This is a genomic window from Acetatifactor muris, assembly GCF_024623325.1.
Classification (GTDB): domain Bacteria; phylum Bacillota; class Clostridia; order Lachnospirales; family Lachnospiraceae; genus Acetatifactor; species Acetatifactor muris.
The window spans coordinates 1-377,991 of record NZ_JANJZD010000001.1 but is presented as its reverse complement, the minus strand read 5'-3'; the positions used below and the strand labels follow the sequence as shown (position 1 = coordinate 377,991).

Annotated in this window: 335 protein-coding genes, 10 tRNA genes, 1 other RNA gene, 8 pseudogenes and 2 riboswitches; of the genes and pseudogenes, 101 read left to right on the top strand and 253 right to left on the bottom strand. The window is 48.8% G+C overall.

Going from position 1 to position 377,991, the window contains the following annotated elements:
* Positions 1–308: 308 nt before the first annotated feature.
* The 8 genes from NSB25_RS29865 to NSB25_RS01740 all read right to left on the bottom strand — a co-directional run bounded on the left by NSB25_RS29865 (position 309) and on the right by NSB25_RS01740 (position 11,043).
* The gene (locus tag NSB25_RS29865; protein WP_330406145.1) at positions 309–623 is read right to left on the bottom strand and encodes a hypothetical protein; all 315 of its coding nucleotides are present in this window, start codon (positions 621–623) and stop codon (positions 309–311) included.
* A 435-nt stretch (positions 624–1,058) separates the two neighbouring features.
* The gene (locus NSB25_RS01770) at positions 1,059–1,952 is read right to left on the bottom strand and encodes a DMT family transporter (protein WP_103240538.1); all 894 of its coding nucleotides are present in this window, start codon (positions 1,950–1,952) and stop codon (positions 1,059–1,061) included.
* A 221-nt stretch (positions 1,953–2,173) separates the two neighbouring features.
* Entirely contained in the window at positions 2,174–3,757 is a 1,584-nt protein-coding gene (locus NSB25_RS01765; RefSeq protein ID WP_103240523.1) for a mannitol dehydrogenase family protein, read from the bottom strand.
* Between the two features lie 30 nt (positions 3,758–3,787).
* On the bottom strand, positions 3,788–4,867 hold the full coding sequence (gene uxuA / locus NSB25_RS01760; RefSeq protein WP_334293794.1) for a mannonate dehydratase: 1,080 nt from the start codon (positions 4,865–4,867) through the stop codon (positions 3,788–3,790).
* A gap of 148 nt (positions 4,868–5,015) precedes the next feature.
* Positions 5,016–7,289 carry a glycoside hydrolase family 2 protein gene (locus NSB25_RS01755; protein ID WP_103240521.1) on the bottom strand — a complete coding sequence of 758 codons (2,274 nt, stop codon included), beginning with the start codon at positions 7,287–7,289 and terminating at the stop codon, positions 5,016–5,018.
* 144 nt (positions 7,290–7,433) lie between these two features.
* On the bottom strand, positions 7,434–8,558 hold the full coding sequence (locus NSB25_RS01750) for an anaerobic sulfatase maturase (RefSeq protein WP_103240520.1): 1,125 nt from the start codon (positions 8,556–8,558) through the stop codon (positions 7,434–7,436).
* Positions 8,558–10,063 carry a sulfatase-like hydrolase/transferase gene (locus NSB25_RS01745; protein ID WP_103240519.1) on the bottom strand — a complete coding sequence of 502 codons (1,506 nt, stop codon included), beginning with the start codon at positions 10,061–10,063 and terminating at the stop codon, positions 8,558–8,560. The genes NSB25_RS01750 and NSB25_RS01745 overlap by 1 nt, the downstream gene beginning before the upstream one ends.
* A gap of 113 nt (positions 10,064–10,176) precedes the next feature.
* Positions 10,177–11,043: a glycerophosphodiester phosphodiesterase family protein gene (locus tag NSB25_RS01740; RefSeq protein ID WP_103240518.1), complete on the bottom strand. Its 867-nt coding sequence runs from the start codon at positions 11,041–11,043 to the stop codon at positions 10,177–10,179.
* Between the two features lie 258 nt (positions 11,044–11,301).
* On the opposite strand from NSB25_RS01740, the gene NSB25_RS01735 reads away from it, so the two are divergent.
* Complete coding sequence (locus NSB25_RS01735; protein ID WP_172455158.1) at positions 11,302–12,144, top strand: AraC family transcriptional regulator; 843 nt, start codon at positions 11,302–11,304, stop codon at positions 12,142–12,144.
* A 53-nt stretch (positions 12,145–12,197) separates the two neighbouring features.
* Here the strand turns inward: NSB25_RS01735 and NSB25_RS01730 are convergent, their stop codons facing one another.
* The 33 genes from NSB25_RS01730 to NSB25_RS01570 form a co-directional block, all read right to left on the bottom strand.
* On the bottom strand, positions 12,198–16,013 hold the full coding sequence (locus NSB25_RS01730) for a phosphoribosylformylglycinamidine synthase (RefSeq protein ID WP_103240537.1): 3,816 nt from the start codon (positions 16,011–16,013) through the stop codon (positions 12,198–12,200).
* Between the two features lie 76 nt (positions 16,014–16,089).
* The gene (locus tag NSB25_RS01725) at positions 16,090–16,692 is read right to left on the bottom strand and encodes a TetR/AcrR family transcriptional regulator (protein ID WP_103240516.1); all 603 of its coding nucleotides are present in this window, start codon (positions 16,690–16,692) and stop codon (positions 16,090–16,092) included.
* Positions 16,693–16,713: 21 nt separating this feature from the next.
* Entirely contained in the window at positions 16,714–17,175 is a 462-nt protein-coding gene (locus NSB25_RS01720; RefSeq protein WP_146040082.1) for a hypothetical protein, read from the bottom strand.
* A 211-nt stretch (positions 17,176–17,386) separates the two neighbouring features.
* On the bottom strand, positions 17,387–18,157 hold the full coding sequence (locus NSB25_RS01715) for a sugar phosphate isomerase/epimerase family protein (protein ID WP_146040081.1): 771 nt from the start codon (positions 18,155–18,157) through the stop codon (positions 17,387–17,389).
* Between the two features lie 242 nt (positions 18,158–18,399).
* Positions 18,400–18,792, bottom strand: coding sequence for a hypothetical protein (locus tag NSB25_RS01710; RefSeq protein ID WP_103240513.1), 393 nt, complete (start codon positions 18,790–18,792; stop codon positions 18,400–18,402).
* A gap of 161 nt (positions 18,793–18,953) precedes the next feature.
* Positions 18,954–19,024, bottom strand: a tRNA-Trp gene (locus NSB25_RS01705).
* A 107-nt stretch (positions 19,025–19,131) separates the two neighbouring features.
* Positions 19,132–20,508 (bottom strand): DNA repair protein RadA, encoded by a 1,377-nt coding sequence (gene radA, locus NSB25_RS01700; RefSeq protein WP_103240512.1) that lies wholly within the window; start codon positions 20,506–20,508, stop codon positions 19,132–19,134.
* A gap of 11 nt (positions 20,509–20,519) precedes the next feature.
* Entirely contained in the window at positions 20,520–20,933 is a 414-nt protein-coding gene (locus NSB25_RS01695; protein ID WP_103240511.1) for an endosialidase, read from the bottom strand.
* A gap of 169 nt (positions 20,934–21,102) precedes the next feature.
* Entirely contained in the window at positions 21,103–23,544 is a 2,442-nt protein-coding gene (locus NSB25_RS01690) for an ATP-dependent Clp protease ATP-binding subunit (protein ID WP_103240510.1), read from the bottom strand.
* 74 nt (positions 23,545–23,618) lie between these two features.
* The gene (locus NSB25_RS01685; RefSeq protein ID WP_103240509.1) at positions 23,619–23,987 is read right to left on the bottom strand and encodes a GntR family transcriptional regulator; all 369 of its coding nucleotides are present in this window, start codon (positions 23,985–23,987) and stop codon (positions 23,619–23,621) included.
* Between the two features lie 82 nt (positions 23,988–24,069).
* Complete coding sequence (locus NSB25_RS01680; protein ID WP_103240508.1) at positions 24,070–25,629, bottom strand: SH3 domain-containing protein; 1,560 nt, start codon at positions 25,627–25,629, stop codon at positions 24,070–24,072.
* A 42-nt stretch (positions 25,630–25,671) separates the two neighbouring features.
* A complete protein-coding gene (locus NSB25_RS01675) occupies positions 25,672–26,124 on the bottom strand; it encodes a hypothetical protein (RefSeq protein ID WP_146040080.1) in 453 nt (150 codons plus the stop codon).
* Between the two features lie 41 nt (positions 26,125–26,165).
* Entirely contained in the window at positions 26,166–27,443 is a 1,278-nt protein-coding gene (gene purD / locus NSB25_RS01670; protein ID WP_103240506.1) for a phosphoribosylamine--glycine ligase, read from the bottom strand.
* A 4-nt stretch (positions 27,444–27,447) separates the two neighbouring features.
* Positions 27,448–28,092 (bottom strand): phosphoribosylglycinamide formyltransferase, encoded by a 645-nt coding sequence (purN, locus tag NSB25_RS01665; RefSeq protein WP_103240505.1) that lies wholly within the window; start codon positions 28,090–28,092, stop codon positions 27,448–27,450.
* Complete coding sequence (purM, locus tag NSB25_RS01660; RefSeq protein ID WP_103240536.1) at positions 28,086–29,111, bottom strand: phosphoribosylformylglycinamidine cyclo-ligase; 1,026 nt, start codon at positions 29,109–29,111, stop codon at positions 28,086–28,088. The genes purN and purM overlap by 7 nt, the downstream gene beginning before the upstream one ends.
* Before the next feature lie 60 nt (positions 29,112–29,171).
* Complete coding sequence (gene purE, locus NSB25_RS01655; RefSeq protein ID WP_103240535.1) at positions 29,172–29,687, bottom strand: 5-(carboxyamino)imidazole ribonucleotide mutase; 516 nt, start codon at positions 29,685–29,687, stop codon at positions 29,172–29,174.
* A 151-nt stretch (positions 29,688–29,838) separates the two neighbouring features.
* Positions 29,839–31,914: an aminopeptidase gene (locus tag NSB25_RS01650; protein WP_172455157.1), complete on the bottom strand. Its 2,076-nt coding sequence runs from the start codon at positions 31,912–31,914 to the stop codon at positions 29,839–29,841.
* Positions 31,911–32,234, bottom strand: coding sequence for a DUF6142 family protein (locus NSB25_RS01645; protein WP_146040079.1), 324 nt, complete (start codon positions 32,232–32,234; stop codon positions 31,911–31,913). Before NSB25_RS01645 ends, NSB25_RS01650 begins: the two co-directional genes overlap by 4 nt.
* 54 nt (positions 32,235–32,288) lie before the next feature.
* Positions 32,289–32,441, bottom strand: a complete 153-nt coding sequence (locus tag NSB25_RS01640) for a hypothetical protein (RefSeq protein WP_172455156.1) — start codon at positions 32,439–32,441, stop codon at positions 32,289–32,291.
* Between the two features lie 51 nt (positions 32,442–32,492).
* Positions 32,493–33,167: an orotate phosphoribosyltransferase gene (gene pyrE / locus NSB25_RS01635; protein WP_103240503.1), complete on the bottom strand. Its 675-nt coding sequence runs from the start codon at positions 33,165–33,167 to the stop codon at positions 32,493–32,495.
* A 75-nt stretch (positions 33,168–33,242) separates the two neighbouring features.
* Positions 33,243–33,615, bottom strand: an RNA gene (rnpB, locus tag NSB25_RS01630) — RNase P RNA component class A.
* 46 nt (positions 33,616–33,661) lie between these two features.
* Positions 33,662–35,317: a nucleoside kinase gene (locus NSB25_RS01625; protein ID WP_103240502.1), complete on the bottom strand. Its 1,656-nt coding sequence runs from the start codon at positions 35,315–35,317 to the stop codon at positions 33,662–33,664.
* Positions 35,318–35,365: 48 nt separating this feature from the next.
* Complete coding sequence (locus NSB25_RS01620; protein ID WP_103240501.1) at positions 35,366–36,136, bottom strand: tRNA (adenine(22)-N(1))-methyltransferase; 771 nt, start codon at positions 36,134–36,136, stop codon at positions 35,366–35,368.
* 4 nt (positions 36,137–36,140) lie between these two features.
* Positions 36,141–37,247: an RNA polymerase sigma factor RpoD gene (rpoD, locus tag NSB25_RS01615; RefSeq protein ID WP_103240500.1), complete on the bottom strand. Its 1,107-nt coding sequence runs from the start codon at positions 37,245–37,247 to the stop codon at positions 36,141–36,143.
* 164 nt (positions 37,248–37,411) lie between these two features.
* Positions 37,412–39,184 (bottom strand): DNA primase, encoded by a 1,773-nt coding sequence (dnaG, locus tag NSB25_RS01610; RefSeq protein ID WP_103240499.1) that lies wholly within the window; start codon positions 39,182–39,184, stop codon positions 37,412–37,414.
* 33 nt (positions 39,185–39,217) lie between these two features.
* A complete protein-coding gene (locus NSB25_RS01605) occupies positions 39,218–40,222 on the bottom strand; it encodes a deoxyguanosinetriphosphate triphosphohydrolase (RefSeq protein WP_103240498.1) in 1,005 nt (334 codons plus the stop codon).
* Positions 40,223–40,391: 169 nt separating this feature from the next.
* Positions 40,392–41,372, bottom strand: a complete 981-nt coding sequence (locus NSB25_RS01600; RefSeq protein ID WP_242982479.1) for an alpha/beta hydrolase — start codon at positions 41,370–41,372, stop codon at positions 40,392–40,394.
* Between the two features lie 93 nt (positions 41,373–41,465).
* Positions 41,466–42,203, bottom strand: coding sequence for a DUF6320 domain-containing protein (locus NSB25_RS01595; RefSeq protein ID WP_103240497.1), 738 nt, complete (start codon positions 42,201–42,203; stop codon positions 41,466–41,468).
* A gap of 85 nt (positions 42,204–42,288) precedes the next feature.
* On the bottom strand, positions 42,289–43,653 hold the full coding sequence (locus NSB25_RS01590) for an alcohol acetyltransferase (RefSeq protein ID WP_242982478.1): 1,365 nt from the start codon (positions 43,651–43,653) through the stop codon (positions 42,289–42,291).
* Between the two features lie 87 nt (positions 43,654–43,740).
* Positions 43,741–43,824 (bottom strand) — tRNA-Leu (locus tag NSB25_RS01585).
* A 97-nt stretch (positions 43,825–43,921) separates the two neighbouring features.
* Positions 43,922–43,995 (bottom strand) — tRNA-Val (locus NSB25_RS01580).
* An 88-nt stretch (positions 43,996–44,083) separates the two neighbouring features.
* On the bottom strand, positions 44,084–46,717 hold the full coding sequence (locus NSB25_RS01575) for a hybrid sensor histidine kinase/response regulator (RefSeq protein ID WP_242982477.1): 2,634 nt from the start codon (positions 46,715–46,717) through the stop codon (positions 44,084–44,086).
* A 146-nt stretch (positions 46,718–46,863) separates the two neighbouring features.
* Positions 46,864–47,643 carry an AraC family transcriptional regulator gene (locus NSB25_RS01570; RefSeq protein WP_103240495.1) on the bottom strand — a complete coding sequence of 260 codons (780 nt, stop codon included), beginning with the start codon at positions 47,641–47,643 and terminating at the stop codon, positions 46,864–46,866.
* Positions 47,644–47,831: 188 nt separating this feature from the next.
* Here NSB25_RS01570 and melA point away from each other — a divergent pair, with 188 nt between their 5' ends.
* Both melA and NSB25_RS01560 read left to right on the top strand, forming a co-directional pair.
* Positions 47,832–49,151, top strand: a complete 1,320-nt coding sequence (melA, locus tag NSB25_RS01565; RefSeq protein ID WP_103240494.1) for an alpha-glucosidase/alpha-galactosidase — start codon at positions 47,832–47,834, stop codon at positions 49,149–49,151.
* A gap of 149 nt (positions 49,152–49,300) precedes the next feature.
* Positions 49,301–49,384 (top strand) — tRNA-Leu (locus NSB25_RS01560).
* A 341-nt stretch (positions 49,385–49,725) separates the two neighbouring features.
* Here the strand turns inward: NSB25_RS01560 and NSB25_RS01555 are convergent.
* The 4 genes from NSB25_RS01555 to NSB25_RS01540 form a co-directional block, all read right to left on the bottom strand.
* Positions 49,726–50,058, bottom strand: a complete 333-nt coding sequence (locus tag NSB25_RS01555; protein WP_103240493.1) for a type II toxin-antitoxin system RelE/ParE family toxin — start codon at positions 50,056–50,058, stop codon at positions 49,726–49,728.
* A complete protein-coding gene (locus NSB25_RS01550) occupies positions 50,045–50,218 on the bottom strand; it encodes a hypothetical protein (protein ID WP_172455155.1) in 174 nt (57 codons plus the stop codon). The genes NSB25_RS01555 and NSB25_RS01550 overlap by 14 nt, the downstream gene beginning before the upstream one ends.
* Before the next feature lie 289 nt (positions 50,219–50,507).
* Positions 50,508–50,633: a hypothetical protein gene (locus tag NSB25_RS01545; RefSeq protein ID WP_257479213.1), complete on the bottom strand. Its 126-nt coding sequence runs from the start codon at positions 50,631–50,633 to the stop codon at positions 50,508–50,510.
* Positions 50,630–50,986, bottom strand: a complete 357-nt coding sequence (locus tag NSB25_RS01540) for a VOC family protein (protein ID WP_103240492.1) — start codon at positions 50,984–50,986, stop codon at positions 50,630–50,632. Before NSB25_RS01540 ends, NSB25_RS01545 begins: the two co-directional genes overlap by 4 nt.
* Positions 50,987–51,495: 509 nt before the next feature.
* Between NSB25_RS01540 and NSB25_RS01535 the strand changes: the two genes are divergently transcribed.
* The 5 genes from NSB25_RS01535 to NSB25_RS01515 all read left to right on the top strand — a co-directional run bounded on the left by NSB25_RS01535 (position 51,496) and on the right by NSB25_RS01515 (position 55,231).
* Positions 51,496–51,882 carry a VOC family protein gene (locus NSB25_RS01535; protein ID WP_103240491.1) on the top strand — a complete coding sequence of 129 codons (387 nt, stop codon included), beginning with the start codon at positions 51,496–51,498 and terminating at the stop codon, positions 51,880–51,882.
* Positions 51,883–51,912: 30 nt separating this feature from the next.
* Positions 51,913–52,596: an HAD family hydrolase gene (locus NSB25_RS01530; RefSeq protein WP_172455154.1), complete on the top strand. Its 684-nt coding sequence runs from the start codon at positions 51,913–51,915 to the stop codon at positions 52,594–52,596.
* A gap of 162 nt (positions 52,597–52,758) precedes the next feature.
* Positions 52,759–53,553: a MerR family transcriptional regulator gene (locus tag NSB25_RS01525; protein ID WP_103240489.1), complete on the top strand. Its 795-nt coding sequence runs from the start codon at positions 52,759–52,761 to the stop codon at positions 53,551–53,553.
* A 149-nt stretch (positions 53,554–53,702) separates the two neighbouring features.
* On the top strand, positions 53,703–54,518 hold the full coding sequence (locus NSB25_RS01520) for an ABC transporter ATP-binding protein (RefSeq protein WP_103240488.1): 816 nt from the start codon (positions 53,703–53,705) through the stop codon (positions 54,516–54,518).
* Complete coding sequence (locus NSB25_RS01515; protein ID WP_103240487.1) at positions 54,515–55,231, top strand: ABC transporter permease; 717 nt, start codon at positions 54,515–54,517, stop codon at positions 55,229–55,231. Before NSB25_RS01520 ends, NSB25_RS01515 begins: the two co-directional genes overlap by 4 nt.
* A 6-nt stretch (positions 55,232–55,237) precedes the next feature.
* Here the strand turns inward: NSB25_RS01515 and ptsP are convergent, their stop codons facing one another.
* From ptsP to NSB25_RS01465, 10 genes and pseudogenes are all read right to left on the bottom strand, one after another.
* Positions 55,238–56,857, bottom strand: coding sequence for a phosphoenolpyruvate--protein phosphotransferase (ptsP, locus tag NSB25_RS01510; RefSeq protein WP_103240486.1), 1,620 nt, complete (start codon positions 56,855–56,857; stop codon positions 55,238–55,240).
* 39 nt (positions 56,858–56,896) lie between these two features.
* The gene (locus tag NSB25_RS01505) at positions 56,897–59,293 is read right to left on the bottom strand and encodes a M56 family metallopeptidase (protein WP_103240485.1); all 2,397 of its coding nucleotides are present in this window, start codon (positions 59,291–59,293) and stop codon (positions 56,897–56,899) included.
* Complete coding sequence (locus NSB25_RS01500; RefSeq protein ID WP_103240484.1) at positions 59,286–59,663, bottom strand: BlaI/MecI/CopY family transcriptional regulator; 378 nt, start codon at positions 59,661–59,663, stop codon at positions 59,286–59,288. The genes NSB25_RS01505 and NSB25_RS01500 overlap by 8 nt, the downstream gene beginning before the upstream one ends.
* Positions 59,664–60,070: 407 nt before the next feature.
* Positions 60,071–60,172 (bottom strand): annotated as a pseudogene (locus NSB25_RS29575) (nuclease); the annotation flags it as partial.
* Between the two features lie 8 nt (positions 60,173–60,180).
* Entirely contained in the window at positions 60,181–60,426 is a 246-nt protein-coding gene (locus tag NSB25_RS01490) for a hypothetical protein (RefSeq protein ID WP_103240483.1), read from the bottom strand.
* 18 nt (positions 60,427–60,444) lie between these two features.
* Positions 60,445–60,648 (bottom strand): hypothetical protein, encoded by a 204-nt coding sequence (locus NSB25_RS01485; protein ID WP_103240482.1) that lies wholly within the window; start codon positions 60,646–60,648, stop codon positions 60,445–60,447.
* Positions 60,649–60,661: 13 nt separating this feature from the next.
* Positions 60,662–61,327: an HD domain-containing protein gene (locus NSB25_RS01480; RefSeq protein ID WP_172455153.1), complete on the bottom strand. Its 666-nt coding sequence runs from the start codon at positions 61,325–61,327 to the stop codon at positions 60,662–60,664.
* Positions 61,328–61,344: 17 nt separating this feature from the next.
* Positions 61,345–62,652 carry a sensor histidine kinase gene (locus NSB25_RS01475; RefSeq protein WP_103240480.1) on the bottom strand — a complete coding sequence of 436 codons (1,308 nt, stop codon included), beginning with the start codon at positions 62,650–62,652 and terminating at the stop codon, positions 61,345–61,347.
* Entirely contained in the window at positions 62,649–63,320 is a 672-nt protein-coding gene (locus NSB25_RS01470) for a response regulator (RefSeq protein WP_103240479.1), read from the bottom strand. Before NSB25_RS01470 ends, NSB25_RS01475 begins: the two co-directional genes overlap by 4 nt.
* A gap of 246 nt (positions 63,321–63,566) precedes the next feature.
* Complete coding sequence (locus NSB25_RS01465) at positions 63,567–65,336, bottom strand: Na/Pi cotransporter family protein (protein ID WP_103240478.1); 1,770 nt, start codon at positions 65,334–65,336, stop codon at positions 63,567–63,569.
* A 396-nt stretch (positions 65,337–65,732) separates the two neighbouring features.
* On the opposite strand from NSB25_RS01465, the gene NSB25_RS01460 reads away from it, so the two are divergent.
* Positions 65,733–66,920 carry a hypothetical protein gene (locus NSB25_RS01460; protein ID WP_103240476.1) on the top strand — a complete coding sequence of 396 codons (1,188 nt, stop codon included), beginning with the start codon at positions 65,733–65,735 and terminating at the stop codon, positions 66,918–66,920.
* Positions 66,921–66,942: 22 nt separating this feature from the next.
* On the opposite strand, the gene NSB25_RS01455 is transcribed toward NSB25_RS01460, so the two are convergent.
* The 5 genes from NSB25_RS01455 to NSB25_RS01435 all read right to left on the bottom strand — a co-directional run bounded on the left by NSB25_RS01455 (position 66,943) and on the right by NSB25_RS01435 (position 73,123).
* The gene (locus NSB25_RS01455) at positions 66,943–68,862 is read right to left on the bottom strand and encodes an ABC-ATPase domain-containing protein (RefSeq protein ID WP_103240475.1); all 1,920 of its coding nucleotides are present in this window, start codon (positions 68,860–68,862) and stop codon (positions 66,943–66,945) included.
* 103 nt (positions 68,863–68,965) lie between these two features.
* Complete coding sequence (locus NSB25_RS01450; protein WP_103240474.1) at positions 68,966–69,937, bottom strand: LacI family DNA-binding transcriptional regulator; 972 nt, start codon at positions 69,935–69,937, stop codon at positions 68,966–68,968.
* Positions 69,938–70,028: 91 nt separating this feature from the next.
* The gene (locus tag NSB25_RS01445) at positions 70,029–71,867 is read right to left on the bottom strand and encodes an alpha-amylase family protein (RefSeq protein WP_103240473.1); all 1,839 of its coding nucleotides are present in this window, start codon (positions 71,865–71,867) and stop codon (positions 70,029–70,031) included.
* 65 nt (positions 71,868–71,932) lie between these two features.
* Positions 71,933–72,748, bottom strand: a complete 816-nt coding sequence (locus tag NSB25_RS01440) for an HAD family hydrolase (protein WP_103240472.1) — start codon at positions 72,746–72,748, stop codon at positions 71,933–71,935.
* Between the two features lie 135 nt (positions 72,749–72,883).
* Positions 72,884–73,123 carry an HPr family phosphocarrier protein gene (locus tag NSB25_RS01435; RefSeq protein WP_103240471.1) on the bottom strand — a complete coding sequence of 80 codons (240 nt, stop codon included), beginning with the start codon at positions 73,121–73,123 and terminating at the stop codon, positions 72,884–72,886.
* A gap of 422 nt (positions 73,124–73,545) precedes the next feature.
* Here NSB25_RS01435 and NSB25_RS01430 point away from each other — a divergent pair, with 422 nt between their 5' ends.
* On the top strand, positions 73,546–74,658 hold the full coding sequence (locus tag NSB25_RS01430) for a hypothetical protein (RefSeq protein ID WP_146040077.1): 1,113 nt from the start codon (positions 73,546–73,548) through the stop codon (positions 74,656–74,658).
* On the opposite strand, the gene NSB25_RS01425 is transcribed toward NSB25_RS01430, so the two are convergent.
* Both NSB25_RS01425 and NSB25_RS01420 read right to left on the bottom strand, forming a co-directional pair.
* Positions 74,622–76,031, bottom strand: coding sequence for a sensor histidine kinase (locus NSB25_RS01425; RefSeq protein ID WP_103240469.1), 1,410 nt, complete (start codon positions 76,029–76,031; stop codon positions 74,622–74,624). The two genes, NSB25_RS01430 and NSB25_RS01425, sit on opposite strands and share 37 nt — an antisense overlap.
* Positions 76,028–76,723 carry a response regulator transcription factor gene (locus tag NSB25_RS01420; RefSeq protein ID WP_103240468.1) on the bottom strand — a complete coding sequence of 232 codons (696 nt, stop codon included), beginning with the start codon at positions 76,721–76,723 and terminating at the stop codon, positions 76,028–76,030. The genes NSB25_RS01425 and NSB25_RS01420 overlap by 4 nt, the downstream gene beginning before the upstream one ends.
* Before the next feature lie 192 nt (positions 76,724–76,915).
* Here NSB25_RS01420 and NSB25_RS01415 point away from each other — a divergent pair, with 192 nt between their 5' ends.
* The 6 genes from NSB25_RS01415 (at position 76,916) to sdaAA (ending at position 81,395) form a co-directional block, all read left to right on the top strand.
* Positions 76,916–77,677, top strand: coding sequence for an ABC transporter ATP-binding protein (locus tag NSB25_RS01415; protein ID WP_103240467.1), 762 nt, complete (start codon positions 76,916–76,918; stop codon positions 77,675–77,677).
* Positions 77,677–78,420 carry an ABC transporter permease gene (locus tag NSB25_RS01410; RefSeq protein ID WP_172455152.1) on the top strand — a complete coding sequence of 248 codons (744 nt, stop codon included), beginning with the start codon at positions 77,677–77,679 and terminating at the stop codon, positions 78,418–78,420. Before NSB25_RS01415 ends, NSB25_RS01410 begins: the two co-directional genes overlap by 1 nt.
* Positions 78,421–78,510: 90 nt before the next feature.
* Positions 78,511–79,305: an ABC transporter permease gene (locus tag NSB25_RS01405; protein WP_242982475.1), complete on the top strand. Its 795-nt coding sequence runs from the start codon at positions 78,511–78,513 to the stop codon at positions 79,303–79,305.
* A gap of 69 nt (positions 79,306–79,374) precedes the next feature.
* Entirely contained in the window at positions 79,375–79,680 is a 306-nt protein-coding gene (locus NSB25_RS01400; RefSeq protein WP_103240465.1) for a hypothetical protein, read from the top strand.
* 130 nt (positions 79,681–79,810) lie between these two features.
* Positions 79,811–80,491 carry an L-serine ammonia-lyase, iron-sulfur-dependent subunit beta gene (gene sdaAB, locus NSB25_RS01395; RefSeq protein ID WP_103240464.1) on the top strand — a complete coding sequence of 227 codons (681 nt, stop codon included), beginning with the start codon at positions 79,811–79,813 and terminating at the stop codon, positions 80,489–80,491.
* Positions 80,492–80,525: 34 nt separating this feature from the next.
* Entirely contained in the window at positions 80,526–81,395 is an 870-nt protein-coding gene (gene sdaAA / locus NSB25_RS01390) for an L-serine ammonia-lyase, iron-sulfur-dependent, subunit alpha (RefSeq protein ID WP_103240463.1), read from the top strand.
* 2 nt (positions 81,396–81,397) lie between these two features.
* Here sdaAA and NSB25_RS01385 read toward each other — a convergent pair whose 3' ends face one another.
* The 15 genes from NSB25_RS01385 to NSB25_RS01315 form a co-directional block, all read right to left on the bottom strand.
* Entirely contained in the window at positions 81,398–82,615 is a 1,218-nt protein-coding gene (locus NSB25_RS01385; RefSeq protein WP_103240462.1) for a D-alanyl-D-alanine carboxypeptidase family protein, read from the bottom strand.
* Between the two features lie 40 nt (positions 82,616–82,655).
* A complete protein-coding gene (locus tag NSB25_RS01380; protein ID WP_103240461.1) occupies positions 82,656–83,318 on the bottom strand; it encodes a YkgJ family cysteine cluster protein in 663 nt (220 codons plus the stop codon).
* 201 nt (positions 83,319–83,519) lie between these two features.
* The gene (locus NSB25_RS01375; protein ID WP_103240460.1) at positions 83,520–84,566 is read right to left on the bottom strand and encodes an electron transfer flavoprotein subunit alpha/FixB family protein; all 1,047 of its coding nucleotides are present in this window, start codon (positions 84,564–84,566) and stop codon (positions 83,520–83,522) included.
* 143 nt (positions 84,567–84,709) lie between these two features.
* On the bottom strand, positions 84,710–85,492 hold the full coding sequence (locus NSB25_RS01370; protein WP_103240459.1) for an electron transfer flavoprotein subunit beta/FixA family protein: 783 nt from the start codon (positions 85,490–85,492) through the stop codon (positions 84,710–84,712).
* 104 nt (positions 85,493–85,596) lie between these two features.
* Positions 85,597–86,748, bottom strand: coding sequence for an acyl-CoA dehydrogenase (locus tag NSB25_RS01365; RefSeq protein WP_103240458.1), 1,152 nt, complete (start codon positions 86,746–86,748; stop codon positions 85,597–85,599).
* Between the two features lie 230 nt (positions 86,749–86,978).
* Entirely contained in the window at positions 86,979–87,821 is an 843-nt protein-coding gene (locus NSB25_RS01360; RefSeq protein ID WP_103240457.1) for a 3-hydroxyacyl-CoA dehydrogenase family protein, read from the bottom strand.
* Positions 87,822–87,824: 3 nt separating this feature from the next.
* Positions 87,825–88,013 carry a hypothetical protein gene (locus NSB25_RS01355; protein WP_103240456.1) on the bottom strand — a complete coding sequence of 63 codons (189 nt, stop codon included), beginning with the start codon at positions 88,011–88,013 and terminating at the stop codon, positions 87,825–87,827.
* Between the two features lie 11 nt (positions 88,014–88,024).
* Positions 88,025–88,810, bottom strand: coding sequence for an enoyl-CoA hydratase-related protein (locus tag NSB25_RS01350; RefSeq protein ID WP_103240530.1), 786 nt, complete (start codon positions 88,808–88,810; stop codon positions 88,025–88,027).
* 308 nt (positions 88,811–89,118) lie between these two features.
* On the bottom strand, positions 89,119–90,303 hold the full coding sequence (locus NSB25_RS01345; protein ID WP_103240455.1) for an acetyl-CoA C-acetyltransferase: 1,185 nt from the start codon (positions 90,301–90,303) through the stop codon (positions 89,119–89,121).
* A gap of 127 nt (positions 90,304–90,430) precedes the next feature.
* Positions 90,431–93,574, bottom strand: a complete 3,144-nt coding sequence (locus NSB25_RS01340) for a hybrid sensor histidine kinase/response regulator (RefSeq protein WP_103240454.1) — start codon at positions 93,572–93,574, stop codon at positions 90,431–90,433.
* 69 nt (positions 93,575–93,643) lie between these two features.
* Complete coding sequence (locus NSB25_RS01335) at positions 93,644–96,136, bottom strand: glycoside hydrolase family 2 protein (protein WP_242982474.1); 2,493 nt, start codon at positions 96,134–96,136, stop codon at positions 93,644–93,646.
* Positions 96,137–96,261: 125 nt separating this feature from the next.
* A complete protein-coding gene (locus tag NSB25_RS01330; RefSeq protein WP_103240453.1) occupies positions 96,262–97,917 on the bottom strand; it encodes an ATP-binding cassette domain-containing protein in 1,656 nt (551 codons plus the stop codon).
* Positions 97,914–98,687 (bottom strand): ABC transporter permease, encoded by a 774-nt coding sequence (locus tag NSB25_RS01325; RefSeq protein ID WP_103240528.1) that lies wholly within the window; start codon positions 98,685–98,687, stop codon positions 97,914–97,916. The genes NSB25_RS01330 and NSB25_RS01325 overlap by 4 nt, the downstream gene beginning before the upstream one ends.
* 177 nt (positions 98,688–98,864) lie before the next feature.
* A complete protein-coding gene (locus NSB25_RS01320) occupies positions 98,865–99,818 on the bottom strand; it encodes an ABC transporter permease (protein ID WP_103240452.1) in 954 nt (317 codons plus the stop codon).
* A 60-nt stretch (positions 99,819–99,878) separates the two neighbouring features.
* Positions 99,879–101,501, bottom strand: coding sequence for an ABC transporter substrate-binding protein (locus NSB25_RS01315; protein WP_103240451.1), 1,623 nt, complete (start codon positions 101,499–101,501; stop codon positions 99,879–99,881).
* A gap of 336 nt (positions 101,502–101,837) precedes the next feature.
* On the opposite strand from NSB25_RS01315, the gene NSB25_RS01310 reads away from it, so the two are divergent.
* The gene (locus NSB25_RS01310) at positions 101,838–103,892 is read left to right on the top strand and encodes a VIT and vWA domain-containing protein (RefSeq protein ID WP_103240450.1); all 2,055 of its coding nucleotides are present in this window, start codon (positions 101,838–101,840) and stop codon (positions 103,890–103,892) included.
* Between the two features lie 54 nt (positions 103,893–103,946).
* On the top strand, positions 103,947–104,789 hold the full coding sequence (xrtK, locus tag NSB25_RS01305; protein WP_103240449.1) for an exosortase K: 843 nt from the start codon (positions 103,947–103,949) through the stop codon (positions 104,787–104,789).
* A gap of 17 nt (positions 104,790–104,806) precedes the next feature.
* On the opposite strand, the gene folD is transcribed toward xrtK, so the two are convergent.
* Positions 104,807–105,646, bottom strand: a complete 840-nt coding sequence (folD, locus tag NSB25_RS01300; protein WP_103240527.1) for a bifunctional methylenetetrahydrofolate dehydrogenase/methenyltetrahydrofolate cyclohydrolase FolD — start codon at positions 105,644–105,646, stop codon at positions 104,807–104,809.
* A gap of 203 nt (positions 105,647–105,849) precedes the next feature.
* Complete coding sequence (locus tag NSB25_RS29345) at positions 105,850–107,379, bottom strand: S1 family peptidase (protein ID WP_172455151.1); 1,530 nt, start codon at positions 107,377–107,379, stop codon at positions 105,850–105,852.
* Positions 107,380–107,611: 232 nt separating this feature from the next.
* Between NSB25_RS29345 and NSB25_RS01290 the strand changes: the two genes are divergently transcribed.
* The 3 genes from NSB25_RS01290 to NSB25_RS01280 are packed head-to-tail and all read left to right on the top strand — an operon-like array spanning position 107,612 to position 110,901.
* The gene (locus tag NSB25_RS01290) at positions 107,612–108,307 is read left to right on the top strand and encodes a polyphosphate polymerase domain-containing protein (protein WP_172455150.1); all 696 of its coding nucleotides are present in this window, start codon (positions 107,612–107,614) and stop codon (positions 108,305–108,307) included.
* Positions 108,308–108,331: 24 nt separating this feature from the next.
* Positions 108,332–109,006 carry a DUF4956 domain-containing protein gene (locus NSB25_RS01285; protein WP_103240446.1) on the top strand — a complete coding sequence of 225 codons (675 nt, stop codon included), beginning with the start codon at positions 108,332–108,334 and terminating at the stop codon, positions 109,004–109,006.
* Between the two features lie 32 nt (positions 109,007–109,038).
* Entirely contained in the window at positions 109,039–110,901 is a 1,863-nt protein-coding gene (locus NSB25_RS01280) for a CotH kinase family protein (protein ID WP_103240445.1), read from the top strand.
* Here the strand turns inward: NSB25_RS01280 and NSB25_RS01275 are convergent.
* From NSB25_RS01275 to NSB25_RS01245, 7 genes and pseudogenes are all read right to left on the bottom strand, one after another.
* Positions 110,828–112,330: a CapA family protein gene (locus tag NSB25_RS01275; protein ID WP_242982473.1), complete on the bottom strand. Its 1,503-nt coding sequence runs from the start codon at positions 112,328–112,330 to the stop codon at positions 110,828–110,830. The genes NSB25_RS01280 and NSB25_RS01275 overlap by 74 nt on opposite strands.
* A gap of 88 nt (positions 112,331–112,418) precedes the next feature.
* Entirely contained in the window at positions 112,419–113,816 is a 1,398-nt protein-coding gene (locus tag NSB25_RS01270) for a PD-(D/E)XK nuclease domain-containing protein (protein ID WP_103240444.1), read from the bottom strand.
* A 339-nt stretch (positions 113,817–114,155) separates the two neighbouring features.
* Positions 114,156–121,241: an FILTED domain-containing surface protein gene (locus NSB25_RS01265; protein WP_103240443.1), complete on the bottom strand. Its 7,086-nt coding sequence runs from the start codon at positions 121,239–121,241 to the stop codon at positions 114,156–114,158.
* 42 nt (positions 121,242–121,283) lie between these two features.
* Positions 121,284–121,385, bottom strand: a riboswitch (cyclic di-GMP riboswitch).
* Between the two features lie 5 nt (positions 121,386–121,390).
* Positions 121,391–121,527, bottom strand: a riboswitch (cyclic di-GMP riboswitch).
* Between the two features lie 265 nt (positions 121,528–121,792).
* Entirely contained in the window at positions 121,793–122,599 is an 807-nt protein-coding gene (locus NSB25_RS01260) for a tyrosine-type recombinase/integrase (protein ID WP_103240442.1), read from the bottom strand.
* A 439-nt stretch (positions 122,600–123,038) separates the two neighbouring features.
* Complete coding sequence (locus NSB25_RS01255) at positions 123,039–124,061, bottom strand: tyrosine-type recombinase/integrase (protein ID WP_242982472.1); 1,023 nt, start codon at positions 124,059–124,061, stop codon at positions 123,039–123,041.
* A 202-nt stretch (positions 124,062–124,263) separates the two neighbouring features.
* The gene (locus NSB25_RS01250; protein ID WP_103240441.1) at positions 124,264–124,869 is read right to left on the bottom strand and encodes a hypothetical protein; all 606 of its coding nucleotides are present in this window, start codon (positions 124,867–124,869) and stop codon (positions 124,264–124,266) included.
* 40 nt (positions 124,870–124,909) lie between these two features.
* Positions 124,910–126,346 (bottom strand): annotated as a pseudogene (locus tag NSB25_RS01245) (recombinase family protein); the annotation flags it as partial.
* A 300-nt stretch (positions 126,347–126,646) separates the two neighbouring features.
* On the opposite strand from NSB25_RS01245, the gene NSB25_RS01240 reads away from it, so the two are divergent.
* The 17 genes and pseudogenes from NSB25_RS01240 (at position 126,647) to NSB25_RS01160 (ending at position 140,628) form a co-directional block, all read left to right on the top strand.
* On the top strand, positions 126,647–127,630 hold the full coding sequence (locus NSB25_RS01240) for a DUF6017 domain-containing protein (protein WP_007037034.1): 984 nt from the start codon (positions 126,647–126,649) through the stop codon (positions 127,628–127,630).
* Between the two features lie 31 nt (positions 127,631–127,661).
* Complete coding sequence (locus tag NSB25_RS01235) at positions 127,662–127,883, top strand: DUF5348 domain-containing protein (protein WP_002569164.1); 222 nt, start codon at positions 127,662–127,664, stop codon at positions 127,881–127,883.
* A 41-nt stretch (positions 127,884–127,924) separates the two neighbouring features.
* Positions 127,925–128,401, top strand: a complete 477-nt coding sequence (locus NSB25_RS01230) for a PcfB family protein (RefSeq protein WP_007037035.1) — start codon at positions 127,925–127,927, stop codon at positions 128,399–128,401.
* A pseudogene (locus tag NSB25_RS01225) lies at positions 128,398–128,931 on the top strand (type IV secretory system conjugative DNA transfer family protein); the annotation flags it as partial. The gene NSB25_RS01230 and the pseudogene NSB25_RS01225, both read left to right, overlap by 4 nt.
* A 61-nt stretch (positions 128,932–128,992) precedes the next feature.
* A complete protein-coding gene (locus NSB25_RS01220; protein WP_103242807.1) occupies positions 128,993–130,756 on the top strand; it encodes a recombinase family protein in 1,764 nt (587 codons plus the stop codon).
* Between the two features lie 606 nt (positions 130,757–131,362).
* Positions 131,363–131,665, top strand: coding sequence for a DUF6809 family protein (locus NSB25_RS01215; protein WP_103242822.1), 303 nt, complete (start codon positions 131,363–131,365; stop codon positions 131,663–131,665).
* Positions 131,662–131,946 carry a DUF6809 family protein gene (locus NSB25_RS01210; protein WP_103242821.1) on the top strand — a complete coding sequence of 95 codons (285 nt, stop codon included), beginning with the start codon at positions 131,662–131,664 and terminating at the stop codon, positions 131,944–131,946. Before NSB25_RS01215 ends, NSB25_RS01210 begins: the two co-directional genes overlap by 4 nt.
* Before the next feature lie 392 nt (positions 131,947–132,338).
* Positions 132,339–133,412, top strand: coding sequence for an AAA family ATPase (locus NSB25_RS01205; protein ID WP_257479212.1), 1,074 nt, complete (start codon positions 132,339–132,341; stop codon positions 133,410–133,412).
* Between the two features lie 175 nt (positions 133,413–133,587).
* Positions 133,588–134,838, top strand: a complete 1,251-nt coding sequence (locus tag NSB25_RS01200; protein ID WP_257479211.1) for a plasmid recombination protein — start codon at positions 133,588–133,590, stop codon at positions 134,836–134,838.
* 307 nt (positions 134,839–135,145) lie between these two features.
* A complete protein-coding gene (locus tag NSB25_RS01195; protein ID WP_103242819.1) occupies positions 135,146–135,316 on the top strand; it encodes a transposon-encoded TnpW family protein in 171 nt (56 codons plus the stop codon).
* A 30-nt stretch (positions 135,317–135,346) separates the two neighbouring features.
* Positions 135,347–136,621: pseudogene (locus NSB25_RS01190) on the top strand (VirD4-like conjugal transfer protein, CD1115 family); the annotation flags it as partial.
* Entirely contained in the window at positions 136,608–136,778 is a 171-nt protein-coding gene (locus NSB25_RS01185; protein WP_002569167.1) for a hypothetical protein, read from the top strand. The pseudogene NSB25_RS01190 and the gene NSB25_RS01185, both read left to right, overlap by 14 nt.
* Positions 136,779–136,874: 96 nt before the next feature.
* Positions 136,875–137,135, top strand: coding sequence for a hypothetical protein (locus NSB25_RS01180; protein WP_007037037.1), 261 nt, complete (start codon positions 136,875–136,877; stop codon positions 137,133–137,135).
* A 54-nt stretch (positions 137,136–137,189) separates the two neighbouring features.
* Positions 137,190–137,330, top strand: coding sequence for a Maff2 family mobile element protein (locus NSB25_RS01175; RefSeq protein WP_103242224.1), 141 nt, complete (start codon positions 137,190–137,192; stop codon positions 137,328–137,330).
* Positions 137,331–137,957: 627 nt separating this feature from the next.
* Entirely contained in the window at positions 137,958–139,877 is a 1,920-nt protein-coding gene (gene tet / locus NSB25_RS01170) for a TetM/TetW/TetO/TetS family tetracycline resistance ribosomal protection protein (RefSeq protein WP_103242225.1), read from the top strand.
* A gap of 129 nt (positions 139,878–140,006) precedes the next feature.
* A complete protein-coding gene (locus tag NSB25_RS01165; RefSeq protein ID WP_103242240.1) occupies positions 140,007–140,432 on the top strand; it encodes an RNA polymerase sigma factor in 426 nt (141 codons plus the stop codon).
* The gene (locus NSB25_RS01160) at positions 140,404–140,628 is read left to right on the top strand and encodes a helix-turn-helix domain-containing protein (RefSeq protein ID WP_103242226.1); all 225 of its coding nucleotides are present in this window, start codon (positions 140,404–140,406) and stop codon (positions 140,626–140,628) included. Before NSB25_RS01165 ends, NSB25_RS01160 begins: the two co-directional genes overlap by 29 nt.
* Here NSB25_RS01160 and NSB25_RS01155 read toward each other — a convergent pair.
* Positions 140,621–140,818: a hypothetical protein gene (locus tag NSB25_RS01155; protein WP_103242227.1), complete on the bottom strand. Its 198-nt coding sequence runs from the start codon at positions 140,816–140,818 to the stop codon at positions 140,621–140,623. The genes NSB25_RS01160 and NSB25_RS01155 overlap by 8 nt on opposite strands.
* Positions 140,819–141,234: 416 nt before the next feature.
* On the opposite strand from NSB25_RS01155, the gene NSB25_RS01150 reads away from it, so the two are divergent.
* The 10 genes from NSB25_RS01150 to NSB25_RS01105 all read left to right on the top strand — a co-directional run bounded on the left by NSB25_RS01150 (position 141,235) and on the right by NSB25_RS01105 (position 148,763).
* Positions 141,235–141,630, top strand: coding sequence for a plasmid mobilization protein (locus NSB25_RS01150; RefSeq protein ID WP_004068264.1), 396 nt, complete (start codon positions 141,235–141,237; stop codon positions 141,628–141,630).
* On the top strand, positions 141,602–143,233 hold the full coding sequence (locus NSB25_RS01145; RefSeq protein WP_103242229.1) for a relaxase/mobilization nuclease domain-containing protein: 1,632 nt from the start codon (positions 141,602–141,604) through the stop codon (positions 143,231–143,233). Before NSB25_RS01150 ends, NSB25_RS01145 begins: the two co-directional genes overlap by 29 nt.
* Positions 143,223–143,609 carry a cysteine-rich VLP domain-containing protein gene (locus NSB25_RS01140; protein ID WP_103242230.1) on the top strand — a complete coding sequence of 129 codons (387 nt, stop codon included), beginning with the start codon at positions 143,223–143,225 and terminating at the stop codon, positions 143,607–143,609. The genes NSB25_RS01145 and NSB25_RS01140 overlap by 11 nt, the downstream gene beginning before the upstream one ends.
* 121 nt (positions 143,610–143,730) lie before the next feature.
* The gene (locus NSB25_RS01135) at positions 143,731–144,474 is read left to right on the top strand and encodes a replication initiator protein A (protein WP_330406210.1); all 744 of its coding nucleotides are present in this window, start codon (positions 143,731–143,733) and stop codon (positions 144,472–144,474) included.
* A 62-nt stretch (positions 144,475–144,536) separates the two neighbouring features.
* Complete coding sequence (locus NSB25_RS01130; RefSeq protein WP_103242242.1) at positions 144,537–145,391, top strand: ATP-binding protein; 855 nt, start codon at positions 144,537–144,539, stop codon at positions 145,389–145,391.
* Positions 145,388–145,594: a transposon-encoded TnpW family protein gene (locus tag NSB25_RS01125; RefSeq protein WP_103242231.1), complete on the top strand. Its 207-nt coding sequence runs from the start codon at positions 145,388–145,390 to the stop codon at positions 145,592–145,594. The genes NSB25_RS01130 and NSB25_RS01125 overlap by 4 nt, the downstream gene beginning before the upstream one ends.
* A 133-nt stretch (positions 145,595–145,727) precedes the next feature.
* On the top strand, positions 145,728–147,350 hold the full coding sequence (locus NSB25_RS01120; RefSeq protein WP_103242232.1) for a recombinase family protein: 1,623 nt from the start codon (positions 145,728–145,730) through the stop codon (positions 147,348–147,350).
* Positions 147,351–147,603: 253 nt separating this feature from the next.
* Positions 147,604–147,876, top strand: a complete 273-nt coding sequence (locus tag NSB25_RS01115) for a helix-turn-helix domain-containing protein (protein WP_065548824.1) — start codon at positions 147,604–147,606, stop codon at positions 147,874–147,876.
* Positions 147,836–148,213, top strand: a complete 378-nt coding sequence (locus tag NSB25_RS01110) for a TnpV protein (protein ID WP_065548825.1) — start codon at positions 147,836–147,838, stop codon at positions 148,211–148,213. Before NSB25_RS01115 ends, NSB25_RS01110 begins: the two co-directional genes overlap by 41 nt.
* Before the next feature lie 55 nt (positions 148,214–148,268).
* Entirely contained in the window at positions 148,269–148,763 is a 495-nt protein-coding gene (locus tag NSB25_RS01105) for a nucleotidyltransferase domain-containing protein (protein WP_065548826.1), read from the top strand.
* A gap of 95 nt (positions 148,764–148,858) precedes the next feature.
* Here the strand turns inward: NSB25_RS01105 and NSB25_RS01100 are convergent, their stop codons facing one another.
* Positions 148,859–149,668, bottom strand: a complete 810-nt coding sequence (locus tag NSB25_RS01100; protein ID WP_103242243.1) for a helix-turn-helix domain-containing protein — start codon at positions 149,666–149,668, stop codon at positions 148,859–148,861.
* Between the two features lie 650 nt (positions 149,669–150,318).
* On the opposite strand from NSB25_RS01100, the gene NSB25_RS01095 reads away from it, so the two are divergent.
* From NSB25_RS01095 to NSB25_RS01005, 19 genes and pseudogenes are all read left to right on the top strand, one after another.
* Positions 150,319–150,510, top strand: coding sequence for a hypothetical protein (locus NSB25_RS01095; RefSeq protein ID WP_065548828.1), 192 nt, complete (start codon positions 150,319–150,321; stop codon positions 150,508–150,510).
* Positions 150,500–150,838, top strand: a complete 339-nt coding sequence (locus tag NSB25_RS01090) for a MarR family transcriptional regulator (RefSeq protein WP_065548829.1) — start codon at positions 150,500–150,502, stop codon at positions 150,836–150,838. Before NSB25_RS01095 ends, NSB25_RS01090 begins: the two co-directional genes overlap by 11 nt.
* Positions 150,831–151,124 carry a DUF3847 domain-containing protein gene (locus tag NSB25_RS01085; protein WP_065548830.1) on the top strand — a complete coding sequence of 98 codons (294 nt, stop codon included), beginning with the start codon at positions 150,831–150,833 and terminating at the stop codon, positions 151,122–151,124. Before NSB25_RS01090 ends, NSB25_RS01085 begins: the two co-directional genes overlap by 8 nt.
* Entirely contained in the window at positions 151,121–151,636 is a 516-nt protein-coding gene (locus tag NSB25_RS01080; protein ID WP_065548831.1) for a DUF5720 family protein, read from the top strand. The genes NSB25_RS01085 and NSB25_RS01080 overlap by 4 nt, the downstream gene beginning before the upstream one ends.
* Before the next feature lie 489 nt (positions 151,637–152,125).
* Positions 152,126–153,016: a hypothetical protein gene (locus NSB25_RS01075; protein ID WP_103242234.1), complete on the top strand. Its 891-nt coding sequence runs from the start codon at positions 152,126–152,128 to the stop codon at positions 153,014–153,016.
* Positions 153,017–153,130: 114 nt separating this feature from the next.
* The gene (gene mobQ / locus NSB25_RS01070) at positions 153,131–154,720 is read left to right on the top strand and encodes a MobQ family relaxase (RefSeq protein ID WP_103242235.1); all 1,590 of its coding nucleotides are present in this window, start codon (positions 153,131–153,133) and stop codon (positions 154,718–154,720) included.
* Positions 154,721–154,840: 120 nt separating this feature from the next.
* A complete protein-coding gene (locus NSB25_RS01065; protein WP_103242236.1) occupies positions 154,841–155,488 on the top strand; it encodes a CHC2 zinc finger domain-containing protein in 648 nt (215 codons plus the stop codon).
* Positions 155,454–156,797 (top strand): virulence-associated E family protein, encoded by a 1,344-nt coding sequence (locus NSB25_RS01060; RefSeq protein ID WP_103242237.1) that lies wholly within the window; start codon positions 155,454–155,456, stop codon positions 156,795–156,797. Before NSB25_RS01065 ends, NSB25_RS01060 begins: the two co-directional genes overlap by 35 nt.
* A gap of 252 nt (positions 156,798–157,049) precedes the next feature.
* Entirely contained in the window at positions 157,050–157,247 is a 198-nt protein-coding gene (locus NSB25_RS01055) for a hypothetical protein (protein ID WP_103242238.1), read from the top strand.
* A 6-nt stretch (positions 157,248–157,253) separates the two neighbouring features.
* On the top strand, positions 157,254–158,918 hold the full coding sequence (locus NSB25_RS01050) for a recombinase family protein (protein WP_103242239.1): 1,665 nt from the start codon (positions 157,254–157,256) through the stop codon (positions 158,916–158,918).
* 94 nt (positions 158,919–159,012) lie between these two features.
* A pseudogene (locus tag NSB25_RS01045) lies at positions 159,013–159,096 on the top strand (Maff2 family mobile element protein); the annotation flags it as partial.
* Between the two features lie 19 nt (positions 159,097–159,115).
* Positions 159,116–159,985, top strand: coding sequence for a VirB6/TrbL-like conjugal transfer protein, CD1112 family (locus NSB25_RS01040; protein ID WP_002584320.1), 870 nt, complete (start codon positions 159,116–159,118; stop codon positions 159,983–159,985).
* 177 nt (positions 159,986–160,162) lie between these two features.
* Positions 160,163–160,564 (top strand): PrgI family protein, encoded by a 402-nt coding sequence (locus NSB25_RS01035; RefSeq protein ID WP_007037042.1) that lies wholly within the window; start codon positions 160,163–160,165, stop codon positions 160,562–160,564.
* Positions 160,515–162,953: a VirB4-like conjugal transfer ATPase, CD1110 family gene (locus tag NSB25_RS01030; RefSeq protein WP_006876011.1), complete on the top strand. Its 2,439-nt coding sequence runs from the start codon at positions 160,515–160,517 to the stop codon at positions 162,951–162,953. Before NSB25_RS01035 ends, NSB25_RS01030 begins: the two co-directional genes overlap by 50 nt.
* On the top strand, positions 162,950–163,909 hold the full coding sequence (locus tag NSB25_RS01025) for a DNA-methyltransferase (RefSeq protein WP_006876012.1): 960 nt from the start codon (positions 162,950–162,952) through the stop codon (positions 163,907–163,909). Before NSB25_RS01030 ends, NSB25_RS01025 begins: the two co-directional genes overlap by 4 nt.
* Positions 163,910–163,944: 35 nt before the next feature.
* Positions 163,945–166,014, top strand: a complete 2,070-nt coding sequence (locus NSB25_RS01020; RefSeq protein WP_007037045.1) for a C40 family peptidase — start codon at positions 163,945–163,947, stop codon at positions 166,012–166,014.
* A gap of 38 nt (positions 166,015–166,052) precedes the next feature.
* Positions 166,053–166,331: a DUF4315 family protein gene (locus NSB25_RS01015; protein WP_004607957.1), complete on the top strand. Its 279-nt coding sequence runs from the start codon at positions 166,053–166,055 to the stop codon at positions 166,329–166,331.
* Entirely contained in the window at positions 166,324–167,034 is a 711-nt protein-coding gene (locus NSB25_RS01010; RefSeq protein ID WP_004607958.1) for a DUF4366 domain-containing protein, read from the top strand. The genes NSB25_RS01015 and NSB25_RS01010 overlap by 8 nt, the downstream gene beginning before the upstream one ends.
* Entirely contained in the window at positions 167,031–167,219 is a 189-nt protein-coding gene (locus tag NSB25_RS01005) for a hypothetical protein (protein ID WP_004607959.1), read from the top strand. Before NSB25_RS01010 ends, NSB25_RS01005 begins: the two co-directional genes overlap by 4 nt.
* A 10-nt stretch (positions 167,220–167,229) precedes the next feature.
* On the opposite strand, the gene NSB25_RS01000 is transcribed toward NSB25_RS01005, so the two are convergent.
* Entirely contained in the window at positions 167,230–167,982 is a 753-nt protein-coding gene (locus NSB25_RS01000; protein ID WP_004607960.1) for a Shedu anti-phage system protein SduA domain-containing protein, read from the bottom strand.
* A gap of 78 nt (positions 167,983–168,060) precedes the next feature.
* Between NSB25_RS01000 and NSB25_RS00995 the strand changes: the two genes are divergently transcribed.
* The 5 genes from NSB25_RS00995 (at position 168,061) to NSB25_RS00975 (ending at position 175,239) form a co-directional block, all read left to right on the top strand.
* Positions 168,061–170,145: a DNA topoisomerase 3 gene (locus NSB25_RS00995; protein WP_007037046.1), complete on the top strand. Its 2,085-nt coding sequence runs from the start codon at positions 168,061–168,063 to the stop codon at positions 170,143–170,145.
* Positions 170,146–170,384: 239 nt separating this feature from the next.
* On the top strand, positions 170,385–173,711 hold the full coding sequence (locus NSB25_RS00990; RefSeq protein WP_006859298.1) for an antirestriction protein ArdA: 3,327 nt from the start codon (positions 170,385–170,387) through the stop codon (positions 173,709–173,711).
* A gap of 3 nt (positions 173,712–173,714) precedes the next feature.
* On the top strand, positions 173,715–174,668 hold the full coding sequence (locus tag NSB25_RS00985) for a hypothetical protein (protein WP_002585090.1): 954 nt from the start codon (positions 173,715–173,717) through the stop codon (positions 174,666–174,668).
* On the top strand, positions 174,665–174,877 hold the full coding sequence (locus NSB25_RS00980; RefSeq protein ID WP_004607965.1) for a transposon-transfer assisting family protein: 213 nt from the start codon (positions 174,665–174,667) through the stop codon (positions 174,875–174,877). The genes NSB25_RS00985 and NSB25_RS00980 overlap by 4 nt, the downstream gene beginning before the upstream one ends.
* On the top strand, positions 174,874–175,239 hold the full coding sequence (locus NSB25_RS00975) for a cysteine-rich VLP domain-containing protein (RefSeq protein WP_002585089.1): 366 nt from the start codon (positions 174,874–174,876) through the stop codon (positions 175,237–175,239). The genes NSB25_RS00980 and NSB25_RS00975 overlap by 4 nt, the downstream gene beginning before the upstream one ends.
* Before the next feature lie 177 nt (positions 175,240–175,416).
* On the opposite strand, the gene NSB25_RS00970 is transcribed toward NSB25_RS00975, so the two are convergent.
* From NSB25_RS00970 to NSB25_RS00955, 4 genes are all read right to left on the bottom strand, one after another.
* Entirely contained in the window at positions 175,417–175,668 is a 252-nt protein-coding gene (locus tag NSB25_RS00970) for a helix-turn-helix domain-containing protein (protein ID WP_002585088.1), read from the bottom strand.
* A gap of 63 nt (positions 175,669–175,731) precedes the next feature.
* Positions 175,732–177,078 carry a relaxase/mobilization nuclease domain-containing protein gene (locus tag NSB25_RS00965; protein ID WP_002585087.1) on the bottom strand — a complete coding sequence of 449 codons (1,347 nt, stop codon included), beginning with the start codon at positions 177,076–177,078 and terminating at the stop codon, positions 175,732–175,734.
* The gene (locus tag NSB25_RS00960; protein WP_002585086.1) at positions 177,039–177,368 is read right to left on the bottom strand and encodes a plasmid mobilization protein; all 330 of its coding nucleotides are present in this window, start codon (positions 177,366–177,368) and stop codon (positions 177,039–177,041) included. Before NSB25_RS00960 ends, NSB25_RS00965 begins: the two co-directional genes overlap by 40 nt.
* Before the next feature lie 261 nt (positions 177,369–177,629).
* Positions 177,630–177,983, bottom strand: coding sequence for a helix-turn-helix transcriptional regulator (locus NSB25_RS00955; RefSeq protein ID WP_004607969.1), 354 nt, complete (start codon positions 177,981–177,983; stop codon positions 177,630–177,632).
* A gap of 381 nt (positions 177,984–178,364) precedes the next feature.
* On the opposite strand from NSB25_RS00955, the gene NSB25_RS00950 reads away from it, so the two are divergent.
* From NSB25_RS00950 to NSB25_RS00925, 6 genes are all read left to right on the top strand, one after another.
* Positions 178,365–178,550: a cysteine-rich KTR domain-containing protein gene (locus tag NSB25_RS00950; RefSeq protein ID WP_004607970.1), complete on the top strand. Its 186-nt coding sequence runs from the start codon at positions 178,365–178,367 to the stop codon at positions 178,548–178,550.
* Positions 178,551–179,540 carry a 23S rRNA (adenine(2503)-C(2))-methyltransferase RlmN gene (gene rlmN, locus NSB25_RS00945; protein WP_004607971.1) on the top strand — a complete coding sequence of 330 codons (990 nt, stop codon included), beginning with the start codon at positions 178,551–178,553 and terminating at the stop codon, positions 179,538–179,540.
* 536 nt (positions 179,541–180,076) lie between these two features.
* Positions 180,077–180,508: an RNA polymerase sigma factor gene (locus NSB25_RS00940; protein ID WP_009255547.1), complete on the top strand. Its 432-nt coding sequence runs from the start codon at positions 180,077–180,079 to the stop codon at positions 180,506–180,508.
* Positions 180,489–180,749: a helix-turn-helix domain-containing protein gene (locus NSB25_RS00935; RefSeq protein WP_002590583.1), complete on the top strand. Its 261-nt coding sequence runs from the start codon at positions 180,489–180,491 to the stop codon at positions 180,747–180,749. Before NSB25_RS00940 ends, NSB25_RS00935 begins: the two co-directional genes overlap by 20 nt.
* Before the next feature lie 474 nt (positions 180,750–181,223).
* Positions 181,224–181,391: a transposon-encoded TnpW family protein gene (locus tag NSB25_RS00930; protein WP_022621154.1), complete on the top strand. Its 168-nt coding sequence runs from the start codon at positions 181,224–181,226 to the stop codon at positions 181,389–181,391.
* A 100-nt stretch (positions 181,392–181,491) separates the two neighbouring features.
* A complete protein-coding gene (locus NSB25_RS00925) occupies positions 181,492–183,168 on the top strand; it encodes a recombinase family protein (protein ID WP_002569190.1) in 1,677 nt (558 codons plus the stop codon).
* 63 nt (positions 183,169–183,231) lie between these two features.
* On the opposite strand, the pseudogene NSB25_RS00920 reads toward NSB25_RS00925, so the two are convergent.
* The 5 genes and pseudogenes from NSB25_RS00920 to NSB25_RS00900 form a co-directional block, all read right to left on the bottom strand.
* Positions 183,232–183,375 (bottom strand): annotated as a pseudogene (locus NSB25_RS00920) (recombinase family protein); the annotation flags it as partial.
* A gap of 145 nt (positions 183,376–183,520) precedes the next feature.
* Complete coding sequence (locus NSB25_RS00915) at positions 183,521–183,715, bottom strand: hypothetical protein (RefSeq protein WP_002334813.1); 195 nt, start codon at positions 183,713–183,715, stop codon at positions 183,521–183,523.
* Between the two features lie 72 nt (positions 183,716–183,787).
* Positions 183,788–184,732, bottom strand: coding sequence for a MobV family relaxase (gene mobV / locus NSB25_RS00910; protein ID WP_002584983.1), 945 nt, complete (start codon positions 184,730–184,732; stop codon positions 183,788–183,790).
* A gap of 184 nt (positions 184,733–184,916) precedes the next feature.
* Positions 184,917–185,312, bottom strand: a complete 396-nt coding sequence (locus NSB25_RS00905) for a replication initiator protein A (RefSeq protein ID WP_002584984.1) — start codon at positions 185,310–185,312, stop codon at positions 184,917–184,919.
* Between the two features lie 111 nt (positions 185,313–185,423).
* Complete coding sequence (locus NSB25_RS00900; RefSeq protein WP_002584985.1) at positions 185,424–185,837, bottom strand: cysteine-rich VLP domain-containing protein; 414 nt, start codon at positions 185,835–185,837, stop codon at positions 185,424–185,426.
* A 314-nt stretch (positions 185,838–186,151) separates the two neighbouring features.
* Between NSB25_RS00900 and NSB25_RS00895 the strand changes: the two genes are divergently transcribed.
* The 3 genes from NSB25_RS00895 (at position 186,152) to NSB25_RS00885 (ending at position 188,679) form a co-directional block, all read left to right on the top strand.
* Complete coding sequence (locus NSB25_RS00895; RefSeq protein ID WP_002584986.1) at positions 186,152–186,952, top strand: helix-turn-helix domain-containing protein; 801 nt, start codon at positions 186,152–186,154, stop codon at positions 186,950–186,952.
* A gap of 25 nt (positions 186,953–186,977) precedes the next feature.
* Entirely contained in the window at positions 186,978–187,607 is a 630-nt protein-coding gene (locus NSB25_RS00890) for an alpha/beta fold hydrolase (RefSeq protein WP_002584987.1), read from the top strand.
* A gap of 205 nt (positions 187,608–187,812) precedes the next feature.
* Positions 187,813–188,679 carry an aminoglycoside 6-adenylyltransferase AadE gene (locus NSB25_RS00885; RefSeq protein WP_001255868.1) on the top strand — a complete coding sequence of 289 codons (867 nt, stop codon included), beginning with the start codon at positions 187,813–187,815 and terminating at the stop codon, positions 188,677–188,679.
* A gap of 585 nt (positions 188,680–189,264) precedes the next feature.
* On the opposite strand, the gene NSB25_RS00880 is transcribed toward NSB25_RS00885, so the two are convergent.
* The 23 genes and pseudogenes from NSB25_RS00880 to NSB25_RS00770 all read right to left on the bottom strand — a co-directional run bounded on the left by NSB25_RS00880 (position 189,265) and on the right by NSB25_RS00770 (position 215,503).
* On the bottom strand, positions 189,265–189,402 hold the full coding sequence (locus NSB25_RS00880; RefSeq protein WP_103239667.1) for a helix-turn-helix domain-containing protein: 138 nt from the start codon (positions 189,400–189,402) through the stop codon (positions 189,265–189,267).
* 291 nt (positions 189,403–189,693) lie between these two features.
* Positions 189,694–189,825 (bottom strand): annotated as a pseudogene (locus tag NSB25_RS29570) (SpoVA/SpoVAEb family sporulation membrane protein); the annotation flags it as partial.
* Between the two features lie 21 nt (positions 189,826–189,846).
* Positions 189,847–191,346: an ATP-binding protein gene (locus NSB25_RS00870; RefSeq protein WP_103239666.1), complete on the bottom strand. Its 1,500-nt coding sequence runs from the start codon at positions 191,344–191,346 to the stop codon at positions 189,847–189,849.
* 191 nt (positions 191,347–191,537) lie between these two features.
* Positions 191,538–191,669: pseudogene (locus tag NSB25_RS29565) on the bottom strand (SpoVA/SpoVAEb family sporulation membrane protein); the annotation flags it as partial.
* A gap of 11 nt (positions 191,670–191,680) precedes the next feature.
* Positions 191,681–193,510, bottom strand: a complete 1,830-nt coding sequence (locus NSB25_RS00860; RefSeq protein WP_257479214.1) for a YgjP-like metallopeptidase domain-containing protein — start codon at positions 193,508–193,510, stop codon at positions 191,681–191,683.
* Between the two features lie 60 nt (positions 193,511–193,570).
* Complete coding sequence (locus NSB25_RS00855) at positions 193,571–196,705, bottom strand: type I restriction endonuclease subunit R (protein WP_103239664.1); 3,135 nt, start codon at positions 196,703–196,705, stop codon at positions 193,571–193,573.
* Positions 196,706–196,725: 20 nt separating this feature from the next.
* Positions 196,726–198,009 carry a restriction endonuclease subunit S gene (locus NSB25_RS00850; RefSeq protein WP_103239663.1) on the bottom strand — a complete coding sequence of 428 codons (1,284 nt, stop codon included), beginning with the start codon at positions 198,007–198,009 and terminating at the stop codon, positions 196,726–196,728.
* Positions 198,003–200,678 carry a type I restriction-modification system subunit M gene (locus NSB25_RS00845; protein ID WP_103239662.1) on the bottom strand — a complete coding sequence of 892 codons (2,676 nt, stop codon included), beginning with the start codon at positions 200,676–200,678 and terminating at the stop codon, positions 198,003–198,005. Before NSB25_RS00845 ends, NSB25_RS00850 begins: the two co-directional genes overlap by 7 nt.
* Before the next feature lie 194 nt (positions 200,679–200,872).
* The gene (locus tag NSB25_RS00840; protein ID WP_103239661.1) at positions 200,873–201,055 is read right to left on the bottom strand and encodes a hypothetical protein; all 183 of its coding nucleotides are present in this window, start codon (positions 201,053–201,055) and stop codon (positions 200,873–200,875) included.
* 13 nt (positions 201,056–201,068) lie between these two features.
* Positions 201,069–201,671, bottom strand: a complete 603-nt coding sequence (locus NSB25_RS00835; RefSeq protein ID WP_103239660.1) for a hypothetical protein — start codon at positions 201,669–201,671, stop codon at positions 201,069–201,071.
* 94 nt (positions 201,672–201,765) lie between these two features.
* Positions 201,766–201,939 carry a hypothetical protein gene (locus tag NSB25_RS00830; RefSeq protein ID WP_172455074.1) on the bottom strand — a complete coding sequence of 58 codons (174 nt, stop codon included), beginning with the start codon at positions 201,937–201,939 and terminating at the stop codon, positions 201,766–201,768.
* Between the two features lie 55 nt (positions 201,940–201,994).
* The gene (locus NSB25_RS00825; protein WP_103239694.1) at positions 201,995–202,471 is read right to left on the bottom strand and encodes a SpoVA/SpoVAEb family sporulation membrane protein; all 477 of its coding nucleotides are present in this window, start codon (positions 202,469–202,471) and stop codon (positions 201,995–201,997) included.
* A gap of 117 nt (positions 202,472–202,588) precedes the next feature.
* Positions 202,589–203,278 carry a stage V sporulation protein AA gene (locus NSB25_RS00820; protein ID WP_103239659.1) on the bottom strand — a complete coding sequence of 230 codons (690 nt, stop codon included), beginning with the start codon at positions 203,276–203,278 and terminating at the stop codon, positions 202,589–202,591.
* Between the two features lie 78 nt (positions 203,279–203,356).
* On the bottom strand, positions 203,357–203,833 hold the full coding sequence (locus NSB25_RS00815) for a stage V sporulation protein AB (RefSeq protein WP_103239658.1): 477 nt from the start codon (positions 203,831–203,833) through the stop codon (positions 203,357–203,359).
* A 70-nt stretch (positions 203,834–203,903) separates the two neighbouring features.
* Positions 203,904–205,001, bottom strand: coding sequence for a glycoside hydrolase family 88/105 protein (locus NSB25_RS00810; protein ID WP_242982400.1), 1,098 nt, complete (start codon positions 204,999–205,001; stop codon positions 203,904–203,906).
* 177 nt (positions 205,002–205,178) lie between these two features.
* Entirely contained in the window at positions 205,179–206,396 is a 1,218-nt protein-coding gene (locus NSB25_RS00805; protein ID WP_103239657.1) for a glycoside hydrolase family 25 protein, read from the bottom strand.
* A gap of 141 nt (positions 206,397–206,537) precedes the next feature.
* Positions 206,538–207,305: a SigB/SigF/SigG family RNA polymerase sigma factor gene (locus NSB25_RS00800; RefSeq protein WP_103239656.1), complete on the bottom strand. Its 768-nt coding sequence runs from the start codon at positions 207,303–207,305 to the stop codon at positions 206,538–206,540.
* A 19-nt stretch (positions 207,306–207,324) separates the two neighbouring features.
* On the bottom strand, positions 207,325–207,825 hold the full coding sequence (locus tag NSB25_RS00795; protein WP_103239655.1) for an ATP-binding protein: 501 nt from the start codon (positions 207,823–207,825) through the stop codon (positions 207,325–207,327).
* Positions 207,822–208,145: an STAS domain-containing protein gene (locus NSB25_RS00790; RefSeq protein ID WP_103239654.1), complete on the bottom strand. Its 324-nt coding sequence runs from the start codon at positions 208,143–208,145 to the stop codon at positions 207,822–207,824. Before NSB25_RS00790 ends, NSB25_RS00795 begins: the two co-directional genes overlap by 4 nt.
* A 151-nt stretch (positions 208,146–208,296) precedes the next feature.
* Positions 208,297–209,706 (bottom strand): tetratricopeptide repeat protein, encoded by a 1,410-nt coding sequence (locus NSB25_RS00785; RefSeq protein WP_103239653.1) that lies wholly within the window; start codon positions 209,704–209,706, stop codon positions 208,297–208,299.
* A 93-nt stretch (positions 209,707–209,799) separates the two neighbouring features.
* A complete protein-coding gene (locus NSB25_RS00780; RefSeq protein WP_103239652.1) occupies positions 209,800–211,179 on the bottom strand; it encodes a bifunctional folylpolyglutamate synthase/dihydrofolate synthase in 1,380 nt (459 codons plus the stop codon).
* Between the two features lies 1 nt (position 211,180).
* Positions 211,181–212,785: a glycosyltransferase family 39 protein gene (locus tag NSB25_RS00775; RefSeq protein WP_103239651.1), complete on the bottom strand. Its 1,605-nt coding sequence runs from the start codon at positions 212,783–212,785 to the stop codon at positions 211,181–211,183.
* Between the two features lie 15 nt (positions 212,786–212,800).
* Positions 212,801–215,503: a valine--tRNA ligase gene (locus NSB25_RS00770; protein WP_103239692.1), complete on the bottom strand. Its 2,703-nt coding sequence runs from the start codon at positions 215,501–215,503 to the stop codon at positions 212,801–212,803.
* A 618-nt stretch (positions 215,504–216,121) separates the two neighbouring features.
* Here NSB25_RS00770 and NSB25_RS29860 point away from each other — a divergent pair.
* Positions 216,122–217,066: an ECF transporter S component gene (locus NSB25_RS29860; protein WP_306817522.1), complete on the top strand. Its 945-nt coding sequence runs from the start codon at positions 216,122–216,124 to the stop codon at positions 217,064–217,066.
* Between the two features lie 115 nt (positions 217,067–217,181).
* On the opposite strand, the gene NSB25_RS00760 is transcribed toward NSB25_RS29860, so the two are convergent.
* The 13 genes from NSB25_RS00760 to NSB25_RS00700 all read right to left on the bottom strand — a co-directional run bounded on the left by NSB25_RS00760 (position 217,182) and on the right by NSB25_RS00700 (position 235,197).
* Entirely contained in the window at positions 217,182–218,168 is a 987-nt protein-coding gene (locus tag NSB25_RS00760) for a DUF4097 family beta strand repeat-containing protein (protein ID WP_103239649.1), read from the bottom strand.
* 1 nt (position 218,169) lies between these two features.
* Positions 218,170–219,003: a DUF1700 domain-containing protein gene (locus NSB25_RS00755; RefSeq protein ID WP_103239648.1), complete on the bottom strand. Its 834-nt coding sequence runs from the start codon at positions 219,001–219,003 to the stop codon at positions 218,170–218,172.
* Positions 219,000–219,323 (bottom strand): PadR family transcriptional regulator, encoded by a 324-nt coding sequence (locus NSB25_RS00750; protein ID WP_103239647.1) that lies wholly within the window; start codon positions 219,321–219,323, stop codon positions 219,000–219,002. The genes NSB25_RS00755 and NSB25_RS00750 overlap by 4 nt, the downstream gene beginning before the upstream one ends.
* Before the next feature lie 161 nt (positions 219,324–219,484).
* Positions 219,485–220,798 carry an alpha-amylase family glycosyl hydrolase gene (locus NSB25_RS00745; protein WP_103239646.1) on the bottom strand — a complete coding sequence of 438 codons (1,314 nt, stop codon included), beginning with the start codon at positions 220,796–220,798 and terminating at the stop codon, positions 219,485–219,487.
* Between the two features lie 218 nt (positions 220,799–221,016).
* The gene (locus NSB25_RS00740) at positions 221,017–223,719 is read right to left on the bottom strand and encodes an ATP-dependent DNA helicase (RefSeq protein ID WP_242982399.1); all 2,703 of its coding nucleotides are present in this window, start codon (positions 223,717–223,719) and stop codon (positions 221,017–221,019) included.
* 115 nt (positions 223,720–223,834) lie between these two features.
* Positions 223,835–224,059, bottom strand: coding sequence for an HPr family phosphocarrier protein (locus NSB25_RS00735; RefSeq protein ID WP_172455077.1), 225 nt, complete (start codon positions 224,057–224,059; stop codon positions 223,835–223,837).
* Positions 224,060–224,200: 141 nt separating this feature from the next.
* Positions 224,201–225,121, bottom strand: coding sequence for a TIGR03915 family putative DNA repair protein (locus tag NSB25_RS00730; RefSeq protein WP_242982398.1), 921 nt, complete (start codon positions 225,119–225,121; stop codon positions 224,201–224,203).
* A gap of 9 nt (positions 225,122–225,130) precedes the next feature.
* Positions 225,131–226,483, bottom strand: a complete 1,353-nt coding sequence (locus NSB25_RS00725) for a putative DNA modification/repair radical SAM protein (RefSeq protein ID WP_103239688.1) — start codon at positions 226,481–226,483, stop codon at positions 225,131–225,133.
* Positions 226,484–226,715: 232 nt separating this feature from the next.
* Positions 226,716–227,798: a cell wall hydrolase gene (locus NSB25_RS00720; RefSeq protein WP_103239644.1), complete on the bottom strand. Its 1,083-nt coding sequence runs from the start codon at positions 227,796–227,798 to the stop codon at positions 226,716–226,718.
* 123 nt (positions 227,799–227,921) lie between these two features.
* Positions 227,922–228,707: a TrmH family RNA methyltransferase gene (locus NSB25_RS00715; protein ID WP_103239643.1), complete on the bottom strand. Its 786-nt coding sequence runs from the start codon at positions 228,705–228,707 to the stop codon at positions 227,922–227,924.
* Between the two features lie 18 nt (positions 228,708–228,725).
* Entirely contained in the window at positions 228,726–230,342 is a 1,617-nt protein-coding gene (locus NSB25_RS00710) for an ArnT family glycosyltransferase (protein WP_242982402.1), read from the bottom strand.
* A 94-nt stretch (positions 230,343–230,436) separates the two neighbouring features.
* Positions 230,437–231,411, bottom strand: a complete 975-nt coding sequence (gene pfkA, locus NSB25_RS00705) for a 6-phosphofructokinase (protein ID WP_103239641.1) — start codon at positions 231,409–231,411, stop codon at positions 230,437–230,439.
* 81 nt (positions 231,412–231,492) lie between these two features.
* A complete protein-coding gene (locus NSB25_RS00700; RefSeq protein WP_103239640.1) occupies positions 231,493–235,197 on the bottom strand; it encodes a DNA polymerase III subunit alpha in 3,705 nt (1,234 codons plus the stop codon).
* Between the two features lie 1,049 nt (positions 235,198–236,246).
* Here NSB25_RS00700 and NSB25_RS00695 point away from each other — a divergent pair.
* Positions 236,247–236,714, top strand: a complete 468-nt coding sequence (locus NSB25_RS00695; protein WP_103239638.1) for a GAF domain-containing protein — start codon at positions 236,247–236,249, stop codon at positions 236,712–236,714.
* Positions 236,715–236,735: 21 nt separating this feature from the next.
* Here NSB25_RS00695 and dcd read toward each other — a convergent pair whose 3' ends face one another.
* From dcd to NSB25_RS00680, 3 genes are all read right to left on the bottom strand, one after another.
* Positions 236,736–237,269: a dCTP deaminase gene (gene dcd, locus NSB25_RS00690; protein ID WP_103239687.1), complete on the bottom strand. Its 534-nt coding sequence runs from the start codon at positions 237,267–237,269 to the stop codon at positions 236,736–236,738.
* 97 nt (positions 237,270–237,366) lie between these two features.
* On the bottom strand, positions 237,367–239,763 hold the full coding sequence (locus NSB25_RS00685) for an AAA family ATPase (RefSeq protein WP_103239637.1): 2,397 nt from the start codon (positions 239,761–239,763) through the stop codon (positions 237,367–237,369).
* A 2-nt stretch (positions 239,764–239,765) separates the two neighbouring features.
* Positions 239,766–240,065 carry an ATP-dependent Clp protease adaptor ClpS gene (locus tag NSB25_RS00680; protein WP_103239686.1) on the bottom strand — a complete coding sequence of 100 codons (300 nt, stop codon included), beginning with the start codon at positions 240,063–240,065 and terminating at the stop codon, positions 239,766–239,768.
* A gap of 399 nt (positions 240,066–240,464) precedes the next feature.
* Between NSB25_RS00680 and NSB25_RS00675 the strand changes: the two genes are divergently transcribed.
* Positions 240,465–242,522 carry a leucine-rich repeat domain-containing protein gene (locus NSB25_RS00675; protein ID WP_103239636.1) on the top strand — a complete coding sequence of 686 codons (2,058 nt, stop codon included), beginning with the start codon at positions 240,465–240,467 and terminating at the stop codon, positions 242,520–242,522.
* A 117-nt stretch (positions 242,523–242,639) separates the two neighbouring features.
* Here NSB25_RS00675 and NSB25_RS00670 read toward each other — a convergent pair whose 3' ends face one another.
* The 20 genes from NSB25_RS00670 to NSB25_RS00575 all read right to left on the bottom strand — a co-directional run bounded on the left by NSB25_RS00670 (position 242,640) and on the right by NSB25_RS00575 (position 271,211).
* Entirely contained in the window at positions 242,640–243,017 is a 378-nt protein-coding gene (locus NSB25_RS00670) for a hypothetical protein (protein ID WP_103239635.1), read from the bottom strand.
* 380 nt (positions 243,018–243,397) lie between these two features.
* On the bottom strand, positions 243,398–244,360 hold the full coding sequence (locus tag NSB25_RS00665) for a calcium/sodium antiporter (RefSeq protein WP_103239634.1): 963 nt from the start codon (positions 244,358–244,360) through the stop codon (positions 243,398–243,400).
* A 240-nt stretch (positions 244,361–244,600) separates the two neighbouring features.
* The gene (locus NSB25_RS00660) at positions 244,601–246,619 is read right to left on the bottom strand and encodes a beta-galactosidase (RefSeq protein WP_103239633.1); all 2,019 of its coding nucleotides are present in this window, start codon (positions 246,617–246,619) and stop codon (positions 244,601–244,603) included.
* A 29-nt stretch (positions 246,620–246,648) separates the two neighbouring features.
* Positions 246,649–249,357: a hypothetical protein gene (locus NSB25_RS00655; protein ID WP_103239632.1), complete on the bottom strand. Its 2,709-nt coding sequence runs from the start codon at positions 249,355–249,357 to the stop codon at positions 246,649–246,651.
* A 24-nt stretch (positions 249,358–249,381) separates the two neighbouring features.
* Entirely contained in the window at positions 249,382–250,272 is an 891-nt protein-coding gene (locus NSB25_RS00650) for a carbohydrate ABC transporter permease (RefSeq protein ID WP_103239631.1), read from the bottom strand.
* A gap of 9 nt (positions 250,273–250,281) precedes the next feature.
* Positions 250,282–251,208 carry an ABC transporter permease gene (locus NSB25_RS00645; protein WP_103239630.1) on the bottom strand — a complete coding sequence of 309 codons (927 nt, stop codon included), beginning with the start codon at positions 251,206–251,208 and terminating at the stop codon, positions 250,282–250,284.
* The gene (locus tag NSB25_RS00640; protein ID WP_103239629.1) at positions 251,205–251,444 is read right to left on the bottom strand and encodes a hypothetical protein; all 240 of its coding nucleotides are present in this window, start codon (positions 251,442–251,444) and stop codon (positions 251,205–251,207) included. Before NSB25_RS00640 ends, NSB25_RS00645 begins: the two co-directional genes overlap by 4 nt.
* The gene (locus NSB25_RS00635) at positions 251,422–253,071 is read right to left on the bottom strand and encodes an extracellular solute-binding protein (RefSeq protein WP_146040031.1); all 1,650 of its coding nucleotides are present in this window, start codon (positions 253,069–253,071) and stop codon (positions 251,422–251,424) included. Before NSB25_RS00635 ends, NSB25_RS00640 begins: the two co-directional genes overlap by 23 nt.
* 194 nt (positions 253,072–253,265) lie before the next feature.
* Positions 253,266–255,164, bottom strand: a complete 1,899-nt coding sequence (locus NSB25_RS00630) for a helix-turn-helix domain-containing protein (RefSeq protein WP_172455072.1) — start codon at positions 255,162–255,164, stop codon at positions 253,266–253,268.
* Between the two features lie 305 nt (positions 255,165–255,469).
* Positions 255,470–258,040 (bottom strand): hypothetical protein, encoded by a 2,571-nt coding sequence (locus NSB25_RS00625; RefSeq protein WP_103239625.1) that lies wholly within the window; start codon positions 258,038–258,040, stop codon positions 255,470–255,472.
* A 158-nt stretch (positions 258,041–258,198) separates the two neighbouring features.
* Positions 258,199–259,881, bottom strand: coding sequence for an extracellular solute-binding protein (locus NSB25_RS00620; protein ID WP_172455071.1), 1,683 nt, complete (start codon positions 259,879–259,881; stop codon positions 258,199–258,201).
* A 97-nt stretch (positions 259,882–259,978) separates the two neighbouring features.
* On the bottom strand, positions 259,979–260,854 hold the full coding sequence (locus NSB25_RS00615) for a carbohydrate ABC transporter permease (RefSeq protein WP_103239623.1): 876 nt from the start codon (positions 260,852–260,854) through the stop codon (positions 259,979–259,981).
* Entirely contained in the window at positions 260,851–261,765 is a 915-nt protein-coding gene (locus NSB25_RS00610) for an ABC transporter permease (RefSeq protein WP_103239685.1), read from the bottom strand. The genes NSB25_RS00615 and NSB25_RS00610 overlap by 4 nt, the downstream gene beginning before the upstream one ends.
* Before the next feature lie 260 nt (positions 261,766–262,025).
* A complete protein-coding gene (locus NSB25_RS00605) occupies positions 262,026–264,287 on the bottom strand; it encodes a helix-turn-helix domain-containing protein (protein WP_103239622.1) in 2,262 nt (753 codons plus the stop codon).
* Positions 264,288–264,456: 169 nt separating this feature from the next.
* Positions 264,457–264,855, bottom strand: a complete 399-nt coding sequence (locus NSB25_RS00600; RefSeq protein WP_103239684.1) for a hypothetical protein — start codon at positions 264,853–264,855, stop codon at positions 264,457–264,459.
* 47 nt (positions 264,856–264,902) lie between these two features.
* Complete coding sequence (locus tag NSB25_RS00595) at positions 264,903–266,468, bottom strand: Y-family DNA polymerase (protein ID WP_103239621.1); 1,566 nt, start codon at positions 266,466–266,468, stop codon at positions 264,903–264,905.
* 302 nt (positions 266,469–266,770) lie between these two features.
* Positions 266,771–267,955 carry a serine hydrolase domain-containing protein gene (locus NSB25_RS00590; RefSeq protein WP_242982397.1) on the bottom strand — a complete coding sequence of 395 codons (1,185 nt, stop codon included), beginning with the start codon at positions 267,953–267,955 and terminating at the stop codon, positions 266,771–266,773.
* 245 nt (positions 267,956–268,200) lie between these two features.
* On the bottom strand, positions 268,201–269,142 hold the full coding sequence (locus NSB25_RS00585; RefSeq protein ID WP_103239619.1) for a methyl-accepting chemotaxis protein: 942 nt from the start codon (positions 269,140–269,142) through the stop codon (positions 268,201–268,203).
* A gap of 31 nt (positions 269,143–269,173) precedes the next feature.
* On the bottom strand, positions 269,174–270,229 hold the full coding sequence (locus tag NSB25_RS00580; RefSeq protein ID WP_103239618.1) for an FIST signal transduction protein: 1,056 nt from the start codon (positions 270,227–270,229) through the stop codon (positions 269,174–269,176).
* Positions 270,230–270,461: 232 nt separating this feature from the next.
* Positions 270,462–271,211: an SDR family NAD(P)-dependent oxidoreductase gene (locus NSB25_RS00575; RefSeq protein WP_103239617.1), complete on the bottom strand. Its 750-nt coding sequence runs from the start codon at positions 271,209–271,211 to the stop codon at positions 270,462–270,464.
* A gap of 573 nt (positions 271,212–271,784) precedes the next feature.
* On the opposite strand from NSB25_RS00575, the gene NSB25_RS00570 reads away from it, so the two are divergent.
* Positions 271,785–272,807 carry an Rpn family recombination-promoting nuclease/putative transposase gene (locus NSB25_RS00570; protein ID WP_103239616.1) on the top strand — a complete coding sequence of 341 codons (1,023 nt, stop codon included), beginning with the start codon at positions 271,785–271,787 and terminating at the stop codon, positions 272,805–272,807.
* Positions 272,808–272,809: 2 nt separating this feature from the next.
* On the opposite strand, the gene NSB25_RS00565 is transcribed toward NSB25_RS00570, so the two are convergent.
* The 3 genes from NSB25_RS00565 to NSB25_RS00555 form a co-directional block, all read right to left on the bottom strand.
* The gene (locus NSB25_RS00565; protein ID WP_330406112.1) at positions 272,810–274,036 is read right to left on the bottom strand and encodes a DNA polymerase Y family protein; all 1,227 of its coding nucleotides are present in this window, start codon (positions 274,034–274,036) and stop codon (positions 272,810–272,812) included.
* A 145-nt stretch (positions 274,037–274,181) separates the two neighbouring features.
* A complete protein-coding gene (locus tag NSB25_RS00560; RefSeq protein ID WP_103239614.1) occupies positions 274,182–275,099 on the bottom strand; it encodes an SPFH domain-containing protein in 918 nt (305 codons plus the stop codon).
* 111 nt (positions 275,100–275,210) lie between these two features.
* The gene (locus NSB25_RS00555; protein WP_103239613.1) at positions 275,211–275,810 is read right to left on the bottom strand and encodes an NfeD family protein; all 600 of its coding nucleotides are present in this window, start codon (positions 275,808–275,810) and stop codon (positions 275,211–275,213) included.
* A 224-nt stretch (positions 275,811–276,034) separates the two neighbouring features.
* Between NSB25_RS00555 and NSB25_RS00550 the strand changes: the two genes are divergently transcribed.
* Together NSB25_RS00550 and NSB25_RS00545 are read left to right on the top strand one after the other, a co-directional pair.
* Positions 276,035–276,520 carry an RNA polymerase sigma factor gene (locus NSB25_RS00550; protein WP_103239682.1) on the top strand — a complete coding sequence of 162 codons (486 nt, stop codon included), beginning with the start codon at positions 276,035–276,037 and terminating at the stop codon, positions 276,518–276,520.
* Positions 276,501–277,313 carry a zf-HC2 domain-containing protein gene (locus NSB25_RS00545; protein ID WP_103239612.1) on the top strand — a complete coding sequence of 271 codons (813 nt, stop codon included), beginning with the start codon at positions 276,501–276,503 and terminating at the stop codon, positions 277,311–277,313. Before NSB25_RS00550 ends, NSB25_RS00545 begins: the two co-directional genes overlap by 20 nt.
* 168 nt (positions 277,314–277,481) lie before the next feature.
* On the opposite strand, the gene NSB25_RS00540 is transcribed toward NSB25_RS00545, so the two are convergent.
* The 8 genes from NSB25_RS00540 to argF all read right to left on the bottom strand — a co-directional run bounded on the left by NSB25_RS00540 (position 277,482) and on the right by argF (position 284,140).
* Positions 277,482–277,943 (bottom strand): Hsp20/alpha crystallin family protein, encoded by a 462-nt coding sequence (locus NSB25_RS00540; RefSeq protein WP_103239611.1) that lies wholly within the window; start codon positions 277,941–277,943, stop codon positions 277,482–277,484.
* A 292-nt stretch (positions 277,944–278,235) separates the two neighbouring features.
* Positions 278,236–278,718 (bottom strand): transcription elongation factor GreA, encoded by a 483-nt coding sequence (gene greA / locus NSB25_RS00535; RefSeq protein ID WP_103239610.1) that lies wholly within the window; start codon positions 278,716–278,718, stop codon positions 278,236–278,238.
* Between the two features lie 101 nt (positions 278,719–278,819).
* Positions 278,820–279,797: a hypothetical protein gene (locus NSB25_RS00530; RefSeq protein WP_146040030.1), complete on the bottom strand. Its 978-nt coding sequence runs from the start codon at positions 279,795–279,797 to the stop codon at positions 278,820–278,822.
* A gap of 40 nt (positions 279,798–279,837) precedes the next feature.
* On the bottom strand, positions 279,838–280,803 hold the full coding sequence (dusB, locus tag NSB25_RS00525; protein ID WP_103239608.1) for a tRNA dihydrouridine synthase DusB: 966 nt from the start codon (positions 280,801–280,803) through the stop codon (positions 279,838–279,840).
* Complete coding sequence (locus NSB25_RS00520) at positions 280,800–281,612, bottom strand: type III pantothenate kinase (protein ID WP_103239607.1); 813 nt, start codon at positions 281,610–281,612, stop codon at positions 280,800–280,802. The genes dusB and NSB25_RS00520 overlap by 4 nt, the downstream gene beginning before the upstream one ends.
* A gap of 37 nt (positions 281,613–281,649) precedes the next feature.
* Complete coding sequence (locus NSB25_RS00515; RefSeq protein ID WP_103239681.1) at positions 281,650–281,997, bottom strand: DUF6145 family protein; 348 nt, start codon at positions 281,995–281,997, stop codon at positions 281,650–281,652.
* A 121-nt stretch (positions 281,998–282,118) separates the two neighbouring features.
* Positions 282,119–283,099 carry a biotin--[acetyl-CoA-carboxylase] ligase gene (locus NSB25_RS00510; RefSeq protein ID WP_103239680.1) on the bottom strand — a complete coding sequence of 327 codons (981 nt, stop codon included), beginning with the start codon at positions 283,097–283,099 and terminating at the stop codon, positions 282,119–282,121.
* Positions 283,100–283,153: 54 nt separating this feature from the next.
* Complete coding sequence (argF, locus tag NSB25_RS00505; protein ID WP_103239606.1) at positions 283,154–284,140, bottom strand: ornithine carbamoyltransferase; 987 nt, start codon at positions 284,138–284,140, stop codon at positions 283,154–283,156.
* Between the two features lie 232 nt (positions 284,141–284,372).
* On the opposite strand from argF, the gene NSB25_RS00500 reads away from it, so the two are divergent.
* Both NSB25_RS00500 and NSB25_RS00495 read left to right on the top strand, forming a co-directional pair.
* Positions 284,373–284,648, top strand: a complete 276-nt coding sequence (locus NSB25_RS00500) for a type II toxin-antitoxin system RelB/DinJ family antitoxin (RefSeq protein ID WP_103239605.1) — start codon at positions 284,373–284,375, stop codon at positions 284,646–284,648.
* Complete coding sequence (locus NSB25_RS00495; protein ID WP_103239604.1) at positions 284,645–284,929, top strand: type II toxin-antitoxin system YafQ family toxin; 285 nt, start codon at positions 284,645–284,647, stop codon at positions 284,927–284,929. The genes NSB25_RS00500 and NSB25_RS00495 overlap by 4 nt, the downstream gene beginning before the upstream one ends.
* Before the next feature lie 65 nt (positions 284,930–284,994).
* On the opposite strand, the gene NSB25_RS00490 is transcribed toward NSB25_RS00495, so the two are convergent.
* Positions 284,995–285,174, bottom strand: coding sequence for a hypothetical protein (locus NSB25_RS00490; protein ID WP_103239603.1), 180 nt, complete (start codon positions 285,172–285,174; stop codon positions 284,995–284,997).
* Positions 285,175–285,518: 344 nt separating this feature from the next.
* On the opposite strand from NSB25_RS00490, the gene asnA reads away from it, so the two are divergent.
* Entirely contained in the window at positions 285,519–286,529 is a 1,011-nt protein-coding gene (gene asnA, locus NSB25_RS00485; RefSeq protein ID WP_103239602.1) for an aspartate--ammonia ligase, read from the top strand.
* A gap of 12 nt (positions 286,530–286,541) precedes the next feature.
* Here the strand turns inward: asnA and NSB25_RS00480 are convergent, their stop codons facing one another.
* The 48 genes from NSB25_RS00480 to NSB25_RS00240 all read right to left on the bottom strand — a co-directional run bounded on the left by NSB25_RS00480 (position 286,542) and on the right by NSB25_RS00240 (position 337,512).
* Positions 286,542–287,018 (bottom strand): GNAT family N-acetyltransferase, encoded by a 477-nt coding sequence (locus tag NSB25_RS00480; protein WP_103239601.1) that lies wholly within the window; start codon positions 287,016–287,018, stop codon positions 286,542–286,544.
* 39 nt (positions 287,019–287,057) lie between these two features.
* Positions 287,058–289,070, bottom strand: coding sequence for a hypothetical protein (locus tag NSB25_RS00475; protein WP_146040029.1), 2,013 nt, complete (start codon positions 289,068–289,070; stop codon positions 287,058–287,060).
* A gap of 10 nt (positions 289,071–289,080) precedes the next feature.
* The gene (locus NSB25_RS00470) at positions 289,081–290,253 is read right to left on the bottom strand and encodes an acyltransferase (RefSeq protein ID WP_172455070.1); all 1,173 of its coding nucleotides are present in this window, start codon (positions 290,251–290,253) and stop codon (positions 289,081–289,083) included.
* A 122-nt stretch (positions 290,254–290,375) separates the two neighbouring features.
* Positions 290,376–291,755, bottom strand: coding sequence for a citrate/2-methylcitrate synthase (locus NSB25_RS00465; RefSeq protein WP_103239598.1), 1,380 nt, complete (start codon positions 291,753–291,755; stop codon positions 290,376–290,378).
* A 341-nt stretch (positions 291,756–292,096) separates the two neighbouring features.
* On the bottom strand, positions 292,097–292,927 hold the full coding sequence (locus NSB25_RS00460) for a DeoR/GlpR family DNA-binding transcription regulator (protein ID WP_306817521.1): 831 nt from the start codon (positions 292,925–292,927) through the stop codon (positions 292,097–292,099).
* Between the two features lie 93 nt (positions 292,928–293,020).
* Positions 293,021–293,569, bottom strand: coding sequence for a BMC domain-containing protein (locus tag NSB25_RS00455; protein ID WP_103239596.1), 549 nt, complete (start codon positions 293,567–293,569; stop codon positions 293,021–293,023).
* 70 nt (positions 293,570–293,639) lie between these two features.
* Positions 293,640–294,998, bottom strand: coding sequence for a 4Fe-4S dicluster domain-containing protein (locus tag NSB25_RS00450; RefSeq protein WP_103239595.1), 1,359 nt, complete (start codon positions 294,996–294,998; stop codon positions 293,640–293,642).
* Positions 294,980–295,135 (bottom strand): hypothetical protein, encoded by a 156-nt coding sequence (locus NSB25_RS00445; RefSeq protein WP_172455069.1) that lies wholly within the window; start codon positions 295,133–295,135, stop codon positions 294,980–294,982. Before NSB25_RS00445 ends, NSB25_RS00450 begins: the two co-directional genes overlap by 19 nt.
* The gene (locus NSB25_RS00440) at positions 295,132–295,377 is read right to left on the bottom strand and encodes a EutN/CcmL family microcompartment protein (RefSeq protein ID WP_103239594.1); all 246 of its coding nucleotides are present in this window, start codon (positions 295,375–295,377) and stop codon (positions 295,132–295,134) included. Before NSB25_RS00440 ends, NSB25_RS00445 begins: the two co-directional genes overlap by 4 nt.
* Positions 295,378–295,467: 90 nt before the next feature.
* Positions 295,468–296,112: a phosphate propanoyltransferase gene (gene pduL, locus NSB25_RS00435; protein WP_103239593.1), complete on the bottom strand. Its 645-nt coding sequence runs from the start codon at positions 296,110–296,112 to the stop codon at positions 295,468–295,470.
* Positions 296,113–296,151: 39 nt separating this feature from the next.
* Positions 296,152–296,433: a BMC domain-containing protein gene (locus NSB25_RS00430; RefSeq protein WP_103239592.1), complete on the bottom strand. Its 282-nt coding sequence runs from the start codon at positions 296,431–296,433 to the stop codon at positions 296,152–296,154.
* Between the two features lie 155 nt (positions 296,434–296,588).
* Positions 296,589–296,927: a BMC domain-containing protein gene (locus NSB25_RS00425; RefSeq protein ID WP_103239591.1), complete on the bottom strand. Its 339-nt coding sequence runs from the start codon at positions 296,925–296,927 to the stop codon at positions 296,589–296,591.
* 78 nt (positions 296,928–297,005) lie between these two features.
* On the bottom strand, positions 297,006–297,281 hold the full coding sequence (locus NSB25_RS00420; RefSeq protein ID WP_103239590.1) for a BMC domain-containing protein: 276 nt from the start codon (positions 297,279–297,281) through the stop codon (positions 297,006–297,008).
* A gap of 103 nt (positions 297,282–297,384) precedes the next feature.
* Entirely contained in the window at positions 297,385–297,699 is a 315-nt protein-coding gene (locus NSB25_RS00415) for a BMC domain-containing protein (RefSeq protein WP_103239678.1), read from the bottom strand.
* A 137-nt stretch (positions 297,700–297,836) separates the two neighbouring features.
* On the bottom strand, positions 297,837–299,060 hold the full coding sequence (locus NSB25_RS00410; RefSeq protein WP_103239589.1) for a zinc-dependent alcohol dehydrogenase: 1,224 nt from the start codon (positions 299,058–299,060) through the stop codon (positions 297,837–297,839).
* Between the two features lie 56 nt (positions 299,061–299,116).
* Positions 299,117–299,566: an HIT family protein gene (locus NSB25_RS00405; protein ID WP_103239677.1), complete on the bottom strand. Its 450-nt coding sequence runs from the start codon at positions 299,564–299,566 to the stop codon at positions 299,117–299,119.
* 66 nt (positions 299,567–299,632) lie between these two features.
* The gene (locus NSB25_RS00400; protein ID WP_103239588.1) at positions 299,633–301,021 is read right to left on the bottom strand and encodes an aldehyde dehydrogenase family protein; all 1,389 of its coding nucleotides are present in this window, start codon (positions 301,019–301,021) and stop codon (positions 299,633–299,635) included.
* Positions 301,012–301,584: a GlcG/HbpS family heme-binding protein gene (locus NSB25_RS00395; RefSeq protein ID WP_103239587.1), complete on the bottom strand. Its 573-nt coding sequence runs from the start codon at positions 301,582–301,584 to the stop codon at positions 301,012–301,014. Before NSB25_RS00395 ends, NSB25_RS00400 begins: the two co-directional genes overlap by 10 nt.
* Positions 301,585–301,672: 88 nt before the next feature.
* The gene (locus NSB25_RS00390; RefSeq protein WP_103239586.1) at positions 301,673–302,476 is read right to left on the bottom strand and encodes a class II aldolase/adducin family protein; all 804 of its coding nucleotides are present in this window, start codon (positions 302,474–302,476) and stop codon (positions 301,673–301,675) included.
* Between the two features lie 192 nt (positions 302,477–302,668).
* Positions 302,669–303,121: a EutP/PduV family microcompartment system protein gene (locus tag NSB25_RS00385; RefSeq protein ID WP_103239585.1), complete on the bottom strand. Its 453-nt coding sequence runs from the start codon at positions 303,119–303,121 to the stop codon at positions 302,669–302,671.
* A gap of 42 nt (positions 303,122–303,163) precedes the next feature.
* Complete coding sequence (locus NSB25_RS00380) at positions 303,164–303,532, bottom strand: BMC domain-containing protein (protein WP_103239676.1); 369 nt, start codon at positions 303,530–303,532, stop codon at positions 303,164–303,166.
* Between the two features lie 43 nt (positions 303,533–303,575).
* Entirely contained in the window at positions 303,576–304,373 is a 798-nt protein-coding gene (locus tag NSB25_RS00375; protein WP_103239584.1) for a glycyl-radical enzyme activating protein, read from the bottom strand.
* A 140-nt stretch (positions 304,374–304,513) separates the two neighbouring features.
* Positions 304,514–305,320 (bottom strand): nucleoside phosphorylase, encoded by an 807-nt coding sequence (locus NSB25_RS00370; protein WP_103239583.1) that lies wholly within the window; start codon positions 305,318–305,320, stop codon positions 304,514–304,516.
* Between the two features lie 38 nt (positions 305,321–305,358).
* Complete coding sequence (locus NSB25_RS00365) at positions 305,359–305,562, bottom strand: GNAT family N-acetyltransferase (RefSeq protein ID WP_103239582.1); 204 nt, start codon at positions 305,560–305,562, stop codon at positions 305,359–305,361.
* Positions 305,563–305,580: 18 nt separating this feature from the next.
* A complete protein-coding gene (locus tag NSB25_RS00360) occupies positions 305,581–308,106 on the bottom strand; it encodes a glycyl radical protein (RefSeq protein WP_103239581.1) in 2,526 nt (841 codons plus the stop codon).
* A 529-nt stretch (positions 308,107–308,635) separates the two neighbouring features.
* Complete coding sequence (locus tag NSB25_RS00355) at positions 308,636–309,340, bottom strand: IspD/TarI family cytidylyltransferase (RefSeq protein WP_103239675.1); 705 nt, start codon at positions 309,338–309,340, stop codon at positions 308,636–308,638.
* 10 nt (positions 309,341–309,350) lie between these two features.
* Positions 309,351–310,511 (bottom strand): hypothetical protein, encoded by a 1,161-nt coding sequence (locus NSB25_RS00350; protein ID WP_103239580.1) that lies wholly within the window; start codon positions 310,509–310,511, stop codon positions 309,351–309,353.
* Positions 310,512–311,065: 554 nt separating this feature from the next.
* Complete coding sequence (locus tag NSB25_RS00345) at positions 311,066–311,347, bottom strand: PD-(D/E)XK nuclease domain-containing protein (RefSeq protein ID WP_103239579.1); 282 nt, start codon at positions 311,345–311,347, stop codon at positions 311,066–311,068.
* 341 nt (positions 311,348–311,688) lie between these two features.
* Positions 311,689–312,630, bottom strand: coding sequence for a DMT family transporter (locus NSB25_RS00335; protein ID WP_103239578.1), 942 nt, complete (start codon positions 312,628–312,630; stop codon positions 311,689–311,691).
* Positions 312,627–313,550: a choline/ethanolamine kinase family protein gene (locus tag NSB25_RS00330; RefSeq protein WP_103239577.1), complete on the bottom strand. Its 924-nt coding sequence runs from the start codon at positions 313,548–313,550 to the stop codon at positions 312,627–312,629. Before NSB25_RS00330 ends, NSB25_RS00335 begins: the two co-directional genes overlap by 4 nt.
* 1 nt (position 313,551) lies before the next feature.
* On the bottom strand, positions 313,552–314,424 hold the full coding sequence (locus NSB25_RS00325) for an NTP transferase domain-containing protein (RefSeq protein ID WP_103239576.1): 873 nt from the start codon (positions 314,422–314,424) through the stop codon (positions 313,552–313,554).
* The gene (locus tag NSB25_RS00320) at positions 314,414–316,183 is read right to left on the bottom strand and encodes an NTP transferase domain-containing protein (RefSeq protein WP_103239575.1); all 1,770 of its coding nucleotides are present in this window, start codon (positions 316,181–316,183) and stop codon (positions 314,414–314,416) included. The genes NSB25_RS00325 and NSB25_RS00320 overlap by 11 nt, the downstream gene beginning before the upstream one ends.
* A gap of 110 nt (positions 316,184–316,293) precedes the next feature.
* On the bottom strand, positions 316,294–316,956 hold the full coding sequence (locus NSB25_RS00315; RefSeq protein WP_103239574.1) for a ribulose-phosphate 3-epimerase: 663 nt from the start codon (positions 316,954–316,956) through the stop codon (positions 316,294–316,296).
* Positions 316,957–317,033: 77 nt separating this feature from the next.
* Positions 317,034–318,089, bottom strand: coding sequence for an NAD-dependent epimerase/dehydratase family protein (locus NSB25_RS00310; protein ID WP_103239573.1), 1,056 nt, complete (start codon positions 318,087–318,089; stop codon positions 317,034–317,036).
* A gap of 44 nt (positions 318,090–318,133) precedes the next feature.
* The gene (locus tag NSB25_RS00305; protein ID WP_103239572.1) at positions 318,134–319,339 is read right to left on the bottom strand and encodes a glycosyltransferase; all 1,206 of its coding nucleotides are present in this window, start codon (positions 319,337–319,339) and stop codon (positions 318,134–318,136) included.
* A complete protein-coding gene (locus NSB25_RS00300; RefSeq protein ID WP_103239571.1) occupies positions 319,329–320,471 on the bottom strand; it encodes a glycosyltransferase family 32 protein in 1,143 nt (380 codons plus the stop codon). Before NSB25_RS00300 ends, NSB25_RS00305 begins: the two co-directional genes overlap by 11 nt.
* 46 nt (positions 320,472–320,517) lie before the next feature.
* A complete protein-coding gene (locus tag NSB25_RS00295) occupies positions 320,518–321,666 on the bottom strand; it encodes a glycosyltransferase (RefSeq protein ID WP_103239570.1) in 1,149 nt (382 codons plus the stop codon).
* Positions 321,657–323,300, bottom strand: a complete 1,644-nt coding sequence (locus NSB25_RS00290) for a sulfatase-like hydrolase/transferase (RefSeq protein ID WP_146040028.1) — start codon at positions 323,298–323,300, stop codon at positions 321,657–321,659. The genes NSB25_RS00295 and NSB25_RS00290 overlap by 10 nt, the downstream gene beginning before the upstream one ends.
* Before the next feature lie 125 nt (positions 323,301–323,425).
* Positions 323,426–324,586, bottom strand: coding sequence for a glycosyltransferase (locus NSB25_RS00285; RefSeq protein ID WP_242982396.1), 1,161 nt, complete (start codon positions 324,584–324,586; stop codon positions 323,426–323,428).
* A gap of 11 nt (positions 324,587–324,597) precedes the next feature.
* Entirely contained in the window at positions 324,598–325,809 is a 1,212-nt protein-coding gene (locus tag NSB25_RS00280) for a glycosyltransferase family 2 protein (protein WP_146040027.1), read from the bottom strand.
* Positions 325,810–325,828: 19 nt separating this feature from the next.
* On the bottom strand, positions 325,829–327,118 hold the full coding sequence (locus NSB25_RS00275) for a glycosyltransferase family 2 protein (protein WP_172455068.1): 1,290 nt from the start codon (positions 327,116–327,118) through the stop codon (positions 325,829–325,831).
* Positions 327,119–327,150: 32 nt separating this feature from the next.
* Positions 327,151–327,627, bottom strand: coding sequence for a hypothetical protein (locus tag NSB25_RS00270; protein ID WP_103239565.1), 477 nt, complete (start codon positions 327,625–327,627; stop codon positions 327,151–327,153).
* Positions 327,628–327,662: 35 nt separating this feature from the next.
* Positions 327,663–329,381, bottom strand: a complete 1,719-nt coding sequence (asnB, locus tag NSB25_RS00265) for an asparagine synthase (glutamine-hydrolyzing) (RefSeq protein ID WP_103239564.1) — start codon at positions 329,379–329,381, stop codon at positions 327,663–327,665.
* A gap of 6 nt (positions 329,382–329,387) precedes the next feature.
* Positions 329,388–330,878, bottom strand: a complete 1,491-nt coding sequence (locus NSB25_RS00260) for a radical SAM protein (RefSeq protein WP_103239563.1) — start codon at positions 330,876–330,878, stop codon at positions 329,388–329,390.
* Positions 330,879–330,892: 14 nt separating this feature from the next.
* Positions 330,893–331,810, bottom strand: coding sequence for an alpha-1,2-fucosyltransferase (locus NSB25_RS00255; protein WP_172455067.1), 918 nt, complete (start codon positions 331,808–331,810; stop codon positions 330,893–330,895).
* A complete protein-coding gene (locus NSB25_RS00250; protein WP_207656155.1) occupies positions 331,770–332,780 on the bottom strand; it encodes a DUF268 domain-containing protein in 1,011 nt (336 codons plus the stop codon). The genes NSB25_RS00255 and NSB25_RS00250 overlap by 41 nt, the downstream gene beginning before the upstream one ends.
* The gene (locus NSB25_RS00245; protein WP_242982395.1) at positions 332,728–334,800 is read right to left on the bottom strand and encodes a hypothetical protein; all 2,073 of its coding nucleotides are present in this window, start codon (positions 334,798–334,800) and stop codon (positions 332,728–332,730) included. The genes NSB25_RS00250 and NSB25_RS00245 overlap by 53 nt, the downstream gene beginning before the upstream one ends.
* A 1,335-nt stretch (positions 334,801–336,135) precedes the next feature.
* Positions 336,136–337,512 carry a zinc ribbon domain-containing protein gene (locus NSB25_RS00240; protein ID WP_103239561.1) on the bottom strand — a complete coding sequence of 459 codons (1,377 nt, stop codon included), beginning with the start codon at positions 337,510–337,512 and terminating at the stop codon, positions 336,136–336,138.
* A gap of 332 nt (positions 337,513–337,844) precedes the next feature.
* Here NSB25_RS00240 and NSB25_RS00235 point away from each other — a divergent pair.
* From NSB25_RS00235 to NSB25_RS00225, 3 genes are all read left to right on the top strand, one after another.
* Positions 337,845–337,918: transfer RNA gene (locus NSB25_RS00235), tRNA-Val, on the top strand.
* Positions 337,919–338,216: 298 nt separating this feature from the next.
* Positions 338,217–338,762, top strand: a complete 546-nt coding sequence (locus NSB25_RS00230; RefSeq protein ID WP_103239560.1) for a Uma2 family endonuclease — start codon at positions 338,217–338,219, stop codon at positions 338,760–338,762.
* Positions 338,763–338,904: 142 nt separating this feature from the next.
* The gene (locus tag NSB25_RS00225) at positions 338,905–339,591 is read left to right on the top strand and encodes a PHP domain-containing protein (RefSeq protein ID WP_242982394.1); all 687 of its coding nucleotides are present in this window, start codon (positions 338,905–338,907) and stop codon (positions 339,589–339,591) included.
* A gap of 143 nt (positions 339,592–339,734) precedes the next feature.
* On the opposite strand, the gene NSB25_RS00220 is transcribed toward NSB25_RS00225, so the two are convergent.
* From NSB25_RS00220 to NSB25_RS00175, 10 genes are all read right to left on the bottom strand, one after another.
* Complete coding sequence (locus NSB25_RS00220) at positions 339,735–340,994, bottom strand: L-rhamnose isomerase (protein WP_103239558.1); 1,260 nt, start codon at positions 340,992–340,994, stop codon at positions 339,735–339,737.
* A 333-nt stretch (positions 340,995–341,327) separates the two neighbouring features.
* A complete protein-coding gene (gene rhaB / locus NSB25_RS00215) occupies positions 341,328–342,725 on the bottom strand; it encodes a rhamnulokinase (RefSeq protein ID WP_103239557.1) in 1,398 nt (465 codons plus the stop codon).
* 312 nt (positions 342,726–343,037) lie between these two features.
* Positions 343,038–343,931, bottom strand: a complete 894-nt coding sequence (locus NSB25_RS00210) for a zinc ribbon domain-containing protein (RefSeq protein WP_103239556.1) — start codon at positions 343,929–343,931, stop codon at positions 343,038–343,040.
* Positions 343,928–344,254, bottom strand: coding sequence for a hypothetical protein (locus tag NSB25_RS00205; protein ID WP_242982393.1), 327 nt, complete (start codon positions 344,252–344,254; stop codon positions 343,928–343,930). Before NSB25_RS00205 ends, NSB25_RS00210 begins: the two co-directional genes overlap by 4 nt.
* Positions 344,255–344,285: 31 nt before the next feature.
* The gene (locus tag NSB25_RS00200) at positions 344,286–344,819 is read right to left on the bottom strand and encodes an RNA polymerase sigma factor (RefSeq protein ID WP_103239554.1); all 534 of its coding nucleotides are present in this window, start codon (positions 344,817–344,819) and stop codon (positions 344,286–344,288) included.
* Positions 344,820–344,942: 123 nt separating this feature from the next.
* Positions 344,943–345,713: a copper homeostasis protein CutC gene (locus tag NSB25_RS00195; RefSeq protein WP_103239553.1), complete on the bottom strand. Its 771-nt coding sequence runs from the start codon at positions 345,711–345,713 to the stop codon at positions 344,943–344,945.
* 27 nt (positions 345,714–345,740) lie between these two features.
* The gene (locus NSB25_RS00190; RefSeq protein ID WP_103239552.1) at positions 345,741–347,030 is read right to left on the bottom strand and encodes a M18 family aminopeptidase; all 1,290 of its coding nucleotides are present in this window, start codon (positions 347,028–347,030) and stop codon (positions 345,741–345,743) included.
* Positions 347,031–347,194: 164 nt separating this feature from the next.
* Positions 347,195–348,136, bottom strand: coding sequence for a GDP-L-fucose synthase family protein (locus NSB25_RS00185; protein WP_334293789.1), 942 nt, complete (start codon positions 348,134–348,136; stop codon positions 347,195–347,197).
* Positions 348,136–348,699 carry a DJ-1 family glyoxalase III gene (locus tag NSB25_RS00180; protein ID WP_103239550.1) on the bottom strand — a complete coding sequence of 188 codons (564 nt, stop codon included), beginning with the start codon at positions 348,697–348,699 and terminating at the stop codon, positions 348,136–348,138. Before NSB25_RS00180 ends, NSB25_RS00185 begins: the two co-directional genes overlap by 1 nt.
* A 25-nt stretch (positions 348,700–348,724) precedes the next feature.
* On the bottom strand, positions 348,725–349,639 hold the full coding sequence (locus NSB25_RS00175) for an aminoglycoside phosphotransferase family protein (protein ID WP_172455066.1): 915 nt from the start codon (positions 349,637–349,639) through the stop codon (positions 348,725–348,727).
* Positions 349,640–350,007: 368 nt separating this feature from the next.
* Between NSB25_RS00175 and NSB25_RS00170 the strand changes: the two genes are divergently transcribed.
* Positions 350,008–350,514, top strand: a complete 507-nt coding sequence (locus NSB25_RS00170) for a CYTH domain-containing protein (protein ID WP_103239548.1) — start codon at positions 350,008–350,010, stop codon at positions 350,512–350,514.
* Positions 350,515–350,517: 3 nt separating this feature from the next.
* Here the strand turns inward: NSB25_RS00170 and NSB25_RS00165 are convergent, their stop codons facing one another.
* From NSB25_RS00165 to NSB25_RS00100, 14 genes are all read right to left on the bottom strand, one after another.
* A complete protein-coding gene (locus tag NSB25_RS00165; protein WP_103239547.1) occupies positions 350,518–351,813 on the bottom strand; it encodes an ankyrin repeat domain-containing protein in 1,296 nt (431 codons plus the stop codon).
* A gap of 52 nt (positions 351,814–351,865) precedes the next feature.
* On the bottom strand, positions 351,866–353,134 hold the full coding sequence (locus NSB25_RS00160) for an ankyrin repeat domain-containing protein (RefSeq protein WP_103239546.1): 1,269 nt from the start codon (positions 353,132–353,134) through the stop codon (positions 351,866–351,868).
* Between the two features lie 211 nt (positions 353,135–353,345).
* A tRNA-Leu gene (locus NSB25_RS00155) sits at positions 353,346–353,426 on the bottom strand.
* Positions 353,427–353,539: 113 nt separating this feature from the next.
* Positions 353,540–354,925, bottom strand: coding sequence for an MATE family efflux transporter (locus NSB25_RS00150; protein WP_103239545.1), 1,386 nt, complete (start codon positions 354,923–354,925; stop codon positions 353,540–353,542).
* 71 nt (positions 354,926–354,996) lie between these two features.
* Positions 354,997–355,069: transfer RNA gene (locus NSB25_RS00145), tRNA-Lys, on the bottom strand.
* A gap of 56 nt (positions 355,070–355,125) precedes the next feature.
* Positions 355,126–355,197, bottom strand: a tRNA-Gln gene (locus NSB25_RS00140).
* Positions 355,198–355,246: 49 nt separating this feature from the next.
* Positions 355,247–355,320 (bottom strand) — tRNA-His (locus tag NSB25_RS00135).
* A gap of 48 nt (positions 355,321–355,368) precedes the next feature.
* Positions 355,369–355,442 (bottom strand) — tRNA-Arg (locus NSB25_RS00130).
* A gap of 111 nt (positions 355,443–355,553) precedes the next feature.
* On the bottom strand, positions 355,554–356,486 hold the full coding sequence (cysK, locus tag NSB25_RS00125; protein WP_103239544.1) for a cysteine synthase A: 933 nt from the start codon (positions 356,484–356,486) through the stop codon (positions 355,554–355,556).
* Positions 356,487–356,608: 122 nt separating this feature from the next.
* Positions 356,609–358,141 (bottom strand): hypothetical protein, encoded by a 1,533-nt coding sequence (locus NSB25_RS00120; protein ID WP_103239543.1) that lies wholly within the window; start codon positions 358,139–358,141, stop codon positions 356,609–356,611.
* A 15-nt stretch (positions 358,142–358,156) separates the two neighbouring features.
* Entirely contained in the window at positions 358,157–358,900 is a 744-nt protein-coding gene (locus NSB25_RS00115; protein ID WP_103239673.1) for an ATP-binding cassette domain-containing protein, read from the bottom strand.
* A gap of 89 nt (positions 358,901–358,989) precedes the next feature.
* Complete coding sequence (locus NSB25_RS00110; protein ID WP_146040026.1) at positions 358,990–359,493, bottom strand: hypothetical protein; 504 nt, start codon at positions 359,491–359,493, stop codon at positions 358,990–358,992.
* A 90-nt stretch (positions 359,494–359,583) separates the two neighbouring features.
* Positions 359,584–360,315, bottom strand: coding sequence for a hypothetical protein (locus NSB25_RS00105; RefSeq protein WP_103239541.1), 732 nt, complete (start codon positions 360,313–360,315; stop codon positions 359,584–359,586).
* The gene (locus tag NSB25_RS00100; RefSeq protein WP_103239540.1) at positions 360,296–360,691 is read right to left on the bottom strand and encodes a GntR family transcriptional regulator; all 396 of its coding nucleotides are present in this window, start codon (positions 360,689–360,691) and stop codon (positions 360,296–360,298) included. The genes NSB25_RS00105 and NSB25_RS00100 overlap by 20 nt, the downstream gene beginning before the upstream one ends.
* 217 nt (positions 360,692–360,908) lie before the next feature.
* Here NSB25_RS00100 and NSB25_RS00095 point away from each other — a divergent pair, with 217 nt between their 5' ends.
* The 3 genes from NSB25_RS00095 to NSB25_RS00085 are packed head-to-tail and all read left to right on the top strand — an operon-like array spanning position 360,909 to position 363,009.
* On the top strand, positions 360,909–362,132 hold the full coding sequence (locus NSB25_RS00095) for an argininosuccinate synthase (protein ID WP_103239539.1): 1,224 nt from the start codon (positions 360,909–360,911) through the stop codon (positions 362,130–362,132).
* 20 nt (positions 362,133–362,152) lie between these two features.
* A complete protein-coding gene (locus NSB25_RS00090; protein WP_103239538.1) occupies positions 362,153–362,722 on the top strand; it encodes a hypothetical protein in 570 nt (189 codons plus the stop codon).
* A gap of 8 nt (positions 362,723–362,730) precedes the next feature.
* Positions 362,731–363,009, top strand: coding sequence for a DUF1294 domain-containing protein (locus NSB25_RS00085; RefSeq protein WP_103239537.1), 279 nt, complete (start codon positions 362,731–362,733; stop codon positions 363,007–363,009).
* A 44-nt stretch (positions 363,010–363,053) separates the two neighbouring features.
* Here NSB25_RS00085 and NSB25_RS00080 read toward each other — a convergent pair whose 3' ends face one another.
* Positions 363,054–363,890, bottom strand: coding sequence for a DegV family protein (locus NSB25_RS00080; protein WP_103239672.1), 837 nt, complete (start codon positions 363,888–363,890; stop codon positions 363,054–363,056).
* A gap of 261 nt (positions 363,891–364,151) precedes the next feature.
* On the opposite strand from NSB25_RS00080, the gene NSB25_RS00075 reads away from it, so the two are divergent.
* Positions 364,152–364,649, top strand: a complete 498-nt coding sequence (locus tag NSB25_RS00075) for a DUF5721 family protein (RefSeq protein ID WP_146040025.1) — start codon at positions 364,152–364,154, stop codon at positions 364,647–364,649.
* Between the two features lie 15 nt (positions 364,650–364,664).
* Here the strand turns inward: NSB25_RS00075 and NSB25_RS00070 are convergent, their stop codons facing one another.
* From NSB25_RS00070 to NSB25_RS00055, 4 genes are all read right to left on the bottom strand, one after another.
* A complete protein-coding gene (locus NSB25_RS00070; RefSeq protein WP_103239671.1) occupies positions 364,665–365,021 on the bottom strand; it encodes a SpoVA/SpoVAEb family sporulation membrane protein in 357 nt (118 codons plus the stop codon).
* 98 nt (positions 365,022–365,119) lie between these two features.
* Entirely contained in the window at positions 365,120–365,617 is a 498-nt protein-coding gene (locus NSB25_RS00065; protein ID WP_103239535.1) for a shikimate kinase, read from the bottom strand.
* A gap of 11 nt (positions 365,618–365,628) precedes the next feature.
* Positions 365,629–366,003, bottom strand: a complete 375-nt coding sequence (locus NSB25_RS00060) for a RidA family protein (RefSeq protein ID WP_103239534.1) — start codon at positions 366,001–366,003, stop codon at positions 365,629–365,631.
* A gap of 35 nt (positions 366,004–366,038) precedes the next feature.
* Entirely contained in the window at positions 366,039–366,290 is a 252-nt protein-coding gene (locus NSB25_RS00055) for a hypothetical protein (protein WP_103239533.1), read from the bottom strand.
* A 269-nt stretch (positions 366,291–366,559) separates the two neighbouring features.
* On the opposite strand from NSB25_RS00055, the gene NSB25_RS00050 reads away from it, so the two are divergent.
* Positions 366,560–367,741: a hypothetical protein gene (locus NSB25_RS00050; protein WP_103239532.1), complete on the top strand. Its 1,182-nt coding sequence runs from the start codon at positions 366,560–366,562 to the stop codon at positions 367,739–367,741.
* Between the two features lie 13 nt (positions 367,742–367,754).
* On the top strand, positions 367,755–368,633 hold the full coding sequence (locus tag NSB25_RS00045) for a hypothetical protein (protein WP_103239531.1): 879 nt from the start codon (positions 367,755–367,757) through the stop codon (positions 368,631–368,633).
* Positions 368,634–368,676: 43 nt separating this feature from the next.
* Here the strand turns inward: NSB25_RS00045 and NSB25_RS00040 are convergent, their stop codons facing one another.
* From NSB25_RS00040 to NSB25_RS00020, 5 genes are all read right to left on the bottom strand, one after another.
* Complete coding sequence (locus NSB25_RS00040) at positions 368,677–369,708, bottom strand: stage V sporulation protein AD (RefSeq protein WP_103239530.1); 1,032 nt, start codon at positions 369,706–369,708, stop codon at positions 368,677–368,679.
* A gap of 77 nt (positions 369,709–369,785) precedes the next feature.
* Entirely contained in the window at positions 369,786–370,913 is a 1,128-nt protein-coding gene (locus NSB25_RS00035) for a hypothetical protein (protein WP_103239529.1), read from the bottom strand.
* 98 nt (positions 370,914–371,011) lie between these two features.
* The gene (gene trpS / locus NSB25_RS00030; protein ID WP_103239528.1) at positions 371,012–372,103 is read right to left on the bottom strand and encodes a tryptophan--tRNA ligase; all 1,092 of its coding nucleotides are present in this window, start codon (positions 372,101–372,103) and stop codon (positions 371,012–371,014) included.
* Positions 372,104–372,263: 160 nt separating this feature from the next.
* Entirely contained in the window at positions 372,264–375,101 is a 2,838-nt protein-coding gene (locus tag NSB25_RS00025; RefSeq protein ID WP_172455065.1) for a cation-translocating P-type ATPase, read from the bottom strand.
* Between the two features lie 91 nt (positions 375,102–375,192).
* Positions 375,193–375,747: a ferritin-like domain-containing protein gene (locus NSB25_RS00020; RefSeq protein ID WP_103239669.1), complete on the bottom strand. Its 555-nt coding sequence runs from the start codon at positions 375,745–375,747 to the stop codon at positions 375,193–375,195.
* Positions 375,748–376,213: 466 nt separating this feature from the next.
* On the opposite strand from NSB25_RS00020, the gene NSB25_RS00015 reads away from it, so the two are divergent.
* A complete protein-coding gene (locus tag NSB25_RS00015; protein WP_103239527.1) occupies positions 376,214–376,612 on the top strand; it encodes a bacteriohemerythrin in 399 nt (132 codons plus the stop codon).
* An 81-nt stretch (positions 376,613–376,693) separates the two neighbouring features.
* Here the strand turns inward: NSB25_RS00015 and NSB25_RS00010 are convergent, their stop codons facing one another.
* Positions 376,694–377,155, bottom strand: coding sequence for a low molecular weight protein-tyrosine-phosphatase (locus NSB25_RS00010; RefSeq protein WP_103239526.1), 462 nt, complete (start codon positions 377,153–377,155; stop codon positions 376,694–376,696).
* Between the two features lie 149 nt (positions 377,156–377,304).
* A complete protein-coding gene (locus NSB25_RS00005) occupies positions 377,305–377,832 on the bottom strand; it encodes a hypothetical protein (RefSeq protein ID WP_207656154.1) in 528 nt (175 codons plus the stop codon).
* Positions 377,833–377,991 lie beyond the last annotated feature (159 nt).

The window sequence follows — 377,991 nt, the reverse complement described above, 5'->3', positions numbered from 1 at the left end:
CGTAAGCTTGATTACATATTTTCTGGGTCTTGCCATAGGAATCACCGCCGTTTTTTTCTTAGTATATACCAAAACGGCTGTATTTACCAGCATAATTTGTCTATATATCAACATGTCACTACACTAGCACCATCATCTTTGTGACCGTTTTACGGAAGTATCATTATCAGGAAACAGTGTCATGGCGCAAGGTCCCCACACCTTGTTTACTCTAAAACATTTCCCGCTCTTGCCTGTTCATCACAGGCAGTCATGGCGTGTTTCGGCACAGCTCGGCTGTTTCATACGCCTTGCAGGACTGTCCATATTCAGTTGTCAGTAAGTGATGCTTTTTCATTCCGCATCACAAATAAAATATGTTTTAAATTTTCAGCTTGTCCGCACCGTACTTGTGAATAATCCGAAAAAGAATTTCTTTCTCTTTTCACTCTGATTTTCTGCAATAAAAATCCCACCGCCCTCACCCGGTTTTGTATAAATCGGGTAATCAAAAGACAATGCAACAATATCATGAAGTATCGTGCGTCCTGTAACGCCAAATTCCCATGCAAGCTCCCTGTTGTTATGTGTCTTTTCGCTGATAAAATACTAATGATTTCCATTCTGCGGTGTACAAAATCCATGACGCACCTCCTCTCGTTTACAGTAAAAAACATTCAGGATTGCCGGCCCTAAAAACATATAAAACCATTCAACAAATCTTTTATATGCTTTATAAGAATGGCAATCATTTTCTATGTAAATTTTTCACAATATGGTCCAAATTCATGTATAATTGGCAGAATGGTTTCACACACTATTGACGTTATTGTCTGTAATAATCTGTCGAATCTGTTCCTTTGCTACCAGCATATAAATACTCCTCTTCGATAAGAATTTTCATATCTTGATTCTTACCAAAAAGGAGCCATTTTCTACCATAGACACAAACTTTTTTACACTACCTTGTTTTTCGGTGCCAATTGCCTGCGAGCGGTGCTGCACATAACCCTTACTGAGACAGCGGCACTTGCACAAGACTTTCACCTTAGTAACAGCCCAAAGCGGCGCAGACTCCATCACACATCTGAGCTTCCCTTTCTCCCTGGAAGCTGCACCAGGATCACAGCACAGAAAACCACCGCACAGCCCAGAAGTTCCCTTCCTGTCATCTTCTGTCCTAAGATTGCCCAGCCTGCCAGCACTGACACTGTTGATTCCAGGCTCAGAATCAGGGAGGCAATCGTGGGATCTGTGTTCTTCTGCCCCAGCACCTGCAGTGTATAAGCCACACCACTTGAAAGGATTCCCGCATATGCCAGAGGCACAATGCCCCTGACAAAATCCCGCATGTCCGGTTTCTCGAAGACAAGGGCAAGGCAGCTCCCGATGATGCCTGCTGTCAGGAACTGGATACAGGAAAGCTCCACCCCGTCCACTCTGGGTGAAAAATGATCAATTATCAGAATATGTACGGAAAACAGAATCGCGCAGAGCAGCACAAGTATATCTCCTCTGCTCAGCGAAAAGCTCTCACTCATGCACAGCAGGTACATCCCAAAGGCTGCAATGGCCGCGCCGGCCCAGACTCTGCCCGGTATCCTTTTTCTCAAAAAGATCCCGAAGAAGGGAACCAGAATAATATACAGAGTGGTAATAAAACCTGCCTTACCCACCGTTGTGTACAAAATCCCATACTGTTGTAACAGAGCCGCCGCACACAGTGCCATCCCGCAGCAGATACCTCCCAGGGCCGTAGTTCTCAGATTTCCCGTCTTCTTATCTTCTTTTTTCGCTTTTCCCCTGTTGAAGCAGATTACCGGTAAGAGTACCAGGCTGCCCATCAGAAACCTGGCCCCGTTAAAGCTTAACGGGCCCAGATAATCCATACCGACACGCTGTGCCACAAAGGCCGTTCCCCATATAAATGCCGCCGTAAACAGCATCAGACTGCTCTTCCACGATATTTTCATCTTCCTGTTTTCTCCTTCTGCGAACCTCTCCCGAATTTCCCGCCCGGCAGCTCCCGGATTTGTTTCACTATTGAAAGCAATGAAGCACGATATCCGCAGTGTCAAAGGTGACCTCATTTCTGCTCTCAAACTACCGCAAAAAACCGCCCGGACTTACATCCAGGCGGAATTTTTACTATCAAATTGCAGCAATTTGCCACGAGTCCATTTTCTCCGGGGAATCACCTTGCCGTCACATATTTGTGCAACGTTTTTCGCACCGCACCGGGGCCGTCAAAAAGCTCTCTTGCCATTCCCTCGATGCGCTCACCCAGACCGGCCGCATACAGATCCACGCCAAATACATCCTGACGGCTGTACAGTGTCTTCAGACAGGAGAAATCCTGTTCTCCTTTTTTCACTTCCAGCGGTGCCACAATGGCTCTCAGCTCCTCCAGCAGGGGATCCGGCGAGGGCTCGAAGGCTTTGCCGGTATCATCAATTCCTTTCAGATAACGGGCATATCCCGCCAGCACCAGCGACAGCAGGATCAGGGCATCCATATCCAGTCCCCTGGCCTGATAAGCCTTGATGGTCTCCCCGAAACGGATGGGAATCTTCTGGCTGGTGTCCGTGGCAATCCGCTGAGGTGCATCCGGCATAAACGGATTTGGCAGACGGCGGTTCAGCACGGCATCGATAAAGTCCGCAGGCTTTAACACACCCGGATCCACCACCACAGGCATGGCCTCAATATGTCCCAGCTTTGTAATCAGTCCTCTGATATCCTCGTCCTCCATCTCCGCGGAAATCAGGTCATAGCCCAGGATACAGCCGTAAATCGACATTGCCGTATGCAGCGGATTCAGGCAGGTGCAAACCTTCATTCGCTCCACCTTGTCCACAGTTTCCCGGTCCACATACAGCACACCACCCAGCTCCAGAGGAGGTCGGCCATTGGTGTATTTATCTTCAATCACCAGATATTCTGTCTCTTCGGCGTTGACAAAAGGAGCCGTATAAGTTCTCCTGTCCGTGAAAATGGTGTAGTTGTCCTCGAACCCATCCTCTGCCAGCATCTTCTGCACTTTTGCATCCGGCCGCGGCGTAATCTTGTCTATCATGCTCCAAGGGTAGGTCACCTTTGCCGGATTCTGCACATACTCCAGAAATTCCGCCGGCACGAGACCTTCTTCGGCCCATTTTTCCGCATAGGCAAGGACGGCATCCTTCACTTTGTCTCCATTGTGAGAGCAGTTGTCCATACTCTGCAATGTCAGCGGCAGTTCCCCGGCCAGATAGCGTTCATACAAAAGCAGTGTGACCTTACCCATAATCAGCACAGGCGCCAGGCCGCGCTCCAAATCGGCAGGAGCCACCGCATATCCCTTTTCCGTGATGGTAAAGGAAATCATCTGCAGGCTGGGATTGCAGAAAATCTCCGCAAGTCTCGCCCAGTCCTTCGGAAACTGTGAATCTGCCTTCAGGCTCTCCGTGACGGAGGCAATCACCTTTTTCTCAATGTTGCCGTCGGACTGCAGGCACACCAGCAGACTCAGATTGTCATAGGGGCGGTAAGCCTTGTCAATGATTTCAAAGTCAAATCCCTCCACCACAATCACACCTCTGTCATATTCTCCGGAATCAAGCGCCTGCTGCAGAATGGCCGCGGGAAATGCCCTGAAGAGATTACCCGCCCCAAAATGCACCCAGGTTGGCTGCTCATGGGTTTTTGCCCGCACTGCCTCAATGTCAAACTGCGGCATCTGATATCCTTTTTCGGCCCATTCCGGGCCCGTTTCTTTCTTTATGTCAATAAGCTTCATTCCAGTAACTCCCTTCTTCCGCAGCTGCTTTTATTTCGCGGCATCCAGTCTGTCCAGCATGTCCCAGATTCCCCACATATACATGATTCCCAGCGCCCGGTCATAGAGGCCATATCCGGGCCGGACATTGCCGGGGCCTTCTCCCCATAAATGACGTCCGTGGTCCGGACGGATATATCCGTCAAATCCGCCGTCGTGATATGCCTTGATAATCTCCACAATGCCGGTATCTCCATCGCAGTCCCGATGACTTGCCTCCGAGAAATCTCCGTTGGGGAAATGCTTTACATTGCGGATATGAGCAAACGCAATTCTGTCGCAATGTCTGCGGACAATATCTGCCACATTGTTCTCCGGATTTGCGTTCAGGCTGCCGGAGCAAAGAGTCAGACAGTTGTAGGGATCATCCACCATGGCCAGGAATCTGTCCACAGATTCCGCGTCCACCAGCAGGCGGGGCAGTCCGAAGATATCCCATGGCGGATCATCCATATGGATGGCCATTTTGATATCGCATTCATGGCAGACAGGCATCAGCTGCTCCAGGAAGTATTTCAGGTTCTCCCAGAGCTTCTCTTTGGTCACAGGTCTGTATGCCTCAAAAAGTTCGTCCAGTTTCGCCATGCGCTCCGGCTCCCACCCGGGGAAGGTCAGCCCATGCATGTTGTTCAGGATATAGGAGGCCATCTCTTTGGGGTCATCATGAATTTTGTCCGCCTCGTAATAAAGAGCGGTGGACCCGTCTCCCACAGGGTGGAACAGGTCAGTTCTTGTCCAGTCAAAAACGGGCATAAAATTATAGCAGATTACCTTCACACCGAATTTTGCCAGATTACGGATCGTCTGAATGTAATTGGCAATATAACCGTCCCGGCTGGGCAGGCCAATCTTGATATCATCGTGTACATTGACAGATTCCACTACATCCATGTTAAATCCATAGGGAGCCAGCGCCTTCTGTACCTCCGCAATCTCCTCCTCCTGCCAGACCTCGCCGGGCATCTTATTGTGCAGCGCCCAGACGATGCTTGTCACACCCGGAATCTGCTTAATATCCGACAGCTTGATACTGTCATTGCCTTCGCCGTACCAGCGAAAACCCATCTGCATTCCCATAAAAAACCTCCTTCACATTGTCGTACAGCAGTCCTGCTTCTGTCTCAGATATTATACCAATTTTTTCCATATCGGGCAATGCCTTATGGGGCACTCCTTTGATTTTTATCTGATTTTCTGCAATTATCCAATCTATGACTTATCATGACTGCCTTTTGTCTATCCGGATTAATTTCGCATTGAGACTTTCCACAAAGCCTTCCGGCATCATGGCTCCCGCCATCCGGCACATATCCTCCGGCGTCATGGCCTTCATCATATCCCACATGCCCTCTCCGGGAGCAAGCTTCATATTTGTGGCCAGCTTCACAGCATTTGTGACAATCTCCAGAGCTTCCGGGCATTCGGCAAGTTCCTCCATGGTATCCCTGACACTGTATTTTCCTTCCGGGAATTCCATAGGCGCCTTCAGGTCCAGATTGCCCGCCAGCTTAAACCAGTTTGCAACACCCTCCGCTCTTTCGTTTACTTCAGGCAGCACATAGATGGACGGTTCCTTCTCTACCTTTTCCAGTGTCATACTGTCCCTGATTCCTCCCGCCTCCGCGGTCACAATATTGAATCCTTCCTCCAGGGCCACCTGAAATGTGAACACTTTACTGTTCGTCTGTACCGCCGCCGGCTTCCCGTTGAGGTACAGCGTAACCTTCGGCTGATTGGAGTATACTTTAATCTGTGTGGTCTCCCCCGCCCGCCTGGCATAGCGCCTGCCGCAGAGATGAATCATCGGCATTTCACTCCAGTACGCCTGGTAAATATAATAGCTGTCTTTCTTCGTCTTCCTGTCCATGGTCACCAGGCCTTTATTGTTCCTGCCTGCCACACCGCCTTCGTTTCGCGCCGCACAGCCGAAATCGAACATGTTCCACACATGGCTGGACCAGATCCAGGGCCGTTCCTCCAGCACCTTCGCCATATGCTCATGGTAAAGCGCCTGATATTCCTCGCTGTAATCCTTGCAGGCCGGGTTCGGACCATGATAGGTGACAATCCCTTCACAACCGTATTCAGACAGACCCAGACAGATTTCCGGGTGCACTCTGTGAAAATTGTCAAGCCAGGGCCCGTTGTCCTCCATTTTTCCCCCATACCAGCCAAAATAGTGATTGTAGCTCTCCACATCCGTGATTCCGTGCATGGGACTCTGCTCCGGCGTCATGGACACATGGGCGATTGCAGTCAGGCGGGTGGGGTCAAGTTCTTTACACAATGCATTCAGTTCTCTGTGATTTTCCACCAGCTGGTCGGAGATCCCCCCGATGAGGATTTCATTGGACACCCCCCAGAAGCAAATGGATGGATGATTATAATTCTGGATAATCAGCTCTTTCATCTGGCTGATGCAGTTCTGATGGGCTGCGGGATCCTGATTCATGACACTGATAAAGGGAATCTCGGCCCAGACGATAAATCCCAGCTCATCACAGGCGTCATAGAAGTCCTGGGAATGCTGATAATGTGCCAGTCGGATTGTGTTGGCTCCCAGTTCCCTGATCATCCGCGCATCCTCAAAATGGTCTTCCCTGGTCAGGGCATTGCCCTGGTAAAGCCGGTCCTGATGACGACTCACCCCCCGCAGCGGCGTCCAGACACCGTTGATACAGAATCCCATGTCCGCGTCACAGGAAAAGCTTCTCACGCCGGCCCGCACTGACACTTCATCATAAGCCTCGTTTCTTCTCTGTAATGTGGCCGTCACTGTATACAGACAGGGAGCACTGATATTCCACGCTTTCGCGTCCGGCACATAGACTGTCACTTTCGTCTGATCCGCCGGCCGCACCGCGGAAGCCACTTCCATTCCCCTCTCATTCAGAATGGAATACAGCACTGTAAAATTCTCGTCCGGCTTTGTCACCCAGGAGACCAGCTCAAAAGTTGCTCCCCCGTCATCACAGGGCTTCGGCGTCACCTGCAGTCCCGGCCCTCCGTAATAGTCCAGGTCGAAATGGGTTTCCGGCACACTGATCAGATTAACCCCTCTGTACAGACCGCCGTAAAAGGTAAAGTCCGCCGCCTGCGGATATACACTGCTCTTATTCTCATTGCTGCAGGCAATCACCAGGAGATTCTCTCCCTCTTTTGTACACAGCCTGGTAATGTCCGCCCGGAAAGCGGAATAGCCGCCCTCATGATATACGGCCTGCCGGCCATTTACATAGACCCACGCCTGCTGCCCGGCCGCCGGGATCTCCACATATACCCTGCCGCCCGGAAGAGGCTGTTCGGGCGTCTGAAAGCTTCTGGCATACCAACATTTCCCCCGATAATAACTGCCGTTTCCGTCATGTCCGTCCACCGCGTTCCAGGTGTGCGGTAAATCCACTGCCTGCCACTCCAGGGGCAGCATCTCCGGCAGACCCGCATCTTCCCGGATAAACCTCCAGTTTTGATTTAAGTTGATTGTTTTGCGCATATTATATTTTCCTCCTGTCACAACCAGATTCCTATTGGGAGCATCTGACTTTTTCCTGCAATCGTTCCGCTCCTGTACGAACTGCTGTCATTCCTTCTCTCAGTATACCCGATTCTGCCAATAACATATCTGCGCTTTTTAAACTTATTCAATTGCGGCCAGAAGACTCCGGTAAAGCAGCTGCAGCCTGGGCCATGCATAAGGGAAAAATTCTCTGTATGCATCGCAATAACAGTTTTTCCCCATGCCCTGTTCAAAATAATCCCTGTCTCTGCGGCATCCGCCACGGCACAATGCTTTCCATTTACACGACTCACAGTCCGGATGTACTGCGAGACTCTCCTCCATAAACTTCAGTTCCCTTCTCCGCCTGTCCAGTTCGTCATAGCTGTCTGTATTCAGATTTCCCAGCCGGTATTCATCCAGCATATAGAAATCGCAGGGATATACGCTGCCGTCCGCCTCCACCGCATACTGTATGGAACAGTGGCCGCTCATGCCGCAGGCTTCCGGATGCTGCCCGTCCATTCTCAAGAGCAGATTGTCAAAATACCGATTATATTTCTTCTTCCCTGATATGGCATCCCAATACCAGCAGTCAAATGCCGTCCGCAGATATTGTGCGTATCGTTTCGGCGTCAGAGACCAGGAGTGCCCTCCTCTTTTTTCCCCAACAGGTTCCAGGCAGGGAATGTACTGCTGATAGTGCCATCCGTTATTCTCATACTGTTGGTATATCTTCCGGAAATTCCCGGCGCAGCTTCCTGTCAGAACCGTGAGAATATTGAATTCTGCCTTATGCTTTTCCAGAAGCCGAATGCCTTCCACAACCCTGTCATAAGTACCGTTTCCGTCCGCGTCTATCCTGTTGGCATCATGAATCTCTTTCGTCCCGTCCAGAGACACCCCGATCAGAAAATGCTTTTCCGCGAAAAATCTGCACCAGACATCATCCAGAAGCGTGGCATTGGTCTGCAGGGCGTATTCCACCGCACATCTGTTGACATTATACCGTTCTGCAAGTGCAATTGCTCTCTGGAAAAAGGAAATTCCCGCCAATGTAGGCTCCCCGCCCTGAAAGACGAAGAAACATTGCTCCTTCGCCCCGGCAAGGGTTTTTGAAATGATCTGTTCCAGCGTCTGCTCTGTCATCATCCCATAGCTTTCTGTCTTCCGCTTATGCATTTCATCCGCATAAAAGCAATATTTACACCGCAGATTGCAGAGGCCGCCGGCCGGTTTAATCATCACATGAATTGTATTCCGCATCACTTCTTCACTTTCTTCCTCCGGACAGCCTCTTTCATCTCAAGACCTGTATCATAATCCAACTGCCTGGGCTCATATTCTTCATTCTCTCTCTGACGGGTATACCCGTCATTTTCCCAGGACGGCTTCTTCTCCGGTCTCCAGGGTCTGCAGGCCCACTGGTATCCCCGGTACAGATCTCTGGTATCGTTCATATGTTCCAGAATTCTGTCATGAAGCCTGTTGCGTATACCGGCACATTCCGGATCCTCAATCCGATTCTCCACCTCATAAGGGTCTGTCCGGGTATCATAAAATTCATCCGTATCCAGCAGGTGAATCACCAGTTTATAGCGGCCGTCCGTGGCGGCCCGCATCATCTGAAGGCCGCCGAATCCGTCATGGTCTGCCTCATATCGGGTAAATTCCGTGTACACTGTGTCATTGACAGTCACAGACGTATCATAAATCTGGGCAAGCATGCTTTTCCCTTCCAGAAGCTTTGGTATGGGCTGTCCGAAATATTCCAGAATGGTCGGCGCCAGATCAATATGGGATGCGGGCGCCTCCACCACCCTGGCACGCTCCCCGCCCTTGATAATCAGCGGAACATTGGCCACTTCCCGATACATGGAAGCATTTTTCGCCGACAGCCGGTGAGCGCCGAGCATGGCACCGTGGTCCGAGGTATAGATAATCATGGCATCCGGCAGCTTCTCCTTCAGAACCTTCAGAATTCTTCCCATCTCATAATCTGCGAAAGAATTACATCCCAAAAGCAGCTCCAGCCTTCCGCCCGGCTTTCTCAGTTCTTCCGAGGTCGCCTTCCGGTTCTCCCCCGCCCAAAGTCTCTGCATCAGAGGCTTTCCCATAAGGTCGTCGTGAAATGCAGGACTGTCCTCATATTGAAACCCTCTGTACATGGCAGAAAAGGGCTTCGGACAGAGAGACGGCCCATGAGGTTCGTCATAGGATACCGTTAAAAAGAAATCCTCCTCCCCATATTCCTCCAGGAATCTCAAAGCCCTGTCTGTACATCTGTGAGCATACGTAAATTCTTCCGTCATATCATCCCCGTAGGAGGTCTCCCGTATCCTGGATTTTACTCTCTCCTCCTCTGTCATCTCCTCCAGATAACAGCGCATATCATACCAGTAGGCAGAATCCCACCCCTCCGGACATCTGCCCAGTCCGAAATAATCCCCTCCATCCAGATGCCATTTCCCGATGTAGCCACAGTGAATCCCCGCATCTGTCAGTCTCTGGCCGATGGTTTTCACATTAGCCCCCATGGCAACGGAATTCGTCACCATGCCGTTGGTGTGTGGAAATGTGCCGGTAAAGACAGCGCTTCTTGCAGGACCACACACTGGCTGACAGGAATAGGCATTCTCATAACGGATCCCTTCTTCCGCCAGTTCATCCAGATTTGGCGTCCGCATCCGCGCATCTCCATAACATCCCAGCATGTCCTTTCTGGTGGTGTCTGTCATCAAAAATATCAGCTGCTTCTTTCTCTTCTCCATCCTTTTCCCTTCCCCATAACACACTTTTTATGAACCTCTTTTCTCAGCCTGATTCTTCAGGGACTGCTTTCTTCTTTCTCACATGATATCCCGCTGCTCTGGTCCAGGCCGGTTCAGACCGCTGAAACATGGCCTCTTCTGTGAATTGTCTTCAAAAAAGTATCTGCCTCCGCCGGCCAGTCCGTCTGAATGATGTCCACTCCTTTTTGCGCCAGGACACCCCAGCCTGCCGCACCTCCGCAGGCCAGGGACTTCAAATCATCATAACCTGCGCCGTATACCAGACGCCTGGCCAGGCTCAGGGAATTGCACCACACCTTCATATGGCGGTCCTTTATCCAGGCGAAAGTATCCTCCGCAAAAAGGCTGTCCTCCGGGCTCTGAGGCACTGTCTCCACCGCCACAATCGGCATTTTTCTCCGGAGCATCTCCACGTCCTTCAGATATTCCGCATCCTTCACCATGGGAATGAACATACAGTCTCCATGATCAGACGCCCATTTCGCCGCCTGCTGATTCCATACAGGAAATTTGAAAATTGCCTGCCCCACCATATCTGCCTTCACCAGCTCTTCATATACCGCATCCCAGTGGTCCCAGCACTTGTCCAGCGCCATTACCGTCTTACCCTTCAGGTTACGCAGAATCTCCTCAAAGGTCTCCAGCCCTGTCACATTCACCTCTCCCAGATAATTATAAAGGGGCATCTGCCTGATTTCTTCCCATGTGTAATCCGCAATCTTTCCCTCATGGGAAAATAACCGCTTCATAGTTCTGTCATGATGTCCTGTCAGAATCCCGTCTCTGGTCAGGTCCAAGTCCATCTCCACAATATCCGCCCCTTCTCCGATTGCCGTGAGAAAGGCCAGTGAGGTATTCTCTATCACGCTGGAGGAGAATTTCCCCCGGTGGGAGGCAAGCTTAATCTCCCTGTCATCCATATCAGCCAGCCACTTCCTCGTTCTTTCCCAGTCCTTCATCCGCGTTCCTCCTGAAATTTTCTGTATCTCTCTGACCGTTCAGACAGCGCCTTCCATGAAGTCAGTCACTGCAATCTGTCGGCGGGAGACATCTGCAGGCAGCTCCCCCGCCAAATATTCATATTTCTGTGTTTACTTTCTTCCTGTCTTCATGGTAAAATGCTCATATTATGTTACTATAGTACACTATACCGCCGCGTATATTCCATACCATATTATGTTGCCTATATGGATAATTCTGCTTTAAGGAGGCAATCTATGATCCGTATCACCGCCCGTTCCCACAGTACAGGAGATTACCTTCTCCCGGAAGATGCCCTGCTTCCCCTCTTTGTAGTCAGCTGCGGCCATCAGTATCATTTCAGCAAAGACTTCTCTGTCCGCCGTCCCGAGGGCCGCTCCGATTACCAGCTGCTCTATCTCTGTGAGGGCTGCGGGCATTTTCTGAGAGGCGGCGTGTGGGAAAAAGTGCCTGCCGGCAGCCTCATTCTCTATCCCCCTCATGAGCCTCAGGTCTACACCTATCTGGCGGAAGAGAATCCGGAAATCTACTGGATTCATTTTTCGGGAAGTGACATTCCCTCCCTTCTTTCTTCCTTTCAGATTCGGGATTCTCATATTGGAATCCATCCTGCCCTGAAACAGGTATTTGAAGAAATCATCCTGGAACTGCAGCTTCACAAGTTCCGATTTCAGGATGTCGTCGGAGCGGATTTTCACAGGCTTCTGGCACTGTTCAACCGTTTTATGCATGTCCAGGACAGCGCGCAGACCGATAATCCCCCCATAGACCGTCTCATTACACAGTTGCACAGACATTATATGGACAACTGGGACATCCGCGCCATGGCAGATTTCTGCCATCTGGGCGTTGACCATTTTTCTCACCGTTTTAAGGACGCCGTCGGCGTCTCCCCCGTTCGTTTTCTCACCGGCCTGCGCGTGGAGCGTGCCAAAGAGCTGCTTCTCACCGAAAGCCTGTCCGTGTCCGAAGTGGCCAGGCTGGTGGGATATCAGGATCCTCTCTATTTCAGCCGTGTATTCAAAAAATTTACGGGAATCTCTCCCGGAATGTTTCATGGGAATCGGGGAAAAAAATGACCTCATAGAAAGGAGATTTCCTCTCTACAAGGTCATGTAAATTTATTGTAATCTCATCTGAAATATGCCACCCCGGATTCAAAAACCTTCAGATCCTGCTGGCCGTAAATGTTCAGGGCCACACCGTCGCCCCGTCTCTCCACATGGGCCATCTTGCCGAAGCATCTGCCGTCCGGCGAGGTAATCCCCTCTATGGCACAGTAGGAACCATTGATATTGTATTCCTCATCCATGGACACATTGCCGTCCTGATCAGAATACTGGGTAGCCACCTGGCCGCCTGCGAAGAGCCTGTCAAGCCACTCCTTCGGCGCCACAAACCGACCTTCTCCATGAGAGGCAGGGGTACAGTAGACACCGCCGGGAACGGCCCCCTGAAGCCAGGGAGATTTATTGGAAACAACTTTCGTATACACCATTTTGGAAATATGTCTGTTGATGGTATTGAAGGTCAGCGTCGGGGAATCTTCCTTCTGTCCCACAATCTCGCCGTGCGGCACCAGCCCCAGCTTGATTAACGCCTGGAAACCATTGCAGATGCCCAGAGCCAGTCCGTCCCGCTCATCCAGCAGCTTCCTCACCGCTTCCTTTATTTTCGCATTCTGGAAAGCAGTGGCAAAAAATTTCGCACTTCCGTCCGGCTCATCGCCCGCGGAAAAGCCGCCGGGGAACATGATAATCTGCGCCTGTGCAATGGCCTTCTCAAATTCATCCACAGACTCCCGGATATCCTGAGCAGTCCGATTGCGGAATATCCTGGTCACCACATGGGCTCCGGCCTGTGAGAATGCCTTTGCACTGTCATACTCACAGTTGGTCCCCGGGAACACAGGAATAAATACGGTGGGCCTGGCCGTCCTGTTCCGGCATACATAGATACTGTCCGTTTTATACACTTTACTTTCCACGGAAGTCATATCTGTCGAAGCTCTGGTGGCAAATACCTTCTCCAGCCTGGAGGTCCATGCATTCAAGGCTTCCTCCATCTCTATCCGCACTTCACCGAAAGTAAATACAGACTCTGCGCTGACTGTGCCTGTTACCATATAGTCATAATCAGATTCCCTGATTTCTGCCAGGACATCCGGTGAAACCTCCACCAGAATATCTCCCAGCCCATTCTCGAACAGGGTCTCCGCTTTCACATCGCTGTCTACACATACACCCAGCTTATTGCCGAAGGCCATCTTGGAGACAGCGGCAGCCACACCTTTTGCATCCAGTGCGTAAGCGGAAAGTACCTTCTTCTCCTTCATAAGCCTGTAAATATAATCATACAGTCCCATCACGGCATCGTACACGGGAATGTCGAATTCATCCTTTTCTATCACAAAGCGCACCAGTCTGCTTCCCGCTCTCTTCAGCTCCGGTGTCACAATTTCTCCGTATTTTGCAACGTCCACGGCAAAAGAGACAAGTGTGGGCGGCACATCGATGTCATTAAAGGTACCGGACATACTGTCCTTTCCGCCGATGGAAGGCAGTCCGAATCCTATCTGCGCGTCGTAAGCTCCCAGAAGAGCCGCAAAAGGCTGGCTCCAGCGGGCAGGATCCTCCGTCATCCTCCGGAAATATTCCTGGAAAGTGAAGCGAATTCCCGAGCAGTCTCCTCCGGAAGCCACAATCTTCGCCATGGATTCCACCACCGCATAGACAGCGCCGTGATAAGGGCTCCAGGATGACAGACAGGGGTCAAAGCCATAGCTCATCATAGTGACAACATCTGTGCTGCCCTCCAGCACCGGCAGCTTCGCCACCATGGTCTGTGTCTCTGTCAGCTGATATTTCCCGCCGTAAGGCATCAGTACACTGCCCGCACCGATGGAAGCGTCAAATATTTCCACCAGGCCTTTCTGGGAGCACACATTCAAATCGTTCAGCAGCGCCAGCCAGGCCTGCTTTACATCGCCCTTTTCCAGGCTCTCCTTCACCGCGGGGACCGCCGTCTTCCTGAGATAGTTCTCTTTCTCGTCCGGAATATCCACCTTTACCTTTGTCTCCTGATGCGCGCCGTTGGTATCCAGGAAAGCACGCTTCAAATCCACGATTTTCCTGCCTCTCCAGTTCAGCACCAGCCGGGGCTCCTCTGTGACCACAGCCACAGCCACAGCCTCCAGATTCTCCTCCCCGGCATAAGCCAGGAACTTGTCCACGTCCGCCGGGTCAACCACCACGGCCATCCGCTCCTGAGACTCTGAGATGGCAAGCTCAGTTCCGTCCAGACCCGCATACTTCTTCGGCACCTTATCCAAATCTACCGTCAGGCCGTCCGCCAGTTCACCGATGGCCACAGACACGCCTCCCGCGCCGAAATCATTACATTTCTTAATGATGCGGCTGACTTCCTCCCGGCGGAACAGTCTCTGAATCTTGCGTTCTGTGGGCGCATTTCCCTTCTGTACCTCCGCGCCGCAAGTCTCAATGGAGCTTTCTGTATGTACTTTGGAGGAACCGGTTGCACCGCCGCATCCGTCTCTTCCGGTACGTCCCCCCAGCAGAATAATAATGTCTCCCGGGTCGGAAGTCTCCCGGATCACATTTTTTCTGGGCGCAGCGCCCATTACCGCCCCGATTTCCATTCTTTTTGCCACATAGGCGGGATGATAAATCTCTTTCACAAAGCCCGTGGCCAGTCCAATCTGATTCCCGTAGGAGGAATAGCCGTCAGCAGCGCCCCGCACCAGCTTTTTCTGCGGCAGCTTGCCCTTCAGCGTCTCCGCAACGGGAACCGTGGGGTCCGCCGCTCCCGTCACACGCATGGCCTGATATACATAACCTCTTCCGGAAAGGGGATCTCTGATCGCACCGCCCAGACAGGTAGCCGCCCCGCCGAAAGGTTCTATCTCTGTGGGATGGTTGTGTGTCTCATTTTTGAAAAATACCAGCCATTCCTCCGTCTCCTTATGGTCACCGTAATCCATCTCCACAGGAACCACCACAGAACAGGCATTAATCTCATCCGACTCCTCCATGTCCGCCAGCTTTCCCTCTTTTTTCAGCTTCTTCATGGCCATCAGCGCCAGATCCATCAGGCAGATGAACTTGCCCCCGGAATGCCCCTCTTTCGCTCTGTCCCCGTAAATCTCCTCACGGGTATCCAGATAACTGTGATAAGTAGTCTCAATGGGAAAGCGGTAATACCCCTCTCCGAACTCCACATCCTTCAGCTCTGTGGAGAAAGTTGTATGACGGCAGTGATCGGACCAGTAGGTATCCAGCACACGGATTTCCGTCATACTGGGATCCCGCTTCTCGTCTTCTCTGAAATACTTCTGAATATGCTGGAAATCCTTAAACGTCATAGCCAGGGAAAGAGAGGTGTAAAGCTCCTTCAGGGCCTCCCCGCTCATCCGGGCAAAGCCTTCCAGCACCACCACATCCGCAGGCTCCTCATATTTCGTGATCAGAGTATCCGGCCTGATCTCGTCGGTCTCCCTGGAATCCACAGGATTGATACAGTATGCTTTAATTCGTGAGAACGCCTCCTCCGTGATCTCTCCCAGAATCATATAGGTAACCGCCGTGCGAATGACCGGTTCCTCTTCCTCCTTCAAAAACTGTACACACTGTACCGCCGAATCCGCCCTCTGGTCAAACTGTCCCGGCAGATATTCCACGGAAAACACTCTGGCACCGGCCGGAATCTCCAGCGTTTCCTCATACAGATCATCCACAGGCGGCTCCGAAAAAACGGTTCTGCAGGCCTGACCGAATACTTCCTCCGAAATGTTCTCCACATCATAGCGGATAAATACTCTGACGCCTTCCACCCTGATTCCCAGAAAGCTTTCGATATCCTCCCGCAGCTCCTTTGCCTTTACGGCAAAAGGCTTCTTTTTCTCCACATAGATCCGTCTGACCATTCCCATATTCCTCCATTCAGTTTTGATCTCAGTTCCTGTATTAATCGTTATCCCTGTCTCCTGTCTCCCCGCACAGGTCCCATCAGCCCAGAAGTTCCTCCGCATCATCCAGCCCCAGCGCCCTCAGAATAAAGAGAATCTCCCTGTCCACAGCCTCCGCAGTGACCCCGATTGTCTGGGCGGAAATCTTCAGGCCCTCCAGAACAAACATGATATTTCTCGCCATGCCCCTGCAATCCTCACAGTAAAATTCTCCGTTGTCCACACCTGTCTCTATCAGCTTCTCAATAATTTTTACCGCGGAATCGAACTGCTTTTTCAGGACATTATCCTTTCTGCCGGGCTGATTCTGAAAATAGTATTCATAGATAGCCTGCGTCAGCGTATCGCTTTTTCTGAGAAGCTCTTTCTTCTGTTCCTTCAGGAACAGAACCAGAATATCCGCGGCGGTGGCATCGTCGGCGATGCTGTCTGAAAAGACATCGTCGGCTTCCTGACTCTCCAGCTTCATCACTTCAAGAAAAATCTGGCCGGTATTGTCAAAATAGAGATAGAGACCGCCCCGGCTGATTTCACATGCCTCCACGATGTCCTTCATGGTCACTTTCTTAAATCCTTTTTCCACGAAGACCTTCCTGGCCGTCTCCAATATGAACTTCTTCTTCTGTGCGGATTTCTCTCCCATTTTATCCTCCACCCGGTACCCTTATCTCTTCGTCCTGTCCCAATATTCAACAATATTACGCATCTGCTTCAGTGTCAGAACAAATATATTCTCCCGCACTGCCTCACCCCACAATGTAGCCTTTGTCATGCCCTCCAGCACATATTTTGACAGAATTCCCCGCAGAATCTCCCAGTCCTTCAGCTCCGCAGCCGCAATCACTTTTCTCTCATCCTCATGATTTCTGATGCGATTCCGCGTATATACATAGCAGTAATTGCGGTCCATCAGCTCTGAGGCGGCCGCTTCTCTGACAAAGTTCATCAATGTGGCATCATAGACAGGAAAACTCATAGAACGGCTGCTCAGCCCCTGCCCCTGGTAATTGCGGCTCACAGCTTTACCGGAATTACTTTCCAGCCATGGCAGATAGCGCAGCAGCGGTTCCAGCAGCCGTCTATATTCCTGTATGATCTGTTGTCGGTATCCCACACGCTCTTCCATAAACATCCCGCCTTCTGCTCTGCTTTTTAATACAGCAAAAAATGACACATATGTTTTATTTTATCATATTTTTCTTAAATGTACAGCAAAAATTTATTAATCTGCGGAATCCTGCGGAATCCCTGACAATTCAGTGACCCGTCTGAACTTTTACAATCAAATACACCGCTGCTTTTTTCAGAGCCAATCCGGTAACTCCTGGTCCATATTTTCATTCCAGGCCCGAAAGGAAACTGATGCACCGCTTCACTTCTTCCATGCCGGTAGGCTCACACCCCTCCGACTCAATAACCATCAGAACATGATTCCGGATCGCCCAGTCCCGGACAGCTTCCACAGGAGCCTCTCCCTCACCGACGGAAGTTCCGCGGACGCCTTCATGACAGGAGGAGGCATTCCGGCATGACCGTCTGCAGGGAATTCCATCCTTTAAGTGAATGACCCGAATCCTCTGCTTCATTTTTTCACAGAATGCAACCGGGTCTATTCCGGCATTGAAGGCCCAGAAAGTATCCACCTCCAGTTCCACATTCGTCCGGCTGATAATTTCCTCTTCAATGATTTTCCCGTAAGCAGTGGGGAAAAACTCGGCAGAATGGTTATGATATCCTAATGCAATCCCATTCTCCCAAAGCTTCTTCTGTGCCGTATTCAGCAGCGCAATGTTCTGCTCCATCTTCTCTTCCGAAGACCAGTCCATTCCCGGGATAATCAGGCTGCCGCAGCCAATTCCTTTATGATAGGCAATTGTCTCGTCGATCACCTCTGCCGCCAGCGCGCTTCCCGGCGTATGTGTTCCCGAACATACAAGCCCATACTCATCCAGCCAGGATTTCACCTCCGTCGCCGTATGTCCGAAGAAACCGGCGAATTCCACATACCTGTACCCCATCTGCGCCACTTTCTCAAGTGACCCTTTCAGGTCTTTGTCTGTCACATCCCGCAGACTGTACATCTGTAAACCATATTCTGTTTTAACCATTCTTCTGTCTCCTTTCTGATTCCCCAATGCTTCAAATGCAGTCTCCAAAGCTTCTTTTTACTTTATTTTATCCCGTGACCCCAATTGTTATAAAACCGCAAAAAAGCATGAAAAAAGTCGAAAAAAATAAAATAAAAGATTTTTTAAAAAGATATTGACAATCCTGGGGGTATTGTGTATATTATATATGAATTCCCCTTTTATAGGCAAAGGCGCTCGTAATTCACTTACGGGTGCTTTTGTCATTTCAGGATATCCTGTCCTGTTTCGGCCCGCATTTTCTCTATGTAAGGCTCCGGGTCCTCCTCCATCCGCAGCATGGTATCCAGCGCGGCAAGCAACAGCCTCTGCTGTCTGTAACGATTCATATCATCCGGCCTGTCCATATACAGTTTAAAATGATCCACCTGCCATATCAGAATATCGGCCAGCGTATAACCTTCCACCTGATACTGACATAAAAAGCGGTTATTGTCATAGTAATAAGCCAGCTCCTGCAGTACACCTTCCGACCTGCGAATTCTCTCCCAGAGCTGTTCCCCGTATTCTCTGCTTTCTCCTGCCTGTTCTGACAGGGTACACACAAAATCATGCAAAAGTACAAGCGCCTTTTCCAACTGTTCCTTTTTATCCATATCTGTCTCCTTTTCTGTACCGGCTGCTCCCGGAGCTCAGTAACAGTCAGGTCCAGCGCCCTGACTGTTACGGAACTAAGATAAGGAAAAAGCGTAACGCCTTTTCAGACTTTACGCTTTCTCCCAACATATAAGCTTTTACAGCACTTTTATTGGCTGAACAGGGGAAGAGAGGATCGAACTCCCATCAACGGTTTTGGAGACCGCCGCACTACCATTGTACTATTCCCCTGAACGTCGATCTGTCACCGACGAAAAATATTATAACACAGAGTGCTATCAATAATCAAGTAATTTTTACATATTTTTTGACTATATTTTCTGTCCATTTTCTGTCTTCTAAAAAAGGACGTCAATCACATCCTGAACCGTCTTCACCCCGATCACCTTAATCCTGCTGCCCTTACGGCACTCCTCCGCGCATACCCAGGGCACAATACAGGTATCAAATCCCATTTTCTCCGCTTCTGTTACCCTGTTTTTTGCCATGCTCACACCTCTGACTTCTCCGCTTAAGCCGACTTCCCCGAAAGCCGCCAGTCTGGTACTCAGGATACAGTTCTTAAAGCTGGACAATACCGCTATCACAATCCCCAGGTCAATAGCCGGTTCCGCAATTTTAATGCCCCCTGTGATATTCACATAAGCATCACAGGATGCAAGCTGAACGCCGGAGCGTTTCTCCAGCACGGCCATCAGCAGGTTCACTCTGTTGAAATCTGTACCCGTGGTCTGCCTGCGGGGAATGCCGAAACTGCTGTGGCACACCAGAGCCTGAATTTCCACCAGCAGCGGTCTGGTCCCCTCCATGGTGCATACCACCACAGAGCCGCTGGCATTTTCGGGCCTGCCGTTCAGCATATACTCCGAGGCATTCTTCACCTCTGCCAGCCCCTTCTCCTGCATTTCAAAGACGCCTATCTCATTGGTAGAGCCGAAACGGTTCTTCACTCCTCTCAGAATCCGATAGGAAGCATGTCTGTCCCCTTCAAAATACAATACCGCATCCACCATGTGTTCCAACACTCTGGGGCCTGCCACCGTTCCGTCCTTTGTCACATGTCCCACAATGAAGACAGAAACTCCCAGCCCCTTTGCCAGCTGCAGCAGAACCCCTGTGGATTCCCGCACCTGAGACACACTGCCGGGCGCCGCGGATACAGTCTCATTGTACATGGTCTGAATGGAATCAATGATCACTGCCTCTGGCTTTCCGCTGCGGATCACTTCCGAAATTGTCTCCAGATTTGTCTCACACAGCAAAAGCATCCGGGAAGAAAATTCCCCGATTCTGTCAGCCCGCATCTTAATCTGAGCCAGTGACTCTTCCCCGGATATGTACAGCACATTATGTCCGCTGTCTGCCAGGTTATGACACACCTGCAAAAGCAGCGTGGATTTCCCGATTCCCGGATCACCGCCCACCAGAGTGAGCGACCCCCGCACAATACCGCCGCCCAGTACCTGATCCAGCTCTCCGATACCGGTTACAAGCTTGTCTTCCTCCCGGACATCCACTTCCGCCAGTATGGTAGGGAGCACTCTGCCCCGCCTCTCTCCCGGCGAAGAGGAGACGCCTCCGCGTGACTGTCTGCTGACCGTCTCCTCCACAAAAGTATTCCATTCTCTGCAGCCCGGACACTGTCCCATCCACTTGGAGGATTCATATCCGCAGTTCTGACAGAAAAAAATGGTGGAATTCTTTCCTTTGGCCATTTTCCTTCCCCTTAAATCTGCACTACTTTTACGGGTACCTCGTCGGCCGCCCCCAGTTCCACACTCAGAGAAAGCTTTCCTCCAAATCCGGTCTCTATAGCTCCGATACTCCTGCCGTCCACGAATACCTCATAGACTTTATCATCTCTGAGCCCTATGGTAATCTGAGCGTCTTCATCGCCTTCCACCACAAATTCCACGCCGTCTTCCTTCTCTGTAAAATCCAGAACGCTGGTGCCCGGCACAGATTCATAGAGGAACATGCCGTTCTTCTCCAGCTTGGTAATTTCACTGCAGGTCTTTACCTTCAGCAAATCTCCCGCATGTTTGTAATCCTCTACTTTTGCTTTCTTTGCCAGCTTATGATTGCCGAAACTGATTGCTCCGTTTTCTTCGCTCCGAAGCAGTTCTTCCACCACTGCCATCTCTTGATATCCTCCTATTCCCGTTCTGCGAGTCTCTTCCTGGTACTGTCCAGAGACTCCGCTGCTTCCCGTTCCGCAGAGCTCCGCAGCCGCCGTACGTCATTAACAGTATAATATAAATTATGATTTTTTTCTATCTTTTTTTCTCTGTTGTTTTCCGTTTGTCTATTCACTGTTTTACAGTAAAGCAGACCTTTCCATTCTTGATTCCGGCGGAAACCACATCTCCGGGCTGTACTTTCTTCAGGAGAATTTCCTCCGCAAGCGAGTCCTCCACCTGGGACTGAATTGCTCTCTTCAGCGGTCTGGCCCCCATTCTGGCATCTGCATATTTTTCTGCCAGATGATCTTTCAGTGCCGCTGTCAGAGTCAGCTTAATGTCCATCTGTTCCTCGCATCTTACGCGCAGATTGGAAGCCAAAAGGCTGACAATGGCTTTCATATTTTCCCGGTTCAGCTGATGGAATACTATAATATCGTCGATTCGGTTGATAAACTCTGGTTTAAAGCTGCGCTTTACCTCTTCCATAACCCCGGATTTCATCTTCTCATAGTCCCGCTTCGCATCGCTGACAGCCGCAAATCCCAGGTTCTTCGGATCTACAATCCGCTGCGCCCCCGCGTTGGAAGTCATAATCAGAACAGTGTTCTTAAAGCTCACTTTTCTGCCCTTTGAGTCAGTAATATGGCCGTCATCCAGTATCTGAAGCAGAATGTTGAACACATCCGGGTGGGCTTTCTCTATCTCGTCAAAAAGCACCACCGAATAGGGATTCCTCCTGACCTTCTCACTGAGCTGTCCGCCTTCATCAAAGCCCACATATCCGGGCGGAGAGCCGATCATTTTGGACACAGAATGTCCTTCCATATATTCTGACATATCCACACGGATAATCGCGTCTTCCGAGCCGAACATGGCCTCCGCCAGGGCTTTGGACAGCTCCGTTTTGCCTACGCCGGTAGGTCCCAGGAACAGAAAGGAGCCAATGGGCCTTTTCGGATCCTTCAGCCCTACACGTCCCCGTCTCATGGCCCTGGCCACCGCTTCCACCGCCTCCTCCTGACCGATTACCCTTTTATGCAGGATTCCCTCCAGCTTCAGCAGTTTCTCACTTTCCTTCTGCGCCAGTTTTGCCACGGGGATTTTGGTCCACATGGCCACCACTTCCGCAATCTCATCCTCTCCGATGGTAAACTTCCTGTCTGCCTCTCTGCTCTCCGTGCGCTTCTTCATACGCTGGTATTTTTTCACCAGTTCATCCTGATTGTGCTTGATTTCCACAGCCTGAGAAAATGCCTCCATGCGGATGGAACGTTCTATCTGCAAATCCATCTGTTTAATCTGTTCCAGCAGCTCTTTCTGTTTATCCGGCATATCCACAATGCGGAGTCTGGCGCTTGCAGCAGCTTCATCGATCAGGTCGATGGCCTTGTCAGGCAGATTCCTGTCATTAATATAACGGCTGGACAACCGCACTGCCGCATCTACAGCCTCCCGGGTAATCTTTACCTTGTGGTGCTCTTCGTATTTCCCCTTAATTCCCTCCAGGATACGAATGGCCTCCTCCTCGGCAGGCTCTTCCACATTCACCGGCTGAAAACGTCTCTCCAGGGCCGCATCCTTCTCGATATACTTACGGTATTCCGCTATGGTCGTAGCGCCGATCAGCTGGAGCTCTCCCCTGGCCAGAGAAGGCTTCAGAATGTTGGATGCATCGATGGCTCCCTCGGCGCCGCCCGCGCCGATCAGTGTATGCAGTTCATCCAGGAACAGGATGACATTTCCGTCCTCAATTACTTCCCGGATTACTCTTTTAATCCGCTCTTCAAATTCACCTCTGTACTTGCTCCCGGCCACCATTCCGGACAAATCCAGCGTCAGCACTCTCTTGTCCTTCACGGTAAAAGGCACTTCTCCCGCCACGATGCGCTGTGCCAGCCCTTCCACTACCGCAGTCTTGCCCACCCCCGGTTCTCCTATCAGGCAGGGATTGTTCTTCGTCCGTCGGCTCAGAATCTGAATTACCCGCCTGATCTCGTCCTCCCGGCCGATAACCGGATCCAGCATCCCCTCTCTGGCCATGGCAGTCAAATCTCTGCTGTACTGATTCAGCGCGGAGTTTTTTCCTTTTCCGGAACCTCTCTTTCCCAGATCTTCCTTGTACAGGTTGCCGTCCTGTCCGATGGCCACAAGCGTATCCACATACACCTTCTGCAGATTAATGCCTATGGTATTCAGCAGACGAACCGCCACATTTTCGCCTTCCTTAATCATGGCCAGCAGAATATGCTCCGTTCCCGTCTCCTTCTGGCCGAACCGGTAGGCCTGTCTGTGGGCCTCCTCCAGAATCTTCTTCGCCCTGGGCGAATATCCGTTTCTTTCTTTCATTCCCACGCCGCCGTCAAACGCAATCAGCTCCTGAATCATATCCAGCACCTGAGACAGTTCGACATGGTTTTCCGTCAGGACTCTGTGTGCCACACCTTCCTGCTCTTTCAGCAAACCCGCGAGAATATGCTCCGTTCCCACATATCCCTGCTTCAGACGACCGGCATATCTGGACGCATAGTTCAGTGCATCCTGTGCCTTATCTGTAAATCGTGACTGCATATCTTTTCCTCTCAATCTGCCGCTTCACATGAGCAGCATTCACTCACATGTGAAAATAACCTGTCATTCCTGCTTTATTCATACTCTTCGTAAATCTCTTCAATCAACTCATAAATTTCTTCTTTGGAAATGTTTTTACAGCTGCCCTTCGCCAGAATGACCTGCAGTTCCTTTTTCAATTCCTCCAGTGTCCGCATCCGGTCGATATCCAGGGCAATCACCGCACCTTTTCTTCTGTCAACCTTCACATATCCTTCCTGACGCAGCACGGTATAGGCTTTATTCACTGTATGCATATTAATGCCGATGGAATCCGCCAGCTGACGTACACTGGGAAGGGAATCCCCCTCGTGGAACCGCGAGGCCGCTATGCCCATGATAATCTGGTTACACAGCTGAAGATACAATGCTTCATCACTGTTAAAATCAATCTCGATAATCATGAAAATCTTCCTTTCTCAGACAGACCGACGAACTACAACAGGGAGTATTCCCCCGGAATATTCCCTGTCGTCCTGTTCCCTCTTATTCTTCATCCCCATCGTAGTTCAGAAATTCAAATTCGAATTCATCATCCTCTTCCAGGAAATTCTTCGGCTGAACCCTCTGAGCAGATTGCTGAGGTCTCCCGTTCCCCGCGGGTCTCTGAGGAGCGCCTCCCCCTCTGGGGCTCTGTCCCGCCGCTGTGCGACCCTGAGAAGTGCCCACAGGTCTCGGCGCAGCTGTCCCCACAGGTCTCTGACTCTGACCCGTGCCCGCGCTCCTCTGACCGCTTCCCGCAACAGGTCTCTGATTCTGACCGGTTCCTGCTGCTCTCTGGCCCTGGCCGCTTCCCGCAGGTCTCTGACCCTGAGCTGCCGCCGTCCCTCTGGGGCTCTGTCCGGCTCCCACTCCTCTCTGGCTCTGAGAAGCACCTGCCGGCCTCTGGCCCTGGGATGTGGTGCCGGTTCTCTGGCCCTGAGAAGCGCCCGCCCCTCTGGGGCTCTGTCCGGCTCCTGCCGGTCTCGCTCCCGCAGGTCTCGCCGGCTGTCTGTCCGTTCCCACCGAGTGCATGAGCTTCTGATCGCCTCTGCCATTGGCAGCATTTCTCTTCCTCAGCGTCTCGTTTTCCACCTCATTATAATATGCGGAATCCATCATGTCTCTGATCTTAAATACCAGAAATGCAATGCCGGCCGCAGCGGCCACCAGCAAAAACACCAGTACGATAATGATAATCTTCTGATTTTTTACGGTCTTTTCACTCTTTTCAACCAGTTCCGCATTGTTTTTGGAGCTGGAAAAAAGCTCATTAATAGGGTATCCTCCAACTTGAGGATATTCATCTTCACCTGCTTCTTTTACAACCAGCAGCCACTCACCGTCCTGCAGCCTGACCTCATAGGGCGCCGATTCGTCCGGCGCTTCCGGTTCAGGGTCCACAGGCTCTTCCGGTACCGGCGGTTCCTCTGTCAGAGGTGTCAGATCTCCGGACAGTGCTACAAAATCGGAACGGATAAACCCGTCCACCTGCGTCTCTCCGAAAATAACGCTCACCTGATACCACACTTTTCCGTCGGCTGCCGTTGCCTGCCCTGTGACTGTCAGGGCCGTCTCCTTTGGAATATCCTGGGCCAGAATCTGCCCTTCTGAAGAAGCCTGATCACGGATCATACTTCCATCACCGGAAACCGTGGCGCTCACGGGATTTACCGCCATCACCTCCGCAGGTGCAGCGGCTCCGCCTTCTCCTTCGCCGGCAGGAGGCGTGTCTCCTCCCCCTCCTTCTGAGACTTCCACCAGATCGGAGCGAATATACCCATTTGTGTCATTTACCTGTACCTGATACCAGGTAAATCCGTCTGAACCCTGTACCTGGTTCAGAACAGTCAGTACTTTTCCGTTCTCCACACCTCCCACCTGCGTGCTGGAAGTGCTGGCCTCCTGTCGTATCTTAGCCCCCTTGGGCGAGGTTACCTTTATCTGAGTCTCAGCCTGGCTGGTCATCCCCATCATCAGAAAGCCCGCACTGAATATACACATTGTCACCATCAGCGCAAACATTCCTCTCAGGAGCCGCCCTCTCCACTCTTTTGTCTCTCTCATAAAATACCGTACCTTTCCTTAATTACAGGATTTCTTCCCCTGTTACTCTTCACGCCTGAATCGCTTCTGCCCTTCTTCGCCCTTCTGTTCAAATCCAAATCCACGTGCATTCTTATTCATCAGTTCTCTCTGCTTTGCTTCCAGATTACGATGCACCTTAATCTCACACTCCGGGCAGTACTGTCCCGAACGAATTTCTTTCCCGCACAATTCACAGCGCAGATATACATTGGAGCCTTCCGCTATCTCCAGCCTGCCGTCCTTCAGCAGACGCCGGACTGTACGCTGAGACACCCCCACCGCATTTTCAATCTGTGCCGCAGTGGCGCCCTTATGTTCCTCAATATAGCCTCTCACCTTCCCATAATCATCATAGTCCACCGCGCCGCAGTCCTCGCACCGGTACTCACCCACTCCTTTAAACACCATTACACCGCCGCATTCCTTACATACACGGGGAATATTGTACATATCCAACGCGCCTAAATTACCCACACTCCGCACCTCCATCCATCGGGTCTGTTTTATATGCTTTTCTATACTTCGTCTATTGCTTTTCCAATGTCATGCCGCATATATTTATTGGCAAAAGTTACCCATCCCGTGGCCTCATATGCCTTCCCACGGGCTTCCTTCAGGGTACTTCCCCTGGCAGTCACCCCCAGCACACGACCTCCGCTGGTCACAATATGTCCCTGGTCGTCGAACCGGCTTCCCGCATGGAAGCAATAGTAATTGTCTTTTCCCTCAAATTCCTGCAGTCCTGTAATTTCAAAACCCTTCTCGTAAGAAACAGGATATCCCTCGGAGGCAAGCACCACACAGACCGCCGCCATATCCTCAAACTGCAGCTCAATTTTATCCAGAGTACCGTCGATACAGGCATCCACCACATCCATAATATCATTCTTCATTCTGCAGAGCACCACCTGCGTCTCCGGATCGCCGAATCTGGCATTATACTCCAGTACCTTCGGCCCTTCCGCCGTCAGCATCAGCCCAAAGAAAATCACCCCTTTGAACATTCTTCCTTCTGCCGCCATGGCATCCACTGTGGGCTGGTAAATGTGCTCTCTGCAATATGCGTCAATTTCCTCTGTATAAAAAGGACTGGGAGAAAAGCAGCCCATACCGCCTGTGTTGGGTCCCGTATCTCCGTCGCCGGCCCGTTTATGATCCTGCGCGGAAGTCATGGGCTTCACCGTCTTCCCATCTACAAACGCAAGCACTGATACCTCGCGTCCGGTCAGGAATTCTTCCGCCACCAGCACATTGCCCGCATCTCCGAAATGCTTCTCCTGCATGATTTCCCGGACACCGGCTCTGGCTTCTTCCAGTGTATTACAAATCAGCACTCCTTTTCCCAGCGCCAGACCGTCCGCCTTCAGCACGATTGGCATGGGAGCGTTCTCCAGCCAGGCAAGCGCCGCATCCGCATCATGGAACACTTCGTAGGCAGCCGTGGGAATGTGATACTTTTTCATCAGGTCTTTGGAAAATGCCTTACTGCCCTCCAGCACAGCCGCCCTCCTGCTGGGGCCGAACACCCGGAAGCCTTCCGCCTCCAGCACATCCGTCAATCCCCCTGCCAGAGGGTCATCCGGCGCTACAAACACCAGATCCACCTTTTTTTCCTTCGCATAGGCTACTATTCTGTCAAATTCCATCACGCCGATGGAAGGCTCACACTGAGCAATCTGCGCAATTCCCGCATTCCCCGGCACACAGTAAAGCTCGTCTACTCTCCCGCTCCTGCGCATACTGACCGCGATGGCGTGCTCCCGCCCGCCTCCGCCAATGATTAACACTTTCATGCCCTCACCTCATCTCCTCAAAATATGACGCGGAATATACCCTGCCGTCCTCCAGTCGAAGTCTTCCATTCGCTATATCGTCAATGGCTTTCGGGAGCAGAATCCACTCCGCCTGTTCCATCACCCTGCGCTGCAGAATCTCGGGCGTGTCATTCTCCTCCACGGGTACCGCCTTCTGGGATATAATCGGCCCCTCGTCCATCCCTTCATTCACAAAATGCACCGTGGCTCCTGTGATTTTTACCCCCCGTTCCAGCACCTTCTCATGTACTTTCAGTCCGTAATAGCCCACTCCGCAGAAAGAGGGAATCAGGGACGGGTGAATATTCACAATTCTGCCGCTGAATGCAGATACCATCTGGGGCGGAATCCTCACCAGGAAGCCTGCCAGCACCACCAGATCCGGCGCCAGTTCCTGCATTCTCCCGGTAAAGGCCTGATTGTAGGCCTCTCTGTCGGCATATTTTTTCGGCGACATGACAATTCCGGGAATCTTCCGTGCTCTGGCTCTGTCCAGTGCTCCCGCCCCGGCATTGTTGCTGATGACGGCAATTACCTGCGTATTGGTGACTTTTCCTTCGTCCACCGCATCCAGAATTGCCTGCAGATTGGTGCCGCCGCCGGACACACACACTACGATTTTCAGCATATGTCCACTCCTTTTTCCCCGGCTGTACAATGTCCCACCAGGTAGGGAACTTCCCCTGCGGCTCTGACAGCCTCCATGGTCCTCTCCGCATCTGCGGCATCCACAGCCAGCACCATGCCAAGTCCGCAGTTATATGTGTTATACATCACTTTTTCTTCAATGTTCCCCTTCTCCTGCAGCAGGCGGAAAATGGCAGGCACAGGAAAGCTTCCCTTCTCCACCACGGCACGGACACCTTCCGGAAGCATCCGGGGAATATTCTCATAAAAACCGCCTCCGGTGATATGGCTTGCACCCTTGACAGTAATCCCTGCTTCCTTCACTGCCTTCAATGCCTTCACATAGATCCTGGTGGGCGTCAGCAGCGTCTCGCCCAATGTCCCCTTCAGTTCGTCATAGTAAGTATCCAGGCTTTCCCTGGTCATCTCAAACACACTGCGCACCAGGGAAAATCCGTTGGAATGTACCCCGGAAGAAGCAATGCCCACCAGGACATCCCCTTCCCGGATATCCGCACCCGTAATCAGATCCTTCTCATCCGCAATGCCTACTGCAAATCCTGCCAGATCGTATTCCTCCTCCGGCATCAGACCCGGATGCTCCGCAGTCTCGCCGCCTACCAGAGCCGCACCGGCCTGCCTGCAGCCCTCTGCCACACCTTTTACAATCTCCGCAATTTTCTCCGGATAATTCTTGCCGCATGCAATATAATCCAGGAAAAACAGCGGTTCTCCGCCGGCGCAGGCCACATCGTTCACACACATGGCCACGCAGTCAATTCCGATGGTGTCATGCCTGTCCATCAAAAACGCCAGCTTCAGCTTCGTACCCACACCGTCCGTTCCCGACAGCAGAACCGGATTCTCCATCCCCTTTAGCGCCGCCGCGGAGAACGCTCCCGAAAAGCCGCCGATTCCGCCCAGCACTTCAGGCCTTGCAGTCCCCTTTACATATTCTTTCATCAATTCCACCGACTGATAACCGGCCTCAATATCCACTCCAGCTTTCCTGTAATCCATGCCTTTCTCCCATGCCTTTCTCATTTTCATTCCACAACACTGCCATCTGCGTTCAGGCTGTCACTTCATTCCTTCCAGATAAGCCCTGTATCCTTCCGTCTGCAGCCGGGCATCCTTCGCCTCCACCTGCTCTTTCATTTTCACACTGTATTCCTTCAGCCTCTTCAGCAATTCAGGATCCGAAGTCGCCAGAATTCTGGCTGCCAGAAGACCTGCGTTGGCTCCGCCGTTAATGGCCACTGTCGCCACCGGAATTCCCGAGGGCATCTGCACGATGGAATACAGGGAATCCCGGCCCCCCAGAGATGAAGTATGCATGGGAATCCCAATTACCGGCATGGGAAAAATTGCCGCACACATACCCGGCAGATGGGCTGCCATTCCCGCCCCTGCAATGATGACCTTAAATCCCTTTTCCTCCGCACTCTTCGCATAGGAAAAAAATACATCCGGTTCCCTGTGCGCACTGATGATTGCCATCTCACAGGGAATTCCCAGTTCTTCCAGAACATCCGCCGCCCTGGCCATAACGGGCATATCAGAATCACTTCCCATCACAATGCCCACCTGCGGCATATTCTTCTCACTCTTATTCATATCTGCCATGTGTTCCTCCTGATCTTCGTTCCGTCCTGAAACGCCGTTTCAAAACGGTTCCTGTTCCGTCTCCCCGCGCAGTATTCTCTTTCCAGTTTACTAGAATACGCGCTTCTATGCAACCACTTTTTCAACTCTTGAAAGCATTATTCAGTTCTTCACAGCCCGGCAGGACAAATCTTCCCTCTCTGATCAATGGGATACGGGTGCCGTCTTTTCTCACCGCAGTCAGTTCTCCCAGTTCATCGTAGGGAATGGTGATGTCCATGTGGCAGTTATAATATGCCTCCATGGGCCTGCTGTCCCGGAGCGCCGACACTTCATTGGCCTTTGCCACAATTTCCTTTCCGTCCGGATTGTATACCCTTACCTCCTCGGCATGTGAATAGCAGGTATCCCCCACCGCGAAATGAGGGCCCATTTTCTCTGCGATCAGTATGGGAAGCTTCCCCTCCACGCCCAGACGTCTGGCCGCCACATACGCCGCCGTGTTGGTACCGATGGCGAATTCCCCCATGGGAAGAGTGTCATGGCGGGCCAGAATATTCTCCTGAATAAACCGGCGGTTCTCTTCCTTCGATGAAAAATTGTCACAGGAATAGTCTCTGATCATGCCATCCTCAAAAGTAATCGCCAGATTCCTGTACTCCAGCCCTCTCAGGTAAACCCGGCTCACGTGCAGGACTCCGTTGGTGCCTTTCAGCACAGGAGAGGTAAATACTTCTCCCACCGGTATATTCACATCCGCCACACAGTTCTCGAAAATCGTCTCTCTGGCCGGATCGGACAGTTTGTACAGATTAATCTTCAAGTCCGTCCGATTGCCGTTCATCCCTCTGACTTCACAATAGTCCGCCGTATCCAGCGCATCGATCAAAGTCTGCTGCACATTTCGGTACAGCATATAATCCAGTGTGTTAATCCGGATAATTTCATGAAACAGCTCCTTGAATACAGGTCCGATTTCCGGTACCGGAAATGCAATTATGGTAAAGCTTGTCTCCTCCTCCGGAATATACTCCCGCTGCAGCTGACCTGCTTTGGCGCGATATTCCACCCACAGGCGGTTCTGTTCCCCGGAAAGCTGAAATGCCTCCTTTTTGGTTATCGGATGAAAATCCTTTTCTCCAAAGGTCTCCACCACTGCCGGCCCCGCATACTCCGCCGCCGCTTTTCTGTTCTCCTCATAAGCCGCTCTGCCGGCTTCCAGCCTGCGATTCACATAGTTTCTGTCAAAAAAGACTGCCCTGTCATCCTTGTGGTCATAGTCATACTGCATATTGGGTATCCCGCCGCAGAAGCCGCTTCTGCCCCTGCTGGCTCCCCTGAAGTCCAGTACACTGTAAGCAGAACGGAAAGCCACCGGCTCTAAACCCATCCCGGCAAAATTTTCCACAGCCCGGCGCATCATCCTTTCAAATCCCAGCCGATAATACAATGCCACTGCCTTCTTTTTACTCAGATCTCTGCCTGTGATCTCAAATCCAATTCGGTATCCTTCGGTGTAAGTATCGGCCATGGCCGCAATGGTTTCCTCGGGGAGCCCGGCCAGGAAAGCCGCCGTCTCTCTCTCATTTTCACCCACATATTCGCCATATCCATACAGATAGCGGATATCCCTCAGATCACTTTCCATAATCAGCGGCAGTGCAAAGCACGCTTCCGGGCACAATTGCTCCCGGGTTCTGCGCCTGGCAGCCATCTCCGCATAATCACAGGCGAACCAGTAAAAAATATCCCGGATATCATTCCCGGAAGGCAGCGCGTCCCCGCATTCCTCCGCACAGGCAAAGGCTGCATACACCTCCACAAACAGCTCCATACGGATGACAAGCTCCTCTGTCCTTCCCTCATAGACAAAACCTATGAGACTGCGCAGCTCCGCATACAGAGCAGACAGCAGGCTTCCTCTGTCCGCCCCCAGTTTCCGGACAGCAGCTGCCGGATTGCCGTAGCTCTCCTCATAATGCTCCGGCAAAATATCGGCATACAGCGCATGATTCCTGCGCTCCAGTTCCTCCAGGTCCGCCTTCCGCAGACCGTCCTCCGCCAGAAAAGCAGCCGTGTCGTCAATCATCAGCAGAAATTCTGCGCAAAAATCAAAATACGCTTTCAGAGTATTGTCACTGAACTTTTCCTGGAAAATCATCCTGACTCTGTTCATCACCAGCTCATATCGTTCCTTCAGCACTTCTCTGTCATTCATCCCAGATTTCCTCCCAAATATAAGATCAGTCCGATCCCGGCCAGCGCTGCTCCGTTCAGCACCAGTCCCAGCACCGGGAACAGCCTGAAATAATTTTTATCCTGTACGGTTATGAACCCCAGCACAAGTCCTGTCAGAGAATAGACGGCGGCCAGCAGAGCCGTCACCCCATATCCCGCCTTCGCCTCCCCTCCGCTTCGATAGGAGAAAAACACTACCACTCCCAGAGAGACCAGGCTGATAACGCCCAGGATCGTGGCCATCACGGCCCGGTTTGAATTCTTTTTGTCTGTAAAGACATATCCTTTTCTTTTTTTCATATATATTCTAAAAGGGGCACTTCCCACAGGAAATGCCCTCCAACTGCTCCTCGCTCAAAATAAGATTCTTGACTTTCCCGCAGTCAGCTTCGCCCCTGCGATAATCAGCAGAATTCCCGTTACCATGCCCGTGATAAGCGTAATCACCCCAAGCGCGATATTGGTTGCCCCCGCTCCCTTCATTACCTTATATATCTTCTGATCCATATCTTTACTCCCTTCCTGTTTTCGCTCCGGACATCAGGCCGTACGATGCTATCATACACCATAAATTCTGTAATATTCATCAAGCGCCGCTTTTATCGTATCGTCGATGTAAATCTGTCCTTTGTAAGGTCTGTTGTACAGATATTCTGTCACTTCTCCCATGGTCACAATAGCCCGGGCCTCAAATCCGTATTTCTCCCGAATCTCGTCCAGCGCGCTGGTTTTCCCGCCCTGGCCTTTCTCCATGCGGTTCAGAGATACCATCAGTCCCCTGATCTCCACATTTGCCTGGGCCATAATAACAGGAAAGGTTTCCTCGATGGATTTCCCGGAAGTGGTCACATCTTCTATCATGATTACTCTGTCACCGTCCTTCAGAGGACTGCCCAGCAGAATTCCCGTATCCCCGTGATCCTTCACTTCCTTGCGGTTAGAGCAATAGCGCACCTCCCGACCGTACAGCTCGCTGTAGGCAATGGCCGTGGTCACGCTCAGGGGAATCCCCTTGTATGCCGGGCCGAACAGCACATCAAACGCATCCCCGTAATTCTCATGGATGGCTCTGGCATAATATTCTCCCAGCTTTTTCAGCTGCGCACCGGTCACATAGGAACCTGCATTCATGAAAAAGGGAGACTTCCTCCCGCTCTTCAGGGTAAACTCGCCGAACTTAAGCGCCTGACTGTCCACCATAAATCCGATAAATTCCTGCTTGTAGCTATCCATCCGTTGTCTCTCCTTCGGTTTTTTGTAAAATATCCACGCTTCTCTCCACACAAATAAAAGCGCTTCCCTGTCAAAAAAGTGAGCAAGACGATAAGCCGGGTTATGTCTTGAATAATCATCTGTCTAGCACGGCTGTTGCCAGCCGCGTCCAGCGACCTACCTGAAAGCAGACCGGGCCGGCCTGTGGCTTTCGTTCTGGTCTTGCTTCGGATGGGGTTTACATGGCTCCGCCCGTTACCGGACGGACGGTAGTCTCTTACACTGCCTTTCCACCATTACAGGACTGCATGACACTGCCACCCAATCCTGCTGTATATCTCTGTTGCACTGGCCTTGGAGTCGCCTCCACCGGACGTTATCCGGCATCCTGCCCTGTGAAGCCCGGACTTTCCTCACCCGCCCCGCCGCGGAATGCAGCGAAGGCGGCCGCGATTATTTATCTTACTCACCGCTCTTATTATAAAGGGTGCGCGGAGAAATTGCAAGTCCATGCTCTACACATTAAAGCAGCTTCCCCCCACAAATTCCCGGCACAGGGAATTGTTCGGCACGCTCTCGCTGGGCACACCCAGGAAATAGCTCAGAAACTTTAACAGCCTCTTGGCCTCGTAATACTCGGGCGCCTCCTTCGGAATCTGGAACAAAAGCGGCTCCGCAAAGGTTTTCAGCACGGACAGCTCATAGATCAGCGCGGAATTGAACATGGCGTCCGCTCCCTCCTGAAAGGGAAAGATATTCTCCTCTTCCCCTCTGCGCACGGAAGCCCACATTTGAATGGTTCTCCGGGCGCTGGCGCCCCTTGTGCGGGCATCCCTGACCATCCTTCTCAGCAGCCGTCCGTCCGTGGTGGGGATTCTGTTATGGCCGTCCACATTTAAGGTGGTCAGGGCACTGATATAGATCTTATATTTGCTTTCCTCCGGCAGGGCATAGGACATTTTTTCATCGAGTCCGTGAATTCCCTCAATGACCAGAATATCATTCTCACTCAGCTGCATGTAATTGCCCTTATATTCCCGCTTACCGATCTTGAAATTGAACTCGGGCATTTCCACCCGTTCCCCGGCCAGCAGACTCACCATATCTTCATTAAAGCGCTTTACGTCTATGGCCTCCAGGCATTCGAAATTATAATCCCCGTTCTCATCCCTGGGTGTCAGCTCCCTGTCCACAAAGTAATTGTCCAGCGCGATGGGACGGGGAACCTTCCCCAGCGTCCTCAGCTGAATGGACAGCCTGTGGGAGAAGCTGGTCTTTCCGGAGGAAGAAGGCCCGGCAATCATGACAAACTTCACATGGCTGCGGCCGGCAATCTCCTTTGCAATCTCGCCGATCTTCCTCTCCTGCTCCGCTTCCTGTACCAGGATGAGATCGCTCATGGAGCCGTTGCAGATCTGATCATTCAGGTCTCCCACCGTGCGGATTCCCGCCGTTCTCCCCCATTTTTTGGCACTTTCCATGGTCTCAAACAGCTTTCTTCTCTCCGAAAACGGCTCCACCACCGTGGGATTGGCCTTATCCGGCAGCACAAGCATAAAGCCGTTTTCATAGGGAATCACATCATACCATTTCACATATCCCGCATTGGGAAGCATAAAGCCGTAATAATAATCGTAATAGCCATCTATTTCATACACATTTACGGTGGATCCCATACGGTAATGGAAGAGATTTGTTTTATCCTTCATTCCTTTTTCCTGAAAAAGCGCCATAGCCTCGTCCAGAGGACAGGACCTCTTCATGAAAGGAACTTTCTTCTCCGACAGTTCCCCCATTCTGTCTTTCAGCTTTTCAGCGCTGTCCGGCGTTGCGGGAACTTTCCCAAAGGTGTTCACATAAATCCCCCGTCCTATGGTAAATTCCACACAGCTTTCCCGGGCAATTTCGGCACCGCACACATCATAGATTGCCTTTAACAGCAGCATGGTAGCCGTCCGCTCGTAAGTTTTATGGCCCACGTCATCCTTCAGGGTAAAAAATTCCACCCTGCAGTCCCTGGACACCCGCTTGAACAGTTCCCGTATCCTGCCATCCACCGACACCAGAGCGATCATGCCGCCGTATTCCCTCTGGTAATCAGCCGCAATCTCTTCATATGTGGTTCCCTGCTGTACCTGTCTCTGCTCTCCGTGTATTGTAACTGTTACCATATCTGCTCTCCTTTCTGAATTCAGTCGCTGCGCGACAGCTCTAAAGTGTTAAGTCACTTCCGTAACTGCCCGGCCGAAGAAGTCCAGCGCCGCCTCAATCTGTCTCAGCTCGTCCTGCACTTCCTGCAGGCGGGTCTCTGCTTTCTGTGAACCGGCCGACCGCAGCGACTCTTCCAGCTTCCCGACACAGCGTCGTCTCTGACACAGATACTGCCTCAGCACAGGATGTCTCCCCATAAGGAGCTTTTCCCCGTACAGGTCATACAGCTGCTGTCTTCCCGCCGCTTCCCCATTCGGCTCCCCCTTCCGGACAGGAACCGCCTTCATGGCAAAATAATACTTTCCCGCATCCAGGACCGCATTTTCCTGAATTACGGCAAATCCGTTTTCTCTCAGGAATCTTCGGACATCCGGCAGCTCGGACTGGGGCTGCAGAATAATCTCCTTCATCGCCGCCACTTTCTCCATGTCGGCACTGAGAATCCGCTCCGTCAGTCTGCCGCCCATACCCGCACATACCAGGGTGTCGGCCTCGCCCGCGCAATACTTTTCCAGCCCGTCTGAGAGCCTGGTCTCTATGTAATCTTCCAGCCCGAACGATTCAATATGCCCCCTGGCCGATGCCAGCGGTCCCTGCCGGACATCCATGGCAAGCGCTTTCGGACACACCCCCTCGCTCACAAGCCAGATGGACAGGAATCCATGATCACATCCCACATCCACAAGTCTGTTCCCGCCGGTTACCATATCCGCAAGCATCTGAAGCCGCCCGGACAGGCATACTCTGTCCCCGGGCCCGTTTCCCTTTCTTCTCCCCATATGCTCAGTCCAGATAGTCCTTCAGCTTTCTGCTCCGGCTGGGATGGCGCAGCTTGCGCAACGCCTTCGCCTCAATCTGGCGGATGCGCTCACGAGTCACATTGAATTCCTTCCCCACCTCTTCCAGTGTGCGCGCCCGACCGTCGTCCAGTCCGAAACGCAGGCGCAGGACTTTCTGCTCTCTCTCCGTCAGCGTGCCCAGCACCTCCACCAGTTGTTCCTTCAGCAGGGTAAACGCCGCTGCATCTGCAGGAGCAGGCACATTGTCATCTTCGATAAAGTCTCCCAGATGACTGTCTTCTTCCTCGCCGATAGGCGTCTCCATGGATACAGGTTCCTGGCTGATCTTCAGAATTTCCCGCACGCGGTCAGCAGGCATTTTCATCTCCTCCGCAATCTCCTCAGGAGTCGGTTCCCGGCCAAGCTCCTGCAGCAGCTGTCTGCTCACCCGAATCAGCTTGTTAATGGTCTCCACCATATGAACGGGAATCCGGATGGTCCTGGCCTGGTCTGCAATGGCCCTGGTAATGGCCTGACGAATCCACCAGGTGGCATAAGTGGAAAATTTATATCCTTTGCGGTAATCAAATTTCTCCACAGCCTTAATCAGCCCCAGATTTCCTTCCTGAATCAAATCCAGGAAGAGCATGCCGCGGCCTACATATCTCTTGGCAATGCTGACCACCAGACGCAGATTCGCCTCTGCCAGACGCTTTTTCGCCTCCTGATCCCCCAGCTCCATCTTCTTCGCCAGCTCAATCTCCTCCTCAGCTGAGAGAAGAGGCACCTTGCCGATCTCTTTCAGATACATCCGAACCGGATCTTCCAGACTGATGCCGTCAGGGATTGTCAGATCGAGATTCTCCACATCCACCTCATCCTCTTCTGAGAGAATGATTTCTTCATCCACATCGTCCTCGGTGATCCGGAGCACATCCACATTGTTCTGCTCCAATACTTCCAGTATCTTCTCGAACTGTTCTTCTTCCAGAGGCATGTCCGAGAACATATCACTGATTTCCTGATACTCCAGTACATTTTTCTTCTTCTTGGCAGTACTTAGGAGCTCTTTTACCTTCTCGTCAAACCTTGTCTGCATATTTTCATCCATTGTAGTAGTTCCATCCTTCCTTGGGCAGCCATATCCCCTTTATGATCTATTTCCGGCAAAATTGCGTACAAATGCATCCCTGTGGAAGCATTGCAGATTTCACTCTCAGGTACCATATGGTTGACTCATTCCATTTATCCGTAACAGCTATCAATATCTTAACCCTAATCCAGGGAAATATGCGCTTTTGCCAGTTCTTCCAACGCTTTTCTGCCCTCCAGCGCCATGGTCAGGGCATTCATATCCGCTCCCATATGGGCCACATCATACTCATAACTGTTCTGCTTCACCCACAGCAGAATATCCCGAAAGGCCTTTTCCTTCTCCGCCCCGGTCTCCACAGAGGGCAGCCCTGCGGAAAAAAGCGCCGCAATCTCCCGCTGTTCCTCCTCGCTTTCAAACATGCTGATAATTCCTGCGGGATTCACGGTTCCCTGTTCCAGATCCTGAAACATTCTCTCCGCTGTTCTCCGGTAAAGATCCACCGTAAAATCCCGGGAAGAGACATATTTTTTCACATGCCGGTACAGCTCCGGTTCCTCGGACAGCCATCCCAGCAGCATCCCCTGGGCGCGCTTTGCTTTTTTCTCCGGATCGGCTTTTGATTTCACTCCGGATTTCGGCCGCTCCGCCGGCTTCGCAAGCCCTGTCCGCACCGCCTGAGAAGTCACCAGCTTCCGCAGATTATCGACGCCGATGAAATATTTGTCCGCCGCCGCCTGCAGGTAGTTCTCCCGCTCCACTTCCTCCGAGAATTCACAGAGTTTCCCGGCAATCTCCCGGTGAAATTTCGTCTTCTCCTCCGGATCCTCCATATTGAACTGTCCTTCCAGGATCCTGATCTCGAAAAAGAAGCTGTTCTCCGCCTGACGGATGCGCTCCTCAAAAGCCTCCCGTCCCAGAGCCTTCATAAATTCATCCGGGTCCTTGTAAGGCTGCATATTAATCACTCTGCCGGTAAGCCCGGCATTCCGCAGAATTCCAATTGCACGAAGGGCCGCTTTCACACCGGCTCCGTCACTGTCATAAGCCAGCAGCACAGTCTCCGTATAGCGGCGAAGCAGCGCTGCCTGTTCCTCGGTGAAAGCCGTTCCCAGCGAGGCCACCGCCTGCGTAAAGCCGGCCTGATGCATGGCAATCACATCCATATAGCCTTCGCAGAGAATAATGTTGGAGCTTCTGGCCCTTCTCGCGTAATTCAGACCATACAGATTCCTCCTCTTGTCAAAGACCGGCGTCTCCGGAGAATTCAGATATTTCGGTTCCCCGTCCCCCATCACTCTTCCGCCGAACCCGATGACACGGCTGTGAATATCCTGAATGGGATACATTACTCTGTTCCAGAACTGACTCATCAGCCCGTATTTCTCCGAATTGCCGGCCAGCCCGGCCCCCTGAATTTCTTCGTCCGCAAATCCCTTTCCCCGCAGATACTGAACCAGCCCGGCGCCGTTTTTCCCGGCAAATCCGAGACCAAATTTATGCATGGTCTCCTCCGACAGCTCCCTCTTCCTCAGATATCTGCGTCCGATTTCCCCGGCAGGGGTGCGAAGCTGATAATAGAAAAATTTCGCCGCCTCTTTATTCACTGCCAGAAGTCTGGCTCTCCGGTTCTCCTGCCTCCGGGCATCCTCCGACTCCTCCGGCTCCGGAAGCTGAATGCCCGCCCGGTCTGCCAGTGCCCGGATGGCCTCCGGAAAGGTATAATTCTCGTAATTCATCATAAAGGTATAGACATTTCCCCCGGCGCCGCAGCCGAAGCAATGATATACCTGTCTGTCTCCGTTGACAGAAAACGAAGGGGACTTCTCATTGTGAAAAGGGCACAGCCCCCAGTGACGGCCCCCCTTTTTCTGCAGCTTCACATACCCAGAAATCACCTCTACAATATCGTTTCTCAGTCTTATTTCTTCTACAAGCTCTTCCGGATAGTACATTCACTCCTCCACACAGATTCCGGTCTACCCCTCTTACAGTGACCAGGATTTCGGTATGTATATTTCATTATAAGTCGCTATCGCAAACCGGTCTGTCATAGCCCCCACATAATCGCAGACCACCTGTTCTCTGGCCTCTCCCTCGGACAGCAGGTTCAGGAATTCTTCCGGCAGACTGTCAATATGCTTCATAAAATGCTCATACAAAGTCTCCATCAGCTTCTCTGCCTTGCCCTCCTCGCTTTTTGCCAGGGGGTTATGGTATACATTCACAGACATGAAATTCCGCATCTGCATCATGGCCTTTTCCACCGGTTCCGACATGATAACATCGTTTTTACCCATACTGGTTGTCACAATATCATGGATAAAGTGATCGAGGCGGTCTCCGGGAGAACTGCCGATGACTTCGCGGATTTCCGCCGGCACATCGCTTTCTTTCAGAATCCCGGCCCGGACCGCATCATCCATATCATGATGAATATAGGCGATTTTGTCTGACAGTCGTACTACCTTTCCCTCCAGTGTATGCGGCTTTCCGATGGTCTGGTGATTCAGAATGCCATCCCGCACCTCACAGGTCAGATTCAGTCCCCTTCCGTCCTTCTCCAGTCTCTCCACAGTCCGCACACTCTGCAGATTGTGCTCAAATCCCAGAGGACATATCTTATTCAGCGCCCGCTCACCTGCATGCCCGAAAGGCGTATGTCCCAGATCATGGCCCAGGGCAATCGCCTCCACCAGTTCCTCGTTGAGTCTCAGCGCCTTTGCAATGGTACGTGCGTTCTGGGAAACCTCCAGGGTATGGGTCAGCCTGGTCCGATAGTGGTCCCCTTCCGGCGTCAGGAACACCTGTGTCTTGTCCTTCAGCCTCCTGAAAGCCTTGCAGTGAATGATTCTGTCCCTGTCACGCTGAAATACAGGCCGGATATCGCATTGCTTCTCAAATCTCTGCCTGCCTTTGGACTCGGCGCTGTGGGACGCATAGATACTCAGATAATTTCTTTCCCATTGTTCCAGGTTTTCTCTGATTGTCATATCTGCTCCCGTCTGCGCTGGCTGCGCATATAAACTTTGCTTACGAAAAAAATCCTCCTGTTTTTAATATTCTGCGTCTGTCGTCATATTCCTTTTTTTCTGAAAATTTTTGCTCCTCTTTTTTATTATTATTCAGGCTTCCGTAAAATTGATACTCTCTTTTCCGGTTCTACCGGCAAATGTCATAAATAAATTCTGCATTCTTATCCATGGCGGCTCTGGCGGCTTTCACCGGCGACATTTGAAATACATGCCACATTCCTGAGTATATGTCAGCTTTTACAGCCACGTTGGCATCTACAAAAGCCTGGTGCAGCCGCACAGAATCACTGAGCAGAATTTCATTTTCCCCCACCTGAATATAGACAGGAGGAAAACCTGCAAACTCCCCGAAAAGCGGAGAAATCATGGGATTGCGCAGGTCCTGTCCCTCTGCGTAGGCCTTCACCATTCTGTCAATATATTCCCGGTTCAGCACCGGGTCCACATCGGCTTTTGTCTGGAACGATTTGCCGGAAGAAGTCAGATCCGCCCAGGGGGACATCAGCACAATTCCCCTGGGAAGCAGTCTTTCCTCCTGCTTCAGCTTCAGAGTCAGAGCCAGAGCCAGATTGCCGCCGGCAGAATCCCCTGTCAGAATCACATCCCTTGCGCCATACCCCAGAAGCATCAGATAGTCCCAGGCTTTCATGGCGTCCTCCACCGCAGCCGGATAAGGATTCTCCGGCGCCAGTCGATAGTCAAAGCACAGCACATCCATGGAAGTGGACTCTGCAAGTTTGGAGGTCAGGGTCCTGGCGTACAGACTGCTGCCCGTGGAATATCCTCCCCCGTGACAATGCAGCAAAACATATTTTTTCATGTGAGCGCGGTTGACGCTGACCCATTCCCCGTACATGCCGTTAATGTCCACTTCCCGGTATTTAATATCCCTGGTATTGCTCAAAATAGCTCCGATATGGTCCTGGGACTGTCTGTGCTTCTCTATGTCCGTGCTTTCCACCAATCCGTGGACACGTTTCACCAGGTTCATCAGATTCTGGTTTTTCTTATCCGGCACACCTGTCTCGGCTTTTTCCATTTCCACTTTTTCTGTTTCATTTTTGCCGGTCTGCGCCTTTTCCGCATCCCGTTCCTTCAGTTCTCTCATCGGTAACCGTCTCATTCTCCTGCCCATCTGCGCGCTGCGGCGCGCACTCAAATCAATCGCTGAATACACCTTTTTATTCAGCCTCATATCAAATCAGAAATGCAGCCTTCTGCGCACCTCATTTCTCAGCCTTCTCCGTGAAAGCATCGTAATCAATGCCATGTCCAGAATCACACAGACTGTCAGCACCACGGCAGACCAGCGCAGCGCAATTTTCTCCGCCAGATAATAGCCTATCATAAGCTCCAGTCCCACACACAGCAGTCCCACGGCGGTGAACAGATACAGTGCCACAGTCAGAAAGGATCTGGGCAGCATACGTATACACAGCGTCAACGCTTCCGTCACCGCCGTCACCAGAACGGCAATGGGAAGCCCCAGCCCCCAAAACCATCTGCTGCTGCCGGTGAGAAATGTCAGCATATACAGATAGATGACAGCTGCAGCACCGTCGAGCAGCAATGCAAGATACGCGGAAAGCTTCGTATAGATTACAACGGGAATCATGAGCACCCACAGAAGCACACAGGCACCTATCACTGCCAGGGACCAGGCCGAATCCGCAAATACAAGAAAGTTGAGAATCCCACAGGTAATGGCTGAAGCCAATATGACTGTGGAAAGCAGGACTCCGAAATCCTTTCTCTTCACGGTCTCTACCTGTCCCTTTTCTTCCGGAAAAGGTGTCCGCGCTTCCCCGGTATTGTGTCCGGCCATTTTCTGCCACACCTGGCTGTTCAGCTCTTTTGGGTTCAACACCGGCGTGTTGCACAGAGGACACTCTCTCGAAGACGCGTCCAGCTCCACACCGCAATTAACACAATATGACATATTTTTCCTCCTAATTGAAATCGCTGCCCGATAGCACTAAAGGGTAAAGTCGCTTTTCAAAAACACTTGACATTTTTCAGCTGGACTAATACAGTTCCGCATCTGCCTGGCTGCGGTTGCTCTCAATCTTGACATGAATCCCGTCACGCACCAGTTTTCGGAAGAAATGCCGCTCCACATCCGCCTCTATGATGCTGCTGGTAAAATTCACTGTCAGTATATCCCCGAAACTGATTATGGCACAGTTTGTCCTGCGGGAAAAAGGCTGTCCCATATAAATATCAAATCTCTCGATGTAGGGTTCCATCCCCCTGGGCACTTTCATGGCCCCCATATTGGTCAGACCTGCCGAAGAGTTCCGGTCCTGTACCTTTGTGTAAAAAAGTCTCACCACAAAATCCTTGATGAACAGCGGCACAACCCGGATAAAAGGATTGCGCTGTGTGGCCGCATTGGTGGTAATATCTCCCCGCAGCAGCTTTTCGTTGAGATGATAGCGCATGTAATTATGAACCTGCAGCACAATCTCTTCAAAACTGTATTCCCCAAGTCTGGGGTCAACTCCCGGATAAATCATGGTAATAAAGTTCCGCAGCGTGACAGACGGGAAAAAACGCCGCAGATTTACGGGCATGGCAATTTTCACCGGCCGCAGATGCACCCGTCTGTCTTCCTGCTGCTTGGTCAGCAGCGCATGCAGAAGCACCGCATTCAGATATTCTGTGATGGTGGCATTGTAACGCTTCGCAGCCGCCATCACCTCCGAGACAGACATAATGCCGTCTATAATATTCAGTGTATAGAATTCTTCCGCCGTTCCCCGCACACGGTAGGCTTTTTCTTCCAGTCTGGGCGGGCATACCTTCGCGTTGGCATAGCGCATATAGGCGTCTTCCAGCTCTTCTTCCTCCGGCGTATCCGCAATGTTCAGCACAAATCCTCCATTTTGAATCTCTTCATGGCCCAGCATCCTCAGATATGTGGCTGTCAGAGTCAGCAGCACACACATGCCTCCGGTACCGTCCCCCAGACTGTGATGGGCTTCCAGTGCAATTCTGTTCCGGAAATAGTATACCCGCACCAGGTATCGATTGTTGGCCTTAAAGTACATAGGCTGACAGGGATTTTTCACGTCCTCCTGCACAAAGGGCCCCGGACGGTCATTCGGCTCCAGATAGCGCCAGAACAATCCCTTGCGGATGGCCGCCTTATACGTGGGAAACCTGGGCAATGTTCTGTCAAGAGCCAGCTGAAGGATCTCCGGTCTGATTTCTTCCTTCAACACCACCGACAATCTGTATACGGAAGAAAAATCCCTTCTCTGGAGAGTGGGATACACAATGGCGGACAGGTCCAGCTGATACCAGTCCCTGCGCTGCGCTTTCTTTTTCTTTTCCGCAGAACTGCCCTTTCCTGCGCTCCGGCTTTTATCCGTTCTTTCATTCGCCATGCGTTTCTCCTCTCCCCCGGCTGTCAGTACCATCGCTATAGAGAAAAAAAGAGTGCTAAGTAAATTACTTAACACTCTCCTGTTATATGCAGGAAAAGAGACTTGAACTCTCATGGTATTGCTACCACACGGACCTGAACCGTGCGCGTCTGCCAATTCCGCCATTCCTGCGAACAAAACATATCATATACCATTCTCCGACAAAAGTCAAGAACAAATTTAAAATTTTTTCAACTGCCGGATAACAGCATATGTGCTACATACGGAATGGAAGCAAGGGGGCTCGAACCCCTGGCCTTTCGCGTGTGAGGCGAACGCTCATCCCGGCTGAGCTATGCTTCCATGTCCTCTATTGTAACACGGTCAGCGAAAAATGCAAGAGGATATTGCAAAAAAATTTAAAAAATGTCAAAGCATGCCTTCCGGATTCTCATCCAAATATAAATTTTTCCAGCTGCCTGCATACTTCCTTTACATCAATGGGCTTCGCCACATGGGCATTCATACCGGAATCCAGACATTTCTTCACATCCTCCGAAAAGGCGTCCGCCGTCATGGCGATAATGGGAAGATTACTGTCTTCCCTCTCCAGAGCCCGGATGGCTCTGGTGGCCTCATAACCGTTCATCACCGGCATTCTCACATCCATCAGAACTGCCTCATAATAATACAGAGGAGATTCCCGGAATTTGTCCAGACAAATCTGTCCGTTTTCCGCCCAGTCCAGCTCCAGTCCGACGGCTGAGAGAAGCTCATTGGCAATCTCCCAGTTAATATCATTGTCCTCTGCCAGCAGAATCCGTTTTCCGCCCAGCTTCACGCCTTCCATTCTGCCGGAAGCGGCATTGAGTTCGCCGAGATCCTGCGCAACATAAGGCTGCAGACCATAATACAGGGTGGACTTAAAAAGCGGCTTCCCGATAAATCCCGTCACGCCTGCCGCCCTGGCTTCATCCTCGATATCGCTCCAGTCATAGGCAGATATCAGCAGAATCGGTATATCATCTCCGTACAGCCTCCGGATCTCTCTGGCAGCCGTAATGCCATCCATCCCCGGCAGCTTCCAGTCTAACATAATCACACGATAATCGTCATGATTCCGGTGCTTCTCGTCTACCTTTCTGATTGCCTCTTCCGCATTCAGACACCAGTCCGGTATCACCCCGATGGCTTTCAGAGCGGCCACCGCACTTGCGCACAGCTGCTCGTCGTCATCCACCACCAGCATATTCCAGTTGGGCAGAACCATGTCTGCTTCCTGTACCCTGGCTTTCAGCAGATCCAAAATCACATGAAATTCACTGCCCCTGCCCAGTTCACTCTCCACTTCAATGGAGCCGTCCATGGCATCCACAATATACTTTGTGATGGCCATTCCCAGCCCCGTGCCTTCCGTCTTCTGAACCCGCGCGGTATCTTCTCTGCTGAAAGAATCAAATATTTTCGTCATGTATTCCTTTGACATTCCGATACCTGTGTCCTTGACATACAGATGCGTACGGATATAATCCTCTCCCCGGGGAGACTCCTCTTCAAACAGAGACACATTGATAGCCCCTTCTTCCGGCGTAAACTTTACCGCATTCCCCAGCAGGTTAATCATGACCTGATTCAGCCGGACATTGTCACAGCATACATTTTCCACTGAAATATCATGTATAAAGATATTAAAATGCTGACGTTTCGCCTTTACCTGCGGCTGCACAATATTCACAATATTGTCCATCACTTCGCGCAGGGAAACCTGATCAATATTCAGTGTCATCTTGCCGCTCTCAATTTTGGACATGTCCAGAACATCATTAATCAATCCCAGTAAATGTTTACTGGAAAGCGCAATCTTCTTCAGGCAGTTCTGCACCTGCTCCATATTATTCATATTGGCAATGGCAATGGTGGTCATACCCACAATGGCATTCATGGGTGTGCGAATGTCATGGCTCATATTGGAAAGGAACTCGCTTTTCGCCCTGTTGGCATGCTCGGCCTCTCCCTGGGCTTTTTCTGCCACACGCCGGGCTTCCTCTGCCGCTCTCCGCTCCTGATTCGCGGTCTCGCTGGCTTCTTTCAGCTCCTGCATCTGCGCTTTGGCCATTTTAAAGCTCTGTCCGAATATCAACAGCAATGCCACCACCATAATGCCGCACGCAATATAAACCATATGCGTCCAGTCGCGCCCCATATCCGTAATTACCGCATCCAGATAATCAAAAGGCAGCCTGGTGACCAGATACCATTCGCTGTAAGGAAGCCTGATGCAATACAGATGATACTTTGAATAAGGCCCCCTCAATACAACCGAATAATTCTCCCCGGCCTCTATTGCCGTCTTCATCTCCTGTATATGATACTCCGCGGTTTCTATGTTCTGCTCTCCGAATGTCTCATACATCCTGTCATAAAAAATCTGAGTCGCAAAGCTTCCTCCCCGGAGAACATAGCTTCCGTCGTTGCGGATAACATAAGAATCCACCAGTGTGTCCTTCTCGTCCAGGAAAAGACTTTCGCTCATATACTCCGTGGAAAACCCGCCCACCAGCGAAATGCTTTCACTCCCGTCTTCCATGGGCACAGAATAAGGAATCCCCATGAGAACAACGCCGTTTCCTGCCGTGTCCCTTGCCACGGCAATTTTCTCCTGGCCTTTTTTCAGACTGTTCAGAAAAGGCTGCGGATCCAGTACCTCTACCTTCTCGCCATAAATCATTTCAAATTCACCGTCCCCGGAATAAAACGCCAGATATGTAAATCCTCTGGCCTGCGCACTGTATTCCAGAGTGTCCAGAAATGCCTCCCTGTCATCGTCTTTTGGCATTATTGTATCTGCTATTGCATTTATCTGGGAAAGTCTCAGGCTGATGACCGTTTCATAATGCAGAACGATCTGCTCGTTCATACTGTTCATATACATCCTGCCGACTTCCTCGATGGTCTTCGTACTTCTTTTATTCATATATGCAGACAATAATGTAAATAATCCAATGATAAGAATACAGACGCCGGCCAGACTGATTACTAAAAAACGAATTGATTTATCTGCCTTTTGCTTTTTTTCATTCTCCAAGTTCCTCCTGATGTCCAGACCAATCCAAAAACCTAATTGCATTATAACAGCCTTTTCCCGAAACGGCAAGCCACTCTTTTGTCTCGTTCAACGTACCCCCTCAGTCCTCATGAAACGGCTGCCATACAGCATCATTCACAAGTTCATCATCCCCTGCTCCGCCTGTACATCTGCTGATAATTCCTGGGAGAAAGTCCAAAATGCTTTTTAAATATTTTTGAAAAATGATAGATATCCGGATAGCCCACGGACAGTCCGGCTGTAGCAGGTGACTCACCATAGACCGTGAGCAGTTCCGCCGCACGCTCCAGCCGCAGATTAATCAGATATTTCTGCGGTGACACCCCCATCTGTCTGCTGAAAAGCTCTGAAAAATAGCTGCGGTTCAGTCCAAGGCTTTCCGCAATCTGCCGTACTGTGATGTCATTGATATATTCCGCATTCATATAGCTGAGCGCCTTCTCCACATAGTCTGCGGAAGTTCCCCCTTCCTCCAGCAGAATGCTGAACAGCTCCCAGATTTTGGCGCAGAGAAACGCGCTTCTGCCATTCTCCAGCTTTCCGCATCGGAGCATGTCCTCAAAGAGGCTTCCCGCTTCCGGGCAATGTATAATCGCGTTCTTCAGCGGCGGCGGAACATCTTCCTCTGTGGTAAAACCTATCCATATATATCTCCAGGGATTTTTCACATCCGCCTCATAGTAGGTCTCCTCATAAGGAGGTATCACAAAAATATCTCCCGGCTTTACTGCCCGGCTGACCCCATCCCGCACAAATGTGCCAAATCCATACACCACATAGTGCAGCAGCCAGTGGGTGCGCACACTGGGTCCGAAAAAGTGACCCGGGTTACAGCTCTCACTGCCGAACTGAACCGGGTTATATCCCTTATAGTGCTGATCTATCACAATCTCCATCCTGATCATACTGTGTTCTCTCCCGCAACAGCTTTCCGTTCATCCGGCTTTTAAGTCCGGCCTTTCCTTTCTGACATAATAACAAATTCTCATAACAAAAATCAATTCTTTTTTACATTCTTTCTGCTACAATCATTATATGTAATGTTTCCATTCCTTACATAAGTCAAAAACAACAGGACGACAAGGAGGTTTATATGAAAATCACATTTATGGGCGCCGGCAGTACGGTTTTCGCCCGCAATGTCATCGGAGACTGTATGTGTTCGGACGCGCTGAAGGACAGTACCTTTGCTCTGTACGATATCAACGGAGAACGCCTCAAAGAAAGTCAGACCATTCTGGAGGCCATGCGCAAAACCAAAGGCGGACACGGAAAAATCGAATGCTATCTGGGTGTGGAGCAGCGCAGAGAAGCGCTCCGGGGCGCCTCTTTCGTCGTCAACGCCATCCAGGTAGGGCTCTATGACCCCTGCACAATCACAGACTTTGAGATTCCCAAAAAATTCGGTCTCAGACAGACTATCGGCGACACCCTCGGTATCGGCGGCATCATGCGGGCACTCCGCACCATTCCCGTAATGGAAGAATTTGCCCGGGATATGGCTGACGTCTGCCCTGATGCGCTCTTTCTGAACTACACGAATCCCATGGCCATGCTCACCGGATACATGCTGCGTTACACCCCTGTCAAAACCGTAGGGCTCTGCCACAGCGTACAGGTCTGTTCCGAGGGCCTGCTGAAAGAACTGGACATGGCAGATAAGCTGGAAGGCCGCCGGGAACTCATTGCCGGAATCAATCATATGGCCTGGCTCCTGGAGCTCAAAGACAGGGACAATAATGACCTGTATCCGGAAATCAAAAAACGTGCTGCCGCCAAAATGGCTGACCCGGACTTCAAAGATAAAGTCCGTCTCGACTACATTAATCATTTCGGCTATTATTGTACGGAATCCAGCGAGCACAACGCAGAATACAATACCTTCTATATTAAAAGCAAGTATCCGGAACTGATTGAACGTTACAATATTCCTCTGGACGAATATCCCCGCCGCTGTGTCGACCAGATTGAATCCTGGAAAAAGGAATACGCCGGGCTTCTGGAAAATGGAGTCAAAGACCATGAACGCTCCAGAGAATACGCTTCTCATATCATGGAGTCCATCGTTACCGGCACCCCTTACCAGATCGGCGGAAATGTCCTGAACACCGATCACCTGATCTCCAACCTGCCGGAAGAAGCCTGTGTGGAAGTTCCCTGTCTGGTCAATGGTCACGGAGTCCATCCCTGCCATGTAGGTCCTCTGCCCGTGCAGTGTGCCGCCATGAACATGACCAATATCAATGTGCAGCTGCTGACCATCGAGGCGGCTCATACACATAAGCTTGAACACATTTATCAGGCGGCCATGCTGGATCCGCATACTGCAGGCGAGCTGGACATTGACAGCATCCGGAAAATGGTAGACGAGCTGATTGCCGCACACGGCGATTACCTCCCCAGGTATCACTGATACCGTTCAGAGACCTGTCATAATGAGGAAAGGGACTGTCGCATTGAATTCTGTGCGGCAGCCCTTCCTCTCATAAATAAGTCAATTATTTTTCTGTTGACATGGGAAACAGAAAGTGCTATTATATTTTTTGCAGTGAGCAACTGTAAGCGGAAGTGTCGGAACTGGCAGACGAGCAAGACTAAGGATCTTGTGGCAGCAATGCCGTGTGGGTTCAAGTCCCATCTTCCGCATCCAACCTTGGTAAATTCAGAGTTTACCAAGGTTTTTTCTTTCTAAAAATTTCTATTTGTTCCTTTTTTACTCGCAAGACCGATTTACAGTTTTCTGGACGTTTGACGAGCAAAGATAAGGAGCATTTCCATGAAAAAATTATCCCTTAAAAACTCAGACAACTTAACCGTGGATGAAGCGTTTGCGGACTTCAAAGGAAGTTGCCGGATTAAAAATCTGTCTTAATTCTGCATTTCATTTTAAATTCGGGAAATCGTCCGCACCGAATGGTGGGCGGTGTGAATTTTAAACCTTTAAAGTTTTAAAATATGCCATTCAGAAAATCTATTATCTTACCGTTTTAGTATGTATAATCACGTTGCCTTGTAAGAATGCTTTCCCAATCACGTTCCTCTCTCAACACCCTTAAGACATGGATTCCTTTTTCGGATTCTATGATAATGTAAAAAATAATAGACGGCGGAAATGGGTTCTTGTAAATAGAATATCCACGATAACATAGATATGTCTTTCCGAAAATACCGCCTAATATTTCAATTTTATCCAAACGCTCCTTTATCTCTTCCTGAAAGCGGTCAGCCCTCGCTATCCCAAACTGCGCTTCTATATAATCTGCTATTTCGGTTATATCATAAACAGCTTCCCAAGTTACGATAACTTTATACTTCTGCATTTCTCCGCCTGTTCCTTAATTCAGTAATTTTAACAAAAGCTTCTGTTAAAGGCAATTCTCTTCCGGCTTCCACATCGTCAATGCCTCGGTCAAGCATTTTAAGCATTTTTTCGTAATTGATTGTTTCGTTCACTTTTTCATCTTGTAATGCATATGCCATAAACTCACCTGCTTTCTTCTTGCCATTGATACTTCTTAATTTAAGATACCATAGTCCCATCTATGAATCAAGTTTTTTCTCATTTCTATTCTGCCAAAAACAGTATTTTTTATCCATGTGCAAAATTTTAAAAAGTCCTTTACTTTTCTCGCAAGATTAGAGAGTATGTTGATTCGTCATAATGATTTTTCATTCGATATGCAAAATCAAATGCAATGACTCCCAATCCCCAAGAGTGCTCATTTAACAGTTCTTCCCACAGGATAAAAACATTTTCAATGCTTTTATCCTATATTTGACTGAATAATCTGGATGATAATTTTCGCACATCCCCGGTAATATTATGTTTTTCGCAGGGAGTGTTTTCTTCCAGCTCTTTGATTTTTCTAATCGCTTCCTTGACAATTTTATTCATTTGATGCTCCTGTCACAGTTCTTTTGCATAGTTGCCTGTAATCCTTTAATCCTATTGTATTCTGCCTTTAAATCTTCGACTCCTAAGTTAATAAATACCTTACGAGTATTTATACTATTCGCAATTTCGCTTTGGTTATCGTATATCTCCCAATACTCGCCTTTGGTTACTACTTGACCAGGGTTTTCACTGTCATAATAGCCATTCATGAGGCAGAGGTTAAGTCCTTCATTATTAAATTGGGCGAAACGTTTGCCGTTTGTAGCACTTACTTTCATATCAAATACTTTCTCATAAAATGAGACAGATTTATCAAATTCTTTAACAATCAAATAAATTGAACCATATCGCATTGCTGTTCCTCCGTTATTTAAATTTATATTTATTTGTATAAACCGCATCATAAGGTTTTTGATGTCTATCCAAAAGTGCAATAGCAGGCTTTAATGGTTCGTGGTTTTTAAATTGATCATCTCTTATCAGATTCCAACAGAGGCTAAATATCCCTTTGGGATAAATTCAAAGTATAGTATAACATAAACCAGCTGCCCCGTATACAAAAAGGGTAAAGAAATCCATTGCCTAAATCCCAAAAGAATGGTATCAGGTAAATAGTGAAGTGTTATGTGATTTTGTTTCCCTTATTCCTTTTCCACAGGACGTAGTTCAACTTTTATCAAAGTACTTGCAATCTGCACCAGAACTGGTTTAAAATAAGAATCAGCACGGGAAATCCGAGTGGATTTGATTGTGTAGTGTGTCAGCCTTACACAGATAATATATCAGGAAAATATGAAGAGCGAAAGCCCCAAAGGGTTTCATAACCTCATCGGTACTTTTTGCAGAAAGGTGGACTATAATCATGAAAAACTATACACAGGTTTATGTAAAAAACAGTATCGAAGCAGCAGAATTTTATTGTAAAGCTTTTGGTGCTGAAATAACGAGAGAGTTTAAGAATGAAACGGACACGGCTTATGAGCATTGTGAACTGTCTGTAAATGGAGAGGGGTTTTTGGCGTTAGCAGAAGCTTCAAATCCCTGTGATATTGATGTAGTCCACAAGAACAAATGGGAAACTATGACATTTAATGTATTTGAGATGGGTAGTGAAGAATCCGTTTACAATGCATTTTACGTTTTAAGTGACGGCGGGGTAATCCTTGAGCCAATCCATGAACTCCCCTGGAGTAAATGCTGTGCAACCATTATTGATAAATATGGTGTTTGCTGGTGGATTTCAATCTGACAACCTGGAAGTTGATGGGAGGAGATAACAGTGAATAAAGCTGTTTTCTGGGATTTTGACGGAACCCTGGTACATTCTAATGAATCATTTCTGTGTTCGTTAAGTAATTCTTTACTTAAATATAACTATATAGTCGAACGACATGTAATCAGGGATTTTTTAACAAGTGTATGTACATGGAATATGCCTCAAAGAGATTATGCAGATATGATTAGAGAAGATTGGTGGAACGAACTTCTTGATAAAATCACCTTGTTCTGTAATAAATATGGCATTGAAAAAGAAGACAGTGTATTGATATGCAAAGGATTTAAAGAAAATGTCATTCATTATGAGTATAAGCTGTATGATGATGCTGAAAAGGCACTGTCTTCTTGTAAGTTGAAGGGTTATAATAACTACCTTCTTACTAACAATTTTCCAGAAATAGTTCAAGTTGTTGAAAGATATGGATTGGACAAATATTTCTGTGATTACTTTGTTTCAACTAATATAGGCTATGAAAAACCCAGGATTGAAATATTCAATTATGCGCTTAGAGCGGCAAACCATCCAGATGTATGTTATATGGTTGGGGATAATCCGATTGCTGATATTAATGGGGCACAAAAAGCAGGAATAAAAACAATATTGGTTCATAATAAGTCAAACAGTATTTTCTCAGATTTTTGTTGTGAAGAGTTGTTGGATATAACAAAAATTATTTTAGATTAGCAATACAAATTCTTTCGATTAGAACCGATGATCTTTGCATAAGCAAAAATTGCAGAAACCCAAAAGGCGGCAGGGAGAAATCTCTGCCGCAGATTTTTTGAAAAGGGTCTTGTTTATGACGCAGCGTAATGATGTATACTATATTCCAGGAGGCAGGCAATTATGGCAAAACACAGAAGTATCCCGCCCGGGTTTATGACCGTTGGGGAGGCTGCAAAGAAAACAGGCGTTACTGTCCGCACATTGCAATACTATGACAGGGAAGGTTTGTTATCCCCCTCGGCAGAAAGTGAAGGGGGACGCAGGCTTTATACAGATAAAGACCTGGTGATGCTTCATCAGATTATATCTCTGAAATCCTTAGGGTTTTCTCTGGATGATATAAAGCATCGCTTAACATCTTTAGAAACACCCACTGATGTGGCAGCCGCCCTTACCGAACAGGCAGACGGCATACGGGAGAAAATAGAACAGCTGACCGCTTCTTTGACAGCGATTGAACAGTTAAAGGAAGAGGTGTTGCAAATGCAGACAGTTAATTTCAGGAAGTATGCAGATATTATTGTGAATCTGCATATGAAAAACGACTCTTACTATCTCATCAAGCGTTTTGATGACGATACGCTGGATCATATCCGCAATCGGTTCGATAAGGAGAGCGGTTTGGATTTTATGGATAGATTCAACCGTCTGAGTGATAAACTGATAGAACTCCAAAAGGCAGGCGTGTCCCCTGAAAGCGAGGAATGCCAACGAGTCGTAAAAGAGTATTGGGAATTGATTACGGAATTTACTGGCGGTGATATGAGCATGCTTCCGAAATTGATGGAGGTGGGCCATATTGATACCGCTGCAAATGCCTGGGAAGAAAGACAAAAAATGGTAAACGCCTATTTAGAGCCGGCTTTGCAGGTCTACTTTTCAAGACTGGGAGAAAATCCCTTTGCGGCCGGCTAAGGAATGTCGACAGCTCATTTAAAACAGCATCTGCCCCGTCCAGTACCCCAGAGGATTTACGGACGCATTGCTTTCGCGGCCGAAAATTCTCTGCCCACGTCCGGGTTCTGAGCGAGGCAGATGCGGACCTAAAATCAGGAGGTGGAAGGATGAATCGTGCCATACAGGTTCGCCGATTAAAGAAAAGCTATGGCAGCAATATTGTCCTCAATGGACTTGATTTGGAAATTGAAAAGGGAGAAACTTTCGCTCTCCTGGGCGTAAACGGCGCGGGAAAAACCACAGCCCTTGAATGTATGGAAGGCTTGCGAAAATATGACAGCGGCACAATCACGGTAAACGGGAAAATGGGGATTCAGCTGCAGTCATCCTCTTTACCTGCCCATATCAAGCCCATGGAGGCTATCAGATTATTTGCAAAATGGAACAGGACAGAGATTGATGACACTCTGCTTCACGCTCTTGGCATTCAGGAAATCACGAAGAAACAGTACCATCAACTGTCCACAGGCCAAAAAAGGCGATTGCATCTCGCCCTTGCCCTTATCGGTAATCCGGATATTATTTTTCTGGATGAACCCACTGCGGGGCTTGACGTCTCTGGCAGGGTTTCCCTGCACGAACAGATTCGGAAACTCAAGTCACAGGGAAAAACGATCGTTCTGGCAAGTCACGATATGGCAGAAGTGGAAACCCTATGTGACCGCATTGCCATTTTGAATCATGGGAATATTGCCTTCTGCGGCACAGCAACGGAACTGACTGATACAATTGGGGAAAAGTATTTTATCCATATCAAAACGAGGCAGGGAATGCACACTTTTGAGACAGATACGATTGAAGATACTTTGATTTCCCTGCTTCAGGACTTCAGGCAAAAAGAAATTCGTATACTGGATATGAAAGTTGACCGCGGTACACTGGAACAGCATTTTATGGAAATGGCAGGGAGGGAGACGGAATGAACAGTTTTTTATATGGTGTGGCGTTACAGTGGAAACTGGATATACGAAGCAAGTCCCTCTTAGTCACCTGCTATATCGTTCCGCTGATTTTCTTTCTTCTTATGGGCGGTATTTTCACTTCCGTTATGCCCGAAATGGGAAGTACGCTGATACAGTCCATGATTGTAATGAGTGTCTCAATGGGGGCCTTTATCGGATTGCCGCCGTCGTTGATTGAAACTTACGGAAGCGACATCAAAAAGGTTTATAAAGCAAACGGCGTCCCTGTCTGTTCAGGACTTGTTACCATGTTCCTTTCGGCCTTTGTTCATCTGATGATTACCTGTGTCGTGATCATGCTGCTTGCCCCTGTTCTGTTTGAAGCGGCTCTGCCCACACAGCTTCCGCTTTTCTTTCCTGCGCTTGCCATATACATTACCTCGTCGTTAGGCATTGGAAGCGTTTTAGGGCTGACGGTAAAAAATCAGGCGAAACTGACCATGATCGCACAATTGGTGTTCCTGCCCTCCATCATGCTTTCAGGGATTATGTTCCCTGCCGGCCTGCTGCCCGATTTTCTGGAAACCGCAGGGCGTATTTTCCCTGCTTCCCGGGGATACCGGTTGCTGTTGGATCATGGATTCTGCCTTGAAAATCTATGGTATCTCATCGTTGTATTCATTACGGCGGTCATTGTATGCGGAATCGTTTTGAAAAAGCAAAAAGCAAAATAGACTACATTAACTGATTTCCCGGACTGTCTTTCTCACCTTCAGAATCATGGATGGCGCCACAGAAAGCTCGTCCACACCCATGCGCACAAATTCTTCCGTCAGCTCTGTATCTGCTCCCAGTTCGCCGCAGATACCCACCCGAATACCATGTTTATGGGCATTTTCCACCACCATACGAATCATTCTCAGAATCGCTTTGTGATGGGGGTCATAGTAATCCGCCAGCCTTTCATTCTGTCTGTCTATGGCCAGTGTGTACTGGGTCAGGTCATTGGTCCCGATGCTGAAAAAGTCCACCAGCTCCGCCAGCTCATCACTTACCATAACGGCCGCCGGCGTCTCAATCATGATTCCCTGCTCCGGACATTGGCAGGGATACCCCTCCGCCTCCAGTTCCGCCTGTACTTCCTCCGCAATTCTGAGAATCTGACGCACTTCTTCCTCCGATATAATCATGGGATACATCACTGACAGATTCCCGAATACTGACGCGCGGAACAACGCCCGCAGCTGTATCCGGAATATTTCCGGCTGTTTCAGACAGATCCGAACAGCACGGTAGCCCATTGCCGGATTTTCTTCTATTCCAATATTAAAGTAATCTGCCTGTTTATCCCCGCCAATATCCAGCGTGCGGATGATCACCTTTCTGCCTGCCATCCTTTGAACAACCCGCTTATATACCTGAAACTGCTCTTCCTCTGTGGGAAAGTCCCTTCTGCCCAGATACAGAAATTCACTGCGGAAAAGTCCTATGCCTTCCGCATCATTTTCCAGCGCATATGCCACGTCATCCTCACTTCCGATATTCGCATATACATCAATCTTCTTCCCACTTTTCGTTGCCGTTTTCCTGCCTTTCAGGCTTTCCAGCCGCTGAAGCTGTTCCTGCTCCTTTTTCATCCTCTTCTCCGTTTGAAGACGGAAATCCTCATCCGGTTCAAAAGTAACCGTTCCCTCGAACCCGTCCACCACCGCAATCATTCCCGTATGGATTTCCTCCAGATTCACCGGCACCTCCACCAGAGCCGGAATATTCATCATTCTGGCCAGTATGGCAGTATGCGACCCGACCGAACCCTGTATTGTGGCGAAAGCCAGAATTTTACTTCTGTCCAGGGAAACCATTTCCGAGGGACTCAGGTCATCTGCCACGATTACAGAAGGCTCCTCAGGGAAAAAATCTGTCTCTCTGCCGCCGTCCAGCAGGTCGGCCAGGCGTTCGGAAATATCCCTGACATCCGCTGCTCTTGCCCGCATGTATTCATCTTCCATACCTGCGAATAATTCAGCAAAACGCTCCCCTGTTGCAGCCGCTGCTCTTGCCCCGCTCACCTTTTCCATCCGAATGTCATCGTAAATGGCTTCCAGATAGTCCGCATCCTCCAGCATCAGCTCATATGCTTCAAAAATGGCGGCACCTGATTCCCCTGCCTCTTCCAGCGCTCTGTCAGCCAGCGCCTGAAGCTGTACTTTTACCTGCTTTACCGCCGCCCTGACTCTGTCAATTTCAGCCTCCGTATCCGTGATTCTGACACAATGTATCTGTTCCTTCTTCCTGTCCGGCACGAAAATCGGTCCCAGCACAATTCCCCCGGAGACTGCTTTTCCCGAAAGCTGCATCATCTACCGGCACCTCCTTTGCAGATTCTTTCCTCAAGGTTCTCAATGATTGGGATACCCGTCATAAGGGCCCGCTATATAGTCCATTTCCCGGGTGGCGGGCTGCAGATATATCGCATAATAATGTCCCGACTCTGTCTCAACTATATACTCGCCCTGGGTCATTTGCCGGACAGACGCTGCCGCCTCCCCTTCCGCCAGAGCCGAACGCCCGAAGTACCACTCTGCCAGCTGCTCATCCGACATTTCATCCATTTGTTCCGGAACCTTCCGCTGGGTCACAGGGGAATACCATACTGTCCTGTCCGTAGCCAGATTCATGCTCTCAATACATTCCTCAAAGCCGGCGCTGCTTCCGTAAACGCGGCTGTAAAAAGTCCGTGACGCACGAATATCCTCCGGCTTCTGTCCAAACATAAAATCTCCGTAAGCTGATGTGCTGAAGCAGACAGTGTCAATCTTCGTGCCGCTCCATTCATAAAGCTCCGTCAGTGCCTGCTTCGCCCCCTGGACAAATCTCTCTGTCAGCGCACCCCCGTAAACAGTACCATTGTCCCACTCATCTACGGCAGGCAGCGTATAGGCAGTCTCCACATAAGTCAGATCCAGTGTGGGAAATACAGCATCCGACGCCTGATTTTCCTCCACATAGCGCACCATGTGCAGGCAGTTTGTATCATCAAACCTGTAATACTTTGTGGAAATGATTCCGTTTCCATCGTCGGTAGTACTCACAAGCAGCTTTTCTTTCCCGTCTACCCCTACATTGGGAATCATGTAAGCAGGTTCGAACCGGCTCTCCTCCTGATTCCACAGATAACAGTAGTAAGGTACATTTCTGCTCTGATTTCCTTCCTGTGCCCCCTGCAGACAGAAATCCTGATAACCGTCAAAATTCAAATCTGCCACCAGTATCCCACCGTCAGATACATGGGACAGCACCTGCCCTTTTGTCTCTGTCTGACCTACGGTATAGGAGGGCAAATCCTCCACTGTATACAGCTTTTTCGCATAGAGAGGCTCTTCCCCGAAAGCATAGGACCACATGAACCCGTTCCCGCTTTCTGCCTCATCTGCCATTCTGGTATACAGACATCTGACCTCTTCCAGCAGAATGGTCTGCAGCGTGTCTTCCTCTCTGTCATGCACCTGGTTCAGGGTAATCCGGTTAATCCGATATCCTTCTTCAGGAATCACTTCTCCTCCGACTTTCAGCAGGTATTCTTTCCCGTCATTTAAGTCAATGGGAACAAGAGCAGCTGTCTCCACATTTTTATCTGTATGCTCCGTTTCCTTCTGTCCGTCCTCCTGCTCAAATGACGTTTCTCCGTCTCTGTCTTCCATGCCGCTGTCCGCAGAGCTGTCCGTGTCCTGCTCCTGACCGCTTACCTTTCCCGTAAAGGTAATTGTCGAAATCATAATTGCCAGAATGGCTGTTATCGCCAGTGTGCCGGCATATCGCCGGGGCTGCTCAATCACCAGCATCAGGCGTTCCTTCACCTGCTTTTTCCTGCCGGACATGGCTGTGGACAGCTGAAATTCTCCAAAAAACACATCTCCCTGTGCGCTGAAATCCAGCAGTGTCCTGCCATAATTAATTCTTTCTTCTTCCCCCAGAACCTCCAGCGTTTTTTCATCGCAGGCCAGCTCACAGTCCTGCCTGGCCAGTCCCGCCGCAAGCCACACCAGGGGATTATACCAGTGGATGCAGACACAGACCGCCCGCACCAGAACCCACAGTTGATCCAGATGCCTGTAATGTGTATTTTCGTGGCACAGAATATATTTTAATTTCTTTTTCTCCTCCATGGCCCTGGGAGGAAGATAAATCGCCGCATGTATCAGGCCGAACATACAGGGTGTGGACACCACAGAAGAGGTATAGACAGGAAGTGCGCTTACCAGCTCTGTCCGACATTTTCTCCGGGAACGATACACTCTTCTTCGGTACGCGGTGTTGACAGTCAGAACAGTCACCGCACTCAGTATCACTCCTGCCAGCCAGATACCGGTCAGTATTCCCTTTCCCCTTCCCATTCCCATTCCGGCTTCTTCCTTCTCCCGGAACATTGCCCCGGACCCATTCGATTCCATTCCCCGAGTCTGCTCCTCCCCTTTCTGTGCCATAACAGATGTCCCCGTTCCCGGCTCATTGCTTTCCTTCTGCTGTACTTCTCCGCCGGCACTTTTCACTTCCACCGACGTATCTGTCTCTTCCGGAGACAGCAGCGCAGCAAAGCTTCCTTCTGCCTTCTCCATATCCACCAGATTCATCACACTGAAAGAGCTTTCCAGAAATGACACCGGTACCAGCAGCCGCAATGCCACCACCAGCCACAGGGCATATCGCACCCTCATGGCAAATCTGTTGCGAAACAGATAGCGGATGATCAGTACAAAAATAATCAGTACAGTCGAAGATATAATCCATTCACTCATGACATTCTTCCTCTGCTTTATCCAAAATCTGGCGAAGCTCCGAAAGTTCCTCGGGGCTCAGCCTTTTTCTCTCTACAAAGCCGCTTACCAGCATACTGATGCTTCCATGGTAAACTCTCTGCAGAAAGCTTTCCGTCTCCCTTTTGACTGCATCTTCCCGTTCAATCAGTGGGGTATAGGCTTTCATCTGTCCATTGTCCTCACAGAAGATCAGGCCCTTCTCTGTCATCCTTTTCAGCATGGTCAGGGTGGTACTGCGGCTCCATCCAATTCGCCCCCCCATGTCCGCAACAATGCGGCTTCCCACTTTCGGAGACTCCTCCCACAGGCTTTCCATGATATTCCATTCCGCTTCACTTAATATTTTCATTCAATTCTTCTCCCCTATGTATCTGTCCCCGTCTGTCTACATTGTAGACACATCATATCATATCCTGTCTGCTTTGTAAACCCCGGCTGCGGGGACCGGTAGGGACTCGGGGCCTGCAGGGACCTGCAAGGGGCCTTACGCCTGAGGCCGGGATTCCCGCAAGGACCAATAAAGGCCTTTTTCCTAAAGCAGTGGAACGGCGGACCAGAACACTTGGTCCATATCTGCCCCAAGCCAGCGTAACCTGCAAGAGCAGGCAACACCAGTGACGTTTTGTAAAGGACTTTTTAATCAAGTTCACAGAAAATTTACATTTCAGGACAAAAAATAAGGCCGGGAACCTGTTTTTAGATTCCCGGCCTACCGTTTTGTTTTATGCTGTCCGCTCTGCTTTCAATTTTTTTACAGCTGGAATTATACCTTGCTCTTTTTCTCCCGGCTCCTTTATCGGCTCGTTGGATTTCAACATTTATTTTAGCACCGGTACTGTCAGTAGCAAGAAACTGCAATCAGATTTTTATTGTGGCCGGCGGTTATTGTTCGATGATGAAGAATGTTCTCCAGCACTGACTTTCATAATATCATTATAGTTCTCACTCGGATATACATAATCATCCGGCTTTATTGTTGTTTCATAGGTATCTCGAACAAGATCATCTGCCAACTCATCCATCTGCTGTTCCACCAGTTCTACTGCTTCTTTATGAGGATTAACCGCCGCAGCCAAAGCCTCCATGCTGCCTGAAACTCTGCCAATTACCATTTTGCTCACCTCCCTCCATCATACATTGTCTTCCTGAATGTCCAGCACTTCTTTCATGGAAACCTCCAATTCATGCTGGTTATCATTCTTTATGATAAGAAGATCGTCCTTGATCTTCGGATCATGTCTTGCACCCTTGATAAGCATCGTAAACCCTACGACCAATAAGAATACCTGTAAGACAATCTCCATGCCCTCAACCTCTGTTCTTTTCCCGGCCATTTTGGCACAATCTTTACAAGACCTTGCTGCCGTTTGCCATCAGCTTAAACCGCACGCCTAAAAATTCCCCGGCATGACGGCACATCTGCATCCTTCCCAGGAAAATATCAAAATACTCGTACATGGAGCAGTTTTCCTCATCTATCTGTAAATGCAGTATAATCACCTTTTTCTCTTTATCAATCTCCAGACGGGCTTCCGTAACAGCATAGTTTACCCTGTCATGGATATCAAAAGCGGCTTTATCCTGCGGCCTGACCCTGTTGCGCCGAACATCTGTTTTGTCTGCAATGATAAGCGCCGCTGAGACTGCACTGACAGTTCCGCCCGTGGATTCATCATGGTTACTGATGCAGGTTACTATTTCAATTCTATCCTCCACTGACAGCTCATATCTTCTGAGGATTTCATTTGCCAGAATCCCGCCATATTCTGCGTGGCGGGAACGATTGATGGCATTTCCGATATCATGCATAAACCCTGCAGCTTTCCCTAACATCTGCATATGTTCATCATACCCAAATTCCTCTAATATCCATGCCGTCTTTTCCGCCACAAGGACCGTGTGGGCTTCTGAATGGTCTGTATAACCCAAAACGCCTAAGTTTGCATCGCCCCTACGGATCAGTTCTCTTATCTCTGAGTCATTTCTCAAATTTTCATATAAATTTTCCCACATGATTTTATCTCCCATTTTTAAGTGCTGCCCCTGCCCCAGACAATAAATATCTTCGTCCCAACTCCCGGCTTACTCATCAGGTTCACATCCGCGTCTGTCAGGTTACAGATATGCTTTACAATCGCAAGCCCAAGGCCCGTACCTCCAAGTTCCTTCGACCTGCTCTTATCCACCCGGTAAAAGCGTTCAAAAATTCTCTCCTGATGCTCCAGTGGAATGCCGATACCGGTATCCTCTACCGAAAAGATAATCTGCGTTCCTTCTTTCTGCACTTTTACGATTACCCTGCCGTTTGGTTTGTTATATCGGACGGCGTTTTCAATCAGATTATAGACAAGCTCCTGTGCCAGTTCCTTTCCGATATGGACATCCGCCCTGTCATCTCCTTCATACACTACATCAATGCCATTTTTCGCCGCTCCAAAGACAAGCATTTCCACACTTTCTTTTGTAATTTCCGCCAAATTTACCACATCAAGGATATCTTTTGCATTTCCTGCATCCAATTGTGATAGCTTAATAATGTCATTGATCAGAGTAAGCAGCCTTGCCGCGCTTTTTCGGATTTCTCCCGAAAAGCGCTTCATCTCTTTATCATTTACAAGTCCTGCCTCCATAAGTTCTGCGTACCCTGATATTGCCGCAAGGGGAGTTTTTAGTTCATGACTTACATTGGCGGTAAATTCCTGCCTTATATTTGCGGCAGACAGGATTTCCTCATGCTGTAAGCGGATTTTTCTTGTAAACGGGATCAGCTCCGGATAACTTTTTCCCTCGTCAATATGTTCCATATCCCCCGCCATTTTATTAATCGGTTCCACAATGGCGGAAGTAAGGTAGTGCGACACCATCAGACAGATGGCTGCAAGAACCAGAGCAGTTGTCAGCACCATTGGAAGGGCGGACAAAAGAACTGCCACGACGCTGTGCGTCTCCCTGCCTACTCTGAGTATCTGCCCGTTATCCAGTTTTTTGGCATAATAAAATACGCTCTCCGACAGGGTATCCGACTTTCTTATCCCCATACCGCTTCCAGATGAAACTGCCTCCGCAATTTCCGGCCTGTCCAGATGGTTGGCAAGGGACTGCCCGTCTACCGTGGAGTCAAACAAAACCTTGCCGTCTGCATCTATCCATGTAATTCTTAAATTGTCTGTTTTCCTGGCATAGGAGCCTTCGTCAATCAGTAAATCTGCCACAACCGCCAGATCAGAAAAAACCTGTTTTTTTAACTGTGAATAGAACACCGCAGTCATGACAATCGTGGTGATCACAACGGAAAAAAGCGCAATGCCGGTAAACCGTCTGTTTATTTTCTGCCTCATTCCAGCTTATACCCCACATTCCTCACAGTGATAATCAGGCTGCCCGCTTCTTTCAGCTTTCTGCGAAGTGTTTTGATATGCATGTCAACAGTCCTGCTCTCCCCCGCAAAATCCATCCCCCATACCGTATCCATGATCACTTCCCTTGTCAGCACAATACCCAGATTGGAAAGAAAGAGCCGGAGCAGCTCATATTCCTTAAATGTCAGTTCCACGTTTTCCTCATCCACAAGGCATATCCGCCTGTCCTGATCCAGATATATATTTTTGTATTTTAAGACCACGTCATCGCTCGTTGGTTTGACACGTCGCATAATTGCCTTGATGCGTGACATAAGTTCCATCACGCCAAATGGTTTTGTGATGTAGTCATCCGCCCCAAGATCAAGCCCCCTGACGGTATCTATTTCTGAATCTTTCGCTGTCACAAGTATGACGGGCAGTTCTTTCGTATCATTATCTGAGCGGAGCCTTTTCAGTACAGAGAGTCCGTCCTCCCCTGGCAGCATGACATCAAGAAGCAGTAAATCCGGCTTCCTTTCCTGCATTCCCCTGTCAAAAGCCTGTGCGTCATCAAACGCACATACATCATATCCGTTCCCCTTTATAGCGAAGCTTTCTATCTCCTGAATATTTTTATCATCTTCCAAAATATAGATTAACGACATAAATGCTAACTTCCTCTTTCTGAAATTTTTAAATCAAACTCATTTTTTACAAAATTGCGCCCGGCACAATCATAATGCAAAATTGAAATGCAGAAAACTTCTCGCAAAAAGTATTAACTCATAATCCAGGCAATTATTGCGGCTAATATTGGGTGTATAATCAGAGTTACCATCTATTTTTGTATCTGCGCCTTCTTTAGTATATAGGGCATCAAATCCTCTGTACAGTTACATTATACGGATAACCTATGTTTCCTCAAGTTTTTCCAACGAATACTTTGCTGTATACCCTTCAAGCAGTTCCTTGTACAGTTCATTCCTCTCTTTGACACTCCGTGCATATTGATGCAATGCGTGCTGGTCTGTTTCGGATGCCGTCTGCCATTCCGCTATATTGGAACAATGCTTTGCAATGCGCTCCAGGGAAGTGACCATATCTGTAAGCGCCATGCCAAGTTCCACGGAACACTTCCCCTTTTCCAGCCTCCTGCTATGGTTCTTTCGAATTTCCTTTTTTACCCGGCTGATCACATCGGCAAGAGGATCAATGCGAAACGCCATCTCTTTGTCCTCATGTATAAAACCGGAAACCGTACATTCAACGATTTCGAGGGTTGCCTCATAAATCAGCCTTGCTTCGGCTGCCGCTTTCCTTGAAAATTTTTCTCTGCCCTTATACAGCTTCTTTTGTGCGAATGCTATGCCCTTAGTATAATCGGATATCCTTTCAAAATCCGTAATGCACCTGCTGTATTTATTGATGGTTTTACTGTCCCGTTCAGAGAGCGGCTTTGTGGAAAGCTTTGCCAGATAGGACGATAACTCATCTTCTTTTGTATCTACCTCCTGCTCAATTTCCATAACCTCCTGCACAGCATTTTCATCATATTTTTTCTGTATGTATACACATAAATTCATTGCCTTTAAGATAAGCTGCGCCATATCGCACACTGCATTTTTACATTGTGCAACCGCAAACGCAGGCCTTTCCAGAAATCTATCGTCCAGCACTTTTCCTGACGTTTCCAGTGTTTCGTCCTCTGACTGCGGGATGGTAAAGTATGCGAGTTTTACCAGCAGCCTGGAAGCAGGGAGCAACACGATTGTCGAAGCAATATTAAACACGCTGTGTATCACTGCAATGACCGCACCGTTTGACGCATCCGACAAAAAAGCAAACTGTACAAAATGATCCATGGCATAGAATACTGCCATAAACACAAATGTACCCACCAGGTTAAAATAAAGGTGTACCAAAGACGCCCTTCTTGCATTCTTATTTGCCCCGACACCGGACAGCAGGGCTGTGACACAGGTTCCGATATTCTGCCCCATGATCACCGGAAGCGCCGCTCCCACCGATACGCTTCCGGTGGCGCACATCGCCTGCAAGATACCGACAGAAGCGGAAGAGCTCTGGATTACTGCAGTTAAAATGGCTCCAACTATCATACCTAAAAGAGGGTTTTCAAATGCCGTAAAAAGCGATGTAAATTCCGGAACGTCTGCAAGCGGCTTTACAGCGCTGCTCATGGTGTCCATTCCAAACATAAGCACCGCAAACCCAATCAGAATCGTCCCTACATCATTCTTTTTGGTATTTTTGATAAACATTACCAGTACCACGCCGATCAGTGCCAATACCGGGGAAAAAGACGAGGGTTTCAGCAGTTTTACAAAAAAATTCCCGCTTTCGATACCGGAAAGGCTTAGAATCCACGAGGTAACTGTAGTGCCGATGTTTGCACCCATAATCACCCCCACCGCCTGTGACAGTTTCATAATGCCGGAATTAACAAACCCCACTACCATAACCGTCGTAGCGGAAGAAGACTGGATCACCGCTGTTACGCCTGCCCCAAGCAGGACGGCCTTCACAGGATTATTCGTCATACGCTCCAGTACCTGCTCCAGCCTGCCGCCTGCCATCTTGGACAGAGCATCCCCCATCGTTTTCATTCCATATAAAAATAACGCCAACCCACCAGCCATTGTCAGTAATCCAAAGAAATCCATCTGACCATAATCCTCTCTTAAGAATCTTCTTATCATCAAATGGTATCCGATCTATGTAAAATCCAAAAGATGATTTATGTAAAGTCTGTGTAAAATTTCATAAGTTTCCAGCCATTTATTCTTCCCGTTTTTCGTCCTTGGCACCTGCTCCAGAATTAAATACCCTTTCTTGCACAGCCCGTTGACGGCAGAATTTAAAGTTCGTTTAATAAGGAAGCCCGGACCTTGCCGCAGAACCTGTTGGTCCTTGCCGGAATCTGCACTTTGTAGACTAAAGGCAAAATTGCGAAGGATAACTTTGAAGTACCCCAAACAGGCCTCCTCGCCTCTTGACAAAGCGGTGTCTCTTTCGCTAGAATGTCACCATAGAATACAAGGCATCCACAGGAGATTACTATGAAAAGCAAAAGCAAAAAACTGCAAAGCTGTATTGTGCCGCTTTTATGGCTTGTCATCGGAATTTACGGCATACTGTGCACATATCTGTTCTATATGCAGTCCGTTCAGCCGCTGGATTACAATAATCGATATTTTCAATCTGATCTGCCCTACCACATCAGCATGACCATTGACGATGGCTGGTATTACAGCTTCACTGCATATATTTACCAGGCTCTCTACCGGCTGGCCGGGAACGGCACCGCGCTGATTGCAGGCTTCCTGGCCATTGTGCAGGTATTGTCCGTCCTTTTGACGGAAAGGCTGCTGCGCCTGCTCTTTGACCGCAAGAAGATAAGCGTTCTGACATTTGCCTCCGCGCTGGTTCTGAACCTGGTCATGGCCTTTTTCTGGCCCTATGCCGGCAGCTACCCTTATGTGAGCTATCAGGCCGGCAATATCTGGCACAACTCCACTTATCAGTGCATGAAACCGGCAGCCATCGCCGCGGTTCTCTGTTATCTGAACCTGGAGAAAAATTACCGTCAGAAAATCACCCTCCGGCAATGGCTGCTCCTGTCCGGTCTGCTGGTTCTTACCACCGGTATCAAGCCAAGCTTTCTGACAGTATTTGCCCCCATGCTGGCCATAAAGCTGCTGGCGGACCTGTGCAGGAAAGTCTCTTTCCGGCAGGTATTTCTGCTGGGAAGCACCGTGCTGCCTTCACTGGGGGTAATTCTGTGGCAGAATGCCGTGTTGTTCGGCACGGAAACCGGACATGGAATCACGTTTTCCCCCTGGTACACCTTTTCCCTTCATGCCAACCGGACCAAACTGGCCGTACTGTGCTCTATTGCCTTTCCTCTGGTGGTGCTGCTTTTTTCTCTGAAGGAACTTTTTCGTGACAGACGTTATCTGTTTTTTTGGGGTGTGACGGGAATCGGATTTCTGGAGGCGCTCTGTCTGGTGGAGACGGGCAGCCGCTCCCGGGACGGTAATTTCCTCTGGGGATATTGCATCGCCATCTTCCTGATCTTCGTGTTCAGTTTCGAGAAATGGCTGCTTCTCCTGAAAAAAGAAAAGCATGTCCTGTATTACAGAACATGCTTTGTGATTGCCGGCTGTGTGCTGGCTTATCAGATTTTCTGCGGAGTCTGCTTTTTTGCAAGGCTCCTGCAGGGAGAAACTTACTTTATGGCAGGATAACCGGTATCCGGATCTCCTTCCTTCATCCCCGGAATCGGTTCAGGCAGGCATACAGCTCCTGAATCCTGGGCTTTGCCAGCCCGCAGGGCACATAGGAGCTACTGAACGGCTTCCAGCCCTGCTTTTCCCATGCGTTCCAGATGCTCTCCACCGTCTGGCGCACTGTCTTTCTGCCATCCATAACTTCCTCCAGACCGTACCGCAGCAGATGGGCCAGGGCGTTCACCTGCTCCGTATCCAAGAGCTGCTCCAGATAGCGCACATTGACTTCCTCCCTGTCCATGGAGAAGGATTCCAGGCCGAAGGATTTCGTCTTCATGTGCTCATGGCGTCCGTCTCCGCCGCGGTTGCCGCCGCGTCCTCTTCCGCCATGTCCCCTGTCCTCTCCGGAACCATATCCTCTTCCGTCTCCGCCGTTCCCCCGGCCCTCGGCGCCTCTATATCCCTGGCCTCCCGCACCGCTAGACTCTGCCATGCTAAAGCTCCCGCTCTCCGCGGCATCTCCGCCATATCCGATATTTCTGGTCTCCAGTTCCCGGCCGTCCCATCCGCGGCCCCGACCCTTCTGTGCCTTCCGGAAGGCCGGCAGCACACGGTCAAATGTCGGAACCATAAAGCCGGGAGCTTTTACTCTGGGCGCCGTATGACCGCCGCACATACCCTTTACCCTCTCTGTGATATCCACAGGGCGATAGCAGTCCATCATCAGAATATGATCTGCGATATAGAAAAAGGCCCCTGAGCTTCCGGCCACAAGAATTGTGGAAATTCCGGCCTTTTCATATAGTTCTCCCGCTCTCTCCAGGAAGGGCGTGATGGGTTCCTTGTCCCGGCTGATGACCTGCTGCATGAATTCGTCCCGCACCATGAAATTGGTGGCGGAAGTGTCCTCGTCAATCAGGAAAAGCCGGGTGCCCGCCTCGATCCCCTCCACCACGGCCGCCGCCTGAGAGGTGGAGCCGCTGGCATCCTCAGTTGTAAATTTCGTGGTGTCTTTTTTATTGGGCAGGTCATTAATGAACAGTGAAATGTCCACATTCCGGATGGATCTGCCGTCTTCCGCCCGCAGCTTCAGCGCCGTATCGTCAGTGATGACGAATTCCCGGCCGTCTCCGGCGATGTGGTCGTACACTCCCATCTGAATGGCTTCCAGCAGAGTGGACTTTCCGTGATAGCCGCCTCCCACGATCAGTGTGATGCCCTCCGGTATGGCCATTCCCGTAATCTCTCCTCTGTGGGGCAGCCGAAAAGTCCTCTCCATGGAAGCCGGGGAGGTAAAGGGAACGCTGTCTGCCATAGGCAGATCTGACACACCGCTTTTCCTGGGCAGCACAGAGCCATTGGCCACAAAAGCCACCAGCCCTTCCGCCTTCAGAATCCGCCGGACTTCCCTCTGGTCTTCCGCCAGGTGCACCACACTCTCCACCCTTTTCCCGTCCAGCCTGGCATAAAACAGACTGCTTTCCACACAGCGGGGCAGAAAGTCAAAGAGAATCTTGTCCAGCTCTCCTGCGTTGATGGTCCGCCCGAAAGCCGGGAATCCCACATAAAAGCGCACAATCAGACCACTGTCCGTAATCTCACAGGCGCTTCGCTCCAGAACCGCCTGACCGCAGCGGCTGATGGACAGCAGACCGCTCTTCCCCGAACCTTTTGCCCTGAAATTATACTGTTCAAACTGCTTTCCCACCTGCCTGACCAGAAAATCCTGAAGCGCAATGCGGCCGCAGTCCTCCGCATAATAAGCGGCGGGAAATTTCGCCAGAGTATGCGGAATCTCCACGTGCAAACTGGAAGGGGATGCAAAAGGATCCCCCTGTACATGGTCGATGACCAATGTATAGCGGTCGAATTTCCACGCTCCTGCCAGAGATTTATAGGCCGGATATCCTTTGTGGTCTATGGATCGCAGTAATGTTCTCAGTTCATTTTGTGATTTCATATATCTGTACCTTGCCTTTTCATTTCAGTTCTGTTTCTGTTTCTGTTTCTATTACCTTTCTGTAAATCTTCCGGAAGAATATCCCTGGTTCTGAACTGTTGCGTCACCTCTCCACAATAGAATACCCCAGCTTCACTTCCCGTCTGGCCGCCTCCCCTTGTCCCAGCAGTTCCACCAGCATCTCCACCGCAATCTTTCCGCACTTTTCATAGGAATAATGCACAGTGAGCAGGGGCGGCGCCGTCAGCCGGGCCATCTCGGAATCTCCGTGTCCGGCCACCAGAATCCGCACCGGAACCTGAATTCCGTGTTCCCGCAGATATTGTACGGACCCCACGGCCATGGTGTCTGTGGCACAGATCAGGCCGTCCAGTTCCCCGCATTTCCGAAGAAGCTCCCCTGTCTTCTCATATCCTGACACGACTGTAAATGCTGCCACCACATGGTTCTTTACCAGCTCCGCATGTCCCATATCCCGCACTGCATCCCGGAAACCATCATACCTTTCCGCTCCCACTGCCTTATCCTGTGAAATGGCCCCGATGTAACCCAGACGGTTCCTTCCCCTTTCCAGAATGAGCCTGGTCAGGTCATAGGTGGCATGATAGTCGTCATGAAAGACACAGGAATAGCCCGGCAGCCGCTGCCCGGCAATCACCACCGGCACAGACAGGCGCTTTAAAAGCAGCCTGTGCTCTCTGGTAAATACCGTGCCCACCAGAATCACGCCGTCCACTGTTTTATCGTTAAAAGTCTCCAGGTATTCCAGCTCTTTTTTCGGATTGTTCTGGCTCACTGCCAGGAGCATCTGATAGCCGTTCCCGTTCAATACGGACAGCATTCCTTCCACCATTCTGGCTATGGATGCGGAGGCCACTTTCGGCACGATTACACCTACCATTCTGGTCTTCTTCGTCCTGAGCATCTGTGCCTGCACCGACGGCCGGTAGCCGGTCTCCTCCACCACTTCCCGGATAGCCTGCCTTTTCTCCTCAGAGAGATATCCATTGTTAAAATAACGGGAGACAGCCGCCCTGGATACGCCCGCCCGCTCTGCAATTTCCGCTATATTCATCCTTTTCCTCCCGAATTGCGCTTATCTCTTCCCGGCAGCAATTCGGCCTCCGGCTGAACCGTTACTTTCTATCGGTTCAGACAATCCATCATTACTTCCTTTTCAGATAATAAAACCCATAAGCCGGTATGTCAACCCCTCTTGCTTTCATCACTCTCCCTGAGATCAGTTCTGTATAGTCTCCATCCGTCTCGTTGATCCAGGCGGTTTTGTCATATTCGCTGAAATTAAACAAACCTATCATCTTCTCTCCCTGATAATATCTTCCGATGCAGAGCACAGAATTATCCCAGGTATCAATGGTCCAGGTATCCGCATTGGACACAAATACCTTCTCTCGCTTACGAATCTGTTCCAGCTGTCCCAGCTGCCCGAACAGCTTTCCCTCCACGGTATCCGGATCAGAGGCATTTTCAGCCAGCTTCCAGTTCATGGCACCTCTGTGAATATAGCGGGAATCTGCCGCCTTCAGGGGATCCTCCTTATAACTGTAATCATTCACCTGCCCGATTTCATCTCCGCTGTAAAGCACCGGAATCCCGGACTGCATGAACATATACGCATGCAGCATTACATCCAGACGAATCGCACGTTCCATGGCTGCGTCTTCCTGCCGGAATCCCGCTTTCTCAATGCCGCACATGGAGGCTGTTGTTCCGCAGAAACGGGCGTCTCCCGTCACCGGATCCGCATTGTACAGCTCGCCCCTGCTGTTGCTTGCCCCGGTATATCCCTGAAAATAGTCGTTGAGATATTGTTTGTGAGAGCGCTCCCCGATTCCCTCTGTCATCAGGGTTCCGTAGTCAAGTCCCCAGCCGATATCATCGTGGCAGCGCAGATAATTCAGAAATACATAGTCTTTCGGCAGAGAATTCACGATATCAAGCTGTTTTTTCAGCAGTCTTACATTCCTTGTGGCCACTGTGTGCCAGGTAGTCGCCATGGTTGTAACGTTGTAAAGCATATGGCACTCCGGTTTTTCGACGGTTCCGAAATAAGGCACCACCTTTTCCGGCTCCATGACGACTTCTCCCAGCAGCAGAATCCCCGGACAGACAATCTCCGTAATCATACGCATCATGCGGACAATGGTATGTACCTGAGGCAGATTCCTGCAGTTGGTGTTCAGCTCCTTCCAGATATAGGGAACAGCGTCTATGCGGATAATGTCAATCCCCCTGTTGGCAAGGTACAGGAAATTGTACATCATTTCGTTAAAAACACGGGGATTCTTATAATTTAAATCCCACTGATAGGGATAAAAGGTGGTCATGACAAAATGTCCCGCATCCTCCAGCCAGGTGAAATTGCCCGGCGCAGTGGTGGGGAACACCTGGGGAACCGTTTTCTCATACAGAGAGGGAATCTCAGAATTGTCGAAGAAGAAATAACGGCTCATATATTCGCCGTCCCCTCCCCGGGCCTTCTTCGCCCATTCATGGTCCTCGGAGGTATGGTTCATGACAAAATCCATGCAGACATTGATTCCCTTTTTATGGCAGGCTGCAGTCAGACTCTCCAAATCCTCCATGGTTCCCAGTTTTTCCTGGACCTTGCGGAAATCCGACACCGCATATCCACCGTCAGAACGGCCTTCTGTTGTCTCCAGAAAGGGCATCAGATGAACATAATTCACATTACAGCGCTCAATATAATCCAGTCTGGACTCCACACCCTTCATATTTCCGGCAAAATTGTCGATATAGAGCATCATTCCCAGCATGTCGTTCTGGCGGTACCACCCCCGGTCCGCTTCCCGCTCCGTATCCAGTTGTTTCAGCACAGCATTTCTCTCCTGATAATACCGCTGCATGTTCTCCAGCAGCTCCGCGAACATGGAATCATTTTCATACAGCTCCATATAAAGCCATCGAAGCTCGTCATGGTGCTCCTTTAACCGCTCCTGATACTGTTTTTCTTCACTTTTCATTTTTCCTCTCCTTTTCCTCTGACTTTTCTGATTGCTTCAATACTGTTGTTTGTCTCTTTTCCCTGTCAGATCAGACCATGTTTCAGAAAAGCATCCCGGATTCCGTCTTCTCTCAGAGAAGGGCAGACATCGTCCGCAATCCGCTTCAGTTCCTGGCTGCCATTTCCCATGCAGATGCCCATTCCCGCGCTTTCCAGCATTTCTCTGTCATTCATGCTGTCCCCGAAGGCCACGGAATCCTCCTGCGGAATCTTATAATATTCACAGACCCGTTTTATGGCTCTCCCCTTGTCAAATTTCCTGTTTATCAGCTCTCCCTGAACATATCCCCTGCCTCTGTCCTCCTGTACCACAAAATCAAAGTCCGGCAGCAGGAGCCTGCGTGGCTCTGTCAGCTGCTCAAAGGCAGGACTCATGAACACAATCTTGTATACCGGCTGTCCCCGGTACTCCTGCATGGGACGGATATTCAGATTTCTCTCCGTCTGCTCTCTGTGCCGAAGCAAAGTCCCTCCCCGCCTGCCCAGGAATTCTCTGAATTCCATATCCGTGTAGGAATCGTGAAGGCATTCCACCGTCCGGAAGACTCCGTTTTCCTTCAGGAGCTCCATCGCCGCCTTCCTCTGCCTCTCCTCCATGGGACAGTCAAAAATCACTTCCCCTCCGCACACGATATATCCGCCGGCACTGGCCACAACCCCGTCAAAATTATATTGCAGCAAAGCTTTGAGCATTCCATGACATCTGCCGCTGCAGAGGAATACATAATGTCCCGCTGCTCTGGCCCGGTCAATGGCCCACAGCGCCGAAGGCGGCGGCTCGTTGGTCCCCGATTCCGTCAAAGTGCCGTCTATATCCAGAAAAATGATTTTTCGCGACATTTCTCTTCCCCGTCAAAAGGCAGCCTGTTTCTGCCGTATTCCGCAAAAAAAGCTGCCTGTTTCCTTTTACTCTTTTTTATCTTTCTGACTTCCTCTATTCTTGCCATACAAGCCTGTAGCAGTTCTCATTTTCTCTCAGCCCACTTTCTCTCTCACAAGAAAAGGACTGATTTTTTCAAGCATTGATGAGTCGTCGGAGTCACATACCAGACGCTGGGGTCTGGCCAGATCAAGCGCAAAGACTCCCAGTATGGATTTTGGGTCTACAATACGTCTGCCAGACCCCAGCTCAAAATTGGCCTCCACCGTATTTACCACATTTACAAAATTTCTTACCTGATCCACATCATCAAACTTAACGAATACCTGCTGCATAAATATCACCTTTTTTCACCTTTCTCAATCCCTTTGTTTCCTGAATTGCGATATCATAGTAGCTCGTGTTTGTCTCTTCTGAGGCAAAATCATATACCAGGTTTCCTATTTTGTAAATTGTCATTTTTCATAATTTTTTTACATGCTTATTGTCTAATATGCTGAAATCGTTTTCACATTTTATTCATGTTGTCCAGTCATTACATTCCGCAGAAATTCTACATAAGTCACAGACTTTTTTAAGTATATCCTGATTTCAGGAAATTGGCAGCCTGAATGTCCTTGTCAAATTCTATATATAGTATTATAATAAAATGTGATGAACCCACATATAGTGGATACGTCTCACAAAATGAAAAAGCGATTCAGAACAAAAAGCGAGATACCGAATGAATTTATCCGATTTGACAAGAAATGCATGTATGTTGCGGGGGTCTCTGGCCAAAAAAGGCTATATGCGGTGGTGGCACTCCTTTTCCGGCGTACAGCCGGACACCGGGGATACCCGGACATTTTTTATAGAATTTTTCGTAATAAATCCCGGTCTGGGCGGAGACCAGCCCATTCTCGGTCAGCATCCCTATTATAAGAAACGTGGCATGAGGCCTTCCTATGTCATGGTCAAAGCCGGCGTTTTCCCTGACGCAGAGGGGGAAGGCGGCAGACAGCTTCATGCCTTCTACCCCATTTCCGCTTTGAAGACTACCCTGAATCCTCTGGTAATGCAGGTTTCTGACGGCCAGAGCGGGCACTGCCTGTACAGTGAAGACAAGCTCACCGGATTCGTGGAAGTGACCCGCCGGGAAGCCAGACATCGCTCTCTGATGACAGACAGCGGCTCCATGGAATGGGATCTGGAAGTACGCAAAGCCGTCTCCTGTCATACAGGACTTCGGGCCGGAAGATTTTTCCAGCTGCTGAACGCCCTGGACAGCTACTGGCACGGAGAAGGCATCCGCAGCTTCTTCCGGGGCAGTGTGACTCTGGACGGCGTGTCCTATGACATCATTCCCGAGCTCAGTTATGGTTATGCCGATAAGCATTGGGGGCGAAACTTTAACAGACCCTGGTTTCAGTTCGCCTGCGGCAAACTTTCCAGTCAGCGTACCGGCGGTGCCCTTCGTCATTCCGTTCTGGCCATAAGCGGTTTCTGCCCCAGGTTCCTGTGGTTCCCCCTGCGGGGCCGACTTATGATGCAGCTGACTTATATGGGAGAAGATTTCACCTTCAGCCGCTGTAAATGGGAGACAAAGGAAACCGGGAAACGGTTTATCTGGCACATCCTTGCAAAAAGCAAATCGGCGGTTGTGAAGATATCCGGCAGTTCTACCAAAGCGGAAATGCTGCAGCTGCAATATGAATCTCCCGAAGGGAAAAAATCAAAGATTCCGCTTCTGGCGGGTTCCGCAGGTGTGGGCACCATACAGCTTTATCGAAAAGTCTCCGGTGCCAGAGAGCTTATGGATACCCTGAAGCTGGACAATGCCCTCTGCTTTTATCAAAAAGAAACTCTGGACAGGCCCCCGGGTACCTGAAGCGTAACTTCCACCAGAAATCCTCCCGACGGCCCATGGTCAATGCGGACACTCCCCCCGTGGGCCTGCACTATCTGGTGTACAAGCAACAGTCCCAGCCCATGACGCAGCTGTGTTCCGCTTCCGCTGCTCATCATATAATGAGGAGCATTCCTGATTTCCTGCAGTCTCTCATGGGTAACTCCCACTCCGTCATCTGTCAGAAGCATATGAACTGCCCCGGTTTCCACTTCCATCCTTACCTCAATACGGCATCCCTCCGGATTATGCATCTGCGAATTACTCAGCACATTGTAAATTGCCCTCTGCAGCAGAATTTTATCTCCCTGGATAAATACAGCCGCATCTTCCGGGCATTGGAAATCAATGGGGTATTTTCCCTCCGGATCCAGATTGATAAAGTCCACAACCGCCTGTCGCAGCACTGCCGTCAGATTCAGATCTTCCAGCCTTACAGGCTGCATCTGATATTCCAGTTTCGAAACCAGATTCAGATCCCCCACAAGATTTTTCATCTTGATGCTCTGCAGCCGAATTACCCCGGCCTTTTTTCTTGCCTCCGCGGGAAGCCTGTCATCCGCTTCCAGCTCCGCGGCATATCCCATCACCATGGAAAGCGGCGTGCGGATGTCGTGAGACACACCGGATATCCAGCCGGCTCTGGCATTCTCCCTTTTCCGCAGGGCCCTCTCCTGTGCCCGCAGCTTTTCGTTCACCCGGTTTACCGCGGCCGCCACCTCAGCCAGAAATCCTTTTTCCCACACATGCACGTCTTCCTCGGGAAGCGTCTCCATCCCCTGAATCACCGGCTTCACAGAACGCATCACACGCCCTGCCACCGCCATGTAAATCACGAATACCAGCAAACCGTTCACTGCCAGAAAGGTCAGAAGTATCCTCGGCATTCCGGCAATCAAATCATAATCAAAAGCATTCCACAGCAGCTTCCAGTAAGACGTCTTCGGATGCCCCAGAATCACCAGATCCTCTCCTCTGGCACCGACAGTGGTGGGATAGTCCTCAATATAGCCCCTGGTGTACCAGGAAATCTCCGCCGCAGAATAATGCATTGGAATTTCCTCCGGCAGATTGTCACTGTGCCAGACCACATTGCCGGTTCCGTCCTCCACCAGAATTCCCCATGCATTATACTGCTCCAGTATCTCCCGCCCTTCCCCAGACAGAAGATATCCCCCGCCTTCCACCGGAGTCAGAGCCTCCCCTATCTCTCTGGCCGCCGTCCATCCACCGTTATGACTTCTGTCTTTCCAGGTCAGAACAGCCAGCAAAATCAGATTCAGAAGAAGCAGAATCGGCGCAATGCAGATAACCATCATCAGAAAACGTCTGATCAGTTTCAAAGTTCCCTTCATCGCTTTTCCTCCGTCACCAGTTTATAGCCCAGTCCCTTCACGGTGAGCAGTGAGACCGGTTTGGACGGATTCTCTTCTATCTTCTCCCGGATACGCCGGATGTGGGCCATAAGAGAATTCTCATAGCCATAGGGATTCTCTCCCCAGGCTGCTTCACAGAGACCGTCTATGGTGACAATGCGCCCTGCATTCCGATACAGCGCAGTCAGAATCTCATACTCCTTGGCCGTCAGCGGCAGGCGTTCTTCTCCCCGCAGCACCTCCGCCCTTTCAAAATCCAGCTCACAGGCTGTCAGCTTCACTCTGCCCGACTCCTCCTTATAAGAGCGCCGCAGAACCGCCGCAATCCGAAACAATAACTCCCGCGGCAGAAAAGGCTTTACCACATAATCGTCCGCACCCAGCCCGAACCCCCGGAACTTATCTTCCTCTTCTCCCCGGGCCGTCAGAAAAAGCACCGGCACATCGCTCGTCCTGCGCATTTTCGCAAAAAGGGAAAAGCCGTCCCCGTCCGGCAGCATCACATCCAGAATACAGAACTCCGGCCGCCAGCTCTCCGCAATCTCCAATGCCTCCCGTACACTTCCCGCCGTCCGTATCCCTGTATATCCTTCCTGCCGCAGAATGGAAACCACCATCTCCCGCAGCTGCGCTTCATCGTCCACAATTAGAATCTTTTTCTCTTTCAACATGGTTTTCTCCTGATTTTATTCTGCCAGTCTATCATATCACTTTCCGGACAGCTTTGCATCTCCGGCTTTCAAATGTAAGGTAACCGTAAGGTTACGGAAATGTTATTGTAAGCTGCAGACTTTATACTGCTCTCATCAGAAATACAACAAATTCCGGAAACCTGCCGGACTATCTGAGAAAGGAGTTCACAAATGAATAACCGCAATATTATCGAGACCATGGATCTCACCAAATCCTACGGCGACTTTACCGCCGTATCTCATCTGAATCTGCATATCCGCAGGGGCAGTGTCTATGGCTTTCTGGGCCCCAACGGCGCCGGAAAGTCCACCACCATGAAAATGTTCCTGGGGCTCACCAGTCCCACGGAAGGAACTTTTCATATTGAACATAAAACTTACCCGAAAGACAGGATTTCCATTTTGAAGGACATCGGTTCCTTCATCGAGGCGCCTGCCTTTTACGGGAATCTCACCGGGGAGGAGAATCTGGAAATCATCCGTCGTATCCTGGGACTTCCGAAATCGGCCGTGGATGATGCTCTTGAGCTGGTGGGATTGACAGAGCACAGAAGGAAACTGGCCAGGCGATATTCTCTGGGCATGAAGCAGCGACTGGGGCTGGCCGGCGCTTTAATCGGGCACCCGCCCATTCTGATTCTGGATGAGCCCACCAACGGGCTGGATCCGGTGGGAATCCATGAAATCCGGACACTGGTCCGTTCTCTTCCGGAGAAATATGACTGCACTGTCCTGGTCTCCTCCCATCTGCTTCCCGAAGTGGAACTGATGGCTGACGATATCGGAATTTTAAATCACGGCCAGTTGCTGTTTGAAGGCCCTCTTCAGGAGTTGGAGGGCTACGCGGAAAACGCCGGCTTCCCCACCTGTAATCTGGAGGAAACGTTTCTGGCCATGATAGATGCTGACAATCAGGAAAGGAGGAAATGCTGATGAAAGCAGTCCAATCCCTCCTCCCATTGTCCTCCCTGGAGCCCCGGAAGCTGAAACGTACCGGTTATGTGCCCGCTTTTCTGGGCGGCGGCCTGCTGGCCGGACTTGTCCCCTTTATCAATATGACAGTCCGCCCCACCATGTTCACCACTCAGCCCGGCAGCCCTTTTCACATTCTGATGGATGCCAACTGGCAGCTCATGGCCCAGCTGAACATTCTGCTGCTGGTCTGCGGGGCCTGTATCCTCTATCACACGGAATACGAGGGAAATGCCATCCAGAAAACGGAGACACTTCCTGTGACTCCCTTTTTCCTCTTTCTGGGTAAGCTGGGGATATTGATATTGTCCTGCCTGCTTCCCTTATGCCTGGAAGCCATTTCCCTGCTGCTTTGCTGTATGCACTGGTTTCCGGACGACGCCGCTGTCGGAATGCTCCTCATAAAGGGAATTGCCTTTGAATTTGCCCTGATGCTGCCCACCGCGGCAGCCATGCTGTTCATCTCATCCATATGCCGTAACATGTGGATTTGCCTTGGAACAGGTGTGATTCTGGTATTTATGACCTCCGTGCTGCCGGCAGACAATGCGGTAATGGCCATGCTCCCTTTTGTGTCTCCCTACAGGATACTGCATCGTCTCTCCCATACACAGACCTTCCACATGCTGGCAGGCTGCGCAGGCGAAATAGTCCTGTTCTGTCTGCTGGAGACCATTTATCTGAAAATCAGGCGTTTATCATGAGATATCAATTGAGCTTATGATATGAAAGCCGTAAAAATAAGAATTTGAGTCTGCCTGTATTTATAAACCGGGCAAGAATGGAGAATTAACATGAAATCCGAAGCTTTTAATGAAATGAAACTGCTTTCCTTAATCAGCGTGGAACTGCTGAAAATACGTCGTTCCAGAATATTCTGGATTCTGCTGATTCCTGCGGTGATGATGTGGTTTCCCTCCGCCATGAATGCAAATGTGAATTTTGTCATGAATTCTTATGAAATTTCCCCGGAATACAACTATTTTATCCAGGGATATATGGGCATGGCCTGGTTCATGATTCCCGCCACGTTGATTATCTGCGGCGTACTGCTGAACCAGACGGAACGCACAAACCGGGGACTTTTAAAATGCCTCTCTCTCCCCGTGAATCCGTCCAAAATATGCCTGGCAAAATTCCTGGTAATGGTGACTCTGCTGTTTGAACAGCTGTTTCTGTCCATAGCTGCCTGTTACGGTTCCGCGGCAATCGCCTCAAAACTGTATGACTATGACTTTATCTTGCCGTTCCCCTATGTGTGCCGGGCGGCCTCCCTGATTTACCTGGCCGCATTACCCATGGCTGCCGCATATTGGATGATCAGCATTCTGATTCACACTCCCATATTCTCCGTGGGACTGGGACTGGCCTCCGTTGTGCCGTCAGTACTGATGCTGAATACCGGAATCTGGTACTGTTATCCCATGGACTACCCCTTCTATGTCCTGATGACTGAATATGGGAAAATTGCCCCCGAAGTTTTCGATACCGGAATACAGCTGTTCCCCCTGCTTCCCATTGCCGTGGGCGTTACCCTGCTGTGCCTGGCAATATCCTGTCTCAGATATGGAAAATCAGAACGACGCTGAGCTGCCATTTTTCAAAGCAATCTACTCAGATTATAACAAAACAAATAACAGAAAGTCGAGGAAAACAATATGAAACAAAATCAAACCAGAAATACCATTTTAACTGCCGTCTGTGTCCTGATGCTCTTCTTCCCGTGGACCATTCTGTACCTGCGCACCTTTCCCTGGGCTCTGGAATCCCCCACAGCTGAAATCATGATATCCTGTTACGCGGCTTTCATGATTTTCAGTGGTATTTTCAATGCGGTTGTCTATGCCTGCTTCAAAATACAGCATACTGTTATGAAGCTCTGTCTGGTATTCAACGGCATCTATGCCCTGGGCGGCATCATTGCCTTTCTTCTGATGCTTCCGGGAACCGCTGTACCGCTGTAAATCCAGCGTCTCCGCACACAGAACTTATTGCAATTTATCCCAAACTAATATATAGTAAAAGAGAAGGCAAATATAACCTTTGGGATGCACAATCCCTTCCACCTGGAACAGAAAAAGGAGTCAAGAGACCATGAATTCATTCGATATCATCGGCCCCGTAATGGTAGGCCCCTCCAGCTCTCACACCGCAGGCGCTGTCAAGATCGGTAACATTTCCCGTAAGCTGCTGGGTGTCCCGGTACAGAAGGCAGATATCTTCTTCCACGGTTCCTTCCTTGCCACCGGTAAAGGCCACGGGACAGACAGAGCATTGATTGCAGGCCTCCTGGGCTTTGCCGTGGATGACTCCAGAATTCCGGACAGTTTCCGTTACGCCCATGAAGCGGATATGGACTATCGACTGTCCGGCATAGATCTGGGTGATGTACATCCGAATTCTGTGAAACTGCTTTTACAGGGAGAGGGGCAGAGAAAAATAGAAATTGTGGCAGCCTCCACGGGCGGAGGCGCCATCCGCGTCACGGAGATCGACGGGCTCCCCGCCAATTTCTCCGGCGATTACCCCACTCTGGTAGTGAATAATCTGGATCAGCCCGGCCATGTGACGGAAATTACTTCCATGTTAAGCCACAAGTCCATTAATATAGCCACCATGCAGCTGTACCGCTCTTCCAAGGGAGGGAACGCCGTCATTATACTGGAATGCGATCAGGAGGTTCCGGAGAACGCCATCAAATGGCTGGCGCATCTGGAAGGGATTCTGAAAGTGACTTATCTCGGGCTGGCAGACAGGTATACCTCAAAGCTCTGACAGGAGCAATAGTTTGTGAATCAGGAGAGAATATATGTATCAGTCCTTTCAGGAAATCATTGAAATCGAAAAAAATACGGGAAAATCCTTCTGGGAAATTATCAGAGACAATGACTGCAGGGAAATGGAGATTACAGAAGAAGAAGCCTTCCTGCGGATGCGCGGAATGTATGAAGCAATGCAGAGCGCAGATGAAGCCTATGAGCCTAATCTCACTTCCACCAGCGGGCTGGTGGGCGGGGACGGAGAGAAAGCTGCAAATGCCAGGCGCCGCGGAACTATGCTCTGCGGCTCCTTCCTGGGTCTTGTGATGGAGAAGGCTATCAAAATGGGAGAATCCAACGCCTGTATGAAGCGCATTGTGGCAGCGCCCACAGCGGGCTCCTGCGGCGTGCTTCCCGCGGTATTTCTGTCGCTGGAGCAGGATAAAGGCTATTCCCGGGAAGAAATGGTTAAAGCGCTCTATGTCAGCGCGGGTATCGGCGGAATCATCGCACAGCGTGCTTCTGTCTCCGGCGCGGCCGGAGGCTGTCAGGCAGAAATCGGCGCCGCATCGGCCATGGCGGCAGGCGGTGTGGCATTTCTTCTGGGCGGTGACACGGAAGCCATCGCACATGCCGCCGCCCTTGCCATGAAAAATCTGCTGGGGCTTGCCTGCGACCCGGTTGCCGGTCTGGTGGAAGTCCCCTGTGTGAAGAGAAATGTAATCGGCGCGGTCAATGCACTGACCTCCGCCGACCTTTCCAATGCAGGTATCCGCAGTAAGATTCCTCCTGACGAGGTATTCGATGCTATGAGAAGCGTGGGCAGAATCCTTCCGGAAGACCTGAAAGAAACGGGAAAAGGCGGCCTGGCCGCAACGCCCACAGGCATCGCCTTCCGGGAAAATCTCAAAAGCTTTTAACCTTACGGCCCCTCCGAACCAGGAGGGGTTTCCGGTGTCCCCGGCTCCGGAGTCATTTCCGGCAGGAATCGCTGATACAGTTCCACCTGATCGTCTATACAGCGCCACTTGCTGTTGGACGCGGCAGTCACGCAGATATATTCTTTCCCGTCACTGCCCACAGCCAGACTGGCCGCACAGCTGCCGGACTGGTCAACATAACCGGTCTTGCCGCACACCACTTCTCCGTGGACATCTTTATCTTCAATTCTGCGCAGAAACCAGTTGGAAATTACCAGTCCCTCCGGGTGCTCCTTTGTCTGTGTGGTAGTATATGTGCGGGCCGACAGAAGCTGTCGGCAGAATTCGTTGTCCGCTGCCGCCTTCAGCATCACCGCCATATCATATGCCGTACTGTAATGATTTTCATCATACAGACCCACGCAATTGGTAAAATGGGAAGTCTCCGCCAGTCCCAGCTCAGCCAGTTTCGCATTCATCAAATCCACAAACGCTTCATGAGACCCTGCCACGTAATTAGCCAGAGCCAGAGAAGCATCTGCACCGGACGGCAGAACCGTTCCATAGAATAAGTCTCTCACCGGAACTACTTCATCTCTCTCAAAACCCGTAACACTGCATTCATTGATAAAGCAATAATCCGTTATCTCTATGGTAATGGGTACCGTCTGTTCCAAATCCTCTTCCGTGAGCCGTTCCGCCGCCACCAGCACAGTGAGAATCTTCGTCATGGAGGCCGGATTCATCCTGGTCCGCGCTGCTCTCTGGGCCAGAACCGCAGCTCCGTCCACATCAACCAGAATGCCGTATTCACTGACAATGCTTTCGTTAAATCCAAAGCTGCCGGAATCATCATTCACTTCCCATAATCCTCCGGATACCGATGAAGGTCCCGCCAGGGGCACATCACTTCCCTCCGGCAGCTGTGCCGCCAGAGCAGCTTCCTCTTTGCTCATAAAATGATTTGTCGATTCCGGTATCTTCGGAATTTCCTCCCGGACAGCCGCCCTTTCGATTCTGCCCCGTGCAGCTTCCGGCCCTGCTGTATCTGTCGTTTTATGGAAGAATAAGCTTCCTGCCGCAGCAGCCGCTATAAGCAGTACGGCGGCGCCGGCTCCCAATCCGCCCCATTTATACAGAAGCTCTCTTCTTCTCTTCGCTTTTTTCATTTCTTCGATTCGCTTTTTCCAGCGAATCTGACGTTCTTCTTCCGGCGTCATCTATCCCAACTGTTCCCTTCTCTTCTTCCTGTATTCTGATTTATATATCTCTGAAACCTGCCAGCCGCTCTTCAAATTGTCCATAAAAATCGCTCTCCGCCTCATATGGCTTCATAAAAAAAGTCTGCAGCATCCGGATATTCAGCTCCTTTGCCTGTTCCATATCCTCCGCTCTTCCAATCGTTCCTTCCAGACCTTTCACAAGCCCGTGCCATCTGCAGATAAAGGCATGATTTTTCCCCTGTTCAGGCGTGTCAATCCATCTGCTCACCTTTACTTTAGAACGCGACTTTTCCTCACATTCCCCTGTCTGCAGGAAATACTGAAAATCCCCGCTTTTATCATAGACACGCCCCAGAGGAAACAGTCTGCAGACACCCGGTCGGAACTCATGAATGCTGCATCTTCCTTCCTGGCTCAGGAATACACATCGCTCTTCCTGACCAGCCATCTTCAGGCTGGGAAGAATGACTCCTTCGGTCACATTCAGCTCCACCAGCTCTTCTGCGAGCATCTGCGGGATTCCTTTGCCCAGTCCTTTCTGCAGGCGATACACGTCATAGGGGTCCAGCGTAACAGAATTCCCCATTCCGGTACAGCATTTACTACAGCCCCTGCAGCCGCGGCTGTCTGCCTTCACCATATCGTTTATCTTATACAGACGACCATCGGATATTTCCTCGAGGCTGACATTTCGTTTCATAACTCTCTCCGATTGACTTCTACAGTCATTTCATTCACATTGACAACATATTTATTCTACATGATGCCCGTTTAAATGGCAACAAACACTAATATACGATTTTTTGAAAAAAGCTCCCACAAGTCTCACAAAATACATTGTTTCGACCTATGGGAGCTTCCTGAAATACATTTGTAAAATTTTTGTAACAACTGCTCAGTGTCAGTTCTTGTGAGCCATCTCCGCGCGAAGCTTCTCGGTCAAAGCAGGTACAATCTTATTCAGATCACCCACCAGTCCAAAATCAGCTACTTCAAAAATAGGAGCGGTTTCATCCTTATTGATGGCAATGATAATATCGGATTCCTCCATACCTGCCAGATGCTGAATGGCACCTGAAATACCAATGGCAAAATAGACATTGGGACGTACAGTCTTTCCTGTCTGTCCTACCTGCAAATCCTTCGGCTTCCAGCCCGCGTCCACAACGGCACGGGAGCAGCTCACGGTACCGCCCAGAACTTCTGCCAGATCCTCCAGCATCTTGAAGTTCTCAGGACCGCCCATTCCACGTCCGCCGGATACCAGAATCTTCGCATCCATGATATCCACGGTCTCGGATACAGCCTTTACAACCTCCAGAATCTCCACATAGTTGTTATTGGGCGTGAATCCGGGATTGAATTCTTCCACATTGGCCTTAACGCCTGCCTGTTTCTCTCTCTTCTGCATAACGCCGGGGCGAACTGTGGCCATCTGAGGACGGAAATCCGGACATGCAATGGTGGCGATGGTGTTGCCGCCGAACGCAGGACGGGTCATCAGCAGCTGATTGTGCTTCTGCTCCTTGCCGGGGATAGGATTTAACGGGAAATCTCCGATGTCAAGCTGTGTACAGTCCGCTGTCAGACCTGTGTGAATCCTGGCGGATACACGGGGGCCCAGATCACGGCCGATAGCTGTGGCGCCTACCAGGAAGATTTCCGGTTTATACTTGTTAATCACAGATGCCAGCGCATGTGCATAAGGCTCGGTTCTGTACTCCTTCAGCTCGGGATCATCCACAACGATAACTCTGTCGGCGCCGTATTCTGCCAGCTCATCTGCCAGATCCTTCACGCCGCTTCCCACCAATACAGCAGTTACCTCGGTTCCAAGATCTGCAGCCAGATCCTTGCCCTTGCCGATCAGTTCAAAAGCAATACTGTTGACGATATTGTCTACCTGCTGTGCGAAGACATATACGCCTTTATATTCTTCTAAATTCATTGTTTTTCCTCCTAATTCCAGTTCCGTCTCTCTACATTCATGCCTCTAAGGGGAGTAATTTTCAGCTGCAAAGAAAGCATCTGAAAATTCTCCCGGCATGACTGTCTTCGAGACTGTTTTTATTCCGCTGCAACCAATTATTTTTAAATCACATGCTTCACTTTCAGTTTGTCAACAATATAGTCAACGGCTTCAGCCGGGTCAAGGGTAACTTTCTCACCGGCGCCCTTGCGGACTTTGTCGGAAGCCTTTGCAATCTGTGTGGGTGAGCCTTTCAGACCCAGGTTGGAATCTTCCACATCCTTCAGATCAGCTCTGCCCCATACGGTAATCTCTGCCTTGCAGGCATCAAAGATTCCGCCGGGTGTCATATATCTGGGCTCATTCAGCTCAGCCAGAGCGGTAATCAGGCAGGGCATTTTAGCTTTCAGCACATGATATCTGTCATCGTACTGACGCTCCACGATAACGCTGTCACCTTCAATCTTCAGATTCTGAGCATAGGAGATAACCGGAATATTCAGATGCTCGGAAATCTGCGGTCCCACCTGTGCGGTGTCGCCGTCGATGGCCTGACGTCCGGTAATAATCAAATCATATTCCATATTGCGCAGTGCGCCGGCCAGGGTCTGGGAAGTCGCCCAGGTATCTGCTCCGCCCAGCACTCTGTCGGTCACCAGCACGCCCTTGTCAGCGCCCATGGCCATTGCCTCGCGCAGAACATCTTCTGCTTTGGGAAGTCCCATGGTCAGAACGGTAACTTCCGCACCATATTGATCCTTTAATCTCAGCGCTGCCTCCAGACCTGCCTTATCGTCAGGGTTCATAATCGTCATCATGGCAGCTCTGTCCAGAGTACCGTCGGGATTGAACTTTACGCCGCCCTTGGTATCGGGAACCTGCTTAATACAAACAACAACTTTCATTGTATTTTCACTCCTTTATTCTATTTTCATGTGGATAAACTGTCTCTCGCAATCTACACCGCTTCCGGAAAATACAGATATGCGACGCAGAATCCGCGAGCTTCCTACTTCAAAAGGGCAGCACTGATAACCATGCGCTGAACCTCACTGGTTCCCTCGTAAATCTCGGTAATCTTGGCATCACGCATCATGCGCTCCACATCATACTCTCTTGTATAGCCATATCCGCCGTGAAGCTGAACAGCCTTCGTGGTCACTTCCATTGCTACTTCCGCGGCATAAAGTTTCGCCTGTGCCGCCTCGAAACCGTATTCCTTCTGTGTGGCCTTTGCCATTGCCGCCTTGTACACCAGAAGCTGAGCAGCCTCTACCTTGGTAGCCATGTCAGCCAACTGGAACTGGGTGTTCTGCAGAGCCGCAATCGGCTTGCCGAACTGCTTTCTCTCTTTGGTGTAGGCAATGGTTCTCTCCAGAGCGCCCTCTGCAATTCCCAGAGCCTGCGCGGCAATCCCGATACGTCCGCCGTCCAGAGTATGCATGGCAATCTTGAAGCCCTGTCCCAGCTTGCCAAGCATGTTCTCCTTCGGAACACGGCAGTCTGTGAAGATCAGTTCATATGTAGAAGAACCGCGGATACCCATCTTCTTCTCCTTCGTGCCGAAGCTGAATCCGGGAGTTCCCTTCTCCACGATGAAGGAGGTAATCTCTTTAATCTTTCTGCCTCTCTTCTCGATAGTGCCGGTCACTGCGAAGATTACATATACATCTGCTTCCTTACCATTGGTAATAAAAATCTTGGAGCCGTTAATAATATAGTCGTCTCCATCCGCAACCGCTTTGGTCTGCTGTCCCTGTGCGTCTGTGCCGGCGCCGGGCTCGGTCAGGCCGAATGCTCCCAGCTTCTCACCTTTTGCAAGGGGCACCAGGTACTTTGCCTTCTGCTCTTCCGTACCGAAGGTCATGATGGGGTCACAGCAAAGTGATGTATGTGCGGAAACAATAACGCCTGTGGTACCGCACACTTTTGAAAGCTCCTCCACACACATAACATAGGTCAGAGGGTCACAGCCCTGTCCGCCGTACTCCTTGGGAACAGGAATACCCAGAAAACCGTTTTTTGCCATCTTATCAACGGTTCCTCTGGGGAATTCTTCGGTTTCATCTACCTCCTGAGCAAGAGGCTTTACTTCTTTTTCGGCAAACTCTCTGAAAAGAGTGCGTGCCATTTCATGCTCTTTTCGCAACATAAAATCCATGATTACCATTCCTCCATTATTTATTTTAACTTCCTTTGTCATAACCGCCGCAGCCGTTCAGACAGAATATCGAACTGCAGTCAGCTGTGTCAACCGGCAGGGAAGTCCGGCTACTGCTCACAGAATGAACAGAAGTCACCTCCTCTGCGCGCAAAACCACTGCACCGGAACCGGCGCAGTGATTGTATTGCCTGTTCAAAGTTACCCTGCTTCCCTTCCGAAGCAGGACCTTACTTTTTGCTGTAGTCGTAGAAGCCCACACCGGTCTTCTTGCCCAGCTTGCCTGCGCGAACCATCTTGCGGAGCAGCGGATGAGGACGATATTTGGAATCTCCCGTCTCATTCTGCAGTACTTCCATGATGGCAAGCACAATGTCAAGACCTACCAGGTCGCCAAGCGCCAGAGGTCCCATGGGGTGAGAGGCACCCAGCTTCATAGCTGTATCAATATCTTCCACGCTGGCAATGCCTTCCGCATAAATGCCGATGGCCTCATTGATCATGGGAATCAGAATTCTGTTAACCACAAATCCGGGCGCTTCCTTTACCTCTACGGGAGTCTTGCCGATTTCCACCGAGATAGCCTTGATCTTCTCTACCAGCTCGTCGGGAGTGTTGGCCCCTGCAATCACTTCCACCAGCTTCATTCTGTCTGCCGGGTTGAAGAAGTGCATACCGATCATGGGTCTGTCCAGTCCGGCTCCGATCTCCGTGATGGAAAGGGATGAGGTATTGGTTGCAAAAATGCACTCAGGTTTTACAATTTCCTGAAGTTCCTTGAAAGTAGTCTTCTTAATCTGCATGTTCTCAGGTGCAACTTCAATTACCAGATCACAGTCTGTGCAGATATCCTTCAGACCTGTAGCAATTTTCGCAGAAATGGCATCTGCTGCCTCCTGCGTCATTTTCTCTTTCCCTACCAGAAAGTTCAGATTCTTCAGAATTCTGGCCTTGCCTCCATCAGCGAACTCCTGTTTGATGTCGCAAAGGCATACTTCATATCCTTCCGTCATGGCAAATGCCTGAGCGATTCCTGCACCCATGGTGCCCGCCCCGATAATACCTACTTTCATTAATCAGTCCTCCTTATTTGAATTCTTTTTCTTTGTGCTCTCCATGAGAAACGCCAATCCGCCTACAATAATGGCACCGCCGCCTATCTTTATCGTAATATCTCCATTGTCCATTCCCATATAAAGCAGAACAGCGCCTGCCGCAATGAACAGAATACCTGCTGTCAAACAGATTATTCTTTTCTTATCCATAGTCATCCTCCTCAGCAGTTCCTGAACGGCTCCTTCACCTTCTCCTTGTTCTTGTCAAGGAAGAAGGCCATACCATACTTCTGATCTTCGGTCTCAAAGCAGTCACCGAACAGCTTCTCCTCGATTACAAGCGCCTGGTCCATATCCACATCCAGTCCCTCATTGATGGCTTTCTTGCAGTTGCGGACAGCTATGGGCGCATTTTTTGCGATTCCTGCAGCCATCTTCTCTGCGGCGGGAAGCAGCTCCTCCTGAGGATAAACAGCATTGACCAGGCCAATTCTGTATGCCTCGTCCGCCTTGATATTGCGTGCGGTATAAATCATCTGCTTTGCCATTCCGGCTCCCACCAGACGAGCCAGTCTCTGGGTTCCGCCGAAGCCAGGGGTAATCCCCAGTCCAACCTCCGGCTGACCGAATACTGCATTGTCGGAACAGATTCTGATATCACAGCTCATGGAAAGCTCACAGCCTCCGCCCAATGCAAATCCGTTAACCGCTGCAATAACAGGAATCGGCAGTGTCTCCAGCTTACGGAATACATCATTGCCCTTCTTCCCGAAGGCTTCTCCCTCCGCCTTTGTCAGAGTACTCATCTCGCCGATATCCGCACCTGCCACAAAAGATTTCTGGCCTGCACCGGTGAGAATCAGACAGCGCACTGTATTGATATCCACCGCGTCAATGGTCTTGTCAAGCTCTTCCAGTACGGTAGAATTCAGCGCATTCAGAGCCTTTTCACGATTGATGGTGATAATGGCGTACTCACCTTTTTGTTCGTATAATATAAATTCCATGGTTTGTTCTCCTATTTGAGTTCCGCAGTTTTCCTCCATTCCCCCTCCCATGAAAGGATTTCCAGCCGCATCTGCGTCTGTAAATCCTTTCGGGCACTGTTCGTAAAACTGCTGTTTTGAGTTCCGCAGTTTTCCTCCATTCCCCTTCCATGAAAGGATTTCCAGCCGCATCCGCGTCTGTAAATCCTTTCGGGTACTGTTCGTAAAACTGCTGTTTTGAGTTCCGCACTCCTATAATATTTTTCCTCAGCAAAGGAAGAATGTCTCAAGGCAGAGTCATTCTTCCTGCTGAAAATCATGCGTTTATTTTAGTCTTCAATCTTCACAATGGTAGAGCAGCCCATGCCGCCGCCGATGCACAGCGTTGCAAGTCCGGTCTTCGCACCCTTCGCCTGCATCTCATGAAGCAGTGTCACCAGAATACGGCATCCGGAAGCACCTACAGGATGACCCAATGCAATGGCTCCGCCGTTGGGGTTCAGCTGCTTATCCACATCAATGCCCAGATCTTTGCCCACTGCCACTGACTGAGCAGCAAACGCCTCGTTCGCTTCGATGATATCAAAGTCTTCAATCTTCATTCCGGTCTTCGCCAGAACCTTCTTCGTGGCTGCCACGGGGCCGATACCCATCACTTCAGGACGAACGCCTGCAAGGGCGCCTGCCACAAAGGTAGCCATAGGCTTCACACCCAGTTCCTTCGCCTTCTCCTCGCTCATGACCACAATGGCTGCAGCACCGTCATTGATTCCGGATGCGTTGCCTGCAGTCACAAAACCGTCGGGATTGATGGGACGAAGCTTCGCAAGTCCCTCGATGGTGGACCCTGCTCTGGGGCCTTCGTCAACCTTAAATTCAACAACTTCCTTTTTCTTCTTCACCATAACAGGTACGATTTCCGCATCAAATGCACCGGATTTCTGTGCCGCTTCAGCCTTCTGCTGGCTCTTTAATGCGAACTGATCAAGCTCTTCCCTGGTCAGGCCCCACTCACGGCAGATGTTGTCCGCGGTGGTAATCATATGATAATCATTGAAAGCGTCCCAGAGTGCATCCTTAATCATGGTATCCACCAGAGTACCGTTATTCATTCTGTACCCGTAGCGGGCCTGTGGAATTGCATAAGGCGCCATGGACATATTCTCCATACCGCCGGCCACTACAATATCCGCATCTCCGGCCATAATCATCTGTGCAGCCTGGTTGACACAGTTCAGACCGGAACCGCACACCACATTCATGGTCACTGCAGGCACTTCGATGGGCAGTCCTGCTTTGATGGATGCCTGACGCGCTACGTTCTGGCCCTGTCCTGCCTGGATGACACATCCCATGTACACCTGATCTACATCTTCAGGCTTTACTCCCGCCCTGCTCAGGGCTTCCTTGATAACAATTGCACCCAGCTCAACTACGGGGGTCGTGCTCAGTGTGCCGCCCATGGTACCGATTGCGGTACGGCATGCACCGGCTAAAACTACTTTCTTTGCCATTTTTTTCTCCTCCAAAAATAATTTGTATTGATTGTTATTTTTTTGTCATTTTGGCTGCTTCCAGTTTAGCATAGTCCCTGTCTATTTGCAATCACTTTCCCATTAAATTTTGATAAAGAGTAACGGTTCAGCCCAGAATTTCATCCAGCGTACTGATCAGGTTATCCACATCGATGGGTTTCGCTATATGTCCGTTCATTCCGCTTGCCAGCGCTTCCTTTCTGTCCTCTTCAAAAGCATTGGCAGTCATGGCAATAATCGGTATCGATGCCAGTTTCCGGTTCTCCAGTTTCCGAATGGCCTTTGCCGCCTCATAACCGTTCATCACAGGCATCTGTACATCCATAAGTACCAGCTGATAATAGCCCGGCTGAGATTTCCTCAGCATCTCCACTGCTATCCTGCCGTTCTCCGCAACCTCTGTGGTAAAGCCTGCATCTCCCAGAATTGCCACTGCAATCTCCTGATTCAGCTCCACATCCTCCGCCAGCAGAATGCGTCCTGTATGATGCCTTACCAGTTCCTCCTGCTCTTTTTCCTCCTCTTCTTCCTCCGCATTGATAACGGACCGCAGACAGCTTCTCAGTTCTGACAGGAACAGCGGCTTGCTGCAAAAAGCCGTCACTCCCGCTTCCTTTGCCTCATCCTCAATGTCCGACCAGTCATATGCGGTCAGCACAATCACAGGAACTTCCTCTCCCATTTCCTTCCGGATTCTTCTTGTCACTTCAATGCCGTTCATATCAGGCAGCAGCCAGTCGATAATATACACGGAATAGCTGTCTCCCCGCATCAGCGCCTGATGTGTACGCAGCACTGCTTCCTTTCCGGACAATGTCCACTCAGCCCGCATTCCAATCTGCTGCAGCATATAGGATACACTGTCACAGGTGTTAAAATCGTCATCCACCACCAGCGCCCTGCAGTTCTTCAGTTCAGCTATATCATACGGCTCTTTCACCCCGGTATCCAGCCGGAAGGTAAAGCAGGCTCTGAATTCTGTCCCCACTCCCTGCTCGCTCTTCACTTCAATAGTACCGTTCATCATGTCCACTATATTCTTCGTGATGGCCATTCCCAGCCCGGTTCCCTGAATGCCGCTGATGGTAGTATTCTCCTCACGCTCAAAAGGCTCGAAAATATGCGCCACAAATTCCTCGCTCATGCCGATTCCGGTATCCCTGATGCAGAACTCATAAATGGCATGCCCGGCAGGTGCACCGGCCTTTTCCGTAACGCGCATACTGACAATCCCGCCTGCGCCGGTATACTTGACCGAATTGCTCAGCAGATTTAACAGCACCTGGTTCAGCCGCAGCTTGTCGCAGTAAATTTCCTCGTCCCAGACATCCACGGTATCCATGTACAGTTCCAGCTGCTTTGCATTGATGTCAGCCTGCAGTATATTCCGCAATCCATGCAGAATATCCGGCAGACTGCAGGGTTTCTCTTCCAGATGTATCTTGCCGCTCTCGATACGGCTCATATCCAGCACGTCATTGATCAGGCTCAGCAGATGATTCCCGGAAGTCATGATTTTCTTCAGATATTCTTCCACCTGCTCCCTGTGATCCACATGGGTAATCGCCAGCGCCGTAAAGCCTACTATCGCATTCATAGGTGTGCGGATATCATGAGACATATTGGAGAGAAATACGCTCTTTGCCTTGCTTGCCTTATTCGCCTGCAGCAATGCATCTTCCAGAAGCCGCTTCTGCTCCATCTCGCTGCGAATCTCATCGTCCACGCTTCGGAATCCCAGAACAATCCCCCGTGTCTCATCATCCCAGGCGCCGGCCCGCACCGCCTTAACCTGAAAATATCTGACACCCTCTGCTCCGTGTACACGATAGTTCACATAATACTGCATTTTTTCTTCCAGTTCCTGTTTGATCTTTCCAGGCAAAGAAGCCTGCCGCAGCATATCCTGATCTTCTTCGTACACGAACTCCTCTATGTACCGCCCCATACTTTCTTCCAGCGATATATTCCCGTCAAACACACTGCCAAATATCTGTCTGCCTTCATCATCCTGAAGCAGCCTGCCGCTGCCCGTCTCCAGATCAAAATAGCATACCAGACTGTAGTCAATGCTCAGCGCTTTCACCAGCTCCATCTGGCGTCTTTCATTCTGCTTTTCCTGCTGCTTCTGAGCCGTACAGTCCAAAAGAAAACGCTGATAAAACAGTTCCCCATTCTCTCTTATCAGCTTGACATTCCCCATAATATGCAGAATATCACCGCTTTTATGCCGGATCCGATACTCCACACTGACGCTGTCTCCCTCTTTCTTCAGATCCTCGATGCTCTCCTGAAGCGCTTCTCTGTCTTCTTCCAGAACAGAAGAGGCAATCATGTCAAAGCCTTCCTCCATCAGATCTTCCGGCGTCCTGTATCCCAGAATCTGAAGCGCGGCTCTGTTGATACTGAGAATTCTGCTTCCATCTATCGTGTGACAGATCACACCGCAGTCAATGGTGGTAAAAAGGGCCTCCAGCGTACGGTTTTTCTGTACAATCTCCTCTTCATAGGCCCTCTCCTGCGTCACATCAATGGCAACGCCTACCGTGCCCATCACGCTTCCGTCAATATCATATAAAGGAGACTTATATGTGGTAAGCGTCCGCATTCCCTCTCCGGTTTTGATGATTTCTTCAGACACAAAGGTCCTTTTCTTGGTCATGACCTCACGTTCTGACTCTATACATGCGGGATCATCCTGCTCCACATCCCAGATATACGCGTGTCCCCGGCCTTCCACCTGCTCTTTGGTCTTATTCACCGTCCTGCAGAAGCTGTCATTTACCTTCTCGTGAATTCCGTTTTTATCTTTATACCAGATCAGATTGGGAATGTTGTTGATGGTAGCTTCAAAAAAATGGCTGGTCTGCCAGTAATCCTTATCCTGTTTATATCGGTCCTGCCACCGGTTAAACCGAAATTTTATCTCTTCCTCTGTCATGGGAGATATCCATATATCTTCTATTTCCGGCAATTCCCCTGTCAGGAGATCCATCTGCATCCTCTCCGCCACCAGAATCAGCCGGGCCTCTTCCGACTTGCCTGAAATCAGGGTTCGAACGGTCTTCACCGCGTCCATTCCCTGCAGATTCGCCACAATAACATCCGCCTCAGATGCCGCATTCTTTTCAGGCACTTCATCTGCCGCAAATGTATATGTAAAATTCTCCGGCCGAGAACTTTCTTTTATGATCTCAAACACTCTGCAGTTTTGACCTGTGAAATAAAAATGAACATGACAGTGGTACATATCCTTTTCCTCCCTTTGTCCTGCACACAATCTCCATTATCTCTATTCTAGCAAGGGAAGGAAGCTGTGTCAATACGGTGAAATTTCTCCGGCCTCCACCACACACCGCCCGCTGTGCAGTCCGTCTCCGTCTGCCCATACGGAAATTCTGCCCGGTTCTCCGGTCAGCCTGATAATCACGCTGGCACAGCCATGGTACAGGTGAATTCTGTCTTCCTTCCGGGATTCTCCCCCCGTCACATCTCCATTATCCACCGCCAGAATTTCCGCAGGCCCTTCCACTCTGAAACGGACTCTGCCACTTTCCCTGAAATACAGATTCCCCGCCGCATCCATGGCACGTACCGTAAGCAGCTGCTGATACCCCCGCAGAGACTGATCTTCGATTTTGACAGATTCCCGTACAAACTTAAGGTCTGTGGCCGGTCCCGGTGTCACAACAACATGTGTACAGACTGCTGTTCCTCCGATATACCCTGTAACCTCCACCTTCCCCGGCTGCCAGGGAAGAAATCCCGTAATGACTCCATTCCCGGAATCTGTCGGAGACGGCACATAAAATCTCTTACCATTCAGTCTTAGCTCCACTTCTTCACAGTTTGTGACAATCCTGTAGGGAATCAAAGTTCTGTTAAACTGCGGAAACTGCCAGTGTTCTGCATAAATCGGCGTATCCCAGTGCTCTTTACAGCCCTCATCCTCCAGCGAATAATCCATGACCGCAAAACGTACCACCGGTTTCGACGTCCAGTAGTTCTGATAAAAATAATACATGGGTCTCACCTCATTATTGGTGCGTATCATGGCGCCGCTCCAGCCTTTTGCAGGATATCCCATGGATTCGCCCAGGTAATCATATCCTGTCCAGATCATTCCTCCGATACAGTAATCCCTCTCCATGACATCCATCGCCGGAATGCGATCCGTAAAATTCTGCATCTGTTCACAATGACCGCGGAAATACTGATAACATTCCGTTCCCAGAATCAGCTTGTCCGGCATTTTTTCATGAATCAGATCATACCACTGTTCCTGATAATTGCAGGAAAGAATATCCACAATTTCTCCTATCCTGCTTATCCTCTCCACTCTCTCCAGCGGGTCGTAAATCTCCGTATCGCTCTCTTCATCCACGAATTTCTGGATATCTGTAATTTTAGACAGATCAACCTGACTTTCTCTCTTAAAATGCGGGTTCATGGCATAAGTCACAGGCCGTGTCCCGTCCAGACACCGCACCTGGTCACAGAGCATCCGCAGAAGGGAAAGCATGGTCTCCTGCCCCTGGTTTTCCACCTCGTTGCCCACACCCCAGATAATCACAGACGGCCTGTTCCTGTCACGTTTCACCATGGCCTCCACATCCTGCTTCCAGTTCTGATCAAAATACCGTCCGTAAAGTCCTCCCTTCCACTTGTCAAAGCACTCTTCATACACATAGAAACCCATTTCGTCACATAAATCCATAAATTCTTCCGAAAAAGTGTGATGAGCCGGCCGGATGGCATTGCAGCCCATTTCTTTCAGCAGAGCCAGCCGCTCTCTCCATATTTCCGGTCTGACAGCAGTACCCAGACCGCCGCACTCCTGATGGATGCAGACTCCCTTCAGCTTTACCGCTGCCCCGTTTACAAACATGCCTCTGCCCGGAATCATCTCGATTTCCCGCAAGCCGATTCTTCTGCAGATCCGATCCAATACCCGGCCGTCCTCCACTAGTTCCAGCGTGAGACCATATAAGTCAGGATGCTCCGCCGACCATCTGCAGGGTTCCTCCACTACAAAGGTCAGCCTGCCCTCCCCATTCTCTGTCCTGAGAACGCTGTCCTTTGCCGCTCTGTCCATCCCGGCTTCCGTTCCGCAGTCCGATCCTGTTCCATGATATTGAAGCGTTCCCCGCACACAGGCCCGCAATCCGGCATCTACCTTCACAATGGCTTTCCCGTTGTCAAATTCCGTATGAACTGTCACATCCCACGGATCCAAATGATTTCTTTTTGTCTCCACAAGCCTTACACTGCGGTAAATGCCGCAGCCGCTGTACCATCTGTCCGCAGGGAAAATCGTATTGTCCACTTTGACAATCAGATCATTTTCTCCCGTTTCCAGATACTCCGATATCTCCAGTCGAAAAGTGCTGTAACCATATCTGTGGCTCCCTGTCAGCCTTCCGTTTATCCATATGGTACAGTTCTCATATACACCTCCGAACACCAGCATATAGCAACTGTCTACCTTTTTCTCCTGCAGATAAATGTTCTTGCGATACCAGCCGATTCCCCATCTGTCCTGAAATCCCTGAGACCTGCCACCCTCCATATCTCTGTTGAAAGGCATGTCCACCGCCCAGTCATGAGGCAGGTCAACCTTCTGAAATACAAGACCTTCCGGGATGTCCGGCTTCTCCTCCGCTTCCGTCATCCCCACATCTGCCCTCGTCGGCGCTTTCTTCACCAGAGCAAATTCCCAGTCCGTCATCAGCATCTGTTCCGTTCTCTCTTTTCCTTCCATTTTACTGTCTCCTTTTCCTTCCGCTATCCGGCCTGTTTCTGACTTCTTCATTCTACCCTCATTCCCATTTTCAGTCAATTCTTTTATAGTCCCCCGTAACAGGCTGACGCAAAAAAACAGCCCAGATAAGTCTCTGAACTGTTTCCCCTGTACATCCGAAATGATTTCCGCAGAATTCAGGAATGACATAATAATAACTTTGTATAGTCTGCCTTCGGATGAGCGAATACTTCCTCCGTCTCTCCGATCTCCAGAATCTGTCCGTCCTTCATCACCATGATCCGGTCACACATCCGGTAGACCACGTTGATGTCATGGGAAATGAACAGACAGGCAAGATTCATCTCCCCCTGAAGCTTTAAAATCAATTCCATAATCTGGGCCTGAATGGTCACATCCAGCGCAGATACCGGTTCGTCCGCCACAATAAAGCCCGGATTGGTAATCAGGGCCTGAGCGATGCTGACCCGCTGGCGCTGGCCGCCGCTGAGCTCGGAAGGTTTCCTGTGAAAATAAGCCTCCTCCAGCCCCACTCGCCGCAGCATATCGTAAGCCGCAGCCTCCCTGTCCGCCTTCGTCATGGCCAGAGACTTATCCAGCCGGCCGGCGGCTCTCAGCGGTTCCTCCAGCAGCCACCCGATGGTCTTCGTGGGATTCAGGCTGCTGTATGGATCCTGAAATACCATCTGGGGCCGGACGGAATGGTGCACGATATTTCCTTCTATATGATGGTTTATGCCCAGAATTGCTTTAGAGAGAGAAGTCTTGCCACAGCCGCTCTCCCCCACCAGCCCCAGACTTTCTCCGGGCCAGATCTCAAAATCCGCATGATGGACCACATACTGCCGATAGTTTCGCCGGAAAAAGGCTTTCAGGGAAAATCGGTTTCCTCCTTCTCTGCCTTCTTCCTCCGCCAGGGCCTGACCGCCGTCCTGATAGTACACGGACAGATCCCGCACCTGCAGTACCGGCTCTGAAGGAGCTTTCCCGTTTTCCCCGGTCAGTGATCCCGGATTACATGTCCTGTTGCCCGCCGTCCTGCCTTCTCTGCCCCGGACTCTGGAGGGAACAGCCTCTACCAGCCGCTTCGTATATGCTTCTCCGGGATGATCAAGGACTTCCTCCGCGGTACCCGTCTCCACCACACAGCCATCCTTCATCACTGCCACCCGGTGACAGATTCGCCTGGCAAGATGCAGATCATGGGTGATAAACAGCATGGCGTTGTTCTGTTCTGCATTAATCTTACGCAGCAGTTCCACTATCTGATTCTGGATGGTCACATCCAGCGCAGTGGTAGGTTCGTCCGCCACAATCAGCCTGGGGTGAAGAATTACAGCCATGGCAATCATGGCACGCTGGCGCATGCCGCCGGACAGCTGATGCGGATAACTGACATACACCCTTTCCGCATCCTGCAGTCCCACTGCCCGAAAAGTTTCCAGCACTTTATCCCGTATCTCCCCTCTGTCCAGCTTTGTGTGAAGCAGCAGCACTTCCTCCACCTGCCGGCCCACCTTCTGGGTGGGATTCAGACTGGTCTGGGGCTCCTGGAACACCATGGACATCTCCGAGCCCTGGAATTTCCGATAAAGCGCCTTGTCACATGGCCTGCCCGCTTCTCTCAGAATGACATCGTCAAAAAGAATCCGGCCGGACGTTACTTTCGCCGCATCTGACACAAGTCCCATCAACGTAAGTGCCGTGACGGACTTGCCCGAGCCGGACTCCCCCACCACACCCAGAATCTCACCGTCCCTCAGTTCAAGGCTGACGTTTTTCACCACCTCGGTATCACCGAAGGCCACGGACAATTCTTCTATTTTAATCATCTCTGTGTGCCTCCCTTCCGTCTGATTCCCTCGCTGAACAGAGAAAAGCCCAGCACCACCCACACAATGGTCAGTCCCGGCGCCAATGCATACCAGGGTGCGGTCTGCAGGTATCCCTGGGCATCTGAAAGCATCTTGCCCAGACTGGCATCCGGAGGCTGCACGCCGATTCCCAGATAGCTCATGCCCGACTCCGCCAGTATGGCATTGTTAAAACCTATCATCACGGACACCCAGAACACGGAAAAAATGTTGGGCAGAATATGAACAAAAAGGATGCGGAAATTCCCCACCCTCATCATTCTGGCCCGTTTGATATAATCCGCATCCCGAAGCCGGATAAATTCACTTCTCACAATTCTCACAAAGCCGGGCACGAACACCAGGCCCAGAGAAATAATCACATTCTGCATCCCGGTTCCCAGCAGACTGATAATCACCAGTGTCAGCAGGATACTGGGGAAACCGTTCAGCGCATCTGTAATCCTCATGACCACCTCGTCTACCAGACCGCCGAAATATCCCGTCAATGCCCCGAGGAAAATGCCCGCCGCGCCGGAGAAAAACACAACAAGACTGCTGATGAGAATCGAAGTCCCCATTCCCTGCATAACCCTGGAAAAAATATCCCGGCCGAAGTTATCTGTGCCGAAAAAATGACGCAGAGAAGGCGGCGCAAATTTTTCCGCCGCAGACATGGCAGTGGTGCTGTACGGCGTCCAGAAAAAGCCCACAATTCCCAATGTCACGGCAATGCCCGTCATCACCATGCCGGCTGTCAGGTATTTGTTCCACCTTTTATTCTTCGCTTTTTTCACTTCCGTCTTCCCTGTATATTTTGTGTTTTCCACGGTCGTTCCCTCTACATTTCCGCAATTACTTTTCCTTCCCGGAATCACATAAACAAACTCTTCCGGGGCAGTTCCCGGACCATCTCAAAAATCCATTTATGAAATCCTGGGATCTATCACCTTATACAGAATATCCACCAGAAAATACACAAATATCACCACAAATGTAATATAGAGAATCAGAATCTCCACCACTGGAAAATCTCTTGTGGAAATGGAGCTGATCAGCAGCCTTCCAATCCCGGGAAGGCCAAATACCTGCTCAACCACAATACTCCCTGCCACAATCTCCGCCACGATCATCCCCAGAAAAGTCACCACCGGCATCATGGCATTCCTCAGCACATGCCCGTACATGACACGTTCTTTGGTACAGCCCTTGCTGTATGCGGTGCGCACATAATCCGAGTCCAGTTCCGTCAGCATGGAATTGCGCAGGAATCTCGCCGTCATCGCAACCTTCGGCAGAGCGATGGATATGGCCGGGAACAACAGATATCCGAGAAAGCCCGGAAAATTATCCTGATAACTCACATAACCTCCCGGCCTGAAGAACCGGAACATAATTCCGAACAGCCAGGTAACCAGAATTCCCAGAAAAAAAGAAGGCACCGCCATAGATGCCTGGGTGATAACTCCCAGCGCCGCGTCCAGCAGATGATTGCCGCTCTTCGCCCAGAGCACACCCAGCGGAATAGATACCAGCACAATCAGCACCAGAGATATGGCGGCCAGCCACAATGTCACCGGCAGTTTATCTCCTATGAGCTCTGCCACCGGCATCATTTCATTCATATTCTTGGAATAGCGGTAGCTGACACCGAAGTCCCCCTGAAATACGCCTGCCACCCACTTCCCGTAACGGACAATGGGAGGATCGTTAAATCCCAGTTCCTCCCGCAGCTGCGCTTCTCTCTCGGGAGTGGCTTCTGTCCCCAGTATGGATGCAACCACATCTCCGGGAATGATCTCAAAAGCCAGGAATGCGGCAGCGGAAACAAGAAACAATGTCATAATGAGAGTACCTAATTTTTTTCCAACATATTTCACGCTGCCCTTCCTCCTGTCTTCTTTTGTCACGGTCCCCCAGTGACCAATAAAGTTTGTTTCTTATTCTACAATATACACCGTGCTGATGTCCTGTACATAGACAGGGTAGAATTTGTACCCTGCAATCCGATTGCTGAGCGCCGTCTTATCCGCCGGCGTCTGAATAAATGCACTTCCCGCCTGGTCACAGAGAATCTTCTGCAGCTGCTTATAATACTCGGCCTTCTCGGTCAGATCAATGGCAGCCTGGGCCTTCTGGTAGACTTCATCGTACTCTGAACTGACAAAGTTGATAAAGTTCTTGCCGGATGTAGTCTGGAACCGATTCATCAGATATCCCGGCGTCATGTCGCTGGTAAGGCAGGTGATGGTAGCATCAAACTCACGCCCATTGTACACCTTTTCCAGCCATTCGCTGTTCTCCATCCCCTGGATTGTGGCATTGATTCCCACCTTTTTCAACTGTTCCACGATTACCTCGCCGGTCTGCATGTGAAATTCATAGCCGGAAACAATGGCGATCTCCATGTCAAACCCGTCGGCATAACCGGCATCTGCCAGCAGCTCTTTCGCCTTCTCCACATTGGCGGTGGTCCCGTAGGTGTCATTCAGATCTGTGTAATAATCTTTCAGCGTGGGAGGCATACAGGAACTGATCAGCGTTCCTGTTCCACCGCCTACAAATTCATTGATTTCTTCCTTATCCAGCGCATAACAGATGGCCTGACGCACCCGCACATCATCAAAAGGTGCCGTTCCATTGTTCAGATACAGGGCCTGCACCATGGTGGTGGCGGAAGAAATCACCTGATAATTATTCTGAATCACCTGGGCCTGGGAATCGGTGAGATAAGGATAGATGTCGATGGTACCGCCCTGCAGCTCCATCAGCGCCGTGTCTCCGTCTCCCACGATCTTGAATTCCACCTGATCCACATGGGGGAGCCCCTCCTGCCAGTACTCCGGATTCTTCGCCAGAACGATTCCCTCCTGAGGCTTGTAGGAAACATAAGAAAACGGTCCGGTACCCACGGGATCCGCCCCTTCCTCCTCGCCGCTGCCAGCGGGGATGATAGCGGCCACAAAGCTGTAAATCAGCTCTGTGTTGGCACTTCCCACCGTTACCTGAACCGTTTTCTCATCAAGAATATCTACGGCTGTGATTGCGCTCATGGTGGAAATTAAGGGAGTGCCATCCAACAGTCCCGATACTCTCTCCAGAGAGTATTTCACATCCTCAGCAGTCACAGCATTACCATTATGGAACTTTACACCATCCCGAAGGGTGAAGGTATACACCAACCCGTCCTCGGATATTGTGTAATCACTGGCCACCGCACCGATCAGGTGACCATTTTCATCAGGCTTTACCAGGCCTTCAAAAATGTTGAATAAAATCTCCTTAGTTCCTGCCGCCGTTGCTTTATGAGGGTCAAGACTGTCGATATCCTGTTGTATTCCTACAACAACGGAGCCGCCGTACATATCGCCTGAAGCTTCCTGCTCCTGGGTACTCTCCTGTGTGGAAGCAGTTCCCTGCGAATCTGTCACAGACTCCTTAGAGGAATTATCCCCCGAAGACTCTCCTGTGCCGTCTGCGCATCCGCCCAGTACAGCCATCACCAGAAGTGCCGTAAAAAGTAAACTGCAAAGTTTCTTTTTGCCATGAAAACATGTTTTCATTTTGCTCTTCTCCTCTTCGATTAATAAACCTCTCACTATTCAATTGTTTCCCTCATTTTACCATAGAATACGGTAAATGCAAGTACTTTATTCGATACATAGACCCAGCCCCCCAAGAACATGTAACAGTTCAGACAGGCCGGCACCAGGAAGCCTTTAAAAGTAATCCGCCGGCTTTTGCTTCAACACTATTTCTAAAATTTCTTTGAAAACGGGGAAACAGTTCAGGGCCTGTCTGAACCGTTACATGAAAAATGATGCAAAAATGTTGAAATTCTGACGTACCTTCTATGCAATTCCGCTGTAAAATAACAGAAGAAAACGGAGGTACTTACGATGAAACGAATTAAAAAACTGCTGTGTCTGTCATTTGCGCTGCTTACCTTTGCCGCATATGCGCTTCCCGCTTACGCGGCCGGAGAAAAAACAGAAGAAGAATCGCCCGGGGAAGAGGAGGAACTCCTGGCGCCTTACTTCATTATTCAGACAGAAGACTGTCCTGTGGATCTCTTTCCGTTAAAATCCACGGAAGTGACCACCAACATTAACGGTGTCATCGCCGAGACTTATGTGGTGCAGACTTATGCCAACGAAGGAGATACACCCATAAACGCGAGATATGTCTTCCCCACTTCCTCCGACGTCACCATGCACGGCATGAAAATGGAAATCGGAAACAATGTGGTCGTAGCCAAAATCAAGGAAAAAGAGGAGGCGAAGACAGAGTACGAGGAGGCAAAAAGCGAGGGGAAAAGCGCCTCCCTGCTGGAGCAGAAACGCCCCAATGTATTCACCATGGATGTGGCAAATATCATGCCGGGAGATACTGCCCGCATTGAACTGCATTACACCGAACTGATTTCTTCCACCGACGGTATCTATGAATTCAGCTTTCCCACCGTTGTCGGTCCCCGATATGCGGCGCCTCCGGAATCGGAAGAAAAGGCCGATGCACAGCAGGATGACTGGGTGTCAAGTCCCTACCTTGCAGACGGTGAGACGCCTCCCGGAGAATATCTGATCAATGTCAATCTGTCCACAGGTGTCCCCATTGCCGGTATAGAAAGTAAATCTCACGAAATCAAAGTGGAACAGAAGGAGGACTCCAGAGCCGAAATTACGCTGGCCAACCCGGAAGATTACGCCGGAAACAGGGATTTCATTCTGAATTATAAACTGACCGGAGAAGAAGTGGAAAGCGGTCTCATGCTCACCTCTTCCGGGGAAGAGAATTATTTCATGCTGACGGTACAGCCTCCGGAGCGTTTTACGCCCGAGGAGATACCTCCCCGGGAATACATTTTCGTGCTGGATGTATCCGGTTCCATGATGGGATATCCTCTGGATACCGCCAAATTACTGATTCGGGATCTGGTCACAAATTTAAAGGAAACGGATAAGTTCAATCTGATTCTGTTCGCCAATGAAACCTTCCGGCTTTCGCCGGAGTCGCTTCCGGCCACAGCTAAAAATATCAGATATGCCACGGAAATGATCGACGAAGAGATGGGCGGCGGCGGAACCTCCATGATGCCTGCCCTGGAAGAAGCTGTAGACATTCCCGAATCAGAAGATTTTGCCCGGAGCGTGGTCATAATCACAGATGGATACGTGTCTAATGAAGACGAGATTTTTAACCTGATCAACAATCACATGGATACCAGCAGCTTTTTCTCCTTTGGCATCGGAAGCTCTGTCAACGACTATCTCATCAAGGGGATTGCGCAATGCGGCATGGGGGAAGCCTTTGTGGTGACAAATTCCGAAGATGCCGAATCCAGTGCCTCCCGTTTCCGTACCTATATAGAGTCTCCGCTTCTGACCGGAATGACCATTGATTATGAAGGATTTGACGTTTACGATGTGGCCACCTCCGCTCCTTCCATTCTCTATGCACAGAAGCCTGTGGTCCTGTTCGGGAAATGGAAGGGAGAGCCTTCCGGCACCATCACAATAACCGGTAAGTCAGGAGAAGAAGATTATGTCCAGGAGATACCGGTAAACGATGTCACCGTGGATACGGAAAATGAGGCTATCCGCTATCTCTGGGCCCGGACGAAGCTGGATCAGCTGGCCGGATACGGAAGTGTGCGGAATGATGAGTCTGTCAAGGATGAAATCACACAGATCGGACTGGATTACAATATGACTACCCCCTACACTTCCTTCATTGCAGTAATCGAGGAGGTCAGGAATCCCGAAGGTGACAGCAGGGATGTAAATCAGGCATCTCCCCTGCCTCTGGGTGTCTCCAATCTGGCTGTGGGCGGAGGTTACACTGCATATTCGGAACCCGGAGATATCCTGTTTGTTCTGATCCTGACAGCCATACCGCTTCTGGTCTTCCTTCGGCGCAGAAGGGGTGGAAGGTCCAAAACGCTTAGTCTATAACTGCAACGCTCCTGTTTCACCTGCTGAGAAACAGACAGGGAAGGTAGTAAATCCATGAAAAATCTACTCAGTAAAAACAATATTAAAAAGCTCAGGCCAGACCTCTCCTTTTATCTTCTGGGCCTCCTGCTTCTTTTGGGAATCAAATATTTCTACAGCGGCGCCGGCAGTGACGAACTGCTGTGGATCCTGGCTCCCACCACAGGGTGGGTGGAACTGTTAAGCGGCATTCCCTTTGTATATGAAGAAGGCACAGGCTATGTAAATCACAGCCTGCGCCTTCTCATTGCGCCATCCTGCTCCGGTGTGCAGTTTATGCTTATAGCCTTTGCCACCCTGCTTTTCTCCTTCCTGCATCGGGTGGGAAATGCCTGTATCCTGAAAAAAAGCCTCTGGTTCATTGCCAGCCTTTCCCTTTCCTGGATTCTGACGGTTTTCGTCAATGGGCTGAGAATCATCGCGGCAATCTATCTTCCTTTCTATGTGGAAGATATAAACTTTGTGCAAAGGCTTCTGCCTCCTGACAGGCTCCACACCGTCATCGGAATTGTTGTGTATTTTATCTCCCTGCTGACCGTTTTTCACCTCACGGAATATGCTTTCCGCAGACACAGTGAAAGCAGCCGCACAGGTTTCGGCATAGCTTCTCCGTGGACATTGCTTCTGCGCAAATGTGTCCCTCCGGTATTCTGGTACTTTTTAATCGTCCTGGGGCTCCCTTTTCTCAACAGAGCATACCGGAAAAACGGTGCGAGATTTACGGATTTTGCCCTGCTTGTAGCTGTCTGCTGCGGAGGCATCCTCCTGTGCATCCTGCTTCTGTATACACTGTTCTCTCCCCTGAAAAATCGATTAAGTGCCAGACTGACCTGCCTTTTCCGGAGAAAACAGGATTAGCAGAATTAACTGATTTCTTATCCTTTTATCCCTTCCACACAGTTATGCATCAACATGGCTATGGTCATGGGGCCCACCCCTCCCGGAACCGGAGTAATGGCAGAGGTTCCGGGGGCTACATTTTCAAAATCCACATCGCCGCACAGTTTCTTATTTTCCATTCTGTGAATGCCCACATCAATAACCACAGCCCCTTCCTTCACATAATCTGCGCTCACGTACTTCGGTTTCCCGATGGCCACCACGAGGATATCTGCTCTCCGGGTAATTTCCTTCAGATTCTTTGTTCTGGAATGGCAGATTGTGACAGTGCCGTTCTCCCGAAGGAGAAGTGCGGCCATTGGCTTTCCCACAATATTGCTTCTGCCCAGCACCACGCACTCTTTCCCTTCGATTTCGATTCCTGAACGCTTCAGCAGCTGGATAATCCCGGCAGGGGTGCAGGACACATAGCCCGGTCTGCCGATGCTCAGATTCCCCACATTCACAGGGTGGAAACCGTCCACATCTTTCTCCGGTGCAATGGCCAGCAGGATTCTGTCCTCATTGATATGTTTCGGCAGAGGCAGCTGCACCAGAATTCCGTCTATATCTTTTTGTCTGTTCAGTTCTTCAATGAGCTTCAGCAGCTCCTCCTCCGTGGTTTCCTCCGCCAGCTCATAAGAAGCAGAACGAATTCCAATATACTCGCAGGCTTTTTTCTTATTTTTCACATATACGGCGGAGGCGGGGTCATTGCCCACCTGTATCACTGCCAGGCACCGCTCTATCCCCTGTGCCTTCATCTGCGCCACTTTTTCCTTTAATTCCTCTTTGATTTCCTGAGATATCTTTTTTCCGTCGATTATCTGAGCCATTTTCTTCTCTCCTGTTCCCATTATATAAATTCTGTCTCCTGCCTGCGGAAGCCGCCAGGCGTTTCGTGCTTCCCTGCGCCAACCCCGAGGCTGTCAGACGCGTATGGCATCTTCGTCTTCAACACAAGATTGGATGCATTCCCATATCCAAGTTAAAGCTTATATCTTACCTGGATTTCCATGCGGCTGCGGCATACAGTCCGTCAGTATACATAAGGCATACGCCCCGTAATCTGCGCGTAGCTTTCCAGGATTCCGTCCAGAGGAACGCACCAGTATCTGGTAGGATTGACAGAAAAAGCATACGCCATACAGATCAGGTTGCCGTAACCGTCTATAATCGCCGATCCGGAATCCCCGTGCACCAGCTCCACGGTCACTTCTGTGTGGTGCTGCTGCATATTCCACTCAAAATACTGCTTTACCCTGACCAGATTTCCGGTGGTGACATGAATCAGTCCTCCCTCTCTGTCAATTCGTTCCAATGCCAGTTCAAGGCCCTGCTGGTCCAGCCCTTCCCAGTAAGTCCGGTCAATATGTATGGTCATCAGCTTCTCAAGCAGTCTCTCCGGCACATCTCCCCGGTTCACCACCACCACACCTACATCATACCCTTCGCTGACCCCCAGAACCCTGCCTTTTACTTTCGTGCCGTCATAAAAGTAAACATCCCACTCATCACTTTTTTCCACCACATGGCGGTTGGAACAAATGTATATATATTCTTCCGTAATCTCCATAAGGTAACCGGAGCCGGAGCTGTATCCGCCCCGTCCCTTGTCAAAGTACAGGTGTACAAACGTGGGACGCATATATTCCAGAGCCTCCTCCATGTTCTCCTGCTCCGAAACACCCGCATCATAGATATTGGGCGCCCCCAGAATAGTATCCTTCCTGTAATCAATCTGTCGCCAGCCTATCAGCTCCTGGATATCCTCCGCCTCGGCCACCATAATTCTCGCTTCGGCCACAGTCTCAAGCCCGCAGCTGTCTTCCGCCAGATAGCGCAGCGGATACACACCTTCTCTGTCTAATTCTATCTCGGAATCATCCACCCGTATTTTTTCTGTCAGGTCACCGTCCATATCATCCCAGGCGGTCACCGCGTCCAGATAATCCGGTTCGCTTCCCGGCACACAATAGAAGTTGTGAATTCCCTCCAGTCTGGGAGGCGTATCCACAATGACATGGACCCGGCCGGCGCTTTCGTTCCCGGCCCGGTCTCTGGCACACACTTCCAGTTCATATTCTCCCACCTGGTCAAAACTGATTTCTTTCTGTTCTGTCCCGTCCCGGCGGAAAAAAGCTTCTGCCAGAGGATCCGCGTCCGACACACTGTCTATGACATCCTCCACTGTGCACATTGCGTTCGCCGCCAGATAAATCTGTCCTTCTTTCCACTGAATCTCCGGCGGTATGGTATCCTGAATGGTTATGGTATAGGTATAGGCAGTGCCTCCATGATAGACAACCGCCTGATAGACTCCCGTATTCCCTTCGTCCACCTGAGACAGATCAAGCTCTCCCAGATGTACGGACCATTCAGACCCCGAAAGGTAGTCGGTTATATTCTGGCTCAAAGGCTCTCCGTACTCGCAGACCGTCTCGCTGAACACCGGTACTACCCTGTAGATATGAAAATAGAAGATTAACCCCCCTGCCATAAGCAGGGAAATGCACACAAGGAAGATAAGAAGCTTCTGCCTTCTGTGCTTTTTATCTGCACTTTTCACCTATGCTTTCCCCGTCTCCCGTCTGCAGCTATTTACACATACGGGCTTTTCTGATATTAAGAGCTTAGCACTGACCTTATTTTTTGTCAACGGATATACTTACAGGGTACCGTATTTCAGTCAAAGCTTGACAACATACGAACATTCATATATTCTTAAGACAATTATGGATGAAAAAGTCTGTCCTGCGAATCATGCAGTTTCAGAAGCAATGATTGGAAAAGGAGAAAAAGTGAGTCTCAAATATCGTCACGAGCTGAAATTTCTGTGCGCCGAGTACAATCTCCGACACATGGAGGAAAAAGTCCGACATATCTGCAAGACGGATTCACACGCCGGAATCTCCGGAAGCTATGTAATCAGGAGCCTCTATTTTGATACTTATGCGGACCATTGTTATGCGGCAAACCTGAGTGGTATCGATGACAGGAGAAAATACCGACTGCGAATCTATGACAGCAATCCGGAATTTATCCGGCTGGAATGTAAATATTCTCATCATGGTCTGAAAGCAAAGGAACTGTGCATACTTACGGACAGGCAATGTAAGACGCTGCTTCAGGGAAATTCTCTGTTCCCCACCGAATCAGATTCGAATGAGCTGCTGCATTACTTTCTTCTGGAACGAAGCAGCCTGCTTCTGACTCCCCGGGTAATTGTAGAATATACTCGAACCCCTTATGTCTACCCGGCGGGAAATGTCCGGATAACCTTTGACAGGTCTGTCCGTTCCTCTGCACAGACCCGGCATTTTCTGGAGAGAAATCTGCCCTTTAGAAACATTCTGCCGGATGGAATGCATATTCTGGAAGTAAAATACGATGAATTTCTTCCGGCCGCCATCGTTGAACTGCTGGCCGGCGGACAGGATCTTCGAAGAACCAGCTTTTCAAAATACAGCCTGTGCAGAAATTACAGCACTGTTTGAACACATCGAAACGGAGGAACAAAAATGAGTATACAGGATGTCATCAAAAAATCTTTCCTGAAAGGATTTCAAAACACAAACTTACTGATCCGGGATGTGGCAATCTTAATGGTGATGGCTGCAGTTCTGGGTATCTATATCTATTTTATCTACCGTATCGTCACGACAAATACTTTCTACTCCAAAAGCTTCAACACCTCTCTGATTCTCATGAGCGTCATCACCGCCGCCATTATTATCGCCATTCAGAGCAGCGTCATCGTCTCCCTGGGCATGGTGGGTGCACTCTCCATCGTCAGATTCCGCACGGCTGTGAAAGAACCCCTGGATCTGATTTTCATGTTCTGGAGTATCAGCATCGGCATCATCTGCGGGGCCGGTATGGTGGGACTGGCTTTTGTATTATCTCTGATGGCCACAATTCTGGTGCTGGTTTTTTACCGCCTGCCCGAAATCCGTAAATCCATGATTCTGGTAATCAATGCGGAGAGCAATGCCTGTGCGGATAAAATTTATGATACTGTCAGAGCACATGATAAAAACTATAATGTGAAATCCCGCAATCTCACAAAGGAAAGTGCTGATTTTCTCATGGAAATCAAATCAAAAAACTGTGAGAGTCTGCTGAATGACTTAAATAGCATTGAAGGTGTCATTTCTGTCTCCATGGTCACCCACAAGGGAGATGCCGCCTGCTGAAAGGATATGTACACGGAAGGACGAAAACCCGTATGAAAAGAGCAAATATATTCTATATGCTTTTTGTGGCTGCTCTTGTACTGATTCTGACCGCCGGCATCGCGCTGGGCATCAAAGGGCAGGAGGAATGGGATATTCTGATAAACGATACTGATCTGTCAGCGCCGGTTCTGTCGGCGGAGAGCGGATTCTATGACAATCCCTTTTCCCTGAGTATCACTTCGCCGGACAATGTCAGTATATATTATACACTGGACGGCAGCATTCCCACATCGGATTCCATTCTCTATACGGAACCCATTGCCATTTCCCGCCGCGGAGACGGAGAAAATGACAATATTCATATTCAGAATATGCAGGAGGAGTGGCAGGAAGCGTATGGAGAAGACCATACCATCCTGGCAACCGTAGTCCGCGCCGTCGCCATAGACAGCCGGAATACATGCAGCGATATTGTGACTGCAACCTATTTTGTAGATCGAGACGAAGATCGCGGGAAGCTGGTGGTTTCTCTGGTGGCAGACCCGGATGACTTATTCGGCGACAGCGGAATCTATGTGACCGGCAAAGCCTATGACGACTGGTATCTGGGAGAACAGTCCGGTAATATACCCATGCCGAACTTCCTTCAGCATGGAATGGACTGGGAGCGCCCTGCCGTACTGGAATTATTCGAAAATGACAGTATACTGCAACAGCCTGTGGGGATTCGTATCCAGGGGGCTTCTGCCCGGGAATACGGTCTTAAACGGTTTTCCGTCTACTCCAGAAAAAAGTACAGCGGAAGCAACTGGTTTGACATTCCCCTTTTCGGGGACTGGAAAACTCATTCCTTTGCGCTTCGCTCCGGTTTTATGAACGCCTACATTCAGCATCTGGTTCAGGATCGGAATATCGCTTCCGCAGAGAGCAGAGAAGTGGTTGTCTATCTGAATGGCGCCTACTGGTATGCCACTTTTGCTCAGGAGAAATACAGCGGTAAATTTTTTCAGGAGCAATATGGGGTGGATGACGACAATGTGATTATCGTCAAAGGCGGCGGAGTCGATTCCGGCAGTGCGGAGGATCACGCACTCTATTTTGCCGTTTATGACTTTCTTGACACCCATGATATGTCCACGCCGGAAGCCTATCAGGAGCTGAACAGACTTATTGATATTCAAAGCTATATTGATTTTTCCTGCGTCAATATTTATTTTGGAAATCTTGACTACAACGAGAATAAGAACAGCGTGTGCTGGAGAGCCAGAAAACCGGGAAGCGGGGAATACGAAGACGGACGCTGGCGCTGGGCTCTTTATGACCTTGATCTGGAGAATCTGAATTACGGCGTACTCGAGGAAGACATCAACACTTTTACCATGGATACCCACTATGCCGGCAGCGCCTTTAACACACGCCCGCTGTGGGCAGCCCTGTTCCGGAACCCCACATTCCGCCGGCAGTTTGTCGTCAGCTTTATGGATATGGTCAACACGGATTTCACCGTTCAGAATGCAGTGAAAGCTTATGAGAACTGGGATGTATCTCTTCCCTGGGATGTGAGAACTCCGGAATGGGCCCTGCACTATTTTCCTGCCAGGACAGAATCCATCACAGGGTATCTCTCAGAAGAGTTCGGACTGACAGGAACACAGGCTTCTGTCACCCTTTCAGTCAGTGATGCCGAAGCCGGACACATTCTCCTGAATACTATCGTTCCCGATTTATCGGAAGGCGAATGGAAGGGAACTTATGTTACGGATTATCCCATAACTGTCACCGCCGTGCCGGACAAAGGCTACACTTTTGCGGGCTGGCAGTCGAATCTTGCAGAAGAGCTCACTGATAAGACCTTAACTTTGGATATTCCTCCGGAAGGTCTTCAGTTAAAGGCCTTTTTTGAAAAGAAGTGAGGCTGTGGGCCAGGGCCGGCTTATGGGCCGTTTCTCCAAAGACCTCCGCCGCCAGATTCCGGCAGTATTCCAGGGAAAAGCTGCCGTCCTGCTTTACAATTTCATTCCGAGCCGCCAGTTCTTCCGTATATTTGTCAAGGGGATACACTGTGACGCCGCCAAACCCCTGTTCCACATGACACACCAGAGGCACCACATCATACTCCTGAATCACCGCTTCTCCTGTCTCGTCCAGCCCTATGGTCACACGGGCCATGCCGCCCACCATGCGGTTAGCCACACCTTCTCCCGTGCCGGAGGTCCAGTTCACAAAATTTCCCAGGGAATAATAAACCAACGAGCCTTCTCCCGGCTCCTGCTCTTTGCCGGATATCCACTCTATTGGCTCAATCACATGAGGATGGGTGCCCAGAATCAGGTCGGCCCCGTTTGCCGCGAAAAATGCCGCCCAGTCTTCCTGTTCTTTCGTGGCATTCAGCACATATTCCGTTCCCCAATGGGGACATACCACTATGAAATCCGCCAGTTCCCCGGCCTGGCGCAAATCTTCCGCCACTCTCTCCCGGTCCAGCATATCCACCGCAAAAGGCATATCCGCAGGCAGCGGAATCCCGTTGGTGCCGTAAGTATAGTTCAAAATGGCTATCTGAATTCCATCCTGTTCATAGACATAAATCTCCTGCTGTCCTTCTTCCCTGTCATGAATCCCCAGCACCGCCATGTCAGGATAATTCTCCCTCCAGAAGGAGAGGCAGTTCACAATTCCCTTTTTCCCCTTATCCAGTGCGTGATTGGTGGCGTGGAGTACCACGTCAAAACCGGTATCCGCCAGCGCGTCGCCCAGCTCATAAGGTGCATTGAACGTCGGGTACCCGGAGACTCCCAGTTCCTCTCCGCCGATGATTACCTCCTGATTTACCAGCGCCAGGTCCGCCTCCTGGATTTCACCTTTCATTTCTGCGAAAACCGCGCTGAAATCATACCCACCGTTTTCCAGCATGCCGCTCTCCGCCACCGGGGTGTGCAGCAGAATATCCCCCACCATCACCAGCGTGATTTCCGGCTGATCGGCCTGGGACGGCTCCTGGCGTGCAGAGGCGTCCTGCTGCCCGGATAGCTCACCTGGTAGTGCTGTATCCGAGGAATCCCCCAGGGAGGTACCCTCCGGTCCGGAGACGCCTGCCTGGTCGGTATTCTCCCTCTGCGCTTCTCCGCCATCCGGATTCTCCCCTCCTTCGTCTATGCCGGACCTGCCTTCTTCCCCGGCCATATCATTGGCCTGCACTGTCTGGCTGTCCGACATCTCTCCTCCAGCAGAGGTACCGTCCCACAGCAGGAATGTCACTGCCGCTGCCGTAAGAACACAGGGAAGCCAGATAGCGGTATAATGATTTTTTCTGCGATTTTCTCTATTTCTTTTTCCGTTCATAAACTACTCCTGTATGATAAAAGGTTGGCTGCAATGTTTTATCTCGGAAGTCAGTTCCTTGTTTAAGTAAACTCGAATGTTAAGTATTTTATCCAATCAGCACTTTCTTTCCCCGAAAAGCAAATCCATATTTCCGAATCTTCTCTTCCGGAATTCCCTTTGCAATGAGGACGGCTTCATAATTCTTTTCCTCTATCTGTTTAAGCGCCGCATCCACCGTATCCGAAAGTTCTTTCTCCTCCCCCGGCACCTGCACTTTAAATTCCAGAATGATTGCATCATCCTTTATATCTCTCGGTTCCAGCATAACATCATAACGGCCAAACCCGCTTTCTCTGTTGGAGGTAAGAACATATTTTTTCCGAAGGGTCACTAACAGGCCTAATACAAAACCGTGATAAAATCGTTCCGGTTCTTCTTTGGAAGAATCACGCCCTGTATCAAAATAGCTGAATGTCTCCATGGTAATACGATTCATATAGAGATTCATGTCTTTTACATTTCCGTCCCACAAAGCCCGGATAAATTCATCATAGTCATACAAATCCTTCTGGAACCATCCAGTTACCATCCGGTGAAACATAATTTCCACTTCCAGATTTGTAATCCCCAGCTCATATTGAGGAGCCAAAAACCCCCACTCTTCATCCGTAAGCTTCCGGCAGCCAAACACCCTCAGATATCCGCTGGCAAGCAGAAGGCTCCAGACCGCAGTTTCATTTTCACTCATCTGGCCGTATACAAACTGCTCATCAATGGATACGTTCAAATGCTCCCCTGAAAGAAGTTTCTCAAGATTCTGTTTAATATATCGATTCCCTTCTCTAAGCAGCTTCCCCACCAAGCTGTTGGAACTTGTATTGGCCCAATAAGTTCCCAATTTTCTTTTGTCCAGATAATTAATGATAGACCATGGATTGTAAATATCCGACCGTTTTCCGAATCGAAATCCGTCATACCATTTTTTTACATCCTTTTTCTGATCGGACAACCCAAATTCATCCAACGCCGCATAAACTTCTTCCTCCGTAAATCCAAAGCTTTCCTCATATTTTTCCGCTGTTGTTGTTACCACCTCAAGATTATTCAAATCCGAAAAAATCGATTCCTTTGCTTCGCAAGAAGCAATCTGACCACTTGTGATTCCTGTCATAAGCGCCCGCTCCAGATAAGGATTTGTCTTAAATGTAGAATTGAATAAGTTCCAGATAAAGGCCGTAAGCTCCGCCCAACAGCCATTTACATAAGCCTCCTGCATGGGAGTGTCATACTCGTCCAGCAGGATAATCACCTTTTTCCCATAATAACGGGACAGATACAGAGCCATCTGATGAAGAGCCATAAAAGCATGGACATCATCCATTCCTATGGATATTTCTTTGAAAAATTCGATTTCCCGCTCATCTAAAATACCTGCATCCAGCAGAAAACGGTTTTCCGAATACAACATCATCATCTGATTCCCACTGTTCTCGCCATTTTTCATCCCCTCCTTGCATGTCTTATTTTGGTTTCGTATAAATCCGCCAATTTCAATGAATAAAATCTTGTAATATTTAAAAATATCTCTGCCAGCTCAGGCTTTTTCACATATCAATATTATAATCGAAAGGGATTAAAAGCACAACATATAGAAATCTGCGCAAATATTTTATTATCATGAATTGTAAAAAAGTCCCCCGCTGCCATTGTCCAGGCATACATGCCTGACTCCGGAATCACGGGGGACTTTTTCATTTTATCTTTTGCAGAAATTCAATTACATAGCTCTAACGCTTTCTTTCAGCCAGGTGTCCCTGCAATGGGTTCACCCGGGCGTTTTCGCTTAAGCCATTCTCTCGTCTTCGTTCTCTTCCTTTTTGCGGGAAAGAACTACCACGACAGTCTGTACGATTGCGATGATTGCCATCAGCAGGGTCCAACGGTCTACAAATCCGGTGGGCAGGGAGATATCTTCTGTCAGACAGAATGCGATAATGGAAATAATTCCTATCGGGAGACTGATCAGGCGCATAAGGCCTTTCTTCTTCAGTTTCTCCTTTTTCTCCTCTTCGTCCTTCCTGGTGTTCACAAAGTAACCAATCAGCAACATCAGGGTCTCAAACACTGCCAGGTTCATCAACGCAAAGTTCACAAGGGCCCAGGCTCTGCCGTTTCCTGCCGCAAGGGGCAGCTCTTCGTCTTCAAGCTCCACTATCGCGGGCTCTTCTTCCTCAGGAGTCACAGTTTCTTCCGGCGCTGCAAGGGGCGGCGTCGGGTCATCAATGACGGTGACAGGCTCCTCTTCTTCCTCGGGAGCTGCCGGTGTCGCCGGCTGTGTAGGTGCAACCGGTACAACCTGAGGTGTGGGCGCTGCTGCAGGTATGGCTGCTGCAGGTGGTACGACTACGGGTACGGGCGCAGGCTCCTGTGTCGTCTCTTCAGGCGTCGGGTCATCGTCATCCGGCGTTGGTGCCGGATCGTCCGGTGTCGGCGTCGGGTCCACAGGCGCCGGGTCCACAGGCGCCGGGTCCACAGGCGCCGGGTCTACAGGCGTCGGGTCTACAGGCGCCGGGTCTACAGGCGTCGGGTCTACAGGCGCCGGATCTACAGGCGCCGGATCTACAGGCGCCGGGTCTACAGGCGCCGGGTCTACAGGTGTCCACTGTGCGGTATAAGTCACGTTGCCCGTTACTGTAGCCGCTACTTCCGGTGTCCAGCCTGCAAAGGTATAACCCTCGCGGACAGGTGTCCCCACAAATGCAGGGGTTGCAGCTCCGCTTACCAAATCAGATGTCACCTGGTCTGCGAACACTTCCTCGCCGTCTACGCCGTCCGTATAGGTCACAGTATACCGAATAATCTGCCTTACAGGCACGGTAACAGTCTTGTCGGTATCGGCAGTGCCGGTAACAGGGTCGCCGGCAGGATCGCCGTTGGGCTCATAGCCCTCAGGAATCTTCTCAGTTTCTTCGGTCACGTCATAGGCAGCACCCTCATCCACAACCACGGTCTCGGTTCCAACCACATTACCATTCTCGTCTACAAACTCGACGGTGATAGTCACCCTGCCCGGAGCGGGCTTATAGGTGTAGGTATAAGTGGTATCACCGGTAATTGCAGTCGTCTCAGCAGGTTCGTTATTTCCCCAGTCGCCAGTCACAAAGCCCTCATCGGGTTTCTCACCGGCTACAGGTATAATGCTGCCCAGAACGGCTTCGCCGTCAGCGGCCATAACCTGCTCTCCGTCAACGGTCTTGTACTTCGTCAGGTATTTCACCACATCAGCGGTTGTCTCGTCATTCCATGCACCGTTTTTGACCTCAAAAGTCACTTTCACCTGGTACTTATCAGGGATGCCGTCAGGTCCGCCGTCGGGCTTGGAAGGATCATCGCCTCCCTTTACGTCCAGAGAGTAGTACAGGTTGATGACCACATTTTCTCTGCCCATAGTGCCGGTCAGTTCGTTCTCGGGTGTATTAGCCGCCATCGGATCAAGAACATAAGTGTTGCTGCCAATGGAGAAGCTCTTCGGAGACTTTACCGCAGGCTTATTAGGCCATGCAAGTGCAGTCATGGTCTCATCGATGCTGTGATCGTAGATTTCGCCTTCTTTCAGCGGATATTCCGGGTTATTATTCCCCCAGAATTTATGACCGTTGTCTGCCAGATAGTTCACGGTGACGGTAAACATCTCTTCCGCGAAGACTTTCAGTGTACTGGGCTGCTCTTCTGCCACCATCCACTTCTGATTGCCTGCGTCCCAGCGGAGAGTCGTGCTGAGAATACCGTCGCTGTTGGTTCTAGTCTCGTTCAGGGCATGTCTGGGACCATCCTCGGTATTCAATTGCCCGGCCCAGACATTCAGCCTGTTCAGGGTCAGTGTACAGGTATAACCGGTTGCAGCGTCGCCCTCAATCTGACCGAGGGTGTACCACTTATCGTTATCGTTGGTCCAGTCATTAGCAGCATATTGCCAGCTTTCGTTGTTGGTAGTGCAGATGACCTCAACCCTCAGCGAGCTGTCATGCACTTCCTCCGGCGTGGGCAGCGTGGGCAACTTGGTATAGACATTGCTCAGCCCCATACTGATTGTACCTGCATGCAAGTCATTCCGATCGTTAAGGCTGCTTCCCTCCGACGCACTGCCGATCCAGGTCCATCCATCGATCTCTCTGCCTTCCTCAGTAAAGGAAATTATTCCATTATTAAGATTTTCAGTGGAACCTTCAATTACTTTAAAGTCCACATTCCAGACAAGCACAGCATCGATACCCGGGAAAAGAAGGCTTTCCTCAAATTTGGCATCCTTACCGGACAGGGTTCCTGTTGTGGTATTGCCGGCCAGCGTGTAGGTGTAGTTGAGGCTGAAATTATCCTTGATCGCCTCTACCTCAGCTTTGCTGGGGCCATAGAACGCTTTGATGATTTTAACTGTTTTGGAAACCATCTTCGGCGTCCACACGGCGTACAGTGTCTTGCTGCGGTTCTCCTTAGTCAGGGTAACCTTTGAAAGAGCTGTCATTCCTGTGGTGGCATCTTCTGTCTCCGCCCAGCCCTGGAACACATAACCTATACGGACAGGGTTGGAGATATCAGTAGTACCATCCGCCTCTTTGCCAACTGTGAACTCCACGGAGCTTTCGGCAGATTTCCTCGTGACAGTCGCATGCGTGTCGTCAGTACCATCGTTCATTTTATAAATTACAGTGTATGTCTTGCCCGCGGGCTTAACCGTGCCGCCAGCTTCACTGCCGCCCATGCTTGCGCCGGACTCTGCTGACTCCTCGATATCATAACCGCCGTTTCGAGCAGCACTGCGAACGCGGGCTTTCTGCGTGCCAGCAGTCTGGCCGTCAGTGGTCCATGTACCGCCGGTGGCTTTATTCTTCAGCCCTATGCTCAACACATCGTCGCCGGTATTCTCGATTACAAAATCGTAAGTCAGAACCACTTTCTGCTTATCTGCAAATACCTCAGACCGTTCGAATTTCGTTACGATACTGTGGGTTGCATTACCATTGGCCACAGGAGTGACCATGCCGCCAGCAGCACTGCCGTCCAGCCTGACATTTTCGATGCTCAGAATATAACCATCGTTAACTTCCGCATTGTCCGCCTTAACCGTAGTTGTCAGATCATCCAGGATGTCCAGACCGTAAAGGTCGAACCCGCTGTCGTTCATCACTGTGACAGTGTAGTGGACGTGCGCCTTGCCGCTGCCGTCATCCTCGCTCTTGCAATCGGCCTCAGTGCAGCTTGCGTCAGGCGCGCCATTCTGAAAACCTCCGTTAGTCTTGGTGACGATCAGATTGTAAATCACGGTCTTAACAGGATCACTTTCCACAGGGGTCGTGATTTCGTCGCTGGTCACGCTGGCGTGGTTCTCAATCTTGCCGGTTTCTATAGCGGTAGCCGTAAAGGTAACCGTCTTGGATTCACCGGCCCCAATAGTGCCCAGATTCCATGTGATTGTAGCTCTGCCATTTTCCACTTTGGAATTATATTCACCGGGATTACTGTTAGAAATATTGGTTCCCAGCTCCTCAGGCAAAGTGTCGCTCACTTTCACGTTGGCAGCATCAGTACTGCCGTTGTTCTTCACTGTGATCGTGTAATTCAGCGTATTTCCCTTCTTCACGCTGGCCTTATCAACCGTCTTGGTGATCTCAAGCTCGGGCGTGGTTACAGGTTCCACATGGTATACTACATAGTTGCAGAAATAGTTATTAGCGCCGTTCTTTTCGTAAACAATCTCCACACCGGGATTGTGAATTTTAAGGTTCTCAAAGTCCCATGCACCGTCCTTGTAGTAGAATGTCACATTCACAGTGTCTTTGGTACCTTCCTTATACTCGTGGTCCTTCTTACTATTGTGCTGAAACCGGTCTGCAAAGTCGCTCTTGTAGAGAGTAACTGTATACTCCCAGTCGTAGCCGTACTTATTGGTTTTAACCACTTCACCGCCGGTATACTCGGTGATCCCATTCACCACTTCCCGCAGCCGCAAGTTTTCTTTCTCGTCCTTGTGACCGCTTTCATTGCTGTCGCAGACCACCTGAACACGAAGATTGCCGCTCGTTCCGGAAATCACGGGCGCATTGGGCGCATCAGGTGCCTTTTGATAATAGTTGTAGATATAGTTGGTAGGCAGGTTTTTTGTAGCGTCGATCTGGTACGTGCCGGTAACAGCCTTCTCGTTCGAGCTGTTCAAACCCTCCTGCTTCTCCCATACATACCCACCCACATTATAGTTGCTCTCAGTGATGGTTAACGGGGTTTTGTAGGTGGAATTTGTATCTTCATCCACTTTCACGTTCATTTTCCACGTCAGGGTGGGGTGACCATTCTCGTTGATACCCTTTTGCGCCGCGCCAGATGCCAGACTGCCGGTTACAGAAGCATCATCGCGATAAGTGTAGCTGTAGTTCAGGACAAAATTGCCCGGAACCTTATCTAACGCTATCTTGTTGCCCCCCATGCCGACAAACGTCTTAACAATGGTAACTTCTTTCATGAGCGATTTAATTTCAGGCTCTTCTTCCTTCGCCGGAGTCGTCTCGGTGGAAGTAGTGCTGCTTTCGTCGTCCTTACCGGGAGTGACCATTGCGTTATTCACCAGCTTGCCGTTCTTATTAATATCAGCGGCGGTAAATTCGCGGGTCACATAGATAACTGCGCTGCCTCCCTCGGGGATAGTGTTCTCCACGTCCAGCTGCGGCCCGCTGACCCAGCTTGCCCCGGTATCGGTGACCTTGTACTTCGCTCCCACGTCGCCGGTGACGGTGATCTTGTAGAGCAGCTTCACGCTCCCACCGTTTGGAATAACGATCTCACCGTTGACAGGATAGGTAATATTGTCAACCGTTACACCACTGGGAATTTCGCTTGCGCTCTTCACCAGAGTCTTATCGATATTGGTGATTTTCTCGGCCTTCTTCCATGTGGCCACATAGGTAACATTGCCATCCACCTTTTCCGTGACCGCGGGTGCCCAGCCCATAAAAGTGTAACCCGTACGCTTGGGCTGAACTTTACCATTCACAGTTTCGGTGCCTTCGACAGCCGCCATAAACGCCGGAGTGTTATCGCCAGCTTTGAGGCCCGTATAGCTCTGGTCGGTGAACACGGTCTCTCCTTCTACACCGTCAGTGTAGGTGACAGTGTAAGTGTGAACTTGAGTACCCTTTTTGATCTTCACCAGCCAGCCATAGGTAGTGCCAGTATCTGGACTGCTAAATTGGGTCAGACTACTTGTGGGGCACTTCCATTTGCCCTCAGACGCAGAATAATAGAACGTGATATCCTTAGGCGATTCATAGAGCATATGCGTTCCAAGCTTACCTGACAATGCGTTATTCCAAAGGTCCAAATAGAAATTCCCATTCAGCTGAACTGTGCATTCGTAAGGATAAACATTCTTGCTGAAAGAACTGTTTCTGCCTGTGTTCTCGATGACCTCGCCAGGAATAATGGTTGTCTTACCATCGTAGAACAGCTTAGCAGGAGCACTGTGATTAGCTTGGTCTCCTCTATCCTGACACTGAATGAATACATAGGAAAGCGTCACGTTGTCCTTGTTGGGCGCGTCGGGCTTCTCAATCGGTTCAACAGTGCCATCGCCGACAGTTACATCATAATAGATATCGCCGATCGCCTTACCGTTGTCTTCCCCGAAGAACGCGTTATTGGTTACAACCGCCCAGCTTGCGCCGTAGTTCAGCCGCACTGTCCCGCTCTGTCCCACTTGCGCACTCGGTTTCGCTGTAAAGGTCACGTACAGGACGCCGCCATCTGCACGCAAGTTGACATTCAGCCAACTGGGGCATGTCATAACCCAAGGCAAGCCACCGTTCTCTTCCCAGTTAGTCGTTACCGCAATACCATAGTTGGTATAGAACACCAAATTGCCGCTGTCAACTGTCGCGGTTTCTCCATCCGGATTAACAAGGACTTCGCCAACATAGTCTGCATCGGCATAGTTTCCGCTCACCGTCACAGCAGGGATGTTATGATCCGCATTCCACATCTCAAAAGTGAGAAATGCGCTTTCGAGCACGTTAGGATCCGTGGTCCCTACACCTGTGGGAATCTTACCAAATGTCGCCGCTTCCAGTTCCAACGCTTTTCCAACCGCTTCAAAGACTGCGCCGACCTTTTCCAACGCTTCAGTCACGTCCTCCCGGGCGTAGTTCTCATCGCTCAGCGCCTCGGCCATGTCGATCACCGCGTTGACCTGCTCACCAAGCTCCTCGGCGTTCTCTTTCGTCACGTCCTCGGGTGCCGGCAGCTTCGCCACCGCGTCCAGGAACGCCTGAACCTCTGCGGGTATTTCCTCGCTCTTTGGTGCTTCCGTCGCCGTAGGTTCTTCCGTCACTTCGGGCTCTTCGTTCACCTCAGGCGCTTCCGTCGCTTCGGGCTCTTCGCTCACCTCAGGCGCTTCCGTCACTTCGGGCTCTTCGCTCACCTCAGGCGCTTCCGTCACTTCGGGCTCTTCGCTCACCTCAGGCGCTTTCGTCGCTACAGGCTCTTCGTTCACCTCAGGCGCTTCCGTCGCTACAGGCTCTTCGCTCACCTCAGGCGCTTCCGTCACTTCGGGCTCTTCGCTTGCCTCAGGCGCTTCCGTCACTTCGGGCTCTTCGTTTGCCTCAGGCTCTTCCGTCCCTTCGGGCTCTTCGTTCACCTCGGGCGCTTCCGTCCTGTCAGGCGTAGTCTCTTCGCCCTCCGTCTGGATTGCTTCTACGGATTCATTGTCTCCGGCCGTCTGATTATTCTCATCCGCCGGGCTTATTTCCCCGCCCAGATCCGTGACGACTTCGACGCTTTCAATGGGCCCCGCCGCAAATGCCGATACGTCCACCGATCCGACGCATAGCACAAAAGCGAGAAGCAACGCAAAAAAGCGTCTCTTCTTAAATCTCATCCTTTTCATGTTTTTACCTCTCTTTGCTGAAATCAGTCGGATGCAAAGTTATCCGGCGGCCGGGCTGGCATAGTATTGTCACATAATTTCTCCAACACCTTAGCCCCCATAGCTTTGCGTCCCGCTATTTCTAACGGTTTGCTAATTATAAAACTATAATTAGCAGCCAGGCTGACATAACAATTTCAAACACTTTCAAATTCAATCTAACTGATTCAATTCAACTACGTTTCCAACTGCCTTAGTCCCTGTGGCTTTGCGTCCCGCCGTTTCCGACGGTTTGCCAAAAAGCCCATCGTCTCCACATTCACGCCCTGCCGCCCCGATGGCATGGCAACAGGGCATCCCTCACAGGCGGACTGTTCTCCGCCATTATTTCCTCACGCATATCCCCCACTCCTTTCCTGATATTCCTTTCTGCTGCTCTCTTACCATTCCCCTCTTCCAGAATTTCTTAGAAACCGTTTGAAAATGGCTTTTAAAAAGTTATTTTCACTTCCGCTTCCTTATTCTCCGCAGCCATATCTCGCAGCCGGCAGGTAAATTCCTCATTTTCAACCCTACTCCCACCCCACGGTCAGCTGTTCCTGTTCCAGCAGCCTCTCGTAAGCCTGTTCCATCAGGACAGTTATGTTGGCCTGAATCCCCTCCTGAGTAGACTGGTACATTTTCCACAGACATCTGGGATTTACCTTTTCCGCTGATACCCGGGCGTCCCGGCTAATACTTCTGATGCAGCGTCCCACATTAGAACGGTCCATGGGCCGTCCTCCCGCAGTGACAAATATCGGCCCCTCCGTAATCCCTTTCTGTTCCATATAGCTCATCAGTTCTTTCTGCAGAATCGCAGGAATCCACAGGATTCGGGCACTCACTCCATTCTGGCGTTCCAGACGGACCCTGCCCTGCCGGACAGCAGCAGCCGTAAGCTGAGGCAGCTCCTGCAGACGCAGTCCCACGCCTCCCAGCGTTTTAATCAGCAGATAGGTTTTCTCCTGGCCCAGCTGTTTGGCTGTGGACAGCAGACGCAGGTATTCATTCCTTGTCAGTTCCGGCTGTACATCTTCTATGTTGCTGAAGGTACTCACCTGCCAGTCTCTGTGCCCCAGATACCGCATCAGGCTGTTCCAGACAGACACTCTGGTATTGATAGTCCTGGTGCTGAATTCCTGCTCCTCCAGCCACTGCCGCCACAGTAAGCCGCTCTGTGCTGTAATTATTTTCTCTTCAGAAAGGTACTCATAGAGCCCGTTCAACGTCCTGCGATACTCCTGCAGGGATATATGGCTGCATCCCCTGTCCGACAGATGCGTCAGGAATGTCTCCAGCACCTCCGGCGTCAGTTTTTCCTCTGTCTTCTGCTCCATACTTTCTGTCCTTTCCCTTTTCCTGGAAGTGTGTTCAGCCGGTCCCCTCCACGTTCTATGCCCTATGGTTCCGGCAGTCGGCAGACCGCATGCTCACACCCTACAGGAAACAAAATTACCATTTCATTTATAATATAAAACCAAAGTTAAACCGCATAATCTTTATTATGTACAGTATAGCATGATGGTAAGTGATTTTCAAGGTTATTTTATGCTTTTACATTTCAAATGTTGACTGTTGGAAGAAGATCTTAGAATAAGAAAGTATACGAAAGAAAGCCTGAGAAAATCAGGAAAGCAGATTTTTCGGGTCTTTGTTTTTTGACGCCTTTTTTGACACTGTTGCGGGATGCGGCTGTTGCTGTATCCCATTTTTTTGCTTTTGAGGTATCTATCAAAGGCAAAACGATATATGAAATGGTAATTTTGTGGTATTGTTTCAGCTGACCAGCCCCAGCTTCTCCATCTGCTGGGCATGGTTCTCTCCCGTTGACATCAGGTAGATGCGTGTGGTTTCAATCCTGCTGTGTCCCAGTACATCCGCAAGCTTTACAATGTCTCTGCATATCTTGTAAAAGGTTCTTGCAAAGAGATGGCGCAGGTTATGAGGGAACACTTTGGATGGATTTACACCGGCTTTCCCGCACAGTTTTTTCATTTCCCGCCAGATCTGGCACCTGGACATTCCTGTCCCCTTACGGGTAATGAAGATTTCCCCTGTTGTAATATTCTGCTTTCTGGCATAGTCTCTGAGTTTCTTACAGAGCTTCCCGGGGAGGAGGATGGTCCTGATTTTTCCTTTCAGGGAGATATCTGCCCGTCTCCGGGAAAATGCCTCCACCGTGATATACTTCACTTCGGACACCCGGATACCGGTGGCACAGATCGTCTCCAGAAGCAGTGCCAGACGGGAATTTCCTTTCTCCCTTGCGGTCTTCAGCAGCCGTTCATATTCTGTCCGACTCAGCTCTTTCTCCTGTTCCCGGAAGGCTCGGCGCTGTATCTTCAGGAATTTTACCCGGCATTCCTCCCATCCCAGAAATTCGAAAAAGCCATTCAGGGAAGAAAGCATGGCGTTAATGGTGGACGGGGCATAGCCTGCCTTCGTCAGATGTGTTTTCCAGCCTGTGGATGCCTCCTTGTCTACCGGGATGGCAGTTTCCTCTTCCAGTGACGCTTCCGATTTATGGATTCCATCGTCTGGCAGCAGCTTTCCTGCGGAAAATCTCTGCTCCGTTCCCGGCTGCTCTCTGCCAGACAGCACTTCCTCCGCTCCTGCCTGGCCTCCGCCGGGAGATATCTCCCCGGTCTTCCCCTGCCTGCCGGCAGCGCACTCCTCCAGCCATGCCGCAAAGGCCCGGATATCCCGCAGGTATTTCTTAATGGTATCCGGTGCCAGTTCCTCCCGCACCATGTGTTCCCGGTAACTTGTCATTTTCTCTTCTGTAATCCTGTATGCCATTTTTCTCTTCTCCTTTCGGGGCCCGTCAAATATCCGCGACTTTTCCTATAGATCTGTCTGTAACTTACAGGAACCGCCTCGTGCCTCCTGTAATCTGCAGGCAAGTTCCTATGATTTAAAATCATGCCGTATTCCTGCAGGTTTTACAAGTAAAAGATTGGCATTTTGGGATAGGTATATATGATTTCTAAAAATGTCAGTATTATCGGCCTGTTTGAAAAAGCTCTACACTGTATTTGGCAGGATTCTCTTTGTTGATGTAAACATTCGCATATAAATCTTCTTTTCGCGTAAATTGTGTCAAAACATAATAATTACTTACTGCTTTGTATTCCTTACCCTCGTAAATAAACCGAAAGGCAATTCTGCAAGTGACGTAGTTTCCTACTCTAATCCAGGCTGCCGGAATCATGTCCTCTATTTCAGAGTCCATGCAAGCGCCTGAATGCTTCAGTTTTTTTAATTTATTCCTGTCATATACCAGCTTACTCATTGAAGCCAAAAACAACATCAGCCATACAGAAACATTGATTAACATGGGTTCCAATATAGTTGAATTAAAAAAATTCCCAACAAGACCAACCGCCAGTTCAATCACTGCTACAAACAAAGCGGTATTAGCACATACGGAAAATAAGTATTTTACAGGCCTAAGATTGGCAATTTGTTTTTCTTTAAAAAGCCTGGAAATATTTTCCTCCGCTTTTCCTTTATATTCCTCCGCTGATATATGCTCTCCTGAAAAAAGCTCATTCAAACTAATACCCAGAACATCACACAAAGGCTGTAAAAGCGACACATCCGGCATTCCTCTTCCGGTATCACATAGTTAAAGATATTGGTATCATTCAATCAATTTTGCCGATAAAGCGGTAGAAGATTTCTACCTCCTGTTCCCGGCTTCCGTCCTCACCTTTGACCGCTTCATGGACAACGATTTTTTCAATCAGCATATTCAAAAGTTCGGCGGTCAGTTCTGTTGGATTGACGCACTCTTTCATCAAGGCAATCCATTTTTCTGCGTCTACGGCGTTCTGGCTTTCAGTGGCGATAGCGGATTGAAGCTGTTCAATCTTTTCGTCCAGTTCAGCCTGTTCGCTTTGGTACTTCCCGGACAGCATAGAGAAGTTGTATTCCGTGATACGCCCCGCCGCCCAGTCCTCATACATCCGGGCAAACAAAGTATCGACTTCGGCTTTTCGCTTCTCTGCCTTTTTCAGTTCTGCGGCCTGCTTCTTTCTTGCGGCAGCCTGTCCCTTATCAGTGGCATTTAACAGCTGCTTCAAGAGCCGTTCTTCATCATGCTGTACCAGCCCCGACCAGTATTGCAGACGGGAGAGGACATAGGCATAAAGCACATCATAACGGATATAGTGCATGGAGCATTGGCGTGTGCCCTGCCCGTACTTGCTACAATGATAATGGCCGTAAGGCTTGCTGTTCTGCCTGTTCTCCCCATAGGACAGCGACCAGCCGCAATCCGCACATTTTACCAATCCGGAAAAAATCTGCGTTGTACCATCCTTGCACTTCCTGCGGCGGTTTGCTATCTGCTCCTGTACCTGCCGGAAAACCTGCTCGCTGATAATCGGCTCCTGCGTGTTCTCCACCCGCACCCATTCACTTTGGGGCTTGCGTACCCTCCGCTTGTTCTTAAAGGAAATGTTCGTTTCCCGGTAATGAATGGTATGGCCGATATAGGTTTCGTCTTTCATAATGCTCTTGACCTGGGCTATCGTCCATGCGTAGCTTTTTTCCTCCGGCGCACCCGCATAGATGTTTGCAAAAGTCCCGTCACGCTGGAAGTTGATAAATCCCGGTGTGGGAACCTTTTCCGCAATCAGTATTCTTGTGATACTGGCCGCCCCTCTGCCATGAATAGCAAGGTCAAAAATCTTCTCCACTATCCAGCGGGTTTCCTCGTCGATTATCAGCTTGTTTTTGATTTCCGGGTGTTTCCTGTACCCGATGGGAGCATAGGCGCCGATACGCTGTCCTGTGGCAAACTTTGCTTTGAAAGCGGCCTTTACCTTGCGGCTTGTATCTTTCGCAAACCATTCATTGAACAGGTTTTTGAACGGGACAAAATCGGAAAGCCCTTTCTCTGTGTCCTCATTCTCCGCAACGGCGATGTAGCGAACCCGTTTCTCCGGGAACAGAAATTCCAGATAGTAGTCCATCATCACATGTTCCCGCCCGAAACGGGACAGGTCTTTCGTGACAATGCAGTTTACTTTTCCGGCTTCCATATCGTCCATCATGCGCTGAAAATCCGGCCGTTCAAAAGCTGACGTTAGATAACGATACTTTTGAAAACACTGGAAAATCAAGGTTTTTCGAGCGACGGACAAGCAGGGTATTGTACTAAAAACTGAATACGACGCAGAAGCGGCGTTTCTTACTCTCTACATGGGAGAACAGGAACGCCGCTTTTTTCATGCCCTTTGTTACGCAGTAGGGGCAGAAAAAGCCTTGCTACAAGCGGTTTTCCGGGCGCGTATCTGGCGCGGAAAGGGATTTATACCTTATCCCCCGAAACCGCGCTTCTACTGCGTAACAAATCCAAAGCAAAGGAGCTATGAACTATGGCAGTTTTCAGAGTGGAACGAAACAAGGGCTATACCGTAATGAGCAACCACCACCTACGCAACAAGGAGCTTTCCCTAAAGGCAAAGGGGCTGTTGTCGCAAATGCTGTCACTCCCCGAAGATTGGGACTACACCTTGAAAGGCTTATCCCTTATCAACCGGGAGAAGATAGACGCTATCCGCGAAGCCATTAAGGAACTTGAACGCGCCGGGTATATCGTCCGTTCAAGGGAGCGCGACGAGAAAGGACGCTTGCGGGGCGCGGACTATGTGATATTCGAGCAGCCGCAGCCGCCTACGCCGGATTTACCTACATTGGAAAATCCAACATTGGATAATCCAATGCAGGAAAAACCAACATTGGAAAAACCTACGTTGGAAAATCCAACGCAATTAAATAAAGATATACAAAGAACTGACTTACCAAAAAAAGAAAAATCAAATACAGATTTATCAAGTACCCATTCCATTCCTATCCTTTCCCCTAACCCCTCTCCTTGCAGAGAAGCGGCTGCGCCGCCGGAACGGAAAGGAACGGAAGCGGCAGCACAGAGCGCAGTTGATATATACCGGGAAATCATCAAGGACAATATCGACTACCACATTCTCAAACAGGACATGAAGTTTGACAGTGACAGGCTGGACGAGATTGTAGACCTCATGCTTGAAACCGTATGCACCGCCAGAAAGCGGGTACGGATTGCGGGGGACGACTACCCGGCAGAGCTTGTGAAGTCAAAGTTTATGAAACTAGACGGCGAGCATATCCGCTTTGTGCTTGACTGTATGCGGGAGAACACAACCAAAATCCGCAACATCAAGCAATATCTGAAAGCCGCCCTTTTCAACGCCCCGTCCACAATCGGCAACTACTACACTTCCCTTGTCGCCCATGACATGGCAAGCGGCGCACTGTCACCGAAAAAGCCGCAGTACGGCGACCCGGACTATTATTCATGCAATGAGGGCGAAAGCCTGTAACCACCCACAACCACAAAAGGAGGATTTTATTATGGCACAGAAAATGACAGGAGCATTGGTATTTGACGAGCGCACCGACCGTTACGACATCCGCTTTGACTTAAACAGCTACTACGGGGGCTTGCATTGCGGCGAGTGCTTTGACGTATTCGTGCGGGGCAAGTGGAAGCCGACCCGGATTGAGTACGGCGACAACTGGTATCTTGTGGGTATCAGAGCCGAGGACTTGAACGGGCTGCGGGTGCGTATCTGACCGCCGCCCCATAAAGAAACGCGAAAGGAGGACGCGACAAATTGCAGGACGAAGTAAACGAAAAGACCATAGCCCTTTACATCAAGACCGGGAAGCTGACCGCGCAGACGCTCCAAAAGGCAATGAAAGCCATACTGTCAAAGGGCAAAAAGCAGCTTGCAAAACCGCCACAGGGCAAGCAGAGCTTAAAGCAGCTTATGAAGCAGAACGCGGGCGTTTCCAACATTGAGATTACCGAGGGCAATATCAAAGCCTTTGAGAGTACGGCGAAAAAGTACGGTATCGACTTTGCGCTGAAAAAGGACGCGACGGAAAGCCCGCCCCGCTATCTGGTTTTCTTCAAGGGGCGGGACGCGGACGTACTGACCGCAGCCTTTAAGGAATTTTCCGCAAAAAAGCTGACACAGGAGAAAAAGCCCTCAATCCGAAAGCTGCTCTCTACCCTCAAAGAAGCTGCACAGGGCAGAAACGCGGAACGGGCAAAGGTCAAGAACAAGGACAGGGAGGTATCGCTATGAAGCCGGAAATCAAGAAGCTGCTTATCCTAAATCTCCCGTATCTGCTCTTTGTCTGGCTCTTTGATAAAGTGGGCGCGGCTGTCCGGCTCTCCCCCGGCGCGGACGCAAGCGCAAAGCTGCTACATCTTGGGGACGGTTTTACCGCCGCCTTTTCCAGTATCGCGCCGAGCTTCCACCCGGCAGACTTAGCTTTAGGCATTGCGGGGGCGGTCATTGTCCGGCTGATTATCTACACCAAAGGCAAGAACGCGAAGAAATACCGCCGCGGGACAGAATACGGTTCGGCGCGTTGGGGCGGGGCTGACGACATAAAGCCGTACACCGACCCGGTATTTGAGAACAATATCCCCTTAACGCAGACGGAACGGCTCACCATGAACAGCCGCCCGAAGCAGCCGAAATACGCAAGAAACAAAAATATCCTTGTAATCGGCGGTTCCGGCAGCGGCAAGACCCGGTTCTTTGTGAAACCGTCGCTCATGCAATGTACGTCAAAGGATTTTCCAACGTCGTATATCGTCACTGACCCGAACGTGATAGTGTTATAAGGAACTAAAAAGCGTTACATCATAACAGAACGGGGGTTATATAATGAGCAAACAATTAAACAGTATCAAGATTACCGCCCTGTATGAAAGGCTCTCCCGCGACGACGAATTACAGGGCGAATCCAACAGTATCACGAACCAGAAACATTTCTTAGAGGACTACGCAAGGAAGAACGGCTTTGTCAACATACGCCACTTCACCGACGACGGAGTGAGTGGGACGACATTCGACCGGGAGGGCTTCCAGTCCATGATTGCCGAAGTGGAAGCCGGAAACGTGGCTGTCATTATCGTAAAAGATATGAGCCGGTTTGGGCGCGACTATCTGAAAGTAGGGTTTTACACCGAAGTCATGTTTAAAGAAAAAGGCGTCCGGTTCATAGCAATCAACAACGGCATAGACAGCAGCAACCAGCAGGACAGCGATTTCACGCCGTTTTTGAACATTATGAATGAATGGTATGCACGCGATTCCAGCCGCAAGATACAGGCTATCTTTAAAGCCCGTATGCAGGAAGGGAAGCGGGTTTCTCCCAGTGTCCCCTACGGCTACCGGCGCGACCCGGACGACAAGCAGCATTTGATTATCGACCCGGAACCGGCGGCAGTTGTCCGGCGCATTTTCAAGCTGGTTCTGGAAGGGAATGGAGTCAATCGGATTGCCGATATTCTGTACGCTGACAAGATATTGATTCCCTCGGCATATGCTGAAAAATACTATCCTGAAAACCAGCATAGCAAGAGTTTCCACGACCCTATCCGCTGGACAAACCAAACAATCATTCATATCTTGGAAAAGCGGGAATATATGGGGCATACGGTATTGGGTAAAACTATCAGTGAATCCTATAAAACCAAAAAGCGCCGGAAAGCTACAGAGGACGAATTGATGATATTTGAGAACACCCACGAAGCAATCATTGACGAAGAAACATGGAATAATGTACAACGCCTGATAGAAACAAAACGCCGACCGAAAAAGAATGGCGCTCCCCCTTGCCGATTAAGTGGATTGCTCTATTGCGCGGACTGTGGCTCGAAGCTGTCACACCGGTATAATTCCAGAAACAAATATGACGCTGACAATTCTTATGGCTGCTCCAGCTACCGGCAGTATACCCGGAATTGTACCATGCACTATATCCGGGTATCTGTAGTAGAAAAATTGATTCTGGAAACTATCCGGGAAGTCAGCGCCTATGCCCTCTCAAACGAAAAGGAGTTTGTCAAGAAGGTACGGGAAGCGTCAGACGTTCAGCAGGAAGCCACTATGAAAGAATACCGCCGAAGATTGGGAAAGGCAAAGCGGCGGCATGAAGAACTGGACGACCTGGTGAAAAAGCTATATGAATCTTTTGCTACCGGGAAGATTCCAGAAAAGCACTTTGACCGTCTGCTATCCGGGTATGACAACGAACAGACCACACTTGAAGCAGAAATGCAGGAATTACAGACCGGGCTTGACCGTTACGGCGCGGACAGCGTGAGGGCTGACCGGTTCCTTGAATTGGTGAAAAGGTACACGGATTTTTCAGAACTTACCACTCCTATGTTAAATGAATTTATAGAAAAAGTAGTTGTCCATGAAGCGGACAAATCAACCGGGGACAGGGTGCAAAAGGTAGACATATATCTAAACTTTATCGGGGCATTTACTGTACCAAAAATGGAAGCTGCCCTGACCGCCGAACAGGAAGCAAGGGAACAAAGGAAGCTGCAAGCCCGCAACAGGGAACGCGAACAAAACCGGCTGCGTATGCAACGGTACAGGGCGCGACAGAAGGAACTGGCAGCGGCGGCAAATTAGCATAAGGGGAACCAGAAAGAGGACGCAAGGCAGAAAGCAGCGTCCTCTTTTATGCGCCACGCCAACGGCGGGCGTAAACCCTCGGAGAGCCCACGCCGGCACTTTGCAACGCGAAGCGGTGAAAGTGTCAGAGTGGGTCATATACTTGATAAAAGTATATGAAAATATCCTCGGCAATCGAAACAGTTACCCTTCTATGAAAGAAATATAGCTTGCATATTGACTTAATGGCTGACATCAATTATACTATTATTGTCAGCCAACAATCTTACAAGGGGGTGATGTTATTACTAAGAAAGTTGGACGACCTTATTCTGAAAATCCAAAAGAAATACGGCTTACAGTTCGCTTGGATAAAAAACATAATGATATTCTTGAACGATATTCAAACGAAAATGGCATTACAAAAAATGAATCTGTAAGGCGGGGAATTGAAAAATTGGAGGATAAGGAAACGGAATAAGTAAGAAGTGGCGTTACCCTCTCACAAGCAGCCGCCACTTCCCACATTGCAACTACCACAAGGGCAGACCGCGTAAATATTATACACTGCACGGAACCGTCTTGCAAGTAGTTGTTAAATCCATAAGGAAAGGACGGAAACGAATGGGAAAAATTTTAGAGGCAATCGCAACAGACCACCTTTGCGTTGAGCCAGTGATTTATGAAGGGGATTCCAAATTTAACCGGGCAAGAAACCGGTACTGCACCCTCGGAGAAAAGCTGATGGCGAAACTCAATGAGGAAGAACGAAAAATGCTGGATGACTACAGCGCGGCACAAAACGAAGAAAGCGTTCTCTATGGGATTGACCGTTTTGTTAAAGGCTTCCGGTTAGGGGTACTTATGATGATTGAGGTCATTTCTGATGAAGATGATTTAATTCTCCATGAGGGGGAAAGCGTATGAGCATTTTAGAACGCCTTTACGATGGGAAAGTCTACCCCTGTGAAGAAATCCTTCCACAAAACTATGCGGAGTACCGTGCTATTTCTGGACAAGTGGGAAATGATTATGAATACCTCCTAAAAGAATTATCACCAGAACAGCTTAAACGGTTTGAGGAAATGGATAAAGGAAGGACAAAGCTTTCCACTATACAAGCCTACGCCAACTTTGAGTACGGTTTCAAGTTGGGTGCAATGCTGATGAATGAAGTTTTCAGCAATCATCAAGAAGTAAAAGAATAGACAGCCAGACAGAAGAAACGGTGCGCCTGACCGTGCCGCTTCTCCTATCCAACCGGTCAAGGTACGGGTCGTATTTCCGCCGCCCTGCTCTGGAAATCTCCACCCTTTCCCCCTTGACCGTCTGGATTTTTGCCGTGCTATGGCTGCGCCGAAAACGGGGAACAGGAAAAAGAACTGTTTCCCGTTTTTCGTCCCAACCATTGTACGGCAAAACCGGCTCCGCTGGTGTACTGGCGGCGGGAGTTTTCCTGCGGTGGCTCTGCCCCCCACACCCCCGACCTCCTCCAAAGAACAGAATAAAAGACGATTCAAGCCCTGTAACGGTTGCTAGCGCTGTTATAGGGCTTTTTATATAGATAACTGAAAGCAGAATGAAAAGGAGTGAACAACTTATGAAAGAAATCAAAACCTTGTCCGTCATTGACGGGAAAAGCCTGTTAGGGCTGGACGTGGAACCGCCTAAATTTATCATTGCCGGGCTTATGCCGGTGGGGTTGCATATCTTATCCGGCAGCGCCAAAATCGGGAAGTCATGGCTTTCCTTATGGCTCTGCCAGCAAGTGTCCACTGGCGGGAAGGTATGGGAGTTTGAAACGCGCAAATGCGGGACGCTCTACCTGGCATTGGAAGATACCATTGACCGGCTCCATTTCCGGCTCTCCCACATCACCGACGACGGCTCGGAACAAAGCTATTTTGCCACGGAAGCGGATAACCTGTCCGGCTCCCTGATACCACAACTTGAAACCTTCATGGCGGCTTATCCAGACACGGGGCTTGTGGTGGTTGACACGCTCCAACGGGTACGCGGGGCGGTGAATGATAAGAACGCCTATGCCAATGACTACGACGAAATCGGGCGAATCAAGTCCTTTGCTGACCGCTTCAAGATTGCCGTGCTGCTGATTCACCACGTCCGCAAGATGCCGGACAGCGACCCCTTCAACATGGTTTCCGGCTCGGTAGGGATAATCGGCGCGGTTGACAGCATGTATGTGCTGGAAAAGGACAAACGGACAGCCAACAAAGCGACCCTTCACGTTACCGGGCGCGATATAGAGGATATGCAGCTTTTACTGGAATTTGACCGGGATATGACCGTCTGGCGGTTCGTGTCCTATCTTTCCGGGGAACCGGCAGCCGATACACTCACGCCGGTTCTGGTGAAGTTCCTTTCCAGCAAGAAAACATTCAGCGGGACAGCTACGGAACTGTTAGACAGCCTGAAAGGGATAGACAGCAGCGTTTCCTGCTCTCCCAACAGTTTAACCCGGCTGCTGAAGGAACGCGCCCTGATACTGGAAAAACAGCACCATATCCGTATGGGCTTCACCCGGACAAAGAGCGCCCGCCTTGTTTCCCTCTCTATGGGTGACGATGACGATAAAAATATATATAGGGGTGCGGAAGGGATACCGTCATCTACGGCGGGTGACGATACCCCCAAAACAGGGGTACATAGATAAATACCGTCATCGTCATCAGACAGGCGGCAACAGGGGCAGCTGTTACGCAATAGGGGCTTGAAAAGTGCCTGTTTACAGGCGTTTCCAGCCCCTTTTCCATGCCCGGTGGGGTTTTATACCAACTGCCCCCAAAACGGGCTTCTAAAGCGTAACATAGCCCCGGAAAGGAGCATTTATGGGAAAGACCGACCGCTGTGTTGTGCGGAACAAAGCCTACCGCAAAGCCGGGCTTGGAATCCGGGAACGGCACAACGAACGCAAGAACAGCGGCTATGCAAACACGGACATTGACCGGGAACGCGCCGCCCTGAACGTGCATTTCAAGCGCTGTGAGGGAAGCTATGCGGAAGTATTTGGGCGTATGGTAGAAAATGGCACAATCAGCACAAGGGGGCTGAAACAGGACGCTAAAGTAGTTGACGAAATGGTGTTTGACGTGAACTCCGCATATTTTGAGCGGAACGGCGGCTATGCGTATGCGAAGCGGTTCTTTGAGGAAGCCTACCGGCTGGCAGTGAAGGAAGCCGGGGGTGAGGAATATATCCTCTCGGCAGTCATGCACGCGGATGAACGGAACCGGGCGCTCTCTGAACAGCTAGGGCGCGACATCTACCACTATCATCTCCATGTAGTGTATGTGCCGGTGGTGGAAAAGGAAGTCAAGTGGACAAAGCGCTGCAAAGACCCGGCTCTTGTGGGGACGACAAAGGAAGTGATTCATCAGGTCAGTCATAGCAAGAAATGGGCGTCTGAAAAGGCGCTGGATAAAGAAGGGAACATTCAGCGGGACGAAAACGGGAAAGCCCTCCTAATCAACGCCTATTCCCTCCTACAAGACCGTTTTTTTGAGCATATGCAGGCGGCAGGGTTTAAAGACTTTGAGCGCGGGGAACGTGGCAGTACAGCGGCACATCTGGGCGTGCTGGAATACAAGATAAAGCAGGACAAGGAGCGACTTGCCGGGCTTGCCGGTGACGTTGCCGACAAAGAGGAACAGGCGGCGGCTCTGGATAAAACCTTGAAGCAGAAAGGCAAGCAATTAGCCGGGCTGGACAAACAGCTTACGGTCACGGAGAAAGCCAGCGCAATGTATAGCGAACTGGAACGCATGGGAAAGAAGAACCTTTGGGGATACATGGAACTACTCCCGGAAGAATTTAAAAAGCTGCTGACCCTTGCAAAGTCCGGGCTTGCGTCACAAGGGAAACTCCTTGAATTGCAACGGCAGCTTACCGAAGCGGTGAAGGGGCTGGAAATCTACCGTACCCGCTGGCAGGACTTAAAGGGCAGGACAAAAGACTATATGGAACTGGAACGGCTGCACCCGGAACAGACAAAGAAGGCACTGGAAAGCCTGAAACGGCTGGAAAAAGAAACCTCCGCGCCCGCCCCTACCCTCAAAAGGAAGCAGCAACAGGAGCGGTAACACCCTGCCTGTTCTTTGGATGAGGTCGGGGGTGTGGGGGCAGAGCCACCGCATAGCACTAACGCCGCCGGTACACCAGTGGAGCCGGTTTTGCCGTAGAATGGAGCGGACGACAGCGGGAAACAGTTCTTTTTCCTGTTCCCCGTTGTCGGCAGCGCAATGGCACGGCAAAAATCCAGACGGTCAAGGGGGAAAGGGTGGAGATTTTCAGAGCGGAGCGGCGAAAATACGACCCGACCCTTGACGGGCTGGATAGGCGGAACGGAAGGGAAAGACAAAAACTTGAATTAGCAGAAAGGAAATCTAAATGAATAAAGCAGATACAACAGCTATCACCACAAGACAGGAAGCGCCGCGGCTTATCCGGCGGATAGGCACGACCACTTATGAGGTATCTATACATTTCAGTGATACCAGCAAGGAAACAATGGCAGATAAAATCAAGCGGTTGATTGAACAGGACATTCAGCTTGTGTAACGGTAAATATGTCCTTGACACACCGTCCGAAAAGGAACACTGATTTTGGAAACCGGGAAAATGTTACAGCGGTACAAATACCGTATCAAAGTGCTAAATACGATTAACTTCAAAAAATCCATGAAATACAATCCCTTTGCCTATCTGCGGAGCGAAAAGGACATTTTGAAGTTAGTCAATACCATTATCGCCAACACCAAAGGCGACGGGGAAAAATCCGGCGAGGATTTCTGGGTGAAAGCGGAAAAGCTCTACTACACCGCGCTAATCGGCTACATCTGGTATGAAGCCCCGGAGGACGAGAAGAACTTCACGACGCTGCTTGAGATGATAAATGCGTCGGAAGCCCGCGAGGACGACGAGGATTTCCAGAACCCGGTTGACCTCATGTTTGAACGTCTGGAAGAAAAAGACCCGGAACATTTTGCAGTCAAGCAGTACAAAAAATACAAACTTGCGGCGGGCAAGACCGCAAAAAGCATACTTATCTCATGCGGCGCGAGGTTAGCCCCATTCGACATTAAGGAGCTGCGGGAGCTTATGGAAACCGACGAAATGGAGCTTGACACCATAGGCGACAGAAAGACCGCCCTTTTCGTCATCATCAGCGACACCGACGACACTTTTAACTTTGTCGTTTCAATCCTTTACACACAGCTATTCAACTTGCTTTGTGACAAGGCAGATGATGAATACGGCGGGCGGCTTCCCGTCCATGTTAGGTGCTTACTTGATGAATTTGCGAATATCGGGCAGATACCAAAGTTTGAAAAGCTCATTGCAACGATACGGAGCCGGGAAATATCCGCGTCAATCATCTTGCAGAGCCAGTCACAGCTAAAAGCCATTTACAAAGACAACGCCGATACCATAGTCGGCAACTGCGACACCACGCTTTTCTTGGGCGGCAAGGAGAAAACCACCCTTAAAGAAATATCGGAAATTTTAGGAAAAGAAACGATAGACAGCTTTAACACGTCCGAAACAAGGGGGCGGGAGCTTTCGCATGGGCTGAACTATCAGAAATTGGGAAAGCAGCTTATGACGGAAGATGAAATTGCAGTCATGGACGGAGGGAAATGTATCTTGCAGCTACGCGGGGTGCGCCCGTTCTTTTCGGACAAATTCGACATAACGAAGCACCCGAAATACAAGTACCTGTCCGACGCAGACCCGAAGAACGCCTTTGACATGGAAAAGCACCTTAAACGCCGCCCCGCCATTGTCAAGCCCGACGAGGTTTTTGACTATTACGAGCTTGACGCGGCAGACTTACAGGAGGACGCAGACCATGAGGAAACGTAGCGCAGAGGAAAAACAAAAGCAGCTTGAACGGTTTTTAATGAATGTTGCGGAAGCCGCCGACGCTGCATTATGGGAGTATTGGCGGGAAAAGGAAGCGGAACACCGCCGTTTTGCAACGGAGTATGTCACGCGCCGGGGGCTTATCCCGCAACAGTGACAGCATGGCAGACCGCCGGGGGACAGGGGAAGCTACACTTCCCCTACGCTGCCTTGCGGCAGCTACCCCTTTGTGAACTTGCGGGAAGCGAACACCTTGCTACGCAAGCTATTCACTTCCCGCAAGTCTGAAAAAAACGTCCGGCAGCACAGCGGAACACAGAAAGGAGCGATTGAAGCAATCACATCTATCCATACCGGCTACATGATACGCGCCCCCACTTTCCGGCGCAGTACACAGCGGCAGGAGCCGCACCCCTTACAACTGAATACCGCCGCGCCGCAGAACTTACGCAGCGCGGGGACAGCCGCCTTTACCAGAGGGCGGTTTTTTTGTGCGGCGGCGACCATACGCTGACCGCCTTTTGTCCGCTTGCCGGACAGCCGCAGACGCGGCAGAAAGGATATATTTATGGCATTTTTCAATAGCGCAGTAGACGTTTTGCAGACCCTTGTTGTAGCACTTGGAGCCGGGCTTGGTATCTGGGGCGTAATCAATCTGATGGAGGGCTACGGCAATGACAATCCGGGCGCAAATGCTCATGTACAGTAAAGAAGCAAGCAACCGAAAACAAGAGATAGACCGCCAGCACCACACTATTCCGAAGCAAAGAAACCAAAGACCAAAAAACAAGCATTGTGGAAATGTGCATAACAGGCTATTCCGTCATGGATAACTCTATTCACAGCACATGGAAAAGCTAAAATGCAGCTTTCCCACGTCCTGTAAACAGAGTTACCCACAACTCCATAAGGCAGCCAGTTATACACATTCCCACAATGTCGATGACTACGAAACCTCTCACTCATTACATCTTTCTTATGGTGTACAAAGTATTTTTCCTTTTTCTACTTTCTTTTCTAAAATTGATGTGCTATAATAGCTTCATTCCAAAAAAGGAGTAAAAAATATGCGGCAAGGTATTCTTAAATAAAACTTCAATCAAATAGTGGGTTCAAAGAATTTTGAATGTCCCTAAATAAGGGGGCTTGGTTTTTTGTACCCAATTTAAGAATACTTTTGCCTTATCAATTTTGACATATCTGAAAAAGAACAGCAATCACTAGTAGGTGTATGCTGTATATGTGTATGTCCGCAAACTGTAATCCCCAGTGGTAAAAGTATTTTACTGCTGGGGATTTTTATGCCCTTTTGGGCTTGTAAAGGGAGGACAATCACATGAAAATAATCAATATTGGCATTCTTGCCCATGTAGACGCGGGAAAAACAACTTTAACAGAAAGCCTGTTGTACACCAGTGGAGCGATTGCAGAACAAGGAAGTGTAGATAAAGGAACCACAAGAACAGACACTATGGTTTTAGAGCAGCGGCGGGGAATTACCATTCAGACGGCAGTTACTTCTTTTTGCTGGAATGGTTATAAAATCAATATCGTGGACACTCCCGGTCATATGGATTTTTTAGCCGAAGTATATCGTTCTTTATCTGTCCTTGACGGAGCTGTTTTAGTTGTTTCAGCAAAAGACGGTGTACAGGCACAGACCCGAATATTATTCCATGCACTTCAGAAAATGAACATTCCGACAATTATCTATGTGAATAAGATAGACCAAAACGGGATTGATTTACAGCGTATTTATCAAAACATCAGGGAAAAACTTACCAGTGATATAATCGTCATGCAAGAGGTTATCTTATCTCCCAAGGTAGATATTACTGACATTGTTGATTTGGATAAATGGGATTCCGTTATTTCCGGGAATGATGAACTATTAGAAAGATATATTTCAGAGGATTCATTGGACATACGGGAATTACAGCTTGAAAAGTGCCAGAGAACCAGATGTTGTTCTTTGTTTCCTGTATATCATGGAAGCGCAAAAGACAATTTAGGAACGGAAAAATTGATTGAGGTAATTACTGAAACTTTTGTTACGGGAACAGAGAATAATCAATCTGAATTATGTGGGTATGTTTTTAAGGTTGAGTACACAGAAGGGAAAAAACGGCTTTCCTACTTACGCCTGTATCATGGAACGCTCCATTTACGAGATACAATCTTGCTGTCAAAAAAGAAAAAGATAAAGATTACAGAAATGTACATTCCAACAAATGGCGAAATTGTTTCGGCAGACCATGCCTGTCAGGGGGAAATTGTTATCTTATCCGATGATACATTAAAAATATATGACATTTTGGGAAATGAAGAGCTTTTACCTCGCAAAGCATGGATTGACAATCCTACACCTTTACTTCGGACAACCGTTGAGCCACAAGAGCCAGAACAAAGAGAAGCCTTGTTGAATGCTCTCATAGAAATTGCCGATACAGACCCGCTTTTGCACTTTGAAATTGATACCGCCACCCGTGAGATTATTCTGTCTTTTTTGGGAAAGGTGCAATTAGAGGTTATTTGTTCATTGCTGGAAGAAAAGTATCATGTAAGAGTGGCTATGAAAGAGCCTACGGTTATTTATTTGGAAAGACCGTTAAAAAAGGCAGCTTACACGATTCATATTGAAGTGCCGCCGAATCCATTTTGGGCGTCTATTGGTTTAACTGTAACTCCACTCCCTGTCGGAAGTGGAACCCAGTATAAAAGCAAGGTATCTCTTGGCTATTTGAGCCAAAGTTTTCAAAATGCCGTTATGGAGGGTGTGCGTTATGGAATGGAGCAAGGCTTATATGGTTGGGAAGTGACAGATTGCAGCATTTGTTTTGACTATGGAGTTTATTACAGCCCGGTCAGTACCCCCGCAGATTTTCGCTTTCTTGCGCCTGTTGTATTGGAACAGGCATTGAAAAAGGCAGGAACACAGGTTTTGGAGCCATACCTTTCCTTTACCCTTTTTGCCCCACAGGAATATCTTTCACGGGCTTACAATGATGCGCCAAAGTATTGTGCAGTGATTGAATCAGTTGTACTTGAAAATGATGAAGTTATTTTTAAGGGAGAAATCCCCGCTCGCTGTATCAATGAGTATAAAAATGATTTGAATTTTTATACAAACGGAAGAAGTGTTTGTCTTACAGAATTAAAAGGGTATAAAGAAACTTCTGGTGAGCTTGTATCGCAGCCACGCCGCCCTAACAGTCGGTTAGATAAGATTCGGTATATGTTTCAAAAGACAATGTAACTTTTTGTGCATTATATGGAGAAAAAATCTGATAAAAAAGGAGAACCTATTTTGAATAAAGAGCGGATAAATACAACAAATAAAAAACAAGGGCTTTCAGTTTGCACCGAAGCATACAAAGAACACATCATGTATACGTTCAACGGCTTTTGCAAGACCGTCATACGCTTTGCAGCACTCAACGCATGGCGTGACAGGAGCAGACGGCGACAAAAAGAAATATCCCTTGAATACCTCACAGAAGAAAAATTTTACCCTTTAGGAACAACGGACGAATATTTTGAAGCACCTTATGAAGAATACCCCATAACGATATGCGGTCAGACAGTTATCCTCACCAATGGGGAGCTTGCCGCCGCCCTGTTATCTCTGCCGGAGAGAAATCGGGAAATCATTTTCCTTTACTTTTTCGGAGATTATACACAACAGGAAATCGGGGAAATGTACGGACGCTGCCGGAGTACGACCGGGTATCAAATCCGCAGGACGTTAAGACTCCTGCAAAGGAAAATGGAGGTACTTTCGCATGGGGAATCCGAATCTTTTGCCCTATGAAACGATTGTCCGGGCGACCAGCGGAGAGCCGGAAGCCGTGGACGAGGTTTTACGGCATTACAGCAAACGTATCCGAATTGCCGCCATTGAAAACGGGCATATCGACAGGGATACCGAGGACAGCATAAAACAGCAGCTTGTCGCTGCCCTGTTCAAGTTCCGCTTTGATGAACAGCCATATACCAAAACTAAATAACCGCCGTTACATAGAACGGCACACCAAAACGGGAAATCAAGAAAAGGTTTCCTGTTTTTTTGCGCCCATTTTTGGCATTTTCAAAAATCGTCAGTATTATGCCATGCAAAGGGGGATAGAAAGAAATTCCCTCTCCCGTTTGGCAAATATGCAGGCTGTCCGTGGAGGGCGGGCGAGAAGAAATTTTCACAAATTCCCGCCTATTCCGGCTTGCGTGGTGTTGTAAGGAATGAGGGGAAATTTCCACAAATCAACGTCCATTTTGCTTTTTGCTGGTTTGTAGGTATCAGAGGGAGAAATACCGCCGCTGTTTTGGCAAAATCCCCGCTTGCGGCACTAAAGGTATTGAGGGAAGCCCACACAGAGGAAGCCGCCACTTTTTAAGAGCAAGATTCTACCACAGTACCAAATTTCGCTAATCGCTCATTTTGTCCTATGGGAATCTTGTTGGGGTTGCCACCCCAAGCCCGCCTTTTTGCGGCTTGCGCCGCTTGAAAAATCCCCGAAAAAATATTTTCGGATTTTTCAAAAAACACTTCCGCTTTGCCCCCTGTTTTTCTCCTATTGGTGAGAGGGCAAACCATAAAAAGAAAGGAGCTGAAAGCCATGAAAAGATACAACACGCCCCACCGCCACCGGGTAATCAAGACACGCTTGACCGAGGAAGAATACGCCGAGTTTTCCGAGCGTGTCACCCTCTGCAAAATGAGCCAAGCCGAGTTTATCCGGCAAGCCCTTATTAAGTCAAGCATACGCCCGGTTATCACCGTTTCCCCGGTCAATGATGAACTGCTTTCTGCCGTTGGGAAACTCACAGCCGAATACGGGAAAATCGGCGGCAACTTGAACCAGATTGCCCGCTGTCTGAACGAGTACGGCGCACCCTATAACGCCCTCTCCCAAGAGGTACGAGCCGCCACAGCGGAGCTTGCCGCCTTGAAGTTTGAAGTCTTGCAGAAAGTAGGTGAAGCCGTTGGCAACATTCAAACATATCAGCTCTAAAAATGCCGATTACGGAGCTGCCGAGCAGTACCTAACTTTTGAGCATGACGAGTTTACCATGAAGCCCACTCTTGATGAAAACGGGCAGATTGTTCCGAGGACAGGCTATCTCATTTCCTCTCTGAATTGCGGTGATGAAGATTTTGCAATCGCCTGTATGCGCTCCAATCTGAAATACGGCAAGAACCAAAAACGGGAGGACGTAAAGAGCCACCACTATATCATCAGCTTTGACCCCCGTGACGCACCAGACAACGGCTTGACCATAGACCGGGCGCAGCAGTTGGGCGAGCAGTTTTGTAAAGAGCAATTCCCCGGACACCAAGCCCTTGTATGCACCCACCCGGACGGGCATAACCACAGCGGAAATATCCATGTGCATATCGTAATCAATTCCCTACGGATTGCGGAAGTGCCATTGCTGCCGTACATGGAAAGACCAGCCGACACAAGGGAGGGCTGCAAGCACCGCTGTACGGACGCAGCTATGGAATATTTCAAAGCGGAAGTCATGGAGATGTGCCACCGGGAAAACCTCTATCAGATTGACTTGCTGAACGGGAGCAAGAACCGCATTACCGAGCGGGAGTATTGGGCGAAACGGAAAGGACAAGCCGCACTGGATAAGGAGAACGCTTCCCAAGCCGCCACGGGAGAGCCGCCCAGACAGACCAAGTTTGAAACCGACAAGGAGAAGCTACGGCGCACAATCCGAGCCGCCCTGTCCTCTGCCGTTTCCTTTGAGGATTTTTCCGGGAAGCTGCTACAACAGGGCGTGACCGTCAAGGAGAGCCGGGGGAGGTTATCGTATCTCACGCCGGACAGGACGAAGCCCATCACCGCCCGGAAACTGGGTGATGATTTTGACCGTGCCGCCGTACTGGAAGCACTCACCATAAATGCACAGAACGCCGCCAGAGCCGCCGAAACGCACCTACCCAAACAGGAATACCCCCGGAGCATAAAAGACCGTTTACAGCGCAACAAAGCCGCTATAAACGCACCGAAAAATGACGGAGTACAACGCATGGTAGACCGGGAAGCGAAACGAGCCGAGGGCAAGGGCATAGGATATGACCGCTGGGCGGCTGTTCACAATCTAAAGCAAATGGCGGCTACCGTGAGCATTTACGAGGAATCTGGCTTTACTTCCCCGGAAGAACTGGAAGCCGCCCTTGCCGCCGCCAGTGCCGGATTGCATGAAACCACCGGGAAACTGAAAGCCGTGGAAAGCACCTTGCGGGAGAAAAAGGACTTGCAGAAACAGCTATTGGCGTACATCAAGACCAAGCCAGCCCGTGACGGACTGCGGGCGCAGAAAACCGAGAAAGCCCGGAGAGCCTACCGGGAGCAACACGAAAGCGAGTTTATCATTTCCGAATCTGCCGCCCGGTATTTCAAGGCACAGGGAATCGCCAAACTGCCAGCTTCCAAGACCTTACAAGCGGAGATTGAGCAGCTTACCAAAAAGAAAAACGCCCTTTACAACGAGTACCGGGAGAAGAAAGCAAGCGTCCGGGAATTGCAGACCGTAAAGGGCAACCTTGACAAGATATTGCGCCGGGAGCCGGAACGGGGAAAGGGGCGGGAAAATGAACGGTAAACGCCCCTACATGGACTACCAGCAGTACAGAGCCGCCCGCCGTCTTGTGCATGAGTGCTGCAACTACGATAACGGCAACTGTATCTTGCTGGATAACGGCGAGCCTTGCGTATGCGTCCAGAGCATCAGCTATTCGCTTATATGCCGCTGGTTCATTACCGCCGTTCTGCCGCTGGACGGGAAACTGGAAGCCGCCCTACTCCACCGGGCAGACAGGAAACGCTGTACCGAGTGCGGCGGGTATTTTCTCCCCAAGTCAAACCGGGGGAAATACTGCCCGGATTGCGCCGGACGCATGAAAAGAATCCATGCCACACAGCGCAAGCGGAAACAGAGGAATAAATGTCACGCTTTAGGATATTCCAGACCCCCGTAAATCAAGGCTTTTTTGACCGCCCTCAAAGGGTATGCGATACATTTATCCTTTATCCCCGAAAATGCCGTTTTAACTGCGTAACAGAAGCCACAGACAGGAGGTGAGAACCATAACCGAATACATCACAGCCGACACCATCATGCCGCCGTTTTTCCGATACCCCCGTTTTCTGCTGAAAATGGACTTGTCACAGACCGCAAAGCTGCTTTATTCGCTGCTCCTTGACCGTTCCGAACTCTCACAGAAGAACGGCTGGCAGGACAGCGAGGGCAGGACATACATTGTCTACCCTGTTGCGGAGATAGCGGAAATGCTGGATAAAGGCAGCACCGCCATAAAAGCCGCACTGAACGAGCTGGACGCTGCCGGGCTTCTGGTGAGGGAACGCCGGGGCTTCTCCGCACCGAACCGCCTTTATGTGAAAGTGCCGCAAGTGCCAGTGGTACAGTTTTCCGACCATATGACCGCCATACAGTCGGAAAACCGACCCTCTGATAGCCGGAAAAGCGACCCTCATAAGGACGGAAAACCGACCTTTGCGTTGGACGGAAAACCGACCCCTAACCAACTTACTATAAACCAACTAAAAGAGAACCAACTAAAAGGAGCGAGTGAGAAGCCGCCCGCACCCTTTGGAAGATATAAAAATATTTTCCTCTCTGAAAGCGAATATGCGGAGCTGAAAGAGGAATACCCGGACAGGCTGGAACGGTTCATTGAGGAATTAAGCCAGCATATAGCCGCCAACGGGAAAAGCTACATCAACTATGCCGCCGCTATCCGTATATGGGCGGGGCGTGACAGGAAAGGCACGGGGAAGAAAGGAATCCCCGATTATTCCTACAAAGAGGGCGAGAGCCTTTGACAACAGAGATAGGACGCCCCGTAAACAGGGCGTAAAAAACCATGAACAAGGAGGAAGATTTTATGAGTGATTATGATAACGCCATTTTCCGGCTTGCCACGGCACAGGAAGCAGAGCCGGAGGACTACACCGGAGAGGACGGGCTTTTATATTGCGGGAGCTGCCGCCAGCCCAAAGAAGCCTACTTCCCGGAGGGCAAAACCTTTTTCGGGCGTGACCGCCACCCGAAAGAATGTGACTGCCAGCGGAAACGCCGGGAAATGCTGGAAGCCAGCCATAGGGAATACAAGCACCGGGAGGAAGTGGAACGGCTGAAACGGACAGGCTTCACCGACCCGGCTATGCGGGAATGGACGTTTGAAAACGACAACGGAAAATGCCCCCAAATGCACAAAGCCCATGCTTATGTAGAGTGTTGGGAGGAAATGAAAGCCGGGAATATCGGCTATCTGTTATGGGGCATGGTAGGCACAGGCAAAAGCTATTTCGCCGGGTGTATCGCCAACGCCCTCATGGAGAAAGAGGTTTCCGTGTGCATGACAAACTTTGCCCTTATCCTCAATGACCTTGCCGCCAGCTACAAGGACAGGAACGAATACATAGCCCGCCTTTGCAGCTTCCCTCTGCTTATCCTTGACGATTTTGGCATGGAGCGTGGCACGGAATACGGGCTTGAACAGGTTTACAACGTGGTTGACAGCCGATACCGCAGCGGCAAGCCGCTGATTGTCACAACAAATTTGACACTGGAAGAATTGCAGAACCCGGAGGACACCGCCCACGCCCGGATATATGACCGCCTTACGGAAATGTGTACCCCCGTCCGCATTACCGGGGAGAATTTCAGAAAAGCCAAAGCACGGGAGAAAATGGAACACCTTAAAAAGCTGCTGAACGGAAAGGAGATTTGCCTATGACCGACACGCCCAAGAGAAGCACCGCCACCACTGCCACCACCGCCCGCCGCCCGGATTGCGTGACAGAAGTACGCCGGGGGAACACCGTCCTTGTGGTTTCCGGCTATTTCAAACAAGGCACTACCGCCACCGCCGCCGACAAGATGATGAAAGTGCTGGAAGCGGAAAGCGCAGCCGGGGGAACAGCCGCACACGCTATGTAATGCGATAAGCCTTAATAAAATAATGTGATATTTTTCGACATAAAGTAGCAAAAAGGACTGTACAGCAAGCCCCGCCCTATGGTATAATAAACCTACGGAATAGTGGGGCTGGCTGTCGGAAATGGAGGAAACCATGACAAGACAGACCACCCAAAAACTGATTACCGCCCTATATCCGAGATTGTCGCACGAGGACACGCTTCAAGGCGAATCCAACTCCATAAGCAACCAGAAGCGAATCCTTGAAGCCTACGCAAAACAGAACGGCTTTTCCAACCTCAAATGGTACACGGACGACGGATTCTCCGGGGCAAATTTTCAAAGACCCGGCTTCCAGTCCATGCTTGCCGACATTGAAGCGGGGCTTGTGGGAACGGTTATCGTAAAGGATATGTCAAGGTTAGGGCGAAACTATCTTCAAGTGGGAATGTACACCGAAATGATTTTCCCACAGAACGGCGTCCGCTTCATTGCCATCAATGACGGCGTAGACAGCGCACAGGGCGACAACGATTTTGCGCCCTTGCGTAACATTTTTAACGAATGGCTGGTGAGGGATACGAGCAAGAAAATCCGGGCGGTAAAACGCTCAAAAGGCATGAGTGGGAAGCCCGTCACAAGCAAGCCCGTGTACGGCTACCTCATGGACGAGGACGAAAATTTCATCATTGACGAAGAAGCCGCCCCCGTGGTAAGGCAGATTTACAGCCTATGCCTTGCCGGGAACGGTCCTACCAAGATAGCCCGTATGCTCACGGAGCAGGAAATCCCCACGCCGGGAACGCTGGAATACCGCCGGACGGGAAGCACACGCCGCTACCACCCCGGCTATGAGTGCAAATGGGCGGCGAATACCGTGGTACATATCCTTGAAAACCGGGAATACACGGGCTGCCTTGTGAACTTCAAGACCACCACACAATCCTACAAGTGCAGCAAGATTATCTACAACAGCGAGGACAAACAGGCGGTTTTCGAGAACCACCACGAAATCATCATAGACCGTGACACATGGGAGCGTGTGCAGGAGCTACGCAAGCAGCGCAAACGCCCCAACCGCTATGATGAAGTGGGCTTGTTCTCCGGCATACTGTTTTGTGCGGATTGCGGCAGCGTCATGTACCAGCAACGCTATCAGACGGACAAGCGGCGGCAGGACTGCTATATCTGCGGCAGCTACAAGAAGCGCACGGCAGACTGTACGGCGCATTTTATCCGCACCGACCTTTTAACCGCCGGAGTGACCGAGAACCTACGGAAAGTCACCAGCTACGCCGCCAAGCATGAAGCCCGGTTTATGAAGCTGTTGACCGAGCAGACCGAGGACGGGAGCAAACGCCGGAACGCCGCCAAGAAGAAAGAGCTGGAAGCGGCAGAAAAACGGATTGCGGAACTCTCCGCCATCTTCAAGCGGCTGTATGAGGACAGCGTGACCGGGCGCATATCGGACGAGCGTTTCACGGAATTGTCGGCAGACTACGAAGCCGAGCAAAAGGAACTGAAAGAGAAAGCCGCCGCCTTGCAGAGCGAACTTTCTAAAACGCTGGAAGCCACGGCAAACGCTGAAAAGTTTATGAAAGTGGTACGCAAGTACACCAGCTTTGAGGAACTCACCCCTACCCTGTTACGGGAGTTTGTGGAGAAAATCGTAATCCACGAATCGGAAGCCCTTGACGGGAAACGCCGGGGGAAGCTCCGCAGACAGGAAATCGAAATCTATTACTCTTTTGTCGGCAAGGTAGAATTGCCCGACTAAAGCCCGACCCGTCCGGCAGTCAGCCGGACAGGGAACGGCAAAATTTTTTACACTTCTTTTACTTCTTTATCTCACATGAGCAAAGAGCCAGGGCATGAAGCAGGTCATGGCTAATTAGAGGTAATCAAAAGAGGAAAGGAAAAGCACAATCCAGACGGAACCGGCGATACCGTCAAGAAATATTTGTGAGTTAGCAAGAAACCTGATATAATGGGGGCAAGCGCCCATCCGGGGCAGAAAGGCAGGGAGAAACATGCACATCAGCTACAAACCGCTCTGGCACACATTGATAGAGCGCAACATGAGGAAAGAAGATTTAAGGCTTGCCGCTGGCCTGACCACAAATATGATAGCCAACATGGGAAAAGAAGGGAAACATATCAGCATGGACACACTTGCCCGCATTTGTGAAACACTGGATTGTGGCATTATGGACGTGATTGAGCTGGTCAGTGACAAGCCTTCCACCACAGGAGGGAACGACAATGGAAAAACTGAAAGAAAGAATCACAGAGAACGGCATTGATTATATTCTGGTAGGCGATTACTATATCCCGGACTTGAAGCTGCCGGAAGAAAACCGCCCCATCGGACGCTATGGACGGCTGCACCGGGAATATCTCAAACAGGAACACCCTGCACGGTACAGCTCCCTTATCCTGACCGGGAAATTATGGACATACCTTGCCGACCTGAACGAGCAGGCAGAGGAACGGCTGGACTTAATCATGGAGCAGATGAAGGCCGCAGAGGGAGTGACCAAGGAACTGAAAGCCAGGAACCAGCTTGAATGGGTAGGCCGGATGAACAATATCCGCAGCCGGGCGGAGGAAATCATAAACAGTGAGTTGATTTATTCGTAAGTATGTGATAGAATCATTTCAGACAGCAAACGGGCAGTTATATAGGAGAAATTGCATGAAAAGAAAAGAAACGACAACAAAAGAAGATTTGTTGACTGTTATTAATATATTGGAAAATGCAGGAATAATATATTGGATTGATGGCGGTTGGGGAGTTGATATTTTAGCAGGAAAACAAACAAGATTGCATAGAGATATTGATGTAAATTTTGATGCTAAACATACGGAAAAACTATTAAAGATACTTTTGGAATATGGTTATGAAGTAGATACAGATTGGACACCTGTCAGAATAGAATTGTACAGTGATAAAAATGGGTATTTAGACATTCATCCGTTTGTTTTGAATGAAGATGGTACTTCCAAGCAGGCTGATTTAGAGGGCGGCTGGTATGAATTTGAGAAAGACTATTTTAGTAATGCTATTTTTGAGGGTAGGTCAATCCCGTGTATCTCTCTAAAAGGTCAAAAAATTTTTCATTCAGGTTATGAATTAAGAGATAAGGATAAACATGACATTTCGATTCTTGAAAAGTTACTAAATCAATGAATGAGAATCAGAAAATCATATTTGTGTGCTTGAAAACTGAATCAGAGTTACCAAAATGCCGTTGCATGGATAAAAGCCCAAGCAACGGCATTTCCTTATCTCCGCTTCATCCTGCTCAAAGGAGAATCCTTATATGCCGGAGTTTTCTTCATGATATTTTTCAGAACCGTGCGCTCCTGTTCCGACAGCTTCTCATACCGGATTTGCAGCTGCGTACACATCAGGGCAGTGAACACATCCAGATAGGAACCCGGCACAGCCATTGCCTTTTTTGCGTCTTTGATTAGTTTCATGGCATTGGAGCCGTCCGGCGCACTGTCCGTATCGTCCTTGTGCGCTTCCCTTATGGCATGGAGGATAGCGTCCCAAGTCCGGTGCGTGACCTGACAGAAATAATCTTCTTCCTGTACCTGCATGGTTTCCAACGCCTTTAACGCAGCATCTTCCTCCACCGGCTGATATTGGGAAAGGACTTGCCCCCGCAGCACTTCCAGAAGGCTGTTGAAATTTTGGAAGTGGGCGGTTGCCACACCATCTACATAAATCTCCGTGTCCGTCATCAGGGTAACAAAATCCTCATGTGTGGCAATCTCACATAGCAGCCGGTTGTTGATACGCCCACTTTTCAACAACTCCACCATGCTGTCACTCAAATGCAGCTCCGTAAGTTCCATGCCCGGATGGTTCCGGTTCTCTGTCAGGCAGAGCAGGTAATCTGTTGACACACCGTAAAACTTTGCCAGCTCCACAAGGTTTTTGTGGCTGATTTCCTTGAGTTCGTCATTCTCATAGCTTCCCAAGGCTGATTTGGAAATCCCCGTAACCGCCGCCAGTTCCTCTAATTTTAAATGCCGCTCCGTCCTTAAATCCTTTAACCGCTCCTGAATCGTTATCCCCTGTTTCATGGCTTCCTGCTCCTTCCTGCGGTCTGCTTTGCCGCCATCCCCATTATACCACATATTCATACCGGACGCATTTCCCCCTGACGTTCTTTTCAAATGCGCAAAATGAGCTTTTGATTTGCCCGGATTTTCAGAAGTGCAAAATGCACATCTGATTTTTGCACCCATCCGGCAGAAAGCTTTTTCCGCAATCGTGGAATTTTTTAGATTTTGGGCTTCATTCCTGATTTGTGGACATACGGCACAGGGTACAAAAATGTCATATGATATAGGCAGTTCATCGATGGATTATTCCAATCGAATGACCGGCCTGTATGGGATATGCTCCCCGGCGATGTAACGCAACGACTTCCGGCAGGGAAACGGAGGAACCCTGACCGGAACGAGCGTACCAGGGAGAGCGAAACGCCGCCAAAGACGGGGGCAGGAACGACAGCAGAGGGAACCGGCAAAATGAACACCGAAACGATACCGAAACACAACAATTTCACGGGGCATAGTCTGCCCTGTCCGTAATACCAAGGGGGATTTTGGGGCGGCTCTACGGCTGTATTTCCCCTGAAAATCGCCCCGAAACGATACACAAAAAACCACTGCCCGCCCATTCCGGCTGTACCTGCTGAATCGGGCGGTATTTCTATGAAGGAGGCACTATGCCGAGAATGTCAAAGAAGTTGAAGAAAGAGCTTGCTTTCTTCCTGAACGACCGGGGGCGCAGAAGCTACAACGGACTCTGCCGGAAATGCCAGCATGGGTGCAAGCAGAGTTTCCGGGCTGTCATTATCGACTGCCCCCGCTACCTATCCAAACGAGCCAAAAGGAGGACACAAATCAATGAATTGTGAATTTATGATAGCCAGTACGCCCCTGCCGCCCTGTATGCCGCTCCCAAAGGCAATGCTCCGGCTTCCGATCAGCAACACGGCAAAGGTCATGTACGCCCGCCTGCTGGATGAAATCCTGGCAAGGGGAACCGAGGACAGCAACGGGATTCTGTTTATCCGCTTCCCCGTCATGGAGATAGCGGCGGCGCTCTCCCGAAGCCCCCAGACCTGCAAGCGTTCCCTGAACGAGCTGGAACAGGCCGGGATGATTATGCGTGTCCGTCAGGGAATCGGGGAGGTCAGCCACATCTATATCCTGCTCCCCAGGGAGGACACCTCCCATGAATGAGAAGCTGGAAAAACTGAATCAGGAGATTGAAAAGACCGAAGCAAGGCTGCGGCGGGCGCAGCATAAGGAGAAAATGCTGGAACACCAGATAAAGACCCTGAACCGGAAGGAACGGACGCACCGGCTCTGCACCAGAGGGGCAATGCTGGAAAGCCATCTCCCCCACCCGGAAGCCGTGACGGACGAGCAGGTCAGCACCATCTTAAAAGTATTGTTCCACCGGGGCGATACGAAGCGTCTTGTGGCACAGGTTCTTACCGAAAACCGGAAGGAGGACACGGAATGAAATTTTCAAAAAGCGAGCTGGATATTATCTACCAGTATGCCGCACCAACCAAGGCGGAAACACTTGCGGGCATGAAGGAAATCGTGCCGGTGATAAAGGACTTACTGACCAAGGCAATCGTGGAGAACGCCATCCGAAAACTGGAAAAGATACCGGAGCCAGAGTGCAGCCAGTTTGTCGCCGCCACAAAAGCCCGGTTCCTTGCAGAACGTGACAACTCCATCCGCCAGCGGCTTGCGGCGGCAAAGCTACAGGAGCCGATTATGCAGGGGCATGACCTGTCAGGAAAGGAACGGTTCCATCCGGAAACCCGGCACATGATTACGCTGGAAGTACAGAAAGATTGTTTTGTCGGTTTTAAGGGAGAGCGGTTCCGCTTTTACCTCTCCGATGAAGGCTACCGGAACGCAAAACACAGCGAACAGGAAGGGGAAATCAAGATAAAGAGCCATGCCGCCGTTGTCGCCGGGAAGCTCTATCCTGACAAAAAGCGCAGACAGCAGGAGCGATAAAAAAGCCTGTTCCAGAATCAAAGTGCGCCGGGCGCGTCTTGATTTTTGAAGGGAAGTTTTAACGTGGACGAGCCGGGCGCGTTCTGATTTATGCAGCCTATGGCGCAATCGGTACGACTGATTCCTGACTGCCGGATATTTTGCTTGCAATTTTGGCTTCCAAAGTGTCAAGCTGGAAAACTCCCCTCTGAAAGAGGGCGCAATTATACACCACTTAGGGAAGTGGTGCATTGCGCCCTGCCGGGAGCGTCCTGCGGACAGCAGATGATTTCCGTAGATTTTCAATCTGCTCCAATCATCACAGGGGAAGCTACCCTTCCCCTGCGCTGGCTCTGCCAGCTACCCCTTTGCAGATTTGACAGAAACAAATATATTGTTCTGTCAACTGTTTTCATTCAGCAAATTAAAATGAATTCTTCTGCCAGAACGTTATTTCCAATGGAGATTGTCCATGATATAATCTAAACAAAAGATTTAATGGAGGTATATATGTTTTTTAAAGAATATCCAGTATTTCAAACAATTAAAGAAGCTAAATCTTTTTGCCAGCAATCATCAAGAATAGAAAAACGTCAATTGCTTTTTAACTATATTAGGCAGCAAGAACCCTTGTTTACAAATAATCAAAGATGGGGGGCACCATCTATCTGCTATTTGCAATATTTGATGAATGGATTATATGATGTAGATGAAGCATATTCCCGATATAGTGAATTGACGCTTTTGGAAAAACATGGAATAGCACATTTAATTATTTCATTATCTGCCCCTTATTGGGAAATGCTGCCATTAATTGTCCTTGCCCAACCCAAAACACCACCTATAGAATATATTGTTTATATGTCAGTCAATGAGCACGATGAAAAAAATAATAGATATTGTAAATTGTATATATTTAATCCTTCTACATGCGAAAGAAGGTCTATGGGAAAAAGGGTAGACATGAATATTGGGATAGATATATTAAGAAGTATGATTCAAAATGAGTTGAATTGTGGTGAGAATATTTTTATTTTTGAAAAATGCTTTTTAGAGTTTAATTCAGACTACATTGATTATTTTGGAAATTATATTCATCAAAAGGTGAAAGAAAAAATGGGATATGAAGAAAAATGGGCGGAGATAAGAACATTGAGAAATCGATTAGCACATCCGCATGAAGGCATATCAGAGAAGAACTTGAAAAGGGCTTGTGATATACTTTGTGCAAAAAATTTTTTTGAAGATATGGAAGCCCTTGTATTTCTTTTATCGCCTTTATTACCGAAAGAACGGCAGATGTTTTGTCAATATGGGCATCATGATAAAAAAGATAAATATGCTCGCATTGCTCATGGAATATGCCGAATAAATGCAGAAAAAAATAATAAGGAGAGGTAGTTATATCAGACAATTGGCTGCAAAATTCATTCTCTTTATAGTATTAGGCAGGAAATCTGAAAAGGTATCCTGCTTTTTTCATGCCCGGAATCCGGGAGAAAGGAGGACGCACCCTTGCCATGCCCACATTGTAAAATCACCATCATCAAACGGAGCAATAACGAATCCGCTGTTTCCGCCGCTGCCTACCAGAGCGGCGAGAAGCTGTTCTCTGAATATGACCAAGAACAGAAATACTATCCCTACAAGAACGAAGTCACCCATAAAGAAATCCTGCTCCCGCCCCATGTGCCGCCAGAGTATGCAGACCGCAACACTTTATGGAACTCTGCCGAAGCACAGGAAAAACAATGGAACTCCCAGCTTGCCCGGAGGTTCGTGCTTGCCATTCCGAGGGAAATCCCATCGGAACAGTACGCCGACCTTCTCCGTGACTACTGCCGGGAGTTTTTTGTTTCCAAAGGCATGATAGCTGATTTTGCCATCCATGACAAAGGGGATGGCAACCCCCACGCCCATATCCTGCTTACCATGCGTGCGATGGACGAAAAAGGGAAATGGCTCCCCAAGAGCCGCAAAGTGTATGACCTTGACGAAAACGGGGAACGCATCCGGCTCCCGTCCGGCAGATGGAAAAGCCACAAGGAGAACACGGTAGACTGGAACGACAGGAAGTACGCCGAAATCTGGCGGCAGGGATGGGCAGACACGGCAAATCGCTATCTGGAAGCCAACGACCGCCCGGAACGGCTTGACCTGCGCTCCTATGCCCGACAGGGGATTGACCAAATCCCCACCGTCCACATGGGGCCTGCCGCCTGCCAGATGGAGAAGAAAGGAATCCAGACCAACATCGGCAGCCTGAACCGGGACATCAAAGCTGCCAACTCCCTTATACAGTCCATCCGCCAGATGGTGCGCCGCTTAAAAGGCTGGATTGCCGACCTGAAAGAGAAAAAGGCCGTACTGCTGGAAGCATTGGAGCAGGCCAAAGAGCCAACACTCCCGGAGCTGCTTTTTAAGTATCTGGAACTGCGGAGCGGGGAACGTGCCGACTGGACTTCCAGAGGGAAGCTGAAAGGCACCGTTGCCGACTATAATAAAGTGCAGGCGGCTATGGACTTCCTGCGGAAAAAGGAAATCTCCACCGTGGAGAGTCTTGACACCCGGCTGGACGGAATCAGCCAGACTGCTGTTTCTGTCATGGGGAGCATAAAGAAAAGCGAGAAGCGGATAAAAGCTATCAACACCATGCTTTCCTATATTGACAAATACGAAGCCGCCAAGCCAGTCCATGCGGAGTATGCCGCCATCGGCTGGAGGAAGAAAAAAGAGAAGTTTGCGGAGAGCCACCGGGAGGAACTGGACGCTTACAATGCCGCTGTCCGGTATTTGAAAGCCAACCTGAAAGGCAATTCCTACTCCCGCAAAGATTTGGAATCCGAACGGGAACAGCTTGCCGCCGCCCTGCCCGGACAGAGGAAGGAACTGGAAGCGGTTCAGGCAGATGTGAAGATACTCCGTGACGTGCGCCACTGGCTCAACCAAGTGCTGCCATCCGAACAGTACCGCCAGACCGCCGATCCGGGGAGGAAACCGTCCGTACAGGAGAGCCTGAAAGGGCGGCAGGAACGCATCCGGCAGGAGCAGGCAGCGAAAAGCCAGCCGCCCCGGACAGAGAAACAACAGAATATGGAACTTTAAACAGGCACTTGTTTTGTGATTGGAAACCGCAGGCAAGTGCTTTTTTCTTTGCAACAGATTTACCGACAACGTGAGCGACATTGTGTCGCCCACGTTGGGATTATCAGGAGGGAACACCTATTGAACGTATTTGAAGCCGTAAAACAGTCCGTCACCACAAGGCAGGCTGCGGAGCGTTATGGAATTAAAGTAAACCGGAACGGGATGTGCGTCTGCCCGTTCCACAACGACAAGAACCCAAGCATGAAAGTTGACCGCCGCTTTTACTGTTTCGGCTGCGGAGCCACCGGGGATGTGATTGACTTCGTTTCCCGGCTCCACGGTATCGGCAGTAAAGAAGCCGCCCTTATGCTGGCACAGGACTTCTCCATCCCCTACGAGGATGGGAGGAGCGCCGGGAAGCAACCCATCCGGCCACGTCTGCGGCGGGAAACCGAGGAACAGAAATTCAAGCGGATGGAGCGGCACTGTTTCCGGGTGCTGTCCGACTATTACCATCTCCTGCGCCGCTGGAAGGAAGAATATGCCCCACGACAGCCGGATGAAGCATGGAATCCCCGGTTTACGGAAGCCCTGCAGAACATGAGCCGACTGGAATACCTGATGGACGTGCTTCTGTCCGGGGACATTCAGGAGCGGGCGGCACTTATCACAGGACACGGAAAGGAAGTGAGGAACCTTGAAAGACGAATGGCAGAGCTTACCGCCGGAAATGCGGCAGGAAGTAAAGAACATGGCAGAAACCGCCGAGCCGATCCGGAACGTTGAGGAAGTCAAAGCCATGCTGGAAACCACCGAGAAGGGCGGATTCCGCAACAGTATCCGCAACTGCCTGACCGTATTCCAGTGCGACCCGCTCCTTTCCGGGGCGGTTGCCTACAACCTGCTGACTGACCGCACGGATATTTTAAAGCCTGTCGGCTACAAGAGGAATCAAGGCAGCCCCATGACCGACACGGATATGAAATATATCCGTCTGTATCTGGAAGAAACCTACGGCCTGACAAGCGAAAAGAAGATACAGGACGCCGCCGACCTTGCCGCCCACCAGAACAGCTACCACCCTGTCCGGGAGTATTTAAACAGCCTGACATGGGACGGAACCGAGCGGATACGCTTCTGCCTGCGGCACTTTTTAGGAGCCGGTGAGGACGAATATACCTGCCAGTTCCTGCGGCTGTTCCTGTTAGGAGCCATCCACCGGGCATTTTCCCCCGGCTGCAAGTTTGAAGTCATGCTCTGTCTGGTAGGCGGGCAGGGAGCCGGGAAGTCCACCTTCTTCCGCCTGCTGGCAGTCAAAGACGAGTGGTTCTCCGACGACCTGCGGAAGCTGGACGATGACAATGTATACCGCAAGCTGCAAGGCCACTGGATAATCGAGATGTCGGAGATGATTGCCACCGCAAACGCCAGGAGCATTGAGGAAATCAAGTCATTTTTGAGCCGCCAGAAGGAAGTCTACAAGATACCTTACGAAACCCACCCGGCAGACCGCCCAAGGCAGTGCGTGTTCGGCGGCACGTCCAACGCCCTTGACTTCCTGCCCCTTGACCGCTCCGGCAACCGCCGCTTCATCCCCATACAGGTATGTCCGGAACAGGCGGAAACACACATCCTAGAGGACGAAGCCGCTTCCAGAGCCTATCTGAATCAGGTATGGGCGGAAGCGATGGAAATATACAGAAGCGGCAGATGGAAGCTGACATTCAGCCCGGAAATGGTGCGCCATTTAAAGGAACACCAGCGGGACTTCATGCCGGAGGACACCAAAGCCGGGATGATACAGGCTTTCCTTGACAGCTACCCCGGCGATACCGTCTGCTCCAAACAGCTTTACAAAGAAGCCCTGAACCACGATTTTGACGAGCCGAAACAATGGGAGATACGGGAAATCAACGAGATAATGAACCAGTGCATCACCGGCTGGAATTATTTCTCCAACCCCCGTATGTTCGCCGGGTATGGCAGGCAGAAGGGATGGGAACGGGAGCAATCGGCAACGGACACCAGCAACGGGAGCGGAAAAACCCCGGAAGGATTTACGCCAGTGCTGGAGCAGATGGAGCTTCCATTCTGAAAAAATCCGGCGAATGACAGCCCGTTGCACACTTCGTTGCTACCCCGTTGCCGAGCCGGTTGCCGGGGAAAATCCCGTAACTATTGGCTTTTCTCCATTTTAACAACCAAAGCAACAGAAAAATAGAAGAAAAGTATAAAATAACCCAACCGCCAGACAAGGATTAGTTTCAAGGTTTTTTGAAGCCCGTTGCCGGACTTCGTTGCCGGCCTTCCCTGTCTGGCTGTTTTCATGTATGGAGGACAACTGCCTATGGCGAAAAATAAAACAGAGATTCATGTTACTACAGTATTTGACGGCGAACTGGACGCTACGGACGTTTTCGTGAGCCTTATCGCACAGAAACACACCAGAAAAATAGATAAAGAATATCTTGCCAAAACACAAGAAATGAGATATAATAAAGACGAGGTTCCATGTGACCGTGTTCCGTCTGGATTGTGCGGGTAAACGGTTATGATGAACACAATGGAATATACAGGAATGGATGCACTCCTCGCCGGGAGTTTCCGGGCAGCTATTTATTGCAGGATCTCGAAAGACGATGACCTTCAGGGCGAGAGTGCCAGCATCGCAAACCAGCGGGATATGCTTGAAAAGTTCTGCGAAAAGCAGGGATGGGAGGTTGCGGCAGTCTATCAGGACGACGGCTTCACCGGCCTGAACATGGAACGCCCCGACCTAAAACGGATGTTGAAAGCTATCGAGCGGAAGCAGATAAACCTTGTTATCACAAAGGATTTATCAAGGCTGGGCAGGAACTACTTGCAGACCGGGCAGCTTATTGAGGACTTCTTCCCACGGAACGGCGTGCGCTACATCGCCATGAATGACGGTATCGACACCATGCGGGACAACAACGACATTGCGCCCTTCAAAAATATCCTGAATGAGATGTACAGCAAGGATATTTCCAAGAAAGTCCATTCTTCCTATGTCCTGAAAGCGCAGAAAGGCCAGTTTACCGGCTGTCTTGCCCCTTTCGGCTACCGGAAAGACCCGGAGAATAAGAACCGCCTGCTGGTAGATGAAGAAACCGCCCCGGTTGTCCGGCTGATTTTCGGGTATGCGCTGGACGGCCACGGCCCCAATTACATCCGGCGCAGGCTGGAGGAAGAAAAGCACCCCTGCCCCACATGGTGGAACCGGAAGCGGGGGCACCGGAACATCCGCACCAAATGGGAAAAGAAAGACCCGGAAAACGGGAAATACGTCTGGGACTTCACCGTGATTAAGGAAATCCTGATGAATCCCGTCTACACCGGCGCAATCGCTTCCCAAAAGACCGAGTACCGCTTTAAAATCGGCACTATCCGGGATAAGAAGCCGGAGGACTGGATTATAGTGGAGGGGACGCACGAACCGCTGGTAGACAAAAAGAGTTTTGCCATCGTGCAGGAAAAGCTGAAATCCCGCCAGCGACCGGGACAGTCCGGGGAAATCAACCTCTTTGCAGGGCTGATAAAATGCGGGGAGTGCGGGAAAGCCCTCACCATCCGCACCACACATGAGAAGTACCCGAAACGGATTTTCTCCTGCAAGACCTACAATGCCTATGGGAAACAGCACTGCACCCAGCACCGGATTGAATTTGACACGCTCTATTCCCTTGTGCTGAATAAAATCCGTGAGTGCGCCGCCGCTGCCCTGACAGACAGTGAAGCGGTAGCTGACCGGCTGACAAACACCTGCGAAGCCGAACAAAAAGGCCAGAGGGAAGCGATGGAGCGCACCCTTGCCAAAGACGAGGAACGGATTGAAGTGCTGGAAAAAATGGTGCTTCGGCTCTATGAGGACATGGTTGCTGGACGCATCACAGAAGAAAACTTCAATCTCCTTCTGGAAAAGACACAGAAGGAACAGGCGGAATTAAAGGCAAAAGTCGAGAAAGGCAGGAAACATCTTGCCGATGAAATCCGGCTTGCCGTGGACGCAAGGCAGTGGGTGGAATCCATACAGGAATATAAGGACATCACCGAACTGGACGCTTCCACCTTAAACCGCCTGATTAAAGAAATCGTTGTCCATGAAACCATAGACAGCGATAAGACAAGACACATTTCTATCGAAATTCATTTTAATCTCAAACCCATACCGGAAGTGGAGCAGGTCACAGGCTGACCGCTCCCCTGCTCCGGGGGATTCTTTAAAAACTCCATATATATTTCTTGACGTGCCGCCGCCCGCCAGAAAGCTGTATTGTTCCTACTAATTGGGGATAACACAGCTTATGGCGGGCGGCGGCGTTGCCCTTATCGGCATGACCCTTGTACCGCTGCTTTCCGGCTTGTTCGGTTAAGAAGCGCGGGTAAAGGCTTATGCAGAGCATACTTGACGCGATTAACGAATGGATAAAGGAAATCCTCATAGGAGCCATAAACGGTAATCTGTCAACTATGTTCGGGGACGTAAACGAAAAAGTCGGCACTATCGCCGCAGAGGTAGGGCAGACCCCGCAAGGGTGGAACGCAAATATATTCTCCATGATACAGACCCTTAGTGAAAATGTAATCGTACCCATTGCGGGGCTTGTCATTACCTACGTCCTATGCTATGAGCTTATCAGCATGGTAACGGAAAAGAACAATATGCACGACGTTGACACTTCCATGTTCTTCAAGTGGGTGTTCAAGGCGTTTGTGGCAGTCTACCTTGTGACGCACACCTTTGACATTACTATGGCGGTGTTCGATATGGCGCAGCACGTTGTTTCCGGCGCGGCGGGGGTAATCGGCGGCAGCACAGAGATTGATGTTGCCGCCGCCCTTGCTTCCATGCAGAGCGGGCTTGACGCTATGGAAATCCCCGAACTGCTCTTACTTGTCATGGAAACAAGCCTTGTGAGCTTGTGCATGAAAATCATGTCCGTACTGATAACCGTTATCCTCTACGGGCGCATGATAGAAATTTACCTTTACTGTTCGGTATCGCCTATCCCGTTTGCAACTATGACGAACCGGGAATGGGGGCAGATAGGAAACAACTACCTAAAATCCCTGTTCGCTATCGGTTTTCAAGGCTTCCTCATTATGATATGCGTCGGCATTTACGCGGTTCTGGTAAACAACATGATAATAGCGGACAATCTGCACAGCGCGATATTCTCCCTTGCAGCCTATACCGTTATCCTCTGTTTCTCCCTGTTCAAATCCGGCGCACTGGCGAAGTCGATATTCTCCGCGCATTAGCGGCGTGTCAAGGGCAGGGTGGAGATTTTCAGAGCGAAGCGGCGAAAATACGACCCGACCTTGACGCGGATAACCCCCATATAATACGGGCGGGCAAAGGGCATAGATTGACCTTTGCCTTGATTACCCTTATGGAAAATTACAGCAACACCAAACCCAGAGAAAGGAGGTTTTCACTTGGCGTATGTACCCGTACCCAAAGACTTATCCAAAGTCAAGACAAAAGTAGCTTTCAACCTTACCAAACGGCAGATTGTATGTTTTGCGGCGGCTCTCCTGTTCGGCTTGCCGCTTTTCTTTCTGCTCAAAGACAGCACAGGCACAAGCCTTGCGTCTATGGCTATGATTGCCGTCATGCTGCCCTGTTTCCTCTTTGCCATGTATGAGAAGCATGGACAGCCCCTTGAAGTGGTGGTGAAGAACATCATACGGACAAAATTCATAGCCCCCAAAGAACGACCATACAGGACAGACAACTTTTATTCCGTCTTAGAACGGCAGAGAAAACTTGAAAAGGAGGTATCAGCGATTGCAAAAGGAAACACGAAGAAACAGCGCGGCGGGAAGCACAAAGCCTAACCCGCCCCGCAAGCTCACCCGCGCCGAGAAAAAGCAGATTGCGGAAATCATCAGACAGGCAAAGGGCGACGGGAAAGCCCACACCGCGCAGCAGACAATCCCCTATATCCAGATGTACCCGGACGGTATCTGCAAGGTTACGGGACGGAAATACTCAAAGACCGTCGCCTTTGAAGATATTAACTATCAGCTTGCACAGGCAGACGACAAGACCGCCATTTTTGAGAACTGGTGCGACTTCCTCAACTACTTTGACGCTTCCGTTTCGGTGCAGCTTTCTTTCATCAATCAAGGGACGCAGCGCGGCGAAGCGGAAAAGGCGGTCAATATCCCGGCACAGGAGGACGCTTTCAATTCTATCCGCACAGAATACCGGGATATGCTGAAAAACCAGCTTGCAAAGGGCAACAACGGGCTTGTCAAAGCAAAATATATCACCTTTGCCATTGAAGCCGACAGTCTGGGCGCGGCGAAATCCCGCCTTGCCCGTATCGAAACGGACGTACTCAACAACTTTAAGCTCTTGGGCGTGTCTGCCCGCCCCATGACAGGCTATGAACGCCTTAAAATGCTGCATGGCATTTTCCACCCGGAGGGCGGGCAGTTTGCCTTTGATTTTTCATGGCTTGCCCCGTCCGGGCTTTCCACAAAGGACTTTATCGCCCCGTCCTCTTTCCGTTTTGGCGAGGGGCGTTATTTCCGCATGGGGCGCAAAATCGGCGCGGTTTCATTCCTTGAAATCCTTGCGCCGGAATTAAACGACCGTATCTTATCTGACATTCTGGACTTGGAAACGGGCGTTATCGTCAATCTGCATATCCACAGTATCGACCAGACCGAAGCCATAAAGACAATCAAGCGCAAGATTACCGACCTTGACAAAATGAAAATCGAGGAACAGAAGAAAGCGGTACGCAGCGGCTATGACATGGATATTATACCGTCCGACCTTGCCACTTTCGGCAGCGAAGCGAAGAATCTCTTACAGGACTTGCAGAGCCGGAATGAAAGAATGTTCCTCTTGACGTTCCTTGTGGTGAACATGGCGGACACGAAGCGGAAACTGGAAAATGACGTATTCGCGGCGGCGGGCATTGCACAGAAGAACAACTGCGCCTTAACCCGCCTTGACTACCAACAGGAAGCGGGGCTTATGTCCTCTGTACCGCTTGGGGAGAACCTTATCCCCATTCAAAGAGGGCTTACCACGTCAAGCACCGCTATCTTTATCCCCTTTATCACACAGGAGCTTTTCCAGACGGGCGCGGCTTTGTACTACGGCTTAAACGCCCTTAGTAACAACATGATACTCTGCGACCGCAAGCAGCTAAAGAACCCCAACGGCTTAATCTTGGGTACGCCGGGAAGCGGGAAATCCTTTGCCGCCAAACGGGAAATGACAAACGCTTTCCTCATTACCGACGACGACATAATTATCTGCGACCCGGAAGCAGAGTATTTTTCCCTTGTGCAGCGGCTTGACGGGCAAGTGATACGCTTATCCCCTACGGGCAAGGGCATTGACGGGAAGCCCCAGTATGTGAACCCTATGGATATTAACCTCAATTACAGCGAGGACGACAGCCCCCTTGCGCTGAAATCCGACTTTATCCTCTCCCTCTGCGAGCTTGTCATAGGCGGCAAGGAGGGCTTGCAGCCCGTCGATAAGACCGTCATTGACCGCGCCGTTAGGAACGTGTACCGCCCTTTCCTTGCAGACCCCGACCCGGAGAAAATGCCTATCTTGGGCGACCTCTACAACGAGCTTTTGAAGCAGCCGGAGCCGGAAGCGGCGCGTATTGCGGCGGCGTTGGAGCTGTATGTTTCCGGGAGCCTTAACGTATTCAACCACCGTACCAACGTGGAGCTGAACAACCGCCTTGTCTGCTTTGACATCAAGCAGCTTGGGAAGCAGCTCAAAAAGTTAGGTATGCTCATTGTGCAGGACCAGGTATGGAACCGCGTCACCGTCAACCGGGCAGAAAGGAAATCCACCCGGTATTTTATGGACGAATTTCATCTTCTCTTGAAAGAGGAACAGACCGCCGCCTATTCCGTTGAAATCTGGAAGCGTTTCAGAAAATGGGGCGGCATACCCACAGCCATTACGCAGAATGTCAAGGATTTGCTTGCTTCCCGCGAAGTGGAGAATATCTTTGAAAACTCTGATTTTGTCCTCATGCTCAATCAGGCGGCGGGCGACCGGGCTATCCTTGCGAAGCAGCTCAACATCTCCCCGCAGCAGATGAAATATGTCACCCACACCGAAGCGGGCGAGGGGCTTATCTTCTACGGGAACGTGGTGCTGCCCTTTGTAGACCGCTTCCCGAAAGACACCGAGCTTTACCGGGTAATGACGACGAAGCCGGAGGAAGTGGGCGAAGCATGAACGGGCTGAAAACTGACACCATCATCAACCGGGACGCGCTCTATGCCTTGCGGGAGCTTCCAGAGGAAAGCGTACACTGTTGCGTCACAAGCCCGCCCTACTATGCGCTTAGGGATTATGGGCTTGATATGCAGATTGGGCGGGAGGACACGCCGGAGCAGTACATTGACAGGCTGACCGAGGTTTTCCGCGAGCTGCGCCGGGTACTGCGTTCTGACGGTACGCTCTGGCTGAATATCGCGGACACCTACTGCGGCACAGGGAACAAGGGCTACCATGCAGACCCGAAGAACCCGAAAGGCAGAAACGGACAGCAGATTGCAAAAAACAACCGCGTTTCCGGCTGCAAACAAAAGGACTTAATCGGTATCCCTTGGCTTTTAGCTTTTGCCCTACGCGCTGACGGGTGGTATTTACGGAGCGACATTATCTGGCAGAAAGAAAACCCCATGCCGGAGAGCGTGAAAGACCGCCCTACCCGCTGCTATGAACATATCTTTCTGCTTACGAAGTCAAAGAAATATTTCTATGACGCAGCCGCCATAGCCGAGCCGTTAGCCCCCACAACGGCGGCGCGGTACCGCACCGGGCGCAGCGCGGGACAGAAATATGCGGACGAAGTACCCGGACAGGGGAAAGTACAGGGGCTTAACCGGGCGAGAAGCGGCAGCTACTACGACGAAGCCCTCATGCCGACCATGCGGAACAGGCGGGACGTGTGGCTTATCAATACCGTACCCTACAAGGGCGGGCATTTCGCCGCGTTCCCGCCAAAACTTGCCGAAACCTGTATCAAGGCGGGCTGTCCGAAAGGCGGCGTTGTGCTTGACCCCTTTTTCGGCAGCGGCACGACGGGAGCAGCCGCAAGGCAGCTTGACAGGCATTATATAGGCATTGAGATAAACGCCGAGTATTGCGCCCTTGCAAGGGCGCGGATTGGAGGGACAGAAAAATAAAACAGTATCGAGCGCGTGAGAAAGTCACGCAGAAAATGACCCGCGAGGGGGCTGTCGAGGTAAACGCCGCCACCGGGAAAAAGAAACGTATCAGCAAGCGGATAAGGGACGCGGACTTTGCAAAGACCGAAGCACCGCAGCCGCCGGAACAGGCAGCGCAGACCATACCGGGCGGCGCAGCTCCCGCGCCCACAGCCGCCGCGCCGCCGCTTCCCCATGCGCCGGGGGCAGAACGGGAACAGGACACCGCCGCAGCCGAGCGCGTCTTGGAGCGTATCGACGGGGCGCGTACCAGAAAGGCGAGCAAAAAGGCGGCGAGGAAAGCACAGGCAGAAGCCACAGCAAAAGAAAAATCTTCCCGCTTGCAGTTTACCGACGAGGAACGGGCAACGCCGGAGCTTGAAAGGTATATCCGAAAATCGGACAAAGCAGCCGACCGTCTGGACGCGGCAAAGGCGGCTATCCCCAAAGAAAAGAAACTTGTACGGGAGCGCACCTTTGATGAAGCCACCGGGAAAGGCAAGACCCGCCTACATTTTGAGGAACAGGAAAAGCCCATAGGAAGGAATAAGCCCCACAATAACCCGCTATCCCGCCCCGCACAGGAAGCGGGTATTTTCGTCCACAACAAGATACATTCCGTTGAAAAGGACAATTCCGGCGTTGAGGGGGCGCACAAATCCGAAGAACTGGCAGAGCGCGGCGCAAAGTACGGGACGCGGAAAGTCAAGGAGGGCTACCGCAGCCACAAGCTCAAACCCTACCGGGCGGCGGCAAAGGCAGAGAAAGCGGCGTTCAAGGCGAATGTGGATTTCCAGTACCATAAATCCCTACATGACAATCCGCAGATTGCGGGCAATCCCCTTTCCCGCTTCATGCAGAAGCAGCAAATCAAGCGGCAGTATGCAAAGTCGGCAAGGAAAGGCGGCGCAAAAACGGCGCAGAAAGCCGCAGAGAACACCCGCAAGGCGGCAAAAAAGACCGCCGAGGAAACAAAAAAGGCAATCGCTTTTGTAGGGCGGCACCCGGCGGGCGTATGTATCGCCGTTGCCGCGCTGCTCTTATTCATCATGGTATCGGCGGGGCTTTCCTCTTGCGGCTCCATGTTCTCCGGCTTGATGAACGGCATACTTGGGACTTCCTACACGTCGGAGGACAGCGACCTTGTGGCGACGGAAAATAATTACGCCGCAAAGGAAAACGAGCTTCAGCAGCAGATTGACAATATCGAAAGCACCCACCCCGGCTATGACGAATACCGCTATGACCTTGACAGTATCGGGCATAACCCCCATGAGTTAGCGTCCTACCTCACCGCCCTTTTACAGACCTACACCCCGCAGAGCGCACAGGCAGAACTAAACCGCGTCTTTGCCATGCAGTACACTTTGACGCTGACGGAAGAAACGGAAATCCGCTACCGCACAGAAACAAGCACAGACCCGGAAACAGGGGAAACGACCAGCGAGGAAGTACCCTACGAGTACCATATCCTCAACGTGAAGCTGACGAACAAGCCCATTTCCGAGATTGCGGAGGAACTTCTAACGCCACAGCAGCTTGAAATGTACCGCGTCTATCTGGAAACAAGCGGAAACAAGCCGCTGATTTTCGGCGGCGGCTCCCCCGATATGGGCGCGTCCGAGGATTTAAGCGGCGTACAGCTTGTAAACGGCACACGCCCCGGCAACACCGCCGTTGTAGACCTTGCGAAGCGGCAAGTCGGCAACGTAGGCGGGCGACCCTTTTGGAGCTGGTACGGATTTAACAGCCGCGTGGAATGGTGCGCCTGTTTTGTTTCATGGTGCTACAATCAAGCCGGGAAAAGCGAGCCGCGCTTTGCCGGGTGCCAGTCACAGGGCGTACCCTGGTTCCAGTCACGCGGGCAATGGGGCGCGAGGGGCTATGAGAATATCGCCCCCGGCGACGCTATCTTTTTCGACTGGGACGGGGACGGGAGCGCAGACCATGTAGGGCTTGTTATCGGGACGGACGGGGAGCGCGTCTATACCGTCGAGGGCAATTCCGGCGACGCCTGCAAGATAAAGAGCTACCCCGTCAATTACTCCTGTATCAAGGGCTACGGCTTAATGAATTGGAACTGACAACAAAAAAATGAAAATCTGAAAGGAGAAATTTATTGATGGCTATGAACAAAATTGAACGTATCGACAAGGAGATTGCAAAGACCCGCGAGAAAATCACCGAGTACCAGAATAAATTAAGGGGGCTTGAAGCGCAGAAAACCGAAGCGGAAAACCTGCAAATCGTACAGCTTGTGCGCTCCATGCGCCTTTCCCCGCATGAGCTTTCCGCTATGCTTTCCGGGGGCGGTATTCCGGGCATGGAAGCCGCGCCGGGCTACCCCGCAGAACCCGCAGACCACGACACCGAAGAAATGGAGGACACCGAGAATGAATAAGAAAATCCTTAGAACACTGACCGCACTTTGCGCCGCCCTTATGCTTTCGGGCGGCTTTTCCGTCACCGCTTTTGCACAGACCCCGGAGGGAGAGGACGACACCAACGACAGCGGCGTTGTCTACGAGGAACCCCAAAAGGAAGAACCCCTTACCCCGGACGGGAACGCGACCCTTGTAGACGATTTCGGCGGCAACAAGCAGCTTATCACCGTAACGACCAAAAACGGCAATTACTTTTATATCCTCATTGACCGGGACGACGAGGGCGAGAACACCGTACATTTCCTTAATCAAGTGGACGAAGCCGACCTCTTAGCACTTATGGAGGACGGAAGCACCGAAGCAGCCCCGCCCGCCGTTTGCAGTTGCACCGAAAAATGCGAAGCCGGAAAGGTAAATGTGAGCTGCCCCGTCTGCAAGGACAACATGACCGCTTGCAGCGGCAAGGAAGCAGAGCCGGAAACCGAGGAACCGCCGGAGCTGCCCAAAGAGAAAGGCAATGCGGGCGGGCTTGTGCTTTTCCTTGTCGTGGCACTTCTTGGCGGCGGGGGCGCGTTCTATTATTTTAAGTTTATGAAGCCGAAGCAAAACGTCAAGGGCGGCACCGACCTTGAAGATTTCGATTTTGACGACTACGACGAGGACGAGCCGGACGAGGGGGACGGGCTTTCTGATGAAGAACAGGAGGACGAGGAAGCATGACCCTGTTTACCGACAATCCCTTTGAAAAGATGATGATACAAAGACCGGGCGGGCGGCGTGACAATGCGCCGCCCGTTCCCCATTCCCCGGCTTGCGCTTCCTGTCCGTACAAAGGGCAGCTCCCTTGTGTGGGCTACTGTCTGAAACAGGTACAGGAGAAAAAGGCAAGTGAGCCGGAACGCTGAAAATGGACTTTTAATTTTCGTTTGCAACATCTATGAGATTTTCGTAATGCAAAAGTGTTATGTTATTTTCATTTTGCAGTTGGAGCTTTCTATCACGAATATTCTCAAAATCTTTACGGAGTCCGGCTATCACAGCATAGTAGATTTGATAAGGGCAATATTTGTATAATTGTCTGGGTAACTTTGTATTGGAGAATGAGTGCTTTTCCAATTCTGCTACAATTACATTCCAATTTGCAGCAATATACATTTGCCAATCCCTAACCTGTTCAATCCCTTTATTGATTACTTCCCCGAAACGAGTACCTTTTTCTTTTGTTATCCGCCCGTTGGGAGCTTCTAATTCCACAAAGACAAATTGATAACCGTCTGAACTATTACCTATGAGCAGATAATCAGCCACATAAGCCGACCCGATTTTGAACTCTGGAAAGATATAATTATCGTCATGGTGTCCTGTTCTGTAATAATGCCGTAATAAGCCAAACAAATAATTCCATGCACGATTAGAAGCTATCCAATTTAGTATAGCTCTTTCTGTTGTATCGGAAGAAGTAATCAGTTGATAAAACTCTTTTGTCGTATCATATATAGGTGTGAACCTTGAATAATGGTTGTTGGGAAATAGCGAAGTAGCACACTCAATAAAGTAATCCATTTCTTTGTTTTTACCGCGCCTGTAATGCCCGCCACGTTTTTTATTCATTGCTTCTTCCTGTTCATCAGTAGGAGCAAAAACATCGAAAGTATGTATTGATTTCATATTGTCACCTGTTTCTTATAGTAATGCTTAAAGTATAAACCAATTTCAAACCTAAAACAACCGAAAGGAGAACAGAAAATGAAACTGATTATTGCAGAAAAGCCGAGCGTGGCGCAGACTATCGCCGCCGCGCTTGGCGTTAAGGAAAAGAAAGACGGATATATCGAGGGCGGCGGCTGCCTCATTTCATGGTGCGTCGGGCATTTGGTACAGCTTGCGGAAGCTGCCGCCTACGGGGAGCAATATAAAAAATGGAGTTTTGAGAGCTTACCCATTCTGCCGGAGGAATGGCAGTACGCCGTTGACCCGGACAAGGGGAAGCAATTCAAAACCCTAAAAGAGCTTATGCACCGCGCCGACGTTTCCGAAGTGGTAAATGCGTGTGACGCGGGGCGCGAGGGAGAATTGATTTTCCGCTTTGTCTACGAAGCGGCGGGCTGCAAGAAGCCCATGCGCCGCTTGTGGATTTCCTCAATGGAGGACGGGGCAATCAAGGCGGGCTTTGCTTCCCTCAAAGACGGGCAGGAATACGACGCGCTCTTTGCGTCTGCCCTCTGCCGCGCAAAGGCTGACTGGCTTATCGGCATTAACGCCACCCGGCTTTTCTCCTGCCTGTATGGAAAGACCTTGAACGTGGGGCGCGTCCAGACCCCGACCTTAAAAATGCTCACCGACCGGGACGCGGCTATCTCCCATTTCCAGAAAGAAAAATATTATCATGTGCGCCTTGATTTATCCGGCGCGGAAGCGGCAAGCGGGAGGATTTCCGACAAGGCAGAAGCCGACGCGCTGAAAGGGGCTTGCGAAGCGGAAACGGCGGTATGCGTTTCCCTCACCAGAGAGAAGAAAACCGCAGCCCCGCCGAAGCTCTTTGACCTTACCTCTTTGCAGCGGGAAGCGAACCGCATTTTCGGCTACACCGCGAAGCAGACCCTTGACCTTGCACAATCCCTTTATGAAAAGCGGCTCCTTACTTATCCGAGGACGGACAGCAGCTTTCTTACTGACGACATGGGCGGCACCGCAGCGGGCATTATCGCGCTGCTTTGCGAAAAACTCCCCTTTATGGCGGGCGCGGACTTCACGCCGGAGGTTGTAAAGGTATTAGACAGTAAAAAAGTATCAGACCACCACGCAATCATTCCCACTATGGAGCTTGCAAAGGCTGACCCGGACGCGCTGCCGGAAAGCGAGAAGAATATCCTTACCCTTGCGGGGGCGCGTCTGCTTTTTGCCACCGCCGAGCCGCATATTTATGAAGCGGTTACGGCGGTTTTCTCATGCGCCGGGACAGACTTCACCGCAAGGGGAAAGACCGTACTTGCGGAGGGTTGGAAAGAGCTTCAACGCAGATACCGGGCGACGCTGAAAGATAAGCCCGAAGCGGAGGACGGGGAAAATGCAGACGTGACGCTGCCGAAGCTTTCCGAGGGACAGGGCTTTCCTAACCCCGCCGCAAAAGTAACGGAGCATACCACAACGCCGCCGAAGCCCCACAGCGAAGCAAGCCTTTTGTCGGCTATGGAACGCGCCGGGAACGGGGACACCGACCCGGACGCGGAACGCCGGGGGCTTGGCACTCCCGCCACCCGCGCCGCCGTCATTGAAAAACTGGTAAAGGGCGGCTTTGCGGAGCGCAAGGGGAAGCAGCTTATCCCTACCAAAAACGGGAACAGCCTTATCTGTATTCTGCCGGATATACTCACTTCCCCACAGCTTACCGCAGAATGGGAAAACAATCTGACGCAGATAGCAAAGGGAGCCGCAGACCCCGGCGAATTTCTGTCCGGCATTGAAGCTATGGCGCGGGAGCTTGTGCAGACACACGCCGCAGCACTGGACGGGAAAAAGGATTTGTTCCGGGAGGAAAAGCCCTCTGTCGGCAAATGCCCCCGTTGCGGTTCCCCCGTCCATGAGGGGAAGAAAAACTATTATTGCAGCAACAAAGAATGTGCCTTTGTCATGTGGAAGAATGACCGCTTTTTCGAGGAACGCAAGACCGCTTTTTCCGCGAAGATTGCCGCCGCGCTCCTTAAATCCGGCAAGGCGAATGTGAAGAAGCTCTACTCCCCGAAAACAGGCAAGACCTACGACGGAACTATCGTTCTGGCTGACACTGGCGGGAAATACGTCAACTACCGTATCGAAGTGCAGAAGAACTAAAAACTTGAATAGCAAGCATAGGAAGCGGGTACCCACTTCCGTAAATCCCCGTTGCGACGCTGACGCGCCGGACGGGGATTTTGCTTGTTGGGAAGTTTCCCAAACCCTCTTTTGCGGAGGGCTTCACCCTCTAAAAATTTTCAAAAATATTTGGCAGAAATGCGGGCGTACCCGTAGTAGACCATGCAGCCAAAAAATGCAGCTTATGACGCTGCCGCAGAGAAAGGAGGTTTTTCACTATGGCAAGTTTACGGGACACCGTAAAGGACTATCAAGACGAGCTTAGGGACGGTATCGCATGGGTGGCGTTCTGGAAACAGGGGCGTTCATGGAACGCGGAATATTTTCATCTTGATATGGACGATACGCTCTACCCGGAGGACAGGAGCCGGTTAGAGGAAATAAAAAGCATTGACCCCGCCGCCGTTATCTTAAACGGCTACTATTGCGGGCATTTAGGCGAGGACATGAGCCTTGACGAGCTGACCGCCGGAGTGCGTTACCACTACGAAAACAGCATGAACGACATTGACGGTTTTATCGGGGCGCATGACGACAGGCTTCCCCCGGAGGTTATCGAGGAAGCGAGGGCAGCCGCCCATGAAGCGGGGCTTCCCTTTTCCGAAAAGCCCTACCGGGACGGGGAGGATTTTAACCCCTATGTATTTGACGGGAGCATGAGCATTGAGGATTTTGAGCTTATGCACCGCATGATTGAAAAAGAAAGGAGCGAACAAATGGCAGAACCGATTTTAAGCGGCTATCTTTCCAATCTTGGGAAGTACACCGAGGGCAGACCCGCGGGCGAATGGGTGACATTCCCCACGACTGCCGAACATCTGAAAGAAGTCTTTGACCGTATCGGGATTGACTTCAAGCACTATGAGGAATGGCATTTCACAGAATTTCAATCCACTATCCCCGGCTTGACGGAGCATTTAAGCGAGTATTCCCACCCCGACGAGCTGAACTATTTAGGGAAGCTCTTGGAAATGCAGTTTGACGACGACCGGGAGAAATTCATTGCAGCCATTGAATACGGCGACCATGCCGACAGCTTACAGGACATTATCAACCTTGCACAGAACCTTGACTGCTACTGGATTTATCCGTCCGTCCACAATGAAGAAGAATACGGGCGTTATCTGGTTGATGAACTGGAAGAACCGGAACTTCCCGAAGAAGCGAAAAAGTATTTCATGTATGAGGAATACGGGCGGGACGCTTCCATTAACGACGACGGTATGTTTACCGAAAAGGGCTATATCTACAACAACCGCAACACCTTTACAGAATGGTACGACGGGCGCGACGTGCCGGAGGAATACCGGGTAACGCCGCAGCCCCCGCAGCCGGAAAGACCCGACCCGTCAAAGGTAGAAATGGACGCAGCCGCGCCGGGGCAGAGAACGGCGCAGACCGCAGAGCAGCCACAGGAGCCGCGCCCGGTTATCCCTATCGTGCTGACGAGCGAGAAGCCCGCCGAAAAGCTCAAAGAGATTACCGACCGTCTGGAACAGGGTATTGCGGAACTCTTTGACAGCGAGCGTTACCGGGAATATCTGAAAGTCATGTCAAAATTCCATAATTACAGCTTCCGAAACACCGTCCTTATCGCCATGCAGAAGCCGGACGCTTCCCTTGTGGCGGGCTTTTCCGCTTGGAAGAACAACTTTGAACGAAACGTGATGAAAGGGCAAAAGGGAATTAAAATCATTGCTCCGTCACCCTATAAAATCAAACAGGAAATGCAGAAAATCGACCCGCACACGCAGAAGCCCGTTATCGGCAAGGACGGGAAGCCCGTCACCGAGGAAAAGGAAGTCACCATACCCGCCTACAAGGTGGTATCCGTCTTTGACGTTTCCCAGACCGAGGGAAAGGAGCTGCCGGACATTGCGGTTGACGAGCTGACAGGCGACGTTGACCGCTACAAGGATTTTTTCGCAGCCCTTGAAAAGACTTCCCCCGTTCCTATCGCCTTTGAGAATATCGAGGGCGGCTCTCATGGCTACTACCACTTGGAGGACAAGCGCATTGCTATCAACGAGGGCATGAGCGAATTACAGACCTTAAAGACCGCTATTCACGAAATCGCCCATGCGAAGCTGCACGACATTGACCTCAACGCGCCAAAGGACGAGCAGCAGCCCCACGTTGACCGCCGCACCCGCGAAGTCGAAGCGGAAAGCGTCGCCTATACTGTCTGCCAACATTACGGGCTTGACACGTCGGACTACTCTTTCGGCTATGTCGCCGGGTGGAGCAGCGGGCGGGAGCTGTCCGAGCTGAAAAGCTCCCTTGAAACGATACGCAGCGCAGCCGCCGAGATTATCAATTCCATAGACGAGAACTTAGCGGAGCTGCAAAAGGCACAGGACAAGGAGCAGACCGCCGGACAGGAGCAGCCCACCAGAGAGGGACAGGAAGCCGCGCCGGAGAAGCCGGATCCGGAAGCAGCCGCACCGGGAAAATCCGGCGCACAGGAAAAAGCGGGCGCAGCCCCGAAAGAAGCCTTTACCCCGGAAACGATTTACAGAGTGCGCCGGAACCCTTACAGCGACAGCCGGGAAAACAGCTACCTCTTGCAAGCCTATGTGACACAGGAGAACGGGCGGGCGAAAATGGGCGACGTGCTTTATACGGGAACGCCGGAGAAATGCCGCGAGCTTATGGGGCAGCTCAAAAGCGGCGAGCTGACCGAGGGCGACGTGAAGCAGCTTTACGCAAAGGCACAGGAAACGGCGCAGACCGCCGGACAGGACAAAGACACCTTTTCCATTTACCAGATAAAGGGCGGGGACGAAACAAGGGATTTCCGCTTTGAGCCATACGACCGCCTGCAGGCGGCGGGAAATGTGGTTGACAGGGCGAACTATGAGCTTGTCTATTCCGCGCCCCTTGCGCCGGAAACTTCCCTTGAAGATATTTACACCTGTTTCAATATCGACCACCCCAAAGATTTTAAGGGACACAGCCTTTCCGTTTCCGACGTGGTAGTGCTTCATCAGGACGGACAGGACGCGGCGCATTTCGTTGACAGTGTAGGTTTTCGGGAAGTGCCGGAGTTTTTACAGGAGCAAAAGCAGCTTACCCCGGACGACTTGGAAACGGGCGAAACTGTCAAGACACCGAGGGGGACTTTCCATGTGACCGCCATGAGCCGGGAGCAGATAGAAGCCGCCGGATATGGCTTTCACCACCAGTCGGACGACGGAAAGTATCTGATTATGGGGAATGGGACGCGGGCGTTTGCCGTTGCCGCAGAACAGGCGCAGCGGGACAATCCCTTGAAAACCGCCGAGCAGACCACAGAGCAGAACGGGAACATGATTGACGGTATCATCAACAACACCCCCACCGTTGACGAACTGGAAGCAAAGGTAAAGGCGGGCGAGCAGATTTCCCTTGTTGACCTGGCTAACGCTGTCAAAGCCGACAAGGAGCGCGGCAAGGGAGCGAAGCCGGAAAAGAAACCCTCTATCCGGGCGCAGCTTAGAGCCGACAAGGAAAAGGCACAGAAGAAAAACGCAAAGCAGAAGTCACAGGACTTGGAAAGGAGCTGACCCATGCCGGAACAGAGCAAATTTGAAAACATGGATTTGTTTGCTTCCCTTGAAGCGATTATGAAGCAGAACACAGGCTTTTACCAGAGCGACTTAGACATTGACAAAGAGATTATCGCAAAGGCGGCGGCAAGCCCCCACAGGGAGGACAAAACACTTTTGTGGTTCTGCCGCCCGTCCGGGACGCACTGTTTCCGGGAGCGCGACGTTTTCCTCAAAGACACCGCGCCCCACAACACATGGCGTTTCTACATGGAGCAGACAAGCGACCGCGTTCTTGCCTATGCAATCGAGCTGACGGGAAAGGAGCGCGGGAAAATCAAGGGCAATCTGTACGAACTGGACTACTCTAAACATTATGAGCGCGTCAAGGAAAAGGAGCTGCCCGCCGATACGGTGAAGCTGATTTATGAGCATGGGGAAAGGGTACAGGAAGCCGGGAGATATTTTGACGGAACCCCAGACCCGCAGCTTGGGAAATTTGAACGCTTTGAAGCCGTACCCAACGACCCGGACGCGCTGCAATCGCTCTTACAGGAAGAACGGCGCAGCCGGGAGCAGCTTTCGCCGGGGGATTTCAAGGCGCATATTGCCGCTTTGCGGGACGGGCTGATTGAAACGGAAGCGCGGCGCATTGTGCGGGAAATGAAGCGGCATTACGAGCCGAACAGCCCGAACAAGACCCATTTCATGGCAGAGCTTTCCCCGGCGTTCATGCGGCTTGCAGCCACAAAGGACACTGACCGCCTTTTCTCCATGCTGCCCTACAAGACCCTTTCCTTTTCCAAAATCGAGGGCAGACATGGGACGTATGCGCTGATTGACAAGGGGGAGAACCGGGACAGGGAGATAAGGAAGCCCCGCCCCTCTATCCGGGCGCAGCTTAAAGCAGACAAGGCAAAGACCGCCCCGAAAAAGGCGGCGGCAAAAACAAAAAATCACGATATGGAGGTATGAGCATGATTAGACTGACTGTTGAAGAAACAAACCTTTTGAGCATTTACAACGAGGGCGGCAAGCGGGCTTTGATTGAGAATGTCAACGCCGCGCTGCCCTACATGGACGCGGATATGCGGGAGCTTGCAAAGCGCACCCTTTCCAAAGTGGACGCTTTGACCGAAGCGGAATTTGCAGAGCTTCCCATTTACGCCGCTGATGAAGTATGAACGGGGTTAAGCGGCTGACGCCGCCCCAGAGCCGGAAAGTCAACGCCCTTGTGCGCCGGACGTGCTGCAATTATGATAACGGGAACTGTATCTTACTGGACGACGGGGACGAGTGCGTATGTCCGCAGCTCATTTCCTATTCGCTTCTCTGCAAGTGGTTCCGGGTTGCGGTGCTTCCCGCCGACAGGCTGCTTTATGCGGAGCTTTACCAGACAGGGGATAAGAAGAAATGTACCGAGTGCGGCGCGTTCTTTGCGTCAACCTCTAACAGTGTCAAATACTGCCCCGTCTGCCGGAAACGTATCACCCGCAGACAAGCCGCCGAGCGCATGAGGAAAAGACGCGCCCCTGTTACGCAGTAGGCGCGGAAAATCCCTTGATTTACAGGGCTTTCCGGGCGTGAAAATCGGATAGGCGATACTTTATACCTTTACCCCCAAAAATGGCGTTCTACTGCGTAACATTCACGAAAACAGCACCCATAAAAAGACAGGGCGCGGAAGTCATATACTGGCTTCCGCGCCCTGTTCTTTTTTTGCCTATCTGACATTTCCCTTTTCCATTTCTTCAAGCGGGAACTGCGGGAGGGCTTCTATCAGCTTCTTTGTGATGGACTGGCGCATATCTTCGTTGATTTCCTGTTTCGTGCTTCCGTCCGGCTGTCTGACCGCTACCGTCGATAGCCTGTCGATTTCGTCCTTGTAGCACTCCACGACTTTCTCCACCGCCCATTTTTCCCCGGCAACGGCGGCGCGTATGGTTTCATATTCCGGCATTTTCTGGTTTTCCATGCTCAACGCTCCTCTGCTTTTTGATAGCCCTATCATAGCACAGCGGCGGGGATTTTGCTATCCTTATCCGCGCTCTGTTCCCTTTTCCCGTTCCGGCTGCCTGTCTGCCTGTAAAATGCTGTCAATGTTCTGCTTGATAATATCGTATTCCCGGACTTTCTTTTTCAGCTTCCCATAGTCGGCATAAAGGGCTTCTTTCTGCGCTTGGAGGGCTTCATATTCCGATTGCAGCGCGGCAAGGTTCGGGAGCTTTGCAATGCCCGCCGCTTTCAGCGACCTTGCGGCGGCTTCATGTAGGATAATCGCCTGTTCCTGTCCGGCGCGGTACTTCTCCCTGTTCCTTGCCTTGCGGTATGCGTCATAGACGGGCTTTGTCTTTTGGTAGGTGGAAACATTCTTGATAAGCACCGCCATGTCCGCAAGCCGCTTTTCCGCGTCCTTCAATGCGTCTGCCGCCTGTCCGCTTTCCGCTGCCATTTCTTCAATCCGGCTGACTAAATCCGCGTACTGTTCAATCTTATGTTCCGTCAAGAAATTCATGGTCTTTGCTGCCTGTTTCAGATTGTGGATTTTCGCCCACTGTTCATAGCCCTTACTCTGCGCCGCCTTGATACTGTTCTCAATGTCGATAAGCAGCGAAACGCCGCGCTGCTCTCTGGGGGCTTTCGCCGCCTTTGCCCGTCTGCCCGCTATCCGTTCCCTTATGGCTTCCTCTGTATAATCCGCGCCGAGGGTTTTAAGACGGGTGAAGCGTTCCTGTCCGGGGGCGCGGCATGACACATATTTCCCCGGCTTTATCTCATAGCCCGCCGCCTGTAACCGCTGCAACAATTCCTCAAAACTGGAAACTTGGGGGATAAGCGCGTCAACGGCAATCTTTAGCTTGCCTTTCCAACTTGTACCCGTCTTTTCTGCCTGGTACTCCGCATAGCTCTTTCCCTTGCTGCCCTTGCCGGGAACGACGACGGACAAGCCATTTTCCCGACACAGCTTGTCGCTCATGTTCCGTATGCCGTAATAGCTCCTTTTGTTGGAATTATATTTGCGGTGGTCTACGAAATTTACGGCGCAGAAAATAATGTGATTGTGGACGTGTCCTTTGTCAATGTGCGTCGTGAGTACATATTCATGCTGCCCCTTTGTTACCGCGTCGGCAAGCTGCTTTCCGATTTCATGGGCTTTCTGATAATCGACTTCCCCCGGCTCAAAGGACTGTATCAGATGAAAGGCTAAATTGTTCCCCTTTTGGAGTGCTTGGGACAAGGTATATTCAAATTCAATATCTGCCGTTTCATAGGAGCAGCCGAAAGAGGACACAAGCATTTTTCCGTCCGTCTTGTCCGGGTTTTCGATATAGTCAAGGGCTTTGCTTAGAGTGCTTTTAATAGGCTTAATCTTTGTAACCGCCATATCTCCGCAAGCACCCCCTTTATTTCCTCTATGTCCTCTTGGTATGCGTTCCCCGTCGCGTTTACGCGGCGTGCTATCTGGTTGACGTTGACACCGATTTTCTGTATCTCTGCGGTCATTGCCTTTATATCGGCATGGTCTATCTGAATGATATACCCGTCAATGGCAATCTTCCGCAGATATGCCGCCATGTTCCGGGTGGGTACGAGCTTCATTTTTTCCAGTATTAAATCCCGTTCCGCTTCCGTCACTCTGAATTTGATTTGCACCGTTCTTTTGCGTCCGTTCATGTATTCGCTCCTTTCCTTTCCGTTCCGAGGGTTTGGGACACTTCCCAACAAGCAATTTTCAACCGACGCGCCGCAGCGCGGGAGGGGAAAATACGGAAGTGGGTACCCGCTTCCTATGCTTGCTACGAATGTTTTTATCCCTTATGCCTTACTACGGAGCTATGCCCGGTTTTGCCAAACTTCCGCAAAAGAAAAACGCTGCAATCCTCAAAAAAAGATTACAACGCTCTCTAAACCTTATTCAATTCTGACGGACACTTCTTATCTGCCCTCTGTTTCGACTTCCGCTATCTCCTTTGCCGTTGCGCTCACAATCCGTATGCCTGTATCGCTCATACCGTCAAGAAGCGCGTCAAGCTGCCGCCGCTGCGTGTTCTTCTCTGGCGGCGTTTCCAAAAGAAACTGGTCTACGGATATATTGTAGCGGAGCATAAGCTCAAAGAAAATCTGTAAACTTGGGTGCTGCCCCTTGTTCTCAATGTTCGCAAGGTAGCGCGGCGAGATAAACATTTCGTCGCTCACTTTCTTGCGGCTCTCCTTGCGCCCTGTCCGCGCCGCCTTTATCGCTGCCCCAAAAGCCTTGAAATCGTATTTCGGTACTGGTCTTTTTGCCATAGTTATTCACCCTGTTACATTTTACTGTTCCCCTTTCTTCTTGGATATGTCTACACAATTCAATCAGTTAGCCAAAATAATTCATATGTATATGTTGACAATTAGCCGCTTTTTTTGTATAGTATTATTAAAAGGGGGAAATGTTTATGTTACATAGCATGCGTATTCGATAAGCATTGAAATCAAAAAAGATTTTTCCCATTTTCAATATGGGCTTTTTTGTCATGCTTATTTTGCGTATGCTATACAACAAAACTAACGATGTATAGACATAGTATAAAAACTATGCCTTAATTTTGTTGTAGTGTTATATGTATAAATGCAGGTCAATGCTCATGTTGAGAATTGACCTGTATTTTTTTGCACAAAAGGAGAAATATTATGCTTGAAAAATATTGGATAAAATGTCCAATTTGTAACGGAAAGACGAGGGTTCAAGTATTTTATAATACGGTATTAAGAAATTTTCCTCTTTTCTGCCCTAAATGTAAATTAACACATATCATTGATGTTGAAAAATTAGAAATCATAATCAAAAACTCTGAAAAACAAAAGGAAGGATATTAAATGAAACACTTACCTAAAAGTACACTTACGGAAATATTGAATGACCCATACGGATTTACTTACAAAGAAATGTCGGAAGTAATTGGAGAGGATAAAGCAAGAGCCTTATATGCGGAATTGTATAAACAGCCATTTCACAAAAAAAATCTATCAATATCAACAAAAAAAGTCTATAAAAGTAGCGATACTGAAAAGTATGTTTATGAATTGAAAGACAACAGGTATATCGAAACGGTTTTTATTAAACGGCGAGATGGTGGGACTGTTTGCGTAAGTACGCAAGTTGGTTGTTCTGTTGGCTGTATTTTTTGTGAGTCCGGACGCAATGGTTTCGTTCGTAATCTAACACCATCTGAAATTGTGCAACAGGTCATATTGATACGTCAAAAAGTAAATCGTATCGTTTTTATGGGAATGGGAGAACCTTTATTCAATTACGACAACTTGATTGCAGCAATCCATATTCTTCGAGATAGAAATGGACTTAACTTTCCAACCGACGGCATTACCGTATCAACAGTTGGTCCAGTTAATCAATTAAAAAAATTGCGCGAAGAACATCTAAAAATTCAGTTGACAATATCTTTACATGCAGCAACACAGGCTGCGAGAAACTGCATCATTCCTCATATGCACATGTACGCTATTGAAGATGTTGTTAAGCAAGCATTGTCCTATTCACAAAGGCATAATCGAAAAGTGGTATTTGCGTATTTGCTTTTACCAGGTATAAATGACCGTTCCTCAGATATAAGGCAACTTGCAAAATGGTTTAAGGGCAAAAATGTTATGATTAACGTGCTGCAATACAACCCGACGAGTAATTCAAAAATTAGAGCACCACAAAAACAAGAAATGGTTGCGTTCAAACATCAATTAGAGCAAACAGGACTTGAAGTTACCATGAGAGTTTCTCATGGTAGAGAGATTAAAGCAGCTTGTGGACAGTTAGCTAATACATATAATAAAGCCAAAAAACAACAAAAATAATTTAATTAAAAGAGCCAGACGCACAGACGCAGAGCCGATAATATGCAGTTTGAAATACTGCTGTTATCGGCTCTTTTTTGATTTAATTTGTGCCCCCAATAACCATATTGGAGCAAAATCAGAACTGTTGCTTGTCGTTCTTTGATTTCCGCAGCAGCTTTGAAAAACCAAAGCCGCCGTTTCTTTTTATCTTCTAATGAAATGACGCGGTATCACTGTTAAAAGCGGCGGCTAAAAGGAGGTAGCCGCCATGAAGCACATACCATATCGACAAAATCCGACGGTCATTGACACATCAAAAAAAGCCCGACCACCGCCGGGGAAAACTACGTCTATCAATATGAACTGTCTAATCATCTGAATACCGCTTACAATACCTATACGTCTGTCCGGGCTTTTCGGACAGGCGTATTTTGCTGCTCAAAAAATTTTTTGAAAAAAATCCGAAAATCTTCGGCGTTTTTTTCAAAAGGCAGTATTGCCCCGCGAAAAGGGGGAAGCACCACCAACTTTCCAACGAGAAAGGGGGTGAGAATGTGGAACCTAATCGCAGGGAGTTTATAAAACAGTGCGCTTTCCAGAAGTTTTGTAATACGGTACTGCACAATGAAGCGTGTGACGCTCACAAAGAGCTGCACAGGCATAAGGCAAGGGAGATTACCTTTTCCGACTTGACCTTAGAAGAAGCGCGGCAGCTTCATACCTTTGATGAATATTTCAAAGGGGAAATCGCCTTTGAAAGAGCCGGGAAGAAAATCACGCCGAAGCTGCTTCTTGAAGCAATCCGTACTTTGCCGGAAGAAAAGCGCAAAGCCGTACTCCTGTACTATTTCGAGGGAATGAACGACACCGAGATTGCGGAGCTGTTCGATACGTCGAGAAGCACGATACAGTACAGGCGGACAAGCTCTTTTGAGCTGCTAAAAAAATATCTGGAGGAAAATGCTGATGAATGGGACGAATGGTAACGAACCCGGCTACCCGGAAAAAGCCCTTGTTCCCTATCCTGTCATTTTGGCAGCGACAAAGGGCGACCCGGACGCTATGAAGATTGTCTTGCAGCATTTCAGCGGCTACATAGCCCGCCTCTCCATGCGGAAGCTGTACGACGAGCGCGGGAACGTCTATTTTGGCGTAGACCACGACATTCGGGAACGGCTGCAAGCAAAACTGATGATGGCTGTCCTCACCTTTAAGGCAGAGGAATAAACCGCAGCGGCGGGACGCTTTCTCTCTCCCCCTTTTCCGTTCCGCTGCTGACGCGGCAGCAAAGCCATTCTGAACCTTGACAAAGAAAGCGGCGCAAGATAACGGCGGCGCAGCATAGGGCAAATCGGATACGTTCCTTTTGCGCCGAGCCATACGGTGGGTGCGCCATGACGCTATCCGGGTGAGGTTATCCCCGCCCGGACAGCCGAGCGACCAACACCGCGCCGGAAAGCAAGTGTAGCGGCTTGCGGGCGACGACACGCAAAATATACAATGATACTTCCTTACAGCCACAGTCCGAGCGTTAAGAGCGTCGCAGGCAATGGGTAGGGCTGCATGAGAACCATGCCGGGGTGAAATTCCCATGAGGTTATGCTAATAACCGTCCGATTAAAGCCTTTGTTTTCTTGAATAGTGGACTTGCTGCTATTCATAGACTGTATTATATGTTTGCGAAAGAAAGGGGGATTTTCTTTGACGCAAAACCAGACGCCCGTTACCACAACGGAGCATAAAATCGGAAAAGTTACTTACCTTGTATGTTCGTCCGCAAGTGAACGCGCAACGGACACACTGGATAAAAAGATAAAGAAGCTCATTCGCAAGGACATGGAGCTGAACCCCGCAAACGCCCGGAAATAGGGCGTTTCTTCACATTTTATACATGACACAGGCAGCGGTATGTGGTATAATATAGACAGTACAAATACCATGCTTGTCTGTCGTCGGAAAGGAGGACAAAATGTTACAGACAGACAAGATTACCGCTTTATATTGCAGATTGAGCCAGGAAGATATGCAAGCCGGGGAAAGCGAAAGCATACAGAACCAAAAACTGATTTTACAAAAGTATGCTGACGAACACCACTTTTTCAACACACGCTTTTTTGTAGACGACGGATTTTCCGGCGTGAGCTTTGAGCGTGAGGGGCTTCAAGCCATGCTGCATGAGGTTGAAGCCGGGAACGTGGCGACCGTCATAACAAAAGACCTTTCCCGTCTGGGACGTAATTATCTGAAAACCGGCGAACTGATAGAGATTGTTTTCCCCGAATACGAAGTGCGCTACATTGCCATTAACGACGGTGTAGACACAGCGAGGGAAGATAACGAGTTTACCCCTCTGCGGAACTGGTTCAACGAGTTTTACGCCCGCGACACCTCAAAGAAAATCCGGGCTGTCAAACAGGCAAAGGCACAGAAAGGCGAGCGCGTCAACGGCGAAGCTCCTTACGGCTACCTTATCGACCCGGATAACCGCAATCATCTGATACCCGACCCGGAAACGGCACACGTCGTAAAACAGATTTTTGCAATGTATGTACGGGGCGACCGTATGTGTGAAATCCAGAACTGGCTGCGGGACAATGAGATATTGACCGTCGGGGAACTGCGCTACCGCAGGACAGGGAGCAAACGCCACCCCCGCCCACAGCTCAACGCATGGTACAACTGGCCGGATAAGACACTGTACGACATTCTGACAAGGAAAGAGTATTTAGGGCATACCATAACCGGGAAAACCTACAAGGTATCTTATAAGTCGAAAAAGACGAAAAAGAACCCGGAGGAAAAAAGGTATTTCTTCCCCAACACTCACGAACCTTTGATTGATGAAGAAACCTTTGAACTTGCACAGAAGCGGATTGCCACCCGGCAACGCCCGACAAAGGTTGATGAAATTGACCTGTTTTCCGGGCTGCTCTTTTGTGGGGACTGCGGCTACAAAATGTATGCAGTACGCGGAGCCGGGACGCTTGAACGGAAACACGCCTACACTTGCGGCAACTACCGCAACCGGGCAAGAAATGATATGCTCTGCACTACGCATTATATCCGCAAAAGCGTATTGAAAGAACTTGTCCTTGCAGACTTGCAGCGAGTAACGTCTTATGTGAAAGAGCATGAACAGGAGTTTATCGAAACCGCCAACGAGTGCAGCGCAAAGGCAGTACAAAAGACGCTGACACAGCAGCGGAAAGAACTTGACAAGGCGCAGAACCGTATTAACGAGCTGAACATCTTATTCCGCAAGCTCTACGAGGACAACGCTTTAGGGAAACTTTCAGATGAACAATTTGCTTTTCTGACTTCCGGCTATGATGAAGAAAAAAAGACGCTGACCCGGAGGATTGCGGAGCTGTCACAGGAAATCGACAACGCCACCGAGCGCAGCGCGGACGTAAAAAGGTTTGTCGCACTGGTACGCAGATACACAGCGATTGAAGAACTGACCTACGAAAACGTCCATGAATTTATTGACCGTATTCTTATTCACGAACTGGATAAGGAAACGAACACCCGCAAAATCGAAATCTTTTATAGCTTTGTCGGCAGAGTTGATACAGGCGACAAGCCTACTGAAAGTATCTCCTATTTCAGACAGATAGGAGCCGACGTAAAGAGTTATGCTATCTAACATACATCAAAAAGAGGTAAGATAACACCCTCTGCAAAAAAGGTATCGTTATCTTACCTCAACAAAGTTCGTCCCCGACCAGCCATCGTCCACATACTCACCGACTACATGAAGCCCCTGTTCCTTTGCGTACTGTTGCAGGATTGTCCGCTGTGTTTCAATGCTTACGCTGTCACCATAGTTTTCATCGTCCCGGCTCAATCTCATATAAAGCGCCGTGTTGTAAATCGTAGTATTGTAAGGTTGTTTCACCGTTAAAAATCCTCCTTCTAAAGAAACAACCCACGCTTACAATACTTTTGCTCTATGGCAATTATATCATAAGCGTGGGCGTGTTATCAATGATGGGCTATCAGGTTGAAGCGGCTTTTTCTGCGGTATGCCGCACCACATCTACAATCAGATCACCGAGGGGCTTCCCGCCTGCGGCGAAGTGTTCGGAGATTTTTATACGGTTGTTCCCACATACAAAATACTGCGTGCCGTTCTCTGCTTGTATGACCTGCCCTGTCCGGGGTGTGAAAATATCGCTTTCGCTTTTTGCCATCCAGTGTCCTCCATATTCAGTTTTCAAGGTACAATGCCGCACAAAGGCGGCGAAAATTTCTGCTTATATCTATCACCTTTCCTTTACCGTGTGCCGCTGCTGACGTTTCAGTTCCGCCAGTATATCCGGCGGGATACGGTCAACCAGCCGCTGTAAATTGTCCAGTTCGCTTTTCAGCTTTGCCCGTTCCATCGTATCTTTCATCTTTCCTTTTTCGCTGGCCTTTGCCCTTGCTTCCAGCTTCTCATTCTCCGCCAACAGGTCATTGATTGTGACCTTGTACTTTTTCAGTTGCCCGGAGAAGTTCTCCATCTGCGGGAACCACTTTTTCAGCATGGAGAGGGCTTCCTCTTTTTTCTTTCCGGCGTTCAGCGGGTTAATGCCGTCAAGGGCGGCTTCAATGGCTCTTGCCTGCCGGGAGAGGGAAACCGCCTGTTTGAAAATCCGGGTGGGGATATGCTTCCGGCCTGTCTTGCTGGCACTTTCCCCACGCTCCAAGTCGGGATATTTCTCCACCATATAGGCGTGAAAATCGTCCTGCCACTTCGTCAGGTTTGCCCGGTTGCCGATAATCTCCTTAGCGCACAGGCGGTTGTCCTTTGTCAGCGGAACAAAGGTCAAATGCAGGTGGGGCGTTTTCTCGTCCATGTGTACCACCGCCGACACGATATTTTCCCGTCCTACCCGGCCAATGAGGAAATCTGCCGCCCTTTGGAAGAACGCCTGTATCTCTTTTGGGGATTTCCCCTTGAAGAACTCCGGGCTGGCGGTTATCAGCGTATCGACAAACCGTGTGCTGTCTTTCCTCGTCCGGCATCCAGCCTGCTCGATACGGCTCTGAATGAAGTGGTAATAGCGTCCCTCCGGCTTGACGATATGGAAGTTGTATTTACTCCGGCTTGTGTCAATGTCGGGGTTGCTGGCGTATTGTTCTTTCTGTCTTTCGTGATGGGCTTCCAGCGGCCTTGCCGGGTTGCCCTTGTGCTTCTCAAACCGCAAAATTGCGTGTTGTGCCATTCTGCTCCTTTCCCCATTCCTTTCCTATCCGGGGTTTTCCACAGGGAAAATCCCGCCGGAATTATCTCTGATACGATAGGAATGGAATGGATATAAATAAATCATTTTAATCTTTGTATTTCTATATACCGTCCGGTTTTCGTACTTCAAGAGGGGCGGTTTCCGTACTTCATGGGTACGGTTTTCAGTCCTCCGGCGTACCAGAACGGGATTTCTTGAAGTCAGTGTTTGGAACCGCTTCATAGGATTTTGGGAAAATGCGGTTGGGTTTTCCACAGCCCTGCTTCTGGATTTCCACCAGTCCGGCGTATTGCAGTTCCCGCAGGGTGTTCACCGCTTTCTGCCGCCCACAGTGGAGCAGGTCAACCACCTCGCAGATGGGGTAATACAGGAAAATCCGTCCGCAGTCATCCGCCCACCCATTCTTGCGGGACAACTCTGTCCGGCGCAGGATAAAGGCGTACAGAACCTTTGCCTCGTTGGACAGGGGCTTGAATGTGGGGGCTTCAAAGAGGAAATTCGGGAGCCGGGTGAAGCTGAACGCCTTTTCCGGCTGATGGATATAGATGGTATTTGTCATAGTGCGTTTTGTGGACGGTTAGAAGCCCGTTTTCCGGGGCGGGCGATACTTTATACCACCTGCCCCGGTTTGGGGCTTGCAAAGCCTGATAAATCAAGGCTTTTTTCGCTCCTAACTGTCCACAGCAGACCTCCTTTTCCGTTCACTTTCTGTTTTCTGCCGCCTGTGAACTCTGGCGGCACAGCCGGGGCAGTATTTTGCCCGGTTGGATTTGGGGACGAACACACCGCCGCAGACCACACAGCGTTTCAAGTCCTTATCCCGGAAAATCTCCGCTTCCAGCGTCCCGTCCAGCGGCAAGACCGCCCAGCGGAACCACTTACAGCAGACCGAGAAAGAAACCGTCTGCGGGCAGGTGCAGGTGTCCCCATCGTCAAGGACAATGCAGTTGCCGTCCTCACAGCAACAGCACTCCCGGCGTATCAGGCTGGCCGCCTGTTTCCTCTGTGCCGGTGTCATGCGGTAAAGGGAACCGTCCGGCCTGCGTTCCAGCGGCGGCAAGTCTTTATAGGGGTTATTTCTCATGCGTTCCCTCCATTTTGCTTTCCGTTGCCGTTTTCCCCGAAAGGATTTCCAGCTTTGGCACGCTCCCCGCAGCTTCGGGACATTTTGTCCCGAAGTCCGGTTCCTTGCGGTGCTTCCCCAGCCGGGGTATTCCTTTTCGGACGGTCATTCTGTTTTCAAGGTGCTGTCCATCGATGAACTATCCTAAGTCTACACGAAAAAAATGCAATCCCCGGAATTTTGCGAGAATTGCATTTTGATGAAGTTTACACTTTGGAAATTGCATTTTTGCAATCATCCTGTATAATGGAAGTATGCGGAGGAGGTGCGTGTCTATGGCTTTACCCGGAACACCCGGACAGCGGATTTCCGATTTATGCAACGGAAACCATATCACACAAAAGGAACTTGCGGAGAAGATAGGCGTTTCCGCTTCCCAGTTGAGCCGCATTGTCAGCGGCGAAACGAGAACGGTCAGCAGTGATATTCTCATAGGTGTGGCAAAGGAATTTAAGGTATCGACAGACTACATACTGGGCTTGTCTACCGTGAGCGTCCGCAAAAGCTACGATATTTCTGAATTAGGCTTGTCCGAGGGAGCCGTGAGGGGGCTTGTGACGGGTGCTGTTGATGTGCAAATACTCAATCGCTTACTGGAACACAGGAATTTTCCCAAGCTGATAGATTTGATACGGATTTATTTTCAGGACACGGCGGCAAAGGGGATAATGGCACGAAACCAGCTTATCGAGATGGCAACGGCTTCCCTGTCCGACCTGATGAAAGAACACCCGGAACACCGGGCGGAAGCAAAGCAGGATTTACAGCTTTTGAACGCTCAGAAGATGGGGGAACATGAAGCGGAGATAGAGAAAATCAAAAATGTGTTCCTTGCTATCCTGCGGGACATTAAGAAAGACATTGACAACGGGGAACAGCCGGGAGAAGCTGTGACCGCCGCTATGTTCCAAGCCATGCGGGACACTATGGCGGAGCAGAAACAAAACCCGCTTTCCATTGACGATGTAACAGCGATGATAGCCGGACAGATCGGACAGCTTGCGCCGATGGACAAAGAAACTGCCGACCTGTTCCAGCAGTTGGCGAAGAAGATGATTGAGCAGGCAGGAAAATAAAACATAAAATTCAAAGGAGATACTTATGGCAACAAAAATATTTGTTCACGGCTCAGGACACAAAGCAACAAGTTGGGAAAAAACAATTTCATACATGACAAACAACGAAGATATTGTATGTCCAAATTTATCCTCCATCCTTGAAGGGAAAGAGGCAAGCTACGAAAATCTATATTCTTCATTTGTAAAATATTGTAACGAATTTGACGGACAAATTCATTTATGCGGTCTTTCATTAGGTGGTATTTTGGCTCTGAATTTTGCTTTGGATTTCCCGCAAAAAGTGAAAACATTAGTTTTAATCGGAACGCCATATAAAGTCCCGAAAGTAGCATTTAGTTTTCAAAATATAATTTTCAGATTTTTACCAAAATCTATTTTTGAAACTATGGCATTTGATAAAAAGAACACATTTGCTTTAGGGGACACTATGAAGAATTTAGATTTCAGTGATAGGGTGAAAAATATTAAGTGCCCCACTTTAATTCTTTGCGGAAAGAAAGACAGTGCAAATATGAAATCAGCGGATTACTTATCACAAAGTATTAGAAGCGCAGAATTGAAAATTATTGAGAATACAGGCCATGTTGTCAATGAAGAAAATCCAAAAGCCTTAGCAGATATATTGAATGAATACTATTTGAAAAATTCTTAAACAATTCTGAAAGAAACTCGAAAACTACAAGCATAAAAGTTTAGAAAATAAATAGCAAAGCCAGCCGAGCCAGTCAATGGTCAAGATGAACGGCGCATTTCATGCGCCGCCGTTGACAGTCCCGCCCGTCTTTGCTAAAGGGTAATCAAGGCGGGAAAGCCCTAAAATGGTTTCACACCTATTTCAATAATTGGAGGAGATAAAAATGAGATCAGAAAAGGAAGTTTATGATATTGTTTTGAATTTTGCAAAAACAGACAAACGCATTCGCATGGTTACTTTGGAAGGATCTAGAACAAATACAAATATTCCGCCTGATGATTTTCAGGATTTTGATATTACTTTTTTTGTTACGGATATGGACAGCTTCACAAGTGATGATAAATGGCTAGATATATTTGGTGAAAGGTTGATTCTGCAAAAGCCGGAAGATATGGAATTATTTCCAGCTGTAGAAAAGGGATTTTCATATTTAATGCTGTTTACTGATGATGTTAAGATAGATTTAACTTTGCTGCCGCTGGAACTGATAGACGAGTATTTTACATGGGATAAACTGGTAAAGTTACTGTTGGATAAAGACAACCGTATCGTAAAGCCGCCAATACCAACGGATATAGACTACCACTTGCAGAAGCCTACTCAAAGAATGTTTGACGATTGCTGTAATGAATTTTGGAATACTACAACATATGTAGTAAAGGGCTTATGCCGCAAAGAAATTCTTTTTGCTATTGACCATATGAATGATATAGTACGAAAAGAATTGCTTCGCATGATTTCCTGGCTGATTGGTATCAAACAGGGATTTCATTTCAGTTTGGGAAAAAACTATAAATTTATGAAGCAATATGTCCCAGAGGAATTGTGGGAACGACTTATGTCCACTTATAATATGGATTCCTATCCCCATATGTGGGAATCCTTTGAACAATGTATGGCATTGTTCCGGGAGGTTTCGTCAGAAGTGGCATGCCAGTTGGATTACCAGTATCCACTATATGATGAAAAAATCAGTAATTATGTGATTCGGCAAAAGAAAAAATATGGCATTGAAGATGATAACAAATAAAATTTTTTCAATCGAAAAAATTTATTTTGATTATTCAATTTTGAAAAACTGAATACCTCAAAATCAGAAAGAGCGCGGACAAGCACTTTGAGGGATTGGCCGCCTTGTCCACCCATTCAGTGGGACGGCGGGTGGCGGTCAAGGCCGGGTGTAAACCCGTTCATTTCAGCCTTGACGGTTACCCGCTGTCCTGTTACTTTTCCGGGAGTGTAGCCACAACTTCGGGACACTTTGTCCACAAGTCGGAGCGTAGGACGAGGGACGGGGGCTTTCATATACGCCCTGTCTGCTGATGAAAACAGACCTGCGCTTGCGGCTCCACGCCACACAAGCACAGCCCTGTTTTCCTGCCGCCCCTCCCCGGCGGCAACGGCATTTTCACGGCAACGCCGACAGAGCGTATAACACACTACACTTTGCTTCGCAAAGTCGTGTGCCAAATGGGGGCGTTGCCCCCTTTGGAAACCCCCCACAAGAAAAGGCGGTACGCTACCCCTCTACGGGGCGCATACCGCCTTTTCTTGTTATCCAGCCCTCCGGCTGTATCGGTTGAGCAAAAGTCAGCGTGGGAATGGTGTGGTATCTTTATCTAAGTGAATCCCCGGTTTCCCATTTGGAAACTGCCTGACTGGTAATCCCTAAAGTTTCTGCAAGCTGCATTTGTGTCAGATTTTTTTCTTTTCTGCACTGTGCAATAAAGGCACCTATTCTTTTCTGATCCATACAATAAATCTCCTTTGCTATATTTGTGACCGCAGTATATCAAAAAGAAACTCTATTTAGAACATATTAAGCGTTGATTCAATACTAAACGCTTAGTTGAGCGTCACAAATTTCTGTCAGCGTTTCCATGCCGATATGCTTTCCTTTTCCCATGTTCGCAATCGTATATTTTATATCCATATTATAATGGAAAAAAATAAAAGCACAATAAAAAGCAGGCTAACAAATGATTTCATTCGCTACCCTGCCCATAATACAATCTCTGCTTCTATACCTTTTCTGTGACTTCCCTCAAAATACCCCAAAACACTTCCCAATCCAGTAAATCATCCCCAGCAGCCAGCTGGCAAATATCCCATACAGAATCACCGGCCCGGCGATGGTGAAAATCTTACACCCGATGCCGAAGACCTGTCCCTCCGCCTTGTGTCAAGTTAGGACCCATTAATTTTTGAAAAATTCCTTTCGCAAGCGGTATGTCCTTGTCTTATTTCTTCCTATCGCTTCCACATCATCCATCACAGAGAGTATTTCTCTCGCCCTCGCCATACTCAAATCCAACAATTCCGCAATATCTCTGGTTTTCGCCGTTTCATTCTCCTGTAAATACAACCTGATTTTTTCCTGGTTGTTCCTTGTTTTTATCGCTTGTTTTTTATCGCTTGTTTTTATCGCTTGTTTTTTATCGCTTGTTTTTATCGCTTGTTTTTTTATAAATTTTAAAGTCAGCGATGTCCTGTCCGGATCAAAATCTTCCTTTATGTCAGGCTCTTCCCACCCTTCGTCTTCCCATACATTAAAAATATTAGGTACTCCGCTTCCCGCATGCTCGCCGATATCTATCAGATTAAACATTTTCATCAGACTCTTATTTCTTGGGTCGGATTTTCCTCCTCTGCGCATCTGCTCCTTCCCGAGTCTGATATAACCGGGATTCTCCAATATGATTTTATCATCTTCTTTGATTATGAGAACACCATATTTCCCATAAAAGTCCGTATTGATAATACAGTTCGCCAATGCCTCCCTCAGCGCCCTGTGAACCGGCGTATCATCCACCCGAAAACCGCCCTCCATCCGAAATGGCACCTTAATATCCTTCGTAAGCTTATTGTATACACGGAAATAAAAGTCGAATACATTTCCCGACCATTCGCCAGACGATGATTGAAGCCTGTCCGTCCATCTGAGCACTGTATCCAGGTTCTCCCTATAATCCAAAAAATAGTCCGGAAAATATCTCACAATGTCATACTCATTTCCAAACATAAGCATTCCGGCCGCCGTAGGATGAAGTTTTTTATCGTCTTTCGAAAAACCCGCTGCTCCAATCACTCTGAGATATTCCTTGTCATCCAGTCTCTCAAAAGGGTGTCCCGGCTTAAAGGATTTGTGGCTGTTGCGATAACCGCGGATGGAATCCTGATTCAGATCCTCAATATCAGCCTCCTCAATCACTTCCATATCCATAGTTTCCTCTGCCTGATCCCTCAGCATTGTTTTGACCTGCAATCTGGTACAGTGATAGTCTCCCTCCCAATTTCTGCGGAAAGTTCCTCCAAACAGATCATCATTGATATATACTGGTTTTTGCTCCCGTTTTGCACTCGGCACCCAGATTACCATAATCACGTCATCTGTGCCAGCCACCGAAAAAGTTTCCACATCACCATCTTTCAAAAGATTTATACTCACCTTTTTCCGATTATTAAGAGTATCCCAGAAATCCTTCTTCAATTTTGCCGCATTCTTCAGCCCGGTTGTATGCCAATTACCATCTTTATCCTCTTTTACCCCAAGAATGATAACTCCGCCATAGCAATTGGCAAAAGCAGAGTAAGTATCCCACAAGCTATTTGGAAGTCCGCCTTCGGCTTTTTTAACTTCCCTGCGGTTATCCTCTTTATAGGAATCAAATTTTGTCAATTCAAACAATTCTTCCATATTTTCTCCTTTAAAAACTATTTAAATTGAAATTTTTTCCTGCTACAGGAAAAATCCTCTCTGCTTTTCAGCATATCCGTATTATAATCGAAAAAAATTAAAAGCACAATAAAAAGCAGGTAACAAATGATTTCATTCGCTACCCTGCCCATAATACAATCTCTGCTTTTATATCTTTTCTGTGACTTCCCTCAAAATACCCCAAAGCACTTCCCAATCCAGTAAATCACCCCCAGCAACCAGCTGGCAAATATCCCATACAGAATCACCGGCCCGGCGATGGTGGAAATCTTACACCCAATGCCAAAGACCTGCCCCTCCGCCTTGTGTAAAGTTAGGACCCATTCATTTTGCTTTGGCACAGCCCTGATATAAATGTTTTCTGCCCCATCCTATTGCCAAAAGGCTCATATCCACTTGTTTCCGATGTCTCTATCTCTAAGCAATTTTTTATGCAGCTAGGCATATAGCCGGGAGCATCGTCCACACGATGGAATCCTAATTCACTCATTCGACTTTTTGCGGCTTGTTCGGACACCCCATAAAAACCAGCCAGTTCAGAAATCAATTCTTCCATCTGGCGCCCGCTCCCCGCCTCATCAGAATCAACATGATATTCTCTTAGCATCTCTTCAATCTTTCGTGTCGCTGTCCTTGCAGGCATTAATAGGTACGGTGCAATACCGTTTGCCTGCCATTCCATCCAATCTACAGGGCTCCACTCCTCCGTGTCCCTATCGTCGAGATTAACCCTGCAGCGAATAACGCTTATGTCATCACTAACCCCCAGCATTTTCATCAACAAATGATATGGCTGATGCCTATACCAGTGAAAGCACTCATGGGCAATCATAACATTGACGTTTCCAAGCGTCTGTGCATGATAATGCTGGGAATCGATAAACATCATTCCGCGCTTAGCATTGCGAATTGCAATATTCCTGTTCTTATCCTGTATATTTCCATCCTCAAGAAAAAGTATCCCAAAGGCATCCGATCCATCAGAAAACAATTCTTTCTCGATAATAGTCAACCCCATGTTTTCAGCAATCTGCCTGATGGGAACCGGTACTGCTTCCTTTAAGGCTTTCGGATAATATTTCTCCAAAAATCCGGTTGCTTCATCCTCGAAAGAACTTCTGGAGATAACAGGCACCAGGTCCCCGGAATTTTTTTCATTTTCTGCTTCTTCCATCTGCCCACATTCCATAACCCAGACAATTTGAAACTCAGACAAGTCAATTCCCAACAATACCTGACAATGTATCCTCAGCCATCTTTCCTGAAATGATGTCTTGTCAGACTTCGGCACGGAATATTCCATGTCACAGGACACAATAATATCAAAACAAATATATCCTTCTTCCGGCTGCTCGATATGAACTACATCCTGTATTTTTATATCGGAAAGTGTCGCTTTCTTTTGCTTCACTTCTCCTCCCAGATGAGTTGATACCGCATTCTTTATTTCACCATAACGTCTCTGGTCAATCAGTTTTTGAAGCGGACTTTCATCCTGGGCATCATAATAATCTAGCATTGAGTCGTTCAATTGTTTTCGAATTTCACGCCAGTTTTGCATATATAAATCCATATATGCTGTAAATATCTCATTATGCGTCCGTTCGCGCAGATGGATCAGTTCATGGAGGATTACATATTCCAGGCATTCCACAGGTTTCTGTATTAACTGCAGATTAAACCACAACCGCTTTTTGTCCGTATTGCAAGTCCCCCAGCGAGTTGTCATGTATTTTGTCTGCCAGGACTCACAGTACAATCCTGTAATCTGCTCCCACTTGGGCAACAGACGTTCTATTTCCCCTTTCAGCATAATGCGATGCTGCTCACGAACATAACTTTCGCGCTGTCTTACAGAACTATCCTCACGCATGTGCAGATAAACTTTATTTCCAACAATTTCAAAGCTGTTCTTCTGTGCATCTGCAATAAATGTCAGAAAATACTGCTTTCCCCAGATGTACATGGTCTCCCCGCTGACATACTGCCGCTTTGCGCTGCGCGGCTGTTCCTGAAATTTTTCAATCTGTTTTTTTACCCAACCAAGATTTGTCCTTGCATACATTTCAATCGCTTTATCGTTCATGCTTAAGGGTGCAGAAATAACCACATGGCCATCCGGCGGTTTCACCTGCAGATGCATGTTCTTAATATTCTTTTTTTGAACCTCAATTGGTATACCCGAAACCACGAGCCGCATCTGTCAATATTCCTCCTGCTTCTCGATGATTTTAAAAAGGCGCTCCATCTCCGAATCCTCCATGAGGATAGCCAGCATCGCCCTTTTTATCCGGTTTTCCTTGATTGTATCTCCTCGAAAACCGTTCATTTTACTGCGCATCACTGCTTCATGTAATCTCAGTGCCAGTTCCTCGTCCTCACCCACATTATCATAAAGGGCCTGTAGCGCCCTGCTTTTCCGGATACTTTCCGGGTAAGCTTCATTTTCTTCCGGCTGATTCACATCCTTTGCCAATTTAATGTATTTTTCCAGCAATTCCTTATAAGAAGCAACTCCCTGCTTCCTCTCTTCAATCAGTTCTTCCAGGATGGCCGACATCTTCTCGTAATACTTCGGATTGACCGTAACCCTCTCCACCATTTTACGCCGAATATTGTTCTCAATCGCCTCCGCCGCGCTTTGCCTTTGTCCGAATGTGGAATGTCCAGCCGTCATGGTATTCCCCTGATCATTCACAAAATCCAGAAGCGTCAGGTCGTCAAACTCTCCGATTTTGATGCTGTCACCGGCAATAATATAATTATCGATCAGCTTCCTCATATCCGGCTCATAAGCTTTCAAATCCAGAAAGTCCCCGCTTTTATTGCCGATCGTCTGCTTTAGCTCAATATAAAAGCGAACTTTTTCCTCATACGTTTTCCATTCAGAAGCAGTACACATATCCACCATATACGGTTTCGCCTCCACAAAAGCGCGAACCAGTACGCTGACCAGCCTGTACAGCTTTCCCCGAAGACGAGTATAGATTTCATCCACGTCTTCACTCATCCCCGCTTCCCCGCAGAAATAGTGAATGTACTGCAAATCCTCCCTTGGTGCTTCCACACCCTCGCACAGTTCTTCCAGTTCTTCATAGACTTCTTTAAAATGCTTGATGGCTTCTTCGCTTCTGTCCTTGATTAGGCCTTCCACATCCTCCGGATCATACCCCTCAAAAGCGCCTGATGTATATTTGTCCATGGCCGCTTTAAGGTTTCCGAACAATTGCTTATAGTCAACAATAAAACCAAATTCCTTCGTATCTCCATCCAGACGGTTGACACGACAGATCGCCTGAAACAGCCCGTGATCCTGCATTTTCTTATCTATGTACAAATAGGTGCATGGCGGAGCATCAAAACCTGTCAGAAGCTTGTCGACAACAATCAACAGCTTCATATTCGCCGGCTCATTGATAAACTTCTCCTTTGCCTCGGTCTCAAAATCTTCCACTCTTTTCCGGATGGAAAGCTTTTCTGGAAGATGGTCTGGATCCAATCCAAGCATACGCAAATAGATATCATATTTTTCAAACTTTTCCGTGTCCTCCTCCAGGCTTACTGTATCTGTACGCAAATCTCCGGCCTGCGGCGTGTAGGAGGAAATAATGGCGCATTGCCTGAACCCGCGCTGCTGGAATATTTCATAATACTTGCAGGCAGTATAAATGCGGTCTGCCACAAGAATAGCATTGCCGTTCCCGTCCATGAGCCTGGCTTTCAAGTCAAAATCCTGCATGATATCCCAGGCGACCCTTTCCAGTCTGGATCGGGAACTGTAGATCTTCTGCATATTAGCCCATTTCTCTTTTAATTTGGCCTTTGCTCTGGGGGAAAGAATCCGCGTCTTTACCTCAAACCACTGATCAATCCTGTCGTGGGAAGAAAGTTCCTGCGGAATATCTCGGTATTCATAGCGCAAATCTAAAACGACTCCGTCCCGCACAGCCTCGTTATATTTGTAGCTGTGAATATAGGTTCCAAATACTTCAATACTGGTTTTCTTATCCTTCTTCAACAGAGGCGTCCCGGTAAAACCAATGAAAATGGCTTTCGGCATGATTGCCTGCATGGCTGTGTGCAGCTTTCCTGACTGTGTTCTATGGCATTCATCCACAAACACATAAATCTTCCCCTTTGCCTCAAAGTCAGCCGGAAGAGCTTTCTTAAGTTCATCAACATATTTGTCATAATCAGCCTCTGTTGCCTCCCCGCCGCGTCTGCCAAATTTATGCACCAGAGAACATAGCAGCGAGTCATCATAAGAATTTAGCCTGCGAAGCAAATCATCACAGCTTTTTGTTCTGACAATTTTCTCATCGACACCTTTATAAGTCCTTTCCATCTGCTCATCCAGTTCGTCACGGTCTGTCACAATTAGGACCCGTGCATCATCACTGTGGGACAAAATCCACTTGGACAGCCAGACCATGGTCAGGGTTTTCCCGCTGCCCTGTGTATGCCAGATAATACCGCCGCGCCCTTTGGCAAGACGGCTCTGTGTGCGCTTTATGCCATAGTACTGATTATAACGGCACACTTTCTTTGTCCCCTTGTCAAAAATCACAAAATTTTCTATCAAATCAATAAAACGCTTCTTATCAAACATCTGATACAATTGCCGAAGAAGCAGATTTTCAATATGCTTACAATAAGCCATAATACGGATATCTTCCTGATCCCGTTCCTCTTCATTTTCATGGAAGCCGTCCGGTTTCCATTCCATATAATACTTTTCTTTCGTCAGTGTTGTCCCATAGCGCAGCCCTTCTATCTCATTTCCTGCCATGCAGAACTGCACGGTAGTAAAAAACGGGGCTATAAATCCGTCTCTCTGATTGGTCAGATTCTGGCGGATACCATTTAATACTGAGGCACTTTTCTTTTTCAGTTCAATTACCGCAACGGCAATGCCATTCAGGTAAATCACAAGATCCGGCCGCTTCTCCTGGCGCTCCACCACCGTAACTTCCTCTGCAATGGAAAAATGATTATTGGTCGGATTCTCCTCATCTATGAAATAGACCGTCTGAGGCGCGCTCTCCGGAGTCTCTCTGACCTTTGCGCCATATTTCAGCAGGGAATAAACCTGCTGATTGGCAATGTACAATCCATGCGTCATATCGTCAGCCGTCTTGACCAACTCTGTCACAGCTCCATCAATCAACTTTTCGCTGTAACCGCTAAGATGCAGATACGCGCGGAGACGATCTTCCCGAATGTTTTTATTTACCTCGCCTTTCAGATTACCAAGGTAATCGTAATCAAGAATGTCCCGGTTTCTAAAGAAATCCACTACCCGATTCTGTGTCGCACGTTCCGTATCCCCAATACTCATTTGTACAACCTTCTTTCCGTTTACACTAATTTTATTTTTCCGGTTATCAATTCACTCATCATAGCTTTTTTAATTTGGGAGTATTTATCAAACTTTTGCTGGTGGAGGGTGATGAGGAGGTCGAGGGTATCCAAATATTGACCAATACTTACTTGTTCATCATATGTGGGGTACTGGATTACCTGTTGATGTAATATGCTTCCTTTAATTCCTTGAACCGTTCCACCTGAACTCTTTACAGCCAAAATTTTTTGAAAAACAGGTGACAATAAATAATGTTTCATATATGTATTGTCAACAACTTTTTCATATCCTCTATACTTAATAATTCGCTGTGCAAGCGCAATATTAACTGAATTTACTTGTGCCACATTACCACACGGAGCTTCTGTCGTAATCAAAACATCTCCTATTTTCGGTTTGCCTCTATGCATTACCTCTTCATAGTCTTCTTCTGCTATATATTCCTTTGAAGAATCATAATCTATATACCCATTTTTGACATTTTTGGCAGTAACCAAAAATATTCCTGTTTCTGTTTTAGTAGGAGTTTTACCCCTATAATCAACATAATCGCAAACGTCCCCCATCTTACGCCGTTCCCAAGGTTCACCATATCCCGGCTCCCTCATTTGAGGAACATCCGTTCCGTCTTGCGGAAACATCAGATACAAACATCCCCTTTTAAAATCCCTTAATTTAGAAACCACCTTCTTCAGTTCCACCAGCAATCGATCCACCTCTGAAAGAACCGACACAATTACCCTCTGTTCTTCCAGCGGCGGAACCGCAATCAAAGTTTCCGAAATCGCCGTCTTAGATATGGATGAGACCTTAATTCCGGTAACATACGGCAGCACTTGCTTATGGTATATAGGAGAATTCATATAATACCCCAGCCACTTTGGCACGAAATCCCCTTTCTTAACACGACATGGGATTGTGTGCAGTCCCGCAACCATCCTTCCCTTTCCCAAGCAATAAACCTCCGTTGCTTTCCCAACAGTATCGTCCTCTGCCGTATCAGCCAGAATCAGATCTCCATCCTGCAAAACCTGTGCCGATGCCGTCAGAAGAGAGCCATCATTCAGATAGGGAACCTCATCCTTTTCACAATCCAGTACCTCTCCGAACCGTGTCAAAATATCTCCATAATGGACATTGCGGACAGTCCCTCCGCAATTATTCATTTCTGCCCTGGGCAGCGTATTATTGGATAGCATACGAAACGTCTCTTCAAAAGTCTGAATCTCCCACTCTACAGGAATCTCTCCAATTTCCGTATGTTTCATTTCCCTTACCATGTGAATCCCATCCTTTCCAGATGTTGTTTCACCTTACTTTCACAAGCGCTTACCTGTCCCAAAAGATCTAGCAGCGTGTTCTCATATCGTCTGGACAATTCCATGATTCTGTCAGCCAATTGATGGGATACCGTCCTATACAAATCGTTAATTCCATTGCCGATAGAGTAATACCATTTTCTGTTCACCAACAAATCCATGATTTCATCATCTGTCAAAGCTGCATAACGCTCACGAGCCTTTGTGTCCAGTTCTTTCTCAAGCGCCTTTATCATTTTTGTCATATCCTCCAACCGTTCAGCCAGCTTAAATGCCGCTTCCAGTTCCTTATAGTCATTCTCAAAGGCTTCTGCTACAGGTGCCTCCAGACGAGCCAATTCAAGCGCATATGCAATGGAAGCTTTCGTTACCGTTCCATTGTCGCCATATGCCGCTTCACAGAGAATATGTTCTCCAATATAATCCATATAATCTGCTTTTTTCTTTATTCCGGGAAAAACATTCTGAAATTCCACAAGCGCATCTATGAGCGGCGTGTGCGCGCCTTTCTTGATTTCCACCATCTTATCCCTGATATCTCTGCTCCTGACTCTCCCCCCGTCCGAAATATCCGAAAGAATAGAATCCGATTCCGACTCCTCAATTAATTCCGCCAATCTGGAATCCGTCTCCGCCGCCAGTTCGATCAATTCATCGATTGCCCGCTTCTCTTCCGGAAAGAGTTCCGATATGACGATAGCCTTTGGAATCAGTTTTCCTTCCCATCCCACCACCTTTCGCTCCGGATTACCATCATCATCCTTTTTCTTGGTCTCTTTCGTAATATTTTCCGTCTCTCTGGCAACGCCATATCCGGTGTCTTCCGATAAAATCAGCGAAACGTCATCCCCCAGCACTTCGTTCCAGTAGGCCAGGAGCACTTGATAAACAGAATATTTATCAATAAGCATAAGGTTCTCAAATTCTTCCAATATTACCTGTGCCAGTCGTTCAATCAACTTTTTTGCGGACACTCCCGGCTTAAGCGTTTTCAATTCCTGATCCGCACATGCTTTCCATCTCAGGAAAGCCTCATCCATCTTTACCCCATATGCGGTAAATTCCGAATCTGAAAATATAGTCGGGCGAATCTGATCCTCTTTCACAATTAATTTGTAGTATCCATCACGGAAAGTGCCCAGCAGAGAATCTTTCAGCTTCGGAAATGCATTCCAAAAACACCAAAGGGAATCGATATCCGCCTCCGGAATGCCTCCATGGATATGTGCATAAATATTCTGCACATCCTCCGGTTCAGAAGAATCTATATAGCGGGAAATGTTCAGATTATAGTCATTCTTCTCTTTGATTTCTTTATTCGGCACAAATCTGGCATATTTCGGATCTGTTTCAATCTGCTGGTTAAAAGTCGTCACAATCCTATAGATATCCTGTTCCCGCAGGCGGTTTTTATTCCCATCCTTCACATATCCCTTCCCTGCGTCAATCATAAAAATGCCAGCTCGATTATTGGCGCCCTCCTTATCGATTACCACAATGCAGGCAGGAATCCCGGTTCCATAAAAGAGATTCGCAGGCAGGCTTATAATCCCTTTAATCCATCCTTTATCAACAATTGCCTTTCTAATGATTCCTTCCGCATTTCCCCGAAAGAGAACGCCATGGGGCAAAATGACTGCTGCCTTTCCAGTAGATTTCAAGGTTTTCAGGATATGCATCAACCATGCGTAATCCCCGTTCTTTTCCGGCGGCCTGTCCCCAAAGCCGGTAAAGCGTCCATACTCTTTCAGTCCATCGGACCAGTTTTTGAGAGAAAAGGGGGGATTTGCAACTATGTAATCAAATCGCTCCAGTTCAGAAGCATCCTCTGCTTTCAAAAATTGCGGATCAGAAAATGTATTGCCTGACATAATCCTGATTGTCGGTTTATTGTGCAGCACTGCATTCATTTTTGCCAGACCGGCAGTCGAGCTTTCTTTTTCCTGTCCGTATCCTGCGATTTCAAACGGAGCCTCCGTAAGTGCCCTGATGAGCAACGAACCACTGCCGCAAGCCGGGTCACATATTGTTGCATCTCTATCCGTACACTTATCAATACCAATCACCTGGGCAAGGATACGGGACACTTCTGCCGGTGTATAGAACTGTCCCTTGCTTTTACCGCTTTCAGTAGCAAAATTCCGCATTAGATATTCATAAGCATCGCCAATAATATCGTCGCCTTCGGCTCTGTTTTTTGAGAAATCCAGTTCCGGTCTCTGGAAAATCGCAATCAGCTTTGTAAGCTTGTCCACCATTTCCTGACCCTTGCCAATTTTAGCTTCATCATTAAAATGAGCAATGTCTATAACCCCTTTCAAGCTGTCATTTTCCTCGGCCAGACGGGCAATCACCTTATCAATTCCGTCCCCGATGTTCTTTTTGTTTTTCAGCGCAATAAAATCATCAAAAGAACATCCTGTTCTTTTGTCTGGATCCCTGTTCGTATCGTGGGCTTTGTCAAAAACTTTTATATCTGCATATTTCTGTCCTTTATACTTGTCCGTCACATATTTCATAAACAACAAAGTGAGCACGTAATCTTTATATTGTGAGGCATCCATGCCTCCGCGCAACGCATCACAGCTCGCCCACAGAGAACTGTATAGTTCTGTCTTTTTGACCGCCATCTTATGTTTTCTCCCTCATCAGTAACTGATTACCTGCTCTACCCAGGCAATTTACTTCTATGTTTTCCAACAATAGAAGCCACGCTTCGCGAGTCTTTTATTATTATGAACAAAGCAGGGCAACTACACCTACGTTTTGCTGCCCTGACACATGTCACTACAATATTGCTGTTCACTGCTTCCTCCTGCGTTATTCAAGGTGTCGAAACCAGCTCCCGGTATTTTTTATCATTTCTCATTCTTTCAATGAGCTCCCGATTCTTCTCCCTGCTTTTCTGCAATTCTTTCTCATCACATTCCTCACTGTCAGAAGGCAGTATGATTTTCAAAGGAACATTATCAAACTCCAAGTCATTCAGCACATAGTTTTTGCTCATAAAGCAATCCCTCCTAACTATAAAACAGCCCTGTCTCACTGCACCTTGCTAAAAATGCCAACGCTCTATGATATCGTTCACTGACCATAGATGAGCGGTCTAATCCATCTACACACTCGTTAAACAATTGTATTGTTTCCCTCTCAGAATACTTTTTATCTTTATATAAGTAATGGACTTTCCCCTGATTACTCACCACCACCAAAATAGAAATCCCTCTGTTTGCCACAAAAAATCTGATATCATCTAGCGAAAATGTCTGTAAAGACGGATGATTATGAAGGATTACAACTGTGCACATCTTGGCCGAAACAATCAGGTGATTGGACTGCGTATCAGAACAGACGTCCACGCTATGCTCGTCACCCAGACAGACTCCATAATTCTCCAGGGGATCCGATAATGCCAAATCGCAGGTAATTGCAACCTCGTTACTATCATTGTATGCCTGCGAAAGAAACAATACTTCTTTTGCCAACCGCTGCATAATTGCATTTTGTGCATCCGTCAACCCCTTATACTCAATATATTGAACTTTTTTAATCGCAATATCTGTAATGCGAATCTTATTTCCATATTTCCTAGCCTGTTCCAGTTCATTGCTTATTTCCGACAAGATAACCCCCCTTTACATTCACGCTCATCATATCTTTTATATCCATTTAAAAGATACATTTTCCAGCTCCTCCATCCATTTGCTTAATGAAACATTAATTACTTCTGAATTCGCCAGTTATTCCTTCATCAACTTTAGCATTTGTATTTTTTTGTAAAAATACTTTTTTCTTGCTACAGGAAAAATCCTCTCTACTTTTCAGCATATCCATATTATAATCGAAAAAAATCAAAAGCACAATAAAAAGCAGGCTAACAAATGATTTCATTCGCTACCCTGCCCATAATACAATCTCTGCTTTTATATCTTTTCTGTGACTTCCCTCAAAATACCCCAAAGCACTTCCCAATCCAGTAAATCACCCCCAGCAACCAGCTGGCAAATATCCCATACAGAATCACCGGCCCGGCGATGGTGAAAATCTTACACCCAATGCCGAAGACCTGCCCCTCCGCCTTGTACTCAATGGCCGGGGCTGCCACAGAATTGGCGAAGCCTGTGATGGGCACCAGCGCCCCGGCGCCGCCCCACTTCACAATTTTGGGATATATATTGAATCCTGTCAGTATTACCGACAGCAATACCAGAATCAGGGAACACCAGCTGCCTGCGGTCTGTTTGTCCAGACCCAGGCTTCCTGCATAATTCAGAATAAACTGTCCGATGCAGCAGATGATGCCTCCGGTGATAAATGCCTTCAGCATTTGAAGCCCCAGATTGTGGGTGGGTGTCACCGACTTCACATACTGCTCATATTGTTCCTGTTTCTGTCTTTTATCCTGGTCTGTCTCTTCCATCATTGATACCTCCGTGTACATTTCGTGTACCTGCCGAAAAATTTCCATACAACATGTATCCGGTATATTATTTTTTACACAAAAACTGTATTTCATTCATAGAAAATCCATATTATACGCTTAATTTCTTCCGTTTTTCCTGGGCCCTGTCTGTCTCTGTGCCCCCGACACCAGAGAGACAGAGGAAGCATCCTCTTCTTTCCCTTCCCGCCCGGCCGTGGCGATCAGAGCCTTATCCACATCTTCCTCATAATTGCGCATTGCCACCTCGATAGGCGTCGGATCTTTCGTCAGCCGTCTGCCTCCCACATGGTTAAAGAAAATGATGATGCCCGCGGCCAGTCCAACGGAATAGGATATCTCCAGCGTGTTCAGTCCCTGTGGTTCCCGATTCATCACCATTTTGTAGATTTCCGTGAACACATCGTTAATCCCCACATCGTTGTGATAGGCCATGATGGTAAAAGCTGTGCCGAAAAAACTGACCAGACACACCAGCGCACATTTCAGCCACTGCTGCCAGCCTTTATGCCTGTCCACACTGACCCATTCCACCAGCACATCCGGTTCACCCACAATCTGCACGCTGATATCAGGGCAGGTATCTTCCATCAGTTCTACCAGCTTCAATGTACTGATGACACAGCGTTTACTGTCTTCTCTGCCGAAATGATGTACTTTCAGCGACTTCAGTTTTGCTGCTATCACAGAATCTGCACAGCGCAGCGAGCCCACATCCGACATGAATACATCCTCTGACTGTACTTCCACATTTCTGTCACATTTCAAATATACTGTTGCATTTGTCACCGGTTTCTCCTTTCACGCAGTTGCCGTCACTTCTCCTTTTCCCATCGTCGTCTCCGGCATTCCGCAGCTTTCTCTTCTCTACACCGTTCGGTGCAGTTCCGTCAGAAAATAGAGCAGCGAACCGCATAGCTTTCCCGTTGCCATGCCGAGGATGACAAGTCCCAGCCCATGTCGGAAGGAAATCCGTCTGGTCAGAATGGGGATGCTGTCCAGCATTTCCGCAATGGCAAGCGCCAGACATCCGATAAACATCCCGGCAAAAAAGCCGAAAACAGCCTGGCAGAACAGCCCGATTCCCTGGATGGCTGTCATATATTGCGGAAAACGATGCTGCCACCATGCTCCAAACTGACAGTATCGTGAAAAAACACTGAGCACACAGCCTGTCAGTGTACCGAATATTACCATTTCCTCATACAGTATAACATATTTAGATGTGTGCGTCCTGCCTGCAAAGCGGGGAACCAGTCCCACTGCCGCCAGGACAGTGAATACTCCTGCCGCCGCCAGCAGCCCATAGCTTGCCCCCGTCAATACCATAAAAAAAATCCGCATCGTAACTCTCAGCCGCCTTTACAAGTTTACTGATTATTATGATGCGGAATTTCAAAATTTATACTTGTTTTTAAAAAGTCTTCTCACACTCGGTACACATAATCAGGAAGGCGCCCACTCCGTGAAGGTCATTGACAGATGTGGGTCTGTTTATGTAATGCTCGTAATTTCCCACACCCGTACCGATACAGACGCCTCCCACCAGCAGGTCCTCACCTTCCCACTCCAGGGATTGAACGACACCCTCATACCCCTTCCTGGCATAGGCCAGATATTCTTCCGGCAGAATTCCCCGTCGCACAGCCTTGCAGATGGCCGCCGCAAAGAGACAGGAACAGGAGGTTTCCAGCCAGTTTCCCTCCGCCTCCCCCTTATCCACCACCTGATACCATCTGCCCTCCCGGGACTGGTATCTGCATACGGCCTCCAGAAGCTCTTTTACCAGGCGCCGCAGTTCTCCCCGGGCAGGATGGGTCTCCGGCAGAAAGTCCAGATCATCCAGCACGGCCACAGGTACCCAGCCGATACTCCTGCCCCAGAATTCCGGAGAAAGTCCCGTATCCGGATCCGCCCACTCCACCTTTCCGGAGCAGTCCCATGCATGATACAGCAGACCAGTCTCCGGATCCTTGGTCCGCTCTTCCATCAACAGCGCCTGCTGTGCCACCAAATCCAGGTCTTCCGGCACATGAAAGCGTTTTCCGTATTCTGCAGTCACAGGCCCTGCCATGTATAGCCCGTCCAGCCACATCTGGTCCGGATAACGGTGTTTATGCCAGAACCCGCCCACTGCGTTTCGGGGGAATTCCCGGATAACCGGCAGAATCATATCCAATGCCTTTTTGTATCTGAGATCCCCTGTCCTGTCCAGCAAAGGGTACAGCAGGATCCCCGGCTGCAGATCGTCTAGCTGGGTCCTGTCACAATCCAGAATCTCCCCGTTTTCGTCAATACAGGAGTCAACCCAGTCCTTTACATATTGAAAATAGCGTTCGTCTCCGCAGGCCTGGTAAGTCTTGTAAACTCCTGACAGGAAAACGCCCTGATGATAGTGAAACCGTCCTCTGGGAGGCAAATCCTCCGCTTTAAATCTGCGCATCATGGTCTCCACAGATGCCTTCGCATAAAACAGGGGACGCTTTTCCTCATTCATTCTTTCTCCGCTCATCCTTCCTCCGTTCCGCCGTCACCGGGACAGCTTTTTCTCATCCGGCCGCTGTGTGCCGTAATGAAATGATTTCAGATTATTTTATCATAAAACCCTGCCGCAGTTCAAGCCTGCCGCAGGGTTCTCCATACGTTATCTGCTTATGTCTCACACAATGTGACAGTCCGTACTACAGCTTTACTCTTCCCACAGAGGGCCAAAGCTGATGTTCAAATCTACATTCCCATTAATTCCCTGAACCGTACCGTTCTGAGAATACTGCCAGATTTTATACTCATAGGGATAGTAGAATCTGTCGGAGTATGCCGCAAACCATTTATCATAATCTTCCAGAGCCTCCAGTCCCAACATCAGTGCTCCCATCTCCGTATTATAATAAATCATGGGCCTGTAGCCCGCATTTTCAATGATTGTGCAGAACAGTTGGGTCAACCCGGTTCTCTGCTCCACGGTTATCCCGTTCATCCGTCCATTCCCGGCAGCCTTTTCCACGTCAAATACCACAGGACAGTCAATCTTATAAGGTGCAATTTTCTCCAGCACAAACTCTGCTTCCTCCCGGACCTCTGTCTCGTCCACAGCCTGGCTGTAGAAGTAAACGCCTACCTTTATCCCCGCCGCAATGGCCCCGGTAATATTGGCCTCGAAAAACTCATCCTCAACCAGCTTTCCCGTTTCATATCCTCTGAAGCCAACTCTGATAAATGCGAATTCCACACCATCCTGGGCCACCATCTGCCAGTCGATGGTTCCCTGGTGTTTGGATACGTCGATACCTTTATGGGAAATCACCTGGCCATCCTGTATGTACTGGTATTCTCCGGATTCCAGCACATTGAGACATGTCTCGTCCAGCTGACTTTGTTTCAGGCTGCGGTTAATGGGTACAAAATGGTACTGGCCGCCGCTGTATACAATCAGATCATCAGGATACAGCGGGCGCAGCGTCTCCATTATGGAATCTCCGTCATTCAGTTTTGTCCGGATTCCTTCCAGCACATCGGCAGTCGCCTGCTCCCTGGCCCCCGTCACCTGCGCTTCCATTTCCGCCTGCGAGTACACCATGGCATCGGACAGCACGCCGATCACATTACCATCAGCATCTACCACATTGCCATTCTCATCCAGGCCGATCTTCTCCACGCCGTCATTCGAACTTCCGCTTCCTCCCCGGCTGCCCTCCGCATTTCCGGAAACCGGGGAAGGTTCCTTCATTTTATCAGCAATCCACATACATAAAGTCACTGTACCGTACATAACAGCCACCATAACTGTCAGGCATATGAACATGGCCACCGCCCTGTTTCTCCTTCGTTTTCTGCCCCGGGACTTTACCGCATTCCTCTCATTTAAAGCCGCCGTATTCCTTTTATCTTCCATTCTGTTATCTTCCATTCTTTTCTCCCTCAACAGCAATTCATTTCACCCACCGACATATCTATAGTAAACGAATTTACTTTAGATGAAAAGAATATTTTTGTATTTTATAAAAAGTTAAGCTATCTGGATAATTCCGCCATACAGCTCAACTTTTCCCTATTTTATCGCTTTTTCCCGCAGGTTCAGCAAAATCTTTTTTTCCATGCGGCTGACCTGGACCTGGCTTACCCCCAGCCTGGCAGCAATCTCCATCTGGGTTTTGTTCTGAAAATATCTCATACAGATCAGCTCCCGATCTGCCGGCGTCAGGCTGTCCAGGAGTTGTTTCAGCAGAATGTGATTCAGGAGTTCCTCTTTCTCCGCATCGCCTCCATCACATCCTCCTGCCACACTTCTGCCCACTGCGCCTGCTTTTTCCCGAACAACCTTGTCCACCAGATAGACCTCGCTGCCGTCATCCTGATATACCGCGGCATAAATAGATTCCACTTCAATGGCTGCCTCCATGGCCAGCACCACGTCTTCCGCCGATAACCCTGTGGCCTCCGCGATCTCCTGAAGCGTCGGCTCCCGGCCCTCTTCGCCCTGCAGCCGTTGTCTGGCAAGCCGTACCTTCAAGCCGTTTTCCTTAATGGTTCTGGATACTTTCACCGGTCCGTCGTCCCGCAGAAACCTTTTGATCTCCCCTGTAATCATGGGGACTGCATAAGTAGAAAATTTCAGCCCCAGGGACAGATCAAATTTGTCAATCGCTTTCATCAGTCCGATAACGCCTATCTGGAACAAATCCTCCAGATCATATCCTCTGCCTGCAAAGCGTTTCACAATATGGCGTACCAGTCCCAGATTGTTCTCTATCAGTACTTCTCTTGCACTGCTTTCTCCTGCCTGTGATCTCGCAATCAGTACTGATGTCTCTTCCATACATTACCCTTTCGACCAGTTAACTTATTATTTCTTCCTGCGCTATCCAGCTTCCGACTCCTATTTTTTTCGCCATGCGGACAGTGGTTCCCTTTCCCGGTACGCTGTCCACTTCCAGCTCATCCATAAACGCTTCCATAAAGGCAAATCCCATCCCTGACCGTTCCAAATCCGGTCTGGTAGTAAACAGGGGTTCCATGGCCTGCTCCACATTTTCGATTCCTTTTCCCGTATCAGTAATTTCAATATGTAACACTTCATTTTCCAGCATACAGTGCACCCGCACTTTTCCCTGATGTATCTCCTGTCCGGCGCGTGTCGAACCGCTTTTTCCGTAGCCATACAGGTTCTCATAGCCATGGATGATGGAATTGGTGACCGCTTCCGATACAGCCGTTTTGATGTCCGCCATCTCTTCCAGGGTAGGATTCAGATTTGTGATAAAAGCCGCTACCGCCATCCGGGCAAATCCTTCATTATCCGAAACCGCATCAAAAATAAGCTCCATTTCGTTTCTCATGATTCCAGTACCTCCACAATTTTATTTAATCCTGACAATCTGAAGATTTTCTGTATCTGCCTGTCCACATGAATGGCATAAACTCTGCCTCCGAAGCAGGATATCTTTCGATAGCGTCCCATGATAAGTCCGATGCCGGAAGAGTCCATAAATCTTGTGTTCTCAAAGTCAAACACAACGTTGCCCACGTCCTCTCTGAGCAGGTATTTATCCGCATTTTCGCAGATAATTCCCGCACCGTGATGGTCAATCTCTTCCGGCAGCCGAATCATAAGGCAGTTATCAATGACCTGAAAATCTCCTGTTGTAATCTGTTGCATATATTTGGTACCTCCTTTCAAGTTCTGCCCACCAAAAAAGGAGAACCCGCCGCCAACGCAGATTCTCCTCTTTTGTACTTTATTCTATATTGTCTGAGTGTAGTCTCCCCGGGCATCCTACAAAAAGCGGGGTGCAGGCGACCATCCTGTCTCAATTCCCCGCAGCCAGTCTGTCTCTTGCCTGCTGAGAGCTCCTGGCTCTCTGGGTGCCGGGGAAGAGCTCGATTACCTTGTCATAGGCAGCGATTGCCTCCGCTCCGTTGCCGTTCTGATTGTAGGACTGTGCCAGAAGGTACAATGCCTCCACATTGGCAGCATCATAATTCACGGCCTTAACAAGCGCCTCTATGGCCTCAGGATAATTGCCCGCACGATACGCGTCATTTCCCGTGTTATAGTATTGCACTGCAAGCTCCGGTCCGATTTTCGCCAGAATTGCACCATACAGGTCCTGAAATCCTTCTGTCATCTGTTCCATGTCCACTTTTCCGGATACGGTTTCCAGATCTGCGGCCACAGTCACAATATCCTCTTCTTTCAGGTAGGACGCGGCGGCATGCAGCAATCCTTCCATGTTCTGCAGCGTTCCGTCCTCTCCCACAAATCCTTCAATCTGCTGATTCAGAGACGAGATATCTCCCTTCAGACTGGCTACCTGACCTTCCAGCTCCTGGATACGCACCGTTTTGCCATCCGACTCGTTGCTGATCTTTGTAATGGTCTCCTGGGCTTCGTTTCTCGCTTTGGACTGCGCCGTCGGCATCACCAGAAAATACATCACCGCCAGTCCTATCACCAGGCCGATGGCCAGATTTAATACGGTAGCCACACCGCTGCGTCCGGGTTCTTTCACATTCAGCGGCTGGATGATAAGCTCGTTCTCACTCTGATACCTGACGGCCTCTTCTTTTTTACGCTTTGTAACCGGTTTCTCGCCTTCTTCCGGTATCAGGGTCTGTTCCACCTCTTTGAGATAGCGCATGGTCTGGAGATTGTTCCTGTCAATCTCCATGCATCTGCGCAGTTCCCGCTCCGCGCGGTCCCATTCTCCCCGGTCCATATACAGCAGAGCAAGCAGCTGTCTGGCATGGATAAACCTGGGATTCAGGGACAATACTTTTTTCAGCTGAATGACCGCCAGGTCTTTATTGCCCTGATTGCACTGTGCCAGCGCTCTGTTATATTTTTTGATAGTCTGGTTGATGGAATCCAGTCTGCCGGAATTAGACTGCAGTCTGTCTATATATTCATCCGCAATATTTTTTTCCGGCTGCATATTCTTGCTGATGACCCACTGACTTAAAGCCGTCACCACCTCGCCCATCTCGTAATAGACCAGTCCCAGCAGATTGCGGGCTTTAATGTTGTCCTTATTAAATTTCAGGCTCTGACGCAGGCTGACAATGGCACCGGATAAATCCCTGACACCGGCTTTCTCCAGCCCTTCATTATAAAACATATTGGAAACACGAATCACCTTCTTATAGAGAGAAACATCCGCTCCGCAGGAGGTACAAAAATCATGCTCCGATAAATGACATCCGCAATTATAACAAAACATTATTGTTCCTCTTCATATTCCTGTCCCGTTTCCATTATCATCTTTACAAGCAAATCTGCCATATCCGTCAAATCCTGATGGTAAATAGCATCTTCAGCATCCTCTACTTCCAGGCTGGGCTGAAATTTCTTCAATTCTTCTTCGAAATTTATCATCGTTCAGCAGCTCCTTTATTTCGCCGACCAAATACAGGCTGCCCGCCACATAAATGCGTTCCTGAGATTTCCGCTGCCTCAGAAGCGCACAAAAGGCGGAAGCCACATCTTCATATACTTTAACGTCACATTCGGAAAATCTCCCGAACAAATCTGCAAGTCTTTCTCCCGGCAGCGCCCGTTCATCACCGATATGCGCAGCCACAATTCTGTCAAAAAGTGCACTGTCAACCAGTTTCTCTGTCATATGCAGGGCATCCTTGCCCTCCAGAACACTAAAAAGCAGACTTCTTCCGTTCTCCCGACCGTCCGCCTTCACCGTCTCCAGAAATGCCCTGATCCCATCCTCATTGTGGGCCCCGTCCACGTAGACTTCCGGCAGAACCTCCTCCATGCGTCCGGCCCAGTGACAGGCCCGCACTCCTCTCCTGATCTGTTCCCCGGTAATGGTCCTTCCCTGGTCCAGCACCTCTATGGCCCGGACCGCCAGGGCACAATTTTCCATCTGATAAGCCGCAATGGTGTCAAGGGTCAGGTTAACATCTCTATAATACTTGGTGTGTACACAAAAATCAATGGTTTTTCTCTTAAAATTTGAGAAATAATAGTCATTTTCCGACACAGAATAAGCGGAAATTCCAATTTCCTCCGCATGTTGCCGGAAAATGTCTGTGGTTCCACAGCAGGTATCCCAATAGACTGCCGGAGCACCGGCCTGCATAATCCCTGCCTTTTCACGTGCAATTTTCTCCACAGTATCACCCAGGTATTTCACATGGTCCAGACTGATGTGTGTGATTACGGACAGTTCTTTTCCCGAAACCGAATTCGTGGCATCCAGCCTGCCTCCCACCCCTGTCTCCAGAAGACAGAAATCCGGCGACTTTTCCGGAAAAAGGACCATGGCAATAAAAAAGAGATACTCAAAATAAGAGGGATGATATACACCTTCCCGTCCGCTCTCCAGACCATCCCAGTCCAGCATATCATATATATGAAGAAACGCCCGCAGAAAATCCTCTTCTGAAATCATTTCTCCATCCACTACAAAACGTTCCCGAATCTGTACCAGATGAGGAGATGTGAACAGGGCAACTCTGTAGCCTGCTGCTTCCAGAATACTGCGCAGATAGGCACAGACAGAGCCTTTTCCATTGGTACCTGCCACATGAATCACCCGCATTTTCCTGTCAGGGTCGCCCAGGCGATGCAGAAAGGCCCGGGTGTCCTCCATTGTGTTTTTCGTCGCAAAGCGGGGGATATCATTGATATACCCCGCCGCTTCTCTGAAAGTAATTATATTTTGTTTCTTCCGCATATCAGGCGACCTTTCTCTTTTCCTCTATGTCCACTATCTGGTCCTCCTCTGACCTCCTGTCTGTCAGGAACATCACCTGTCGGATTGTCAGATACCATCCATAAGCCGCAAATGGAAACATCATTATGTAATAGGGAAATATATATCTTGCCTTCGCTTCCACCAACACACTCAGAAAGAATCCTCCTATCACGGTGATGGCCGGTATATGCTGCAGGATATTGCTGCCCTTTTTCACTGCCAGAAGAAAATAGAACAGCATCCCCATATAAATGATAAATTGTACTCTGTCGCAGATCCGCAGAACGCTCAGATAATCTTCTCCCCCTATCCGGTCTGCCAGAGAACCCTCCTCCGGTCCCATGTAGTCCCCCGGTCTCTCAGCATTGAAGTACAATGCCTGATACAACGGCTGATTCCATTGGGACAGTACTTTCTCCCGGAAGAATCTCCTTGCATACGCAGGATCATTTCTGAACACCTTCAGTCTGTCATACAGATCCGCTTTTGCCGCTGCAGCTGTCAGTTCACTGTCAAAGTTCATGCTATAATAAAGTTCTTTGGGATAATTATTATACCAGCCACAGACTCCATCCGTTTCCTGCATTCCCATTGTAACCCAAGTAATCTGTGGAATTCCCTTGCTGTGTTCGTGCCCGGACCGAATCTCATACATTTTGTAGACTGCCGTAAAGACTCCCCAGGACAATGCCGCCGTCAGTAAAACGGCCAGAATGATATTCCTGTCCTTCTGTAAAATACCATACAGCAATACGGCAATACAGACAGAAATTAACATAACTACAGACTGCCTGCGCACCATCATGGCCAGTACCAGAGAAATCACCACAAGGACCAGATACCGTATTTTACAGTTCCTGTCGTATCTCAGCAACATCCACACTGCCGTCAATGCAAAAAAGATACTCGGAATATCCCCATACACCCAGGATGTATAAAAAATCAGAGGCAGGCATCCCATCATCAGAATATTATAGCTCACCACCACCGTCGTACTCCCGGTCAGTTCCAGCAGAATACGGTAACCACAGTAAGCACTTCCTGCCGCAAGCAGTGCACACAACAATTCGAAGGCATAATAATTATGTGCGCCCACAATTTTGAAAAAGCCTTCCATCAGCGCAATCAGTCCCAGCTGATGCGGGTACATACCACAGTAGCCGCCGGAATACAGGAAATCATACCACCCTTCGATAAAGTAGGAAGCTCCACCGTATACAAAGGCCTGATCTCCCACCGGCAAATGTGCGGAGGAATGAATCCACCACAAGCTGGCAAGGAGAATCCATCCAATCATTGCCAGCATAGATACATGTCTGACCAGGAACTGCACCCTTCTTTCCATTCGTCTCTCTATGAACAGCAGCACCGCTGTTCCCCCCGTGACCAGACACAGACATAAGATATTCTGTTTGACAGAATCATAGACATTCATGGGAATTTCATCCCCACCCGGCAGCATGTACTGGGTATACCGGAATGAATACCACACAAGTCCCAGAAATATGGTACTCCCCACAACCCGTACCACCAGATTCCCCGCATAATACAATCGTCTCACTGCTTTTTCTCTGTCCCACCCCATAGACCCAGATTCCTTTCATCGCAGCTGATTTAAACGCATTGTCACCTGTTCCATCATCTGTGTATATTTTGCAAGCTTCTCCCGCTCCTGTGCTATCTTCGCCTCCGGCGCCCTGGAGAGAAATCTTTCATTGGAAAGCATTCCGTTGACCCGGTCCAGCTCACCCTCCAGTCTCTTTTGTTCCTTCTGCAGGCGTTCGATTTCCTGAGCCACATCCACCAGCTCCGCAAATGGAATGTACAGCGTGGCGCCGGCAATCACCACAGATACTGCATCCCGGGCAATCTCTGTCTCCATTGTCTGCCCTCCCTGCTGTTTGTTAACCATGGTAACCTGGCTGGCTCCGGCAAGAGAGGCGAAGAACAGTTTTCCCTCCGTAAAGGTATCCAGAATGGCCTGGTTCTCGCTGACCACGAAAATGGCGGTCCTGCGGCCGGGCGCCACATTCATTTCACTGCGGATATTCCGGATGCCGCGCACAGCTTCCTTGATGATCTCGATATCCTTCTCTTCCTTCCCGAAGCTTCTGCCCTCACTGTACTCCGGCCATCTGCTGATTACAATGGATTCCTCCCGGCTCTGCAGTGTGCAGAAAATTTCCTCTGTGATAAACGGCATATAAGGATGCAGCAGCTTCAGTGCATCTATCAGCACTGTTTTCAGGGTCCAGAGCGCCGTATTCAGACTTTCCGCCTGCGAGTCGGTGGTTTCACCGGATTTTGCGGCGTACAGCCTCGGTTTCACCATCTCGATATACCAGTCACAGAATTCGTCCCAGATAAAGTCATAGACCTTCTGCACGGCAATTCCCAGCTCAAAGCTCTCCATGTTGTCAGTGACATCCTTTACCAGCGTGTTCAGCCGGGAGAGAATCCATCTGTCCACAGGCTCCAGTGCCTCTGTCTGCGGCGTTGTCACTTCCCTGCCTTCCATGTTCATCAGGATAAAACGGGAAGCATTCCATACTTTATTGGCAAAATTGCGGCTGCTCTCCACACGCTCGTAATAGAAACGCATGTCATTTCCGGGTGCGTTTCCGGTAATCAGCGTCAGTCTGAGCGCATCCGCCCCGTATTTTTCAATGATTTCCAGCGGATCGATTCCGTTGCCCAGAGACTTGGACATTTTGCGTCCCTGACTGTCGCGAACCAGACCATGAAAAAGCACCGTTTTAAAGGGCTTTTCTCCCATATGCTCATAACCGGAGAAAATCATCCGGATAACCCAGAAGAAAATGATGTCATAGCCTGTCACAAGCACATCTGTAGGATAAAAGTACTTCAGATCTTCAGTCTGCTCCGGCCAGCCCAGCGTCTCAAAGGGCCAGAGCGCGGAAGAAAACCATGTGTCCAGCGTATCCGGATCCTGTGTGAAATGGCTGCCTCCACACTTCGGGCATACTTCCGGCACTTTCCCGGCAACCACCAGCTCCCCGCAGTCATCGCAGTAATAGGCGGGAATTCTGTGGCCCCACCACAGCTGACGGCTGATACACCAGTCACGGATATTGTCCGTCCAGTTGAAATAGATTTTCTCCAGACGCTTTGGCACAAGCTCAATCTCGCCGTTTTTCACCGCCTTCACGGCCGGCTTGATCAGCTCATCCATCTTCACAAACCACTGTTCTTTCACCAGCGGCTCCACGGTGGTCTTGCAGCGGTCATGAGTGCCCACATTATGAGAGTACTCCTCGATTTTCACCAGAAGTCCCTGGCGCTCCAGCTCCTCCACAATGGATTTTCTGGCCGCATAACGGTCCATTCCGCAGTACTTTCCGCCATTCTCATTTATGGTGGCGTTATCATTCATTATGTTGATCACCGGCAGATTATGACGTTTTCCCACCTCAAAATCGTTGGGGTCATGGGCAGGCGTAATTTTTACCACGCCTGTACCGAATTCCCTGTCAACATAGGTATCTTCCACCACCGGAATCACACGATTCACAATGGGCAGCATGACGCTTCTGCCTTTCAGATGTTCGTACCTCTCATCCTCGGGATGAATGGCCACCGCCGTATCCCCCAGCATAGTCTCCGGCCTGGTGGTGGCAAAGGTCAGAAATTCGGTGGTGCTGGGCGTACCGTCCTCATTCATTACAGGGTATTTGATATGCCACAGATGGCCTGCCTGCTCCTGATATTCCACTTCCGCGTCGGAGATAGACGTATTACACACAGGGCACCAGTTAATCATACGCGCCCCCTTGTAAATATATCCTTTCTCATGCATCTTCACAAAAACTTCGGTAACCGCTCTGTTACAGCCCTCGTCCATGGTGAAACGCTCTCTGTCCCAGTCGCAGGAAGACCCCATCTTCTTCAGCTGGGAAATAATTCTCCCGCCGTATTCTTTCTTCCACTCCCAGGCGCGCTCCAGGAATTTCTCCCGTCCCAGGTCATGTTTGTCGATGCCTTCCGTCTTCAGGGTCTCGATAATTTTTACCTCGGTTGCAATGGAGGCATGGTCCGTGCCGGGCTGCCACAGTGCGTTGTATCCCTGCATCCGTTTAAAGCGAATGAGAATATCCTGCATGGTATTGTCCAGTGCATGTCCCATGTGCAGCTGTCCCGTGATATTTGGCGGGGGTATAACAATGGTAAACGGGGTTTTGTCATGATCTGCTTCCGCATGAAAATATTTCTTTGACAGCCATTTCTCGTACAGTCTGTCCTCCAGTCCTTTGGGGTCATAGGTTTTAGCCAGTTCTCTGCTCATCTGTTCTCCTTCCTTCTCCGATACCGCGGACCGCCTTTCCCCGCACCAGTCGGACAGGGTGTTCTGATTCCTGCGGAGCATTTTTGTATCATAGGGAAGTTCGGAGGACTTTCCTATGATATAAAAAAGCCCTCTGCCGATTTCCATCAGCAAAGGGCGTCATCAACGCGGTACCACCTTTGTTTACAGCCGGACATATGACGTCCTCCGCTGCCTCAGTGACTTCTACTAAAGTCCTATCCTGTAACGGGGATAAGTCGTGAAATCTTATTCCGCCGCATTTCCGCCGCACATTTCAGATTCCCGGCTTGGAAGCTACCTTCCGCATTCCTTCCTTTGAACAGCCTTTCAGCGCTCCTGCATGGGAACAGCCATTCTCTCTTTTAAGGGGTAATACGTACTCCTCTTCGTCACTGCCTTTTCTATTATATTGCCTACTATATGCTATCCTGCAAATTTTGTCAAGTTCAAAATTCACAGAAATTTCACAATTCAGTCTGGTCTGGTAATTTTTTCTTATTCTGGTACTTTTTATCAAGCCACTCTTGCGATAAACTGTCACTGATTCACATACACTTCAATTGAAATCCCATGTGAAAAAGTCAGGAGAATATTATAATGAGAACAATGAATGATCAGAAAAAGGAAAAGAAAGAGATGGAACGGAAAAAAAGCTACGGAATGCTGATAATCGGCGCCGTATTATTGATTGCGGGAATCCTTTTCGCAGTGTACGCATACAACACCAGCTATCAGGAGTCCGTCGCTCTGGGCGCGCAGCTGTCAGAGCTGAAGGCACAGGCAAATGCGGTGAAGGAGGGAACTGCCGAAGGAGATGCAGAGGCTCTGAACGCCCAGATCAGTGCACTGTCCGCCGAAAAACTGGGGCTGGAACGGCCCTACTCCTATGGTCTGGTTGCCGTCTTCTTCGCCATTCTGCTGACGGTAAAAGGAATCTGTAATGCACTGATAGGAGTGCGTTCTTCCGAAAAAGCCGATGTCAGACGTCTCGCTCAGGCCGGGCTTCTCACCGCACTGTGCTATATCGGTTTCGCCTTCTTTAAAATCGATATTCCGGCAGGCACAGAGAAAGCTTCTTTCCATTTCGGCAATGTATTCTGCGTGCTGGCAGCCTTGCTGCTGGGCGGTTATTGGGGCGGTCTGGCCGGCGCGGTGGGCATGACCATCGGAGATCTGACTACCACCTACGTGACCAGCGCTCCCAAAACTTTTCTGCTCAAGCTCTGCATCGGGCTGATTGTGGGGCTGGTTGCCCATAAAATCTTCAGGCTCTGCAGAAGCCACTCTCCAAAATATGTGACCGGCGTCACAGTGCTGGCCGCTGTCTGCGGCATGGGTTTTAATGTGGTAGCCGATCCCCTGGTGGGATATTTCTACAAAACTTATCTGTTCGGCGTGCCTCAGGATATCACGTCGATTCTGGTGAAAATCAGCGCCCTGACTACCAGCGTCAACGCGGTAGTTGCCGTCATCGCCGCCTCCGTCATCTACCTGGCCCTGCGCCCTGCTCTCAGGAAGGCCGGATTATTTGTGGAAATATGAGCTGTCCGCATCTCATCACAAATATTTATCTTCACGGCGGCAGGTATCTCATACAGAAAACACGAAAAGTTCCGGAACCGCTTTCCCGCCGTTCCGGAACTTTTCCGAAAATGAACTAATGCCGAAAATCAATAGTAATATTCCCCATGGAGCATTCAATTTCCATCTCCTTATCCGCATGGTTGTCGATATTTCTCTCGCTGGAAAAGCCGCTGAAGCTGTCCTGGCCCACCGAAATATTGCCCATGGATCCCTCCAGTTTATAGTTAAATTCCTCTTCGCTGCCTTCCAGTGTCATCTCAATATTGCCCATGGAACAGCTTACATCCGCATCTCCATTTAAAATGCCTTCGGCCAGGAATTCTCCCATACCAATCTCCGCATTTAATTCCGTAATCAGCATATCATTCAACTGTACGCCCCCTGCTCCCACAGAAACCTCCAGATCCTGCACCTGCGCTCTCTCCAGTACAATCAGACCGGCGCCAACCTCCAGTTTGGCCTTATCTGTATATAAATCATCCAATCTCAGTTCACCGGCGCCAACCTCGATATCTGCCTCGTCAAAGTAAAACCCGTCCGGCAGATAAAGCATAATCTTACGTTTTCCAATATCTGTCCAGTTGAGGGCCGAGCCTGCGGTCGCTCTGATATAGAGAGTGCCTTCGCTCACATAGCCCTGGAATTTATGTGCATTTTCGACTTCCAGATAAATGGAATCATCCCCGGAGCTTCTTGTCTCCAGCTGACAGCCTCCCACTTCGATTTCCAGATTCCTGATATCGGTTCCAGGACAATATCTGTCCACATTCCCGTTCATGATGCTGTAATCGCCGTCAAACATACTGGCATCATTGATATCATAATCCACTGTTCCTCCGCCAATTATATCTGAAATATCGTCAATCGCTTCCTCTTTTTCGATCCAATGCCAGTTCCACCATCTGCCCGAGCCCAGATGAAATCTCCCACCGGTAGCATTTTCAAGCGCCTGTGCAACGGCTGTTCCCCCTGCCACAGTGCTCCCAATCAACCCCAGAATACAGCCGGCAACCGCAAATACAAATGCAAGAATCGCACAATGCTTCATAAACTTTTTCATTTTACACAAACCTCCTTTTTCCCTTCTGCAGGCATCTGGCCAGGAACCTGCACATAGACGCAATTCCTTTCAAGAGGGCGGGTGTGGCAATTCCTGCCATGGCCACGGTCAGCATCAGGAACAAAATGCCGATACTGCCGCACAGCAATCCTCCTCCAATCAGAGCGGCTCCCACCCATGGATTGGCAAAAAAGCAGATAACTCCCGTTATCACTAATATCACCAGCAGGAGAAGCAGAACAAATGCTGTCACACCGAAACCAAATATCAGAGCAAACCATGTCACAACCGCTCCAAGCAGCGTTCCCGCCACCGCCATCACTGCGCCAAACAGGGCCGGCGCCGCAAAAATCAGAATCGTTGCCACCAGGGCAATCAGCCATACAGGTGTCTCCCCGCCTTTCGACGGTTTTTCCGGCGCAGTGCCAGAGTGGCCTGAAAAGCCCTGCCCCTGCACATGTGCCGGACTGTCGGCTGCTATCTGCTGTCCCATGTTCTGTTCCCGGTCCGCTCTCTGTGCGCCAAACCGCGGTTCATCTTCCCTCTGCGGTCTCTCCTCCGCCTCCTGCCCACGACTGTCATATTCCATAATGACCCGGTCGGAAGCCTTCACTTTCCGCGCGGCTCTCTCCGCACAGACACTCTCAAACAAATCCCGCTTTATGTTCTCCGCCACTCTGGCGGGATTCCCCAGAGCCTCGATCACGGCCTGCTCATTCTCACTGCCGGCATCATCAAAATAATCATTATAATATTGTATTGCCGCTTCCCGCTCCGTGGATGTAATACTCTGAAGCAGGCTTTCCAGTTGACTCATAAAATCTGCTCTGTTCATACTCCTACCCTTCCCTCAAATAATCCTGTTATTTTGTCTGCGTACAGCCGCCACTCGCTTTCGTACAGCTGTAACTGTGCCCAGCCTCTGCTGGTTACTTTGTAGTACCGCCTGTTCCTGCCTGCACACTCCATATCATAAACCTCCAGGCATTCATCCTTCTGCAGTCTCCGCAGCACGGGATAAAGCGTAGACTCCGATAATTCGATAACCTGTCGGACCTCCTGGGTAATTTTGTACCCGTAAGTCCCTTCCGGTTCCTTGGATACCACAGCCAGCACGATGGCGTCCAGAAGTGCCGCACCTGTATTAAATACCATCCAATCGCTCCTCACTTTCAAGGCTAATAATACTGCTGTACAATATTATATGCCGTATAATATTAGCTGTTGGCTATACTATACGGCATATAATATCATATGTCAATAATTTTTTTCAGAAACATCCTGAAGATTTTCTTAAGATACTTCCCGGAGCGGATTTACTTCTCCATCTTCCAGTAAAATGCGCTGTATGCAGGCAAGACGCTGCCCCCGCCGAAATCATGCTTCTCTCCGGTAATCAGGTCCACTGCCATCCCGCAGCCTGCATCAAAATGCGCCGTAAATGGATTGTCGTCCGCATTGACTGCAACCAGCACCCTCTCATGTTCTGACTTTCTCTCGAAAATACACTGTCTGTTTGTCAGAAGGACGGAGCGGAAGGAACCATAATTCAGAGCTTCCGATCCCTTCTTTGCCAGGCTCAGCGCGCTGATCCAGTCCGTCAGTGCATTCCACTGGGGCTTCTCGAAGTCAGGGCGCAGCGCCGGGTCCCCCTGAGATTTGTCTGCCTTTTCTCCCCACTCACTGCCATAATAGACACAGGGAATTCCCGGCATACCGAAGGCTAACGCATAAATCAAAGGCAGATGCTTCTCATTGCCCAGTATACTGGCCACCCTGGTAACGTCATGGTTATCCACAAAGGACAGCAGATGCTTTCCTTTATAAAGAGTCCAGTTTTCCGGCCCAAACTGGCGCAGCAGGGAATGTACAATTTCAAACAGGTTCATACTGTTGAAGCTGCTGTGCAGTCCCTTATAGCACTCATAATTCGTAGCAGAATGGAGCATCTGGTCATTCATCAGACGATTGTAATCCCCATGCAGCATCTCTCCCACCAGGAAGAAGTCCTCTTTCAACCCGTCTGTAAAGCTGCGGAGTCTGCGCACAAATCCTTCGTCCAGGCAGTAAGCCACATCCAGGCGCAGGCCGTCTATATCGAATTCATCCACCCAGTATTTCACGCTCTCCAGAAGATAATTTACCACTTCCTCGTTATGCAGATTCAGCTTTACCAGGTCATAATTGCCCTCCCAGCCCTCATACCACAGGCCATCGTTATAATTAGAATTACCGTCGAATGCAATGCGTCCGAACCAGTTCACGTACGGGGAATTCTGCCGGTTGCGGAGCACATCCTGAAAAGGACCGAAGCCCCTGCCCACATGATTAAACACACCGTCCAGCACTACCCTGATTCCATTCTCGTGGAGACTGTCACATACCTTCTTAAAATCTTCGTTGGTTCCCAGCCGCACATCCAGCTTCCGATAATCCCTGGTATTATAGCCATGGGTATCCGATTCGAAAACCGGTGAAAAATAGACAGCATCCGTCCCCAGCTTCTTCATATGCGGAATCCATTCCTCCACTTTTAAGATGCGATGCTCCTGCACTCCATCGTTCTCAAACGGAGCGCCGCAGAACCCCAAAGGGTAAATCTGATAAAATACACTTTCATATGCCCACATTTTCTTTCTCCCTTCATTGACTGAATCAGTATTTTTTTGATCTCCTTTCGAGACCTTTTGTGGATAACTTGATTGGTCTGTCATTTTTTACAGGGTTTTTCTTCAAAAAATCCACAAAATCCACAGAGTTATCCACATTTACACATCTGTCATTTTATCACAATCCGCATGTCATTTCCATATTTTTATGAAAATGCCATCTTCTGCCGTCCCCCATCTCACAGCCATTCATCCCAGAAGCGCTCCACACGCTTTGCAACAGTGTCAACCGTCACCACTTCAAATTGCTCCCATTCCCTGGGAAACAGTCTGCGATAGGCAAATTGCAGGAACCTCTGGTCTAAAAGCGCAATAACTCCCACATCCTCCACTGTACGGATGACTCGTCCTGCCGCCTGCAGTACTTTATTCATCCCCGGATAGCGATATGCATAGTCAAAGCCGCTCTCCTCACTTCCGTCAAAATATCCCTTCAGAATTTCCTTCTCACTGTTTACCTGCGGCAGACCGGTCCCCACAATAACCGCGCCTATCAGACTGTCATTCTTCAGGTCAATGCCCTCGCTGAAGATTCCTCCCAGAACACAGAATCCGATTAATATGCGCTCCACTCCATCCTCAGGCCGCCGGAACCGGTTCAGGAATTCCTCTCTGTCCTCTTCACTCATGGATTCACTCTGTATCAGGCATTCTCTGCCCTCCCCTCCAAAGTTTTCCACATATTTCCCATAGATGACCCTCAGAAACGCATAGGACGGACAGAACACCATGTAATTTCCATGACGGTTTTTTACGATTTCTTCGAGATACCGTGCAATCGTGTCATATTCTTCCTCAGAACGCCTGGAAAATTTGCTGGTTACATCATTGGCAATCAGCAGGGCCCGCCTGGCCGGACTGAATACGGACCGGGCATACACTTCATAGTCTTCCGCCTCTCCCCCCAGCAGCTTTTTGTAATACTGGATGGGCAGAAGCGTGGCTGAGAAAAGAATCGTACTCCGCCCGCGAAGCATACAGTTTTTCAGATTCTCACTGGGATCCACACAGAAAAGCCTTAAGAAAAATCCCCTGTCTTCCAGCTGTGTGTAGATGACATAATGTTCATCCAGCAGATCATATATAGTGAGAAAATGTCTCACCTCAAAATAGAATTCCAGGAGCATGTCCCTCACCGGCAGCTTTCCCTCCTCCGGTTCGGCAAGGTACTCCTCCAAAACGTTCTGAAGCCGCATCAGTTCTCCCGCAAAGGTCTCAATCTCATCCACCAGGCGGTATTTCTCACATTCACGCTTCAGGGCAAGAAGCTCCCGATTACACTTCTGCAGCCTGTCCATCAGTTTATCCGCATACCCCCGCCGTACCAGAACACTTCTTCCGCCATGCCTTCTCCCGGCTATCCCGATCGCCCTGTCTCCTGCCTCTTCATACCTCTCCTCTTCATGCCTCTCCTCCCATACCTCCCTCCTCTCATCCTCCGTGTTACACCCATCCACGCAAACATCCGGCAGCAGAACAGATCGGATCTCTTCAACCACTTCAACCTCTTCCTGTGATTTCTCGCCCATTTGTGACACATACGTCATATCCCGTGTCATTTCCAGTGTCATTTGACCGGAAACACCAGTTTTTTTCTGCCTTTCTTCCTTTTCTGACACTACTGTCTCTTTAATCTCTCTGCGGAGCTCCATGAATGCCTCTTTCCATAGTATGGCACTGTACATCTCTCTGCCCCGTTCCAGCAGATTGTGCGCTTCGTCAATCAGGAAGACATAGTTTCCCTCCGAATTCTCTCCAAAAAAACGTTTTAAATACACATGGGGATCAAAGAGATAATTGTAATCGCAGATAACAGCGTCGGCAAACAGGCTCATGTCCAGCCCCATTTCAAAAGGACACACCATATGGCGACGGGCATATTCTTCCATATGCTCCCGACTGAAGTTCTCCTGTGTGATGAGCAGATCAAAAACAGCGTCATTAATCCGGTCATAATGTCCTCTTGCATAAGGACAGTATTCCGGATTGCATTCTGTCTCTTCCATAAAGCAGATTTTTTCCTTTGCCGTGAGAATAATGCTTTTCAAGTGCAGCCCATTCTCCCGGAGAATTTCCAGTGTATCATCCGCCACGGTTCTGGTGATCGTCTTCGCCGTCAGATAGAACAGCTTCTCCCCCATCCCTTTTCCCATGGCCTGAATGGAAGGGTATAGGGTGGAGATCGTTTTGCCCACCCCGGTTGGAGCCTCCAGAAAAAGTTTCTTCTTATGATATATGGTCTTATAAACATTGGCTGCCAGTTCCTTCTGGCCTTCCCGGTAAGGATAGGGAAATTTCAGTCCAACAATGGATTTCTGTCTGGTTCTCCGCCATTCCCACACATAATCAGCCCACTTTCGATACCCCTCTATCAGGCTTTCGAACCATTCCGTCAGTTCTTCCATGGAGTAATCTTCATAGAAGTAGCGCAGTTCCTCCGAAGTCATATTGCAATAAGTGATACGCACGCTGAGCGCTTTCGCCTCCTGCCCCAGGCCATACATAAAGGCATAGCACTTTGCCTGCGCGATATGCAGACGACCCGGTTCCCGCATTCCGGCCAGCTCACGGTAAGTTCCCTTAATCTCATCAATGATAATCCGGCCGTCCTGATGGATAATGCCGTCGGCTCTCCCCTCCACAACCAGGGCATAATTTTCCGTAAAAAGTGTATATTTCAGAGGAACCTCCGCCTGATACTCCGCTCCCATTCTTCGCTGTATCATACGGTGAATCCGTCCCCCTTCCTGCATGGCTGTATCCGGAGTCCCCTGATGACGATTGTCAAGATCTCCGTGACGCAGGATAAATTCCACCAGCCCCCGAACGGAAATGTGGATTTCTTCTCCTGGATGCCCGGAGCCAATCTTCGCTATTTTCATTCCTGTCCCTCATCCCACATAATTTCTTTTAACAGAAAACTCCCCATGTAAAGATAGTATCCTATCTCACACAGGGAGTTCTGTTCAGCCTGTCAAACCTTTTCCCGCACCGTCTTCAGCCCGCAGCGGCATACCTTTTCAACAGCTCTTCAAATTCACTGTTATATCCGTTATAGGATACTTTCAAAGGCCTGTGCAAATCCAGCCCGTATACTCCTAAAAATGACTTGGCATCAACAATATATCTGTTATAGGAAATGTCGATGTCAAAATCACATTTGGAAGCTGCATTTACAAACTGCTGGACTTCATTCGGAGTCAGGTGAATCATTCTAACCATTTCCATTCCTTCCTCTCAAATGTAGATTTCAACGTAACTGTCCGGCCGAAAGCCCAACGCTACATTTCAACGTATATCTCTTCCTACAGCTTACATTATATCCGAAAAAAGGAAAAAGTAAAGCTTTTTCTTACATGTTTTTCATATGAATTCCACCATATATTCCCGGAATCTCAGGGGCAGCATCCCCTTCTGAAGCTTTGGATTTTTCCTTTCTTTAATGGTTATAGTATGGCAAAATTGTCGAAAAAGTTCCTGATAAACTGTCTCCTCCGCTGAATATCGCAGCTGCATCGGCCTGTCCGCTTCCTCCCCGCGAAGCAGGTACCAGGCCTTTCCCGCCGGATGGATTCCAAACAGGTTCCTTTTTTCATCATATATCATAAAATTCTCTATGGACAGGCGATCCGCAAAATGCGGCATCAAAAACACCATAACATCGTTCTTCGGCCCGATCCGGGAGTACAGCACCCCGTTTTCCAGCTCCTGAAACCGCAGGAACTGTTTCTGGTGGCCTGCCTCTGTGGACACCCCTCTGGCCAGTGCAAATGCTCTGTGAATATAATTGTCCGCAAGATTATCAAATAAATGTCCGGGGCCGCATCCCCTGCGCAGCCCTTCCACCACCGTGCGGTAGACTGCCTGCGCTTTATCCATGTCATTGGCAGCCAGTGCCATACACAGATATTCGCAGTCCTCCCCGCCGAAACGCCTTTTCAAAGTATTCATGACCTTTCGTGTCTTCTCTTCATCCGGCTGTACTGTCACATCTTCAGCGAAAAGAATCGGATCGTCCGTAAGGCTCACCATTGTATCCTCATGGTCTCTTTTCTCCTCATATGCCAGATAAATTGCTGTAAACACGCTTTCCAACGTGTCCTCACATCTATATACCGTCATGTCCCCTCCCCCGCAGGGCGCCACTGAACGCCCCTGCAAATCTCCCCTGAAAACTCCTGCAAATCCCCCCTGCTGCGCCTGCTCACAGCCATGTGCTTTCCGCCTGAACGCTGTCGCAATGTCCCGGTGCCGTACAGCCGCGGTGGCCAAAGCAGCTGCCATGCCACCTGTCTACAGCTGACCTACAGCCGCCTGCTGCCTCTCCACAACCGTAACCGGACGGGTAAACGCAGCATCGTCAAACAGAGACATCTGGCGGTAGCTCATCCCGTCGCTGCCGAACTTTACACGGTCCTTTTCACTGGTAAGATTCCGCACGATATAGTCCTCATCCAGCTTCACCGGATACATCATCTTCCCGCTGCAGGTGATAAAATAAAGTGCTCTCTTCAGCACCACACCGATTCTTTTCAGGTCCTGAAAATTGAGACTGCCGCTCCTGCGCGCCGCCACAATCCGCCGGGCACTTTTCACCCCGATCCCGGGAACCCGGAGCAGTTTATCCATGGATGCACGGTTGATTTCCACCGGAAAATCTCCCAGATGACGCACAGCCCAGTCCTCCTTCGGGTCCAGCATCACGTTAAAAAAAGGTCTCTTTTCATCCAGCAGCTCCTCCGCTCGAAAGCCGTAAAACCGCAGCAGCCAGTCCGCCTGATAAAGCCTGTGTTCACGCAGAAGCGGCGGCCCTCCCGGCAATGCCGGCAGGCTTTTGTCCCCTGTCACATTCACGAACGCAGAGTAAAAAACCCTCTTCAGTCCAAACTTCTGATACAGTCCCTCCGCCACATTGATAATCTGATAATCACTCTCCGGCGTAGCCCCCACAATCATCTGGGTGGACTGTCCTCCCGCCACAAACTTCGGCGCGTTCCGATACAAAATCAGGTCGTTTCTGTTGGCGGTAATTCCGTTCTGTATCTGTCTCATAGGCGTCAAAATATTTCTTCGATGCTTGTTCGGCGCAAGTGTCCGCAGTCCTTCCGCCGTGGGAAGCTCCAGGTTCACACTCATCCTGTCAGCCAGATAGCCGGTTCTCTCTATGACTTCCGGATCCGCTCCCGGAATCGCTTTCACATGGACATATCCGTTGAAACGATATTGGTTCCGGAGAAGCCAGACGGTACGCCAGATCAGTTCCATGGTAAAGGTAGGGCTTCTGATGATGCCGGAACTCAGAAACAGACCCTCGATATAATTCCTGCGGTAAAATTCCATAGTCAGCGTGCAGATTTCCTCAGGTGTAAAAGTAGCCCGGGGAATATCGTTGGAATGGCGATTACGGCAGTATTTACAGTCAAAAATACACTCATTGGTCAAAAGTATCTTCAGAAGAGAAATGCACCTGCCATCACCGGAAAAACTGTGACAGATACCTGCCGCCACACAGTTGCCTATGCTCCGCCCGTCTCCCTGTCTCTCCACACCGCTGGAAGTACAGGCCACGTCGTATTTTGCCGCATCCGTGAGCACCTGCAGTTTATCGGTCAGAGGCATTTCCCCTTCTCTCACCATGTATTCCATCTTCCGCACCTCCGTACACTCCCGGTTCCATTCGTCCGACAGTTCAAAACATTTGTTCGAATCCAGAATAGCACATATGTTCGATTCCTGCAAGTGTTTTTCGAAATTTTTCCTTACAGGAACAGGCAGACCTGTAACTGTTCACCGCCTGACCGAAGGGTTTCAATGTACAAAAAAGCAGGGGGGCAGATTTATTGCTCTGCCCCCCCCGCTCTTAAGTCAGTCTCTCTCTTTAATAGAATACATGATTGCCGATAACCAGCCCTTCTCGGCCGTTGTTGCGGCGGAAATGGGTCAGATCTCCCACATTGGATACACCTGACAGCGCCTCCTCTGCCGCCTGAATACAGCTTGCGGAAATCTTACCGGACTCATACACTGCGTTCACCTTGCCATTCATGGCCGGTGTAAACTGGCCGGAAGCATAAATGACTCCATGGATGGAATTCGGGTATGCCGCACTCCTCACTCGGTTCATAACTACCGCACCTACCGCAACTTTGCCCTCATAGCTCTCCGCACCTGCCTCACACTGAATCAGTGCTGCCAGAAGCAATGTGGTATCCGCATCCGTTGTATACTCTCCATAATTCCTGTGCCGCTTTGCCTCTTCCTCGGCGGCCTGCCGGGCCTTGATTTCATCCATAGTCTCCCCGGCGTCAATGATGAAGTCCAATGCCACATATTCTGTGGACACATAGCCGTCACTGCCCTCAAAGTCCACACACACCCAGCCGTCCTCATCCTGGCTCAGAACCTCCACGATCTCTCCCTGGGGAAGCAGACCATGCACACCGGCTTCCGTGTTGGGCTCAGTACGCACCCGGAGTGTCTCCGTCTTGATGGTGGCAATCATCTTGCCCACGCTGTTCGCCAGGGCCTGCGCCTCCTCCCCGAACAGCAGATATTCATCGGAAGCCCATCCGATGATATTGCCCGACTGCAGTTTCGTCCATCCGTCTCTCCGTTCAAGAATGGTACCTCCGCAGTCCTTGTATAACATACCTACTTTCTCAGCTGCCTCATTCGCATCACTTCTTACATTCAGCGCATTCTGCACATTGGCCATAACCAGTTTTGTATCCTGTCCTTCCCCTTTCTCTTCGTCGAGACTGAGATTCAGTTCCCTGGCAGTAGCACTGATGATGTCAGCGGAATTGGAAGAACCCGGGTTGAGCACGGCAGTTACACCTCCGCGCAGCTGCTGCAGATAATCATTGTCCACAGCCCGTGCATCCATACCCGTCTGCAGAATCAGTGCCAGAGACAACACAGCTCCTGAAACCGCAGTGTACAGCTTTCTGCATCTTTTCATTTCTCTACCTCCATAAACAAATTCTGTACTTTGCAAAAAGTATGCCACTTTTTAATAAAGTTATTACAAAGTTATTAAATTTGTTACAAAGGTATCATAGCAGATGCTAAGATATTTGTCAAGTCACTGTCTCTGGCGGTATGCCTCATACATCAAAAGCGCGGCAGATATGGCGGCATTCAGAGACTCCACCCGGCCTTCCATGGGTATTTTCAGATACTGGTCCGCACTCCCGGCCAGCTCCGCACTCAAGCCCTTTCCCTCATTCCCGATGAGAAATGCCGTCCCCTCTCTGTAAGAAAAATCGGCATAAGACTTCTCCCCGGCAAGATGTGCGGCATAAGTACGTATGCCCCGTTCCCTCAGCAAACGGATTGTTCCGCACAGGTCTTCCACATAGACAAAGGGAACCCGGTATACAGAACCCATGGTGGCCCGAATGGTTTTGGCATTATAAATATCCACGGTCCCCTCACTCATCAGAATTCCCGTTATCCCCGCGCCCTCGCCGGTTCTCACAATTGTGCCCAGGTTTCCCGGGTCCTGCAGATTTTCCAATACCATAAATACAGGCCTGGGAATCGCCAGCAGCTCCTCCAGTCTGTATTCCGGTCTCATCATCACACACAGAATCCCCTGAGGGGTCAGCGTATCCGATATCTTTCCGAATATTCCCGGCGCCACAGTCTCATAGCCGGTCCTTTTCAGCTTTTCCCTCACCTCGGGATACTCCCCCGCCTTCTCCGCGGCCTCCCCGGAGAGATAGACTTCCTTTATCTGCGCTTCCGGCGCTTCCAGGAACATTTTAAAACCCTCCACGAGAAAAATGCCCGCCGCACGCCTCTCTTTCGCTTTTGCCTGCCATAACGCCAGCTGTTTGATTCTTGGATTAGAACTACTGGTAATCATACTGCTTCTCCCGAAAATTTATTTTGCCCAACTGGAACATCCGCGGACTGATGAATGTGAATCAGAAAGGCTTTTTTTATAAAAGAGCGAATATCCCTCATACCGCTGCTCTGTGAAGCCCGCTGCACGCAGCAGCTCGCAGTACTCATCAAAGCCGTCCCTCACAATATAGTTACACCCATCTTCAATCCCGCCCAGACCGCCGAAATGATACTTCCTGTAACAGCTCTCCTCCCGCGTTCCGAACCTCAGCTCATAGGGGGATATCAGCGTGCTCAGCGCATAGTAGATTTCCACCTCCGACATCTGTGTCTCCTTGTCCCGGAGTGTCTCGTCCTGTTCAATAAACGTCAGGGCTTCGGTCACCGGAATGTCAAAATAGGGAAGCAGATACGTCTCGGCCGTATACCTTCCGCTGTAATAATAGGCAGAAAACCTTACAAAACAGACTATATAGATGCCGATGATTCCTGTCAGCATCCATCTCTTACCTCTTCCAGAGATCAATCCGAAAATCAGTGTGTAAGCCCCTTCCACGGCCAGAAAAACAGCCGTAAAGAAAATGCCGTTAATTCTGTTTACATTGGTCGGAATATGAGATTCAAAAAACAGGATCGCAGCAAACCACAGAAAAATCATGACAGCCATGTCTGTCTCCCGTTTTTTCAGGGATTTCCACAGTTTTCTCAACGTATTGACTATACCGGTCAGGCAGAGTAGCACAGTAATTCCATATAAATTCAGATACCCCGGTGCGGAATTATATTCCAATTTCTCCCCAAGAAAGTCTCCCGCGAATATACTGAACAAAGCTTTGCAGAATTTACCCGGTCCAAACCATTCCAGCTCAGACACCCGGTACCGCTTTAATTTGGTGATGGTAAAGCATCCCAGACGAAATTCCTCCAGATCAAAATAATTGACTGCCTGCACCAGAATCAGCGGCAGCGCCAGAATTCCCATGGGAACCGCCATGGCCGCCCATCCCTTCAGAGAAAAGCGCCTCCCCCGCAGCAGATACCCGAACGCCAGCATCAGAAACAGCGGCAGAATCATATAGGCAAGCGCATAGGTGTACAGCAACAGCCCGCCCGCAAATCCTGCGATCACATATCTGAATATTTTCCCGCTCTGTACGGCAGTTACCAGACAGTAGAGAAAAAGGGTTGACATTCCCAGCATCAGATTACAGTCCAGGCCAAATCGGGAGGACAGTATAAAGTAGGGACAGATTATCAGTAATCCGCCTGCCGCCAGAGGCAGAAAAGTACTCTGCGGATATACTTTCTTCACCAGCTTCATTCCGAACACCAGATTCAGCAGAGAAAACGCTGCTGCCGGAAGCCTGACCAGCCACACACTGTAGCCGAATACCCGAAATAATCCTGCGCACAGAAAAGCATAAAGGGAACTCTGGCCTCCCCCCAGATTCGTTAAATATACCGGCCATGATTTCAGATAACGATCTACACCATACTCCGACAGGCACCATGCATCGTATGCCATGCCGGCCTCATCGATGTGTATCCCGTAGGGCAGCGTGGTAAGCTGCCAGAGCCTGGTGACTGCAAAAAGCGCAAATATCCCCAAAAGCAGACCGTATTTAATCCATTTCCCATTCTTTACAGAATACATATTCACAGGCGCAACCTCCCATGTTTTTGACTGACAGAAAACAAGGACGGTCATTCCCCCGGGAACAGCCGTCCGTCGCCTCTCAACATCATACTCAAATTGTCAGCATCCTGGCTACCTCATACTGATATCTGTCAATATCCTTCTGCATCATCAATGCTTCCTCAATGCCGAAATCGGTAAATTCACCGTACCGGTAGCCCACCACACGATTCGTCTTACCCTCCAGCATAATATCCACCGCTCTGGCTCCCATGATAGAAGCATAGTAACGGTCCGTGGCCGTCGGGCTGCCGCCCCTCTGCATGTAACCCAGTATCGTGGCTCTGGTCTCCACCCCTGTGGCGGCTTCGATTCTTTTCGCCATGGATGTGGAATGACCAATCCCTTCCGCGTTAATAATCAGATGGTGAATCTTGCCCCTCTTCCGGCTCTCGATAATATGATTTACAATTTCCTGCTCATTATAATCATAATTCTCCGGCAGCAGAATGTCCTCCGCGCCGTTGGCAATACCGCACCAGAGCGCAATATAACCTGCATGACGGCCCATTACTTCAATGATACTGCAGCGCTCGTGAGAAGAAGAAGTATCCTTCACCTTATCAATAGCCTGCATGGCGGTGTTGACCGCCGTGTCAAATCCTATGGTGTAATCCGTACATGCAATATCCAGATCAATAGTCCCGGGAATCCCCACTGCATTGATCCCCTGCCTGGAAAGCGCCTGGGCTCCGCGGTAGGAACCGTCTCCGCCGATGACCACGATTCCGTCTATGCCATGCTTTCTGCAGATATCAGCCGCTTTCTTCTGGTACTCCGGTCTCTTAAATTCCAGACATCTGGCCGTGCCCAGAACGGTACCGCCCTTCTGAATAATATCAGACACATGACGGGGCTCCATATCTATAATATCTTCATTTAACAGTCCGTTATAGCCCTTTTTGATACCCTTGACCTTCAGACCTCTGTAAATAGCCGTACGAACCACCGCACGGATGGCGGCATTCATTCCCGGCGCATCTCCGCCGCTGGTCAAAACTGCGATTGTATTTAATTTATCAGACATGCTTCAATCCTCCTCGCAACTCTTTCGCTTATCCATTTTAATCCTTTTTATAACGCTTTTCAATAGGAGAGCCGATATTTATCAGCCGGCGGCCGGATTTTTTCGAATTTTTACGTTTTCCGAACCAAATATGCCGCCCAGCTTCCGCTGCAGTTCTCCGTCAGCCTCCACCCGGCGATTGGGCGGCAGAAGCTTGTACTCCTTCGTGTCCTTCAGATAGATGACCACATCATCCTCTCCGTCGGAATCCGCAATGGCGGAAAACAGCTCCTTCTCCCTGGAAAAATAACTGTCCGCATCGGGGAACTGAATCCACACCCCCTCCGGAACCTTTTTCTTCTCTTTCCTGCCGTTGTCCGGCTCACTCACAGCATTCCCGCCGCCTGCATTTCCTATGTATCCGTTCCTGTCGGAGCCTGTGCTTCCACTCCCACGACTGCCGGTACTTCCATATCCGCTTCCCCGGGTTCCGCCTCCATATCCGCCGTTTCCATACCATTTCCCCGACAGATTCCGGAAAATGGGACCTCCTTTCGCTTCCATGGCCTCCTCGAAAGTGACAATCTGCTCGCAGACTACTTTCCCATCCTTATCTTCCTCCGCATTGGCCCGTCCCCTGATGAAGATTCTGGCATCCTCCATCAGCATTGCACTGTACTGCTCATAATCCCTGGGGAATACCACAACTTCCACATTGCCCACAAGATCTTCCAGGTTTAAAAAGGCCATCACCTTGTCATTTCTGGTGTACTTGATGGTTTTATCCGCAATCATGCCTCCCACTACCACCTTCGCCTGGTCCGCCACCTTTGCACTTCCGATTTCCTCGTCCAGCGCAAAATCATTTGTGGTATGGGTAATGTACTGCTGCCAGAGCTCCCGGTCCGACTCCAGCGGGTGGCCACTGAGATAAATGCCCAGCACTTCCTTCTCAAATGCCAGTATCATTTCCTTCGGATACTCGCCCACATCCGGCAAGCGGATATCAAATTCTTCCTTCTGCGAATCATCTGCAATGTCAAAGAGTGAAATCTGCCCCGCCAGATTATTTTTCTTATCCTTCGCCATGTGATCCATAATCTGCACATAGACGCTCATAAACTGTTTCCTGGTACCGCCCAGACCGTCCAGCGCCCCCGCTTTAATAAAGTTCTCCACGGCGCGCTTGTTCACTTCCTTATCTGCCGTCCTGCCGATGAAGTCCTTCAGGTTTGTAAAAAGCCCTCTCTCCCTGCGTTCCTTTGCAATGCTGTCGATGGCCGGCCGGCCCACCCCCTTGATGGCGGTCAGTGCATAACGAATATGTCCGTTGCTGACAGAGAAGCCTCTCTGCCCCTGGTTGATATCCGGCGGCAAAAGCTCAATTCCCATATTCCTGCAGGTCAGAATATATTCCGACACCTTTTTCGTATTGTCAATGACGGAAGTCATCAGCGCCGCCATGAACTCCACAGGATAGTAATATTTCAGCCAGGCTGTCTGATAAGCCACCACAGCGTAACAGGCCGCATGAGATTTGTTGAAGGCATATTTGGCAAAATCCGTCATATCATCGAAGATTCCGCTGGCCACTTTCTCTCCGATGCCTCTGGACACACAGCCCGGCACACCTTCTTCCTCGTTTCCATAGATAAAATTAGCCCTTTCCTTCTCCATGACAGACTGCTTCTTCTTGCTCATGGCACGGCGCACCAGGTCGCTGCGTCCCAGAGTATATCCCCCCAGCTCCCGGACAATCTGCATCACCTGCTCCTGATACACGATACAGCCATAGGTGGGCGCCAGTATGGGTTCCAGCTGCGGACAGGAGTAAACCACATCCGCATGATTATTTTTCCCCCTGATATATTTGGGAATAAAATCCATAGGCCCCGGCCGATACAGGGAAATGCCGGCAATAATATCTTCCAGATTCTGCGGCCGCAGCTCCTTCATGAAATTCCGCATACCCGCACTTTCCAGCTGGAACACACCATCGGTTTTCCCCGTGCCGATGGCCGTCAGAACCTGCGGATCATTATAGTCAATCCTGTCTATGTCAATTTCTTTTCCTGTGGTCTCCTTCACGAACCCCACGGCGTCCTGTATTACTGTGAGAGTCCGCAGCCCCAGAAAATCCATTTTTAAAAGTCCCAGTTCCTCCAGCGTGGTCATGGTAAACTGTGTGGTGATAGAGCCATCGCTTCCCCGGGAAAGCGGCACATACTCATCCGCCGCCTCCGGACAGATGACCACCCCCGCCGCATGCATGGAAGTATGCCTGGGCAGTCCTTCCAGCCGTTTACACATGTCAATCAGATGGCGTACCTGCTCATCTTCCTCGTACAGCTTATGAAATTCCGGATTCTTATTCAGGGCCTTGTCAATGGTGATATTCAGCTCTCCCGGAATCATCCTGGCAATGGAATCCACAAAGGCATAGGGCAGGTCCATGACACGCCCCACATCCCGAATGACACCCTTCGCCGCCAGGGTACCGAAGGTGACAATCTGAACCACTTTCTCAGAGCCATACTTCCTGTCCACATAGTCGATGACCTCCTGCCTGCGATTGTAGCAGAAGTCAATGTCAATATCCGGCATGGACACACGCTCCGGATTCAGAAACCGCTCGAACAGCAGATTGTATTGGATGGGCTCAATATTGGTTATCTTCAGGCAATAGGACACGATACTTCCGGCAGCGGACCCTCTGCCCGGTCCCACTGGAATCCCGTTGCTTCTGGCATAATTAATAAAATCCCACACAATCAGGAAGTAGTCCACATATCCCATGGTACGGATAACAGAAAGCTCATAATCCAGCCGCTCCCGCAGGGTCTGTCCCGTATCTCCCGCAGGCTGATTCCCATCCCCGTAACGCTCCGCCAGTCCATCGTCACATAATTTATTGAGATATCCCCAGGAATCATATCCTTCCGGCACCTCATACCTGGGCAGCCTGGTCACGCCGAACTCAATTTCCACATCGCAGCGGTCGGCAATCCGCTGGGTATTTTCCACCGCTTCCCACGCATAGGGAAACAGGCCTTTCATTTCCTCCTCGCTCTTGACAAAATACTGTCCGCCCTCATAGCGCATTCTGTCCTCGTCAGCCAGCTTTTTATTGGTCTGAAGGCACAGCAGAATGTCGTGGGAATCCGCATCTTTCTCATAGGTATAGTGAACATCATTCGTTGCCACCAGCGAAATATCCAGTTCCCTGCTCATTTTCAGCAGCTCTGTGTTCACCTGTCTCTGTTCCGGATACCCATGGTCCTGAAGCTCCAGGTAAAAGTTTCCCTTTCCAAAACAGTCCTCGTATTTCTTCGCCGCCTTTCTGGCTTCTTCAGGCAATCCCTTTGATATCCAGCGCTGTACTTCCCCCGCAAGGCAGGCGGACAGGGCAATAATGCCCTCGTGATATTTATTCAGCACCTCCATGTCCACCCGGGGCCTGTAATAATACCCTTCCGTAAAGCCTCTGCTGACGATTTTCATCAGGTTGGCATATCCGGTATTATTCTCCGCCAGCAGCACCAGATGGTAATATCTGTCCTCCCCTCCGGTGGTCTCCTTATCAAACCGGGAGTTGGGCGCCACATAAATCTCGCAGCCGATTATGGGTTTGATCCCCTCCGCCTTCGCAGCCCGATAGAAATCAATCACACCATACATCACGCCGTGATCCGTAATGGCGGCACTGTTCATGCCCAGTTCTTTCACCCGGGAAACATATTCTTTTATTTTGTTGGAACCATCCAGAAGAGAATATTCCGTGTGGACATGAAGATGTACAAATGCCATGGCTGAAGACTCCTTTTTATCCGGGATCGTATGAGTTAAAATACTTCTCCTAATACTATACTGAAACTGTGAGCATTTGTAAAGAAAGATTTGCAGAAATGGCCGGCCTGTGTCATCGTTTGCGCAAGCCCGGATTTATCATAAAAATCCCTGCTTATTTCACAAGGTGCAGGTTCCTGCAGGGACTTACCAGGGACTGCCTCCTGAGACCGGGATTCCTGCAGGGACTTACTGGGGACTGCCTCCTGAGGCCGGGATTCCTGCGGCAGGTCAGGTGGAAAGCAAAGGGACGGCAGAGGAGGCCGGTGGTTCTTTCCTCGGCGGGGTAACGCGCCGGTAAACTAAGCCTCAACTTCGACTAAAGCGCGAAAGTACCGCGCTTAAGTCTGCGTAGAGGCTGGATTTTACCTCTGCTAAGAGCACCCCTTGGTGCTAAAAGTGTCCTTGCGGACACTTGGAAAGAGCCACCGGCCTCCTCTGCCTGTTTCTCTGCAGGTTACACTAGCCCAGGGCAAGTATGGACTAAGCGCTTTGGTCCAGCGTGGTTCGTGAAGTTCCAGTGCCTGGTATAGATATGGACTAAACTTTCTGGTCTGGCGTATTTTGTGAAATTACAGTTCTCTGCAGCCATAAGTCGGTCTGCGATATTGCCATTGCCCACTAAACCCTGCGGAAAGACAGGCGGAGAAGGGGTGGGAGGCTCTTTCCAAGTGTCCAACGGACACTTTGAGCACCAAAGGGGTGACCTTAGCAGAGATGAAATCCACTGCCTACTGAAACTTGGGAGCGGTACTTTCGCTCCTTAGTTTCTGTTGGCAGTTAGTTCATCGGCGCGTTACCCCTGCCGAGGAAAGAGCCTCCCACCCCTTCTCCGCCGTCCCTTTGCCTTAGGAGAAAGCCCTTATTGGTCCCTGCGGAAATCCCGGGCTCTGGCGGCAGGGCCTCTTCCGGGACTTGCATGTCCATGCCCACTGTGCTAAAATCAGTTCCAGGCATAGCAGTCTCTCAGCAATAGAATTCCCATAGCTGCACTGAAAGGAAGATAACCCATGCGAATAAAAACCGATTATTCCCTGATCCTTGCACAGCTGAAAGCAGTCACAGAATCCGAACGGGATACCATCGCCAATCTGTCCAATGCTTCCGCCGTGCTGAATATGAATCTGGCGGAAATTAACTGGGCAGGCTTTTACCTGGTCCGCGGAAACCAGCTTATTCTCGGCCCCTTTCAGGGAAGGCCCGCCTGTGTCCGCATTGCATTCGGAAAAGGCGTCTGCGGAACTGCCGCCGATGCCGGTGTCACCCAGCTGGTGGCAAATGTCCACGAATTCCCGGGCCATATCGCCTGCGACGGCGCATCCAATTCGGAAATCGTTGTCCCCATTCATTATGCCGGACATCTGGTGGCTGTTCTGGACATAGACAGTCCCGTTTATGACCGCTTTGACGCAGAAGACCGCACAGGTCTGGAGGCATGCGCGGCATTATTGGGAAAGGTCTGTGACTGGAAGCTTTAAATGGAAAGCAGGCTTACCGGCCTATACCTCTTCGTCCAGAAAAGCTTTCGATCCTGTGGCGCCCTTCTGCCCCTGGTATTTTCCGTTATAAGGCTTCAGCGCCATGGCATCCATCCGTGAGAAAACCAGCTGCCCCACTCTGCGCCCTGCCTTCAGCTCAATGGCACAGCGATTGACATTGTACAGCTCCAACGTTATCTCTCCTTTAAAACCCGGGTCCACCCATCCCGCATTCTGGATGAACAGTCCCATTCTTCCCAGAGAGCTTCTGCCCTCCACAAAAGCCGTCAGATCGTTCGGCAGCTCAAAGTACTCCATAGTGGTGGCCAGAACAAACTGATTCGGCAGCAGGACATAAGTATCACTTTCTATCGTTTTATACCTGATTTCCTTATCCAATGTGATAATTCCAGTAGGGGAATCTTCCACAATGCTGAAGGTATTGCCCAGGCGAATGTCCACGCTTGCCGGTTGAACCTGATCCCACTCCATAGGGCTTATTTTCAATGTGCCTTTTTCCAGCATACTGAATATTGTTCTGTCAGATAATACCATTTCCTGTCCCTCCCTGATTGTCTCATCCTGTGTCATTCTGTATAGTAAGCCAGGTGTTCTCTTCCATAAATCCTGTCTTCTGAACAGGCGGTCCTTTTCAGAGAATCCTCAGCGCAAACGCCTCCCCCTGAACGGTGAGCTCACATTTCCCTCCGTTTTTCAGTGTTCCGAACAGGATTTCGTCCACCAGCAGCGGCTTGATTTCGCTCTGAATCACACGTTCGATCTCCCTGGCGCCGAATTCCGCTGAAATCCCTTTCTTTTGAACCAGCCATCCCGCCGTCCTGTCCACAGACAGCTCCACATTTTTCCGCAGAAGCATCTTCCGGAGCTCACCCAGCTTTTTCTCCGTAATCTGCTCTGCCATCTTCCCGTTCATACTGTTAAACACCACAATTCTGTTCAGACGATTCCGGAATTCCGGCTGGAATATTCTCTTTACTTCCTCCAGAATTGCTTCCGATTTCACGTCCTGCCCCTGAAAACCGATGCCGGGTTTACCGATTCGGCTTGCCCCCGCGTTAGATGTCATAATGATAATGACATTACGGAAGTCCGCTTTCCTGCCCTGATTATCTGTCAGTGTGGCATAATCCATGGCCTGGAGCAGCAGGTTATAAATATCCGGGTGCGCCTTTTCCATTTCGTCCAGCAGCAATACCGCGTGAGGATTTTTCCGGATTGCCTCCGTGAGCAGACCGCCCTCCTCATAGCCCACATAGCCTGCAGGCGCGCCAATCAGTTTTGCCACCGCATGTTTTTCTTCGTACTCGCTCATGTCGAAGCGTACCAGTCGGACGCCCAGCTCTTCCGCAAGGCTTCTGGCAACTTCTGTCTTGCCCACGCCGGTAGGACCCACGAACAACAGACTGGCCAGCGGTTTTCCTTCCTCCAGAAGTCCGGCCCTTGAGAATTTCACCGCATTGACTGCCTGCGAAATCGCCTCGTTCTGTCCGTAGATCCGATTCAGCAGCCGTTTTTCCAGCGTGGCAAGCGCTTCCGTCTCCTCACTCTCCACAGCCTGTTTCGGAATGTGACAGATTTTCGACAGGATTTCGTCAATCAGACTTCTGTCCACAATCTGTCCCTCCGTTTCCAGAGGATGCATCCGCCGCCACGCTCCCGCCTCATCTATCAGGTCAATCGCCTTATCCGGCAGCCATCGCTCATTGATGTATTTCGCACTCATCTCCGCCGCGTATTCCAGCACGCCCTCCTGGTAAACCACACCGTGAAATGATTCATAATTCTCTTTCAGTCCCTCCAGAATCCGAACCGTATCCTGAATTCCCGGCTCTCCGATTTCTATATTCTGAAAACGTCTGACCAGGCTTTTATTTTTCTCGAAATGCTTCTTATATTCCTCATGGGTGGTCGCCCCTATAAAACGGATGTGGCCCGCCGCCAGATATGGCTTCAGCATATTCGAAATATCAAAAGTACCGCCGTTCACGGCGCCCGCCCCCACGATATTGTGAATCTCATCAATATAAACGATGGGCTTTTCCTGATGGCTCAGACTGTCCATAACCCGTTTAAAACGTTTCTCAAAGTCTCCTCTGTACTGGGTACCCGCCAGCAGACTTCCCAGATCCAGAGCGAAAATTTTAGCCCCTCTCAGAGGCACGGGCACCTTCCCTTCTTCCAGCAGCCCGGCAAGACCGTAAGTGACAGCGGTTTTCCCCACCCCGGGGTCCCCGATATGCAGCGGATTGTTCTTCTCCCTGCGACAGAGAATCTGCATTGTCCGTTCCAGCTCTTCCTCACGTCCAATCAGAGGATTCATACCCTCCAGCTTTTCATTCAGGCACACTGCGTACTGTCTCCAGAAATTGTCTCTTCTCTTTGTCCCGGTTGCACCTGTATCCTGTCCGTTTTTCTCCTCCAGGGCCCCGTTCTCCTCCCAGAGCGCATCTTCGCTGTCTGTCAGGTCTCCGTCCGCCCTGTCGCTTTCCTCCTGATTTTCTGTCTCCCCGGAGCTTTCTCCGAATTCTCCCGCTTCACTGTCCCACACCGCATTTTTATCGGCAGCCCTTCCGTTATCCTCCTGCTCCTGCGCCCGCTCTTCCGCGACAATGCACATTTCCTGCAGAAGTTCCGCGTGTTCCACGCCCTGCTCCCTCATATAGTAAACTGCATAGCTTTCTTCCAGCCCGTACAGCGCATGCACCACATGTGTCAGCTCCACCATGATTTTTCCGCTGTTCTGCACCGACATCCAGGCAATGGCCAGCACGTCATGCATCCCCTGGGACAGCCCCGGCACGATTTCGGCATCTTCCGCCACAGGCTCCATATATTCCTCCAGATAATTTCTCAGCTGTCCTTCCAGCTCCTCAATTCTTCCGCCGCAGTTCTCAAAGGCCCGGGCGAATCCCTCATTCCCGCAGAGTACATACAGAACCAGCTCTGGTGTCACATACTCAAAACGGGCATCCTTCGCCATGGAAATCGCTTTGTTAATCATCTCCGCCGTTTCAACCGATACGTACATTTTCACGCCTCCTCGATGGTCATCCGAAATGGAAATCCTTCTTCTTTGGCTCTTGCCGCCGCTGTCTGTACCCTGGTGACTGCAATATCGTAAGGGTAGGTTCCCACTGCCGCCCGGCCGCTTTCATGTACTGTCAGCATCAGCCGCTCTGCCTCCGCCTGCTCCTTACGAAAAATATTTACCAGGATTTCCACCACAAATTCCATGGAAGTAAAGTCGTCATTATGCATAATCACCCGATACTTCTTCGGTTCTCTTATATCTATTCTCGTCTTCTCTCTCGTCTCTCCCTGTACTGCCATTCTGTCAGCTCCTCTGCCCCGTAATTTTCTGCCTTCCCGGCCCCTTTCCATCCTCATTCCAATATCAGCCCATATTCTTTCACGCAAAGTATATCATTCTTTCTCCCTGTTTACAATCGCCTTTTCTTTCCCGGGTACTTTCATTCCCATTTCCGTTTTCCGTTTATACTTCATCCGGAAGAATCTCCTGCAGCTCCAGGGCATTATTATCCGGACCGAAATCCTGAATCAGTTGCAAAAAAGCAGAAATCTGTTATAATAAGCTTGAAATCTGGTTCTGAATCAAATACCCCGCTACAAGCAACGGGGTATTTGCCCCTCGCGGCAGTCGCCAAATGTCTGCACGCAGCCACTCGGCTCGTTGCCCGCGGGAATAAATTACGGAAATGAGGGATGAGAATGGCAGGCGAAACACAAAAATGCCCCATGTGTGGCACTAAGCTGAAAATGATGAATGGAAGAATGACCTGTAAAAAATGTGGCTATTATATTCGAAGCCAGAGTGAAATGAACGACACATCCGCCCGGCAATATGGCGGAAGCGGCCAGTATACAGACAACCGTCAGACCGGCACAGCAGGACAATCCGGCTCTGCTTACCAGGCCGGTACTCCGGGACAGACCGGTTCCACATACCGGACCGGCGCTGGCCAGACCGGATCCCCTTATCAGTCCGGTACCACGGGCCGCGCCAGTTCCACATGGCAGTCCGGTCAGTCTCCCACACAGAAAAAGCCCGGCGAAAGTAATCCTGTTGTCGCCATTGTGGTCTCCGTGATAGTGGGCTCCATCTCTGTGGCGGCCCTGGTTGCCATTGTGCTCTTCCGCGCCGGAATCTTCGACGGTCTGATAACCGGAAGGAATTCCGGAAGCGAAGCCAGTTCGTCTTATCGATACAGTGAAAGCGATTCCCCGACCCAATCCGCCCAGGCCTCTCAGGATTCTTCTTCCTCCGGGCAGAGTGCTTCATCCGCAAGGCTTCCGCAGTCCTCTTTCTTCTGCGAAGTTGCGGAAGCGGTCTGGGGCAAGCCCTACAGAAGTATCTCCGCGGAAGAATATGCCAGCCTCACGGCTCTGCAGATTGACAGAGATGAAAAATCTATTTATTATCAGCTTAATTACGGAGAGACCCAGACGCTGACTTATTACAGTGACATAGGTATGAATCTTGCCGATCTTGCATCCTTTACCGGCCTTGAATGGCTCTCACTGGATGCCGACCTTAACAAAGGCGATCTTGACGGACTGAATTATCTGTACGGCGTCTATGCGGAGAATACCATCAGCGATCTGGCCGATATCATTCCAAACCCGGAATATATCACGGAAATCGGCGCCGAAGACAGCATCTTCGAACATGACCTGTCAGGGATCGAATCCTTCCCGAGCCTGGAATATCTCTATGTGGATTATGGTTCTCTGGAGGACATCTCGGCGCTGCTGCAGTATCCCAATCTGCTGAGTCTGACTCTCATTGACTGTGATTCCCTGAATGATTACAGTCCCCTGATGTCATTGAACAGTCTGGAATCCCTGACCATTGCCTCTTCACAGCTGAAGAGCATTGATTTTGTCAATGAAATGCCGTCACTTACCAGTCTGTCCGTGGAAAACAGCCAGATTTCCAATATAAATGCCCTGGGCAACTGTCCCGGACTGGAAGTCCTTTCCCTGATTGATAATTACGATATCGCCGATTACTCCATCATAGGGCAGTTAAGCGAATTAAAGGATCTGACACTGGAAATGAGTTATGACAGTGTGCTTCCTTCCTTTGAGAATCTGACTCAGATAGAATGGCTTACTGTAAAAAATGCCAGTGATCTCACACCTTTGAAAGATGCTGTCAACGTCACTTACCTGTCTCTGGCAGACTGTGCCGGCTGGGAGCTGGAGTCCATCACCGCCATGCAGAACCTGAACACTTTGATTATCAATGATTTCAGATCTTATGTGGAGTCTCTGGAACCGCTGACCCGCCTGCCGAATCTGAATGCCCTGAGCCTGGAGGACACCTCTGTATTCGGCAATATAGAAGAAATTTTCGGTATTCCCACGCTGCAGTATCTGTATCTGGACGATTGTCAGGTGGGTATTGATTTCGAGAGGATGCCGGTGAATGAGACACTGGAAGTGTTATCGCTGAGCGAGATGACCATCTTAAAAGATCCTACTTATAATAATGGAGATGAAATCAACCTTTCGGAGCATTATGACATGTTCGACTGCTTCCCCAATCTGACGGAGCTGTACGCGGCTTCCCTGAGGCTGGACAGCATCGAATTCGTGTCTAAGCTTCCCCGTCTCCAGTATCTGGATATCACCAATAACAGTGTTACCAGTTTAAAACCGCTGGAAGCCCTCAGTGATTTCCAGGCCGTATGGTGTGGTCAGAATACCATTCTGGAGAATCTCTCTTCAGACAGCAATATCTTCGTCTATACCACAGATTACTAATAACACAGGGGATGCCGCATATCCGTTTTTATCCTGATTCCTTCATGCGGTATCCCTGTTCAGCCGGAGGCAGCTATGCATTTGATGGACCGCCGAACCCGTGTCACGGTCTTAATTTTATTGTGTATCTTGTTTTGGGGAATGTGTTTTGGCAATATGCAGACAGATTCCTCTTTTGCGTGCACAGAATCCGCCGGCTCCGGCCTGGAAGACAGCGATGCCTCTGCCTCCCCCGCCTCCGTTCTTCGGCCTGTGGGAAAGCCCGCTCCTGCGGCCCAGGCTTACGGGCAGAAAGTACTGAATCAGTGTGAAGACACTCTGGTTCTGCGCCATCATATCCGGAGAGCCAGTCCCCGTCCCGGCAGAGGCGGCAGTTTCCTTTTTGTTCTCATCAGTTTCATTTCTCTGCTCTTTCCGCTTTTTTTCGTCGTCCGCACCCATGTGGACTTCCACGAGATATACAGCAATACGGTCATCATAAGATATATCCATCATAAGGACGGGCAGAAATCCTGACTCCTTTCCGCCGACAAAGCAATGGCATGACATTCGGCAGGCAGCAAATACATTTCAGCGTAAAGGAGAAAAATAAATGAATATCGGATATTGGCTCATTCTTATTTTCGGGGGCGCCGTAGGCATCCTCTCTACTTTGTATATCGTTTTATCTCTGTTCGGAACACTGGGATACAAAATATATCGAAAAGTAAAATACGGAATATCACTTTTCAAATAGTTTAAAGTTCATATTACAAACCCCTCCGCACTTTGCTCCCGGCAATGCGGAGGGGTCTGTTTTGTCCAGTTTCTTTCTGATGCCACTTATAGAAAGGCTCATCATCCTTCTGCAGCTGCATATTGTGGCCTCCGGCAGCTCACCCGGCCACCACCAGCGTCAGGTACAGGTAAATCCCGTAAGCGAGAAGCAGCAGAATCCCCTGCCATTTCTGGAATTTCCTGGTGATCATAGTGGGAATCAATGCAATGCATCCCACAACCAGGCAGGCGGGAAGATCATATCTTGCGGAAGCCTCCGCAATCGGAAGTGCCTTTCCCGATACGAAGGAGCTCAGGGGAAGAATCAGTGTCAGGTCGATGATATTTGCGCCCAGAATATTCCCCACAGAGAGAGAGGACTGCTTCTTGATGATAGCGGTAATCGTCGTAATCAGCTCCGGAAGAGAAGTTCCCACCGCAATAATCGTAACGCCGATGACACGTTCCGGAACGCCTGCCAGGGTTGCCAGTGTACTTCCGTTGTCCACCAGCAAATCCGCTCCCCATACAATTCCCACGGCACCCACAATAAACTTTGTCACATTGACCGGAATCTCTTTCCCCTGAGGTTTCCGCCTGGTTCCTTCGCTTCCCTGGCCTGTCATGGCCTTCTTCGCGGATGTCACATTCTCCCACAGGAAGACACAGAAAATGAGAATCAATACGATAGATATGGGCATTGTGGTCTGTCCTGAAAAGCCGCAGGCCACAATCAGTCCGGCCGCCGCCAGCATCAGAATGGATTTCAGCAGATAATCCCTGCGCTTAATCACTGCCGGCATACAGATCAGGGAAATCGCCATAATCAGACCTATGTTCGCCGTGACGCTGCCCACCGCGTTCCCGATTGCCATGTCCACACTTCCTTTTGCCGCCGCCATGACGGAAACCAGCATCTCAGGCAGCGTGGTGGCCAGACTCACAATGGTGGCTCCGATAATCAGCTTCGGAATCCCGCTCACTTCCGCAATCCAGGACGCAGCGTCAACAAAGTAATCGCCGCCTTTCACAATAAATACAATACCCACGAGAAATAAAAAAACAGTCAGTGCCAGTTCCATTTTGTCGTCCTCTTTCTTTCGTATTTTTTCAAAAGAAAAAACCCACGCACAGCCTTATGCATATCAGATCACAATCCGTACGCAAAGGCTATGTATGAGTCTCGTTATTTAAGACAAGCCAGACCAGCGGTCGAGTATGTTGACTTGTCACGCATCCTGCGCTTACTACTCCCCCATCAGGTTTTTCAATTGTCTACTTAGTGTAGCACACGGACGGACAGCTGTCAATACACCAAAACGTTACCTGTGGCTTTTCCTCACAATGCAGAATCCATTTCCCGCCAGGGGAATATGCGTTTCATAACGTTCTCCCGTCAGATAATCTTCCACAGGACATTTGGCGGGAACCATTACCTCCTTCCTGTCAAACTGAAAAAGGAAATAAATCTCTCTGCCCTGAAGAATGCGACAACATACCCAAACTCCCTCCGGAATCAGAAATGGATACGCCTGAATGCCTGACGTGCTCAGAATATAATCCAGCAGTTCCCCCCAGGCCCGGTCCGGCAGATCTGTGCCGACATAATATGCCTTTCCTTTTCCATATGTATGACTGCTGATTACCATGCTGCCCTGCTTGTAATCCTCCACATAGGTTCCCAGTGGCCTGGCAGGGCCTGACAGCAGCTCACTCCAGACATTATCTTCCACTACATACATCTTTCCAGGTTCCAGCTTCAGACGGGTATGGTTGTCCGCATATACAGGTTCCACCTCGCTGACTGTCACCCCGAAGACATCCGTCAGTCCCGCCGGCAGAGAATCCGTATATCCTGTATTATGTTCATCCTTCACAGAAGTAAGGAATGTGGCGACCACAATCCCTCCCCGCTCCACATATTCCCGCACCTTTTTCTGCCGGCTGCGGCTCATAAGGAAACCACTGGTCAGAATCAGCACAGGATACCTCTCCCAGTCCGCCTCCGGCGAAATCACATCCGCCCCGTATCCCCTGCTGCCCAGAAGCCGAAACAGTCTGCTCTGGTATTTGATATAGTCGAAATTCTGTTCATTTACAGGCTTGATTTTCAGGGCCCAGCAGGTATCATAGTCAAAGCAGAAGGCGATGGAATTGACGATTTCGGATTTTTCCAGCGGCTTCAACTGTTCCAGAAGCCCGGCAGTCTCCTGCATTTCATAATAACGTCTCCGGGGAAGCCCATCTGCATCCAGAATAGCATAGTTGAGCTGTTCCGCGCCGAAGGGAAAGGAGCGGAACTGAAAATGCAGCAACATCTCCGCGCCGTGGGCCAGCGCATGAACGGCCGCCTGCTTCAATGCCCCAGGGCTGGATTGCTTACGGCCGCCGCCATTAAGTTTATGTCCCCCGCCGGACGTGAATTCCAGAATCCAGAAAGCACGGTCCGGCTTGATTCCCCTGGCAAACGCATAAGGAAAAGCACTGATTTCCCCACTCCTGAGATCCGGATAGAAGTCAAATGCATACCGATCCAGCGTCCGGAATCCCTGATAATACTGAATGGAATTGGCAGCCAGTCCGGTGGCATTTGTCGTGACTGTATGGGAACTGTATCGACGCAGAATTTCCGCCTGTATATTCTGGTATTCAATCTGGCTCTCACTGCAGAAGCGCTCATAGGAAAGGCGCAGACCGGGATTCTCATAGTAGGCCGGAATGGACTGCTCCGCATGAACCTCAATGGTATTTACAGGAGGCTGAATCTGGGAAAAGCTGTCATATTCCATGGACCAGAAAATGGTCCCCCAATGTCGGTTCAGGGCTTCTATGGTCTGATATTTCTCTTCCAGCCATCCCTGAAACTTCCGCACACAGACCGGACAGTGACATCTGCCGGTTCCCTCCTGGGCAGGTTCATTATCAATCTGGAATCCCAGCACAAAGGGATTCCCGCCCAGTGCTCTCGCCAGCGCTTCCGCAATCCCGGCGGAAAAGCGCCTGTATGTTTCGTTATTATAACAATAATGTCGCCTGCCGCCGAAAGGCCGGGTAACCCCCCGATTGTCCACATACAGAATCTCAGGGTGTGCACTTACAAGCCAGGCCGGCGGGCAGGCGGTAGGCGTACACAGTACAGTGCGGATGCCTGCCCTTCCCAGTTCGTTTACCACGTCTTCCAGCCAGTCAAAGCAGTACTCTCCCCGCTGCGGTTCCATACGGCACCAGGCAAATTCCCCCATGCGCACAGTATTGATTCCGGACTCCTTTAAAAGCAACAGGTCATGCCGCAGCGCTTCCGGTTCCTTGTGTTCCGGATAATAGGATACACCATAATACATATCTGTCTCTCCTTTTTTCGTTCTGGCTGTCACTCATATAGCCAGTCCAGAGTGTCTGCCACCTTTCCATCATAATCTGCCTCTCTGGGCTGCAAAACGGTATCCGCGGGAATGATACCCGCAATCAGATAGGCGCCTGTGCCGAAATACAGAGTATGCTCTCCCGCCTCATAGCGATATGCATGGATATCCGCCACGGGACACCCTTCGGCCACAACCGCCCCCCGGTAAAGCACCGCCAGCCCGCCGCGGTCATCCGCGTGGGTATTGGTCTCCAGATCCGGCAGCTGCAGCCATTGAATACTCTTATCCCGCATATAGCCTATCAGAATAAAGGAATCCTCCGAAAGCTCCACAGTGACGGACAGATTCCCCTCAAAGGCTTTCTCAAAGTCCACGGCAATTCCCGTAAGCCCCTGCAGCTCCGGGACAAGCTGCTGCAGCTTCCGTACCCTGTCGCAGGAGATACTGCTTCCGGATGTCATGACAAAAGTATGTGCATTATCCGACAACAGCCGAAAAGGGGCCGGCCGCAATGGCAGGATACCGGCTTCGGACTGCTTCCCGGGACGATAACGTCCTTCCTTCAGCTCCTTCGTATGCTTCACCAGGTTCTCATATTCTCTCTGATACTCCGGCAGACAGGCCGTCCAGTGACCGTAACGTTCCCCGTCCGGAAACGGAATCTTTCTCTGAGGAGTCTGCATGCTGTTGGCATAGAGATATGTCTGCTTTGTCAGCGCGGCAAGTTCCCTGTAAGCTTCCAGGGACTGTCCCAGGTACCGGACAGCCTGCTCCAGCAGAGAAATATCCCCGTAACAGTCTCCGTCCATACCTGCTTTGTATTTCAATACTTCCATAGCCGCTCTGATCTTGTGGCAGTAAGAATGGGTCAGCAGCCACAGTGCCTCCACATCTGTACCAATCCGGCACAATTCCCCGCTCATATCCGGTACATGCTCCTTAATGGCCTGGAATTTTGTCCGGGCCTCGTCTGCCAGGGCAGCTACTTCCTCCACACAGTCATAAGGGGTCTCCCCAATGTGCGGCAGTCCCTCCTGCTCTCTCCTGACATACTCCTCAGGCTGCTCTCCTCTCACAGCCACGCTGTTCCACAGTTCCAGATTGGGCCGGTACCGGCTCACATTGGTAAGCTGGCTCATGGTCATGCCCAGGCTGAAAGTCTGGCGGTTGCCCTCGGTGATACCCACCCGCCCCAGAAGCCTGGGAGCGCAGCGCCCGGCAGCTTCCATAGCCTCCAGAAGCAGTGCGCCGTCCTCCCCGGACAGCTCATAGAGAGCTGCAAAGCGCGCAGCCCAGTACGCTTTCTCCACAGCTTCCTCCCGGTCGGGCTGTACAGCATAGCGAAACCATGCCTCGAACCAGATCCTGTCTCTGTCTGCCTGAAGCAGACGCGGATTCGTCCTGTCCGGCGAATAAGGCCAATCCCAGTAAAACATAGGATACAGATGCAGTCCGTCTGCGCCCAGACGATATCGCCCTGCCTGGACACATTTCTGTATATACAGCGGCGCCAGAAAGCGGAATGGCTCCAGATCCGCAACAATATGTACATTGATAATGTGAGTTGTCCCAATCTCTGACAGAGAACGGTGCAGCTGCTGCCAGTTTCCCCTGGGCAGGCAGGTGGTGAGACCTTCCCCATTGTATTTCCACATGGTATACAGATTGGAATATTGCTGCATTGCCTTTGTCATGGCATCCTGCGGGTCACAGTCATGACCTCTCAGAATCAGAGGCGGCTCCCGGGTGAGCCCGGCTTCCTCCATCCCCTCCCTGACGGCAGGGATAATGGTGTGGATAAACCAGTCTGTCTTGTTTTTGTTTCCGCGCAGCGCCTCACCCAGGCACACCATCAGCCCGATGTTCGGAAAGGATCTGACAAATTCCCGGATCGACTTGCGGGTGTAGTCTGCAACCAGAGGATGTATGTTATTCTGGGTCAGCTCCAGCCCATGGGCGATTGCAAAGGGATACGGAATATGAATATTATAGAATTTCAGCACCACCCAGATACCCCTGCGGTCACACTCCCGGGTAAGCCAGGAAAAGATATCCTGATTTTCCCGGAATTCCTCCTCTGTCACTTCCAGGGCCTCCGGATAATCCGCCACCTTCACCAGGGAAGAGAAAGGGTGCCCGCTCCAGATATAAAGTACATTGCAGCGCATCCACAGCAGGCGGTCCAGAAATTCGCTCCAAAGCTCTCTGTCATAGAACCAGGGAAACCGGGATCGCGTAATGGGATATTCGTATGTACGGCGGGGCGGCTCTATCTTCGTCTTCTGCAGGCCCACCGCAGGTCCCCGCAGCCTGTACACCGGCGTCTCCCCGAAGGCAAGTTCCCGGGGCAGAGTTCCCTGCTCTCTGATTCTTCCGGCCAGTTCCAGACAGCCGTACAGAATTCCCGTGTCGTCTCCGCCGCAGACAACAGTGAGGTGTCCGGGACAGCTGAGCAGGTAAAATCCCTCCTCCCCCGGCTCTTCGGCATGGAACAGCAAAAGCTCCTCCTGCCGCAGCCATTCTGTGCCTGTATCGTTTTCCAATGTACCTGCATACAGAATATCACCTTCCAGTTCCCGGTAAGAGGATAATTCCGGAAGCTCTGGCCTGCGGACAGAAAATCCTGCTCCTTCCAGGGCTTCGGAAAGAATCTGAAAGCCCAGGGCAATTCTTTTGTTATTCTGTTGTTGTGTGAGTAAATTTATAGTTTTCATGGCATTTCTCTCCACTTCTTCTTTCTATTCTTTCAGAGATCCCACCATCAGCCCTCCCCGGAAATACTTCTGCAGAAAAGGGTAAATCAGCAGGAAAGGAATCGTAGATACCACCACCATTGCCGCCTTTACGCTCTTCTCCATCTCCTCATAGTTCATGGCGGACACGGAAAAAGAATTGGTATTCAGGGCAGAACCTTCCACCAGGATGTTGCGCAGAATCAGCTGCAGAGGATACAGACTGTTATCCCGCAGGTAAATCATGGCGTTGAACCAGCTGTTCCAGTGGCTTACGCCATAGTAGAGGAACATAACTGCCATTGCAGGTTTGGACAGGGGCAATACAATCCGGAACAGAATTGTGAAATGCCCTCCGCCATCCATGCGCACCGATTCCTCCAGGGATTCCGGAATGGACCGGAAATAGGATGTCAGCAGAATCATATTGTAGGTGTTCACTGCAGTGGGGAGAATCAAAGCCCATCTGGTGTCATAAAGTCCCAGGTTCCTGACTGTAAGCCAGGAGGGCACCAGCCCTCCAGAAAAGTACATGGTGAAAAGAATCAGCAGCATAATCGGCTTCTGCAGCTTTACACGGTCCGCCTTTCGGGAAAGAAAATAGGCCCCCAGAGATGTCATCAGCAAATTGACCGCCAGGCCGAATACCATGACAAACAGGGTATTGGCATAGCCTGTGAGAATATCTCTGATACCGAATACAATCTTGTAGGCATCCAGGGTAAAGCCCAGGGGATGCAGCAGAATTCCTCTGGATTTGACCAGTTCCCCGGCCTCACTGAAGGAGACGAACACTTCGTAAAGCATGGGATAGAGCATCACTGTTGCCAGCAAAGTCAGGAATACTGCCAGCACCAGGTCTGTCGCCCTGTTTTTCAGACTTTTACTTCCAATCATGACAACCTCCTAAAACAGACTGGTGTCCGACAGCCTTTTGCTGATGCGGTTCGCTGCCATGACCAGTGTAAAATTAATGACCGAGTTAAACAGATTCACTGCCGTAGAATAGCTGAAATTAAATTCCAGCAGTCCTTTCCGGTAGAGATAAGTGGAAATTACATCAGCATGAGAATAGATGGTCTCATTGTAAAGCAGCAATATCTTCTCCGAGCCAACGCTCATGACACCGCCCACCGCCATAATAAACAAAATAATGAAAGTAGGCCTGATGCATGGCAGGGTTATATACCACATTTTCTGGAAGCGTCCTGCTCCGTCTATATCCGCGGCCTCATAGATCTGAGCGTTAATCCCTGCAATGGCTGCCAGATAAATCAGAGAACTCCAGCCTGTTTTCTCCCAGATATGGCTGATTACATAGATGGGCGTAAAGGCCCCCGGAACCTGCAGCAGGGATCTGGGCGCGATGCCGAACCATCCGGCAATCACGTTGAAGAGTCCGTCTGAGAGACAGAACTCCTTGATGATGGAGCATACCACCACCAGAGACACAAAATGAGGGAAAATAGACACTGTCTGAATCACGGAGCGAAGTTTTTTCATCCGCAGTTCATTGAGCAGCAGGGCAAAAATTACAGGGGCCGGCATACCGAAGATCAAAGTGCAAAGGCTGATGCGCACGGTATTTCCAATCAGTCTCCAGAAATTGGGATACTCAAAAAATGCCTTAAAGTGCTTCAGGCCTGCAAAATTGCTGCCGAATATTCCAAGGTTCATCTTGAAATCCTTGAAAGCAATGGAAATGCCGTACATGGGCACATAGTGAAATATGATATAAAACAGAATAACCGGCAGTGCCAGAAGATACAGAGACCAGTTTCTTCGAAAGTCCTTCTGAAAAGTCAGTCTGTCTGTGGTTTTCTTATTCTTCATTCCAGGTTTCCTTTCCATACGTCCGTTATGGGAAATTCCCAGGTAATTACCCGGTAATTACCTTTATTACCTTTATTATTACCTTCCTTTCCATGCATGAGGTTATCGGGAATTATCGACAGACCTCTCACCTGCAAAGTACTTTTCCCGAACACAACCGTTTCCGCAGAACCCGGCCTGCCCGGATATCTATCCGGGCAGCGGCGCCTGCTCCTACTTGCTGATATAGCGGTCATAAGCATCCTGCTTCACCTTCAGGACCTCGTCGATATGATAGGTGCTCTGCAATGTGGTGACAAAGTCATCCCAGTTGTCCATACTCTCGGACCCGATGACAAATTTCAGAATCATCTCCCGGCAGTAGTCGTCAATGTTGGTCCAGTAATCACTGAGAATCTGCTGTTCCTGCGGCGTATGATTTACCGTGGGATACGCATAATCCTCCATATTGGCATACCAGCCGGACTGAATCTTCTGGGACTCCTCATCCAGAAGAATGGAATAATCTCTGGAGACCATAGCCCAGTTGAAATAATGTCCGTATGCGTTTCTTGCAGAGTTGGCGGTCACATCCACATTATCAGTGACAGTCTCCAGGAATTTCACGCTGTCTCCATCCAGTTCATAGGAAACCCCTTCCGTTCCGTAATTGTACAGCATACTGCCCTCTTCTCCGTAAGCGTAATCCAGAAATCTGCAGGCTGCTTCTATATCCTTGCAGGAAGTACTTACGGATATGGAGTAAGAACCATTGTAGCTGTTCCTGTAATGGCTCATCTTCGGCTCTTCGCCGACTGCGGATACCGCGCTAGGAACAGAAGACAGCTTATAACCCGTTCCTTCATTGGAATTCAGGCAGCTGGTCATTTTACCCAGCTGGTTGATGCTGATGGCACATTCGCCGCTTGCCATCTTGGAGGTGACAGTACTCTTGTCCACAGTAGGCATATCCGGATCGATCAGTCCCTCTGCGTTCCAGCTGGCCATCTCCGCAATGAATTCCTTATAGTTCTCCTCCAGCGGACCGAAATGTACCTCACCGCCCGCAATGTAGAAAGGATATGTGGTTTCATAGGCGGAGCTGATGGGCGTCATAGCGTACTCCAGGAAGAACCATCTGCTCTCAAAGGTCAGAGGAGCAGGCAGGTTATAGGCCTGCTTCAGGGCGGCCAATGTATCATGCCACTCCTCCACAGTGACAGGCACAGTCAGATTCTGCTCATCCAGCCAGTCCTGGCGGATAGCCGCACCGGTCTCAATCTGCATGCCGATATCCCTGACAAAGGGAAAGCAGAATATGGTTCCGTCATCCAGGGTCACCTGATTGGCAATCTCGGGATTTGCCTCCAGATAAGCCATCAGATTAGGCATATACGCCGCATAGTCATTTAATGGAATGATGTAGCCCTCCTCTATGGCGGCGGCAGGCCCTCCCGGATATTCCACCCAGTTGGCCCACAGCAAATCCGGCAGATCCCCGGAAAGCAGCATCACAAGGAAGTCCTCATCAAAGACATAAGCCTCCGGCGTTGGCCCGAAATTTTTCAGGGTTACGCCTGTTTTCTCCTTCAATACATTCCAGAAGAAATTTTCCTCTGCCAGATAAGGATATTCCGTCATATCATAAGGATCGGTGTCCATGTTTACGGTCAGTGTGATATCTGCCATTGGATAGGAAAAGGCATCTGTTTCCTGTGATCCCGCCTCCAAGGCGCCGGATGCTTCGGCAGAGCCGCCGGATGATGGCTGCGAAGACATATTACTGCTTTCATTGCCAGCGCTTCCGTCGGTTTCGTTCCCACAGGCAGTAACTGCAAGCATTGTCAGAACGGCCAATAGAGCAATCAATCGTTTCGTTTTCATTACAGGTCCTCCATTTTTGAATCATAATTTCCAGTATTAACATGGCCATGTTTACCAAAAGATATCACGATTTCCCGGACTTGTCAGTCCACAAAAAAAGGAATCTGTCACTAATTTCAATATAGTAGACAATTCCTTTTCTGTTTACTTGATTTAATTATGCAATTTATACAACAGAACAGTTAAAATAGCTTTCATGCCTTCTGCACCTTGGCAGCATACTCTGATGGTGTCATGCCTTCATATTTTCGAAATACCCGGGTAAAAGTATTCTGATTCTCATAGCCGGCCATCCGCATGACCTCTTTCACAGAAAGCTGACCTGCTGCTTCCCTGAAAATGCGTTTTGCCTCCTCCACGCGCACCTGGTTGATATAGTACAGCACACTCTCACAACCCGATTCCTTCAGCTGCTTATTGATCCCGGAGGCCGATTTCCCCAATGCGGCACAGACATCCTCCACGCTGAGGGCCGGATTGCTGTAATTGGCCATAATATATGCTGTAATATCTTCCTTCAGCCGGTTCTGCCGCCTGTCTCTGAGATAGTCTTCATAGAACAGCAGACCGGGGACTCCCGGCTTCCAGGGAACCGTCCTGACAAGTTCTGTGGTCTCCTCATAAGCGGCATAAGCCTTTAAGCTGCCGGTATACACATTGCTGACACAGATATGGCATGAATATCCCCTGAGGGATAGTTCGTCCTGTAAGCAGCCCAATGTCTCCTGCTGAGAATCCCTCTCTTCGGGTCTGCTCAGAAAATAATACAGAACATTCCCCTGACTGCGGCCGAAGGTAGCGTCCACAGACAGCGATTCATCCGGGTAAATCCCCCTTTCCCGGAAAATATAACCGCTCTTCTCCGCATCCTCCTCGGAGGTCAGTACAAATGCCAGCACCCGGAAACCGTTCTCCAGAAAGTCAAGATTAAAAAGCTTCAGGTCATTGGTATGTATATTCTCCGGCCTGCATCTGCCGCTGAGCAAATATTGGAGATACACGGTTTTCAGCTTCCTGCGGTTTGCCTCCAGTTCCCCCTGATTCTTCTTCTGGGTCAGAAGCAAATGTTCAAAAGAATCCCACACATACCGATATTCACCGGTCTTACCCTTAGGTCTGTCCATGGACATCTCCAAACTGTTGATGATTTTCTTTAATGGCAGATAGTTTGCCTTAAAAGAGATAAGCAGTGCGGCCGCACAGATGACCGTAATACCGATAATCCCCAGAAGCATAAGCCTGGTGGAGTCTGACAGATATCTGTCGAACTGACGGTTCTGGACATAGCTGCGGTAAGTCCACCCGGATTCCCCGGAGATCAGCTCTATGACCTGACAGTCCTCCTCCCCGTCACTCTCACCCAGAATGGAAACGCCATTAGAAGTAATCAGTTCATAATGTGTGTCCGGGGATTCTTTCAGGCGCTTCAGACGCTCATGTATCCCCTGCCTGGACATTTCCAGGAAAATGATTGCCTCCCTTCGAAAGCTGTTCAGGGGCATCAGATACACATAATAGATATGTTGTTCTCCTTCTGTCTCCAGGAGGTAATAGCCGTTGCGTTCCATCCCGTCCATCCACTGCACCCATTCCTCATATTCCGCTCCCAGCCCGGCAATGTAAGTCCGGTAATACGTAAGTGTAGGGCCGGATGTGTTGTACGCGATGCAATAATCCTTATTCCGCATATAGACAAAGCAGTTGGTAATTACACTCTGGTTGGCCATGGCGCTGGCCATGCTTTCCTTCAGGCTCCTGATCTGCAGGATATTGCCCCGTTCTTCCTTCCAGGAGGACAGCAGCTGTTTGGATTCCTTAGACAGCGCAATACTCAATGCCGTTCTCTCCATAATCGCCAGATCCTTGTCCATACTCATGGACAGTACTTCCAGTACATTTTTATAGATGATTTCGTTCTGAGATGCAATCACCCGGGACATCTGCCGCATGGACACAATCCAGATACCGACAATCACTACCATAATCAGCAGATAAGAAAATATAATATTGCGCAGTACATTTTTATCTGATGACTGCCCGTTCTGCCATCTCTTCCCGAAATCCAGTCGTCTGCTATTCCCTTTCCACGGCATATACATGCTCCTCTCCATGGAATCTGTCAATCTGTTCTGTATGACCATGGCGGCTACAGATGTTCGTAACAGGCACTGAATACAGGGCGCATGTCTTCCATCCTGCCACGGGGAATGCTGTACTTCACAGCTAAGCTTTCCCAGTTGTCCCTTACAATTTTCAGAATTTCCTCTGCCATCTCCCGCTGAGCAGCAGTACCCTGCCTGCAAGCCAGCTGTTTCCCCTCAATCAGTTTTGTTCTCGAAATTTGTTCAAAGTATACTATTATTTTCACCTTTTGTAAAGATGCCGGAAAGGTTTGTCTTCACTGTGAACCAGGAACAATTTTAAACACCCGCACCGGCCCCAGCAAACCACCGGGTCGTATCTGCATGTACTCCGAAAAGCGATCTCTGACACGATGCACTAACGTGTTGGCCACCTCGATTTCCAAAAAGTTCTCTCCCGCAATGACCGCTTCCGAGATCTCCCACCGGTAGGGCGAACAGATCCGTATGCCGAGCTCCCTGCCGTTTACCTTGAGCCTTGCTGTGACACCCACATCTCCCAGATCGATTCCCCACTCTCCCGGAGCCTCCAGCTTCAGGCATGTACGATAGCGGATATTCCCGGAAAACCGGGGCCAGCCCTTTCTGCCGGTGATGGCAAACAGCGTGGAATCCTCCCTCACTATTCGGTAGTCCTTCTCCAGTCCCTGTTCTTTCAGTCCAATCTCCCACAAAAGGTCTGGAATCGTAACCTCTTCCCAGCGATCCTCTGTGCCTGCTCCCGCTGAGTATTTTTCCGAAAAATCATCAAATCCAATCAGGCACGACTGGTACGGTGTAAGGCTGACATGCACTTTTCCCTCCACTGCCTCCCCTCTGGTCACTTTTTCTCCCATCAGGTCGATTCGAAGAAAAGCTCCATCACAGGGCAGCTCCACCACACAGTCACAGGGCTCCCCGATCTCCTCCCAGAACAGCATGAACCAGTTGGCGCTTCCTTTTTGAAACCATCCAATCCGCAATCCCGCAGGTACGTTTCCATACTGCCAGGCCAGCTTTCTGTCTCGTATTTCCCGAATCAACCCCTCTGAAAATTTATCGAAAGCCTCCGGCCTGTCCTGCCAGAATACCGTCAGCCCCTGACTTTCCATTCTGCGAAGTATCTGATACAGCCTCTTTGGATACTGCTCTGCATAAGGAACTGCCAGAAAGGTATGTTCATATCCATTCACCTCCAGTTTCCCTTCCCGGATCTGCCCCTGCTCCAGGTAGTCCAGAGACAGGATATCAAAATCCACATGGGCATCGTACAACTCCCGGGCAATTCTGTCCGGGGTGCAATATCGTGGAGTACTCATCCACTCCCCTTCCGCCGGGTAGAGTATGGCCCCTGCCGCCTGCAGGTCAGTTCCCTCCAGTATATGACAGACCTGGTTTACATAATGAATCACGCTGGAAAAACCCGGAAACTGCGGGTCATTTCCCATAGCACCGAAATGGGGCGGACAGTCGGGATCCGGATAACGGTCTGAGAAAGCATGAGGCACAAAGCGGTTGATTCCCCTGACCAGCAGGAAGTCCATCAGCCATTTCATGCAATCGGCCCCTTCCGCCCAGCCATAAGCTCCGAATACCTCGCACATAGCCCTGCCTTGCATCTCCGACTCCATCCTGGCCAGGGAAACAGCCAGCTTTGGCAGCACATAGTGGAAAAATTCGCTGCCGGCCACACCGCCGGCCACAATGGAGGCGGCATCATATCCTGCGAACCCGGGCAGGACCTGTTGCAGCACAATGTCAACCCCGCTGATATCCTGGCCTGACAAAGCTCTGAAATAGTGTCCCGCACCGGCGCCCAGGCGCATATGCGCTCCCATATCCTCAATCAGATGTCCTGTGTACAACACCCCATGTTCCCGGCACCATTTCCCGATTTGTCCGGAAAAATGACATTCCCACAATCTCGTAACCCCGTCCATGTAGGCAAGCCTGACCTGTGGAGCCAGCTCCCGATGGGGATACCAGAGCAGTGGCAGCAGACCATATATCTCTCCCTTACCGGAAGGTATCCCTTCCTCCTCCAGCCGTTTTGGCATTACAAAGAGCAGCTCTTCCGTCCAGGGAAGTGCCAGTCCCGGCTGTCCCAGGGTCCGGTAATACTGTCCCGCGTCTTCTCCCCAGTGCCCTGTCTGCTGACTGTACAACCCTGGCTCGTCCGAGAAGAAGCCTTCCAGAACCGTTCCGAAATATCGGGAAAGATGCATATAATGCGGCTCATATACCGCCTGAATCAGTCTTTTCACGGAACTCCCGGTCAATCCGCTGATATAAGCTGCCTGTTCCGGAAGTCTCCCCCGAAAGGTCCTGATCAGGAAAAATATCCTGTAATACCCTTCCGGAACATCCCAGTAGAGGAATCCTCCTTCCCCATTCGCAGTCAGATCTATCCCCCTTCCGGACAGCTCCTCCCCTCTTCCTGCTCTGCGGTAAGCCACTGCTGCCAGCACATTCTCCCCCGGTTCCAACCCCGGCCACAACACCGCAATCTCCCGGGCAGGACCCGCTACATCCACATGGTGTTCCCGCAGGAACCAGCGTCTGTCACTGTCAGTTGTTTCCCCGCCTTCCTCCAACACTCCGTTGGCATATCCTGTAGGAAAATGCCTGTCATCCAGAATCCAGACCTTCATCCCCCGCTTCCCGGCTTCCTCCAAAATCACCTCCAGGTCCTTCCACCACTCCGGCCCGCAGAAATCCTCATGTGTCCTGGATTCTACGCAAAAAGCCCTGCATCCGCTTTCATATACCTCCTGTATCCGGCCTGGCAGTTCCTGCCTTCTTCCCTGCCGCAGCCAGAAAAAAGGAAAACAGTAATTTTTTCTTTCCATTTTATACTCCTCTGTACGCTATAAGCCATATATAAATCAATTGAAAAAATCAGAGACTGCTGCACAGATCTCATTGCCACCTGCACAACAGTCTCCTTTCACACTCAAAATGATTTCTTTATATCTGAGCTCCTTCTCACCGAACAGAATTCTCCGTCTCAGTTAAAAGAATCGTAATAATCCTCATATTCCTTCTGAATATCGTCCGCCCCCGCTTCCTTCAAGGCTGCCCGGTAGGCTTCGATATTGGCGTCAAATTCTCCCGGTGCGCAGGTGATACATTTCACCAAATATTCATCCCCGGCCAGTCCAAGTTCTGTAGAATTCTCCCTGTGAGTAGGAGATACCCACACTGTCTGACTTCTCACCGTCCCTGCCGTGGCATTGACATAATTGTCCAGCACATACTGCTTCCACTCGCCATAGCTCTGGGCTGTGGACTCCATAAAGTCCTTTTCTGACTTAAAGTATCCGCTGTTTCCTACCAGGAACAGATCATTGCAGATCCAGTCTTTATCCTTTGCATTGTAATCCATATCCTTGACCACAGGTACTCCGTCTTCATACTGGAAATGCTCTCCCTCAAAGCCATGATACAGGGTAAATCCTCCTTCCTGGGTAGCCAGCCAGTCCAGGTAAGTAATGCAGGCTTCCACATTTTTTGCTGTCTTTGGAACGAAGATGGACATACCGTTCAAAGCATAGCCGGGGTTGTAGAGCTGTCCATCATTCACATTTTTGAAAGGCGGAATGGAGACATACTCTGCATCCGGATCGGTTTCTTTTAAGGTCTGCAGTAATGAGCCTCTGTCCGTTGCCACATTATAGTTCACATTTGCCTCGTATACACCCACCTGGCCGTTTACCGCCAGCTTCCCAAGTTCTCCGTCCGCGGCCGTATAGTACTCCGCTTCCACCAGGCCCTCGTTGTATAATGTGTTGAGAAATCTAAGATATTCTACCGCGCCCTCATCCTTATACAGCAGATTCCAGAAATTCTTGTTGTAGGTCTTTCCATCCGGCGCGGATTCCAGGAAGGAATGTGCCAGCGGTGCCAGAGCATAAGCACCAAACTGTGCGGAATAATAGGGTACACAGTCAGGATACTTATCCTTAAATGCTTTCAGTACCGTATGCAACTCCTCCACAGTAGTGGGAATTTCCATATTCAGCTCATCCAGCCAGTCCTTGCGGATAAAGGTCTCCATCATGGCTCCACTGGCTCTTCTGGCTGTGACAGCGAACAATTCACCGTTCTCGTTGCGCCCGTAATCCAGCACATCCTCCGTCACATAAGCTTTCAGATTCCTGGCCTGGTCTGCTCCGTCAACATATTCGCTGAGGTTATAGGTACCACCCTCTTCAAAATAGGACTTTGCCACCTCAATATTGTAAATGAAGGTCAGATCAGGAGAAGTACCTGTCGCCATCATAGTCTGGAGCTTCGTCACTTCTTCACTTCTGGGCACAGCCACAAATTCCACGTTGATACCTACCTTGTTCATCTCCTGGTTGATATATTCTGTCCATTTATTATCTGTGACAGTGGAACCCTCCGGCGCATTGCTTCGGTCAAAAATCTCTACCGTGATGGTCACATTGTCAAACGTTTTATCTCCATAGGTGGTCTGATAGCCGCTGGCCTCCTCCCCATCCTTTCCATCTGCCTGTTCTCCGGACTCTGTCTGAGAATTGCTCCCAGGTGTACTCTCCCGGTTTTCTGTGTCGGCGGATGATGCTCCGCCTCCTTCCCCCTGGCCACAGCCTCCCAGAAGTATACTTCCCGTCAATACAGTGGCCAGTACGGCCGCACTAAATCCATTTCTCCTCTTTAACATCATACACTCCATTCCGCCGCAGATACCTGCAGCTGTTCTTTCTCACGGGCAGCATACATCCCGCCGCCTGCATTTCTCTGAAACATTTTCTTTTATATGCTCACCCTTTCACCGATCCCAACATAACACCCTTCACAAAATACTTCTGCAGCCAGGGATACACCACAATAATGGGCAGAGTAGCAAACACAATGGTAGCCATCTTCAGGGATTCTGGCATGGCCTGGGTGCCCATGCCCTCTGCCGCCATTGAAGCCTGGTTCAGTTCATTGGCAAAAAGCATCTGCCGCAGGCGCAGCTGCAGAGAGAATTTTTCCCCTGACTGAATATAGATGAGGGAACTGAAGTAATCGTTCCAATACCCCACTGCATAAAACAACCCTATTGTGGCGATAATCGGTACAGACAGAGGCAGCGCAATCTGAAACAGAACTTTCATGTCTCCGGCTCCATCGATCAGAGCAGCTTCCTCCAGTTCTTTTGGCAATTCCCGGAAGAAAGTCCTCATCACAATGAAGTTAAACACGCTCATGGCAGAGGGCACCACCAGAGCTGCATAAGTATCGTACATGCCAAGTCCGTGCACCACGATAAAGGTGGGAATGATACCTCCTCCAAAATACATGGTAAACAACAGAAATCCGCTGATAATCTTCCTGCCCTTCAGCTTCTCCTTGGACAGGGCATAAGCTGCCGCTATGGTTAATGCAAGCCCCAGAGCAGTCCCGGACAATGTCACAACAAAGGACACCCGCATGGACAGCCAGATAGACTGCTGTTTAAAGATTTCCCGGTAAGAATCCAGCTGAAAATCAATGGGATAAAATGTTACCTTCCCTCCCAGCACGGCCGCCTTTCCACTGACAGAACAGGCCAGGACATTCAGGAAAGGATACGTACACAGAATTACGATAAGGGTAATAATAACATACAGCAGAGCTTCTCCAAAAGACAACTTCCTTTTTTCCCCTCTCATAGAATTCCCTCCTCTCCCATAAGCTTCGCAGCCCGGTCCACCACCACCAGTATCACAATATTTACCAATGACTGAAACAGGCCGATGGCTGTGGCCAGGTCATACTGGGCCTTCTCGATACCCAGCCGGTATACATAGGTACTGATCACCTCCGAGATGGCCATCACCTTTGTGTTGCCCAGAAGCAATGGCGCATCCAGGCCAATGCTCATCATCTTACTTACATTCAGAATCAGCATGGTAGCTGCCACCGACTTGATCATAGGCAATGTGATATAACGGATTCTCTGAAGTCTGGTTGCTCCATCCAGGTATGCAGCCTCATAAAGGCTCTCGTCTACCCCCGTCAGGGCTGCCAGATAGATAATTGTTCCCCAGCCGATCTCCTTCCAGATATTACACAGGATGTAAGTAAAAACCCACCATGCATTGTTGCTGAGGAAAGGAATCGGGCCCACCCCTATGCCCTCCAGCATCTTGTTCACCGTGCCGTTAGACATGTTAAACAGGTTCTGGGCGATACCCGCCACTACCACCCAGGATATGAAATGGGGCAGGTAGAGCAGGGATTGGGATACTCTCTTAAATTTGACGGCGCGCAGCTCATTTAGCATCAGAGCCAGCATAATCGTCAGCGGAAAGCTGACCGCCAGGGTCGCCAGGTTCAGCGCCAGGGTGTTTCTGATAGAATTCCAGAATTGCTGGTTCTTAAAAATCTTGAGAAAATTCTCCATTCCCACAAATTCAGAACCCAGGATTCCTTTGAAAATATTGTAATCCTGAAAGGCCATCACGATTCCCGCCATCGGCAGATATTTAAAGATAAAATAGTACAAGATCACCGGGAGCACACACAGATACAGCCAGAAATCACGTTTCAGATAGTATAGCGCTCCTCTTTTCCTCTTCAATCCATACCTCCTCCTGCTGCATATACAGCTTTCTCTTTCTTGCAGGGTATACCTTTGTATGTTCTCTTTTCCCTGCAATGCAATATGTCCCTGCCGCCATTGGCGCCTTACATGCGGCCCGTCCACAGATTCATTATAGGCATACAAATTCGCACATGACAATCGTGTGTTTCTTGCTTTTCCCTTCACTTTCTATAAAAAATCTTTCTGACTATAGAAAATAAAAGAAGCTGTATAGGAATGTAATCCCTCCAGCTTCTCTATTCCCGGTACTGCCGCTTCCATTCTCCCGGGGTCAGTCCCTTATACTTTTTAAAAAAGCGAGAAAAACTCTGTGCATTGTTATACCCCACCTTCTGTGCGATCACTGCCAGGGTCTCGTCTGTCTGCTGTAGCAGCTCCGCTGCCTTCTGGATTCGAATCCGATTCAGGTAATCTATAAGCTTCTCTTCCTTCTCATGATGGGCCTTGAAAACTTTGTTCAGATACACATAGCTGATACCGATGGCATCCGCCACCTCCGTCACGTTAATATTTTTCCAGTAATTTTCCTGTATATAGGTGACGGCATCCAGATAGTATTTATTCTCCTTCTGACGATTCTTCTGATTGTTCATGGACTCCAGCCGCCTGGACAGAATCCTACGCATATATTCTATCAGCTGATCCAGGGACTGTATTTCATACACTTCCCTGAGAGGATCTCCATGGCTGTCCTCCAGGGGTTCCAGCCCCAGTTCCTTGTCGATCTCCCCCAGAATCCTGGCACAAAGGTTCTGGGCGTAATCCTTTCTGCCCATAGTACAGATTTCCTGCTGCAGTTCTGCCAGTTTTTCTGAAAGGGACTCTCCTTCTCCTGTGACAATGGCCCGGATCAGGAAAGGTGCATACGCCAGCATACTTTTGTAGTTGTAATTTTCTTCTGCCAGGGGATATACCATTCCCCTTTTGCTGTCCTTTCTCCTGAAAAATGCTTCGTTCTCCAGACTGATCCTGCAGAGCCTGTACTGTTCCTGAATGGATTCCTTTACAGAGAAAGCCTTGCTGGAGGCAAAATAATTGTCATCCCCTGTCAGTTCATTGAAGATTCGCACCAGAAACTGTTCCGACCTCTGGATTTCCTCCTTCGTGTCTCCGCTGAAAAGCACGGCAAAGTCCCCGGCTGATGTCTCAGACAGGATTCCCTCCAGCCTGGCCATCAGGTATACGTCCAGAGTCTCCTGGAGCCGTCTGTTCCGTGTTTCTCTTTCCCCACTCTCCAGGTTCTCCCGCAGTCTGCACAGCAGCAGAGAACACTGTTTCTTCTCCCCCGAACCGAAGATCGCAGCAGTTTCCTGGAAGAAATGCTCCTGGACGAGGATGCCGTCGAAGAGCATTCGCAGCTTGGCCGCACTGACAAAAGCCTCCTGAATACGGGCATCCGCCTCCGTTTTTTTCACATTTTTCATATGGAAGAATGCCTTCTTGATGGCATGTCCCTCCGCCTCCTCGTCCAGTCCTGCCAGACCTGCTTTCCTCCGGTACACACTGACCACATTGTACAACTCGCTCAGCGGACTATAGATCCGGGCTGCTATCAGAAAAGCCAGGGCCAGCATCACCGCCAGGACGATTCCCGCCACCCTCACAATATAGCTGCCATATCCAATGCTGTCGCTGTACATAATGTCCAGCGGAATGGACTCCATATAGTAAACTTCCTCTGTCAGGGCACATGCAAAATAATACCGTTCCTCGCCCCGGGCCATGTAAAACCCTTCCTGTGCATGCCAGTCCAGATTCCCGGCCTCTGTCCCCCCGTTCTCCCTGTCGAGAAAAGAGTCATACAGCACCTCCTCTCTCCCGAACAGACAGATGCGCTTGCCCTTGCGTCCAAATTGTTTGAACAATTCCTTTCCCAGGGCTTCCATATCTATATTCCCCACCAGAACCCCCCGCATCTCCCGGGGCGTGATCATCGTCATTACATTCTTCACTGAATAATGTGAGGCCATGCCGCCGGCCGGTATCTTTTCAAGAAAGCCTTCATCCATGCTTTTTCGAACAGGAAGGTACTGCACACTGACTGCTAAAGCCCTTTGCTCCGACCAGGCAGTATCATAAAAGGATTCCAGACTCTGCTGTTTCGAGGTAGAATCCCAGATTTTCCCGGTTTCCGTTTCATATAGATATACAGAATACAGAGAAGGGTTCCAGTTAGTAATTCTGGAGACTTCTGCCATCACACGTATCATATGCTCCGGCTTTTTTGTAGTCATATAATTCTTGTATGCTGTGCCATAGAGCACACCTACCAGGTCCTGTTCCACGGAACTGACAATACGCCTGTATGCCTCCTGCACTTCTGCAAGGCTGCGGCTTTCCTTCTCCATTATGTCCCCATGGTTCTTCTTCCTGATATCCTGATACCATACAATCCCCATGATCACCGTGGGAACCAGAATGATCAGCAGAAAACTGACCATAACCTTCACAAAAATATTGGTTCTGCTATCGATCGTTATTTTATCCTTTGCAGACATCCTCCACTCCCTGCAGGTTCCAGACCATACCTTTCTGTATACAGATCTTGAAACTGCTATTTCTATATACTACCCTGTTTTCTTTCCACTACAAATATATCATCGAATCCCTGCCTGGTCAAATTCGGACTGCCCGAATTATAGAAAGTGACAGAATCTGTATAGGAAGTCATATAAGCTGCACAATCTCCCCCACAGCTATCCTGGTACCGTCTGTCATCACCAGCACCCGCTCATATATGTCGATTTTCCTGACCCGGCCCCTGACTGTCACATAGGACCCTCCAGCCTTCTTCCCGTCCGGGCAGAAATAAGTAATCACCGCCTGGGGACATTCCTCTATCCTTTCCTGCAGCATCCGCAGCTTCTCATCCAGAAGCGCTTTTGCATCTTCGTCCAGTTCTATCTTTTTTTCCGTCAGACGACCCGCCTCTCTGATGACCTCTTCATACCCGGTCAGTGCGGCGAAGGCCGAAAACTGTGCCGCCCGGTCGGCTATGAGCATATGCGGATGCGTCTTGGACACATGATGCGGTAAATATAGAATATCTTCGTAATTATGATTCATTTTCTCCTCACCCCATATGGCATTCCGCAATCTCCGCTGTCTAAATATTACGCCCTGTGTCCTCCAATCTGTCGGTTGCGTTCCTGTGTCATGGCCCCTTCCTCCAAATTCATCCCCTTCAGCACGGCATTTTTGCCGAATTTCTTCCTGAGGGTCAACATAGCTTCCTGCATCCTTCTCTCCCTCGCCAGTTCGGCCGCCTCCTTCTCCCGCTGTCTCTCCAGCGCTTCATAGTCCGTAAAGAGATCCAGCTGTTCGTAAGCATTTTCCTCCGAAACCAGATTCTCCTCCATCACACGGCCCGCAGCCACTGTCACCCTTCTGAGCAGCAGATTCCTGTCCACAATTCGGTCGTACAATTCCGTTACGGCATCCAGAATCAGTCTGGTGGACGATGTCTTCCTCCCAAGATTGATACTGCCATGAGCGTGCTTTGGGACCTTTCTCCCGTAATGGTCGGTGGTCACAGGCCCTTTATAACGTTTCCGGATGTCCGGATCGGTCAGATTCTCAATGTCATAACCTATGGTCAGCACCATCTGATCCGTCACCAGCCCTTTGTCCACCAGATCCAGAACCAGAAGGTCTGTCATCTCCCGCACAATCAGTCTGCCCTTCTCAAAATCATAAGGACATTTCAGCACCTGCCCGGAGCTCATACTGCTGTTATCCGGCTTATATGCCTTGATATCTGCCATGGTACATGGTTCCCATCCCCAGGCATGATCAATCAGAAGCTCTGCATTCACACCGAACAGCCGGTACAGCAAATCTTCATTATAATAATCGCCCGCTTTCCCCATGGAACATCTGGCCACATCTCCCATGGTAAACATTCCATTTTCTTCCAGTTTCCCGGCATATCCCCTGCCAATCCGCCAGAAATCAGTGAGTGGACGATGATTCCACAGACTCCTTCTGTAAGATATTTCGTCCAGTTGTGCAATTCTCACACCATCCTCGTCCGGCGCCACATGCTTCGCGCCGATATCCATAGCAATCTTGCTTAGATAGAGATTCGTGCCAATCCCCGCTGTGGCGGTGAGGCCCGTCTCCCTCAAAATATCCCGTATCATTTTCTTAGCCAGCTCTCTTGCGGTAAGCCCGTAAGATTCCAGATAGCAGGTCACATCCATCATCACCTCATCTATGGAATAAACATGAATGTCTTCCGGCGCCACATATCTCAGATAGACACTGTAAACCCTCCTGCTGTATTCCATATACAGGGCCATCCTGGGGGGCGCCGTAATATAGGAAACGGCATATTCCGGATGCTCCTTCAGCTCCATGGCATCACAGGAAGAACCGGTAAAGGCATGTCCGGGCACCTGCCGCAGACGTTCGGCATTCACTTCCCTGACCCGCTGAACCACCTGGAACAGTCTCGCCCGTCCCGGAATCCCATAGGCTTTGAGAGATGGAGAGACCGCAAGGCAGATGGTCTTCTCGGTACGGCTGCTGTCTGCTACCACGAGATTCGTAACCAGTGGATCCAGTCCCCGCTCCATACACTCTGCGGAAGCATAGAATGATTTCAGATCGATGGAAATATAAATGTGATTCTCCCGCTCCACTCCATACACCTCCAATCCTTTGCCTGATGAAATCATTATATCAGAACACACGTTCTTTTGCAACCATACGTTCGCATTTTACATTATTTTCCAACCCCGCTTTTCCAGAAGCCAACAACAGGAACCGGCTTCTTATATAATCCTGTGTAATCCGCCGAACTTTCTGTGATTTAAAAAATCTGATGTAATGCAGGCTGATACCATGCTTTACACCAGATTCTCTGTCTTGATTCTTTTGTTTCCAGACAGGCAAAATACTGCCCAAATATCCTCGTTCAGACCATCGCTTCCACGATAATCCTGTCCCCCTGTGTGATAGCTTTGCAAGCTTAACAGTACTAAAAGTTACTCAGAATCAGATTCCGCAGCTTTCTCGTCAGTGAAAAGGTCCCCCCGTCCTTTTTCTGCGTTCCCATGAGAATGGTCATGTTTTCCTCCGGGAAATTGGCAAAATAGACGCCCAGCCAGCCGTCCCAGCCGTACTCTCCCTTTCTGGTCAGGCCGGATGCCTGGCCGGGCTCCTTGCACACCCGCATCAGATTCCCATAGCTGTAGCCTTCCAGTCCAAGCCACTGACAAAAGCTCCTCTGCTGCCGGGGCTGAAGCTGACCGCCTGTGAGATACTGCACGGTTCTGGACGTGAGAATGCGTTTCCCTCCGTAATTTCCACCCGCCAGAAGCATTCGAGCAAATTTCATATAGTCATCCAGTGTAGAAACAAGCCCCGCACCTCCCGCCATATAGGCCGGCAAGTGATCCATGGAATGATTGATGGCAAGATGGTCTCCTGAATAGAGATTCAAATCGCCTTCGCCTCTCTCCCCTGTAACGGTCTCATAAACTTTCGCCAGACGTCCCTGCTTTTCTTCCGGCACATAAAAAGCTGTATCTTCCATGCCAAGAGGATTGAAGATTTCCTCCTCCATAAATTCTGCCAGCGATTTCCCGGAAACCACTTCAATCACAGCTCCCAGCACATCCGCCGAGGTACCGTATTGCCATGAGCTTCCCGGCTCATAAGCCAGAGGTCCCTCCGCCATCCTTTCCGCCAGCTCCCTGGTGCTCATCTCCCTCTCCGTCCCCAGTCTGACGCAGGCTTCCTCGTAAACCTTCGCGGACGCCCTGCCGGACGCAGTGCTGTCATTGGGATAGGAAAGCCCTGAAGTCATATTCAGCAGATTATAGAGCCGCAGCGGCTGCATCGACTGTTCCATATGCCCGTCTGCAGTCTCCACATACAGTTTCCTGTACGCGGGAAGGAACTCTCCCACATTCTGGCACAGGTCTATTTCTCCCCGATCCATCAGAATCATGGCGGCAGCAGCCGTCACCGGTTTCGTCTGAGAATACAGACGAAATATGGTATCCCGGTTCATCTCCCTGCCCTCCTCCCTATCGGCATTCCCGGCCTGTGCGTAAATCAGCTCCCTGCCGTCCTGCTCCACCAGCAGATTCACACCTGCCACCAGTGAAGTCTTCACTGCCTGCTCCATCACTCCCTGTATTCTGCCGCTTATCTCCACTTTTCTTCTCCTTTTCACAGCTTCTATTTCTGTGTTAATAAATTATGTAATAAAGGAAATTCTCTTATTACTATCCGCAAGGCGTTTTTAGGCATTCTCTTCTCTAGGTACATACATCATATCAATGCTCAATTCAAGCATCTCAAAACTTTGTGACCTGTGTATAGAGAATCCCTGTGCCACCTTATCAAAAAGGGGACACAGGGAATAAATCTTTTCTTAATATATAACCACTCTGCCTTCCCTCACAGTTCCTTATCTCTGATTACAGGAGCAATCTGGGAAAGCATATTATCCACATCCTCAAACATGGCGCTTTTGGTGGTACCCAGATTATTTGCCCGCTCGATATGCTTTATCACTTCCTGATACCGAAGCCTGATTGCATCAAAAAACTGGCAGAGCACCTGTAATGCGCTCTGGGACTGCTCTATCACACCGGAAATCTCCCCCTGCACGGCAGAAGCACCCTCTGCTGCCGTGGTAATCTGCTGAAAAGCTTCCGATGTACTGTTTACAATCCCAAAGCCCTTGCCCAGCTCCTGCTGAGAAGCCTGTATGCTGTCACTCAGCTGCACTGTACCGCTTTCCACATGGCGCACACCGGTATCCACATCGTCGGTCAACTCCTTGATTTCTTTGGCAAGCTCTCTGACCTTTTCCGCAACCACAGCAAATCCTTTCCCCTGCTCACCGGCTCTTGCCGCCTCAATGGAAGCATTGATTGCCAGAATATTGGTCTCGTCCGCTATGGACACAATCTTCCCCATACAGCGCTGAATATCCTTCACCGCTGTCTGCAGCTGTTCGAAAGTACTCTCCATTGCATTGAAAGAATTCTGTATCTTCGCTGAAGTATCCTTCAAGTCTTCCACCTGATCCTGTGCTCCGGATACCATCTGAGTGATATCCTCCCGCACCTGCGCAAACTGTCCTGCAGCCTCATTAATATTGGAAAAAGACTGTCCAAAATCCTGTAGCTGCCTCTGAAAATGGTCTGCTTCACTCAGTACACCGGAAAAGGATCTTTCCACCATACTCAGCTCAGACAGCGATTCCACTTCCTTCCGGGCCAGTTCTTTTTGGTAGTCCTTCAGGCTGCCCGTCACATGAAGAATTGGATAGAGACTTTTTTCATCATGATATATCTGACCTGATTTTTTCCGGCCTTTTTTTGAAAATAACATTTTATATCCTCCATTCCAGTTCCTTTTTCATTTATTCAAATACAACACATGTCATGGACTGATTGACAAAGCGGTTATTGTAATGTTCTCCATATCCCACAAAACCTGCATGCATCCCCAATGCTCCCATTTCTTTCAGATAGGCCTGCATATAATTATGCTCGCTGAACAGTTTATAACGGAACAGACAGTTTACGGAGAAAACTGCCGATCGTTTCGGAAACTCTCTGCAGATATTTCTTATAGTATCCTGCACAATAGCCCTGTAATCTCCCAACTCCAGCAAGATCAGCACATCCGAGTCATTTACCTGGCGGAAACAGGCCAGAGAGTTGCCGTTTACCTCTTTGATGGAAATAATGCAAGTATCGTCTCCATTGATTTTACCGAAAGGATTCTTGAATGTCTGTGTCAATATCTGCTGATCTGTCACATGAAGAATATCTTTATATACCTGTTTGGCCGGAGTCCCGTTCAGGGAACCGAGTATGTAGTTTGCTCTGTCTGTATTAGAGGCTATAAAACGATAATTTCCAAGCTGATGATAAATATTTTCTTTGTAGGTTTTCACACGTCCGCCCTGGTTCCGAATCAGCGCGTATGCCGCCGCATCCTCGTAAATCCTGCCGTTGGCGGATACCTTCCCCGCGTCTCCGGTTCCGCCCACCAGCTGTATTCCGCTCCTCTTCAAAACTGAGTTAACTGTGGTCAGCACACAGGCATCATTCCCGCTGCAGAAATCAATACATACCGTATCCCTCGACGATCCTCCCACTTTTTGTACATCCTTCTCCAGCCGTTCAATATATTTTACCGGCATGGTAGATACCTGTTCCAAAACATTTGCCGTCGCGTTGACTCCATCTGAAAATGCAATGACACCCACTCCTGTTTCCACGATTCTGGTATCATAGCTCATTCCGATACATCCGATGCTGGGAACCTTCGGATAAAGCGATTCCAGCGCCTTTACATGCGCTTCAAACTGCGTATTATTTGACAATAGCATAATAAACTGGGGATTACTCAGACTACGAACTGCCTCTGCCAGATCTCCCCGTTGGCTCATCCCAAAAAACTGCCTCATATAGCGGTCTTCCTTTCCTGTCTCCGTATCGTAAAACCTATCCGTAAAACTGATTATACCTTATAACAAAGGAGAACGTCAACATTTATTCTCCGGACTTTTCATCTGTTACTTGGCTGTGTTACATCTATTCCCCTGCTGTCCTTACAACAGAAAACGGCTTCCCGCTCTGGAACAGAACTGTTCCAACACAGGAAGCCGCACATTTTGTCTTCAGACAGCTGTTCCTTTCTCAGGTTCTGGCCGCGCCGTCCACGGAAAGAATGACACCCGTCACATAGCTTGCCATGTCACTTGCCAGATAAAGGAAGGCATTGGCCACATCCTCGGGCTCTCCCACACGTCCCAGGGGAATAGTCGCAATCAGCGGTTTTATCATTTCCTCGGGCAGCGCCGCCACCATATCAGTTCTGGTAACTCCGGGAGCAACTGCATTGACACGAATATTGTCTCTGCCCAATTCCCTGGCCAGAGACTTGGTCAGTCCATTCACAGCAAATTTGGATGTGGGATATGCCACTCCGGAAGGCTGTCCATAAATACTGACCATGGAGCTGGTATTCAGGATGACACCGCCCCCCTGTTCCTTCATGACTTTTGCTGCTGCCTGCGCACAGTTGAACACTGCGTTGACATTCAGCGCCATTGTCTTCGCAAAATCTTCCGGCTTATAGTCATACAGACTGTCTCTTGCGGATACTCCCGCATTGCTGACCATTATATCAAAGCTTCCAAATGTTTCCTTTACCTTTGCAACTGCTTTTGCAACCTCTTCCGGATTCTGCAGGTCCGGGCACAGTCCGATTACTTTATAATCCGGATTCTCCGCTTTCAGTTTATCCAGTGCTTTGTCTACTGTCTCCTGCCTGGAACCGCACAGTGCCACAGATGCGCCGTTGTCCAGATACAGCTTTACAATTGCATAGCCGATACCTCTTGTGCCGCCTGTAACCATGGCTGTTTTCCCTTTTAACAACTCCATTTCTCCATACCTCCATTTTCAGAATTCCGAACACAGTATGCGCTGCTCCGGTTACATATTCAACTTCCCTATTCAGAATATCCCAATTCGAGAATATTGTCAACCATGCATAAATTCATTGTCTGAATATTCAGGTAAGCATTTTGCACATACAAAATATGTATTGTTTTTCCTGAATCAGTGTCCTTTCTAACTATATATTGTATGCGCACTTGTTTTTGTCGTTATATCGTCAATTCTTTTTCTACGTCAATATTCTATATATTGGCTTTACAGATCATCCCCTGTTATAATATATTGATTTTATTATAGGAACCGCTTCGCAAGCCCTATAATCAAAGGATTATTCAGGATTTCTGTTATATCGTTTCTGCCAGCCCCTATTTCTAATCTGTTTGTCAAAGCACTCTTCCTCCTGCCCCACAGCCTCAACTACAGTTCCAATTCAACTGACATTCCATGTCTGTTTCAAGAAGGCTGATTTTATTATCAAAACTATATGGCGGAATCTAAGACAAGATTCTATGAGCAAAATTCTGTTATTAAAATTCTATATTAGAAAGGAATTCCATTATGTCTGAAAACATCTTTACTTCGTCTATTTTTCCAAAGCTTCCTGCATCTCCTGAACTTCCTGACTTTCTCAGCTCCGCCACGGGGCCTGTAACGGTCCGTATGACCAATGATTACCTTTTCCGCGCCCTCCTCCAGTCCAGCAACAAAACTCTGAAAGGACTGATTGGTTCCCTGCTTCATCTCCATCCTGATGAAATTCTTTCCGCCGAAATTACAAATCCAATCCTGCTGGGCTCTGCTGTGGATGAAAAAGACTTTATCCTCGATGTTAAAATTCTTCTCAATAACAGCATCATCCTCAACCTGGAACTTCAAGTCATCAATCAGCATAACTGGCCTGAACGCTCCCTGCTTTATCTGTGCCGTGCTTTTAATAATCTCAATTCCGGAGAAGATTATCAGCAGGTAAGGCCCGCCATACATATAGGGCTTCTGGATTTTACTCTGTTCAAGAATTATCCGGAGTTCTATGCTACCTATATGATGTTGAACGTTAAAAATTTTATGATATATAGTGACAAACTGCGCCTTTCTGTGGTAGACTTAACTCATATAGATCTGGCTACCAAAGAGGATAAGCAATATCGAATCGATCAATGGGCCGCTCTCTTCAAAGCAACCACATGGGAGGAAATCAAAATGATTGCACAGCAGAATGACGATATTCTGGCAGCAAGTAATGCTGTCTACAGACTTACTCAAGAAGAACGAATCCGGCAAATTTGTGAAGCACGGGAAGATTATTATCGCTGCCAGCGCGGAATGCAACGATTTATGGAGGAACAGGTCGCCACAGTAAAAAGGCAGGAAGCTATTTTAAAGGAACAGGAAGTCGCTTTAAAGGAACAGGAAGTCGCTTTAAAGGAACAGGCAGCTGCTTTAAAGGAGCAGGCAGCTGCTTTAAAGGAGAAGGCTAATGCTTTGAATGAAAAAGATTCTGCTCTGACCGAAAAGGATTCTCTCATTGCCACTCTTTTAGCGGAAAAGGAGCAGTTAGAGAAAAAACTGACCGGAAATTAATATCATATTTTCGTCCCTGCATTTTTCAGCTCACTGGCCCGCTGCACAGCACCTGTCCCGAACTTCTCCCTGATGCTGTCCATGGCCCGGTCCAGCTTTTCCAGCTTCTCATAATCGGTAGAATCAAACAGGGACATCTGCCTGACCTCTCCATCTCTGGTCACCTTCCCGGTCTGTACCCCCAGAAGACGTATGGGCGTGCCATCCCACAATTCATCGAACAGCCTGCAGGCCACCCGATAAATTTCATCCGTAATATTGGTGGCAGACTCCAGCACACATTGATGGGAATTCTGCCTCAAATCGAAAAAGCGTATGGTAACTGACACGCTCTCAATCCATACCTGATCCCTGCGCAGCCTCCTGCCCACAGTCTCCGACAGCGACAGCAACACTCGCTTCGCTTCTGCAGCCTCTGTCACATCAGCGGCAAGAGTCACGGAATTGCCATAACATTTATTGTCCGCCGCTGTTACTTCCACCTGGGATTCGTCCCTTCCATTTGCATAATTCCAGATGGCTTCTCCATGCTTTTTCAAAGCGGCCTTCAGCATGGAGGGGTCTGCCTGTGCCAGTTCCCCTATGGTACGGATTCCCATCCTTTTCAGCTTCTGCTCCGACGCACCTCCCACAAGAAACAGTTCCCGTACAGGAAGCGGCCACATTTTCTCCTGAATTTCCTCTGGAAACAGGGTATGTACCTTGTCAGGTTTTTCGAATTCCCCTGCCATCTTCGCCAGAAGTTTATTGCTGGAGATGCCCACATTCACCGTAAATCCAAGAGTCTCACAAACCTCCTTCTTCAAAGCATAGGCTGCCTTTACCGGCTCCCCGAACAACATCTGCGTCCCTGTCATATCCATGAAAGCTTCGTCGATGCTGTATTGCTCCACAGCATCAGAATATTTATACAGAATCCCAATAAACGCCTGGGAGCATTCTTCGTACCATTCCCGGTTCGGCTGTACCAGAGTCAGATTCGGACACTTTCGCAGCGCATCCACAATCGGTTCTCCGGTCCGTACATCATACTTTTTGGCAGGAGTGGATTTCGCCAGGATAACCCCATGCCGCTTCGACATATCTCCGCCTACCGCGGAGGGAATAGTCCGCAGATCCAGCGTCTCCCCATGATTCAGACGATACACTGCCTCCCAGGATAAAAACGCGCTGTTTACATCTATATGAAAAATAACCCTGTCCCCCATATACTTCCTTTCTGCGGCCACTTGCTTTCCGCCACTTGCATTATATCAGAACATTTGTTCTTTTTCAAGTAGTTCTTGATACCACACAAAAAGGACCTCTGCGGATAATCCCACAGAGGTCCTTTTCCTGTAACCAGTGACTCCTTTTCATCATAAACTGTTCAATCTACTTCTTTGCGCCTTCCTTCCATGCGGCGGCAAGGCTTGCAATACCACTCAGTTCCGAGGGAAGCAGAATCGTGGTCGCCTGACCGTCTGCCACCTTCTCAAAAGCTTCCAGGCTCTTAATTTTTAATACAGGTTCGTCGGCGCCCGCTTCTTTCAGCATTCTGATACCGTCGGCATTCGCCTGCTGTACCTTCAGAATCGCTTCCGCTTCACCTTCCGCTTCCCGAATCATCTTCTCTTTCTGTGCTTCTGCCCGGAGAATTGCCGACTGCTTATCTGCCTCCGCACGAAGAATTGCGGATTCCTTTGCACCTTCCGCCTCCAGAATCTTCGCCTTCTTTTCACCTTCTGCACGGGTTACCGCTTCACGTCTCTCACGCTCGGCCTTCATCTGCTTCTCCATGGCATTCTGGATCTCCGCAGGAGGAATGATATTCTTCAGCTCCACCCTGTTCACCTTGATTCCCCAGGGATCCGTTGCAATATCCAGATTTGCACGCATCTTGGTATTGATGGTCTCACGGCTGGTCAGTGTCTGGTCCAGCTCCAGATCACCGATAATGTTACGCAGTGTGGTGGCGGTCAGATTCTCAATGGCCATCATGGGATTCTCCACACCGTAGGTAAACAGCTTGGGATCCGTTATCTGATAGAACACTACCGTGTCAATTCTCATGGTAACATTATCCTTCGTAATCACGGGCTGCGGCGGGAAGTCTGCCACCTGCTCCTTCAGATTCACTCTTCTGGCAACCTTATCCACAAAAGGAACCTTCACATGAAACCCTACCGACCAGGTCCCCTGATATGCGCCCAGACGCTCAATCACATACGCCTGCGCCTGTGGAACAATTTTCAGACAGGACACCAGAATCAGGAGTACAACTACTACCAGTGCAACTAATACCCAAACCATACTTTACCTCTTTCTGTACTGTATTATGACAGTACGCATTTTGTATTGTTTATCTCAAATCCCGCCTTCTCCGGCCGGGATTCTCATTCCTTTGTCAGCCATCCGTCAGAATTAATTTTCGTCCTCGGCCGTCCCCGGTTCCGGCGACAGTTCATCTGCGGACCCGGCTGTATTCGCTTCCGCCTGCCGAACACCCTCTGCCCCGGACGCCACCTGCTCCATCTCCCTCTGTGCAGATTCTGCCGTCTCTTCCGCTCTCTCCTGTGTCCCGAACTGCTCCTGTATCCTCACAATCAGCTTCACGCCGCTGATAGCTGCCACGGTCACCACACTTCCTGTGGGAATTCTGACCTTGTCATCAGCGCTTCTGGCGCTCCACTCCTGTCCGTTCACAGTCACCTGTCCCACTGCCTGCAGATTATCAATCTCCTCGGTGACAATCGCCTGACGCCCCACCATGCTCTCCACATTCGTCTTCACCCGGTCTCTGTTGAAATACCGTACCGCAATCGGCCTGGTAAAAAACAGCAGCGATACCGACACCAGGAAGAACAGGATAATCTGAACAAAGATCGGCGCATACAGCAGAGATGCAAAGATGGCGACCAATGCTCCTCCTGCAAACCATATAGTGGTCAGGCCCATAGTAAGCACTTCGATGCCAATACACAAAATCAGCAAAACCAGCCAGAAAATCAGCATTTCTTCCATATCAATCCCCTTGCCTTTCCCTAACCCGCGGATTCCGCGCGTATTTTTCTCCCTTTTTATTCAGTTTACTACAAAAATGCTTTTCGGGCAATAACTTTCTTTGCACGATAACCTTGTTTAATCTGCCCAATATTTGCCAAAACATTCCTTTTCGATTTACAATAAAATAAATAATGTAACGAATCCCTGCCCAAATGGATATAAGCATCAGAAAGGAGGGACTTATGGATGAATTGTACACCCAATATTCACAGATTGTATTTCATTTCCTGTATACCAGATGCAAAGATTCCGCCCTGGCGGAAGACCTGATGCAGGAGACCTTTCTGAAAGCTCTGGAAGCTGTCGGCAAATATGACGGAAGCTGTAAGCTTTCCACCTGGCTGTGTCAGATTGCAAAGCATCTGCTGTACCAGCACTGGACCAAAACCAATCGTGCAAAGCTGGAAGTGCTGGACGAGACTCTGGTGTCAGAGCAGGATACGGAACGTCATGCAATCGCCAGAGTCGAGCTTGCGGATGTATGGGACAGATTACAGAAATTTCCCTCCGACACCAGAAAAGTCGTAGAGCTGAGAGTTCTGGGAGATCTGTCCTTCCGGGAAATCGGGAACATTCTCGGAAAAAGCGAAAACTGGGCACGGGTTACATTTTACCGGGCCAAAATAGTATTAATTGAGGAGGCTGACCATGGAAAAAATGAATTGTGACATTATCAGAGATTTAATTCCATCCTATGTGGACGAAGTGTGCTCGGAAGCGACACAAAAATGTGTGGAAGAGCATCTCGCCGGCTGTGACAGCTGCAGGCAGACAGTATCCTTTTACCGGAATCATATGCTTTCCGGAAACAAGCTGGAGCGAAAGAGCCTGGATGGTCTGAAAAAAATAAAGGAACTCCTGCGGCTTCAGAGGCTGGTCTGTTACGCCATACTGGCTTCCCTGATCCTTCTGGGAATCTGGATTTTTGTGGCCAACAGATATTTTTCCCTGTTCTTCGCACAGACATTTCTGTTTATCGTCTGCACGTTCGCGGTCCTTTTATCCGGTATCGGCTGCGGGGGAAAGACGCCCCCGGGCAAACGCGAATACCTCTTCGGCGGCATTTCCCTTTTCCTGGACATTTATTTTGTGCCATTCTTCCTGTATATGGCCGGTCATCTGAAACCGGGCACCACTGTCATCTTCGGAATGGAGCCCATGCGCCTGGGACCTTTCTGGGAACGTCAGCTTATGGCGGCGTTTGCCGTTCAGCTTATATTTTTCGTCTACAATCTGTTCTGTATTATCAGACAGGATAAAAACTGCAGCTGGCTGCTGTTCCTGAATATGACCGGCATTTTCCTGATACTGCGATACGATCTGTGGATGAAATACATGAGCGACTTTCAGACGCTGTTCCGACAGATGGTCCGGGATACCCTGGAAGTGGTAATCATCGGCATACTGGGCATCACCGCAAGCCTTCTGATTACAAAAGTGATGAAAAAAAGAAGACCGTGATAAAGGCCGGATGTGTTTCAACCGCATCCGGCCTTTACTTTTCCCTTCTGTTCGTTTCCCCCACACAGCATCTGAAAGGGCTCCCGTCCTTTCAGATGCTCTGTCTTCCATGCCCCAGTCCGGAGACATGCCTGCAGGTTACGTCTCTGTCATCCGGGAAATTCATCCTCACCCTTCAATTGCAATATACCTGCTTTCCTCCACGGCCGGCTTCGCTTCCTTCTTCGGGACGCATACTTTCAGAATGCCGTCCTCAAATCTGGCCCTGATATCCTCCTGGGTCACTTCTTCCCCCACATAAAAGCTTCTGCTGCAGGTTCCGTAATATCTCTCCCGGCGAATATACTTTCCGTTTTCATCCTTCTCATCGCTGTCCTGTCTGGACTCGGCGCTGATCTTCAGATAGCCGTCCTTCAGCTCCGCTTTCACATTCTCCTTCTTATAACCGGGAAGGTCGATATCCAGCTCATATCCCGTCTCACTCTCCTTCACGTCCGTCCTCATAACAGCCGGCACCGAAGCATTGTACCTTGCCCCATTTCTCACCGGACGTTCAAAACCGTCAAACAGATCATCAAACAGGCTCTCTCCAAAAAAATTACTCAGTGCGTTTAAATTTGACATCAACATAATTTATTCCTCCTTCATCAACTCCGGCCCACCAGGCCATTGTAGCATCTGTTTTGTTTGTTCTATATGTGTTATAACATATTTTCCAGCACTCGTCAACAGCGAGTGCTGATAAATATTATAAACAATTTATGAACTCCCGATAAAATAAGTCTCCCCGGAATCGTTCAAATGATACATGGCAGAATATTACGGTCAGCAGAAAGCCGGGCTGCCACGACAAAACCGCCTGTCTCCTGCAGTCAGCTACATCCTGCATGAAACAAGCGGTTTTCATAATTCAAAAATTATTTTATTTACTTCTCTGAATCTCCAGCACTTTATAGTTGAATACCCCTGCGGCTGTCTCCACCTCTACATTGTCGCCCACCTTACAGCCGATGAGCGCCTTGCCCACAGGACTCTCATTGGAAATTTTTCCCTTGAGACTGTCCGCCTCTGTGGATCCCACAATTTTATATTCCAGCTCCTCACTGTATTCGATATCCAGAAGCCGTACCAGGCAGCCGATATTGATCTTATCCAGATCAACTTCATCCTCTACCACCACTTCGGCGTTCTTCAGGATCTTCTCCAGCTCTTCAATTCTGGTCTCAATGTCTCTCTGTTCATCCTTGGCCGCATCATATTCCGCATTCTCGGACAAATCTCCCTGTTCTCTGGCCTCCTTAATCTTCTGGGCCACTTCCTGGCGGCGCACCACCTTCAGTTCATGCAACTCATCCTCGTATTTTCTGAGTCCCTCATAGGTCAGAATATTTTTCTTCTCCTGCATTTTAATACATCCTTCCTGTTTTCTATATTTCCATATCTGTTATTATTCTGTCTGTCTCTCAAGTCTGATTCTCCCGTATTATACCACTTTTCACACCGGTGTCAAGGCAATACAGGCCTGTTGCAGCGTCTTTGTGCATATTTCCATTTTTCCTTCAGGGAAACGTATACAATCCCGCTGTTCCGCCCTGCAATCCGCCTGCGCTTTTCCTCGGACGACAGCATATCCAGCCAGACGCTTGTCTCTGCAATCTCTGACATGGTCCCCTGCATCTCCCCGGTAAAATCAAGGATATTCACAGGCAGGGGAGCAGAGAGTCGGAATCGCTTCCACGCCGCCTTTCCCGTCAGCGGCTGCAGCGCTATGGCGAGACCGTATTCCGTATAAAAATCCTCCACAAATTCCAGCAGTTCATCAGTGCAGTCTTCCTCCGGGACAATCCAGCGCAGACTTTTCATTCTGTGAGCTGCTTCCTCCAGCACCGCATACAGGCAGGGAGCCGTTCCCAGAATCACAAAATGCGGCCAGACTGCCTGAGGCATCAAAAGCTTCACCCAAAAGCTGCCGGCATAATCCGTAAATTCCGGAAAGTCGAAATATTTCTGCCACAGAAAAGACAGAACACACTTTTCCGCTGCAAGCAATGCTTTTCTGACCTTGTTCTCATACACGCAGCAGCAGTCCCTCTCCTCCTCCGCAAGCGCCTTTATATCCCGCAGAAGCCTTCCGATTGCCTCTTCCGTCCGGCCAATCCGCTCCTCCCTTTCCGCCAGAAGCTTTTCCTGCTCCAGAGCTTCCGCACGTCTGCGCCGTTTCTCCTGTCCGGCTTCTTTTTTGACCCTGTACATCTGGCGCAAAGCTTTCAGGGGATGCCACATACTGCTGCGATTGTCCTGTTTCTCCTGCTTCTGCATTTCAGCAGCCTCCGAGGCTGATCTGCTCTGATAACCCGGCTCTGCCATCCGAAACGATATTCCGAACCAGTCTTCCTCCTCCACATCCAGGCTGACCCGGATAAGCATGTGACTTTTCAGCCCCACCGGCTCAATCAGCGGCTCCTTCAAACCTTTTTTCTTCAAAAAATAAATAATGGTGTCCATGCCACAAATATATGCCGTCTCACCCGAAAATAGTCTCTACACCTTCCCGCAGTTGGGAAAAAGTTTCCATGGAGTTGATGGTCTGTCGAAACCGGGCGGAGTGAGGCATTCCTGTGGTATACCAGGCCAGATGCTTTCTCATCTCCCGTATTGCCGTGTATTCTCCCTTGGTCTCAAGCTGCAGGTCGGCATGCTTCAGAATCATACGCTTTTTCTCCTGGGCATCCGGCGGCTCCGGTATCCGGCCTGTGTCCAGAAAGCTGACAATATCCCGGAATATCCAGGGATTTCCCTGTGCTGCCCGTCCGATCATGACACCGTCACATCCGGTTTCCTCAAGCATTGCTTCCGCTGCCCGGGGGCTGTCCACATCTCCGTTGCCTATGACCGGAATCTTCACCGCTTCTTTCACCTGCCTGATTATCTCCCAGTCCGCATGGCCGCTGTAGTACTGTTCCCGGGTTCTCCCATGTACCGCTACAGCCGCCACGCCGCAGTTCTCCGCAATCTTTGCCAGCTCCACCGCATTACAGTGTGCCTCGTCAAAGCCTTTGCGTATTTTTACTGTCACCGGCTTTTTCACGGCTTTCACCAGCGCGGAAAGAATCTCTTCCGCCAGGCGGGGATTCTTCATCAGCGCAGACCCCTCCCCGTTGTTTACCACCTTCGGCACCGGACAGCCCATATTAAAATCCAGAATGGAAAAGGGACGCTCCTGAATGCGCTTCGCCATCTCCGCGATAATCCGGGCATCGGATCCAAAAAGCTGCAGTGATACCGGGCCTTCTTCCGGATGAATGGTCAGAAGCTCTTCCGTATTCTTATTCTGATAATAAATCGCCTTGGCACTGATCATTTCCATACACACCAGTCCGGCTCCTGATTTCCTGCACAGCAGACGAAATGGCAGGTCAGTCACACCTGCCATGGGAGCTAATATCACATTATTGTCCAGGACCACATCGCCAATTCGCAGCCTGCTCATCGTCCCTTACCTCCTCGAACTTTACCCACGTTCCCTTTTTCCTTCTCGTTTTTCTCGTAAATAATCCGAAGTCCGTCCAGTGTCAGAGAACTGTCATAGATATCAATGGCATCTGTCTCGTCCGCAATCAGCCGCCCCAGCCCTCCGGTGGCCACCACCTTCAGATTCCTGATGCCGCTCTCCTCTCTGACTTTTCTGACGATATATTCTGTCTGGCCGATCTGGCCGTACACAAGCCCTGCCTGCATACTGCTGATGGTCTCCTGGGCCAGAATGGATTTCGGCTTCCTGATCTCGATATTGGGCAGCTTGGCGGCCTGTGTCCACAATGCCTCTGAGCTGATTCGGATGCCCGGCGCAGTAATGCCTGCGGCAAACTCTCCTTTTTCCGTAATCAGATCATAGGTAGTAGCTGTCCCGAAATCCAGCACCAAAACAGGGCCGCCATACTTCTCATAGGCCGCCACCGCATCCACAATCCGGTCTGCTCCGATGGCCCTGGGGTCCTCGGTGACAATCCGGATACCTGTCTTCATGCCGGGCCCCACGTTCACAGGCTTCGTACCTGTATACCGCACCAGTGCCCCCAGAAAAGAATGCATCACATCCGGCACCACACTGGCCACAATGGAGCCTTCCAGGTCCGATACCGGAATCCCCCTCTCTTTCAGAAGCTGTGTGATCAGAACACCGTATTCATCCGAAGTCCTGGGCGTTCTCGTCATCAGACGGAATGTCGCCTTCAATGCCGTTCCCCGGTATACTCCCATGACCATATTCGTATTCCCTATATCGACTACCAGAATCATTTTGTTCTCCTTATAGCTTCGTCACGAAATGCCCCTGTCACGCCTCACAGTCCTCCGGCAGAGTCTCCCCGAGAATAAATATCCTGTAGTACAGACTCAGGGCCTCAAACAGTTCCCGACGATTCCTGCGCACCTCAGCCACCATCAGGCCGCTGTTAATCTCATCATAATAGATATCGTCATCCCCGGCGTTGGTCTCCATCACCACATTTCCGTCCTCTTCAAAAGCAATGGTAAATATGCCGCCTACATCTTCAGTGAATAATACACACAGAATGTGCAGTTCGTCCTTCACGGAATCCGGAATCCCGTTAAACTGCTCATTAAAATAATACTTCATCTCATAGGCATTGGCTCCGCAGAGCACAATTTTTTTACTTTCCATCCGCATCTCCCGTCAAATCCGTTCTTCGGCCGCCCCCGGGGCCCTTTGCTTTTCCCGGGGCCCTTTTGCTTTTCCCTGGTACCGTTTCTTCTGTGAGCTTTTTACTGTTCCTGTCCCGGACTCAGACATACCCATATATTCCCCGCACAGACACCTCTCCGGCATAGACTTCCGTTATATTTCCATCCGGCAGCTCCACCAGCAGCTCTCCTGTCCGATTAATGCCTCTGGCAATTCCCCGAAATTCTCCCCCGGGGTCCAGAACACGCACTTCTCTGTCCTTATTTACCAGCAGCCTGTTATATCTTTCAATGAGCGGCTCCAGGCTGCCGGCTTCCTGAAAGATGCTGTAACAGTCTTCGAATGCCTTCAGCACATTGACAATCAGCTCCGCCCTGGAAACCTTCCGTCCGCATTCCACCTGGAGGCTGGTCGCCACATCTGCGATTTCCTCCGGAAAATGCTGCGCTCTCACATTGATGCCCGCCCCTATGACGACATAGTGAATATACTCTCTCTCCACGCTCATTTCCGCCAGTATACCACAGACTTTTTTCCCGCCTGTCACAATGTCATTGGGCCATTTAATCTCTGCTTCCACACCGCAGGTTTTCCGAATGCCTTCCGCCGCAGCCATCCCCATCACCAGAGTCACCATAGATGCCAGCTCCACGGCAAATTTCGGCTTCAAAATCAATGTGAAATATATATTGGTCCCTGCCGGGCTGCTCCAGGACCTGCCTTTACGCCCTCTTCCGGCGGTCTGCATGTCCGCCACAATCAGCGTCCCCTCTTCCGCCCCGTTCTCCGCATCCAGCTTTGCCTGCAGATTGGTGGAGGACAGAGAGTCATAGAATTTCACCGGATATCCTGCCCATTTTGTATTCATCCGGCTCTCCAGCTCATTCTGTCCGAAAAGCTCCTGTTCCGCCGGCAGAAGGTACCCTCTGTTCTGTACCGCCTCTATATGATATCCTTCCTTTTTCAGCTGCCCTATGGCCTTCCAGACTGCCGTGCGGGATACCCCGAAATGTTCACAGAGTTCCTGCCCGGAGACATATTCTCCCCGCTTCCGCAAAAATGCCAGTATTTCAGATTTCATACAGCCTCCGCGATGCCGCATCACAGCATCTTAACTCAGGATAAAATGCCGCCTTCACTGCAGTGTCGCCAGCATGACAGCCTTAATGGTATGCATGCGGTTCTCCGCCTCCTGGAACACCCGGGACTGCTCCGACTCGAACACTTCATCTGTAACTTCCAGCTCCGTGATCCCGAAACGGGCTCCCAGCTCCGCACCGATTTTCGTGTTCAAATCATGAAAAGCAGGCAGACAGTGCATGAAAATTGCCTTTTCTCCCGCATTATCCATCACCGCCCGGTTCACCTGGTAGGGAGACAACTCTCTGATGCGTTCGGTCCAGATCTCATCCGGCTCCCCCATGGAAACCCACACATCCGTATAAATCACATCCGCATCCTCTGTGCCTGCCTTAACATCTTCTGTCAGTGTGACGCTGCCGCCGGTCTCCTTCGCAATTTCCCTGCATTTGTCCACCAGTGCATCCTCCGGAAAATATTTTGCCGTAGTGCAGGCGGTGAAATGCATTCCCATTTTCGCACAGGTCACCATCAGAGAATTTCCCATATTATAACGGGCATCTCCCATGTAAGTCAGCTTTATTCCCTTCAATACGCCGAAATGCTCCTGTATTGTCAGAAGATCGGCCAGCATCTGCGTGGGATGAAACTCGTTGGTCAGACCGTTCCACACCGGTACCTTCGAATATTTTGCCAGCTCCTCCACAATATCCTGCCCAAATCCCCGATATTCAATCCCTTCATACATACCAGAAAGCACTCTGGCCGTATCCGCTATACTCTCTTTCCTGCCGATCTGAGAACCGCTCGGGTCCAGATAAGTACTGCCCATTCCCAGGTCATGTGCCGCCACCTCAAAGGCACATCTGGTACGGGTACTTGTCTTCTCAAAAATCAGCGCCACATTTTTCCCCCGCAGCGTATCCATGGGAATCCCCTTTTTCTTCTTATCCTTAAGCTCCGCAGCCAGATTAACCAGATAAAGGATCTCATCCGGTGTAAAATCCAGTAATTTGAGAAAATCACGTCCTTTTAAATTCATACTTTTATCCTGCCTTTACAATTTGTACTGCCTTTATCCAATATACTTCATCAATGACCGTTTTTCAAGCTTTCTCTCTAAATCTGTGTCCTTAATTCTGTGTTATCCCCAATCAGCAGGAACAATACAGGTATGATTTGAATTTCTTATAAATTTCCTGTCTGGTTTATTGATATTGCATTGCAAATGGCATATAATATAGGTGCAATAGAAGTGAAAGGAATTGACAAATATGGCTAATACAACGAATTTTAGCGTCCGTATGGATAGCGATATTAAAAAACAGTGTGAAGCTCTGTATGGCGAATTAGGTGTCAACCTTACTACCGCTATCAACGTATTTCTTCGGCAATCTCTCCGTGTCGGTGGTTTTCCTTTTGATGTTCGCATGGAACAGCCGAACAAAGAAACGATTGCGGCAATGCTGGAAGCAGAACGCATTGCCCGTGACCCATCCGTAAAGCGTTACACTGATGTAGAGGAAGCGCTTCGGACATTAAAAGAATGAGCCGTCTGGACATCGTTTGGACGGGGCAATTCAAGAAAGATTACAAGTTGGCGATAAAACGTCATTTTGATATTGGTCTTCTTGATGACATCATCCGTAAACTGGCAAGCGGCGAACAGCTTCCAGAGAAAAACAAAGATCATGCCCTGACCGGAAATTGGACCGGACACCGTGAGTGCCACATCCAGCCGGACTGGTTATTGGTCTACCGCATTGAAAATGATTTACTCGTTTTGACTTTGGCAAGGACAGGCACACATAGCGATTTATTTGGAAAATAAGCAGGGGAAGGGTAGCTTCCCCTGTGATGATTGGAGAGAAGTGGCAGAAGTTAAAGCAACCACAATTAAATCCAGTTAAAAGGGTTCAGCAGTTCAAAGAAAAAATGCCAAAATGTTTCTTTGAATGTTTCCTTTGCAACCCTTTTTCCTTTACCTCTTGTCATCATCGCCTGGATTGTTGAAATTAGAATCACTGTAGCAAAATATATCAGTGGCACAAGGATGATAATCCATACTATATCCATATATCCCCTCTTTCAAATTCTGCTTTATCTATAAACCCCCCTGAAAACACTGTATTTTCAAGCTCCTATGTGACTGTGTTCCTTTGAAATATCATACAGCAAAACAGCCATATTTTCAAGTGATTGAGAACTACCTGATTTTTCAGGCAGTTCTCAATCGGCTATACGTAGACTCGTTCACTGTTTTCATCATAAATGTGTAACCTGCAGAGAAACAGGCAGAGGTAAAATCCGTCCTTCACGAATTAAACGCGAATTTCCCAAAAAACTATTGCAAAATCCCCCGAAAAGCGGTTAAATAAGAAAGGATTACAAAGCAACGTAAACGGAAAGGATTTCAGATTATGTCAACATTTTTTTTGCCCCAAAATTATGAATCCGGCCTGAACCTGTATAATACCCAGGTTGCCATCAAGATGGTAAAAGACTTCTTCCAGACCCTGCTGGCGGAGCGTCTGAATCTGCTGAGAGTTTCCGCACCTCTCATGGTGGACCCGAAGTCCGGCATGAACGACAATTTAAACGGTGTGGAGCGTCCGGTGGCTTTCGACATCAAGTATCAGGATGGGCGGCAGGCCGAAATTGTACACTCACTGGCAAAGTGGAAACGGTTTGCCCTGAAAAAATACGGTTTTTCCGCAGGAGAGGGCCTCTATACGGATATGAGTGCCATCCGCAGAGATGAGGAGGCAGATAACATTCACTCTATCTATGTGGACCAGTGGGACTGGGAGAAAATTATCACCAGAGAAGAACGCAATCTGGATACTCTGAAAAATACAGTCCGCACCGTGTATAAAGTACTGCGCAAAACCGAAAAATACATGTCTATTCACTATGATTACATAGAAGAAATTCTTCCCCATGATATTTTCTTCGTCACTACCGGTGAGCTGGAGGAAATGTTTCCGGATAACACTCCCAAGGAGCGGGAATATTACATTGCCAGGGCAAAAGGAGCGGTCTGCATCATGCAGATTGGAGATGTTCTGGGTAACGGCAAGCCCCATGACGGACGGGCACCGGACTATGACGACTGGGCTCTGAACGCCGACATTATCGTCTATTATCCCGTTCTGGATATTGCTCTTGAGCTTTCCAGCATGGGAATCCGCGTGGACAGGGATTCTCTGCTGACACAGCTTGAAAAAGCAGGCTGTATGGAAAGGGCCGAACTGCCTTTCCACAAAGCGGTTATCGACGAAGAACTGCCCTTCACCATCGGCGGCGGCATCGGTCAGTCCCGCATCTGTATGTTTTTCCTGCGCAAAGCGCATATCGGAGAGGTTCAGTGCTCTCTATGGCCGGATGATATCATGAAAAAAGCCGAAGAGAAAGGCCTGCAGCTGTTATAGCTGCAGGCCTTTTCATATATCTGTTTCAATAAAATGCTCATCGTATAGATTCCAGTATTTTTGATATATTCTGTCTATTTGTCCGTCAAAGTTTAACTGATACATTCGGAATATCACCGGAAAGTTCTTGGGCTGCCACTGTTCCTTATAAGTATAACAATATTTCATGCCGATTCGTTTCATAACAGCCCCACTTCCGGGATTATTTTTATCATGTGTCGCCGTAATATACGGAATCCCGTCTTCTTTCAGCAATTCGATAACAGCATTACCTGCCTCACTGACAATTCCCTGATGCCAGAATTCCTTACGAAGTGCATACCCGAAATCATGGCTGTCATCCTCTTCCGCATGCACATACCCGACAAGGTAATCATCGTCTTTCAGGCAGATTGCAAAACAATATCTCTTGTCTTTTAACCGTTTCTCAAAAAAATCCTCCGTTTCATTCAGATCCTTTACAGGCGGAATAAACAGTCCGCCCAGCATCAAATTCAACAGTATGGCGATTCGCCCACAGGCCTTTCTTTATCGATACACGGCAAACTTCCCGTTCCGGAAGCTCTCTTCATATCCCAGAGCATCCATAAACATCCTCAGCATGCTCCATTTGATATCTCCCTCTATCTCCCGGATTTTATTCTCCCCGGTGCTGAAAGCTTCCAGTGCCTTCTGACCGCCCTCTCTGTGCAGCGCGTAGAGGTTCTCCAGGATAATCACCGGTTTTTCCCTTTCCTTCTTCCTCACCTGTCCCTCCACCTGTGCAAGCGCATTTTCCATAATCTCCGAACTGTAGGAATCCAGATCGCTCCAGGAATTGAACGCCGACGGCATCTGCAGATAATAGGACAGTGAGGGAATGTCCCCATAGAGAATAACTTCTTTCCCCTCCAGTCCGTACTCATTCACATAAGCGCTGATCTCCTCCATCCACAGTGCTTTTTCCGGGCTCATTTTGATATTCTTCAGCACGGGGTTATTGTCTATGACAGTATCTGCATTCTGTATCCCGGTGGCCTCCGCAAACGCAAACTGCAGTCCAAAGCCGCCGAACTGAAACAGACACAGCGCCAGAAATGCCGTCAGAATTCCTTTGGCCGGAAAGCCGGAAAGGCACCAGCCCTTTTTTGTCTTTCTGTCTCCTGTATACCGAATAAAGCGCCAGCTTTCCCACAAAGTATAAGGCGCCGCCAGGAACAGATTGTTCATGCCGGGCAGAACACCGTTGTTGCTCCCAAGGGGTGTCAGCAGAATAATCAAAATCAGCATGCCGCTGATAAGCTTTTCCTCCCGGGGGCTGCTGTGCAAAATGCGAACAGCGGCAATGAACATGGTCAGCATCAGGAATATGGTGCCCGGGCGATAAACAGGGTCATAGCTGTAAAAATACAGGGAGCAAAACTCTCTGTTATAAAGCCACCCCAGTGTCGCGGCGCTGACACCCACCCAGAGGACTCTGACTCCCAGGTGCAGCACAAAAGCCATTCCCTTTGCAGCACCGGCCTCTCCTGTCTGCCTTCCGGCAAATAAGGCTTCCAGACGGCCCGCCAGTGCAAAAAGCACCATTCCGCCCAGCACAATCACCCCCAGGCGCCCTGCCCAGTACAGATTCTCCACATATCGGTCCAGACTTCCCCTGATCATGGAAATCGGCGTATAGTCAGCGGCATTTTCCGTCATGGCAAAAAGCCTCTGAATCCCCGCAGCATATTCCCCGATACCATATCGAATGTGAATGTAACTGAGAAGCACCACAAGGGCTGCCACATATCCCAGCAGGCACCAGAGAGTATGCTGAATGGTCCGCTTCCAGAACCCCTGTCCGCTTCCGCCGTCTTTATTGACTTTTTCAGTCAGTCCATTTTCTTTCGATATGCCAGTGCTCTCCTTACGCGTTTCCAGCCAGACTATGAAATCATAGGCCCAGACTGCCACAATCATGGCGGCCTCGGGCAGATTGGAGAACCGCACCAGCAGATTGCTTCCCAGCAGAATTCCCGCGAGAATCAGATTTCCCCTTTTCTCATTGACCAGTCCGGTATACAGCAGTATGGAAGCCCCAAGAAACAGCACATAGGTCAGATAGTTATACAGCAGTGCCGTTGGACACCAGCACAGACTGAGAGCAATCATTTCTCCCAGGAAGACAATTGTCCGCGGCATTTTCAGCTTTCTGGTACAGAAAAAATAGCCGCTCAACGCCAGCGCACCGGCAAAAAGTCCTGTATACAGATTCATTCCCGCCAGCGTGTCCCCATTGGGAAGCTTTGTCAGCAGATTTCCCACCACATTGGCCAGATAAGTGGAAAAAAGCCACATGGAGTCCATATGTCTGGTTCCCATATATTGGAAATTTGCATAGTTGTATCCTGTGTCCCACAGATCCAGTCCCCAGAAGATATGGCGCAGGGAATAAAAAAGCAGAATTACCACAAACAGATTCTCTGCCAGATCAGCCGGACGCCCCGGCGATACAGACTGATTTCTGACGACTCTTCCCGCGTCTTTCCTTCTATATGTCACAAAAAAATCCGTCTTCAAGAAATCTTCCTCACTCTCTGGCTTCCTTCTCCGGGACAAACAGCCCATCCACCCTCTCAAGCCTTTTCAGAAGTCCGCCATATGCCCGGAACTTCAACAGGCCTCTGTGAAGCAAATCAAATATTCCCTTCCGCAGCATGTCCACAAAAATGCCGCAGACAAATATCCCCAATACCGCTGCCGCCGTCCACAAAAGCAGTGTGCCGACCGCCCCCGGACCACCTTCCGCCATGGCCGCCGCTGCCTTTCCGGCCCCGAACCAGCTCTGCCAGGCATACCGAAATCCCAGATTCTCGTGAAGCAGATAGACTCCCAGGGTACAGGGACCAATTCTGCAGAACAGCTCCGCGCACCTGCCCTTAAGCTTCATCCGGGCAAAAGCGCCGAACAGTCCCACCGCCGCCAGGAACGGCAGAATATGATTGTATTCCAGGCACATCTTCAGCATTCGTCCCAGACTGCCCGTCCGCAGATACACTGCCCGCAGAAGAAATGTTCCCCCAAAGATCAGGAGACAGCCTCCCACATACAGGAAAAGGCAGTTTTTACTTTTTTCCAGAAAGGGAATCCCGAACCGCCTGATATATGCGGCGGTCAGGAAGACACACAGATACCACAGACAATCATATCCCATCCCGTCTGTCTCCAGGCGCAGGGGAAGAACACTTTTCAGAATACAGAATGTAAAAAGTAAAAGGCTCAGTGCTGCCTGCAGCTGCTGCCGGGTCATCCGCCCCGCCGCGGCCGCCACAAAAGGCAGAAGCAGATACAGGAACACATACGCGGTCATGAACCAGTAATGCCCCATGGAAATGGGAAAAACAAGCGTCAGCAGATAATGTGCGTCAAAATCGACTCCTGTCAGCACACCTGACAGCGCTCCCAGCAGGCCAACCCCCACAGAATACACCCACACCTGCAGCCAGAGCCGTATCAGACGGCTTACTTTAAAGGAAGAGCAGCACAGAAAGTAGCCGCTGATCAGCATATACACATTCACAGCCACAATGCAAAAGGCTTCCAGCAGCCAGGCAGCAACCGCTCCCGCTCCCAGCCTGTCCCCGGCCAGATCGGAGAGCAGCTCTCCTTTTCCCAGATAGTGCAGCACCACCACCATCATCATTGCAACACATCGAAGCATTTCCAGATTCGCCATCCGCCCCTGTTTCTTATCAGAATGCATTGTATACCTTTTCTCCTGCATGATACGCCTCGTTTCCATTCTGTTTCTCTGCAGCCAGCATCTCTGCAAAATAAATCAAGTCTCAATCCCGGTGACGTCGAGTATCCCCTCAGACAGGACTGTTATCTCTCATTCATCGGTATGTATTCCTGCTCCCGCATCACACTCTTATAGGCAGGACGGATAATTTTATCCATGTTTATCAGCTCTTCAATTCTGTGAGCACTCCATCCCACAATTCTGGCAATGGCAAATATGGGAGTGAACATTTCCAGAGGAATCTCCAGCATACTGTATACAAAACCGCTGTAAAAGTCCACATTGGCGCTTACACCTTTGTAAATGCGCGCTTTCTCCGCAATCACTTCAGGAGCCATGCGCTCTATCATGGAGTACAGCGCGAAATCTTTCTCTCTGCCCTTTGCAGAAGCCAGCTGATGCACAAATCCCTTAAATACCTGAGCTCTGGGGTCGGAGAGGGAATATACCGCGTGCCCCATGCCGTAAATCAGCCCCTTGCGGTCAAAAGCTTCCTTATTCAGAATCTTTTTCAGATAATCCCGCACCGCATCCTCGTCTTCCCAGTCGGACACATGTTTCTCAAGATCCTGCATCATTTCCACAACCTTGATATTCGCACCGCCGTGCTTTGGCCCCTTCAGGGAGGATAACGCCGCAGCAATCACGGAATACGTATCCGAACCGGAAGAAGTCACCACGCGTGTGGTAAAGGTGGAGTTATTACCGCCGCCATGTTCCATGTGCAGAACCAGCGCAATGTCCAGCACGCTTGCCTCCAGCTCTGTATAGCTTTTGTCCGGTCTGAGCATCATCAGAAGGTTTTCCGCCGTGGACAGCTTTCTGGACGGACGATGTATATACATGCTTTCGTCGTTCTGATAATGATTGTAGGAATGATATCCATAGACCGCCAGCATGGGAAATACACTGATCAGGTTCAGGCACTGCCTGAGCACATTCTCCACAGAGGTATCGCTGCAGTTCCTGTCATAAGAAGCCAGGGTCAGCACACTTCTGGTCAGGGAATTCATAATGTCACTGCTGGGAGCCTTCATAATCACATCTCTGGTAAAGTTCGTGGGCAGAGTCCTGTTGGCGGCCAGCATATCGCGGAATTCTTTCAGCTGCTTTTCATTGGGCAGATTGCCGAACAGCAGAAGATACGCCGCCTCCTCGAATCCGAATCGGGTTCCCCGAAATCCTTTCACCAGTTCAATACAGTCATATCCCCGATACCACAACTTACCTTCGCAGGGGGTCTTCACACCGTCCACCGTCTTGAAAGCGTCAATGCGGGATATGTTGGTAAGTCCCGTCACCACACCGTTTCCGTTCTTATCGCGCAGTCCCCTCTGTACTTCATATTTATCGAACATTTCCGGCTCAAGGCCATCGGCCTCTCTGCATAATTGTGCATAATCATTCAGGTACAATTCATTTTTCTTCAATAAAACACCCTCCTTTATCTGCCTGCAAGCCATCTGCAGTAATATTATTCACTCCTATCCATAACCTGTCTCTTTTATCTTATCTTTTTTTCATATGATGTGTCAAGAAAAATATAAATAATACTCGATCCCAGGTCATATGAATACAAAAAGACCGGTCTGTCACCCTTTTCAGGTCAATGCTCCGGTCCCTCAATGCAATATTTGAATGGGCAGCAGACAATGTCCGGCCCGTTTCCCGGCATTCTCCTCCGCCTTTGTTCACGCTTCCGCCGTGCCTGCTGCTTTTTTAATGCTGTCTGTTCCTACGGACATACTCTTCTGCCGCCATCGCCAGCTCCGGAAATTCCCCGCGCTTTTGAACCCATTTGATTTCACTGTCCATTTGAATCATACAGACACTCTATTCCATTCTCCGCGAAGTACTCCATCCATTGTTCATCAGGCCGTCTGTCCGTCACTACAATATCAATCGCCTGAAGCTCGCAGATTCGCGAAAACGCCACATTGCCGAACTTTGAGTGGTCTACCGCAAGAATCCGCTGTCTGGCTGACTGCAGCATGGCCTGCTTCAGTCGGGAAAGCATCTCATGGGCGTCTGTAACGCCTTTCTCCCTGTCCAGACCCTTACAGGACAAAATTACCTTATCCGCATTGAAAGAACGTATCACGTCCTCAGCCCTGGAACCGGTCAGCGTCAGATAATTCTCCCGAAGCGTTCCCCCTGTACAGATCACCTCCCAGCCGCTTACATCCGAAAGTTCAATCATCACTTCAATGGAACTGGTGATGACAGTCAGCTTCTTCCTGCTCTTCAGCGCCTTGACCACGGCCACTGCCGTGGTGCTGGGGTCCACAATAATATGTTCCCCCTCCTGAATCAGGCCGCTCACCAGAGCCCCGATTTCCTGCTTTTCCCTGCTGTTTCTCTTTTTGCGGACATTAAAAGGCATGTCCAGCCCCGCGTTCTCATTCAGTACCGCTCCGCCATAGCTTTTCACCGCCAGTCCCTGCCTGTCCAGTTTATCCAGATCACGGCGAATCGTTTCCTCTGAGACGTCAAAAAGAGCGCTCAGCTCACTGACCACTACCTTACGCTCGTCCTGCAGTTTTTCCAGAATCAGGTTTCTTCGCTCTACCGCCAGCATCTGACCACGCCCTTCCCTGTGCATTTCCATATCGTTTACATTCTCCTCCGGCCCCATCCTGTCTCCGGAATGCCTTCCATTCCCATCCGTCCCTTGTTCGCTTCTGCTCCGCCGGTCACGCCTTCTCCGGCTTCCGAAAAAGAAATGCCCTTATAAAATTGACCTGCAGATCTGGGGATCCGGATGGGCAATCACCGTCGAATCCAGATACATACCGCTCCGAGCCACACTCTCCCTGGCTCTGGCAATGGCTGCCTCTACCGCAGACACCTCCCCGCAGAGAAACACATACGATTTACCGCACATTCCCTTTGCAATCCGAAGTTCTATCAGTTCCACATCAGCCGTTTTCGCCGCCACATCGGCCGCCACAATAACAGCGGAGGCATCAAAGGTCTCCAGTATTCCCAGCGAGCTGATATGCTCCACATGAGTAGTTCCATAGATTGCAGGGAAAATGCCTTCGTGCGGATTGCCCAACACAAAGCTGTCTATCAGCTGCTCCCCAAACTGTACTTTTGCCGTATCCACCGCGGCGTCCACCGCGCTCAGATCTCCTGTGATCAAAGCTATATATTTACCGGGACATACCGTCTGTGCTTCCACCAGCTCCACAGCGGCTGTCTTCACCATGGCGTCCGCAGCCGTCACACCGGCAGATACTGTCTTAAATTCTATCATTCCCAACGCTTTGCCCATGTATGTGATCTCTCCCCGTTCTTTCACTGCTGTTGATATACTTCGGGAAAACTGTCATTTTGAAATGGATTTACATTCCTTTTATTTCCGTTTTCCGTATTGCAATATATTGCGCTGTCACTTCCTGTACGATTCCGTCCACAGAAGAATGAATGGCCACGCTCAGTCCTTCCGCCGGCCGGGCAATGCACTGCCCCGTTACCACCTGATCGCCTTTTTCCACTACAGGCACAGCCGGTGCACCGATATGCTGGCTGAGCATAATTTTTACCTTCTGAATCAACCCGGCTTTTCTCCAGCAGTCATCCGGCTGCAAAGGGGCCTCTGCCTCATACCTGGTCAGCCCCAGTCTGGCCTCAAGCCTCTCCTCCGGCGCCCTGCGATATTCTCTGCTCTGTTTTACCGGAACAGACTGAACATTCTGCGGCACTTTCACTCCCGCTTTCCGCAGCCCCAGCTTGTAGTCCGCAATCAGGCTCCTGGGCGCCAGTCCCTGAGGACAGGAAAAATTCTCGCACAGGCCGCAGGAACTGCAGAAAAAAGTATTCAGAAAGACATTGGTATCCTGAAAATCCCTGTTTGCTGCGCTGCGCATAAACTTATGGGGTTCTATGGGATGTCCCAGCGCATGACGGGGGCACAGACTCGTACAGGTCTCACACTGACAGCAGGCCGATGCCGCCCGCTTTAAGTCTATGGCCGGATTCCTGTTCTTCCTCTGTATCAGCGTATGACTTCTATCCAATACGATTACAGCATTTGTTGTTCTGGTCACCACGGCATCCCCGCTCATCAGATTCCCCATCATGGGACCTCCCACCAGAAATGCGGGTTCTTTCACCGTGATGTTTCCCGCATGCGCAACCACATCACGAAGACAGGCTCCCACAGGCACGCGCAAAGTCAGCGGCCGCTCTACTTCCCCCACCACCGAGACCAGCTTGTCTGTCACGGGAGTCTGCTCCTCCAGAGCCCGGTATACATTGTACACCGTCTCTACATTGAAGACAGCCACACCTTCCTCTATGGGAAGACCTCCCGGCCGGATTACCCTTCCTGTGGCTTCATAAATCAGCACCACCTCATCCCCCATGGGATATACACTGTCCAGCAGCTGTACCCGCATGGCAGGATAATCGTCTATATATCTGTCAATGGCCTTTAAGGCCGCTTTGTATTCTCTTTTAATGCCGATAATGGCTTCCCTGGCTCCTGTCGTCCGGGCAATTCTGTCAAATGTCCGCAGAATCTCTTCCGCCCGCTGCTCCAGAAGCTGCCTGTGCAGTTTCAGCAGCGGTTCACACTCGGCACAGTTCATCAATATGATTTCCGCCCGACTGTCCAGCTTCGCGTAAGTGGGAAAGCCTGCGCCTCCCGCGCCGACCACTCCGTTCTCCCGCAGAGCCTCTTTTAAATCCTGTATTTCCATACTTTATTCTCCGACAAATTTCCCCGCATCATTTCTCTGCCGCTTTCACAGATATCCTTTACGGCAGCTCCTGTCCACCCGAATCCCATGTGACTCTTTTTCGGTTCGGCGCTCTCTTCTCTGCATTCCCGCTTCACTCATCTACAATTCCCACAATCGCCGCATCCACAGGCACATTTTCCATTCCCACCCGGGCGGCGCTTCCCGTTGCCACCAGCACCGTCTCACCGATGCCCGCACCGATATTGTCAATGGCCACAAAACGGGCAGCCCCTGCAGTCATCTCCTTCAGAGGCTCAATAATCATAAATTTATTCCCCACCAGCTTCTCACTTTTACGGGTGGAAACAATACTTCCCACTACCTTCCCTATAATCATGGTATGTATCTCCTGTCACAGCAGTTTGCCCCGGCAGAAGACCGCCGCGCAAACTGCTCTTCTGAAAGCGAACGGATGGACCGCTGCTGTCTAACGAATAATCGTCACCCTGTCTCCGGTCTTAATCTTGCTGGCATTTGCCTCGTCCGTGTCGATATGCATCTCCAGAGTAAAGCTGTCATTCACGCGGATTTTTACCTGGTTGAAGACCGTTCCCCGCTCATTATCTGCTCTAACCGACACAATATCTCCGTCATGAACCCCGGCTGCCGCCGCATCTGCCGGTGACATATGAATATGTCTCATGGCTATGATACAGCCTTCCTTCAGGTAGATTACTCCTTTTGGACCTACCACCGCCACCGGCGCGCTTCCGGCGATATTGCCGGACTCTCTGACAGGAGCGGCCACACCCAGCTTCATGGTATCCGTGGCAGATATCTCCAGCTGGGATGCCTTCCTGACAGGCCCCAGAACCCGCACATTCTCAATGGCCCGCAGTTTCAGACCCACCACGGTTACAGTCTCATTGCAGGCATACTGTCCGCCCATCAGGTCCTTTTTCTTCGTCAGATGATACCCTTCCCCAAACAGAGTCTCCACATGCTCCTGGGTCAGATGGATATGCCTGGCGGATACGCCCACAGGCACCTGATAGCCATTCGACCTCTCTTCCATCCTGCCAATGGTCTCGAGCACCATCTGTGTAATCATTTCAACTGTCTGTTGTTCCATGCTGTTCCTCCGTTTTCCCGGGACAGTGAGAGTTCCCTTTTACATCGTTACATGGGGAAGAATCATTTCCACATCGTTATGGGGTCTGGGGATTACATGGGTGGCTACCAGCTCGCCCAGTTTGGAAGCACTTGACGCGCCCGCTTCCACGGAAGACTTTACCGCTCCCACATCTCCGCGCACCATAACCGTTACCAGTCCGGAGCCGATCTTCTCGGTACCTACCAGACTTACATTTGCGGCCTTGCACATGGCGTCCGCCGCCTCAATTGCCGCTACCAGACCTCTTGTTTCCACCATTCCCAATGCTTCCTGTGCCATATTCTGTTCTCCTATTATAGTTCCGCAATGCGCGTGTTCTTCGCGCTATGATGTCCTTCCAGTGCCCCTCCTGGGAAGAATTCCCGGCCGCTTTGGCGGCCATAAATTCTTCCGGGCACTGTTCAGGCATACTGCTGTTTTAAGTTCCGCAATCCCTACACTTCCTGGATTGTCCGTTCGTCAAGCCCGGCGGCGCCCGTTTCCCGGCTCATGAATCTGCTGGCGCTCAGCTCCACCAGTCTCATGATTTCTTCGTGGGGATTGGCGATGATACCGCTTGCCGCAGGCTTCTTAATCGCCTTTCTGGAAGCAGTCTCCACCGCCTCCGTCACAGAGGCCACATCACCTTTTACCACGATGGTGACGAGTCTTCCGCCCAGTTTTCTCTCCCAGGTAGCCAGTTCCACGCCGGAAGTCTTGCACATAATGTCCAGTGCGTCCACAGCGGCGACCACACCCGGGATTTCGATAAAGCCTAATGATGTATTGCCCATTGACCGGCTCCTTTACCTGTGTTTCTCCTGTTCAATGTCGAATCTATCGCATTCGTTCCGCTCTGTGGAACAGCTGCATTAAATCTTCGGCAGAATCTTCTCCACATCCGAATGGGGTCTGGGAATCACATGGGCTGCCACCAGTTCGCCCAGTCTGCTGGCCGCTGCGGAACCGCTCTCTACAGAAGCCTTGACAGCTCCCACATCCCCGCGCACCATAACCGTTACCAGTCCGGAACCGATTTTCTCGGTGCCCACCAGCGTCACCTCCGCCGATTTGGTCATTGCATCCGCAGCCTCAATAGCTGCTGTCAACCCTCTTGTCTCTACCATTCCCAATGCTTCCTGTGCCATAATGTTCTCCTTTCATCTCCCATGATTTCATGGGATTTCATTCTGTTTTTCGTCTGATTTCTTTATTTGTTTTTGTAACAGTTCGTGCAAATCCCCCGGCTCCTCAACTTTTGTCAAAAGCACTCAGCTTCAGCATTTTTTCCGTATCGCCTGTGGGTCTGGCAATGATATGCCGCTGTACCACACCGGTCAGGGACTTCGCCATGTTCTCCCCGGCCTCCATAGCGGCTTCCACAGCCGCCACACTTCCCCGGAATTTCACCGTCACCAGTAACGGTACCGGCAGCGAATCCGCATTTGCCGGCTTGTTCTTGTCAAAGGTCTCCAGCCTGACATCCGCCGCTTTGCAGCCGGCGTCCGCCGCAAGAAACGCACAGGTCAGTCCGTATACCTCCAGAAGTCCTACCGCTTCTTCCACAGCCTTTTTCTCTTCCGCAGCCTTTTTCTCTTCCGGAAGCCTTTTTTCTTTCGCTGTTCTCTTTCCTTTCACAGAAGGCTTCTCTTTCCCGAAAGTTTCCTTTTCCATGGACCTCTCCTTCCGTTCCTTTCCCGTTTTCACTGCTTATTGATGATTGCTATCTTCAGCCCCTGCATGGCCAGATTGGTCTTCAGCGCCTGGTTGATCTCCTCCAGCGGGTAGGTATGGGTGATCAGTTTATCTATGGGAAGGCCGATTCTCTTCGCACTTTTCAGGAACTCAAAAGTAGTGGCATAATCCCGCAGAGTATACACCCAGCTTCCCACGGTGGTAATTTCCTTGGAACAGATATCAAAGTGCGGGTTGATGGTAGCATCTCCGCCATTGATAAAGAATCCCAGCTCGCAAAGTCCGCCTCCGTTGCGGATAAATTTGTAAATGTTGGAATGCCCTGCAGGGGAACCGGTACACTGGAATGCAAAATCCGCCAGATGTCCCTGGCATTTCTCCTGTACTGCCGCCGTCAGAGCCTCAATTCCTTTATGCTCTTTGAAATTCACGGAATCGGAAGCGCCCAGCTCCTTCGCAAAATCCAGACGTTTCTGCTCCCCGTCCACCGCCACGATTCTGTTGATACCCATTGTACGCAAAATTGCGATACAAATCAAGCCTATGGGGCCACATCCCTGTACCACCACGTTGCTGTTGAAACGAAGAATTCCCGTGCTCTTTGCCCGTTCCACCGCGTGAATCAACACTGCGCAGGGCTCAATCAGCACCCTGGAGTATAAGTCAAGGTCACTGACATTGAATACGGTGGAGCCCTTTCGAATCAGAATATAATCGGAAAACCATCCGTTCAGATGGATATCGTCATCGGGAAGGAGACCGTACACATCGGCGCCTCCCACATTCTGCCTGTTCAGATCGAACATGGTGATATCCGGATTATCCTTGAAAATCATACAGGTAACCACCTTGTCTCCGATTTTCAGATCCTTGCCGGCGCTGTCCTTCTTCACGTTTTTCCCCATCTTCACAATTTCTCCGGTACCCTCGTGTCCGAGAGCCACAGGAATCAGCCCGAAGGGATCTCTCTTGAATTCATGGGCATCCGTGCCGCAGATGCCGCAGCCCTCCACCTTTACCAGAATGTCTTCGTCACCCACTTCCGGCATGGGAAATTCCTTTACGTCAAAATGTTCCAGAGCTGTAAGCATCGCCACATGTGCTGTCTTTGGTATACTGCCTTTTACCCCACCGGCTGCTCCGCTGTTCTCTCCGGAGCCGGGGCTTACCACACCGGACATACTGGCCAGCACCTGTTTCACAATCTCTTCTATCTGTGCCGTATCCGCCATTTTTATTCTCCTCTCTGTTTGTTGCTTCTGCCTTCCGCACTGCTGTCGGCTGCCTGCTATTGTACACTGCCCAGGATTTTATCCAGTTCTGCATTCAGGCGCGCCTTTAAGTCATTTAGCTCCTCCGGAGAAGGCAGATATTCCTCCGCCACCAATTCCTGCCCTAACTGCCAGACAGGTCCTCTTGTAGGCACATCCCCTTCTCTCCTGGGAAACAGATGCCAGTGCATATGGACGCCGCCTCCTGCACCCAGAAGCTCATAATTCAGTTTATCGGGCTTGAAAGCCTTATAAACAGCCTCCGCCACAACCGCCATCTCATGCAGGAATTCATCTCTGAAGGAAGGTTCCAAAAAATGCAGCTCCGTCGCGTGCTCCCTGCAAAGAAATACGGTATATCCCTTAATCCTCTGGTGGTCACCAATGACCACATATCCCGTATGCAATTCCCTGACAAAGTATGGGTTCTTCCCTTCCTTAATCCTGTCAATTCTTTCGCAGACCATACAGTTCTCCACAGGCATGTTCCTTTCCGTTTCTTTTCAGATTGTTTTGAAAAGAACACTTCCGTTTTACCGGATACACAGGCTGTCCGACATAACGCAGCGTCTGCTCTTGGTAAAGGACTTTGTGCTGGTCAGTCCCTCTCCTGTGCGGCTGGCAATGGTAAAGGTACAGTAGCCTTCTCCTCCGAAGCCCAGAGCCGCGTAGGAAGGCGCGTTTTTCACCAGAATCGCCGTGTCAATTTCCCTTGCGTATTTTGTAATGTTGTCTATGTTCTTAGAATGAATATGTGCGGAATGTCGATTGCCATGCTCCAGCCACACAGCTTTCTCAATGGCGTCGTCAATATCCCTGGCCCGAACCACACCCAGAATGGGCATCATCAGTTCCTCCGCAATCAGCGGGTGCTCCTTCTCTCCCTCGAAGACAATGCAGCGGATATTGTCAGGCACCGTTATGCCGATCATGCCCAGCAGCGTTTTCGCATCCCGCCCCACACATTTGCGGTTCAATCCTTTGGGTGTGAGCACGGTGGCTGTCAGTCGGTCCTGCTCTTCCTTTGAAATCAGGTAGCAGCCCTGTTCGGATATCATATAATGCATCAGCTCGTCCGCAATGGATTCCACCGCCACAATTTCCTTCTCGGCTATACAGGGAAGATTGTTGTCAAAAGTACAGCCGTTTACAATGTCCTCGGCAGCCTTTCTGATGTCCGCCGTTTCGTCCACCACTGCCGGGGGATTTCCTGCCCCGGCACCGATTCCTCTTTTTCCGGAGGAAAGTACCGCTGTCACCACACCCGGGCCTCCGGTGGCCACAAGCAGCGGAATGTCTTTATGCTTCATCATAATACCGCTGGTCTCCAGCGTGGGCTTTTCCACCGTGCACGCCACATTGTCCGGTCCTCCTGCCTCCAGAGATGCCTCGTTAATCATATTCAGGGCAAAAATGGAAGTCCTGATGGCCTGGGGATGTGGATTGAATACTACGGTATTCCCTGCTGCAATCATACCGATGGAGTTACAGATAACGGTCTCGCTGGGATTGGTACAGGGGGTAATGGCACCGATGACTCCAAAGGGCCCCATCTCAATCAGAGTAAGGCCTCTGTCACCGGACCATGCGGTGGTTTTCAGATCTTCCGTGCCCGGCGTCTTGTCTGCCACCAGCTTATGCTTTAATATCTTATGTCCCACATTGCCCATCCCTGTCTCGTTTACGCCCATTCTGGCAATGATTTCCGCATTTTCATGGGTTTTCCTGCGGATATTGCTGATAATCTGTTCTCTCTGGTCCAGAGACATTCTTCGAATGACGGCCTGGGATGCTTTCGCGGCCGCAATGGCGTCATTCATATCCGTAAAGACACCATGCTTCCCGCCCGGTGCTTCCGCGATCTGCATTTTCGCCACTACTTCCTGTACAATGTCCTGTACCAGATTCTCATTTATAAGCACAACTGCACCTCCTGTTCCACACTTTTAAATATATCTCTGCCATATGCCGCCAGCGCCGTGTCCTGCTGTGCACTTCCGCCGCTGACCCCCAGCGCTCCGACAATGATTCCTTCCCTTTGCAGCAGCTCGCCTCCTCCGAAGATAACAATTCGTCCCCCGTTGGTAAACTGAATGCCGTACAGGCTTCCTCCCGGCTGACTTAAAGTCCCCAACTGTTCCGTGGACATCTGAAATGCTATGGATGTATATGTTTTGTTCAACGCCACATCGAAGCTTCCCGCATAGGCCCCGTCCATACAGTGGACAGCCACGGGTCTTCCGGAAGCGTCCGAGACGGCGGTGACTACACGCATATCCCACTCTGCCGCCTTCGCCTCAATTTTCTCAATCAGCTTCACAGCCAGCCCAAGGGACATGGCAGTCCGAGGTGCCACCGTCCGGTGCTGTACTCTGCCGGCAACCGTCGTGTCCGGTCCGTTTCCCGTCCCGCCGGCATGGCTTTGCATATTCACTGTTCTCTGCAGAACTTCACGGACAATCGCCTCTATCTCGCTTCTTTCCATATATTCTCCTGCCTGTTTCTGCGCTGCCTTTTGCGCACATGGGGTTCTCCCGAAGATTTCCCAGTCCGCTCTTCAGCACCGGGAAGCTTTATTTCCCCAGCTGTTCCAGCACCTTCCTGGTAATCTCAGCCACCATATCGGCAGACACAGACGTTTTTTCCCTGCTGCCGCATCCGCCTCCACAGGTATGGCAGCTGGGCTTGCCCTCTTTTGCATTGGGGCAGAGGTTGGCCGGATGACGTCCCTTCATGCCGAACTGTCTTCTGATCTCATAGAGGTCTTCCACCTGCTGAGGGGTAAACTCCTTGGGGCCGCCCAGCATTCTGGACTGGTAGAGAAGCTGTGCATAGAACTCAACGGACTCCATTTTCAGATAAGCACTGAGCAGGGAATCGGAATAGGTCAGCGCACCGTGATTCTCCAGAAGTACCGCGTCAAAATACTGTACATATTCGGAAACCGCGTCGGGAATCTCCATGGTGGAAGGTCTGCCATACTTTGCAATGGGCACACAGCCCAGCGCAATCACCGCCTCCGGCATAATCGGCTGGGTCAGAGGAATGCCTGCAATGGCGAAGCTGGTGGCATACACGGGATGTGCGTGCACAACACTTCTCACATCAGGTCTCTCCTGATATACTCTCATATGCATTTTGATTTCAGATGAAGGTTTGAAATTACCGTTTGCCTGAAGTACATTGCCCTGTGCATCCACTTTACAGATGTATTCCGGGGTCATGAATCCTTTTGACACACCGGTGGGAGTGCAGAGAAATTCGTTGTCGTTCAGCTTCACGGAAATATTGCCGTCGTTTGCCGCAACCATGTTCCTGTTGTAGATTCTCTTGCCAATGTCACATATCTCTTTTTTGATTTCGTACTCGTTCTGCATATTGATTCCTCCTGAATTTAGTTCCGCATCATCAAGCCCAGTACCATGTCCTGCGGAGAAGCTCCGGCCGTTTCCCGGCCGTTTCTTCTCCGGGCACTGGACCTGCTGATGTTGTTTTTAGTTCTGTACCTGGCTATATTATAAGCCTATCCACCACACAAGTCAACATTTATATGTTGATTTATGTCGTTTTTATTCTGTTTCTGTGGTTTTGTTCTTCGACTGGTTCAGATAAGCCAAAATCGCTTCCACACCCTCTCCGGTTACCGAATCCACAGAGAAAATATCTCTGCAGCCGGCATTTCGAAGCCACAGCTCCGCCAATGGTACATTGGCCTTCGGGTCATTTATTTTGGTGATAATACCGATAACGTCCCGGTTCACCACGCAGGTAATGTTAGGCGGAAACAGCGTATGGGGCTCTGTGGCCGCCACCAGCAGTCCCACCACATCCGCCTCGTAAGCATACAGAGCCAGGGCGTATCCCAGGTGATGTGTCTGCGCATATTCTCCCGGCGTGTCAATCAGAATGTCCCCGTAATGAATATACTGGGTTTTCTCATACTGTATTTTTTCCTTTAACAACGCCTGTTTTAAAGTAGTCTTTCCGCTTTCGCTGCGGCCCATAAGAATCAGTTTTTTCATGCCGGCTTCACCACGTCATCGGTCAGTTTTCAATGCGGCCTGTCAGGTCCTTGTAATCCCGCACACCGTATAATTCAGCGTATTTTTTACATAGTCAAGTATGGCCTGCTCGGAGGCTTCCACTTCTGACACCGTTCCCGATATTATCAGAGAACCGCTGAAGCGGTCCACAAATCCCAGATCTATGGCTGCCGCCTTCATGGCCACATCCGCCATGATGATGGCTGTCTCCGCAGGAGATACTGTCAGAATGCCGATGGCGGCCCGGGCGTAATTCACACTGGGATCCAGTCCCAGTTTCTCATATAAAATCGGGTCAGGACTTGCAATAATATGAGCCAGCGTAATCTGCTTGCCGGGCACCAGTTCCTGCACAATCCTCTGTTTTTTTCTGTCGTCAAGCCAATCCATATCTTTTCCTTTTCCTCCACTGCCGGAAATTATGATCAATCCTTTAACCGCCGATATGACACCGAAGTCCCGAACTTTTTTCCGCTTCCCTTTTCAACAGTTCCATATGCTCCGCCTCCGGCGGCAGGATGTCCGGCATCTCATAGACTCTGCCCAGGCCTTCGTACTTATCCTGTCCCAGTCTGTGATAGGGAAGCAGATAAATCTCCTCTACCCCGGGCAGAGAATCCGCGAACCGGGCAATGGCTCTGATTTCTTCGGTTGTGTCGTTAAAAGTGGGAATCACAGGCACCCGGATGCCGAGTCCGGTCCGCCCGGAAGATGCGATTTTCCGCGCATTTTCCAGCATCAGTTCATTTCCTTTCCCTGTAAAGCGTTTGTGTTTCCCGCTGTCCATATGTTTGATGTCCATAAGGTAATGATCCAGAAAGGGCAGAATCGCTTCAATGACCTCCCATTTCGCACATCCCATGCTTTCCATGGCAGTATTGATGCCAATGGCCTTCGCCCCGTGAAGCAGATCCCTGGCAAATTCCGGCTGGCACAGGCTCTCGCCCCCGGAAAGGGTCAGACCGCCGCCGGACCGGTGATAGTAAGGCCTGTCCTTCTCCACAGTCTCCATGACTTCCGCCACCGTCACATCACGGCCGATGATTTTCGTCTTCCCCCGGACTTTCATCTCCTGGATACGATACTCCTGGGATTCCGGGTTGCAACACCATTTACAACGCAGCACGCAGCCCTTCAGAAAACATATGGTGCGGATCCCTGTTCCGTCATGGATAGAATACCGCTGAATGTCGAATATTCGTCCTTTTGTCTGCAAATAATCTGTTGTCATTTTTTATCCTCATACCGCCAACTGCACACTGAAGCCCTGCCGCTACTTTCCTGCCTGAAATGCAAAGCTGCACAATCTTCCGGCGGACCTGCTTTCGTCACACCCTGACTGCTCATCGAACTGCCGCCCGCATACCCGCGTCACAGCATGCACAGAGCCTCCATGGCAAGGTAAAACAGTCTCTCCCTGGCCGAAACATTATTGTTCCAGTCTCTGTCGTCATAATCTTCCGCATCTCCTGTGAGAATATCCCCGCTGTAGAGCAGCTGCCCGAAGACCTTCCCCCGAAACTGCGCGATGGCTGCCATGGCGGCGCACTCCATTTCCACGGCCTTACAGCCCTCTTCCCTCCGGTAAGCTACCATTTCTCTGGTCTCCCGGTAAAAGCCGTCTGTGGACCAGGTGGCACATTCTATGTAGGGAATACCGTGCCCTGACAGAACTTTTCGAAAGCATTCTATGGGGCCGGACTGCAGCTCGATAAACCGTGCGGGCGGCAGATATTTGTAGGAGGCTCCCTCGTCCCGCAGGGCCCGCACAGGAAGAATCACGGCTCCCTCCGGGATATCATCCAGTACCCCGCAGCCTCCACAGCAGACAATCGCCTCCACCCCGCAGCCATAGAGCATCTCCGTCATCATGGCGATGGATCCGGATGCCACTACTGCCTGTACGGCACAGATTTCCGTTCCGTCCACAGTAAATCGGTACACATGGAAATCCTTCATTTCAGACACATAGGTTCCTATCTTCTCCCCACCATATCTCTCAACCGCCCCGGCAAGGACTTCTTCAAAAAATGTCACCAGGCAGAGCCTCGGAAATCTCTCGAACCCGCCACTGTCCTGACCGTCTCTGTCTGATTTGGATGCGTCTCTGTCCGGATTGATGACAGCTTTCCTCTCTGTGCTGTATTCTAAAATCGGATAGTCGTTTTTAATAATCATTTTATCTGCTCCTACTCCTGGTGGCTTTTTGTACCATCTCACTGGTTCAAGTCAAATACAAACGCATTCTTTCTGATACCCATAATCAGACTGTCATGATAGATTCCGTCCTGAAGTTCTCTCTCCGGTACCACAAATAAATCTCTGAAACCACATTTATGATAACACCGAACGGCCCTTACATTATGGATTTTGGTCCCCAGGATTGTTTTCCCGCACACATTAGTCTTCTGTATGGCCATATCTCCTTCGCCCCTATTCTACAACCCCTGTTCCGTCCTGCGGATAATGTCGTCCTGCAGGGATTTGGAAAGGGTGGTAAACAATGCGCTGTAGCCTGCCACCCGTACTACCAGATGGGCATATTTTTCCGGGTGGGCCTGTGCGTCCAGTAGTGTCTCTCTGTCTACAACGTTAAACTGCATATGGCTTCCCTTCTGATCGAAATACGAGCGAATCAGTGCCACAAAATTCTCCAGCCCCTTTTCGCCGCTGAGGGCCGTGGGATGGAATTTCTGGTTGAACAAAGTACCGTTGGAGGCAATGCCATGGTCCAGTCTGGCCACGGAATTGGCCGCCGCAGTAGGCCCGTTCACATCCCTGCCCGCCGAAGGAGACACCCCATCCGCCACAGGTGTATGTGCCAGCCTTCCGTCCGGTGTGGCTCCGGTCTGGGCCCCCAGAGGCACATTGGCCGAAACGGGATACAATCCCGCCTGGAACTGTCCGCCTCTGGGATTCCGATAATTCAGCAGCGGTCTAGTATATGTATAGGCCACGTCTCTTGCGAACAGATCCACCTCTTCATCATCATTGCCGAATTTGGGAACTGCCTCGATCATGGCCAGCAGTTCTTCATATTTTTTCTTCTCCTCCGGGGACGGTTCTGTCTTCATCACAGTCTCAATCATCTCTGCAATCTGGCCCTCGTCCACGTCCATGCCGCTCCGTGCCATCTCCCGGACAATCTCCGTGACAATTTCCCCTGCGCTGACGGCGTCAAATCCCTGCCCGTAATTCATGGCCAGCGCCCTTTTGTACTCCGCCAGCGTCACCTTTTTCTCGTCAAATACCAACTTTTTGATGGCATAAAGAGAATCTGCCATGTTGGCGATGCCGAAGCCCTGAGGGCCGGTGAAATTATAAACGGCACCCCCTTCCTGCACCGACTTTCCTCTCCTGATACAGTCCTCCACCATGCAGGACAGAAAAGGCAGAGGACAGCGGACGGCATGGGCCACGTCAATGGCATTGTCCGCATTTACCAGCAGAGATATGTTGTAATTCATCTGCTTCTTATAGGCATCATAAAATTCCTCGAAGGTGGTCATATCCTCCACGCTGCCGGTCTCTATACTGATCTTCTCTCCCTTATCCCACCCGTTGGAGAATACCAGCTCCAGCGGACGGCACATATTATAAAATGCCGCGTCATGCCAGCCTTCTGTCTTCCCGGCCTTCTGCGGTTCCACACACCCGATGATATTGTACTCCCTGGCATCCTCCAGGGTCAGTCCCCTGCTCAGCAGAGATGGGATGATTACCTCATCATTATAATAAGCCGGCAGTCCGATACCCGTCCTGGTCAGATCCGCCGCCTTCAGCAGCAGCGCATGGGGCGATTTGTTCCATACCCGGATGGAGAGAGAGGGCTGAGGCAGAAATACGTGCTTCGAGGCCGTGATACACATAAAGGAAAGATCGTTGGTCACATCACAGCCGTCTTTATCCTGGCCGCCTACAATCAGGTTCTGGAACAGGCTGTATCCCGCAAAGCCTTCCGCGCTGGCGGCATCTCTGCACTTGTTCAGGTCATTTAATTTTACCCAGATACAGTCGATCAGCTCCTGCGCAGACTCTCTGGTCAATTTCCCGGAATCCAGATCGTTCTTATAGTAAGGATACATATATTGGTCAAAACGGCCCGGTGAAATAGAATGCCCGCTGGATTCCAGCTGCAGCAGCTGCTGGACGAACCAGAAGCTCTGACACGCCTCATGGAAGGAGGATGCGCCATATGCAGGCACCTGGCGGCAGTTAGCCGCAATCTGAAGGAGCTCCTGCCTCCTTCCCGCCTCCGAACAGGCAGACGCTTCCTGCTCCGCCAGCTCCGCATAGCGACCGGCATACCGAATCACAGCCTCACAGCTGAGAATGGCTGCCTTCAGGAACTGACTTTTTGTACAGTAATCACCGTCCCCCGGATTACAGCGGTCCAGCTCCGCCTGAATTTCGTCAATGATGCCTCTGTAGCCCACAGCCAGCACCTTGTCATACTGAACGGTAACATGGCCTACCCCATTATAGAAATAATTGCCCGGAGTAAAAATGTTATGTTCTATGGCCTTCTTCGTCTCTTCCGTCATCAGCGAAGTAGCCAGCTCACTGGTGGTCTTTCCCTCCCAGTAAGCATCCGCTTCCAGCAGTTCCCGCTTTGTCTGTTCCGCTATGTAAAAAGGATCCGCCTTACGAGTTTCCACTGTGTCAAACTCGGCTTCCAACCACTTATAGGAGAATTCCGGATAGGTCTGACAGCCTCTGGGCGCAATGGTGGTACTGCCCACAACCAGCTCCCCGTCTCTGATGATAATGGGAATATGGTCCAGAATATGGGCAAACGCCAGCGCACGTCGCATGATAACAGGCTTGTCCTCCGTTGCTTTATAGGATTCCGTAATCAGCCTGGCTCTTGCAGATTCGATTTCGGGCATTTTAGCGTATAAATGCTTCACCAGCCCGGGGATTCGGTCTGTTTTGGGAATTTCTTCTGTGAAATATTTTGCCATTGATACTCCTTTCCGGATTGTGTCCGATCTGCTTTCTTCCTGGGGACCGTAAGGAAATTATATGGCTGGCCCACACAGTTACAGCAACAGATCTCTTACAAGCCTGTCGGCCATAGCTGCAATATCCTCTGAATTACAGTCAGTTACCTGTTACCGTTTGCTGGCTATTGGCTGCTGACTACACTAGTCTTCCCGCAGGCTTTCTGTCTTTGACTTATCATTTACTTTCAGATACCAGTATATTCTTATATCATTGGAATGTCAATAAATCTTACATCTCTTTTATAACTTTTTCTGTGGTTTTGTTTTGATTGTTGTTGATTTCAATTTAATTGATTTAGATTATATATGCATGCGCATCATAAAAACAGTAAAAAGATATGTGGCAGAATCCCTTTCGGAGCTGAAGAAGTGAACTGATGACTACTGATAAAGCCGCCCCGAATGGAATTCTATATTTTGCCGCTCTGCGTAACGTCAAGTCAAATTATATCGCCCGAATAAGCCAGCCCCGCATTTTCAAGCCGTTTTACCCCTTTCTATCTCTCCCGCGAATCTCTCGAAACCGTTCCAGATCTCCTGGCGTGGTAATCTTGAAATTCCCCTCATCACCTGGAATCATGGCAATGTCCATCCCGGCCATAACCGCAGGCTCCGTGGAACCGTTGATCCGCAATATGGCATCCGGCAGCAACCGCCTGTTCGCCACATAATATTTCCCCAGAAGAAATACCTCCGGCGCCTGCCCGGCGAAGACAGCCCCTCTGTCCAGAAGGGAAGTAATGGTTTTTCCGTTTTCACTGCAATAAACCGTATCCTTCATCGGCAGGACCGGAATCGCCCCTTCATGCTCCTCTCCGGCTCGGAGACATTCCGTAATCATCTCCTCTGAAAGCAGTGGTCTGGCCGCATCATGAATCAATACATAATCCATGTCTGCCGCATACTTGCGGATATCTTCCAGGCCATGTAAAATGGAAAGCTGTCTATTTGCTCCCGGCAGAGAAAATCCTCTGAACTTTTCCCTCCCGGAAAGCTGCGTCGTCCACTGTGAAATATCCTCCTGCCATACCGAATCGGCCACAATCTGGACCGCATCTATCTCTTCATGTGCAAGTAATGTCTCCATACAGTAGGAAAGAATCGGCTTCCCACCCACCTCCAGATATTGCTTCGGAATGTCTGTACCCAGTCGAACTCCCGTACCTCCGGATAAAACTAATGCTATATTCATGTTTGGTCCCTCATGTGCCTTTGGCAAATCTGTCATAGTATACGACAGCTTTTTCCTCTGTCAAATGAAAAAGCCGCTGAAGCTTGCCTATACTACGCTCTCTTGGGATCTGCTCCTCCAGATTGTCAAGAATCAAAGCTTTAATTCCTTCTTCCTGCAATTCTTCCCTGACTTCATCCTTTATTTCCGCTCTGACCTCATCCTTTATTTCCGCTCTGACCTCATTCTTTACTTCCGCTCTGACCTCATTCTTTACTTCCGCTCTGACCTCATTCTTTACTTCCGCTCTGACCTCATTCTTTACTTCCGCTCTGACCTCATCCCTGATCTCTTCTCTGATTTCATCCGCAATACACTGTCCCAGTCCTCTCACCTGCTCTGCCTCCTTCCATAACTCTTTATTTCCTGAAAAATCAATATATTCCGATATTGTCTGCATGAAATCCGCTTTATGCGGATACATAATCGTATTCAGAAACCGCAAAAGCTCGTAGCTTTCATCTCCCCTTTCCCCATCGTATACTTTGTCTCCCAGCCTGATAATGACCAGTGTCATTAAATCAAAGTTTTCTCCCGGTACTTTGTTGCTTCCTGTATTTTTCGTATTTTGGATACCATAGAAAGAAATACTGTAACGCTCTTCCTTCGGAATATCATCCCGACAAATCCAGATACTATAGCATTTCTCCAAAGAGCCGTAATCCGTCTGTTCCGTAATCAACGAAAGCTGAGAAGACAGTTGCCTTGCCAGGTAGTATATTCCTCTCTTTTCTATGGGATAGCCAGGATGATATGCCTTCTGTGATTCAAAGTCCACACGAAGATTTACCAGAACCTTCTCCGCGGAAAGCTTTGGATTCTTTGCACAAAACAAAAGGTCAAAATAAGAAACTTTCTCATTCAGCTGTGCAAATTCTGCATTGTCTCCTTTCACCTGGCTGTTCGTCCTTCCCGAAGATATTTCAATGGTCTCGGACATGGAACCTGCCTCTATGAACTCCATAATTTCTTTTCTACTATATCCTTTGTACTCTTCTACGGTATCCTGCAGTATAATGGCCAATACTTCCTTATTGTGCAGAATCATTTTACTCTGGGCATCCAGCCCGGCCATATCTTTCGTAAGCTGCATGGCACTTAACATCTCCATGCTGCCGCCGATTTTGTTCATTCCCTGTCCTCCTGATTCCTTTCCGCATCTGTCCTTCGACGTGCGTCATCAGCGTTTCTCTCCGAACCCTGGTTTTTGGGGGCCATTCGTCAGTTAACACACAGCTGACTCATTACCCTCGGAAATAAATCCGGCCATGTTCCAAACAGATGCTTTCATACAGGAAAGATTCGTGCCTTCCTGCTGTGGTCTGTAAATTTTATTCTGTCAAATATGGGATTTACCTGGCAAGAAGTCCGAATCGACAGAAGTCTCACTTCACAAGACTTCTATTGTCATGAATTACAGAAAAAGCCGTCATCAGCTTTCAGATTTATAATAGAATTCAAATTTCTCTGCCTGACAATACCTTAACACAATTCAGGCAGGATTGCAACAAAAAAGACTATAAAAAATCCTTCAAAAACGAGACAAAAACAGGCTTCAAAAAAGACGAAAATGCTTCGAAATTTGCCGTTTCAAAATTCCTTCAAAATTTGCATGAAAATTTTACATGAAACGGCAAATTTTTCTTCTAATTTCCTCTGCTCTGTGGTATAATAAATCTATCATATTCAGGGCAGAAACATTTGACCTGTTTTACAAAAGATAAAGCTGTCCTGAATATGATTTTCTCCATAGGCCTCAAAAATCTCCGGATAATTCCTCTCCCTGATCTGTTCAAGCGCCTTTCTTGCCCCCTTGTTCCCTTTCAACTCCACAATGATAACCGGTATGGCAGAACCTTTCTTTGAAACATACACTATGTCCGCACGGCTGGTTCCTGACGGCAGCTCCTGAATTTCCTTATATTGCTGGATACAACTTAGATAAGCAAAACGGATAACGCTTCTCAACGACTCATATGTTTCCGTTTTAGCCCAGTATTCTCCATAACCGAATTGGGATTATAAACCGATCCTGCTGCACTGAAAAAGTAGCCGTCATACCACCTCTTTGCCTCATGTAAATCCATATCATATCGAAAACAAAGTTCCCGGACTTCCTCCTCTGTAAAACCCACATATTTAATAGCCTTTCAAGATGGCTCTGTATTTTCATGTCATTATGGGCACAGGCCGCACAAGGTACAGATCTCCCCGCCTGGGATATGAGTCCTTGTACCATGAATCAGAAACATTCGCAAGAAGGTGGGGCAGAGTAAATATCAGCCTGCTTTCCCTCTTTCTGTTTTCAACTACTCTTTTCGAAATAGTTCCTTAAAGTCCGCCGCTGCCAAAATACCACATATAATAACGATTATCGAACATCCAGTCGTTACAGGTGTCAAAATGCTTTTATCTCTGAAAATCAGTACTGTAAACACAATAGCCCACGCAGAATAGGAAACGTTCAGTGCCATCGCTTTGGAAGCCCCTATTTCTGCAATTGCCCTATAATAGAACAGATAGGAAATTGTTGCAAACAGCGCCGCAAAAGCAATCATCACAAGCAACCATCCTGTGTCCCCCGTAAACAGGTGTATGGTAAATCCCCAGCCTCTCAATGTTGGTAAAATGACAATACCATATACAAGTGCAGATGTAGTCTGACGAATCTGGAGTGCATATTCATCCTTCACTTCCGGATCCTGCAGACATCTCGCAAGAATCACGGCTTCAATTCCCCAGCCAAAGGCACACATCAGTGCACCAATCACACCGAAAAAGAAATTCGACATTGCCAGATCAGGTGACCAGCTCAGTCCATATACTCCCAGTAAAGTGGCAACCAATAATATCCAACGATACCACTGCATTTTTTCTTTCAGGAAAAAATATGCCAGAACAGCTCCGATTGCCGGAAAGATTGCACTTGCCACTGCTCCAACAGAAGCTCCCATATAATTGACAGCCAATACATACCCCGTCATACCCACCGGTCCTCCTATGATAGCGGCAAGCACTACAAATTTTCCGCTCTTTGTCTGCAGAGCCTTCCATACGTCATACATATTTCTTCTCAATCCATTATAGAATCCCGCCCAGACAGCGGAGCAGGCATCATGCAGAAATGTACTTACAAACGGGGCAAGAAAAATAGCCTGTTCCGATGACACAAATGGTGTCATTGCCAACGCCGCTCCCAGAATGACTGTTTCAAGAGCCCATGTAATACCTGCCAGTATGCCATATCTCATAATGATAATTCTTCCTCCGACTTATATTTAAAATATTCTTCTATATTTTTCTTTAGTCTGATGTATCTCTCAACTGCCCAATCCTCCATAGGCTGTCCATCATATGGCACTCTCGCTTTCGCCCACAGAGTCCATAAATAATCCACATAAATTTTACTTGCCAGGAAATGCTTTCTGATGGAATCAGTAACTACTCCATCAAAATAACAATGCAGGAGTTTTTCATCCGTTTCACTATTATAGCCCGCCTCAATGGAAACATCGGCCAAATCCCACATGGCATCATTCATACCCGCGTATTCCCAGTCAATCAGATACATTCTGCCGTTTCCATCCACCACCCAGTTTTCGCACAGTGCATCATTATGACATGGAACCCTGATAATTTCACACACAGCATCGACCTCTTTTTTTATATCCATAACAGTTGACTTTATCTGAAGATAGTCATTATACATAGGTACTTCATTCTCTGTAATAATCCTTTCATATCCGGCAGCCATGTCGAACACCTCAAAATAAATTCCTGTATCCTCCCCGCATGTATGTAACCTTTTTAAAAGCTCTGTCATCTGAACAATACGGGATTCCTTTTGCAATTCCCCTGGGAACATGGTAATCGCCCCCATAATGTATTCACTTACCTTCGCCCCATCTTCTCCAAAGTGTAAAAGTCTTGCATCTATATTCAATTTATTCGCAAGTGCCGTACTGACGTTCTCATTTTTCCTCACAATCAGTTCTTCCGTACCTTCACCAGGAATTCTTATTACATATTCATTTTCATCGCCCAGCACCACATGATATGTACGATTTGTATTACCACCCAGCCGCCAAATTTGTATAAATGACTCACCCAACACTTCTCTGCATAAATTGGCCACCTTAGGTAAGTCTTTGTCGATAACCTCTTTTGCCATTTCACATCTGCCTCACTTTCTCCGTCACATAGTCATATTCATAAAAAGTACCTGCCACCTCAAACCTGAACCCTGCAGCAGCATTATCAAAACTTTTATATGCCTGTACATTTATAATGTCTTTTTCCCTACATTCCAGCATGGAAGATACCATTTTTAATATCCCTGAACAAGTATTTTCCAGATAAGAATCATCAAAGTCCCTCAATTCGTCCAATGTGTCAAATTCAAATATTTTGTTATCAGGATATTTCCGGATTTTCATTTTCAGCTTATCCAGATGTTCCATAAAAATCCGCTCCCAGAGCATGTCAACAGTCTCCGGCAGATCATAGACCGAAGTCAGAACAGAAAGGAATTTACTGCTGAACATTTCGCTCCAGAATGCATGTCCCAACATATACCAGGAATCCATTCCTCCTACGGTTACTTTGCTTATATAGCCGTCTGCATCTTCCTCCATACACCATTCGGAAGTCTGTCCCTCTGCATAAACAGCAGCATAATAAGCCTCTTCGACCTCTGCTTCAAAAGGATTCTCAGTAAAGTAATTGTCGGATGAGCAAATATACGTATTCCTCAGATAGTCTCTGACAGCATAAATACTTGCATTGTTATTTCGCATCATATAATCCGGGTTCTCAACCAGAATGACACCAAATCTGTCTCTCAGATACTCAAGTTGCTCCTTCCTGTAGCCTGTTACCACAACAATTTCATGAATTCCAGCTTCCCGAAGCTGTCTGATCTGCCTTTCTATCAATATCTCTCCCTTTACTTTAATCAAGGCCTTAGGCATCTCATAAGACAGCGGTGCAAATCTGCTTGAAGTTCCTGCTGCCATAATGACTGCATTATCTACCTTATACCCCATCTTCCCCTCCAATCCGCTGTGCCGCCAGCTTATAGTATTCCTTCGCATATCTGTATTGCCGCAGAGAATATTCGCCGAATTCTACTCCCAGATTCCTTTTGTATTCACACCAGTTACTCCATAGCAGTCCACACACCGCAATGTAGCAGTAAATTTTTGTTTTAACATTTCCAGGACATGGCCCCTCAAAATAAATATGAATCATCCGATCGATCTGACGTTTATTATATAAAGAATAGATACAAAACATGGCTATATCCACATGTGGGTCCTGCATCCCTGCATACTCCCAGTCTGTCAGCTGAAGTGAAAGCTCCCCTTCTGTTCCCGGATCGAAAAGGAAATTATCCGGCACTGCATCAATGTGCGTCAAAACTCTCTCTTCAATATTCTTCTCAATGAATGGGCGCAGAGAAAAGGCATTCTGTTTGGTCTTTTCATAATCGCGGTAAGCAGAAGCTTTTCCTTCCCACAGGGACTCATAAAAATCAATCATCCTGAAAATATCAAATTCATGCTTCACCTTCAATTTCATCTCATGTAATAATTTCAGTTTTTTTATACACAGTTTCAGATCTGATATGTCATTCGGATCACAACATCGTACACCTTCTATATATTTTGTAATCTTATAACCGTTCCCAGAATTCATATACAAAGGTCTGTCGCACAGTTCCAGACCATCTATTGCCGTATATACCTCCGCCTCCTGCCTTCTGTTAATCAACCGCTCCGTCCCCTCCCCTGGAATCCGCATAATATATTTTTTATCTTCACAGCTGAACAAAAATGAGCGATTGGTCATTCCTTTTTTCAGTACTTCTATATTGACAATATCTGCCGCTTTTACCTCCAGCTGTTGTGCGATTACAGTAATAGCCTCTGAATTCAGCTGATTTGAATGTTCGTCCAGCTCCCGCAACTGCTCGTAAGTGTTAATCTCCACCACATCAGAGCCATGCACAACCCTCGCCCAGACAATCATGCGATCTTTATCAAATAAAGTCTCTTCCCAAAATGAACCATCATATCTGGTGTCACCACATAGTTTATCCACTTTATTACGGACAATGGCCGCCTCTTCTTCTGCCAGATAAGATATCCCTATCATGGCATTTCCTCCTGCCCCTTTCGGAACAGTGACAAGTTCCATTTTCCGGTTTATCCTTACGTCACTGTCATTGTCCACCAGGTCTGAAACCATATACCAGGAGTATAACTCATTTTTCTGAAATGGATTATACTCACACCAGACATCACCTGGTATAACATATGTATTTGACAAATGCCTGCACACAAGCTTCAGCGAATGAAGATTATTTCTCAACGCATAATCATTGTTGACTATCAGTTCCACACCATATTCGTCTATTAAATATTCGAACTGTTCCTTCATAAAGCCAACTACCACATAGACTTTCCTGATTCCCACTGCATGAAGCTGACGTATCATACGCTCAATCAATACTTCTCCATTAACCTCCATCAACGCTTTTGGTATTTCCATGTTGATAGGAACCATCCGCATTCCAAAACCTGCAGCCAATATAACCGCATTTCGAGGTTCCTTCTCCTTGAAAGCTTTATGGGCCTTTGTAGTCAGTCGAACTGCCTCATCAAGGTATCCATTTTTAATCAGTTCTCTTATTGACCTGTTTACTACTCCCAATGAATGGCCGCAGACTTCTGACAGTATTCTCTGATTTATAAAAGGTTCCGACAATAATGATGTCAGAATATCACATTCCTGTTTGTTCATCTGTATGTATGTTCTCCTTTTCATGAAATCTGTTTTTTATCTTTTGATGAACTCAATGTAACAAAAAAATTCCTGCAACTTTATGGAAATTGTTTCGTAATATCGCCTGCTCAGAATTTCAATTCCCGTATGTCTGCCAGGGTTTCTCCATAAGGTCTGTTTTTGCCAAAAAGCAACGTAGTCCCCAATACAAAGCCTTTAACTCCCTTAGGTGCATATTCCAGAATCTTATCCGCGCTGCAGGCTCCATCCCAATAGAGCTCAAAGTCCATATCTTCCTTCATGGAAAGCAGCTTTGTGATTTTCTTTCCCACATAGGGCAAATACATCTGCCCCGCATTACCCGGGTTTACTGACATAACCAATACTTTCTTCACGATGCGCAGCATCTCCATCACCGTTTCCACCGAAGTCCCGGGATTAATGGCAATGCCAGGCACCATCCCGGCATTGATGATACATTGAAGCGTTGTGGAAGGATGATATTCCGCCTCCGGATGAATATAAACCGTGTCTCCTTTCCGCAGACAGGCAAGAAAAATACCAATGTGATTGCTGGGATGTTCTATCATCAGATGCACATCCAGAGGTTTCTCTGTGGCCTCGGCTATGTAACGCATATCGTTTAAAGACATGGCAAAATTTGGAACATAGCGTCCGTCCATAATGTCAATATGGAAGGAATTGATGCCGCCCTCCTCTAAATTTTTTACTTCCTGCTCCAGATGGCCGTAATCGGCACACATCATGGATGCGGTGAGTTCAAAGTTCATTTCTGCAAGTCCTCTCAGTCATCATCTATCAAACAATTAATTTTGTTTCTGAATCACTTTAAAAGTTAATTTTTCAGCTATATACAGTAATATGTTTTGTACCATTCCACAAATCTTTTTAAACCTTCTCTTAATGATGTTGTAGGTATAAAGTCAAAGTCTGTTTTTAAAGTCCTTGTATCAGCATATGTAACTGCTACATCCCCCTGCTGCATAGGAACCAGTCTCTTATATTTTTCAAATTCATAATCTCTTGGCAATATACCCACCTCTATTAACTCTTGTTGAAGAATTCCAACAAAGTCCAACAGATTTTCTGGTTGTCCGTTACCAATATTATAAACAGCATACGGAGGTTGCAAATTTTCATTTTCTTTATTCATTCTTAGCGGTGCTTTACATAATATATAAGTTAATCCCCGCACAACATCGTCTATATATGTAAAATCTCTCTTGCATTTACCATAATTAAAAATCTGAATTTCTTCTCCTCTTCTCAGTTTATCAACAAATCCAAAATATGCCATATCCGGTCTTCCGGCCGGACCATACACTGTAAAAAATCGGACCCCTGTAATCGGTATATTGTATAATTTTGCATAAGCATGTGCAAAAAGCTCATTCGACTTTTTAGTTGCTGCATATAAACTTACTGGAAAATCTGTTTTATCTTCTGTACTATAAGGAATCTTTTTATTCAGGCCATAAACACTTGAAGAACTTGCAAATACCAAATGTTCTACTGAATAATTGCGACATGCCTCTAAGACGTTATAAAAACCTATTATATTTGACTCTATGTATGTGTCAGGATTATTAATAGAGTATCGAACTCCCGCCTGTGCGGCTAAATTTATAACAATTTGCGGTCTGTATTGCTTAAAAACTGAAAGTACAAGTTCCTTATCTGTTATATCACCTTTTATAAATATAAAAGAAGCTTCTTTTAGCAGCCACCCAAGTCTGTATTCTTTTAATGATACATCATAATATGAATTCATATTATCAATACCTACAATTCTGATATCATTATAAATATCGAACAGTTTTCTGGCCAAAGTTGCACCAATAAAGCCTGCCACACCTGTAATTAATATAACTTTTCCACCTAATTTAATATCAACTTTATCCACGATATTTTTCTGCTCCTCCAGTCAAAATCTATCCCTGCCCGTCTCTATATATTCTCCACTAACCAGAACGGTAATTTTGCATTTTTTAGATTTTCCTTTCTTACAAAATCAATTTTATCAGCCCGAACCCCCTGACTGACTAAATCTCTTTTCACTTTTTCACCAATATTCTCATTTAAGATTGAAATCACCAGCCTATCATAGCTATTAGTAAAAATAACCTCAAGCCTGTCCATCACCATTCCCTGCTTTATATATTGATCTGCTCTCTTATCTGTCCAGCCAGACAAACAGATCTCATCAGAATGTTCTACATACTCTTTTACAATTCTTCCAAAACCACCTGCTCCATACACCAGCACCCTGTCTCCCTGTCGCACACTGTCAAAAGGAAAGAGAAGCATTTCATCTATCTTTGAATATCCCTTCAGGCAAAGAAGAAAAAACATGTAGTATTTTATTTGAAGCTCTCCATATGGCATAGGCAATGTTCGTCTCAGAAGTTTATAAATCTCCCGAAATCGCTCTTTTTCTATCTCTCCACATTGCTTTACAATTGAGCCTTCCCGTTGCCTATAATGATAAGGAGTACTATCAATAGCCATAATTGAATCTGCATTTGCCATACATAAAAAACTGCTCACAGCATCTTCCGCAAAAGAAATTGTATCGGGAATCTCTGCAATACATCGTATAAAAAGCTCTCGGTTAAGTAATTTGTCACATAAATGTGGTAATATTGTCCATTCAAAAAAAACATCCGTCATTGGAATGTTCCTCACTAATTGTTCCAGACTTTTCCCAGAATACAGCCCTTTTTTTATCTTATTCTTCTTTTCGTTTTGATAAAGTCCATATTCCTCTACACATCCAAATGCTATGATATCAGGAAAATCTTCACCGCAAATCTCTGCCTTAATATGCAGTACTTCTTCGTATGCATTTTCATCAATCCAATCATCCCCATCAACAAATGCTATATACTTCCCGATCGCCTTACTTGCGCCCGCTTTCCGTGCGCTAACCAATCCACCATTTTCTTTATGAATAACTTCTACTCTTTCGTCTTTAGCAGAAAAATGATCACATATAAAAGAACTCCCGTCTGTGGAGCCATCATCAACAAGTATAATCTGAAGATTCTTGTATGATTGACGACATATACTTAAAATACATTTATATAAATATTCTTTTACGTTATATACTGGTACAATTACACTAATCAACGGTACTTCTTTATCAGTTTTCATTATCACTTTCCATGTCTCCAAATACTATTCTTTTACATATTTCTTTGAAGCTTTCTGCAGTCTTCTGATTCATCTGACGTAACTTTTCATCCAGCCATCCTCCGTTAAAGTGATGAATCGAAAAAGTATTTTCAGTAATAAACATCTGTCCTGTCATATAATCGTATGGATGAAAATAATCATATGAATAGATGTTCATTCCTAAGATTTTCTGATTATATCCATTAATTTTGTAACCATTATCAAGTATAACTCTGGTATCATAAAATCCACATGTATTCTTGTTTATCATTCCATTTTCATCTATAAAACTGATTTTTTCTCTATAATCCAGAAGCTTTTTCAACGCCTGCTGTCCTTTCACAGCACCACTGCATCCACCAAAATTAAGTATCTGCCATTTTTCAACTCCGCAAAATGCCTCCTGATATAACAGCTCATCCAAAGGTCGTATCAGTTCTACATCTGTATCCAGATAAATGCCGCCATAATTGTATAGAATATCCAATCTGGCATAATCTGGAATAAAGCCATATGCTCCGTTTTGATAAGCTTGTTTCATGTATAAGTTTTTACTAACATCATAGTTTGTCTCATCCCATCGGATAATCTCATAATCCGGACAGAATTCCTTCCAGCTATTTACACATTTCTGCAGGTTTTGTGGTAACCTTTTTCCACCAAACCACATATAATGAATTTGTTTAGGAATTAGTTTTCTTGAAAAATCCTTTACTGCACCACTCCACTTATCATTATTAAAATTATATATACACATCAAAGGCATAATGTAACAAGTCAACATTCCCTGCCATTTTTCCAAAGCTTCCAACTGTTCTAACGCTTCCGCATACCTGCTTATATTTAGCAAAACAGCTATTTGCGTTGTATATTTTCTTATGTACTGAGGAGAAGATACTTTTACTGTTTTATCTGATATATTTATCTCCTTTCCCCACTTTTCACAGTCATTATCCAAATAGCAAATTACATACTGTAAAAGACCATTGTCCTTCAATATTTCCGGTACTGTCACTGTACCAATTGCTCCTGCACCAAACAGCATTATCTTTTGATCACTTTTCTTGATTTCTGCTGCCATACTCGAAAATGCACAACACTTAATATTCATAAAAGAGTCCTCTTTTTTATTTGCGACGCAATTACCTCTATGATTATTAGTCTGCAAAGGTCCCTTCTGTAGGTTCCTCTTCCATCACAGTATCAAATAATTTCTCAATCTGTGAGATGTAGGTATCAATCGAGAAACGTTCTACAGATTTTCTGCACTCATTTCTCAATTTCTTACAATCTGCCCCCATTAACTCTAAAATAGCTTCTACCGCTTCACTATCTGTATGAATTATTCTTCCGCACCGTGCCCCATTAGTCAGTACATCACACCCTCCGACATTTGTTGAAACAAACGGAATTCCCAGGGCCAAAGCTTCCATAACTGACATGGGAAATCCTTCTGATTCTGAAAAAAGACACAACACTGAGGCCTGCTTTATAATGGGATATGGATTATCGACATAGCCTAAAAGTTTTACAACCCCATCCAATCCTTCTTTCGTTATTTCCATTTCCAATTCTTTTCTGAGCTTTCCATCTCCAAGATAATAAAGTCGTACATCTGGTCTGATCTGATATACTTTTTTAAAAATGCAAAGCAACCTCAGAGGATTTTTATTCTTATCCAGCCTGGCTACCGAAATAATTGCATTATTATCCAATTTCTCTATTGTATCTTCCATTGCCTGTTTTCGCACATTATCTAAATCAATTCCATTATATATTTTGATAACTTTTTCCCTGTGTTCTGGGAATAACTCTACCAGCGATTTTTTAGTAAAATCACTAATCGCTACAATCTTCTTCACTTTTTGAAAAGCCTTGCCCTGTAATTTACGTTCTCGTTCAGCATTTTCTAATGCTAAATCATATATATCAGTGTGAATCCATGCAATATTTTTGGTTTCTGCAGGTAACAAGAAAGTAGGAATCTGATAATTAAAAGATACATACAGATCATAGTCTCCCTTAATATACCTGGCTGTTAATACCTCAGGAGTATAATATGCCTGGTATCCTTTTTTCTGATGATCTGGTGTCTCCACTTTTTCTATGGGTGGCAGTACATGGATATTACTATTTACAGGTTCCGATTTTAAATCTGAATGTTCATATTCAATAATACTGATATCATACTTTTCCGGATTCAGGTGATTTACAATCATAGTGAGTAATGTCTCCGCACCACCGCCATATGTATAGGACCATATAATAAATAAAATTTTTTTTCGTGAATTTTGTTTTATGTCCATACCGTAATCATTTCCTCTATTTGTGCCAGCAAATTCTTTTTTAAAATAATATCCGAAATTTTTTCGTCCGAAGCAGAATTATACAATTCTATAACACCATCCTCATATACCACTAATTTATAACCTTCCTGAAACAAAAAGACTTCGAATGCCTTGCTTCCTCGTTCACATCCTATCTTCTGGTACAGGTATTGGAAATCAGCATTATATAATGCTGATCGCACCACCTTCACATAAGCATGGTCTATTTCCTTCACCGCTTTCCCCTGCAACAGGCATATTAGCATATTATTCAAATCCATAAGCGAACATATTTTATCGCTTATCCCCACACCTGTTTCTTCATCGCAAATTACCAAAGGTACCTGTATCAATTCTTCTCCAAAAGTCAACTGTGGATATGACACATCTCCCAATTCTGCGTTCTTTCCTAAAAGTACATTTCCATGATCCGCATAAATAATCATCTTGCAGCAAAGCTGTTCCAGAATAGGTGCCAGTAAATCATCCAGATATCTTAGTGTATCTCTGTGCTGAGCTACATAGTCCGTTTTCAATTTCCCTCCGTTACGGCTCAGAAAGTCAAACAGAATATTGGTTCCCTCTGTCACAAGCGCCCCTTTTGTGTAAGGGTTTGGATAGGAATAATGGCTTTCATAAAGTATATGGACATAGAATAGTCCATTCTTTTCGTCAACTGCATCTAACAGAAAATCCCACAGCTTCTCCGCTGCAGTCTGATAACTTTCAGTGACCACGATATGTTTGCTTTTCACATAATGACAGGAATCCGTATAAAACCGAATCTTCCTTTCCTGCTTTATGGCCTCTTTGATAAATGGACATTCTTCCTCTTCTATTTCATTTTTTTCATAGTATCTTGTGCTTAAGTCATTATTTCCACTGTATGCCGGAATCAGACTCTCATAAGTAGATGTAGATGCCGAATACGCATTTGTAAAAGAGTATCCTCTATACAAAATAAACCTCTTTACTCTTTCCATCTCTCCTGAAAACAAATCCTGTCGCCTAAGTCCATCAATACAGAGCATCAGCACATTTTTTTTAGATATCACAGATGCAGCCTGCAACTCCATCCTATATATTCTATACAGGTATTTCAAAAGTTCTTTCATCTTTCTGTCATGGTTCTCTCTTAAAGCTTCTTCCATGCATCTTATTGCACTTGAAAAATCCTTAATCAATACAAATTCCTTTACTAAATCCTCCACAAAGTCTTCTTGATATTTCACATTTTTTTGTTCCCACAATTCACAGTTCATTCTGTTGATTCTGGCATACCGGGCATAAGGGTAATTCTCTGCATAATATTCACAACTTAAATCAATTCCATTTTCGTAAAGTTTTTCATAAATATCCAGATATTTCATCTGTGGATAACGGCTTCTAATAGTCTCAACAATTTCTTTCCTGTACTTATATGTGGATATAATGATACCATCAATCTCTTTTTCCCCTATCTTTTCGCTGGTAATAACTTCAAATCCACTATCACCGGTGTAAAACTCGTCGATAATGTACTTAACTCTCCTCATTTCAAAAATGTAGTCAGTCATCAGCATACGTGTATGTTCTCCATAACACCATAGCGCAGGAATTTTACAATTCTTCACAAATCTTTCGATTTCTTCTTTGATGATACGACTGACTTTTCTGCTTCTGTTTCCGACTTCTAATCCCAGAAGGCTCAGCAGTTCTTCATAGGCCTGTTCCAGCTGTTTTTTCATAGGCACATTATTCACACCACAAGCTTTGGCTGTCTCCATACTATTTTCTCCCTTCCAATGCCTTTCGCCGCCAGCTCATCCGCAATCATTCTCGCCGTTTCTTCCCGCAATACAGCAACCACAATGACATCACAGTCGCATACCGTAATCTCATCCGCCTCAATTACTTTCATGAAATCACACTTATATTTCTCTGCACATCTATCCGAAACTGCCATCAATGTGCAACGCATATCTCTTCGAAGTTGTGTGTAATAATCCTGTCCCACTTCTCCCATACCATATAAAAGGATTTTCTTCCCAGCCAATTCATCTATAATGGGATACTGATACACAGGACACACTGTATTGGTCAGTTGCCTCATGCATATCAGCAAGTTCCTGAGATAAAAGTGCTCCAGTTCTGCTTTCAGCGCTCTATATAATTCATAATCTTCAAACAATTTTCCCAAAGACTTATATAATTCTGTTTCACGTTGAATATTATCCAGGTTTCGTTCATTACATATAGAAGTTTCACGTTTCATATAATGGTACCAGGCCTCAGGTACTGTCCCAAAAGAATCACATCTCATAATACACGAGCATATGCACCACAAATCCTCCCCATAGGAAAGCTTATCCTGCATCCCCATATATGCCGAACCCAGAAATTCCTTTTTAAAAAGTTTTGACCAGATACTGGAAGACACTGCCTCGCTGTCTGTAGGATCCAGTATCATTTTTTTAATAATATTTTCTCTGCTTTTTCTGTTATTTAATATGTATTTTTTCTTTGTTTTCACAGAAAACTTCTGACCATCATTTTTAAAGTACCCGGAATGGATAAAGTCTACCTGCATCTCTTCTATGTAATGAGCAAGCATTTCGTACATTTCTCGCTCTATATAATCATCCCCATCTACAAATCCTATATACTCTCCCTCTGCAGCCTTTATTCCTTCCTTCCTCGCAGAAACAAGTCCTCCATTATCCTTATGAATGACTTTAATTCTGTTATCATATGCTGCAAACCTATCACATATTTTCCCGGAATTATCTGTGGATCCATCGTCTACCAAAATAATTTCCAGATTTTTATAAGATTGAGCTATTATACTTGATATACATTTGTCCAGATATTGTTGAATATTATAGATGGGAACTATTATGCTGATTTTTTTGTTACTCAAAATTTCTCCTTCTACCACATGGATAATAGTGGTAATTCCCATACTATTTTTCTTTCTTCCATCCCAAGGCTAACTAACTCTTTTTTTATTTGGTGTGCTAATTGCTCATCTTGTACCGCTATTATGCACACATCTATATCTACTCCCCCCCACACTCTCTTTACAGGCAAACTTTCATTCTGATATTTTTCATACTGTTTATCCTGCCAAATGACTTCTTTGCAATACCCGGTTTTTTTAAGCTGCGCATAAAACGATTTTCCCACTGCCCCCGCTCCATACAACAAGATTCTACTATCAGGCTTTACCAGATGAAAGGGAAATAAATACTGCTGCATTTTGGGCACTTCTTGCACAATTTTTTTAACTTTCAGCTCACATTTTGCCCATAACAAACCACATACAAAATAATCCAACTGCCTCATCAAGGAACTATGTACATCATGTTTTTCAAATATATCTTTCAGATAACAATATAATTTTTCTACTTTATATTCAAAATTTTGATCATCATAATATCTATTCTGATAGTTCTCATATTGCCGATGATAGTAAAAGCACTCTTTCGTGATATAGGAAGATTCTGCTTTCAGCATATATGGATATAAAACTGCGGTGTCCTCACCAAACAAATATCCATATCTTTCTTCTGCATCTTTGACAACCGGGTATAATAAATCTTTCCTGAAAATTTTTATAGCCAAGCTGGCATCAATTCCCCGCCTGGAAAAAACACCGTCACACAGCATATGCGTCAAAACTTTTTCTTTGTAATCTACTCCCACATATTTGCCTTCTTTGATTGTGTCATGATCCCAGATACAATGTTCCCTGGAAAAGTATCTGATAATTCCTGAAGTAACCAGGTCAACCTGTTCTCTTTTTACTATCTCATATAACTTTTCACACATTTCCGGCATAATCCAGTCATCTGCATCCACAAACATAATATATCCTGCATTTGCAGCGTCCAACCCCGCTCTTTTGGCACTTAGCGTTCCTCTGTTTTCTTGCTGAATTACTTTTATTCTTTCGTCATTTTCAGCAAACCCCAGGCATACAGAATAGGATCCGTCTGTAGAGCCGTCATCAACAAGAATAATTTCCAATTCCCTGTATGTTTGATTTATAATACTCTGAATGCATTTTCCCAAATATTGTTCCGCATTATATAGTGCTACTATTATTGCTATCTGTGCATCTGTCTTTTCTGTTTCACGCATCTTATATCTGACCACTCCGTTATAAATCAATCTCAAATATAATATCTTCTAAAAGAATAAGAAGACTCGCGACCTTCCCGCTCAAATCCATTTTTATATCATCTGTATGGTGCACTGTTGTTATAACAATTGCATCCACCTCTTTTAGGGTATCATTCAATGATACTACTTCCTTTAGAGAACATCTGATTCCACTATACCGATCTATACCATATACGACATGTACGGGACTGTCTTTTAATTCATCAACTAAACATTCCCCGACCTCGCCCATTCCATATATGGCAATATTCACAAGCCCTTTCTTCGAAAACCAGTCAGCCAGACTCTTTCCTCTCTGTTTCAGCTTTAACCAACGATTCATCAAGCCAAAAAGTCTTTTATATTTTTCTGCTTCCTGTTCTTGCTTACTACCAGTCTTTCCATCATTTGCACTTTGTAAATACAGCTTCTCCGATAACCTTTCCTTCAGTTTTTGGCTGTCATATTCATTTTTCAAATGTTTATTGTCTGCCAAACGTTCTGCAATCCCAAGTAATAATTCCCTTTCTTTCTGATCGTACTGTTTTACTTCTCCCAAGCAAAAATTTGACCAGACTTTAAACTCATCATCATTCAGTTCAATACCCATATCTCTAAGGATTTTATTCCTTGTAACATCAGCACAATTTTTTTGCTCACTTCTGTATTTTGAACCAATTTGACCCGCATGCGCTCTATACCGCACTAAAACTTCCGGTATATTAGCAAGTTTCCCAAACTCAGAAAGCTGATAAGCAAAAAAATAATCCTGCGCATATTTCAAATCTTCATTGTACTTAACAGCATACTTTTTAATCACATCATTTCTTACAATAAATGTAGGATGCATAATGGCAGTATTAAAAATTAAGTCAATACGGATATCCATATCATTCAAATGAGTTTTTGTAATATCATGCACTTCTCCAAAGCATTGCATCCAGCAGCCAGATAAAACCACATCCGGATTTACTTCCATAAAGGCAACTTGCTTTTCTATCCTGTCTGGCGCTGCAATATCATCTGCATCCATTCTCATAATATATTTCCCTTGGGCAATTCCCAAAGCTCTGTTCAGGTTTTTAGTCAACCCCACATTTTCTATATTTCTGATTTTTATAATTCTATCATCCACAATGCTTTTAATCACATTCCAGGTACCGTCATCAGAGGCATCATCAATCAATATCATTTCCCAGTCTCTGTAAGTCTGAGCAATAATGCTGTCCACCATCTCTTTCAAATATTTTTTACAGTTAAATGCTGAAGTAATAATTGATACCTTCATATGGTAGTCCCTTCTCATGATAATATGATGCTCTAAACCTCAAAGATAATATCTTCCAAAGATATTATTGGACAATTCACTATCTCTTCCAGCATATCCCGAATTTCATCAAAGGCCCCAATAGCAGTTACAACTATTGCATCTACATTGTCTGTCATCTCCTCTACCGAATACACCATCACTCCATCCACCTTTTTGCCAGAATTTCTATCTACAGCATAGTTCACATGTATGGTTGTATCCTTCAGCTCATTCAGTAATGTCTGTCCCACATAGCTCACTCCGTAAACTGCAATTTTTCTATAACCATTCCGCTCAAAATACAGAGATAATTCTTTACCTTCCTGTCGATTACGCACCCATTGATTCATCATCAGAAACAAGTCCAAATGTTTGTCTGACATTTCTTGTTTCTCTGTCAGCTTTTCATTTAGATATTTTCCTATAGCGCTGCCTCCCGCCACAACACCAATAAGAAATGATACTGTTCCAAAAATACTCTTTTTCATCTTATCTCCACGTCTTTCCTTACTTTAGCATTCTGCTATAATTTCCATAAATCATAAATCAGTTTTTCCTGTGGGCCTGCTTTCTTACTGATATATGAAACTGGAATACTAAATCCCTGTTTTTTTCTGTCAAAAAATTCTTTCTGTATTTCATTTCTATATGCATGTTTTAATAATCCTTTTAATTCCCCGTTAGGATTACATTCCTGTTCTGTTAATGAAAATGCAAAGTCCACTACTTCTCTGTCCAGAAAAGGCACCCTTGCTTCAAGAGAGGCTGCCATGGAAGTTCTGTCCACCTTAGTCAAAATATCTCCGTTCAGATATGTCATAAAGTCCAAATAACGCATCCTGGTATAAGGTGGCAAATCCTTATGGTAGTATTTTCTATAATACCAAAAATCATCATACTCTCTTGGAATACCAAACTTCTTTCTCAATCGTTTTCTTTCAGAAAAATCAATCTTCGCATACCACGGCGCCAGCATGGCCAGATCTTCTTCTAATATTTGATCAAAACAGCCTCCGAATAAATCCAGTTCCCTGGCATACTTGATATATAAATCTGAGATGATTTTATTTGTATATTTCCTTTTCTGGAGTGTATCTCTGCAATATGCACATCTTGCGTATCCTCCAAATAATTCATCTCCGCCATCTCCTGTTAAGACAACTGTAACCTGTTCCTTTGCATACGTAGATACAAAATATGTCGGATAAGCAGAAGTGTCTGCAAAAGGTTCATCAAACATTTCCTTCAGTTTGAAATACAATCTGCTAAAATCTGAACTTTCAAATGTCTTTAAATGTAACTGTACTCCCAGCAGTTTCGCCGCCTCACGAGCATATTTCGATTCATCATATCTTCTGTCAGAAAATCCGATAGAAAAAGCTGCTATCTGTCTGTTTACATTATTTTTGGTTTCCGCTGTTATTATGCTGGAGTCCACCCCTCCACTCAGAAATGTCCCCACTGGTACGTCCGCCACTACCTGCCTTTTTACAGCATTGCATAAATGAAATTTCAGCTCTGATGCCTTGTCATCCATTTCCTTTTCACTTAAAGGATTCCCTGCCTTTGAATTTAAGCATACTTTCCAATATTTTTTTATGCTAAGAATTCTTCGGGCCTCAATATCATAGACAAGCATACTGGCTGCAGGCAGTTTTTTCACCTCACGATACATGCTTTTAGGTTCTGGAATGTATAAATATGTATGGTAATCATATAGTGCAGTATTATCCAGAGTTAATTGAATATCAGTTCCCAGTTGTTCAAATGCTTTCAATTCAGAGGCAAAGGCAAAATCCCGGCCATTTTCATAATAATATAACGGTTTTACTCCACACCTATCCCTAAACAAATAGAGCTTTCTCTCTAATTCATCATATATTGCAAATGCAAAAATACCATCAATATATTCTACTAATTTTTCCCGCCAATTTGAAAACGCATAAAGCAATACTTCTGTATCGGATTTCGTTTTAAAAACATAACCGCTTTGTATTAGCCTGTCCCGTACCTTGCCATAATCATAGATTTCACCATTAAATACAATCGTATATCTTTTGTCCTTTGAAACCATAGGCTGCATTGCATTATTGTTTAGATCGATAACAGATAGTCTTGTAAATGCAAATGTAAAATGTCGTGCCTTATGTATACTCACTGCATCGGGACCCCTGTGAAATAATTTTTTGATTGCACTTTGATAGTCCCATTTTTCATTATTCCCGCCTAAAATTCCGCACATAGTAATCTATACCTTTTTAAAATATGAGTCCGTATCCTGATACATAAAACATTTTTTGCACCACTCATCTGGATATCTGTTCTTCAATATATTTTCTCGAATTTTTACAATTATCTCATTATTCCACGCATCCATAATATTATCATAATCAAACAAATATCCCTGCGAATTCAATTTCCCTCTGACCACTGCTGCGCATGCATGAGGAATCATATTTTCTACATATCGTTCTTTCTCACATCCTCGAACAGGCCATGTCTGAAAAGATTCCCAAAATACAGAACACTCCCTCTCATAATCTGCCGGTTCCGGAATCCCTATCTTCACGCCTTTTTCTTTTGCATATTCCTCAACTTCAGCAAGTGCTTTGGTTATTTCAATATCTCCTGACTGATATACATTATCCGATGAAGTGTACGGCGAATAATCATACGACAACAGATTAGTAATCCAGAGTTCAAAATTTACTTTTCGCAGTAATAAATCATCAATAATACCCCGCAAATATCTGAAATTACTCCTTGTAAGAATATTTACTGCCCGAATACGTACGTTACTGTTCCTTCCCAAATACTCCAGCATGTCCATTAAATCACAATATTTCATTCCCTGTTTTATTGCATTATGCTCTTCTTCTTTCGATGATAATATATCAGTTGCAATATATGTAATATATTTTTCTCTTTTAATAATCTCATTCAAATAGTCCCTTTTTTGAAATAATTCTTTCCAAAAATCTGTCTGCAATGATACATATCCATAATTTTTTATTACATAATCTATCATTTTTAGTACTTCAGGATTAACAAATGGCTCTCCTGTACCACATATATGAATATGTGGCACCCCTCCTTGTTTCGCCATATCAATCATTTTGCAAAAATCTTTATAGGACAACATATAAGGTAAATTATATGTATTACTCACCTCTCTCGCTGCTTCACCATGATAAGAACAAAACAGGCATTTATTAGGGCATGCAGAAGTTATTCCAATTGTTATTTTCATGGGTGGATAAGATAGTACTGCTTTTTTCCTTGATTCTCTTGCCCACATTCCTCTTGTATAAATCTCGTCATAGTCAAATATGCTGCTTTTCAATTCAATTTTATATTCCAGTACCTGATTCAAAAGTTCTATTTCGTATTTTCGAGAAGCAATCAGTATTACTTCTCCAGAATATCTTTTTAAGATGTCATCAACTGAATGAATTACATAACCGTAAACATTTTTTCCTATTTTATCTTTAGAATTATCACCCCAATTTGTTATTTCTTTACCCATTACATTTAATAATCTAACGAGTTCATTTCCATCTTTACCTGCCCCTATCACAATATATTTTTTTCTATGGGACAATTTTTCAAAATGTTCTAGCTGATGGCATATGCATGTTTTTTCCTTATGTTCTCTACTATAGTCCTCTATTTTATCAACTTCCTGCATCATATCCCATAAAGGCAACATGCTTATTCTTTCTAAAAAATTATTATCCATGATAATCTATCCCCTCATATTTTAATCCAATCGTTATGATATAAATCACATTTCTCACTTGTATTAAACCATTTTTGTGGCGCGATAACCACCTTTCCAGCATTAGCATTCAACCTTTGCGCCCACCAGCTGAAGGTACTGTTAGATATTATATAGTGATCGCACTGTATCATATAATACCAGGATTTAATCGTATTTTTTTCTGTGCACACAGTATAAGGATAGCAAAATTGCATATTTCTTTTTATATAGTCAATATCATCCGAAAAAATCACAAAATAACATTCACCAATCTGTTTTACTATCTCATCCATTGCACGATAATAATATTTATCTGTACATACCTCATGCACAGCATTTCCTACATAATCTCCCCTTCTTATATGAACGCAAACCGTGTTATGCCTGTATTCAAATGGCCATTCAACAAGATATCTCTTTACCTTTTTTTGTAAATCATTCAAAACAAACTGAAAATATTTTTCATTAGAAAAGGAACCTGCAATAACAATCGTATTATGTCTAAATAAATTATGAGGTATATCCGGGTTATTATGGTTGCAAAAAAATACGCCAAACAAGGCAAATATGCGTCTGGTTACTTCATTATCTGCAAAACTATATGCTATAAATTTTTCATATAATTTAATTAAAAAATTCTGAAATCTGTAAACAAATGTTTTTTTCTGTTCATCAGATAGTATTCTTTCCTTTATGCCTAAATTCCTCAGTTCGAATTTTCTCTTACTCTTTTTCTGAAATTCCAGCTCAAACATAATTGAATAATTATATCTTTTTGCAATTTCAAGCCCCGCAGCATATTGAAATAATTGATTGCCCAATCCGCCTTGTGTTTTTATAATTACCTTTCTGTCTGTTTTATTTGTATTTTTATAAATCAATATCCTTTTTAACAAATTCAAACAACCCACACCAATATTCTCCAACATTATCATATTCACACTCTTTAATGCTCTCTGCGTATGCATTTTGATCTTTCACAATTGCAATATCCTGTAATGTCATTTTGTGAAATAATCGTATTATTGTCTTTATCGCAAAAATCCTGTGAGCATTAAATATCAACTTATTACTTGGTCCTACTGGCACGCCAATATAAATATGTCCTCCGGGTTTTATTATACGCTGCATATTTTTTATTACTTTTCTATATGCTGCAGGGTCTATCTCATCCCCATATCTACCCAATCCAAAATGTTCCAAAGCATGAAACGAAGATATAGACTCTACAGAATTATCCTTAAACTGTTCCAGCTGAGTTGCATCGCTCTGTATAAAATGTAGATTTGGAATATCAAACGGAAGAGGCCTGATATCAATATAATTGACTTCTCTGAATATCAGCAAATGAGCTATGAATCCATCCAGTCTTGAACCAATATCGTAATGTTCCTTCGGATTATTTTGATATATTTTTTTACCTCCCCATATATCCTGTGCAAAATAATGAGTGGATGGTTTCCCGGCAGACATATATTTATCAGATGTAATAATTTTCAGGTTCTTACAGTCATAAAGAAATAGTTCATCTCTGCTTTTTTCTTTATACAATTCCACATCATGCACAATTTCTCCATAACGTTGTGTTTCATCGCTGCGTTCGTTGAAAACATCTACTCCAATTATTTTTTCAGTGTATATACCACACTTAACTAACTGCATTTTTATATCATCATAATATTTTGATGTGGTAATAAGTATCCTATCATAATCATATTTATTTAGGTCGGCAGGTCGTATCCACCCAAATGGCAGTTCATTTATATCCTCAAACTTTTTATCCGTACATGCAACCACATCAAATTTATCTTCAATTGCAGCTTTATATTCATAATACGTCTGGCCAATTCCCCATATTATTACTCTTTCTTTTTGTATCATATATACTTTTTAAACCTTTCCAGATTTCATTCCCTTTATTTTGATGCTTAATTGGTTCTATTTTTGCACCTTTTAACGTCTTAATATAGTTAAAAATATAATCATAGCGATTTTCATATTCCTGTTTTTCACACTTTTCACTATACTCATCTGATATCTTTATGTGTCTTTTTACATGTGTCTTTTTTCCCTTTGCAAAATTACTACAATAAACAATCCCTCTCCTTGTGTTTATCACATATATTTCACCATTATTTTCCCAGGCATTCATATATCTAAAATACTTGTCATAATAGTTTTCACTGTCATATACTACCTCCTCAAATTCCAGATTACTAATTACATTCGTTGTCTTATCAAGTATAAGCAACATATTTGCATCACGTGGCAACAAAAGAAGATATTTTTCAAATGATACAATTTTATAAAAACTAAAGTCACCAGTCTGATATTGCATCGGAAATTTATCTATAAATTCAACTTTTTTACGTTTTCTGTCCCAATGAAGAATTTTATCTGCTTTCTGCGGTACGAGCCAGACATTATTCTCATCTCCACATACACCTGAAATTCCACCTGTCAGCAATTTATTTCTGTAAACATTTACTTTGTTAGATCGCAATTCCAATTCAATAATTTTCTCACTCTTCAATGATGCCATATAAACTGAATCCTTATCTACAAAAATACTTCCCCATGCATATTGATGCTTTGATTGATCCTCATGTAAAATTTCATCTAAACGGATATACATGATATCCTCAGAATCCATATCAATACATAGTATATTTTTATATACACATGGCATCACATATAGTTTATTTCCCCGTATAATTCCATCCCCAAATACCATTCGCCTGTTTACAGTTTCTCTTTCATAATCAATGTAATGAATCTCACCACTTATAATATCATAAACAGCTATCTTCACCGGCACCCAGGGTAATATAAATATTTTCGCTTCATAAATAAATATTTTTCTATACTGTGGCCCATAATTTTCTATCGTTTCATCTCGCGGAATTCTTGCCACTAACTCTGCATAAAAGTTCTCTTTATCCATTCTGTATATTCCATGATCTTTTACAGAGAAAAACCACCATCTACCTTGATACTCCACAATATCATCCATTGCCAGCGAAAAGTTATTCTCCGGCAGCGAATTCACATCTTGCATCATGGTAGGTTTTCCCGTCTTTTCATACAAGTTCAGTACACTGCTCCTATCTCCATAGTAGGCGTCAGATAATACTACAGCACGGTCCATGTCCGCACTTTCATCATATATTCCCCATCCCGCCCTTTTATACTCTTTAACAATCTTTTTATATTTGATATTAATTTCAGGGCACATTGCTTCAATCGTTGCACAAATCAATGGATGTGGTCTCCAAAATAATGTTACTTCATCTCTATTTTCATAAAATACTCTTAGTGTATCCTGTATCTTTATAAGCATTTTATCTCGGTGCTGCAGCAGCGCCGTCACAGTGGTATTATAGAAAATAATCTTCTTCCAGCTCCCATCCGGCTTCCGGATAACCTTCATCCACTCCTCCGGAATCACCAGGTCCTCCTTCCTGGTACTTAAGACCTTATCCACCTTCGGGGAACCCAGCCCCAGGATCTTTTCTTCCCAGTATGGCTGCTCATACCCCTTCTGGCCATCCATGAACTTCGTCATGATCTTTATGTATGCCTGGCGCATGGCCTCCGACTGCACAATCACCTTATCCGCATACAGCACTCCCGGAACCTGGCAGAATTTCTCTACCCCCTCCAGCTCCTGGGGATTCTCCGGGTCGATTTCTCCTAAAATGAAATACGGAATGTACACCAGCTTCTCCGTAAATTTTTTCAAATTCTTAGAATAGAAAAAAGGATGCACACTGGTTACATAGTTGCATTCGTCATAGGGATTGTGGATATAAATCATATCCGGCCTGCGTTTTTCAAAATCGTAATCCTCGTACCAGAGCAGAGGGATATTGGAGGAATACTGTGAAAATTCATTGTGCATCTCCCCAAAGCTCCCATCCGGTTTCTTGTCATAATAAGGGATGGGAATCACATAGGCATCACAGTTCGGATCCGCATCCGCCGCCTTCCAGACACTCTCCAGCGAATCCCACATGGATGCCTTATATGGAAGAAACACCACTTCCAGCCGCGTCTGAATCTCATTTTTTATGCTGCTCTTTATCTTCAGAGCCCACTGGCGGAGAATCTTGTAAACTTTGTTCGCCCCCATGGGATTTCCCTGTGTAAGCTCTTCGTGAATCTGGAAAAGTTCTTCGCAGTATCTCTCCAGCAAAGGGATGGCAGGGGTATCTTCTCCTTCCGTCTTCTCAATCAACTCCCCCAGAGACATGGCTCCTTCCTGGCAGTCTGCCAGCAGGCTCAAAACGGTCGGAATATTCTTTTTTTCAATTTCTTTTTTGATTTCACTGTGTGCCTGCTCAAGCAGTTCCAGGAAATCTTCCGCCTGCTTTTTATGGAGCTTTCTCATGTTATCCTGCATTCCTTCCGCTTTGTATGGAAATTTATTGTGAGAAGTACCCGCTTTTTCAAGTCTGCAATCGGTCTGCAAACGCAGTCGCCAAACCTTATTTTCTGTGTATTTCCTGACCACCAATACTTCGCTTGAATTCGATGGTATAGTGTACATAGCCATGTCATCATTTCATAATTGATCCAAACTGTCACATATCCTCAGATATTCAGAATATGCACTGCTGTCTTCTCACCTATGCTCTTTCGTCTCATTGTCAAGTACTATCAACTCAACGGAATCAATGAAATGAAGTCCTGAAATCGAATTCATTTGTAGATTCAATTCATTCCGAAATCGAAGGAGTATTCTCCAAATCCATGGACTGTTCATGGATAGCTTCTGATTTTATTAAATAAGGCACATTGGACATCAAGTGAACACCCTTGCTTTTTTAGAAAAATCTTTTAAAAATTCATCATTTCCCAAAAATTCTTCCAAAGTATCTCCTGATGCTGCGGTTTCCGACATTTGATGCTTCCACCGCTTCGCTCCCCGGTACCTCATGTCTTCCATGTTCCCGGGGTCATGGCATACCCAATACACAATCTTAAGATTGTCTTCTAATGCCGTATCGTTTCCCCTTCCGGTTCAACGCTTTTCTATCATGAATGAACGCGCTTCCAGTCCGGGCTTTCACCCCCGGTAAAATCCCGATTCTCATCGGAACTTATCTGAATCGCCATTCTCAGGAACTATCCCGAAATAACTTGTGCGACATAATTCCTTTATACCCGAAAAATATACCCAAAACCTGCATGGATTTGCACAAGTTATTTCTGGACAGTTCCTTGTTTGTCCTCTTCAGTTCACAATCTTCCCCGCAAGCCCCCGCTTCAGCACATTTCCCGCGGTGTTGGTCTTCTCCTCCGCGCTGTGCCCACAGGCCCTGCAGGTGAATGTTCCTGTCGCTCTGCTGCCCAATGCCCCGCAGCGGCTGCATTCATTGCTGATGTCTTTCCCCAGTACTTCCACAATCTCCACAGACTGTTCTCTGCACTTCTGCTCCAGACGTTTCCTGATGTAGCCCCGGTGCCACATGGCAACGGAATGATTAATTTTCCGGTTAATGCCGCCAGCCTGGGGCTTTGGCATTTTAACCAGGTAGATGACTTTCGGTTTCTCCGTCTGCAGCAGGCGATTCAGCTCATGGTTGATATACCCGTGCATTTGCTCTTCCAGGCGTTTCTTCTGCGCCTGGTATTTTTTGCGTCCGGGATTGTCCTGACGATTGCGGTTATAGCTTTGAGTCTGCTTCCGCATCCAGTCCGCATATGTCGTCTGAAGCTTTCCCAGCTCTTCGCCGTAGCAATGCCCTTCCTGAGTAGTCAGCATAGTAAACATTCCAAATGCCAGCCCCACCTGATTTGTATAATCCCAGTGAAACCTGGCGGTCACATGAATCGCCGCCCTGATTTCCAGACGCTTTTCCCCCGGAAAAAGCTGAATATACAATTGGTTATTGTACTGGTTGCTGTCCGTGAGAGGTACAAAAATCCGCTTTCGCTTTTCTTTCGTGGAAATGTAAATTCCCTTCTCCCGGCCATTGTCACCATAGCGGTAGGCTCTCTCGGCTATGGAAAACCCAATGGCCGAACGATTCTGCTCTCCTGCTTTCTTCCTTTCTTCTGTAGAAAAAGAATGAGATGGTAAAGTGTGATACTTTCTTACCTGTCTGCACAGGTAACGATGCAGTTTTTCCGTATCTGCCTGTGCCGCCAGATTCTCGTATTTCTTTTGGATTTCCCGCGGCAGTTCCAACTCCTTTATCGGCTGTTGACTCAGAACCGCCGTAAAGGCATTGTTGACTTTCAGGAGAAAACGGAGATAATGCTTTTCTTCCTCTGTCAGATTCTCATTTTGACCGATGAGCTTCAAAAGCTTTGACTTCGTTCGTGTCCACTGGCCCTTGATGTCTCCCAGCGCATCAAAGACAGCCAGATAAAAATACACCGACGGCAGTCCCAGCTCCGCCCGCAGCCCGCTTCCCGTCATTTCATTCTGGACAGTATATCCCGGATAAAGCTTCCACAGACTGCCAATCCCGCCAAAGCGCTGGTAAACGTACTTTTTCACCTTATTGTAATCCTCCGCAATCTCCAGCAGCTTCTTCATGTCCTCTGCCGGGATTGCGTCCTTATTGTATTGGCGTACTGTTCTGCATACCGTATCTGGCGGCATTTCTGCTCCCTTTTATCCAAAATTGCGGTTGTAACCTGATTTCTGACTTTTGTGGTAAAATTCTTAAAATGTGTAGTTTTCGGGAATTTTTTTCATAAAGGAAAGAATGGGAAATACTACTAAAAAAGAAAATGGATAACACTTGATTTTTTGATAAATATGTTATAAGATAAACTAGACTTTTGAATGCATTTTGTTTTCTCAAAAACTACAGCTTTTGAGAATCTTTTTCCTCGCCACTTTCTCGAACTCATAGTTGAAAGTTCTACGGTTGATATTTCTCAAAATTTTTCTTCCCATTTCACGCAGTCTGTGATATAATGTCTTTGTTTGGAAGCATAGCTCAGCTGGGATGAGCGCTCGCCTGACTAGCGGGAGGCCAAGGGTTCGAGCCCCTTTGCTTCCATTTATTACAATGGCTGCAAATCAAAGGTTTGCGGCCTTTTTTGTGCTCTATTTCTCCCCTTGCGTACTTTATACAAAAGCTTATTAAATGCACTAAGAAAAACGGATATTGGCCTTTAGAAATTTTTAGTGAAAAGATCGTAATATCTCTTTTATTTTCATGTCCGGGTCTGTTATAATGAATCATGCAAAAACGAAAAACACTTTAGAATGAGGGATGTTAACAAATGAAATATCCTTTAACTGCTTAAACCGCTTCGGCACTTTAATAGAATCAGACGGAAAGCGAGGAATCACCCATGGCATTAGTACAACAAAAAAGTTATACAATAGATGATATCTATGCCCTGCCGGAGGGCCAGAGGGCAGAACTGATTGACGGTCGGCTATATATGATGGCGCCGCCAATCAGAATTCACCAGAAATTGATTTCGCAATTTACCAAAATTATCGGAAACTACATTGACACAAGGCAGGGCACCTGCGAAGTCTATCCTGCTCCCTTTGCGGTATTTTTGAATGAAGATGACCTGAACTATGTGGAGCCGGATATCAGCGTCATATGCGACAAAGGCAAATTGAATGACAAGGGCTGCAACGGGGCTCCTGACTGGATAATTGAGATTGTTTCCCCCAGCACAAGCCGCATCGACTACGGTATAAAACTTTTCAAATACCGTTCTGCGGGAGTGCGTGAATATTGGATTGTAAATCCATACAAAAAATCTGTCATGGTCTATGATCTGGAAAAAGATGAACAATCAAACCAATACGATTTTGATGATGCCATTTACTCATGTATCTATAAAGACTTGAAAATTAATATCGCTCCCCTGCTTTTATAGGGAAACCAGCAGGATTCTATCCTGTCATAACCAAAACTTGTCATGAATTTTGTCACGATATATACAAAATGGATAAAATAGCGTTCTTATCAAAGAAATTTATACATTCAAAGAACAACAAGCTTGTAATGGTGGAAATATAATGAAGCTAACTTATAACAAAACCGACCTGCACACGCACACCTGTGCCAGCGGGCATGGGACAGGAGACAGAATCCTGGATCTGGCAAAGGAAGCCGCCAGACGGCAGATGGAAGTGCTCGGTATCAGCGACCACGGACCGGCCAGCCCGGGAAGCGCCGGACTGTCTTACTTTCGCGGACTGTCTCTGGGAGAACCTGTCCGTTTCGGCGTCACTGTCAGATACGGCGCCGAAGCCAATATTCTGGATATAGACGGCCGTCTGGACATTCCGGACGAAATTCTTCAGACCCTGGATTACTGCATCATCAGTATGCACCGTCCGGTCTATACCTCCGGTTCCGCCGCTGAAAATACAAAGGCCTATCTCCGCGCCATGCGTCATCCCAAAGTTAAAATTATCGGTCACTGCGATGATTCCCGGTTTCCGGTGGATTATCGGGAACTGCTGGAAGGCGCGCTTTCCTGCGGTGTGGTTCCGGAGCTGAACAATGTATCTCTGCTGCCCGACAGTTACCGCAGAGACTGCCGGGAAAATTCCATCCGCATGCTTCGTACCTGTGAAACTCTCTCCTGCCCCGTGGTTCTCTCCAGTGACAGCCATGGCAGAGAACATATCGGAGAGGTAAACGCTGCTCTGGCGCTGACAGAAGAGACTGGTTTCCCGGAACAGCTGATCCTGTTCTGACACGGTGCTTCCTCCCCTGCCGTGCCCTGTCCCACAGCCCGGAGGCACCTCTGCAGTACATTTCCGCCAACCGTTCTGTGCAAAAAGAAGCGCCGTACTGCCTTCCGCAATACAGCGCCGCCTTTTTATCTGCCTGTCAGCTCCTATCCTCTCTTCAGCTGAACTTCCTCCTCATACTTTCTGATTTCACCATAGAACTCTTTATCTGAAACCACGCCGCAACGACGGCAGTACTCATTCCAGATATCCCCGAAGGGCAATGTCTTCACCGCCTCCTGCTCTACCATCAGCTCCGTCATCCTGCTCTCATCCTGAAGCTTTTTCAGCTGGGCATGGGGCATGCACATTGCGGAAAGCAGGGCTTTCTGCCAGCTGCGGAAGCCCATGGCCCAGGCGGACACACGATTGATGCTGGCATCAAAATAATCCAGCGCCATGTATACACGGTTCAGACCGTCACATCTGACAATCTCTTTTGCAATTTCCTTTGTCTCGTCATCGAAAAGCACCACATGATCGCTGTCCCAGCGGATGGGTCTGGTAATATGCAGCGCGATTTCCGGGAAAAAGCAAAGCAGGGCCGGAATCTTATCTGACACCACTTCGGTAGGATGGTAGTGGCCGTTGTCCATGAGAGGCAGGCAGCCTTCGTGGGTGGCGGCAAAGCTTAAAGTGAATTCCGCGCTTCCCGCAGTGTATGCCTCCACTCCAATGCCAAATACTTTCGACTCCACACAGGGTTTTACCTTATCTCTGTCATAAGGCTCGGACAAAATCTGCTCGATAGAATCCTTATAACGCATCCTGGGACCCATGCGGTCGGCCGGAACATCCTTGAATCCGTCGCCGGTCCAGATATTCATGACGCAGGGCACTCCTGTCTCCTCTGCAAAGTACTGAGAAATCCGAACACACGCCTTCCCGTGCTCAATCCAGAATTTCCTGGTCTCCTCATCGGGACTGCTCAGTGTCAGACCATCCTTAATTTTGTCATGGGAGAAAAAGGTGGGATTGAAATCGATGCCCATATTTCTCTCCTTTGCGAACTCTACCCACTTACGAAAATGCTTCGGCTCGATTTTGTCTCTGTCCGCAAACTCTCCGGGCTCAAAAACCGCATAGCTGGCATGCAGATTCAGCTTCTTTTTTCCGGGCATCAGACTGATGGCCTTGTCCATATCCTGCATCAGCTGTTCCGGTGTCTTCGCCTTTCCGGGATAGTCGCCTGTGGTCTGAATTCCTCCGGTCAGCGGACCGTCGTGGTCAAAACCGATGACGTCATCCCCCTGCCAGCAGTGAAGGGCTACCGGCGCTTTCATACAGTTTTCCATGGCTGCTTCCACGTCCACGCCATAGGATGCATAAATCTCTTTTGCAGACTCAAATCTCTCCTTACCTATCATTTCTTTCTCTCCTTATTAAAGTTCCGCGGAAGCCGTTCAGCACCCGGCTCCTGTGATACATTTCCGTCTGCATGTAAGCAGCCGCAATTGTATCAGGGTTCTGCACCGCTTCCGCTGTTTAAAGTTCCGCGGAAGCCGTTCAGTACCCGGCTCCTGTGATACATTTCCGTCTGCATGTAAGCAGCCGCAATTGTATCAGGGTTCTGCACCGCTTCCGCTGTTTAAAGTTCCGCGGAAGCCGTTCAGCACCCGGCTCCTGTGATACATTTCCGTCTGCATGTAAGCAGCCGCAATTGTATCAGGGTTCTGCACCGCTTCCGCTGTTTAAAGTTCTCACTCATATTTTATGATGTCAAAGGAATCAAACACACATTTTCTGGCAGCCTTCAGGTCTGTCAGCTCTCCTGCCGTAATCATCTGCGCCGCAACATTGCCGATGGCCGTTGCTTCCGTAGGGCCTGCGTATACCGGAATCCCGGTGGCTTCCGCCGTCAGCCTGTTGAGGTAGTCCGCGTTGGCGCCTCCGCCCACGATATGGATGCAGTCATACTTGCAGCCTGTGATGCCTTCCAGGCCCTTTATTGTCCGGGCATAGCATTTTGCCAGGCTGTTGTAGATGACAGAGGCAATCTCTGCAAGGCCCTCGGGCACCTGCTGTCCCGTCTCCCGGCACGCCGCCCGCACTTCTTCTGTCATATTGGCCGGGGCAAGGAAACGATCGTCATTGCAGTCCACAATAGATGTAATGCTGCATCCGGAAGCCATCTCGCAGATTTCTCCAAAGCTCAAATCTCCGCCGATCTCTTTCTTCACAGACTGTATCATCCACAGTCCCATGATATTTTTCAGATAGCGGAAACGGTACTCATAACCGCCCTCATTGGTCAGATTATTGGCTTTGCTCTCCGGGGAACAGTTTGCCTGCATCCTTTCGGTTCCCAGAAGCGACCAGGTGCCGGAGCTGATATACAATGCATTGTCACTGTCCGTGGGAACCGCAATCACGGCGGAACCCGTATCATGGGTGGCCGGTACCACAACTTTACAGGTAAAGCCCACTTCTTCCTGTACTTCCCGTGTGAGTTCCCCAAGCATCGTGCCCGGGGTCACAATTTTACGGAATATTTTCTTCGGATACCCCAGCTTTTCAATCAGCTCCATATCCCAGTCCTTTGTCTCAGGACAGATCAGCTGTCCTGTGGTGGCCTCGGTATACTCTGTGGCCGCCACCCCGGAAAGCAGATAGTGAAAATAATCCGGCATCATCAGCAGGGTCTCCGCCTCTGCCAGCTGCTCCGGCCTGCGCACCTTTAACGCCATCAGCTGATAGATGGTATTAAATATGGCTTTCTGGATTCCCGTGCGGGCATACAGTGCATCCTCGGGAATCACTTTATATACCTCTTCATCCATTCCCCTGGTGCGTCCGTCCCGATATGCCACAGCATTACCGATACGTTCTCCCTTATCGTCCAGAAGCACGAAGTCCACTCCCCAGGTATCCACACCGACGCTGACGGGAATCTTGCCCAGTTCACCGCATTTCTTCATTCCCAGCTTAATCTGGGCAAACAGCTCGTCCACATCCCAGACATTCTCTCCATCCTTTTCCACCATCCCGTTGGGAAAGCGATGGACTTCCTCCAGCACCATCTTCCCGTTCTCCAGATGAGCCAGTATATGGCGTCCGCTGGATGCTCCGATGTCCACGGCCAGATAATACGGATTCATTCGCAATCTCCTCCTTTCGTTCCTCTGCAAATCTATCGTCTGCAAAACGCTGCATCTGCGGTCCCCTCCCCGGTTACCGGAAAACAACTGTTTCCCTCGTCCCCGGCAGATTTCTGCAGCTTATGTACACTCTGGTATCAGTATATTCTCATATGACTCAAATGTCAATAAATCTTACACTCACTTTATTAGTTTTATGTTGTTTTATTTTGATTGTTGTTGTTTTCATTCAGAAACCCAATCCAGGCTGAACCTCAGACACTGGGAAAGTGCCGGATGTTCAGCCTGGATTCTTCTCCGGGATTCTGCTGATTATTGAATATAAATTTCCGAAACGGTATCCTCCACACCATTGATCTGCAATCTGATATGAACCTTTCCATTCTTAAATTCATTCAGAGGATATTCCAACGGCTCGGAAAGATTTGTGACGTCAACAGATTTTACTGTATCCTCCTGTACCAGCCACAGAACAAGCGTTGCTCCATCCGGTACGGTGCCGCAGGAAATATCGGCGTAAAGCCGTTGAGTGTCCGGATCCGCAATCGTCATATTCTGCTCTTTCACAAATCCTTCACCGGCACTTCTGAAATCCAGCTTCCATACCCCATCCAGATAAGTGTTATAATTCATACTGATTGTACCTAAGTTCCATACCTGATCCTCAGAAGCCACATCTGTGTTGATTCCGTTTCCAGCGGCCGCACTGACGATAAAACCTGCCAGACATACCAACATAAGCACCATACTCATAACACCGGCAATAATAAATTTTAAGTGATGTGTTCCCTGTCTTACCATAACACTATTCTCCTCCTTTTCCACATGTGTTCCACATTCTTCGCAATATTTGGCTTTTACTGAAATTCGATGTCCACAGACCGGACATGTCGTTTTTATTTCTGAACGACGCAGAAAGTAAATCAGCAGTCCCATAAAGGGTGTGGCCAGAAAAAACACAATTGTCCACAGTACCGGGTCGTCACCTCGCTTCTTACAATCCTGATATACCCACGCCGCAAAAAAGGCAGAGGTACACAATGCAAAAAGAAGGAAGCTGAGAAGCAGGATGGGAAGCAGCAGGGACAGGCCGCTGAAGCCATCGCTTTTCAAATAATACAGACCAAACCGTAAAAAAACTGACAGTAAGATAACCGGAATACCAATAGAAAGCAGAAGTCTGCTCTTGTTGTTTGCATGCTTCATGCCAATACACCTCTTTTCTCAATGCGAATTGTGATATCTTCTTTTATGTTTGCCCTTTTTACCCCCACTATGGTAAGCAAGATACCAGACACACCAACATAAAAGCAGACACCGGCGGCAAAGTAAGATAAATAAATATTTTCAATTGTTATCAGTGCCAAAAAAGCCAACAAAGAAAAAGTGATCAAATTCATAACCATGGGCAAATACCAAAGGGATAATTTATGCACGGCAGGCTGTTTTCGCAGGACGGCTTCCTGCCGATACAGAGCCGCCTTGAGTTCACAGTTCAATTCCGGGGCCGGAACCTCTGTCATTTTCATAGAAGCCAGGATCGCTTCTTCTATTTCCCTGTCAGAATGATTCTCTCTCATAACCAGCATCCTCCAATCTTTTTTTAATTAAGCTTCTTCCCTTAAACAATCGACTTTTTACGGTACCAGGCGGTTTCTTGATAATAGCCGCTATCTGCTCTATGGAACAATCGGAAAGGTAAAATAATATCAGCGGTACTTGAAATTTTTCCGGGAGCGTTTGAATGATTTGGCGTACTTCTGTAATCAGATCTTTTTGAAGACAGCGTTCTTCAATACTTTCTCCGGAATACAGCACCGTTTCCGTCTCCTCATCAAAATTGCTGCAGGGAGCAATCGCGCTGCGGCGCGCCTGCTTTCTTCTGTGGCTTTTCCAGAGATTGTGGGCCAGAGAGAAAAACAACGCTTTCGGGTTTTTCTCCCAGTCAAGCGTCCATTCTGTCTCCAACGCTTTCAGGAAAGTCTGTTGATATAGATCCTCGGCATCCGCCTTGTCCGCACAGAGTTTCAGGCAAAATCTATATATATCTGTACCAAAGTCATCAATACATTTTTCTATTTCTCCTGCATTCACTGTTTCACCTCCTCTGCCTGTTCACCCTATATTCGCCGCAACCTTGTATGAGGTTCATTTTTTCCGGAAAAATTTCTAAAAAACCGGGAGCGAAAATGAAACACTCTCGCTCCCGGTAACCATTCATATTTCTTTTCCCGCCTTCTCCAGAGTCTCCTTCGCCGCTCTGACCTTCTCCCGGGAAGTACGGAATATCTCATATTCCCCGATTCCCCCTGCGGCAGCCGGCGCTCCCATGGATACCTCCGGATTACGGTAAATCATCCCGCTGTCCAAAGTGATTTTTCCGGACATATGATAGCTGGTCACATCTGTGGTGGAAATCATCTGCCTGATGACTCCGGCATCCACACCGCCCCCCGCCATAATGTCAACCTTCCCCCCGCTTTCCCGCACCAGTTCCTCAATCAGCTCCCTTCCTTCCAGGCAGCTGTTCTTCTGACCGGAGGTTAAAATGGTCTGGATTCCCAAATCCTTCGCCTTCTCCAGAGCACTGTGAGGGTCTCTGCACATGTCAAAGGCCCTGTGGAGCGTCATGTCCATGGAGCCCGCCTGCTCCCGGAGCCTTTTCATCCGCTCCGCGTCCAGAGAGCCGTCCGGAAGCAGACAGCCTGTGACCACGCCGTCCGCTCCCAGCCTGCGGTACAGCTCCACGCTGCGGGCAATTATGTCAAATTCATCCTGTGTATACAGAAAATCTCCATATCTGGGCCGAATCAAAACACGGATTCTGATATCTGTCAGCTCCCGGACTTTTTCAAACAGAGCCTGTTCCGGCGTGGTCCCTCCGATTACCAGATTCCCGCACAGTTCCAGACGGTCTGCTCCTCCTTTTATCGCAGCCTGTGCAGACTCCACAGAATCCACACATACTTCCAGCAGATATTTTTTCATCCAATTTCTCCTGACTGCAGTTTCATATTATTCGCCGAAAAACACCTGAAAAGCGTCCACGGCATATTTCGTATCTTTTACTCCGCCGGTCTCCACCGCCGAATGCATGGCCAGCTGAGGCAGCCCGATGTCCACGCTGGAAACGGACACATGGGAAGTGGAAATATTGCCCAGCGTGGAACCGCCCGCAATATCGGAACGATTGGCATAGGTCTGGCAGGGCACTCCCGCAGTCCCGCAGATATGCCGCATCTTCGCCGCGGACACTGCATCTGTGGCATATTTCTGGCTGCCGTGGAACTTAATCACAATGCCTCCGTTCAGGCGGGGCCTGTTGGTGGGATCGTATTTCTCCGGGTGATTGGGATGTACCGCATGTGCATTGTCTGCAGAAATCAGAAAGCTTCCCGCAACCATTCTTAAGTAATCGCTCCGGCTCAGCTTCATCCCTTCGCCGATTCTCCACAGTGTATCTTCCAGGAAAGTGGAATCTGCTCCCTGTTTTGTGCCGCTTCCCACTTCTTCATTGTCAAATACGGCACACACATTAATGTAATTCTTCGGCTCACTTTTCAGAAAAGCTTTCACCGAGGCGTATACACACTGGAGATCATCCAGCCTGGGCGAAAGCACAAATTCACCGTTTTCTCCCCAGATTCTGCCTTTTTCTCTGGGATACAGAAAGAGATCATGGCCCAGGATTTCCTCCTGCTTCACCCCCGCCGCCCTGGCAATTCGTCTCATCAGCACATTTTTCTTTTTCCCGTCACTGTTCTCCGCGTACAGAGGCAGCATGTCCACCTGTGGATTTAATTCTGTTCCCTTATTGGCCTCGCGGTTTAAGTGAATGGCCACGCTGGGTATCACCAACAGATCCTTTTCAAGATTTACCAGTCTGGTCTCTGTTCCCTCTTTTTTCCTCACTGCCACACGTCCTGCCACGGACAGCGCTCTGTCCAGCCATGTGGAAAGAATCATGCCGCCGTATTTTTCCGTGTTCAGCTTCACATACAGATTCTCCACAGCCATCTCCGGATTTTCCTTCAGCTTAAAAGAAGGAGAATCGCTGTGAGCCGCAGACAGATGAAACCCTGTGGGCCTTCCTTCCTCCGGAATCCGGAACGCAATCAGCGAGGAATCGTTTCTGGTCACATAATATCCCTGTCCCGGAACAATCTCCCAGTCCGCTCTCTCCTCCAGCTTTTCATATCCCTCCCGCTCCAGCGCTGCGGATATATTTGCCACAGCGTGGAAACAGGTGGGACTTTTCTCAATAAAGTCCAACATGTCCTTCGCACATTTTACATATTCTTTCATGTGAGTTCGCCGCCCTCCAACCTCTTATTGTCTCCGGTTCCTTCTCCTCGGTAATTCGAACCATTTCCTTCCGCTCCGGCTCAGGTCTGCCCTGTCCTCACTTCTTCCTTTACGTCCCAGGCCATGCAGGCTGTTCAAGACCTGCTCCGCAGGTGAGATTTCCGTCACCGCTCCGCCCGCATGGGATTTTCCAGGAAATCCTGATACGCCAGCCGAATCCCGTCCTCCAGCTCTGTGGTATAATGATAGCCCAGGCTCTCCAGCTTGCTTACATCCAGCAGTTTTCTGGGCGTTCCGTCCGGTTTGGAGGTATCCCAGCTGATCTTTCCTTCATAACCCACTGCCCTGGCAACCATTTCGGCCAGTTCCTTTATTGTCAGCTCTTTCCCGGTTCCCAGATTCACAGTTTCGTTCCCGCTGTAAGTGTTCATCAGATAGACACAGGCATCCGCCAGATCATCCACATAAAGGAACTCCCGCAAAGGAGCGCCCGTCCCCCAGCACACCACTTCTTCCGCCTTTGCCATTTTCGCCTCATGAAACCGGCGTATCAGAGCCGGAAGCACATGGCTGTGGGTAGGATGATAATTATCGTTGGGTCCGTAGAGATTGGTGGGCATCACACTGATATAGTCCGTCCCATACTGACGATTCAGAAATTCACAGTATTTCAGTCCGGAAATCTTCGCCAGCGCATAGGCCTCGTTGGTCTTCTCCAGCTCCCCGGTCAGCAGGCAGCTCTCCTTCATGGGCTGAGGCGCCATCCGGGGATAGATGCAGCTGCTGCCCAGGAAAAGCAGCTTCCTGCACCCGTTTTTCCAGGCAGAGTGAATCACGTTCATCTCCAGGGTCATATTGTCATACATAAAATCAGCCAGGGCCTCACTGTTCGCCAGTATGCCGCCCACTTTTGCCGCCGCCAGAAACACATAGTCCGGCTTCTCCCGGGCAAAAAACGCCTCCACCTGGTCCTGTCTGCACAGATTCAGTTCGCTGTGTGTTCTGGTCACAAGATTTCCATATCCATTTCTCTCCAGCGCACGGCAGATGGCACTTCCCACCATCCCCCGGTGACCGGCCACATAGATTTTCGCATCTTTTTCCATCATCTCTTCCGGTTCCCCCCGTATACAATGGACTCCGCCATCTCCGCAGCCTTTTCCTCTCCGCAGAAAATTCCTGCAATGGCCAGCGCAAAGTCAATGGCCGTTCCCATTCCCCGGGAAGTGACTACATGATCCGAGATCTCCACCGGGCCGGCCGTGACCTCTGCTCCTTCCAGATGACTCTCAAAGCTGGGATAACTGCAGGCATTTCTCCCCTTCAGAATACCCCGGTGTCCGAAAATGCTGGGAGCCGCACAGATAGCGCCGATATATTTTCCCGCCGCATAAAATGCGTCCACCTGCGCCATCAGCTCCTCGTGGGCCTCCAGGTTCTTCGTTCCCGGCATACCGCCCGGCAGCACCAGCATATCATACGTTTCGAATTCCGCTTCGGAAAAAGTTCTGTCCATCTGCACATTGATTCCGTGGGAGCCCCTGACCATGCCTTCTTCCGTAATGGAAATCATGCTCACTTCCAGGCCGCATCTGCGGCAGATATCCACCACTGTCAGCGCTTCGATCTCCTCGTAGCCTTCTCCAAAGAATACTGCTATTTTTTTCATCTGCTTATTCCTCTCTTTCTTCTCTCTATTCGGAAAAATATCCGCAACATTTATTCCATTCTTCCATAAGAAGGTCAAAGATATCATTCAATCTCCTGATTATACTTTCATCTACCGGAATCCTTTTATCAAGAAACTGCATACCCCTTTCCCCCATGAAATCCACACAGTAAATCAGACAATATAATACAAACGCCTTGTACTCCGTCTTGTCCGGATGAATCTCATCCAACAGATAATCAATATATCCGGTATCCAAACCCATATTGAGCAGCGCAACCCTCGTCAACGCCACAAAGGTAAGCACATCGCCCAAACCTATCCAGTCAATATCGATTATCCCGGATAATTTACCATCATAAATTAACAGATTTTTTGTACTGATATCGTCCAGATACGGTGTCGGCGGAACCTGATTCAAATACTCCTGTAATTCCTGCCGCAGTTTTCTAATCTTTTTTACCTTGTCACTGTCAAAGGAATGATTGCCTGATATCCTCTCCTCCGCACGATCCAGCAGCTCATCAATACAGCAGTTCCATGTCCACCCCGCATCCGGCTGAATATCAACCCCCGATACCTTCCTCTGTATCTCAACCACTTCTCCTGCGATTTGCTTTTTCTCATTGTCCTTTAATTTACCATAAACATTTCCAATATCATCTCCCATTATATAGGAAAGAACCAGATAGGAATACCCATTGTATTTTCCTTCCCATAAGACCTCCGGTATCGGGATTTCGCACGCTGAAAGCCTGTTGAGCAAAAAAACAGTGTCTTTATAGGCATCTTCATTTTCACTGCACCTGAGAATAAACTTTTCATTTGCAGCAGAGACAATGAAGACATAGTTTGCAATGCCGACACTGCAACGCTTTATTTCCACAACATCCATTTTGGTGCTGTACTCAAACAGGAGCGTCGCTTCTTTGCAATCCATGGCTTTTCCTCCATTTTCTACAGGCTGACAGAAATTCCGAAAGGGAAGTCCTTTTACAATACATGTAAAGACAGTATACATGTTTCCCGCAAATATTTCAATTACCGCTTTGGATTTCGGGGGAAATATGGTATAATGATTCTGCATTCGCAGAATTCAAGCCAGCTTTCGCTGTCTTGCCATCGCTGCGCGATGCATTATACCCGAAAGCCATGGCTTGAAAAGTAAATGCCCCTTCGGGGCGCTTCCTTTTCTGCGCACATGGTATAATGTCTGCGAAAGGCAGATACCTGCCTGCAGTTTCTCACAAAAATTAAGAATTCCGGTCTTCCGACATCATATACTATAATACAGGAGAGACAGAGATTATGGAAATAGAACGAAAATTTACAATCAAAGAACTGCCTTCTAATCTGGAAAGTTACCCTTTTCATCACATAGAGCAGGCCTATCTGAATGCCTCACCCGTAGTCCGTGTCCGCAAGGAAGACGACGAATACTATCTCACCTATAAGGGCGACGGCATGATGGAGAGAGAAGAGGCAAATCTTCCCCTGAACCGGGAAGCATATTATCATCTGCGGGAAAAGGCTGACGGAAGGATTATCTCCAAAAAGCGTTATCTCATCCCTCTGCCAAATCCCGCTTTTCAGGAGAAAAAGGGGCTTCCCAGCCCTCCCACAGACTACAGCCTGACCATTGAGCTGGACGTGTTCGACCCGCCCTTTGCCCCCTTAATTCTGGCTGAAGTGGAATTCGGCAGCAGGGAAGCCGCGGAAGTTTTCATTCCTCCCGAATGGTTTGACGAAGATGTAACCTATCGGAAAGAGTATCATAATTCCTATATGGCGCTGCAGGCCTCTGTATCCTCATGAGAATCACACACCCATCAGAGGCAGCACTTCTTCCAGGCCGTTTTCCACAGCCATCTGCAGGGGCGTGATTTGCTTTTCATTTACTATAGTATAATCCGCGCCCTTTTTCAGCAGATATCTTGCCACCTCGCTGCTTTTATTCTTAATGGCATAATGAAGTATCGTATTCCCGTCTTTATTTCTGGCATTGATCTCATATCCCGCATTCACCATGGCCTTCACCACCGCTTTGTCGCAGTACCATATGGCATGCAGAAGCAGTGCGGTATTCCCTGCGTTATCGGTTCGATTGACATCCGCCCCCTTTTCGATAAAAACCGGTGTCAGAATGTAGGAAGCATGCAGGTCATAGTCCTGTGCTGCCATAAGAGGCGTTGTACCTTTTTTCCCCGGAATATCCACATGTTCCAGCAGCTTAATCATTTCCACTCTTGTCTCCGCACTGATAGTCTTGTAACGCACATTGCGCGAAACCGTCATATGTGCGGCGGTTTCCTCTCTCTCATTTTGAAGCGTATCGTCAGCTCCCGCCTCCATTAATAACCGCACCATCTCCGGGAAACCATATTCACATGCAATATGCAGAAGTGTGGTTCCCGCCACACTGGGCTGATCCTGCGTCAGATTGACATTCACACCTTTTTTCAGCATAGCCGACAACATTCTGTATTTGTATTGTCTGACTGCCCAATGAGCGGCGGAACTTCCCTCTGCGTCCAATGCCTCCATGGACTCCACACTGAAGACTGTCTCCACCAGTTTCGCATAAGCTTCATCTAACTCGTTCTGATAGCTGTTCCACCCCCCTGCACCTTCAAAATTTCTCTCATATGCCAGGATAAAAGCCGGGGTTCTACCTTTAATCAGGGGTTCGTTTAAGTCCACGCCCAGATGTACCATCGTTTCCGCCAGTTCCAGGCTGAAGCAGTTTTTCAGAAGATAATCCCTTATATCTGTAAGTTCTCTGTTGTGGTAGCGCAATTCGGTAAAGCTGATATCAGCTTCGTGCAGCATCTCAAGAACCCGCTTCACCGGCGCCTCCCTGTGCAGCATATTCTCCAGCGCTTCAAAAATGATATCCATCTCCTCATCATCGTCTGTATCTGCCGCTGACAGAAGCATTTGAAACAGTGTCACAGCATCTTCCAACGTCTTCTGATTCTTCTCTTCTTTCAGATCTATGAAAGAAGTACCTATCAGATCATACAGCATGATCCACAGATCATTCACAGATGCTTTCAACTCTCCCGCAAGCACCAGCGGCCGCTTTTTTCTGTATTCCTCCGCATCATATACCATTTTTCCGTTCCTCCTTAAACTCTTAATTTTATAATGTCTCTCAGACAGCCTGTCATTCCATCAATTGCAAAACCTCATCCATCCCCTTTTCCACTGCAATCTGAATCGGTGTGACCTGACTGTTGTTCGGCACATTGTAATCCGCCCCTTTTCTGAGCAGATACTTTGCTTCCCGAATTCTTCCCTCCTCCAGCGCCCGATGGAGAGGCGTATCTCCATTACTGTTTCTGGCGTTCACATCCGCCCCTGCCTCTACCAGAGCTTTCACCATATCAATATCCCCGCCCAATGTCAGCGGTGTATTTCCGTCATTGTCTCTGTGGTTGACATCCGCCCCCTTTTCCAGGAAAACGGGCGGAAGGTTCCGCCGGATATCGTAATCGCTGCTGGTCAGCGCTGTCATCATTGGCGTTCTTCCGTCTTTTCCCGGTACATCAATATGTTTCAATGCCTTTATCAGAGCTGCCCTTTCCTCTGTCGTCAGCCGCTTTGAGCCTGTCACATAATGGCAAAAAAGAGCTGTATGTGCCGGCGATTCTTCCTTCCCGGACAGCCTCGTGTCATCGGCTCCCGCCTCTGTCAATATGGACACAATTTCAGGATACCCGTACAGACACGCCGTATGCAGAAGTGAAAAGCCTGTAACCGCCGGATAATCTTCCGAAAGATTCACGTCAATCCCTGCCGCTGTCATCACCTGAAGCATTTTCACATGATGATTTCTGATGGCTCTGTGTACTGCGGAAGTGCCAAACGCATTCAGCGCCTCCATGGACTCTCTGCTGAAAAATACCGCTGCTTTCGCCAGCTCTTCCTCCTGATCCTCCCATGGGCTTTTCGGCTGAAACGCTCTGTCCGCCGCTATGTAAGCCGGCGTACATCCATTCAGCAGAGGTTGATTTATGTCAATTTCCAGCCGAATCATTCTCTCCACAATCTCTGCACTGAATGTCTTACTCAGAAGATAATCTCTGAGATTCTCCGCCGTCTCATTAAAATATCGAGTCTCCGTAAAGCTGATGCCGCTCTCCGCCGCAATGTCCAGCGCCTGTGCCGGATCGTCCATTTTCCCCCGCTGGATTCGGACAATTGCTTCAAAAATGACCTCCGCCTCATCGTCGTCATCCAGATCCGCCGCAGAAATCTGCTCCCTGAGGATTCCCAGAATGAGCCTGTCTTCCACCTTCTGATGAAAAGTAAGGTCAATGGTCCTGTTCAACAGAAAACTCAGGTCCTCCAGAGAGAGAATCAGCTTTCCATTGCAGACTTCTTCCGCACTTTCCAGAATCTCGTGGTCCTCCATCCCATAATTGTTAAACATACTCTCTCCTTCCCGTGAATTTTCAGGCAACGGCTCCGGCCTATTTCACTTAAAGCGGAATCCATCCTTCATAATATCGTTTCTTCCGGCACACTCCCGTTCATAGAAAAAATGACAATTTTCTCTCGAAAATTGTCGTCTTACTCTGCTGAAGCAGGAATCTCCGCCTTGGGGATTTGGCAGAGATTATGCTGTATTTTCTATTGCCCAATGCGGATAGGGGGACTTGAACCCCCACACTAACAGTACCAGAACCTAAATCTGGCGCGTCTGCCAATTCCGCCATATCCGCTTTCTCAGTTTTGCGTTGTCGCAGGGAACATTTGTTATTATACTCTTTCAGCCCTCTCCTTGTCAAGAAAGGAAGCGGAACTGTCACCGAAATCATCTGTGTGCCAAAAGGAACTACGTGGGTACCTTCTCTCCGATATGTCGGATAATTTTCTGATGAATCCGTACCAGGAAATAGGTACTCATCCCCAGACTGACCAGCTCAGCTATGGGAAAGGCCCACCAGATAAGGTTCACATTCCCGCTTAGGGAAAACATCCATGCCACGGGCAGAAGCACACACAGCTGTCTTGCAATGGAGACGATCATGCTGTACACACCGTTTCCCAGAGCCTGGAACACACTTCCCACCACAATACAGTAACCTGCAAAGCAGAAGCTCAGGCAAATCCTCCGAAGCGCCGGGATGCCGATTGTCAGAAGCTCTGCGGTATCCCCCGTATCAAACAAACCAATCAGCTGTCCGGGAATCAGCTGCATGACAGCCAGTCCCACCAGCATAATGCATACCGCATATCTGATACTGCTCTTCATGGTTTTCACCACGCGCTCCCGGCTGCCTGCACCAAAGTTGTAGGCAATAATGGGAACCATGCCATTGTTCAGGCCGAATATGGGCATGAAGATAAAGCTCTGCAGCTTGAAATAAATCCCGAATACAGTCTGTGCCGCCCCGAAGGCTTCCAGAATCAGATTCATGCCGTAAGTCATAACAGAGCCAATGGCCTGCATGATAATGGAGGGAATTCCCACCTTATATATATTGAGAATCAAATCTGCATTGGGTCGAAAGCCCTTAAAGGACAGACGAAGCTCCTTATTAAATTTCACATTAAACACAATCGCACATGCGGCCGCCACCATCTGTCCCAGCACCGTGGCCGCAGCCGCTCCGGCCACTCCCATGGGGGGCAGACCAAACAACCCGAATATCAGAATCGGGTCCAGCACCAGATTGGTCACAGCACCGGCCACCTGGGCTGTCATGGCAAAAACAGTCTTACCCGTGGACTGCAGCAGACGCTCAAAAGCTGTCTGCATAAAGATACCGATTCCCGCAGTACAGCAGATGGTCAGATAGGTGGTGCCGTATTCACGAACTTCCGCAATACTGGTCTGGCTGGCAAAAAAAGGTCTGCTGGCAAAAATACCAACCAGCGCGAATACCACATAACTCACCAGTTCAATAAAAATGCCGTTCACTGCTATGGTGTTGGCTTTCTCGAATTCCTTTTCCCCCAGAGTCCTGGACAAAAAGGCATTGATGCCCACCGCAGTTCCCACAGACACGGCAATCATCAGGCTTTGAATGGGAAATGCCAGCGAAACTGCCCGAAGCGCATATTCGTTGATTCTGGACACAAAGATGCTGTCCACAATATTGTAGAGCGCCTGCACCAGCATGGATATCATCATGGGCAGTGACATGGATATCAGAAGTCTGTCTACAGGCATGACACCCATTTTGTTTTCTTTCTGTTTCTTATCTTCTCTCTGCATCTGTACCTTTTCCTTCCTTTTTCACACAGCAAAATGACAGGAAACACTGGCTTTCCTGTCATTTTCTCTCCTGAGACATTGGGGATTCGAACCCCAGACAACTTGATTAAAAGTCAAGTGCTCTACCACCTGAGCTAATGTCCCAAATTACACAACCCTTTTGCCCATGAACTCTTTCAAGTTCGGCTGCATTGGTGCAGCAGGGCTAGCTGGATTCGAACCAGCGTCTGCAGCAGTCAAAGTGCTGTGCCTTACCGCTTGGCGATAGCCCTGTATCCAACTATCCGAATTCTTCATTGTAATGAATTCCGGTCAGGGAAAGGTGGATAAAGGGATTCGAACCCTTGGCCTCCAGAGCCACAATCTGGCGCGCTAACCAACTGCGCTATACCCACCATATATGAAACACGGTTGCCAACTGGCCCTCGTCATTCCCTTTCAAACGTGCCCGAAGGGATTCGAACCCCCGACCCACGGCTTAGAAGGCCGTTGCTCTATCCAGCTGAGCTACGGACACACGTTTGTGACACAGCAATCAAACCAACGAACTACATTTTAACGTATTATCTTCCATTTGTCAACAGTTTTATCTTCTGTTTTTTACAAGGATTTTTACAAAATGTTTTTCTCATGAAAACAGGGGCGTGGAAAGATATCTGTCACCGGAATCCGGAAGCAGCGCCACAATCACTTTTCCTTTGTTTTCCGGCCGCTTTGCCAGGAGACCTGCCGCCTTCAGCGCCGCTCCGGAAGAAATCCCCGCCAGTACGCCCTCGCTCCGGGCCAGCATCCTGCCCTCGGCATAAGCATCTTCATTTTCCACGGGAATCACTTCATCATACAGCTTCGTATCCAGAATCTCCGGTACAAAACCTGCGCCGATTCCCTGAATCCCGTGAGGTCCGGGCGCTCCGCCGGACAGTACCGGGCTGGACGCGGGTTCCACTGCGACTACTTTTATATCCGGATTTTTCTCCTTCAGATATGTGCCAACGCCGGTGATTGTCCCACCGGTACCTACCCCTGCCACAAAAATGTCTATCGCTCCCTCCGTCTGTTCCCAGATTTCCGGTCCTGTTGTCTCTTCGTGGGCCTTCGCATTCGCCGGATTCACGAACTGCCCCAGAATCACCGCCCCCGGCGTGGCCGCTCTCAGTTCCTCCGCTCTTTCAATGGCTCCCTGCATTCCACCGGCGCCTTCCGTCAGTACCAGCTCAGCTCCGTATGCGCCCAGAAGCGTCCTTCTCTCCACACTCATGGTATCCGGCAGTGTGAGAATCATGCGGTATCCCTTGATCGCCGCCGCAAGTGCCAGCCCGATTCCCGTGTTCCCGGATGTGGGTTCAATGATTGTGGCACCGGGGTTCAGGATTCCCTTTTTTTCCGCGTCCTCTATCATGGCCAGCGCCACACGATCCTTGACAGAACCGGCCGGATTCAGATATTCCAGCTTCGCCAGAATCGTCGCCTCCGAAATTCCCGCTTTCTCCATATAGCGGTTCAGCTTCAAAATGGGGGTCCTCCCAATCAGCTCCAATACACTTTCTCTCACTTCACTCATATATTTTGTCCTCCCACCATTCTGCCTTCCTTTTCGCACCCACGCTTGACCTGTCTGAATAACTGTGTAATCTTCCTGATACATCTGATATGAAGTGATTATAGAATTGATTCCTCACTCCGTCAAGAAATTTTTAGCGGACGAACCGGCGTATCCGACCCTTCCCTGTACAGTTCCCCTGTAAGCCCATCCCAAAAATATCTCCAGTTCGCCTGCCCCTGAGGGAGAATCCTGTTCTCATACAAATACAAATCGCTCTCATCCTCATCCGCAGTACCGCTGTGTCGATACAATCCGCAGTAGATTTCGCCTTCTTCTCTGTATACCGCAACCAGTGCATTCACGCTCATCCAGTCCTCGAAAGCTGCCAGCACCAGCCGCTCTCCGTCAAAGACACACCCGTTTTCTCCCGGAAAAGGCTTTTCCCCCACCACTTTCCGGTCTTGTTCCAGGTAATCCGGAAACGTTCCGTTACACCACAGATTATACCGTCCCTCTTCCTGTCCCTCTCTCACCACAAAGGCAAAGCCATTATCACTCCAGGTTATCAGCAGATTGTCGCCTTCCTTTTGAATCTGCCGGAGAACAGGTCTGGCGGAATAATCTTCTATATTCTCATTCCACATTATCTTCTCGCCGGCTGCGGCGCCTTCTGTCAGAATGTCATTCCGACGAATGGGAATGTCCTGGGTCAGGACAGGAATGTCCCCGTCCAGCCGGTAAATGCAGAGTCGATACGCCTCCTCTCCCCTGACTTCCAGGTACAGCCGGCCATTCTCCCCGTCCAGAAGCATCGCTTCCGGAATTGTCCGTTCCGGTATCCCGCACACCTTCCGCATTTCTGTCACATCCACCGACAGCCATCCGTCCTCCTGCCCAAAAGGCTGATAAAAAATGCCGCTGTTCTGTCCCCGGTCCGCCGCTCTCCCGTCCACGCTGTTCTCACATTCATACGCGTAATAAAAGCCTGCCTCGCCGAAGGCCGAAGCACCTGCAATTGCGAACCGGGAGGCTTCCTCATCCGAGACCATCTGACTGCTGACAGCAATCAGCGTTCCTTCCCCATTCTTTTCCGTCGTTATCTCCATGTAGTCTTCGCCGGTGGGAATGTGAAAAAGCTCCGTCAGATATCGGACATTTTCATTATAGTCGCCGCCATATTCCACGGAACTTCCGTCAATTCCAAAATCCAGAGGGTACAGATCCACGTAATCACCTGTTCTGACCGTTTCTGTATGCGTCTCTCCGGGCTTCGTCCTGTCCGCCGCTGCCTGTGTAATCTCCGGAAAAGGAAAATCCTCCGGATTGACAGCCGTGCCGGAATAGGTGGCAGCACTTCCATAGCCGGCCGTGGAATACACATATGCATTCTTTCTCTCCAACCTGTTCCACCTGACCTCTTCGGAAGAAAATGTAAAATCGCTCTTCGCCTGTTCCCCACTTCCGATAGTATACGCTGTCTCCCAAAGCAAATGTCCGTCCCAGTGAGTTGCCGTCTCAAGAGTGATGCCCCCGGCGGCAGACGGATCACCGGACAAAACCTCCTGTGTTATCACAATTTCTTCGCTTCCACTGCTCACCTTTTTCCATGCAGGCGGCAGCGCAGCCAAAGATAACGCCATTATAAGCAAAGCTGCCCATGCACCCTTCTTCATTTTCGCCTCCTGATTTTACATCTCGTCCGTCAGCTCCTTCAGTGCCCTGTTCACTCTGTCGGAGCGGTACCCGTAAATTTCCTTTACATAATCCATCAAAGTCCTGTCCTGTTCCTCCAGCTCCAGTGTGGTAATATCCCCCGCCACCCGGCCTTTCCGAAGCAGCACCGCCCGCCCCACAAATCTTTCCACCTCCTCTATCAGATGAGTGGAGAGGAAAATGGTCTCCTCCGGCTCCAGAATTCCCAGCAACACTTTATAGAAGTCTTCCCGGTTGAACACATCATTTCCCGCAAAGGGCTCATCCATCAGAATATAATCCGCTCCCTGACAGAGGGCCAGAATCACTTCAAACTGATTCTTCTGGCCTGTGGAATAGTTTTTCAGCGCCGTCCTCATGGGCAGTTCAAAGAAATTCATCAAAGTCTCGAATCTTTTATCCCGGAAAGTGCCAAAATGCATCCGGTAAAAATCTGCATGGGACGCCGGCGTCAGATTTGGGAAAAAAGAATGTTCGCAGGTGGCAAAGGACAGTCTGGCAATATTCCTTTTGTCAACCTTTCTCCCGTCCAGCAGAATCTCTCCCTGAAAGGACAGAAAATTCAGTATGCATTTCAGCAGCGTAGTCTTTCCTGCGCCGTTTTCCCCGAAAAGTCCCACAATTTCTCCGGGCCCGAGCTTCAGGTTCACATCCTGCAGAGCCTGTTTCCCACCCTTTTTCCCATAATAAATTTTACCCAGTCCATTGATTTCCAGCATATTCCCATCTCCTGATTTTCCTGAAAATTCCCGCTTTTCCCTTTTTAAGTCTCTATTTTTATTATCATACTTCCCTTCGGAAAGCAGTCTCACCACAGCCTGGGCATACATTCCGCAGGTATCAGCAGTCGATAGCTTCCATAATACAGCAGAAACAATGCCGCCATAACCACAGCCCCGGCCGCCATACCCAAAAGAGGCGCCCTGACACAGCTTTTCCACAGCTCCCCTCTCTCTGGCAGCCTCCGCATCAGATAAATGCTTCTGCCGTCCCGATAGTAGTAAAAATAGTGATACAGCATCATTCCCCCGAGAAACAGATACAGCGGAAGAAACATTCCCGCATATCCCCAGGCCAGCTCCAGAAAGGACTCCGCCAAAGCTCCCGGCCTCACCGTCCTGCCCCGGATTCTGTCCACATAATACAGGCTCTCCGACGCATTGTGAAGGCTCCCGAAAAAGCGAAGGCTCAGCGCGCTCCCCAGTCCCAGCAGAAAGAACGTCATCTTCCTTTCTTCTTCGTACGGATATCCCGGCGGGAAAAATTTCCCGGATTCTTTCCACATTCCCATGATTCCCCTCATTTCTGCCACCTATTTCCTCCCATACATTTCACGCATCCCTTCTTAGGCTACAGATTTCTCCCCGCCATAAGTCCGAATGGCTGCAAAGCTGCTGCCCGTTCATTCAGGTTCCCGGGCAAAAAGCATCTGCAGTACATCTGCCCCAATCACCACAACGCAGACAAAATCCACAATCCCGTCCCTGTACCCCATGCCCACAGGGCTTATAAACCAGGCTGCCGTCAGCACAAACAGGCTAATCAGTGTCACTGATCCCATTTTCCTGCTTCTCGCCGCCTCCATTGCAAAGGCCAGAATCAACAGAAAATTCCGCACCCATTTTCCCAGTTCCTCCATGGGCAGAAGCCCGTGCAGGAATTCATTCCGGTAAAAAGCCAGGAACAGAAACTGTTCCGACAGCCCCGCTCCTCCCACTGCCCTTTCATAAAGCTCCGCCGCACAGAATATCGCCGTAATCTGCACAGAAAACAACACAAGCAGACACAGGGTGCAATATACTGTTCTGATGAAGAAAATCTGCCATCCGGATATCTTAAGCCTCATCAGTGTATTCCGGCTTTTCTCCTCCGCCTGTCCGATGGTTCCGGCCAGAATCAGCAGAATCACCCCCAGGGCTGCCATAAAGAATACCGACGCCCCACCTTTATTTACCAGCTCTTCCAGGGAACCCGGCGGACTGTCCCCTCTCAGAATCCGCCAGAAGGAAATCCATTCCCCCAATACCATAAGAAACAATACCACCAGCACTTTGTAAAAGCTGCCCCGTGAAAGCAATGCCCAGACGGACCACCATTCTCTGCTTTTTCGTATCTTATATCCGTTTCCCGTCATTTTCCGCCTCCCATATCTCTTCCGCCAATGCCCAGGCTTCCTCTCTGGATATCCCCAGCTGCTTCATGGCTTTCACCCAGGCTCCCGTATCTCCCAGAAGCTGCTCCCGCCGGATCCGCTCCACTGTCTGCCCGTCCGCACAGGTATAACTTTTGGCGCCGGAACGGGAGACCATAATGCCTTCCTCTTCCAGTATGTGATAGGCCTTCTGAATCGTGTTGGGATTCACTCCCAGCAGGGCAGACAGCGCCCTTCTGGAGGGAACCTCCTCCCTGTCTCCGATGGCGCCGGAGGCAATGCCCTGCTTGATATAGCGGATAATCTGCAGATAAACCGGTCCGTTGTCTTCGAGAATAAATTCTTCAAATGATATCATATGTCACACTCCAACCGTATTAGTTGTATAACACAGTTTCCATAACCGTATTATATAACTAATACAGTTTGCCTGTCAAGCTGTTTTTCAAAATCATTGTACCTTGTGCCGGACAGCTGAAACATCACGATTTACTTGCATTTCCCACCGAAATGTTGTATATTGTGTAAAGGCAAAAATAACCTGAAATTACATTATATACGGAGGATTCCTGTCAATGAAAGAGAAAGTAGTTCTGGCTTATTCCGGCGGTCTGGATACCACCGCCATCATTCCCTGGTTGAAAGAAAATTTTGATTATGAAGTCATCTGTGTCTGCGTGGATTGCGGACAGGAAGAGGAGCTGGATGGTCTGGAGGAGAGAGCGAAAGCCTGCGGCGCCTCCAAACTTTATATTGAAAACGTGATTGACGAATTCTGTGACGAATACGTGGTTCCCTGTGTACAGGCAAACGCCGTCTATGAGAACAAATATCTGCTGGGCACTTCCATGGCAAGACCGCTCATCGCCAAAAAGCTGGTGGAGATCGCCAGAAAAGAGGGGGCTACCGCCATCTGCCACGGCGCCACCGGCAAGGGGAACGACCAGATCCGTTTCGAGCTGGGCATCAAGGCACTGGCCCCTGATATCAGAATTATCGCCGCATGGAGAAATGACAAATGGACCATGGATTCCCGTGAATCGGAAATCGAGTACTGCAAAGCACATGGCATTCACCTGCCTTTTTCCGCAGATTCTTCTTACAGCCGTGACCGCAATATCTGGCATATCAGCCATGAGGGTCTGGAGCTGGAGAATCCGGCCAACGAGCCCAATTATGAGCATCTCCTGGTGCTGGGTGTCACTCCCGAAAAAGCACCCGAAGAGGGCGAATATGTCACCATGACCTTTGAAAAGGGTGTCCCCGTTTCCGTAAACGGCAAAGCCATGAAAGTCTCCGATATCATCCGCACGCTGAACGAAATGGGCGGCAGGCACGGCATCGGTATCATCGACATTGTGGAAAACCGTGTGGTGGGCATGAAATCCCGGGGAGTTTACGAGACTCCGGGGGGAACCATTCTCATGGAGGCTCATCAGCAGCTGGAGGAGCTTATCCTTGACAGAGATACTTATGCGCTGAAGAAAGAAATGGGAAGCCGTTTCGCCAGCCTTGTCTATGAGGGAAAATGGTTCACTCCCCTTCGTCTGGCAGAGCAGGCCTTTATCGAGGAGACTCAGAAATATGTCACCGGAGAAGTGAAGTTCAGGCTGTACAAAGGCAATATCATCAAGGCAGGCACCACCTCCCCTTATTCTCTGTACAATGAAAGTATTGCCTCCTTCACCACAGGCGATCTGTATGACCATCATGACGCGGAAGGATTTATCAATCTGTTCGGACTTTCCTGTAAAGTCAGAGCCATGAAGATGCAGGAACAGGGAGAGAATTTATTCTGACATACGGAGGCAGAATCGGTATGAAGAAAAAGATAAGTCTATTATGCGCTGTCCTTCTGCTGGCTGCGTTTCTGACCGGCTGCGGCGGCAGCGGTGTGGCCCCTGTGGTAACTGTCAACGGTACGGAACTCACCATCGGTGAATCTTATATGTACACATTGACCCAGACCGACGAAGGATATCAGGAGCGCATTTACAGGGCAGATGCGGTAGGCGCCGTGCCCTATGGGGAGCTGGAAGCCAACTCTTACTGTGCGGATCTGCTCCACATTTACAAGGATGACAAGCCCTGTGTCACAGTGAAGGTGTACAATCCCGATGGGGAGGCCAAATTGCTGTCCCTCTGTCCCATCTCGGAGCTGACCTTTTCCATGGAGGATACCCATGCCCTGGTAAACGGCATTGATTTCTCCTCCATGGATTCTGCCGGAGTGAAGGAAGCCATGGCCGCCTACAAGCTGGGAAAAGAGACCGACAGCGGGACTCTGCGCTATGACGACGGCGAGTATAAATACTTCTTCCGCTTTGATGAAGCCACCGGTCTGGTAAATGAAATCTCTGTGGAAATTGTGTTCGGGAAATCTTATTGAGGTCTGATATGCTGTTCAAAGTGATGGGAATCTATCTTCTCCTTATGAATATCATCGGCTTTTCCCAGATGGGAATCGATAAAAAAAGAGCTGTCCGAGGTGCCTGGCGCATCTCGGAAGCTTCTCTGTTTCTGACCGCCCTGTTGGGAGGCGCTTTGGGAAGTACCCTGGGAATGCATTATTTCCGGCATAAGACAAGACACTGGTACTTCCGCTATGGTATGCCCGCCATTTTTGCGGCGGAACTCTTTCTGTCTGTTTATCTGTTTTCAGAGTATCATTCCTGATTCGCGGCCGGAAATGGCTGAAGGCCATCCAGCCGCACACATCCTCATGTGGTCACAATCACGCCGCCGTCATTGGCATACATACTGCTGATGCCCCTGGTATCCATGATGATGCATTCCTTAAAGCCCGCCTTTGCCAGAATCTGTTCTTTCACCTGCTGGGCTCTGGCCAGGGCATTACAGTGCGTGATAATCAGTCGGCGTTCCCCGGGATTCTTCACCTCAGCCGCCGCCAGTTCCGCCAGCTTTCCCAGCGCTTTTTTGATTCCGATGGTCTGGCTTCTCTGAATGATTTCTCCTTTATCCGCTCCCATCACGGGCTTGATGTTCAACGTGGATGCCACCAGGGCCTTCACCCCGGACAGCCTGCCGTTTTTCCTCAGCGTCTCCAGATTATCCAGAACAAAATAAGTCTGAATACTGTCTCTGAACGCCTCTATCTTCTCCACAATCTTCTCAAAGGAAAATCCTGCTTCCTCCAGTTCCATCAGCTTCAGTGCAATCTGTGTCTCACCTCCGCTTGCCGACTCGGAGTCTATTACATGAATCTGCTTTTCTCCGTGCTTTTCATGATACAGCTTTTTCCCCAGCTCCGCACTGTTGTAGCTGCCGCTTAAGTGAGAAGACAGCGTGACCGCATAGATATGCTCTGCGGAATCATCATAACTCTCCATGAAACGCTCCGGCGAAGGGCAGGAAGATTTAGGACATTTGGGATATTCTGCTACTTTTCTCAGGAACTCCGCCTGGTTGAAAGTCTCATCATCCATTCTGCAGTATTCCCCCACTTCCAGCCCTAACGGCACTCTCTCAAACCGCCTGTCCTGACGCAGGTTCTCCGGAAGCTCGCAGCAGCTGTCCACTACAATCTTATAACTCATATCAATATCCATCCCTTTCCATGACCTGCTTTTTACAAAGCTCTTCTCTCTGCAGGTACATCCGTTCTACCACATCATTTCATCATCTGGTATGAAATATAAAATATTGCGTTTTTCTCTTCAATACAATGTGGTTTTCATTACTATATATAATAGCACATATTACCTGCATATGTAAAGAGCAGAATGAATATTGATAACCGAAATAAACTCTGTTATAATAACTTTGCCGCAGAAAACGGCAGAAAGGATACCCACTTTATGACTGCATTACAGATTACTTCCATGAAACAGTTTATGAATCAGCTTCTGGTGGCAGATGCTTTTGAACCTTTCCTGCTGGAGGAAGCCGTAATCGGCGGCGCCAGTACCTTTACCATAGACGGCCATGTAAACCGGGAATTCTACGGACCCGAAGACAGCAGTGAAATCCTGTATGATCTCCGTCCCTGGAGCGAATTAAAAGGGCTGTGCTTTGACCTGATAAAAGGAAAACGCACACCCCTGTTCTTCCGTTTTGTATTCCATCTGATGCCCGATAAGGCCGAAGCTCTGCTGAAAAAAGAAAACTGTGACGTTGACCCGGCCCAGGTAAAAGCGCTGGTGCTGAACATCCGCTATGACGGCTCCAAAGCCGTTCTCACCACCGGAACCGCCTTCCACACCTTCCTGCTGTCCAAAGAACCGGATATCATCTGGGACAAAGCATTTAAAAAGTACCTGGAAGGCAAAGGGATTCCCTGGGAGGAAATCAGCTGAGAAGTGCGGATAAATTCAGCGTTTCATTTTGGACTTGAATACCAGACTTGCCAGATAGCCGAAAATCAGCGCTGCTGCGGTTCCCACCGCCCCGGCTTTAAAGCCGCCGGCGAACAGCCCCAGCAGCCCCTGTTCGTCCACTGCTTCCCGGACTCCTTTCATCAGCACATTTCCAAAGCCCAGAAGCGGCACGCCGGCTCCGGCTCCGGCATATTCCTGAAAGGGTTCATACCATCCCAGAAAGCTGATTACTGCCCCTGTCACCACCAGCAATACCATAATGCGGCCGGGCATCAGCTTCGTCTTCTCCATGAGAATCTGTACCAGGGCACAGATAAGTCCGCCTACCCAAAAAGCATTTACATAATCCATCATCTCACCTGCTCCTTTTCTTACCTTATTCTCAGTATCCGTCAAATGATGAAAATTATGCATATTTCCCAAAGGCAAAATAAGCCTCTCCCTGCTTTTCAAATCATGGAAGCCGCCGTATGCACGATTTCCCGAATCTGCTTTCCCTGGCAGTCAATCACTCTGTGAGCATATTTTTCATAGAGAGGCACCCTCTCTTCATAAAGTTCCTCCAATGTCTGCCCGGGCATCAGCGTGACACCCCTGGCATTCAAATCTCCCAGACGCTCCACAACCTCGGCCAGCGGAAGCTTCAGGTATATCACGGTTCCCATGCGCCTTAGGTGTTCCATGGCCTCCCTGCCATAAATCACACTGCCGCCGGTAGCAATAACGCTCCGCTGCAGCTCCAGCGAAGCGTTCACTTCATTCTCAATCTTCCAGAAGCCTTCCACACCCTGCTCTTCGATAAGTTCGTGAAGAAGCTTTCCGTATTTTTCCTGAATCACCAGATCAGAGTCCACAAAACGGTATCCGATTCGCTTCGCCAGCACCACACCCACAGTACTCTTGCCCGCGCCCGGCATACCAGTCAGCACAATATTTCTCTTACCCATTTTCCGCCCTCTTACAGTGCCGCGATAACTTCCACCTCACACAGCACGTTTTTCGGCAGCGTTTTCACTGCCACACAGCTTCTGGCCGGCTTCTCGGTAAAGTACTTCGCATACACTTCGTTAAAAGCGGCGAAATCACCCATATCTGCCAGAAAACAGGTAGTCTTCACCACATTCTCACAGGTAGTTCCGGCCTCCGCAAGCAGCGCACCCACATTCTTCATCACCAGTTCCGCCTGGGCAGTAATATCGGCGCCCTCCACGTTTCCAGTGGCAGGATTGATGGGGATCTGTCCGGATGCAAAAAGCATTCCGTTTACAATGATTCCCTGTGAATAGGGGCCGATAGCAGCCGGGGCTTTGTCTGTTGAAATTTTACGCAGCATAAATTTTCCTCTCTTTCCTCTTATCCAGTCTCTTTCTATTTGTTCCTGTCGGGATCCGGCTCGTCAAACTCCGCCGTCACATAAAAGCCTCTGTCGTTCTCGATGACATCCGTCACTCTGCCTTCCCGGCTCTTCAGTCTGTTCCGGAACGGAATATTGGCGGACATGGCCAGGGCCGGGTCAATCACATAATAATAGTTGCTGGGAAGCAGTCCCTCCGTCACCGTAATCTTCCGGCCTGCCTCCAGCAGCCCCGGTCTCTCCATTTTGAATTCCATTTTCCTCAATGCAGCATCCCTCACAGCCTTTTTCCTACGCTTTTCCGAACCCCTCGTCGCATGATATCCGAAAAAGTCCTGTTTTATTTTAGCACAGCCTGAAAGACATTACAAGAAAAACCAGAAGGCAAAAACAGATAGACAGAAATAAATATTGTATTTTTCCGTTTTTTTCTATATAATAGAGTTTGTTTGATTTCCGTTTGGAAACATTTAACTTGAGAATTCCACAATATAACATCGCAAAAGATACTATCACAAAAACAGGAGGTTCCCCCTTGCATTCCTCAAAATATTACAACCCGATTTCAATCTATATACTGCTTGCAGTCGTCAGTGTTGTCGCTGTGTCCATCCGTTACCTGGGCCGTGACATCATCACTGTAGACTTCGAAAACTGTCTGAACCTCTGGCATCTGGAGATGCAGAATGCCGGTCCCGGCATTGAAGCACTTCTGGCCTACACAGGCGACTATCCCATGCCTTATGCATTTATCATATGGCTGCTGGGCAAGCTCCCCGTTCCTTTTCTGTACAGCTGGAAGCTGTTCAATGTGGCATTTGATTTCGCGCTGGCTATTATGGCAGGAAAAGTGGTCAGAGAGCTGAAGCCCGAAAGCTGCTGGAGCTTTCCTCTGGGATTCTGTATCACCCTGCTCCTGCCCAATGTCATCCTCAACAGTGGTTTCTGGGGACAGTGCGACTGTGTCTACACTACGTTTCTCCTGGCCGCATTTTATTTCTGGCTGCGCAAAAAATATCCGGTGGTCATGATCATGCTGGGGATTGCCTTTTCCTTCAAACTGCAGTCTATATTTTTCATGCCTTTCCTTCTCATCGCATACTGGCAGAAACGTAAATTTTCCATTTTACAGTTTCTGCTGATTCCAATCACCATGTTGGTGACAAACATTCCGGCTGTAATTGCCGGCTGTTCCCCCATGATCACTTTCACGAAATACATCGGGCTTACCACAGAATGTCCCTGGCTATATTATTACTATCCCAATATCTGGTTCTTCTATCAGATACGTCCCTATTATCGTTTCGGCACCTGCCCTATTCTGCTGACGGTGGTGGTTCTGATGATTTTTGTAATACTTCTGGTAAAAAATAAAATTATTCCTGATCACAATAATGCTTTGCCCATCCTTCTGTGGACAGCATATACCTGTGCATTTTTTCTGCCTGCCATGCATGAAAGATACGGATATTTCATGGAATTGCTGGCCGTGATCATGGCCATTATCCATATCCGCTCTCTCTGGATTCCTGTGATTATGATTTTGTGTACTTTTCCCAAATACCTGTTTGCGGTGGGCATCGGAGACAATCCGCTAAGCATTCAGATGGCAGAAGCCATGGGAAACACTTTTCTCTATATAGCCTGTACCTGTGTCCTGTGGTATCAGCTTTTTTCAGGAAACGAAAAACGTATCTCTTTCCGGAAACCGGAATAGAAAGGAATCAACAATGCTGAAACTGGAAGAAAAGATAATTGAGTGGATAAACGGGCGCCTAATTTACATTGCTTTCATTATCGTGCTGGTCACAGCCGTATGGATCCGACTGGCAGGCTGGGAATATGTGGGAAATGATTATCACTTTTACCTCTACGATATTCCCGGGAACTGTAATTCTCTGCTCTATCGCTCCATTGTGGCATTTTTAATGGAACGTTCTGAATTTATTGTCATGTTATTAAAGTTCTTTGCCTATACGGGAGATTTCGCAGTGACTTTCTTCACAATGGTGTTATGGCGGCGAAGCCATTCACATCTGAATCCTGTGGCTGCCTTTTTCCTGCTGACAGCCTGTCTGCTCTCCCCTGTTATATTGATTTACAGTATGGGCGGCATGAGAATAGATTCCCTCTGTATGTCACTGATTCTGGCCGGTATTCTGTGCCTGCGGAGCAAATTGTATTTCCCGGCAGTGCTGCTTGCGGCTGCCGCCGCTTTTCTCTATCCGGTATACTGGCCTGTCGTCCTGACCCCTGCCATATGGATTGTTATAAAGCAAAAAAGGGATGGCCAGATGACCATCCACATGACTGCAGCTCTCTTTCTTCTGTTCTGCCTTCTGATACTATCCGTTTTCCTGGAAAATCATGGAGGCGACGGAAGCTTTTACTGGGGAAAGCTCTTTGTCATCAATCCCCACACGGGAGAAGCCTACGCAAATCCCGGTCAATGGCTTTCGGGAATGTTGAATTTATATGGTTACTGTCTGGCCACAGGCAGCCTTTTGCCGGCCTTCAGCCGCAGACGGATGCGCATACCCGCATTGCTCCTGCAACTGATAATCCTGCTGTATATGGGCTGGCAGCAGACTTCTGCCCTTGCCATTTAAGGTCAGAAGCGGGGCAAATCTGCTCCGCTCCTGGGATTTCTATTTATCCCACACTCTCCAGCACCACAGCATGGGCAATTCCCGGGACACTCCGCCCCTCGTTGAAACTGGTCTTGCTGAGCAGAGCACCGGTAGGCATGAAAAGTACCTTTTTCCAGTTTTCTTCCTCCAGCTGCTTCAACACATAGGCAGACAGTGTGACGGCACTGCAGCCACATCCGCTGCCTCCCGCGTGCGTGTCCTGGGATTCCCCGTCAAATATCTCGATTCCACAGTCTATATGCTGCTTAGAGATGTCAATTCCCCGTTCTCTGAGCAGATCCACCAGCACTCTCTGTCCTACTTTCCCCAGATCGCCTGTGATAATCCTGTCATACGCCTCCGGCGTAACGGCGAAATCAGTAAAGTGCTGCGCCAATGTATCTGCAGCTGCCGGCGCCATACAGGCCCCCATATTCATGGAGTCTCTCAGGCCATAATCCACCACTTTTCCCACCGTCATTGCAGTGACAGCAGCTCTCGCTTTTCCGTTAATGCCTTTGGCCTCACGGCCCAGCACAAAAGCACCGCTGCCAGTCACAGTCCAGGTAGCTGAAAGCGGCCGCTGATTGCCGTATTCCAGCGGGAAGCGAAATTCTTTCTCCGCACTGGCGAAATGACTGGAAGTCACGCACACACATTTATCCGCGAAGCCGCCCGCAATACTCATGACCCCAAGAGTTAAGGCCTCTCCGCAGGTAGAGCAGGCTCCATACACACCTAAAAGCGGTATCTGATACGTGGAGATTCCGAAGGAGGTAGCCATGGACTGCCCCAGCAAATCTCCTGCGAACACAAAGGAGATATCCTCCGGCCTCAGCCCTTCCTTGTCCAGAGCCAGCCCCACTGCCTCTTTCTGAAGCTTACTCTCTGCTTCTTCCCAGGTGGCACAGCCGAACAGATCATCTTCGCCCACCTTATCAAACAACAGCCCCAGGGGACCCTCTCCTTCCTTCGTTCCCACAACACTGGCACTGTTCAGAATATATACCGGCTGTGTCAGCTTTATACTGGCCTTTCCCGATTTCTGATTCATAGATTTTCCTCCGAATTCCGCAATACTTTTTATTTCTAATCAGTATCTCCATCGAGAGGAAATCTATACGAATGCTTTTACTCTTCCGTCACTACATACACCAGGCTGGTAACCACATACAGAACCTGGCCGTTATATTCCACTCTGGACCAGCCGGAATCCGCGCTGTATCCGGTGCGATGAGCTTTTTCTTCATATTGCAGCTGACAGCTGACAGTACCGTTACCTTCCGAGGTACTGGGTTCCGTCCTCAGATTCACATATTCTTTCGGCGAAATCCAGTCGTCACAATCTGCAAAAATGATTACTCTTCCGTCAAGTGTATTGACCCTGTTGGGATTGGAAGGCTGCACCGGAGGCTTATAATTCAGATCCGTGGTCAGATATTGGGTTACCGCATATACCGTCTCACCGTTATATTCGATTTTCGACCAGCCGGTATCTCCGTTGACCCCCACACGCTTCAGGACTTCCCCGTTTTTAGACTGAATCACAATATTCCCGTCATCGGTGGTGGTGGGTACAGATCGCAGATTCACCACATCCTTCGGCGTCACCGATTCTTCCACCGCTCTGAATTCCATCGTCCCGGTTCCCTGCACAGGTTCCTTATTCTCATTGTCCGTAACCTCTGCAGAGCTGTTTCCCGACGGTTCCGTCCCTCCTTCGGCTTCCGGCGAAGTTACCGCATCTGTTCCCGCGTCTCCGCCCGAAGGCTTCTCCCCGCCGGTCCCACTGTTCGAATCTGACGGGTTGTCCGCCTCCGGATCTCCGGATGCTTCCGGTGCCCGACCTGCATCCGGGACTCCTGCCGGTTCGGATTTCCCCTCTTCGTCCGGCGTTCCCGCCGGATTCTGTGCCGAGTCATCTGTTCCTGCGGGCCCCGAGGATCCGTTTTCTTCTCCGGCCTCCCCTTCCGCAAAGCTGTCCTGCCCGCCATCCTCTGATTTGTTCGTATGAGTAAAATACCACAACACTGCGCAGATAATCGCCGCCAGAACCACCATGCCCAGGAAAAGCGCCACTTTTACCCATGTGCTCAGACCATCGTCCTCTTCCGGCTCCTCTTCGTCCTGCCACTCCTGCTCATCATCGAAATCCAGCTCCTCGTAGTCCGATTCGCCGTAACCTTCTTCCTCATAATCCAGCTCATCCACTTCTTCGTCAACGGGAGCCTGCTTCCGTCCTTTATCCCATTTCTTCATATGCTGCCTCCAATGCATCTGCACCCTCTTCCGGCGCACAGCGCCCAAAGAGCCTGTCCCACGGTCACAGACAACGGTCCCCGCCGTCCCAGCTTCTCCTACTGCTCTTCATATTTCTCACTCTGAGCCCGAATCAGCTCCGCATCCTCAAAATAATTAATCTTCATGGCACTTTTTACCTCGGACAATGTCTCTGCCGCAACCTCCCGCGCCGCATCGCTGCCTTTTTTCAGAATTTCATAAATTGCAGGAATATTCTTCTCCCATTCCTTCCTGCGACTGCGGATGGGTTCCAGCGTCTCCTGCATAATGTTATTCAGGAATTTCTTCACCTTCACATCCCCCAGACCCCCTCGCTGATAATGAGCCTTCAGCTCATCCAGATTCGCATAGTCCGGCAGATATCGTTCAAAATGCTCCTGTCTGCAGAAAGCATCCAGATAGGTAAACACCGTATTCCCCTCCAGATGTCCCGGGTCACTGACCTGCAGGTGCAGCGGATCGGTATACATACTCATTATCTTCGTACGGACTTCATCCGCCGTGTCCGCCAGATAGATACAGTTGCCGAGAGACTTGCTCATCTTCGCCCTGCCGTCCGTACCGGGCAGTCTCTTACAGGCCTCCTGTTCCGACAGAAGCGCCGCCGGCTCCACCAGCACCGGCGCATATACCGTATTAAACTTATGCACGATTTCTCTGGTCTGCTCAATCATCGGCAGCTGGTCGTCCCCCACAGGAACAGTGGTCGCTTTAAAAGCGGTGATATCCGCCGCCTGGCTGATGGGATAGGTGAAAAAGCCCACCGGAATGCTGGCCTCAAAATTGCGCATCTGAATCTCACTCTTCACCGTGGGATTCCGCTGCAGTCTGGCTACCGTCACCAAATCCATATAGTAAAATGTCAGCTCACAAAGCTCGGAAATCTGCGACTGAATGAGCAAAGTGGATTTCTCCGGGTCCAGCCCGCAGGAAATATAATCCAGAGCCACCTCTATGATATTCTGTCTGACTTTTTCCGGATTCTCAATATTATCCGTCAACGCCTGGGCATCGGCAATCATGATGTAGATCTTCTTATATTCTCCGGAATTCTGCAATTCTACACGCCGGCGGAGAGAACCCGCATAATGCCCTATATGAAGCCTGCCTGTGGGCCTGTCCCCGGTCAAAATAATCTTATTTTCCATGTCACTGTCTCCTCCATAATCCCGCCGTATTGTGCGGCTGGCGTATACCATATGCACAGGTCCCGGACAGAAACCATCATGGTATCAGTGACCATTCGGCCGCTTTCTGCCCAGGATATGTGCATAATTATATCATATCTTCCCCATCAGGAAAACTTTTTTATGTTCTTTTTTTCACCATGGCACCCAGGACCAGAATCTCATGCGCAAAAAGCGGAGCCGCCGCCAGAATACTCAGGCGCATCCATTCCCTGCCGGACAGCGGAAACGTGCCGAATGCCCGAATCAGAACCGGAATCTCCGTCACCGCAAACTGCAGAAGGAATCCGGTCACACAGGCAACAATCATCAGCTTGTTCTCCAGATGTTTCATGCGGAAGACAGATTTCTGGGTATCCCGCATTCCCACCGCATGAAAGAGCTGCGACATTCCCAATACGGTAAACGCATATGTCTGCGCTTTGGAAAGAACGGAGGCATTCTTCAGAACTTCCGCCAGACTTTCCGGTGTCACCGCCAGATCGTTGACACGAAGCAGCGCGCAGGGCAGCATCAGAAAAGCCGTCAGGCTCACCGCCGCAATCAGGGCTCCATAAAAGCAGGTACAGACAAGGCCACCCCGGGCAAACAGGCTCTCTCTCGCTTTTCTGGGCTGCTGCTTCATCAGGCTCCTGCCATCGTTTCTGTCCACTCCCAGCGCCAGAGCCGGCAAAGAATCCGTAATCAGATTAATCCAGAGAATATGGCTGGATTTCAGAGGAGCGGCCATGCCGCAGATTACTGCCAGGAACATGGTAATAATTTCTCCCAGGTTGGACGAAAGTAAAAATATTACCGATTTCCTGATATTTTCATAGACGCCTCTGCCTTCCTCGATAGCGCGGCGTATGGTAGCAAAATTATCATCAGTCAGAATCATATCCGAGGCCTGCCTTGCCACGTCCGTCCCCGTTTTCCCCATGGCAATGCCGATATCTGCCTTCTTCAGCGACGGCGCGTCGTTGACCCCGTCCCCTGTCATGGCCACAATTTCTCCTCTTCGCTTAAATCCGTCCACAATGCGTACCTTCTGGGCCGGTGACACCCTGGCGAAGACTCTGAGTTCCTCTATGCGGGAGGCAAATTCCTCATCTGACAGGCGACTCAGCTCCTCCCCTGTCATACATTGCCTTTGATTCTCTGCAATCCCCAGCTGTCGCCCTATGGCAAAAGCAGTATCCACATGGTCACCGGTGATCATGACAGTCTTCACACCAGCCTCCCGAAAGTCCGCCACCGCCGCTGCCGCCTCAGGTCTGGCCGGATCCCGCATTCCCACCATACCCAGAAAAGTGAGATTTTCCTCCTGCGCCCGGGTCACTCCCGGCCGGACGGCTATGGCCAGTGTGCGAAGCGCTTCTCTCGACATCTCGCTCAGCGCCGCCTTCAGCTGCCTGCGGTGAAGCTCTGTCAGCCGCATCACACCCTGTCCCGTAAAAATATGGGTACACCGCTTCAGCACCTCGTCCGGAGCTCCTTTTGTATAGGCAATCCTTTTTTGCCCGGCGTCACTCTGTTCTGCCAATCCCGGTCCGGTCATTTTCAGTTTAGAGGCTCTTAATTCTGCGGTCCTTGATTCGGCGGCTCTCAGCTCTCCCATACCGGCATACTCCCGGACAGATCTCCCCTTCTCCTGCTCCCGCCGGCTTCCTGCCTGCCGGGATGATGGCACAGTTCTCTGTCTATGTAAAGTGGTCATCATTTTCCGGTCAGAGTCAAAGGACAGTTCATCCACCCTCGGCATCTGTCGCTCCAGCTCACTTTTTTGAATTCCCAGCAGTTCTGCCGCATCCAGCAGGGCAAGCTCAGTAGGGTCTCCCGTCCTGCTGCCGCCCTCCGCCGAAGCGTCATTACAAAGTGTCATCCCGTATATAAAGTCGGGACACTGGAAGAAATCATACTCTTCCATTTTCCGAATACAGCCGTCGAACCAGCATTTTTCCACTGTCATACGGTTCTGAGTCAGTGTTCCCGTCTTGTCAGAGCAGACCACACTCACCGCCCCCAATGTCTCCACGGAAGGAAGTCGCCGCACAATGGTATTGACCTTCACCATCCGGGTAACACTCAGCGCAAGGCAGATGGTCACCACCGCCGGGAGCCCCTCCGGAACCGCAGCCACTGCCAGGGAAATAGCCGTAATCAGCATTTCCGGAACATTTCGATGCTGAAGCACCGCAATCACAAACAAAGCCGCACAGAGCAACAGACTCAGAAGACTCAGTACCTTACCCAGCTCCCCCAGCCTTCTCTGCAGAGGCGTCATCTCCTCTTTAGCTTCCGTAATCATGGCGGCGATCTGCCCCAGCTCTGTATTCATCCCCACAGCGGTCACCAGCCCCTGCCCTCTGCCATAAGTGACAATGGTGGACATATAGGCCATATTCTGCCGGTCCCCCAGGGGCAGATGACTGCCTCTCGTGCTGATAAATCCGGCGTCTTTTTCCATAGGGAGAGATTCTCCTGTCAAAGCGGATTCCTCAATCTTCAGATTCGAAGCTTCCGTCAGCCGCAGGTCCGCAGGCACCTGGCACCCGGCTTCCAGACATACCAGGTCCCCCAGTGCCAGTTCCGCCGCCGGAATCTCCATACGCCTGCCATCCCGGATTACCATAGCCCTGGGACTGGTAAGTTTTTTCAGGGACTCCAGTGCCCTCCTGGCTTTCCCTTCCTGCAGCATGCCCACCGCCGCATTCAGGACCACCACCACACCGATGATCACTGCATCGCTGATCTCCCTGAGCAGCACGGAAACCATGGCCGCCACAATCAGCACATAAATCAGAGGGTCGTTCAATTGCTCCAGAAACGCTTCCACCGGCGTCTTCTTCCGGGGTGCCTTCATCTCGTTTCTGCCGTCCCTGCGCAGTCTCTCCCCGGCTTCCTTCCCACTCAGTCCCAAATCTCTGTCGCTTTTTAATTCTTCTGCGGTCTCTGTAATACTGTATTGATCGAACACACAAAACCTCCCGAAGCTTGTTTGCATTGCAATTCTATGCTTCGGGAGGTGAAAGTATGTCCATGTCATCATGATTCCATATAAAACGCAATCATGCCGAAAGTTCCTCAAGCAGTGCCTGCAGCAGTATAATATGATACTCCTCATCTCTGATAATTCTTCTCAGTACAGCATTCACATACTCATCGCTGATTTTGCAAATGTGTGCCCTGTACTGCGCAATCGCCTCTTTTTCAGCTTCTATATCCGCACACAACATTTTCTTTGCATTCTGCGAAAGTGCCAGACAGGCCGGCGTCCACATGGTTTGTTTCCCGTCAGGCCTTTTTGCATTGAAGTCCACTTCTCCGCCCAGCAGCTGTATCAGCTCTCCCAGTTTCTGCAAATGCATCATTTCTGCAATGGCAATTTCCAAAATGGTTCTCGCCAGATGACAGTTTTCCTGACACAGCCTGTTCTCATTGTTAATATACTGTGTAATCGCAGAAAGCTCTGACACCGCTCCGCAGTAATCAAAGCTGAGTAAATCGGCATACCCCTGATTCCTGCATCTGACCTGAATGGGCGGATAGGGCAAATCCAGCATAGCCGGCTTCAGTCCGGCCATATTACAATTGCCTGTAATCGGTTTTCTGTTTGCTTCCATACTTTGTCTTCTCCCCGTTTTATTTTCCATTATAGGAATTGCCCTGCAATCCTTATAATTAGTTCTGCTATAATTCTATTATATTAAGGCAGCTTGATTGTGTGTATCCGGAATTGCCAGGATGCAGGAAGCGTCCGCTTTTATATAATACCCGCAGGCAGCGTATCTTCTCCATTTCCAGGCGAATTCTCATCGGCAGTCTTCGAGTGAGTATGGCGCAAAGCTTGTCTGCACTACGCATCGAAACAGCATCTTCGTCTGTAGATGAAACGCAAAATTCACTGTGTGGAGTCGTATTTCCGGCAATCATGTAAAAGCTACATACTGCAGATTATATCAGGAAAATGCATGGGCCAAACCATACTTGTACCTTCCATGACATTCATAAAATTTATTGACTGCCTCGCTAAAAAGCAGTAAAATAGAAAGGATTCAAAAGTTCCGGAAGATAAAAGGAGAAGATATCATGTACGAAATGAAACCCGAATATTATACAGGAATAAAAGCAATAGATCAGGAACATACCAGGTTGTTCGAACTGGCACAGGAAACATATGAGCTCATGAATGATGAACTTCTGCTTGACAAGGCGGAAAGCCTCACCCGCCTTCTTTCCGAGCTCATAGACTATACCAAAACCCACTTTTCCCACGAAGAAGCGTATCTGGAAAGTATACACTATGCCCAGAAGGCGGCACATGTGGCTCAGCATCGGAAATTCGAGGACAGTCTGCTGGAATTTGACTTGAATCTGGTAGACGACGATCCTGAAAGTCAGGATGAAACCGTTTCAAATCTTCTTGATTTCCTTGTCAATTGGCTGATCAATCATATTCAGAAGGTAGATATGCTGTATGTAAAATAACAAAATCATGACCTGAAGCGATGCCCCGAAGCCCCCTGGTATATAAAAGCAGGTGCTTCGGGTTCTCTATTACTGTCCTGTTCAGGACAGCTGTTCCAGCAGAGCTTCACAGCCCTCTATCACATCACGGTAAGTAGTCTCAAAATCACCGGTATACCACGGATCTGAAATATCTCTGTCAGAACCGGCAAAGGACAAAAGCTTTGCCACCTTACCTTCCGGATCGCCGCCCAGCATCCGATGCATGTTGCGGATATTGGCACTGTCCATGCCGATGAGATAGTCGTATTTTGCATAGTCGGAATGCTGCAGTTGGACAGCTCGCTTTCCTTCACAGCCGATGCCGTGCTCTGCCAGTTTCTGTCTGGCTGGCGGATAGACGGGATTGCCGATGCCGTTCCAGATTTCCTCTGTGCTGGTGGCGGCGGAGGCGATGTGGAACTGGGCGGAAAGGCCGGCTTTTTCTACCAGGTCTTTCATGATGAACTCGGCCATGGGGCTGCGGCAGATGTTGCCGTGGCAAATAAATAATATTTTTATCATCTTGAATTTATCCTTTCATAAGCCTTTAAACCTTGATATATCGGGCTTCTTGGCACTTTTCTTCAATTTTGTATTTTGTCCTTACCTCACGCAAATCTATATAAATCTACGCAAATTTATGGGCAAATGGTGTAATAATCACACTATTATCATTTCAATAATGCTGTTAGAGATGAAGAAAAACCTCTCATATCAACATAACCATAAATATCATCACATAGATATTTAATAAAATCTTTTTCCGAAATTCCTATTTTTTCAAGGTTAGACAATATCACTTTATAAAAATTTTTCCCATCCGTATCTTTACTTATGGATGTTCTTGGATCATTCATATAATCTGCAATAATATCATATAAAGACCGCTGATTGAAATATTTATCTCCTATTAATTTGATAAATTTCTTATCCTTTTCAATAATACACTTACTTCTCAAAAATTTTTCAATACTCGGAATAGGCAAAAAACATTTTGGTAGATATTTATACTCCTGCTTCTCATTTATTTTATCTTTTACATCCCCATCATAAATACTAATAATATGTTTACCAACACCCAAAGTGTTGTATGTGACCATATCATGATGCAATTTTAACATTTGATTACAACCACCAGAAGGCAGCACACAACATAATTTACTCTTATTAAGCCCATTTTCTCGTACAATTTTTTCCACCAACACTTTTGCTAATTCATCTTCAACTAACAACTATAAATGAGCAAATATTGAAATTTGCACAAAACTACCCTACCAATTTCAAAACAGCTTCAAGTGACGCACCATTTTTTATGAACTGGTGCAGATTACCGATTCGCTCTATTTTGACTTGATCTT

Coding starts and splice junctions, on each gene's coding strand:
- NSB25_RS29865 (WP_330406145.1), bottom strand. CDS start 623: ATGGATTTTGTACACCGCAGAATGGAAATCATTAGTATTTTATCAGCG.
- NSB25_RS01770 (WP_103240538.1), bottom strand. CDS start 1,952: ATGAAAATATCGTGGAAGAGCAGTCTGATGCTGTTTACGGCGGCATTT.
- NSB25_RS01765 (WP_103240523.1), bottom strand. CDS start 3,757: ATGAAGCTTATTGACATAAAGAAAGAAACGGGCCCGGAATGGGCCGAA.
- uxuA (WP_334293794.1), bottom strand. CDS start 4,867: ATGCAGATGGGTTTTCGCTGGTACGGCGAAGGCAATGACAGTATCAAG.
- NSB25_RS01755 (WP_103240521.1), bottom strand. CDS start 7,289: ATGCGCAAAACAATCAACTTAAATCAAAACTGGAGGTTTATCCGGGAA.
- NSB25_RS01750 (WP_103240520.1), bottom strand. CDS start 8,558: ATGCGGAATACAATTCATGTGATGATTAAACCGGCCGGCGGCCTCTGC.
- NSB25_RS01745 (WP_103240519.1), bottom strand. CDS start 10,063: ATGGAGAAGAGAAAGAAGCAGCTGATATTTTTGATGACAGACACCACC.
- NSB25_RS01740 (WP_103240518.1), bottom strand. CDS start 11,043: ATGAAGGACTGGGAAAGAACGAGGAAGTGGCTGGCTGATATGGATGAC.
- NSB25_RS01735 (WP_172455158.1), top strand. CDS start 11,302: ATGATCCGTATCACCGCCCGTTCCCACAGTACAGGAGATTACCTTCTC.
- NSB25_RS01730 (WP_103240537.1), bottom strand. CDS start 16,013: ATGGGAATGGTCAGACGGATCTATGTGGAGAAAAAGAAGCCTTTTGCC.
- NSB25_RS01725 (WP_103240516.1), bottom strand. CDS start 16,692: ATGGGAGAGAAATCCGCACAGAAGAAGAAGTTCATATTGGAGACGGCC.
- NSB25_RS01720 (WP_146040082.1), bottom strand. CDS start 17,175: ATGGAAGAGCGTGTGGGATACCGACAACAGATCATACAGGAATATAGA.
- NSB25_RS01715 (WP_146040081.1), bottom strand. CDS start 18,157: ATGGTTAAAACAGAATATGGTTTACAGATGTACAGTCTGCGGGATGTG.
- NSB25_RS01710 (WP_103240513.1), bottom strand. CDS start 18,792: ATGGATAAAAAGGAACAGTTGGAAAAGGCGCTTGTACTTTTGCATGAT.
- radA (WP_103240512.1), bottom strand. CDS start 20,508: ATGGCCAAAGGAAAGAATTCCACCATTTTTTTCTGTCAGAACTGCGGA.
- NSB25_RS01695 (WP_103240511.1), bottom strand. CDS start 20,933: ATGGCAGTGGTGGAAGAACTGCTTCGGAGCGAAGAAAACGGAGCAATC.
- NSB25_RS01690 (WP_103240510.1), bottom strand. CDS start 23,544: ATGCAGTCACGATTTACAGATAAGGCACAGGATGCACTGAACTATGCG.
- NSB25_RS01685 (WP_103240509.1), bottom strand. CDS start 23,987: ATGATTATCGAGATTGATTTTAACAGTGATGAAGCATTGTATCTTCAG.
- NSB25_RS01680 (WP_103240508.1), bottom strand. CDS start 25,629: ATGAGAGAGACAAAAGAGTGGAGAGGGCGGCTCCTGAGAGGAATGTTT.
- purD (WP_103240506.1), bottom strand. CDS start 27,443: ATGAAAGTGTTAATCATTGGCGGAGGCGGGCGGGAGCACGCCATCGCG.
- purN (WP_103240505.1), bottom strand. CDS start 28,092: ATGCTGAAAATCGTAGTGTGTGTGTCCGGCGGCGGCACCAATCTGCAG.
- purM (WP_103240536.1), bottom strand. CDS start 29,111: ATGGATTACAGGAAAGCTGGAGTGGATATTGAGGCCGGTTATCAGTCG.
- purE (WP_103240535.1), bottom strand. CDS start 29,687: ATGCCGCAGGTGGGCATTGTGATGGGAAGTGATTCTGATATGCCCGTT.
- NSB25_RS01650 (WP_172455157.1), bottom strand. CDS start 31,914: ATGAATGACAGAGAAGTGCTGAAGGAACGATATGAGCTGGTGATGAAC.
- NSB25_RS01645 (WP_146040079.1), bottom strand. CDS start 32,234: ATGAAAAAAAGAAAAGGATATGTCTTTACAGACAAAAAGAATTCAAAC.
- NSB25_RS01640 (WP_172455156.1), bottom strand. CDS start 32,441: ATGGATCAGAAGATATATAAGGTAATGAAGGGAGCGGGGGCAACCAAT.
- pyrE (WP_103240503.1), bottom strand. CDS start 33,167: ATGGATAGCTACAAGCAGGAATTTATCGGATTTATGGTGGACAGTCAG.
- NSB25_RS01625 (WP_103240502.1), bottom strand. CDS start 35,317: ATGGTAACAGTTACAATACACGGAGAGCAGAGACAGGTACAGCAGGGA.
- NSB25_RS01620 (WP_103240501.1), bottom strand. CDS start 36,136: ATGGGGAGAAGAAAGGGAAACGGGCCCGGGGACAGAGTATGCCTGTCC.
- rpoD (WP_103240500.1), bottom strand. CDS start 37,247: ATGGATGAAAATATGCAGACAAGGTTTGACGAGAAGGTAAAAGAGCTC.
- dnaG (WP_103240499.1), bottom strand. CDS start 39,184: ATGTACTATCCGGAAGAGCTTGTAGAAGAAATAAGACTGAGAAACGAT.
- NSB25_RS01605 (WP_103240498.1), bottom strand. CDS start 40,222: ATGACAATCAGAGAAAACCTGGAACAATGGGAAAGAAATTATCTGAGT.
- NSB25_RS01600 (WP_242982479.1), bottom strand. CDS start 41,372: ATGAGAGAACTGAAGGAACGGGATGCGGAAAAGGCGCAGACCGGCAAA.
- NSB25_RS01595 (WP_103240497.1), bottom strand. CDS start 42,203: ATGTCATATTGTGTTAATTGCGGTGTGGAGCTGGACGCGTCTTCGAGA.
- NSB25_RS01590 (WP_242982478.1), bottom strand. CDS start 43,653: ATGGCGAATGAAAGAACGGATAAAAGCCGGAGCGCAGGAAAGGGCAGT.
- NSB25_RS01570 (WP_103240495.1), bottom strand. CDS start 47,643: ATGATCAGGATGGAGATTGTGATAGATCAGCACTATAAGGGATATAAC.
- melA (WP_103240494.1), top strand. CDS start 47,832: ATGAAAATCACATTTATGGGCGCCGGCAGTACGGTTTTCGCCCGCAAT.
- NSB25_RS01555 (WP_103240493.1), bottom strand. CDS start 50,058: ATGCAGAAGTATAAAGTTATCGTAACTTGGGAAGCTGTTTATGATATA.
- NSB25_RS01550 (WP_172455155.1), bottom strand. CDS start 50,218: ATGGCATATGCATTACAAGATGAAAAAGTGAACGAAACAATCAATTAC.
- NSB25_RS01545 (WP_257479213.1), bottom strand. CDS start 50,633: ATGAATAAAATTGTCAAGGAAGCGATTAGAAAAATCAAAGAGCTGGAA.
- NSB25_RS01540 (WP_103240492.1), bottom strand. CDS start 50,986: ATGCGATATGGTTCAATTTATTTGATTGTTAAAGAATTTGATAAATCT.
- NSB25_RS01535 (WP_103240491.1), top strand. CDS start 51,496: ATGAAAAACTATACACAGGTTTATGTAAAAAACAGTATCGAAGCAGCA.
- NSB25_RS01525 (WP_103240489.1), top strand. CDS start 52,759: ATGGCAAAACACAGAAGTATCCCGCCCGGGTTTATGACCGTTGGGGAG.
- NSB25_RS01520 (WP_103240488.1), top strand. CDS start 53,703: ATGAATCGTGCCATACAGGTTCGCCGATTAAAGAAAAGCTATGGCAGC.
- NSB25_RS01515 (WP_103240487.1), top strand. CDS start 54,515: ATGAACAGTTTTTTATATGGTGTGGCGTTACAGTGGAAACTGGATATA.
- ptsP (WP_103240486.1), bottom strand. CDS start 56,857: ATGATGCAGCTTTCGGGAAAAGCAGTCTCCGGGGGAATTGTGCTGGGA.
- NSB25_RS01505 (WP_103240485.1), bottom strand. CDS start 59,293: ATGAGTGAATGGATTATATCTTCGACTGTACTGATTATTTTTGTACTG.
- NSB25_RS01500 (WP_103240484.1), bottom strand. CDS start 59,663: ATGAAAATATTAAGTGAAGCGGAATGGAATATCATGGAAAGCCTGTGG.
- NSB25_RS01490 (WP_103240483.1), bottom strand. CDS start 60,426: ATGGTAATTGGCAGAGTTTCAGGCAGCATGGAGGCTTTGGCTGCGGCG.
- NSB25_RS01485 (WP_103240482.1), bottom strand. CDS start 60,648: ATGGCCGGGAAAAGAACAGAGGTTGAGGGCATGGAGATTGTCTTACAG.
- NSB25_RS01480 (WP_172455153.1), bottom strand. CDS start 61,327: ATGTGGGAAAATTTATATGAAAATTTGAGAAATGACTCAGAGATAAGA.
- NSB25_RS01475 (WP_103240480.1), bottom strand. CDS start 62,652: ATGAGGCAGAAAATAAACAGACGGTTTACCGGCATTGCGCTTTTTTCC.
- NSB25_RS01470 (WP_103240479.1), bottom strand. CDS start 63,320: ATGTCGTTAATCTATATTTTGGAAGATGATAAAAATATTCAGGAGATA.
- NSB25_RS01465 (WP_103240478.1), bottom strand. CDS start 65,336: ATGGATTTCTTTGGATTACTGACAATGGCTGGTGGGTTGGCGTTATTT.
- NSB25_RS01460 (WP_103240476.1), top strand. CDS start 65,733: ATGAAAAGCAAAAGCAAAAAACTGCAAAGCTGTATTGTGCCGCTTTTA.
- NSB25_RS01455 (WP_103240475.1), bottom strand. CDS start 68,862: ATGAAATCACAAAATGAACTGAGAACATTACTGCGATCCATAGACCAC.
- NSB25_RS01450 (WP_103240474.1), bottom strand. CDS start 69,937: ATGAATATAGCGGAAATTGCAGAGCGGGCGGGCGTATCCAGGGCGGCT.
- NSB25_RS01445 (WP_103240473.1), bottom strand. CDS start 71,867: ATGAAAAGTGAAGAAAAACAGTATCAGGAGCGGTTAAAGGAGCACCAT.
- NSB25_RS01440 (WP_103240472.1), bottom strand. CDS start 72,748: ATGTCGCGAAAAATCATTTTTCTGGATATAGACGGCACTTTGACGGAA.
- NSB25_RS01435 (WP_103240471.1), bottom strand. CDS start 73,123: ATGCAGCAGGTATTCGTTAAGTTTGATGATGTGGATCAGGTAAGAAAT.
- NSB25_RS01430 (WP_146040077.1), top strand. CDS start 73,546: ATGTTGCGGGGGTCTCTGGCCAAAAAAGGCTATATGCGGTGGTGGCAC.
- NSB25_RS01425 (WP_103240469.1), bottom strand. CDS start 76,031: ATGAAGGGAACTTTGAAACTGATCAGACGTTTTCTGATGATGGTTATC.
- NSB25_RS01420 (WP_103240468.1), bottom strand. CDS start 76,723: ATGTTGAAAGAGAAAAAGATTCTAATTGTGGACGATGAAGCGCAGCTG.
- NSB25_RS01415 (WP_103240467.1), top strand. CDS start 76,916: ATGAATAACCGCAATATTATCGAGACCATGGATCTCACCAAATCCTAC.
- NSB25_RS01410 (WP_172455152.1), top strand. CDS start 77,677: ATGAAAGCAGTCCAATCCCTCCTCCCATTGTCCTCCCTGGAGCCCCGG.
- NSB25_RS01405 (WP_242982475.1), top strand. CDS start 78,511: ATGAAATCCGAAGCTTTTAATGAAATGAAACTGCTTTCCTTAATCAGC.
- NSB25_RS01400 (WP_103240465.1), top strand. CDS start 79,375: ATGAAACAAAATCAAACCAGAAATACCATTTTAACTGCCGTCTGTGTC.
- sdaAB (WP_103240464.1), top strand. CDS start 79,811: ATGAATTCATTCGATATCATCGGCCCCGTAATGGTAGGCCCCTCCAGC.
- sdaAA (WP_103240463.1), top strand. CDS start 80,526: ATGTATCAGTCCTTTCAGGAAATCATTGAAATCGAAAAAAATACGGGA.
- NSB25_RS01385 (WP_103240462.1), bottom strand. CDS start 82,615: ATGACGCCGGAAGAAGAACGTCAGATTCGCTGGAAAAAGCGAATCGAA.
- NSB25_RS01380 (WP_103240461.1), bottom strand. CDS start 83,318: ATGAAACGAAATGTCAGCCTCGAGGAAATATCCGATGGTCGTCTGTAT.
- NSB25_RS01375 (WP_103240460.1), bottom strand. CDS start 84,566: ATGAATTTAGAAGAATATAAAGGCGTATATGTCTTCGCACAGCAGGTA.
- NSB25_RS01370 (WP_103240459.1), bottom strand. CDS start 85,492: ATGAAAGTTGTTGTTTGTATTAAGCAGGTTCCCGATACCAAGGGCGGC.
- NSB25_RS01365 (WP_103240458.1), bottom strand. CDS start 86,748: ATGGATTTTATGTTGCGAAAAGAGCATGAAATGGCACGCACTCTTTTC.
- NSB25_RS01360 (WP_103240457.1), bottom strand. CDS start 87,821: ATGAAAGTAGGTATTATCGGGGCGGGCACCATGGGTGCAGGAATCGCT.
- NSB25_RS01355 (WP_103240456.1), bottom strand. CDS start 88,013: ATGGATAAGAAAAGAATAATCTGTTTGACAGCAGGTATTCTGTTCATT.
- NSB25_RS01350 (WP_103240530.1), bottom strand. CDS start 88,810: ATGGAATTTATATTATACGAACAAAAAGGTGAGTACGCCATTATCACC.
- NSB25_RS01345 (WP_103240455.1), bottom strand. CDS start 90,303: ATGGCAAAGAAAGTAGTTTTAGCCGGTGCATGCCGTACCGCAATCGGT.
- NSB25_RS01340 (WP_103240454.1), bottom strand. CDS start 93,574: ATGTACCACTGTCATGTTCATTTTTATTTCACAGGTCAAAACTGCAGA.
- NSB25_RS01335 (WP_242982474.1), bottom strand. CDS start 96,136: ATGAAGAAGTCAGAAACAGGCCGGATAGCGGAAGGAAAAGGAGACAGT.
- NSB25_RS01330 (WP_103240453.1), bottom strand. CDS start 97,917: ATGATTAAAATAGAAGAATTGTCCGTGGCCTTCGGTGATACCGAGGTG.
- NSB25_RS01325 (WP_103240528.1), bottom strand. CDS start 98,687: ATGGTGATGACGGGCATTGCCGTGACATTGGGAATTGTGGGCTTTTTC.
- NSB25_RS01315 (WP_103240451.1), bottom strand. CDS start 101,501: ATGAAAACATGTTTTCATGGCAAAAAGAAACTTTGCAGTTTACTTTTT.
- NSB25_RS01310 (WP_103240450.1), top strand. CDS start 101,838: ATGAAACGAATTAAAAAACTGCTGTGTCTGTCATTTGCGCTGCTTACC.
- xrtK (WP_103240449.1), top strand. CDS start 103,947: ATGAAAAATCTACTCAGTAAAAACAATATTAAAAAGCTCAGGCCAGAC.
- folD (WP_103240527.1), bottom strand. CDS start 105,646: ATGGCTCAGATAATCGACGGAAAAAAGATATCTCAGGAAATCAAAGAG.
- NSB25_RS01285 (WP_103240446.1), top strand. CDS start 108,332: ATGAGTATACAGGATGTCATCAAAAAATCTTTCCTGAAAGGATTTCAA.
- NSB25_RS01280 (WP_103240445.1), top strand. CDS start 109,039: ATGAAAAGAGCAAATATATTCTATATGCTTTTTGTGGCTGCTCTTGTA.
- NSB25_RS01275 (WP_242982473.1), bottom strand. CDS start 112,330: ATGAACGGAAAAAGAAATAGAGAAAATCGCAGAAAAAATCATTATACC.
- NSB25_RS01270 (WP_103240444.1), bottom strand. CDS start 113,816: ATGAAAAATGGCGAGAACAGTGGGAATCAGATGATGATGTTGTATTCG.
- NSB25_RS01265 (WP_103240443.1), bottom strand. CDS start 121,241: ATGAAAAGGATGAGATTTAAGAAGAGACGCTTTTTTGCGTTGCTTCTC.
- NSB25_RS01260 (WP_103240442.1), bottom strand. CDS start 122,599: ATGGAGCAGAAGACAGAGGAAAAACTGACGCCGGAGGTGCTGGAGACA.
- NSB25_RS01255 (WP_242982472.1), bottom strand. CDS start 124,061: ATGGCATACAGGATTACAGAAGAGAAAATGACAAGTTACCGGGAACAC.
- NSB25_RS01250 (WP_103240441.1), bottom strand. CDS start 124,869: ATGCCGGATGTGTCGCTTTTACAGCCTTTGTGTGATGTTCTGGGTATT.
- NSB25_RS01240 (WP_007037034.1), top strand. CDS start 126,647: ATGGCAGTTTTCAGAGTGGAACGAAACAAGGGCTATACCGTAATGAGC.
- NSB25_RS01235 (WP_002569164.1), top strand. CDS start 127,662: ATGGCACAGAAAATGACAGGAGCATTGGTATTTGACGAGCGCACCGAC.
- NSB25_RS01220 (WP_103242807.1), top strand. CDS start 128,993: ATGAGCAAACAATTAAACAGTATCAAGATTACCGCCCTGTATGAAAGG.
- NSB25_RS01215 (WP_103242822.1), top strand. CDS start 131,363: ATGGGAAAAATTTTAGAGGCAATCGCAACAGACCACCTTTGCGTTGAG.
- NSB25_RS01210 (WP_103242821.1), top strand. CDS start 131,662: ATGAGCATTTTAGAACGCCTTTACGATGGGAAAGTCTACCCCTGTGAA.
- NSB25_RS01205 (WP_257479212.1), top strand. CDS start 132,339: ATGAAAGAAATCAAAACCTTGTCCGTCATTGACGGGAAAAGCCTGTTA.
- NSB25_RS01200 (WP_257479211.1), top strand. CDS start 133,588: ATGGGAAAGACCGACCGCTGTGTTGTGCGGAACAAAGCCTACCGCAAA.
- NSB25_RS01195 (WP_103242819.1), top strand. CDS start 135,146: ATGAATAAAGCAGATACAACAGCTATCACCACAAGACAGGAAGCGCCG.
- NSB25_RS01185 (WP_002569167.1), top strand. CDS start 136,608: ATGAGGAAACGTAGCGCAGAGGAAAAACAAAAGCAGCTTGAACGGTTT.
- NSB25_RS01175 (WP_103242224.1), top strand. CDS start 137,190: ATGGCATTTTTCAATAGCGCAGTAGACGTTTTGCAGACCCTTGTTGTA.
- tet (WP_103242225.1), top strand. CDS start 137,958: ATGAAAATAATCAATATTGGCATTCTTGCCCATGTAGACGCGGGAAAA.
- NSB25_RS01165 (WP_103242240.1), top strand. CDS start 140,007: ATGTATACGTTCAACGGCTTTTGCAAGACCGTCATACGCTTTGCAGCA.
- NSB25_RS01160 (WP_103242226.1), top strand. CDS start 140,404: ATGGGGAATCCGAATCTTTTGCCCTATGAAACGATTGTCCGGGCGACC.
- NSB25_RS01150 (WP_004068264.1), top strand. CDS start 141,235: ATGAAAAGATACAACACGCCCCACCGCCACCGGGTAATCAAGACACGC.
- NSB25_RS01140 (WP_103242230.1), top strand. CDS start 143,223: ATGAACGGTAAACGCCCCTACATGGACTACCAGCAGTACAGAGCCGCC.
- NSB25_RS01130 (WP_103242242.1), top strand. CDS start 144,537: ATGAGTGATTATGATAACGCCATTTTCCGGCTTGCCACGGCACAGGAA.
- NSB25_RS01125 (WP_103242231.1), top strand. CDS start 145,388: ATGACCGACACGCCCAAGAGAAGCACCGCCACCACTGCCACCACCGCC.
- NSB25_RS01120 (WP_103242232.1), top strand. CDS start 145,728: ATGACAAGACAGACCACCCAAAAACTGATTACCGCCCTATATCCGAGA.
- NSB25_RS01115 (WP_065548824.1), top strand. CDS start 147,604: ATGCACATCAGCTACAAACCGCTCTGGCACACATTGATAGAGCGCAAC.
- NSB25_RS01110 (WP_065548825.1), top strand. CDS start 147,836: ATGGAAAAACTGAAAGAAAGAATCACAGAGAACGGCATTGATTATATT.
- NSB25_RS01105 (WP_065548826.1), top strand. CDS start 148,269: ATGAAAAGAAAAGAAACGACAACAAAAGAAGATTTGTTGACTGTTATT.
- NSB25_RS01100 (WP_103242243.1), bottom strand. CDS start 149,668: ATGAAACAGGGGATAACGATTCAGGAGCGGTTAAAGGATTTAAGGACG.
- NSB25_RS01095 (WP_065548828.1), top strand. CDS start 150,319: ATGCCGAGAATGTCAAAGAAGTTGAAGAAAGAGCTTGCTTTCTTCCTG.
- NSB25_RS01090 (WP_065548829.1), top strand. CDS start 150,500: ATGAATTGTGAATTTATGATAGCCAGTACGCCCCTGCCGCCCTGTATG.
- NSB25_RS01085 (WP_065548830.1), top strand. CDS start 150,831: ATGAATGAGAAGCTGGAAAAACTGAATCAGGAGATTGAAAAGACCGAA.
- NSB25_RS01080 (WP_065548831.1), top strand. CDS start 151,121: ATGAAATTTTCAAAAAGCGAGCTGGATATTATCTACCAGTATGCCGCA.
- NSB25_RS01075 (WP_103242234.1), top strand. CDS start 152,126: ATGTTTTTTAAAGAATATCCAGTATTTCAAACAATTAAAGAAGCTAAA.
- NSB25_RS01060 (WP_103242237.1), top strand. CDS start 155,454: ATGGCAGAAACCGCCGAGCCGATCCGGAACGTTGAGGAAGTCAAAGCC.
- NSB25_RS01055 (WP_103242238.1), top strand. CDS start 157,050: ATGGCGAAAAATAAAACAGAGATTCATGTTACTACAGTATTTGACGGC.
- NSB25_RS01050 (WP_103242239.1), top strand. CDS start 157,254: ATGATGAACACAATGGAATATACAGGAATGGATGCACTCCTCGCCGGG.
- NSB25_RS01040 (WP_002584320.1), top strand. CDS start 159,116: ATGCAGAGCATACTTGACGCGATTAACGAATGGATAAAGGAAATCCTC.
- NSB25_RS01025 (WP_006876012.1), top strand. CDS start 162,950: ATGAACGGGCTGAAAACTGACACCATCATCAACCGGGACGCGCTCTAT.
- NSB25_RS01020 (WP_007037045.1), top strand. CDS start 163,945: ATGACCCGCGAGGGGGCTGTCGAGGTAAACGCCGCCACCGGGAAAAAG.
- NSB25_RS01015 (WP_004607957.1), top strand. CDS start 166,053: ATGGCTATGAACAAAATTGAACGTATCGACAAGGAGATTGCAAAGACC.
- NSB25_RS01010 (WP_004607958.1), top strand. CDS start 166,324: ATGAATAAGAAAATCCTTAGAACACTGACCGCACTTTGCGCCGCCCTT.
- NSB25_RS01005 (WP_004607959.1), top strand. CDS start 167,031: ATGACCCTGTTTACCGACAATCCCTTTGAAAAGATGATGATACAAAGA.
- NSB25_RS01000 (WP_004607960.1), bottom strand. CDS start 167,982: ATGAAATCAATACATACTTTCGATGTTTTTGCTCCTACTGATGAACAG.
- NSB25_RS00995 (WP_007037046.1), top strand. CDS start 168,061: ATGAAACTGATTATTGCAGAAAAGCCGAGCGTGGCGCAGACTATCGCC.
- NSB25_RS00990 (WP_006859298.1), top strand. CDS start 170,385: ATGGCAAGTTTACGGGACACCGTAAAGGACTATCAAGACGAGCTTAGG.
- NSB25_RS00985 (WP_002585090.1), top strand. CDS start 173,715: ATGCCGGAACAGAGCAAATTTGAAAACATGGATTTGTTTGCTTCCCTT.
- NSB25_RS00980 (WP_004607965.1), top strand. CDS start 174,665: ATGAGCATGATTAGACTGACTGTTGAAGAAACAAACCTTTTGAGCATT.
- NSB25_RS00975 (WP_002585089.1), top strand. CDS start 174,874: ATGAACGGGGTTAAGCGGCTGACGCCGCCCCAGAGCCGGAAAGTCAAC.
- NSB25_RS00970 (WP_002585088.1), bottom strand. CDS start 175,668: ATGGAAAACCAGAAAATGCCGGAATATGAAACCATACGCGCCGCCGTT.
- NSB25_RS00965 (WP_002585087.1), bottom strand. CDS start 177,078: ATGGCGGTTACAAAGATTAAGCCTATTAAAAGCACTCTAAGCAAAGCC.
- NSB25_RS00960 (WP_002585086.1), bottom strand. CDS start 177,368: ATGAACGGACGCAAAAGAACGGTGCAAATCAAATTCAGAGTGACGGAA.
- NSB25_RS00955 (WP_004607969.1), bottom strand. CDS start 177,983: ATGGCAAAAAGACCAGTACCGAAATACGATTTCAAGGCTTTTGGGGCA.
- NSB25_RS00950 (WP_004607970.1), top strand. CDS start 178,365: ATGCTTGAAAAATATTGGATAAAATGTCCAATTTGTAACGGAAAGACG.
- rlmN (WP_004607971.1), top strand. CDS start 178,551: ATGAAACACTTACCTAAAAGTACACTTACGGAAATATTGAATGACCCA.
- NSB25_RS00935 (WP_002590583.1), top strand. CDS start 180,489: ATGAATGGGACGAATGGTAACGAACCCGGCTACCCGGAAAAAGCCCTT.
- NSB25_RS00925 (WP_002569190.1), top strand. CDS start 181,492: ATGTTACAGACAGACAAGATTACCGCTTTATATTGCAGATTGAGCCAG.
- NSB25_RS00915 (WP_002334813.1), bottom strand. CDS start 183,715: ATGGCAAAAAGCGAAAGCGATATTTTCACACCCCGGACAGGGCAGGTC.
- mobV (WP_002584983.1), bottom strand. CDS start 184,732: ATGGCACAACACGCAATTTTGCGGTTTGAGAAGCACAAGGGCAACCCG.
- NSB25_RS00905 (WP_002584984.1), bottom strand. CDS start 185,312: ATGACAAATACCATCTATATCCATCAGCCGGAAAAGGCGTTCAGCTTC.
- NSB25_RS00900 (WP_002584985.1), bottom strand. CDS start 185,837: ATGAGAAATAACCCCTATAAAGACTTGCCGCCGCTGGAACGCAGGCCG.
- NSB25_RS00895 (WP_002584986.1), top strand. CDS start 186,152: ATGGCTTTACCCGGAACACCCGGACAGCGGATTTCCGATTTATGCAAC.
- NSB25_RS00890 (WP_002584987.1), top strand. CDS start 186,978: ATGGCAACAAAAATATTTGTTCACGGCTCAGGACACAAAGCAACAAGT.
- NSB25_RS00885 (WP_001255868.1), top strand. CDS start 187,813: ATGAGATCAGAAAAGGAAGTTTATGATATTGTTTTGAATTTTGCAAAA.
- NSB25_RS00880 (WP_103239667.1), bottom strand. CDS start 189,402: ATGGATCAGAAAAGAATAGGTGCCTTTATTGCACAGTGCAGAAAAGAA.
- NSB25_RS00870 (WP_103239666.1), bottom strand. CDS start 191,346: ATGGAAGAATTGTTTGAATTGACAAAATTTGATTCCTATAAAGAGGAT.
- NSB25_RS00860 (WP_257479214.1), bottom strand. CDS start 193,510: ATGCATCTGCAGGTGAAACCGCCGGATGGCCATGTGGTTATTTCTGCA.
- NSB25_RS00855 (WP_103239664.1), bottom strand. CDS start 196,705: ATGAGTATTGGGGATACGGAACGTGCGACACAGAATCGGGTAGTGGAT.
- NSB25_RS00850 (WP_103239663.1), bottom strand. CDS start 198,009: ATGGTAAGGGAAATGAAACATACGGAAATTGGAGAGATTCCTGTAGAG.
- NSB25_RS00845 (WP_103239662.1), bottom strand. CDS start 200,678: ATGGCGGTCAAAAAGACAGAACTATACAGTTCTCTGTGGGCGAGCTGT.
- NSB25_RS00840 (WP_103239661.1), bottom strand. CDS start 201,055: ATGAGCAAAAACTATGTGCTGAATGACTTGGAGTTTGATAATGTTCCT.
- NSB25_RS00830 (WP_172455074.1), bottom strand. CDS start 201,939: ATGAAATCATTTGTTAGCCTGCTTTTTATTGTGCTTTTGATTTTTTTC.
- NSB25_RS00825 (WP_103239694.1), bottom strand. CDS start 202,471: ATGATGGAAGAGACAGACCAGGATAAAAGACAGAAACAGGAACAATAT.
- NSB25_RS00815 (WP_103239658.1), bottom strand. CDS start 203,833: ATGCGGATTTTTTTTATGGTATTGACGGGGGCAAGCTATGGGCTGCTG.
- NSB25_RS00810 (WP_242982400.1), bottom strand. CDS start 205,001: ATGAGCGGAGAAAGAATGAATGAGGAAAAGCGTCCCCTGTTTTATGCG.
- NSB25_RS00805 (WP_103239657.1), bottom strand. CDS start 206,396: ATGGAAGATAACAGAATGGAAGATAAAAGGAATACGGCGGCTTTAAAT.
- NSB25_RS00800 (WP_103239656.1), bottom strand. CDS start 207,305: ATGGAAGAGACATCAGTACTGATTGCGAGATCACAGGCAGGAGAAAGC.
- NSB25_RS00795 (WP_103239655.1), bottom strand. CDS start 207,825: ATGAGAAACGAAATGGAGCTTATTTTTGATGCGGTTTCGGATAATGAA.
- NSB25_RS00790 (WP_103239654.1), bottom strand. CDS start 208,145: ATGCAACAGATTACAACAGGAGATTTTCAGGTCATTGATAACTGCCTT.
- NSB25_RS00785 (WP_103239653.1), bottom strand. CDS start 209,706: ATGTTTTGTTATAATTGCGGATGTCATTTATCGGAGCATGATTTTTGT.
- NSB25_RS00780 (WP_103239652.1), bottom strand. CDS start 211,179: ATGCGGAAGAAACAAAATATAATTACTTTCAGAGAAGCGGCGGGGTAT.
- NSB25_RS00775 (WP_103239651.1), bottom strand. CDS start 212,785: ATGGGGTGGGACAGAGAAAAAGCAGTGAGACGATTGTATTATGCGGGG.
- NSB25_RS00770 (WP_103239692.1), bottom strand. CDS start 215,503: ATGAGCAGAGAACTGGCTAAAACCTATGACCCCAAAGGACTGGAGGAC.
- NSB25_RS29860 (WP_306817522.1), top strand. CDS start 216,122: ATGAGAACAATGAATGATCAGAAAAAGGAAAAGAAAGAGATGGAACGG.
- NSB25_RS00760 (WP_103239649.1), bottom strand. CDS start 218,168: ATGAAAAAGTTTATGAAGCATTGTGCGATTCTTGCATTTGTATTTGCG.
- NSB25_RS00755 (WP_103239648.1), bottom strand. CDS start 219,003: ATGAACAGAGCAGATTTTATGAGTCAACTGGAAAGCCTGCTTCAGAGT.
- NSB25_RS00750 (WP_103239647.1), bottom strand. CDS start 219,323: ATGGTATTTAATACAGGTGCGGCACTTCTGGACGCCATCGTGCTGGCT.
- NSB25_RS00745 (WP_103239646.1), bottom strand. CDS start 220,798: ATGTGGGCATATGAAAGTGTATTTTATCAGATTTACCCTTTGGGGTTC.
- NSB25_RS00740 (WP_242982399.1), bottom strand. CDS start 223,719: ATGAAAATAGCGAAGATTGGCTCCGGGCATCCAGGAGAAGAAATCCAC.
- NSB25_RS00735 (WP_172455077.1), bottom strand. CDS start 224,059: ATGGTTAGAATGATTCACCTGACTCCGAATGAAGTCCAGCAGTTTGTA.
- NSB25_RS00730 (WP_242982398.1), bottom strand. CDS start 225,121: ATGGCAGCTGCTTTGGCCACCGCGGCTGTACGGCACCGGGACATTGCG.
- NSB25_RS00725 (WP_103239688.1), bottom strand. CDS start 226,483: ATGGAATACATGGTGAGAGAAGGGGAAATGCCTCTGACCGATAAACTG.
- NSB25_RS00720 (WP_103239644.1), bottom strand. CDS start 227,798: ATGAAAAGATGCAGAAAGCTGTACACTGCGGTTTCAGGAGCTGTGTTG.
- NSB25_RS00715 (WP_103239643.1), bottom strand. CDS start 228,707: ATGATTACCAGTAGTTCTAATCCAAGAATCAAACAGCTGGCGTTATGG.
- NSB25_RS00710 (WP_242982402.1), bottom strand. CDS start 230,342: ATGTATTCTGTAAAGAATGGGAAATGGATTAAATACGGTCTGCTTTTG.
- pfkA (WP_103239641.1), bottom strand. CDS start 231,411: ATGTCTGATAAATTAAATACAATCGCAGTTTTGACCAGCGGCGGAGAT.
- NSB25_RS00700 (WP_103239640.1), bottom strand. CDS start 235,197: ATGGCATTTGTACATCTTCATGTCCACACGGAATATTCTCTTCTGGAT.
- NSB25_RS00695 (WP_103239638.1), top strand. CDS start 236,247: ATGCGAATAAAAACCGATTATTCCCTGATCCTTGCACAGCTGAAAGCA.
- dcd (WP_103239687.1), bottom strand. CDS start 237,269: ATGGTATTATCTGACAGAACAATATTCAGTATGCTGGAAAAAGGCACA.
- NSB25_RS00685 (WP_103239637.1), bottom strand. CDS start 239,763: ATGTACGTATCGGTTGAAACGGCGGAGATGATTAACAAAGCGATTTCC.
- NSB25_RS00680 (WP_103239686.1), bottom strand. CDS start 240,065: ATGGCAGTACAGGGAGAGACGAGAGAGAAGACGAGAATAGATATAAGA.
- NSB25_RS00675 (WP_103239636.1), top strand. CDS start 240,465: ATGGCAGGCGAAACACAAAAATGCCCCATGTGTGGCACTAAGCTGAAA.
- NSB25_RS00670 (WP_103239635.1), bottom strand. CDS start 243,017: ATGATGGATATATCTTATGATGACCGTATTGCTGTATATCTCGTGGAA.
- NSB25_RS00665 (WP_103239634.1), bottom strand. CDS start 244,360: ATGGAACTGGCACTGACTGTTTTTTTATTTCTCGTGGGTATTGTATTT.
- NSB25_RS00660 (WP_103239633.1), bottom strand. CDS start 246,619: ATGTATTATGGTGTATCCTATTATCCGGAACACAAGGAACCGGAAGCG.
- NSB25_RS00655 (WP_103239632.1), bottom strand. CDS start 249,357: ATGAAAACTATAAATTTACTCACACAACAACAGAATAACAAAAGAATT.
- NSB25_RS00650 (WP_103239631.1), bottom strand. CDS start 250,272: ATGATTGGAAGTAAAAGTCTGAAAAACAGGGCGACAGACCTGGTGCTG.
- NSB25_RS00645 (WP_103239630.1), bottom strand. CDS start 251,208: ATGAAGAATAAGAAAACCACAGACAGACTGACTTTTCAGAAGGACTTT.
- NSB25_RS00640 (WP_103239629.1), bottom strand. CDS start 251,444: ATGACCGCTATATCAGCAAGTAGGAGCAGGCGCCGCTGCCCGGATAGA.
- NSB25_RS00635 (WP_146040031.1), bottom strand. CDS start 253,071: ATGAAAACGAAACGATTGATTGCTCTATTGGCCGTTCTGACAATGCTT.
- NSB25_RS00630 (WP_172455072.1), bottom strand. CDS start 255,164: ATGCCGTGGAAAGGGAATAGCAGACGACTGGATTTCGGGAAGAGATGG.
- NSB25_RS00625 (WP_103239625.1), bottom strand. CDS start 258,040: ATGGAAAGAAAAAATTACTGTTTTCCTTTTTTCTGGCTGCGGCAGGGA.
- NSB25_RS00620 (WP_172455071.1), bottom strand. CDS start 259,881: ATGATGTTAAAGAGGAGAAATGGATTTAGTGCGGCCGTACTGGCCACT.
- NSB25_RS00615 (WP_103239623.1), bottom strand. CDS start 260,854: ATGAGAGGGGAAAAAAGGAAGTTGTCTTTTGGAGAAGCTCTGCTGTAT.
- NSB25_RS00605 (WP_103239622.1), bottom strand. CDS start 264,287: ATGTCTGCAAAGGATAAAATAACGATCGATAGCAGAACCAATATTTTT.
- NSB25_RS00600 (WP_103239684.1), bottom strand. CDS start 264,855: ATGAATCATAATTACGAAGATATTCTATATTTACCGCATCATGTGTCC.
- NSB25_RS00595 (WP_103239621.1), bottom strand. CDS start 266,468: ATGATTTCATCAGGCAAAGGATTGGAGGTGTATGGAGTGGAGCGGGAG.
- NSB25_RS00585 (WP_103239619.1), bottom strand. CDS start 269,142: ATGTTATTTTCAAAAAAAGGCCGGAAAAAATCAGGTCAGATATATCAT.
- NSB25_RS00580 (WP_103239618.1), bottom strand. CDS start 270,229: ATGAGGCAGTTTTTTGGGATGAGCCAACGGGGAGATCTGGCAGAGGCA.
- NSB25_RS00575 (WP_103239617.1), bottom strand. CDS start 271,211: ATGGAGTTGTTAAAAGGGAAAACAGCCATGGTTACAGGCGGCACAAGA.
- NSB25_RS00570 (WP_103239616.1), top strand. CDS start 271,785: ATGTCTGAAAACATCTTTACTTCGTCTATTTTTCCAAAGCTTCCTGCA.
- NSB25_RS00560 (WP_103239614.1), bottom strand. CDS start 275,099: ATGGTTTGGGTATTAGTTGCACTGGTAGTAGTTGTACTCCTGATTCTG.
- NSB25_RS00555 (WP_103239613.1), bottom strand. CDS start 275,810: ATGGAAGAAATGCTGATTTTCTGGCTGGTTTTGCTGATTTTGTGTATT.
- NSB25_RS00550 (WP_103239682.1), top strand. CDS start 276,035: ATGGATGAATTGTACACCCAATATTCACAGATTGTATTTCATTTCCTG.
- NSB25_RS00545 (WP_103239612.1), top strand. CDS start 276,501: ATGGAAAAAATGAATTGTGACATTATCAGAGATTTAATTCCATCCTAT.
- NSB25_RS00540 (WP_103239611.1), bottom strand. CDS start 277,943: ATGTTGATGTCAAATTTAAACGCACTGAGTAATTTTTTTGGAGAGAGC.
- greA (WP_103239610.1), bottom strand. CDS start 278,718: ATGCAGGAGAAGAAAAATATTCTGACCTATGAGGGACTCAGAAAATAC.
- dusB (WP_103239608.1), bottom strand. CDS start 280,803: ATGAGCAGGCTGCGAATTGGCGATGTGGTCCTGGACAATAATGTGATA.
- NSB25_RS00520 (WP_103239607.1), bottom strand. CDS start 281,612: ATGATTCTGGTAGTCGATATAGGGAATACGAATATGGTCATGGGAGTA.
- NSB25_RS00515 (WP_103239681.1), bottom strand. CDS start 281,997: ATGGAAAGTAAAAAAATTGTGCTCTGCGGAGCCAATGCCTATGAGATG.
- NSB25_RS00510 (WP_103239680.1), bottom strand. CDS start 283,099: ATGAAATCTGAAATACTGGCATTTTTGCGGAAGCGGGGAGAATATGTC.
- argF (WP_103239606.1), bottom strand. CDS start 284,140: ATGAATTTAAAAGGACGTGATTTTCTCAAATTACTGGATTTTACACCG.
- NSB25_RS00500 (WP_103239605.1), top strand. CDS start 284,373: ATGGCTAATACAACGAATTTTAGCGTCCGTATGGATAGCGATATTAAA.
- NSB25_RS00495 (WP_103239604.1), top strand. CDS start 284,645: ATGAGCCGTCTGGACATCGTTTGGACGGGGCAATTCAAGAAAGATTAC.
- NSB25_RS00490 (WP_103239603.1), bottom strand. CDS start 285,174: ATGGATATAGTATGGATTATCATCCTTGTGCCACTGATATATTTTGCT.
- asnA (WP_103239602.1), top strand. CDS start 285,519: ATGTCAACATTTTTTTTGCCCCAAAATTATGAATCCGGCCTGAACCTG.
- NSB25_RS00480 (WP_103239601.1), bottom strand. CDS start 287,018: ATGCTGGGCGGACTGTTTATTCCGCCTGTAAAGGATCTGAATGAAACG.
- NSB25_RS00470 (WP_172455070.1), bottom strand. CDS start 290,253: ATGCATTCTGATAAGAAACAGGGGCGGATGGCGAATCTGGAAATGCTT.
- NSB25_RS00465 (WP_103239598.1), bottom strand. CDS start 291,755: ATGGCTTGCAGGCAGATAAAGGAGGGTGTTTTATTGAAGAAAAATGAA.
- NSB25_RS00460 (WP_306817521.1), bottom strand. CDS start 292,927: ATGGGGCCGGAGGAGAATGTAAACGATATGGAAATGCACAGGGAAGGG.
- NSB25_RS00455 (WP_103239596.1), bottom strand. CDS start 293,569: ATGGGCAAAGCGTTGGGAATGATAGAATTTAAGACAGTATCTGCCGGT.
- NSB25_RS00450 (WP_103239595.1), bottom strand. CDS start 294,998: ATGGAAATACAGGATTTAAAAGAGGCTCTGCGGGAGAACGGAGTGGTC.
- NSB25_RS00440 (WP_103239594.1), bottom strand. CDS start 295,377: ATGATTATAGGGAAGGTAGTGGGAAGTATTGTTTCCACCCGTAAAAGT.
- pduL (WP_103239593.1), bottom strand. CDS start 296,112: ATGGAACAACAGACAGTTGAAATGATTACACAGATGGTGCTCGAGACC.
- NSB25_RS00430 (WP_103239592.1), bottom strand. CDS start 296,433: ATGGCACAGGAAGCATTGGGAATGGTGGAAACAAGAGGTCTGGTAGCG.
- NSB25_RS00425 (WP_103239591.1), bottom strand. CDS start 296,927: ATGGGCAATACATCATTAGGCTTTATCGAAATCCCGGGTGTGGTCGCC.
- NSB25_RS00420 (WP_103239590.1), bottom strand. CDS start 297,281: ATGGCACAGGAAGCATTGGGAATGGTAGAGACAAGAGGGTTGACAGCA.
- NSB25_RS00410 (WP_103239589.1), bottom strand. CDS start 299,060: ATGGCGGATACGGCACAGATAGAAGAGATTGTGAAACAGGTGCTGGCC.
- NSB25_RS00405 (WP_103239677.1), bottom strand. CDS start 299,566: ATGGTCTGCGAAAGAATTGACAGGATTAAGGAAGGGAAGAACCCATAC.
- NSB25_RS00395 (WP_103239587.1), bottom strand. CDS start 301,584: ATGGAAAGAAGCGAGATAGAGGCGATTGTCCGTGAAGTTCTGCAGAGA.
- NSB25_RS00390 (WP_103239586.1), bottom strand. CDS start 302,476: ATGCAGAACGAGTACGAAATCAAAAAAGAGATATGTGACATTGGCAAG.
- NSB25_RS00385 (WP_103239585.1), bottom strand. CDS start 303,121: ATGAAAAAACTGATTCTTATGGGCCGCAGCGAAAGCGGAAAGACTACT.
- NSB25_RS00380 (WP_103239676.1), bottom strand. CDS start 303,532: ATGGATTGGCTTGACGACAGAAAAAAACAGAGGATTGTGCAGGAACTG.
- NSB25_RS00375 (WP_103239584.1), bottom strand. CDS start 304,373: ATGACAACAGATTATTTGCAGACAAAAGGACGAATATTCGACATTCAG.
- NSB25_RS00370 (WP_103239583.1), bottom strand. CDS start 305,320: ATGATTATTAAAAACGACTATCCGATTTTAGAATACAGCACAGAGAGG.
- NSB25_RS00365 (WP_103239582.1), bottom strand. CDS start 305,562: ATGGCCATACAGAAGACTAATGTGTGCGGGAAAACAATCCTGGGGACC.
- NSB25_RS00360 (WP_103239581.1), bottom strand. CDS start 308,106: ATGGCAAAATATTTCACAGAAGAAATTCCCAAAACAGACCGAATCCCC.
- NSB25_RS00355 (WP_103239675.1), bottom strand. CDS start 309,340: ATGAATATAGCATTAGTTTTATCCGGAGGTACGGGAGTTCGACTGGGT.
- NSB25_RS00350 (WP_103239580.1), bottom strand. CDS start 310,511: ATGAACAAAATCGGCGGCAGCATGGAGATGTTAAGTGCCATGCAGCTT.
- NSB25_RS00335 (WP_103239578.1), bottom strand. CDS start 312,630: ATGAGATATGGCATACTGGCAGGTATTACATGGGCTCTTGAAACAGTC.
- NSB25_RS00330 (WP_103239577.1), bottom strand. CDS start 313,550: ATGGCAAAAGAGGTTATCGACAAAGACTTACCTAAGGTGGCCAATTTA.
- NSB25_RS00325 (WP_103239576.1), bottom strand. CDS start 314,424: ATGGGGTATAAGGTAGATAATGCAGTCATTATGGCAGCAGGAACTTCA.
- NSB25_RS00320 (WP_103239575.1), bottom strand. CDS start 316,183: ATGAACAAACAGGAATGTGATATTCTGACATCATTATTGTCGGAACCT.
- NSB25_RS00315 (WP_103239574.1), bottom strand. CDS start 316,956: ATGAACTTTGAACTCACCGCATCCATGATGTGTGCCGATTACGGCCAT.
- NSB25_RS00305 (WP_103239572.1), bottom strand. CDS start 319,339: ATGAAAACTGATAAAGAAGTACCGTTGATTAGTGTAATTGTACCAGTA.
- NSB25_RS00300 (WP_103239571.1), bottom strand. CDS start 320,471: ATGAATATTAAGTGTTGTGCATTTTCGAGTATGGCAGCAGAAATCAAG.
- NSB25_RS00295 (WP_103239570.1), bottom strand. CDS start 321,666: ATGGACATAAAACAAAATTCACGAAAAAAAATTTTATTTATTATATGG.
- NSB25_RS00280 (WP_146040027.1), bottom strand. CDS start 325,809: ATGCGTGAAACAGAAAAGACAGATGCACAGATAGCAATAATAGTAGCA.
- NSB25_RS00275 (WP_172455068.1), bottom strand. CDS start 327,118: ATGAAGGTATCAATTATTACTTCAGCATTTAACTGTAAAAAATATTTG.
- NSB25_RS00270 (WP_103239565.1), bottom strand. CDS start 327,627: ATGAAAAAGAGTATTTTTGGAACAGTATCATTTCTTATTGGTGTTGTG.
- asnB (WP_103239564.1), bottom strand. CDS start 329,381: ATGTGCGGAATTTTAGGCGGGAATAATGAAAAATGGGACTATCAAAGT.
- NSB25_RS00260 (WP_103239563.1), bottom strand. CDS start 330,878: ATGGATAATAATTTTTTAGAAAGAATAAGCATGTTGCCTTTATGGGAT.
- NSB25_RS00250 (WP_207656155.1), bottom strand. CDS start 332,780: ATGATACAAAAAGAAAGAGTAATAATATGGGGAATTGGCCAGACGTAT.
- NSB25_RS00245 (WP_242982395.1), bottom strand. CDS start 334,800: ATGCACAATGAATTTTCACAGTATTCCTCCAATATCCCTCTGCTCTGG.
- NSB25_RS00240 (WP_103239561.1), bottom strand. CDS start 337,512: ATGCCGCCAGATACGGTATGCAGAACAGTACGCCAATACAATAAGGAC.
- NSB25_RS00230 (WP_103239560.1), top strand. CDS start 338,217: ATGGCATTAGTACAACAAAAAAGTTATACAATAGATGATATCTATGCC.
- NSB25_RS00225 (WP_242982394.1), top strand. CDS start 338,905: ATGAAGCTAACTTATAACAAAACCGACCTGCACACGCACACCTGTGCC.
- NSB25_RS00220 (WP_103239558.1), bottom strand. CDS start 340,994: ATGATAGGTAAGGAGAGATTTGAGTCTGCAAAAGAGATTTATGCATCC.
- rhaB (WP_103239557.1), bottom strand. CDS start 342,725: ATGAATCCGTATTATCTGGCCGTGGACATCGGAGCATCCAGCGGACGC.
- NSB25_RS00210 (WP_103239556.1), bottom strand. CDS start 343,931: ATGAAGCATGCAAACAACAAGAGCAGACTTCTGCTTTCTATTGGTATT.
- NSB25_RS00205 (WP_242982393.1), bottom strand. CDS start 344,254: ATGAAAATGACAGAGGTTCCGGCCCCGGAATTGAACTGTGAACTCAAG.
- NSB25_RS00195 (WP_103239553.1), bottom strand. CDS start 345,713: ATGAAAAAATATCTGCTGGAAGTATGTGTGGATTCTGTGGAGTCTGCA.
- NSB25_RS00190 (WP_103239552.1), bottom strand. CDS start 347,030: ATGAAAGAATATGTAAAATGTGCGAAGGACATGTTGGACTTTATTGAG.
- NSB25_RS00185 (WP_334293789.1), bottom strand. CDS start 348,136: ATGGAAAAAGATGCGAAAATCTATGTGGCCGGTCACCGGGGGATGGTG.
- NSB25_RS00180 (WP_103239550.1), bottom strand. CDS start 348,699: ATGAAAAAAATAGCAGTATTCTTTGGAGAAGGCTACGAGGAGATCGAA.
- NSB25_RS00175 (WP_172455066.1), bottom strand. CDS start 349,639: ATGGATTGCAAAGAAGCGACGCTCCTGTTTGAGTACAGCACCAAAATG.
- NSB25_RS00170 (WP_103239548.1), top strand. CDS start 350,008: ATGGAAATAGAACGAAAATTTACAATCAAAGAACTGCCTTCTAATCTG.
- NSB25_RS00165 (WP_103239547.1), bottom strand. CDS start 351,813: ATGGTATATGATGCGGAGGAATACAGAAAAAAGCGGCCGCTGGTGCTT.
- NSB25_RS00160 (WP_103239546.1), bottom strand. CDS start 353,134: ATGTTTAACAATTATGGGATGGAGGACCACGAGATTCTGGAAAGTGCG.
- NSB25_RS00150 (WP_103239545.1), bottom strand. CDS start 354,925: ATGCAGAGAGAAGATAAGAAACAGAAAGAAAACAAAATGGGTGTCATG.
- cysK (WP_103239544.1), bottom strand. CDS start 356,486: ATGAGTGAAGTGAGAGAAAGTGTATTGGAGCTGATTGGGAGGACCCCC.
- NSB25_RS00120 (WP_103239543.1), bottom strand. CDS start 358,141: ATGAAGAAGGGTGCATGGGCAGCTTTGCTTATAATGGCGTTATCTTTG.
- NSB25_RS00115 (WP_103239673.1), bottom strand. CDS start 358,900: ATGCTGGAAATCAATGGACTGGGTAAAATTTATTATGGGAAAAAGGGT.
- NSB25_RS00105 (WP_103239541.1), bottom strand. CDS start 360,315: ATGACGGGAAACGGATATAAGATACGAAAAAGCAGAGAATGGTGGTCC.
- NSB25_RS00100 (WP_103239540.1), bottom strand. CDS start 360,691: ATGATATCATTTGAAGAATTTATTCTCGAAGACAACGGACCGGTTTAT.
- NSB25_RS00095 (WP_103239539.1), top strand. CDS start 360,909: ATGAAAGAGAAAGTAGTTCTGGCTTATTCCGGCGGTCTGGATACCACC.
- NSB25_RS00090 (WP_103239538.1), top strand. CDS start 362,153: ATGAAGAAAAAGATAAGTCTATTATGCGCTGTCCTTCTGCTGGCTGCG.
- NSB25_RS00085 (WP_103239537.1), top strand. CDS start 362,731: ATGCTGTTCAAAGTGATGGGAATCTATCTTCTCCTTATGAATATCATC.
- NSB25_RS00080 (WP_103239672.1), bottom strand. CDS start 363,890: ATGAGTTATAAGATTGTAGTGGACAGCTGCTGCGAGCTTCCGGAGAAC.
- NSB25_RS00075 (WP_146040025.1), top strand. CDS start 364,152: ATGACTGCATTACAGATTACTTCCATGAAACAGTTTATGAATCAGCTT.
- NSB25_RS00070 (WP_103239671.1), bottom strand. CDS start 365,021: ATGGATTATGTAAATGCTTTTTGGGTAGGCGGACTTATCTGTGCCCTG.
- NSB25_RS00065 (WP_103239535.1), bottom strand. CDS start 365,617: ATGGGTAAGAGAAATATTGTGCTGACTGGTATGCCGGGCGCGGGCAAG.
- NSB25_RS00060 (WP_103239534.1), bottom strand. CDS start 366,003: ATGCTGCGTAAAATTTCAACAGACAAAGCCCCGGCTGCTATCGGCCCC.
- NSB25_RS00045 (WP_103239531.1), top strand. CDS start 367,755: ATGCTGAAACTGGAAGAAAAGATAATTGAGTGGATAAACGGGCGCCTA.
- NSB25_RS00040 (WP_103239530.1), bottom strand. CDS start 369,708: ATGAATCAGAAATCGGGAAAGGCCAGTATAAAGCTGACACAGCCGGTA.
- NSB25_RS00035 (WP_103239529.1), bottom strand. CDS start 370,913: ATGAAGAAATGGGATAAAGGACGGAAGCAGGCTCCCGTTGACGAAGAA.
- trpS (WP_103239528.1), bottom strand. CDS start 372,103: ATGGAAAATAAGATTATTTTGACCGGGGACAGGCCCACAGGCAGGCTT.
- NSB25_RS00020 (WP_103239669.1), bottom strand. CDS start 375,747: ATGGAAGCAAACAGAAAACCGATTACAGGCAATTGTAATATGGCCGGA.
- NSB25_RS00015 (WP_103239527.1), top strand. CDS start 376,214: ATGTACGAAATGAAACCCGAATATTATACAGGAATAAAAGCAATAGAT.
- NSB25_RS00010 (WP_103239526.1), bottom strand. CDS start 377,155: ATGATAAAAATATTATTTATTTGCCACGGCAACATCTGCCGCAGCCCC.